This is a genomic window from Sorangium sp. So ce1036 (genome assembly GCF_051369805.1).
Lineage (GTDB): Bacteria > Myxococcota_A > Polyangia > Polyangiales > Polyangiaceae > Sorangium > Sorangium cellulosum_F.
This window is the reverse complement of record NZ_JBBMOX010000002.1, coordinates 1-461373: the sequence shown is the minus strand read 5'-3', so window position 1 is coordinate 461373 and position 461373 is coordinate 1. Positions and strand designations below refer to the sequence as shown.

Genomic DNA, 461373 nt, shown 5'->3' with positions numbered 1-461373 from the left:
AAATCGGCGTAGAGCCACGCGGCCGGCACGCACAGGGCCGCGGTGATGCGGCCCGCGTCCCACCGCGCCGCGATCGGGCCGACGCGCACGAGGATCGCGCGGAGCGCCGCGGCGAAGCCCGCCACCGCGAGGACGAGGTGCGTCCCCGAGACCGCGAGCAGGTGCGCGAGGCCGCTCTCGCGGAAGGCCGCCTGGTCCTCGGGCGCGAGATCGGTCTCGCCCAGCACGAGCGCGCGCCCGAGCGCCGTGGCGTCGGGGTGGAACGTCGCCTCGATGCGCTCCCGCACCGAGGCCCGCGCGCGGTCGACGGCCGCGCCGATCGATCGCCCCTCGGCCGTCCGCCGCGCGTCGACGATCGTCCCGCTCGCGACGACGCCGCTCCGCGCGATCGCGGCGGTCGCGTCCCGGAGCCCCTCGTTGCGGAACAGGTGGAGCGGCGCGAGATCCACGACGACGTCGAGCCGGTCGCCCCGCGCGAGGTCCACCGGCGCCCCGTAGAGGCGCGCCCGGAGCGGCCCCGGGACCGCCCGGCCGCCGCACGTCCCGCCGGAGATCTCGACGTCGACGCGCGCGGTCGCCGGCTCGCCCTCGTCCTCGGCGGCCTCCGGCGCGCGCGCGCCGCCCCTGGACCGCCGCGCCGCCGTCCCGACGACGACCGGCGAGCCGACGACGGCGCCCGTCACCTCGCAGCGCGCCGGCGGCTGGAGCAGCGCGGTCGCGCCGTCGTAGAGGTCGCCCGCGCGGTCGAGCAGCGCGCGGGCGCGGAGGCCGGAGGCGACCAGCGCCACGCCGGCCACGGCGAGCGCGAGGCCCCCGACGTGACGGCGGAGCGCCGCGGCGACGAGCGCCGCGCCGAGCGCCGTGGGCGCGGGCGCGAGCGCGAGGGGAGCGCCCGCGGCGAGCGCGAGCCCGAGGAGCAGGACCGGATCGACCACGGCCACGCCGCCCCGCAACACCCGGGCCGCGCGCGTCTCCTCGGCGTTCCGGCCCGTCGCGAGGCGCGCGCCCCCTGGCGCCGCCATGGCGGAACATGGCGACTCCGGTCACCCGACAATCCCGCAAGAGCTCCCGAACGATACCGTGGTGTGGTGGCTGCAACGTTCATGGCCACGAACGCATCGGATCGAATCGCTCGTCGCGCGTGGCACGCGTGCATCGCCCCACATTCCCCTCTAGACTGTCTCGCTGGATGTCGCGGCGCACGGCGCACACCCACATTGCAGTACCCGGAGGCGCTCGATGTCGTCTTGCTCGCCCAGAGTCAGCTTGTTCCTTGCCCTGGGACTCACCACGACCGCCTGCAGCTCGACCCTGGAGGCCCCCCCCGACGCGACGGGCGAGGCGCAGGACGCCATCCAGGACGGCTACCTGGACAACGACGACAGGGCCGTCGTGGGCATGTACAACGCCGAGATCGGCGCGATCTGCACGGGGAGCTTGATTGCCCCGAACGTGGTGCTGACGGCGCGACATTGCGTATCGGACATGGCCAATGAGCTCGACGGCCAGATCACCTGCCGGTCCACGCGGTTCACGGACACGCACCTGGCGCGGCGCATCCACGTGACCACCGACGCGGAGATCGGCAGAACTTCGCGATTTTATGCCGGTCGCGAGATCGTGCTGCTCCCCGGCGCGGAAGGCGCGGAAGGCGCGGAGATCGACAGCTTCTGTGGCAACGACCAGGCGATCCTGATCCTGGACGAGCTGATCCCGGAGAGCGACGCGGCCCCGCTCGTGCCGCGGGTCGATGTCCCGCTCGTCGAGGGCGAGCAGTACTACGCGGTCGGCTTCGGGGCGACGAACGATCGGAGCACCGGCGCGGGCCTGCGGCGGCGCCGGGACAACCTGTTCATCGACTGCGTGGCGGACGGGTGCCCGTCGTCCCTGGTGAAGCCCACGGAGTGGGTCGGCGACACGGGCATCTGCGAGGGGGACTCGGGCGGGCCCAGCCTCGACCTCATGCACCGCGTGATCGGCGTGACCTCGCGCGGGGCCCAGGCGTGCGAGTACCCGATCTACGGGTACGTGTACGGCTGGGCGGCGTGGATCAAGGAGACGACCTTGCGCGCCGCCCGCCTCGGCGGGTACGAAGCGCCGCCGTGGGCCACCGGCTTCCCGACCGATCCCGTCTACTCGGCGGAGGTCGGCGCTGCGTGCGAGCTCGCGGAGGAGTGCCCGGCGAATGCCTGCCTCGACAACTATTGCACCCGGCCCTGCAGCGACGTCGCGACGTGCCCGAGCGGCTTCCGCTGCGACGAGGAGATCGGCTTCTGCGCGGAGCTCCCCGCGCCGGATGACGGCGAGGACGAGGCGTCGTGCAGCGTCCGGCCCGGGCCGGCTCCGGCGGAGCCGGTCCCGTGGCTGCTCGGCGCGGCGGGCCTCGGCGCCGTCGCGGGCCTGCGGCGGCGTGGCCGCGGCCGGGCCCCGCGTGCCTGACGTGCGGCGCCCCTCCGCGCGGGGCCCCCGGCTCCGGCGGCGGGCGGCGCTCGCCGCGCTCGCCGCGCTCGGGCTCTCGGCGTGCGGGCGCAAGGCCCCGGCCGCCGCCGGCGCGGCGCGCGTCGTCTCCCTGTCGCCCAGCACCACGGAGGCGGCGTTCGCGATCGGGGCCGGCGCGGCGCTCGCCGGCCGCTCCCGCTACTGCGACCACCCGCCCGAGGCGCTCCGGCTGCCCAGCGTCGGCGGTTACGCCGATCCGAGCATCGAGGCAATCGTCGCGCTCTCGCCGACGCTCGTGATCGGCGCGCGCGGCCCCGCCGGGTCGGCGCTCGACGAGGCGCTGCGCGGGCACGGGATCGCGACGTACTTGCCCGAGACCGAGTCGCTCGCGCAGATCGAGGCGATGCTCGCCGAGCTCGGCCGGCGGCTCGGCGCGGCCCCGGGCGCCGAGCGGGCGATCGATCGCATCCGCGCGCGGCGCCTCGCGGTCGAGCAGGCCGTGAAGGCGAGGCCGCGCGTCCGGGTCGCGCTGCTGTTCGACACGTCGCCCCTCTTCGTGGCGGGCCCCGGCAGCTTCGCCGACGAGCTCATCCGGATCGCCGGCGGCGAGAACGTGATCACCCGCGGCGGCCCGTACCCCTCGATCGGGGTCGAGCACCTGCTCGCGCTCGATCCGGACGTGCTGCTCGACGGCACGGCCGGCGAGGGCGACGCGCACGGCGCCGTGCGGCTCTCGACGCTCCGGGAGGCGCCCGGCTTCCGGTCGCTGCGCGCGGTGCGGGAGGGGCGCGTGCGGCCGCTCCGCACCGACGTGGCGCTGCGCCCGGGGCCGCGCATCGGCGACGGGCTCGCGGCCGTGGCCCGGGCGGTCCACGGCGACGCGCTGGCGCTGGCGGAGCCCGCCGCCGCTCCCCTCCCCCGCGGCGGGGGCGCGGGCCGCGAACCGCCCTCCCCCCTCGCCCCGCCGCCCGCGGAGGCGCCGTGACCCGCGTGCGCGCCGACGCGCTGCTCGTCGCCCGCAAGCTCGCCGGCTCGCGGACCGAGGCCCAGGCGCTCATCATGGCCGGCAAGGTCACCTCGGGGCCCCGCCGCATCGACAAGCCGGGCACGATGCTCCCGGAGGACACCGAGCTCCACGTCGCCTCGGGCCCCCGGTTCGTCTCGCGGGGCGGCGACAAGCTCGAGCACGCGCTCGCGGCCTTCGCCGCGCACGGCCTCGACGTGGCCGGAAAGACGTGCGTCGACGTGGGCGCGTCGACGGGCGGCTTCACCGACTGCCTGCTCCAGCGCGGCGCCGCGCGCGTGTTCGCCGTCGACGTCGGCTACGGCCAGCTCGCCAGCAAGCTGCGCGCCGACCCGCGCGTCGTGGTGCGCGATCGGGTCAACGCGCGCGAGCTCACGGCGGGCGACTTCGACTGCCCGATCGACCTCGTCGTGGTCGACGCGTCGTTCATCAGCATCTCCCGGCTGATCGAGGCGATCGCGCGCGTGCTCCGCCCCTCGGGCGACCTCGTGGCGCTGATCAAGCCGCAGTTCGAGGCGGGCCGCGAGGCCGCCGCGCGCGCCCGCGGGGTCATCCGCGACGAGGCGACCCGCCTCGCGGCGATCGCCGAGGCCCGGGGGGCCATCGAGGCCGCGGGCTTCTCGGTCGTGGGCGAGGTCGACAGCGCCGTGCGCGGGCCCAAGGGCAACGTCGAGCACTTCGTCCACGCGCGCCGCGCCGGCTAGCCTCCCGTCGCCGCGCGCCTCGCGCGGGGTGGTGCGGGGGCACGGGGGCCCCCCTCCGGGGCTTGCGTTCCGGCGAGCCCCTTTCGTGGCGCGCCTGCACTCCAGCCCCTCCGGAGAGCCCCCGCGGGCCCCACCCCCCGCGGGCGCCGGCGGACGTGCAGCGGCGGGCTCGGCCGTTGGAATGGTTGGAGAGTCAAGCACTTGAGCGGGTGCGCGCCGCGCGCCCGGATGCCCGACCTAGCTGACGGGCCGCGTAGACAATGGTAGACGCGACGAGTACACGCGCTCTGCGCCGCGATGGGGCGGCGCTGGCCACAGGGACGGCCGATCGGCAGCGAGGCGGCCCGGCGAGAGGGAGGACGACGACATGCTCGGACGACGGGGATTGGTGAGGATGATCGCCGGGGCGCTCGCGCTGAGCGCGCTGGCGCTCGGGTGCGGCAAGAAGGACGGCGGCGCGAACGGCGACGCCGCGAAGCAGGCGGAGAGCGACCCGCACTGGAAGGTCGGCTCGTACCTGAGCCTCTCGGGGGAAGAGACGGCCTTTGGCGTCGACTCGAAGGAGGGTATCGAGCTCGCCATCGACGAGGTCAACCAGGCCGGAGGGGTCAAGGGCAAGCCGATCAAGGTCCTGTTCGAGGACAACAAATCGAAGCCCGAGGAAGCGACCAACAAGGTATTACAGCTCATCGACCGCGACGAGGTGATCGCGGTGCTCGGGGAGGTCGCCTCGTCGCGATCGCGGGCCGGCGGCATCGTCGCCAACCGGAAGAAGGTGCCGATGATCACGCCGTCGTCCACGAACCCGGACGTGACGAAGGTCGGCCCGTACGTGTTCCGCGCCTGCTTCACGGACGACGTGCAGGGCCGGATGGGCGCGCAGTTCATCGTGAACACGCTCAAGAAGAAGAAGGTGGGGCTCCTCTTCGCCTCCGACGATCTCTACTCCTCCGGCCTCGCCAAGGAGTTCCGCGACGAGGTGAAGCGCCTCGGCGGAGAGGTCGTGATGGAGAAGAGCTTCCTCAAGAAGGAGACCAACTTCACCACGTACATCAACGAGCTCAAGTCGGCGAACCCCGAGATGATCTACGCGCCGATCTATTACACCTCGATGGCGCCGATCGCGCGGCAGGCCAAGGCCGCGGGCGTTCCGGGCAGCATGTTCGTCGGCAGCGACGGGTGGGACGCGAACGAGCTCCTGCGCGACGCGGCGGAGGAGCTCGAGGGCGCGTACTTCACGAACCACTACGCGCCGGACGTGCCCTGGCCGAACTCGCAGGCTTTCGTGAAGAAGTACAAGGAGCGATACAACCGCACGCCGTCGAGCATGGCGGCCCAGGCGTACGACGCGGCCAAGCTGCTCGCGGACGCGATGAGCCGCGCCAAGGAGATGACGCCGGACGGCATCCGGCAGGCCATCCAGGAGACGAAGGGCTTCCAGGGCGCGACGGGGACCATCACCATCGACGCCGAGCGCAACGCGGACAAGCCGGTCGTGATCGTCCAGATCAAGGACAAGCAATTCACCTATTACGCGACGGTCAACGAGAAGTCCGCCAAGCAGTAGCGACGGCGCCCGCGCGCGGTCGACGGCCGCGCCGCCCTCCCAGAGGTCTCCATGGAAAAGATCGTGAATGCCCTCATCACGGGGCTCGCCCAGGGGTCGATGATCGCCCTCATCGCCCTCGGGTACACGATGGTTTACGGCATCTTGAAGCTCATCAACTTCGCTCATAGCGAGGTGTTCATGATGGGCGCCTTCGCCGGGCTCTTCGGGATCACGGCCCTCGGCGCCGGCGACTCCCCGCTGGTCGCGGGCGTGGGCGGCACGCTCTGTGCGATGGCGTTCGCGGGCGCGCTCGGGGTGGCGGTCGAGAGGGTGGCCTACGCGCCGCTGCGCGCGCGCGGCCGGGGCCTCGCGAACACGCGGATCACGCCGCTCGTGACGGCGCTCGGGATGAGCGTCCTCCTCCAGAACCTGGCGCAGCTCCTCTTCACCGCCCGCTACCGCGGCTACCCGCAGCTCCTGCCGATCGAGCACACGCGCAAGGTGATCTTCGTCACCGCGGTCGTCGTGATGATCGGCCTGGAGCTCCTCGTGCAGCGGACGTGGACGGGCAAGGCGATGCGCGCGCTCAGCATGAACGTCGAGGCCGCCCGGCTGATGGGCGTGCGGACGAACCGCATCATCGCGCTCACCTTCGTCACGGGCTCGATGCTCGCGGCGGTGGGCGCGGTGCTCTACTGCCTCGACCAGTCGCAGGTGTATCCCACGATGGGCGTGGTGATCGGCACGCGCGCCTTCGTGGCGGCCGTCATCGGCGGCATCGGCAACATCACGGGCGCCATGCTCGGGGGCATGCTGATCGGGGTCATCGGCGAGCTGACGAAGCTCACGCCCTACTCGGGCCTGCAGGACGTCCTGGTGTTCGCGGCGCTGATCGCGGTGCTCCTCGTGAAGCCGACGGGGCTGCTCGGCACGGCCGGGACCGAGAAGGTGTAGCCCCGGCCGGCCTGGCCAGCGGGCCGACCTCCTCGCCGCGACGCGTGCGGTATGCTCGGCGCATGCGACGCCTCGCCCTCGCCGTGCCGGTCTCGCTGCTCCTCGCGTGCGTCGCGGCGCCCCCCGCCAACTGGGCGCGCGGCGGCGCGTTGCTCGACCTCCCCCGGGCCCGCTGGGTGCTCGGCGATCTCGCGGTCGACGTGATGCCGGACGGCAAGATCCTCGTGAACGGCGAGCACGAGCTCAACGTGGACCGGGGCGGGCGGGTCTATGGCCTCTCGGCCGAGCCGGTGGCGCTCCTGGAGGTGGACGGCCGGGTCACCGGCCCGAACGACGACGCGCTCGGGCAGATCGGCGTGCTGCACGCCGCGCTGCCGGGCGAGGCGAACGCGTGGCTCACGGTCGCGCACACGGGCGCGGTCATCCGGTACGGGGAGGACGGCGAGCGCGAGCCGTTCGGCGTCTGGAGCGGGTGCGCCGTGACGCCGCGCGCGCACCAGACCTGCACGCTGCTCACGCACCTGCTCGGTCTGCGCATCCGGAAAATCGAGCGGCAGCGCGCCGGCGCGCCGGTGCAGCTCGGGCCCGGCGTCGTGCCGTTCCCGTAATGGTCATCGCTGCTCTGGCTCGGTCTCGTCTCCGGGCAGAGGCTCGATGCGCGTGAGATAGTACGTGCGGTGCTCCTTGCCGGTCCGCTCGACCGTCACGATCCACACGTGCGCCACACAGCGAGTCCAGAGATAGGGCTTGAGGGATGCTGGGTCCGCGATGCCGTAGCCGACGCGCCCGCGGACGACCTCGCCGCGCTCGTCGAGCTGAAACTCGAACTGCCGCCCCACCGCGAACACGCCGCTGAGCACGCCGGTGAGCCGTTCCTCCGACTCGCGGATGTCCGTCTTTCGTGCGCGCTCCGCGGCCGCGGCCACGAGCTCCGGCGTCTCGAAGCGGCATTCTCGCTCCCCGGCAGCGAGGCGCAGCGTTGCCCCCCGGCTCTCCATGAGCTCCAGGAAGCTCGCGAGCGCGCGCACGACCCGAGGATTCGACTGGGCGACCGCGTCGGCGTAGGCCTCCTCCTCCAGCTGCGTCGCCTGGAGCAGTCGGCTCGCTTCGTCCACGGCTCCGCGCAGCACGCCGGGCTCCTGCTCGGGCTCCGTGACCATCTCTTCGAGCTCGAACCCGAACGATCCAGGGAACGTACCGGTGACGAACAGACGGTAGCTCTTCTCGTCCGGGATGCGACCGCGCGCGCCGAGCTCGCGCCCGCCGAGCGTCGACGCCGTCGTTGAAACGAGGCGCTGGAACGCCTTGAGCGCGTCCGCGCCGAACGTCGCCTCGATGGCGCCCGCCTCGGCGACCGGATTCCCGCCGAACACGAGGCTCGCCTTCGCGCGCCCGCCGATCGCCGCGACCGTCTCCAGCGCGGCGATCTCCTCGTCGAGCCTCCGGAGGCGGCTCTCCAGGTTGATGCGCAAGAGCTTCTGCTCCGGGCCGAGACGGCCGAGCCGCTCGTGAATGAACGCCCGCTGCGCCTCGAGGTAGGCACGGTCATCCGCGGCGCTCATGGCTCTCCCCCTTCAAGGTCGCGAGCCGCATGCTCGCCGCGGCATCGGAGTCCGTGGTGACGAGCTCGAGCTGGACCATGCCTTTCCACTGCTGGCTCTGCTTCTGGTGAGAGAACAAGCCGAACCAGTACGTCACGTCGGAGATGAGGCCGGCCAGGTCGGCGGTGGAGAGGTCCACGAACCAAGCGTCGCACAGGGAGCGCGCCCTCGCCTTGTCTGCGTCGAACAGCTCCTCGTCCTCCGGGATCCATGTCGATGGCAGCGGAGCGATCGTCACGACGTCCACATCGTTCGGCTCCCGGTCCATCGCTTCCACGAAGCTTCCGTCGATCCACTGGATCCCGGACCGGAGCCCTATGCGCCGGAGCTCGGCGCGGTAGGCGAGCAGGCCCTCCAGAATGCGGATCCGCTGCTTCGACGTGGCGTAACGCTCGACGAGCTCGACAGGCGTCGCGAGGTACGGCGAGACACAGTCGCGCCGGATCGGCGACTTGAGGAACGGCGGCAGGATCGCGTTCCGTCCGCTTCGGACCCGAACCGCCTTCGGGATGGGCATGGCTCGGCCCCCTCGTCTACTTCAGCAGCCAGCCGAACAGCATCCGCTTGGTCGTGTCGCGGGCGACCGCCGCGATCGAGTCGACGAGCGGGATCTCCTTCGGGCAGACCTCGACGCAGTTCTGCGACTTGCCGCAATCGGTGATCCCCCCCTCGCTCATCACCGACTCCAGCCGCTCGTCCTGACGCATCGCCCCGGTCGGGTGCATGTTGTAGAGCCGCACCAGGTTGAGCGCGAAGGCGCCGACGAACTTCGTCCCGTCATTGTATTGCGGGCACGCCTCGACGCAGCAGCCGCACGTCATGCAGCGGGAGAGCGGATATCGCTCCTGCTGCCGCGCCTGCGACTCGCGCGGCCCCGGGCCGAGCTCGTGCGTGCCGTCGACGTCGATCCACGCGCGCACCCGCTTCATGTCCTCGAACATCCGGCTCCGGTCCACGAGCAGGTCGCGGACGAGCGGGAACTTGGACATCGGCTCCAGCGTGATCACCTCGCCCTTCGGGGCGAGCTGGTCGATGAGCGCCGAGCAGGCCTGGCGCACACGGCCGTTGATCACCATCGTGCACGCGCCGCACACCTCCTCCAGGCACACCGCCTCCCAGACGACCGGCGCCACCTCCTTGCCGTCCACGGTCCGCGGATCCCGCTGGATCTGCTGCAGCGCGCTGATCACGTTCATCTGCGGCAGGTAGGGGACCTTGAACTCCTCCCAGCGCCGCGTCTCCGGCCGGTCCGCGGTGTCCTGCCGCCGCACGCGCAGGTGCACCAGCCGACCCTCGCCCCTCGCCTGAGGCGCCGGCGCCGCCGCCCCGTTCGCCGCCGGCGCCGCCGCCCCGTTCGCCTTCTCTCCGCTCGCCTTGGCCATCCTACACGCTCTTCTGCGACGGCTTGCCCGCCGGCTGGACGTTCGCGGCGCTCGCCGCGCTCGCCGCGCCCGCCTGCTCGTACTTGCGCTCCCGCGGCGTGACCAGCGACGTGTCCACGGCGTCGGTCACGTGGATCGACTGGCCGGCGCACGCGTAGTCGAGCTCGCGGACGAACCGCACGGCGCCCTTCTCCTCGTGCCGCGCCAGCGTCGTGCGCAGCCACTCCGCGTCGTTCCGCACCGGGAACTCCGGCTTGTAGTGCGCCCCGCGCGACTCGTCGCGGCGCCGCGCCCCCTCGGCGATCACCCGCGCGAGCACGAGCATGTTCTCGAAATGGCGCACGAACTGCGCCCCCTGGTTCACGCGCTGGGCCGTGTCCGTGCACCGGATCCGCCCGGCCCGCTCCTCGAGCTCGCCGATCTTCTCGAGCACCCGGTCGAGCGTCGCGTTGTCGCGCTCGATCGTGCAGTCGCGCAGCATCACCTCGCCGAGCTCCTGGTGTAGCCGGTACGCGTTCTCGGGCCGCTCCTCGTCCTGGTTCTGCGTGAGGATGCGCTGGTAGTCGGCCTCGGCGCGCTTCTCGGCCTTCTCGAAGATCGACCGCGGCAGGTCGAGCGCGCCCCGACGCATGCTCTTCTGATAGCTCGCAACAGCAGGACCGCAGACCATGCCGCCGTAGAGGCACGACAGGAGCGAGTTGGCCCCGAGCCGGTTGGCCCCGTGGTACTGGTAGTCCACCTCGCCGACCGCGTAGAGCCCCGGGATGCTCGTCGCGTGGTTGCGCGGCGAGCCGACCTTGAGCGCGCCCCGCGCGTCCGCCTCGTAGTCGACCCACAGGCCGCCCATCGAGTAGTGGACCGCCGGGAAGACCTTCATCGGGCTCCTGTACGGGTCGGTGCCGGCGAACTTCTCGTAGATCTCGAGGATGCCGGCGAGCTTCTGGCGGAGGAACGCCTCGTCCTTGTGGGTCAGGTCGAGGTAGACCTCGTTCTCGTTCCTGCCCGTCGTCGCGTTGAAGATGCCGCGCCCCTCGTGGAAGCACGTCCTGAAGATCGCGCGCGAGGCGATGTCGCGGGGGACGAGGTTGCCGTAGCCGGGGTAGAGCCGCTCGAGGAAGTAGTCGCGCTCCCGCTCGGGGATGTCCTTCGGATCCCGCGCGTCGGTCCGGTCCTTCGGCACCCAGACGCGGCCGCCCTCGCCGCGCGCGCTCTCGGAGATGAGCCGCAGCTTGTCGGCGCCCGGGATCGCGGTCGGGTGCACCTGGATGAACTCGCCGTTCGCGTACACCGCGCCCTGCTGGTAGACCGCCGACGCGGCCGTCCCGGTGCAGATGACGCTCAGCGTGGAGCGGCCGAAGACGATGCCGCAGCCGCCCGTCGCGAGCACGACCGCGTCGCCCGTGAAGGCGCGGATCTGCATCGACTTCAGGTCCTGCGCGACGCAGCCCACGCACGTGCCGGAGTCGTCGAGGATCGCCCCGAGGAAGTCCCAGAGCTCGAACTTGCGGACCATCTTCTCGCCCGGGATCGCCACCCCGTGCGCGTCGGTCACGTCGGCGAGCTCGAGCCTGCGCACCTGCTCGTCGAGCGCGTAGAGGAGCTGCTGCCCCGTGGTCGCGCCGGCGTAGGCCGTGCGGTGGTAGAGCGTGCCGCCGAAGCGGCGGAAGTCGAGCAGGCCCTCCGGCGTCCGGTTGAACGGCACGCCCATGCGGTCGAGCAGGTGCACGATGCCCGGCGCGGCCTCGGCCATGCCCTTGATCGGCGGCTGGTTCGCGAGGAAATCGCCGCCGTACGCCGTCTCCTCGAGGTGCACCTTTGGGCTGTCCCCCTCGCCCTTCGTGTTCACCGAGGCGTTGATGCCGCCCTGCGCGCACACCGAGTGCGAGCGCTTCACGGGCACGAGGGAGAGGAGGTCGACCGGGACCTTCGCCTCGCACAGCTTGATGACCGTCATCAGGCCGGCGAGGCCGCCCCCGACGACGACCACCCGCCGAACCTTCCCCCCCTCGCTCCTCGTCGTGCTCTTCGCGGCCATGTTCGATCCGATGCTCCTCTGCCGCTCCCCGCCGGGGCGCGGCCGCGACGATGGTCAGTGCGGGGCCGGCGCGATCGGCTCTTCCGGCGCCCCCGCCGCCCGGCGCGCCGTGGCCGGGGGCGGGAGGTCCGCGCAGGTGCGGGCCCCGTCCGCGGCCGCGCTCGCCGTCCCCGGGAGCGCCGCGCCGGTCGCGAAGTAGATCACCGTGTTGGCGCCGAGCAGGAAGACCAGGAGGCCGACCACGCCGAACGCCACCGCCGCCATCCGCTGCGCCCTCCGCGACACGGTGATCCCCCACGAGAAGCAGAAGCCCCAGAGGCCGTTCGCGAAGTGGAACACGCTCGCGGCGATGCCGAAGAGGTAGACGAGCGCGATCACCGGCACGCCGCCCACGGTCGACGCCATGTTGGCGCACAGCCGCGGGTAGAACTCCTGGGGCGCCATCCGGCCGAGCCACTTCTGCGCCCAGTACTCCCACATGTGAAACCCGATGAACGCGAGGGCGAGCACGCCGGTGACCCGCTGCATCGTGTACATCCAGTTGCGCGAGTACGTGTACTTGCCGACGTTCGGCTTGCCCTCGAGCGCGAGCTTCACGCCGTACAGGGCGTGGAACGCGAGCGGCAGCACGACGAGCCCGATCTCGAGCGCGGGCAGGTACGGCATGCGCGCGATCTCCGCGACCGCGTCGTCGAAGCGCTCCTGTCCCTGGAGGGCCTTCGCGTTGGTCCAGAAATGAAAGACCAGGAAACCGCCCACGGGGATGGCGCCGGTGAGAGAATGCAGCTTGCGCAGGAGAAAGGACCGGCGGCTCTCGTGAGAGAGCGATCTCGCGGGGGTTGCCTCGGACACGCTGACCTCGATGGAAGGCGGGCGCGGCGGGTGTATGGGATGGCCCGGGTGACGTCAAGGTGAACGCTGTCAACAGTTTCGGTCGATTTTCCTCGGCCTTTGGCGCATCGAGCGCGGGCCCGTGCGCTCGATGCGCGGGCCCGCGCCGCCGGGCGCGCGGCGCCGGCGCGGCGCTCGCCGCCGCCGCGCGCGCGGGCATCATCGCGCTCGGCGCGGCGCTCGCCGGCGCCGCGTGCGGCGGCGCGCCGGGCGGCGGCGAGCCGGTGAGCCCGGTCCTCGGCGGGTCGCCCGAGGCCCAGGCCGATCTGCAGCGCATCCTCGCGCGCTTCGCGAGCGGCGGGCGCGCCGAGCGCATCGCCCTGGAGCCGGAGCTCCTCGCCTTCCGGCGGCGCCACGCGGGCGACGACCTCGCGCGCGTCGCGGACGCCCACCTCGCCTGGATCGCGCTGGAGAAGGGCGATCTCCGCCGCGCCGAGGCGCTCTCGGCGCAGATCGAGGCGGGGGGGCGGAGCGCGACGGGGGACCTCGCGCGCGTGCTGCGCGGCGCGGCGCTCCGGCGCGCCGGCGAGCCGAGGCGGGCGTTCGGGGCGCTGCGCCCGCTCGTGAGCAAGGTGATCGACCCGCACGTGCGCTCGCTCCTCAACGAGGAGATCACCGCCGCCGCGATGGAGGCCGGCGCGTGGACGCAGGCGATCGAGCTGATGAGCGTCTGGCTGCGCGAGGCGGGCGACGACGAGCGCGCCGTGGTCCGGGCGCGGGTCGAGGCGCTCCTGCGCGAGGTCCCGGACGCGCACCTCACGGCCGCGCTGCGCGCCGGGCACGCGACCGCCGAGATCACGGATCCGGCGACGGACGTCCGCTCGCTCGTGGCCGAGCGCCTCGCGCGCGCCGCCCTCGAGCGCCGCGACGTCGCGCTCGCAGAGGAGCTGCTCACCCGCGCGGCCCCGCTGCTCGGTGACCAGGGCGACGCGGTCGCCGCGCTCGCGGCCGGCGCGGGGACCGCGCGCGTCGAGCCCCCGACGGTCGGCCTGCTGCTCTCCACGCGCACGGCCACGTCACGCCGCCGGGGGGTCGACATCGCCGCCGGCGTGGCGCACGGGCTCGGGCTGCTCCGGCCGGGCTCGGACGCGCGGCTCGTGAGCCGCGACGACGGCGGCCAGGGGAGCGTGGACGAGGCGCTGAGCAGCCTCACCGCCGAGGGCGCCGCGGTGCTCATCGCCGGCTCCGACCGGGAGCAGGCGACCGCGGCGGCGAGGTTCGCGCGGGCGCACGCGATCCCGGTGCTGCTCGTCCACCCGCCGGAGCCGGCGGCGCTCGACGGCGAGTTCGTCTTCGTCGTGGGCGAGGAGCCCGCGACGGACGTCGAGGTCCTCGCGGCCGCGCTCGCCGCGCGGGGCGCGAAGCCCATCGCCGTCGTGGGCGGCGACGCGGGCGGCGACGCGGGCGGCGGCGACGCGGGCGGCGACGCGGGCGGCGGCGACGCGAGCGGCGGCGCCGTGGCCGGCGGCCATGCGGGCGGCGCCGTGGCCGGCGGCCATGCGGGCGGCGCCGTGGCTGGCGGCCATGCGGGCGGCGCCGACGCGGGCGACGTCGCGCTGAGGCTGCCGTGCGACGGCGCCTTCGACGCGCGCGCGCTGCGACCCCTCGGCGTCCGCGGGCTCGTGCTGGCAGGCGACGCGCGTTGCGCGGAGCAGGTGATCCGCGCCGCCCCGCGCTCGGTGACGATCGCGGTCGGCTTCGAGGCGGCCACCTCGGCGCCGCCGGGCGCGCTCGTCGCGACGGCCGGGCCCTTCCCGCTCACGGCGGCGCCGGACGGCGGGCAGGCCGCGCCGCCGGGCGCGCTCGATCCGGCGGCGCCGCGCCGCGACGCGCCGGACGCCGGATCCACGCTCGCGGCGTGGCTCGCCAGGCACCCGTCGCCGCCGAGCTTCTGGGCGGCGCTCGGGCACGACGCCGGCGTGCTCGCCCGGGCCGGCGTGCGGAGGCTGCCCAAGACGGGCACCGAGGACCCGGCGGAGGTGAAAGCGCGGCGCTTCGCGGCCGCGAGCGCGGTCCGCAGCGCGTCGACCACGCTGTGGACCACCTCGACGACCGGCTTCGGCGGGGCGCGGGTGCTCCCGAGGACGGTCGGCTACCGCGAGATCGGGAGAGCGCGATGAGCCGGACGAGCCACGGCGCCGGCGGTCGTCGGGAGCGCGCCGCCGGCGGTCGTCGGGAGCGCGCCGCCGGCGGTCGTCGGGAGCGTGACGCGCATGCTGGCGCGCCGTCCTGGGGCTGCTCCGGGCTCCCGGCGGGCGTAGCATGGCGGCGCATGATCCGCCGAGCCCTCTGCTGTGCCGCCGCCAGCGCGCTCCTCGCGCTCGCCCGGCCCGCGCTCGCCGATCGCGTGGCGGTGCTCCCCGCGCGCGGCGGCACCGACGAGGCCGCGCGCGGCGCCGCGCAGGCCGAGGTCGCGCGCGGGCTCGTCGCGCTCGGCCACACCCCGGTGCAGGACAGCGCCGTCGCGGCCGCTCGCGGGCGTGGCCGACGGCGTCGCCGACACCACGGACGAGTACCGCGCGGTGAGCGCGCAGACGGGCGCGGACTGGGTCCTGGCCAGCACGGTCGAGCCGGCGGTCACGAGCGCGCGCGTCGAGCTCACCGCGTACCTCGCCTCGACCGGCCGGGTCGAGTCGGTCGCGCGCGAGGTCGACCGGGGCCGGTCGCCCGAGCAGACGCGGGAGATGCTCGCCGTGCTCCTCCGCCCGGAGGGGCTCGGCGCCGGCGCGCTCCCGTGGGAGCGCTCGGCCCCGGCGGGCCTGCCGCCGCCTCCGCCGCCCCCCGGGGCCGCGGCGCCGGACCAGGCCGCGCCGCCGCCTCTTCCCGGGCCCCCGCCCTCCCCGCCGGCGAGGGCGGTGGAGATGGCGTATCCGCTCGGGCCGGAGCGCGTCTGGCCGGCGTACTCGGGCGGGCGCCGGCTCGCCGTGACCGCCTCGCTCGGCGCCGCGGTCGCGGCGGCGCGCCTCGAGGGGGCGAGCGGCAGCGCGGCCTCGCTGGTCGGGGCCGCGCGCATTTCGTACGCGGTCGCGGACCGCGGGCTCGAGCTGTTCGCCGGCGGCGGCGGCAACCTGGTCGGGCCGGGCGCCGGCTGGCTCGAGGGCGGCGCGCGCCTCCTCCTGACGCCCAGCCTGACGCCCGAGGGCGGGGCGTACCGCGCGTCCCCGCTCCACGTGGGCCCGTCGCTCCTGGCCGGCGCGTTCTTCCGGTCGGGCGGGGGCGAGGTCGTCCGGCCCGGCGGCGCGACGTACCGCGGCGACCTCGAGGTGCACCCCGTGCTGGGCGCGTCGCTCGACGTCGTGCTCGGGCTGAGCCGGTCGGCGCAGCTCGAGGCCCATCTCGGCAACCTCCGGTGGGTGCCCACGGCGGACGGGTCGCTGCTCCTGCTCGGCGCGACGCTCGGCGCGGGGCTCCGGTTCTGACGCATGCGGATCGAACTGCCGCGCCGCCGCAGCACGATCCGCCTCGCCCGCGCGCTGGCGGGCCGCCTCGCGGGCGGCGACCTCGTCGTGCTCGCCGGCGACCTGGGCGCGGGCAAGACGTTCTTCGCGCGCGCCCTCTGCCGCGCGCTCGGCGTGCCGCAGGAGATCCCGGTCACCAGCCCGACGTTCACGCTCGTCCACGAGCACGAGGGCCGCATTCCCATCGCGCACGCCGACGCCTACCGCCTCGGCGGCGCGTCGTCCGCGGCGGGCGCGGAGGGCGACGCGGCCGCCGAGCTCGCGCAGCTCGGGCTGCGCGAGCGCCGCGCGGAGGGGGCGCTCGTCGTGGTCGAGTGGGGCGAGCCGTTCGTGGAGGCGCTCGGGGGGGACGCGCTCGTGATCCGGCTCGAGGCCCCCGAGGACCCGAGCGCGCCGGGGCGCGCCGCGGAGATCAGGGCGACCGGCGCGCGGAGCGCCGCGGTGCTCGCGGCGCTCGAGGGACAGATGGAGCCGTAGGGACAGAGGGGACCGTACGGTGCTCGACACTCGAGCGGCTCGAGGGGGCCCTCGGCGAGCTCGGCGGCTCGGCGTGAAACCGCTGGCTCCCGCCGCTTTCAGCGCATATCACCCGTCGGGCCACGATGCGTGTCGACGAGATCCGGCTGATCAACTTCCGCGCCTTCGAGCGGTTCGCGCTGCGCCTGGAGCCGCGGCTCACGGTGCTCGTCGGCCGCAACGGGACGGGCAAGACGACCGTGCTCGAAGGGCTGGCGGTGGCGCTGGGAGCGTGGCTGAGCTACTTCAAGGCGGGCCGGGACGATCGTGGGATCCCGAAATCGGCAGCGCGCTTCGTGACCACGATGCACGGCGGCGTCCCGAGCACAGCGACATGCTACCCGGTGCGCGTCGAGGCGAGCGGTGAGACCCCGCTGGGCCATGTCGAGTGGGCGAGGGAGCTTCGTGGTGCCGACAGCCGCACGACGGCCGAGGTCACCAAGGCCGGTCGGACAGGTCCACTGGACGCGACCCGATTCATGCCTCGTGGCATCGAGGCTTGGATGGCGGATGGCGAGCCCACCGCGCTCCCGGTGCTCGCCTATTACGGAACAGGACGGCTCTGGCACCACAAGCGGGACAGGAGCCCCGAGAAGGCGGGCTTGAAGAGCAGGCTCCAGGGCTACCGGGCCGCGCTCGAGGCCGCGTCCGACCAGAAGGGGTTCGAGTCCTGGATGGCCTGGCGCGAGGAGGATCGCGTCCAGCGCCTCGCTCGCGCCGCGGAGGAGGGGCGCCCGCTCACCGAGGTGCGGAGCCCCGAGCTGGAGGGGGTGAGCGCGGCGGCCTGCGCCTGCCTCGAGGGCGCGCGCCGGATCTATTACAGCGCCAACCACCAGGAGCTGCGCGTCGATTTCACGGATGGCTCCTCCCTTCCTTTCGGGGCCCTCTCCGATGGCCAGCGGAACCTCATCGCGGTCGCGGCGGACATCGCGTGGCGCGCGACGCAGCTCAACCCGCACCTCGGCGCCGAGGCGCCGGCGCGGGCGACCGGCGTCGTGCTCATCGACGAGGTCGATCTCCACCTCCACCCCGCGTGGCAATGGCGCGTGCTCGACGACCTCCTTCGCGCGTTCCCGGGCCTCCAGTTCGTCGTGACGACGCACTCACCGCAGGTGATGTCGTCGGCCCCGCGCGGCGCGGTGCGCCTCCTCGATCCGGATCACCAGGCGCACCGGGTCGAGCGGATCGCTGGAAAGGACACCAACACCATCCTGGAGGACATCCTCGGCGCCCCGTCGCGCCTGAGAGAGATCCAGGAGAAGCTCGACGAGCTCGCGCGGCGGATCGACGACGGCCGGCTCGAGGAAGCGAGGGCCCTGCTGGCGGAGCTGTCGAGCCTGCTCGGCGAGGACGACGCGCAGATCGTCGCCGCGCGATGGGAGCTCTCCATGGCGGAGGCCGGCGATGCGCCGGATTGAGAAGGACCGCGAGCCCGGCTGCCTGGGCGACCTCCGGAGCACGCCCGGCGCCGACTGGAGCTCGGTGCATGGAACGCAGAAGCAGCAGATGCGGGAGCACGCGTTCAAGGAGCAGCGCGGGCTCTGCGCCTATTGCATGTCCTGGCTGCCGGAGCCTCCCAGCGCCCAGGGCATGAAGATCGAGCATTTCGAGACGCGCGCGCTGTCGCCCGGGCGGGTCTTCGACTGGGGCAACCTCCTCGGCGTCTGCCTGGGCGACGTGGGCATCCCCGAGGAGGGCGGCGGAGACCACCGGGATCGCTATCATTGCGACACCTATCGTGGATATCTCCCGAAAGAGGAGCAGCGGATCGAGCTGAACCCGGCGGCATTCCCGCCCGACGTCCGAGCGATGTTCTCCTATACGGACCAGGGCGAGATGCGACCCGCGCGGGGCCTTTCGCCCGCGGTTCGCGCCAGCGCTGAAGAGCAGATCGAGCGCCTGAACCTCAACATCGCCCGCCTTCAACGGAACCGGAGGGCCGTGATCGATGCCCTGCGGAATGAATTTCGGAAGAGAGCGCCCAGGGTCGCGCGCGTGAAGGAGCTGCTGGAGCGTTCGTCGACTCCGGATGGCAACGGTCGATTGCAGCCCTTCTGCCAGGCTGCGGTCTACTACCTGGAAAAGAAGCTCCGGCAGCTCGGCTGACGTGGCGCACGGCGCCGCGTCGGAGGCGATCGCGGCGGCCGACATCGCTCCCGACGCTCCGCCGGACGCGATCGCGGCGGCCGACATCGCTCCCGACGCCCCGGCGGACGCGATCGCGGCGGCCGACATCGCTCCCGACGCCCCGGCGGACGCGATCGCGGCGGCCGACACCGCTCCCGACGCTCCGGCGGACGCGATCACAGCGGCCGACATCGCATCCGACGCCCCGGCGCGGCCCCCGACGGCTCCGCCGGCGTCCCCTGCCGGCGTCCCCTCCCCGCCGATGGCGCCCCCTATACCGCCGGCGCCCCCTGCCCTTGTGCCTCCCGGCCCGCCCGCCGCCCGCCCAGGACCTCGCGCTCGCCCCGCCAGCCCTCCGCGCCGGCCCGCCGCGCGCGGCCGTGGTGGGCTACGCCGCATGCCGCATGCCCGGGACCGTGCGCGGCGGCGCTGCGTGGTACAAGAGCGCCACGGTGATGGCAGGGGCGGAGACCAGCCAGCGCGGGCTGCTCGACAGGGTGCTGGAGCCCGTCCTCGCGTTCCTCGACAACATCGGCAACATCGTCACGCTCACCGTCCAGACGCTCGTCTGGCTGGTGCGGCCGCCGTTCCGCCCCGCGCAGTTCCTGGCGGCGATGGACTTCCTGGGCGCCCAGTCGGTCTTCATCGTCGGCCTCACGGGCGTCTTCAGCGGCATGGTGGTGACGCTGCAGACGACCTACGCGCTGCGCGCGTTCAGCGCCGAGGGCCGGGTCGGCGGCCTCGTGGCGGTCTCGCTCGCGCGCGAGCTCGCGCCGGTGTTCTCCGCGATCATGGTCACGGCCCGCGCCGGCAGCGCCATGGCCGCGGAGCTCGGCAACATGCGCGTCACCGAGCAGATCGACGCCATCGCGACGATGGGCGTGAGCCCGGTGCAGTACCTGCTCTCGCCCCGGCTGCTCGCCGCGGTCGTGATGCTGCCCTTGCTCTGCATCCTCTACACGAGCGTGGGCATGTGCGGCTCGTACCTCGTCGCGGTGATCTGGCTCGGCGGCGACGCGGGCTCGTTCTTCCAGAGCATCCGCGACTTCGCGGTCCCCAAGGACCTGACCATGGGGCTCATCAAGGCGTGCGTCTTCGGCTTCATCATCTCGTCGGTCTCGTGCCGCCACGGCTTCTTCGCCTCCGGCGGCGCCCGCGGCGTCGGCGTCGCGACCACGCGCGCGGTCGTCGAGAGCTGCGTCACCGTGCTCGTGACGAACTACATCCTGACCCAGCTCCTGCTCGACCTCTGAGCCCCGCCGAGCCACCACGCGAGCCGTGGCCTATCCACTCGTCTCCCGACGCGACGGACGCCAGGCCCACCACCGCCCCGTCAACCCTCCTCGCGGAGCGCGATCAGCGCGGGCGAGAGGTGCACGGGGTACCGGGACGGCGCGCGCAGGCGCGCGACCCCGGGCGGGAGCAGCGGCCGCGCGGCGACAGAGCGCTCGCGCCCCTCGCTCGGCGGCTCGGGCACCTCGAGGCCGCGGCCGCCGCGCATCACGGCGCGCGCGAGCGGGGCGAGCCGCGCGGCTCCGAGCGCGCGCGGCGAGAGCATCCGCTCGTGCGCGAGGTGGACGACGTCGGCGACCGCGCGCCCCGCCTCGTCGTGGTAGCGCATCACCATCTTGCGCCCCGGGATCACGTCCGCGCGGTCGCTCGCGCCCCGCCGGAGCGCCCACGCGCCCGACTCCTCGAGCGCCACGAGCTCGCAGCGCACGGCGAGCGGGTCCGCGCACGACTCCGCGAGCCCCGAGGCGATGAAGCCGCCGGCCGTCGTGCCCACGCGCCGCGCCTCGAGCAGCAGCGCCTCCTCGTCGTGCCCCCCGAGGTCGACCAGCCGATCGGCGTACCAGGGCCAGCTCCCCTCGTAGGGCGACGCCGGCGGCGCGAGCGCGCCGAGCTCGATCCCCGCCTCGCCCCGGAACGGGATGCCGAGCGCCGTGGCCGCGAGCGCGCTCGTCGTCGCGGCCGCGCCGCCGACGTGCGCCGCGCGGGCGAGCGAGAGCGACTCCTCCGCGGACGGCACGCGCGCCGACGAACCGTCGACGACGACGCCGCCGTCCGCGGCGATGTGGAGCCGCGCCGCCCGCGTGGCCGCGGCCGTACCCCGGCAGAGCGCCGGCACGAGCAGCGCGCTCACGAGCAAGGCCTCGACGAACGGCCCCTCCACCGTGACGGCCGGCGCGCCCGGGAAGGCGATCCCCCCGTCGGGGACCGCGTCGATGTCGAGGTGCGGCGGCGCGCCCGCGAGCCGCGCCGCGAGCGCCTCGCTCAGGCCGCAGGCCGCGCGCGCCGCGGCGATCTCCTCCGCGCCGGGGCGCGCGCCCTCGGCCTCGAGCGCCTCGATCGCCGCCTCGACGCCGGCGACCACGAGGAAGCCGGTGTGCGGCGGCATCGCGGTGAACGCGAGCTCGAAGCTCGCCCGCCGGTCGGCGACGCCCGCGCGCACGAGGCGGTCGGCGTCGAGCAGCGCGCGTCCGTCACGGAGCAGCGGGCTCGCTCGCAGCATGGTCTCCGCGCCGCCTCGCTCAGAGCCGCTCGGCCAGCATCCGCGTGCCGGCGACCGTCGAGGCCTCGTCGAACAGGAACGGCAGGACCACGGTCGGCACGTCGAGCTCGCGGCGCAGGCGGGCGAGGCTCTCGCGCTGCACCGACTCGCGCATCGCCCGCCGCGCGCCCGCGACGATGGCGCTCTCGGCGGTGTGCGCCGCGCGCGCCGGCGCCTGGATGTCGAGGCGCGCCGGATCGGCGAGCAGCGCCCGGCGCTCCTCGGGCGAGAACAGGGGCGGCAGCACGCCGTTGATGATCAGCCGGTGGACGGGGAGGCCGAGCTCGCCGCGGACCTCCGACACGAGCTCGACCGTCTCGGTGGCCGGCATCTCCTCGGGGAGGGTCACGACGACCACCCCGCTCCGCGCCGGGTCCTGGAACATCGCCCACGCCGCCTCGGCGTCCCGGCGCAGGATGCCCGGCGGCGCCACGTCGAGGATCACCCTGGGCACGCGCAGCATGTCCATGCCGTGCCCGGTCGCGGGCGCGTCGAGCAGCACCACGTCGAAGCGGGGGGAGCCGTCCTCGAGCAGCTCGGTCGTGTGGAACCACGCCTTGCCGAGCATCGCCCACTCGAACATGCCGGGCACCGCGCGGAAGAAGGTGCGCGTGTACTTGTTGTCGAAGACGAGATCGGCCGCGGCGCGCACCTTGAGGACCATCTCGCCGTACTCCCGGAGGGCCCGCTCCGGCGAGATGTTGACCGCCCACACCCGCTCGGCGACGTGGGCGACCTCCTGGCCGATGGGCCTCGTGCCGAGGATGGCCGAGAGCCGCTCCTTGGTGTTGCACATCGCGACGAGGACGCGCTTGCCCCGGGCGGCGAAGGCGAGCGCGAGCGCCCCGGAGATCGTGGTCTTGCCGACGCCTCCCTTGCCGGTCACGAACAGGAAGCGCCGGCGCTCGAGCTCGGGGAGGTCCTGGCCGTGGCCGCCGGCCTCCGACACGTGGTGAGCGCTGGTCATGCAGCCAAAGCGGAGTTAGGCGCAAGCTCAGGCGAACGCAACCCGGATCAAGGAAACGTGCTCTGCTATGCATCTCGCATGCGCATCACCGAGCGACACCTCGAACCGCTGAACCGACGCTTCCAGGGCGCGCCGCCCGTCGAGCTCCTCCGCTTCGTCCGCGAGGCCTTCGGCCCCCGGGCGGCCATCCTGAGCAGCATGCAGCGGGCCGGGACCGCGATGTGTCACCTGGCCGACCGGGCGGGGCTCTCCTTCGACGTGCTCTTCGTGGACACCGGCGTGCTCCACGCCGAGACGCTCGCCACGCGCGACGAGCTCGCGCGGACGCACCCGAACCTGCGCGTCGTCACGCTCTCGCCCGAGCGCAGCTTCGCCCAGCAGACGCGCGACGAGGGCCTGCTCTACCTGTCGAAGGAGGGCCAGGAGCGGTGCTGCGACCTGCGCAAATCGGCCCCGCTCCACGCGGTCCGCGGCCGCTACGACGCGCTCGTCGCGGCGCTGCGGCGCGGCGAGGGCGGCGCCCGGTCCAGGGTCGCGCCGTTCGGCCTCGACCTGGCGAACAACGCGCTCCGCGTCCACCCCTTCGCGTCGTTGAGCGGCGAGGAGCTCGACGCGTACCTCGCCGCGCACCCGGACGTGGTCGTGAACCCCCTGCACGCGATGGGCTTCCGCACCATCGGCTGCTTCCCGTGCACGACGCCCGTGCTCCCCGACGAGCCGGAGCGCGCCGGCCGCTGGCGCCACCTGGCGAGCGTCGAGTACTGCGGGATCAACCCGGTGGACCGCGGCGAGGCCGAGGGCGGGATCGATCTCGACGACCGGTACGAGCCCATTTTCTCCGCCTGAACGCCCGCTGGGGCCCCTGCTCTCCGGAGCGGCCTGTGCGCGCCCCCGCCTGAACGCTCACCCGCTGGACCCCTGGGGGTGCTTCTCCGGAGCGGCCTGTGCGGCCCTCTTTGCCGCCTGGGCGGTCGGCAGCGGGGGGAGGGGCCCCTGGGGTGCTCTCCGGAGGGGCTGGAGTGCAGGCGAGCCACGACAGGGGCTCGCCGGAACGCAAGCCCCGGAGGAGAGCACCCCAGGGGCCCCTCCCCCCGCCAGCGAGGCGCGTCACGACGCGCCGCGTGGCACCCCACCGATCACCTGCGTATCCCGGTTCGCGTCAGCTCGATCTTGACTCGACGGGCATGCAGGGAGATTTGCCCTGCATGCCGGCGAGCTACTTCGACGTAGACGGCACCCTGGTCACGACCAACCTCGTGCACCCGACGGTGTTCTACATGCTGAACCAGCCGACGCCGATGCACAGCCTCGCGAAGCTCGGCCGCGCCCTCGTCAAGGCGCCGTGGATGGCCATGGCGGAGCTGCAGGATCGGCGCCTCTTCAACGAGCTGCTCTTCAGCTCGTTCGAGGGCGTCTCGGAGGACCGCCTCATGGCGCTCGCCGAGGAGGCGTTCGCGAAGGTCCTCCGCCCGGCGATCTACGCCAAGGCGCGCGACCTCGTGAAGTGCAGCCTCGACAAGGGGCACGACGTCATCCTCATCTCCGGCGCGCTGGATTTCCTGATGCAGCGGCTCGCCGAGCACCTCGGCGCGACGGGCATCATCGCGAACCGCCTCGAGGTGAAGGACGGCTTCGCGACCGGCAAGCTCCTGCGCCCGGTGGTGGCCGGCCCCGAGAAGGCGCGCCTCATCCGCGAGCACGCCCACGCGCACGGCCACGACCTCGACGCGTGCTTCGCCTACTCGGACAGCTACTCGGACGTGCCGATGCTCTCGGTCGTCGGCTACCCGGCCGCGGTGAACCCCGATCGCAAGCTCAAGCTGCTCGCGCAGGCCTACCACTGGCCGATCCTCGATCTCGCCGCCTGACCCCGGCCTCTCGCGGAATGGCGGCGCCAAGCCCATCACAGCCCAACACCTCGCACCACCTGCTCTGAAAGCCCCATGAGCCATCCTTGCGTCGTCACGCTAGACAGCCGCAGCGCCCCGCGGGTGCTGTTCTCAGGCGACCAGCTGGTCGAGGTCGACCTGCCCACCGGGACCCGGGTGATCTACCCGAAGCCGCCCCTCGAGCCGCTCAAGGACGTCGACGCCGCGATCCGCTACGCGATCAACCACCCGTACAACTCGGAGCCGCTCTACGCGAAGCTCCGCCCGGGGATGAAGGTCACGATCGCGGTGGACGACATCTCGCTGCCGCTGCCGCCGATGCGGCGCCCCGACATCCGCGAGCGCGTCCTCACCATCGTGCTCGACCTGCTCGCCGACCACGGCGTCGACGACGTCGAGATCATCATCGCGACGAGCGTCCACCGGCGGATGAAGGACTGGGAGGTCCGCCACATCGTGGGCGACAGGATCTTCAACGCTTACTGGCCGAAGCGGCTCTACAACCACGACGCCGAGAACCTCGCCAACATGAAGCACATCGGCACGACCGACGTCGGCGAGGAGGTCGAGCTGAACAAGCGCGCGGTCGACAGCGACCTCGTGATCTACGTGAACCTGAACCTGGTCCCGATGGACGGCGGGCACAAGTCGGTCACCGTCGGCCTGTGCGGGTACCGGAGCCTGCGCGCGCACCACACGCCGCGGGTGATGCGCGACTGCTACTCGTACATGGACCCGAAGAGCTCCGCGCTGCACACGAGCGTCGAGCGCATGGGCCGGCTGGTCAACAAGAAGCTGAACGTCTTCACGATCGAGACGACGATCAACAACCGCATGTTCGATCGCCCGCTCGAGTTCCTCGGCAAGAACGAGGACGACCTGAGCCCGGGCGAGCGGAGCGCGCTCCGCGCCCTCCGGTTCACGCTCTCCAAGGTGCCGCAGCCGGCGCGCCAGGCGATCTTCCAGCGCGTCCCGTCGCCCTACGGCGTGACCGGGGTGTTCGCCGGCGAGACCGAGGCCACCCACGAGCACACGCTCCGGCGCAGCTTCGATCAGTACCTCGTCCCCGTCTCGGGCCAGGCCGACATCCTGATCACGGGCATCCCGTACATCAGCCCGTACAACGTGAACTCGTTTTTGAACCCGCTGCTCGTCCAGGTGATGGCGAACGGCTACCTGTTCAACCTCTACCGCGGCGCGCCGATGCTCAAGAAGGGGGGGACGATGATCATCCTCCACCCCTGCACCGACCTGTTCGACAACGAGCACCACGCCCCGTACATCGAGTTCGTCCACCGGCTCTTGCCGGAGACGCGCGACGCGATGGAGCTGCACAGGCGGTACGAGAAGAAGTTCTCCGAGAACCCGGCCTACATCGAGATGTACCGCTTCGGCCACGCGTACCACCCGACCCACCCGTTCTTCATGTGGTACTGGGGCGAGGCGGGCCGGCAGCACATCGGCCGGATGATCGTGGTCGGCGCCGACAACGAGTACATCCCGCGGCTGCTCGGCTGGGAGACGGCGCGCACGATGGACGAGGCGCTCCGGATGGCGAAGCAGTCGGCCCCGCCCGCGCCGGAGATCATGGCCCTGCACGCGCCGCCGATCCTGATGGCCGACATGACGGCGTAGCGAGCGGCCCCCCGCTGTACGAGCCAGCATGCGGCTGCACCTCATCGACGGCACCTACGAGCTGTTCCGCGCCCACTACTCCAAGCGGCCGGATCATCGCGCGCCGGGCGGCTGGGACGCGAAGGCGACGGTGGGGGTCGTCGCCTCGCTCCTCGCGCTCCTGCACCACCCGGACGAGGAGGTCACGCACCTCGCCGTCGCCTTCGACAACCCGATCCGCTCGTTCAGGAACGACCTGTTCGCCGGCTACAAGAGCGACGAGGGCATGGATCCGGCGCTGCGCGCGCAGCTCGATCCGGTCGAGGAGGCGGTGCGCGCGCTCGGCGTCGTCGTCTGGACGATGGCCGACTTCGAGGCGGACGACGCGCTCGCGACGGCGGCGGCGCGGCTGTCGGGCGAGGTGGAGCAGGTGCGGATCCTCAGCCCGGACAAGGACTTCGGGCAGTGCCTCTCGGGCGAGCGGGTCGTGCAGGTCGACCGCCGGAAGGAGCGCGTCATCGACGAGGCGGCGCTGCGCGCCGCGCGCGGCGTGGGCCCGGCGAGCATCCCGGACTTCCTCGCGCTCACGGGGGACGACGCGGACGGCATCCCGGGGCTCGCGGGCATCGGCGAGCGGACGGCGGCGGCGCTGCTCGGCGCCTACGGCCACATCGAGCGGATCCCGAGCGATCCGGCGGCGTGGACGGTGGCGGTGCGCGGCGCGGACCGGATCGCGCGCGTGCTGAACGAGGAGCGGGAGGCGGCGCTGCTCTACCGGAGGCTGGCGACGCTCCGGACCGACGTGCCGCTCGCGGAGCGCCTCGACGACCTGCGCTTCCGGGGCGTGCCGCGCGCCCGCTTCGAGGCGTGGTGCGACGCGATGGACGTGCGCACGCTGAAGAGGCGGCCGACGCGCTGGGCGTGAGCCGCGGGCGCGCCGCGCGTGCACGGGGGCGCGCGGGGCGCTCTGCGCGACCAAGGGGGTGCGCTAGCGCTGCTGCGCCGGCGCCTTGAGCTCGGCGAGGACGCGCTCGCGGAGGAGCGGCACGGGCGGCGAGCCGTGCGACAGGAGCGCGTCGTGGAAGCGGCGCAGCGAGAACGCCGCGCCCAGGGTCGCCTTCGCCTCGTCGCGGAGCTTCAGGATCTGGAGCTTGCCGAGCGTGTAGGCGAAGTACCCCGGGTCGAACGTCGCGCGCACCGCCTGCTCCCGCGCCGTCGCGCGGTCCTGGAAGCAGTCCTCGACGAAGCGGCGCTCGGCCTCCTCGAGGCTCATGCCCTCGACGTGCACCCCGAGCGACACGACCACCCGGCAGTTGCGCAGCAGCGCGTCCGCGAGCTGGCCGAGCCGGCTCTCCGGGTCCTCCTTGCCGAACCCCTGCTCGATCATCATCTGCTCGGCGTAGTGGGCCCAGCCCTCGACGAACGAGTAGCTCCCGAACAGCTTCTGGGCGACCGTCGGCGCGCGATCCTCCCACAGGCCCTGCACGAAGTGCCCCGGGTAGACCTCGTGCACGGTCGTCGAGACCAGCGTCCCCCGCGTCATCACGTACCCCTCCTGCTCCTCGCGGGGCCACGACGGATCGGGCTTCGTGATGTAGTAGAACGCCTCGAGCCCCTCCCGCTCGAACGGCCCCGGCGCGTCGAGGAAGGCGGCGTTCCAGCGCATGTAGGGCGGCGTCTCCTTCACGATCGCCCGCTCGTCGGACGGGAGGCTCACGAGCCCCTTGTCGATGACGAACCTGCGCGACGCCTCCATCACGCGCGACGCCTCGGCGAGGAGCGCCCCCGCCTTCGGCCGCGTGGGCTTCACCTTCGCGGCGAGCGCCTGGTAGGCCGCCTTGTTCGCCGCGAGATCCTCCTCGCCCATCCGCTTGAGCTCGGCGAGCGGGATCGACAGGCCCTCCTGCGCGAGCAGGAGCTTCCGGTAGCGCGCCTCGCCGAGCACGTGGCTCGCGTCGCCCTTCGGCAGCTCGACCCGGGTCAGGTGCTCGGCGAGCGCCTCCGCCGCGTCGGCGAGCGCGGCGTTCGTCTTGCGGAAATCGGCCTGGAACGCGGCGTCGCCCACCCCCTCGAGCAGCTTCACGACGTCGCCGCGCAGGTACTCGGCGTAGCCCCGGTAGATCTTCGCGGCGACCTCGACCACCGGCCTCGGCATCGGGCTCACGAGGTTCTCGCGGATGCGCGGCACCTGGGCCAGGGCCGCCTTCTCGTGCGCGAGCAGGCGCCTCGCGCGCTCCGGGAGCGGCGCATACGCCCGATCGAGGTAGTCGTTCACGCCGAACAGCTCGCTGTAGAACTGCGGCTGCCTGCGCCACGCCTCGGCGTCCCTGCCGCTCCAGAGATCGAGATCGATCTGCTGGAGCAGGAGCGCCCGGTCGAGCGCCTCGTCCGGCGAGAGCGCCGCGGCGTCGACGGCCACAAGGGCCGCGCGGTCGCGCTCGAGGCGCGCGAGCCGCCGCTCGATCGCCGCGGCGGCGTAGTCGCCGACGCGGCCGTCGTGCTCGTGAAGCCCGCGCGAGCGCGCGAACGCCGGCTTGTCCCGGGTCCACTCGGCGAGGATCCGGTCGCGCAGCGCGGCGAACGGCGCCTCCGGCCGCGCCGCCGCGGGGGGCGATGGAGCCGGTGGCGCCGAGGGCGGAGGGGCCGCGCCGGCGGAGCGGGGCGACGGAGGCGAGCCCCCGCTGCAGGCGGCGAGCCCGGCCAGCGCGGCGAGCCCGGCCAGCGCGGCGAGCGGTGCGAGGCGAGGCGACAGCGCGCGGCGGACAGCCGATTCGTGGGGTGCGGCCATGGCGGGGCTGGAGCCTGTCAAACCGCCCTGGGCCGGTCAACGCCGCGGGTTAGTCGCGGAGCGCCCGGTCGATGATCGCGTCCACGTGCGAGAGCGCGTGGTCGAGGTCGAAGCAGCGCGCGATCTCGTCCGGGGCGAGCAGCGCCGCGACGTCCGGGTCGGCCGCGAGGTTGTCGCGGAAGCGCCCCTCGCCCGCGATGGCGCGCATCGCGCAGCGCTGCACCAGCTCGTACGCCGCCTGCCGCGGCCGCCCCTTCTGGACGAGCGACAGCAGCACCGCCTCGCTGAAAAAGAGCTCCCCCGTGCGATCGAGGTTCTCGCGCATCCTCTCGGGGTAGACGACGAGCCCGTCGACGAGCCCCGCGGCGCGGTCGAGCATGAAGCCGAGCGTCGAGGTGGCGTCGGGCGCGATCATCCGCTCGACCGAGGAGTGCGAGATGTCGCGCTCGTGCCACAGCGGGACGTTCTCGAGCGCGGGGATGACGGCCGCGCGCACGACGCGCGCGAGGCCGCACAGGTTCTCGCTGAGGATGGGGTTGCGCTTGTGGGGCATCGCGCTGGAGCCCTTCTGGCCCACGGTGAAGCGCTCCTCCGCCTCGCGGACCTCGGTCCGCTGCCAGTGCCGCACGTTGGTCGCGAGCCGCTCGATGCCGGCCGCGACGAGCGAGAGCGCCGCGAAGAGCTCGGCGTGGCGGTCGCGCGCGACGACCTGCGTCGAGACGGTCTCGGGGCGCAGGCCCAGGGCGGCGAGCGCGCGCTCCTCGATGCGCGGCGACAGGTGCGCGTACGTGCCGACCGCGCCGGCGATCTTGCCGACCGCGATCGCCTCGCGCGCGGCGCGCAGGCGGGCCCGGCCCCGCTTCATCTCCGCGAGGTGGCCCGCGAGCGCCAGGCCGAACGTGATCGGCTCGGCGGCGATGCCGTGGCTCCTGCCGATCATCGGGGTGCGCCGGTGCTCGTCCGCGCGCCGCGCGAGCGCGTCGCAGAGCTTGTCGAGCCGCGCCGCGAGCAGGTCGGCCGCGCGGACGAGCAGCAGCGCGAGGCTCGTGTCGAGCACGTCGCTCGACGTCATGCCCCGGTGCAGCCACCGGGCGTCCTCGCCCGCGAGCTCCTCGACGTGGGTCAGGAAGGCGATGACGTCGTGCTTGACCGTGCGCTCGATCGCCTCGATGCGCGCCGGATCGAGCGAGAGCCGCTTCGCGCGGATCCCCTCCGCGACGCCGGCGGGCACGAGCCCCTCGGCCTCCATCGCCGCGCAGGCGGCGAGCTCCACCTCTAGCCAGGTCGAGAATCGGGTGGCGGGTGACCAGAGCTCTTCGAAATCGGAGGGGGTGTAGCGGGGGATCATGGGCGGGACGCTGCGGAGGTCTGGAGGGTGCGTCAAGGATGGAGTGGTCCGGACTTGCCCGGGCCGGCCCGCTCGGTCCCAGCGCGCGCGGCGCACCCGCGCGCCGCGTGAGGCGGCTTGCGGGCGTGCGGCTCGCGCCAAAGGTTCGCGCGCGATGCCGACCCAAGCAACGGCGCCGGGGCGCGCCGACCCTGGCGGGGGCCTCCCTCGTTCGCCGCACCCCGCGGACGGCGCGGCCGCCCCCGTGGGCCGGCCGGCGCCCGTGAGCCAGCCCGTGCCCGGCAGCGAGCCGGCGCCCACGAGCGCGCGCAGCAGCCGGCGGCTCAAGCCGTACATCGTGGTGGTCGCGATGGACCTGTCCGAGCCTGGCGGGCGGGCCTGGCGGTTCGCCTTCGACCTCGCGGCGCTCCGGGGCGAGACGGAGATCCACGCCGTGGTCGTCGGCCCGCGGCAGGTGGCCCCGGCCGTGCGCGACGTGACCACGCCCGGGGCCTCGTCGCCGCCCGCGCTCCGGGTGCTCCAGCACCGCTGCGCGGACGGCCAGCCGCGGCTCATGGCGATGCACTTCCGCACGGGCCGCCCCGACAAGGCCATCGTCGAGCTCGCCCGCGAGCTCAGCGCCGATCTCGTCGTCGTCGCCACGCACCCGCAATCGCGGCTGCAGCGGCTCCTCGGCGGCTCGACCGCCGATCGGATCGCCCGCAACGCGCCGTGCCCGGTCGTGGTCGTGCGCCCCAAGGAGGACGACGACGCCGACGCGAGCGAGTACGACCCGCGGCTACGCTGACGCCGCCGGCGCGCGACCGCGGCGCGCTCGCGTCACCGGGCCGCGCTCGCGTCAGCGCGCGCTCGCGGCCCTCGGAGCGTCGGCCTGCGCCGGGTCGCCGGGCGGCTCGCCGGGCGCGCCGACGCCCTCCGCCGTGCCCCCTTCGCGCGTGTCCGCGTACCCCCACGCGACGCCGTCTTCATCGACGAGGATGTTGTTCGCGTCGCCGATCGGCATCGGATCGAGCGCGACGACGTGCCCCCGCCGCGCGAGGTCGTCGAGCGCGGCCTTCGGCGGGGGCGTCTGCCGCTCGACGCGCACCCGATCCGGCAACCCCTGGTGATGGATGCGCGCGCGGCGGACCGCCTCGTCGATCGTCATGCCGTGATCGACCAGGTTGCGGAGGACCTGGGCGACGGTGTTCGGGATCGTGTCGCCTCCCGGCGATCCGAGGAGGAGCGCGACCTTGCCGCCCCGGCTCACGAGGGTCGGCGACATCGAGCTCGCCATGCGCTTGCCCGGCGCGACCGCGTTGATGCCGGTCTCCGAGAACGCGGCCAGCGCGTTGCCGAGCACCATGCCCGTGCCGGGGATCACGATCTTGGCGCCGAAGCTCGCCGACTGGGTGGTCGTGCACGACACGGCGTTGCCCTGCGCGTCGATCACGGAAAAGTGCGTCGTCTCCGGGGACTCCGGCGCGGCGGCCAGCAGGGTGGGCGCGAGGTCGGCGGTCGGCGTGGCGCGCTCCGGATCGATGGGCGGCCTGCGGCTCATGAGCTGGCTGCCGTCGAGGAAGCGCTCGAGCAGCCGCGCCGTCCCGGGCGGGGCGAAGTCGGGATCGGCGCCCACGAGGCGCCTGTCGACGTACGCGCGCTTCGCCGCCTCGACGAACAGGTGCAGCGACAACCCGGAGTCGGCGGGCGCCTCGAACGCCTTCACCCGCTCCAGCGTGAGCATGATCTCGGCGAGCGCGACGCCGCCCATCGACGGGGGCGGCATCGTGTCGACGGTGAAGCCGCGGTACGAGAACCGGAGCGGCGCGCGCAGCTTCGCCCGGTAGGCGCCGAGGTCGCGCTCGGTGATGTGACCGCCGTGCGCGCGCATCGCGCCCGCGATCTTCCTGGCGATCGAGCCCTCGTAGAACGCGCGCGGCCCCTCGGCGGCGAGCGTCTCCAGGGTGCGGGCGAGATCGAGCTGGCGCACCAGGTCGCCCCGGGCGCGGGGCGCCTTGCCGCGCGCCCAGATGGCGCGGGCGGCCGGGTCGGCGCTCAGCCGGGGCCACGCCCAGCGCAGCGTCAGCGCCTGGCGCGCGCCGAGGCGGTGCCCCTTGCGCGAGAGGCGGATCGCGGGGGCGATGAGCTCGGCGAGCGGCCGGGTCCCGAACCGCTCGTTCGCCAGGGCGAGGCCGGCGACCGTGCCCGGGACGCCGGCGGACGCGTACCCGTAGGCGCCCGCGCGCACCATGGCCATGATGGACTCGGTGGTCACCGACGCGGGCGCGGTCTCGCGGAAGTCGATCGCGTGCGTCTCGCCGCTCGCGAGGCGGACCATCATGAAGCCGCCGCCGCCGATGTTGCCCGCGCTCGGGTGGGTCACGGCCAGCGCGAACGCGACCGCGACCGCGGCGTCGATCGCGTTGCCGCCGCCCCGCAGCACGTCGGCGCCGACGCGCGTCGCGTGCGCCTCGACCGAGGTCACGAGCCCGGCGTCGCCGCGCACGGCCCGCGCGCCGCCCGAGGCGAGCGCGATCGGCGGATCGGGGGGCGGCGGGTCCGGAGGCGGCGCCGCCGCGGCGCTCGGGGGCGGGGGCGCCGCCGCGGCGCTCGCGGGCGCCGTGGCCGCCGGAGGCGTCGCCGCGGCGCGCGCGGGCGCCGCCGCGACCGGGGCGGGCGGCGGGCGCACCTCGCAGCCGGCGCAGCCGGCGAGCAGCGCGAGGGCGAGCGCCCAGCGCGACCTCCAGAGGGGGGGCAGGGTCATGAACGTGGACGCGAATCTACTACGACCGCGGGGAAAGCCAGGCCGGGCCGCGCACCCGGGCCGCGCACCTGGCCCGGGCTCGCGGCGCGGGGCACGGCAGCGCGCGCCTCGCCCCGCGCGCGCCCTCAGGGCGCCCCCGCCGGAGGCGCCTCCGAGGCGCGCCGCGCGCGCCGTCAGCGGCGCTGGGGCCCGCTCACGACCGCTTGCGGCGGCGCGCGGCGGCCACGCCCACGCCCGCGACGAGCGCCGCGAGCCCGGTGCCCGCGAACGGCGCCGAGGAGCTGGATCCCGGCGCGGCGGCGCAGGAGACGCTGGCCTCGGCCTCGGCGTGGGCGTTGACCTCGACCTCGAGCGTGCTCAGGTAATCGAGGCAGTCCTGCAGGCTGCCGACGACGTCGACGTACTGCCCATTGCAGAACAGCGCGCCTTCCGGCTGCGAGCACTTCGCCTGGCACCCGCCCTGGAGGTTGACCGTGCAGTCGGCGTTGCAGTCCACATTGCAATCGAAGTTCGCCTCGGCCTTGCACTGCCCCGAGCAGCTCGCGTCACATTGCGCCTTGCAATCCGCGTTCGGCGGGGTCACCTCGCAGCTCGCGCTGCACTCGCCGTCGCAGCTCGCCTTGCACGCGCCCTCGCACTCCGCCCGCGCGCCGCTTCCGCTGGCCTCCGCCGCGCACCGGCCGCTGCAATCCGCCTTGCAGCTCGCCGAGCAGCTCGCCTGGCAGTCGAAGCTCCCCGGATCGACCTGGCAATCGGCTTCGCACCGCCCGGAGCAGTCCACGTCGCACTCGGCGGTCGCGCTGGCGTTGCACTGGCCCTCGCACTTGCCGGCGCACGCCGCCGTGAGATTGACCGGCTCGCAGCTCGCCTCGCATCCGCCCGAGGTGCGGATCTCACACTGTGAGCTCGCCGCGAGCTGGAAATTTCCACAGGCCTCCGGACCGGGCGCGGCCGACGCGGAGGGAGCCACGAGCAAGGGCGCCGCGAAAGTAAAGGCACTTACAAAAAGCTGAGCAATGGTCCGTCGCATGCCAATTCTCCTGGTTGAGGGCGCGGGATCCGCGTGGGGTCCCAGCGGGTATTGCAATGGGACGACCAACGCCGTCCTTCGAAGCAGTCTCCGTGAATCTTCGACGCAATCGCGTCCACGCGGCGTGAGCGTATCACCGAGTTCACGGTTCCATGTTGCGCATTGTCACACTGCGCGCATGTCCGGGAGAGTGAGAGAACATGCGCGGTGGTGATCAGCGGCTCACGAAGTCGGCGATCTGTCCTTTTCCGTGGCGCGCCACCACGCCTCTGCGCGCCTTGCCGGGCGCCGGCGCGCTGAGGAAGTCGCCGCCGACCGCCCAGAAGGCCCCGTCGCTGTCCGCCCAGACGGCGTGGAGATCGGCGTAAGGCTCCTCGGTGAACTCATCGATCCACGCGCCGCCGACCAGGCGCTGCTTGAGACCTCCATAGCCCACGATCGCGACCTCGCCCGAGCGGCTGCAGGCGACGCCGTTGACGTCGTTGGTGAGCGCGACGTCGACCCTCCGCCACGCCTCGCCGTCCGAGCGCAGCACGTCCCTGCCGCCGACCGCGTACACCGCGTCGCGGCCGCAGCCGGCGGCGGTGAACAGCGTGCCCTGCGCGATCGGCGGCTCGGACTGCAATTCCCAGGTCGTGCCCGCGCGGTGCCAGATGACGCCGAACTCGCCGACCGCGTAGAGGTCGTCGGACGACTCCCCCCATACCTTGTAGAGCGCCCGGCCGGTCGCCTGGGGCAGAGGCTCTCTCGACCACGCGCGGCCGTCCCAGCGAAGGACGATGTCCTTCTGCGCCTCCTCCGCGCTGCCCGGCGTGCCGCCCACGGCCCAGGCCTCGTCGGGGGAGAACGCGATGACGCCCCACAGGGTCGCGTCCGTCCCGGTCTCGTGCTCGGTGAACGCCGCGCCGTCCCAGCGGACCGCGCGGCCCCGCTCGCCGACCATCCACACGTCGTCCGGACCGGAGCCGGCCACCCACCAGAAGGTCTCCTCCCCGCCCGCCGGGAGCTCACGCCACGTCGACCCGTCGTGATGGAGCACGAGCGACGTGAGCCCCGTGTTGCCGAGCGGCCCTCCGACCGCGAATACGTCGTCGGGCGCCGTGCCCCATATCGACAGGACCGCGCGGTCCAGATCCCCCTCGTCGAGCACCACGCGCCACGCGGGCGGCGGCTCGGGGCTCTCCTCGGCGGGGCAGCCGGCGAGGGCGAGCGCGGAGAGGGCCAGGGCGGCCGCGGCGTGCAGGCAGGTGCGCATAGGAGATGGAAGACCGGCTTTCGAGAGATCCTGTGTCGGGGCGCGCCGCGCTGCTCGCCCGGCGCGCGCCTGCCCGCGAGGGTCAGTTGCAGAACACGTCGTCCTGCTTCGGATAATAATAGACGAAGATGTTGCAGTGCTCGTTCTTCTCGACGATCGGGCCGAACGTGTAGCAGCAGTCGAGCCGATCCTCGGGTGTGTTGTTCGTGGTCACGTCGTACTCGTCGAGGCCGCTGCAGCCGACGGCGGCCTCCGGCCGCTGCCACTCGTAGGAGCACCCGTACCAGACGCCGCCGCTCGGCGGGAGCTCCAGGTCGAGCTCGGGCGAGATGAGCATCGGCGGATCGTCCCAGGAGTTCGAGGTGTAAAAGCGCCTCGACGCGTCGGGCGTGCCGATGGTCTTGCCGTCCCATGCCCACATGTCGAACTGCGTGCCTCGGCTGTGAAAATGGCCGTTGGCGCCGATGATCCGCACGGGAGATGGGCTGTTGATCTGGCACGATCCCTCGAACGTGGGCCGCGGGTTCGACTGACAGACACGGACGGATTGCTTCGACGCGAAGACGGTGCCCAGCTCGTGCTTCACCTCCTCGGCGGGCAGCGACCACAGGTTCACCCGGACGCGGCCGACGGCCTCGGGGGTCTTCTGCGTCGACGCGTTCACGTAGTGCGTCTGCAGCATGAGCCACTCGTCGGGCTGGAGGACGTTCGCGACGCCCTCGGGGAACTCCCAGTCGAGCCGGCCGTCCTGCTGGGAGTTCGCGATGAGCGGCCAGTCGGCCCAGTTGGGGCTCTTGAAGCACTCGCCCACGCCGTTCCGGTTCTTCTGGACGAGCCCGCCGTCGGGGCCCAGCCCCTTGATCGTCCTCACCCGGAAGATGTTCATGTGGTGCGAGCCGTCGCGCTGGGCGATCTGCACCCGGTGGAGGTTCACGGGCGCGTCCGGGTCCATCCCGTTCGACGCGGCGAGGTCGCGGACCCGGAAGAAGTAGCAGTCCTGCTGCTCGACCCCCGCCGGAACCTCGATGTCCTCCGTCTCGATCTGGAAGCCCTCGCCGGCCGGCGGCGGGTCGAGCAGCGACGGGTCGACCGACGGCCCGGGCGCCGGGTTCGCGCGGTCGTCGACGCAAGCCGCGACGCTCAGCACGAGGGAGAGCAGACCATACGTCATCCGTCGAGACGTCATCCGTCGAGCGGCCATGAGTGCCTCCAGGCGTGAAGCAACGATGATGGAGTTATACACCGTGCGGCGATTTCACGGCCAGCGGGCGAGGGCCTGGGCATGAATCCGTCGGGCTCCCGGGCGTCGTGGCCGAACGACGACGGGAGCTGCTAGGATGTGGGAGAGGTTCAAGATGGCGGCGCCCAAGAAATGCGGTTCACACACGGAGCTTGCCTCGAGTGACGCGACGCGCGTCACCCGGTGCGCCTGCGGCATCGTCCACGTGACGCTCCTCGGCCCGGGGGTGACGGTGCGCATGTCGACGGAGGCGTTCCGCGGCGTCGCCTCCGGGCTCAAGGCAGCGGCCGAGCGGCTGGACGACGACGCCCGCCTCGGGGCGACCTCCATCAATTAGCTTGCGCGCCCGGCGAGGTGCGGCCTACCAGTGCTTCGTCGCTGAGCTGTTCTCCCCCGATGGCGGCTGTTCGGTAAAGGGCGCCTCTCGTGTACGACGACGACGCGGAGCACTGGGTCGGCAAGACGTTCGCAGGAATGTGGCGGATCGAGCGCGTGCTCGGCACGGGCGGCATGGGGAGCGTGCTGCTCGGACGGGCCGCCGACGGCTCGCAGGTCGCGCTGAAGGTGCTGCACCCGGAGCTCAACGCGATGGCGGAGGTGCGGAAGCGCTTCCTGCGCGAGGGCTTCATCGGGAACTCGTTCGGGGGGCCGGACGCGGTGCCCGGCGTGGCGCGCGTGCTCGGCTCCGGCGAGACGCCCGAGGGGCTCGCGTACCTGACGATGGAGGTGCTCCAGGGCGAGACGCTCTTCGATCGGATGGCGCGCACCGGGACGATGCCGGCCGGCGAGGTGCTCGCGCTCGCGGAGCAGGTGCTCGACACGCTGGCGGTCGCGCACGGGCGCGGCGTGGTGCACCGCGATCTCAAGCCCGAGAACATCCACCTCGGCACCGACGGGCGCGTGCGCATGCTCGATTTCGGCATCGCGCGCGTGGTCGACGGGCTCACGGGCCTGCCCGAGAAGACCGCGACCAAGACCGGCATGATCATGGGCACGGCGACGTACATGGCGCCGGAGCAGGCCACGGGGCTCATCCACGACATCGACGGGCGCACCGACCTCTTCGGGCTCGGGGCGACGATGTTCCGGCTGCTCGCGGGGCGGCCCGTGCACGGCGACGTCACGGAGGCCATGGAGGTCATCGCCGCCGCGACGGAGCCGGCGCCGCCCCTGGCCTCGGTCGCGCCCGGGATCTCGCCCGCGGTCGCGGCCGTGGTGGACCGCTCGCTGGCGTTCCTCAAGTTCCACCGGTACCCGAACGCAGAGACCATGCGCGCGGATGTCCGCGCGGTGCGCGCAGGCGGCGCGCCGCCCTACGCGCTGGCCGTCCTGGAGGGACGGATCCGCGCCGGCCAGCCGATCTCGCAGCCAGCGCCGGCGGCGTCGCCCGCGCCGCTGCCGCCGCCTGCCGCTGTGTCGCCGAGCGCCCGCCCCCAGCCGACGGTGGTGGAGCCCGCTGCGGCCCCCGTCCCGCCCGCTGCGGCCGCCGGCGCGGCCATGGGACGGCCGGAGCGCACGCTCCGCGACGACAGCGCGCCCGCGCCGCTCGCGCAGTGGTCGACGGGCAAGCTGCTCTTGCTCGTCGGCGCTGCCTCGCTCGCCACGGGGGTGCTCGTGGCGGTCGTCGTCCTGTTGCTGGTGAGCTGCTGACGGCTGTCTGGTGAGCTGCTGACGGCTGTCTGGTGAGCCGCGAGCGGGCCCCGTCGCCGCGAGCGGGCCCCGTCGCCGCGGGCGGGGCCCCGTCGGGGTCAGGCGCGCTCGTCGAGCGGGATGTACCGGACCTCGTTCTCGCCGGTGTAGATCTGCCGCGGACGGCCGATCTTGCCGCTCGGATCCTCGTTCATCTCCTTCCAGTGGGCGATCCAGCCGGGCAGGCGTCCGAGCGCGAACATGACGGTGAACATGTTCGTGGGGAAGCCGAGCGCGCGGTAGATGATGCCGCTGTAGAAGTCGACGTTCGGGTAGAGCTTCCGCTCGACGAAGTACGGATCCTTCAGCGCCGTCTCCTCGAGCCGCTGCGCGATGTCGAGCAGCGGATCCTTGATGCCGAGCTTCGCCAGGATCTTGTCGGCCGCCGCCTTGATGAGGCGGGCGCGCGGGTCGTAGTTCTTGTAGACGCGGTGGCCGAAGCCCATCAGGCGGAAGCCCGACGACTTGTCCTTCGCGAGCTTGACGAACTTCGAGACGTCGCCGCCGTCGGCGCGGATCGCCTCGAGCATCGTCACGACCTCCTGGTTGGCGCCGCCGTGGAGCGGGCCCCACAGGGCGCAGATGCCCGCGGCGACCGACGCGAAGAGGTTCGTCTTCGCGCTCCCGACGAGGCGCACCGTCGAGGTCGAGCAGTTCTGCTCGTGATCGGCGTGCAGGATCAGGAGCAGGTTGAGGACCTTCACGATGTCCTCGTCGATCTCGTACGGCTCCGCCGGGACCGAGAACATCATGTTCAGGAAGTTCGCGCAGTACGAGAGCGAGTTGTGCGGGTAGACGAACGGCTGGCCGATCGACTTCTTGTACGAGAACGCAGCGATCGTGCGCACCTTCGAGAGCAGCCGCGCGATCGTGATGTCGAGGAGATCGGTGTTCTTCACGTCGATCGCCTCCGGGTAGTAGCTCGACAGCGAGAGCACCATCGCGGAGAGGATCGCCATGGGGTGCGCCGTCGACGGGTAGCCGTCGAAGAAGCGCTTCATGTCCTCGTGGATGAGCGAGTGCCGGGTGAGCAGCGTGGAGAACCGGGACAGCTCGCTCTTGCTCGGCAGCTTGCCGTAGATCAGGAGGTACGACGTCTCCACGAAGGTCGACTGCTCGCCGAGCTGCTCGATCGGGATGCCGCGGTAGCGGAGGACGCCCTTCTCCCCATCGAGGAACGTGATGGAGCTCGTGGTCGAGGCTGTGTTGACGAAGGCCGGGTCGATGCACACGTACCCGGTCTTCGCTCGAAGGGAGCCGACGTCGATCGCTTTCTCCCCCTCGGTCCCCGTGATCACGGGCAGCTCGAGCGTCTGCTCCACACCATTCTTGTTCAGCGTTAACTTCGCGGTCTCCTGCACGCCTCCTCCTTCCGCCGCAGCGCGGCGTAAGCTATCACGAGCCGAGGGAAGAATGCTTCCCCAACAGAAACGAGGTGATGCGTTTGAGCGAGCCGGTCGTGCGGGGGGAGCTGGCCCACCACCCGGAGGCGCCCCGGTTGGTGGCCGAGGTGCGGCGGGTCCACGGGCGTTACGCTGACGAGGTCGTCGCTCGTTATCGCCTGTGCCCGTTCATGCGCGACGCCGCAACCGGTTTCGGTCGCTTCTATGTCCTTCTCGACCGCGAGCCCGCCCTGGAGACGGCGCTCGCGGCCGTGGAGGAGGCCGACAGCGCGGTCGTGCACCTGGTTTTCCCGCTCATCCATACTCCGTCGCCGCCGTTCGAGCGGTTCGCATCGCGCCTCGGCGAACAGCTGCGACGCCGTCGCAACCCCGCCCCGGTCCTGGCCGCGTTCCACCCCGAGATGGCAGGGGACGAGACGAACTCCCACCGGCTCGTCGGGCTGCTCCGGCACGCGCCGGATCCGTTTATCCAGACCATTCCAGAAGGGCTGAATCATTCGGGGACTGTGCTTGCGGGGGCGGAGGTCGAGCCCGCGGCCGACCCCGCAGAGGACAACTTCCGGCGGCTTCAAGGGGCGAGCATCGCCGCCGTCAAGGCCAAGCTGGCGGAGATCATGGCGGATCGGGACACCAGCTATGCGCCCCTCCTCGAGCGGCTCGGGGTAGCTCGCCCGGGCCCCCGCTTCGGCCCGCCGCCGGCGCGCTAGGCGGGCGAGCGGCGAGGCGCAGGGCTCGACTCGCTGCCTGCCTGAGCGCCGGCCTCGGCCTCGCGCTGCGCGATCAGCGGCATCAGGTACGGGAAGCCGGCCGCCATGGTGTCGAGGTGCGGATCGATCTGGGCGGCCAGCCAGAAGAGGAGCACGCAGGCGCGCTCGACGTAGAACCAGTCCTCGGGGTACTCGAACGAGCGCATCAGCTCCTGGAGCTCGCCGCGCTCCAGCTCGGGATCGGCCAGCTTCTCCAGCTGCTCCGGTCGAGCGCGCATCAGCGCGGCCGGCGTCCGATCCCGGATCTTGAGGAGCTTCGCGAAGTAGGTCTTCACGGTCCGCTCGAGGAGCGCGTCGTTGCCCCCGGGCGCGACGAAGCCCATCCGCCGGAAGCCGCGCACGACCGCCGCGTCGTCCTGCGCGAAGATCCCCTTCAGGATGTCGAGCAGCCCGTCGATGAGCTCGTCCCGGGCCTCGCAGATCGCGCCGAAATCGAGGACGACGAGGCGAAACCCGCCGCCCTCCTCCGCGCTGCGCGCGGCGATGAGGAAATTGCCCGGGTGCGGATCGGCGTGGAAGAAGCGATCCACGAAGAGCATCTTGTAGAACGCCTGCACGAGCCGGAGCGCCACGTCCGACGGCTCGATCCCCGCGCTCCTCAGCGCGTCGAGGCGGGTGATCTTCGTGCCCTCCATGAACGTCATCGTGAGCACGTCGCGCGTCGTGAGCTCGTGGATGACCTCCGGGAACGCGACGCCCGCGTCCCCCTCGAAGTTCTGCGCCATCCGCTCCATGCACGCGGCCTCGTGCAGGTAGTCGGTCTCGCGGCGGAGCAGATCGACCAGCGACTCGTGCACCCGCTCGATGCGCCCCACCGGGACGAAGCGCTTGTAGACCAGGAGGGCGAGGCGCAGGACGCGCAGGTCGACGGCGATGACGCCGCGGATGCCCGGGTAGAGGAACTTCACCGCGACCTTGCGGCCGTCGTGGAGGCGCGCGACGTGCACCTGCCCGAGCGACGCGGCCGCGAGCGGCGCGCGCTCGATCGACGCGAACAGCTCGCCCGCCGACCTGCCGAAGCTCCGGCGCAGCGCGGCCTCGAGATCGCTGAAGGGGTGCGGCGGGACCTGATCCTGGAGCTGCTCCAGCTCCTTGCCGTAGGCGCGAGGCAGGAAGCCGCCCATGATGGACAGCACCTGGCCCAGCTTGATGAAGACGCCCCGCAGCTTGAGCATGACGCGCAGCAGGCGTCGGGCGTTCTTCTGGTCCACGCGGGCGCGCCGCGCGACGAGCCAGCCGGGCAGCTCACGCGCGGGAGAGCCGCTCCCGAGGCGCCTCCCGAACACCCGCCCGAGCCCGAGCTGGACGAGGTAGCTCGTCAGGATGATCGAGAACGCAAACAGCGCGCGGAGAAGTCGGACGGCGAGCGTCATGGGCGGCAGTGCAACCGCACCATGCTACCGCAGGGGCCGCCCGGGGCCAGCCAGGCTCGCGCTCCAGGGGCGCTCTGGCCCTCGTGGGGGCCGGACGGCCGGCGGGCCTCGCCGGGCCGGGGCCGAGGGGCCTCCGGCGGCCGGCTCGGCTCAGGACAGCGCGTCCTTGATCGCCTTGATCGGGCGGGCGCGCACCGACTTGCTGGCCGGCTTCGCCGCGAACGTCATCGGCTGCTTCGTGAACGGGTTGATGCCCTCGCGCGCCTTGGTCGCCGGCTTCTTGACGACCCGGAACTTCGCGAAGCCGGGCATCGTGAAGATGCCGTTCTTCTTCAGCTCCTTGTAAGCGATCTCGGTCAGCGACTCGAGGATCGCCTTGACCTGCTTGCGGGTGACCTCGTTCTCGTTCGCCTCGACCACCGCGTTGATCAGGGCGCTCTTGCTGAGCGACGTGGCCTTCTTCCCGTCCGTCTTCTTCGCCGCCATGTTCTTTCCTCCGGAGGTTTGTGCCCTCTCGCGCGCCAAAGGAAACACAACGGCCGCCGCAGATCCAGTGTCGAATCGTCGATCGGAGCTACAAAAATAGGGGTTTCAGGCCCCGGGGGGCGCGCCCGTGCGCCGGAAGGACGGCCGGGGGAGCCTCGCCCAGGTCGCCAAAACACCCAGAAAACGGCCAGGATCGGCCGCTCTTCAGGCCGCACGAGCCCGCCTCGACGGCCGCCCGATGGCGGCGCCGCGGGGTAGGAGATCGCCCGATCTCCTTCCGTTGAAGGCGATCGTGGCCGCGCGGGGCGGGCAAGCTCCTCGGCGCCGCGCGCGCCGCGACGACCCCGGCTGACAGCGCGCTAGCGGCGGCTCGCCGCCGAGCCCGCGCCCCACTTCCGCTTCGCGGAGAGGCCCAGGATCGTCAGCGACTGGGGCGCCTGCGTGAACTCCATCACGTCGCCGAAGCCGACGCTCACCGAGTGGATCGGCCCGTCGAAGAAGAGCTTCGCGTCGTGCGTCTTGCTGCGCACGACCAGCGACGCGCCCGGCGGGATCAGGGCGTGGCGGAAGCGGTACTGCTCGCCGTGCGGGGTGTAGGGCTCGCGCACCACGAGCTGGAGGCGCTTCGAGGTGAGCGGCAGGACGCGACCGCCGGCCGAGCGCTGCGCGGCCGTGGAGCCGGCCGCGGGGCCGATCCAGAAGCCGCTCGACTTCTGCTCCTCCTCGACCCGACCGAACCGGATCACGTAGCGCGACGTGGCCGCCGGGGACACGTGACAGAAGAGCGCGTCGTTCAGGACGCGCGCGGTGGCGAGCTTGTCGTTCACCGTGACCTGCATGCGGGTGAGGACGGTGCGGCGCAGCGAGCCGCGCAGCGCCTTCGCGATCGCCTCCGCCGCGTCGGCGCTCGTCGCGCCGCAGAAGAAGCCGACGGAGTGGCCCGGCGCGCTGTTGATGCCGAGGATCGGCACCTCGCCGACGTTGTGCGACGCGCTGAGGAGCGTCCCGTCGCCCCCGACCGTGATCACGAGGTCGAGCTCGCTCGTGTCGAACGTCCTCGCCGCGCCCGTGATCAGGTCGATCTGGGCGCCGAGATCGTCGAGCGCCGCCTTGACCTCGCGCACCGTCTGCTCGTGCGACTCGTGCGACGCCTTGAGGCGCGCGATGGCGGCGTCGCCCGCCTCGATGAGCCGCGTGATGCGCGGGTCCTTCCGCTCCTCGCGGTAGATCCTCCAGGCGGAGCGCTTCACGACGAGCGCGACGCGGGGCGGCCGGCGCTGCGCGGGCGCGGGGGGTTGATCTGACATCAGAGCTCTGCGAGGCGCCGGAGCGCCACCTCCGTCTTCGCGTCCTCGATCACGCCGCGCCGGGTGAGCTCGATCGCGGCGTCGAGCGGGACGGACGTGACGACGGCGAAGCGCTCGAGCGGCGAGCCGTCCTCGAGGGGCGTCCCCTGGCGCGCGAGGTCGACCTCGACGTGGAAGTAGAAATGCCGCTCGCCGACCATGCCCGGCGCCGGGAAGCTCGGCGGGCCGAGCTCGCGGAGCGCCGCCGGGTCCACGTCGAAGCCGACCTCCTCGAGCAGCTCGCGGGCGGCCGAGCGCCGCAGGCCCTCGGGGCTGCGCTCGTCGACCTCGACGAGCCCGGCGGGCAGCTCCCACAGCGCGCCGAGCGCGGGCCCCTCCGGGACCGGCCACACCGCGGGCGGGCGGGTCGCGGCCGGCGGCCGGAGCGCCGAGCGGAGGAAGACATGACGGCGGCCGTCCGCGCCGCGGTGGTGCGGCGCGATCACCACCGCGTCGAGGCGCTCGCGATCGACGCTGTCGTAGGTGAAGGGCTCGCTGAGCGAGCCGTCCGGGAACTCGACGCGGAACACCTGGCGCCGCACGTTGAGAAATCCGGGAGGGTCCAGCGAGGGGATGGTCTGGACCAGCTTGAGCGCGAGCTTCGGGAAGGGAGGTAGCGGCATGCGGTGAGGTGTGCAGCATAGCGCCAAATGGCCGCCGATCGCGATGCGCGCTCGCCGCCGCCCGGGCGCTCCTGCCGCCCGGGCCCTGGCGCCGCGCGCTGGGGGCGCCGGTCCCGCCGAAGGGGGGCTGGCACCGCGCGGTAGGCGCGCTGGTATCCCGCGACACCGGCCCAGGCAGCCCGCGACACCGGCCCAGGCAGCCCGCGACACCGGCCCAGGCAGCCCGCGACGTCGGCGCGGGCGCCGAACACGCGACGACGAGCCTGTGACGAGGGCGTGGCGCGGCCGCGGCCGCGGACGGCTCAGCCCAGCATGCCGCGCGCCTTCGCGATCGCCTCGATCTCCGGGCGGCGGCGCTCTAGCTCCGCCTCGTCCTTGACCGGCAGGAAGCGCGAGGCGAGGCCCTCGCGCGGCACGCGCAAGAACCGGGGCTCGAGCGCGGCCGTGATCTCCCCGAGGAGCCGCTCGAACTGGATCGCCTTGCGATCCCCGATCTGCTTCTCCACCTCGACGTAGGTCCACTCCATGGCGAGCGCGCTCAGCGCGGCGGCGTCGACGAGGAACGTGTTCGTGTTGAAGACCGGGACCGTGCTCGGATCGAAGCCGCGGGGGAGGCGGAACTCCTCGGTGATGACGCGCCTGCCGTTCCAGCGCACGGGCCCGCCGCCCCGGTCGCTGCCGACCTTGTCGACGACCTCGACCGTGATGGGGCCGCCGTGGGCGAGGTGCCAGCCGAGGATGGCCGGATCGACGGTCGCGCCGAGGTTGTCGAGGTTCGCGATCCAGACCGTCTTGCCGCCGCGCGCGCGGAAGCGGTCGAGCAGGCCGCTCCGCCGGAGCGCGTCCGGCAGGTCGCCGTGGCCGGTGGCGTAGACGCTCGGCCCGCCGTCCTCGTCGAAGAACAGCGCTCCCTCGGGCGTCAGGCGAAGCGAGACGTTCTGCTCGAAGGTCGCGCAGCGCTCGCCGTCGAGGCGCGGGCCGAGGGCGTCACGGATGGGGCGCTCGGTCGCCTCGCTCGTCATGAGCCAGAGCGGCACGTGGGCGCCCTCGCGGGCGACCAGCCGCTCGAGGGCCGCGCTCTCCCCGAGCCGGAGGTCGAGGAAGCTCCGGCCGGGGAGCGCCTCGACCAGCGCCTTGACCACGCCGCCCATCCGCGTGGCCATCCCGCCGGCGAGGACGCAGAGCGCCACCTCGCCCCGCGAGAGCGCCGAGAGCCCGCGCTCGAGGCAGCGCGCGTGGTCGGCCGTCCCCGCGACCGGCGCGGTCGCGATGTCGTCCGGGGCAGGGGGCTCGACCCGGCCGGACAGCCGGTTGCGCGCGTCCCGCTCCACGCCGATGGTGGCCGCCCGCTGCACCAGGCGGGCCTCGTCGAACCCCCGATCGTGCAGGCGCTTCAGGACGGGGGCGGGAAGGGCGTTGATCTGCTCGGCGAGGGACACTTGGATCCCAAAGCATGAGCAGCGCGGCCCCGCAATAGGTCGCGCCCGCGCGGACCCGCGCGGCCGCGGGCTCAGCGCAGCACGAGGACCCAGACGTCGTAGAGGGCGTGCGTCCACACTGCAGGCGCGAAGCCGCGGAACACGTAGATCGCGGTGAGCACGAGCCCGCACACCATGCGGAACACGAAGGACGGGAGATTCCAGGGATCCCCCAGCGCTCCGACGTAATGCCAGCCGGAGAAGACGGCCGCGGCCACGACCGCCCAGGCGACCATCAGGACCACCCCCTGGAGCCCTCGGCCGAAGAAGAACCGGATCCCGAGCGCGCCCAGCCCGAAGAGGCCGGCGCGGAAGGCGATCTCCTCGTAGAAGCCGGCGCCGAGCGACATCACGACCCCGGTGAAGATGTCGTTCGAGGCGAGGGGCGGGCCGAGCCGGAGGGAGCCGACCACGTAGGAGCCGGCGAAGCGCATCAGGATGGCGTAGAGCGCCCCCTCGGTCGCGAGCAGGGCGAAGCGCCGGGTCTGGAGGGCGTGGCCGCGGCCGAGGATGGACAGGACCAGGACGAACGCCGCGCCGACGGCCACGGTGAGGCCCGCGTAGAGCGGGAGGCTGTGCTTGGCGAGGGCCCGGAGCTCGGCGGTGACCGGATCCGCGGCGTTCCGGATGGGGAGGAAGGCGACGCCGAGGTGGTAGAGGATGAAGATCGGCATCGTCAGCGCCAGATCCGTCAGCGCATCGCTCTTCGCGGTGGGCTTCGGATCGGCGGGCGCGGCGCCCGGCCGGGCGAGCTCCGATCCGGCGCCGAGCATCAGGACGGCCTCAGCCGATACACGATCACCAGCACCTCGGCCGACCACATCACGAGGTTCAGGACGAACGGGGTGTCCCGGAGGATCTCCTGCGTGGGGCTCTCGGCCTTCGGACGGCCGGCGACGAGCTGAAGGAACCGGATCACCCCGAAGAGCGGGTGGACCGTCGTGAGCCACAGGTGGGGGTTCTGGAAGAACCGCTGCGTGTCGTGGTCCAGCGTGTACGCCAGGTAGGTGGCGATGGTGGCGACGCCGGTCACGGCGAGCGCCGCCGTCAGGGCGCCCGACGAGTAGCCCTCCAGCGCCGCGCGCTGCTTCGCGGCGTTGGCGGAGGCGAGCTCGTGCCGGCGCTTGCCGAAGCCGAGGAAGAGCGCGAGCAGGGCGGTGCACGCGATCATGAAGCCGGAGAGCGGCGTCCTCGTCGCGAAGCCGCCCGCGAGGACCCGCAGCACGAAGAAGACCGCGATGCAGCCGACGTCGAGGTACGCGATCTTCTTGAGCCGGAACGAGTAGGCGACGTTGAGGACGTAGTAGCCGGCGGCGACGAGCGCGAAGAGCGGCGGGCCGAGCAGGCTGGCGCCGAGCGCGATCACGGCGAGGCCGACCGCCATCGCCTTGGCGACCGGGATCGGCACGCGCCCCGAGGCGATCGGCCGGAAGCGCTTGACCGGGTGGACCCGGTCGGCCTCCGCGTCGACGATGTCGTTCAGGATGTAGACCGCGCCGGCGAGCAGGCAGAAGATCGCGAACGCCCCGAGCGCGCTCTTGATGATCGAGGGGTGCGTCAGGTGCTTGGCGAACACCACCGGGGCGAGGACGAAGAGGTTCTTCACCCACTGGTGGGGGCGCATGGCGCGGATCATCCCGCGCACGCGCCAGAGCAGCGTCCCCCGGGGAGAGTCCGGCAAGAGCGGCGGCTGCGCGATCAAGCTGCCCGAGGGCGGCTCGCTCTCCGGGGGACGGACGCTCGGCGAGGCCGCGCTCCGCGGGGGCGACGAGGTGGTGGCCTTGCCAGCGGGCGCCGCGCTCCGCGCGGCCGGCGAGCCGCCGCTCTCGGCAGGCGACGAGCTCGACGGCTCGGCGGCCTCATGGGGACCATCAGCGCCGGACGCCTCCTCAGGGAGGGCGGTGGCGTTGTGGCGAAACAGGGGACCCGAGGCGGTCACGGCGGACGGAGCATACCTGGGACCACCGCCCCGGGCCATTCCGCAGCAGGCAAAACCCCCGGGATGAGGGCGCTCGCGGCCGGGCGGCGGCAGCGCCCCACGCGCCCTTCCGCGCAGCAAAACCGGGGGAAGGTGGCGCAACGTACCCGAGCCAGCGGCTCGCCAGGAGGTCGCGAACCCGGGTTCGCGCGGGCCGCGCGGGGTCGCGCCGCGCCTCGTGGAACGCAAAATGCGTATCCCCGCAGGCGCGCCGTGACCTCGTGCTACCATCGCCCGTGATGACATCGGCGCTCTCGGTCGCGCGTGAAGCTTCGCCCGTGCTCCTGAAGCTTCGCTCTGCGGTGGAGCAGGCCCTCGAGGGGAAGCCGGAGGCGGTCGAGCTGGCGCTCATCGCGCTGCTCGCCCGGGGGCATGTTCTCATCGAGGACGTGCCCGGCGTCGGCAAGACGACGCTGGCCCGGGCGCTCGCGAAGGCCGTGGGAGGCGAGCTCCGTCGCGTGCAGTTCACCAGCGATCTGCTGCCGAGCGACGTGCTCGGGGTGAGCGTGTTCGACCAGCGGATCGGCCAGTTCGTCTTCCGCCAGGGGCCGATCTTCGCGAACGTCCTGCTCGCCGACGAGATCAACCGGGCGAGCCCGCGGACGCAGTCGGCGCTGCTCGAGGCGATGAACGAGGGCCAGGTGTCCATCGACGGGACGGCCACGCCGCTGCCCGAGCCGTTCTTCGTGCTCGCGACCCAGAACCCGCAGGATTTCGCCGGCACGTTCCCGCTCCCGGAGTCGCAGCTCGACCGCTTCATGGTCCGGATCCGCATCGGGTACCCGCCGCCCCAGGTGGAGACGCGGCTGCTCCTGCAGGGCGGTGAGCCGGATCGCGCGCGGAACGTGCCGCAGGTCATCGATCCCGCCCAGCTCGTCGCGCTCCAGCGCGAGGTCGATCGCGTCGAGCTCGACGCGTCGCTGGCCACCTACCTGCAGGCGGTGCTCGCCGCGACGCGATCGAGCCCGACCCTCTCGCTCGGCGCGTCGCCGCGCGCCGGCATGAACCTCGCGCGCGCGGCCCGGGGGCGCGCGGTGCTCTATGGACGGTCGTACTGCATCGCGGACGACATCCACGACCTCGCGGTCGCGGTGCTGGCCCACCGGGTCCGGCTCTCCGCCCACGCGGAGGGCTACATGCCGACCCGCGACGAGTGCGAGGCCGCCGTGCGCGACCTCGTGGCGCGGGTCCCGGTCCCGCTCTGAGGGGTGGGCGATGGGCGCAGAGGACCGGGAGCGTGGCTCTCCCAGCGGCCGCCCCCGCGGCGCCGAGCGCACCGACGCGGCGCCGCGCAGCGCCGTGCGGACGAGCCGGCCGAGGCGCGATAGGCCCAGGATCGAGCAGCGACCGCTGCTGCCCGCGCGCAGGGAGCACGCGGCGCCGTGGACGCGGTGGCTCCTCGCGCTCCGGCCGCCCCGGAAGCTGAAGTTCACCCGGGAGGGGAAGTACTACCTCGGGATCACGCTGGGCGTCGGCTTCGCGGCGATCAACACGGGCAACAACCTGCTCTACCTGCTGCTCGGGATGCTGCTGTCGCTGATCGTCGTCTCCGGTGTGATGAGCGACCTGTCGCTCCGCCACCTCACCGTGACCCGGCGGCTCCCCGCCCGCGCCCAGGTGGGGCGCGCGCACCTCGTCGAGATCGAGGTCTACAACCACAAGAAGCGCGTGCCGTCGTACGCGATCGAGGTCGAGGATTTGCGCGCCGGTCAGCCGGCCGACAAGCGCTGCTTCTTTTTGAAGATCAGCCCCTCCAGCGCGCAGGTGGCCGCCTACCGGCGGACGCCGGCGAAGCGCGGCCGCGACCGGCACACCGGGTTCCGCATCGCCACCCGCTTCCCCTTCGGGCTGTTCGAGAAATCGCGCGAGGTCGAGGCCGAGGGCGATCTCATCATCTACCCGGCGGTCGATCCGGTCCGGCTCCCGGTCGAGGACGCGGGCCGCCGCGAGGGCGGCGCGAGCCTCAGCGGGCGCGGCGGCGGCGACGAGACGTTCGGGCTGCGGCCGATGCGCGACGGGGACGATCCGCGCGACATCTACTGGCGGAAGAGCACGCTGCGCGACCAGCTCGTGCTGCGCGAGCGGACCCGGGAGACGCGGCCCGACGTGCAGATCGTCGTCGACACGGTGCGCCCGGCGGGGGAAGGCGACGGGTTCTCGCAGCTCCTCGAGCGGCGGATCCGCGAGGCGGCCTCGCGCGCCGTCGCCCACCTCAAGCGCGGCGACGGCGTGCTCGTCGCGACCACGCTGGGCGAGCGCGCCCGGGGCGATCGCAACAGCGGAGCGGACGAGATCCTCCGGTTCCTGGCGCTGCTCGAGGCCGTCGACGAGGGCCTGGTGCCCGAGATCAGGGCCGAGCGCGCCGCCCGGGCGGCGCTGCGCCAGGGCGCGGGCCCCGGGCCGGCGAGCGGCGGGCGCCGCGCGAGCACCTCGAGGACCGCATCGTGAGGTTCGGGCTGGTGCACCGGGTGATGACGAACGCGCTCGCGGCGCTCGGCGTCATCGCCCTGGTCGCCAGCGGGCAGTTCAACCGCTACGTGAGCTGGGCCATCCTCATCGGCCTCGGGCTCGCGCTGCTCGTGCGCGAGTCGTGGCAGCGGCACCCGGCGTTCCGCTACGTGGACACGGGCGCCCTGCTGCTCGTCATCGCCGTCCAGGGGATCCGCATCGTCTTCACCGACGCGAGCGTGCTCGACGTGCTCGTCGAGTTCGCCGCGGCGCTGCAGATCATCCGGCTCGCGACGCGCAAGGGGGCGGCGCACGACCAGCAGGTCATCGTGCTCGCGCTGCTGCACCTCATCGCCGGGACGGTCCTCGGCGGCGGCCTCGGCTACGGGCTGTGCTTCCTGGGCGTGCTCATCGTCGCCCCGGGCGCGCTCGTGCTCAGCCATCTGCGGCGCGAGGTGGAGGGCAACTACCGGCAAGGGGCGCGCGACCGGACCGGGCTGCCGGTCGACGTGCCGCGCATCCTGCGCTCGCGGCGGGTCGTCGGCCGCTCGTTCCTGGCCGTCACCTGCCTGCTCTCGATCCCGATCTTCGCCTTCACCGCGCTCCTGTTCGTCATCTTCCCGCGCGTCGGCCTCTCGCTGCTCCTGCTCAACCGCGGCCACACGGGGCGGATGATCGGCTTCTCGGGCAAGGTCGATCTGGGCGCGGTCGGCGTGCTGCGCAGCGATCCCAAGCTGGCGATGCGGGTCGAGATCCCCGGCCTCCCGGACCCGCCGCCCGCGCGCCTCACCATGCACCTGCGCGGCACCGCGCTCGACGCGTACGACGGTCGCACCTGGTCGCAGAGCGAGAGCTTCAAGCGCCCGGCCGAGACCGACGCGGGGCTCGTGTCGATCGAGCGCTTCCCGGACCCGGCGGCCGATCCGGTGATGCGGATCGATCTGGAGCCGATCGATCCGCCGGTGATCTTCCTCCCGCCCAGCGCGACGGGGCTCCGGTTCAAGCACCGCGGGCAGCTCGGGATCGACACGAGCACGGTCGCCCACCGCGGCCCCGAGGGCGAGCTCAGGTACCACCCCGTGGACGATCGTGGGCTGGTCTACGACGTGTTCCTGTCGCGCAAGCGGGCGCCGACGTTCCAGCGCCTCGCGCCGACCGAGCGGCGGCGGTACCTGGCGCTCCCGGAGGATCTGCCGCCGCGCATCGTGGAGCTCGCCGAGGCGTGGACGCACGGCCTGGAGCGCCCCGTCGAGATGGCGCGGGCGATCGAGGCGCGCCTGCGGGCGGAGTACCGGTACGATCTCGCGTCGCCCTCGGGGAAGAGCCCGCAGCCGCTCGACCACTTCCTGTTCGAGTCGAAGCGCGGGCACTGCGAGTTCTACTCGACGGCGATGGCCATCCTGCTGCGCGCGGTGGACGTCCCGGCGCGCAACGTGACCGGCTTCATCGGCGGCACCTACAACCGCTTCGGCCGCTTCTATGCGGTGCGCCAGGGCGACGCGCACTCCTGGGTCGAGGTCTACATCGACGGCGAGGGGTGGCTGACGTTCGACCCGACGCCGCCGGCCGACGCGGCGCCGAAGAGCGAGCTCGTCGGGGTCTGGGCGTACCTCCGCGACTTCATCGAGGCGACGAGCCAGCGCTGGGACAGGCACGTCGTCGGCTACGACCTGAACCAGCAGGTGAGCCTGTTCCAGACGCTCACGTCGCGTTACCGGCGGTCCAGCGCGGGCGGCGAGCCCGCGCTGCCGCGCCAGCAGCTCCTCGCCGTCGCCGCCGTCGCCCTCGCGGCGGGCGGCGGGCTGCTCTACTGGCGCTTCCGCCGCGGGCGCCGCGCGCGCGACGACGGCGGCGCGGAGGCGGGGCGCAGCCCGAGCGCGATCCTGGCGACCGCGCTCTACGAGAGCCTCGAGGCCGCCATGCTCGCGCAGGGGATCCCGCGGCCCCCCAGCACGCCGCCGCTGCGCCACGCCGAGACGCTGGAGCTCGCGGCCCACCCGCTGGCGCACGAGATCCTGACGCTCACGCAGGTCTACCTGCGCGCCCGCTTCGGCGGGGAGACGCTCACGGAGGAAGACAGCCGCGACTTCGAGCGGCGGGTCAAGGCGCTGCGCTCGGCCGATCTCCGGGCGCTCTCCTCGGCCGAGGTCGGCGTCCACGCCTCGCCGTGACCGCGCGCCGCACGGCGGCGCGCGCGGGCCTAGCGGCGCCGCACGGGCCGCCTCGCGATGAACGCCTGCCGAATGCCGGTGAGCGCGCGGCGGTTCGGGCCGCCGAAGACGAGCGGATCCCTGGCCGCGAGCTCGCCCAGCCGGTCCATGTACGACCGCGCGACCACGCGCTGGCCCAGGAGGCTGACGAAGTTCGACTGGCCGCGCAGGGTGGACGCGAGGACGGACGCCGTCGACGAGTCCGGCACCATGGCGGCCGAGAGCGCGTCCAGCACGCGCCGCAGCGGCACGACCGACTGCGCGGTCGCCAGCTTGCGATCCGAGGCGCCGAGCGGCTGCGGGGCGTACTCGAGCCAGATCCCGGCGACGTTCAGGTGGTTGAGCAGCCGCTTGGACCAGCGCGGATCGAGCTCCAGCACGAGCGGCCGCGCGTCGGCCAGCGTGGAGAGCGCGAACTCGCTCGGCTCGCCCACGAGCGCGAGGTCGCGCAGGAGCGGCGTGAGCTTGCGCTCGCTCGCGAGCAGGCTCGCCGCGACCTGGCCGCGATCGAGCAGCGGGATCGGGATCACGAGGACGTCCGGCCGCTCGCCGCGCGTGACGCGCGCCGCGAACATGCGCCACGCGATCGCCGGCGAGCGCACGAGGATGGCGGACCTGGGCTCCAGGCTCCCGTACGCCTCGTCCGTCCAGACCTCGGCGGCCGTCTGCTCGCTCCGGTCCGCGGCGAAGCCGGCCTCCTCGCTCGTCAGCGCGACCAGCGTGAGCTGGAAGACGACGAGCAGCACCGCGCCGCTCCGCGCGAACGGCACGCGCGTGGCGAGCAGCGCCCGCACCGCCGCGTGCGCCCCGAGCGCCGAGCCGGCGGCGATCGCCGCGACCGCGAGCGAGCGCAGCGGGGTGAGCGGATCCGCGGAGAGCACGCCGGCCGCCCGCGCCGGCAGGAGGGTGTCGAGCGCGAGCAGCGCGAGGAAGGGCGCGGCGAGCCAGCGCGCGCGCGGGCGCGCGAGGGCGATCGCCATCCCGGCGGCGGCGATGAGCAGGGAGACGAGGCCGATCTCGCGGCTCCACGCGGCGAGCGCCGTGGTGCGCGCGCTGGCGACGTCGAGCGCGGCGAGGCTCCCGGCGGAGAGCGCGTGGCCGATGTCGGCCCACGCCCGCGGCGCGAACGGCCGGAGCGCGAGCGGGGCGAGCAGGAGCGCGGCCGTGAGCGCCCCCGCGGCGGCGGCGGCGACCAGCATGCGCCTGGGCGGGCCCGCGGCCGGGGCCGGGGGCTCGCCGGGCGCTCCGTCGGCGGCCGGGCGCTCGGCGGCGAGCCCCCGGCGGGCGACGACGATCGCGCACGACCCGGCGAGCGCGGCGAGCGCCGCGGGCGGGCTCTCCGCGAACGTGGCCCCGAGCAGCGCGCCGAGCCCGATCCAGGCGCGGCCCGCGTGCCGCGCCCTCTCGGCGCAGACCGACGCGAGCGCGAGCGTCACGAGCGCGGCGCAGGTGGCGAGCATGGCGCCGCCGCCGACGGTCGCCTCGCGCTGCCAGGTCGGCGACAGCGCCGCCGTGAGGACGGCGATCGCCGCGAGCACGGCGGCGAGCCGCGGGCTCGCCGCGGCGCCCGGCGCGGCGCTCGCGGCGCCGGCCGCGGCGGGGGCCGCGAGCGCCGCGCCGCCGAGGCGGAGCTTCCGCCACAGCGAGCGCCCGGGGAGGGGCGACGGGCGCGCGGCTTCGAGGAGGAGCCGGCGGACCTGCGCGTAGAGCAGGCGCGACGCGAGCGCGAGCGCGAGCGCCGACACGAGCGCGGTGCGGAAGGTGAGCGAGCCGAGGGGGAGCAGGCTCAGCGCCTGCGAGAGCGGGGTCGACAGGCCGCCGCCCACGCCGATCGCGACGAGGCCGAGGTCCCGGACCGCCGTGAGATCCTCCCGCCACTGCCCGGAGGAGGCGGCGCGGGCCAGCGAGAGCCCGAAGGGCAGCGCGGCCGACAGCACGGCGAGCGACCGATCGAGCCAGCAGCGTTCCTCTCCGGAGCTCACCGGCCGGCCATGCCAGATCGGGCGCGGGCGGGCCAAGTTCCGGCGCGCGGGCCCGCCGCGGGCGGCGCTGCACGCGGGGCGCTCACCTCCATGGCTTGCGCTCCGGCGAGCCTCTTTTGTGGCTCGCCTGCGCTTCAGCCCCTCCGGTGAGCGCCCCGCGTGCGGCGCTGCGCGCGCCGACCCGACGGGCAGACGACGTTCGGGGCGCGAGCATCCGGAGAGGCGGTGCGCGGCGACCTGGGCTAGAGTCGCCCCTCCCACGGAAACCCGGAGGTCGGCTCGTGTCCCGTTTCATCGATGAGCTCAAGAGGACGCACCGCTGCGGCGATCTGCGCACAGCGGACATCGGCAAGGAGGTCATCCTCTTCGGCTGGGTGGCGCACCGCCGCGACTTTGGCGGCTGCGTTTTCATCGACCTGCGCGATCGCGAAGGCATCACGCAGGTCGTGTTCGACGCCGGCTACGAGGCCGGATCGGTGAAGCGCCTGCCGGCCCTCGAGGGGTCGGGCGAGCCCTACTCGACGCCCGAGCAGCTCGCCGCGTCGCTGAAGCTGGCCGAGACGGTCCGCCGCGAGTGGGTCATCGGCGTGCGCGGCGTGGTCGTGCACCGGGGCGAGCAGAACGTGAACCCGAAGCTCGCGACCGGCGAGATCGAGGTGCGCGTGGCCGAGGCCGTGATGTTCAACCGCGCCGACAACCCTCCGTTCTCGATCGAGGACGACATCCGCACCGACGAGGAGATCCGGCTCCAGTACCGGTACCTCGACCTCCGCCGGACGCCGCTCCAGCGGGCGCTGCGGATGCGCCACGAGGTCAACCGGGCGACCCGCAACTACCTGTCGGACCAGGGCTGCCTCGAGCTCGAGACGCCGTTCCTCGTCAAGTACACCCCGGGCGGCGCGCGCAACTTCCTGGTCCCCTCGCGGGTGTCCGCCGGCAAGTTCTACGCGCTCGCCGAGAGCCCGCAGCTCTACAAGCAGCTCTTCATGGTCGCGGGCTTCGACCGCTACTTCCAGATCGTGAAGTGCTTCCGCGACGAGGATCTGCGCATCGACCGGCAGCCGGAGTTCACCCAGATCGACGTCGAGCTGTCGTTCGTGAACCAGGACGACGTCTTCCGGCTGATCGAGGGGCTCGTGTTCGCGGTCTTCAAGGCCGCGCTCGGCAAGGATCTCACCGAGCTCTACCCGACGGGCCGCTTCCCGCGGATGCCGTACGCCGAGTCGATGGCCCGCTTCGGCAACGACAAGCCCGATCTGCGCTTCGGGATCGAGCACACCGACCTGACCGACCTCATCATCGAGCACGGCGGCGGCGGGGTGCCGCTCTGGGTGGAGCTCGCCGAGAAGTACCGCTCGGGCAAGCTCCGGCGCGACGTGCCGGCGGAGATCGTGAAGGCGCTCGTCATCCCGGCGAGCGCGAACCTGTCGCGCCAGCAGACCGAGGAGCTCGAGCGCGGGCTCAGGGACGTGAAGGGCTTCCGGGGGCTCGCGCGGGCCAAGCTGGCCGAGGACGGCTCCTGGACGCAGTCGCCGCTGTCGAAGTCGATCACGCCGGAGCTCCGGCGGCAGCTGAACGAGAAGCTCGGCGCCAGGCCGGGCGACATCCTCTGCTTCCAGTTCGGCAAGGCCGCGGTGGTGCACACCGTGATGGCGAAGCTCCGGGTCGACATCGCCAAGAAGATCGGGCTCATCCCGGAGTACGGGCATGGAGACCAGTGGCGGTTCCTCTGGGTGACGAACCCACCCCTGTTCGAGCTGGACGAGGAGACGGGGCGGTGGGCCGCCGCGCACCACGCGTTCACGCGGCCGATCGACGAGCACGTGCCGCTGCTCGAGGCCGATCCGGCGCGCGTCGAGTGCTACCGGTACGATCTCGTGCTGAACGGGTTCGAGCTCGGCGGCGGCTCGATCCGGCTGCACGACCCCGACGTGCAGGCGCGCGTCTTCCGGACGCTGGGCATCGACGAGGGCGACGCGCGCGACAAGTTCGGGTTCCTCCTCGACGCGCTCCGGAGCGGCGCGCCGCCGCACGGCGGCATCGCGCTCGGCATGGACCGGTTCGCCATGCTGCTCAGCAGCGCGCCGACGCTGCGGGACGTCATCCCGTTCCCGAAGACCAACCAGGGCACGGACCAGATGACGGGCGCGCCGGTCACCGTCGACGCAGCGCAGCTCGCCGAGCTCAGCGTGAAGACGGTGGTGCCCGCAGCGCCGCGGCCGGGCCCCGCGGGCGGCGCCGACGCTTGACGCGGCGCGGGTGCGATGATGGCCGCGCGGCGCGGGCGCGCGCAGCCCGCGCTCGCCCGGCCGCCGTGGTCGCGCCGGTTGTGCGCCGCCGCGCCGCGCGGCCGCGCCCCTCGGCCTTTATGTTTGCAGGCCGCGCACATCTGGTAGGGTAGGACCGTATTCTTCGCCATGGCCTCCCCGGCGCGCGTCCTCGTTGTCGACGACAGCCCGACCATCCTGAAGGTCGTCAGCGCCATCCTGACTCGCAACGGGTTTGATCCGACCGTGGCGCGGGACGGGCTCGCGGGGATCGAGCTCATCAAGAAGGGGCCGAAGTACGATCTCGTCCTCCTCGACTTCGTGATGCCGCGGATGAACGGCTACGCCTTCTGCCGGGAGCTCCGGTCGAACCCGGCGCACCGCACGGTCCCCGTGGTCCTGATGAGCGCCAAGGGCGACAAGCTCCGGGGGCAGTTCGTGCAGCAGACCGGCGCCGTCGACGCGATCACGAAGCCGTTCGACGCGCGCGCGCTGGTCGCGGTGATCGAGGGGGCGCTCGCGAAGACGGCGGAGGGGCGCGCGCGGCCCGTCCCCGAGGGCGCGAAGATGCTCGACGAGGACATGATCGCCGAGAGCGTGCGGCCGAGCCTCATGTTCCGGCACATGCGCCAGCGCGCCGGGATCGACTTCGCCCAGCACCTGGCGACGGTGATGACGCCGGCGATCATGAGCCTCTCTCCCGAGGCGCGGACCAACGAGGCGGCCGTGATGCAGGCGATCGCCCGCGTGATGACGGGCGACGTGGTGTCCATGCTGACGCTGACGCTGCGCGATCTCGACACGCCCCCGGACGCCAAGGAGGTGATGAGCGGCGACGTCTCCGCGATCCCGCTGGCCGAGATCCTCCAGCTCTTGCAGATGCAGCGGCAGACGGGCGTGCTGCGCGTGGCCACCAACCGCGCGTCGGTCACGATCTCGCTCCGCCAGGGGCTCATCGATCTCGTGCAGGCGCGCCACTCGTCCGACGAGTTCAAGCTCGGGCGCTACTTCATCGAGCGGGGGCTCGTCACGCGGGAGCAGCTCGAGGCGCTGCTCCGCGAGAAGAGCCCGTCGGCGCTGCTCGGCCAGGTGCTCGTGGAGGCGGGCGTCGCGACGCAGGACGATCTCATCGCCGTGCTGGAGCGCCAGTCGAGCGAGCTCATCTACGAGGTGCTGCGCTGGCCGTACGGGCGCTTCTCGTTCACGCGCGAGCCGTTCCGCCCCGAGGTGGAGCAGGCGCGCCTCGGCCTCCCGGTGTCCTCGCTGGTGCTCGAGGGGTTCCGGCGCGTCGACGAGTGGCGGCTCATGGAGGGGACGATCAACTTCGATCAGGTCGTGGTCGTCGATCAGGTCGCGCTCGACGGCGTGGGCTCGGGCAAGCTCACGCGCACCGAGGAGCTCGTGCTCGGGGCGGTCAACGGCTCGCGCACGGTGAGCGAGGTGATCAAGGAGAGCGCCGTCGGCTCGTTCGACGCGATCAAGACCATCTACCAGTTCCTGCAGTCGCGCGTGCTGAGGACCAGGGCGGCCTGAGGCCCGGCGGACGGCGGACGGCGGTCGCCGCGCACGCGCTCGCGAGCGGTATGCGCACGGATGGCGGAGCGCGCGGCGGCGCCGCCCCCGCGCGTGGCTCGCTGCAGGGCGAGCAGCGCTTCCGGCGCGGGGCGGCACGCGCCGTCCGAGGGTCGCCTGCGCGCGCGAGGCTCAGGACGCCCCAGGGGGCGCGACGCTGAACGTTCGCGGCGGAGAGGGCGGGATTCGAACCCGCGGATCAGTTTCCCGATCGCACGCTTAGCAAGCGTGTGCCTTCAGCCACTCGGCCACCTCTCCAGGTTGTCAGGATGGTCCGCCCGACCCCCCGCGGGGCGGCCGGAGCGGACCTCGAAGCTCGGCGATTGAAAGAGCGTCGGCTCGACTGCCGCTCGGCGCGGCGGTCGAGGGAGCGGCAACATACCAAAGAGCCTGTCACGGTGCACAAAAAGATCGCTCGCGATGTGCGCCGGCGTCCGATCCCGACCCCCGGGGCGGGACGACGGAGGGCGCGAGGGGCTGCGGCCGGGCGGGCAGGCTCGACCTTGTGGCGCGCGGGGATTCCGTCCGGGGTCCTGGGTTACCATGCCGCCATGAACACCGCGCCCCACCGGAACCTGCTCCGCTGGATCACCGGGACGAGAGCCCCTGCGCCGACGGTCCTGATCCGCCTCGCCGTGGGCAGCGTCTTCCTCTCCGAAGGGATCCAGAAGTTCCTCTTCGCGGCCGAGCGCGGCGCAGGCCGCTTCGCCAAGATCGGCCTCCCTGCGCCGGATGTCCTCGGCCCCTTCGTCGGCGCCACGGAGATCCTCTGCGGGAGCCTCGTCCTGCTCGGGCTCGCGACGCGCCTCGCCGCCATGCCGCTGATCGCCACGATGCTCGTCGCCATCACGACGACGAAGATCCCCATCCTCGTGCAGCGCGGGTTCTGGGCGATGGCGCACGATTCGCGCACCGACTGGTCCATGCTCCTCGGGGCGCTGTTCCTCTTGCTCGTCGGGGCCGGCCCCCTGGCGCTCGACGCGCGGCTCGCGCCGCCGGAGGGCCCGCGATCCCCGCGGTAGGGGAATTGAGCGGCCGGGCGCGGGAATGGGCAGCGCGATCCGGGGGTGTAATGAGGCGGGGTGGCCGCGTCTTCCGGGGTGAACGGCCGTGGGTCGTGGAAAGGGAGAGAGGGAGACGCCATGAACGAGACCCTGCTGGAGGTCGGCGGGATGAGCTGCCCGTCCTGCGTTCGCCACATCGACAGCGCGCTTCGCGCGCTCGACGGCGTCGAGCGGGTCGAGGTGCGCCTGCGCGAGGGGACCGTGGTCGTGCAGCACGAGCCGGCGAGCGCGCCCGTGGACGCCCTCGTCGAGGCCGTGCGCGGGGCCGGCTACGACGTGCGGCCCCGCGCCGCCTGAGGGCCCGGGGCGCCGGTCGCCCTCGTCGCTCGCGCCGTCGGTGATCTTCGAGGCGAGGAGCTCCCGCGCCCATGGAGCGCGGCTCGAGGAGAGGATGAGGCCATCGTCCCGTGATGCGGACAGTGAGCATCACGCTCGCGCGGGGCGGCGAGGCGCATCGCCGCCGGGGGCTCGTGATGACGCGCGTGGTGCGTGTGGACGAGGTGACGTTGCCCGTGAAGACACAGGGCAGCGCTCACCCTGGCGCGTGGGTCGTGAGGAGCCAGTCGTGGACGAGCCGGGCGGTCGTATCGGCGTGGTCGGTCAGTATGGTGAAGTGGTTGCCAGGCAGATCCATGACGGCGTGGGCTTGCTCCCAGTGCGTCCGCCAGTCGCCGCTGCCGGGCACGACCTCGCCCTCCATGCCGGGCATGGGCTCCGTGACACGGACGAGCAGCGTGGGGGTGACGAGCGGCGCAGGCACCCAGTCCTCGAAGAGCTCGGAGTACCACGGCATGGCCGTGAACTCGTTGTCCGTGCGCGGCACGGAGGGGAGATACCCGATCCACGCGCGCAGCAGCGCGGTCGCTGTCGCAGCAGACACATCACGCATCAGGTAGGTGTCGAGGAGCACGACCGCGGCCGGGGAGATGCCGAGCCCCTCGAGGTGGCTCCCGACCGCGTGGGCGATCCATCCGCCCGAGGAGGTCCCCACGAGGACAAAGGGAGCCCCGCCGGCGCATCGCACGACGCTCTCGGCGTGCGCTCGAACCACGGTCGCGCGGTCCTCCGGCAGAGGCTCGTCGTGCCCGAAGCCCGGGTTGGGGAGCACCCAGACGTCGCGGTGCCCCGAGAGCGCCGAGGCGAAGCGGGCATACTGGATGGCACCCGTCGGCGGTGTGACCGTGGGGAAGCACAGCACGACAGGCAGCGCGCTGCCGCTGGTCAGCTTGATCGGGCTCGGGAAATGGCCCGGCGGCCTCGCCTTCACCTCGCGGGCGCGGCGGATCCGGGACGAGAGGACCACGAGGTCGTAACCCAGATCGAGCTCGCCGATCTCGCTCAGCTGCCTGACGTTCGAGATCAGCGCGCTCCCGCCGCCGGTGTCGGCAGGCGCGGCGCCCTGGCCCGGTCCTGAGGCCACCTCTCCACCCCGGCGCGCGGCGGGCGCCGGGGTCAGGAGCTCGGGCTCCAGCTGGCGGAGCACCCTGCCGGCCGCCCCGTCGGCCGTCGGGTGCTCGAAGAGCAGCGTCGCAGGCAAGGACAGGCCGAGCCGCGCGCCGAGCCGCTGCCGGATCTCGAGCGCCATCAGGGAGTTCAGGCCGAGCTCGAGCAGCGGTCGATCCGGCGCGATGTCGCGCGGCGAGCCCAGCCCGAGCGCCCTCGCGAGCTCCTCGCGCACGAGATCGAGCAGCGCGGCTCGCCGCTCGGCCGGCGGGAGGCGCTCCAGGCGCGCGCGCTCCCCGGAGGCGTCCGGGGACGAAGGGGCCTCGCGCAGCCGGAGCAGCCGGCTGAGCAGCGGCGGTACGCGGCCCCGGGAACGCTCCAGCGCCGTGCGCATCCGGTCGAGCTCCAGCACCGCCGCCACGGACAGGACATCCCCCGCGCCGACCGCGCTGTCGAGCAGGAGGACGCCCTCGCTCGCGGAGAGCGCGCCCAGGCCCGCGCGCGCCATGCGCTGGACGTCGGCCTCGCCGAGGTGCGCCGTCATGCCGCTGCGCTCGGACCAGTAGCCCCACGCGATCGAGGTGGCGGGCAGCCCTCGAGCCCTCCTTTGATGCGCCAGCGCGTCGAGGAACGCGTTGGCCGCCGCGTAGTTGCTCTGGCCCGAGGCCCCCAGCACGCCGGCGATCGACGAGAAGAGCACGAAGTGATCGAGGGCGAGCCCCTCGGTGGCCCGATGCAGGTTCCATGCGCCCGCGATCTTGGGGGCCAGGACCCTCGCGAACCGCTCCCGGGTCTGATGGCGCAGCACGCCGTCGTCGAGCACGCCGGCGCAATGAAACACGCCGCGCAGCGGTCCCTCCTCGGCCGCGCCGCCGACGAGCGCGCGCACGGCCTCGAGATCCGCCACGTCGCAGGCGACGACGGTGACCTTCGCGCCGAGCGCCGCGAGCTCCGCCTCGACGAGATCGGCGCCCTCCGTCGCCCCGCCGCGACGCGACGTCAGGACGAGGTGCGACGCGCCCTGCTCCGCGAGCCAGCGCGCCGTGTGCCGTCCGAGCAAGCCGAGGCCGCCCGTGACGAGGTACGTCCCCTCGCGTGGGCCCGGGCGCTCGGGCGCCCGGGGCGCAGGCGCCGCGCGCAGCAGCCTCGGGACGAGCAGGCGCTCCCCCCGGACCGCCACCTCGGGCTCCTCGTCGAGCGAGAGCGCCCGAGCGAGCGCGCCCGCCGCAGGGGTGCCGGAGCTCAGGTCCACGAGGCGCAGGTCGAGCTCCGGGTGCTCCAGGCGCGCGCTGCGCGCGAGGCCCCAGAGCGGCGCCTGCTCCAGCGCGCTCACGCCGTCGCCGGCGGAGGCCGCGACCGCCCCTCGCGTGACCCAGACGACGCGGGAGACCGGCCGATCGCGAGACGCGAGGCGCTGCAGCTCCGCGAGCGCCCGCGCGACCTGCGCGCCGGCGCGCTCCGCGAGGTCGCCCCCGCCGTCCTCGGGCGCGGGCCAGAGGCGAATCACGCCGCGCTCGCCGTCGAGCGCGTCCAGCGAGGCCTCCTCGAGCGCGACGCCCGCGCCCTCCAGCGCCTGCCGGAGCGCTCGCTCCCGCGGCCCGCCGTCGGAGAGGAGCGCCCAGCGGCCCGAGGGGCGGGCGGCGCGCGGCGGGAGCTCGTGCCAGGCGACGCTGTAGCGGTGCCGCTCCGCGCGCGTGGCGCGGCGCACCGCCGCGCCGTCCGCGCGCTTGAGGTGCAGCCCGCGCAGCTCGCCGACGGGCGCGCCCTGCTCGTCGTGGAGCGTGACGTCGAGCCGCTCCAGCTCGTCGCCCTCGCGCGCGTGCTGCACGCGGGCCCACAGCGCGTGCGCCCCTCTCCGCCAGAGACGCAGTCCGGCGAGCGCGAACGGCAGGAAGACGCCGCGCGGGGCGCCGTCCTGCCACAGCCCGGCCGCGTGCAGCACGCCGTCGAGCAGGGCCGGGTGCACGCCGTACGCCCGGGCCTCGCCGCGCCACGCGTCGTCGAGCGCAGCCCTCACCCAGCGCACCACGGAGCCGTCCGGCTGCCGCTCGCGCCACGACGCCCGCAGCGTCTGGAAACGCGGGCCGTACGCCAGCCCGTGCTCCCTGAGCGCCTCGTAGCACCCGTCGATGGGCTCGGGCTCGCTCCCCTCCGGGGGCAGGCGCCGCGGCGCCGGCGGCGGCGCGGCCTCGTCCGGCAGGGACTCCAGGGTGGCCTCGGCGTGCAGCGTCCAGGCGATGTCCTCGGGGTCCTGGGTGCGCGGCGCGCTGTAGATGCGCACGCGCGCCGCCTCCCCGGCGCCGGCAGGGGCCACGCTCACCTGCAGGCGCACCTCGCCGCGCTCGGGCACGAGCAGCGGCGTGTGCACCACCGCCTCGGTGAGCGAGAGGTCCCGGGAGGGATCGCTCGCCTCGGCCGCGGCGCGCGCCAGCTCGAAGAGGGCCACGCCGGGCAGGAGGGTGCTGCCGAGCACGTGGTGATCGCCGACCCAGGACGGCGAGCGCCGCGAGACGGTCGTGTTGAAGATCCGCGCGCCCGTGTCCGCCGCCACGCCGTGAACCCCGAGCAGCGGGTGCTCGCTCGCGTGGAGCCCCGCCGCGCGCTCGGTCGTCGCCGCCGGAGCGTCGAGCCAGTAGCGCTCGCGCTGGAAGGCATAGGTGGGGAGCGGGACGCGCCGGCCTCCGGGCAGCACCCTGGCCCAGTCCAGGGCGAGGCCCTGGGTGTGGAGCTCGCAGAGCGAGAGGAGGAGCCGCCGGAGGTCGCCCTCGCCGCGCCGCAGCGAGCCGACGACCGCCGCCGTGAGCCCCTGCGCCTCGATCGTCTCCTGCAGGGCGAGCGCCAGCACGGGGTGGGGGCTGACCTCCACGAAGAAGCGATGATCCTCGGAGAGGAGCGCGCGCGCGGCGTCCGCGAAGCGGACCGGCTCCCGGAGGTTCCGGTACCAGTACGCGGCGTCGAGCTCGACTCCATCGAGCCGCTCGCCGCTGACGGTGGAGCGGAGCGGGATGGAGGCCGCGCGCGGCGCTGTCGCCGCGAGATCGGCCAGCAGCTCGTCGCGGATCGCCTCCACCTGGGCGCAGTGCGACGCGTAGTCGACGCGCACCTTGCGGGCGAAGATCTGCGCGGCCTCGAGCTCGAGCAGCAGCGCGTCGAGGGCCGCCGGCTCGCCGGAGACGACCGTGGAGCGAGGGCTGTTGGTCGCGGCGATCGAGAGCCGCTCGCCCCAGCGCCCCAGGCGCTCGCGGAGCTCGGCGGCGGGGAGCTCCACGGCCGCCATGGCGCCCTTGCCCTCGAGCCGGGCGAGCGCGCGGCTGCGCAGCGCGACCACCCTGGCGGCGTCCTCGAGCGAGAGCGCTCCGGCGACGCAGGCGGCGGCGATCTCGCCCTGGCTGTGGCCGACCACGGCGTCGGGCTCGACGCCCAGCGAGCGAAAGAGCGCGGCGAGCGAGACCATCACGGCGAAGAGCGCGGGCTGCACGACGCTGGCCCGGTCCATCGCGGGGTCGCCCTCTCCGCGGAGCACGGCGAGCAGCGACCAGCTCACGTGAGGAGAGAGCGCCCGATCGCAGGCCTCGATGTGCGCCCGGAAGACCTCGGAGCTCTCGAGGAGCGAGCGCGCCATCTGCGCCCACTGCGAGCCCTGCCCCGGGAAGACGAAGACGACCTTGCCGCGGGGCCCGGCGGCGCCGATCACCGCGTCGGGAGAGGGCTCTCCCCGGGCGAGGGCGTCGAGCGCGCGGAGCAGCCCCGCGCGATCGCGGGCGACCACCGCCGCGCGCTGCGCGAAGTGCGAGCGCGCGGCGGCGAGCGTGTGGGCGACGTCGGCCAGGGCGAGGTCCGGATGGGATTCGAGGTGCGCCCCGAGCCGCGCCGCCTGGGCCCGCAGCGCGCCGCCGGTGCGGGCCGACAGCACGAACGGGCGCCAGGCCGGCGGCGCCTCGGCCGCCGCGGCCGCGGGGAGCGGGGGCTCGGGCGGTCGCTCCAGGATGACGTGGGCGTTGGTGCCGCTGGCGCCGAACGCGCTGACGCCGGCCAGGCGGGCGTCGGGCCAGGGGCGCGCCCGGCGCGCGACGTCGAGCCCGAGGGCGCCCCAGGCGATGTCCGGGCGCGGCTCGTCCGCGTGCAGGCTGGCGGGGATGGTGCGGTGGGCGAGCGCGAGGGCCGCCTTGAGCACCCCGGCGATGCCGGCCGCCGCCTGCGTGTGCCCGAGGTTCGACTTGATCGAGCCGATGACGAGCGGCGCCTCTCGGCCGGCGCCGTAGACCGCGCCGAGCGCGCGGGCCTCGACCGAGTCGCCGAGCCGCGTGCCGGTGCCGTGGGCCTCGACGTAGCCGACCTCGTGCGGCTCGACCCCGGCCAGCGAGAGGGCCCGGCGCAGCACCGTCTCCTGCGCGCGCCCGTTCGGGGCCGTGAGGCCCGCGCTGCGGCCGTCCTGGTTCACGGCCGAGGCGCGGACCACGGCGAGGATCGCGTCGCCGGCGGCGATGGCGTCGGGCAGCCGCTTCAGCACGAGCACGCCGGCGCCCTCGCTCCAGGCCACGCCGTCGGCGGCGGCCGAGAAGCTCTTGCAGCGGCCGTCCGGCGCCATCCCGCGCAGGCGGGAGAACTCGACGTAGAGCGCGGGCGTCAGCACCAGCGTGGCGCCGCCGACCAGGGCGGTGTCGCACTCGCCCGCGCGCAGGCTCTGGCAGGCCAGGTGCAGCGCCACCAGCGAGGACGAGCAAGCCGTGTCGACCGTCATGCTCGGCCCGTGCGTGCCGAGGAAGTACGACAGCCGGCCCGACGCGACGCTGCCCGTGTTGCCGGTCCCGATGTAGCCGTCGAGCGCCTCGAGGCCGGGCTGCGCCGCGGGCAGGTAGTCGGACGACATGAGGCCGACGAAGACGCCGGTCTGCGTGCCGCGCAGCCGCTCGGGCACGATGCCCGCCCCCTCGAGCGCCTCCCAGGCGGTCTCGAGCAGCAGCCGCTGCTGCGGATCCATGGCCGCGGCCTCGCGCGGCGAGACGCCGAAGAACTCGGGGTCGAAGCGGTCGATGTCGTCGAGGAAGCCGCCGCGCCGCGAGGTCATCTTGCCGGGCGCGTCCGCGTCGGCGTCGTAGAGCGCGTCCGCGTCCCAGCGGTCGATCGGGACCTCGCGGGTGGCGTCCACGCCGGCGAGCAGCAGCCGCCAGAGCGCCTCGGGATCGCCGGCGCCGCCGGGGAAGCGACAGCCCGCGCCCACGATCGCGATCGGCTCGTACCCGGCGGCCGCGGACCGCGGGGACGCCGCGGCGAGCGCCGCCCCGGTCCCGCGCAGCTTCTGGGTCAGCTCGACGATCGACGGGTAGCTGAACAGGTCCGCGACGTCGACCGCGAGCCCGAGCTGGCCGGCGAGCCGCGCGTGGATCTGGACCAGGGCCAGCGAGTCGGCGCCGAGCTCGAAGAAGGGGCGGCGGCGGTCGATGCGCTCGATCCCGAGCCGCTGCTCGACGACCGCCGCGACGCGGTCCTCGAGGTCGTCGCCGCGCTGGCCTCCGGGCGCGGCGAGCGCGTGCGCGGCGGCGGCGCGGGTCGGATCGGGCAGCGCGCCGCGATCCACCTTGCCGTTCGCGGTGACGGGGAGCGCGTCGAGCAGCGTCACGTGGGTCGGCACCATGTACGCGGGCAGGCGCCGGCCCAGCCAGCGCCGGACGTCGCGCGCGGTCAGCCCGAGCTCGCTCGCGGCGTCGTCCGCGAGCTGCTCCTGGCTGACGCTGCCCGCCAGCAAGGCGTGGACGACGGCGAGACCGGCAGGCCGCTCCGCCGACAGGACGTCGTCCGCGACCAGCCCGACGGGGCACAGGCCCACGCCGTGGGCTCCGGCCGCCTCCATCCAGCGCTGGCCCAGGCGGCCCGCGAGGCGCCACGCGGCCGCCTCCCGGGGGCCGAAGAGCAAGAGCGCGGCGGGCGCGCCGGCGGCGACCGCCTCGTTGCCCGGGAGCTGCTCCTCGGCGATCGTGCCGTCGGAGACCCGCTGCCAGGCCGCCTCGCGCTGGCGGTAGACCCCGGGCGTGAGGTCCGCGAGCGGCTCGCGCACCACGAGCCAGAGCTCGAGTCGGGTGGGCTCTCCGGGCGGCGCGCCCGCCCGGAGGCTCGTCGCCCAGAGCTCGTCGTGGCTGACCAGGCCCGCGAGGGGGGCGGCGCCCTCCGCGGCGGGCCCGAGGTCGATCCCGAGCTCGGCGGCGCGATCGATCAGCAGCTCGGCGGCGTAGCCGGCGTCGAGGTGGCACAGCGCCTCGGTGAGGTCGCCGTAGAGCGGCCGCACGCGCGCGGCGTCCGCCACGAGGTGGAGGGTCAGCGCGGTCGCCTCGACGTCGCCGAGCCGGACCAGGCGATGGGCTTCACGATCGTAGCCGTAGCGGCCCGCGGGCAGGTCCGCGGCGCGAGGGACGTCCAGGAGGACGTGCACCGGGTACAGGCTGCCCGCCGAGGCGTGGCGGTACTTCGGCAGCGGCTGGCGCGGCGCGGGCAGCGGGCGCAGCACCTCGAGCAGCGCGCCGAGCGAGCTCGCCGAGGGCGCATGCGCGGCGGCGACCGGGCGCGCCGGGGTCGCCACCACGCGGGCGAGCGCCGCGCCGGTGAGGCCGGGGCCCTCGAAGACGCGGTAGCTCTTGCGAGGCCACGGCGCCTCCCGATCGCCGCGGGCCGCGAGATCGAACGAGGGGGCGCCCGACGGCCGCCAGCCCGGGCCCAGCTTGAGCGCCGCGCGCTCGGCGCGCGCCCTCGTCGAGCCGTCGCGCCTGTCGTCCTTGGCGGCGACGAGGTAGGCCGCGAGCTGCTTCGCGCCGCTGGCCTGGCCGACCGTGCTGACGACCGCGCGCTTCACGAGGGGGTGCCGCTCGAGGTGCCACTCGATCTCGCCGAGCTCGATGCGGTGGCCGCCGACCTTGACCTGGTGATCCTCGCGGCCGAGGAACTCGATGTCTCCGCTCGGCAGATAACGGCCGAGATCGCCGGTGCGGTACAGCCGCTCGCCGCTCCGCGGGTGCACGAGGAAGCGCTCGGCGGTGCGGGCGGGGTCGCCGAAGTACTCCCGCGCAAGGCCGATCCCGCCGATGTAGAGCTCCCCGGGGACGCCGTCGGGGCACGGGCGCAGCTGCGCGTCCAGGACATGAAACGTCTGGTTGCGCATCGGGCGGCCGTAGGGGATCGACGTCCAGCGGGGATCGACCTGCTCGATCGGATGGAGGATCGACCAGATCGACGCCTCGGTGGCGCCGCCGAGGCTCACGACGCGGCAGCGGGGGACGAGCGCGCGGAGGGCATCGGGCAGCGCGACCGGGATCCAGTCGCCCGACAGCAAGGCGAGCCGCAGCGTCGCCGGCAGGACGTCGGGGCGGCCGGCGGCGTGGTCGACCAGCATCTGCAAGAGCGCCGGGACCGAGTTCCACAGGGTGACGCCCTCGTTGCGCAGCCACTCGGCCGAGCGGGCCGGGTTGCGCAGCGCGGCCGGTTCGGGGAGGACCAGCGTGCCCCCGGCGCCGAGCACGCCGAAGATGTCCCACACGGACAGGTCGAACGAGAGCGACGAGATCCCGAGCACGCGGTCGTGAGGGCCCACCGCGAAGCGCTCCTGGATGTCGAGGATCGTGTTGACCGCGCCGAGGTGCTCGACGGCGACGCCCTTGGGCTGCCCGGTCGAGCCGGAGGTGAAGATCACGTAGGCCAGATCGGTGAGCCGCTGCGCCGGATCGAGCGGGCCGTCGTCCTGCTCCGCGCAGGCGCCCGGCGCGTCGACCGCGAGCGCCTCGACCGGGTCGGGCCAGCGGCCGCGGAGCGTCGCCTCGTCGGTCAGCGCGTGGCGCACCCGGCCGCGGGCGAGCAGCGCGCGCCGGCGCATCTCGGGGAGCTCGGCGTCGATCGGCAGGTACGCGCCGCCCGCGAGGAGCACGGCCAGGACGCCCACGACCTGGGGCCAGCCCTTCTCCATCACCACCGCGACGAGCTCGCCGGGCGTGACGCCGCGCGCGCGCAGGTGGCGGGCGATCCGCCGCGCCTCGCCCAGGAGCTCCCGGTAGCTGAGCCGGCGCCGGACGTCGACCACCGCGAGCGCGTCCGGCCGGAGCGCCGCCTGGCGCTCGACGAGCTGGTGCAGGAGCTGGGTCGGGAGCGGGCCCTCGGTCGCGTTGACGGCGGCGCGGCGCGCGAGCTGCTCGGGCGGCGTGAGCGCCCAGTCCGGCGCGCTCCAGGCCTCGTCCGACGCCGCGAGCCTGGCGAGCAGGCCCGCGTAGGCCGCGAACATGGCGTCGATCACGCCGTCCGGGAACAGCCCCTCGACGAAGTCCCACGAGGTCGACAGCCGGCCGCCGATCTCGATCGCCTGGTGATCGAGCCACACCTGCGGCGTCTGCGAGACGGCGTGCGGAGCGCCGAGCAGGCGGGCGCCGGACGGCGGGCCCGCCGGCGCCAGGTCGCCCAGGCCGAGGGCGCTCGTGAACACCACCGGGAAGCTGGCGAAGCCGCCGCGGGCGTGGGCGATCTCTCGCGTCACGTCGAGGCAGCTGACCAGGTGATGATCGAGATCGTCGCGGAGCTGCCGCTGGTAGCGCCGCGCGCGCGCCTCGAAGCTCGCGCCGTCGCCGGGATCGATCTCGACCAGGATGACGGCGGTGAAGTCGCCGATGATCTGGTCGATGTCGGGGTGGATCGGCAGGCGGTTGAACAGCGTCAGGTTGAGCGTGAAGCGGGGCCGCCGGCTGAAGGCGCCGAGCACCTCGGCGAAGGCCGCCATGAGGACGCCCGATGGGGTGAGGCCGCGCGCCTGCGCGCGCGCCTTCAGCGCCTCCCAGTCGGTGTCCGCGAGGTCCGCGGTCAGGTGGCGGAAGCGCGGGACCCCGATCGCGTCGGGCGCGACCGCGAGCGGCAGCTCGGGCCCCGGCGGGAGCGCCTCGGCGCGCGCGCGCCAGTAGGCGAGATCGCGCTCGGCCGCCGGCGTGCCCGCGAGGGCTTCCTGCCAGCGTACGTAATCGCGGAAGGTCAGCTCGAGGGGCTTCAGGCTGGCCTCCGGGTCGGCGTAGAGGCGCACCACCTCCTGGAAGAGGAGGATGAGGCTCCGGCCATCGGCGATCAGGAGGTCGACGCCGAGGTGCAGCCGGATCACGCCGTCCGGCAGCCGGGTCGCGCAGATCTCGAACAAGGGCCACCGGTCCGCCGGCAGCACCCGGTGCGACATCGCGGCGCGCACCGCCGCGGCGCGCGCCGCGGCCTCTCCAGGGGCGAGGCTCGCAGCGTCGAGGACCTCGATGGTCATCGGGGGCACCTCGGCCAGGACCTGCTGCCGGGCGTCGGGGTGCACGATCGCGCGCAGCATGTCGTGGCGCGCGATCAGCCGGTCGATCGCGCGCTCGAGGCGGACCAGATCCAGGCCGGCGAAGTCGAGCTCGACGTAGAAGTGGGTGGCGACCCCGCCGAGCGCGAACTGGCGGCCGCGGCCGAGCCAGTAGGCGCGCTGGATCGCGGTCAGCGCGAACGGCTCGTGACGCGCGGCCGGGTCGACGACCAGGGGCGGCAGCCGCGCGGCGTCGGCGTCGTCCGCCGGGATCGATCCGGCGAGCAGCTCGGCCAGCGCCCGCGGGCCGGCGAGCTCGAAGAGGAGCCCGACCGAGACGCGCTGGCCGGTCAGCTTGCCGAGCCGCGTGCGCAGCTCGACGGCCATGAGCGAGTCGAACCCGAGCGCGGTGAAGCCCTTGCGCGGGTCGACGCGGGACGCGTCGGGGTGGCCGAGGACCGCGGCCGTCTCCGCCAGCACGAGGGAGGTCAGGCGGCGGAGCCGCTCGCTCGCCGGGAGGGCGCGGAGCTCGGCGAGCAGCGCGGCGGCGCCGGTCGCGGGGGACAGCGCCTCGAGCGCGCGCTGGGCCTCGGGGAGCTCGCCGAGCAACGGGCGCGGGCGCGCGGCGGCGAAGGCCGGGGCAAAGCGGGCCCAGTCGACGTCGGCGACGGTCAAGGTGACCTCGTCCTGGTCGAGCGCCTGCTGCAAGGCCGCGATCGCGCGCCGGGGCGCCATCGCGGACACGCCGCGCCGGCTGAGCTGGTGCTGGCCCGCGCCGTCGGCCATGCCGCCGCCCGCCCAGGCGCCCCACGCGATCGAGGTCGCCGGGAGGCCGAGGGCGCGGCGATGCTCGGCGAGCGCGTCCAGGAAGGCGTTGGCCGCGGCGTAGCCGCCCTGGTGCCCGCTCCCCCAGACGCCCGCGGCCGACGAGAACAGGACGAAGGCGTCGAGGGCGCGATCGCCGAGCAGCTCGTGGAGGTGCCGGGCGCCGTCGATCTTGCCGGAGGCGACGGCGGCGAGCTCGTCGAGGCGGGTCTCGGCCAGGGGCGCCTGCTGGGTGACGCCCGCGGCGTGGAAGACGGCGCGGAGAGGAGGCCCCTCGTCGTCCAGGCGCTGGAGCAACGCGGCGAGGGCCTGCCGGTCGGCGGTATCGCAGGCGGCGACGGTGACGCGGGCGCCGAGCGCGGTCAGCTCGGCGACGAGCTCGGCGACGCCGGGGGCGTCCTGCCCGCGGCGGCTCGTCAGGACCAGGCGCTCGGCGCCGGCGCGCGCGAGCCAGCGCGCGACGTGGGCGGCCAGGGCGCCGGTGCCGCCGGTGACGAGCACGCTGCCGCGCGGCGTGAAGGCGCGCGCCGCCGGGGCGTCGCCGAGCGGCGCGCGGACCAGCCGCCGGACGAACAGCCCCGAGGGGCGCAGCGCCATCTGGTCGTCCTCGGGGCGCGCGAGCGCGGCGGCGAGCCGCTCCAGCGCGCGGGGGTCGAGCGCGTCGGGCAGGTCGAGCAGCCCGCCCCAGCGCTCGGGGTGCTCGAGGGCCACGACCCGGCCGAGGCCCCACGCCAGCGCCTGCAGCGGGCGGGCGAGCGGGTCGGAACGCCCGATGGAGACGGCGCCGCGGGTCAGCAGCCACAGGGGCGCCTGGATCGCGGCGTCTCCCAGCGCCTGCACGAGCGCGAGCGTCAGGGCGAGCCCGCGCGGCAGGGCGGGATGGTCGGGCAACGCGGCCTCGTCGAGCGCGAGCAGCGACAGGGCGCCGCGCGGCGCGGCGCCGCCGCCGAGCACCTCGCGCAGGCGCGCGGCCAGGCGCGAGCGGTCGAGGTCGCCCGCCGCGACCGGCACCGGGAGGACCTCCGCGCCGCGCTCGGCGAGCGCCCGGTGCGCTGCGCGCGCGATCGCGTCGCCGGCGGGCTCGCTGGAGGAGGGATCCGCGGAGGAGAGCCCCTCCGGTGCGGCGTCCAGAGCACGGTAGAAGAGCAGCCACCTGCCCGAGAGATCGCCGCCGGTGGCGCTCGCGAGAGGCCTCCACGCGACGCGGTAGCGCCAGGCGTCGAGGGCGCTTCGCTCGCTCTGCTGGCGGCGCCAGCGCGACAGCGCGGGCAGCAGGGCGGCGAGGGACGCCCGTTGCTCCTCGCCCTCGACGCGCAGCGCCTCGGTCAGGGCGCCGAGATCCGCCCCCTCGACGGCCTCCCAGAAGCGGCGGTCGGCGGGCGACGGCGCGTCCGCGTCGGTGGTGCGGCTCCTGGGGGCATCGAGCCAGCAGCGCTCGCGCTGGAAGGGATAGGGGGGGAGCGGGACCCGCCGGCCTCCGGGCAGCACCTTGGTCCAGTCCAGGGCGAGGCCCTGGGTGGTGAGCTCGCAGAGCGAGAGGAGGAGCCGCCGGAGGTCGCCCTCGTCGCGCCGCAGCGAGCCGACCACCGCGGCGGGCGCGCTCGACGCGCCGGCCGTCTCCTGCAGCGCGGGCGTCAGCACCGGATGGGGGCTGACCTCGATGAAGAAGCGATGTCCGTCGGACAGCAGCCTGCGTGTGGCGTCCGCGAAGCGGACCGTCTGCCGGAGATTCCGGACCCAGTACGCGCCGTCGAGCGCCGCGCCCTCGATCCGCTCGGCCGTCACGGTCGAGTAGAGCGGGATGGTGGACGCGCGGGCCCGGATCGGCGCGAGCCTGTCCAGGAGCTCCTCGCGGACGGCCTCCACCTGGGCGCAATGGGAGGCGTAATCGACGCGCACCTTGCGCGCGAAGACGTGCGCCGCGTCGAGCTCGCGCAGCAGCGCGTCGATGGCGTCGGGCTCGCCCGAGACCACGGTGGATCGAGGGCTGTTGATCGCGGCGACGGCCAGCCGCTCGCCCCAGCGCTCGATCCGCGCCTCGATCTCGGCCGCGGACAGCTCCGCGGCCGCCATGGCGCCCTGACCCGCGAGCCGCTGGAGCGCGCGGCTGCGCAGCGCGACCACCCTGGCCGCGTCCTCGAGCGACAGCGCGCCGGCGACGCAGGCCGCGGCGATCTCACCCTGGCTGTGGCCGACGACCGCGTCCGGCTCGACGCCCAGCGCGCGCCAGAGCGCGGCCAGCGACACCATCACCGCGAAGAGCGCCGGCTGCACCACGTCGACCCGCTCCAGCGAGGGCGCGCCCGCCTCGCCGCGCAGCACCGGGAGCAGCGGCCAGTCGACGTGGGCCGAGAGGGCGCGCGCACACGCCTCGATCTGCCCCCGGAACACGTCGGAGGTGTCGAGCAGCGCCTGCGCCATCCCGATCCACTGGGAGCCCTGTCCCGGGAACACGAAGACCAGCTTGCCCTCGACGTTCGCCTCTCCGAGCACCGCGTCGGGGCTCGAGCGGCCCTGCGCCAGCGCCGAGAGCGCCTCGAGCGCCGCGCCACGGTCGGTCGCCACCACCGCGGCCCTCCGCTCGAGCTGCGAGCGCGCCGTCGCGAGCGTGCGGGCGACGTCCTCGAGCTCGAGCTCCGGATGCGCCGCGAGGTGCGCCCCGAGGCGCTCGGCCTGCGCCCGCAGCGCCGCCTCGCTCCTGGCCGACAGCAGCAGCGAATGCGCCCGGGGCAGGGCCGCGACCGGCTCGATGGGGGCCGCCGGCTCGACGGAGGGGGCCTCCTCGAGGACGACGTGGGCGTTGGTGCCGGAGAGCCCGAAGGCCGACACCCCCGCGCGGCGGGGCTCGCCGCCGTCGCGCCGGGGCCAGGGGCGCAGGGCGTCGACGACCTGAATGGGGAGCGCGCCCCAGTCGATGTGCGGGTTGCGCGGGGTCGTGCGCAGCGTCGCCGGCAGCGCCTCGTTTCGCAGCGCGGCGACCATCTTGGCCACGCCGGCGAGCCCGGCGGCGGACTCGAGGTGGCCGATGTTGGTCTTGACCGCGCCGAGCAGCAGCGGGCGCTCCGCGCCGCGCGCGGCGCGCCCCTCGCCGTAGACAGCGGCCAGCGCCTGCACCTCGATGGGATCTCCCAGCGAGGTGCCCGTGCCGTGGCACTCGATCACATCGACGTCCGCCGGGGTGAGCCGCGCGTCCTCGAGCGCGGCGCGCAGCACCTTCTGCTGGGAGGTGCCGTTCGGCGCCGTGATGCCGCTGCTCGCGCCGTCGTGGTTGACGGCGCTGCCGCGGATGACGGCCAGGATATCGCGCCCGCGCGCGCGCGCGTCGCCGAGGCGCTCGAGGGCGAGGACCACGACCCCCTCGCCGCGGCCGTACCCGTCGGCCTGGGCGGAGAAGGTCTTGGAGCGGCCGTCGGGGGCGAGGGCGCGGGCGCGCGACAGGAGCACGAAGCCGTCCGGCGCGGCCATCACCTGCACGCCGCCGGCGAGGGCGAGATCGCACTCGCCGCGGCGCAGGGACTGGCACGCGAGGTGGAGCGCGACGAGCGAGGAAGAGCAGGCCGTGTCCACGGAGAGCGCCGGCCCCTGCAGCCCCAGGGTGAACGCGAGCCGCCCCGCGGCGAACGAGGAGTGCGTCCCCATGACGGCGTAGGCGTCGGCCTCCTGGCTCGTGCCCTGGAGCAGCTCGTAATCGCTCGGGCCGATGCCCACGAAGACGCCGGTCCGGGAGTCCCTGAGGGAAGCCGGGACGACGCCGGCGCCCTCGAGGGCGTGCCAGGCGGCCTCGAGCAGGAGGCGGTGCTGCGGGTCGATGTGCTTCGCCTCCCGGGGGCTGATCCCGAAGAAGGCCGCATCGAAGAGGTCGATGTGGTCGAGGAAGGCCGCCTCGCGGACGTAGCTCTTCCCCTTCTCGTCCGGGTCCGGATCGTAGAAGGCGCCGGCGTTCCAGCGGCCCTCGGGGATGGGGCCGACCGCATCGAGGCCCTGCTCCAGGAGGCGCCACAGGCCGTCGAGGTCGGCGATGCCGCCGGGCAGGCGCAGCCCCAGCCCGACAATGGCGATGGGCTCCTCGCTCGGCGCGGGCGCGACCCGGGGCTGCCCTTCCTCGCGCACGGCACGGAGCGGCTGACCGAGGGCCGGGGCGAGGGCCTCGAGGAGGAAGGCCGCGACGCGGTGGGGCGAGGGGTGGTCGAAGGCCAGGGTCGCCGGCAGGCGCACGCCCGTCGCCCGCTGGAGCCGCCGGCGGAGCTCGACGGCCAGCAGCGAGTCGAGGCCGAGGTTGACGAAGCCCGTGTGCGGGTCGACGCGCGACGCGTCGGGCTCGCCGAGCACGGCGGCCGTCTCCGCCCGCACGAGGGCGACGAGGTGGTGGAGACGCTCGCGCTCGGCGAGGCGCGCGAGCCGGACGAGGAGGAGCTCGGCCTCGTTCGTCGCGGGCGACGGCGCCCTGGATCGCTCGTCGAGCGCCGCTCGGGCCTCGGGCAGCTCGTCCAGCAAGGGGCGCGCGCGCGCGGCCGTGAACGGCGGAACCAGGCGCGCCCAGTCGATGTCGGCGACGGTCAGCGTGGTGTCGCCGTGATCGAGCGCCTGCTGCAGGGCCGCGAGGGCGAGCTCCGGAGCCATCCTGCGCAGCCCGCGCCGGTGGAGCAGATCCTGGAGGCGCGCGTCGTCGGCCATGCCGTCGCCGGCCCACGGGCCCCAGGCGATCGAGGCGGCCGGTCGCCCCAGGGCGCGGCGCCGCTCGGCCAGCGCGTCGAGGAAGGCGTTGGCGGCCGCATAGCCGCCCTGGTGGACGTTGCCGAAGACGCCGGCGCTCGACGAGAAGAGGAGGAAGGCGTCGAGGGGCGCGCCGCCGACGAGCGCGTCGAGGTGCAGCGCCCCGAGGGCCTTGCCGGCGACGACGCTGGCGAGCTCGGACAGGGTGATCTGCGACAGCGGCGTCTGCTGGACGACGCCCGCCGCGTGGATGACGGCGCGGAGGGGATCTCCTTCGGCCGCGAGGCCCTGGACCAGGGCCGCGAGCGCCGATCGGTCGGCCGCGTCGCAGGCGGCGACGGTGACGCGGACCCCGAGGGCGGTGAGCTCCGCCGCGAGCTCGGCCGCGGAAGGGGCGTCCTGTCCGCGGCGGCTGGTGAGCACGAGGTGCTCGGCGCCGTTGCGGGCGAGCCATCGGGCGACGTGGGCGCCGAGGCCGCCGGTGCCGCCGGTGACGAGCACGGTGCCGCGCGGCCTGAACGGCGCCCCTCGATCCGGGCTCCCGCCGCGGGCGGCGCCGGGCTCGCCGAGGGGCGCCCTCACCAGCCGTCGCGCGAACGGCCCGGAGGGGCGCAGCGCGAGCTCGTCCTCGGCGGTGCGACCGCCGAGCACGGCGGCGAGCGGCTCGAGCGCCTCGTCGTCGGAGTCGGAGGCCTCGGCGAGGTCGACGAGCCCACCCCAGCGCTCGGGGTGCTCCAGCGCGACCACGCGGCCGAGCCCCCAGGTCAGCGCCTGCAGCGGGTGCTCGACGGGGGCGGCGGGTCCGACGGAGACGGCGCCGCGGGTGACCAGCCAGAGCGGCGCCTCGAGCGCCGCGTCGCCCAGGGCCTGCACGAGCGCGAGCGTGAGGGCGAGCCCCCGGGGCAGCGCGGGGTGCGCGGGCAGCGGGGTCTCGTCGAGGGCGAGGAGCGAGAGCACGCCGCGCGGCGCGGCCCCGTCCCCGAGCGCCTCGCGCAGCCGCGCGCAGAGGGCGGCGCGGTCGCAGTCGCCCTCCGCCACCGGCACCCGGACGACCGTCGCGCCGCGGCCGGTGAGCGCCCGGAGGACGGCGCGCCCGAGCGGGTCGTCCGCAGGATCGGCGGGAGCCGAGGGATCCGGGAGAGCGGCGCCCCGGTCCGTCGTGAAGAGCAGCCAGGTCCCCGCAAGGTCGCTCGCGGAGGGGCTGGCCAGCGGCCTCCAGACAGCGTGGTAACGGAGGGCGTCGAGGGCGCGCTGCGCGCGGCGCTCGCGGCGATAGGTCGAGAGCGCGGGCAAGAGGGCGGCCAGCGAGGCGCGGTCGTCGTCGCCGTCGACGCGCAGCGCCTCGGTGAGGGAATCGAGATCGCCCCGCTCCACGGCCTCCCAGAAGCCGCCCTCGGCGGGCGACGATGGGCCGGCGGCCACGCCGGCGCTCGGGGTCCCGGGCCCCGCGAGCCAGTAGCGTTCGCGCTGGAAGGCGTAGGTGGGCAGGTCGATGCGCCGCGCGCCGAAGGGGGCGAAGAACGCCCTCCAGTCGATCGCGTGTCCGCGGACGTGCAGGCCGCCGAGCGCGGCGGTGAGCGCCTGGAGCTCGGGGCGGTCGTCGCGGAGGGCAGGCAAGAAGGCGGAGCGGGCCAGCGCCTCCTCGGACAGGCAGCCCTGGGCCATGGCGCAGAGCACGCCGCGGGGGCCGAGCTCGAGGAAGGTGGTGACGCCCTCGGCCTCGAGGGTGCGGACGCCATCGACGAAGCGCACGGCCTCTCGCGCGTGCCGCACCCAGGTGTCGGGGGAGCGCAGCGCCTCGACGGTGGCGAGCTTGCCGGTGAGGTTGGAGACGAGGGGGATGCGGGGCGGATGGAAGGTGAGCTGGCGGAGGACGCGGCGAAACGCGTCGAGCATTCCTTCCATGCGCGGGGAGTGGAAGGCGTGGCTGACGTGCAGGCGCGTGGTCTTGCGCCCGAGGGCCTCGACGCGCCTGGCCACCGCCAGGACGGCGTCCTCGTCCCCCGCGATCACGGTGGACAGGGGGCCGTTGAGGGCGGCGATGGCGACCCGGCCTTCGCGCGTGCCCGGCGCGCGCCGCGGATCCGCTTGCGCGATTTCTCCCAGCAGGGGCGCGATCTCGTCCTCGGACGCCTGGAGCGAGACCATGGCGCCGCCCGGAGGGAGCGCCTGCATGAGGTGAGCGCGCGCCGCGACGAGGGCGCAGGCGTCGTCGAGCGACAGCACGCCGGCGACGTGGGCGGCCACCAGCTCGCCGATGGAGTGGCCGAGCAAGAGATCGGGCTCGAGCCCCCAGCTCTCCAGCAGCCGGAAGAGGGCCACCTCGAGCGCGAAGAGGGTCGTCTGGGTGAAGGCGGTCTGATGCATCAGGGCGGCGTCCTCGGTGCCCTCGGGGGCGAAGAGGACGTCGCGCACCGGGCGAGCGCGCATCGACGCGGGTCGTGGCGCCGCGTCGAGGCGGGCGCACACGGCGTCGAGGGCGTCGCGATAGACGGGGAACGCCTCGTAGAGGGCGCGGCCCATGCCGGGGCGCTGGCTGCCCTGTCCGGTGAAGAGCAGGGCGAGCTTGTCGCCACCCCGGGCCTCTCCGAGCACCAGCTCCGGCGCGGCGCTGCCCTGGGCGAGAGCGCCCAGGGCGCCCGGGAGGACGGCGCGCTCGCTCGCCACGACCACGGCCCGCCGCGCGAAGTGCGAGCGCGTGGTGGCGAGCGACGAGGCGATGTCCACGAGCGCCAGATCCGGGTGGGCCTCGAGGTGCGCCCGCAGCCGCTCGGCCTGGGCCCGCACGGCGGCCTCGGTGGTGCCCGAGACGAGCAGGGGCAACCACGGCGGGGGCGCCGCGAGCGGCTGCGGGGGCGCCGCGAGCGGCCTCGCCGGCGCCGCCGGCGCCCCATCGGCAGGGGCTTGCTCGAGGAGGACATGGGCGTTGGTGCCGCTGATGCCGAACGAGGAGACGCCGGCGCGGCGTGGACGGCCGTGGTCCGGCCACGGCCTCGGCTCGGTCAGGAGGCGGACCGTGCCCGGCGACCAGTCGACGTGCGGAGAAGGGGTGTCGGCGTGCAGGGTCCTGGGCAGGAGCCCGTGCCGCATGGCCAGGACCATCTTGATGACCCCGGCGACGCCCGCGGCGGCCTGGGTGTGGCCGACGTTGGACTTGATGGATCCGAGCCACAGGGGGTTGTCGCTGGAGCGGCCTTGTCCGTAGGTGGCGAGCAGGGCCTGGGCCTCGATGGGGTCGCCGAGGGGGGTCCCGGTGCCGTGGGCGTCGACGGCATCGACATCGCCGGCCGAGAGCCGGGCGCTCTCGAGGGCTCGACGGATGACGCGCTCCTGGGAGGGGCCGTTGGGCGCGGTGAGCCCCTGACTCTTGCCGTCCTGGTTGACGGCGGAGCCGCGGACGACGGCCAGGATGGGATAACCGTGGCGCCGTGCATCGTCGAGCCGCGAGAGGAGCAGCATCCCGGCGCCCTCGGCCCAGCCGGCGCCGTCGGCGCGGGCGGAGAAGGATTTGCAGCGGCCGTCGGGCGCGAGCCCGCGCTGGCGGCTGAACTCGATGAAGACGGTCGGGGTCGCCATGACGGTGACGCCGCCGGCGAGCGCCAGGGAGCACTCGCCGCGGCGCAACGCCTGGCAGGCGAGGTGGAGCGCCACGAGCGAGGAGCTGCACGCCGTATCGACGGCCACGGCGGGCCCCTCGAGCCCGAGGGTGTACGCGACGCGCCCGGGAGCGAGGCTGCCGCCGCTGCCGAGCGCGACATGGCCGTCGAGCCTGTCCAGCGCCGCGAGCATGCGCGCGCCGTAGTCCTGGTACATGACGCCGACGAACACGCCGGTCTGGCTGCCCTGGAGGGATCTCGGGTCGATGCCCGCGCGCTCGACGGCCTCCCACGAGAGCTCGAGCAAGAGCCGCTGCTGCGGATCGATGGCGAGCGCCTCGCGCGGGCTGATGTCGAAGAAGGCGGGGTCGAAGCGATCCGCGTCGTGGAGGAAGCCCCCCTCGCGCACGTAGCTCTTGCCCCTCGCGTCGGGGTCGGGGTCGTAGAGCGCGTCGAGCTCCCAGCCGCGGCCCTCGGGGAAGCCGGAGATGGCGTCGGTGCCGTCCCGGAGGAGCTGCCAGAGCGCCTCGGGCGTGTGCGCGCCGCCGGGGTAACGGCAGCTCATCGCGACGATCGCGATGGGCTCCTGCTCCTTCTCTTCGGCCTCCCGAAGGCGCTCGCGCGTCTCACGCAAGGCGGACGTCACCCGCTCGAGGTATGCGCGGAGCTTCTGTTCTTCGCTGTTCACTTGCCCAGTCCCATCCCGTCGAACTCCCTGTCGATCAGCGCAAAGAGCTCGCTGTTGGTGGCGGCCCGGAGGTCCTCGGAGGCGGCGGCGGTCTTCACCTCCGGGGCGCCGGCCCACGGCGACAGCACGGCCCGCAGCCGCGCGGCGATGCGCTCCCGCGCGGCGTCGCTCGGGGACATCGCGGCGAGCATGGCCCCGAGCTTGTCGATCTCGGCCAGCACGGGGGCTTCAGGCGTCGTCTCCTCCGGGACCACCACCGCCCGCAGCCGCTTCGCGAGGGCGGCGGGGGTGGGGTGGTCGAAGGCCACCGTGGCCGGCAGGCGCAGGCCGGTGGCCGCGCCGAGGCGGTTTCTCAGCTCGACGGCGAGGAGCGAGTCGAGGCCGAGCGCCTGGAGCGGACGGCCCGGCTCGACGGCGTCCGGCGCGGCGAGGCCGAGCACCGTGGCCACCTCGGCGCGCACGAGATCGAGCAGGACGCGGTCACGGCCTTCCTCGGAGAGCGAGGCGAGGCGCGCTTTCAGCGGCGGCGGCGCCCCGGCGCCGGCGGCGGCGAGGCGCCGCGGCGCGGCGCGGAAGAGACCCCGGAGCAAGGGCGGTACGGCGTCGCCGGCGTGCGGGCTCGATCCGGCGGCGCGGAAGCGCGCTGGAACCACGGACGCTTCGGGGCGGGCCAGCGCGGCGTCGAGCAGGGCGAGGCCCTCCTCGGGCGAGAGCGCGACCAGCCCGAGGCGCGCCATGCGCGCGAGGTCCACCTCGCCCAGGTGGGCCGTCATGCCGCTGCGCGCCGCCCAGAGGCCCCAGGCGAGCGAGAGGGCCGGCAGCCCTTGCGCCCGGCGGTGGTGCGAGAGCGCGTCGAGGAAGGCGTTGGCCGCGGCGTAGTTGCCCTGGCCCGGGGCGCCCAGCACGCCGGCGAGCGACGAGAACAGCACGAAGGCCGACAGGTCGAGCGCCCGGGTGAGCTCGTGCAGGTGCACCGCCGCGTCCACCTTGGGCCGGAGCACGCGATCGAGCCGCTCGGCGGTGAGGGCGTGGAGGACGCCATCGTCGAGCACCCCGGCGGCGTGGAGGACGCCGGTGAGCGGATGGTCGGGGGGCACCGAGGCGAGGAGCGCCTGCAGCGCGTCGCGGTCGGCGACGTCGCAGGCGGCCAGCGTGACGCGGGCGCCCGCCGCTTCCAGCTCGCGCTGGAGCGCCTCGGCGCCCCTGGCCGCGCGGCCCGCCCGGGACGCGAGGAGCAGGTGCCTCACGCCGTGCCGTTCGACGAGGTGCCGGGCGATCAAGGCGCCCAGCGTGCCGGTGCCCCCGGTGACGAGCACCGTGCCCTCGGGGCGCAGGGGGCGCGCCGCCGCAGGGGAGGATGCGGTCGCCCGGGCCAGCCGCGGGACACGCAGGGTCCCGCCCCGCAGGGCGAGCTGGGGCTCGTCCGCGCCGAGGGCCGCCGGCAGCGCGCGGAGCGAGGCGTCGTCGCCGTCGACGTCCACGAGGACGAGCCGTCGATCGGGGTGCTCGGACTGCGCGGTGCGCAGGAGGCCCCAGAGGGGCGCGTGGGCCAGATCGAGGGCGCCCTCGCCGGGGCGCGCAGCGACGGCGCGGCGGGTGAGCACGACGAGCCGGCAGGAGGCCAGGCGCTCGTCCGCGAGCCACGCTTGCAGCAGCAGGAGCCCTCGGCCGGCGGCGTCGCGGGCAGCCCCCGCCAGATCACCCGGGTGAGCCGTCCAGGGGACGACGACGACCTCGGGCACGCGACCGCCTCGATCGAGGGCGGCCTTGAGCGCGGCGACATCGGCGTGGCCGTCGACCTGGATCGCGGCCTGCCCGAGCGCGGCGGTCAGCCCCAGGGCGTCTGCCCCCAGCAAGGCCCAGGCGCCGCCGCTCGGCCGCGGTGGGGAGGGCAGGTCGACCCACTCGACGAGGTACAGGTCCCGGCCCTCCTGCTCCGGGAGGAACCGGTCCGCCGGCGCGCGGCGCATCGTGAACCCCTCGATGTGCGCGACCGGCAACCCGGAGGCGTCCCAGAACAGGAGATCGGCCACGGCGATGTCCTGATCGAGCCGCTCGTCGTGACGGAGCGCATGCTCGGCCCAGCAAGGCGCCGCGCGGCGGCCATACCAGACGAGGCGCTCCACGGCGAACGGCAGCCGGGGCACGTCGCTCTCCTCGAGCGGGCTCTGGGGACCGCCGTCGCCGGACGGGATCGCGCCCCTGCTCCACATCTCGAGGCCGAGGGCGTTGTCGATGAAGCCGGCGGGGAGAGGTGCGTCCTCGGTGGGGACGCCTTCGGGGGCCTCGAATCGGCCGAGCCCGGCGCCCTCGCGCGGCCGGGTGGCGCTCCGGATCCACCACCATGCGGGGCCCCAGTCGATGTGCGCCTTTCGCAGGATGTCGTCGAGGGGAGACGCGGCGGCGGAGACGCGGTCCAGGGCGCGCGGGTCCAGGGGAGCGCGCGGCTCGACGTCGCTCGGCGCGAGGCCATCGAGGACGGCCGTGGCGTGGATCGTCCACGCGCCCTCGCCGCGCGTGGCCAGGATCGCGGAGAACCCCGAGCGCCCGCCGGCGAGGGGGGTGAGCTGGACGTGCAGGCGCGCGCGGCCCTCGGGATGGTCGAAGGAGAGCGTCCTCAGGAACTGGACCTCGCGCAGCTCGATGGGCTGGCCGGGCCAGTGGGACTCGCCGACCGCGAGGAGGACCGCCAGATAGAAGGCGCCCGGGACGACGATCCGGTCGTAGACGACGTGGCTCTGGAGGTAGGCCTGGACGCCGGGCCCGATCTCCAGCGAATGCAGGACGGAGCCGTCCGGGAGGCCCGATCGGTGGCCGGCGAGGGGGTACCGACCCGCCGGCGCGGCCTGGGCCTCCGGCGCGCGTCGCGGCGCCTCGGGCCAGCAGCGCTCGCGCTGGAAGGGATAGGAGGGCAGGCGGATGCGCCGGGCGCCGAGCGGCGCAAAGAACGCGTCCCAGTCGAGCTCGTGCCCGCGGACGTGCAGGCCGGCGAGCGCGGTGAGCAGCGCCTCGACCTCGGAGCGCCCCTTGCGGAGCGCGGGCAAGAGGGCGGCGTGCGCCTGGGCCTCGTCGGACAGGCAGCCCTGGGCCATGGCGCAGAGCGCGCCGCGGGGCCCGAGCTCCAGGAAGGTGGTGACGCCTTCGGCCTCGAGGGTGCGCACGCCGTCGAAGAAGCGGACCGCCTCTCGCGCCTGGCGCACCCAGAAATCGGGCGAGCACAGCGCGTCGGCGCTCGCGCGCTGGCCGGTGACGCTGGAGACGATGGGGATGCGCGGCGGATGGTAGGTGAGCTCGCCGGCCACGCGCCGGAACGCCCCCAGCATCCCCTCCATGGCGGGAGAGTGGAACGCGTGGCTGACCTGAAGCCGCGTGGTCTTCCGCCCGAGGGCCTCGAAGCGCCTTGCCAGGGCGAGGGCCGCGTCGCGGTCGCCCGAGACGACGACCGACGAGGGTCCGTTGATCGCCGCGATGCCGACGCGCGCCTCGCGCGCTCCCCGGTCGCGGCGGGGATCCGCAGGCGCGGTCCCGTTCTCGGGGGCGGTCCCCTCGAGCGCGGCGCGGACCTCGTCCTCGGACGCCTGGAGCGAGATCATGGCGCCGCCCTGGGGGAGGGCCTGCATGAGGCGAGCGCGCGCGGCGACGAGGGCGCAGGCGTCCTCGAGCGACAGCACCCCGGCGACGTGGGCGGCCGCGAGCTCGCCGATGGAGTGGCCGAGCAAGCCGTCGGGCTTGAGCCCCCAGGCTTCCAGGAGCCGGAAGAGGGCTACCCCGAGCGCGAAGAGGGCCGGCTGCGTGAAAGCGGTCTGATCGAGCAGGGCGGCGTCCTCGGAGCCCTCTCGGGCGAACAGGACCTCACGCAGGGGCCTCTCGAGCTGCCCATCGAGGTGGCCACAGACGGCGTCGAGCGCGTCACGGAAGATCGGGAAGGCATCATAGAGGGCCCGGCCCGCGCCGGGGCGCTGGCTCCCCTGACCTGGAAAGAGGAGCGCGAGCCTGCCGCGCCCCTCGGCCTCGCCGAGCACCCCGGGGGGAGCGGGGCTGCCTCGCGAGAGGGCGCTCAAGGCGTCGAGGAGCTCCGCGCGATCGCGGGCGACGACCGCCGCCCGCCGCTCGAGGTGCGCCCGCGTGGTGGCGAGGGAGCAGGCGATGTCCACGAGCCGAAGATCGGGGCGAGCGTCGAGGTGCGCCCGCAGCCGCTCGGCCTGCGCCCGGAGGGCGGCGCCGGTCCTGGCCGACAGGAGCAGCGGCAACGCCGGCGGCAGCGCCCGAGGAGGCGCGGCCATGTCCGCCTCCCTTCCACGAGGCGCCTCCTCGAGGACGACGTGGGCGTTGGTGCCGGAGAGCCCGAACGCCGACACGGCAGCGCGGCGAGAGGCGCCGTCTTCGCGCCGCGGCCAGGGGCGCAAGGCGTCGACGACCTGGACCGGCAGGCCGTCCCAGTCCATGTGAGGATTGCGCGGGGTCGTGTGCAGCGTCGCCGGCACGCCCTCGTGACGCAACGAGGCGACGATCTTCGCCACGCCGGCGAGCCCGGAGGCGGCCTCGAGGTGGCCGATGTTGGTCTTGACCGCGCCGAGCAGCAGCGGCCGATCCGCAGGGCGCCCCTCGCCGTAGACGGCGGCCAGGGCGCGCACCTCGATGGGGTCGCCCAGCGAGGTGCCCGTGCCGTGGCACTCGACCACATCGATCTCGGCCGGGGAGAGCCGCGCGTCCTCGAGCGCGGCGCGCAGCACCTTCTGCTGGGAGGAGCCGTTCGGGGCCGTGATGCCGCTGCTCGCGCCGTCGTGGTTGACGGCGCTGCCGCGGACGACGGCCAGCACGTCGCGCCCGCGCGCGCGCGCGTCGCCGAGGCGCTCGAGGGCGAGGACCACGACCCCCTCGCCGCGGCCGTACCCGTCGGCCTGCGCGGAGAAGGTCTTGGAGCGGCCGTCGGGGGCGAGGGCGCGGGTGCGCGAGAGGAGGATGAAGGCGTCGGGGGCGTCCATCACGTGCGCGCCGGCGGCGAGGGCGAGGTCGCACTCGCCGCGGCGCAGGGCCTGACAGGCGAGGTGGAGCGCGACCAGGGAGGAAGAGCAGGCCGTGTCCACGGAGAGCGCCGGCCCCTGCAGCCCCAGGGTGAACGCCAGCCGACCCGCGGCGAACGACGGCTGCGTCCCCGTGATCACGTGCGCCTCGGCCTCGCGCGCGGCGCCCTGGAGGAGCCCACCGTGGTTCGGGCTGATCCCCACGAAGACGCCGGTCCGCGAGTCTCTGAGCGAGGCCGGGACGACGCCGGCGTCCTCGAGGGCGTGCCAGGACGCCTCGAGCAACAGGCGGTGCTGCGGGTCGATGTGCTTCGCCTCGCGGGGGCTGATGCCGAAGAAAGCCGCGTCGAAGAGCTCGACGTGGTCGAGGAACCCCGCCTCGCGGACGTAGCTCTTGCCCTCGGCCTCGGGGTCCGGATCGTAGATCTCGTCCATGCTCCAGCCGCGGCCCTGCGGGACGGGGCCGACCGCGTCCGTCCCGTGCTGCAGCAGGCGCCAGAGCCCTTCGAGATCGACGACGCCGCCGGGGAGACGCAGGCCCACGCCGACGATCGCGATGGGCTCGTCGCCCGAGCCGGGTCGGGGCTCGGCGCGGGCGATCCCCTCGTCGCGCGGGGGGTGGCCGAGGGCCGAGGCGAGGACCTCCTCGAGGAGGAAGCGCGCGACGTGGTGGGGCGATGGGTGGTCGAAGGCCAGCGTCGCCGGCAGGCCGACGCCCGTCGTCCGCTGGAGCCGCCGGCGGAGCTCCACGGCCATCAGCGAGTCCAGGCCGAGGTGGGTGAAGCCCGCGTGCGGGTCCAGGCGGGAGGGGTCGGGATGGCCGAGGACGGCGGCCGTCTCCGCCAGCACGAGCAGGAGGACGTGGCGGAGACGCTCGCGCTCGGCGAGGCCCTCGAGCCGGGAGAGCAGCTCGGCCCCCGCGGGCGCCGAGGACAGCGCCGCGAGGGCGGCCTGGGCCTCCGGGATTTCGCGCAGCAGCGGGCGCGGACGCGCCGCGGTGAAGGTGGGGGCGAAGCGCGTCCAGTCGATGTCGGCGACGGTGAGGGTGGTCTCGTCGTGGTCCAGCGCTCGCTGCAGGGCCGCGAGGGCGAGGTGGGGCGCCATCGCGGCCACGCCGCGGCCGCGGAGCGCCTCTCGCGCTGCGGGGTCCGCCGCCATGCCGCCGCCGGCCCACAGGCCCCAGGCGATCGAGGTGGCCGGCCGCCCCAGGGCGCGGCGCTGCTCGGCCAGCGCGTCGAGGAAGGCGTTGGCCGCCGCGTAGGCCCCCTGCTGGCTGCTCCCCCAGACGCCCGCGATGGAGGCGAAGAGGACGAAGGCGTCGAGGGGCGCGCCGCCGAGCAGGTCGTCGAGGTGCTGCGCGCCGAGGGCCTTGCCGGAGGCGACGTCCGCGAGCTCCGCCAGGGTGATCTCGGCCAGCGGGGTCTGCTCGGCGACGCCCGCGGCGTGCACGACGGCGCGGAGGGGATCTCCTCCGGCCGTGAGGCGCTGGAGCAGGGTCGCGAGCGCCTCGCGATCGGCCGTATCGCAGGCAGCGAGGGTGACGCGGGCGCCGAGGGCGGTGAGCTCGGCCTCGAGCTCGGCCGCTCCGGGGGCGCCCTGCCCGCGGCGGCTGGTGAGGACGAGGTGCTCGGCGCCGTTCCGGGCGAGCCACCGGGCCACGTGCGCGCCCAGGCCCCCCGTGCCGCCGGTGACGAGCACCGTACCGCGCGGCCGCCAGGAGCGCGCGGCGGGCGTTTCGCGGAGCGGTGCTCTGACCAGCCGTCGCGCGAACAGCCCGGAAGCGCGCAGCGCGAGCTGGTCCTCGGCGTCGCGACCGCCGAGCGCGGCGGCGAGCCGCTCGGCCATCGTCTCGTCCAGCTCGCCGGCGACGTCGATGAGCCCACCCCACCGCCCGGGGTGCTCCAGCGCGACCGCGCGGCCGAGCCCCCACGAGAGCGCCTGCAGCGGGCGCGCGAGGCGGTCGGAGCGCCCCGTGGAGACCGCGCCGCGCGTCAGCAGCCACAGCGGCGCCTCGATCGCCGTGTCCCCCAGCGCCTGCGCGAGCGCGAGCGTGAGGGCGAGCCCCCGGGGCAGCCCGCCGTGCTGGGCCAGCGGGGTCTCGTCGAGGGCGAGGAGCGAGAGCACGCCGCGCGGCGCGATCCCCTCCCCGAGCGCCTCGCGCAGCCGCGCCGCGAGGGCAGCCCGGTCGAGCTCGCGCCCGTGCACCGGCACCGGCACGACCGTCGCGCCGCTCTCCGCGAGCGCCCGGCGGGCGAGGCGCGCGACGTCGTCGTCCCGACCCGGGTCGACCAGCAGCCAGGTCCCGGAAAGGTCGCTCCGCGAGGCGCCGACCAGGGGCCTCCACACGCCGCGATAACGCCAGCCGTCGAGGGTGCTCTGCTCCGCTCGCCGCCGGTGGAAGGTCGAGAGCGCGGGCAGCAGGGTGGCCAGCGAAGCGCGTTGCTCCTCCCCCTCGATGTGCAGCGCCTCGGCGAGGGAGCCGAGATCCGCCCGCTCGACGGCCCCCCAGAAGCCGCTCTCGGCGGACGACGACGGGCTGGCGGCCACGCCGGCGCTCGAGCTCCCGGGAGCCTCGAGCCAGTAGCGCTCACGCTGGAACGCGTAGGTGGGCAGCATCACCCGCTGGCCCCTGGGCAGGACCTTCGTCCAGTCGAGGGAGCGCCCGTGGACGCAGAGCTCGCCGAGCGAGAGGAGGAAGCGCCGGAGATCGCCCTCGCCACGCCGCAGCGTGCCCACCACCACCGCCGAGACCCCCGACGACTCGAGCGTCTCGCGCAAGGCCAGCGTCAGCACGGGGTGGGGGCTGACCTCGACGAAGAAGCGATGGCCCTCGGAGGCGAGCCGGCGCGCTGCGTCCGCGAAGCGGACCGTCTGCCGCAGGTTCTGGTACCAGTACCCGGCGTCGAGCTCGGCGCCGTCGAGCCAGCCTCCGCTCACGGTCGAGCAGAGCGGCACGGCGGACGAGCGCGGCGCGATCCCCGCCAGCGCGCCCAGGAGCTCGTCGCGGAGGACCTCCACCTGGGCGCTGTGGGACGCGTACGCGATGCGCACCTTGCGCGCGAAGATCTGCGCGGTCGCGAGCTCCTCCAGCAACGCGTCGAGCGCGCCCGGATCGCCGGAGACGACCGTGGAACGAGGGCTGTTGAGCCCTGCGATGGTCAGCCGCGCTCCCCGGCGCCTCAAGCGCTCTTCGAGCTCGGCCGCGGGCAGCTCCACGGCGGCCATGGCGCCCTCGCCGGCGAGCCGGGCGAGCGCGCGGCCGCGCAGCGCCACCACCTTGGCGGCGTCCTCGAGCGACAGCGCGCCGGCCACGCAGGCCGCGGCGATCTCGCCCTGGCTGTGGCCGACCACGGCGTCGGGCTCGACGCCCATCGAGCGAAAGAGCGCGGCGAGCGAGACCATGCAGGCGAAGAGCGCCGGCTGCACCACCTCGTCCCGATCGAGCGAGGGGGCGCCCGCTGCGCCGCGCAGCACCGCCGGCAGCGAGAAGCCCACGTACGGCGCGAGCGCGCGCCCGCAGGCCTCGATGCGCTCGCGGAAGACCTCGGAGGTCTCGAGCAGCGGCTGCGCCATCCGGGCCCACTGCGAGCCCTGCCCCGGGAAGACGAAGACGAGCTTGCCCTGGGTCCTGGCCTCGCCGGCCACGACGTGAGCGGCGGGCTTGCCGGAGGCGACGGCGTCGAGCGCCTCGAGGACGGTCGCGCGGTCGTCCGCGACGATCATCGCCCGTCGCTCGAAGTGCGACCGGGTGGTGGCGAGGGAATACGCGACGTCCAGGAGCCCGAGGTCCGGACGGGCATCGAGGTGCGCGCGCAGCCGCGCGGCCTGGTCCCGCAGCGCCGCTTCCGTGCTCCCGGACACGAGCAGGGGCAACGCCGGCGGCAGCGCGGCGGAGGGCTCGGCCTGGGCCGTCGGCTCCCCCGGCGGAGCCTCTTCGAGCAGGACGTGGGCGTTGGTGCCGCTGATGCCGAACGAGGAGACGCCGGCGCGGCGGGGAGCGCCGCCGGCCTCCCAGGGCACGGCCTCGGTCAGGAGGCGGACCGTGCCAGGGGACCAGTCGACGCGGGGAGAGGGGGTGCTCGCGTGCAGGGTCCTGGGCAGGAGCCCGTGCTGCATGGCGAGCACCATCTTGATGACCCCGGCGATCCCCGCGGCGGCCTGGGTGTGGCCGAGGTTGGACTTGATGGATCCGAGCCACAGCGGGTTGTCCCTGGAGCGGCCCTGTCCGTAGGTGGCGAGCAGGGCCTGCGCCTCGATGGGGTCGCCGAGGGGGGTTCCGGTGCCGTGGGCCTCGACGGCATCGACGTCGCCGGGGGAGAGCCCGGCGCTGTCGAGCGCCTGCTGGATGACGCGCCGCTGGGAGGGCCCGTTGGGCGCGGTGAGGCCCTGGCTCTTGCCGTCCTGGTTGACGGCGGAGCCGCGGACGAGCGCGAGGATCGGGTGGCCGTCTCGGCGGGCATCGCCGAGCCGCGCGAGGAGGACCATGCCGGCGCCTTCGGCCCAGCCGGCGCCGTCCGCGTCGGCGGAGAACGCCTTGCAACGGCCGTCGGGCGCGAGCCCGCGCTGGCGGCTGAACTCGATGAAGGAGGCCGGCGTCGGCATGACGGTGACGCCGCCGGCGAGCGCCAGGGAGCACTCGCCGCGGCGCAACGCCTGGCAGGCGAGGTGGAGCGCCACGAGCGAGGAGCTGCACGCGGTGTCGATGCTGACGGCGGGCCCCTCGAGCCCGAGGGTGTAGGCGATGCGCCCGGAGGCGACGCTGGTGGTGCTGCCGGTCCCGATATGGCCCTCCAGCGCGTCCGGCGTCTGGAACAGGCGCGCGCCGTAGCCCTGATCGATGACGCCGACGAAGACGCCCGTGCGGCTTCCGTGCAGGGAGGCGGGGTCGATGCCGGCGCGCTCGACGGCCTCCCACGAGAGCTCGAGCAAGAGCCGCTGCTGCGGGTCCATGGCGACGGCCTCGCGCGGGCTGATGTCGAAGAACGCGGGGTCGAAGCGGTCGGCGTCGTGGAGGAAGCCCCCCTCGCGCGCGTAGCACGTGCCCTCCCGGTCCGGGTCGGGGTCGTAGAGCGCGTCGGTGTTCCAGCCGCGGTCCGAGGGGAACGCGGAGATGGCGTCGGTGCCGGCCAGGAGCAGCTCCCAGAGCGCCTCGGGGGTGTGCGCGCCGCCGGGGTAGCGGCAGCTCATCGCGACGATCGCGATGGGCTCCCGTCCGCTCGCCTCGACCTCGCGCAGACGCTCACGGGCCTGGTGCAGCTCGTAGGTCACCCGCTTGAGGTAGCCACGGAGCAACTCCTCATTTGCCATGCACATCTCCCTGCACGCCGAGCTCCTGCTCGATGAAATGAATGAGCTCGGCGTCGGCGGCCGACTCGATCTGCTCGCGAAGGGACGCGTCGGCGGGCTTCCCCTCGGCGCTGGTCAGCTTCGACAGGAGCGCCTGCAAGCGGCTGGCGAGGCTCGCCCGGGCGACGTCGTTCGAGGCGATCGCCGGGAGGGCGGCCTCCAGCCTGTCGAGCTCTGCGAAATCGAGGGCGGCCGCCGTCGCCTCGTCCTTGAAGAGCTCCGCCTTCAGCCGTCGCGCGACGTCGAAGGGGGTCGGGTGGTCGAAGAGCAGCGTGGCCGGCAAGCGCAAGCCGGTGGCAGCGGCGAGGCGGTTCCGCAGATCGAGGGCCATGAGCGAGTCGAGCCCGAGCTGCGCGAGCGGACGCCTGGGCGTGACCGCGCCCGGCGCCGCGACGCCGAGGACGGTGGTCGCCTCGGCGCACACGAGCTCGGTCAGGGCGTGGTCGCGGCCCTCGTCGGAGAGCGCGGCGAGGCGCCGCTTGAGCGAGGCCGGCGCGGCGGCGTCGGGGCCCCGTCGAGCCGGCGCGCGCAGGAGGTCGTGGAGGAGGCCGCGGAGCAAGGGCGGCAGCGCCTCGGCGTCCCCGTCCAGGTTGAACCGCGCCGGGACGAGGGATGCGTCGGATCGCCCGAGGGCGGCGTCGAAGAGGGCGAGGCCGTCCTCCAGCGACAGCGCGCCGACGCCCTGGCGAGCGATGCGGTGGATATCCGCGTCTCCGAGCTGGGCCGTCATGCCGTGGCGCTCGACGAATCGGCCCCAGGCGAGCGAGGTGGCGGGCAGCCCTTGCGCCCTGCGATGATGCGAGAGCGCGTCCAGAAAGGCGTTGGCCGCGGCATAGCTGCTCTGGCCCGGGCTGCCGAGCACGCCGGCGAGCGAAGAGAAGAGGACGAAGGCGGAGAGAGGGAGCCCCCGGGTGAGCTCGTGCAGGTGGAGCGCGGCGTCCACCTTGGGTCGCAGGACGCGGTCCACCCGCTCGGGGGTCAGGGCGCTCAGGACTCCATCGTCGAGCGCCCCGGCGGCGTGGATGACCGCCGTCAGCGGGCGGTCGTCGGGGACCGAGGCGAGCAGCCGGCTCACCTCGTCGCGATCCGCCCCATCGCAGGCGACCAGCGCGACGCGGGCGCCCGCGGCGGTGAGCTCGCGCTCGAGCGCCTCGGCGCCCTCCGCGGCGCGCCCGCGGCGCGAGGCGAGGAGCACGCTGCGCACGCCGTGCCTGGCGACGAGGTGCCGGGCGATCACGGCGCCGAGCGCGCCCGTGCCCCCGGTGATGAGCACGGTGCCGTCGGGGCTCAGGGGGCGGACCGCCCCGCCGGACGAGGCGGCGATCCGCGCGAGCCGCGGGACGAGCAGGGCCCCGCCCCGCACGGCGAGCTCCGGCTCGCCGGAGGCGATGGCCGCCGGCAAGACGCGGCGTGAACGCTCGCTGTCATCAAGGTCGACCAGGGCGAGGGCTCGATCCGGGTGCTCGGTCCGGGCCGCTCGCACGAGGCCCCAGAGCGGGGCGCTGGCCAGGTCGAGGACGCCGTCCTCGGGCCGCGCGCCGACGGCGTGGCGGGTGAGCAGGACGAGCCGCGACGACGAGAACCGCTCCTCCGCGAGCCAGGCCTGAAGGAGCGCGAGCCCCCGATGGGCGGCCTCGTGGGCCGCGGAGGCCGAGCCACGGGCCTCCTCCGTCCAGAGGAGGACGACGACGTCGGGCAGGGGCTCGCCCCGGGCGAGCGCGGTCGTGAGCGCGGCGAGGTCGGCGAATCCGGCGACCCGGAGCGCGGCGGCGCCGACGTCGGCGGAGACGCCGCCGTCGCCGGCCGCCCCGAGCGCCGCGGAGAGCCCCACGGCATCGGCGCCGAGCAGCGCCCAGCGCCCCGCGGGGCGCGGGGCGTCCGCCTCGGGCAGCGCCGTCCAGTCGACGCGGTGGAGCGCGTCGTGGCCGGCGGGAGCGACGTCGGCGCGCCGCTTCGGCGCGTCGAGCCAGTAGCGCTCGCGCTGGAAGGCGTAGGTGGGCAGCGCGACGGAGCGCGCGCCGAGGGGGGCGAAGAACGCCCTCCAGTCGAGCTCGTGCCCGCGGGCGTGCAGGCCGCCGAGCGCCCGGGTGAGCGTCTCGATCTCGGGGCGGCCCTTGGCGAGGACCGGCAAGAAGGCGGCGCGGGCCTGGGCCTCGTCGGACAGGCAGCCCTGGGCCGCGGCGCAGAGCACGCCGCGCGGTCCGAGCTCGAGGAAGGTCGTGACGCCTTCCGCCTCGAGGGCGCGCACGCCGTCGAGGAACCGCACGGCCTCCCGCGCATGGCGCACCCAGCGCTCGGGCGAGCGCAGCTCGTCCCCGGAGGCGCGCTGTCCGGTGAGGTTGGAGACGATGGGGATGCGCGGCGGATGGAAGGTGACCCCGGCGGCGACCTGTCCGAACGCCTCCAGCATCGCGTCCATGCGAGGGGAGTGGAAGGCGTGGCTGACCCGCAGCCGCGTGGCGCTGCGGCCGAGGGCCTCGAAGTGCTCCGCGACCTCGGCCACCGCGTCCTGGTCGCCCGAGACGACCGTGGAGAGCGCGCCGTTGATCGCCGCGATGTCGATCGCCTCGTCGCGCCCGGCGAGGACGGCGCGGACCTCGTCCTCGGACGCCTGGAGCGAGATCATGGCGCCGCCCGGGGGGAGGGCCTGCATGAGGCGAGCGCGCGCGGAGACGAGCGTGCAGGCGTCCTCGAGCGACAGCACGCCCGCCACGTGGGCGGCCACGAGCTCGCCGATGGAGTGGCCGAGCAAGACGTCGGGCGTGAGCCCCCAGCCCTCCAGGAGCCGGAAGAGGGCCACCTCGAGCGCGAAGAGCGCGGTCTGGGCGAAGGCCGTCTGGTCGAGCAAGGCGGCGTCGTCCGAGCCTTCGTCCGCGAACAGGACGTCGCGCAGCGGCCGGCGCAGCGCCGGCGCGGGCCAGGGCGCCGGCGTGGGCCGGGACTCCGCGATCTCGAGGTGGTCACAGACGGCGTCGAGGACCTCCCGGAAGGCGGGGAACGCCGCGTACAGGGCGCGGCCCATGCCTGGACGCTGGCTCCCCTGACCCGTGAAGAGCAGGGCGAGCGAGCCCCGGGTCCGGACGTCGCCCGTCACCACGTCGGGGGCCGAGCTCCCGCGGGCCAGGGCGCCGAGGCCTTCGAGGAGGGCCGCGCGGCCGCTGGCGACCACCGCGGCCCGCCGCTCGAAATGCGACCGCGCGGTGGCGAGGGAGGCGGCGACGTCGACGAGCTCGAGGTCCGGGCGGGACTCGAGGTGGGCGCGCAGCCGCTCGGCCTGCGCCACGAGCGCCTCTTCGGTCCTGGCCGACACGAGCACGGGCAACGCCGGAGGCAACGGCGTCGTGGGCTCGATCGGCGCGGCCGCTCGGGCAGGCGGGGCCTCCTCGAGGATGACGTGGGCGTTGGTGCCGCTGATGCCGAAGGAGGAGACGCCGGCGCGGCGCGGGCGGCCGTCGGGCTGCCAGGGGGTGGGCTCGGTGACGAGGCGGAGGCTGCCCGAGGACCAGTCGACGTGAGGCGAAGGGGGATCGGCGTGCAGGGTCCTGGGCAAGAGCCCGTGCTGCATGGCCAGGACCATCTTGATGATCCCGGCGACGCCCGCGGCGGCCTGGGTGTGGCCGACGTTGCTCTTGATGGAGCCGAGCCAGAGGGGCCTGTCCTCGGAGCGGCCCTGACCGTAGGTGGCGAGCAGGGCCTGGGCCTCGATGGGGTCGCCCAGGGGGGTCCCGGTTCCGTGGCTCTCGACCGCGTCGATCTCGCCCGGGAAGAGCCGCGCGCTCTCCAGGGCCTGACGGATGACGCGCTGCTGGGCGGGGCCGTTCGGCGCCGTGAGGCCCTGGCTCTTGCCGTCCTGGTTGACCGCCGAGCCGCGGATCAGGGCGAGCACGGGGAGGCCGCGGCGCCGGGCATCGTCGAGCCGCGCCAGCAGCAGCACCCCGATGCCCTCGGCGAAGCCGGTGCCATCCGCGTTCGCAGAGAACGCCTTGCAACGGCCGTCGGGGGCGAGCGCGCGCAGGCGGCTGAACTCGATGAACGGGGCCGGCGTCGCCATGACGCAGACCCCGCCGGCCAGGGCGAGGGAGCACTCCCCCTGGCGCAGCGCCTGGCACGCGAGGTGGATCGCCACGAGCGAGGAGCTGCACGCGGTGTCGATGCTGATGGCGGGCCCCTCGAGCCCGAGGGTGTAGGCGATGCGACCCGAGGCGACGCTCGCCGTGCTGCCGATGCCGAGGTGGCCCTCGAGCTCGTGCGGCGTGTCGAGCACGCGCGCGCCGTAGTCCTGGAAGCTGATGCCCACGAAGACGCCGGTCGGCTCGCCACGGAGGGAGGCGGGGTCGACGCCGGCGCGCTCCAGGGCCTCCCACGAGGCCTCGAGGAGCAGCCGCTGCTGCGGGTCGATGGCGACGGCCTCGCGAGGGCTGATGCCGAAGAACGCGGGGTCGAAGCGGTCGGCGTCGTGGAGGAAGCCCCCCTCGCGCACGTAGCTCTTGCCCCTGTCGTCGGGGTCGGGGCTGTAGAGCGCGCCGACGTCCCAGCCACGCTCGGACGGGAAGGTCGAGATGGCGTCGATGCCGTCCCGGAGCAGCTCCCAGAGCTCCTCGGGGGTGCGGACGCCGCCGGGGTAGCGGCAGCTCATCGCGACGATGGCGATCGGCTGGCCGTCGAGGGCCTCCGGGACGGGAGCGGGTGCGCCGGCGACCTCGACCTCGTGGCCGAACAGCTCCTCCTGGATCCGTCGCGCGAGGGCGGCGGGCGTGGGCTGGTCGAAGAGCAGCGTGGCGGGCAGGCGCAAGCCGGTCGTGCTCTCCAGGCCGGTGCGCAGCTTGAGGGCCATCAGCGAGTCGAGGCCGACCTCCCGGAGCGGGCGGTCGGGGCCGAGGTCGTTCAGCGCCGCGACGCCCAGGAGGGCGCCCACCTCGGAGCGCACGAGATCGAGCAGCGCACGGCTGCGATCGGCGTCGTCGAGGGCAGCGAGGCGCTGCTTCAGCGACGACGACGCGTCGGGGCCGGGGTCGAGCGCGCCGGGGCCGGGGTCGAGCGCGCCGGGGCCGGGGCCGAGCGGGCCGGGGCCGGGGCCGAGCGCGCCGGGGCCGGGGTCGGCGGCGGGCCGATCCGCGGCGCGGACGAGGCCTCGGAGCAGGCGCGGCAGCGCGTCGGGGTCCCCCTCCGCGTGGAAGCGCGCCGGCACGAGGGCGGCGTCGGGCCGGGCCAGCGCGGCGTCGAGGAGGGCGAGGCCGTCCTCGGGCGCGAGCGCGGCGACGCCGAGGCGGGCGATCCGCGTCAGGTCGGCGGGGCCCAGGTGATCGGTCATGTCGCTGCCCCTGGCCCAGGGGCCCCAGGCGAGCGAGACGGCGGGCAACCCTCGGGCCCGGCGGTGATGGGCGAGCGCGTCGAGGAAGGTGTTGGCCGCGGCGTAGTTGCCCTGACCCGGGACCCCCAGCACGCCGGCGAGCGACGAGAAGAGGACGAAGGCGGAGAGGTCGAGCGCCCTCGTGAGCTCGTGCAGATGGAGGGCTGCGTCCACCTTGGGCCGCAAGACGCGGTCGATCCGCTCGGGGGTGAGGGAGAGCAGCGCGGCGTCGTCGAGCACCGCCGCGGCGTGGATGACGCCCTTCAGCGGGCGATCGGGGGGGATGGCCCCGAGCAGCCGCTCGAGCGCCTCGCGGTCCGCGACGTCGCAGGCGGCCAGCGTGACGCGAGCTCCCGCGGCGGTGAGCTCGCGCTCGAGGCGCTCGGCCCCCTGCGCGGCGCGACCCTGGCGCGAGGCGAGGAGGAGGTCCCGGACGCCGTGCCTCGTGACGAGGTGTCGCGCGATGACGGCGGCCAGCGGGCCCGTCCCTCCGGTGATGAGCACCGTGCCTTCCGGGCCCCAGGCTCCGCGCGCTGCCGCATCCGAGCCGCGGTCTTGCCGCGCGAGCCGGGGAGCGAGCAGCTCCCCGTCGCGCACGGCGAGCTGCGCTTGCCCGGAGGCGAGGGCGGCCGGCAGGCGGCGCAGGGACGCCCCGTGCTCGTCGACATCGACGATCACGAGCGGGCGCTCGGGGTGCTCGGACTGGGCCGCGCGGACCAGGCCCCAGAGGGGGGCGTGGACCAGGTCGACGACGTCCTCGTCGGGTCTCGTGGCGATGGCGCGGCGGGTGAGCAGGACCAGCCGGCAAGGCGAGAGGCGCTCCTCGGCGAGCCAGGCTCGCAGCAGCGAGAGCCCCCGGCGCGCGGCGTCGCGGGCCGCGGGCGCCGGGTCGTCGCCGCGGTCGGCCATCCAGGGGACGACGACGACCTCGGGCAGGGGCTGGCCCGGGGTGAGCGCGGCCCTGAGCGCGGCGAGATCGGCGTGATGGACGACCGGGACCGCGGCCGCCTGGAGCGCCTCGCGCCACCGGACGTCGTCGGCCCCGACCAGCGCCCACGGCCTCGCCGCCGGCGGCGCCACGCGGGTGGGCAGCGCCGCCCACTCCATGCGGTAGAGCGAGCCGACGAGCTCGGCGCCCGGCGGCGGGCGATCGGCGGGGATCGCGCCGGCGCTCGGGGCCCTGGGCGCGTCGTGCCAGTGGCGCTCGCGCTGGAACGCATAGGTGGGCAGCGGGATGCGTCGCGCGCCCAGGGGGGTGAACCAGGCGTTCCAGTCGAGCTCGTGCCCGCGGGCGTGCAGGCCGCCGAGGGCCGCGGTGAGCGTCTGGACCTCGGGCGCTCCGCCGTGGAGCGCGGGCAAGAGCGCGGCGCGCGCCTGGGCGTCGTCGGACAGGCAGCCCTGGACCATGGCGCAGAGCGCGCCGCGAGGCCCGAGCTCGAGGAAGGTGGCGACGCCTTCGGCCTCGAGCGTGCGCACGCCGTCGAGGAAGCGCACCGCCTCCCGCGTGTGGCGCACCCAGTACTCGGGCGAGGCCAGCTGCTCGGCGGTGGCGCGCGCGCCGGTCACGTTCGAGATGACGGGGATGCGCGGCGGGTGGAAGGAGAGCCCGCTGACCGTGCGGCGGAGCGCGTCGAGCATTCCTTCCATGCGAGGGGAGTGGAAGGCGTGGCTGACCCGCAGGCGCGTGGTCTTGCGCCCGAGCGCCGCGACGTCCCGCGCGATCTCGACGACGGCGTCCTCGTCCCCTGCGATGACGGTGGACCGGGGGCCGTTGACGGCGGCCACGGAGACACGGTCCCCGCGCCCCACGAGCAGGGGTGCGATCTCGGCCTCGGAGGCGTGGAGCGAGACCATGGCGCCGCCCTGGGGGAGGGCCTGCATGAGGCGAGCGCGCGCGGCGACGAGGGTGCAGGCGTCCTCGAGCGACAGCGCGCCGGCGACGTGGACCGCCACGAGCTCGCCGAGGGAGTGGCCGAGCAGGAAGTCGGGCTGGAGCCCCCAGCGCTCGAGCAGGCGGAAGAGCGCCACCTCCAGCGCGAAGAGGGCCGTCTGGGTGAAGGCGGTCTGGTCGAGCAGGGCGGCGTCGTCCGAGCCCTCGTCCGCGAACAGGATGTCGCGCAGAGGCCGGCCGGGCGCCTCCTGGGATCGCGCCGCGTCGAGGTGGGCGCAGAGGGCGTCCAGGGCCTCCCGGAACGCGGGGAAGGCCTCGTAGAGGGCGCGGCCCATGCCGGGGTGCTGGCTCCCCTGTCCGGTGAAGAGCAGGGCGAGCGGGCCCCGGGCCTTGACGTCGCCGACGATCCCATGGGGACCGGGGTTGCCCCGGGCGAGGGCGCCCAGGGCGTCGAGGAGCGCGTCGCGGTCCCTGGCGACCACCACCGCCCGCCGCTCGAAGTGCGTGCGCGCGGTGGCGAGGGAACAGGCGATGTCCACGAGCCGGAGGTCGGGGTGGAGATCGAGGTGCGCCCGGAGCTGCTCCGCCTGGGCCAGCAGGGCGGGCTGGGTCCTCGCCGACACGAGCACCGGCAGCACCGGCGGGATCCCGGGAGCAGGCTCGGCCTGCGTCGGTCGCGGGGCGGCGGGGGCCTCTCCGAGCAGGACGTGGACGTTGGTGCCGGAGAGGCCGAAGGCCGACACGCCGGCGAGGCGGGGGCGGCCGTCGTCACGGCGGGGCCAGGGCAGCAGGCGGTCCACCACCCGGACCGGCAGGGTCTCCCAGTCGATGTGCGGGTTGCGGGGGGTGGTGTGCAGCGTCGCCGGCAGGGCCTCGTGGCGCAGCGACGCGACGATCTTGGCGACGCCGGCGAGCCCGGCGGCCGCCTCGAGGTGGCCGATGTTGGTCTTGAGCGCGCCGAGCAGGAGCGGGCGGTCCGCCTCGCGCGCGGCTCGTCCGTCGCCGTAGACGGCGGCCAGCGCCTGCACCTCGATGGGGTCGCCCAGCGAGGTGCCCGTGCCGTGGCACTCGACGACATCCACGTCGGCCGGCGCGAGCCGCGCGTCGTGGAGCGCGGCGCGCAGCACCTTCTGCTGGGAGGTGCCGTTCGGCGCGGTGATGCCGCTGCTGGCGCCGTCGTGGTTGACGGCGCTGCCGTGGACGACCGCCAGGATGTCGCGCCCGCGGGCGCGGGCGTCGTCGAGGCGCTCGAGGGCGAGGACGACGGCGCCCTCCCCGCGGCCGAACCCGTCGGCGGCGGCGGAGAAGGTCTTGGAGCGGCCGTCGGGGGCGAGGGCGCGCATGCGCGACAGGAGCACGAACGCGTCGGGCGCCGCCATCACCTGGACGCCGGCGGCGAGGGCCAGATCGCACTCGCGACGGCGCAGGGCCTGGCAGGCGAGGTGCAGCGCCACGAGCGAGGAGGAGCAGGCGGTGTCCACCGCGAGCGCCGGCCCTTGCAGCCCCAGGGTGAAGGCGAGCCGCCCCGCGGCGAACGAGGCCGGCGTGCCCAGGACGGCGTAGGCGTCGGCCTCCTGGGAGCTGCCCTGGAGGAGCGCGTAATCGCTCGCGCCGATGCCCACGAAGACCCCTGTCTGGGAGTCCTTGAGCGAGGCCGGGACCACGCCGGCGTCCTCGAGGGCCTGCCACGCGACCTCGAGCAGGAGCCGGTGCTGCGGATCGAGGTGCCTGGCCTCGTGGGGACCGATGCCGAAGAAGCCGGCGTCGAAGAGGTCGACGCGGTCGAGGAAGGACGCCTCGCGGACATAGCTCTTGCCCCTGGCGTCGGGGTCCGGATCGTAGACGTCGTCGGTCTTCCAGCGGTCTTCCGGGAAGGGTCCCGTGGCGTCGATGCCCTGCGCCAGGAGGCGCCAGAGCCCGGCGAGATCGACGACGCCGCCGGGGAGCCGCAGGCCCAGACCGATGATGGCGAGGGGCTCGTCGCTCGGCGAGGGCGCGCCCTGGGGCGCCGCGGGGGCTGCCGCGGCGCGGGGGAGCTGGCCGGGGGCCTGCGCGAGGGACGCGCGCAGGAGGCCCGCGACGCGGTGGGGCGAGGGGTGGTCGAAGGCCACGGTCGCCGGCAGCCGCACGCCGGTCGCGTGCTGGAGCCGCCGGCGGAGCTCGATGGCCATCAGCGAGTCGAGGCCGAGGGTCTTGAAGCCCGCGTGCGGGCTGACGCGCGAGGGGTCGGGGTGGCCGAGGACGGCGGCCGTCTCGCCGCGGACGAGGTCGAGCAGGAGGCGGTCCCGCTCGGCCTCGGACAGGACGGCCAGCCGCTGCTTCAGGCTCGACGGCGCCTCGCCCCCTGCGCCGGCGTCGCGCTGGAGCCTGGCGCGGAGGAGACCTCGAAGCAAGGGCGGCACGGCGGCGGACGGCGCGCTCCACGCGGCGGTGTCGAAGCGCGCGGGGATCAGCGTGGCGTCGGGGCGCCCCAGGGCAGCGTCGAGGAGGGCGAGGGCGTCCTGGGACGCGAGGGGAACCAGGCCCAGCCGGTGCATGCGCGCGCGGTCGGCGTCGGAGAGGCGCGTGAACATGCCGCTCTCGGCCCAGGGGCCCCAGGCGAGGGAGAGGGCAGGGAGCCCGAGGACGCGGCGCCGGCTCGCCAGCGCGTCGAGGGAGGCGTTGGCGGCCGCATAGCTCGCCATCCCGGCGCCGCCGAGCACGCCGGCGGCCGAGGAGAACAGGACGAAGGCGGCGAGGTCGAGGTCCTGGGTGAGCTCGTGCAGGTGGAGGGCCGCGTCGATCTTGGGTCGCAGGACGCGGCCCACCCGCTCGGGCGTGAGCGAGAGGAGGACGCCGTCGTCGAGCACGGCGGCGGTGTGGACGACGCCGGTCAGCGGGTGGTCCGGGGGGACGGACGCGAGCAGCCGCTGCAGCGCATCGCGGTCTGCGACGTCGCAGGCGGCCAGGCGGACGTGAGCGCCCGCGGCTTCCAGCTCGCTCCGGAGCGCCTCCGCGCCCGGGGCGGAGCCCCCCTGACGCGAGGTGAGGAGGAGGTGGCGGACGCCGTGCCGGACGACGAGGTGCCGGGCGACCAGGCCGCCGAGCGGGCCGGTGCCGCCGGTGACGAGCACCGTGCCCTCGGGGTTCAGCGGGCGGGTCGTCGCGTCGGGGGACGCGGTGACCCGCGCGAGCCTCGGGACGCGCAGGGCCCCCTCGCGCAAGGCGAGCTGGGGCTCGCCGGAGGCGAGGGCGGCGCGCAGGGCGCGGAGCGACGCGCCGCGATCGTCGATGTCGACGAGGACGAGGGGGCGCTCGAAATGCTCGATCTGGGCTGTGCGCACCAGCCCCCAGAGGGCGGCGGGGGCGAGGTCGAGGCCCCCCTCGCCGGGCGTCGTGGCCATGGCGCGGCGGGTGATGAAGACGAGGCGGCAGGGGGCGAGGCGCTCGTCCGCGAGCCAGGCCTGGAGGAGCGAGAGCCCCCGGTGGGTCGCGTCGTGGACCGCCTGGGCGACGTCACGGGCCTCGTCCATCCAGGGGACGGCGACGACGTCGGGGATGCGCTCGCCGCGGGTGATGGCGTCCTGAAGCGCGGCGAGGTCGGGGTAGGCTTCCAGGCGGGCCGCAGCCGCGTCGACGTCGGCCGGGGCGCCGCCTTCGCGGGCTCCTCCGAGCGCCGCGGCCAGCTCGAGGTCGTCGTCCCCGAGGCACGCCCAGCGCTCCGCGCGAGGCGGCGCCGGGGGGGTGGGCAGCGGCACCCAGTCCACGCGGAGGAGCGCGTCGTGGTGCGCGGCGCGCGCGCGGCGGATCTGCTCCGGGGAGACGGGTCGTGTGACGAGGGCGTCGGCGGACGCGACCGGCTCGCCCGATGCATCCGCGAGGGCCAGCGAGACCGCGCCGTTCCCGTCACCGCGGGACATGCGGACCCGGAGGGCGGAAGCTCCGGTGCGGTGCAGGGACACGCCCGCCCAGGAGAACAGGAGCGACACGGTGCCTTCACGGCCGGGCTCGAGCGCGAGGGGGTGAAGGGCGGCGTCGAGCAGCGCCGGGTGGAGGCCGAAGCGGGCGGCGTCCCGCGCGGGACCATCGGGGAGGCGGACCTCGGCGAAGAGGTCGTCTCCGCGCTTCCAGGCGGCAACGAGGCCCTGGAAGTCGTGGCCGTAGGCGACCCCTGTGTCCGCGAGGCGGTCGTAAAAGCCATCCAGATCGAGCGGCTCTGCGCCGGCGGGCGGCCAGTCGCGCAGGTCGAAGGGCGTCGCGTCGGCGGCGGGGGCGAGCGCGCCCGTGGCGTGGCGGGTCCAGCGGGTGTCGTCGTCGCCTTCCGGGCGGGCGTGCAGGGTCAGCGACCGCCGCCCCGCCTCGTCCGGGGCGCCGACGGAGAGCTGAAGATGGACGCCGCCCCGGGGCGGCAGCGCGAGCGGAGCCTCCAGCGTGAGCTCCTCGATGCGGCCGAGCCCGGCGTGGCGGGCGGCGGCGAGCGCGAGCTCGACGAAGGCGGTGCCGGGCAAGAGGACCGTCTCGAAGACCGCGTGGCCGGCGAGCCAGGGGTGGCCCTCGAGCGACAGGCGCCCGGTGAAGAGCAGCTCGCCGGTGGTCGCGAGGACCACGGCGGCGCCGAGCAGCGGGTGGTCGGCGGCGCCGAGGCCGGCCGAGGTCACCTCCGCGCTGCGGGGCTCGGGCGCCGCGAGCCAGTAGCGCTCGCGCTGGAAGGCGTACGTGGGCAGGAGCACCCTCTGGCCGGCGGGCAGGACCTTGGTCCAGGCCAGGGCCAGGCCGTGGGTGTAGAGCTCCGACAGCGAGAGCAGGAGACGGCGGAGGTCGCCCTCGTCGCGCCGCAGCGAGCCGACGGCGGCAGCCGGGGTGCCGGAGGCATCGAGCACCTCCTGCACCGCCAGCGTGAGCACCGGGTGGGGGCTGACCTCGACGAAGAAGCGATGTCCGTCGGCCAGGAGCGCCTGGGCGGCGTCCGCGAAGCGGACGGTCTGCCGGAGGTTCTCGTACCAGTAGCCGGCGTCGAGCGCGGCGCCATCGAGCTTGTGGCCGTGCGCCGTGGAGTAGAACGCAAGGGTGGATGAGCGCGGCGCGACGCCAGCGAGGCAATCCAGGAGCTCCTCGCGGATCGCTCCACCTGCGCGCAGTGCGAGGCGTAGTCGACGCGGACCTTGCGGGCGAAGACGTGCGAGGACCCGAGCTCGTCGAGCAGCGCGTCGATGGCGTCGGGCTCGCCCGAGACGACGGTGGAGCGAGGGCTGTTGACCGCGGCGATGGAGAGCCGCTCCCCCCAGCGCGCGAGGCGCCCTTCGAGCTCGGCGGCCGGGAGCTCCACGGCGGCCATGGCGCCCTTTCCTTCGAGCCGGGCGAGCGCGCGGCTGCGCAGCGCGACCACCCTGGCGGCGTCCTCGAGGGAGAGCGCGCCCGCCACGCACGCGGCCGCGATCTCGCCCTGGCTGTGGCCGACGACCGCGTCGGGCTCGACGCCCATCGAGCGCCAGAGCGCGGCCAGCGAGACCATCATGGCGAAGAGCGCCGGCTGCACGACGCTGGCCTGCTGGAGCGCGGGGGCGCCCTCCTCGGCGCGGAGCACGTCGAGCAGCGACCAGTCGACGTGAGGAGCCAGCGCGCGGGCGCAGGCCTCGATGTGCTCGCGAAAGACCTCGGAGCTCTCCAGGAGCGCCCTGGCCATGTGGGGCCACTGCGAGCCCTGCCCGGGAAAGACGAAGACCACACCCCCGCGGACGGCCGCCTCGCCGAGCACGGCGCTCGGCGCGGCGCGGCCCTGCGCGAGGGCGTCCAGCGCCTCGAGGAGCGCCGCGCGGTCGCTCGCGACCGCCACGGCCCGTTGCTCGAAGTGCGTCCGGGTGGTGGCGAGCGAATGGGCGACGTCCGGCAGCGCGAGATCGGGGTGGGCCTCGAGATGGGCCCCTAGCTCGGCGGCCTGCGCCTGCAGGGCCGCGTCGGTCTTGCCCGACACCGGGAACAACAGCCACGGCGGCGGGGCCGCAGGCGCTTCCTCCAGGGCCGCAGGTGCTTTCTCCAGGGCCGCAGGCGCTTTCTCCAGAGCCCCAGGCGCCTTCTCCAGGGCCGCAGGTGCTTTCTCCAGGGCCGCAGGCGCTTCCTCCAGCACGACATGGGCATTGGTGCCGCTGATGCCGAAGGAGGACACGCCGGCGCGCCGCGGCCGGCCGTTCGGCTCCCAGGCCACCGGCTCGGTCAGCAGGCGGACGGTCCCCTGAGACCAGTCGACCCTGGGCGAAGGCTGCTCGGCGTGCAGCGTCCTCGGCAACAGCCCGTGTTGCAGGGCCAGGACCATCTTGATGACGCCCGCCACCCCCGCCGCGGCCTGGGTATGGCCGAGGTTGGACTTGAGGGTGCCCAGCCAGAGGGGCCTGTCGTCGCCACGCTCCTGACCGTACGTGGCCAGCAGCGCCTGGGCCTCGATCGGGTCCCCGAGCGTGGTCCCCGTGCCGTGGGCCTCGACGGCGTCCACGTCGGCCGGCGACAGCCCGGCGCTGGCCAGGGCCTGGCGGATGACGCGCTGCTGCGCGGGGCCGTTCGGCGCGGTCAGGCCCTGGCTCCTGCCGTCCTGGTTCACCGCCGAGCCGCGGACGACCGCGAGGACCGGATAGCCGTTTCGCTGTGCGTCCTCGAGCCGCGCCAGCAGCAGCATCCCGACCCCTTCGCCCCACGACGTGCCGTCGGCGTTCGCGGAGAACGCTTTGCAGCGCCCGTCGGGCGCCAGCGCCCGCTGCCGGCTGAACTCGATGAACGTCGTCGGCGTCGCCATCACCGCGACCCCGCCCGCGAGCGCCAGCGAGCACTCCCCCTGCCGCAGCGCCTGACACGCCAGGTGGAGCGCCACCAGCGACGAGCTGCACGCCGTGTCGACCGTGACCGCGGGGCCCTCGAGCCCCAGCGTGTACGCGATGCGCCCCGACGCCACGCTCGCGGCGCTGCCGATGCCGACATAGCCCTCGAGGGCGTCCGGGGCCTGCAGCAGGCGCGCGCCGTAGTCGCTGTACATGACGCCTGCGAAGATGCCCGTCTGGCTGCCGTGGAGAGAGGCGGGGTCGATGCCGGCGCGCTCGACGGCCTCCCAGGAGGTCTCGAGGAGCAGGCGCTGCTGCGGATCGATGGCGAGCGCCTCGCGGGGGCTGATGCCGAAGAACGCGGGGTCGAAGCGGTCGGCGTCGTGGAGGAAGCCCCCCTCGCGCACGTAGCTCTTTCCCAGGGTGGCGGCGTCGGGGTCGTAGAGGCCGTCGAGATCCCAGCCGCGGCCTTCGGGGAAGGTGGAGATCGCGTCCCCGCCGCGCTGGAGCAGCGCCCAGAGCTCCTCGGGGGTGCGGACGCCGCCGGGGAAACGGCAGCTCATGCCGACGATGGCGATGGGCTCGTTGCGAGCGGCTGCTGAGGAGACGGCGGACGAGGAGACCGCCTTGGTGTCGGAGCCGAGGATCTCCCCCTCGAGCCGCCGGACGAGGGCAGAGGGGGTGGGGTGGTCGAAGAGCAGCGTGGCGGGCAGGCGCAGGCCGGTGGCGGCGCCGAGGCGGTTGCGCAGCTCGAGGGCCATCACGGAGTCGAGGCCGAGCTGCTGGAGCGGGCGGCCGGGATCGACGGCGGTCGGCGCCGTGAGACCGAGGACCACGGTGACCTCGGCGCGGACGAGGTCGAGGAGGACGCGGCTCCGGCGCTCGTCGGACAGGGCAGCGAGGCGCTGCTTGAACGTCGACGGCGCGCCGTTGGCGCCCGCGGCGTCCCGACCCGCGCTGGCGCGACCCGCCTGGCGCAAGCGGGTGTCGCCGGCGCCGGGCAGCGCCCTGCGCCTCGCGCGGGGCGGAGCGCCAGCGCCGGGGGGCGTCGTCCGCTCCAGGCGGCGGAGCGCATCGTGATGCGAGGCGAGCGCGCTCTTGATCTGTTCCGGGGAGGCGGGCCTCGTGCGGAGGGCGTCGATGGATGCGACGGGCTCGCCCGCGGCGTCGGCGACGGTCAGCGAGACCGCGCCGTTCTCCTCCCTTCGAGAGAGGCGCACGCGCAGGCTGGACGCTCCGGTCGCGTGCAGGGACACGCCCGCCCAGGAGAAGGGGAGCACGATGTTGCCCGTGCGATTCCAGATCTCCAGCGCGAAGGCGTGGAGGGCGGCGTCGAGCAGCGCGGGGTGGAGGTCGAACTGGCCGGCATCCTGGGCGGGACCTTCGGGGAGGCACACCTCCACGAACAGGTCGTCTCCGCGCTTCCAGGCGGCAGCGAGGCCCTGGAAGTCGTCGCCGTACGCGAGCCCCGCGCCGGCGAGCTGCTCGTAGAGGTCGTTCAGATCGAGCGGCTCTGCGCCGGCGGGCGGCCAGGCGCGCAGGTCGAAGGGCGTCGCGTCGGCGGCGGGGGCGAGCGCGCCCGTGGCGTGGCGGGTCCAGCGGGCGTTGTCGTCGCCTTCCGGGCGGGCGTGGAGGGTCAGCGACCGCCGCCCCGCCTCGTCCGGCACGCCGACGGAGAGCTGAAGATGGACGCCGCCCCGGGGCGGCAGCGCGAGCGGAGCCTCCAGCGTGAGCTCCTCGATGCGGCCGAGCCCGGCGTGGCGGGCGGCGGCGAGCGCGAGCTCGACGAAGGCGGTGCCGGGCAAGAGGACCGTCTCGAAGACCGCGTGGCCGGCGAGCCAGGGGTGGCCCTCGAGCGACAGGCGCCCGGTGAAGAGCAGCTCGCCGGTGGTCGCGAGGACCACGGCGGCGCCGAGCAGCGGGTGGTCGGCGGCGCCGAGGCCGGCCGAGGTCACCTCCGCGCTGCGGGGCTCGGGCGCCGCGAGCCAGTAGCGCTCGCGCTGGAAGGCGTACGTGGGCAGGAGCACCCTCTGGCCGGCGGGCAGGACCTTGGTCCAGGCCAGGGCCAGGCCGTGGGTGTAGAGCTCCGACAGCGAGAGCAGGAGACGGCGGAGGTCGCCCTCGTCGCGCCGCAGCGAGCCGACGGCGGCAGCCGGGGTGCCGGAGGCATCGAGCACCTCCTGCACCGCCAGCGTGAGCACCGGGTGGGGGCTGACCTCGACGAAGAAGCGATGTCCGTCGGCCAGGAGCGCCTGGGCGGCGTCCGCGAAGCGGACGGTCTGCCGGAGGTTCTCGTACCAGTAGCCGGCGTCGAGCGCGGCGCCATCGAGCTTGTGGCCGTGCGCCGTGGAGTAGAACGCAAGGGTGGATGAGCGCGGCGCGACGCCAGCGAGGCAGTCCAGGAGCTCCTCGCGGATCGCCTCCACCTGCGCGCAGTGCGAGGCGTAGTCGACGCGGACCTTGCGGGCGAAGACGTGCGCCGACTCGAGCTCGTCGAGCAGCGCGTCGATGGCGTCGGGCTCGCCCGAGACGACGGTGGAGCGAGGGCTGTTGACCGCGGCGATGGAGAGCCGCTCCCCCCAGCGCGCGAGGCGCCCTTCGAGCTCGGCGGCCGGGAGCTCCACGGCGGCCATGGCGCCCTTTCCTTCGAGCCGGGCGAGCGCGCGGCTGCGCAGCGCGATCACCTTGGCCGCGTCCTCGAGGGAGAGCGCGCCCGCCACGCACGCGGCCGCGATCTCGCCCTGGCTGTGGCCGACGACCGCGTCCGGCTCGACGCCCATCGAGCGCCAGAGCGCGGCCAGCGAGACCATCATGGCGAAGAGCGCCGGCTGCACGACGCTGGCCCGCTGGAGCGCGGGGGCGCCCTCCTCGGCGCGGAGCACGTCGAGCAGCGACCAGTCGACGTGAGGAGCCAGCGCGCGGGCGCAGGCCTCGATGTGCTCGCGAAAGACCTCGGAGCTCTCCAGGAGCGCCCTGGCCATGTGGGGCCACTGCGAGCCCTGCCCGGGAAAGACGAAGACCACACCCCCGCGGACGGCCGCCTCGCCGAGCACGGCGCTCGGCGCGGCGCGGCCCTGCGCGAGGGCGTCCAGCGCCTCGAGGAGCGCTGTGCGGTCGCTCGCGACCGCCACGGCCCGTCGCTCGAAGTGCGTCCGGGTGGTGGCGAGCGAATGGGCGACGTCCGGCAGCGCGAGATCGGGGTGGGCCTCGAGATGGGCCCCTAGCTCGGCGGCCTGCGCCTGCAGGGCCGCGTCGGTCTTGCCCGACACCGGGAACAACAGCCACCGCGGCGGGGCCGCAGGCGCTTCCTCCAGGGCCGCAGGTGCTTTCTCCAGGGCCGCAGGCGCTTTCTCCAGAGCCCCAGGCGCCTTCTCCAGGGCCGCAGGCGCTTCCTCCAGCACGACATGGGCATTGGTGCCGCTGATGCCGAAGGAGGACACGCCGGCGCGCCGCGGCCGGCCGTTCGGCTCCCAGGCCACCGGCTCGGTCAGCAGGCGGACGGTCCCCTGAGACCAGTCGACCCTGGGCGAAGGCTGCTCGGCGTGCAGCGTCCTCGGCAACAGCCCGTGTTGCAGGGCCAGGACCATCTTGATGACGCCCGCCACCCCCGCCGCGGCCTGGGTATGGCCGAGGTTGGACTTGAGGGTACCGAGCCAGAGGGGCCTGTCCTCGCCACGCTCCTGACCGTACGTGGCCAGCAGCGCCTGGGCCTCGATCGGGTCCCCGAGCGTGGTCCCCGTGCCGTGGGCCTCGACGGCGTCCACGTCGGCCGGCGACAGCCCGGCGCTGGCCAGGGCCTGGCGGATGACGCGCTGCTGCGCGGGGCCGTTCGGCGCGGTCAGGCCCTGGCTCCTGCCGTCCTGGTTCACCGCCGAGCCGCGGACGACCGCGAGGACCGGATAGCCGTTTCGCTGTGCGTCCTCGAGCCGCGCCAGCAGCAGCATCCCGACCCCTTCGCCCCACGACGTGCCGTCGGCGTTCGCGGAGAACGCTTTGCAGCGCCCGTCGGGCGCCAGCGCCCGCTGCCGGCTGAACTCGATGAACGTCGTCGGCGTCGCCATCACCGCGACCCCGCCCGCGAGCGCCAGCGAGCACTCCCCCTGCCGCAGCGCCTGACACGCCAGGTGGAGCGCCACCAGCGACGAGCTGCACGCCGTGTCGACCGTGACCGCGGGGCCCTCGAGCCCCAGCGTGTACGCGATGCGCCCCGACGCCACGCTCGCGGCGCTGTCGATCCAGACGTGGCCGTCGAGGGTGTCGGACGCCTGGAACGAGCGGGCGCCGTAGTCGTGGTACATCATGCCGACGAAGACGCCGGTCTGGCTTCCGTGAACGGACACGGGGTCGATGCCGGCGCGCTCCAGGACCTCCCAGGAGGTCTCGAGGAGCAGGCGCTGCTGCGGATCGACGGCGTGCGCCTCGCGGGGGCTGATGCCGAAGAACGCGGGGTCGAAGCGGTCGGCGTCGTGGAGGAAGCCCCCCTCGCGCACGTAGCTCTTGCCCCTTGCGTCGGGGTCGGCATCGTAGAGCTCATCGAGGTTCCAGCCGCGGCCCTCGGGGAAGGCGGAGATCGCGTCCCCGCCGCGCTGGAGCAGCGCCCAGAGCTCCTCGGGGGTGCGGACGCCGCCGGGGAAACGGCAGCTCATCGCGACGATGGCGATGGGCTCGTTGCTCGCGATCCCCGGGGCCGAGGCCGAGCGAGGGAGCGCCGAGGAGGAGGCGGCCTCGCCGCGATGGCCGTCGATCTCCGCGCGCAACCGCCGGACCAGGGCGGAAGGCGTGGGGTGGTCGAAGAGCAGCGTGGCGGGCAGGCGCAGGCCGGCGGCGGCGCCGAGGCGGCTGCGCAGCTCGACGGCCATGAGGGAGTCGAGGCCGAGCTCCTGGAGCGGGCGGCCCGGCTCGATGGCGTTCGGCTGCGCGAGGCCGAGGACGGTCGCCGCCTCGGTGAGGACGAGGTCGAGCAGGGCGCGGTCGCGATCGGCGCCGGACAGGGCGGCGAGGCGTTGCCGCTGGGCCTGTGGCCCGCCGGCGCGGCCGGCGACGGGGCGCCGCGCCGTGGCGTGGACGAGACCTCGGAGCACCGGCGGCGGCGCGAAGGCGCCCCGGCCCGCGCTGGAGGGCCCCGAGGCCGCAGCGTCTCGACCCATGTCGATGCGCGCCGGGACGAGCAGGGCGTCGGGGCACCTCAGGGCCGCATCGAGGAGCGCGAGCGCGTCGTCGGACGAGAGCGCGCCCATGCCGGAGCGCGAGAGCCGCGCGAGGTCGGCGTCGGCGAGGTGCGAGGTCATGCCGCTGCGGTCGGCCCAGTAGCCCCAGGCGAGCGAGGTGGCCGGCAGTCCGTGGGCCCTGCGATGATGGGAGAGGGCGTCGAGGAAGGTGTTGGCCGCGGCGTAGTTGCTCTGGCCCAGGGTGCCGAGCACGCCGGCGATCGAGGAGAAGAGCACGAAGGCGGAGAGATCGAGCGTCTTCGTGAGCTCGTGCAGGTGGAAGGCCGCATCCACCTTGGGTCGCAGGACGCGGTCGATGCGATCCGGGGTGAGGGACAGGACGACGCCATCGTCGAGCACCCCGGCGGTGTGGACGACGGCGGTCAGCGGGTGGTCGTCGGGGATGGAGGCGAGCAGCCGCTCCAGGGCGTCACGATCGGCGGTGTCGCACGCGGCGAGCGTGACGCGCGCGCCCGCGGCGGCGAGCTCGGCCTGAAGCGACTCGGCGCCTCGCGCGGAGGGGCCCTGACGAGAGGCGAGGAGGAGGTGGTGGACGCCGTGCCGTTCGACGAGGTGGCGGGCGACCAGCGCGCCGAGCGTGCCCGTGCCGCCTGTGATGAGCACCGTGCCGTCGGGGTCGAGCGGGCGGGCGGCGGCGCGGCTCGCCCCTTCCCGGACGCCGGCGAGCCTCGGGACGTGCAGGGCTCCGCCGCGCAGGGCGAGCTGGGGCTCGCCGGACGCGAGCGCGGCGGGCAGCGCGCGCAGGGACGCCTCGGCGTCGTCGAGGTCGATGAGGAACAGGGGATGATCGGGGTGCTCGGACTGAGCCGAGCGCACGAGGCCCCAGAGGGGGGCATGGACCAGATCGACGACGTCCTCGTCGGGCCGCGTGGCGACAGCGCGGCGGGTCAGCAGGACGAGCCGGCTCTCGGCGAGGCGCTCGTCCACGAGGCAGGCCTGGAGGAGCGCGAACCCCCGCTGGACGGCGTCGTGAGCGGCCTCTACGACGTCGACGACCTCGATCGCGCGCGAGATCCAGGAGATGACGACGACCTCGGGCGCAGGCTCGCCCCGGTCGAGAGCCTCCCTGAGCGCGGCCAGATCGGCGTGCCGCTCGACGCGGGCCGCGGCCGTGCCGGCGCGGGTGGGGACGCGGCCTTCGCGGGGCCCTCCGAGCGCGGCGAGCAGTCCGCCGTCGTCGGCCCCGAGCACGACCCAGCGCCCGGTGAGCGGCGCGGGGGTGGCGCTGGGCAGGGGTGACCAGCCCAGGCGATAGAGCGCATCGAGCCGCGAGGCGCGGGCGCCCTGGAGCTGTTCCCTCGACGCAGGCCTCGTGCGGAGGGCGTCCACCCGCGCGACCGGCTCCCCCGCGGCGTCGGCGATGGCCATCGAGACCGCGCTGTCCCCAGCGCGGCGTGAGAAGCGCACCCGCAGGCGGGTGGCCCCGGTCGCGTGAAGGGACACGCCCGCCCAGGAGAACGGGAGCGATACCTCGTCCGGGCCGTGCGTCGCGAGCAGGAGCGCGTGGAGGGCCGCATCGAGCAAGGCCGGGTGGAGGCCGAAGCTGCTGGCCTCCTGCGCGGGAGGCTCAGGGAGCTCGACCTCGGCGAACACGTCGTCTCCGCGCGTCCAGGCGGCCAGGAGCCCCTGGAAGTCGTGGCCGTAGGCGAGCCCTGCGCGGGCGAGGCGGTCGTAGGCCCCGTCCAGATCGAGCGCCGAGGCGCCCGCAGGCGGCCACTCGTGCAGGTTGAACGGGGGCGCATCGGAGGCCGGGGCCGCGCGCCCGAGCGTGCCGGTGGCGTGCCGGATCCACGGCGCGTCGGGCGGGGCGCCGTCGACGTGGGTCGGGCTCCGGCGTTCGCCGCTCGCGTCGACGTGGGTCGGGCTCCGGCGTTCTTCAGGGCGCGCGTGGATCACCAGCGATCGGCGCCCCGCCTCGTCCGGGGCGCCGACGGAGAGCTGGAGATGAACGGCGCCCGTTGGCGGCAGCGACAGCGGGGTCTCCAGCGTGAGCTCCTCGACACGGGCCTGGCCCACATGGTGAGCTGCGACGAGCGCGAGCTCGACGAAGGCCGTGCCGGGCAGGACGACGACATCGAAGACCGCGTGGCCGGCGAGCCAGGGGTGGCTCTCCAGCGACAGACGGCCGGTCAGGAGCAAGCCGCCGGTGTCGGCCAGCCGGACCGCGGCGCCGAGCAGGGGGTGATCGGCGGGGGAGAGGCCCGCGGAGGCCACGCCGGCGCGAGGGGCCTTGAGCGCATCGAGCCAGTAGCGCTCGCGCTGGAAGGCGTAGGTGGGCAGCGGCACCCTCCGGCCGTCGGGCAGGATCCTGGTCCAGTCGAGGTCGAGGCCGCGCGTGTGGAGCTCGGACAGCGAGAGGAGGAACCGCCGGGGATCCCCCTCGTCCCGCCGCAGCGAGCCGACGGCCGCGGCGGGAGCTCCCGACGCCTCGATCGCTTCCTGCACCGCCAGCGTGAGCACCGGATGGGGGCTCACCTCCACGAAGAACCGATGTCCTCCGGAGAGGAGCCGCTGCACGGCGTCGGCGAAGCGGACCGTCTGTCGCAGGTTCCGGTACCAGTAGGCGGCGTCGAGCTCGCTTCCATCGAGCTTGTCGCCGCTCACCGTCGAGTAGAGGGCGAGGGTCGCCGGGCGCGGCGTCGTCCCCGCGAGCTCGGCCAAGAGCTCCTCGCGGATCGCCTCCACCTGGGCGCAGTGCGAGGCATAGTCGACGCGGATCTTGCGGGCGAAGATGTGCGCGGCCGCGAGATCGCGGAGCAACGCGTCGACGGCGTCCGGATCGCCCGAGACGACGGTGGAGCGAGGGCTGTTGACCGCGGCGATGGACAGCCGCTCTCCCCAGCGCGCGAGGCGCCCTTCGAGCTCGGCGGCCGGGAGCTCCACGGCGGCCATGGCGCCCTTTCCTTCGAGCCGGGCGAGCGCGCGGCTGCGCAGCGCGACCACCTTGGCCGCGTCCTCGAGCGACAGCGCGCCCGCCACGCACGCGGCGGCGATCTCGCCCTGGCTGTGGCCGACGACCGCGTCCGGCTCGACGCCCATCGAGCGCCAGAGCGCGGCCAGCGAGACCATCATGGCGAAGAGCGCCGGCTGCACGACGCTGGCCTGCTGGAGCGCGGGGGCGCCCTCCTCGGCGCGGAGCACGTCGAGCAGCGACCAGCCGACGTGGGGAGCCAGCGCGCGGTCGCAGGCCTCGATGCGCTCGCGAAAGACCTCGGAGCTCTCCAGGAGCGCCCTCGCCATCTCGGGCCATTGCGATCCCTGTCCCGGAAAGACGAAGACGAGCGCGCCCCGCGCCCTGGCCTCGCCGAGCACCGTCGATTCGGGGGCGAGGCGACCGTCGGCGAGGGCGCTCAGGGCGTCGAGGAGCGCCGCGCGGTCGCGCGCGACCACCGCCGCCCGCCGCTCGAAGTGCGTCCGCGTGGTGGCGAGGGACCAGGCGATGTCCGCGAGCCGAGCCCCCGGGTGCCGATCCAGGTGCGCGCGCAGCGCGTCGGCCTGCGCCCGCAGGGCCGCGTCCGTCTTGCCCGACAGGAGCAGCGGCAGCGCCGGCGGCGCCTCCGCGCGCGCCGCCGGCTCGGACCCACCGGCCGAATGCAGCGCTTCCCACCTCACCGGCGCGCCGGTCACATGGAGGGCTCCCAGCGTGTCCAGCATCACCTCTCGCTCGTCCTCGTCGCGGCGGAGCGACGGCAGCACGACCCCGTGGAGGCCGGAGCGGCGCAGGTTCGACTGGATGGCGTGGAGGGCGATGGGATGCGGGCTGATCTCGACGAAGGTGCGGAATCCCTCCTGCAGGAGATGATCGATCGCCGTCGAGAACAGCGCCGGATCACAGAGATTCCGGACCCAGTGGTGCGCGTCGAAGCGCTCGCCCGGGAGCACCGATCCGGTCACTTCGGAGGCGACGGGGAGGGTCGCGTCGCGGGGCCGCACCTCGCGGAGCGCCTCGAGCAGCTCCTCGCGCAGGCCGTCGACCATGGGGCAATGGGGCGCGGCGTCCGTCGCCACGCGGCGGCAGAAGACGCCCCGGCGCCCGAGCGCCTGGAAGACGGCGTCGAGCGCGCCCGGCTCGCCCGCCAGCACCGTCGAGTCGGCGCTCTGCTGGATCGCGCGGAAGAGGCGCCCCTCGGCGCCGCGCAGCGCCTCGGCGGACTCTTCCCATGACAGCCCGACGACGCCCATGACGCCTCTTCCCCGGAGCTGCCCGAGGACGCGCGCATAGGCGCAGACGATCCGCATCGCGTCGTCGAGGCTCAGGACGCCGGCGACATGAGCCGCCGCGATCTCGCCGATGCTGTGGCCCACGACGGCCGCGGGCCGGACCCCCAGGGCGCGCCACTGCGCCGCGACGGCGATCTCGGTGGCCACGATGGCCGGGAAGCCGACGTCGATTCCATCGAGCCGCGAGCCCTGCCGATCGGCCGTCAGCTCGTCCACGAGGGACCAGCCGAGGTGCCGCTGGATCAGGCGGCTGCACCGCTCGATCGCGGCCCGGAACACGGGCTCGCGGTGCAGCAGCCGGAGGCCCATGCCGGGCCACTGCGACCCCTGACCGCCGAAGACGAAGACCACGTCGGCCGCGGCGCCGGGCTCCGCTCGACCCGCCGACACGCCCACCTGCGTCCGTCCGTCGAGGAACCCTCGCAGGCGTCGCCTGAGCTCGTCGGTGGAGCGCGCGGTCACCGCGAGCCGATGCGCCCCGGCCTCCTCTGGGCTCGCGGCTCGAGCCCAGACGAGCGACGAGGACGCGCTGCCCTCGGGCGGCGCCGTGGTCTCCAGCCACCGCTCCGCCTGCGCCCGCAGCGCCCCGGGGCTCTCGGCCGAGAGGGGGAGGAGCTCGACCCCGGGCGACGACCACTCGGTCAGCACGACGTGGCAGTTCGTCCCTCCCATGCCGAAGGAGCTGACGCCGGCCAGGAGAGGCCGATCCGGGGCCGGCCACGGGCCGAGGGCGCGCGTCACCGCGAGCTTCAGATCGGAGAGCGGGATATGGGGGTTCGGCTCCTCGAAATTGAGGCTGGGCGCGAGCTCTCGGTGCTTGATGCAGAGCGCCACCTTGAGCAGGCCGACGATGCCTGCGGCGCCTTCCAGATGACCGACGTTGGTCTTGGCCGAGCCCACGAGCAGCGGGCGGTCGGGGGGCCTCGCCTCCCCGAGCACCGCGCCGAGCGCCGCCGCCTCGATGGGATCGCCGAGCTGCGTCCCGGTGCCGTGCAGCTCGACATACTGGACGTCGGCAGGATCGACGCCTGCCCGCCGGTACGCGAGGCGCAAGCCCGCCTCCTGCGCCAGCGGATTGGGGGCGGTCAGCCCGTGGGTCTCGCCGTCGTTGTTCACCGCGCTGCCGCGGATGACGCAGTGGATGGGATCCCCGTCCGCGATGGCGCGCGAGAGGCGCTTCAGCGCCACCACGCCGCCGCCCTCGCCGCGCACGTAGCCGTTCGCCCGCGCGTCGAACGTGAAGCACCGGCCGTCCGGGGACAGGCCGCCGAACTTGGACATCCCGATCGTGCTCTCCGGGATGATGTTGAGGTTCACGCCCCCCGCGAGGGCGAGCGTGGACTCGCCGCGCCGCAGGCTCTCGCAGGCCAGGTGGACGGCGACCAGCGCCGCCGAGCACGCCGAGTCGATCGCCATGCTGGGGCCGTGCACGCCCAGCGTGTACGAGACGCGGTTCGCGATGATGCTGCGATGATGCCCCGTCACCGTGTGCTGCGTGATGGCCTGAAGATCGTGCTGATAAAGCAGCGTCGCGTAGTCGTCCCAGATGGAGCCGAAGAAGACGCCGGTCTGGCTGCCCTTCAGCGTCCTCGGGACGATCCCGGCGTCCTCGAGGGCCTCCCAGCTGAGCTCGAGCATGAGCCGCTGCTGCGGGTCCATGGCGGCGGCCTCACGGGGCGAGATGCCGAAGAACATCGGATCGAAGCCGTCGATCCGGTCGAGGAACCCTCCCCAGCGGGTGTTCATCTTGCCGGGGGCGGCGAGGTCGGGATCGAACAGCGCGTCCGGGTCCCACCGCTCCCTCGGCGCCTCGGTGATCGCGCTCACCCCGCCTCGAAGCAGCCGCCAGAAGGCCTCCGGGCTCGCGGCGCCCGGGAGGCGACAGGCCATGCCGATGATCGCGATGGGCTCGTCCTCGAGGTGTGGACGCTCCTGCGCGAGCGCTCCGCGCTCGCTCGTCCCGCCGGCCAGGTGACGCGCCAGGGCCTCGGGGGTCGGGTGTTGCCAGATCAGGAGGGGGGACAGGGGGCGTCCGAGCGCCCGGGCCAGGTCCGCGAGGAGCTCCGTCGCCCCGCGTGAGTCGAGCCCATGACGGCTGAACCGCTCGCGGAGATCGATCGACCGCGGATCGATGCTCAGCCGCTCCCCGAGACGGGATGCGATCAAGGCGCGGAGCTCGCCCTCCGCCAGCGACGTCGCCCTCGAATCGGCGTGCTCGTCCGTCATGATGCTACCCGAGTGTCGCGCACAGGACTCATCCCATCGACGGGGGCGACATAAGACATGGTGTCATGAAAGGTAATGCGTAACCTCACGATCGCGACCTGCCGACTTGACATCCTTCGTCTGTGCGCTAGCTACCGAGGCCCACGGACTGCTTGATCCTGGCTGAAAGCATGTATCGCAGTCTGCCCGAGCAATTGACACATGATCGAGCAGCGCTCAAGCGACGCGACATAACTTAACAAAAATTCATACCGATGTTCACGAGGATGTGTGTTTGATTCGCGGCCACGTCTGCTACGTCTGCTTCGGCTCGAAGGCGACCTGAGATCGCAAAATTCGAGCGTATGAATGGAGAGATCCATGCACGTCGGGATGGGAGTCATTTTTCAGGCCGAGGATGAGGGGCGCACGGATGGCGACGTCTATCGCAATGAGCTTCGTCTGGCGGACCTGGCCGAGCCGCTCGGCTTCGACTCGATCTGGGGTGTGGAGCATCACTTCACGGGGCACACGGTGTGTCCCGACGTACTGCAATATTTGAGCTATCTCGCAGGGCGCACGCGGCGGGTCCAGCTCGGCTCGATGGTGGTGGTGCTGCCGTGGCACCAGCCGATGCGGGTGGCCGAGCAGGCGGTGATGCTCGACCACCTGAGCGACGGGCGCTTTCTCTTCGGCATCGGGCGGGGGCTCGGGCGCGTCGAGTTCGAGGGGTTCGGGGTCCGGCAGGAGGATAGCCGCGAGATCTTCGCCGAGGCGGCGCAGATGATCTTGCAGGGGCTCGAGCGCGGGTACTGCGAGTTCGACGGCAAGTTCGTCAAGCAGGTGAGGCGCGAGCTCCGGCCGCGCCCCTTCAAGTCGTTTCGCGGCCGCACGTACGCTGCGGCCGTGTCTCCCGAGTCCTCCGCCGTCCTGGCCAGGCTCGGCATCGGCATGCTGATCATGCCGCAGAAGCCCTGGGACGTGGTGGCGGCCGAGCTCGGCGAGTACCGGCGCATCTTCCGGGAGGTGAACGGCGTCGAGGCGCCGCCGCCGATCGTCGCCGGCTGGGTCCTCTGCGACGACGACGCGGCGCGAGCGCGCAAGCACGCCGTCGAGCACATCGGCGGCTACTGGAGCTCACTGGTGCGGCATTACGAGCTCGTGGGGGATCATCTGACGAAGATGCGGGGGTATGAGAGCTACAGGACGTTGCAGGAGATGATGAGCGCTCCGGGGGGCATCGACATGATGACGGAGTTCTTCGTGAACCTGCAGAGCTTCGGGACGCCGGAGCAGTGTTACGAGAAGATTATGGATATCAAGCGGCGCTCCGGCGCCGGGGCGTTCGTGGGGGTCTTCAGCTATGCTGGGATGCCCTACGACGTTGCAGAGAGGAGCCTCCGGCTCTTCGCCTCCAAGGTGATGCCCCGGATCAAGGCTCAGGGGCCGGCGTAGCGCCGCTCGACCGAGAGGGCGCGAGGACTCCGTTCGGGCACGCGGCGTCCTCGTCGCGGGGCGACTCCTCCTCGCTCCTCGTCGGGGCGGGCTGGGCGGCGCGCACGAGAGGAGCGGCGGCGAGCGCCAAGAAGTGGCTTTACAGAGCGCGCAAATGGTGGATCATCTCCTCGCCGAGGTGCTCCGCGAGGCCGGCGTGCCACCCGGCGTGTTCAGCTCGAGACGATCCGGATCGGCAGGGCGGGCCTGCAGGGAGGCGCGGACATGAAGCTGTTTCGGTTTGCGGGCGGTGGCGGGCCGCGCCTCGGGATCGAGGACGAGCGGGGAGAGCGCCACGACCTCACGGCGGCGTCCCCGGAGGCGTTCGCGTCCGTCGCCTCGTGGCTCGCCTTGCCCGATCCCCTCGGCGCGGTGCGCGACGCGCGCGCGCGCGCCACAGCCCACCCCCTCCCGCCCGACGTCCCGCTGCTCGCCCCGATCGACGGGCAGGAGGTCTGGGCGGCGGGCGTCACCTACGAGCGCTCGCGCGAGGCGCGCAAGGAGGAGAGCGCCGGCGGCGGCGACTTCTACGATCGCGTGTACGACGCCGAGCGCCCGGAGCTGTTCTTCAAGGCGGTGCCCCGCCTGGTGGCCGGCCCGGGCGCGCCGGTGCGCGTCCGTCGCGACTCGAGCTGGAACGTGCCCGAGCCGGAGCTCGCGCTCGTCGTGTCCGCGGCGGGCCGCATCGTCGGCTACACGGCCGGCAACGACGTCTCGTCGCGGTCCATCGAGGGCGACAACCCGCTCTACCTGCCGCAGGCGAAGATCTACGACGGCTGCTGCGCGCTCGGCCCAGCCATCGCGCTCGCGGACGAGCCCGGGCTGGATCTGCGCGCGCTCTCCATCCAGCTCGCGATCCGACGCGCGGGCGAGGCGGTGTTCGCGGGGGAGACCTCGACCGCGCGGATGCGGCGCAGGCCCGAGGAGCTCGTCGCCTATCTCACGCGCGAGCTGAGCTTCCCCGCGGGCGTCGTCCTCATGACCGGGACCGGCATCGTGCCGCCAGACTCGCTCACCCTGGAGCCTGGCGACCTCGTGGAGATCACGATTCTCGGCGTCGGCACGCTGGCAAACCCGGTATCCCAGGGTTGACGAGGCACATCGTATGAAGATCACGAAGTCGAGACGTTCATCTCCGGTTCCGCGCTGAAACCATGGAATTCTTCGCCCACGACGCCGCCACCGGGGAGAAGCTCGGTGCTTACCGCGACGCCGACGCCGCCGAGATCGACGCCGCCGCCCGCGCCGCCGCCGCGGCGGCACAGGCCTTCGCCGGCCTCGAGCCGGAGATGCGCGCCCGCTTCCTGGAGACCGCCGCCGACGAGATCGTGGCGCTCGGCGATGCCCTGATCCAGACCGCGCACCGGGAGACCGGGCTGCCCGTCGCCCGCCTCGAGGGCGAACGCGGCCGCACCAACGGCCAGCTGCGCCTCTTCGCCGCCGTCGTGCGCGAGGGCTCCTGGGTCGATGCCCGGATCGATCCCGCGCTGCCGGACCGCAAGCCGCTCCCGCGCCCCGACGTGCGCCGCATGCTGCGACCGCTCGGTCCGGTCGCCGTCTTCGGCGCGAGCAATTTCCCCCTCGCGTTCTCCGTCGCCGGCGGCGACACCGCCTCCGCCCTCGCCGCGGGCAACCCGGTCGTGGTCAAGGCCCACCCGGCGCATCCCGGCACCTCCGACCTCGTGGCCTCGGCCCTGCGCGCCGCCGTGCAGAAGGCGGGCCTGCCCGCGGGCGTGTTCGGCATGGTGCACGGCGCCTCGCCCGAGGTCTCGCTCGCGCTGGTGCGCCACGAGGCCATCCAGGCGGTGGGCTTCACCGGGTCCATCCGCGCCGGCCGCGCCCTCTGGGACGCCGCCGCCGCCCGCCCGCGGCCGATCCCCGTCTTTGCGGAGATGGGCAGCATCAACCCGCTCATCGTGCTGCCCGGCGCGCTGCGCGAGCGCCGCGACGCGATCGCCGAAGGGCTGGTCAGCTCGTGCACGCTGGGCGTCGGCCAGTTCTGCACCAAGCCGGGCCTCGTCCTGGGGCTGGCCTCCCCTGACTGGGATGCGTTTGCGCGGTCGGTCGCCGACCGAGCCCGCGCCATCACGCCGGGTGTGATGCTGCACGCCGGCATCCAGGGGTCGTTCGACCGCGCCGTGCGGGAGCTGCAAGGCGTGGCGTGGCTGACCGACACCGGCGCGCGCGTCGCGCGTGTCTCCGCCGCCGACTTCGCGCGGCGGCCGCACCTCGCGCACGAGATCTTCGGACCGTACACGCTGCTCGTCACCGCTTCGAGCCGCGGAGAGCTGCTCCAGCTCCTCGGCGCGCTCGACGGCCAGCTCACCGCCACGCTGCACGGGACCGCCGACGATCTCGCCGCCGCCCAGGACCTGGTCGATGTCCTCGGCCGGGTCGCGGGCCGCCTCGTCTTCAACGGCTATCCGACGGGCGTGGAGGTGTCGCACGCCATGCACCACGGCGGGCCGTACCCGGCGAGCAGCGACGCGCGCTTCACCTCGGTTGGAAGCGCGGCCATCTTCCGCTTCGCACGCCCCGTTTGCTACCAGTCGTGTCCACCCGCGCTGCTCCCGCGGGAGCTGCGCGACGAGAACCCGCTCGGGATATCACGCCTCGTCGACGGCCGGGCCACCCGCGACCCCATCCCGCCCCGCGCATGAGCCACGACCCGGTGTTCGAGCCCGGCAGCGAGGCGATCTACACCCTGCGCACGACCGCGCCCGGCCCGTCGGGGCGCCTCCCGCTCGAGGCCGAGCAGCTTCGCGCCATGTCCAGCGGCGAGCTGTTCGGCATGACTCAGAATGCCGGGATGGGGTGGGAGCCTGCGCGCCTGCTCGGGAAGCAGTTCCTCGTGCTCAGCACGCAGGGGGGGATCCGCGCGCCGGACGGCGCGCCGATCGCGCTCGGGTATCACACGGGACACTGGGAGGTGGGGCTGCTCATGGAGGAGGCCGCCCGCACGTTCACGGCCAGCGGGGCCATTCCGTTCGCCGGCTATGTCAGCGATCCGTGCGACGGGCGGACCAATGGAACCGTGGGCATGCTCGACAGCCTCGCTTACCGCAATGACGCGGCCATCGTATTTCGGAGGCTGATACGCTCGCTGCCCACCCGCCGGGGCGTGCTCGGCGTCGCCACCTGCGACAAGGGCCTGCCGGCCATGATGATGGCGCTCGCCGGCAGCCTCGACCTCCCCACGGTGCTCGTGCCGGGAGGCGTCACGCTCCTCGCGGAGGAGGCGGAGGATACCGCCAAGGTCCAGACCCTCGCGGCGCGCTTTGCGCGCGGGGAGGTGAGCCTCGACCACGCCGCCGAGATGGGCTGCCGCGCCTGCGGTTCCCCCGGCGGCGGCTGCCAGTTCATGGGGACGGCGGCGACGAGCCAGGTCGTGGCGGAGGCGCTCGGCCTCGCCCTCCCGCACGGCGCGCTCAGCCCGTCGGGCGCCGAGATCTGGCGCGACCTCGCCCGCCGCTCCGCGCACGCGCTCATGGCCCTCGAGCGACGTGGCGTGACCACGCGGGACATCCTCACCGACGATTCCCTCCACAACGCCATGGTGCTGCACGCCGCCGTCGGCGGATCGACCAACCTGGTGCTCCACGTGCCGGCGATCGCCCACGCGGCCGGGCTCCGGCGCCCCACGGTGGACGACTGGGCGCGCATCAACGCCCTCGTTCCGCGGCTCGTGGACGTGTTGCCCAACGGGCCGCGACATTACGCCACGGTCCAGGTCTTCCTCGCGGGAGGCGTCCCGGAGGTCATGCTCCATCTGCGCGAGCTCGGCCTGCTGCGGCTCGATGCGCGCACCGTCAGCGGTCGCACCGTGGGCGAGAACCTCGAGTGGTGGGAGCGCAGCGAGCGGCGCCGGCGCCTGCGGGACAAGCTCCAGCAGCTCGACCGCATCGACCCGGACGACGTGATCCTGTCCGCCGGGAAGGCGCGCGAGCGCGGCCTCACCAGCACGGTGACCTTCTTGCGCGGCAACCTCGCGCCCGAGGGAGCGCTCGTGAAGAGCACCGCGATCGCTCCTCAGGGGATCGGACCGGACGGCGTGTATCTGCACGAGGGGCCTGCGCGCGTGTTCGGCAGCGAGCACGCGGCGATCGAGGCGATCAAGACGGGCGCCGTGCAGCCGGGTGACGTGATGGTGCTGATCGGCATCGGCCCGGGCATCGGGATGCCGGAGACCTACCAGATCACCTCCGCCCTCAAGCACGTGAGGGACGGGCACCGTATCGCCCTGGTCACGGACGGTCGTTTCTCCGGCGTCTCCACCGGGGCGTGCGTCGGCCACGTCAGCCCGGAGGCGTGGGCGGGTGGGCCCATCGGCCGCGTGCGCGACGGCGATCGCGTCAGGCTTCGGATCGACACGCGCAGGCTGGAGGGGACGGTGGACGTCGTGGGCGTGGATGCCAGCGGTCTCGCCGCCCGCTCGCCCAGTCCAGCCCTTCAACCCGACGGCCGAGTGAACGCGGATACGCGGTTGTGGGCTGCGCTTCAGGATGCCAGCGGCGGTAGCTGGGGCGGGTGCGTCTATGATGCAGAGCGCATCATCGGGCTCCTCGGTCGCGCCATCGCGGCCGAGCGGAGCTCCTCTGGCGCATAAATTTTCGATAGAGCGTCACTTTTCCAGGAGGAAGGCGGATCGCGCAAGGTTTCATGCGAGGACGTGACGACGTGTGATAGGCCGTAGAGGTCTCCGTCCGACCACGTCTCCTTGCTCGAAAGGGAACGGCACCATGTCGATTGGCCAGTCTCGTGGACCGGCGCGGCGCGCAGTGGCGGTGTTGAGCTGCGCGCTCGGGCTCTGGGGCCTCTCTGCCTGCAAAGGCAAGCCCGACAGCACTCAGGCCGCAGGGGGCTCCGCCAGCGCCGCCGCCGCGCAGGCGCCGAGCGGGCGAGGGCCCAAGATCGTGTCGGGGCCCGGCTTCAACCCCGAGTGCTTCGCGCCGTGGAAGCAGGACACCAAGTATCTGCAGTGGACGGCTCGAAAGCCGCCGTTCCGCCTCGCGCTCGTCAACGGCTACGTCGGTAACGCCTGGCGCATCCAGATGGTCAAGACGGCCAAGGCCTTCGCCAAGGACCCGACCATCGCGCCGCTCCTCAAGGAGTTCAAGGTGGTGTCGACCGGCACCGACGTCGCGGCCCAGCTCGGTGCGATCGAGGACTTCATCAACCAGGGCTTCGACGGCATCGTCACGCTCGCCGTCAGCCCCGACGGCTTCGATCGCGTGATCCGCCTCGCTGACAAGAGGGACGTCATCCTGGTTCCGTTCGACAACGTGCTCGACACGGACAAGGTGATGCAGGTCAACGAGGACCAGATGGCGATGGGGCGGCAGTGGGGCGAGTTCCTCGACAAGCAGCTCGGAGGGAAGGGCAAGGTGCTCGAGGTCCGCGGCCTGCAGGGCAACTCCGTCGATCGCGACCGCCACGTCGGCTTCCGCCAGGTCATGGAAGCGCCGGGGAAGAGCTACACCATCGTGGAGGTGGTGGGCGGCTGGGACGACGGCAAGGCCCAGAAGGCGGTGGCCGACGCGCTGGCCGTGCACCGCGAGTTCGACGCGCTCTTCGCGCAGGGCGGGTCGACGGGCGCCGTCCGCGCGCTCCTGGACGCCGGCCACAAGCCGATCCCGGTCGCCACGGAGGCCGAGAACGGCGTGCGCAAGCTGATCGCGAAGCACCACGAGCAGGGCATGAAGGGCCTGTCGCTCGGCCAGTCGCCGGGGCTCGCGGCCATCGCGATGAAGGCGGCGCTCGAGGGCCTGCAAGGCAAGGTGCTGCCGCAGATGATCTCCGTGCCGATCCCCGCCGCCGATCACACCACGCTGAAGGACGGCGAGAACTTCTTCTCCCAGCTCTCCGACAACTTCTTCACGCCCAACGAGTTCCCGCCCTGCGGGGTCAACATCTCGGGCGTGAAGATCATGAACGAGTCGGAAGCCGACGTGAAGTAGCGCCCCGGGGGCGCCCCAGCATCATGACCGAACCGGTGAGCCCTCCGCTCCTCGAGCTCCGGAACGTCTCCAAGCACTACGGCGGGGTCACCGCCCTGAGCGGCGTCGACCTCGCCTGCGAGGCGGGGAAGGTGCACGCGATCCTCGGCGAGAACGGCGCGGGCAAGAGCACCCTGATCAAGATCATCGGCGGCGTGGTCGCGCCGAGCGCCGGGGAGCTCTTGCTCCATGGCGAGCCGGTCCGGTTCGACCACCCGATCGAGGCGAACGCCGCCGGCGTCGTCTGCGTCTTCCAGGAGCTGTCCCTGATGCCGACGCTGACCGTGGCCGAGAACATCGGCATCACCATGCCGACCAACCGCCTGGGGCTCTTCGATCGCAAGGCGCAGGTCCGCAGGGCCGAGGAGCTCTTGGCGCGCGTCGGCTGCGAGGGCGTGAACCCGAACGCCTGGGTGAGCGATCTGCCGCTCTCGCGCCGCCAGATGGTCGAGATCGCGAAGGCGCTCGGCAAGGACCCGCGGCTGCTGATCCTGGATGAGGCCACCTCCGCGCTGACCAGCAGCGACGTCGAGAAGGTCTACGCGCTCCTGGCCGAGCTCAAGGCGCAGGGCGTCGGCATGCTCTACATCTCGCACCGCATGCACGAGATCAAGGAGCTCGCGGACGTGATGTCGGTCTTCCGCAACGGTCGGCACATCGAGACCTTCGCCAGGGGCCGGCGCAGCGACGACCAGATCGTGGAGCTCATGATCGGCCGTGACATGGGTCACGTCTTCCCGCCGAAGCCGGCGGCGCGCAGCTTCCCGGCGACGCGGCTCGAGGTGCGCGACCTGGGCTGGGAGCGGCAGCTCGAGGACGTGTCGTTCAAGCTCGGCGAGGGCGAGATCCTCGGCATCGGCGGGCTCGACGGCCAGGGCCAGCGCGAGCTGTTGCTCGGCTTGTTCGGCGTGCTCAAGGGTCTGCGCGGCGAGATCGAGATCGACGGCAAGCCGGTCGAGCTGACGAGCCCGCGCCAGGCCAAGGACCGTGCGCACGGCATCGCCCTCGTGCCCGAGGACAGAAAGACCGAAGGCCTGATGCTGCCGATGGCCATCGCCGCGAACATGTCGCTGGCCTCGCTCGACAGGTTCACGAGCGGCGTGGTGCTCGACCGCCGGCGCGAGGCCGCGCGCATCGACGAGATGGTGCGCCGCATCCAGATCAAGGTCGGCTCGCTCGACCACCCGGTGTCGTCGCTGTCCGGGGGCAACCAGCAGAAGGTCGTGCTGGCCAAGTGGCTGATGACGGAGCCGCGGCTGCTGATGCTCAACGATCCCACCCGCGGCATCGACGTCGGCACGAAGCAGGAGATCTACCAGCTGCTCCGCGCGCTGGCGGACGCCGGCACGTCCATCCTCTTTTACACCACGGACTACGACGAGCTGATCGGCTGCTGTGACCGCGTGCTCATCCTTTACCAGCACCGCGTGCAGGGCGAGCTCGTGGGGCCCGACATCACCGAGAAGAACATCCTGGACCTGGCCCTCGGTCTGCGCGGCGGGCCTGAGCGCGCGAAGCGCGAAGCCGAGCGCGCGCGAGCAGACGCACGATGAAGGACTGGAAGCTCCGCCTGCGCCAGAACCAGGGCCTGCTCGTGGCCGTCGGTCTGTGCATCTTCTTCTACGGGCTCTACTCGCTGTCCCACCCCAAGGGCTTCAGCGCGTCGCTGGTGGGGCAGAACGCCAACGAGTCGTTCGTGCTGGTGGCGGCGGCCATGGCCCAGACGGTCCCCGTGCTGACCGGCGGCCTGGATCTGTCCGTGGGCGCGGTGATCACCCTCGTCAACTGCGTGGCCTCGCACGTGCTTGCCGGCAGCGCGCTCGAGAATTTCCTGGGCATCCTGCTGTGCCTGGCCGTGGGCATGGCGGCGGGCCTGCTCAACGGCTGCCTCGTCGTGTACGGCCGTCTGCAGCCGATCATCGCCACCCTGGCCTCGGGCACGATCTTCATGGGCGTCGCGCTGTTCCTGAGACCGACGCCTGGCGGCCAGGTCGATGGCGATCTGGCGTTCGCGGCCACCTTCGACCTCAACGAGCTGCTGCAGGCCGCGGGCGCCACCCCCCTCGACGGCGCGCTGGGCTTCGTCGGCAAGATCCCGTCGCCCGCGATCTGGATGGCGCTGCTCGCGCTGCTCTGGGCCTACTACCGCCGCACCCGCTACGGCCTCGGCGCTTACGCCGTCGGCGCGTCGCAGGAGGCGGCGTACATGTCGGGCGTCCGCATCCAGCGCGTCAAGCTGGCCGCGTACACGCTGTCGGGGTTCTTCGCCAGCGTCGGCGGCCTCTACCTCGCGCTGCAGACGATGTCGGGCAACGCCGACATCCCACAAGCCGGCTCCTACACGCTGAACTCCATCGCCAGCGTCGTGATCGGGGGCACCTCGCTGTACGGAGGGATCGGCGGCGCCGTAGGATCGCTCTTCGGCGCGCTGGTGCTCCGCTCCGTCGCCTTCAACTTCCGCGTCTTCGACGAGGGCTCGGCGCTGGGCCTCCTCGCCAATCCGCTCTACCAGCCGCTGTTCGAGGGCCTCATCCTGCTCGCGGCCGTCTGCCTCGGCGCGCTCTGGGTCGTCCGCGTCAAGAACCGGCTGCGCGTCTTCAGGTGAGCTCGATGCGACAGCTCCTCTCCCACAAGAGCCTCTTCGGCGAGATCGACAGGCCGACCTGGTACGCGCTGCTGTCGATCGGCGTCGTCCTCGTGATCGGTTCGATCGGCACGCTGATCACCCAGGGCACGCTGAGCTTCCTGAGCCCGGGCTACCTCCTGCAACAGCTGCAGATCGCCGCCTTCCTGGGCGTCGCCGCCACGGGCATGATGATCGTGATCCTGCTCGGTCACATCGATCTCTCGCTGCCGTGGGTGCTCACCTCGAGCGCCATGCTGTCCGCAGGGCTCGGCGGCTGGGCCGCGTTGCCCTGCGGGCTGGCCGTCGGCGCCGCCGCGGGTCTGGTGAACGGGCTCGGCGTCGCCTGCCTGCGCGTGCCTTCGATGATCTTCACGCTGGGCACGAACACCGTGCTTCAGGGGCTGATGGTGCTCTACACCGGCGGCTTCGCGCCGCGCAGCGAGGCGCCGGCGTGGATGGAGGTCCTGGCCGTGGGCAAGACGCTCTCCATCCCGAACTCGCTGTTCGTCTGGATCCTGGTCGGCGGCGCCGGCACCTTCATGCTGAAGAAGACCGCGCTCGGCCGCTACATCTACGCCGTCGGTAACCAGGAGCAGGCCGTCTATCTTTCGGGCGTCAGGACGCACTGGGTGCTGATCGGCGCCTTCGTGATGTGCGGCGTGTGCTCCGCCATCACCGGCATGCTGCTGGCAGGCTTCTCGCACAAGGCCTACCAGGCGATGGGCAACGACTACCTCATGCCGGCCATCGCCGCGGTGGTGCTCGGCGGAACCAGCATCATGGGCGGGCGCGGGACGTACCTCGGCACCGTCCTCGGCACCCTCCTGATCGTGCTGCTCCAGAGCATGCTCAGCGTGCTGCAGATGCCCGAGGCCGGCCGCCAGATCATCTACGGCGCCGTGATCATCGTGATGCTGCTGGTCTACGGCCGACAACATCAGGAGGGGCGATGACCCGCTCCAAGGCGCCTCCGGGCGCGGCGCCGAGCGCATCCAGCGGCGGATGGCCATACCATGGGCACACACGCCCTGGTCCAGGGCGACAGACGGGTTGAAACTAGGCACGCTGTCGTGATGCCCGCTCGGCAGCGAGGCTCACCGCCCGGCGACGGCGCTCAGGCGAGCATGCCGTCGATGGGCCCGGAGCCCTCACCCTCGCCGAAGTTCTCCGTCCACTCGGTCTTGTCCCGAACGGCGGCGGCGATGAGGCCGTTGAAGAGGCGGTTGTTCGTGACGTTCCCGGCGTCGATGTACTCCCCCTGCTTCAGGTAGCCGCCGCCGCTTCCGGCGATGATCGTCGGCACGTTGCGGAAGCTGTGCGACGGGCCGTCCGCGACGTGGTTCGTCCAAAGAATGATGGACTTGTCGAACAGGTCGCGCGCCTTGAAGTGATCGAGGCCGTGGAGCAGCGTCTGCATACGGAGCACGTCGATCTCGGCGTGCGCTTGCTCGGCCGTCGGGTTGCTGCCCGAGGCCGCGTCCGATTGCACACGGTGGCTGAGGTGGTGGAAAGGCCAGCGGAGCCCCTCGTTCGCCGGCACCGCATACTTCGTCTGATCCGTGCCGTCACCGTGCTGCAGCGTCGCCACGCGGTTGAAGTTGCAGGCGAACGCCAGCGCCACGAGCTCGAGGTGGAGCTTCGCGACATCCTCGATCATGCCGTCCGTCTTGAACGCGAAGCCGCGTTCGAGCGCCTCGAGCTCCGACGTCGCGAGGCCCGCCTGGCTGCAGGCGCTGCCCATCTGGCCCATCGTGACCTCGGCGTCGCGGATGGAGTCGAAATGCTGCTGGAGGCGCTGCTTGTCGGCGGAGCTCAGGGCCGACATGCGCATCAGGCTGTTCAGCTCCTCGCGCACGAAGTCGTTCACGCTCTTGCGGCTGCTGAGGAGCTCCTCCGCGAGCGGCCTGCCGCCGCCGCCGCTGCTCGTCAGGCCGACGAGCTTGGAGTAAAGCGTGTACGGGTTGTCGTCCGCCGAGCGCACCTGCCCGGCACCGCCGCCCTTGAAGGAGATGCGCTCGGCGATGTACCCGTTCCTGAGGTTGCCGGCGTAGAGCGTGAGCGGATCGGCGCCGCCCTCGTTCACCAGCTGCGCGACCACCACGTCCGCGGACACGCCGGTCGAGGACGCGGTCTTGCCACCGCCCTGCGCCGGGCGCGCGGTGAGCGCCTGACACAGGCCCTGCGCGTGGCCGCAGTTGGTGGGCCCCCGCATCGGGAAGTTGATCCCGCGGATGAACAGCAGGTTCGGGGCGTGAGGCGCGAGCACGTGCGTCGCCTTGTCCGTCATGGCGGCGAGCCCGTCGGTCGTGAGCGGGCCCGTCTTGTCCGGGAAGAACCGGTCCCCCACGACGCCGCACGCCGCCACGATGTAGAGGCTGAACACGGGCGGGCTGTCCGCGGCCCAGGCGGAGCGCGACGGCAACCCCTCGAGGAACGGGAGGGCGATGGCAACGCCGCCGGCGCGCAGGAACGCGCGCCGATTGATGCCGCGTCGGTGCGGCACGCGCGGATGAGCGAGGTTCGTCACGATCTTGGAGTTCACAGCGGGCCTCCCACGCGAGTCCGAAATGCTTCGTCCTTCACGAGCTCGAGCATCATCTCCTTCACCGAGCCGCTGGCGCCGCGGCTCACCTCGGCGAGCGTCTCGACGAGCGGCAGGTCCGACGGGACGACGTCGCGCTGGAGCGCGAAGCTCGCGAGCTTCTTGGCGTAGCAGAGGTGGGCCTGCTCGCCCTCGGCCATGTGGCGCATCAGCTCGCCGGCATCCGCGAACGACTTGGCTCCTTCGGAGAAGGAGTAGACACCGCTGCTGTCGATCGGCAAGCCCCCGTTCTCCTCGTCCCGATATTGCCCCATGCCGTCGAAATGCTCGAAGGCGAAGCCGACGGGGTTGATGAGCTCGTTGTGGCACACGCCACCGCAGGGGGAGGTGAGCCGCGTGATGCGCTCACGATTCGTCTGCCCGGGCTCGAGAGGCGGGAGCTGCGGGAGGTTGGGCACCGGCGCGCCGAGCGGCGTGCACAGCACGTCGAGGTTGATGCTGACGCCGCGGTGGATCGCGTCCGACTCCGCGTTCAGGGCGTTCAGCGTCAGGTAAGGGAGCTGCGAGAAGAAGCCGACGCGATCGGGGCCGAGGTCTCGCTCCACGAAGCCGCTGCGGATCGGCTCCAGGCCGTAGAGGCTCGCCATCCCCGGCCCCACGAAGCCCCTCGTGGACGTGAGGATGTCTTTGACGCCGAGGCCCTCGGTGAAGATCTTTTCGAAGAACAGGTACGCGCTCTCCTCGTACTCCGCGTTCAACGATTCGTCGTAGTCCCGCACGCCGACCTTGCTGATGGTGGCGTAGCGATCGAAGTGGAGCAGCTCGCTGTGGAAGTGCCGCATGCGCAGGGCCGCGGCGGGCTCCTCCAGCATCGACTCGGCGACCGCGGCGATCGCTCCCGGCGTCGTGAGCGTGGGCGCCTCGTCGAGCAGCGCGTCGTCCGGCGCGGCGTTGCGCAGCCAGAGCGAGAGCTTCGCCGCGATCTCGTAGCCATCGAGCGGCTCGCGATCCGCGCCGAGCTCCGTACGGTAGAGGAAGTGCGGCGACTGGAGCATCGTCCGGATCACGAGCTGCGCGCCCTTGGCGAACGTGCTCTTCGTGCCGGACATCGCCGCGCCGGTCTCGAAGAGCGCGGTGTATCTGGCGACCTCGGCGTCCGTCAGCGGGCGGCGATACGCACGGCGCCCCACGGTCTTGATGAAGCCGGCCGCGTCCGTATCCGGGTACACCTTGGCGAGCGACGCGTCCGAAGCCGTCACCTCCTCGGCGAGCGCCTCCGCCGCCGACTGGTAGTCGCCCCACGAGCGCTGGTTCACGCTCAGCAGGAGCTCGTTGTTCGTGAAGTCCGTCGTGCCGGCGACGGGCTTCTCGAACGCGTCGGACAGCGATGACGGAGCGGCGAGGTTCAGGACCACCTGCACGCTGCTCGCCCACTGCGAGTTCGTGAGGCGCACGAACCGGTGGTACTGCGGCGCCCCCGGCATGTCGATGCCGCGCGCCACGCCGCCGGTGGCTGGGCCGCTGCCGCCCGGCACAGGGCCCTCGCTCCCCTCCAGATCCAGATCGCCCAAGGAGCCCGTGCACCCCGCGAGCAGGAGCGCCGTGACGCAGAGCCCCGCGCCGAGCCCCCGCCTGCAGCGCGGCAAGCCGGTTATCGAGAAAGACGGTGGGGTCATCATTGTCTCCTGACTGACCTCTGGTGGTTGAGCAGGTTCCTGCAGGTCCCTTGGCATGGTCAGCGATGCGACGACCATCGTGCTCGCTGAAGCGGCGCGCGTGGTGCCGGTCGATGGCACGTGATGGCACGTGTGGATCAGCGATGGATTCCGCGATGACGGCGCGAATGCAATCGTTCGCCGATATCGAATCGTTCGCCGAGATCGTTCAGATGACGAAGGTCTCGGCGCGCACGACGAGACCACCTATCCGGGGCAAAGCAAAAGGGTCCCCTTCGGGTTGAATGTGAACGATCACATATCGTGTGTCAATTCCAATCGACCGGCCCGCGGCTCTCTTCGAGTCCGGCGGAAAACCACGCTGGCGACGCTCGTCCGGTGCGCCGCGTCAATCGGGACAGGCGCCGGACCGCGATCATCGCTGCTCGCTAGCGCCCGGCGCCGCGGGTGTTCAGGTAGACCGCATACAGCGAGGTCGTTCCGCAGATGAACAGGCGGTTGCGTTTGGCGCCACCGAAGCAGAGGTTGGCCACGACCTCGGGGATCAGCACCTTGCCGAGCAGCGCGCCGTCGCTCGCGTGGCAGTGCACGCCGTCGCCGGCCGACAGCCACAGGTTGCCGTGCACGTCGACGCGGAGGCCGTCGTACACGCCCACCGGGCAGGTCGCGAACACCTCGCCGCCGGTCAGCGTGCCGTTCGCGTCGACGCGGAACCTGCGCACGTGGTGCGGGCCGTCCATCACGTGCGTCGCGCCGGTGTCGGCGATGTACAGCAGCGACTCGTCCGGCGAGAAGGCGAGGCCGTTGGGCTGCACGAAGTCGCTCGCGACGGCCGTCAGCGCGCCGGAGATCGGGTCGAGGCGGTAGACGCGCTGCGCGCCCTGCTCGCCCGGCGACGCATCGCCTTCGTAGTCGCTGTCGATTCCGTAGCTCGGGTCGGTGAACCAGATGCTGCCGTCGGACTTCACGACCACGTCGTTCGGCGAGTTCAGCCGCTTGCCCTCGAAGCGCGACGCGAGCACCGTGCGCGAGCCGTCGTGCTCGGTGCGCGAGATGCAGCGGCCGCGGTGCTCGCAGGAGACGAGGCGGCCCTGCAGGTCGACCGTGTGGCCGTTGGCGTTCATCGCGGGCTGGCGGAACACCGAGACCGAGCCGTCGGTCTCGTCCCAGCGCAGCATGCGGTCGTTCGGGATGTCCGACCAGACGAGGTAGCGCCCCGCCGGGAACCACGCCGGCCCCTCCGCCCAGCGGCAGCCCGTGTACAGCTTGTCGACGTGCACGTGTGGGAGCGCGAGCTTGCGGAAGCGCGGGTCGAACACCTCGAAGCTCGGGGTCAGCTCGATGACCATCGGGTTGTCCTCCTCCAGTCCGAATGCCAGCGGCGGCGGCCGTACACCAGCACGATCGTGATGTTCGCGACGCCGTGGATCACTCGCCGGCCCATCTCCGGGATCGGCATCACCAGCAGGACGGGGAGCAGCAGCGTGCTCAGGACCACCCCGGAGCGTGTGGAGGAGGGCCGTCTTCCCAACGCCGCCCTCCCAGGCCGTCACCTCGCCTGCCGTGTCGACCGCCGCCGCGAGCGCGAGGGCCCACCGACCGCCGATGCAGGCCCCCTGCGCCGGGCGCGGCCAGGGCGACCATGACCCTCAATACGTCGAGAACAGCTCCCAGAGGAACTTGGGCGCGAACGCGGGCCAGCCGTGATTGGTGTTGCTGTAGTTCGGGTCTCCGTGCTGACACCAGTAGACCGGAGAGCCCTCGTCACAGCCCTCGTACATGACACAGTTCGAGAGCTTGTCCGTGTACCCTTCGACGGGCGTCGTGCTCGTCTGGCAGTGGTTCAGCGCGGTGTAGAAGTCGCGCGTCTTCGGGCCGTTGTCGGTCCCGACCACCGAGTCGCGCTCTCCGTGGATGACGACCGCCGTGACCTGCCCGGTGCACTCCCGGGTGCTGGCGTTGAGCGGATACTGGGGGACGTTCTTGGTGGCGCACGGGCCCACCGCGCGCAGCTTGTCCGCGTGCTCGCATCCGAGGATGCTCGAGAAGTCGCCGCCCGAGCTCTCGCCCGCCGCGAACACGCGGGCCTTGTCGATGCAGAAGCTGTCCGTGATCTGATCGTAGAACGGCTGGAAGAAGGAGACGTCGTTCGCCCCCCAGCCCGAGCTGGAGTTGGCCGGGTGAGGGTAGACGCGGATCCACGCCTCCCTGGGGCCGGTCGCCTCGAAGCCCGCGTTCTGCTCTGCCCAGCCGATCGGGTTGTTCGTCGGGTTGAACATGATCATCACCGGATACGGCTTGCTGGCGTCGTAGTCGGTCGGCAGCTTCACGTAGTACTGGTGACCCGCCACGGTGAGTGGGCTCTGCGCGCTGCCCGTCTGCGGATTGGCCTTGTTGCAACCCGAGCTCGGCTGCGGGGCGACCTTGCCTCCCGTCGATCCGCCCGAGCCACCCGCTCCAGGCGAGCCGCCGCCTCCGCTCGTTCCCCCCTCGCCGCCCGCTCCACCCGCGGACGCGCCGCCGTCGCCGGTCGTGCCGCCGCCGGTCGTGGCGCCTTCGCCGGTGGTGGTGGTACCGCCGGTCGTGGCGCCGCCGCCGCTGCCTGAGGCGGCGCCCCCCCCCGTTCCGGCGTGAGGGGTGTCGCCTGACGCGCTCGCGCCGTCACCACTGCAAGCCGGGAGAGCGCAAGAGCCAGCCAGCGCCGCGAACAATGTGGCCCGAGCGAGAGTAATTTTGTTGGTCATCTGAACACCCAGGGGCGATTCCGCCCTCACCGGGAGCGTTCCACGAGGCGCGCCCTCCGCGTGAGGTCGTTTCCAGTTGATTGAATGATCGGAGGCCGACGACGGAGCTGAGACCGCGATCGCGGTGAAGCACGCAGTGTGATCGTTCACATTCTCGATGTCAACTCCTGTCTTCGGGGCACGGGGTGGCTCGATCCCGAGGTGGGGACTGGGGGTCCCGGAGTCCCTCCGACGAAGCGGCGCGTCAAGCGAGGCGGGCGCCGGGCCGCGGTCATGGTCGAGATATAATTCCAATCACGTCACCAGGCCGCCCAACCGGCTCGAAACCGACCAGAGCCATCGGCGTCGAGGAGACCCGCGGGCAGGTCAATTTCGTTTGACGCATTGAATGTGATCGTTCACAATTTGCCCTCGGGGCCTTTTGCTACTTTGTCTTGGATGGGCAGTGCTGCGCACCGTGCCCTTCGCCCTGGGCTCGGGATCGAACCTCTGCACTGGCTCTACTCGCTCGGTCGTTGCGGGCGCCGCAGGCGTGGCGGGCGCGAGGGAGGGTGAGGTCGCGGGAACATCGGAGACCTCGGAGAGCCATGAGCGTTCGGCGGCGCGCCCAGAACGGGCTGAGCACGTCCCGGGAGCGAGCATGAAGAAACATCGATTCCTTTCGTCACTGGCCTGCATCGGGTGCGCGCTGTCGCTCGCCGCCTGCGGGAGCAATGACGGCCACAGCGGCGCCGTCCCCACCGGTCAAGGTGGCGGCGGAGCCAGCACGGCGGGCGCCGCCTCTGGCGGTTCCAGCGGGGGGTCTCCGCGAGACGCCTCGGCCAGCGCGGGAGGTCAAGCAGGCGCCGGCGTGGGCGGTGGAGCGCCCAGCGGCGGAGCCGGCGGCGATGCCGGCGGCGGCGTCGGCGGCGATGCCGGCAGCGGCGTGGGCAGCGGCGTGGGCGGCGAAGCCGGCGGTGCGGGCTCGGCGGGGACGGGCGGTCCAGGCGAATTCGAGCCGGTGACCATCTCGTTCGGGACCACGCTCGATCCACGCACTCAGGTGCTCGAGGCGCGAGCGCTCGCCGAGTCCGTCGCCGATCCCAGCTCTCCGCAGTGGCGCGCCAAGGGCGACCAGCGCAGGACTTACCACTTTCCAGCCGCCGGCGCCGACGTCCCTTACCGCGTCTGCGTCCCGGAACGCTGGGACGGCACGTCGAAGTTGCCCCTCGTGATGTTCTTGCACGGCGCCTCGAACGACGAGAGCTCGTACCTGGATCAGAACGACAAGCAGATGGTGAAGCTGGCCGACCAGCATGGCGTGCTGCTGGTCTCGCCGCTCGGCTACCGCGGCGCGTACGGCACCTTCCTGCGGCTGCCGGCCGTGTTCGGGCAACCCGAGGAGGCGGAGAAGCTCCTGGCCATGCGCACGCCCGAGCGCGAGCGCGATCAGGAGCTCAGCGAGAAGGACGTCATCAACGTCCTGGAGCTGGTCCTGAACGAGTACCCCATCGATCGCAGCGCGATGTTCCTCACTGGACACTCCATGGGGAGCGGCGGCACCTGGTACATCGGCGCCAAGTACTCCGACTACTGGAGGGCTCTGGCGCCGATGTCCGGACCGTTCGTCCTGGAGTCGGGCTATCCGTGGGACCGGCTGCGCGACGTGCCCGTCTTCGTGACGGAGGGGACCCGCGGCACGCCTTCCCTGACCGGCAGCCGCGAGCTGCGCGACTGGATGATGGCTGGCGGCTACCCGATCACGTACAAGGAAGTCGATGCGGACCATGCAGGCATGGTTCCGCTCGTGCTGCCCGACGTCTTCGATTTCTTCGACCGTCGGTAGCCTCCGCGCTCGTCGCGCGCCTCCACGTCGCCCGGAGCCGCGGCGAGGCTCGAGCTCCAGCGGGCGACGAGGGAGCTGCGGGGGGTCGTGGACGCAGACAGGAGGGTTGCCCCGCCCTGGGATCGCCACGCTGGTCTCGGCTCTCAGGTTATTCCTCGAGATCGCGCGATCGCGCAGGACCTGCCCGGGGCAGGACGTGCCCGGGGTTGACAGGTCATCCTTCGGACAGCCCCGGATCAGGGGCGATGAGAGAGGAGCCGAGCTTGATGATCAGCGGAAGCAAGTGGAGCGCGCTCTTTGCCGCATCGATCGCCGCCGCGAGCGCCGCGGCGTGTGCCGGGGACGACGCGCCGAGCCCGCCGGGCGCGACGTCCGGTGCAGGTGGGAGCGCGGGTAGCGGGAGCGCTTCGAGCGCCGGCGCGACGAGCGGTCATGCGACGAGCAGCGGCAGCGGCGGCAGCTCGGCCTCGTCGGGCGCGACGGGCGGGGGCACCGGCGCTGCCGGCGGCGGCGGGGGCACCAGCGCTGCCGGCGGCGGCGGGGGCTCCAGCGTTGCCGGCGGTGCGGGCGGCGGCGGGGGCTCCAGCGCGACGCCGAGCGCGGGCTGCGGCCGGGCAGCAAGCCAGGCGCTGAACGAGTGGGTCGAGCAACCCACGAAGAGCATCGCGTCGGTCGAGCGGCACTGGTGGGTGCGGCTCCCCGAGAACTACGAGCCGACGCGCGCCTACCCCGTCGTCTTCATGTTCCACGGCTGCTCGAGCGCGACGAACAACGTCCCGATGCAGAACGTGACCGGCGACGACGCGATCCTGGTGCGCGGCGCCGGCGTCTCCGACGGCATCTGCTGGGATGCCTCGTCGGACGGACCGGACCTGGCCTTCTTCGACCAGATGCTGGGGGACGTGCTCGCGAACACCTGCGCGGACATGTCGCGCGTATTCGCCGCCGGCTACAGCAGCGGCGCCTGGCTCATCAACATGCTGGCGTGCAAGCGTGGCGACAGGCTCCGCGCGGCGGGCACGGTCGCGGGCGGAACGCCGGGCAGGCCGAGCGGCTGCGTGGGGCAGGTGGCGCGCATCTTCATCCACGACGTGGACGACACGTCCAACAGGATCGAGAGCAATCATGCGGAGCGCGATCGCCTGCTCGAGCTGAACCACTGCGACGCGGGATCCGCGCCGGTGCCGGAGGATCCGGCGCCCTGCGCGCGGTATCAGGGCTGCGATGAGGGTTACCCGGTGATCTGGTGCGAGACGAGCGGCAAGGGCCACGACCGGCAAGATGCGCTCGCGCCCGGCGCGTTCTGGAGCCTGTTCTCGGAGCTCTGACGCTCAAGGACAAGAGCACCGTGACGATCCAGAGCGGCGGCAAGTGAAGTCCTGGCGGGAGGCCGGTCGCGGAGTCAGGCCCTGTCCGTGTCGCGGCGCTCCACCGTCGCCACCGCGGCCGTCGCCGTGTCGACCGCCGCCGCAAGCGCGAGCGCCCATCCCGTGTCGATCCACCGCGTCGCCGCCCGCGGCGTCCCCTCGAGGTAGCGCAGCCGGTTGACCCGCTGCTCGTCCAGCCGTCCGCCGTTCTTCGCGACGTCATCGCGCGCGGCGATCACCCACGCGAGATCGGTCAGCGACACCATCCGCTCCGCGAAGCCGCCCGGGCCGCCGTCGATGCGCAGCCCACCGCCCTCGGCCGGGCCGACGATCCGAAAGCGCCTGCCGTCCCGCTCCACGAAGGCGCCCGCGCCGGGCCGCAGCAGCAACCCCTCCACGAGCGCCCGCGCGCGCTCGCGGGCTCCCGCCGGGAGCGAGCGGGACGCCCTGCGGCCTGATCCCAGGGCGCGGTACGCGGCATGGTCGATCCCCGGACAGGCCCAGAGCCCCTCGTCATCGAGGTAACGGGCCACGCCCAGGTAGCGCCGGACGGGCTCGCCGGGCGGCCGCACGAGCACGAAGGCCGTCTCCCCGGGGCGGCGCTCCTGGGCCGGCACCGGCGATCGAATGCGATCGGGCGCGACCAGTGCTCCGGGGGTCTCCAGACAGAAGAAGAGGTGACCGCCGACACGGCCGGTCCGCGGCGGCTCCTCCAGCCCGAACGCGCGGGCGGCGGCCTCGTCGTCCTCGAAGCGCTCGCCGGCGCTCGGGCCGATGTCCTCGGGGCGGACCACCTCGACCAGGATCGCGACAGGCACCGTGTCGGCCGTGGCCTCGTACGACGGCCTGTCCGGATTGTCCGAGCGGAGCCACCATCGCGACCGATCGCGCACGATTCGCTTGATCTGGTAGGCAAACCCCAGATCGCGATCGGGCACCTGAAGCAGCGCCACCTTGCCGTCCAGCGCATCGTACGAGGCGCCGCGCGCAAACTTCATGATCAGCCAGTCCCCGTCGCGAACAGGACGCTTCCCGCCATCCATCGAGTCGCCCGAAGCGCGCACCGCGAAGAGCCCATCGCCGCGCGCGGCCGCGATCGGGAGCCGCACCGTCTCGGCCTCGGGAGCGAGCTCCGTCGGGGCGCCGGCGGCGCCGGCCGCCGCGCGCAGATCGGGGAAAGCGACGAGCGCGCCGCGCGGCGCCGTGGAGACGCCTTCGGGGCGCTCCGGCTCGGCCCAGAGCCCGTCGGGCGAGCGGACGAAGCGGACGTGGAACGCCGTTCCAGGCCGGCCGGCGGCAAGGCCGAACCAGCGGCGCAAGAGATCCGGGAGCTCGTTGCGCCGCGAGCCCGCGCGGTGCGCGACGTTGCAGAACTCCTTCATGAAGCGGAAGCGCCACACCTCGCCGTCCGGAAGCCGGACGTCGACGTCCCCTGAAGGGCGGTCAGGGCGGGCTGTCCGCGAGGGCAGCTTGAGGATGGGGTCGCGCTTGTTCCAAAGCACCTTGGCCGAGAACGACGCGCCGGAGCCGTCCTCGCGGCGGCGCGCGCGGTACATGGCGAGCCGGTAGTCGACGAGCTCCCGCGTCATCGCGGCAAAGGTCTCCTCGTCGCCCGGAGGACAGGAGAGCTTCGGGATGAAGCGGTCCCCGTCGAGCGCGAACCAGCGGCGGCCCCGCGCGCCCGTCCATGCGGCGATGGGGTTCTCCTTCCAGTAGCTGACGAAGCGCGGCTCGTCGAACCGCCGGCCGCCGCGCAGCTCGGCCACGCCGTCGAGATCGCGGGAGAGCTCCGGAGAGCGGGCGAGGATGGCGTGGCTCCTGCGCGCGAGCTCGACGATCGAGATCCCGTCGAAGAGCGCCCCCGCCTCGAGCAGCGCTTCGAGCGTGATCATCTTGGTACACTTGCTCATCGCGGTGATCTCGAGCTCCCGGAGCCACGCGCCGGCGGCGCGAAGGACCCGGAGCTCCGGCGGGCTCAGATCGCCCTCGGAGGCCACGAAATCGAACCATCCCTGGTGGGCTGGTCGCAGCGTGGCAGGCCGGTAGCCCATCCGGAACAGCTCACCAGCCGTCGGGCGCTCGCCGCGCGCGTCGCGGAGATCGCGGTACGCGCGCTCCACCTCGCTCTTTCCGCGCGCAGGGAGCAGGCTGAGCAACAGATTCTTGGCCTCGAGGTCGAGGTCCACCGTGCAGCCCGGCGGAAGGCGCGCCGCGCGGACACCGCCGAGGAAATCGCGCAGATCGGACGGCTCGGAGCCGAGCGAGACCAGCGTCCGCACGCGGTCGAGGAACACGCGGTGATTGCCCACGAAGTCGAGCACGGTGAGCCGCGCCTTCCCGTCCGCGACGCGCAGGCCGCGGCCGAGCTGCTGCAAGAAGACGACAGGAGACTCGGTGGGACGGAGCATCACCACGCGATCGACGTTCGGGATATCGATGCCCTCGTTGAAGAGATCGACGGCGCACAGCGCGTCGAGCTTGCCGGCGACGAGGTCCGCCAGCGCCTCCTCGCGCGGCGCCGACTCCGGACCAGAATGGACCGCGGCGACGCGAACCCCTCGTGCGGCAAGGAAGTCGCAGGCATGGTGCGCGTGCCGGATCGAGCAGCAGAACACGAGCGTGCGCTGCCCCGGGTGCTCCTGCCACGCGCGCCACATCGGCTCGAGGCGAAGGTCCGTGTCGATGGCCTTCTCCAGCTCGCCAGGGTCGAACCTCCGGTTCTGGAAGGGGACTGCGCGGTAATCGGTCTCGTCCCTGAGGCCGAAATACGCAAAGGGGACGAGCAGCCTTCGCTCGATGCCGGCGCCGATGTCCGCCCGGTAGGCGACGTGATCGTCGAACAGCCCGGCGACGTCCGCGCCGTCGGCGCGCTCGGGCGTGGCGGTCAGGCCGAGCAGGAAGCCCGGATCGAGGCGATCCAGGATGGCGCGGTAGCTCGGCGCGGTGCCGTGGTGGACCTCGTCCACGATGGCGTAGTCGAAGATCCCGGGGGTGAGGCGCGCGAGGTGCTCGGGACGGGACAGCTTCTGCACCGAGGCGAACACCACGTCGCCGGCCAGCTCGCCGGCGCTCCCGGCGCACCAGCCGAAGCGCGCGACGCGGTCCCGCAGGAGGCGGCGGAAGGTCCGGGCGGCCTGAACGAGGAGCTCCTCGCGGTGGGCGAGCACGAGGACGCGCGGACGGCGGCCGTGGTGCTCGGCCCAGGCGTCGACGTCGAGCGCGGCGAGGTACGTCTTGCCCAGGCCGGTGGCGAGCACCACGAGCGCACGGCGGCGCCCCTCCTCCGCGCGGCTCCGGTGCAGCGCGACGAGCGCCTCGCGCTGGATGGGGTGCGGCGGGGGCGGGGGCTCGGTGGGCTCGGCGTCCTCCTCACCGGGCGGAAGGCCGCCGGGCGGAAGGCCGCCGGGCGGCAGCTCACCGGGCGGCAAGACCGCCGCGGCTTGCCGCGCACGCCGGGCGTAGCGCTCGACCCAGTCGGCCGTGAGCGGCAGGGCGCGGGACCACCAGCGCTCGAAGGCCCTGGCGGCGGCCCGGTAGGCATCCGGATCGCGGTGGCGGTCGACGCGGAGGTTCCACTCGATGCCGGGACCGAGCGCGGCGCGGGAGATATTGCTCGATCCGACGAACGCGGCGCCGAAGCCCGGGCCCTCGAAGCGCCACGACTTGGGGTGGAACGAGCGGATCTTGCCGGGAAGCGCCTCGACCTCGACCACGCGCGCCTCGAAGCTGCCCCGGGTGCCTCCGGCGCCCGAAAGCGCGGCGTTGCCGTCGGCCCAGTCGAGCAGCTCGGCCAGCGCCGTGGCCTGGGTGATGTGGAGGTAGTCGCCGGTGACGAGCCGGACGCGAGCGCCGCGCGCGAGGGCCGCGAACACGTGGCTCTCCAGGACGTCGAGGCCGCTCTCCTGGACGAAGGCCGAGAGGACGGCCACGTCGGTCGCGCGCGCGAAGGCCGGCGCGAGGTGGCGCAAGAAGGGGTCCTCGACGCCGCCGGTCGCGAGCGGTGGGGGCCTGCCGGCGAGGTAGTTACCCTTGCCCGGGATTACGTGGCGCACGCCGCCGCGCGGGTCGTCCACGTCGCCGCGGAAGCGCGGGATCACGTGGACGTGCAGGTGCATCACGGTCTGCCCTGCGGCCTCGCCGGCGTTGATGCCGACGTTGTAGCCGTCCGGGTGGAGCTCGGCGTCGAGGTGGTGCTTGACCGTGTCGACCAGCTCGAAGATCGCGGCGCGCTCCTCGGCGGTGGCGTCGAACCAGGTCGGGACGAGGCGGCGCGGGATGACGAGCGTGTGGCCAGGGCTGACCGGGAAACGGTCGCGCAGCGCGAAGGCGAGCGCGTTGCTCGCCACCCAGGCGGACTCGGGGGCCTCGAGGAACGGGGACGTCACCGGCCGGCGGATGGTACTTCGGAGCGGGCGCGAGGTGTGCCTTAGGTCGCGGCCACCTACGGTTTCCGAGGAGCTCGTTCATGCAGCAGCTCGCCGGCCACCTGCACTTCTCGGTCACCCAGCGCTACGCGCACACGAACGACGACCTGAGAAGGACGCTTCGGTAGGCCGCTGAGCCCGTCCACAACCGGGACGCGCACCTGCCGTTCGATCTCGGCCAACGTTGCGTGAGCATCGACCTCTGCGCTCTTGAGCACGGACTGTACATGGCGCTCCGGACGGGAGGACGCACTCGTGGCTGATGCCGACCACGCGTTCACCGAGGCCGAGGCGAAGCAGATCTCGGTCGATTCGGGTAGCAGGGAGACGACGCCCGTCGGCGGGAACATGACGGCGCCGAGGAGTAAGTATAGATCGCCCGCGTGCCGGGGAAAGCCGTATGCTGTAGGCCATGGGGCACGGCATCGCCACGACGACGCTCTACCGCCCGGTTGGCCAGGCCGAGCTCGACCTCATCGCGGCGAGCGGCTACCGCCGCTTCCCGCAGCGCCTGCCCGAGCAGCCCATCTTCTACCCAGTATGCAACGATGAGTACGCGGTGCAGATCGCGCGCCGGTGGAATACCGCCGGGGGCGCTGTCGGGTACGTGACCCGGTTCGAGGTACGATCCGACTTCCTCGCGAAGTACGATGTCCAGATCGTGGGCTCGCGCCTCCACGTGGAATACTGGATCCCGGCGGGGGAGCTGGAGGCGTTCAACGACGCGATCGTCGGCACAATCGACGTGATCGGCGAGCACCGAGCCGATGGGCACAGCCCGACAACGGAGACGACTTCTCAATGAGCATCGCTCACCTGGCCGACACCGGCCTCCCCCTCAACCGAAAGGAGCGCTTCTTCACAGGCACCGTGCTTCCGATGCTCGTCTGCGCGGACGACTTCGCGCACTTCGGCCGCTTGACGGAGCTCGTCGGGCTGGGCAGGGTCACAGTCGACGCTCGCCCCGATTCGGCCAACGTGCAGTTCTTCACCGAGTACGGCTTTGCCGAGTCCCTCGTCGGCGAGACGACGGGGCGGTTTCCTGGCGCGCCCACGGCGAAGGACACGCCCGACGTGCTGATTTACATCGCCGGTCCGACGCGCGCGCTGCTCGCGATCGAGGCCAAGATGTACGACCGGCCCACGACCGCCGAGCTGAACGAGCAGCTCGCCGCGCAGGCGGCGCTCGTCCGGTACCTCGCCGGGCGGCTCGACGTCGATGCGGCGCGCATCGCGCACGTCGCATTGCTCCCCGCGGCGCTCGCTCGCGAGATTGTCGCGCTCTCGGTGCCGACGGTAACGTGGGAGCAGATCATGGAGACGTACGCCGACGTGGCCCCCCGCTACTTCGTCGAAGTGCTGCGCGTCGCCCTTGCACGATACGAGCGGCTCGTATCGCCGCGCCGGACATCTGGCGCGAACGCGGAGATGAAGCTGGCCGGCGCCGAGATCTACGAGCGCCACCGCGCCGGCTCGCTCGCGACCCCCTGGATGGGTCGGCAGGGTGGCCTGAACGGCGCCGAGCTCGCGAGGGATATCGCGTCCGGGACGTGGCGGGCCCAGCGCTACGAGTGCAGCTCGAAGCCGGTGCACAACCCGAACTGGTTCAGCGTCGACGAATTCGTCACGCGGATTGCACAAACGCAGCCCGCGCCATGAGCGCACGGCGGCCAGAGAACGGCCGATGTAGCGGCATCGGGAACAAGCGCCCCGGAGCCGTTGCGCTGAGGATGAGTGGTGCACCTCGGTACCCCCGGCGTATCATCACGACCGCACCCGAAGGGAACCCGGAGCATGCTCCACCTCAACGCACGCGTCGCATGGCACGCCCCACGTTGGAGTGGGCGCATCTGCCGCACGCCATCGTGCAACTCCTTCTGCACCGCGCTCGGCCGAATCCGCGAGGAGCACGACGATGAGAGAGAGAGCGCACTGGCTGGACCCCCGGAGCATCCCATGACCCGACGAGCTGGCGCCTTGTCAGGCCGAGGCCGACGTGTTCATGGGCCGGGAGGCATGAACGCCGCGCTCCACTCTCTCCATGCGTAACGGGCGCGTGCTGGCGAGAATGCTTTTCAACGCGGAGGATGGCCGATGAATCCCGTTGCCCACGACGGTCCTGGAGAGAGCCTATGACGAGGTTCAACACGCCGGGCACTGACATTGAGCCGTCGGCGCCCACGGCGCGACTGCCTTACCCGTCCTATCTCGCGTGGTTCACGTCGCTCATCGAGGGCGATCCCGATGTCCTCGCCCTTCTCCTGCTCGGCTCTGTCGCCCGTGGCGATCACCGCGGTCGGTCGGATCTCGACGTGGCCGTCCTGACTCGCTGTGACACCGCCGGCGCCTTCACACGGCGCATGCGCGAAGCGACCAGAGCGAAGTTCCCGCGGCAGCTCGCGTTCGCGGAGCCGCGCAAGGTCGCCCTCTTCAGCGCAGACGCGCTGCATAAGATCGACGTGTTCATCGTCGAGGACCTCTCCGCCATCGCCCGCTATGCGGCCGGGAGCCGCATCGAGCGCCCCGAGCATGCCGTCGTGTTCGATCGCACCGGCACGGCCGTCGCGTGGCTTGCCCAGGTCCCTCCCGAGGTCGACGACCTCGACGTGGTGGTCCCCGCCCAGATCGCCCGGTTCGCCTACCACTTCGAGCACGCGTCCTCGTGCCACGCCATGAGCGACATGTACCGCGCCCGGTTCAACCTCGAGATCGCGCTGCATTGCGTCGCGTGCCTCGAATGGCGTGCCTCGGGGCGCACCGCCTTTGCCTGGCTCCCACGAGACTTGCTGCGCGTCGTACCGCGCGACGTGGCCGAGGCGCTGCGCCAGCATGACACGTCCATGGATCCATCGAGATTTCATCACGCGAAGTCGCACGTCCTCGGCATGTTCCGGTCCGCGCTCGAGCGTCTCGGCCGCCCGGACGAGGATTCCATCGGCTTCTGCGAGCTGGTGATCGAGCGTGATCGCTTCTGGAATCACCGGGACACCGCGACCTATACGCACGACGCTCTCGCGCGTGGCGTCATCTACCGCGGATCGTCGCCGCATCGCTACGCGACTGACCCTGACTACCACGCCTGGCTCACCCGTCGTGGCATCACGATACGCATCGATCTGCGGGGGCAGCACGAGAAGGGTGACCACCCCATTGAGGGCCTCCCGGTGCGCGCTGTCGAGGCGCCCGTCGACCCGTGGCGCGAGCTCGCGGCGGACGACCCGCTGTGCGAGGACGTGGAGCCCCTCGAGGCAAGCTATCGTTTTACGGCGCTGCGCTGCGTTCATGCTTTGCGCGCCGTCGTCGACGCGGTCGTCGAGGACCGGGGGGCGATCTTGGTCCATTGCAGCATGGGGGTCGACCGTACAGGCGTCATCGTGGCGCTGGCGCACCTGCTCGCCGGTGTGCCGCGCGGCAACGTGCTAACCAGCTACAGCGCGTCCTCGGGTGACAAGCCGCTCGCGGTCCTCGAGCGCACGCTCACCCTCGTCGATGAGGCCGGCGGCGTTCATGCGCTGGCCCGTCGAGCGGGACTCGAACCGGCGATGATCGAGGCGTTCCGCAGGAGAATGTGGGCATGAGCCGAGTGCTTCTGATCGGGCTGCCTGGGGCGGGGAAATCTACGCTCGCGGCGCGACTTCGCTTGCCGATCTTCGCGCTCGACGAGATCCGGCGCGAGGTCTCCGACGGCACGCCCGCCGGGGACTACCTCGCCCGCTCGCATTTCCTACGCGCATGCCAGGAACGCGACGAGGCCGTCTTCGAGTTCAACGGCGCCGGCACCCACCGCCACGCGGTGCGTCTCGCGCTGTCAATGCTCCCAATGCCGCTCAGAACGGTGTACCTGCGCGTTCCTGCCGACGTCGCGCTCGCACGCGCCGCAGCGCGCGGCGCGCGCGTTCCGCGCCCCGACTACGGCGTTGATCCCTTCGCCGCGTTCCAAGCGATGCACGACGTACTCGAAGAAGATCTCGCCGCCGGGTACTGGTCGGGCCGCCCCGGCTGGTCGGCGCTGGCGCTGGATGGCGCGCAGCCGCTCGAGGCGTTGATCGCGGTCCTGAGGTTCCCATGAACGTCCACCCGCACTCGGTGCTCCTCGTCACGCTCGACTCTTGCCGGCTCGATACGGCGCAGGCGGCTCCCGTCCCGAACCTCGCTCGCCTCGCACCGCTCGTTGCAGCGCAGGCGGCGGCTTCGTTCACCTTGCCGGCACATGCGGCGCTGTTCGCTGGCGTCTCGCCGGGCGTCCCTGGGCTGGGGCGGCCTTGGCTCGATCCCAAGACAGGCAAGCTTCTCAAGCTCGTCAACGACCGGATCGCGCCGGGGCCGGGCGATTGGCTGCTCCTCCGCGGGCGTGACGTGGTGGAGGGCTTCCGCCTCGCCGGATGGCCTACGCTGGGCACCGGCGCCGTTGACTGGTTCGATGTGGCGACGCCGCCGGGACGCGCGCTCTCGGCCAGCTTCCAGCACTTCTGGTATGCAGGCGGCGCGGGCGTACGAGCGCAGGTCGCCTGGCTCCTCGACGAGATCCGCCGCAAGGGCGACCCCTGCTTCGCCTTCCTGAACGCCGCCGAGACGCACGTGCCTTACATGCACGCGGGCGCGTCCTGGGACGCCGCGTGGAACCCGTGCGTTCCTTTCGGTCGCTCGAACGACGCCACCGAATGCCGGCGCCGCCAGCAGGCGTGCCTCACCTATATCGACGCCGCGCTCGGCCCTCTGCTCGAGGCCTTTACGGGAGCGACCGTCCTCATATGCGCCGATCATGGGGACGCCTGGGGCGAGGACGGGCTCTGGGAGCACGGCGTGTATCACCCCGCGGTGGCCTCCGTGCCGCTGTGGCTCCGTGTCATGGGCCAGCCGGTTTCACCCGCGGCGGCATTCGCGTTTCCCGAGCATCCCCTGGCGATGAGGTGAACATGCGCATTCTCCAGGTCATCCACGGCTATCCTCCCCGCTACAACGCCGGCTCCGAGGTCTACACGCAAACGCTCGCCCACGGCCTCGCCGCGCGCCATGACATCCATGTCTTCACCCGCGAAGAGGACCCCTTCGCCCCCGACTACGCCCTCCGGCGCGAGCGCGACGCCGACGACGAGCGCGTGCAATTGCACCTCGTGAACATGCCTCGCTCCCGGGATCGCTACCGGCACACCGGCGTGGACCAGCGCTTCGCCGGAGTGCTCGACACCGTTCACCCTGACATCGTGCATGTCGGCCACTTGAACCACCTCTCGACCTCGCTCCTCATCGAGGCGGCCGCGCGCGCGATCCCCATCCTCTTCACGCTGCACGACTACTGGCTGATGTGCCCGCGCGGCCAGTTCATGCAGATGTTGCCGGAGGATCCGAACGACCTCTGGGCCGCCTGCGATGGGCAGGAGGACAGGAAATGCGCCCTACGCTGCTATGCGCGCTACTTCTCCGGGGACCCCGCGATGGAGGAGCAGGATGTGACCTACTGGACGAGCTGGGTGCGCGGCCGGATGCGGCATGCACGCGAGATGATCGAGCTCGTCGACCGCTTCATCGCCCCCTCGCGCTACCTCCACGACCGCTTCGTCGAGGGGCTCGGCCTGCCGAAGAGCAAACTCGTCTATCTCGACTACGGGTTCGACCGCAGCCGCCTCAAGGACCGTGCCCGCGTGCCCGGCGAGCCGTTCACGTTCGGCTACATTGGCACGCATATCCCGGCCAAGGGGATTCATCAGCTCCTCGATGCATTCGGAAGGCTACGCGGCACCGCGCGCCTGCGCATCTGGGGCCGGCCACGGGGCCAGGAGACCGCGGCGCTCCAGGCCCTTGCGGCCGTGCTCCCAGGCGATGCTCCTTCGCGTGTGGAGTGGCTGCCGGAGTACAAGAATCAGCGCATCGTCGCCGATGTCTTCGACCGTGTGGACGCCATCGTCGTGCCCTCGGTCTGGGTGGAGAACTCACCGCTCGTGATTCACGAGGCGCAACAGGCGCGTGTTCCGGTGATCACCGCGGACGTCGGCGGGATGCGCGAGTACGTTCACCACGAGGTCAACGGCCTCCTCTTCGCCCACCGCGATGCTCGTGACCTCGCGCGGCAGATGCAGCGCCTCGCCGATGATCCAGCGCTCGCCCGCCGCCTCGGACAGCGCGGCTATCCCGACGCCCCGTCCGGCGACATACCGGGTATCGAGGAGCACGTGGCCGCCATCGAGGCCCTTTACGAAGAGGCCCTGCGCCGCCGCGACTCCGCGCACGTCCAGGTGGGCCCAGGGCCGTGGCGCATCACCTTCGACACCAACCCTGACGACTGCAACCTGAAGTGCGTCATGTGTGAAGAGCACAGCCCCCATAGCCCGCTCCAGCCGCTGCGGAAGGCCGCTGGCAGACCGCAGCGCCGCATGGACGTCGCGCTCATCCGGCGCGTGCTCGAGGACAGCCGCGGCACGGGCCTGCGCGAGATCATCCCCTCGACCATGGGCGAACCGCTGCTCTACGACCACTTCGAGGAGATCCTCGCCCTCTGCGCGCAGGAGGGAGTGAAGCTCAACCTCACCACGAACGGCACGTTTCCCCGGCTCGGGGCGCGCGCCTGGGCAGAGCGCATCGTGCCGGTGACGTCGGACGTGAAGATCTCGTGGAACGGCGCCACCGCGGCCACGCACGAGAGCATCATGATCGGCGCGCGCTGGGAGCGCGTCCTCGACAACGTGCGCACCTTCATCGAGATCCGCGATGCGCACGCAGCGGGCGGGGGCAACCGCTGCCGCGTCACCTTCCAGCTCACGTTCCTGGAGACGAACGTCGGCGAGCTCGCCGACATCGTGCGGCTCGCGGCGCGGCTCGGCGTCGACCGGGTCAAGGGCCATCACCTCTGGGCCCACTTCGACGCGATCAAGGACCTCTCCATGCGGCGCAGCCCCGAGAGCATCGCGCGCTGGAACGAGGCCGTGCTCCTCGCGCGCGCGGCAGCCGAACAGACGCGCCTGCCGGACGGGCGACCGTTGGTGCTGGAGAATGTCTTCCTGCTCGATCCGGAGGCGACCGAGAACCTCGCGCCCGGCGGCCCATGCCCGTTTCTCGGGCAGGAGGCGTGGGTGAGCGCCGAGGGGCGCTTCGATCCTTGCTGCGCGCCGGACGCCCAGCGCCGCACGCTCGGTGAGCTCGGCAACCTCAATGAGGTCAGTATTCGCGACGTGTGGAACGGCTCGGCGTACAGGTTGCTCGCGACGAGCTACCGGACGCGCAGCCTTTGCCTCGGCTGCAACATGCGCAAGCCGGTAGGCGCGCCGTGACAGCCTGGAAGCTCGCGCGTGTCGCCCCCGATGGGACACACCACGTAGCCCTGGGCGCGCCGCTCTACAAGACGCGCTTCCTCGAGGTGCTCGCGTTCCATGAGCCGGGCCTCGCGCCTGCGCGCGACATGTCGGGCGCGTACCACATCGACGTGAACGGGCGGTCGGCCTACGCCGCGCGCTACGTTCGCACCTTCGGTTTTTACGAGGGCCTCGCGGCCGTGCACGCCGAGGGCGGCTGGCACCACGTGCGGCCCGTTGGCACCGCAGCCTATACGGAGCGCTATGCGTGGTGCGGCAATTACCAGGACGGCCGATGCACGGTCCGCGACCGCGACGGGCGGTACCTGCACCTCGACGAGGGCGGGCGCTCCGCTTCCACCGAGCGATGGCGATACGCTGGCGATTACCGAGACGGGATCGCGGTCGTGCAGCGCGACGACGGGCTGCACACGCATGTCGATCGCGAAGGGCGCCCGACGCACGATCGCTGGTTCCTCGACCTCGACGTGTTCCACAAAGGCTTCGCCCGCGCTCGCCTCGACGACGGATGGACCCACGTGGATCGCGCCGGAGCGCCCATCTACGCGCGCCGGTTCGCGATGGTCGAGCCGTTCTATAATGGCCAGGCGCGGGTCGAGCGGTTCGACGGAGGGCTCGAGGTCGTCGACGAGCACGGGGAGCCGGTCGTCGAGCTCCGTGCGCGGTCGGGAAACGGCGACGCCGAGACCTCGGGAAACGACGAACCGCACGGAATGGGAATCGACCCGTGATCACGGTCGGCCTCTACGGTATCCGCGACACGACCTCGCGCCTGCGGACCACGTACACGCATGATCACTCGCTCGCCGTGATGCGTGACGGCCATGTGCTCTCCGTCGTGGAGGTCGAGCGCTGGACAGGACGAAAGCACGACAATCGCCTCGACGCCGTGATCATGGATTTGCTCGCCGCGCTCGTGCCGCCAGACGAAGAGGTGCGCTTCGCGTCCGTAAACGCCTTCGTCGGCGACAGCTTCGTCTCCGCCGACGGCAACCTGCGCGTCGAGCCCACTGGCGAGGTCGGTATCGCGCAGATCCTGACGCCCGCGCGCGTGCGCTTTTATCCCGATGGCCTTCGCCGACGAGAGGCGCGCGGCTTCGTCATGTGCCACGAGCTCGCGCACGTCGCCGCTCTTCTCCCCTTCGTCGGGCGCTTCGAGCCGAACAGCCTGTTCGTACATATCGACGGCGGAGCGTCTGATTCGGCGTCGTCGTTCTGGGCCTGGGACGGCGCCCGCGCGCGGCTCCTCGAGTCTTCGTGGAGCCGGCTGAAGGCGCCCGTGAACAACTTCAACGCTAGCCCGCTCATGCGCGCGATCCTCGATTTGATGCCGGAGGACCACCTTGCGATGCCCGGCAAGCTGATGGGCTATGCGGGGCACGGCGAGGCGTCGCCCGCGATCGTGGCCTGGCTCGAGGATAACCGGTTCTTCCTGGATCACCCGGGCGATCCAGCCGACCTCCTTGATCGCGTGAACCGCCGATTCGGGACCTCGCATCGCGCGTTCGATGCCCACGCGCCGCTCTTCAAGGACATCGCCGCTTCAATTCAGGCACACTTCCAGGAGAGCATCACCGCCGCGATCCTCGATATGCAGCGGCACACGGGCGCGCGACATCTCTACTTCGCAGGCGGCGCGGCGTTGAATATCCCCACCAACGCAGGACTCGAGTCGTCAGGGGTGTTCGAGTCGGTCCACGTACCGCCGTGCGCGAGCGACACGGGCCTCGCGCTCGGCGCTGCGGCCTGGCTCGAGCTCGGCGATCGCGGGGAGCTCCCGCGGCACGGCCCCTTCCTCGGCCGCATCGGCGTTCCCTGTTCCCCTGTGCCGCTCACGGCGGTGCGCGAGGCCGCGGCCATGCTCGCCGCGGGCGCCGTCATCGGGGTGTGCAACGGCGCCTCCGAAGTCGGGCCGCGCGCCCTCGGACACCGCAGCCTGCTTGCGCGGCCCGACTCGGTGGATCTGCGACGCCGCGTGAGCGAGGTCATCAAAGGGCGCGCGTGGTACCGGCCGCTCGCGCCAGCCGTCTGCGTTGAGGTCGCGCGCGAGGCGTTCGGGGAGTCCGTTGCGGCGAGCCGCCTCGCGCCCTTCATGCTCGGCGCCTTTCGGCTCCGTCACGGCTGGGGTCCGCGCTTCGCCGGGGTGCTCCACCACGACGGCTCGCTGCGCGCGCAGGTGGTCCCCGACGATCCGGAGCACGCCTTCCTCCACGCCGTCCTGCTCGAGCTCTGGCGCGCGCACGGCGTGGCGGGGCTCATCAATACGTCCTTCAACGGTCCCGGCGAGCCGATGGTGCATCGGCACGAGGACGCGCAAGAGCTCGCGCGCCGTCTGGGCCTCGACGCGGTGGTGATTCACGGATCCCTACATCGATGCCATGAAGCTCCATCCTGAGTGCAGGCTTCAGCAGCGAAATGGAGAATTTCCGCGGCAACGATCGCGCTCACCACGAGCGTCATGAGGAGATCGACGACGTCGGAGCATAAGGAGCGGCTCCCTCATCGCGGCTGACCCTCCCGGATCGAGTCACGTGTCTCCTGCTCATTCGGTATCCTTCCCCGTCAGCAGATATTCCAGTCGATCGCACTCCACCGCCACTTGCCGCACGTACATCGCGAACTCCTCGACCGACAGCCCTGCCTTCGGTATCCATGCCTCGCCCACGAGCCGCCCCCGATCGTCGAGCCGGAATCCGACGAGCTGCATCGATCGATTCCTGCGCCACACACGCAATGCGACGTTCTCGAGTGCCTCAACCGCCCCCCGACGGGCGACCACCCCGATCAACCGGAACGCATCACCCTCGTCATCGACGTACACCCGGTGATGCCGCTCGTCGGCGAAATAGACTTCGATCGCGTCGTCCTCGATCACGAAGCCCGAATCCTCGCACCAGCGCGTCCACTCACGAGGCATGGATCGACTCCCTCTCCAGATCGTGCTGGAACGTCTCGAGCGGCTCGTCGTGCCCTGGCAGATGATGCTGCTCGAGCCGGTCCGCCTGTACGGCGACTCGGCCGATGAGCGCCGCGATCCGCGATGCGTCGTGCTCCTCGGCCGCGAGGAGCACGTCCTCCTCGACGGTCAGATCGTACGAATGGTCCTCGTGCTCGATCACCCCGAGCCGAACCGGAAACCTCGACACGCCATCAGCGATCGCCTCCTGCCCCTCTTCGGGCGTTACGCGGCCGACGGGACTGATGCACCGGACGAGTAGCCGCCCGCCGAACGACTGTAGGTAGAGCGCGAAGGGCTGCTGGCGGAGTCCGAGATGCGCTGTGCCGAGGAGCGCCCCCGGAGGCGCCCCTTCCCTCCATGCAACGCGCAACTCCCCAAGCTTCCGCGCGCGCAGTCGCTCGAAACGCGCGAGCGCCTCCTGGGTGATCGTCGGGGCCACCGCGAGCGCTCGCTGCCCCCCGAAGAGCGCGCTCGGAGGCACCGGGAACGCGCTCCTCAGCCTCGTTCGGATCGGTTCCACGTAGCGCCGACCGGCGACGATCTCCTTTGCCACGTCGAGCTTCCGTTGCTCGACCTCGGCCTGCCGCAGTCCCTCATGCATCAGACGCAGGAACACGTTCATCCGCTCGAGCACGCGCTGTACTTGAAGTACCTCGACCGTGTCCTGCAGGTGCGGGTAGTACACCTGCATCATGTCCTCCCCGGTGAGCGGGCACGCGAGCTCCAAGAGGCGGCGGTCGGTCTGCGACAGCACGCGATCGATTCGGCCGATGCGCTGCTCCATCGCCGACGGAGTCCACGAGATCCCGTAGTGGTGCACCGCAGAACAAAAGGTGTGCAGGTCCTCGCCCTCCTGAAGCAGGTCGGTGGTCACGAGCACGAACGGATACCCGGGCATACGGAACTGCCTGACCAGCGTGTGGTTGACCTGCCCCGACATCCCGCCCACCGGCTGCTGCCGTCGCAGCAGATCGCTGAAAATGCGCGGCACATCAGAGAGTCTTCTAGGGAGCACATCCGGAGCGTTGACATCCAGGATGAGCTCGAAATTTTCCGCGATCGCAGCGAGCTCGTCGAAAGCACCCCACGGGCGACTCGACAGCGGCGTGGACATCTGCTGCTCGAGCATGTCGAGGTAGTCGCGGACAAGCGTGCTGTCTGACGCGGCATCGTTGTCGTCCACCACCTCATGGGTGCGCAGGTCGAGGCTGCGGGTGCGCCGGATCGTGAGCACGTAGAGATCGATGAGGGCGTGGCCGAGCCGCGCTGCCGTGGCGAGCAGCTGCGCGCGGAGCTCGCGCTCCCGGAACGCGTCGCGGAAGTCCTTGCCCCGTGGCTCCGGCCAGAGCCGATCGCGCATGCGCGGCCGCTCGCGCAGCTCCGACCAGAAGGTCGGCCGCTCGAGCCAGTCGCCGATATCAGGCGCCTCGCTCGCGTGGCGATGCTGGGCTACGGTCTCGTACCGCTCGTACCAGATGATCTGCGCCGCTTCGCGGTGCGGGCCTTCGTGGTCCTTGAGCAGCTCGATGGCCGCCGCCTGCACCGCATCGAAGCGATCGCCGGGCGCCGGATCCTTCGCCCGGCTAAGGAACCGCGCCGAGCGCTGCCGCAGCTGAGTGCGCAGCGCCTCCATGGGCACCCCTAGCGCCGCCGAGAGGGCGGCCGTGATGCCCTGGGGACGCGCGCCCAGCAACGCCATGACGTGGTTGTCCTTGAAGAACGTTTCGTAGGCGGCTGCGCCACGGAGGAAGCGCTGCTGAACTCTCGCCCCGCTGACCACCCCGCTGGGACCCTTCCCGCGGAAGAACCATGCGAAGAACGTGTCGTGACCGCCTCGGTCCTCCTCGGCGTCGACGCCGCGCCGGCCCAGGGCAGCGCCGAGGTCCGCATCGGCCTCTCGCGCCTGGACCTTTTCTGCGCGGTACTGGCGATACAGCCGCTCGATCTTCTCCTCGACCTCAGGCGGGAGCCGGCGGCGGAGGTCCTCGATGAGCCAGTCGTCATAACGGTCGTCCAGCTTCCTCTTGAGCTCCTTCACCGAGGCCACCCGGCGCACGAAGATGAGCGCCTTCCGGCCCGTCTTCCACGCGTCGGCGAGGCTCTCGACGACGGCGTCCATCTTCGGGTGCGGCAGCTCCTGCCCCTGGAAGCGCCTGCGGTAATCGCTGGCAAGCCCATTCACCGCGCGGACGTCGATCCCCTCGCGCTCTTCCTGGTCTTCGGTCTGCTCGGAATCATCAAAATTGGCCGCCTCCACCTCGGCGCGCTTCACCTTCGCCGTCTCGAGGAAGCTCTCAAAGGACGCGAGCATGCCGATCTGAAAAGAGGCGTTGAACTGCTCGCTCCCGAGCACCTCGCTCACCTTCTTCTGCACCAGCGCCACCACGAGGCGCTGCCGGTCGTTCCCGACCCGAATGGGCTGGTCGTGCTGTGACACGCCTCCGCTTCGCCACTCCCGCCGGTAGAGATTCTTCGTGTGCTCTTCGCCGTTCACCTTCAGGGCGGTGACCCGGCGGATGAGGATCTCGGCAGCGAGCTTCTTCTTTTCTTCCTCGCTCATCTCCGGGTCTCGCAACGCTTCGAAGCCCTCGGCGTGTCCGAAGACATCGAGCTGGTTCCAGAGCTGGCTGTACGTCTCCTCGATGGGGGTGGCCGAGAGAAACAAGACCCGCCTCGCCCGAGGTCCGTAACCAGGAAAGAGCCTCCGATCCACCTTCTCCGAGGGGTGGCCGAAGGCGAGGCCGAGGACGCGGTTGCGGGCGGCGCCGTGCTCCTGAAAGCCGTGCTTGAGGTTGTGCGCCTCATCGACGATCACCAGATCGAAGACGGGCATCGCGCAGCACAGGGCGCGGGCGACGTTGTCCTTGAACGCCTCCTTGCTCATCCGCAGATCGAAGATCTTGTCGTTCATCCAGGGGAGGTGCTCCTGGAGGTCCTCGCGCAGTCGCCGCCAGGCTTCCTTGTCGCGGGAGAGCGGGAGGCTGAAGCTCGTGAGGCGCCCGAAGAAATCACGGTCGTCATCGAGCGAGGCCTCGTGCACCAGGTCGAGGAGGTTGCCGCAGGAGACGAGGGCGCGGGCCGGGCTGCCATCGACAGCCTTCACGCGCATGTCCGCGAAGCGCATGTTGTGGCGAACAAAATTGCGGAGCTCCTTCATCCACTTGTGCTGGATGTTCTCGCGCGGCGCCAGCACCAGCACGCGGAAGTTGGGCTCGAAGTGGCGGAACAGAGCGAGCACCCCGAGCGCCACGTAGGTCTTGCCCATCCCGACCTCGTCGGCCAGATACGCCACGCCGCGCCGGCATAACATGTCGTGCAGCGCCACGGCCCCCTCGAGCTGCGCCATCGCCCGCTGCTCGCTGTGGATGCGGACGCCAAAATCGAGCAGCTCGCCCGCCGTGCGGATGTCGATCATGACCGCGCCCCCAGCGTCTCCTGCCGCCGCAGGAACCACTCGTCGAACCAGGCGAGGAACGGCCCCATCTCGTCCGGCGCCTTCGCGATTAACGCCTCGCGGATGGGGCGAGCATCCTCGAACAGCCGCTCCAGCGCGACGACATCGGCCGCGTGCTCGCGCCAGAAGTCCGGCCACCTCTTCCGCACCTCGGCGCAGAGCTGCCGGGCACAAAGCACGATGACATACCGGTCAACGGCGTCGCCGTGGCCCTCCCCGTGGAGGATGCGCGCGAGCAGGTTCCCGAGCGAGTCATACTTCTTGCCGAAGAGGCGATAGGTGGCTTCTCGCTCGTTTTCTCGCGTGAGCGCCTCATGAACGGCGCCCTCGAGGCAACCGAACGCGTGGAAGATGCCGGCGAAGCGATCGAACATCGTGTCCTTATCGACGACCAGGCGGCTGGCCGCCACGAGATCGGCGCCCTGACCGAGGAGCGCGAGCTCGGGGGCGCGCGCCTCGAGGAATGCCGCCCGCTGCTCCACCGTGAGGAGCGACCAGTACCGGAGGATGTCGGCCGCCGAGAGCTCGGTCAGCAGCGAGGGTTTGTGCGACATGCCCTCCTCTTGCACCAAGAGGATGCCCGGCGTCGCTGCATCGCCATGCACGGTCAGGAACGAGGCGCTCTTGAGCAGGGCCCCGAGGCGGTGCGCGTCGCTCTCGGGCAGCGCGTTCCACTGGCGTCCAGGGAGGTCGGCGAGCCGGAAGAGCTCCTCTCCCTGCGCCTCGACGCGCAGCGCGGGCGATGGCTTTGGATCGTCCCAGTACGCCTCGGCGGTGCCCGTGTTCCAGCGGTACCGGAGGCGCAGCCGCGTCCCTCCGGATGCGGCGGTGCCCTCGTCCTCGCCCTCGACGTGGAAGGCCCCGGGGCGGCGCTCGTCCGCGCTGAGCCAGAAGTCCGGACGGCGTGCGGGAATCACCTCGACCAGGAAGCCGGTCTCTGCGTTGCCACCAGCGCTGTGCGCTGCAATCGTCAGATTGGCCGATCCCATGAAGAGGATCTCCCGCTTCGGGTGCTGGGAGAAGAAGCGGTAGACCTTGGCGTGGACCGTCCGGCTGCCCGCATTCTCCCCCTTGCCGAGCCTGAGCAAGTCCTTGGGCAAACCTGCCCAGCCCACTCCCTCGAGGCCGTTCACCCACGCGTAGAGCTCTGGCCGGCAGAGCGCCTCGCCCCGGCGCCCGCGCGGCAGGTAAACACGCGTTTCGCGCGGCGAGAAGCGATCGAGAAGATCCGCCAGCGGCTTCGATTCGGCGGCATCGTCGAAATACGGCGAGATCACCTCGAGGTACATGCCGCGGAGCGCGTTGCCCATCACCTCGATGAGGAAGTCGGGGATGGGCTGCTTTCCGTCGTAGAAGTGGGTGTGCAACACTCCATTGTCGGTGCGCTGGGCGCGTTGCTCGGTGCCGCGCAAGAACGCCCGGATCTCCCGGAGCGCGGCGTGCTCCTCCTGGGCCGGCACCTTCCGCTCCAGCCAGGCGAGGTACTTGATCAGATCATCGCGGAGGCGCGTCTTGCCGCTCTCCGGGATCTCTTCGACGTGGCACACCTCGACGTTTTCCCACCAGCCGGCGCGCGTCAGGTTGGCGGAGAGGCTCGCCACGAGGAGCGAGCGCGGCCTGTGCCCCTCCTCGTCCTCCTCCTTCGCCTCGACGAGCGCGAAGACGTTCTTGGGGTGGAAGATCCCCGTCCGGTGCTGCACCGGGATCCGGCGGACATCGAGCTTCGCGCCGCCGGCATCGCTCTGCTGGAGCCCGTTGACATCGTAGTAGACCGCGATGGGCCCCGGGAGGCTGCGCAGCGCGTCCTCGAGCTGCACCAGGCGGATCGCCGTCGCGTGGCTGAGCGGCACGTCGAGGAAGACGGGGAGCACCTCCTGCTCGAAGAAGCCCGGGTCGAAGCGGAAGGTGAGGAAGACGGCGCTGACGAGACGCCGTCCGTTCATGCGATCGCCGAAGTGGTGCGACAGCACGGCACGCGGGATCTCGGGCACGTTCAACCCTCCTTGAGCGCGCGCGTCACGGCGCGGAGCGAATCGAGGAAGTACGGGAAGCGCCAGAGCTCGGGCAGATCCTCGCGCGCAGGCAGGTTCCCGCCCTCGTCGTGAAAGCGCACCATGAGGCGGCCGTCCTGCTCCTCGGCCCATGGCGCGGCCCCGGAGCGTGACTTCATCACGTGGCGGTTCTGCTCGAGCAGGAGCTGAACCGAAGCCACGTAATCGCCGACACTGAGCCGCTCGCCAAACCGCACCCAGCGCTCCCCCACCGCCGGGTCGTTCGCGGCCGCACCGATCTCGGTCTTCAGCGACTCCACGCCCGCGACGTCGAGGGTCGTGACCCGCGCCCCCCAGCGCTCGCGCAGCACCGCGGCGACTTCGGGGACGGTGGCTCCGTCCCGTGCGAGCAGGAACGAGAAGAGCGTCGCTGCGGGCGCCACCAGCGTCTCACAGTGCCGGATCCGATCGAGGCGATAGGCGAGGACGCTCGCCTCGCCTTCCCGGATCCGCGCTGTCTTGGCGAGCTGCCCGACGGCCGGCGGGCTCCATGCGAATGCACCCGCGGCGAACGGCGGCGCGAGCAGCAGGTCCGCGAGCGCGCGCTGCCGCCCCTGCGTGCGGTCGTCGGGGCCGCCATAGACGAGGGCTTCACGGTAGAACGCGCGTTCCTTGGCAGGGATGCGGGGCTTGAGGACGCGGGCGACCGCCTCGATCAGCCGCGCGTCCTTCCCGCGCACGTCGAGGCGCGCCGCTGACTCACCGAGCAGCTTGACGAGCGACCGGGCCTCGCGGCCTGCGGCGTCCGCGAGCGCGGGGAGGTACTGCCGCTCAACGAAGTCCCGCGCCGCCTCGCTGAGCCGGGGTGGATCGGTCTCGATGAGGCCCGAGGCGCGCGCGGGGACGGTATAGAGGCCCCAGAGGCCGTAGATCTTCTGATCGCCCAGGATCTGGTACGTTCGCTCGGCGGAGAGGACAATCCTCGGGCCTTCGTTCAGGTTCCGGACCACGCGCTCGACGCCACGGAAGGAGAGGTCCTTGTTGACCGCGGCGCGGGCGTAGGCCGCGAGCTGCTCCCATTTGAGGAAGGTGGCGAGCTCCGCGCCACGGGCGCCGGTCTCGGCGACCCGCTCGACGAGCCAGTAGCCGAGGAGGAGGGTCGTGAAGTCGCGGACCGAGCTGCTGACGGTCGTGAGGTTGTGGACGACGTGGCGCCCGAAACGGGTCCAGATGGCCTGGATGCCAAGTGGATCGCGGGATCCCTTGACGGCGGCGCGATCGTCGAGATCGGTGAGGAAGGGGGCCACGATCACCTCTCCTACTTTGCTGCCTTCACCCCCGAACCGGCGATGAGCTTGCGCAGGTGCTCGAGCACCGGCCGCCACGGCTCGAACATCGCCGCCGTGCCGCATTGCTTGAGCCATTCAACGAAGGCGATCTTCCCCGGCGTCGTCAGGCCGTAGTGCCACACGCCGGTCTTCTTTCGCCTCACCTTCTCATCGCAGAAGTCCTGGTGCCCGGGTGCGGACAGAAATAGGTCCAGTGTCGTGTTCGCGAACAGGTCTTCCGCTTCGACTGGGACGCCGCATCCTTCGAGCCACCGTTCGTAGGTCAGCACGTGAAGGCCCTCGTCGGCCTTCTTCTTCCAGCTAAACCGGTTCGCGAGGAGCTCATACCCGTCCAGCCCGGGCTTGTCCGAGTCGAACAGCACGACCACGAGCCGACCGGGGGCGTGGCGCGCAGCCATGGTGACCGCCTGAAGCGCTGCGCCGGCCGCGCTCCCGCGCGGAAGGATGTGGAGGCCGTCGAGCCCGATGCCGAGCTTCTCGGCGGTCATCGCGAGGTAATTCTGGTCTGTGAGGCCCTCTACGATCAGGATGAGCTTGGCCTCTTCAGGCACCTCCTCGGCCCTCTCCAGGAGGGACGACAACACCTGCGATCCGAGCAGGTCGGTGCGCGCCGCCGCCGTCACGTCTTTGGCCACGCTGGACCGCCCGGTCTCGTCCTTGCGCACCAGGAACACCGCGCTCCGCGCACCGCCACCGTCGGCGCGGAAGATGAACGGCGAGTGCGTGGTGACGAGCAAGGTCACGTCGGACCGCTGGGTGAAGCGTTCGAGGCCGGCGCCGAGCTCGCGATGGGCCTCGGGGTGGAGGAAGGACTCGGGCTCCTCGATGCCGAAGACCACGGCGCTCTTCGCGCTGTCCGCGATGAACGACAGGAGCAGGAGCAGCATGGCGCCTCGCACGCCCGTGCCCTTCTGCTCGAGCGCGGTGCGGACGGCGTCGGTGATGAAGACGTGCGCGTCGGCGATCGCGTCCTCGACCGGCGGGACGTTGGGGACGAGATCGACCTCGGCGATGCCGCGCACGTAGCGCTTGATCCGGTCCTCGACATGGCGGCCGACGGGCCGGAGGACCTGGCCGAGCGCGTCGATGTATTGCTCGCGCGCTTCGCGGGCGCGCTTCATCTCCTTGCTGTGCTCGGCGCCGACGGCGCTGCCGAGGATCTCCTTGAAGCCGCGCTGGAGGAGGCTTTGCAGGTCCTCGCCGCTCTTGATGTCGACGAAGCGGACGAGCTCGCGGAAGCGCTCGACCGCCTTCTGCCGCGGGTTGTTGCGGCCCTTGACCTGGGCTCTTTTGTAGCCGTCCTGCGTGAGGAAGCGCTCCTCGCGGAAGCCGCCGTTATGGTACTCGACGAAGAAGCGGACCTTGCCCTGGCTCGCGAGCGAGGGCTCCTTGAACCCCTCGATCATCCGCTCGTAGGCCTCGACGTCCGCGAGGAGCCGCTTGACGGCCGCGCTGGGCGCGTCGCCCGTCGAGAACTCCAGCTCGATCGACGGCCCCCAGCTCTTCGCCTTCGGCCGGTCCACCTGCACGTGAGCGCGGAGCAGGTCTTCGTTCGTCAGGTCGAGGCGCGGCTCCGAGACGGCGCCGGCGACCATCCTCTCGGGCCGCCGGAAGAAGTATTGATCGTGGGGGCTCCCGGAGGAGCAGTACGTGAACACGAACGCCGGCTGCCCGCTCCGGCCCGCGCGCCCGCTACGCTGCGCGTAGTTCGCGGGCGTCGGCGGCACGTTGCGCAGGTTGACGACGTTGAGCTGCCGGATGTCGACGCCGAGCTCCATCGTGGGTGAGCAATAGAGGATCGGGAGCCTCCCCTCGCGAAAGGCAGCCTCCCGCTCCTCGCGCTTCTCGCTCGGCACCTGGGCGGTATGCTCGCGCGCCTCCAGGCGCTTCAGGTCGGTCGTGTCCTGGCGATAAAAGCTGGTGAAGAACGGATTGGTGCGGAGGCCGGCCTCGGGGACGTTGGGGACGCGCACGGGGTCGTGGAACGCCTGCTCGCCCTTGCCCGCGCGCCAGATGAGGGCGGAGGCGTTGAGCTGGTAGCCGGCCACGTCGTCGTCGGCGCGCTTCTCCATGGCCTTGTGGACGAGGCCGGGGATAGTGAGCGCCTCGAGGAGCTGCTCGATGATCTGCTGTACGTCCTCGGTCTTCAGGCGGTCCGCGTGACGCTCGAACGTGCTCGGCCGCTTGAGGAAGAGGCCGAAGCCGCCGAGCGGCGAGAGATAGACGAAATGGGCCGCCGCCGGCCGGTCTGAGCCGCGCGAGCGGGGAAAGACGATGCGGCTGCGCTCGAGCCGCTCCTGCTGGTCGAGCGACCACGGGGCGACGAGGTACTGGGCCGAGAGCAGGCGGAGGCTCTCCTGGTCGCCCGGATCGAGGAACTCGACGCGGATCGCGAGCTCGCGGCGCATGAAGTCGAGGAGAACGCGGCACACGCGCTCACGCTCCTCGGGCGCGGCCGTGGCGAGCGCGGGGTGGAAGGAGCGCCACCTGGCCTCGTCGCGGGCGAACCGATCGAGCGAAAGGTAGTCGATGTCGAGCAGCCCGCATTGCTCGAGGTTGGGCGACGTGACACGCCAGCCCCGGCGCAGGTCCCGGTAAAGATAGTATCCGATGGCCTGGCGCAGCGCGCGGTCGGTGTTGTCGCGCTGGACGTACTCGACCGCCGGGTTGATCGCGTAGAGCTCGATGGGCAGCGCGAGCGCGTCGAAGACACGCTTCATCAGCTCGTCGTGGCGGATGCCCTCCCCGCCGGCGGCGAGCGCGGCGCGGTAGAGGGCAGAGCGCAGCAGGCCCACCTCGACGAAGTCGTTGAAGTGCCCGGCCTGGAGCGAGGCATCTTGGCGGTTGTCGGTGAAGCTGAGCAGCTTCTGCGCCTCGCGATCGAGCGCCGCGTCCCGGCGGAGCCTCCGTACGGTGGAGAGGGAGAGCACGGTGGTGGCCGTGCTGCGCCCCTCCGAGCCGAGCGTGGCGAGCTTGCCGAAATCAGAGCTCTGGTGGGCGTCATAGGCGACGCTGCAGCGCAGGCAGAAGAGGAAAGGAGCATCGATGAAGTGCGCGCGGAGCGGGCCCGCGCCCTCGACGGCGAGCGGGGAGAGGAACACCTCGCGCGGCAGCCGCTGCTGCTGGGACTTGCGCACGACCTGGCGGCCGTCGGTCGTGATCTCGAGCCAGCTGTCGGGGAGACGCTTGACGAGCGCGGCCTGGTCGGTGGGCGACGGCCACGGGTCCTGTGTGCTGACGTAGAGGTAACCTGCCGTTCCGCCGTCGTCCGTGCGATCGGAGAGCTCCCGTTTCACGTAGCGAAACCCGCCGCCCTCGTTCATGATCCGGCGGATCGCCTCGCCGCACACATCAGGCGCTAGGCCGGTATCGTGGGCGAGGCGCTCGGTGACGCTGCCGGCTCCGGAGAGCGGCAGGGGCGTGCACCGGACGAGGCGCCCGCTCTGCGGCTCGACGCGGAGGCCGAGGGTCGACTCGATCCAGGAAGCGAGGGGGTGATGGATGAACCTCTCGACATCTCCGGCCGGCGGGTCATCGCCGGCCTCGATGCATGCGCGAAGCGCGCCATGGAACGCCTGCTCGTCCACCGGTGGTGGCGGCGCCCTGCCTGCCGCGGTACGTGTGCAGCTCGTCGAGGACCAGGAACCGCAGCCCCCTCGCCGCGCGCACGAGCTTTCCTTCGTCGGGACGCGTGAGCAGGAGCTCCAGCATCACGTAGTTGGTCAGGAGGATGTCCGGGGGGTTGGCGAGGATCTCCCGCCGCTCCTCGTCGCTCTCCTGCCCGGTGTAGCGCCGGAAGGTGACGGGCGGGCGGCCATCGGCGTAGCCTCGGCAGAGGAATTTCTCGAGCTCTCCTTGCTGGCTGTTGGCCAGCGCGTTCATGGGGTACACGACGAGCGCCTGGATGCCCTTGCCGCTGCCGCGGCGGAGCACGTGGTCGACGATCGGGACGATGTACGAGAGGCTCTTGCCCGAGCCGGTGCCCGTGGTCAGGACGTAGCTCTCGCCTGCGCGCGCTGCGTGAATGCCCTCAACCTGGTGACGATGAAGCCGGATCGGGGTGCCACCTCGTCCTGAGCCGTCCTTGACCGCGAAGATCTTGAGGCACTCGGGGTGGAGCACGCCGTCATCGACGAGCTTGCGGAGCGGCTCGCCAGGCTCGAACGCAGGGTTGAGCTGGATGAGGGGCTGTGGCCAGAGAAAGCCGTCCGCGAGCTGGTGGTCTACGTAGGCGCGGATCCGATCGTCGCGGATCGTGAGGAAGCTGCTGATGTAGCTGCCGTAGTCGCTGACGACCTGCTTGCTGAGCTCGAAGACGTCCATGAGGGGGCGGGGCGCATCGGGCCTTTCAGGGCGGTCGCGTGCGTTCGGTCGCCGGCCCCTACGACCCCCGGTGCGGAGCGGATCACGGAGCCCGAGGAGTAACAACCCGGACGCCGGTGGAGAAGAAAAACTTCGGGCGAGAATTGCTCGAAATGTGTTCAGTGGAACATTTATTCAGTAACCCTGCGGGGCGCATGGGTTGGGCCCATGGACTGGGATGTGTGTCCCGCTCCCACGACCTAGAAGGACGGCGCGCGCTGGTGATATGGGGCCTTTCCATGCCGCATGATGCGCCTCGTCCATCCACCTTCGAGCTTCGCGTCGGCGCTCTCACCGCCCCGGATCTCACCGTGCTCGCGTTCCGCGGTCGCGAGGCCCTCTCGCGCGGCTACCGGGTCGACATCGACGTTGCCGTGCGCTTCGCCGATCCGGCGGCTTTCGACCCGCAGGTCCTCGAGCAGCCGATGCGCCTGGCGCTCCAGGGCGAGGGCGCTCCGCTCCGCGTCGTTCATGGCGTCTGTACCCACGTGGCGTGGCGCGCCCCCCTCGACGACGGGCGGAGCGTCTACCGGCTCCGCCTCGCCCCGCGGCTCTCGCTGCTCGGCAAGCGCCGCACGAGCCGCATCTTCCAGGACAGGACCGTCGACGCCATCGTGGACCTCGTCCTCGAGGAGTGGCGCATCCCCCGGCGCTTCGCGCGGGTCCGTGCCTCCCCGAAGCGCGCTTATTGCGTGCAGTACCGCGAGACCGATCGCGACTTCGTGACGCGCCTCCTCGCGGAGGAAGGGCTCTTCTACTACTTCGAGCACGATCCGGACGCCGACGCCGAACGAATGGTGATCGGCGACGACGCGAGCCTCTATCCGCCGATCCCCGGCGCCCCACGCCTGGTCCACAGGGCCGCGCCGGCAGGGGCCTCCGCCCTCACGCCCGGCGAGGACCACGTGCAGCGGTTCGTCGCGGAGCGCTCGATCCGGCCAACGGCAGCCGTCGTCCGCGACTACGACTTCGAGCGCCCGCTGTTCCACCCGTCCTCGTCGGCGCGCGCCGCGCAGCTCGCCGGCGGCGGCGAGGACGGCCGGTACGAGCACTACGAGCACCACGGCGACTACGAGGAAGCGGAGGTCGCGCGCGAGGATGCGGCGATCCGGCTGGACCAGCTACGCCGGAAGGCCTTCGTCGCCCGCGGCGAGACCCCATGCCGCCGGCTCGTCCCGGGGCACCGCTTCTCCCTGGAGGCGCACGAGGTCGCGGCGTACGACCGGGGTTGGGTCGTGACGCGGGTCGATCACGAGGGCGAGTCGCCGCGGATCTCGGGCTCGGCGCCCACCTACCGCGCCCGCTTCGCCTGCGCGCCGGATACGGTGTGCGTCCGACCGCGCCCCGCTCCGCGGCGCATCCAGCAGGTCGTCGAAACCGCGACCGTGGTGGGACCGCCGGGCGAGGAGGTGCACACCGATGCCTTCGGGCGCATCAAGGTCCAGTTCCACTGGGATCGCGAGGGCCAGGGGGACGACCGGAGCTCGTGCTGGATCCGCCACGCCGAGCCCTGGGCAGGGCGCGGCTTCGGCACCCAGTTCATCCCGCGCGTCGGCATGGAGGTGCTCGTCTCGTTCCTCGGCGGCGACGTCGATCGGCCGCTCGTGATCGGCTGCGTCGCCAACGCGGTGAACCGCGCGCCGTTCCAGCTCCCCGACGGAAAGACCCGGAGCGGCGTGAAGACGCGGAGCAGCCCGAATGGCGGCGGCCACAACGAGCTCAGCTTCGAGGACCGGAAGGGCAGCGAGCTCGTGCACCTGCGCGCCGAGCGCGAGCTCGACGTGCACGTCGGGACCGACCAGCGGGTCGGCGTCGGGAGCGACCGCTCCGTCACGGTGGCCGGCCGCGACGCGCTCGATACGGGCGATCGGCTCACGAAGGTACGCCGCGACGACGACCTCGAGGTCGAGGGCCGGCGGAGCGTCCGCGTCTTCGGCGAGAGCGAGGAGCACGTGCTCGGCAACCGCACGCTGCGCGTCGATGGCCTCGACAGGACAAGCCTCCTCGGCGGCTCGGTGCTCACCGTCGAGGGGCCGTCCATCGTCCGCGTCGCGGGCGAGTACAGCATCGACGTGGGTGCGGGCGACGACGCGGGCGCGGCGCAGATCAACGTATCGGGCTCGCTCGTGATCGGCGGCTCGACGTCGCTGCGCCTCGTCACGCAGGATAGCCTCACCCTCTCCGCGGGCGAGAGCTCCCTCGAGATCGATCCGGGGGGGATCCGGATCACGGCCGGCAAGGTGGAGATCGCCGGCACGCAGGCGCTGTCGCTCTCGGGCAAGGGACCGACGCTGGCCCTCGGGGAGGAGGCGGAGCTCGCCGCCAAGAAGATCCGCATGCTCTCCACCGACGCGGCGCTGGAGCTCGACGAGGACGCCGCGCTGTGGGGCAAGCTGGTGAAGCTGAACTGCTCGCGCGACGAAGCACCGCCCGGCGACGAGGAGGACGAGGCGAAGACGAAGCCGTTCAAGGTGCAGCTCACGGACACGGAGTTCGAGCCGTACGGAGGCAAGCGCTACCAGCTCGTCGCCGAGGGCCGGCGGTTCGAGGGCGAGACCGACGTGGATGGGACCATCGCGGTGGAGATCCCGGAGACGGCGCAGCTCGTCGAGATCACGATGTGGCCGGGGAAGTACCCGACGGGCCCCAGGAAGAAGTGGACCGTGCGCGTCGCGGCGCTGCCCGAGGTGACGACGGTGGAAGGGGCGCTGCGGCGGCTGAAGAACCTCGGTTATTATGAGGGGGCGATCAAGGAGAACCCTCCCGCGGACGAGGGGTTCCGGGCGGCGCTCGCGTGGTTCCAGAAGGATCACGAGCTCGGGGAGACGGGGGAGCTCGACGCGCAGACGGCGAGCGAGCTCGCGCGCATACACGGTAGCTGAGGAGCATCGACATGGCCGACGGGGACCAGGGCGGTGGTGGGCTGGCGCAGGCGCCGGCTGGCGAATTCCTGACGAAGCTGTCGGAGGCGTACCCCTACGGGGACGAGCCGCCGCGGCTGGTGGTCGCGATCAACGACATGGCCGCGGGGGCGCCGGACGGGACCGTGTTCGGCGACGACGGGGTGCGCCCGGTGCGCCACGAGGTGCCGGATGGCGCGATCTTCCGGCCGGAGACGATCGGTGATGTGCTCGCGTGGATCGACCAGCGGATCCGCGTCTTTCCGATGGATCAGGTGTGGCTCACGCAGGCCGGTCCGCTCATGAACTGGTGCGCGGATCCGAAGGAGGAGCAATGGGCGCAAGCGGTCACCGAGATCCTCTTCGGCGCCACGTACGGTGGCCCCGGCAGCAGCTACAACATGGGGACGAAGAAGGGCGTGGCCCGGTTCCCCGTATCGGAGAACTGGGAGACGTACATCTTCAGCCGGATCCAGCGGCGGTACCGGAGCACGCTCGAGCGGAAGTCGAAGAGGTACAAGGTCACTTACGGGCATTATAATATCGAATCCTGGCGAAATCCGGAACCCATTCGGGACAGTTTGGAGGAGGCTCCGCCTTCCGGCGAAGGATGGAGCGCCTCCGACGACGGGGTGGTACCCGACGGCCCCGCTCCGGCCGGCGGCAGGCCGCGGGCCGTGGGCCCGACCAAGGGCGGCGTGCTGCTCGACGACCCGATGGGACCTCGGTGGAAGGAGCAGGAGAACGAGGACCCCGCCGTGTCCATCGTCGTCGCCTGCCAGCACCTCGCGACCTACGGAGCGTTGACGCGAGGGTTTCGCATCGAGCACCTGGACAGTATCGGCTATGCGGCCCAGTTCGCGACCGGTGGCTTCGCCATCTTCTCGGGAAAGCCGGCGGCGCCCGGGGAGGATCCGCCTCCACAGGGCGGGCGCTGGTACACGCTGCAGTCAGGAACTGGAGAAAAAGACAAGGCTGGCGCAGGGCAAGCGGACGGTACTTCGCCCCCGCCCGTCACCCACGAGGACCTGCTCAAGGTCGAGCGTGCCAAACAGCTCTCGCCGCCGCTCGCGCCAGGCACCATCTTCGTGTTCGATCCCGATGCTGGAGCACAGAAGGTCACGCTCTACCTGAGCAGGTACGAGGACGAATGCATCCGTGAGAAAATCCTCTTGAAACACTTCGCGGCACGCAAGGTGCCCGGCGCGCAGGAGGTCGAGAGCCCCTACTCGCAGAAGGACAGAGTCGCCCCCGATTATCAGCAGGAGCTGGACCTCGCAAAGCCGAAGGAGAGCCCCGCGCTCCTCGAAGCAATTCGGATCCTCGAGAACCAGAAGCTCACGAAATTGGCGGAGAAGAAGCGCGCCCAGATGCAAGCGAAGCTGGAAAAGGACCTCGAGGAATGGGAGCGTCAGAAGGCGCTGGCGCGCGACACCGAGACGAGGGCCGTCGTCATCAACCTCAATAAGCAGCTCGACGGCTCGCACATCCACTACGTCCTCCGGGCGCACAAGGACAAGCCTCTCGTTCAGCTCATGGACACCAGCAATGGAGCCAACTCCCTTTGGAAGCTCAAGCGGGAGGGGCCAGGGCGGGGGGCGCTCGTCGAGCTCATAGGAGCCGGTATCGTCGACGGCAGCGCTCAGAAGGAAATCGGCCCTGGTCAAATGCTCGGCTTCTGCGGCATGGGAGTCACGCCACCGCCACCCGAGGACCTCGGCGAGATGGCCGCATTCATCAAGAAGGCGCGTCCGGTCGGCCTGTTCCGCTTTGTCCTCACACGACGGCCCAGCAAGTCTAAGATAACGCCGAACGATGTGCTCTACGTGAGCCGGCTCGCACGCATGTACGGCAGCTCGCCGGAGCAGAACTATACTATCGCGCAGATGCTCTGGGGCATCCGGAACACCCCCGGCTTCACGAACCTGCAGCCCTGGGTGATCTTCTTCATTCCGTGCGGGGTCCTCGCGCGGTCGATGTGGGCCCACCGCGGGCGCGAGATGACGCTGAGCATGTTCATGTCTGAAGTCGCACACAAATACGAGACGGAGTTCGGCAATCCTCCAAACCTGATTTTGCACAAGCACTATTTGCTCGCCGTGGCGATCACGAACAGCGGGCAGCAGAATCCGGACTACGCGGGCAAGGCTCAGTTCCATTGCCGATGGAGGCACGTGTCCGGCGGATCAGGCACGACTCAACCTGGCGCCGCGTGGCCCCGGTCGATCGAGGATAAGCTCAAGGAGACCGCCTGGAATGCTACCTATTGGCATCCGAGATTTGACGCCGGGGCAGAGACCAAGGAGCGAATTGACGCGGTCACGCCTCCGATGTTCCTGGACGGAGAAGCCCCGATCAAGGAAAGCGACGATGCTCAGGCGCTTTCATGATGGCTTGGCCGTCGCCATGATGGCCCTCTCGGTGCTGCTCACGGGATGCGGCGCGTCCAGCGCGCCGTCGAGGAACCCCGACGCGCGGCAGGTCGTGGTGCTGCCGCCGCCGGCCCCGAGCGCTGCGCCGATCGAGCCGATGGCTCCAGACATCGTGCTCTTCTCCTTGCCGCCGGCGGAGGATCCCTCGGTGGATCTTCAGCGCTGCGAGCGGGGGGACATGGAGGGCTGCCGCGCTGCGGGCTGGTTGTTCCTCCACGGCTTCGGCGTGCCGGAGGACGCGTCGCGCGCGTATGAACTCTATACGAAAGCATGCCAAGGCAAGAACACCAAGGCGTGCATGGAATTCGCCGCGGAATCCTACCATCTTCACGACTGGCCAATCAAAGCGACGGAAGAGTTTGTGGCGGCTGTTTTTCACAAGCTGGCCTGCGATCACGGCGATCGGCGGGGCTGCCTGGCCCTCGCCCTGGATGTGCTCCGCCATCCGGAGGAGCTGGACGAGGACTTCAATGTGGACAAGACCGCGCAGAAGATCGCGGAAGATGCCTGCGCGACGTCCAACGTCGCCGCGTGCTCGATGCTGCTGCGACTGGCGGCGCTGAGCGGGGACATGCCCCGCGCGGAGTCACTGGCGAGGAATCTCCTCGCGATGTGCCGCGCGGGCGAGATGGGCGCGTGCGGGCCCGTGCTCCGCTTTCCCTGGTCGGACAGGACGCCGACCGAGGAGAAGAGCCTCACGAATGACCTCGGCCGCAACCTCTGCAAGTTCTCGCAGGCCGAATGCCGCGCTGGCCGGGGAGGATGCAAGTATGCGCTTGCCTGTACCCAGAAACACGGGTTCGATCCGCAAGGACCGGAAGTCGCGGCGGAGTTCACCTACCGCGCCTGCGCCGTCGAACGCGACTTCGAGCAGTGCGAGGATCTCGCCGAGCTCTTCCGGCGTGGCAAGGGCGTGCCCAAGGACCCGGAGAAGGCGAGCTTCTTCGACATGGCCGCCTGCCAGCACGGCCGCCCCATTGCATGCATGGATACGGCGTGGCACATCCGGCAGCAGGGGAGCGGGCCCGAGATCGACAAGAAAATCTTCGAGGTCACGAAGCTGGGTTGCCGCATTGACGAGCGTGACCACGGCTGGCTGAGGAGCTGCGAGCGGCTCGCGACGATGTACGAGACCGGCACTGGGACGCAGAAGGACATCGACAAGGCGGTGGAGATCTTCACGGCAGTGTGCCCGTATCGAGAAGAGTCATGCGACGAGCTCCGCCGCCTGAACAGGCCCGTACCGCCCGACGCGGACGCGCCCTGACGAGGACGAAGGAGAGCTGCCGTGAACGACAAGAGCGAGAAGGTCATGCGGCTTGAGCGGTATGCCGAGGTCCTGGCCCATGTGGTCCATTTCCGCGGCGCGGACCTCTACGAGGTGCTCGCGCGCCTCGGCGTCGCGCCCGAGGACTGGGCGCGAGCCGACGCCGAGCACACGGCGGAGCTCGCCCTATCGGCGCAGCGCAACCAGGGCATCCAGGCGCTGCGATTCAGCTCGGTCTTCGCGAGGACGCGGCGAAGCCTCGAGGCGCGCCGGCCCTCGCTCGAGTCGCTCGGCCCGCCGCAGCGGCCGGCGGCAGGGAACGCCGCACCGGCGCATCTCGCACCACAGGCAGCGCTGCCCGCGTCGCCACAAGGGCCGGCGTTCGCCCTGCCGCGCTCGTCGCCGGAGCGCGCCGACGTCTCGCCCTGGGCCGCGCACGCGAGCGCTCGGCCCGAAACCGTGCGCGCCGGCATCCCCCAAGGCACGGCGGACATCGCGGAGCTCGTTCCGCGGCCTGCATTGCCCTTCCAGGCCAGCCAGGCGCAGTCAGCAGGGCAGAGCGCGCCGGAGGGGAGGCGGCTCCCGCGGTTCGATCCGCAGACGGGCAGACCCCTCGGTGTCCCCCTGCGGGTTGACGCGCCGAAGACGCCGAGCGGTGAGGAAAGCTGACGCTGGCTGACGCCCGCGCGCTCGATCGGCGCGACAGGGCTCGGAGGAACAATGCGATCGCGATCTCCCGGAACTGGCAAGCCCGCGGCGAAGCAGGGCGACAAGGTCGTCGGCATCGACACGCACGTGGTGATGATCCCCTCGCCGGGTGGGCCGGTGCCCACGCCGACGCCGATGCCGTTCAGCGGGACGTTGAGCGGCGATCTGAGCCGCGACGTGCTGATCGAGGGCAAACCGGCCGCGATCCAGGGAAGCACCGCGGCGAATGCGCCCGCGCATGTACCTCCAGGGGGCACGTTCCAGCGTCCGCCGTCGAATCAGGCTCGGGTCCAGGCGGGCAGCAAGACGGTGCTCATCAACGACAAGCCGGCCGCGCACCTCGGGGATCCGGCGATGACCTGCAACGACCCGGCCGACGCGCCGAACGGGAGCGTGATCGCCTCCGGGACCGTGCTGGTCGGCGACTAGGGCCAGGAGATGGCGGCAGCCACGAAGCCCGCTGCGGGGGCGCCGGAAGTGAGCGAAGCGATCTCGCTGGCGCAGTACGCGGCTGTCAGGGCGGCGGTGACGGAGGGGTTTCCGCTCGCGGACGTGCTCGCGGTCGAGGGGCTGACGCCGCGTACGTTCGCGCAGGCCGATCTTGCCTGGAAGCAGCGGCTGGTCGCGGAGCCGGAGGTGCTCGTGGCGTACGAGCAGGAGCTGGCGCAGGCCGAGGACTGGCTGGATCGACGGGTCGAGCCGCTCGCGGACGACCCGGCCGCCTGGGCGAGCTTCCTTGCTGCCTTCGGGGCGCACCCGGCCCCGTTCGAGCTGCTGCAGGAGAAGGACCTGGGCATGAACGACGTCGCGCGGCTCCGCCGCCGGTGGGCGCGGCGCGCTGAACAGGACGCGAAGATCGGCGAGCTCCTCGAGGAGCTGCGCACGAAGCCCGGGAAGCTGGGGTCGCTCCGGATCGGTCCCCGGGTGCTGCGGCCGTCGAGGGTAGCCAAGGCGTGGAGAGCGGCGGAGGTGCCCGCAGAGGAGCATTCTGCAGCGGTGCCGCTCGGCGAGCCCAGGCTGGGCCTGGCCGAGTACGCTGCGCTCTGCGCGGAGCTCGACGCGCTGCCGGAGCAACGCGAACGGGTGCTGCGGCGCCGCGGCCTGGCCGATGAGGAGACACGCGCCGCGCTGGATCGGCGGTGGCGGGCAGCGCTGGAGCGTGACCCGGCGCTAGCGAAGGATTTCGAGCGCCTCCAGGCGCATCATGCGCGTCGGCTGGAGATGCTCCTCGCCCGAGCGCGGGAGGTTGGCCATGTCGAGCGCTCGCCAGCCTCCGTTACCGCCACGTCCGCGCCTGCCGCACCGTCTTCCGAGGCGGTGGCCGGGCCTGGGGCGCCCCTCGTGACCCCGGCAGCGCTGCAGGACACGGGGCCCCTGCTGGAGGTCCCCCGAGGTGCGGTGGTCCCCTTCGTGCCCGCACACGCCGAGCTCGCGACGGGAAAGGCAGAGCCGAAGCCTCCTCGCGCTGCGGAATCGCTCACCGGCACCGCACCCTTGCCCGACATTCCGCGAGGGCCGGAGCTGCCGTTCCCTCAACCCGGTGCGGCGAAGGTGGCGAAGCGCCCGCCTCCTGTGATCGCGGAAACCGCACCGCTCTCGGATATTCCCCGCGGCCCCGCTCTACCGTTCACGGCCGGAGTATCGGGGACTCCCGTGCCGTCCACCGCGACAGCCCAGCCGCAGCGGCCACGAGCCCCGTGGGAGGTCGTCGAGACGTCATCGGTGCAGGCGCCCCCTCGCGGCCCGGTGCTCCCCTTCACGGCAGCGGATCCCACGAGGCGTGCCGGAGCTCTGGCAGCATCGAAGCCCGCTCCGCCGGCCGCAGCAGACCTCCGGGAGACGTCGCTGAGCCTTGCGATCCCCCGTGAGCTGCTGACGCAAGTCGCGCCTCCGCCGGCCCCTGTGGGCGGAGCAGCCTCCCAGACCTCCAAGGCATTGCCGCCTTCCACGCCGTCGAGCACGGTCCGGGAGGGTGGCACGGCGCCCCTCCCCGAGCCGCTGGAGACGATCCTGTCGCTCGCGCAATACGCCGCGCTCTGCGCGGAGCTGGCCCTGTCCCCCGCCATGGCCGAGTCGATCTTCCAGCGTTACCGCCTGGGTTCCGTCGAGGTCCGGTCCGCGGTCGATGCGGCCTGGAAAGAGCGGCTTCGCGGGTACCCGGCGGAGTACGCGAGGTGGCAGGACATGGTCCAGCGCTACTACGCGCACTTCGCCAGGCGGGGTGTGCTCCCGCGGTGAAGCGTCTTGAGAGAGAGCAGATACCCCCGCTGCGGTGAAGCCGGAACCGCGGCTGCCGCTGGATTTACCCATTCTTGTGAGCGAGCCGGTGATGTTCGAGGTGGGGTTCGACCCGGCGGGCGTGCTGCGCGTGCTGCAGCGGGCAGCGGTGCATCGGGGCATGATGTCGGAGGCAGACCAGCGCTGAGTGCAGCGCACCGGGTGAGGGCTCTCGGTTGTCTTCGTGTCGCACCACGAGCTTGGAAGATCCAGGCCGACTGATACTCGTAAGGAGCGCCATATGCAGTGCGCGCAAACCGGCATGAGTGATAGGGGGCGCTCGGGATGAAGCGTTCTCCTCAGCACCTCAGCTGCACGTACGACGGAAGGCGGCTCGAAGCACGAGAGCGCGATAGCGTGGCCGAACCGGCTGGCCGCACGTCCCCAGACTGCAAGAGCTACCGGTTGCCTCCCTCGCCCCGCCGCCCAGCCCCGTCCACCTTCGCGAGCCGCTTCTCGTGCCGCTCGATCGCCTCGACGATCTTCGCCTTGCGCTCGCGCTCCGTGCGCCAGCGCCGTGGCTCCGGCAAACCGAGCCACCTGACGAGCCGCTCCAGCGCGGCGACGTCGGCGCGGAAGAGACTCTCGCGGCTCAGGCGGATCATGACGGTAAGAGAGTAGATCCGCGGCGCTCGCCGCGCGTTCTGCATTACCTGCACGCCGTGTGTGCTCTCGATGCTCCGAGCCAGCCACACGGGCGGCTTCGTAAGCCAGCTCCAGACCGGCATGACAGAAGCCGCACAAGCCCACGGCCCCGGTAGCCCCCTCGAGTTGGGGGACGCCGTGGACCGAGGGCGGCCTGCGGCACGCCTTCAAGCGTGCGCTCGCGAGGGCGCAGGTGCCGGCCACCCGGCTCCACGCCCTGCGGTCTTCATTACCGAGTGCTTCAAGGGCGGCGCCTCGGCTCCGACCGTGCAGCAGCTCCCCGGCCACCTGCACCTCTCGGTTACCCAGCGCTACGCGCACACCAACGACAACCTGAAGACCTGAAGAAGGACGCGGTGCAAGCTTTCACGCAGCGGTCGGCGTACCTCGGCGTCGCCGGCTGAATGGCCCCGGGAGGCTCACCAGGGAGCGCCCAGGCCCCTCAACGAAATCCTCAATGGTTTCAGCGGAGGAGAAGGGATTCGAACCCCTGGTTGAGTTGCCCCAACGGCGGTTTTCAAAACCGCTGCCTTCGACCGCTCGGCCACTCCTCCAAATGCCGCTACTTGCTCGTCTTTCTGACCTTTTGTGCTCCCGTTGTCAATGCGGCTGACCAGCCCGCGCGCCAGCCCGCCCGATGCCCGGCGGGTGAGCACAGCGCGAACGACCTCACCGTCCCCGCTTCACGCTCGCGCCTACGCCCACGCCCGCCGCGCCCGCACCCTCTACTCCTTCCCCTTCTCGCCCTTCTCCCTGCCTGCCGCAGCCGCCCCAGTCGCTACGCCCGCCGCGCCCCCCGCAGCCCCCCCGACCTTCGCCTTCATCACCTCCGCCAGCCACCCCTTCACCCCCGCGCACGTCCCCCCCGCGCTCCCCGTGCCGCCCCCCGCGCGCCGCTCGTACGGCCCCGCGACGACCGCCACGTCACTCCCCCGCGCCGCCCACGCGATCGGCCCGAGCGACGCGCGCTCTCGGCACGCCTTGCCGAAGCGCCGCTCGAGCACCTTCGCGGCCTCCGCAGCATCCGCGGCGCTGTCGAACCGGAGCCGCCACGCGAGCGCATACACCCGCCGCGCCGCATCCTGCGGATCGTCCCTGCGCACCACGGCGAACCGATCCCCGCCCCAGCCGGCGGCCGCGTCGGCGGCGACCTCGCGGTGGGCGTAGGCCGCGAACGCGATGCGGAGCGCCTGCTCGCCCATCACGTCGTCGAAGACCACGCGGAACCCTGGGCCGAGCGCGGCCGCCGTCGGGACCGGCACCGCGACCGCGGGCTCGCGCGACGCGAGCTTCTCGGGGTGCAAGAGCTGCTCGGTCGTCTCCGGCAGCGCGCGCCAGACCGCGTCCACCGAGGCCCAGCCGCCCTCGCGGCGCAGCGCCTGCACGAACGCGAAGCCGTCCGTGTACGGCGCGCCCAGCGACTCCTGCAGCACGAGCGGCGTGTCGCCGACCGACGACAGCGCCGTCGACATCGCCACGAGCTTCCGGAGCAGCGACTCGTCCACCTGGAACGCCGAGCCGACCATCACGTCGAACATCGCGCTCATCGCGTCGCCCTCGGCGAGCGCGTGCACGGCCGCCAGCCGATCGCTGTCGCCGCGCTTGAACGTGAGCAGCTTCCCCAGCGAGTAGCTCTGGTCCTGGAGCGCGTGGACGAGCTCGTGCGCCAGCGTCTCCTCGGCCTCCTCCTCGCTGAGATCGTCGACGAGGTACATGGTCGCGTCCTCCGGCTCGTAAAAGCCCGCGATGCGCCCCTGGACCAGCCGGAACATGCCCGCGGTGAAGTCGTAGTCGGCCGGGATGAGCTCGAGCGCCGCGAGCGCCTCGCCCTGATGCTCGAGCACCCCCTCGGGGAGCTCTCGCTTCACATGGGCGCGGACGCGCTCGAGGATCTCCCCACGGTCGAGCACGCGGCTCGGCACGTCGCGGAGCACGGGCAGGCCGCGCGCCTTCGCGACGCGCGCGAGCGCCTGCGCCACCTCGGCCTGCGCCTGGCGCGCCGCCTCGTCGAGCTCGCCCTCGTCCGCCCGGCCCGCCCCGGGAGCCGGCGGGGCAGGGGTCGCCGCAGGCGGCACCGCCTCGGCCGCGGCCCCCGGCGCGCGCGGCGGCGGCGCCGGCTGCGGCGCCGGCGCCCCGCAGCCGGCCAGGAGCGCCGCCCCGCCGAGCGCCCCCGTCGCCGCGAGCGCCAGCGCCAGCGCCCGGTCGCGACCCCGCCGCATCCCAGCGCCGCCCCGGCCCCGGCTCACAGCGACGCCCCGCCGGTCGCGCGGAGCGCGCGGATCGCCTCCGCATACCGGGCGACGCGCGCCTCGAACGACAGCGTCTCGCCCGGCGCCACCACGCCGAAGACCGCCGAGCCCGCGACGAGCGCCCTCGCCCCGGCCGCGATGACCTGCCCCGACGTCGACGGCGCGATCCCGCCGTCGACCTCGAGCGTGATGTCGAGGCCCGCCTGATCGATCGTCTGGCGCAGGCTCCGGAGCTTTGTGAGGGACCCCGGGATGAACCGCTGGCCCCCGAACCCGGGATTGACGCTCATCACCAGGATGAGATCGAGATCCGGCAGCACGTGCCGGATCGACTCCTCCGGCGTGTGCGGGTTCAGCACGACACCAGGGCTCGCGCCCGCGTCCCGGATCTGCTGGAGGGTCCGGTGCAGGTGCGGCGACGCCTCGGCGTGGACCGCGATCCGATCGGCGCCGGCCGCCGCGAACTCGGCCACGTAGCGCTCGGGCTCGACGATCATGAGGTGCACGTCGAGCGGAAGACGCGTCGCGGCACGAACCGCGCGAACGACCAGCGGGCCGATGGTGATATTGGGCACAAATCGACCATCCATCACATCGACGTGGATCCAGTCGGCGCCGGCGGCCTCGGCGGCGCGTACTTCCTCGGCGAGACGACCGAAATCGGCGGACAAAATCGACGGAGCGACGATGATCTTCTCGTGACGCACATGCTAGCGCTAGCAGGCGTGACGCGCGGCGGCTAGCGGACGCCACCGCGAACGCTCGCGGTTCCGCGGGCGCTCGCGCGTCCGCGAGCGCTTACGAAGATGCCGGCGTGGCTGCTAGGCTGCTCACGTCCGCGCGGCGGCGCACAGGAGCTGCGCGCCGCCGCGCGCGGACCGAGGCACGATCACGAACCGTTCGAGTGAGGTGATGCATGGAGACACGGCCGCTGACGAAGCCCGACTACGACCGGATCGTGGGCGAGATCGATCGGTGGTGGGCGGGGCCGACCAGCGCGCTCGCGCACCCGATCTTCTTCTATGAGCTCGGCCGGCTCGCCCGCGTCGTCGAGGACCACGGGCTGCTCGTGGGCTTCCTGCTCGGCTTCCGGTGCCCGGACGCGGCGATCGGGTACGTGCACCTCGTCGGCATCCACCCCGACTACCGCCGCCGCGGGGTCGGCAGGATGCTCTACGCCGCGTTCGAGGAGGACTGCCGCCGCGAGGGCTGCCGCCAGCTCAAGGCGATCACGACCCTGGGCAACGAGGGCTCGGTGCGCTTCCACGCGGCGGTCGGCTGGTCGGCGACCGAGGTCGAGGATTACGCCGGGCCGGGGCGCCCGCGGATCGTGTTCACCAAGGACCTCCAGGGCGATCGTTGACGTCCTCGTGTTGCGACGTACGCTCTCGGCGGGGTATCTCTGCGCGGTACGGCGAGGTGGACGATGCGAGGATGCTGGCCTGTGCGCGCGATCGAGGTGGGCGAGGTGGGCGTTGTCGAGTCGGCTGACGTGACGCGCGCCGCGGGCGCGCGCGGTGGGCTCCCGTGAGCCGCGCGCCCGAGCTGGCCGCGCAGCTGCGCGAGATCGGCCTGTTCGGAGGCCTGAGCGATCAGGTCCTCCAGGGCCTCGCCGACACGCTCGAGCTCGTCGAGCTGCAGCCGGGCGCCGTCGCGTTCCGCGAGGGCGACAGCGGCCGCGAGATGTTCGTGCTGCTCGAGGGCGAGATGGAGGTGCTCAAGCGCTCGAAGCGCGACGTCGAGGCGAGGGTCGCGGTCCTGGGGCCGAGCGACTGGTTCGGCGAGATGTCCATCCTCGACGTGATGCCCCGCTCGGCGACGGTCCGAGCGCTCGCGCCATCGCGCCTCTTGCGCGTCACCGCGCACGACCTCGACGCGCTCTACCGGCGCGATCTCAGGTCGTACACGCTCCTCGTGCTGAACATCGCGCGCGAGATGTCGCGCCGCCTTCGCGTGGCGGACAGCCTGCTCGCCGAGCTCGTCGCGAACATGCTCGACGAGTACGCGCGGCCCCGGCGCCCCGGCATCTGAGGCAGCCCGGCCGCACGATCGCAGCGCGACGCCGCGCCCTGCGGCGCGGGCATCCCAGGGAGCCGGCGCCCGCGCGCGCAACGCGAGGCCCGGTGAGTGCCCGTGGCACCTCTCCCCGGCTCACGCGCCGCCCTGGCCGACCGCCCCGCCGGCGCCGCCGGTGCCATCCGCTCCGCCAGCGCCACCCGTTCCGCCAGCGCCGCCGGCGCCACCCGTTCCGCCAGCACCGCCGGCGCCATCCGAACCGGATCCGGAGCCACCGGCGCCACCCGCCCCGCCGGCGCCGCCAGCGCCGTCGGCTCCAGCGGCGCCACCAGCGCCGTCGGCTCCAGCGCCACCGGTTTCCCCAGCGCCACCGGCCCCGCTCGGCGCGTCCACGCCGCTGTCATCGGGCATACCAGCTCCGGTCGAGGTCGTAGCGCCGGTGCCGGTGCCGCTCGCGCTGGACCCGCCCGACGGGTCGCCATCTCCGCCGTCGCCTGGCTCGCCAGCACCGAAGGAAGGGCTCCCTCCTGCCCCGCTTGTCGTCTCTTGGTCGCCGCACTCGGCGCACCCGAGATCGGTCAGGGGAGGCTCAGGTTGCGGGTTGAAGCCACAGCCCGCGAGCACCACCCCGAACCCAAGGACGACAAGCTTACGCATAAGCTCTCTCCCTATAGCACCGCGCGCGCTCCCTGCGTGCTCGCTGCGCCTGCCGCCGGACACGCGTCCGGCGTGCATGTTCCTACGTGTCCGCTCGATCCTGCCACCACGGCCGCACGGCGGGCAGGACGGAGCCGCAAGCCTGCTCAGCCACAGTCCGCGCCTCCAGCGCCCCCAGCGCTGCACGGCCCACCGCCCTGACCACCAGCGCCGCCAGAGCCACCACCCGAGGCCCCCACGCCGCCACCAGCGCCGCCAGAGCCGCCCTCGCCGCCGCCGGCGCCGCCAGAGCCGCCCTCACCGCCACCGCCAGAGCCGCCCACGCCGCCACCGGCACCGCCAGAGCCGCCCTCGCCGCCACCGGCGCCGCCATCGCCACCCGAGCCGCCATCGCCACCACCAGCGGCCCCCTCGCCGCCCGCACCACCAGCCGCGCCGCCAGGGCCACCGCCGTCGCCGCTGCCGCCTTCGCCGCTGCCACCCCCGCTGCCGGCACTCCCCGTACCGGTGCTCGTCGCCGCCGCGATCCCATCCGCACCACCTGCGCCTGCGCTCCCGGTCGACCCGGAACCGGTGCCCGTGATCACGGGCGGACCACCGCCACCCCCATTGAACGGCGGGTCGGGCTGCGGGTTGAACGTGCATCCAACCAGGGTGAGCGCGGCAAGGACCAGCAAGCTTCGCATGGCAGGTCCACGCGCGCTCGCAATCCACATGCCACGCGCAAATCTCCTGGAAGCAGCGCCATCTTGCCGAGGTGACAGGGGTTCCACAGGCACACTCTGGCACGCCGCCGGGGCGAAGGGATCCGACAGTTCGCCGGCCAGCGCGCTCGGGCCGCGGCCGCGTCGGGCGCGAGGGGACGCCGCCCGTGGCCGCGGCGGCGGCGCGCGGTATCGTGCGGCGTGATTTCGGACGACCTGGGAAACATCGCGTCACGACTCAAAGAGGTGCGACGCCGGATCGCGCGCGCCGCCGCGCGCGCCGGGCGCGCGCCCGAGGAGATCCGGCTCATCGCCGTGTCCAAGGGGAAGCCCGCGGAGGCCATCCGCGCCGCCTACGCCGCGGGGCAGCGCGACTTCGGCGAGAACTACGTCCAGGAGCTCGCGGAGAAGGCCGAGGCGCTCGCCGACCTGGACGGGCTCGTGTGGCACGCCATCGGCCACCTGCAGAGGAACAAGGCGAAGATCGTCGCGCGCGTCGCGCAGGTCGTGCAGTCGGTCGATCGCGAGGAGATCGCCGTGGAGCTCGACCGGCGCACTGCCGCGCTCGCTCGCACGCTCGACGTCCTGCTCGAGGTGAACGTCGGCGGCGAGGCGACGAAGAGCGGCTGCGCGCCCGGGGATCTCGGGCCGCTCCTCGCCGCGGTGGCCCGGTGCGCGCACCTCCGCCCGGTCGGCCTGATGACCATCGCGCCGTTCCGCGAGGACCCGGCCGACGTCCGCCCGTTCTTCGCGCAGCTGCGCGCCCTGCGCGACGCGCACGGCGGCCAGGCGGCGCTGCCCGCGCTGTCCATGGGCATGTCGCACGACCTCGAGGCAGCCATCGCGGAGGGCGCGACCCTCGTCCGGGTCGGCACCGCCATCTTCGGCGCCCGCGAGCCCAGGTAGGCGGCGCGCTCGCGGGTCACGGCCGCCACGCGGCGCAGCAGAGCGCGTCCGGCGGCGCTGAACCGGCGCCGGAGGAGAGCCCCCGCCACCGCAGGGGCCGTCCTGCGCCGTCGGGCGCTCTTTTTCCTCGCGCGCCCCTCGGACAGCGCGCGGCGCGACGGTAGACTCCCCCGCGTGATCCAGGCGAAGGCGGCGAACAGGCCCCCCGCGGTCGGCGTCCGCGGCGCCGGCCCAGGGCCCGCGCCGGCCGCGAGGCCCGCGCCGGCCGCGAGATCCGCCCCGCGGCGCCGCGGCGCGGCGCTCCCTGCCAGCGCCGTCCCGACGGCCGCGGCCTGCGCGCTGCTCGTGATCGGGTGCGGGCCGGGCGCGATGCCCGCGTCCGTGCGCCACCCGCTCGTGGGCAGCGCCGCGCCCGAGTTCCACGCGGAGTCGACCGCGGCGATCCCGGTGGGCGTGCCGGGCACCCGGCGGACGCGCGTCACCGTGATCGACTTCTGGGCGTCCTGGTGCGCGTCGTGCAGCCGGACCCTGCCAGCGCTCGACAGGCTCTGGCGCGACCGCAAGGCGGACGGCGTGGCCGTGATCGGCGTGAACGTCGACGACTCGGACGTCGCGGCGGAGGCCGCCGCGCACGAGCTCGGCGCCACGTTCCCCATCGTCGCGGACCCGGGCCAGCGGCTCAGCGCGACCTACGGCGTCGCGCAGGTCCCCCTCACGTTCGTGGTCGACAGCGCGGGCACCGTGCGCTGGGTCGGGCGCGATCCGGAGAGCGCGCGCCGCGCCGTGGAGGTCGTGCTGTCGGAGGGGCCGGTCGGGGCGCGGCCGAGATCGGTCTTCGAATGAGCGCGACCCGCGGCAGCGGCGGCGCGCGGCGCCGGCCCGCAGGAGACGAGCCGACCCTCTTCGACGCCGCCCTGCAGCGCGACCCGGAGCTCCGGGGCACGGTGCCCCTCGCCGAGCGCATGCGCCCCCGCACCCTCGCGGACGTGATCGGCCAGGGCCACCTGCTCGGCGACGGCAAGCTGCTCGCGCGCGCCATCGCGGCCGACCGCATCCCCTCGATGATCCTGTGGGGCCCGCCGGGCGCCGGCAAGACGACGCTGGCGCGCGTCATCGCCCACTCGACGAACGCCCGCTTCGTCCCCTTCAACGCCGTGCTCGGCGGCGTGCCCGAGCTCCGCGAGATCCTCGGCCAGGCGCGCACCGCGCGCTCCTACGAGGGCAAGCGGACGATCCTGTTCGTCGACGAGATCCACCGCTTCAACAAGGCCCAGCAGGACGCCTTCCTCCCGCACGTCGAGGACGGGACCATCACGCTGATCGGGGCGACCACCGAGAACCCGTCGTTCGCGGTGAACGCGCCGCTGCTCTCGCGGTGCAAGGTCTTCCGGCTCCAGGGCCTCGACGCCGCGGAGCTCGTCGAGCTCCTGCGCCGCGCGCTCGCGGCGCCCGCGGGGCTCGCCGGCGCGATCGCCGCCGACGACGACGCGCTCGCGGCGATCGCGGCGCTCGCGCAGGGCGACGCGCGCAGGGCGCTCACCACCCTGGAGATCGCCGCGGACGACGCGGCCCGCGCGGGCGCCGCCACGATCACACGCGAGCTCATCGCCGGGGCGAGCGAGCACAAGACGCTGCTCTACGACAAGGCCGGCGAGGAGCACTACAACGTCATCAGCGCGTTCATCAAGTCGATGCGCGGCTCCGATCCCGACGCCGCCATCTACTGGCTCATGCGCATGATCGAGGCCGGCGACGACCCGCTCTTCCTGCTGCGCCGGATGATGATCTTCGCGTCGGAGGACATCGGCAACGCCGACCCGCGCGCGCTGGAGATCGCCGTCGCGGCGGACGCCGCGTTCCGGCGCATGGGGATGCCGGAGGGGCTCTACCCGCTCACGCAGGCGGCGCTGTACCTCGCGACGGCCCCGAAATCGAACGCGTGCAAGGTGGCCTGGCAGTCGGCGCAGGCCGCGGTGCGCGAGCACGGCGCGCTCCCTGTCCCGCTCACCCTGCGCAACGCCGTGACGCGGCTGATGCGCGAGGAGGGCTACGGCGCGGGCTACCGCTACGCGCACGACGAGCCAGGCGGCGTCGCGCACGGCGCGGCGTACCTGCCCGAGCCGCTCACCGGGAGCCGGTTCTACGAGCCGACCGACCGCGGCTACGAGCGGACCATCGGCGAGCGCCTCCGCCGCCTCCGCGGCGAGGGCGAGGGCGAGGGCGGCCGAGGCGCGGCCGGGTGATGCGCGCGCTCAGTCCTCGTCGCCCCCCGCGCCCGCGAGCGCCTCCGTGAGCTCGCTCAGGGCGTGCTGATCCCCCTTGCCACGGGCGACGCCGATGCCGTCGGACAGCCAGGCGCGCCCCTCCTCGAGGCGGCCGAGCTTCACCAGCATCGTCCCGCACATGAGGTACATCGGCACGTACGTCGGATCGAGCGCCCGGAGCGCGTTGAAGGTGGCGAGCGCGTCGTCGTGGCGCTCGCTCCCCGCGTATTCCAGCGCGAGCGCGTACCAGTGAAACGGATCCTTCGACCCGCCCTGGGTCATCTTCTCGAGCATCAGCAGCCGCTTGCTCATGTCGCCTCCACAACGCCGATGAACGGCAGGTTCCGGTAGCGCTCGCCCCAGTCGAGCCCGTAGCCGACGACGAACTTGTCCTCGATCGTGAAGCCCAGGTAGTCGATCGGCACCTCGACCCGGGCGCGCGCCGGCTTGTGCAGGAGCGAGCAGATCTTCACGCTGTTCGGCATCCTCGTGCGGAAGAGCTGGAGCAGGTGCGAGATCGTGAGGCCCGTGTCGACGATGTCCTCGACGAAGAGGATGTCCTCGCCCTCGATCGGACGGGTGAGGTCCTGCGTGATCTGGACGACGCCGGTCGTGGCCGTGCCCTCGCCGTAGCTGCGCACGCCGAGGAACTCGATCCGCGTCGGGAGATCGATGTGCCGCGCGAGATCCGCGGTGAAGATGAAGCTCCCCTTGAGCACGGAGACGAGCACGAGCCGCCGCTCCGCGTAGTCGCTGGTGATCTGCGCGCCGAGCTCGCGCACGCGGGCGCCGATCTGCTCGGCGGACAAGAGCGTCCTCACGTTCGCCATGGCGGCCCGCTAACACCGCGGCGCCCCCGCGACCAGCGCCGAAGGAGCGCGGGACGAGCGCCCGCCGCGCCCTGGAACGCGGGTCCAGGCCGCCCGCAGCCGCTCGTCCGCCGCCCGAGGCGAAACTGGGCTAGGCTCGGCGCGCCCGAGATGCCGCTCCCTGCTCCGCCCGACCCGCCCCCGCACCTCACCTCACGCATGCCCCTGTCCGTCCGCTTCTGCGAGACGGATCTGATGGGCATCGTCCACCACGCGAACTACCTCGTCTACCTGGAGGCGGGCCGCATCGACTGGCTCAAGCGCCGCGGCGTCTCGTACGAGGAGCTGGTGCGGCGAGACCTCCACCTGGCGATCGCGGAGATCCGGATCAAGTACCGCCAGGCGGCGCGCTTCGGCGACGAGCTCGTGGTCGAGACGACCTGCCGCGAGGTGCAGCGGGTCACCGCGCGCTTCAGCTACCGCATCCTCCGGGGGGAGACGCTGATCTGCGACGGCGACATCCTCCTCGCGTGCCTGCGCTCGGATCTCACGCTGACGCGGATCCCGGACGACATCGTCCGCGCCCTCGCGAGCCCCGAGGCGCCCCCCGGATCGAGCCCCGAGGCGGCCGCCGCGGGCTAGCGACGGGGTCAGCCGCCGTCGGACCCGCCCGCGTCGTCCCCGCCGCGCACGAGGCGCGCCGGCAGCTCGACGGTCTGCGGCGGCTCGATGCTCTCGCCGAGGAACGTGCGCCACTGGATGACGTAGAGCCCGCGAGGAGGGCCGATGACGTAGCGCTCGCTCATCGGCGGCACCGCCACGACGGGGATGCCGTCGACGAGCAGGTACGACAGCGCGTCGGTCTGGTTGACCGCGATGAAGCCCTCGGACGGCGCGCCGGGATCCACGCTCCGGGGCAGCGGGAGCGGCGCCGTCCGGAGGGCCGCGAGCTGGTCGCGCGTCAGGAAGGCGCTCCCCTGCGCGGACGGGAGCCCCGAGGCGGCGTACGCCGCGCTCGGCGGCGGCATGAGCAGGTCGGTCGAGGCGAGGTCGGCGCGCCGGACGGCCGACGTGGCCTCGAAGCCGATGCCGCCGCCCCCCTGCCAGGCATAGGCGGCGAAGAGCGGCACCTCGCCGGCCACGCACTCGTGCGATCTCGGGTCCACGCCGAGGATCGAGAGGAGCGCCCGGCAGAGCAGGGGGCCTCCCTCACCGGCCTCGGGCACCTTGCCGAGCTCGACGTACAGCGTGCCGAGGCTCGCGTTGACCTCGACCTTCCGGACGTCGTACCCGAGCCGCTTGCCCTCGCCGACCGGACGCGCGGAGCCGGCCGACAGCGGCGTCACGTCGACGCGCCGCTCGCCGAGCAGCGTGCGGAGCGCCCCCGGCGGCACGACCCGGTACCGGGCCGCGCCTGGCCAGAGCGCGATCTCGCCGTACAGATCGCTGCGCGCGCGGAGCTCGGCGCCCAGGGGCAGCGGGAGCGCGTGCGACGTGAACTCGACGCGCATGCGGCCCGTCTCCGCGAGATCGATCGTCCACGTCAGCCCGGTGAGCTCCTGCGCCGCGCGGAGCCCGTCGACGGCCACCTCGGGCGTCTTGACGGGCTGTGGCACGTCGCGAAAGCGGAAGGCCGCCTCGAGCGTGACGCCGGCGAGCTCGCGGGACGTGAGCGTGTCCTCCGGCAGCGGGGTGGCGGGCTGCAGCGGCGACGGCTGGCCCGACTCGGACACGATGAGCCGGCCGAGGTCGTCGGACACGAGGGTCACGCCGGCCTCGGGGGGGATGGAGGCGTCGATCGGGTCCGGGTCCGGCGCCTCGTTCGCGAGCGGCGCGGGCAGGATCTTCGCGTTCGGGCTCGCCCCGGCGTCCACGGGGTCGCCGGTCTGCTTCGGGGACGGCTCGCACCCGGCGGCGAGCAGCAGCCCGACGGCGGCGACGCGCGCGCGGATCACGGATCCCGCTCGAACGAGTGGATCACCCGCACCCGCGGATCGAGCGGCGGCGGGTCGGGCGCATACTGCGTGTCCATGAAGACCGCGGTGCAGCGGGGGTGGCACTGCACCAGCAGATTGCAGTTCGCCGCCTCGTTGTCGAAGACCGCGATCACCCGCCCGAGCCGGGCGAGCTCCGGGGCGACGCTCCGCTTGAACTCGGTGTCGGGCATCTCGAACCTCGGCTTGACGACGAGCTCGGTGCCGATGACCCCGATGGGGAAGCCGAGATCGCGGAGGCTCGCGAACGAGCCGAGCGCCATGTTCGGGAGGTCGCGCCCGGTCAGGTACACGAGGGTCGCCCCGGCCGCGTGGCACGCGCGCGCGTACTCGCTCGCGCCCGGCACCTCGACGTCGTGCCGGATGTGGGGATCGTTGAAGAAGCGCGCCTTCCAGAACTCGAAGGCGTGCAGGTGGAGCGACTCGTCGAGCACGCCGAGCCGGCGCAGGTTGTCCTGAAACCCGTACACGATGCCCTCGGGCGACGCGCGCGAGAGCAGGGCCGCGGCGTCCGGGTGCTTGCGGCGCCACTCGTCCGCGAGCTCGTGGAGGATCGCGACCACCCGCGGCCGGTTGTCCATGAGCGTGCCGTCCAGATCGAAGACGATCACGGGCGGCCCTTCCGACCGGTCGGCCGCGCGCTCGACGATGGAGTTCAGGAGCCGCGTCCGCTCGAGAGGGACGAGGCGCTTCTCATGGAAGGGCGTGCTCAAGGTGATCGCGCAGCGATGAAGCGCGTCTTCCGCGCCGCTGCTGGGAGCCGAACCCTAGCGCGAACTCGCCCTCCTCAGAAGAAGCCCCGGCGCACGCCGGGCATGGCGCACGGAGTCAATGTGAACAAATATCCTACATTGTTGGCCCAGCGATTCCATCGCTCGTAGCATTTTCTCATCGGGGACCCCTCGCCCCCCGAAGGAAGGCCCATGCACAACCACATCCACCTCGCTCTGGTCCTGGCGCTGGCGCTGCCCGCTGTGGCGGGTTGCTCGAAGACTCCCCGTGATCGCCTGCAGGGGCGCTGGCTTGGCGAGTCGATCGAGAATGTCCCCGAGGATCAGCTCGCGAAGGCGACCGGATGGGTGAAGGGGACGGCGATCGAGTTCAACGGCAGCAAGGTGACCGTGACCGTGCCCGCGGAGATGCCGCGCCGCGGCACCTTCAAGGTGACCAAGGCGGAGGGCGATCAGATGACGGTCGCGTTCCTCCGGCCCGAGGGCGGGCTCGACGAGGCGGAGTTCCGCCTCGCGGCCGACCGGACGCTGCACTGGGACATCGGCGCCGGCCGCGCCATCGTGCTGACCAAGGCCGTGAAGGACTGACCCCCGCCCGGCCGGCGTAGGCGGGGCCCGCGGGGTGCTCCCTGGAGGGGCTGGAGTGCAGGCGAGCCACAAAAGGGGCTCGCCGGAACGCAAGCCCCTCCGGGGAGCACCCCGCGGGCCCCGCCTACGCCGGCCGCCTACCGCCGCACCCGCTCCCGCCGCACCCGCATCAGCCACCGCGTCTCGCCGCGGTCTCCGTCCCTCGCGAGGAGCAGCACGACGTCCTCCGAGAGGGGCCCGGTGAGGCGCCTCCGCGCCTCCTCGAGCGAGCGCACCGCGTGGCCGTTCACGGACAGGATCCGGTCGCCGGGATCGATGCCCGCCTCCTCCGCCTCGCTCCCCGGGGGCACCGCCACCACGGTCACGGTCTGGCGCGCCTCGCCGAGCGTCACCGCCAGGCTCCCCGCGCCCGGGGGATCCTGCCTCGCGCCGTCCCCCGGCAGCGTGATCCGGACCCGATCGATCGTCCTGCCGGCGCGGACCTGCACCGGCTGCGACTCGGCGCGCCCGAGATCCGCGCTGTACGCCTCGATCACCACCGCGCCCTCGGGCAGGCCGCCGAGCTGGAACCGCCCGTCCCGATCGGTGAGCACGACGCCCGGCGGCAGCGGACCGAGCGGCAGGTACGTCGGCACGCGGTCGCGCGCGACGCGGGCCCCGGCGACCGGATCGCCGCGCGGATCGACCACCTGGCCGGCGACCTCGCCCGCCTCGGACAGGTCGATGCGCCCGAGGTCCGTGGGGCGGTCGTGGTCGCCGGCGATCGTGACCCGGAGCGTCGCCGGCGCGAAGCCGTCGCGGCTCACCGTGACGCGGAACTGGCCGGGCGCGAGGTCGGCGAGCGTGAAGCTCCCCTCCGCGTCCGTCGTGGCGCGGCGCGGCCCGGTCGGCGAGGACAGCGTGACCCGCGCGCCCTCGAGCCGCTCCCGCCCGCCGCGCCCGGTCACGGTGCCGGTCGCCTTCAGGCCACGCTGCATCTCCAGCCGCAGCGCCTTCGGCGCGGCCTCGACCTGCTCGACGTGCGGCGACTTGCCGGGGCGCACGAGGCTGAGCCGCAGCGGGAGGCCCACGGCGTCGGGCAGCACCGCGTCGCCGTCGTCGTCCGTGAAGAGCGTCTTGCGCAGCGGCACGGCGACGTCGAGCGACAGCACGCGCACCTCCGCCCGGTCGAGCGGGTAGCCGCGGTCGTCGGTGACGTGGATCGCCACCGCGTCGCGCACCTTCGGCAGGACGACCTCGATCTCCTTGCGATCGCGCTCGGGGACCGCGACCACGAGGCGCGCCACGACGTCGCCGGGCGACTCGGCGCGGGCGACGGAGACGAGCACCTCGTCGGGCACCGCGGCGAAGGCGAACGTGCCGTCGTCCGCGGAGTACGTCACCCGCTCGAGCGATCCGGCCGTCGCGGCGAGCTCGACGCGCGCGCCGGCGACCGGCTTGCGGTCCTCCTCGAGGACGCGGCCCTCGAGCAGGCCGCCCTGGCGCATCACCACGCGCACGCGGGCCTCGCCGCCCGGCGCGAGGGTCACGGTCTCGCTGAGCGCCTCCACGTACTCCGGGTGCCGGACGATGGCGTGGACGCGCCCCGGCGTGACGGGCTCGGCCCGGAAGGTGCCGTCGCCGCGCGTGACCCACGGCTCGCCCGACCGCACCGGCGCGGCCGCCAGGGGGACGTCGCCGCGCGGCAGATCCGGGATGGGGCCGGGCATGACCCCGAGCTCGCCCGCCGGGATGAGCGGCGCCGGACCGGGCAGGGATCGCTCGAAGTGCACGTCCCGGAACTCGGCCATCGCGGAGGTCTCGTCGATCGGCATCCCCGCGGCGTCGGCGCCGACGACCTCGATGGTCGCGCCCGGCACCGGGTAGCCGCGGTCGTCGACGACCTCGCCGAGCAGCGCCCCGCCGCGGAGCAGCGGGATCTGGACCTCGGCGGCGCCGCCGTCGACCTGCACGGCGTTCCTCGGCACGAAGCCGGCCGCGTGGGCCGACGCGCTCGCGGTCCCCGGCGCGATGGGCCCGAGCGTCACGGACCCGTCGTCGCCCGTGCGGCCGTGCAGGGGGAACGCCGAGAGCCCGTGCTCGACGAGCACGACGCTCGCGCCCTTCACGGCCGGCGCGCCCTCGCCGTCGCCGTCGGTCACGAGGAGGCGCACGTGTCGGCCGGCCCCGAGGACGAGCTTCACCTCCTTGCCCTCGCCGCGCTTCACCGGCACGGCGAGCGCGGTCGCGCTCACGGCGGCGCCGCGCCGCGCCTTGAGGTCGTACACCCCGTCCCGGAGGCCGGAGATCCGCGCCGCGCCGGCCGCGTCGGTGGTGGTGCTGCGGGCCGGCCAGAGGCCGGTGCCGGCGGCGAGCACGGTCGCGCCCTCGGCGGGCCGCCCCTCCGCGTCCACCACCCGGACGGTGAGCGCGCCGAGCCGATCCATGCGGATCCTGAGCGGCGCCGGCCCGGGCACGATGCCCGTCCGCAGGGTGTCCTCGAAGCCGGGGGCCGAGGCGCGGACGACGTAGGGCGCGGCGCCGAGCCGATCGAAGCGGGCGCGGCCGCCCTCCGCGGTCGTCGCGACGAAGGGCAGGGGATCGGCGGTCGCGACCGTGACCTCGGCGCCGTCGATCGGCCGCTCGGCGTCGTCGACGACCAGCACGTCGAGCGCCTTCGCGGGCCGCAGCACGAGGTCGATCGCGCGGGGGCCCGGCTCGAGCGCGAGGCGGGCCGAGGCGCGCGCCCGCGCCGCGCCGTAGGCCAGGACCCACGCCTCGCCCGACGGCAGCCCGGCGAAGCGGGCCTCGCCGGCCGGATCGGTCCGGTGCTCGCCGGCGAAGTGGGCGCGATCCTCGCGCAGCGCGAAGACGCGCACGGTGGCGTCCTGGAGCGGGCGCCCCGCTTCGTCGCGGACGGTGGCGATGAGCTCGGCCGCGCGCCCTTCCACCCGCGCGGGCAGCGGCGGCGCGGGGACCTGCGCGGCCGGCAGGTATCGCGGGCCCACGTCGCGCAGCGTGGTCGCGGCGAGGAAGCAGAGGAGCGCGGCGAGCGCGGCCAGGACGGCATCGAGCCGCGACCTCCGCGCGGGCGGGTCCTCGTCGGCTGCGGGTTCTCGGTCCTGCTTGGCCACGGCCTTCCGTCTCTACCCTGGATCCGCGGAAACGCCGAACGCGGGGGCGCCGTTCCAGCGGGGGCGCGAGATCGCCCGCCGGGGTCAGGCCGGGCGGCCGTGGTGCTGCTCGATGACGGCCTGGATCTCCTCCTCGGAGAGGATGTGGTCCGTCGCCTTGGCCTTCGCGAGGATGGCGTCGACGAGGTCCTTCGAGGGCTCGATCTGCCGCTGCCTGAGCCAGTAGTTCACGTTGGAGGCGCCGGACATGTAGCCGACGCAGATCTCCTGCTTGCGCCCGAACATGCCGGCGGGGACGCCGGAGTAGACCCGGTCGGCCATCCAGGAGTCGCCCTTCGCCTCGGCCTTGATGATCGCCGCCGCGTGCACGCCCGTCGCCGTGCGGAAGGCGTCCCGCCCGACCAGGGGATAGTTGATGGGCACCTCCCAGCCGACCGCCTGCGCCGCGGTGGTGCAGTACTCGAGCAGGTGGGTGAGGTCCTGGTGATCGAGAAGGCCGAGGAGCTTCAGGTTGAGGAGGATGAGCTCCATCGCGGCGTTGCCGACCCGCTCGCCGATGCCGAGCGCGGTGCCGTGCACCCGGTCCGCGCCGAACTGGAGCGCCCAGATCGCGTTCTCGAGCGCGAGCCCGCGATCGTTGTGGCCATGCCAGTCGATGCCGACGGACGCGCCGGCGCCCGCGACGATGGCCCGCGTGAAGTTGATCAGGTTGCGGACCCCGTCGGGCGTGGCGTGCCCCACGGTGTCGCACAGGCACAGCCGGGACGCGCCGTGGTCGATGGCGACCTTGAAGAGCGTGGCCAGCACCTCGGGGCGCGAACGTGTCGTGTCCTCGGTCACATAGGCGACGGGGAGCCCGGCCTTCACGCCCGCGTCGATCGCGGCGGCGCTCCGCTGCGCGATGAGGTCGACGTCCCACGCCTCCGCGAGCTGGCGGATCGGGCTCGAGCCGATGAAGGCATAGATCTCGACCGGAATGCCCGCGCGCTGGGAGATCTCGATCATCGGGGTGATGTCCGAGACGACCGTGCGGCCCGCGCAGGCGATGCGCAGCGACAGCTTGTTGTCGGCCACCTCCCGGCACATCCGGAGCACGTCCTCGAAGGCGCGCTGCGAGCTGCCGGGCAGGCCGACGTCGGCGACCTGGATGCCGATCTTGGCCATCAGGTGGAGCAGCCTGAGCTTGCTCTCGATGGTCGGATCGGCGACCGAGGGGTTTTGCAGGCCGTCGCGCAGGGTCTCGTCGAAGAAGCTGATGTCCTTCGGGATCAGCCGGCCGATCCGGCCCACCTCGTTCCAGTCGTAGATGAGATCGGTCGGGCGGATACCGGCGGTCGCGAGCGCCATCCTCCAAGTATAGTGCGCCGGCGACAGCGCCGAGCCTGAAACGCAGCGCCTCCAGGGCGCTCCACGTGACGCGGAGCGCTGGCGAAACGCAGGTGATCACGCGGGCAACTCCGCAATGCGTGCCCCGTCACATCGAGCGCATCGCGCCGACGCGACGCACGATCGGAGAGCGCGTCATCGGACACGGTGCTCCCTCGCCGCGCGACGACGCGAGCGCGACCGCGTCTGAACACCGCGCGTCGCCGCAATCACGGCGGGCGCGCGGTGCAGCGGATAGCGCCCGACCGGGGTGCAGTCCGGCCAGAAAAAGCGCCATCTCCAGGATGCGGCAGCCCCTCGAGCGCGGCGCCGAGCCGCGCGCGACGGCGCGGTGCGCTGGAGGATCGCCGCCGGCGCTCGCCCGCGCGCTGCCGGTGCGCTGGCCCTGTGCGCCTGGCAAGCCTAAGCTTGGCCCCTACGACGATGTGGCAATCCCTTCCTGAGTTCGGGACCGGCGTCCTTTACGCCATTCTGGTCACCGCGGCCTACACCTTCGCCGTCGGGCTCGCTTCGGCGCGCGGGCGGCCACGGCTGCTCCAGGCGGCGCGCCTCGGCGCGTACGGCACCATCGCGCTCGTCGGCCTCGGCGTGCTCGTGCTGGCGTACGCCTTCGTCAGCCACGATTTCCGCATCGCCTACGTCGCCCAGTACAGCGACAGGTCCATGAGCACGCCGTACCTCATCGCGGCGCTCTGGGGCGGACAGGACGGCTCGCTGCTCTGGTGGATGTTCCTGACCGCGCTGTTCTCCGGCGGCTGCGTCTACTGGCTGGGGCGCAGGTACCTGGAGCTCCAGCCGTACGTCATCGCGACGCTGATGAGCGTCCTCATCTTCTTTGCCGCGCTGATGATCTTCGCAGTGAACCCGTTCCGGACGAGCGTGGCGGGCGCCCCGCTCGACGGCAACGGGCTGAACCACCAGCTGCGCAACTTCTACATGATCATCCACCCGCCGAGCCTCTACGTCGGCTTCACGAGCGCGGCGGTGCCGTTCGCGTTCGCGATCGCCGCGCTCGCCACGGGTCGCCTCGACAGCGAGTGGATCGTGGCGACGCGCAAGTGGATGCTCTTCTCCTGGCTGTTCCTCTCCATCGGCAACGTGCTCGGGATGCTGTGGGCCTACGAGGAGCTCGGCTGGGGCGGCCCGTGGGCGTGGGATCCGGTCGAGAACGCCGCGTTCCTGCCGTGGCTCACCGCGAGCGCCTACGTGCACTCGACGATGATCCAGGAGCGCCGGGGCATGCTGAAGGTGTGGAACGTCTCGCTCATCTGCGGGACGTTCTTCCTCACGATCTTCGGCACGTGGCTCACGCGCTCGGGCCTCATCGCGAGCGTGCACTCCTTCGCCCAGTCGGGCATCGGCATCTGGTTCGTCTTCTTCATGGCCGTGATCCTGGCGACGTGCACCGCGCTCATCGTCTACCGCCTGCCGCGGCTGCGCAGCGACGGGCAGTTCGAGTCGCTCCTGTCGCGCGAGGCCGCGTTCCTCTTCAACAACTGGGGCCTCTTCAGCATCATGATCTTCATCGCGGTCGCGACGGTGTGGCCGCGCATCAGCGAGTGGCTGCTCGATCAGAAATCGACGCTCGGGCCCACGTTCTACAACATGTGGCTGCCGCCGGTCGCGCTCGTGGTCTTCCTGCTCATGGGCGTCGCGCCGCTGCTCGGGTGGCGCAAGACGTCGCCGGAGCTGTTCCGGAAGAGCTTCCTCTGGCCGGTGCTGGCCGCGGCTGTCACGTCGGCGCTCCACCTCGCGCTCGGCAAGAGGGTGGGCTTCGCCCCGTTCGTCCCCGTCGACCCGATCTACCCCGGCCAGCTCGGCGACGCGCTCGCGAAGCTCGCGTCGACGTACCCGTTCTTCACCGTCGCGTTCGCCGCGTTCAACGTCGCCGTCGTCGTCCAGGAGTTCGCCCGCGGCATCGCGGCGCGGCAGAAGCGCGGCAAGGAGTCGCTCTTCGCCTCGTTCTTCAACCTGGTCGCCAGGTCGCGGCGCCGCTACGGCGGCTACATCGTGCACGTCGGCATCGCCGTGATGTTCATCGGCTTCGCTGGCCGCGCCTGGGGCGTCGACAAGGAGGTCAGCCTCCGCCCGGGCGAGACGGTGGAGATCGAGGAGTATCGCCTCGCCTACGCCGGCCCGCGCATGGAGGTCGACAGCGAGAAGCGGATGATCTTCGCCGATCTCGACGTCACGCGCCACGGCGAGCCGGTCGGCCGGATCAGCCCGGCGAAGTACATCTACAAGTCGAGCCCGGAGGCGCCCTCGACCGAGGTCGCGCGGCACTTCACGGTCAAGAACGACCTCTACGTGGTCCTCGGGATGGCGAACCCGCAGACGAAGGTCGCCTCCTTCCAGCTCCACGTGAACAACCTCATCTCGTTCATGTGGTTCGGCGCGGGGATCCTCATCCTCGGGGCGCTCATCGCCATGTGGCCCGACATCGCGCTCGAGGAGGCCGGCGCGTTCGGGTACGTCCGGGCGGCCGGGTCCGTCACGGCCTCGGTCGTGTTCGCCTTCCTGCTCGCGGGCGGTCCAGCGCAGGCCTACGGTCACCCGATCGTGGAGGGGCTCGGGCGGCCGGTCCTCGTCCAGCCAGGCGGGGCGAGCGGGGGAGACGGCGCCTCCGTCCAGGGCGAGGTTGTTCACCCCGGGCGGCCGGCCGCAAACGGTGCCATGCTCCCGACCGCTGTTGACCCGAGGCCCCCGGCGTTCGAATGAGCCGCACGCGAACACTCATCCACGGCATCACCCTCCTCGTCGCGGGCCTCGTCGCCCTCGTCGTCCTGCTGCGCTCGCCCGATTTCGCGCACGGCCAGCAGCTCGGCGAGGGCATGGTGCGGACGGGCACGGTCGGCATCCAGAGCGACGCCGAGCGCAAGCTCTTCTGGAGCGTGATCTGCACGTGCGGCTGCCCGCGCGAGACGCTGGGGACCTGCACGTGCGGCTTCGCGCACGAGCGGCGCAGCGAGCTCCGCGCGGCGCTCGCGGCGGGGCTCTCCCTGGAGGAGATCCAGGCCGCCTACGTCGAGCGCTTCGGGCCGGAGGCGCTGGCCGTGCCCCCGAACAAGGGGAGCCAGCGGCTGCTGTACCTGTTCCCGCTCGGGGCCATCGTGCTCGGCGCCGGCCTCGTGATCGTGACGCTGCGCCGCTGGAAGCGGCGCAGCGACGAGGCGGGCGGCGGCGCGCAGGGGTCCGCGGCGAAGGCCGTTGCTGCCGGTGCGCGCGACGATTACGACGACAAGCTCGACGAAGAACTGAAGAGCCTTGACCGCGAAGACCGCGAATGAGCGCCGCCAAGCCTGTGAATAGTGCCGCCACGGCCGACGAGACCGCGCGCAGGGCCTCCGACTCGGCGCTCGAGCGGCAGATCGTGCACTACGCCCGCTTCGGAGCGCCGTTCGCGGCGCTCGTCGGCGCCGGGGTCGCGGGGCTCGTCGCGGGGCCGCCCGCGGCGATCCTCGTGCTCGCGGGCGGCGCCCTCGTCGCGGTCATCGCGATCTTCTGGGCGAGCCTCCGCGTGCTGCTCGGAGAGACGCCGCTGAGCGGGGCCGACGCGTACGCGATCGGCGCGCCGCGCGCCGAGGAGGAGCAGAAGCAGGCCGTCCTGCGGGCGCTCAAGGACCTCGAGTTCGAGCGGAGCGTCGGCAAGATCAGCGACGAGGACTATGCGGAGCTGGTGGCGAGGTACCGCGCCGAGGCGAAGCGGCTGCTCCGCCTGCTGGACGCCGACGCGCAGCCGCGGCGCGAGCAGGTCGCGGCGCTCGTGGCGAGGCGCCTCCGGCGCGCCGGGCTCCAGCCCGACGACGGCACGGACGAGGCGACGGAGCGGGACGAGGACGCGGCTGAGGACGGCGCGGAGCGCACAGCCGCCGAGGCCAGGCCGGCGAAGCGGAAGCGCGCCAGGGTCGAGCCGGCGGAGCAGGGCGATGATCGGGCGCCGGAGGTGGCGGACGACGAGCGCGACGAGCGCGACGCGGCCGCGGCGACCGAGGCCGGCGAGGCGGCGCAGGTCCCCGGGTGCGCCGTCTGCGGCACGGTGAACGACGAGGACGCTGTGTTTTGCAAGAAGTGCGGGACGAGGCGGGCGCCGAGCGCGGCCCAGGCGGAGCACGCCGCGGCGGAAGAGGCCGCGGGCGCCGACACCGACGACGATCGCAGGAGGGCGTCGTGATGCGCTGGACCCGGTACACCGCGCTGGCCGTGATCGCCTCGCTGGGCGTGGCCGCCGCGCCCGCCGCGCAGGCGCAACCGGCTGCGCCCGCGCCCCCCGCACCCGCGCAGCCGGCCGCGAAGGCGCAGGCCGCGGCGGCCCAGACGGCCCAGACGGCGCCCGCGCAGCCGGCCGCGAAGGCGCAGGCCGCGGCGGCCCAGACGGCCCAGACGGCGCCCGCGCAGCCGGCCGCGAAGGCGCAGGCCGCGGCGGCCCAGCAGGACGCGAAGGCGGCGAAGCAGGGTGCGGCGCCGCCGAACGGCGCCGCCGCCGCATCGCCGGGGACGGCGGCGGACGCGGGCGCGCCCGGCGCGCTGCCGCCGGGTCATCCGCAGGTCGGGCAGGAGCTGCCCGCCGGCCACCCGCCGGTGGGGAGCAGCGCGCCGAGCCCGGCATCGCGGCGCACCATGGAGCAGCTGACAGGCCTGTTCGATGCGCCCGAGGACACGGTCCAGGACGATCGCGGCCTGCCGCCCGGCGTCCTCGTGGTCAACGTGCAGGACGCGGACGGGAAGCCCGTGCCCCGCGCCCCGCTCGATCTCGACATCGTGCACAGCTCGGTGGCGAAGGGCGAGTCGCGCGAGCGCGTGAGGAGAGAGACGGACGAGTCGGGCAGCTTCCGCTTCGAGGGCCTCACGATCGGCAGCGGCACGAGCTACGGCGTCTCGGTCACGCGCGACGGCGCGACGTTCTCGCTGCCGCACTTCGGGCTCGGCGCCGAGGCCGGCAAGCGCGCCGTGCTGCACGTCTACCAGGCCTCGCCGGACGTGAACGACGTGCTCGTCGGGATGCGGGGCCTCGTCTACCTCCAGCTCCGGCAGGACGCGGTCTCGGTGGAGCAGCTCTATCAGGTCTACAACCTCGGCCGCGTCGCCTGGCTGCCCGACGCCACGTTCGCCCTGCCGCCGGGCGCGAAGGCGTTCAACAAGTCGGAGAGCCTGAGCGACATGCGCTTCGAGGAGGCGAAGGGCGCGGCCGTCTCCGGCGGCGCCGAGGGCACCGGGGCCACGCGCGTCGCGCTGCGCGGCACCGTGAGCCCCGGCCGCCACGAGGGGCAGTTCCGCTTCCAGGTCCCGCTCAGCGGCGAGGAGCGCCAGACGATCCGCATCGAGCTGCCGCCGCGCGTGGCGCAGATGCAGGTGATGGCCGAGGCATCGAAATCGATGACGCTGGAGGTCAAGGGCTTCCCGTCGGCGCGCCGCACCCAGAACCGGGACGGCAAGAAGCTGCTGATCACCGACAAGCAGCTCACGCGCGCCGACGGCGGGTGGACGACGCTCGAGATCACGCTGGCCGGGCTCCCGACCCCGGGCGTGGGCCGATGGATCGCGCTCTTGCTGGCGGGCGCGACCGTGCTCGCCGGGGTCGCGGTGAACGTCGTCCGGCGGCGCGAGGGCGACCGCGGGCCCGACGAGGAGGAGCGGCGCGAGCTGATCGAGGCCCGGGAGGCGCTGCTCGACGAGTTCGTGGAGCTCGAGCGCGCGCGGCGGCGGGGCGACGTCGGGCCGAAGACGTACGAGCGCGTGCGGACGGCGCTCCTCGACGCGCTGGCGCGCATCGAGGGCATGATCGAGTCCAGCCGCCCTGCGCCGAAGAAGGGCGCTGGCTCGCGCAAGGCGGACGACGCGGGCAAGGCGGGCTCCGCCACCTCGACGACCCCGTGAGGTGGGGGCGGGGCCGATCCTCGGATCGACGCCGGTCTGGAAGGCCGCGCTCGCGGCGAGCGCTGCGCTCCTGATCGGCGGCGTCGTCGTGCTCGCGCGCGAGCGCGCGGGGCCGCCTGCGCGCTGCGCGCCGGGGATGGTCGCGCTCGGCCCGCGTTGCTGCGGGGAGGGCCAGCGCCTCGAGGCCGGCCGCTGCGCGGGCGCGCCGCGCCGCTGCGCCGCCGGCCTCGCGCCGACCCCCGCGGGGTGCACGGCGCCGAGCGTGACCGTGCGCATCGCCGCCGGCACGCTGCGTCTCGGACCGAGCGACTGGGAGGCGCAGGGCCTGGTCGACCCGCGCGCGGTGTTCGTCCCGGCGTTCTCGCTCGACGCGTTCGAGGTCACCGAGGCGCGCTACGCAGCGTGCGTGGCCGCCGCGGCGTGCGCCCCGCTGCCGCTGCGCGGGGAGCCGGGCCTCCCCGTGACGGGGATCACCCTGGGCGAAGCCGCCCGCTACTGCGCCTTCGTGGGCGGCGCGCTCCCCTCGCGGGATCAGCTCGCCTTCGCCGCCGCGGGCCCGTCGAGCCGGCGGTACCCGTGGGGCGACACGGGCGCGGTCTGCCGGCGGGCCGCGTTCGGCCTGCGCGCCGGACCGTGCGGGTGGGGCGCGACAGGCCCCGAGCTCGCCGGCTCGCACCCGGACGGCGCCGCGATCCACCCGGACGGGCGCGTGTTCGATCTGGCCGGCAACGTCGCCGAGTGGGCCGCCCCGGAGAGGACCGGACAGCGGATCTCGGGAATCCATGGCGGATCGTGGTCCGACGGCGCCGCCGCGGCGCTACGTACCTGGAATCGGCGGATCGTCCCTGACTCCACCCGAGCCACGGATATCGGGTTCCGGTGCGCCCATTCTCCCTGAGCTCGCGCGTCGCAGCGCGCGGCGTCGCGGAGGGCGGGGGAACGGCCAGGGAGGGGGGCGGGGAGCGGCCAGGGAAGGGGAGCGGGAACGGGCCACGAAGGGGGACCGGGGCCAGGACCCAGGGAGGGGAGAGAATCGCCCGAACGAGCGCAAATCTTCCGGAAGCGCGCTCCGTTCGCCCCGGATTGAGTTAGAGTCCCCCTTCCCAATGGCTGTCGCGCTCCTGTCGATCGGTACCGAGCTCACCCGCGGCGAGATCATCAACACCAATGCTGCCTGGCTCGCTGCCGAGCTCACGGCAGCGGGCTTCACGGTCAGCGAGGCCAGCACGGTCGACGACGACGTCGATCGCATCGTCGCCGCGATCCGGCAGCTCGCGGCCGCGCACCGGCTGGTGATCGCCACCGGCGGGCTCGGGCCCACCACCGATGACCTCACGGCCCTGGCCGCCGCGCGCGCCGCGGGCACGGACCTCGTGCGGGACGAGAGCACGCTGCTCGCCATTCGCCGCCGCGTCGAGAGCCGCGGGAAGGTGATGAACGCGGGCCACGAGAAGCAGGCCGAGGTGCCCGCCGGCTCGGAGATCCTCCCGAACCCCACCGGCACGGCGCCCGGCTTCGGGGTCCATCTCGGCGACTCCACGGTGTTCTTCCTCCCGGGCGTGCCGCGGGAGATGAAGAGCATGTTCGCCGAGCAGGTGCTGCCGCGCGTGCGGCCGGTCGCCCCGAACAACACCTTCCAGGTCCGCCTCCGGACGTACGGCCTCCCCGAGGCGGCGCTCGGCGAGCTCCTGAAGGGCATGGAGGAGGCGCATCCTGGCATCACGCTCGGCTACCGCGCGCACTACCCGGAGGTGGACGTGAAGGTCCACGCCCGCTCCGGCACGCACTCGATGGCGCGCGAGCTGGCGTTGAGGGCGACGGCGGAGGTCCGCGAGCGGCTCGGCACGGTCGTTTACGGCGAGGGGGACGATGCGTTCCCGGAGATGGTCGGGCGCGCCGTGCGCGCGCGCGGCTGGCGGCTCGCCGTCTCGGAGTCGTGCACGGGCGGGCTGATCTCGCACCTGCTCACCAGCTACCCGGCGAGCGATTACCTGGTCGGCGCGGCGGTCACCTATGCGAACAGCGCCAAGACACGGCTCCTGGGCGTCGCGGAGGACACCCTGCGCGGCCACGGCGCGGTGTCGGCCGAGGTCGCCGCGGAGATGGCGCAGGGCGCCCGCCGCCTCTGCGAGGTCGACGTCGGCATCTCGGTCACCGGCATCGCCGGGCCGACGGGCGGCACGGCGAGCAAGCCGGTCGGCCTGTGCTACTGGGCCGTATCGCACCCCGGCGGCCTGACCGTCCGCGACCGCGTGTTCACCGGGGATCGCGAGGAGGTCCAGCTCGGCGCCGCCTACGCCGTCCTGGACCTCCTCCGCCGCATCGCCGGCAATCTCCCCGAGCGCTGACGCCGCCGCTCAGTTCGGCGCATCACGCGTGAACGTGAGCCCCTCGGGCCCCCGGCCGACGCGCACGGAGTCGCCCTGCTTGACCTCGCCGGCGAGGATCCGCCTGGCGAGCTCGTCCTCGATGGTCCGCTGGATGGCGCGCTTCAGCGGGCGGGCGCCGTACTGCGGATCCCACCCCTGCTCGATGAGGTAGGCCTTCGCCTCGGGCGAGAGCGAGAACGACAGCCCGCGTCGCTCCAGCCGCTTGCCCAGCAGATCGAGCTGGATATCCACGATCTTCTCCATCTGCTCGTGCCCCAGCCGCCGGAACACGATGAGATCGTCGAGGCGGTTCAGGAACTCCGGGCGGAAGTGCTTTCGCACCTCCTCGATGACGGCCTTCCTGACGAGCTCGGCCTTCTCTTCCTGGGGCAGCTGGGCTCGCTCCTCGATCGCCGCGGCCGCCGGCGTCCCCAGGTTCGACGTCAGGATGACGATCGTGTTCTTGAAGTCGACCGTGTGCCCCTGTCCGTCGGTCAGGCGCCCGTCGTCGAGCACCTGGAGGAGCGTGTTCCAGATGTCCGGGTGGGCCTTCTCGATCTCGTCGAACAGCACCACGCTGTACGGCCGTCGCCGCACGGGCTCCGTGAGCTGGCCGCCCTCCTCGTAGCCGACATACCCGGGCGGCGCGCCGATCAGGCGGGCCACCGCGTGGCGCTCCCCGTATTCGCTCATGTCGAGCCGCACCATGGCCCGCTCGTCGTCGAAGAGGAACTCGGCGAGCGCGCGCGCGAGCTCGGTCTTCCCGACGCCGGTCGGCCCGAGGAACATGAACGACCCGATCGGCCGCCGCTCGTCGCCGAGGCCTGCCCTCGAGCGCCGGATGGCGTTCGACACGGCGCGGAGCGCGTCCTCCTGGCCCACCACGCGGCGCCGGAGCTGCTCCTCGAGGCGGAGCAGCTTCTGCATCTCGCTCTCGAGCATCTTGGAGACCGGGATCCCCGTCCACTTCGAGACGACCGCGGCGATGTCCTCGTCGGTGACCTCCTCCTTCAGGTAGCTCTGCTTCGACTGCACCTGCGTGAGGGTGGCGCGGAGCGACTCCAGCTTCTTCTCGACCTCCGGGATCCTCCCGTAATGGATCTCGGCGGCGCGCCCGAGGTCGCCGGCGCGCTTCAGGCGCTCCTCCTCGAGCCTGAGCTCCTCGATCTGCGGCTGGAGCTTGCGCACCTCGGAGATGAGCTCCTTCTCGCGCATCCACTGCGCCCGCATCGCGTCGCGCTTCCCCTGGAGCTCGGCGATCTCGCGCCGCACGTCGTCGAGGCGCGCCTTGCTCGCCCTGTCGCTCTCGCGCTTGAGCGCCTGCTCCTCCATCTGCAGCTTGAGCAGGTCGCGCTCGACCTGATCGATCGGCGTGGGCAGGCTGTCGATCTCCATGCGGATCTTCGACGCCGCCTCGTCGACGAGGTCGATGGCCTTGTCCGGGAGGAACCGCTCGGTGATGTAGCGGTTCGACAGCACCGCCGCCGCCACGAGCGCAGCGTCCTGGATGCGGATGCCGTGGTGGACCTCGTACTTCTCCTTGAGTCCGCGCAGGATCGCGATCGTGTCGTCGACGGTCGGCTGATCCACGATCACCGGCTGGAACCGCCGCTCCAGCGCCGCGTCCTTCTCGATGCGCTTGCGGTACTCGTCGAGCGTGGTCGCGCCGATGCACCGGAGCTCGCCGCGCGCCAGCGCGGGCTTCAGCATGTTCGCCGCGTCCATCGCCCCCTCGGCCGCGCCGGCGCCGACCAGGGTGTGGAGCTCGTCGATGAACAGGATGATGCGGCCGTTCGAGCCCTCGATCTCCTTGAGGACCGCCTTGAGCCGGTCCTCGAACTCGCCGCGGAACTTCGAGCCTGCGACCATGGCGGCGAGGTCGAGCGCGGCGATCGTCTTGTCCTTGAGCGACTCGGGGACGTCGCCGCCGACGATGCGGTGAGCGAGCCCCTCGACGATGGCCGTCTTGCCGACGCCGGGCTCGCCGATGAGCACCGGGTTGTTCTTCGTGCGCCGCGAGAGCACCTGCACCACGCGGCGGATCTCCTCGTCCCGCCCGATCACCGGGTCGATCTTGCCGGCGCGCGCGAGCTGGGTGAGGTCGCGCGTGTACTTCTCGAGCGCCTGGAACTTGCCCTCCGGATCGCGATCGGTCACGCGCTGGTTGCCGCGCACGGAGGCGAGCGCCGAGAGGAGCTTGTCGTGCGAGAGCCCCAGTCGCTCGAAGATCGACTGGACGTCCTTGTCCGACTTCAGCGCGCCGAGCAGGACGTGCTCTGTCGAGATGTAGTCGTCCTTGAGCGTCTTCGCCTCGTCCTCGGCCTTTTGAAGCGCCGCGAGCGCGCGCCTCGAGAGGTTCGGCTCGGCGCCGCCGCTCACGCGAGGGTAGGTGTCTATCTTCGCCTCGAGGAGGCGGAGCAAAGCGGCCGGATCGATGCCCGCTTTCTGCACCAGCGGAGCGCCGACGCCGCCGTCCTGGTCGACGATCGCCCGCACGAGGTGCTCGGGATAGAGTTCCGGGTTTCCGCGGCGGCTGGCGAAGTCGACAGCCTCTCGTATGGCCTCTTGGGCCTTCGTCGTCATTCGCTCGATTCGCATGGCACCTCGAAGCTAAGGCGCGCGTGTCGCCTAGCAAGGGGCCGGCCAAGCAAGCGGCTTGCCAGAGGTGCAGCGGGGACGCCGCCCGGGCGCGCGCCCGCGGGTGGCGCTGCGCGCGGGGCGCTCACCTGCAGGGCTTGCGTTCCGGCGCGGCCTTTTCGCGTTCGCGGCTCGCCTGCACCTCAGCCCCTCCGGTGAGCCCCCGACGTGCAGCCCCCCCTGCGGCCGCCTTCACGTGGCGTCGACCCGGGGCGCCCCGAGCGCGTCAGATGTCGAGGCTCTTCTCAAGCGCCCCGAGCGCGTCAGATGTCGAGGTTCTTCACGTTGAGCGCGTTCTGCTCGATGAAGTTGCGCCGCGGCTCGACCTGATCCCCCATGAGGATCGTGAAGAGCTCGTCGGTCTTCACCGCGTCGTCGATGCGGACCTGGAGGAGCGTCCGCGCGTCGGGGTTCATCGTCGTCTCCCAGAGCTCGTCGGCGTTCATCTCACCGAGGCCCTTGTAACGGCTGATCGCGATGCCCTTCTTGCCCCGCTCTTCCAGGTAGTCGACCAGGGCCTCCCCGTTCTCGATGGTCTCCTCGCCGCTCGAGGTGCGCGCGCGGTACGGCGGCGCGCCGATGGAGCGGAGGTCCTGCTCGATGGACCACGCCTCCTGGTACTCCGGCGAGTTGACGAGGTCCCAGTCGATGACGCTCTTCCGGGCGCTCGCGCCCGGGCGCGGCACGACCTCGATGCGGCTCGTGCCGTGCTCGGTGTCCCGGGGCGTCGACAGCGTGAGCGGGAACAGGTCCGGATAGCGGTGCTTCAGGTACTCCCGCAGCGCGTCGGCGGCCTCGGCGACCCGCTTCGACTCCCGCAGATCGTCGCGACCGAGCCCGCTCGATCGCAGCACGGCCGCGACGATCCGCGCGTCGCACCGCTTGTCGACGTTCGACAGCACCGCCCGGAACCGCTTCAGCCGCTGGGCGAGCCGGTAGAGCGGCTGCCCGGCGATGCCCGCCTGCGCGCCGCTGGCGAGGATCTCGAGCCCGTCGACCGCGTTGCCCACCACGAACTCGTCCAGCGCCGCCTGGTCCTTGAGGTAGAGGTCCCGCTTCCCCTTGCGGACGCGGTAGAGCGGCGGCTGCGCGATGAACAGATAGCCCTTTTCCATGATCTCCGGCATCTGCCGGAAGAAGAAGGTCAAGAGCAGCGTGCGGATGTGGGAGCCGTCGACGTCGGCGTCGGTCATCAGGATGATCTTGTGATACCGGAGCTTGTCGATCTCGAAGCCGCCGGCGTCGTTGATCCCGCAGCCAAGGGCGGTGATCAACGTGCCGACCTCGGCGGAGCTCAACATGCGGTCGAGCCGCGCCCGCTCGACGTTGAGGATCTTGCCCTTGAGCGGGAGGATCGCCTGGAAGTGCCGGTCTCGCCCCATCTTGGCGCTGCCGCCGGCGCTCTCTCCCTCGACGATGTAGATCTCGCTCTTCTCCGGGTCCTTGGACTGGCAGTCGGCGAGCTTGCCCGAGAGCGAGGTCACGTCGAGCGAGCCCTTGCGGATCACCTCGCGGGCCTTGCGGGCCGCCTCGCGCGCCTTCGCCGCGACGACCGCCTTCTCGATGATCTTCTTCGCGCTCTGCGGGTTCTCCTCGAAATACTGCCCGAGCTTGTCGCTGACGACGGCCTCGACGATGCCTTTGACCTCGCTGGAGACGAGCTTGGATTTCGTCTGTGAGTCGAAGGACGGGTCCGGGTGCTTGATGCTGAGCACGCACGTCAGGCCCTCGCGCGCGTCCTCGCCCTGGAGGCCCTGCTTGAGGTCCTTGAAGAGGTTGTGCGCGCTCCCGTAGTTGTTGATCGTCTTGGTGAGCGCCGCGCGGAGCCCGGTGAGGTGGGTGCCGCCGTCCCGGTTGTGGACGTTGTTCGTGTAACAGAAGATCGCCTCGGTGAAGGAGGCGTTCCACTGCAGGGCGACCTCCACGCCGACCGGCGGGGCCGAGCGCCCGTTCCCGCCCTCGCTCGAGGCGCTGATGTCGTGCTGCGAGACGAAGCTGATCACCTCCTCGTGAATCGGCTCCTTGGTCTTGTTGAGCAGCGCCACGAACTCCGCGATGCCCCCCTTGTACTCGTAGGTCTCCGCCCGCCCGTCCGGGCGCTGATCGTCGAGCTGGATGATGAGCCCGGCGTTCAGGAAGGCGAGCTCGCGCAGGCGGCTCGCGAGGATGTCGAAGCTGAACTCGACCGAGCTGAAGATGGTCGGGTCCGGCTTGAACGTGAGCTTCGTGCCCGTCTTGTCCGTCACGCCGATCGCCTTGAGCGGCGCCTTCGGGACGCCTCGGGCGTATTCCTGGAACCAGAGCTTCCCCTCGCGCTTGATCTCGAGCTTGAGCCACTCGGAGACGGCGTTCACGGCGCTCACGCCGACGCCGTGGAGGCCGGCGGAGACCTTGTAGCTGGAATTGTCGAACTTGCCGCCCGCGTGGAGGACCGTCATGACGACCTCGGCGGCGCTCACGCCCTTGGCGTGCATTCCGACCGGGATCCCGCGGCCGTTGTCCTCGATCGAGACCGAGCCGTCGAAGTGGACGGTGATCCGGATCTCGGTGCAGGCGCCGGCGAGGTGCTCATCGACGGCGTTGTCGACGGCCTCCCAGACGAGGTGATGCAACCCCGATCCGTCGTGCACATCGCCGATGTACATGCCGGGGCGCTTTCGCACCGCTTCAAGGCCTTCGAGCGCCGTGATGCTGTGGGCGTCATACGACGCCTTGGTGATGTCGGTCGGCTGGCTCAGGGTGGGTTCCGTCATCTCGGTCCTGGTGGCGCGCCCGCCGCCTCTCACCGGGGGCGCAGAGCGGCAGAGGCCGCTCGAATGGCCGGAGTTCTTGCAGAGAGGGGCCGGATCGATGGCAGCTCGTCAGGTGGGACCCGGTCGCCGCGGCCGCGGCGCCGGCTCGAGTCGGTGGCCGCGAACGATCATGCGCGGACCGTTCGTCGATGCCCCTTAAAGACCGCGGAAATGTAGCCGAAATGAGGGGCTACGGCAAGCGTTTCGCCGGAGTCCGGAGGCGCCGTAACACCGTATTTTCGACGCCGCGCGCGGGCGCGTCCGGAGCATTCCAACTCGTGCGCTGCGCGGCCCGATCAACGCCTTTCACGGCGATCGCGCTGCGGTGTTGGCACGCCTCCCTCCGGCGCGCCGGCGGCGCTCGCCGACCGCGCTGCCGGCGGCGCTCGCCGACCGCGCTGCCGGCGGCGCTCGCCGACCGCGCTGCCGGCGGCGCGCGTCAGCTGAGGGCGCCGCCCTCGACATGGAAATCGCGCCGATCCGCGGAAGGCACGCCCGGGGTGACGATGAGATCGCGCCGCGTGGTCGTCAGGAACACCTGCCCCCGGGCCATCCCGAGGAACACGAACAGCGCCGCCGTGCGGTCGGGGTCGAGCTCGCTCGACACGTCGTCGAGCAGGAGGATCGGCTCCACGCCCCGGACGGCGGCGATCGCGGCGGTCTCGGCGGCCTTGAGCGCGAGGGTGAGGGCCCTGTGCTGCCCCTGGGAGGCGACCACGCGGGCCGGGTGGCCGTCGAGCTCGAGCAGCAGGTCGTCCCGGTGGGGGCCGAAGCCGGCGCTCGGCCGGTGGGCGTCGCGCCGGCGCTGCTCGCGCAGGGTCTCGCGCGCCTGCTCGGCGCTGGCGGCGCCGCCCGGCGCGTACCGCGCGGTGAGGGTGAGGTCCGGCGCGGCGATGCGCGCGAAGGCGTGCGCGAGCTCCGGCGAGAGCGCCTGCACGGCGGCCTCGCGGGCGCGGGTCACCGCCGCGCCGTGCACGGCGCAGAGCTCCTCGAACGCGTCGAGCTCGGCGCTCGACGGCGCCGCCGCGCCGCCGCCGCGGTGGAGCAGCTCGTGGCGCGCGCGGAGCGCCTGCGCGTAGCGGGCGCGGTGGTCCGCGCTCTGCGGATCCATGAACAGCGCCAGCCGGTCGAGCAGCGTGCGCCGCGCGCTTGCGGGCCCGGCCGACAGCGCGAGCTCCTCGGCGTGGAACGCGACGACCGGCGAGCGCGTGGCGAAGCTCGCGAGGCTCGGGGGGCGGTTGCCGTCGACGCGCACGGCGCACCGCTTCTGCTCGACGGCCGCGGTCTGCTCGCGCGCGAGCGGCGGCAGCGCGCCCCGGCGCTCGACGAAGCGGGCGCGCGCGCTCGCGACCGAGGCGCCGTGGCGCACGAGCTCCGCCGCGCGGTGGGTGCGGAAGCTCCGCGACGTCGCGGCGAAGTAGATCGCCTCCAGCAGGCTCGTCTTGCCCTGGCCGTTGTTGCCGGCGATCACGTTCAGGCGCGGCGCGGGCTCGACGTCGACGCGGGTGAGGTTCCTGAACTCGCGGACCTGGAGCCGCTCGAGCAGGAGGCTTGGCGGGGGTTCGGCGGGGGGCGCGCTCAAATTCGCATCGGCATGATGACCGCGACGTAGCTCTGCTGGCTCGACTCGCTGCCGGGCCGGAGCACGGCCGGGTCGAGCTCCCCGGAGATGCCGAGGATGACCTCCTCATCGTCCACGGCGGCGAGCACGTCGAGGAAGTACTTGGCGTTGAAGCCGATCGTGACCTCGGGGCCGGCGTAGTCGACGGCCACCTCGTCGAAGCCGGCGCCGGTATCCGGGCTCTCGCTGGTGATCCGGAGCGTCCCCGGCGCGATCGACAGCTTGACCCCGCCGGTGCGGTCGTTCGCGGCGAGGGCGATGGCGCGGAGCGCCTCGGCGAAGGCGACGCGGGGGGCGCGGACCGACCGCTCGGTGACCGAGGGGATCACCTGCTGGTACGGAGGGAACTGCGCGTCGACGAGCTTCACCGAGAACTGCATCCCGGCGATGTTGAAGAAGGCGCTCGGCCCGCTCTGGGTGATGGCGACCATCGGGGTCTCCTTCTCGGCGCGCGCCTCCTCGGCGAGCCGGCGGAGCTCGGTGATCGCCTTGAGCGGGATGAGCATGGTGGCGGTGGCGGAGCTGCCCGAGACGGTCGCCTCCATCTTGGAGAGGCGGTGGCCGTCGGTGGTCACCATCCGGACGCGCTCGCCGGCCCACTCGAACAGGGCGCTGTTCACGTGCGCGCGCGTCTCGTCGGTGGAGATCGAGAAGTGCGTGCGCGTGATCAGGAGCGCGAGCAGCTCGACGGGCAGCTCCAGCGAGGGCGCGTCGAGGGCCGGCGCGGGCAGCTGCGGGAAGTCCGCGCCCGGGAGGCCGGGGAGGGTGTAGCGGCGCGGCGATCCGACCGCCTTGAGCGACGTGTGCGCGCCCTCGGTGGTCGTGATCTGGATCGGGCCATCGGGCATGGCCTTGACGCGCTCGAGCAGATCCCTGGCCGGGACCGCGACGGCGCCGCCGGTCTTGATCTCCGCGTGCGTCTGGCCAGTGACCCCGAGGTACAGGTCGGTCGCGGCGACGCGGAGGGCGTTGCCCTCGGCGGCGAGGAGGACATTGGCGAGCGCTGGCATGGCGCTCTTCTTGTCCGCCACGCCTTGGCAGCGCGCGACGAGGCGAAGCAGATCTTTCTTGGCGATCACAAGGTCCATGGCCAACTCCGAGCCGGTCCCTTTAGCAGGGTTATCGCCGGGCGTGCCCCCCGAAATGCGCGCGCTCGCGACCTCGCCAGGCGCCTCTACTTTCCATGAAATAGATAGATAAAGACACCGTCTTCGTCGTAGACGCTGTGGAGGGCGGGGATAACTCAAAATACTGAACGATTCTAGTCGCTTGGCGGCGTGCTCCCTGGGGCCAATGGACCGTGCTCAGGGGTAGGAGGACAGGGGAGAGCCGGCCGGTGGCGCTTCTCCCCCGGTTTATCCCCAGGGATCCCGGGGGGGTTCTCCCCAGGATCCCCCGCCAGGGGCTCGACCCTGGGTGGCGGCCGGGCGCGTCCGAGGTGACCTCGCCGGCACCTCTACCTCTCCTGAAATAAAGAAAGACGCCGTCGTCGCCGTAGGCGCTGTGGAGGGCGGGGATAACTCGAAATGTGAAACAATTTCCGATGGTTAAGGGCGAGTGCCCTGGGGCAAATGGGCCGTGCTCAGGGGTAGGAGAACAGGGGAGAGCCGGCCGGTGGCGTTTCTCCCCCGGGTTGCCCCCAGGGATCCCGGGGGGGTTCTCCCCAGGATTCCCACGAGGGGCTCGGCCCTGGGGGCGACCGGGCGCGTCGACGATCCGCCGGGTGGATGCGCTGTGCAGTTCCGAGCGGCTTCCGGATGGAGTATTGCAAAATGTACGGACTTGAGTTCGGTGCGGTGCATCCACTGCGGTAACCACCACGACGCCGCGGCGATCGTGTGTCCGGCGACCGGGCTGGTGCTCGAGTCCGCCGCGGATCCGCCGTCGCGCGCGGGCCTGCGGGCCGCGATGGCGCCGGCCTCGATCCCGCGGCCGGCGGCGTTGCCGCCGAGGCCGTCGGCGCCGCTGTCGCGGGGGCCGTCGCGCGCGGAGCCGTCCTCCTCGGCGCGTCGCAGCAGCGCGTCGCTGTCGCGTCCGGATCACCGCGCGCCGACGACGAGCGCGTCGCGCCCGCCCGCGTCGCGCTCGTCGTCGGCGCGCGCGTTCGCGGGGGCGATGGCGTGGCCGGGCGACGGTCCGGGCCACACGTCCTCGGGGCGCTCGCTGCTCGGCCACGTGATCGGCGACAAGTACGGGGTCACCGCCATCATCGGCGAGGGCGGCATGGGCGCGGTCTACGAGGCGGAGCACCTCGAGATCGGCCGCCTGGTCGCGGTCAAGGTGATGCACCCGAGGGAGACCCAGCGGCGCGAGGCCGTCTCGAGGCTGGAGCACGAGGCGCGCATCGCCGGCCGGATCGGCCACCCGAACATCTGCGAGGTCTACGACATGGGGCGGCTCCCGGACGGCAGCCCCTACCTCGTGATGGAGCGCCTCCACGGGGAGACGCTCGCGCAGCGCATCGCGCGCTGCGGGGCCGTGCCTCCGTACGATCTCGTGGACATCATGCTCCAGGTGCTGTCGGCGCTGGTCACGGCGCACGAGCGGGGGATCGTCCACCGGGACCTGAAGCCGGAGAACATCTTCCTGTCCGAGCGCGCGGGCATGCTGCCGGTGGCAAAGTTACTGGATTTCGGCATTTCACAGGCCTCGGACGTGGATGGAATGGCGCTGGATCTGACCCGGACCGGCATGGTGATGGGTACGCCATATTACATGGCGCCGGAGCAGGCCCGGGGCGATCTGGAGCTGGATCACCGGCTCGATCTCTGGGCGGTCGGCGTGATTCTGTACGAGGCGCTGACCGGGCAGCGCCCGTTCGTGGCGCACAACTACAACGCGCTGCTCGTGCAGATCCTCACCCTCTGGCACCGCCCGGTGACCGAGCTCGATCCGACGATTCCGTCCGGCCTTTCGCGTCTGGTGGACCGGGCGCTGGCGAAGGAGCGGGAGGAGCGGTTCCAGAGCGCGCGGGAGTTCCAGGAAGCGCTGCGACGGTTCCGGAGCCAGGCGCCGGTCGCGCGGAGGCGCGGTCCGGAACGCCTCGCGGTGCGGAGCCTCGTCGAGGAGCAGAGCGAGGATGGGACGATGCTGTTCGCGCGGGTTGGCGGGATCGATGAGGCGGGCGATCCGGGGCGGGTCGTCGTGGCGGACGCGCCACCCCGGGACGGGGATGACGAGGTGGAGGATCGGCCGACGATCCCGTCGCTGGATCCGCTCCCGGGGGGTGCCGAGCTCGTCGACGATTCCGAGGCGACGGTCGTCGATCCACCCCCGTTCCCGGAGGACATGACCACCCTGATCCACGGGGAGAGCCATGTGCGGGGCGGCGACCAGAGCTGACGGAGCGGCGTCGGCGCAGGAGTGAGATGAGCGCTGGAGGTACGATCGAGCGGGTGGTTGCGCGCGGCGTCGTGAAGACGTACGGCACGACGGCGGCGCTGCGCGGGGTGAACGCGACCATCGAGGCGGGGCGGCTGACGCTGATCGAGGGCGCGAACGGGTCGGGCAAATCGACGCTGCTCGGTATCCTGGGCACGGTGGTCCGTCCCACGTCGGGCACGGTTGTCTACGAGCCGCTGGGGGAGGACGCCGGGCAGGTCCGCGGCGCGATCGGCTGGCTCTCGCACGAGTCGCTGGCCTATCCGGACCTCACCGGCCGGCAGAACATCGAGCTGGCGGCCAGCTTCCACGGCCTCGACGCCACGGAGGCGTGGCGGCAGGCGGAGGAGCGCTTCGAGCTGGGGAGCTTCGCGTTGCGGCCGCTCCGCACGTGCTCGCGCGGCCAGCGGCAGCGCATCGCGCTGGCGCGCGCGCTGGTTCACGAGCCTTCGCTGGTGCTGCTGGACGAGCCGACCACCGGACTGGACCGATCGGGGGTGGCGCGTCTGCTCACGGTGGTCGATGCGGAGGTGAGCCGTGGGGCCGCGGTCGTGGTGGTGTCCCACGAGCCGGAGGTCTTCCGGAGTCGCGCGGCGGCCCGCCTGACGCTGGAGCGGGGACGCGCCGTCAGCGACGCGGTCTGAGCGTTGCGGGGTGGTGGCCTTGGCTGGTTACTTCGTGCCCGCCGCGATCCTCACTTCGTGCCCGCCGCGATCCTCGCCAGGATCGCCGTGAGCGCCTCCACCGCCGGCATCGCCAGGCGCACCTTCACCAGGCGCGAGATCGAGGTCTCGTCCGGGTTGATCTCGAGGGTGCCCCACCCCTCGGTCGCCGCGAGGGTGACCGGCTGGGTGATGTAGGGGAACAGGCTGGAGGTCCCGATGGAGACCACCACGTCGAAGCCCCGGGCGAGCTCCTTGTGCAGGAGCGCGAGCTTCTCCGGCGGGAGCATCTCGCCGAAGAGCACCACGTCGGGGCGGAGCACCGCGCCGCAGCGCGGGCAGCGCGGGCAGGGCGAGAGGGCCGCGTAGTCGGCGACGCGCTCCTCGTGGGGGCAGGCGGCGCAGAGGATGCGGTGGAGGTCGCCGTGGATGTCGATGACGTTGCGGGAGCCGGCGTCGCGGTGGAACCCGTCGACGTTCTGGGTGAGCACCCAGCAGCGGTCCAGGTGGCGCTCGAGGTGGGCCAGCGCCGCGTGGGCGGGGTTGAAGCGGGCGCCGCGGCAGGCCTGCTCGATCTGGTGGATGTACTTCCAGGTGAGCTCGGGGCGCCGCTGGAACATCGGCCCGGAGAGCACCTCCTCGATCTCCACGCCCTCCTCGGTGAGCCTGTCGCCGTAGAGGCCGCCGATGCCGCGGTAGGTGGGCACGCCCGAGGCGGCGGAGATGCCGGCGCCCGTGATGAAGAGCGCGGACCGGGTGCGACCAAGGAGATCGGCGGCCTGCTCGAGGGGGGAGCTCATCAGCGCCCCAGCGTAGCACCGCCGCGATCCGGACAGCGCTGCAGGGCGGCTCCCCCGCGTTGCTGGTGCAGCTCCGCGGCGCTCTTCAGGCACCAGCGTCCGGTGGGCCGAGCTCAGGAAGCGGCGAAGTCGCGTACCTGGATGGTCTTCCCATGGGTTGCTCACCTCCGAGACTCGCATTGCGGCGAGCCCCTGCTGTGGCTCGCCCCGGCGGCCAGAATGCTTGCTCCGCGAGGTGGGGAAGGTCCGTGCTGCTCGGGTCCTGGAGATATGCCCAGGCGCGCCCCCTCGCCGCGCGCCGGATGGCCCGGCAAGAACTCCAGCGCTGCCTATCACTGCCTACTGTGGGAAGTTGCCCCGGACCAGCAGAAGAACCGCCGTGGCGCCAACGACGCCAAGAAGAGAGGGGAACGGTTGTCCCTCCATTTTTCCCGTCCACTTCCCTGGTTTCTTGGCGCCCTTGGCGTCATGGCGGTTCGTCTCTCGGCCCGACTTCCCGCAGTAGCGCTACCGAACCGCGGACCCAGAGCACGCGGATCCCAGACCACTCGGCCCAAGCAATCGGGCTCGCGGAGCACGGATGGCGCATCGCCGGTTGCGCGCCCTGCGGATTCCGCGTGCGCATTGCCCGACGCGACCCCCGGTGGTGCGGCCCTTTGAGGGCTCACCTCCAGGGCCTGCGTTCCGACGAGCCCCTTCGTGGCTCGCCTGGACTTCCGCCCCTCCGGTGAGCACCCCAAACGCGACCACCACCCCGGTGAGGGCTGGCCGAAGATCAGAGGCCCAGCCGCGACAGCGCGACCAGCGCCGCCGCGAGCGCGTCCGGCGCATCCGGCGCGCCACGCGGCATGAGCACCGCGCCGGACGCGATGCCGAGCACCTCGAGCTCCCCGACGTTGGTCCCGGCCGACGCGTCGGACACGGCGGGCGGATTGAGCACCACCACCGGCGACGGCACCTCCGGCACCTGGGTCCGCAGGGCCAGCAGGCAGGCCGCGACCTCGTGAAGGATGCCGAGCCGGTCCAGGCCGACCAGAACAACGGCCTCGGGACGCAGCGCGCGCACGAGGTCCGCGTTGGTCAGTCCGGGCCCGAGCGGCGACAGGAGCGCGCCGGCGGTCTCGACGACCAGGATGGGCGCCTCGTGCCGGTCGACCCACGCGGTGGCGACCTCCAGCGCGATCGCGCGATCGTGGCGACGGGCAGCGAGGTGAGGGGAGACCGGCTCGACGAAGCGATACGGCGCGACCTCCGGTCGCACCGAGCTGACGCGCGCGAGCCGATCGGCGTCGCTCGCCGAGCTGCCGTCTACCCCCGATTCGATCGGCTTCAGGCCGGAGACCGCCTCGCCGCGAGCTGCCAGGGCGGCGACCAGCGCGACCGCAACGTGGGTCTTGCCGACCTCCGTCCCCGTTCCCACGACGGCCACCCGGCGTTGCCCTGTTTCACGTGAAACAGCACTGCGCCTCATCGCACGGCCCTCCGGAAGCTTGCGAGGGCACGCTCCACGTCGGACTCGGAGAGCGACGCGCTGGCCGTGATCCGGAGGCGGGACGTGCCGGCTGGCACCGTCGGCGGCCGGATGGCCTGGACGACCACGCCCTCGCGGCCGAGGCGCCGCGACATGGCCATGGCGGCACCGGGCGACTCCAGGATCCACGGAAGGATCGGGCCCGAGGCGCTTGGCGGCAGCTGGGCTCCCAGCGCGCGCAGCCCCGAGCGGAGCCGATCCGCCGTCCGCCGCAGGCGGGCTCGACCCGCATCGTCCGCAGCCGCGCGGCGGACGCGATCCATCGCGGCGAGCGCCACCGCCGGACTGATGCCGGTCGAGAACACGAAGCTCCTGGCGCGGTTCCACAGGTAGGTCCGCAAGGTCGAGGAGCCCGCGACGAAGGCGCCGTGAAGCCCCAGCGACTTTCCGAGGGTGCCGACCACGACGTCGGGGCGCACGCCGGCCTCGGCGCACAGGCCCGCGCCGCGCGGCCCCGAGATGCCGAGCGCGTGCGCCTCGTCCACCATCAGCGCGGCGTCGTGACGATCGCAGAGGGCGCGCAGGCCGCGGAGGTCGGGCGTGTCGCCATCCATGCTGAAGAGCGACTCGGTCACGACCCACCGGCGGCGAGCGCCCTGGGCGCGGACCAGCGCCCGCTCGACCGCCTCGACGTCGAGATGCGGGACGACCTCGATCGTCGCCCCCGAGAGACGGCAGCCGTCGATGAGCGACGCGTGGTTCAGGGCGTCCGATACGATCACGTCCCCCGGCCGGGCAAGGGCGGCCAGGGTCCCCACGTTGGCGGCGTAGCCCGACGAGAACAGCAGCGCCGCCTCGACGCCGAGCCAGGTCGCGAGCTCCCTCTCGGCCATCAGGTGGGCCTCGTGGGTGCCGCTCACGAGGCGGGACGCCCCCGCGCCGCTCGCCGAACCATCCCCCGACGGAAAGGGGAGCGCGGCATAACCAAGGTAATCGTTGGAGCACAGCACCAGCATCCCGGCCGGGGCCGCCGCGGCGGGGGGCACGCGCAGAAGCCCGGCGCGCTCCAGCTCGGAGAGCTCCTCCTGGAGATGGCGGAGGGCGTTCACGCCGTCCGGGGTTGGGCTTGGGGGGAAGTGACCGTCATCCACAGGTGCGGGCATGCCATCCATCTCCGGTGAGCAGCAGGGCCGGGCGTGCGTCGGCCGGCCCCGTGCGAGAACGCTCGGATCAGGGCGACCCGTTGTTCGCGTCGCCAGCCGAGGTCGCCGGCGCTCCGGCGCCGAGCGCCGCGTCCACCCGTTGCAGGATCCGGCCAAACGCATCCCGTGCGCGCCCGGCGATCGCGGCTGCCCGGGATCGTTCCTGTTCCAGGTCGTGGGCGAGCGCCATGGCGGCGAGCAACATCGCCTGGGGCGTGACCGCGCGCCCGGCGGGCACGACGGCCGCGAGCTTCTGATCGACCACGGCGGCCAGCCGCTGGAGCTCCTCGTCGCTCGCGGAGGTCACCACGCGGTAGGTCTGCCCCCCCACCCGTAGTTGCACCGTGCGCCGCGCCATCGCGCCGGACGCTACCACGAACCCCACCCGACGCGCAGGCCGGCTTGCACCCCAGGGAGGGCGCGGTGGGGGTGCGGCGCGCCGGCGGCCCACCTCCGGGATTTGCGTTCCGGCGAGCCCCTTTTGTGGCTCACCTGAACTTCAGCCCCTCCGGCGGGCCCCCGGCACGCCGCACCCCCACCGCGCCCTCTGCACGCCACCTCGGCGCAACGCCAGCTCCCGGAGACCTCGCTGCACCGCGGCTCGACCGCACCCACCGCGGCTCGACCGCACCCACCGCGGCTCGACCGCACAATTCGGGCACGCTCCCCGGCGGCGCCCTGTACCATCCCACGACCATGGCAACGGCGCGCCACCCCGCTGTGTTGATGGCCGCGCTCCTGGGGATCGTCCTCGCGCCCCGCACGGTCCACGCCGAGCCCCAGGCCAGCGCAGGCGTCACCCTCGGCGTGGCCGGAGCCGGCGTCGAGCGGCGCTTCTGGGACTCGACCCTCTTTCACGCCGGGCTGCGGGGCGATGTCCTCTTCGGCCGCACCGGGAACGACGACCTCGGCGCCGGACCGTACGCCGAGCTGCTCACCCACGGGTTCGACGACCTCCAGGTCGGCGCGGGCGTCTCCGCGCTCGCCCCGATCCTGGACTCGTTCCCTCTGATCCTGTCCACGGGGATCTACGGCCGCTGGAGCGACGCCCACGGGCTGGAACCTGGCGTCGCCGCCGCCCTCTTCTGGGGCGCCCGCAGCCACAACTTCCACGCGCCCTACGGCATGAGCACCGGGGTGCAGGCCCAGATGCGGCTCGGCCTCGGCGCCTCGAAGGAGACCGCGATCGTCCTCGCGGCCCAGCTCGATGTCGCCCTCCTGGGCCTTCCGTTCGTCTTCCTGATCAACGCCATCAAGGGGCCGTCCTCCGAGGCGGCCCCGGTGCGCCGAACCGAACCGGCGCCGCGACCGCGCGCCGATCCAGGGCCCCGGTGAGGGCGCGCTACAGCCCGAAGGTCGCGAGATGGTCGCGGCAGGTGTTGCTCAGGGTGCGGCAGTCCACCGCGCCGACCTGGCCGGGGCAGGACGTCACGAGCTCCTTGTCCACGTCCCCGCAGTCCACTCTCTCCGCCTCGGCCTTCTCCGGATCGCAGCACCCAGGCGGGTCCGTGTTGATGCACGCGCTGCAGTTGAAGCAGACCTGGATCGGGTAGGACCACTCCGCGGTCTCGACCTCCTGGCCGCCGAGCGTCCTGCCCCGCACCAGCACCGTGCTGATCACCTCGACAGGACGGCCCGACGCCCTCGCCTGGTCGCGCAGCACGTCCATCGTGGCGCCGTCGATCAGGAGGACCTCGGTGCAGTTGTACCCGGCCTCGTCGGAGCTGCCGGGATCGACGATGCCCGTGACCGGAACCACGTACCCCGACGCGCCGTCCGCGCCCTCCACGGGGTTGCCCGCGATGTCGGTGATGCGCACCTCCGCCTCGTAGAGCTGCACCCGCGACGTCTCGGTGCGGAGCACGTCGGAGTCGCCGCGCCGCACGATCTGGTTGCCCACGAGGAGCGTGGCGCTGTGGCTGGTCCTGTAGGCGGAGTCGACCGAGTCCGCCGTCCAGAACTCCTCGTCCGGGCTGCACGTCACCGTGCAGTCCCCGGTCCGCGCCATCCGCATGCGGACGAACAGGCTGCTCTCGTTGTCCGCGCACGCGGACGCCAGCAGGCCGCCCGCCGCCGTGAGCATCGCGAGCGCGCACAACCGCCTCGCGAGGCCGGACGTTGCGTTCACGGACCCTTCTCCTCGATCAGTCATGCAAACGGCCTCCACCGCGGAAGTGAGCACCAGCGGCGACCCTTGGAAACCGCCAGCGCGAGTCGCCCCCCGCCCGGTCTGCTGCGCGAGCCCTGCCGCGACCCGACGAAAAGAGTAGCGGGTCCGCGCGCCGGGCGGCAAATTCGCGGTGGCCGCCCGGCGACGCCGCCTCGCCTCGCGGAATCCACGCGTGAGCTCCAGATACGCTACGATGCCGACGGCGAAATGAGCAAACCCGAGGAGAGCGGCGTCGTCGGCGCGTGGAGCCGCCTCGCCATCACCGAACGCGCGGAAGGTGTCCGCATCTCGGTCCAGGTGCGCCCGAGATCGTCGCGCTCGGCCATCCTCGGCGTGCGCGAGGGAGCGCTCGACGTCTCGCTGACCTCACCGCCCGTCGACGGCGCGGCGAACGCGGAGCTCGTCAAGCTGCTCGCCCGCGCGCTCGTGGTGCGCCAGAGCGACGTCGAGATCGCCGTCGGCGCGAGCGGCAGGAGCAAGGTCGTCGCCGTCCGGGGGCTCAAGGAGGCCGAGGCGCGAGAGCGGCTCGCCGGGGCGAAACGATGAGCAACCACGTCGTCCGGTTCGAGAAGTGGGAAGGTCTTGGCAACGACTTCATCCTCGTCGAGGCGGCCCAGATGACCGCCGAGGCCGCGCGGCGCCTCTGCGACCGGCGGTTCGGCATCGGCGCCGACGGCGTGCTGGTCATCGACCGCGAGCGGCCGCGGATGCAGGTCTGGAACGCCGACGGGAGCCGCCCCGAGATGTGCGGCAACGGGCTCCGCTGCGTCGCGGCCTACCTCGTCTCCCGGGGGGCCCCCCGGAAGGCGATCTCCATCGAGACCGACGCGGGCGAGAAGCGGTGCGAGGTCACGCGGGCCGGCGACCGCTTCGACGTGCTCGTCGGCATGGGCCGCGCCCGCATGGGCGAGCCGCTCGTGGTCGCCGCGCTCGGCGCCGAGCACCGGTTCGCGACCGTCGACGTCGGCAACCCGCACGCGGTGACGTTCGAGCCCACCGCCGAGGACGACATCGATCGGCTCGGCCCGATCGTGGCCACGACGCCGGCGGCGGGCATCAACGTCGAGTTCTGCCGCGTGCGGCCGGCCGCGCCCGGCGAGGCGGCGTGCATCGACGTGACCGTCTGGGAGCGCGGGGTGGGCCGCACGCTGGCGTGCGGCACGGGCGCCGTCGCCGTCGCCGCCGCGGCCTGCGTGGAGGGGCGCGCCCCGTACGGGGCGCCGATCCGCGTGGTGCTGCCGGGCGGCTCGCTGCGCGTCACCGTCGCCGAAGGGTCGCTGGAGCTCTCCATGCAGGGCCCGGCGCGCCGGGTGTTCTCGGGCGAGGTGGTGATCGCGTGACCGCCTCACCCGAGGGGGTCTGGAGCCCGAGCCGGGCGCCGGTCCACGAGATCTCGCTCAAGGTGCTCGCGGTCATCGCCGACGAGGCGACCCACACGCTGTTCTCGCGGGTCATCACGTCGGACCAGCTGATGCTCGCGCGCGACCTCGCCGACGGGATCGCGCTCGCCGAGACCGGCGCGCCCGACGTCGCCTTCATCGACGTGGGGCTCGGCGACGGGGCCGGGCTCGCCATGGTGCATCACCTCAAGGCCCTCGCGCCCGACGCGACGGTCTTCGCGCTGACCACGCGGGCGGCGCTCGAGGCGGGCGCCCACGCCGTCGCGCTCGGCGGCGCCGGGCTGTTCCTCCTGCCGCTCGGCGGCGACGAGCTTCTGAACGCCGTCGGCGCCGTGCGGGGGCGGTTCGCGGAGCGGGCCCTCCGGGTGCAGCTCGAGCAGGAGTCGGCGCGCAGCGCGCGCGCGGCCGGGTGGATCGCCCGCGTGGCCGAGCTCGCCGACGCACGGGACCGCAACGCCGCGGCCCAGCAGCTCGCCGAGCTGTTCGTCGAGGCGACCGGCGCCGCGGCGGCCGCGGTGTTCCTCGCCGTCGGCGAGAGGTCGAGCGAGCTGGCCCGCGCCGCGGTGACCGGCCCGCTCGACCGCGCCCCGGCCTACGGGACCGAGACGGACATCCTCGATTTCGCGCGGCGGGAGCAGCTCGTCGTCGTCCCGCTCGCCCTCCGCAGGCTCTCCGTCGGGCACCTCCTCCTGCAGAAGGAGCCCGGCCGCAGCTCCGCGTTCCCGTCGGTCCGGCGCCCCGACAGCAGCGCCTCCACCTCGCGCCGCGCCCCGCTCCTCGACGGCCTGGTCAAGCTGCTCGCCACGCAGGCGACGACGGCGCTCGCCCTGCTCGGCGAGCGCGAGCGCTCGACCGGCGGCGCCGTGATGAAGGATCCGGCGTCGAGCGCCTACTCGTTCGCCTACTACGTCGACGTCGCCGGCCGCGAGATCGACAAGGCCAGGCGGTATGGCCGGCGGTTCACCATCGCGACGATCGTCATCGAGCCCGAGGTGTCGGCCGCGCCGGAGCGCCCGGGCGACCTCGCCTTCTGGCGGGCCGCGCCGGCGCAGCCCGCGGGGGGCCTCCACCCTGGTCCGATCGCCGCCTTCACCGGCGGCCTCCACCCCGGTCAGGCCCAGGGCGGCCTCCACCCCGGTCAGGTCGCCGAGCACCTGCTCCGCGCCGTGCGCGACACGGACATCCTGGCCCGCGTCGAGGAGAACGAGTTCCACCTGCTCATGCCCGAGACGGCGGGGCTGGAGGCCCACGCGTGCCACCGCCGGATGCTCTCCCGCCTCGCCGGCAGCGAGAAGCGGGCGGGGTACCTGCCCAAGGGGTTGCTCGTCGGGGTCGCCACGTTCCCGCACGACGGACAGAGCCTCGCGCAGCTGCTCCGCATCGCCCGCCGCCGCGCCGACGCCACCAAGGCCTCCATCGTCCACCGCATCCCCCAGGACCTCCGGAGCGTGGGCGAGATCTTCAGCCTGCTCGTGCGCGAGGCCCCGATCGCCGATGATCCGTCCGCGATCTCGGCGCCGCGCGCCCTGGAGCTCTCCGTCGCCGACACGGTCCTGCTCGCGGCCTCGGTGGTCAAGAACGCGCTCCGCGGGGGCGCGGTGTTCATCATGGTGGCTCACCATGACGGCCTCAGCCTGGGCGCCGAGGTCCGGGCGCTGCTCGGCGCGCCGCGCGAGGACGTGGTGCTGCACGCCCTCGACCTCCGCTCCTCGCCGGGCTGCGACGACATCGAGGCGCTCTGCGTGCTGGCGGAGCACGGCGCCTATGCCCTGGTCGGCCGGAACCAGGGCGGCCTCGTTCGGGGGATTCACGCGGCCGATCCGCTGCTCGCAGACTTCCTCGCCGAGCGGATCGGCCGCGCGGCCGGGCTGCGGGTCTTCGGCTGATTCGGAGGGCCCGATCCAGTGTCTCGCAGGGTGCTGCTGGTTGATTCGGACGTGGACGCGCTCGGCGCGCTCGCGTCGGCGCTCAGGGCGCGTGGTCTCACGGTGACCAACGCGAACGGCGCGTTCGAGGCCGTGGAGCAGGCGTTCAAGCGCCGCCCCGATGTCGTGCTCGCCGCCAGGGCGATCGACGAGGACAGCGCGCTCGCCGACGCGTTCGCCGCCGTCCCGGAGCTCGCCGACACGCCGATCCTGTTCCTCGTCGACGGCGCCGAGGGCGAGCTCGGCCCCGACGACCTCCTGCGCAGCGACGTCGACCGCATCGTCTCGCGCATCACCGAGGCGTCCCCGCGCGGCTCCAGGCCCACCGCCCCGCAGGAGATCCGCGGCGATCTCCAGCAGGTGCCGCTCGTCGACCTGCTGCAGTTGCTCGCGATGAACCGGCGGAGCGGCGTCCTCGGCATCACGACGCCGTCGGGCGCCGGCGAGCTCCGGCTCTCGGCCGGCGAGGTGATCGACGCCGTCTACCGCCGCCTCGAGGGGGAGAAGGCGCTCTACCGGCTGCTCGGCGAGCGCGACGGCCAGTTCGCGTTCTCGCCCGGCGAGCCGGTGAGCGTGCGCCGCATCATGGCGCCGACGTCGCGGCTGCTGATGGAGGCGATCCACCAGGTCGACGAGGTGAGGCGCCGGCGAGCCGAGCTCGCCCCGGGCGGCGAGGCCTTCCTGCTGACCGAGCCGGCGAGCGACGAACCCGACCTGCCCCCGCTGTCCCCGCTGCCGCGCAGCGCGGCCTGGAGCGCGGTCGTGGCCGCCGGCGAGCCCGCGGTGGACGGCGAGGCGAGCGCCGCGACGTTGCTGCTGCCCGCGCCAGGCCCCACGCCGCTGGCCGAGGGCGCGCCGGCGGGGAGCCGGCGAGGCTCCATGCCGCCCCCGCCCACGCTCCGCGCCGCGGGGCCGGGCTCGGCGAGGCCGCAGGGGACGCAGCCCTCGACGGCCCCGCCTCCGTCGCTGGCCGAGCCGGCGGCGCGCTCGGTCGTGGCCGCGAAGATCACGGCGCTGCTCCAGATGCCGCACAACCTCGACGAGCTGCTCGACGAGATCAACGCGCCGGATCTCCTGATCCTCGAGGTGCTGATGGAGCTCACCGCGTCCGGGAAGGTCCGTCCGATCTCGCTCGCCGACCTCACGACGCCGTTCGCGCCGCCGGAGCATTTCGCCGTCCTCCGGTCGCTCGTGACGCGCCTGTCGCGGCCGGGGTTCGCGCCGCCGCCGCACCTGGTCATCGCCGCGAGCGCGCGCCGCATGGCCATGCTGTCCCACGCCGTCCGCCGCATCGCCGACGCCGTGCTCCCCGCCGAGCCGCCGCCGCGCGCGCCGCTGCCGAGGCCGCTCGGGGTGATCCGGCTGGGCGACGGCGTCGAGCTCGCCCTTCTGGGCCTCCCCGCCGACGAAGGCTTCGCCCCCACCTGGCCCCTCGCCCTGCACGGCGCGTCCGTGGTCGTCCGCCTCGGCGACGCCGGAAAGGACGCGCTGGCCGCGCACTGCGAGGCGCTGGAGCTCCAGCTCATCGACGCGGAGGCCGTGATGGGCCCGCTCGATCTCGCCTCTCCCGGTCAGATCGCCCTCCTCGTGCGCGCGGCGCTGGAGACCGCCGCGGGCGTGTGAGCTGCGCGGCCACGGGGGGTGGCGTCGTTCGGGGTGCTCCCCTCCGGGGCCTGCATTCCGGCGGGCCTCTCTCGTGGCCCGCCTACACTCCAGCCCCTCCGGTGAGCATCCCGAACGAGGCCACCCCCCGGTCACGGACACCCGATCGGAACGGAATTCCCGGCTTCTCCCGCACGGAAACCGCGCTGGCTCCGCTGCGTGCAGCGTGACGGCGGTCACTTTCTGCTATCGTCGTATGGGCCTCATTTCGGAAGTCCTGCGAGGCCGAGGAGCGCAAACGTGCTTGTCGGAGTCCCCAGGGAGATCAAGACACGTGAGTACCGCGTCGGCATGACGCCGGCCGGGGTCCGGGCCCTGGTGGGGCACGGGCACAAGGTCCTCGTGGAGTCCGGCGCCGGCGAGGGCAGCGGGCTGACCGACGAGGCGTACCAGCGCGCGGGCGCCCAGATCGTGAAATCGGCGGCGGAAGCGTGGAGCGCCGAGCTGGTCGTCAAGGTGAAGGAGCCGCTCCCCTCCGAGTACGGCCATTTTCGCCCGGGTCTCCTCCTCTATACGTACCTGCACCTCGCGGCCGAGCCCGACCTCACCCGGGAGCTGGTGAAGCGCGGCGTGACCGGCATCGCGTACGAGACGATCCAGCTCGAGGACGGCTCGCTGCCGCTGCTCCGGCCGATGAGCGAGGTGGCCGGCCGGATGGCGGTGCAGGTCGGCGCCTCGTGCCTCGAGAAGGAGCGGGGCGGCAAGGGGGTGCTCCTCGGCGGCGTGCCCGGGACGCGGCGCGGCCGCGTGGTGATCCTCGGCGGCGGCGTGGTCGGGCGGAACGCGGCGACCATCGCGGTCGGGATGGGGGCGCAGGTCACCGTGCTCGACGTGCGCGCCGAGACGATGAGCTACCTCGAGGACGTCTTCGGGGGCGCGATCGAGACGCTCTACTCCAACGCGGAGAACATCGAGACGATGTGCGAGCGCGCCGATCTCGTGATCGGCGCGGTGCTCGTGCCCGGCGCCAAGGCGCCCCTGCTCGTGACCGAGGAGCACCTCCGCCGCATGGAGAAGGGGACGGTCGTGGTCGACGTCGCCGTGGACCAGGGGGGCTGCATCGCGACCTGCCGCCCGACGACGCACGACAACCCCACCTACGAGGTGCACGGCGTCGTGCACTACTGCGTCTCCAACATGCCCGGCGCGGTCTCGCACACGAGCACCTGGGCGCTCACGAACACGACGATCGGCTACGCGGTGGCGATCGCCAACCGCGGCATCCTCGCCGCCGCCCGGGCGGACCGGGCGGTGGCGCTCGGCATCAACACCCACGCCGGGCAGCTGACCTGCGGACCCGTCGCGGCGGCGCACCGGATGGAGTACGTGCCGATCGAGCGCGCGCTCGGCTGACCCGGAGCGCGCGACAGCACCGTGGCGGCAGGCAAGAGCAAGAAGAAGAAGATCGCGATCATCGGCGGCGACGGCATCGGTCCGTCCGTCACCCTGGAGGCCAGGCTCCTGCTCGAGCTTTATCAGTCTCGAGCCGGGCTGCCGATCGACCTCTGGGAGCTCGACCTCGGCGCGGACAGGTACCTGCGCGACGGGACGACGTTCCCGAACCAGATCCAGGTCGCGATCCAGCGCGAGTGCTCGGCCGTGCTCCTCGGCGCGCTCGGCGATCCCCGCGTGCCGAACCTCGAGCACGCGCGCGACATCCTCTTCGGCATGCGCTTCGGGTACGACCTCTACGCCAACGTGCGGCCCGTGCGGGCGCTGTCGGACCGGCTCGTCCCGCTCAAGGGCCGGACGGCGAAGGACATCGACTTCGTCGTCTTCCGCGAGAACACCGAGGGCATCTACGTCGGCATGGGCGGGCAGTTCAAGCGCGGCACGCCGGACGAGGTCGCGATCAACGAGGACGTGAACACGCGGAAGGGCGTCGAGCGGATCATCCGCGCGGCGTTCGACTATGCGCGGTCGAACCGGCGGACGCGGGTGACGATGGCGGACAAATCCAACGCCATGCGGCACGCGCACGAGCTGTGGCTGCGCGTCTTCCACGAGGTGCGCGCGGAGTACCCGGAGATCCAGGCGAACCACGTCTATGTGGACGCGCTGTGCCTGTACCTCATCCAGGATCCGTCGCAGTTCCAGGTGATCGTGACGAACAACCTGTTCGGCGACATCGTGACCGATCTCGGGGCGGCGCTGCAGGGCGGGCTCGGGATGGCCGCGAGCGCGAACGTGCACGCGTCGGATGCGGGGCGGGTGGCGCTGTTCGAGCCGGTGCACGGCTCGGCGCCGCCGCTCGCCGGCAAGGACGTGGCGAACCCGTTCGCGGCGATGCTCACGGCCGGGCTGATGCTCGCCCATTTGGGGTGGCCCGAGGAGGAGCGCCGCATCGAGCGCTGGGTCTCCCAGGCGCTCGACCAGGGGATGTGCACGGTCGACGTCGGGGGCCAGCTCGGGACGCGGGCTGCTGCGGCCTGGGTGCGCGAGAAGATCGCCGCGGAGCTGTGATCGCGGCGCCCTTGAGCGCCCGCGGGGGGTGGGGCGGGCGGTGGGGGCTCACCTCCGGGGCTTGCGTTCCGGCGAGCCCCTGTCGTGGCTCGCCGTAACGAAGGCCCCTCCAGTGAGCCCCCACCGCCCGCCCCACCCCCCACGGGCGCCGCAACGCTTGTCCAGGAGGCCGTCGCAACCTGGGTCGCGCCCTCAACCTGGGTCGCGCCGTCGCAACCTGGGTCGCGCCGTCGCAACCTGGGTCGCGCCCTCAACCTGGGTCGCGCCGTCGCAACCTGGGTCGCGCCCTCAACCCGGGTCGCGCTGTCGCAACGTGGGTCGCGGCGGGCGGCCCTCATGTTTTGCCGAGAACTTAGCCGTCTGATCCGCCTGTGATACGGGACCGCCAATGGGCGTAGGATCGAGGGCGGTGGAGCACGCGAAGCCGCGGAGCGATGCAGTGGGCGAGGCTCGGCTCGAGCGGCTGGGCGGGGCGCGGGCCGAGTTCGTGGCGAACCTGGGACGCCGCGTGGCCGAGCTCCGCGCGATGATCCGGCGGATCGAGGCGGAGGACGATGCGCCGCGGCTCGTGGAGGAGCTGAAGCGACGCCTGCACTCGCTCGGCGCAGGAGCGCGCCTCCTGCGCTTCATCCGCGTCGCCGAGCGGATCGCCGAGGGGGAGTCGCAGATCCTCGGCGCGGGCGGCGCGCGCCTGAGCGGCGAGGCCATCGCGGCGCTGCGGAAGGTGCTCGAGGAGCTGCCCGCCCTCGCGTGGGGGCAGTCGGCCATGGGCGAGCAAGCGCCGACGCCGCGCGTGGACGTCGCGCCGCGCGCGCACGCCGCCGGCGCGAACGGCCAGAGCGCGACCCGGATCGCGGGCGCGAGCAGCGGGCTCGCGCTCGCGCCGCGCGCGGACGCCGAGGCCGAGGAGGCGAGCGCGCGGTCGACGTCGGCGCGCGGCGCGGAGGGCCACGCCGGGGCGCCGGAGCCCGCGACCCTCGACGCGCCGATCACGGTCCTCGTCGTGGGCGCCGCGCCGCTCGCCGCGGCGCTCGCGCCGGCCGTCGACGGCCTCGCGCCGGCCCTCGAGGTGGAGCGGACCGACGATCTGGACACGGCGCTGGAGCTCGCCCGGGCCTACGCGCCGGACGTGGTCCTGCTCGACGCGGATCTGCCGGGCGCGCGCGGGCTCGCCGAGGCGCTCGCCGAGGGGCCGCTGACCGAGCTGGTCCCGGTCGTCGTCATCGGCCGCTTCGAGCGGCCCGAGGACGCGGCGCCCTACGTGGCGCTCGGCGCCGCGCGCGCGCTCCCGAGGCCCGCCTCGCCCGACGCGCTCCGGCGCGCGGTCGCGGAGGCGGCGGCCACGTACGTGCGCCGCGAGATCGCGCGCGCGCCGCTCGGCGACGTGAGCCTCGACGAGCTCGGGGCGCGGCTCGCCGAGGAGCTGCGCCGGGGGCTGTGCGACGCCGCGGACCCGAGGAGCCGCGGCGCGCACGTGGATCTCGGCGACGGCGCGGAGGTCCTCGCGGCGCTCTGGGGCGCGGTCGCCCGCATCCGCGACCTCGTGACCATCCGCTCGCACGGCGACGTGCGGTTCTCGCCGAACGGCCCCGAGGGCGCGATGCCGCTCGCGCCGTGGATGGCCGCGCCGGCCGACGACCGCGAGCGCGCGCGGCAGCACAGCGAGATCCGCGCGAAGGCGCCGGCGCGCGGGGCCAGCGTGGCCGCCGCGGCGCTCGACGGCACGGCGCTCGGCGCGATGGACATCGTGGTCGCCGACGACGATCCGGCGGTGACGTGGTTCCTCGCCGGCGTGCTGCGGGCCGCGGGCGCGACCGTGCACGAGGCGCACGACGGCGAGCGGGCGCTCGACCTCGCGTACCAGACCACGCCCGACCTGGTCGTGAGCGACGTGCTCATGCCGCGCCTCGACGGCTTCGCCCTCTGCAGGGCGCTCAAGCGCGACGTGGCGCTGCGCGACGTGCCGGTCATCCTGCTGTCCTGGAAGGAGGATCTGCTCCAGCGGCTCCGCGAGCTCGGCGCCCAGGCCGACGGCTACCTCCGCAAGGAGGCGAGCGCCGCGGCGTTCGTGCAGCGGGTGCGCGAGGTCCTGCGCGGTCGCAAGCGCGTGGCCGAGCGCATCGCCGCCGGCGGCGAGGTGCGCGGTCGCCTGGACGGCATGACCACGCGGACGCTCCTGTCGCTCTCGTGCGCGCACCGGCCCGACGCCCTCGTGTCGGTGCGCGACGCCGCGTACCTGTACGAGGTGCTGATCCAGGGCGGCCGGCCCATGGGCGCGACACGGACGGCGCAGGACGGCACGTTCCACCGCGGCCCGTCGGTGCTCGCGGCGCTGCTCGGCGTCGGCTCCGGGCGCTTCGTGGTGGCGCCCGCGCCGGAGAGCGAGCTCGCCGCAGGGCCGCGCTCCGGCTTCGAGGGCACGCTCGCGGAGCAGCTCGTGCCCGCGATCGCGGCGGCCCGGGCCGCCCAGCGGCTCCTGCACGGGCCGTCGCTGATGCAGGTCGAGCGCGTCGTCCTCGATCTGGACGGCCTGGGCGCGACCGCCGACGCGACGCCCGAGCCGGCGCGGGCGCTGCTCAAGGAGCTCGCGCGCGGGGTCTCGCCGCGCTCGGTCATCACCGCGGGGGAGTTCGCCGCCAGCCTGGTCGAGGACGTGCTGAACGACGTGGCGGCGCGCGGCGGCGTGCGGCGCGTGATCAGCCGCGACGGCCAGGAGCTGCTCGCCCGCGCGGTGACCCGCGAGGAGGAGACCCTGCGCGGCGTGCGGCGCGCGCCGGAGCCGCCGGCTCCGGCCGGGGCGCTGCTGCCCGAGGTCGGCGGCGAGGCGGGCGGGGCTTCGCACGAGGCCGCCGAGGCCGCGGAGGCCGCCGAGGACCAGGTCACGGTGGTGCCCGGCTCCGTGGCGCCGGTCTCGGCCGCGCGCGCGTCGAGCTCCGGGGCGCCGATCTCGGGGACGCGCGCGCCGGGCTCCGCGGCGCCGAGCTCCGCGGTGCCGATCTCGGTGACGGTGATGGACGGCGAGGACGGCGAGGGCGAGGCGCTCGCGCCCGCCAGCGCGCGCGGGGGCGAGGCGGGGGCGCTCGGCAGCGCCCGCGTCCCGAGCGACCTCGCCGAGCTCCAGGGCGACGCGATCGGCGCGCGCGCGAGCTGGAGCACGCCCGGCCAGGCCGCGGCCCTGGCCGACGTGACGCCGGCGACGCCGGGCGTGGAGCCGGCGCCCCGCAAGCGGGACGACCGGGAGGCCACGCTGCCGGCGCTCGAGGCCCCGGAGCCCCCGCGGCTGCTCACGCTGGGCTCGCTGCCGCCGCCGCCCGTCGTGGAGGCGCCCGCGCCCGCGGCGGTCAGCGCGCCGCCCGCGGCGTTCGGCGCGCCGCCCGCGGCGTTCGGCGCGCCGCCCGCGGCGTTCGGCGCGCCGCCCGCGGCGTTCGGCGCGCCGCCCGCGGCGTTCGGCGCCCCGTCCGCGCCGGCGGCGCTGGTCGCCCCGCCCGCGCCGGCTCCCGCCCTCGAGGAATCGCCCACGCCGCGCCGGGTGCGGCGGCCGTCGGCCTATGCGCCGACGCCGCCCGCGCCTGCGCCGGCGCGCGACAACCGCACGGCGATGTGGATCCTGTTCGCGGTGGCGGCGTGCGTCTTCGCGGTGGGCGCGCGGCTGTCGCGCGAGCACGAGCTGCAGGGCGCGCCGCCGCCCGCCCCGTCGCCGAACCCGCCGGCCGTCGAGCCCGTGACCGCCGCCCCGCCGGGCGTGGCCACGACGCCGGGGGCGGTCACGATGTCGGGCGCGGCCGTGGTGCCCGCCGTCGCCGCGGCGCCGGGCGCGGACGCCGCGCCGGCCGGGGCTGCCGGCGGCCCGGTCGGCGAGACGCCCGCGAGCCCCGTGCTGCCGGAGGATCTGCCGCTCGCCACCACGGACAAGGTGCCCGAGGGGCAAGGCATGCTGGAGGTGATCGCCGGCGCGGGCGACACGCTCTACGTGGACGGCCGCAAGGTGGGCAAGGGGAGCGTCAAGCTGCCGCTCGCGCCGAAAGCAGACGCTTACGAGATCCGGGCGAAGCTGCGGGACGAGGAGCGGGTGCGCTTCGCCCTCGTCAAGGCCGGCCGCCTCACCCGGCTGCGCATCGCGCCCCCGTGGCGGCGCTGAGGGCCGAGCCGGCGAGGCGGCGCCGAGGGCCGAGCCGGCGAGGCGGCGCTGAGGCCGCGCCGGCGAGGCGGCGCGCGGCGCCGAGCGGACGCGCTACGCCGGTGGATTCTCGACGGCGGGGGCGGCCTTGCTCTTCCTGGTCCCCTGCGAGCCCTTCTTGAAGAACCGCCCCGGCCAGTCCTTCGGCAGCCGTCGCTCCTCCGCGCGCTGGATCAGCAGGCCGTAGCGCGTCCGCCGCGCGGCGTTGATGTCGTCCACGAACCGGACGATCTCCCGCACGCGCTGATCGGCGGTGGCGGCGGCGGCGCGCTGCCGCTCCTCGACCGCGACGTCGCCCCGGGCGATGTCCTCCTCGAGCCGCGCGCCGAGCGCCTGGAGGGCGGCCTCGCCCTCGCCCTTGAGCGACGCCGGCCACGCGCGCACGATCTCGAGCTCGCTCTCCAGCCCGAGGCGCACGATCTCGTGGCGGGCCTTCTTGAAGTAGCGCTTGCGCTGCGGCGCGTCCCGATCGCGGAAGGTCCGGAGCAGCTCGTTGTCGAGCTGGTCGATGGTGTCGTCGAGCAGGTCGTCCTCGGCGTCGACGCCCGCCTGCGCGACGATCTCGGCGCGCCACGCGCTCCGCTGTCCGGCGTTCACCTGGGCCCAGCGCTCCACGAGCGCGCCCGCCTCGGCGGCGAGGTCGCTGGCGTTCTTGTCCTTGAGCAGCCGCGCCTCCTCGTAGACCAGGACGCTCCAGATCTGGTCGAGGGAGTCGTCGTACTGGATGGTGTTGATGGCCATGGTTTCCCCTCTCGTTCTTCCTTCGAGCGCCGCCGGCGAAAGACCGGCGATCGTCGAGGATCGCGGAGGCTAAGAAGGGCGGGCGAGCTCGTCAATCGAGCGCGGCGGCGTCAGGAGCGATGTCGGCGGCAAAGCAAGCTTCCGACGCGGCGTCGGGAGCGATGTCGGCGACTGCAACGGCTTCCGACGTAGCGTCGGGAGGGACGTCGGTCGCTGCGCGGGCGTCCGCGGCGGCGTCGGGGGCGATGTCGGCGGCTGCAACGGCTTCCGACGCAGCGTCGGGGGCGATGTCGGCGGCTGCAACGGCTTCCGACGATGCAGGGGGGAGGACATGGCTCGCTGGCAAGCGAGCCGCGCCCCCCCTCGCACGCCCGCGCGAAAGCGCCGTCGACCCAGCACAACAACATGGTCGTGAACGTGGACGTGGTCGTGGTCGTGGTCGTCGACGACACACTCGTTGACGTGAACGTTCTGCCGAAACCTTGGTCGAAGATCGTCGCTGCCTCCGTGTGGAGCTCGTGGAACCTCGTGAGCTGCTGGAAAGGACGGTTCGATACTCACGAAGATGGCGCTGGCCGAGGTGAATCGTGGGCAATGAGAGCGGCGACTTCGGGCGACGTTCACGTTCACGACTGAGCCGTTGACGACCACGACCACGACCACGACCACGTTCACGTCGGTGAGGGCGGGGTTCGCCAGCAGCGGGCAGTGAACGGACGGGTAAGCGAAATCACGTGCGGGCCGACGACGACGGCCGCCCAGAAACCCCCGCTCGTGCGCCCAGGACTCCCGCTCGTGGTAGAGCACGCCCCGTGCGCGCCCGCGTGACCCTCACCCCCCGCTCCTCGCCCGCGCCCGCGCTCCTCGCGGCCGCCGCCGCGCTCCTCTCCGGCTGTACCGGCTGCGAGTCGGGGCGCGACGTCCCGTCAGGCGCCGCCGCGCCGTCCGCCAGCGCCGCCGCGGAGGCGCTGCCCCCGGCGCGCGAGGTCGTCCACCTCGTCGACGAGCTGCCCGGCTGCGACCTCGAGCACCGCGGGCTCCTGTTCGATACCGGCGCGGGCGCCCTCGTGGGCCGGTTCGCCTGGCAGGGGTTCGTGCCCACCGGGATCCAGCCGGTCGAGCACAACGGCGCCACCTGGGCCCGCATCTCCGAGCGACGGATCAAGCTCACGTTCGTCCTGCCGTCCGCCAGCCCGATCTTCGTATCCGCCCGCGCGGTCGGGCTCGCCTCCCGGTACGCCACCGTATCGCTGGACGATCAGCCCCTCGGCACGCTCCGCTTCCAGCGCGACCAGATCCGCATCCCGTCGACGCCCACCACCTCGCTGCCCGCTGATCCCGGCCTGCACACCCTCACGATCCGCTTCTCGGGGCGGCTCCGCGCGGGCGAGTCGTTCGCCGACGTGGACTGGATCCGCGTGGGCACCCCCGACGACGACCCGTCCACCTACGGACCCCCGACCCTGCGCGATGTCGTCGCGCCCGCCGCCGCGCTCGCGGGCGTCCCGCACCGATCCATCGCGCTGCGCGCCCCGGGCGCCGTCCGCTGCGCCTTCCGCCCGTCCAGGGTGACCCGCCTCCGCACCTCCGTCGGCGTCATGGGCTCGAGCGAGGGCGACGCCGAGATCCGCGTCCTGCGCGACGGCCACGAGCCCCTCGTGCTCCATCGCGTCCACGTCGAGGGCGGCGACAAGGCGACCTGGACCGACCTCGATCTGCCGCTCGCGCAGTTCGCGGGCTCCCTCATCACCCTCGAGCTGCGCGCGGAGGCCGCAACGCGGGGGGGCCTCGTCCTGTTCGGCGACCCCGTCCTCGCCGGGGCGCCGGAGCCCCCGCCGTCCGTTCCCGCCGCGCGCGCCGTCGTGATCGTCGCCCTGAACGGCGTCGAGCGGCCCGACCTGCCCCCCTGGAGCGGTCGCCCCGAGCCGAACCTCGCCACGCTCTCCGAGCTCGCCTCCTCGGCGACGACGTTCGATCACCACCGGGCGCCGAGCACGGTCGTGTCCGCCGTGGCCGCGTCCCTGCTCACCGGCCTGCCGCCGCCGGCCCACACCGTCACCGACGCCGGCGCCCGCCTCCCCGCCCGGATGACCACCATCGGCGCCATCGCGAGCGACAGCAGCGTCCGGACCGGCTTCTTCACCGGCGTCCCGAGCACCTTCGGCGCCTTCGGCTTCGGGCCCGGCTGGTCCCGCGTCCTCGAGCACCCCCCGACGAGCGGCGATCCCGCCACCACCCCGATCGACGCCGCGGCCTCCTGGATCAGCGAGACCGTCCGCCAGGACGCCGGGGCGCGCCTGCTCGCGTTCGTCCACGCGCGCGGCGGCCACCCGCCCTGGGAGGTCCGGCCGAAGGAGCTGAACGCCCTCAAGCCCGCCGACTACGCCGGCCCGATCGAGCCGCGCCGCGCCGCCCAGATCCTCGCCAAGCTCCGGAACCGGCGCCGCAGCGTGCTGAGCCCCGACGATCGGGACCGGATCCGCGATCTCTCGAACATCGCGCTCGCCGGCCAGGACCGTGCCATCGGCAACCTGATCGGGATGCTCAAGGCCGCCGGCCTGTGGGACGAGACCCTGTTCATCGTCACCGGCGACCTGTCCAGCGGGCGCTCCGACGGCGCGCTCTATGCGGAGGGCCTCGATCTCCAGGAGCCGTTCCTCGCGCTGCCGCTTTATGTCCACTTTCCCGGCGACCTGTACGCCGGCCAGCGCGTCGCGGCCCCGACGGAGATCATCGACGTCGCGCGCACCGCGGTCGCCGCCCTCGGGCTCTCGTTCGCCCGCAAACCGCTCGGGAAGGATCTGGCGGCGGTCGCCTCGGGGCTCGAGGGCGTCGAGCGCGACCCCCAGGTCGCCGCCCTCGGCGATCGTTACTCCACGCGCTGGGGCAACCTCGTGCTTTCGGGGCGGCTCGGCGTTCCCCCCTTTCTCTGCGACCTCGACGTGGATCCGACCTGCGCCTTCAACCGCCGCGACGTGATGCCGCTCGCCGCCATGGCGCTCTTCCGGCGCACGGTGGCGCTCGACCTGTCCGTGCGCGCGCCCTCCGAGCAGCGGGAGCCGGCCACGATCGACACGGAGACGGCGGCCGTGCTCAACGTCTGGGGCGCGCACTGACGCCCGCGCCGCGCGACGGCCGCCCGCGCGACGGCCGCCCGCGCGACGGCCGCCCGCGCGACGGCCGCCCGCGCGACGGCCGCCCGCGCGCGCGCCGTGCGCGGTGACGGCCCGCTGAAGGCGCCCGGCGGCGCCCTCGAGCCGGACGCGGGCGAGGGCGTCCGCGACATCGCGCAGGGCGACGCGGCGCGGGCTCCGGCAAAGGCATCGTGCCTCGCAGCGAGGCACGATGCCTCGCCGCGCGCCCGGAAGAGGCGCGGGGCCCCGCGCGCGCCGCGCGACGTACGCCCGCGCCCGCGCGTGCGCGTGATGCGCTCGCTCCGCGCGCGCGGCGCGCCTGGCATGCTTCGCGCAAACGCCGCAGTCCGCACAGGGCAAAGCGCCTCGACGGCGCTTCATCTTTCCGTGAGAGGAGTCCCCGCATGAAGGCGACCGACCTATTGAAGGAGCAGCACCAGGAAGTCGACGAGCTCTTCGAGCGCATCTCGCTCGCCGGCACCAACGAGATCGGCGCGCTCCGCGACGAGCTTGTGACGACCCTCGTCGGCCACACGGCCATCGAGGAGGAAATCCTCTACCCCGCGAGCCAGGAGGCGATCGGCGCCTCCCGCCTGATCCCGGCCTCGTACGAGGAGCACGCCCTCGTCCACATCATGTTGCAGAAATTGCTCAGCGCCGAGCCGGGTGACGAAACCTTTCACGCCAGGCTGGGCGTGCTCAAGGAGCTCGTGCGCCACCACATCCAGGAGGAGGAGCGGGAGCTCTTCCCCCAGCTCCAGAGCGCCATGGGCGACGAGCGCCTCGAGGAGCTCGGCGCCCGCCTCTCGTCGCGCTTCGACGAGGTGCGCGCGGGCGACGTCGAGGACCTCCTGATCCAGTCGGTCGCGAAGAGCATGCCCGCCATCCCCGGCCGTCGCCCGCGCGCGGCGAAGGCGGCTCCCCGCAAGGCGGCGGCCAAGCGTCCGCCCGCGAAGCGCGCGTCGACGCAGCGCGGTGAAGCGGCGCGGGGCGCCCAGCCGGCGCGGGGGGCCCAGCCGGCGCGGGGGGCCCAGCCGGCGCGGGGGGCCCAGAAGGGCCGCCGCGGCGCCGCGACCGGGCGGAAGAAGGCGACCGAGGCAGCGCCGTCGAAGACCGGGCGGGCCACGTCCGGGCGCGCCACGTCCGGGCGGGCCGCGCCCGGTCGGGCCGCGCCCGCGCGCAAGACGACCCGGCCGGCGAAGACGGGCCGCACGGGCCGCAAGGGCGGTCGCACGAGCAGCGCCTCCGCGCGCTGACGCGCCGACGCTCAGTGGCGCGGGGTCCGTCCGGAGGGGACGGCGGGCCCCGCGCCGCCATCGAGGTCGAAGAGCGGGAGCGTTCCTCCGGCCCTCGGGGCAGCGGCCTTGCCTGGCGCGGAGGCCCTCGGCGCGGCGCCCCTCGACGAGGCAGCCTCCGGGGCAGGGGAGCCCGCGGCGGCCTCCGGGGCGGGGGAGCCCGCGGCGGCCTCCGGGGCGAGGGAGCCCATGGCGACCTCCCGCAGCAGGTCAGGACCGTCGTGGGCGACCGAATTCACCCGCGGCGAGACGGCGCGCGCCGCGAGGGTGCCGCGGGGCGCCGGCCGGAGCAGCGCCTCGATCTGCTCCGGATCCACGCCGCCGCCGGCGCCGAGCCAGAGGTCGACGTCCCCCGGCGCGAGCAGGACCGGCATGCGGTCGTGGACCTCCGCGACGTCGCCGCTCGCGTCCGTCGTGAGGATCGTGAAGCGAACGCCGGTGTCCCCCGCGTCGGGATCCTTCGCCGGCTGGTACAGCCCCGCCAGCCGGAGCAGCCCGCCCCCCGCCGGGTGGAACCAGGTCGGCCGCCGCGCGCCCCTGGGCCCGGTCCACTCGTAGAAGCCGTCCGCCGGGATCACGCAGCGCCGCGCCGCGAACGCGTCGCGGAACGTCGGCTTCGTCCGCGCGCTCTCGGCCCGCGCGTTGGCGAGGAGCGAAGGCCCCGCGCCACCTCTGGCGAAGCGCGCCGTGAAGCCCCATGTCGCGGGCACGAGCTCGCGCCGGCCGTCCCGCGCGCGCAGCACGGGGTGGACACTCGAGGGCGCGATGTTGTATCGCGGCCGGTAGAACGCAGCGGCCCTCGGGTCGACATCGATCGCCGCGGCGGGCCCGGCGGAGGCGCCGAAGGCCCCCTCCAGCAGCCTGATCAGGGCCGCGAGGTCCGGAACGGCGAGGGTAAAGCGCGCGCACATAACACTAGATTAGCGCCTTCGACGCGCCTACAAGGGCGCTCCGACGTAGGAGGAGGCCGCATGGTCGACAGCTTTGGCACGAAGAGCACGCTGACGGTTCAAGCCGATACGTACACCTACTACAAGCTCACCTCGCTGGCGAAGGGCGGCGCCTCGATCGACAAGCTCCCCTTCTCGCTCCGCATCCTCCTGGAGAACCTCCTGCGCCACGAGGACGGGCGCGTCGTGCGCAAGGACCACGTCGAGGCCGTCCTCAACTGGGACCCGAAGGCCCGCCCCTCCCAGGAGATCGCGTTCCACCCCGCGCGCGTGCTGCTCCAGGATTTCACCGGCGTCCCGGCCGTCGTCGACCTCGCGGCGATGCGCGAGGCGCTGGCCAAGCTCGGCGGCGACCCGCTCAAGATCAACCCGCTCCAGCCCGCCGACCTCGTGATCGACCACTCGGTCCAGGTCGATCGCTTCGCGTCCTCCACCGCGCTCAAGGTGAACGCGGCGCTCGAGTTCGAGCGCAACCAGGAGCGCTACGCCTTCCTCCGCTGGGGCGCGCAGGCGTTCACGAACTTCCGCGTGGTGCCGCCGGATCAGGGCATCTGCCACCAGGTCAACCTGGAGTACCTCGCGGGCGCCGTCATGCGGCAGGGGAGCCTGGTCTACCCGGACACGCTCGTCGGCACCGACTCGCACACCACCATGATCAACGGGCTCGGGGTCGTCGGCTGGGGCGTCGGCGGCATCGAGGCCGAGGCGGCGATGCTCGGCCAGCCGCTCTCGATGCTCATCCCCGAGGTCGTGGGCTTCAAGCTCCACGGCAGCCTGCCCGAGGGCGCCACCGCGACCGACCTCGTCCTCACGGTGACGCAGATGCTGCGCCAGAAGAAGGTGGTCGGGAAGTTCGTGGAGTTCTACGGCCCCGGCCTCGCCGCGCTCTCGCTCCCGGACCGCGCCACGATCGCCAACATGGCGCCCGAGTACGGCGCGACCATCGGCTTCTTCCCGGTCGACGAGGAGACGATCGCCTACCTGCGCTTCACCGGCCGGCCCGCGCCGCTCGTCGCGCTCGCCGAGGCCTACTACAAGGAGCAGGGGCTCTTCCGCACGGCGAGCACGCCCGATCCGGTCTTCAGCGACACGCTCTCGCTCGACCTCGGCGACGTCGAGCCGTCGATCGCCGGCCCGAAGCGGCCGCAGGACCGCGTCCGGCTGCGCGAGGCGAAGCGCGCCTTCCGCGCCTCGCTCCAGGGCATGCTCGAGAAGGAGTTCGCCGCCGCCGACCAGCCCGCCGTGAAGGCGTTCCTCGACGAGGAGACCGGCGCCGCGGCCGCGCACGCGCCCGCGCTCGAGAAGGTCATGCGCCCGGCGGAGGTCACCCAGGGCGATGCGCGCTACACCCTGCGCCACGGCTCGGTGGTGATCGCCGCGATCACCTCGTGCACCAACACGTCGAACCCGGCGGTCATGCTCGGCGCGGGCCTGCTCGCCAAGAAGGCCGTCGAGCGCGGGCTCACGGTGAAGCCGTGGGTGAAGACGTCGCTCGCCCCCGGGTCCAAGGTCGTGACCGACTACCTGCGCGAGGCGGGGCTCCTGCCGTACCTCGAGGCGCTCGGCTTCCACACGGTCGGCTACGGCTGCACGACCTGCATCGGCAACTCCGGGCCGCTGCCGGACGTGATCGCCGACACCGTGAAGAACAACGATCTCGTCGTGGCGAGCGTCCTGTCGGGCAACCGCAACTTCGAGGGCCGGATCAACCAGCACGTCCGGATGAACTTCCTCGCCTCCCCGCCGCTCGTCGTCGCCTACGCGCTGCGCGGCGACGTGGACGCCGACCTCTTCAAGGAGCCGGTCGGCACGGATCGCAACGGCGAGCCGGTGTACCTCAAGGACATCTGGCCGAGCTCGGCCGAGGTGAGCGCGGCCATCCGGTCGGCGGTGCGGCCCGAGCAGTTCCAGGCGCAGTACGAGAACGTGTTCGCCGGCGACGAGGAGTGGCAGAAGCTGTCGGTCCCGAGCGGCCAGACGTTCGTGTGGGACGAGGCCTCGACGTACGTGCGGCGGCCGCCGTTCTTCGAGGGCCTGGCGAAGGAGCCGGCGCCGCTCAGCGATATCCGGGGCGCCCGCGTCCTCGCGCTGCTCGGCGACTCGGTGACGACCGACCACATCTCGCCGGCCGGCAACATCGCCAAGAACAGCCCCGCGGCGAAGTACCTGATGGAGCACGGCGTCGCGCCCGCCGACTTCAACTCGTACGGCGCCCGCCGCGGCAACCACGAGGTGATGATGCGCGGCACGTTCGCCAACATCCGCCTCAAGAACCTCCTGCGCCCCGGCGAGGAGGGCGGCGTCACGGTGCACCTGCCCGACGGCGAGAAGACGACCATCTACGACGCGGCGATGCGGTACAAGGCCGAGGGCACGCCGCTCGTCGTGATCGCCGGGGCCGAGTACGGCACCGGGTCGTCGCGCGACTGGGCGGCCAAGGGGACGAAGCTGCTCGGCGTGCGCGCGGTCATCGCGAAGAGCTTCGAGCGCATCCACCGCTCGAACCTGGTCGGCATGGGCGTGCTTCCGCTCGAGTTCTCGCCGGGCGAGGACGCGGCCACGCTCGGGCTCACCGGGCGCGAGGTGTTCGAGATCGGCGGCATCGCGCAGGATCTCACGCCCGGCAAGAAGCTCACCGTCGTGGCGACCGGCGAGGACGGCGCGAAGAAGACGTTCACCGTCACCGCGCGCATCGATACGCCGAACGAGGTCGACTACTACCAGCACGGCGGCATCCTCCAGTTCGTGCTGCGCAGCCTCGGCAAGGGCGCCTAGCGCGCCCAGCGCCTCGCCGCTCCCCGCCCGCCGCGCCGGGCAGGGGAGCGACCCCGCCGCCCCTCACGACACCCCCCTCGGACAATGCGGAGCAGCGCGTCGCGACTGCTGACGCGCGTGCGGGCTTCGGCTACACCGTGGGCATGCTCGATCCCCGCCACGTCGCAGACCACCTCGATGAGGTGCGCGCGGCGCTCGCTCGTCGCTCGCCCGCCGCCGCCGCCACCCTGGGAGACGACTTCGCCTCCACGGCCAGCGAGCGCCGGTCGAGGATCCAGGAGCTCGAGCGGTGGCAGGCGGAGCGCAACGCGGCGAACGAGGCGATGGCGCGCCTCGACAAGAAATCGCCGGAGTTCGCGCAGAAGCGCGACGAGCTCAAGGCCCTGTCCGCCAGGATCAAGGAGGCCGAGCAGCGCGTGTCGGACCTCGAGCGCCGGCTGACCGAGATGCTCTCGAGCGTGCCCAACCTGCCGGACCCGTCGGTGCCCGACGGCGCCGGCGAGGAGGACAACGTGGTCCTCCGGACGTGGGGCGACAGGCCGAGCTTCTCGTTCACGCCGAAGCCCCACTGGGAGATCGGCGCGGCGCTCGGCCTGCTCGACTTCGAGCGCGCGGCGAAGCTCTCGGGCGCGCGCTTCACCGTGCTGATGGGCGCGGCGGCGCGGCTCGAGCGGGCGCTCATCACGTTCATGCTCGACCTGCACACCGGCGAGCAGGGCTACCTCGAGGTGCTGCCGCCGTTCCTGGTCAAGGACTCGGCCCTGTTCGGCACGGGCCAGCTCCCCAAGTTCGCCGAGGACCTGTTCAAGACGCAGAAGAGCGACCCGGAGCGGGCCTACGACCTCTACCTCATCCCGACGGCGGAGGTCCCGGTCACGAACCTGCACGCCGACGAGATCCTCGACGGCGCGTCGCTGCCGATCGCCTACGCGGCCTACACGCCCTGCTTCCGCAGCGAGGCGGGCAGCCACGGGCGCGACGTGCGGGGGCTCATCCGGCAGCACCAGTTCCAGAAGGTCGAGCTCGTGCGCTTCTCGGCGCCGGAGGACTCGGCCCGCCAGCACGAGCTGCTCACCGCGCACGCCGAGGAGGTCCTGAAGCGGCTCGGCCTGCACTACCGCGTGTCCGCGCTCTGCGCGGGCGATCTCGGCTTCGGCGCGCAGAAGACGTACGACCTCGAGGTGTGGCTGCCCGGCCAGGGCGTCTACCGGGAGATCTCGAGCTGCTCGAACTTCGGCGATTTCCAGGCGCGCCGCGCCCAGATCCGCTACCGGCCGGAGCCGAAGGCGAAGCCGCGGCTGGTCCACACGATGAACGGGTCGGCGCTCGCGGTGGGGCGGACGGTCATCGCCATCCTCGAGCAGTACCAGCAGGCGGACGGGACGGTGGTCGTGCCGGAGCCGCTCCGGGCGTTCATGGGCTGCGAGGTCCTCCGCGGCAGGTGACCGGCGATGGCAGCGGACGAGGAGGTCAAGCGCGAGCTCCCGGAGGCGAGGGCCGCGCGCGACGGGGGGGACGGCGAGCGCCGGTCCTCGGTGCCCCACAGCGCCCGCGGGGAGACGTCGATGGCGCTCGCGCGGAGGCGGCTGCTCGACCTCTGCAAGCGGCACAAGGACGAGCTGATCGACGACTGGATCGAGAACGTGCTGGCGCTGCCGCCCGAGCGGGGGCGGTACACCGACCGGCCCGTCGGCGAGGTGACCGAGAACGTCCGCTCCTGGCTCGCCGCCTTCACCCGGATCCTCGAGGACGGCAGCGCGGAGCTGCTCGACCAGTTCATCACGCACCTCGTCGAGCAGCGCTACGCGACCGGGTACTCCATCAGCGGGCCGCTCATCGCCGCCTCGGAGCTCCGCACCGCGGTCGCGGGCGTGCTCGACACGACGCACGACGACGACGTGGACCCGGTGTCGTCCATCGACGTGCTCCGCGCCGTCGACGCGCTCCTGCTCCAGTTCGAGCACCGCTTCGCCGAGGCGTACGCCCAGCGCTCGCTGTTCGCCTCCGAGGAGCGGTACCGCGAGATCGTCGAGCTCTCGTCCGACGTCCTCGCGACGATCGACCAGGAGGGCAACCTGACGCGGCTGAACGTGCGGTTCGAGGTGCTCTTCGGGCACTCGCGGCAGGCGTGGATCGGCCGGCCGATCACCGCGCTCGCGGTCGCGGCGGACGTGCCGGTGCTGCGCGCGCTCGTGATGTCCGCGTCCCACTCCGAGGCGCCGCGCGAGGCGACCGTCCGCTGCCAGACGCGCGCCGGCCTGACCAAGGTGATGACGGTCCGGATCACGCGCCTCTACGGCGAGGACGCGTCGCTCGCGGTCATGCGCGACGTCACCGAGGAGGTCGCGCGCCGGGCGCAGATCCTCCACAGCGAGAAGCTCGCCTCCATCGGCCAGGTCGCGGCGAGCGTCGCGCACGAGCTGAACAACCCGATGGCCTGGGTGATGGCGAACCTGGAGCAGATCCGGAGCGGCGCGCACAAGCTCGTCGCGGCGGCGCGGCCGGTCGCCACGGGCTCCTACGAGGAGCTGCTCCGCGCCATCGATCTCATCGACAAGTCCTGCCACGAGGCGCTCGCCGGCGTCGAGCGGATGCGGGACATCGTGACCGACCTCAACCTCTTCTCGAGCAGCAGCGAGCGCAAGCCCGAGCGGGTGGACCTCGTCGACGTGATCGAGCTCGCGCTGCGCATGACGGGCCCGCAGCTCAGCCAGCTCTGCCGGATCGAGCGCCGGTACGGCGAGATGCCCCCGCTCGTCGGCTATCCGGGCAAGCTCTCGCAGGTGTTCGTGAACCTGTTCATCAACGCCGCGCAGGCGATGCCGAACCGCCCGCGCGACGAGAACATGGTGCGCGTGACGACGCGCTTCGACGCGGGCGTCCACCACGTCGAGGTGGAGGACAACGCCCGCGGCATGCCCCCGGAGGTCGTCGAGCGGATCTTCGATCCGTTCTTCACGACGAAGGAGGAGAGCGCCCGGCCGGGCATCGGGCTCTGGGTCTCGCGCAACATCGTCGAGGAGCAGCGCGGCACCATGACGGTGTCGAGCCAGCCCGGCGTCGGCACCACGTTCACCATCCGCCTGACCGGGCTGGATCCCGCCGATCTGCCGGTGCCGCTCCCGCCGCCGGAGCCCCCGCGCCCGTCGTCGCGCGGGACGATCCTGTTCATCGACGATGAGCCGATGCTCCTCAACGCGTTCGCGCGCGCCTTCGAGGAGCGGCACGAGGTGCTCGTGGCGAAGAGCGGCCACGAGGCGCTGGAGCTCCTGCGGGCGCGCGGCGGCCGGGTCGACGCCATCGTCTGCGATCTCCTGATGCCGCAGATGAGCGGGATGGCCCTGTACGACGAGATCGGCGAGCAGTTCCCGCAGCTCCTGCCGAAGATGGCCTTCATGTCGGGCGGCGCGTTCACGCCGAGCGCGCGCGCGTTCGTGGAGCGGGTGGACAACCCGAAGATCGCGAAGCCGATCTCGCTCGACGATCTGGAGCGGGTCATCGCCGATCTCCTGAGCAGCGGGCGGCAGGGGGGCGGCCGGTGAGGGGCGCGAGGGAGCAGGCGGTCCGGCGGCGGGCGAACCACGCGCGCTTCCGGCCCGGGCAGCGGGGCGGCTTCTACGAGAGCTTCTTCCAGCGCGCGAACCACCCGAGCCGCCCGCTCGCCTTCTGGATCCGGTACACGCTCTTCAGCCCGGCGGGGCGGCCCGAGGCCGCGGAGGGCGAGCTCTGGGCCGTCTACTTCGACGGCGAGTCGGGGCGCCACGCGGTCGCCAAGCGCGAGGTCCCGTTCGCCGGGCGCTGCGACTTCGACCGGGGCGCCTTCGCGGTGACCGTCGATGACGCCCGCCTGGGCCCTGGCAGGCTCACGGGCGCGGCGGGCGAGGGGGAGGGGGCCGTCTCGTGGGATCTCTCGTTCGCGGGCGGCGGGGAGCCGCTCCTGCTGTTCCCGGCGGCGCTCTACGACGCCCCGCTGCCGAAGGCGAAGAGCCTGGTCGGCGCGCCGCTCTGCGTCTACAGCGGCGTCCTCCGGGCCTTCGGGCAGGACGTGGACGTCTCGGGCTGGGTGGGCAGCCAGAATCACAACTGGGGGACGAAGCACACCGACCTCTACGCCTGGGGGCAGGTCGCCGGGTTCGACGGCCATCCGGACAGCTTCCTGGAGGTGGCGACGGCCCGCCTGAAAATCGGGCCGCTCTGGACGCCGCGGATGACGCCGCTGGTCCTGCGGCACCAGGGCGAGGAGATCGCGCTGCGCTCGCTGGGCAGGGCGGTGCGCGCGGACGCCTCGTTCGACTACTTCACCTGGCGCTTCCGGTCCGAGACCGACCGGGTGAGCGTCGAGGGGCGGATCTCCGCGCGCCCCGAGGATTTCGTGGGGCTCGAGTACAGGAACCCGCCCGGCGGCGTGAAGCACTGCCTGAACACGAAGATCGCGGCGTGCAGCGTGACGCTGCGGCGGAAGAACCTGGGCCGTGAGGTCGAGGTCGTGACCCTGACGACGGCGCGGCGCGCGGCGTTCGAGATCCTCACGGACGATCGCGGCCACGGCGTGGCGATCCGCGCCTGATCGCGCCGGAGGCACCCGCGGGTGGGAGGTGGCCTCGTCTGGGGGGCTCACCGGAGGGGCTGGAGTGCAGGCGGGCCACAAACCAGGCCCGCCGGAACGCAAGCCCCGGAGGTGAGCCCCCCAGACGAGGCCACCTCCCACCCGGGGGACGTGCCGGGCGCAGCGGCGGGGCCGCCCGGGCCGGCGGGCCGGGCGAGCGTTGCTCCCCTGCGCGACGTGCTGCGCGCGCGGCGCGGAGTCGGCTAAAGAAACTCCGCGGAGCCACCGCGCGAAAGGCGGACGCCATGAGCCTCAAGCAGCCCCGGACCATCCTCGTTGCACTCGACAGCTCTCCCAGGGCGGCTCACGTCCTCGCGGAGGGCGTGGATCTCGCGCAGAAGCTCGGCGGAACGCTCGTGCTGGTCCGCGGGATCGGGCTCCATCACAGCCTCCCCGCCGAGGCGCTGAACGAGTCGCCCGCCCGCGTCCCCGAGATCCTGGAGCGCAACGACCGGGAGGAGCTGGAACAGCTGGCGCGCGAGGCGCCCCCCGGGCTGATCTCGAAGATCGTGATCCATGTCGGGGTCGCGTGGGAGGTCATCTGCCGGACGGCCGAGGAGGAGGACGCGGATCTCATCGTGATCGGCTCGCACGGCTACTCGGGCATCGACAAGCTGCTCGGGACGACCGCGGCGCGGGTCGTGAACCACACGAAGCGGTCGGTGCTCGTCGTGCGCGAGCGGCCGGCGTCCCGCTGACGGGCGGGCCGCTCAGGGCGTCGCGCACCACCGTCCAGACGAGCCGCTCTCCGGTACTGACCCGGCCGTCACCTTCCGGGCGCTCGCCTCCGGCGAAGCCCCAGCACGCCCAGGAGCGTGAGCGCTCCGAGCCATGAGCGGCGCACTCCCGCGGCGCCACCCGTGCCGTAGCCGTTCGCGGCCGAGGCGGTCGCCCCGATACCGCCGGCAGAGCAGCCGTGGCCGCCGGAGCTGCCTCCCGGGCCGCTCGCGCCTGGCCCGGGATCGCCGCTCGACCCCTGGGAGGCGCTGCCGGTGCCGCTCGCCGCGCTCTCGCCCGCGCCGCCGGTCCCGTCCGAGCCACCGGCGCCGCCGGTCCCGTCCGAGCCACCCGGGCCGCCGTCCGAACCGCCGGCGCTGCCGGTCCCGTCCGAGCCGTCGGCGCCGCCGGTCCCGTTCGAGCCACCGGCGCCGCCGGTCCCGTCCGAGCCACCGGCGCCGCCGGTCCCGTCCGAGCCGCCTGCGCCGCCGCCCGCGCCGCCGTCTGAGCCGCCTGCGCCGCCGGTCCCGTCCGAGCCGCCTGCGCCGCCGCCCGCGCCGCCGTCTGAGCCGCCTGCGCCGCCGTTCGACCCACCCGCGCCACCGGTCCCGTCCGAGCCGCCTGCGCCGCCAGTCCCGTTCGAGCCGCCCGCGCCGCCGCCCGCGCCGCCGTGTCCGCCGCCGTGTCCGCCGCCGCCCCCGACCCCGTTCTGCGTCCCATAGAGCTCGGCAGCATCCGTCGTGACATACGTGGTGCCCGAGCTGTCAGACACGTCGCCGCCCGCGATCAGCACCGCGCCGTCAGGGAGCAGCGTGGTCGAGTGCTGTGCTCGGGCGAGCGTCATCGGCGGCGCAGCAGCCCAGCTCTGGGTTGCCGGATCGAACAGCCACGCGGCGTCCGTGAATCCATGGATCTGGACGCAGGGGATCGCGCCGCCGCAGGCGGGCAATCCATCCTCATCGTGGAAGTTGTCTCGGGACCAGCGGCCTCCCGTCAACAGCGCCCGGCCATCCCGCAGGGGCGTGAGGGCCTGGGAGGAGAACGTCGCGGAGGTGTCCAGGCCCTGGACGCTCGTCCATGCATTCGTGGCGGGATCGTAGACCTCGGACTGCCCGCCGGCGGCCGCCGTGAGCACCTTGCCGCTCGACAGCAGCACCGCGCGCCCGACGGTATGGTTCCTTGGCAGCGATCGCGCCCAGGTCGACGAGGCTGGATCGTACAGCTCGGCGTGATCGAAGCCGCCGACCACGAGCACCCGGCCGTCCAGCAGCGTCACCGCGCCCACGTTGCTCGTGCTCGTCGCCCCCATCGGCGTCGCGTCGGCCCACGTATCGGTTGCCGGATCGTAGATCTCCGCGGCCGAGGTCGGCGTGAACGGGGCTGTCGTGCTCCTCCCGCCCACGACGAGCACCCGGCCATCAGGGAGCTTGGTCGCCGCGTAACCGTTGCGATCGGTCGGCATCGCGGCCGCAGGAGCCCAGGTGTCGAGCGTGGGGTCGTACATGTCGACCGTGCTCCCGAAGAGGACCATCACGCGGCCGTCCTGGAGGACGACGGGCGGCGTGCTCGGCCGGGCCGAGCGCGGCGCCGGCGCGGCGGGCGTCCACGTCCCCGTCGCCGGCTCGTACAGGACAGCGCTGGTGACCAGCGAGATCTCGTGCTCGAAGTCGAACGGAGCCAGGCCGATGATGGTCTCGCTCGTGCCCCCGAAGACGAGGACCCGCCCGGTCGGGAGCAGGACGGCGGTGTGCGCGCGCCGGGGCTCGGGCATCGGCGAGATCGCCGTCGCCCCCGTCGCCTCGTCGAGCGCCCCACCGGGAGGAGCATCGAGCGGCCTCCCGCCCGGCGCCCGAAGCGCGGCGCCGTCCTCGGCGCACCCGGTCAGCAGCGCGCTCGCGAGGGAAACCGCGGCGAACAGCGCCGCGCGGCGCACCCTCCCGACGCGCTGCCCCGCGCCCGGCGGGTGGACGCCTTCGCTGCGTTGCTCGACCTTGTCAAAAGCATGATACCTGGCCATCGCGCACCTCGATCACAGCGGCGCTCCCTTCGCGCCGTCTGGCGACCTAGATGCACCTGGGCCCCGCGGTGTTCAGCGCTCTCCTCCCCGCATCCACGGCGCGCGGCGACGATTTTTTGCTTCGTCGCGGCGGAGGAGGCGATGCTCCAGGCGTTCGTCATCACTCATTGAGATAGCGTCGCTCTTCAGGGGGTCGGGGCCGCCGTGCCGCTCTCGTTGCCAGGATCGGCAGCGAGGCCATGCACCAGAGGGTGCCGCTGAGCCTCTCTCGCACGTCGAAGCGCGCGCTCGATCGACCGTCCATGATTGACGGGATAACCGGGCTCGATCGGTCATCGACCAATTCATCACGGTTGATGAACATGTCCATGTTGATCATGCATCAAGTACACGATCCGCGTTGATGACCATCGCGCTGCCCTCGACACGCGGGCGCGCCCGGGCGACATTGTCCCGGCGCTCCCAGCGCCCCACCATGAGCCCGAACGCCTTTCCCGACGCACGCGCCGGCGCCGTGCGCGATCTCTGGCTGCTCGACCCGGCCGTCACCTTCCTGAACCACGGCTCGTTCGGCGCCTGCCCGCGGGCGGTGCTCGAGGCGCAGCAGCGGCTCCGGGACCGGATCGAGCGCGAGCCCGTCCGCTTCTTCGTCCGCGAGCTCGAGCCGCTGCTCGACGCGGCGCGGGGAGCGCTCGCCGCCTTCGTCGGCGCCGACCCGGAAGACCTCGTGTTCGTGCCCAACGCGACCGCCGGGGTCAACACCGTGCTCCGGTCGCTCTCGCTCGGGCCGGACGACGAGCTCTGCGTCACCGATCACGAGTACAACGCCAGCCGCAACGCGCTCGACGCCGCCGCGGCCCGCGCCGGCGCGCGCGTCGTGGTCGCGCCGGTGCCGTTCCCGATCGCGGCGCCCGAGCAGGTGGTCGAGGCGGTGCTCGCCCGCGTGGGGCCGCGGACGCGGCTCGTGCTGGTCGATCACGTGACCAGCCCGACCGGGCTCGTGTTCCCGGTCGCCTCGCTGGTCTCCGAGCTCACGCGCCGCGGCGTGGACGTGCTCGTCGACGGCGCGCACGCGCCCGGCATGCTCTCGCTCGACCTCGGCGCGCTCGGTGCGGCCTATTACACCGGCAACTGCCACAAATGGATGTGCGCGCCGAAGGGCGCGGGGTTTCTCCACGTGCGGCGGGACCGGCAGGCGTCGATTCGCCCTCTCGCCATCAGCCACGGCAGCAGCTCGCCGCGCACCGACAGGTCGCGATTCCTGCTCGAGTTCGACTGGACCGGCACCTCCGATCCCAGCGCGCTGCTCTGCGTCCCCGAGGCGATCCGCGCCATGGGCGCGCTCCTGCCCGGCGGCTGGCCCGCGCTCCGGGACCACAACCGGGCGACGGCGCTCGCCGCGCGTGACCTCCTGTGCGAGGCGCTCGGCTGCTCGCCGCCGGCCCCCGACGCGATGATCGGCGCGCTCGCGGCGGTGCCGCTCCCCGGCGCGCCGCCCGCTCCGCTGCGCCTCGATCCGCTCCAGGACGCGCTTCTCGAGCGGTGGGGGATCGAGGTGCCGGTGTTCGCGTGGCCCGCGCCGCCGCGCCGGCTGCTCCGGATCTCCGCCCAGATCTACAACGACAGACCGCAGTACGAGTGGCTCGCCGGAGCGCTCACCGCGCTTCTCTAGAGCGGCTCTCGCTCTCTCCACACACCCACGGTCAGCCCTCTTCACACACCCACGGTCAGCCCTCTTCACGCCCACGGTGGGCCCCGGACCCACGGGAGGTCCCGGCCGGCGAGAGGAGAGGGGCTCTTGCCAGCTCCGCGCCCGGGCGACGCGGCGCTAGGCGCCCCGCGCGCGGGCCGCCTCGCCGATGGCGTGGGTGATGTGCCCCTCCAGCTCGCCGGACGGCAGCTGCTCCGACTCCACCACGACGAGGCGCGCCCCCGCGTCCTCCGCCAGGAGCTCGAACGTGCGCGGCGCGCGGTCGTGCAGGTGGCTCGGCAGGACGATCGCAAGCGGGCGCAGGCGGACGGCCACCCCCCACGCGGACGCCGCCTCACAGGACCGGACGAGGAAGCGACCCCGCGCCGCCACCCTGCGGCAGCGGGCCAGAAAACCGGGGCTGCAGTCGAGCGCGAGCACGACCGGAATCCGAATCAACTGACTGCCACTGGGCGGCTCCGACATAGGAAGATGCTACTCCAGCGAAGCGCGATTGCGCGTCCTCTTAATCCGCATAACCGATACAGAGCTTTCCCGAAATAGAAAACAACCGGTTCGCCAGCTCATGTAAGCAGTCGCGCGTCTTTTTGGTGTATTGGGCAACGTTCTGTGAGAGCAGGATATTTGAAATGAAGGCCGTGAAACGAAGGGCGCCAGCGCACTCCAGCGCACGGCGGCAGCGCGCGGCCGGCTCCACGAGTCGACCCCTCCCGGCAAAACAGGGGCGCATGAGCCCTCTGTCGATCGCGTCTCGATGTAATGATTCGCCGTAGACGGAGCCGGACCCGGTGTGCGCCGGTGAACGCCGCGCGGTGGCACCGACGTTGAGCGCGTCCAGGTGGCCGAGCCGAGCGCGCGCGGGGCGTGCGCCGCTCGGGACGTAGGCTGTGAGACCGGCGCCCGCGAGAGCACCCCACAGGATGGATCGCCTTCCCGCTCAGGGCTTGCGAGATCGTCCGAGTGGCTCGACGGGTTCCGCGACCGTCGAGCAAGGAGCGCCGCAAAAGCGTTGGCGTGCACACGTCGTGGAGATCGTGTGTCACCGCCGTGACACGGTGTGTTTGTAGATTTCATCGACGATCCCGCTCGGGTCATGTCCCTCACGGAGACTCGCGCACGACACCGGCTCACCCGCTGCCCCGTTCTCGACCGCCGGCGTCGCTGGGAAGCGATCCCGGGAAGGGGGCGTCGGCGGCGCCGGCGCGCTCTGCTGCGGTCGAACCCGTCGACGCGACGGTCCGGCACCCGCCAGGCAGGCGAGGCCAGCGCCCGCGGCCCCCGGCGGCCCGGCCCCGCCGCCGGGCAGGCGAGGCCGGCGACCGACGCCGGTGCCCCGGACCCCCGGCGCGGCGCGTGGGAAGACGGATGGTTAGGAAAAACACTTTACTTTCCAACGATCTGCTTGCCGGACGGACGCTGGGCCGCAGATGGTATATGCCCAACCCATGGCGCAGGTACACGGTGGCAGGCTCGTCTCGAAGGCCCTGGCGCGACATGGGGTGACTCACCTGTTCACCCTCTGCGGCGGGCACATCCAGGCGATCTACGATGGGTGCCTGGACGACGGCATCCGCGTCGTCGACGTGCGACACGAGCAGACAGCCGGCCACGCCGCCGACGGGTACGCGCGGGCGACCGGGCGGCCGGGGGTGTGCGCCGTCACCGCAGGGCCGGGCGTCACCGACGTGGTGACCGCCGTGGCCAACGCGCAGCGCGCCGGGGTCCCGATGGTGGTGATCGGCGGCGCCGGGCCGCGCGCCCTCGCCGACATGGGCTCGCTGCAGGACATGAACCACGTCGAGCTGATGCGCCCCATCACCCGGTGGAGCGCCTCCGTCCCCTCGACCGATCGTATCCAGGAATACGTGGACTCGGCCTTTCGGATCGCCCAGGCGAACGTGCCCGGCCCGGTCTTCCTCGAGATCCCGCTCGACCTCCTGATGGGCTTCGCGGACGACGGCGCGCCGGCCACGGCGCCCATGCCCCCGTCCCGCCCCGGGGCCGACCCGGCGGCCGTCGCGCGGGCCGGGGCGATGCTGCGGGACGCGGCGCGGCCCATGTTCATCGTCGGCAGCCAGCTCCGCTGGTCGCCGCGGCGCGACGCGCTGCGCCGCTTCGCCGACGCCGTGAAGGCGCCCTTCTACCTGAACGGCATGGCCCGCGGCGCGCTCCCCCACGCGCACCCCGGCCTCATGAGCCGCTCGCGCCGCTTCGCGCTCGCCGGGACCGACCTCTGCGTCGTGCTCGGGACGCCGTTCGACTTCCGGCTCGAGTACGGCCGCGCCATCAACCCGGAGGCGAAGGTCATCCAGATCGACCTCGACGGCAGCGAGCTCGGCCGGAACCGGCGCGTCGACCTCGGGATCGACGGCGACAGCGGCGTCGTGCTGGAGCAGCTGCTCGCCGAGGTCCCCGAGAAGGCGGTCGAGCCGTGGCTCTCCGCCGTGCGGCAGGCCGAGGACCGGTCGCGCGCGAAGATGCTGGCGGAGATCGAGCGCGACAGCGACCCGCCGAACCCGTTGCGCGTGTGCGCGGAGCTCGGCAAGCGGCTCGGCAAGGACGACATCGTCATCGGCGACGGCGGCGACTTCGTGGCCACGGCCGCGAACGTGCTGCGGCTCGAGTGGCCGCAGCTCTGGATGGATCCCGGCCCGCTCGGGACGCTCGGGGTCGGCCCGGGCTACGCGATGGCGGCCAAGCTCGTCCGGCCCGAGGCCAACGTGGTCCTCGTCTACGGCGACGGCTCGTTCGGCTTCCACGCGCTCGAGTTCGAGGCGATGGCGCGCCAGGGCATCCCGGTCGTGAGCGTCATCGGCAACGACGCGGCCTGGACGCAGATCCGGCGGGGCCAGGTCGAGCTCTACGGCGAGGGGCGCGCGCCCGCGACGTCGCTCGACCTCACCCGGTACGACCGCGTGGTGGAGGCGCTCGGCGGCTTCGGGGCGTTCGTGGAGCGCGTGGCGGATCTCGGGCCCGCGCTGGACGAGGCGTTCCGGTGCGGCAGGCCGGCCTGTGTCAACGTGAAGATCGCGAAGAGCGACTTCCGCAAGGGCGCCATCAGCGTCTGATCCCCGTGGAGCTCCGGTTCATCTCCCCCGATCTGCAGAGCCTCGACGAGCTCGACTCCGAGGTGCTCGCGTGCGCCCTGTTCGCCGACGCGCTGCCCGCCCACGGCGTGGCCGGCCTCTGCGACTGGCGGCTCGGCGGCCGCATCTCGGATCGCCGGCGGCAGGGCCTCATCACGGGCGAGCTCGGCGAGGTGGTCATGATCCCGTGCAAGCCGCGCATGGCCTTCGACAAGCTCGTCCTGTTCGGCGCCGGCCGGCGCGACGCGTTCGACGAGGCGGTCTTCCGCGACGTGGTGCGAAAGATGCTCGCGACCATGGCCGGGCTCTGCACGCGCGTCGCGGTGGTGGAGCTCCCGGGGCGGCACGACGGGCTGATCCCCGCCGAGCAGGCGGCCGACGCGCTCCTCGACTGCGCGGGCAGGGATCGCGGCGACAACGTCTGGACGCTGGTGGAGCGCGCGGAGGGCAGGCAGCAGATCACCCAGCACATGATCGAGCAGCGCCGGCGCGTGCGGCGGGTGATCTAGGGCGCACCAGGCCCGGCCGAGGACCGCGCTAGTCCCGCGGCACCTTGGGCAGCTCGACCGTGAAGACCGCGCCCTCGCCCTGCTTGCTGTCGACCGCGATCGTCGCCCCGAGCGCGTCGGCGATCTGGCGCACGATCCACAGCCCCATGCCGAAGCCGCTGTAGTTCTCGCTGGAGACGGCGCGCTCGAACCGCTCGAAGATGCGGGCCTGCTGGTCCGGCGCGATGCCGATGCCCCGATCGCGCACCGTCAGCCGGGCGCGGTCCCCGAGATCCTCCACCTCGACGTCGATGGGCCTCCCGGCCCCGTACTTGACGGCGTTCGAGAGGAGGTTCGTGACGATCTGATCGAGCCTCAGCCGATCCCACCGGCCGGTGACCGAGGCGGGCGCCGAGAGGTAGACGGAGCAGCCCGCCGCGCAGAGCTCCTCGCGGAAGCGCTCCAGCGCCCCGTCCACCGTGGCCGTGAGATCGACGTCCTCGAGCTCGATCTGCAGGCGCCCCGCCGAGATGCGCGAGATGTCGAGCAGGTTCGAGATGAGGCGCGCGAGCCGCTCGACCTGGCGCCGGATCCTCTCGAGCCGGGGCATCGCGCGCTCCGCCGTCAGCCCGCCGCGCTTGCCCGCGCGCAGCAGGCCGTCGATCTGGAGCTGCATGGGCGTGAGCGGGGTGCGCAGCTCGTGCGAGGCGATCGTCAAAAACTCGTCGCGCGCGCGCACCGCGAGCTGCGCCTCGCGGTAGAGCCGGGCGTTGTCGACGGCCAGCGCCGCGCGGCGCGCGAGATCCTGCGCCAGGTCGAGATCGGCCGCGTCGTAGCGCCGGTGCGTCGAGGCGAACGAGAGCGTGCCCAGCGTCCGGCCGCGCGCGACGAGCGGGACCGTGAGGTGCGAGGCGAACGCGAGCGCGCGCAGCGCCTCGTAGTGCGCCTCGTCGAGGGCGATCGCGCGGACGAACGAGTCGGTCACCCTCGGGATGATCTCCGGCTGCGCCGTGCGCAGGACCTTGCCGATCCCGCGCCCGGCGCAGTCGGCCGTGATCCTGCCGAGCAGCTCGGTCGCGGCCGCCATCGACGGGTGAGCGTGGGCGGTCACCTGCCGCTCGATCGCGCCGGACTCGTCCTGCAAGAGGAGCACGCAGATCGAGGCGAAGTCCGGGAGGGCGACGCGGACCACGCGCCGCAGCGTCTCCTCGAAGTCCAGCGACTCGCCGAGGATCTGCCCGGCCGAGACGAGGATGCGCTGCGCCTCGTGGACGCGGCGGCGCTCCGTCACGTCCCGGGTGACCTTCGCGAAGCCGCGCAGGCGCCCGGACTCGTCGAGCAGCACGCTGATGACCTCGTTCGCCCAGTAGCGCGTGCCGTCCTTGCGGACGCGGTAGCCCTCCTGGACCGATCGGCCGGTCTCGACGGTCGCCTTGAGCTCCGCGGCGGGGCGGCCGAGCTCGATGTCCTCGATCGTGCAGAGGATCGAGCAATGACGGCCGATGACCTCGTCGGCCCGGTAGCCGTTGATGCGCTCGGCGCCCGGGTTCCAGCTCTCGATGCGGCCCTCGGGGTCGAGCATGACGATGGCGTAGTCCTGGACGCCCTCCACGAGCAGGCGAAACCGCTCCTCGCTCTGCCGGAGGCGCCTGTCGGCCCGCGCCTCGGCCGCCTCCATCTCGCGGCGCAGGAGCAGCTCGCGCATCCTCCGGTTCTCGTCCTCGTGGTGCTTGCGGCGGAGCTGGGCGCGCAGGCGGGCCTTGAGCACCGTGAGCTCCCCCGACTTCGTGACGAAATCGTCGGCCCCGGCCGAGAGGGCGTCGACGATCGCCTGGTGATCGTCGCGGCCGGTGAGCATCACGAGCGGGATGGATCGCCACACGGCGTTGGCCTTGATGCGGAGACAGGTGGCCGGACCGGAGAGGCCCGGCATCACCATGTCGAGCAGGATGCCGTCGACGCGCGCGGCCATGAGGCGCGCGAGCGCCTCCTCCCCCGAGTGCGCGAGCACGGGGAGATAGCCCTCGTCGCGCATCGCCGCCGCGACCCGGTGCAAGTAGGCGGGGCTGTCATCCACGATGAGGATGCGCTGAGGCGGCGTATCCGCAGGCCGGTTCATGGAAGCCTTTCACGGAGGTTCCGGTGAACGAGGACAGCCATCATCCCAGGGCACGGGCGCTCGACGGAACCGGCGAAATACCCGCCGAGATTCTTTCGTGGCGCCCCCTTCCTCATTGGCCACCCGTGCAGGTTGGCATGCGTTCTCCCCCGGCCGACGCGCGAAGCCTACCTGGCCCGCTGCTCTTTGCGTACAGCATCCTTGTTTTACCAGGCGCCCGCCTCGCGCGACGTTGCGTCCCCCACCGTTCACCGGAATCCCGGCAGACGTGCGCCCGCTCTGCCCTATTCATTCGGGCTCACCGGAGCGGAACCAGGGGAAATACCGCGCATGAATTCAGGGATTTCACGATTGACAGGCGGATCGATTGGCCCTGTGAGGGCCGGACAGGCCAGCGCCCCGGATGGAGCTGAACCAGGATGGCGCGCCGCCGGGCCCGGCGCCTCGCCGGGGCCAGCACACCCGCGCGGCGCGGCGCGGCGCGGCGCAGGGCGCACTCCGCCTCTGGATCGGGCGGTGATGGTCAGTCCCGCGGCGGCGTCGGCGCGGGGGAGGGGCGGGCGACGCGGGGAGCTCACCCCTCGTCGATGAGCTCGATCATCACGTCCCGCGCGGGCCCGCCGGCGGGGAGCCAGCGGCAGAGCTCGTCGACCCCCACCTCGTCGACCACGCGGCGGAGCTCCGCGCGCGCCGCGGAGAGCTCGCCCCGCGCGGCGAGCGCGTGCGCCCGGGTGATGCGGCAGCGCTGGCGCACCTCCGTCGGCTCGTCGCGCTGGTCGTCGTCGCGGCCGACGAGCGAGAGCGCCGCGTCGGCGTCGCCCGTGCGCACGAGCACCGCGGCGCGCGCTCCCCGCACGATCGGCCGCACCGACGCCGGCGCGCGCTCCTCGTCGAGGTCCTCGAGGAGCTGCCTGGCCCCGTCGATGTCGCCGGCGCAGAGCTGCCACTGGGCGAGGTGGCTCCGGAGGAGCGCGCGCAGCCTCGGAGGCATCCAGGCGGGCGGCACGTCGCGCAGCGCGGCGGCCGCGCCCCGGTAATCGCCTTGCCACGCGAGCGATTGGCCCACGACCTGCGCGGCGTACACGTAGGCGAGCCGGGGATCGTCGCGGAGCGCGGGCGGCGCCGACGCGGGCTCCGCGGGCCACGCGGCCGGCGACCCCGCCTGCGCGGGCGCGGGCGCCTCGGCCGCTGCCCCGAGGCGCCCCGGCCGCGCGCCGCGCCACCGCCGCGCGGCGGCGCCGAGGAGCAGGAGCGCGCTCGTCGCGGCGAGCGCCCACGCGGCGCCGCGCGGGGGCGGGCCGTCGAGAAAGGGCCAGCCGGCGAGCGCGCCGGGCGTGAGCCAGAGCGCCGCGGCGCCCGCCGCGGCGGCGAGCGCCGCGATCAAGATAGATCCCCTCATCATCATCTTCGACCTCCATCCCGGTGCGCCGAGGCCGCAGGGCGGCGGACGGCGGGGCTTATCCGGCATGCTCCTCCGGCGGGCCGGCGGCGCGCGCGACCTGGTCGGGGCGGACCGAGGCCGGATCGAAGCGCTGCGCCGACGCGAGCATCTTGTTCAGCGTGGCCTCGAACGGCGCGTCCGGAGACCGCTGGAACCGGAGCGGGTTGATGCGGGCCACGACGAACGCCTTCAGGTAGGGGCTCTCGAAGCCGCGCGCCTTGAGCCCGTCGACCGCCTGCGCGACCGCGTCGTCGAGCGCGAGCAGGAGCGCCGCGCGCGCCTTGCGGGTCTCCAGCGCCTCCGGGAGCGGCTCGTCCAGGAAGCGGTCGACGTGCCGGAGGACCGACTGGTACGCGCCGCCCGAGAACCGGGGGCGCTGCTCGTAGCAGAGGCCGAGCGTCAGCAGGCTCGGCTCCTCGAACTCGAGGCGGAACTCCTGCTCCGGCCGCGGATCGAGCTCGGAGAGCGAGCGCGCCATCCGCGTCACCTCGAGCGCCTTCTCGCGGACGTTGTGCGCCTTCTCGGTGTTGAGGGCGAGGATGCGGTAGGCGATCCGCTCGTCCGGCAGGACGAGCGCGACGGCGCTCTTCGCGCCGAGGCGCAGGAGCGCGGCGCGCCGGTGGTTGCCGTTCGGCGTCCAGTACCGCCCCCCGCCGGGCGCGGCCCGCTCCGCGCCCCGGCCCAGCCCGGACGGGGACGGGGTCCGCACCGCGATGATGGGGTCGAGGAAGCAGTCGAGCTTGTCGATGACGTCGCTCAGGCGGGCGACGTGCGCCTCCGAGAGGTCGCGCTGGAACGGCGTCGGCTCCACGCGATCGAGCGGCAGGCCGGCGAGGATCGCCCACGCGCCGCCGACCGGCTCGCGGTACATCGCGAGCACGCTGCCGCCGTCGCCCAGGATCGCCTCGGCGAGCGCCGTGATCTCCGGCGGCGGCGTGCCCGCGTCGAGCTCGGCGGCGGGGAGGCCGCGCGCGCCCGGCGCGGCCGCGGCCTTCTTCCGCCGGGCCCGCGGCGCGGGCGCGGCCTTCGGCTCCTTCGGCGCCCCCCTGGCTGTGCGCTTCGCGGCCATCGGTCCTCCTCAACGACCCCTCTGCACGCCCTGAGAATCCACGCTCGTCCCCCCTCTCATCGTCTCGGCGATCGCCTGGTGGAAGCGCTCGAGCCGCTGGTCCACCGCGTGGAACACGGTCCCCTCCGGGTACCGGCCGTCCGCGTCGGCGACGCCCGCCGGGACCCCGGTGATGATCTCGATGCCCTCCTCGACGGAGCTCACCTCGTAGACATGGAAGCGGCCGGCCTCGATCGCGGTCACGACGTCGCCCCGCAGCATGACCGCGTCGCGGTTCGCGCTCGGGATCAGGACCCCTTGCTCGCCCGTCAGGCCCTTGGCGGCGCACAGGTCGAAGAAGGCCTCGATCTTCTCGTTGATGCCGCCCACCGGCTGGATGGTCCCCTGCTGATCGATGCTGCCCGTCGCGGCGAGCTCCTGCCGGATCGGGGTGCCCGAGAGCGCCGACAGGAGCGCGTACAGCTCGCTCGACGAGGCGCTGTCGCCCTCGATGGGCTCGTAGGTCTGCTCGAAGACGAGCGAGGCGCCGAACGACAGCGGGCGGTGCTGGGCGAACCGGCCCGCGAGGAAGCCGTTGAGGACGAGCACGCCCTTGCTGTGCAGCGGGCCGGACATCTCGACCTCGCGCGCGATGTTCACCGGCCCCTCGCGGCCCGGGTAGACGACCGCCGTCACCCGGCAGGGGCGGCCGAACGTCTGCGGGCCGTCCGACAGCACCGAGATCGCGTTGACCTGGCCGACGCGCAGGCCGGTCACGTCGATGCGGATCGTCCCGTCGGCGAGCAGCTCGTGCACGTGGTCGCGGAAGTGGCTCCCGCGCCGCCGGGCGGCCTCGAGCGCCTCCTGGACCTCGGCGCCGTCGATGACCTTGCGGCCGCGGCGCTGGGCCCGGTAGCCGGCCTCGGTCGCGACCTCGGCGATGAGCCCGACCTGCGCGCTCACCTTGGTCTGGCTCTCCGCCAGGCGGCCGCCGTGGAAGAGGAGCGCGGTCACGCCGTCGGCCGTGATCGGCGGCAGGCCGCGATCGCGCGTGAGGCCGGCGAGGAACGCCGGGTACGTGAGGAGCGCCTGGTCGAGCGAGATCGTCGTCTCGAAGCGCGCCTGCACCTTGAAGAGCTGCGAGAACTCCGGGTCGGCCTCGTGCAGGTCCTGGTAGAGCTGCGGGTTCGTGACGAGGACGACCTTCACGTCGATCGGGATGGGCGGGAAGAGCAGCTCCTCGGCGGTGCCGCGGAAGTACGACGGGTTGTGCTCGGGCACGATGAACGTGCCGGCGAGCAGGCACGCCTTGAGCTGCTCGTAGAGCGCCTCGTTCTTGAGGAGCGCGCCGGCGGGCAGGATGAGGAACCCGCCGGCCGCCTGGTGCAGGGCGCCCGCGACGGCGAAGCCGGGCTCCGGGGGGAAGCCCGAGTCGGGCGGGGCGTGCGTGCGGCCGAACAGGGCGCTCAGCGTCGGGTAAGGGACCTCGACGACGGGCGCGCCGGAGTCGGGCGTGTGCTCGGTGAGCAGGGTCGGCACGACCACGCCGCGCGGGAGGGTGGCGCCCTCCTCGCCGCGCGCCTCGTCGACGAGCAGGCGGAACTCCTTGGACACGACGGTCTCGACGTCCGCGAGGAACGCGCTGATGTCGTCGCGCCCCTCGAAGCGCGCGCGCACCGGCTGGAAGCACCCCTTCACGCCGTCGCTGAGGAGCTGCTTCACCACGCCGCGCAGCTCGACGTCGGCCTCGTCCTGCACCGTGGCGAGCCGCGTCTCGAACTCCTCGACCGAGCCGGCGATCGCGACCAGGGCCTCGCCGTCCGGCGCCCTCGAGGCGTCCTCGAGCAGCGTGATCTGCACCTCGTCCTCGCCGCGCACGAGGTCGAGGCCGAGCTCCCGCGCCGTGCGCTTGAGCTGCTCCTCGAGCCGCCGCTCCTCGGCGTTGACCCGGCGCTGGATCTTGGCGCGCGCCTGCTTGAAGCGCTCGCCCTCGGTGGCGCCGCGCAGGGCGTCGACGAGCTTCTCGTGCAGGTCCTCCATCGCCTCGACGAACGGGCGGCCCTCGCCCGGGGGGAGCGACAGCACGGTCGGCTCGCTCGGCCGGTGGGGGTTCGGCAGGAGGAGGATGTCGTCCGGCGTGGGGCGGCTCGCGGCGATGCGCTTCGCCACGGCGCGCGCGCAGAACGTGCGGCCCGTGCCGGGCGCGCCCACGACGACGACGTGGAAGCGGGGCTGGCGGATGTCGAGCCCGAAGGCCAGGGCGGCGAGGGCGCGCTCCTGCGAGCCGATGCCGGCCGACAGCGGCGCGACCTCGTCCGTCGTGGAGAAGCGGAATCCCTGTGGATCCATGATCTTGCGGCACTCGCTCGCTGACAGCTTCCGGGCGACCATGGCGGGGCACCATAGCGCCTTTCGCCCCCCGTTGGCGGGCGCACCGCGTCACGCCGGTGCGCGCCGCGGGGGAGGGCGCTACCGCCGCAGGACCATCACCGGGCACGGGGCGCGGCAGAGCACGTCGCGGAAGACGGCGCCGTGCCGCCCGTCGAGCTCTCCGTGCCAGACCAGCACCAGGAGGTCGCTCGCCAGCTGCGCCGCGAACCGCAGGATCTCGGCCGCCGGCTCGCCCGTCCCGAGGAAGAACCGCGTCGAGACGTCGTGGGGGCAGTGGCCGATCGTGCCCAGGAAGCGGTCCAGGAACTCCTCGGCGAACGCGGGCCACTCGTGCTGGGGCTGGTCGACGTAGAGGGGCGCCACCATGGAGCCCGGCTCGCTGGGCGCCGGCGTCGAGACGGGCGGCGCGTCCTCCGCGCCCTCGTCCCGCGGCGAGGCGCCGCCGATCATCACGATGTCGAGCTCGGCGCCGAGCTTCCGGGCGAGCTCCCCGACGGGCGCGATCGAGGCGGCCGTGCTGGGGTTCCCGTCGAGCGGCAGGAGGATGCGGCGCAGCTGCGCCGGGCGGTCCGGGCCGGTGACGACGACGCCGCAGACGGCGCTCTCCAGCGCGCGCGCCGCGAGCCGGCCGATGCCCAGGCGCTCATCCTTGCACTCCCCCGGCTCGGAGGCCACGACGACGAAGGCGGTCGAGCGGCACGCGATCGCCGCCGCGAGCGCGCCGGGGAGATCCTCGCTCGTCTCCACGTCGAGCACCATGCCGTGCAGCGCCTCCGGATCGACCCCGACGCGGGCCGGCACCTCGCTCGCCTCGATCGGCTCGGGGCACACGAACAGCCCGTGCAGCGGCGCCCCGAGCGCGCCGGCGATGACCCGCCCGGCCTCGACGGCGCCAGGGGCGCGGCGGCCGTGGAGCGCGACGAGCACGCTCTTGCTCCGCCAGCCGCTCGCCGGGCAGAGCGCGTCGAGCTCCTCGCGCGCGTCGAGGGGCGGCTCGGTCGCGGACGACGGCCCGTGCGCGGGCCCGCGTCCTCCAGAAGATCCGTCGTGTCCGGCGCTCAGCATGTCGTGGTCTCCTCCCATGGCAGGATCCGATCGCCGACCCGCCGCGCCACGTAGCGGCGGCCCGGCTCGGCCAGGAGGGCGGACGCGGGCGCGCCCGCGTCGAGCGCGCAGACCGGGAGCGGCGCGCTCCCTTCGAGCGCGATCTCCACCGCGCCGGGCTCGATGTGCACCTCGAGCGCGCGGCCTCGCCAGGCGATCGGGATCTTGAGGTGCCGCCACCCCGGCAGGAGGTGCGGCTCGATCCCGATCGTCTCGTCCTGGTCCGGGGCCCCCGGCGCCTCGGGCAGCGCGCCGGCGAGCTGCCCCCGCGGCACGCGCGTGAGGCCGGCGACGCCGAACGCGACCGCCTGCCAGAGGCTGCCCATCGCGGCCACGTGCATGCCCCCCGCGGCGTTGCCCATGGTGTTGCCGAGGTCGATGTCGGCGGTCTGGTCGAAGTACCGCTCGGCGTGGCCGTGGAGGTCGAGCCGGGCCGCGACGAGCGCGTGGGCGCCCGGGCTCAGCGAGCTGCCGTGGGCGGTGCGCGACTCGTAATAGAGGAAGTTCTCGCGGCGCGCGCGCGCGGGCACCGCGCTCCAGAGGAGCGCGATGAGCTGCACGACGTCCGCCTGCTTCACCACCTGGCAGCCCTGCGTCCGCTCGCGCCCGAGCAGCATGTCGACCGGCGCGCTGCGCACGGCGTAGTCGGCGATGGCGAACGGCTCGAGGCCGAAGTAGCCCGCGAACTGCTCGATCAGGCCGGTCTCCGGGTCGATCCCGAGCATCATGCGATCGGCGATGTCGCGCCAGCGGTCGACCTCCTCGGGCCGGAGATCGAGCGCCTCGAGCACGTCCTTTCGCGCGATCCCGCGCCGGACGGCCGCCTCGGCGGCGCGGAGGTTGTACCGCGCCATCCAGTTCGTGAAGGCGTTGTCGTCCACGCCCTCGTGGTACTCGTCCGGCCCGATGACCTTCCGGATGTGGGCGCGGCCGTCCGGCTCGAGCGCGGCGCGGCTCGCCCAGAAGCGCGCCGTCTCGATCAGGATCTCGGCCCCCTCGCCGCGCTGGAAGTCGACGTCGCCGGTGGCGCGGCCGTAGGCGTGCACGGCGTAGGCGATGTCGGCGCTGATGTGGTGCTCCTGCTCGCCGGACAGCACCCGCATCACCTCGCCGAACGGCGAGACGACGAGCGGCGGCGTCGTCTCGTCGCCCGTGTCGGCCGACTCCCACGCGTAGAGCGCGCCCTCGTAGCCGAGCGCCCTCGCCTTGCGGCGCGCGCCCGGCAGGGTGCGGTGCCGGTAGAGGAGCATCGCGCGCGCGGCCTCGGGGTAGCAGTGCGTGTAGAACGGCACGAGGAACGTCTCGGTGTCCCAGAAGACGTGGCCGCGGTACGCCTCGCCGCTGAGCCCGCGCGCGCCGACGGAGCAGCGCGGGTCGTCCGGGTTCGCGGTGCCGATGAGGTGGTACAGGGCGAACCGGAGCGCCCGCTCGATCTTCGGCGCGCCGTCGATCTCGACGTCCGCGCGGCGCCACCGCTCCGCCCACGCCCGGGTGTGCTCGCCGAGCAGGTCCTCCATGCTGCGGCGCGAGAGCTCCTCCTGGAGCGCCTCCCCGGCCGCGCGGGGCGCCTGGGTGTCGCGCGAGGTGTGCAGCGTCGCCGTCCGGAAGAGGCGGCGCGGCTCGGCGACGCGGAGGCTCACGTCGCAGCGCTCGGCGATGGAGCGCGCGTCGGCGGCGCGCTCGCAGCGCCCGATCTCGGCCGGGCTCTCCGCGTCGTGCGCGGGCAGGAGCCGGAGGTGCGAGGTCATCGCGGCCGTGAGCCCGCCGTGCGTCTTCCCGACGAGGAGCAGGCTCCTCGCGCTCGCGTCCGCCACGAAGCGCTCCCAGTGCGCCGCGCCGCTCGCGCTCCGCACGTCGCCGCTCAGGATCCCGTCGACGCGGGCCGTCCCGGTGAAGTTCATCGGGGTGACGCTGGCCGCCTCGAGCAGGACGTGGCGGTCCGCGAGCGACGCGGCGTGCAGCGTCTGCAGGTGCGCGAGGTGGCCCCCCTCGCCGCGGCGCAGGCAATCGCGCACCAGCACGCCGCGCCGCAGGTCGAGGGCGCGGCGGTGGTGGAGCACCTGCTCGCTCCTCTCCACGGAGAACGGCTCGCCCTCGATGGCGACGTTGAGCCGGCCCCAGTCGGGGGCGATCACGAGCTCCGGGACGCGGCTCACGTCGGCCGAGGGCTCGAACGCGCCCGCGATGAACGTCGCCGGCCGCGACACGCTCGACCCCTCCGCGAGCGACGCGCGCGAGCCCAGGTAGCCGTTGGCGATCGCGAGCAGCGACTCGATCTCGTGCTCGCGCGCGACGTCGAGCCCGGCCTCCTCGACGGTCCACGCGGCGTCGCGCGGCGCCGCGAACGGGCCGCGCTCCCGCTCGACCTCGAGCTGGAGCGCGAGGATCTCGCGGAGCCGCTCCGCGCCGGCCGTCGCGTGGATCGCGCCCGCGAGCTCCGGCGCGCCGCGCAGCCCGGGCGCGCCCGCGGCCTGCGCCCCGGTGTCGCCGTCGGGCGCGATCGCGAGCCGGTCGTGCTGGTCGATGCGGAGGGGCGCGACCACCTGCGCCATCAGCGCGGCGAGCGCGGAGCGCGCCTCCGGCGCGGCCCCGTCGGAGAGCGGGATCGCTTCGCCGCGGCGATCGAAGCCGTAGAGCGCCGCGCCGCCGAGCGCGCCGACGAAGAGCCGCCTGCGGTGCTCCGCGCGCACGCGGCGATCGAGCCCCCGCGCGAGGTGGCGCGCGGCGTCCGCGGCGAGGGCGGCGCCTCCGGCCAGGATCGCCACGCGCACCCCGAGCGCGAGCAGCGCGTCGAGCAGCGGCGCGGCGGCGCCGTCGACGACCGCCCCATCGCCGGCCTCGCCGGCCAGGAGGCCTCCGTCGATCGCGATGAACCGGAACGGGTGGTGCAGCTCGGCGGGCAGCCGGATCGTGGGCGATGGGCTCGCGGCGGCGGGGTGGCTCGATCCGCCTCGAGACAGCGAAGGCGCCTCGAGGGCGCGGTCCAGGAGCGACGGCATCGCTTGGGCTTCTCCGGGAGCCGACCTACGCCAGGACCGTGCCGCCCCGCCGCCCCGCCGCGCCTGTGCGGGCCGGGGTCAGGGCGGCCGCGTCGGCGGCGCGCTCACCGTGCACGGCGCCGGTCAGCCGTGCACGGCGCCGGTCAGCCGGCCGAGCACGGCGAGGAGCCGGTCCACGTCGAACGGCTTCGGGAGCACGCCGGCCACCGCGCCGCGGATGTCGGGATCCCCCACGCCGGAGAGGAGGAGGACAGGCACGTCCACGCCCGCGGACGCGAGCGCAGCGAGGAACTCCTCGCCGGTCATCTCGGGCATCACGTAGTCGAGCAGCACCGCCCGCGGCCGCGCGCCGCCTTTCAGGCGAGCGAGCGCCTCCAGCGGCTGCGTGAAGCCCTGCACGCGGTAGCCCTCGTCGGACAGCAGATCCATCAGCGAGTCGACCAGGGCGGCGTCGTCATCGACGACGAAGAGATCGACCTGCGAGGGCCGCTCGGGGCCAGCCAGGGGTGCGGACGGACCCGGCGAGCTCATCGGCGTTCTCCCGAGCGCTGGCCGCTTCGTCGCATAAGACATCGAAATAATACCAGATCGCCGCTGTGACGGCAGCGATCCGACGGCGGTGAAGCGCCGCGCGGAGCCGCGCTGATCCCGGAACTCCGCTGAACCCTGAAACTCGCTCAGGACGGAGTTTTCCTCATGAATCGGGCTTGCCGCCGCGCCAGTGCTTGCAGATCGTCGAGCACCTGATACCCCTGTAAGGTTCCTCCCAGGACGACCCGAGCGGCTTGACTTGAACTGCTCGCGGGTATCGAATTGTGGTCCTAAGGACACTCCAATCCCCCCTGTGGTCATCATGGCGGAAACCCCTGCTAGCAAGCTGCACATCTATCTGATCGACGATCACCCCGTCGTCCGCGAAGGGTTCGCTCGAGCGCTATCGGACGAGCCCGACATGGTCGTCGTGGGCCAGGCTGGGACGGCGGCCGACGCCTTGCGCGAGACGGCGAGCTGCAAGCCGGACGTCGTGCTCGTCGACCTGAACATCCCGGATCGGGATGGCATCGAGCTCCTCGGGGCGCTCCGGGCGCAGCTACCGCAGGCGAAGCTCCTCGTGCTGAGCGGTTACGACGACGAGTTCCGCGTGGCCGAGGCGCTCCGCGCGGGGGCGCAGGGCTACCTCGTGAAGACCTCGAAGCTCGAGGAGGTGATCGAGGGCATCCGCCGCATCGCGACGGGGGGCGCCCCGCTGTCCTCGAGCATCGCGGGGGCGGTCGTGCGCGCGATGCGCAAGCCGGCGAGCGAGGGCTCCGGCGGGCTCGACGCGCTGACCCCGCGCGAGCGCCAGGTGCTGCGGCTGCTCGCGGCCGGCGTGTCGACGCGCGAGACGGCCGCGCGGCTCACGATCAGCCCGAAGACGGTGGAGACCCACCGCGTGCGCATCTACGCGAAGCTCGGCTGCAAGAGCGCCGTCGAGCTGACCCGCATCGCGGTCCGCACCGGGCTCATCGAGGCCTGACCGGCCGCGCACGGCAGGCGCTGCCCCCTCATCGTCCGGGGGTGGGGCGCCTCGTCTTCTTCTTTCTCGACAGGGTGTCCTTGGGGGTCGCCTCCGGCGCGGAGCTCGCGCCGGGCTGGCGCTTCGCCGCGCCGGCTTGGCGCTTCGCCGCGCCGGGCTGGCGCTTCGCCGCGCCGGGCTGGCGCTTCGCTGCCTCGAGGAGGTGGTCGATCCGCACGCCGTCGATGGTGAGCCCGTCGATCCTGGAGCCCACGATCTCCACGTCGCGGAGATCCGAGCCCTCGAAGCGGGCGCGGCGCAGGCTCACGTCGGACCAGCGGGTCGCCGCGGCGTCGGCGTTGTGGATGCGGGCCTCGGCGAGCGCGACGTCGTCGAGGTCGGCGCCCGCGAGCGTCGCGTTGTGGATGCGGGCCCCGGCGAGCGAGACGTCGTCGAGGTCGGCGCCCGCGAGCGTCGCGTTGTGGAGCCGCGCGCCGCGGAGGTCGACGTCGTCGAGCTCGGCCTCCGCGAGCGCGACGTTGTGGAGCCGCGCGCCGCGGAGGTCGACGTCGTCGAGCTCGGCCTCCGCGAGCGCGACGTCGTGGAAGCGCGCGCCGCGGAGGTCGACGTCGTCGAGCTCGGCCCCGGCGAGCGCCGATCCGTGGAAGCGCTCGGGCCTCGCCGGCCGGCCGCCCTGGTCCCCTGCGACGCCCGCGCCCGCCTGCACGATCGGAGGCTTCTTGGCCATGCGTCCATGCTAGCGCTAGGCGCAGGCCGCGCGCGCTCGCGAGGCCCGGAGCGCCATGAACGCACACGCTGGCTTCCTGCCCTACCACGCCCTCGTCACCGCGCCCTCCGCGGCGCCTGTCCGCTGGATGCTCGTGCTGCACGGCATCTTCGGCTCCGGCGCCAACTGGCGCACCTTCGTCCGGCGCCTCGCCGAGGCGCAGGCCCAGGGCGGCGCGCCCGGCGCCGCGGCCCGGCCGTGGGGCTTCCTCCTGGTCGACCTCCGGGCCCACGGCCTGTCACAGAGCCCGCCGCCGCCGCACACCGTCGCCGCGGCCGCCGAGGATCTGCTCCGGCTCGGCGACCACCTCGGCCTCGACGTGCGCGGGGTGATGGGCCACTCGTTCGGCGGCAAGGTGGCGCTCGCGTACCTCGAGCGCCGGCGCGAGAGGATCGAGCGCGGCTTCCTCCTCGACGCCGATCCGAGCGCCAAGACGGCCAGCGAGAGCGGCACGGAGAGCGCGGCCGTGCTCGAGATGCTCCGCGCGATGCCGCAGCCCATCGCGTCGCGCGAGGCGTTCCTCGACGCGGTGCAGGCGGCCGGGTTCGGCCGCGGCATCGCGGAGTGGCTGGCGATGAACGTCCGCCGAAGCGACGACGGCTTCCGCATCCGGCTCGATCTCGACGCCATGGCCGACCTGCTCTCCGACTACTTCGCCCGCGACCTGTGGCACGCCCTCGAGGATCCGCCGGCCGGCGCGGCGGCCGGGGAGCGGCGCATCCACGTGGTCCTCGGCGGCCGGTCCACGGCGATCCCGCCGGCGTCGCGCGGCCGCTTCGAGGCGCTCGCGGCGCGGGCGCCCGGGCTCTCGGTGCACGTCCTGCCGCGCGCTGGCCACTGGCTGCACGTCGACGATCCGGACGGCCTCTTCGACGTGATCCGGGCGTCCCTGTAGCACCCCGACCCCCGCGGGTGGTGGCCTCGCTCGGGGGTGAGCCCCCAAGCGAGGCCACCACCCGCCCCCCGCGCGCTGTCCGATCCAGGCTTTTCGCCCTGCGCGCCATCCGCTATCCGCAGGAGCATGCGCATCGCCTCCTGGAACGTGAACTCCATCCGCACGCGGCTCGAGCAGCTCACGGGCTGGCTGGTCCGCGCCGCGCCCGATGTCGTCTGTCTCCAGGAGACCAAGGTCGAGGACGGCAGCTTCCCCGAGGCCGCGCTCTCCGAGGTGGGCTACCGCTCGGTCTTCTTCGGCCAGAAGTCGTACAACGGCGTCGCGATCGCCGCGCGCTTCGGGCTCTCGGTCGAGGACGTGAAGAAGGGCCTCGACGGGGACGAGGAGGACGTCGCCCGGCGGATGATCTCGGCCACGGTGGAGGGGATCCGGGTCATCAACGTCTACGTGCCCAACGGCCAGGCCGTGGGCACGCCGGCGTTCGCCTACAAGCTCGCGTGGCTGGAGCGGCTCCGGGCCGAGCTCGAGGGCCGTTACCGCCCCGATCAGGAGCTCCTGATCTGCGGCGACTTCAACGTGGCGCCCGAGCCCATCGACGTCGCGGAGCCGAAGAAGTGGGAGGGGCAGGTGCTCTTCCACCCGGACGAGCGGGCGGCGCTGGGTCGGCTGCTCTCGTGGGGGCTCGTGGACGCGTTCCGCGCCTGCCACCCCGCCAAGGCGGCCTACAGCTGGTGGGACTACCGGATGGGCGCGTTCCGGCGCAACAAGGGCCTTCGCATCGATCTGGCGCTCGTGACGCGCCCGCTCGCCGCGCGCTGCACGGACGTGTCGATCGACACGCGGCCGCGGGAGCTCCAGCGCCCGTCGGATCACGCGCCGGTCGTGGTGGAGATCGCGGACGGCCCGGCGCCTGCCGGGGCGATGCCGAGCGCCTGAGGGGGGGCTGCCTGGCATCCGCGGCTACCTGGCGAGGTGTCTGCGGCTACCTGGCGAGGTGTCCGCGGATGCCTGGGCTGGTATCGCGGGATGGTTGGGCAGGCATCGGCGGATGCCTGGGCTGGTGTCGCGGGATGGTTGGGCAGGCATCGGCGGATGCCTGGGCTGGTGTCGCGGGATGGCTGGCCAGGTGTCCGGGGATGGCTGGCCAGGCATCGGCGGATAGCTGGCCTTTTGCCCTGACCCTGAGGGCGAGCGCCGTCAGCGCGGGGCGCCTGCCGCGGGCGCGGGCGTCGCGGCCGCCTCCGGCTTGCCGGCCGCGTCCGTCGCGCAATCGGGCCGGGACCGGGGCGGCCGGGGCAGCGACTCCTCGATGCAGGCGCCGCGCATCGACGGCGGGCACATCACGCGGATGTGGAAGTGGTCGTTGTGCAGGTCCGCGTCCCGGGGGCTCATCATCGCGGCCGCGGCCCGGGTCCGGAGCTCCTGCGGTACGCGCCGCTTCGCGGCGTACGCGAGCAGCCGCGCCTTCAGCGCGTCGGTCACGAACAGGTACTTGACCCTCGCCCGCCGGTCCTGGAGCAGCGCCTCGACGAGCGCCCAGTTGCGCTTGTCGTCGAACTTCGCGCCCGGGAGGCCGATGGCGTTGCCCTTGTCGTCGAACGCCACGAACCGGTCGGTGCGCAGCGTCCTGCCCCGGGAGTTGACGACGTAGAAGCCGACGTCGGCGTCGCGCCCCGTCTGGTGGGAGTTGTGCCCGTCGAGCGGCCCGCCCGCCTTCGCCGAGAGATCCCCGACGAGCAGCGCGGAGTCGCCGTGCTTCTTCGCCACCTGGAAGGCGGCGCGCCGCAGCGCCTTGACGAGCACCGGCAGCCCCCACGCCCTGGCGCCCTTGCGGACCTTGACGTGCCGCGACGACCGGAGCCGCACCGCGCCGGACAGCCGCCCCCGGTTGGGCGCCCCCTTCGACAGCGGCTTGCGGTCGTCGACCTCGGCCTTGCCGGCGCCGCCGCCGCGCTCCCCGCGGGCGCCCTCGCGCCGCTTGGCCGCGCGCTTCTTGGCCGAGCGCGCGCGCTCCGCGCCCTTCGTCCCGGCGGCGGCGCGCCCGGCCGCCCGCGCCCTGCCCCCGGCGGCCGTCGCGCTCCGCTGCGCCTCGCGAGGAGGGCTCGGGCGCGGGCCCTTGCCCGGCGGCTCGGCCGCGGCCGGGGCCGGCTCCTTGCCTGGCAGGGCGCCCGTCGGCGCGGCCGCCGCCGGCGTCGCGATCGAGAGGGCGAGGAAGAGGGCGGCGACCCGGCCGCGAAAAGCGAAGCAGCGAGGCGGGCGAAGCAGCGGCATGAGGGGGCGGACCCTACCGCGCGATGCCGCGGGCCGAGAACTTCTTTCACGGCCGCTGCCGGACGGCCGACGCCGGCGATCGAGGTCCCGTCGCGCCGGCGGGGCGGCCGAGGTGTCGTTCCCCCGCGCGCCGGGGCGTCCCCCCGCGCGCCTGCCTCGGCCGGGGGGGCTGGTCAGCGGGCGGGCACGGCAGTCCTGAGCCCGCTCCGCGGCCACCCCGCGGCCAGCGGGCCGCCAGCATCAGGACAACGAAAGGCGGATGTGACGCTTCTCACGTGACGGGGCGATGCTCGCAGGCGCCCGGGCGACCCCGGCGGTCCAGCAATTGCGCACCCCACGTCAACGATCGCTTGACAGTTCGGCTCCGGTGCGGTTAGAAGCGTCCCGCGTGCCCCGACGAGGGGAACGCAGGAGCGCCCGTAGCTCAGCTGGATAGAGCGTCGGACTTCGAATCCGAATGTCGCCTGTTCGAATCAGGCCGGGCGTGCCGGGCTCAACGGGCGAACCAGCGAGATTCCGGGAATGCGGTGCAGCGTCGGTTGATTTGACAATCCATCGGGCCATTAGCTCAATTGGTAGAGCAGTGGACTCTTAATCCATTGGCTGAAGGTTCAAGTCCTTCATGGCCCACCAAGGATACGCTGAGGATTTCGCGATCCTCATCAAGGCCGAGTTGCTCCGCTGGACGATTCGTGGACGATTCGTCGAGCGGACGGACCAGCCCGGTCGGTAGTCTAGGAAACACCTCGCCGAAGCCGTCGCGCACCTGCTCGGCCTCGCGGATGTAGCCCTCCGTCGTCGTGAACGACGTGTGGCCGGCCCGGCTCTTGAGCTTGAGCGGGTCGTCCCCGCGTACGGCCATCCAGGTGATGCCCGTCGCGCGCAGGTCGTAGAACGTGATCTGCTTCCGCGTTCTGTCGTTCGCGAAGAGGTCGGGCCGCGTAACGCCGGCACGCTCGAGGTGCTCGCGGAGGCGCCGGGAGAGGTTCGTCACCTCCGGCATGTCCTCGACGACGCGCCCCTTCCCGCCCGCTTCGGCGTGCATCACCCGCAGGAGCGGGAGCAGCTCCGGCTCGATCGAGAACCGGCGCGCCTGGCCCGTCTTCGTCGACTTCTCCTGGTCGCGGTAGCGGTCGATCCCCCGGTGAATGTGAACCGTGCCGCGATCGAGGTCGATGTCCTCCCACATCAGAGCTTCCAGCTCGCCAGGTCGTGGAAACAGATACGCGGCGAGGACGTAAATGCGTCTCCAGTGCAGAGGCACGCGCTCGCACGACGCGAGCCGGAGGAGCTCGTTCGGGTAGAGGTACGCCTTGGATTTCTTGACCCCCCGGTCGGGGCCACGCACCCCGGCGGCCGGGTTGTCGTCGCGTACGCGGAGCGTCCGCTTCTTCGAGTGCGCGGCGTCGTCGAACATCTTCGAGACGAGCGCCCACACGAGCCGCGCAGTGTGCCACGAGAACTCGCCCTCCCGCACGCCGAGGTCGAGCTGCTCGACGAGCTCCTCGATGGGCTCACGCGTGACCTTCGCCATCTCGAGATCGCCGAGCGCTGGCAGGACGTGGGTCCTGAGGCGCGAACGGTCGGAGCTGACCGAGGTGAGGCCCTGCGCTTCGCGCGAGGCGACCCACCGCTCGGACCACTCGCGCACCGTCTCGCCCGCGGGCTGCTCGTCGACCGGCTCCGCCTCCTTGCCCTTGGGAACGTGCACGCTGTTCGTGTTCCGGGCGCGTTCTGACGCCGCAGCGGCCATCTCACGGGCACGCGCTTCCGTGATGCCAGCCGGGAGGTCGACCCACGGGCGTGAGCCGTCGGCGAGGGTGATACGGGCCCGGTAGTGGTCGCCCGCCCAGGTGACGGTGCCGGTCGGCTTGCGAGGCATGCCGCGCAGTTTTGTCCTCGGAGGTACGGTGTCAAGCTCGGCGGCCCTCTGACGAAGAACATAACAAGAACACTATTAATTCAACCGTAGTTCCTCATGCGCGCGAAGATACTTCTCGCCCCTGAAAACAGGCCCTTTATAAACGATCGCGCTGCCCGGTTGACTGACAGATGTAGCGTGAAATAGCCCCCTCTTCCCATATCGTGGATCCCTGTGGCTAAATCGCCTCACGATGTATTACGCAGGGAACGCCACAAAGATCACGGGGCTGTCGTACCGGCAGCTCGACAACGTCGTCCGCAACCGTCTCCTCCAGCCGAGCCGTGGCGCTGCGCACGGTCGCGGCACGGTCCGGGGCTTCAGTGAGCGCGACCTCATCGCGCTCAGGCTCGTGAAAGAGCTCCTCGACGCCGGCCACCGGCTCAGCCCGTTCATGCACATGATCAGGTACGTGCAGCACGGGCGCGGGCTACCGCCGCTCGACCAGCTCGATGGTAAGGTGCTCGTCAGCAGCGGGCGCGAGGTGCACGTGGCCGACGGCGCGACGATGAACCTCTCGGGCACGCTGGAGGCGCGCCGAGTGCTCCACGTTGTCGACCTCGGAGCCGCCGCTGGACACGTGCGTCACCGCATCCAGCAGGTCGAGCGGAAGTCGAAGTAGAGCGGACACGCAGGGGAGAACAACAAGCACTTTTTGCTGAGCCGAAAAGGCAACGGCTCCCGTCGCCGCCAAGCAGAGGGAGCCGTTCAGGAGATGTCATGAGCGTAGCATACCAAGCCGAGAACCCCAACATGGGGGACGTCACGCAGCACGGGCTGCCTTTCGAGACCCATCATATCTCGTACCTCCAGGAACGCGCCGTCGATCCCGGATGGGCCGCCTTCGCCGGGTTGCGCTCCGTCACCGCGGAGGAGGGCGCCAAGCTGCTCGGCCGAGAGCAGCCCCTGCCCTGCGGTGGCATCGCGATCCCCTACGCCAACGTGCCGGGCTACACGCGAATCCGGCTCGATCAGGCAGACCCCCGCTACCTCGCCCCCGCGGGGCGGGAGGTCCCCATCTACATCCCGCCGGGTTGCCAGGTCGAGGGATCTGAACCGATCCACGTTGTCGAGTCGCCGGGCAAGGCCCTGGCTCTCCAGGATCACGGCTTGGACGCCGTCGGCCTGGGCGGTGTCCAGACGACGCTCACGAAGAAGGACTACAAGCTCAACGAGTCCTGGAGCGCGGTGGCGCTCTACCGTCGCCAGGTCGTCATCGTCTCCGACGCCGGTCGGGCATGGAATGGGGACGTGGCGCGGGCCGAGGCAAGGATGGCGATGGCCCTCGAGCAGGCCGGCGCGAAGGTGAGGCTCGCGGCGCTGCCGCCGCGCGACGGGGGTGGCGATCAGGGGCCGGACGACTTCCTCGCCGTCTTCAAGAGCTCGGAGCTGCGCAAGGTGCTCGACGCCGCCGTGGCCGCAGATCCAGTCGCCCACGCGAAGAGCGTCTCCGCCGAGCAGGCCATCCTGCTCCTCGGGGACCTGCCGTTCTTGTGGTCGCTCAAGGAGCGCGGCGTCGCCGTCCAGAAACAAGTCGCCATGACGCTGCGCAAGCACGGCATCAAGGAGAGCGACCTCCGCAACGCGCTGAAGGAGGTCGAGGAGAGGAGCCGGAACCGGAGAGCCGAAGCGGATCAGACGCAGCCCCGCTCCCTCTATGCCATCCGCGAGGGAAAGCTGTGCGTGGTGAGCTCGCCGGACGGCGTGACGGAGGAGTGCCAGCCGCTCGCGAACTTCACCGCGCAGATCGACCATGACGAGCTCCTCGACGACGGCGCGGAGAAGAGGCGCAGGTTCATCATCGCGGGGACGCTCGAGGATGGTCGAGCGCTGCCCCCGGTGCGGCTCGATCCCTCGGAGCTCAGCAGCGACATGTGGCCGCGGATCCACTGGGGCGCGTCGGCCAGCGTCGCCGCAGTAGCGCGAGCTCCGGCACATCTCCTCGCGGCGATCCAGGCGGTGTCCAACCCGGCGCAGACTTACATGTTCACGCATACCGGCTGGCGCGATCTCGACGGTGAGACGGCCTTCCTCCACGCCGACGGCGCCGTCGGAGGCCAGGACGTCGCGGTTCAGCTGGATGGCGGCCTCAGCCGCTACAAGCTTCCGCCCGTGCCGGAGGACCTTGCGGGCGCCGTGAAGCTCTCGCTCTCCTTCCTCGAGCTGGCCGATCCACAGATCACGATCCCGCTCTTCTGCGCGGTGTTCCGCGCTCCCCTGCAGCATGCCCTGTACTGTGACGCGACGGTCGCGCTGTGCGGCACCACGGGCAGCCTGAAGACCACCCTCAGCGCGCTGGCGATGAGCCACTTCGGCGACTTCGACGCGGAGCACCTGCCTGCGAGCTGGTCGTCCACGGCAAACGCCCTCGAGCGGATGGCATTCCTGGCCAAGGACGTGCTCCTCGCCGTCGATGACTTCGCGCCCACGAAGGCGGAGGCCGGGGATGACCTGCACCGTAAGGCGGCGCAGCTCCTGCGTGCGATCGGCAACGCCAACAGCCGTAGCCGGCTCCAGTCCGACTGCTCGGCGCGCCCGGACCGCCCGCCGCGGGCGCTGGTGTTGAGCACGGGAGAGGATGTCCCGAGCGGGGAATCGATCCAGGCGCGCCTCGTCACGGTCCGGATGAAGCCGGGCGACGTCGACCTCGCGAAGCTCACCGAACTTCAGAAGAACCGCCGGCGCCTGTCGCACGCGATGCTGGGCTACCTCATGTGGTTGAAGTCGCAGATGCCGGGCCTGCACACGCTCATGGAGACGCGCTTCATCGAGTTGCGTGCGGAGCTGCACCAGCAGGGCCAGCACCTGCGGGCTCCTGCAGCGCTCGCGCACCTGCTCCTCGGCATGGAGTACTTCTGTCTTTTCGCGAAGGACTCGGGCGTCCTCGACGACGAGGAAGCTGCGGCGCTCCTCCGGCGGGCTCGCGCCTCGCTGATCGCCAACGCAGCCGAACAGAGTCGTGCCGCTGTCGACGCGAACCCCGTCCACCGGTTCGTCGAGGTGCTCCGGACGCTCCTCTTGCAGGGCAAGGTCCAGACCGTCGACGTCGCGTTTGCGCTCGATACTGCCGAGGCCCATGGCATCGGCTGGCAGGACAAGGACTACCTGTACTTGCTGCCCGACGCGGCCTACTCGGCGGTGGTCGAGGCCCTGCGCGCACGCGGACAGGCGATGCCCATCGCAGCGCGCATGCTCTGGTCGCGGCTGGTCGACGAGGGGTTCGTCCACGGGGAGGAGGGGCGCTCGACCCGCAAGAAGCTCGTGGGTGGTGCGAAGGGCCTTCGTGAGCGCGTGCTGTGGCTTCGCCGGGATGCGATCCAGCTGCGGGACGAGATCGCTGACCTCGTCGACGAGGCCGCCCGGGAGGACGAGGAAGACCCTGACGACGATCCCGGTGGTGGCGGCAGCCAAGGCGGCGACGGGGCGACCGACGGGAACGGGCACGGCTTAGGCTCGCACCTCGGCTTCTGCTTCCCGGTCCTCCGTTCGCCCGGACCCCTGGGGTTGGCCTCGGGCCCCGGAACTGCGCCCCGGAGCCCCGTTCCCCAAGAACGAACGGGGCCCAGAACGGGGCTTAACCATGTCTCGCTCCTCCCGTGCGAAACCGAGCAATTCCAGCAGGTTAGAGAGTTTCAGCGTGAGCTAGACATGAATAAAATCTCACAGGGCCCCGAAGCCCCGATCGTTCAAGGGGTGAGTGCTCACGCCTATGCGCCGCAGAACGAGGTAGACGTTGACCACGTCGGTGCAGCGCGCCTGTATGGCTCGGCCCCCTACCCCGAACGCTGCGGGGCTTCGGGGCTCCGCGCGGCAGAGACCCCATCCCCCCGCGTACGTGCCGGCGTAAGTGCTCGCAGCGGCTCGTGTTTTCCCTCTGACCAGCTTCAAGATCCCGGCCCCGACACGCGCCCCGAAGCGTCCCAGAGCGGGGGCGGAGTCCCGCATGAAACGGGGCCCGATGACCTGGAGCACTTCGCGGCCGCCATCCTCCGCGCCGGGAGGGTGGGTTTGGTCGTCCACTCGACCGGGCCCGACCTCATCGATGATGGCCCGGTGATCGTCGCCGTCGCCCTGCCAGGGGGCGAGGCGCGCGTATTTCGCCCATTCGGCGGCGAGCCGCTCGGCCCCGTGGCAGAGGCCCTTTGCGAGGTCACGGTTGTCGGCCACGACCTCAAGCGCGCGCTGACACATCTCCAGTACCACCTCGGCTTCATGCCGCGCGTGGTCAGCGATACAGCCATCGCGTGGCGGTTGCTCGATGGCGGCGAGAACCTGAAGAACAAGGAGGCCTTCTCCTTCGAGCGCGCGTGCGAGCGCGCCTTCGGCGGGAAGAGGAGCAGGAAGAAGATCGACCTGTGGACGGAGCCGAGCCCCGAGCTACAGGATGAGTTTGCGCAAGAGGCACGGGATGTGCTGCGGCTCGCGGACATCTGCCAGAAGGACGTCGCCGAGGAGCGCCTCGAGGCGGTCGCCGACCTCGAGTGCATGGTGCTCCCCATCGTCGCGGAGATGGAGGTGAGTGGTGTTCCCGTCGACCGAGGCCGATGGGAGCGGATCGTCAGCATGTGGACGGCCGAGGCCGCCGAGCTCAAGAAGAGCCTGGTCGCCGCGCTGGGCGTGCAGAACGTTGACAGCAACGACGAGGTACTCGCCGCGCTTCGGCGGCTCGGTCTTCAGGTCGAGCGCACCAATGGCGAGGCGCTCGCGCCCTACATGCATCTGCCCGTTGTCCAGCAGCTCCTCCGCTACCGGCGTGCGAGCAGCTTCGTGGCTGGAGCTGGCGAAGGTGTTCTCCGCGCCCTCAAGCGCTCGGAAGAGGGACGGCTACACGCAACGCTCAACCAGATCGGCGCCAGCACCGGCCGCATGTCCGCCGAGCACCCGAACGTTCTCGGTCTACCGCGGGACAAGACGATCCGCGGCTGCATCACCGCCTCGCCCGGCAACAAGCTCATCGTCGCGGATTACAGCACGATCGAGCTGCGCGTCCTCGCCGACCAGACGGCAGACGAGCAACTCAAGACGGTTTTCCAGAAGAACGGTGATCCGCACCGGCACACAGCGTCGCTGGTGATGGGTGTACCCGAGGAGGAGGTAACCGAGGAACAACGGCGCCGCGCGAAGCCGTTGAATTTCGGCTTCTCGTTCGCCATGGGCAAGGACAAGCTCATCGCGTACGCGCGAAAGAACTATGGTGTCGAGCTCACAACCGACGAGGCTGAGCAGTTCAGGCAGAGGTTCTTCCAGAGCTACTCTGGCATCGCTACATGGCAGAAGGAGATGGCCGAGCAGATGCCAACCAAGCTGCGCACCAAGAGCGGCCGGATCTCTTACTACTTCGATCCCGACGAGGAGTACAACGCCCGCCTGGCCTTCCCGGTCCAGGGCACCGCCGCCGACGGCATGAAGCAGGCGATGGTGCTCCTGTCCCCGCACATCCAGCGGCTCGGGGCGCGGATGATCCTCGCCGTGCATGACGAACTGCTCGTGGAAGCGCCCGAGGAGCACGCCGAGGAGGTCAAGGAGCTCATGCGCGACTGCATGATCGCCGGGATGAAGAAGTACGTGCTTTCGGTGCCGATCGTGGTCGAGCCGAAGGTCATGTCACGCTGGGGCGGGTAGGTCAGCGAGATGATTGTCGTGGGTCGGCTCGGCGTGAGTCACCAGAACGGGAATCGAGAGGGTCGACATGGGAGAGAGGGACAAGAACATCGGCAAGCCTCCGTCCGGACGGCTCCAGGAAGAGGAAACGGGCGCGGGCGGCGTGTCACCGCCGTCTCTCGCGCATCCGAGGCCTGCCCACCACGCGACGCAGGACCACGTCCCTGCCGCTGTGAGGCCGACCGAGCCACGCTCGCCGCTCAGCGTGCCCCTCCATCCCGCGTTCGTCGCGCGTGGACAAGCCGTGCTGAAGGAGCTCAACGCCGCCTCGCCCGACTCGGGGCCCGAGGAGCGGATCTTGTACGAGCTCGTCGCCGATGAGGTCACCGTCGTCTCGGCGCTGCTGGAAACCCAGTCCCAGCTCGCCGCCCGGCTTCCCTTCTTCATCGATGACCACAAGCGAATGGTCGGCATCTCGAAGGTCCTCCGCGAGGTGGTCCTCGTGACGAATTCGATCTCCAAGCGCGTCGAGGGAGCGCTCGGCGTCGCCACGAACCTCCGGGCGCAGAGGCGGTTCCTGGCCAAGCACGGAAGGAGGAGCGGCGATGGCTTTTGAGGTGGTGCCTCGCCCAGGTCAGCTCCGCACACGTGACGTGCGCGTGGTCCTCGGCCCGAGGTTCACGAGCGCCGAGCACGTCGATGTTCTCGTGCTGGGCCGGCCCGGCGAGCAGCCCTCGACGGGGCGGATTCTCCTTGCCGACCTCCCCGGTGGAGGCCGTGGCGTTCACCGCGGGCTCGTTTGCCCCCGATGCCGCGCGCCGAAGCAGCTGCTGCTCACCGATGGTGGAGGCGGTCTCGGATGCACGCCTTGCCTCCGGCGCCGGACGCGCCGCCAGGCCGAGCGCTCCCTGGCGGACTGGAACAAGTACGACGGGGAGGCTGAGGACGAGCTCTTCCGGTGCCTCTCCGGCCCCCGAGCAAACTGCCCGGGGACGCTCGGCAGGGCCCGGGACATCGCGGACGAGATCGTCGAGGGCGACCGCGACCGGATCGCTGCCCTCGCGCCGGATGTTCATGCCGCTCTCACGGTAGCGATGATGGAGACTTGAGCGTCCGTGCAGAGTCCGGCGGCAGCCGCTGCCCGTGTAGCTGCTGCTCTCCGCGGGATGCGGAAAACTGGCTCAAGGAGAGTACCGCCTCAACCTCAACGGCGTGGACTGAATGAACTCGAGAACCAGTTCAAGGTGTCCAGCAATTTGCCGGAGTGCAGTCCAGCAATTTGCTGGAGTGCCGAATCTGGTCCTGTTCGCCGCCGTCGGGGCGAGAGCCTCATCGGCATGGATCGCGGGTCGAAGTGATGTGACAGGTCTGGCCAACTCTCGGCGGGCCAGCTCAGCGGCGACTCGTCGGCGCGCCACCCTCGTTAGTGGCGCGTGACCGGCACGGCTGTGGGCTCGACGACATGAGGACGGCGTTTCGGCCACGACCGCGGAGCGCCGTCTTGCGGATCTCAGCCAGCACCCCGCGTCGCAGGATCGCCGGGTCCAGTCTCGCCGCATCCGCGTAGCACTGGTCAGCCCCGGCGACGTCACGGGCGAAGTCGTGGACCAGGCCGGTGATGAGCAGCAGCCTTGCCTGTTCCAGAGGCTCGTCCCGCGAGAGCACGGCTGCCCCGTCGACCAACAGGCGACGGAGATCATGCGGCGGCTCGAACGGACCGCCACGCCAGATGTTCGCGAAGAACTCGTGGACGGCGCGCTGCACGACGGCGCGCACGGATGCCGCATCGCTGTCGACCGGGCCGGCCCCGGTCCCGAAGCTCGGCACGTCAACCACCCTGCCCTCGCGCTGAGTGTCATCCACGGCTACATAAGTCTCACCGGATGCGAGCCGGAAAGGGAAGCTGATTGCTATCGCGTTGTCGTCGTGGAGCAATCGCCGCGCGCTCGCTTCAGAACAACGCGCCGTAGCCGCGCGTCGGTTATGGAGACGCCTCGCTCCTCTCGACGGAGGAGGCCTGGAGCTGTCGATGCCGTCCAGGCCTGCCATGTCGCTGCCGTCGGTCAACCCTCCGCGTTCTCGTCACCCAGCTGGTCACCCACCTAAGGTATCGAAATCTATGGCAATTCCGCCGAACCGGCCGCTAGAGTTCGGGAGCGCCGCGTGCGTGATTTTCGCACGGACACTATGACACCATCGGGGATCCGTCGTTCGGACCGCGATTCGCCCGTGCAGGGCGCGAGCTTGCCTGGGGTGTAAGACCATGAAATTATTCAGGAAGCTATCACGGCGCTGCGCGATCTGCGCGGGCCGCCATGCTCCTGCTGCACCATGGCTGAGCTCGTCTGTTCGGATCGCTCACCGCAGAGCTCGCCGAGCTGGGCCGAACGTGAAAAGAAGGGAGCCGCTGAGGACCGCTCTGGCGGAGACACCTCTCTCGCCGTCGCCTGCTTCGAGGTGCGTGGGTGCGTGTGATCGAGAACGAGCTCGCCCCGGTCGGACCTCTCCGTACGTGGTTCACCGCGGAAGAGGCAGCCGCTGCCTACGGCCCGTCCGTCGACCCCTGACGGTTTTCTCCGCTGCTCGGCAACGGTGACGCGCCACCACAGGTGGTGCAGCAGGGTGGAGCAGAGCCCCGGACGACGTGACCGCGGGACCGTGACCGGGCTCAAGGGCCGAGAAGTTGCGACGGGTGGCGGGATGCGACGGGCGGAACGCTCCTCGCAGAGAACGACGTAAGGATGAGCATCGGCGTCCAACCATCCTCGGATGGAGCAGCAAGGTCGCGGCGCAGTGGAATTGTGGAGACGTTTTCACTTTCTCGTCTCGGACCACCTCCGGCGCGGCGTGCTTGGTCCTCGGCCACTCTCATCAAGGATGGTGGGTCGGCTACTTTCCCTGCGACGGGCGTTTCGCCCGTCGCAGCCACCCCGACCTTCAGCGCTGCCGGTCCGCCACCCCCGGACCGCTGACGTCCTGGTTCGCCGCCGGAGCGAGCGCTACCCCTGATGAGATCCCCAGCGCGAGCCGGAGCCAGGCCGGTCTCCCCAGGCTGAACAGAATGGCCAGCCCGTGCCACCTTACGCTGCCCGGCTTACGCGCCCGCGTAGCTCCTCGCTCGAGTCCTACCGCAGCGGTCCTGGTGCGCCGCGGGGACGTGTGGCGATGAGGAGAGCGTGCGGCCTTGGCGGCCCAGAGCCGCACTATCGCTCATTCGATTCGTCTATACGTTTGCCTCGACTACCTGCGTCGCCAGCGCAGCGGAGACGGAGCTGTATACGTCCGGACCGGTGATGCTCACGATGAGGGAGAACCTCATCGAGCACTCCCGGAGCTGCTTGCGCTGTTCCCACCAGCCGAGAACCGGATACACTGCAATCAGCTTTGGACCGGCCAGGTAGGCGGCGCGCCCCTTCCACCGGTCGCTCTGCACGGTTCCGCGGCTCCGCTTCTGGGGGCCGATCCTCCAAGGGAAGCTCTTCTTGTCCGATGTTTTCCGCCTCTTGCCCTCGTCATCCATAGGACGCATGAGCTCGTTGATGCGCTGTAAAAACTCGCCTTCGCTCTCCTGCGGCCCCTGCATGTCCCACTTGAGATCCAGTCCGTGATATACCTTCCGGTGGAACTTGTTGGGCTCAGGGAAGTACGAGAGCGTCACGCGAAGCTCTACGTCGGTGCCCGTGTGAACTGCGATATCATCAGGGACGGGTAGCCGAAATACCTTCATCTTCCGGACCAGCTTGGGTTCGGTCAACTTGGTGCTTGCCCGCTTCGGCGGCTTTTTCTTCGGCACCTCCTCTTTCAGAGCGTTCGGGATCTCGTCCTCAACGATCACCGTAGCCCGATCCCTGGCACAATCTCTGGCGAAAGCAAGAACCGGGACGCCATAGCCACACGCCGCGAGGCGATCATCGAGGCTGCGGAACTGCTTTATCATGGTCGACGTCCACGACGCCGAGTGTACGATGAGCCCTCTCACGGTCTCTGGCCGCAGCGAGGGTTCTGTCGCCCAGATCGCTGCAGTCATACGCGCTGCATGCGCCGTGGCCTCGCTAGTCATAGCGATTGTGGAAAGGGGCCTATTGAGGAGTAATCGGTGCCCGGTGGTGAGTGTGACGAGCGTTGCCACGTTATGGTCCGGGAGATCCCCAGCCAGCAATAAATTGCCACCCTCGAGCACCACGTCCGGCTTAATAGGCCACGGCGCACCCTGTGGTCCCGTACTGGTGTACGGGGATATGCCCCCTTTCGGTGCGATCGGCCTGCCCTCATCGTAATCCGAGGCTGGTGGGATACTCGTCTTCGTGGTGTATGCCCCGACGGTCAGAACGTTTGCCGCCTGTGCAGGATCCTGGATCTTCTCCGTCAGGTGCAGCTGCGGGTAATCTTTCGCAAGCTCGAGCCACCTATGATCGCGCGCGTTGCCCGCCGAGACGCAAAGCAGCCGGCCCCGCCCTTCACCGTACGCAAGCTGATCGAGAGCATGGCTCCAAAGAGTCGGCTCAACCGGCTTAATCGGCCGGGTTACGGCAAGGGCAAACACCCGCTGCCGTGGGAACGAGTCAACCTGCTCCGCCAGTTTAATTGCGTCTTCGGTGATTCGAGGCCACAGGTGCCGATTCTCCTCGGAGGCCGTGCCCTCTTCTGGCGTCACCAGAATTTTCACGCTCTGGAGCCAGTGGCTTGCCGTTGTACTCCCAGCGTCCACGATGGCACCCACGTCCGAGTGAAGGGCTACTCCCGCCATCTTTGTGCCATGACCGTAGCGGTCTTCCGGCGAGTCCAAGCCGGGTACAACCGAGCCAGCAGAACGTATCGCCCCCTTGAGCAGTGGATGTGTGGTGGCGATCCCCGTGTCCAGCACGACGACGCTCGGGGCCTCTTCGGCAGGCGGTCGGAGATCGAACGCGCGGACCTCCTGGATGGGCTGCTCTTCGAGCATGAGCCAGCCGCGAACATCAGGTGGAGCCAGGAGACACTCGTATACGCAGTCCGTGGCTTTGATCAGTGCGTCGGCCTGTTCGAGTGTCGCACGAACAAAGAAGTAGACCTGCTCTGGTCCAGCGAACTCCTCAAACCGGGGTGAAAGGCCGAACTTCACGAGCTGTCGTCGGACTTGCTCTCTGGACCGTTCCGTATCCAGCTGTGGTCGGCGGTAGCCCCCACGGCAGCCGATCTCGAACCACACGGCTCGCGATGGATCGAGGAGGGCATTGATGGAGGCGCCGCCACGCCTGTCAGCACTGGTTGCGAGCGCGATCTCCCGGATTGGAGCGATCGCAGCTTCATTCGCCCTCGAAGTCAGTACCTGATCGTTCCGGGTGCGAATGTTGATCGCAGCGTCGTCCCCGAACGCCTCGATCTTCTGGCGCAGTCGCGGGAGATCGGGTCCCGGTGCGTCGAGCAACACCGTCCCGGTATCCGGATCAGCACCCACAAGGTGGACGCCATCTGCCAGCGATCGAGCTGGTAGCTCGCTGCCAGGCTCGGGCCGGATGACGATGAGCTCGCGCGACGCGGCAGGGTCACGGTCGCCCGGCTTCCGAAGCTGTACCTCCTCGGCGATCGCATTCAGCTGCGCTAGCAGCGCTGCGCGATGCTGGAGAGGGTCGCGCGGTGGGATCTGCGGAGGCGGTACCGGAACCTTCCGCCCATAGGTCTCGACCAGCGTGATCCGCCCCCGAATCAGGGGCAGGCGCGACGTACCCGCGGACATGGTGCTCACCCTCGTGGCAGTTCTCGGCGCTTGGTCTCATCGAACGCCCGCTCGATGTCCTCGCGTCGGAGCTGTTCTCGTCCATCGAGGACCATCGACCGGATCGCATCGTCACTCGCTCGCGCCGCGTCCGCGAAGCTGAGCCCTTGACCGAGCCGAGCGACGTGGGAGATCTCGTCGGCAGGAAGATCGAACGCCGCGAGCCGCAAGCGAAGCAGCGCGGCCACCTGCTCGGTGGTCGGCTTCTCGAAGGGAACGATGAGATCGAAACGCCGGAACACGGCCCGGTCGAGCAGCGACGCATGGTTCGTCGCAGCGATGAGGATGCTGGTGCTCACGTCCGCGTCGATGAGCTGCAAGAAGGCCGTCACGACCCGGTTCATCTCGCCCACGTCCTGGGCGTCGCCGCGCGCCTTCGCGACGGCATCGAACTCGTCGAAGAGGTAGACGCCCGGGCGACGCGGCATCTCCGCGAAGATGGACCGGAGGTGTGTGGCCGTCGCCCCCAGGAACCGGGAGAAGAGTGCATCGAAGCGGACGGTCAGGAGCGGCAGCCCCATCTCTCCGGCCAGGACGCCGGCAGCCAGCGTCTTGCCGCAGCCAGGCGGGCCGTGGAGGAGCAGCCGTCGACGGGGCGTCACGCCCCACTTCTCCAGCTTCGCGCGCGATCGGTTTTCCTTCAGGACGCGCTCGAACAGCACCCGCGTTTCGTCCGCCAGCACGATGTCCGCGAGCCGCTCCTCGCGGTGTCCTCCCTCCAGGATGTCCGCGAGCTCCCCGCGCGGCTGCGCGATGTCGACCAGCGTCGTCCCGCGCTTCGGAGGTGCCGCGGCCATCTTCGCGACGATCGCGCGGAGATCCTCGGCGACGCGGACGTGCCCGGCGGCGCTCTCCGCCGAGGCGAGCTGGAGGGCGGCCTTCCTGAACGTTGCATCGTCGCCGTCGGCGTGGGCCTGAAGGAGCTGCTTGAAGATGTCCGCACGCATCAGCCCGCCTCTCGTCCGTGCGTCACGCGCGCTTGCACGGGACGGAACCTCGTCGCTGAGCGTGGCCTTGTCGATCGGTGCCGGCGGTGAGCGGTCTCTCACGTTTGAACGATAAGCAACGCCCATCCCCAGGGCAACGGTCGCGTGTGCTGCCCTCGGAATGCTTTCCAGGGACGTCTGAATCTGCTGCGTACGAGAGCGTTACGGCCGAGTTCCGGGATTTGGGCGCCTCTTTCGCGTCCGCACCGAGGAGCCAGGTCAACGCCGCGCGTAGGCCGGGAGCGCGCCCCTGGGTTCGCGATGTCATCGGCGCCGGAGGCTAGCACGGTCCCGCTCCGTGCCGATGTGCCGGCCCGGGAGTCGAGCGCGCGCCGTGTGCCCGCGACCGAGCTCCCTGATGAGCCCCGGCAAGATGCCTGGCTCGGGGGCGCCGCGGTCGCGGCCACCGTGTCGAAGCAGTTGCCGCCCGCGGCGCTCGTCGTGCTGCATGCGGTCACAGCGCCGGGGGCGGTGGCAACTGTGGAGGAAGGGGCAGCCTCCACTGCTTCCAGCTCGGAGGACATCAAGGAGCGGCTGGCAGCCTTTGCAGCCATGGCCGCGCCGGCCAACGCTGGGGGGAGGACGCGCGAGCTGGCGGCATCAGGATGCGCGGGCCTGGTCACGGTGAGCACGCAGAGCCAGGGCTAAAGCGAAGAGCCTGGGCCACGGGCAGTACGCGTCTCGCGACGCCGGTCGTCTTCTTCGACGGCTTCTTCATCGCATGCCTCTCGCTGTCGTCGATGTCGCGCCAGCTGGCGGGCCCGAGCTTCCTCGAGCCCACCAGGAGCGCGGATCAGTTGAGCGCCAGCCGCTGATGGCGGCGCTCGATGGACTCACGCCACGTCCCGACGAACCCGCGGCCCTTGCAGAGGGCGTGGGTCAGGATCACGGACATGCCGACGCGCGGGCTGAACCAGACGACGTTCCCGTCATCGTCCCCCTGCCAGATTCTTCCGCCGTGCTCGCGAGCGTACATCACGGCATTGTCGAACGTATCGAACTCGATGACCCGGGCTCCCTCGGTCATGGCGCTCTCCGCGGGCGGGCAGGACGCGCTCGCTCTACCGCAGCGCCCGCGAGCGCGTCGAGCTCGACCGACGCCATGGTGATGTGCCAGTGCGCCCGGCAGCCCTGGCAGAGCCGATCGGTGTCGTAGGCCCAGAGCGGGCGCAGGTTCCTCCGGAACTTTCGCGCCTGCTCTTTCTTGAGGCACGAGATCGACCCGGTGCACCGGAGCGCCTCGGACTTGTTCGTGCTGTCGGCGAGCTGCCGCACCCGCTCCGCCAACGCGGCGAGCTCCTTCGCACGAGCTCTCGGCGTCATCGCACACCTCCCGCGGCCTGTTCGTCGGTCCGGTTGGCCGGGGTGTTTGCCCTGAGCCACTTCACCCGCGTGCCGCAGCCGGCGATGCTGTGCAGGGGCTCCTCCGGCCGTGGCAGGTTGTGCCAGTGCGCTCCCTGCGCGAGCGCGCCGGCGTACAATGTGCCGGCGAGGATCACGAGCTGGGGCGGCAGCTCGAACGACGGCAGGAGCTGACCGACCGTGCGCACGCCCCAGTCCTCGCGCTCGCGCTTGTTGTACAGGCGCAGGCTCCGGTCGTACGGGCGGAGCACCGCCTTCGGTGTGACCGCGCCGTAGAACGCCGACACGATGAGCACCGCGTCGCAGGTCTTCTCGGCGTAGTCGTACGCGGCCCGGAAGAGCGCCGACGTGTAGAGCTCGCGCGCCGGCGCCGGGTGCTTTTGCTTCGAGGCCGAGCAGCCCACGAGCGCGACCCGCGGGGCGCCCGGCTTCTTCTCCGTGAACATGGACCTCTCCCATCGCGCCGCGGAGCGGCGCGTCTGGAAGCGCGCCCGAGAGAAGCTCCCCCAGGCGCGCCACGTTGATGCTTCAGAAGAGCGCCGGCCCCGCCCCACGCCGCGGAAGAGCCTCGACGGTGAGCAGGTGCCGATTGGCGACTTCTTCTTCGGTTGCGCCGACGACCCGGACGCTGCTGTAACCCTCGATTTCCTTGCGGCGGACGATGACGCGTTCGCCGGCTTCCGTGACGAGGTGCACCGCGCCACCCGGTGCCGTCTCGATGCGGATGACGCGCAGAACCTTCATCGCGACCCCCTCGACGAAGAGCGCCGGCCTCGTCGCTTCTGCTCGCGCAGGCGCAGGCCGACCATCTTCGCGACTGCCTCGGCGCCCGCGTTGTCGATGGCCTGAACGAGCAGGTCCTTCTCCGCTCCGGTGACGGAGATGCCGAGGAACAGCACCCCGTCCATCCGTCGAGCCTCTCGGATGAGCTTCACCACGGTGACGTAACCGCGCACGTGCGCCAGGTTGACGAAGACCGTCCCATCCGATCCCACGGCGAACGGCGCCGTCGCGATCTTCCGGTTCACGAGGACGGTCCCGCGCCCGTGATCCGGGACTTCTGCGAAACGGCTCGTGCGAGCGACAGGAAGAAGTCCACGACCTCGTGGAGCAAGGGGAAGGGCGGCGGGCTGATCTCCTGGAACGGGTCCGGGATGTCGAGCACGCGCCCGTCTGGGCAGCCGAGCATCAGGGCGTCGATCCAGTGATCCGTCTCGGCGAGCGGCACCACCCAGTAGCCGACCAGGCCGAGGTCAGCGAGCAGGTCCTGGTAGGACGTCATCATCGCGATCGCGAACTGGTGGTAGTAGCCCCACTGCGGGTCCGCGACCGTGCATGCCCGAAGGAGCCTCCGGGTGAGGCGACGGCGGACGCGGTCCAGGACCGGCGGCGGCACGGTCTTCTTCTTCGCGAGTCTCAGCATTCATTCCTCCAACGAAGAAGACGGCGCGCAGGAGTGCCTGCCCGCCGCCCTCGTGTTGTTGGTGGTGGTCACCAAGGAAGGCGAGCTACGGTGCCGTCGCGGTCCGGTTCCCTCCGGACGCCGACGTGCTCGGCGATTAGCCCGGGGGCGTGGCCGCGGTTCCCCGATGCGGGAGCAGCACTGCATGCACGGCCTCGGCGACGTGCCGGGCGTGAACGCCGTCGCTGCCGTCGAGGTCCGCGATGGTGCGCGCGACCTGGAGCACGCGGCGGTAGGCCACCGCGGAGAAGCCCAGCCGCTCGGTGGCCTCGGCGAGGACACGAGCCCCGGCCGCGTCCGGCGTCGCGACCTGGTCGAGCTCCCGGGGGGAGAGCTGGGCGTTGGTCCGGGCTGTCGCGCCCGCTCGTGCTCGCTCCTCCTGCGCAGCGCGAGCCGCGATGACGCGCTTCTGCACCTCGCACGAGGGCTCGTCCTTCGATCTGCTCTGGAGCGCGGCGACGTCGACCGGCGGGAGCGCCACCTGGACATCGAAGCGGTCGAAGAGAGGATCGCTCAGCCTCGCTCGGTAGGCGCGCAGGCGCTCCGGGGAGCAGATGCAGCGCCGCGCGTAGTCCCCCGCGAACCCGCAGGGGCACGGGTTGATGGCGGCGACGACGAGCGTCTGCGCCGGGAAGGTCGCACGCGTGCGCCCCCGGGCGAGGGTGACGCGGCCCTCGTCCAGGGGCTGCGGCAGGGCCTCCAGCACGCTGCTCCTGAACTCGAGCAGCTCATCAAGGAAGAGCACCCCATGGTGGGCCAGCGAGACCTCGCCGGGCCGCACCGGCTCACCGCCACCCACGAGGCCAGCCCCGCTCACGGTATGATGGGGCGCGCGGAAGGGACGTGTTCCCACGAACCCAACCTCCGGCACGAGGAGCCCGGCAACGGAGTAGACCGAGGTGACCTCGGTCGCCTCCTCGAGCGAGAGGGGCGGCAAAATCCCCGGCATCCGCCGCGCGAGCGACGTCTTCCCGGCCCCGGGCGGCCCCATGAGCAGGAGGTGATGTCCGCCCCCCGCGGCGATCTCCAGCGCTCGCCGCGCCGCATGCATCCCGCGGAGGTCGGCCAGGTCCGGCGCCGTCGCCAGGGGCACACCTGGGAGCGGCGGCGGCTCCCCCGCGCTCTCCAGCGGGATGTCCTCGCGGAAGTAGCGCACGAGCTCGACCAGTTGGTCCGCCACGAGCACCCGGCTCCCGGGCACGCTCGCGGCCTCCCGGGCATTCGCCTTGGGGACGATGGCCCGGGTGATGCCGTGGGCGATGGCCCCGCGCAGGCTCGGGAGCACGCCGCGCACGGGCCGGATCGCGCCGCCGAGCGAGAGCTCACCGAGGAGCACCATGTTCTCCAACGACGCGGTGGCGATCCGCCCCAGCACGGCGAGAATCGTGAGCGCCATCGGCACGTCGAAGGTGCCGCTGCTCGCGACCTCCTCCGGCCCAACACGGACGGAGACCCCGTGCTGGTGGAGATCCACGTTGAGCTGCTGCAGCGCGGCGCACACCCGGATGCGGGTCTCCCTCTGGCGCGCCTCGCTGAGGCCGATGATCTCGAAGGAGGCCGGCGCCTGCGTGATCGTCGTCTCGAGGCGGACGAGATGCGCGTCGAGCCCGGTCAGTGACACTGAAAACGCGCCGGCACGCAGCGCGTTCTGGGACTGCTTCATGTCATGACTCCGAAAAAGCGAAGGCGGCGCACGGAAGTCCCGCACGCCGCCTTCAGTTGTTTCTCTGGTTGTGGTTTACGCGTGAAGACTGGGCGTGCGTCGGAACGCCTCTGAGGCGACCTCTGCAAGGGCGACGACGACGGACGTCGCTACGACGACGGCCAGATTGCCTCCGAGATGGCCGCCACAAGCAGGCCGGCGACTGCCGTGGCGGTGCCCTTCTTCGTCGCCTCCGCGGTGAGCACGCGGATGATGTAGGGGACAGCGGGGTCGGGGCTCTGAGCGGTGAAAGTGGACACGTTGGGCATGACGACTCCTGGGCGCCCGAGCGGGCGCAGTGAAACAAGGACCGGGTGGATGAAAGACAGAGCGCGGGCGCGTGGGGCAGCCCGCGAGGTGATTGAGCTCAGCCCATGCAGGCGAGGATCACCTGCGCGAGCATCGTCAGAACGGCCGCCGCGATGCGCAGCGCCTTGATGAAAAACTTGGTGTTGTTCATGGGTGCAGTGCCTCTGTGGAGGGGCTCTCCTTCATGGCTCTTATTCCTATATTTCGCGGCTCATTGCTCACCGCGATGAAAGACGCGGCGATCGCGTCCTGCTCATAACCAGAATGTGAGGTGGCCCAGATTGGGCTATCAGAGCAGGGGGCCGGCCATAGTTCCTTCTGGTTCCCGAAGCACACCGCAACAAGGGGTTAAAGGAGAACGGCGGAAGTCACCTCCGGGTCCTCCTACGCCCTACGCCTGGGATCACGCAGCCGCCTGCAGCGTGGCAGCGTGGACGTGCTCCACGTAGCGTGCGACACGAGCGTCTGTGCTTACAGGTTGGGCATCCCGCCGAGCGCACCGGATAGCCACAGTCGCGAGAGAGTCATCCCCCTCTTCGTGCACCTGGCGAGCGCGTCGCTGTACCCGACCCGGCCCACCTCCGTCGCCCCGCTCTTGTTCCGATTCACGATGAAGAGGCGCACGCGGTCGTCCCCGAGATCGAGCGCGTCGAGCACCTCCGGCCGCTGCGTGACCATGAGCACCTGCGGCCGTCCGGGCTCGTTCAGCACGATGTGCTGCACCCGTTCAGCAACCCGGAGCGCCAGGCGCGGGCTCAGCGCATGGTCGGCGTTCTCGAAGGCCAAGATGGGAGGTCCTTCGGGGAGCAGCAGCAGCATGAGCGTGTACAGGATGAGGCGCGTGCCGTCATCGGCGGCGCCGGTAGAGATCCATCGCGCATCGCGGCGCAGATGACGATCACAGAAGCTGACGCCCTCGTCCGACACATCTTCGGCCCACTCCGCGAACCTGCGCACCTCGTCGACGATCCGTCGCCAGACGACACGCTCCCGTTGCAGCTCGGGGGCGCACTCGAACAGCACGCCTTTCATCGACTCAGGGGAGGATCCGTGCGGACTGTAGATGGCGAACAGATCCAGGGCACGGAGCAGCCTGCTGAGCGGCCCCTCACCACGCGTCGCGCACACCAACGGAGCGATCCCGCGATCCTGCTCCGGCCTGATCGTGACCAGATCCCCGGTCTTTCGCCCCAGCACCAGGCGCCCCACGTTGTGCTCTCGGGCGGCAAGTTCCTCACCGTTCTCCATCAGTCGCTCTCGGGCGAAGTTCCACGACCACGTCTTGGGTTCCTGGAGCCTGGCTTCGTAGAACGCGCCCTCAGCCCACGCCTCGATGATCATTTTGGTCCGCCGGCGCTCTGACGTCCTGAGGAGGGTGCCTTGCTGGGTCCGCGTCACCCGCACCCCGCGTGCGTTCAAGGCGTCCGGCTCCACCTGGCCTTGCGCAGCCGCGCCGAGCAGCGCGATTCCCTCGAGCAGGTTGGTCTTCCCGGCGCCGTTCGGCCCGATGAACACGTTGAACTTCCCGAGCTCCAACGTGACGTCCACGATCGTCTTGAAGCCGCGGATTCGGACTTTCTGGAGCATGATTTCTCCTCGGTTGCTGATGGGAAAGCGCGGCCTGCGCCGCGCGACGGGATCGGCGGCCGTCGCGGGGAACTCCAGCGAGGTGCAGTCCACCCGGCAGGAGCCCGCTCGCGCCGGGCGATGATCGCGGGCGGGACCTCGGGGGCTGGGAGACAGCCCGCCGCCGAGCGCCGCGGGCTGTCCACCTCCTCTCGAGCGTCGCGCCTGAGGGCTCAGCCTCCCGCGGCTTCCACCCGCTGGCGCGCCTGGGGCTCGTGCCCGACCGCCTCGACGCCGGCGCGCACAGCCGCGGCCAGCGTCCCGTTCGCGAGCAGCGCCTCGCGAGCTCGATCGCGCCCGTGGCCTATGTGCTCGCCGCGGAAGGCCAGGTGCGCGCCGTTCTTCTGGATCACCCCGGTCGTGAGGCCGTGATCGACGAGGTCGCCGGCGGCGTCGATCCCCTTGCCCCAGCGGATGTCGAACTCCGCCTCCTTGAAGGGCGGCGCCAGCTTGTTCTTGACGATCTTCGCCCGTGTGCGGGCTCCGACCGTGTCCTCGCCCGCCTTCACGGTCCCGATCCGGCGCACGTCGAGGCGCACGCTCGCGTAGAACTTGAGCGCGTTGCCGCCCGTGGTCGTCTCGGGGCTGCCGAAGACGACGCCGATCTTGTGGCGGAGCTGGTTGATGAAGATCAGGGTGGTCTCGGTGCGGTGCGCGATGCCCGTGAGCTTGCGGAGGGCCTGGCTCATCAGCCGCGCCTGCAGCCCGAGGTGCTGGTCGCCCATGTCCCCCTCGATCTCAGCCCTCGGCGTGAGCGCGGCGACGGAGTCGATGACGATGATGTCGACGGCCGAGGAGCGGGTCAGCATCTCCGCGATCTCGAGCGCCTGCTCGCCGTTGTCCGGCTGGGAGACGAGGAGCCGGTCGGTGTCGACGCCGATCGACCGCGCGTACGCGACGTCGAAGGCGTGCTCGGCGTCGATGAACGCCGCGACGCCACCCGTCCGCTGGGCCTCGCGCATGGCGTGCAGCGTGAGGGTGGTCTTGCCGGACGACTCCGGGCCGTAGATCTCGACGACGCGCCCGCGCGGGTACCCGCCGACGCCGAGGGCGGCGTCGAGCGCGAGCGAGCCGGTGCGGATGACCCGGACTTCGGGGATGCTGTCACCACTTCCGAGGGCCATGAGGGCTCCCTTTCCGAATTGCTTCTCGATGGCGCCGACCACGGATTGGACGGCGCGGGCCTTGCTGACGTGAGCGTTCATGGGGAAGGTCCTTTGCTGAAGAGGGGGTGCCGAGACAGGAGAGCGCCGCGCAGCAGGCAATGCCTGCGCAAGCGAGCGCCTTGCGTGAGCGGTCGTCAGGGGAGACCGCGCTCAGCAGCGTCGAGCAGGTTGTAGATGGTCTCCGTCGCCTTCTCGATGCGGCGGCGCGCCTCGTGCCTGGAGAGAACGCGCTCCTGGACGGGGCGCGTGGCGTCTTCGGCCGCGTTGAGGCCCTGGTCCACCTGCTCCCGAAGCGCGGTGAGCCACCTGCGCGTGTAGCTGGGATCGTCGAGTCGGATGGCGTCGTTCGGTGGCGGTCGTTCGGTACGGCCGTCCCACGTGTCGTCGTCCGCCGGGTACTGGCGAGTCTCTGTCATGGTGGTTCGCCTCCAGGTTGGCCTGAGCGAGATGAGAACGGCGCACAGTATTCCTGTGCGCCGAGGCGGAATCTGACGTTGCAGATGGTTGAGAGCTGGGGGTTCTCCGATCCTTCTGGGTCTCGGCATGGGAGTCGAGGCTCAGAAGGAGGGCGCCCTGTGTATCGAGATGGCGGGGCGGAGGAAGCTACTCGCCCTTCTCCAGCTGGGCGTGCACGGCGATCTCGCGCAGCACCTCGCCGGGCGTGCGCCCCTCGTTGTGCGCGATGGCCTCGATGACCTTATCCAGCGGCTGCGAGCAGAGACGCGCGCCCACGACCACACGGGGCTGGATGTGGATCGGCGGGGTCTGCGGGTGCGGCCACCTGGGCGGCAACCAGGCGTAGGGGATGTCCCTGGGCCAGTTGCGCTCTACCGAGAGAGCCGACTGGTAGCCCTTCGACTCCAGGTAGGTCTCAATGTCGTGTGGAGATACGCACCGTGTGACTGGCTTGCCGGGGAACGTGACACTCATGCGGTGCTTGGGATCTCGGAGGTTCATCGGCTCCCCTTTCGCCTGTGCATGCGAGCGAGCAGCTTGCGAGCCCGGCGGAGCCGGCTGGCGGCGGTTCCGAGGTGCAAGTGCAGCACGCTCGCGATCTCGGCGCCTCCGTGGCCCAGAGCCGCCAGGGCGATCACTTCTCGCGCCCAGAACGGCATCTGCCAGAGCGCGAGGAGCGCCTCCATCTCGGCGCGCGCCTGGAGTTGCGCCTCGAGATTCAGGCCCACGACCTGGTGCAGAAGGCCGAGCGGCTCCTGGTGCAGGACCTCGTGACGCACGTACGCGCTGCCGAGGTAGTGGGTCGCCTGCCGCCACGCGACACCGCGGAGCCACCGGCGGAGCACCTGCCGAGCGTTCGCGGCTGGGTCGGGCCGATACCGACCCGCCTCGATGGCCTTCCACGCGCCCAGGACGACAGCCTGCGCGACGTCGGCGCTGTCACGCGCGGGGACGCCGCAGGAGATGAGCGTGGCCACGATGAAGGTCCGCTCCGCCATGACCGCAGCGATGCTCGGTCGGGCCGGGGGATGTGGCGCGGCGGGCGGGCGGTGGGCCCCTTTCCGCCCGCGGCTCACCTACCCCTCTCGGAGGTGCGGTGGCGGTCAGCCGCTCCGGGCGCGCTCAACCGGCTGCATCCCGTGGTGCCGGTCGCCTGGGCCGCGCGGCTGGCCATGGCTGGCGACGAGCGGTGCGGGTCGGCAGCAGTGTGCCGGCAGTTTCGCGCACGGACGCCCATAGGTCCGGCGGGCGAGGAGCGGTAGCCGTACAGCCCCAGCAGGTTGCGGGGTGCGGCGGGCAGCCGGATCGCTTCGGTGTCGGTCAGGGAAGGCGGACGGGAACGAGGGCACCGGCGCGATGGCGCACGGCCCCCTTGGCCCGCGGACAGCGGGCGGATTACAATCAGCATGTCGCAACCTCGGTCCTTGAGGTTTCGGCCACGCAGCCCGGGCGATTGGCGTCGCCGCGGGCTGCACTACTTCAAGCGGAGATGAGCACGCTGCTACCTCACAGGGAGACTGCAGCCCGCAAGAACCGCACGAGCAGCAAGAGTGCAGCTCCGGGACCAGCCCGAAGCTGCGTAGTCTCAGTCCTCCTCAGGTAGCATGATGGTGATCACGGGCTCGGCATTGTCACCGGGACCGCAGACCGCCTTGAGCTCCACAAGCGACGGCTTGGTGGAGTCGGTGACCACGTACAACGAGAAGATGATCTCGTTTGCTTCCGGTGCGCGCTGGGCCGCCGCGCGGAACATCCAGAGAACATCCCAGAGTCTGCCGCGCTCGTCGTTGCGGGCCCGCAGCGCAGCCGGCGTCAGCATCACGTAGCGGTCCCAGACGGAGTGCGTCACGGCGACGGGAAGCTTGATCCCCATCTCCCGGGCCGTTGACGTCACGTCCCTCAGGGTGCCATCCGCGATGGCCTGGGCGCGCGTGTACGCCTCGATGACCTCGAACTCGAGCTCGTCGTTGTCCGGCATCTTGTTTTTCTCCGGTTGGGATTACGTGGCGCCGGCCAGGAGAGAGACGCTCTCGCCTTTCGCGAGCTCTGCGCCGCCGAGGCGCATGTAGTGCGCGGCCTTGGCCCGTAGCGGTGAGGTCTCGGGCACCTCGCACTCGATGGCCACCGTCCAGAGCCGCACCCCGAGCGCCAGACCCTCGCGGAGGGCCGCTTCCTGAGCCGCCTGGTCCCCGTCCACGCCGTCGGTGACGAGGATGATGTCGGCGCCCTGGTGGCCCCGCTGGGCGAGTTGTCGGACCTGCTGCACGGCCATGCCGAGCGCGAGGCCGATGGCCGTTCCCCCGCCGAGGAAGTGACGCACCATCCGCAGCACCGCCTCCGTGTCGCCGGGCTTGATGGCCTGGACCACGGTGGAGGTCGAGTAGTGAACCACGGCGGCCGGCCGCTTCTCGTCGAACGCGACCCGGCAGAGCGCGACCGTCGCGGCTTTCGCCCACTCGTTCCGGGCAGCATGCATGCTACCGGACTCGTCTAGCGCGATCACCAGCGGCCCCTTCGACTTCTTTGCCTCGCCTCGGACGGCGTACTGCGCGGCCCGCCGGGAGGCGATCCGCTCCAGGACGACCGTCTCCAGGACGGGCTCCATGAGCAGCACCTGCTCGGCCGGTAGCAGACGGGACACGTCGTTGCCCTGCTCGACCGAGTAGACTTCCGCGGGCACGCCGTGGACCCGGCTGGCTCGAGCCCCTCGCAGTGCCGCGTACATGCGGCCAGCGAGGCGTGCGATGCGCTCGATCTGGTGGAGGTCCCCGTGGGCGAGTTCGACATCGCGCGCGTGGGTCCACGCCGCGCTGACGTCCCAGCCAAACCCCCCGGCCAAGTGCTCGGTGCGCCGGGCCTGCGCATCGAAAGCTGCCCACCTCTCCCGGGCGACGCCGCGCAGTTCGAAGGGCGACGCCCTGGGGGGCAGGGCAGGGAGGCAGGCCCACAGCCGCTCGAAGGCGTATGCGGCCGCTACGTCGTCGGACGCGAGCAGCGCGGCGTGCTCCACCGGCGCGGTGTCCTGCACCGCCTCGGCGAAGGAACCCGCGAGCGGCTCGCTCCCTGCTCCGACGATGGCGTTCCAGAGGTCCCCGGCGAGCGCCGCATCCTGGTCCGCTGCGACTGCCACGGCGCGGTGTGCGCGCCGAGCCTGGAGGAAGGTCCCCATCGCGACCTCCTACAGGGCGTAGCGCTTCGCCAGGTCGGCCTTGAGCGCGTCGTGGACCTTCTTCAGCTCGTCGAGCTTCGGCTGGATGCGCGCCTGCGCCCGGCGGGACACGCCCTCCTTGAGCTGCTCCTGCACTCGCTTGGCCGCATCGGTGATGTCGGCAGCGAGCTTGGGGAGCGCCTCCAGGTAGGCCGCCGCCTCCGTGGGCCGGTGGGCGTAGGCGCGCAGGGCTTCGTCCACGACCGTGATCGCCTTCGCCACCGCGCTCCGGTCCACCGTGTCGAGTACGGCGACAACGCGAGCGCGGTCGTCGGGCTTCTGCCAGAGGCCGTACCGGAGCACGGCGAGGTGGTCCAGCTCGACCTCGGCGCAGTCGTCGAGCCAGGCGGCGGCGCGGAGCACGCGGGTGAGCGCGATCCAGCGCCGGTCGGAGACGACGATCCCGTTGGCCTTGAGCTCGTTCCGGATGCGGAGGAGCTCCTGCACGATGCGCTCGGGCAGCGCCACCCGGCCGACGTCCGTCCGAGCCGCGTCCCACTCGGCGAGCTTGATCTGGGCCGACGCCGTGTAGGCGGGCGGCGTCGCGACGAGCTGCATCCAGGTGGCGTCCGCCTGCACGTACTCGACCAAGTCACGCAGTAAGAAGCGGTCGTACACCGCCGCCAGGTTCTCCTCCTCGGGCAGCTCGTTCGAGGCGCCGACCAGCATCCGCAGCGGAATCGGCCGGCCCTTGTAGAGCCGCTCGTTCATCGCCGACAGGAAGGCGTTGAGCACCGAGTCGGACCCCTTGAACACCTCGTCGAGGAAGGCGCACTCGACCCCGGCGAGCCGGCCGTCGAGGTTGCGCTCCCAGAGGTCGTTCTTCAGGGCGCTGAGCTTCACCGGGCCGAAGTACTCGTCCTCGGTCCCGAACTTGGTCACCAGCGTCTGGAACTTCCGCGCGTCCGGAAAGCACGACAGGAACCCGAAGAACAAGGCGCTCTTCGCCGTGCCCGGAGGGCCCACCAGCAGCGCGTGATTGCCCGAGAGAGCAGCGAGCAGGATGCACTCGACCGCGTTCTCGCGCTCCCGGAAGGCGGCAAGCAAGCTGTCACGCACGGTCCGGAACCTGTGCCGCACAGAGGCCACATCAATCGAGTTGTTGGTCGTCGACTTCATCATCACCTCGTGTATCTGCGCAGCGGGTACGCCGCGCCGGTGCCTCGCCGTGGTGTCACCCACGGCGAGGCGTCTCCCCATCGACAGGCCCGGCCTTCTCAGTCGTTGACCACAGGGATGGTGAACGACACGCCATCTCCGCCGTCGAGCTGAAGCTGGAAGCTGTGCTGGAGCTCTTTGACCCGCGCGGTGATCCGATCGGCGACTCCGGCCAGGACGCCTCGGTAGAGCTCGGCCTTGGCCGTGAGCTCCTTGCAGAGCTCGACCCGCCGCGCGAGCGCGTTCTGGCGCATGCCCTCGGACGCCGCCTTGTCGAGATCGGCGATGAGCTCCGTGACGTCCGCCTCCAGCGCGCCCTGCGCGGCCGCCCTGGCGACGGCGACGTTGTCGGGCGCGTCGTGCATCTCGATTCGGATCGGCGTGACGCCGAGTTGCTCGAGGCCCGGCCGGAGCCGGAGCCAGGCGCCGCAGGTGGACGGCGGCAGCAGGTAGAACCCGCCTCGATCCCGCAGCGGAACGCCGGAGAGCGCCTTGGCCGTCGCCACCATGGCGAAGGAGATGTCGCGCGTCTCCGCGTGCGTGACGAGGTGGTTCCCGTGAGCGGCCATGGCCTCGGCGTGCGCGAGCGCCTCAGGGATCGAGGACGCGCCGTCGGGCGGCAGGCCCACGATGGTGCCCGTGTGCCGGTCGACCCGGGTACGAGCGCCGCAGACGTACTCGTCGCCGGCCTCGCCGTCGCGGGTCCTCTGCACGTAGATGCCCACCGCGGCGCTCGTGTCGCCCTTGGGCCGCGCGAAGGGCCGGACGAGGATGCCGGCCGGGCGCTTCACCTCGGCCGCGGCGCGCGAGAGCGCGGTGGCCGGATCCATGTCCGGGATGAGGTGGCCGAGCCCCTCGGTCGCGAAGACGCGGCGCGCGGCCTCGCGCGTCACGTCGATGCGGTCGGTGTTCCAGGAGATGAGATCGCCGATGTGGCGACCTCCCGCGGCAGCGAGCCGCCGCTGGGCGCGCTCGAGCGTCGCCGGTGCGCTGTTCATGGTGTGGACTCCTTGTCGTGGAGAGTGAGTGTGTGGTGGCGGAGAAGAAGCGGGCGCTGCGCGGAACGACCCGCACGCTGCCCAGAGCAACGGTCCACCAGAGGACGATGGACCGCGGTGATTGCTAGGCCGAGAACGCAGCTTCGGTGAGCGCCTCGGCGAGCCATCCCGTGGTGCGAGCGGCAGCGGGCGCTGCGTTCGCGGGCACCGGGCGTAGGGCGTCCTGGCTGCGATCCCCCGGGGCGGCTGAAGCCGGAGCTGGCCGGTGCTTCCTGACGGCAGGAGCCGGGATGCTGACGTGAAGGACGTGGGCGGACTCGCTGGCTGGCACCACCTGCGAGTAGAGGCTCAGCCCGCCCCGCCCCTGACGCCAGCGAAAGTGGAGCCCAGCCCGGTCCACCCAGCTCACCAGATCCGCGAACTGCCTCGGAAGTACATCTGCCACCTCGACCAGCTTCTTGCGGGGCAGATGTACCGCGAAGGCACGGCTCATCAGGCTGATGTGCTGGATCGTCACATCTGCGAGCAGGTCGCCGAGGAGGAGGCTCATGTCCAGCAGAGCCGCGCTTTCCCGCCAAACTGCCGTCATGGCAAGCCGCTGGGCTGCCGCTAAAACAGCATCGCGACGGGCAGTCTGACGACGTAGCGCGCGGGCTTCAGCTCGTTGCTGGAGGAGCGCGCGGACCCGTGGAGCCGCTTCTTCGTCGAGCCGGCCGGCCAGCGCCCGGAGCTCGCCGGCGTCGACGCCGAGCAGGACCGCGAGCTCCTCGTCGTGCTCGGCGACGTAATCCCCGACGTTGTGCGACCCGGGCTCGAACGCGCGAAGAACGCGCTCCAGCCCTGCCAGGCCGCTACGCCGCCCGGCCATGGACGATCACGCCCTCGTCGGGATTCGTGGGCTCCGGGAGGTCCAGGTCCGGCGAGGGCACCGGAAGCTGGTCGGTCCGCTTCTTCGCCTTGACCAGGTCGCGGGCGAAGTCGTGATCGGGGCTGTTGCCCAGCGCGGCGCGCCGCAGCCGCCGGGCGACGGCGAACGGATTCATGCTGCGCGGCACGCGCAGGGAGGCGGTGCCGAGCGACAGGAGCAGACGGCGCTCAGCGAGGGTCGAGGGGCGGAGCGTACGACCGTTGATGCGCATGAGATGTTCCTTTCTCTGAAAATGGAAAGGCGCCCGGAGCACGAGAGCTCGTGCCAGCGGGCGCCCTGCGGGGTCAGGATTTGCAAGAGGGGGCGTCAGCGCTGCTGTGGGCCAGCGCAGCGCGACGATGCAGTCGATATGTTCTGTCGGCAGTCTGCTTACTGGATGATGCAGAGGTCGAGCATGGAGCTGAACCCTCCGCCGCGACCTCCAATGATGATGTGGTCGACCAGAGGAATACTCACGAGTTCAGCAGCCCTCTGCATCGCCTTCGTGAGCGCGATGTCCTCCGGACTGGGCATCGGATCCCCGGACGGGTGGTTGTGCACGAGGACGAACGCGCTGGCGCCGGCACGGATGACCGGCCGCAGCGCATCGGCGACGGTGAGCGCGGCGCCGTGCCTCCCGCCCCGAGCCAGGTCGAGCTCGGCCATGAACTCGTTCCGGCCGTTGAGCGCGATGCCGAGCATCACCTCGTAGACGAGCCCGCCCAGTCGGTCAGCATAGATGCGGGCGATGTCCGCCGAGCACGAGAACTTGTGCTTCGGCAGCGAGGGGTAGCCGCTGCGGACGAGTTGCTGCAACGCCAGCACGGCGCGGCGCTGGACCTTCGTGAGCCGGAGCTGCTCCAGCTCGTGCTCGCTCAGGTCTCGCCAGCCGCCAGGGGCGCGGGCGAGCCGGTCCGCGATGCGCCCGCTGCGCAGGACGGTGCGGAGCAGCTCGGCCTCCGGTGCCGCGAGGTCGCCCCTGATCGGCCCGCCTGGGTGCTCAGCTGCAACGCCAACCTCACCGCGGCCAGCCCGCATGGCCATCGCGCCAGTAGGGCTCGTCATCCTCGTCGAACAGCGACCGCTGGCCGTACGGCGAACCGTAGCGCGGCGTGCTGGGCGGCGCAGACGGGCCCATGTGGATGCGCGGCGCCGGGCTCTGTCGTGCGGCGAGCATGAAGATCGGCCGGTTCCGGTCGACGATCAGGATGCCGGTGAACGCTGCGCCGTCGGCGCTGAAGACCTCGACACCTGGAGGCGGGGTTGCCGCCTCCCGGAGCCAGTCGAGCATCTCCGCGGCCTTTGGCACGCGCCGGGGCCGACCGTGCCGGAGCAGCTCCAGCAGGGCCTCGCCGATCAGCTCGCTCACCGCGACGGCCAGAGCGCCTCCGATACGGCCGCGACCAGGAGGCCGGCGACCGCGGCGGCGGCGCCCTTCTTCACGGACTCGTTCGCGAACACGCGGAGGACGTAGGAGGAGACAGCGGACGTGGTGTTCTCGTTGTTCTGGGACATGGGGATCTCTCCTGAGCGCCGATGAGAGCGCGCTTCGATCTGGACGGAACGGAAAAGACGGCCCGGACGAAGGGTCGCGGTGGACAGGGGCAGCGTGGGCGACTAGCCCACGCAGGCGAGGAGCACCTGCGCGGCCATCGCGAGGACCGCCGCGGTGATGCGCAGCACTTTCACGAGGAGCTTGTGGTTCTTCATGGACGTGAATCTCTCAAGCGGAGACCTCCTTCATCAGTATTATCCCCTGTAATTCCAAGTATTTGCACCCGACGGGCCCGCGACTGCCCGTGCACGATGGCCACGAGACGCGACCCGGATGCGCTGCGCCTGAGGTATTCCCACGGCAAGGAGCCAAGCGATGCGAAAGGATGACCGCGAACCGAAGGCGAGCCGCGCGGAGCGCGCGCTCCAGAAGATGACCTCGGCGCTCCGCAAGGAGTGCGACAGCATTCGCAAAGAGCTCGCGTCTACGGGAACCGACGACGCGAAGGTCAGGCATCGGCTGGGCATCCTGGTGAACGCCATCCGGAAAGAGCCCAACAAGTACGGGCAAGGCGGCGTCGAGCAGCTGGCCCGCGCGCTGGGCTTCGATAAGACACTGCTCTACCGGCACGCGAAGGTCGCCGAGTGCTGGTCGTCGAGGGAGCTTTCCGAGCTCCTTCGGCGGAAGAGCGTGACCGGGCTCCCGATCAGCTTCTCGCACTTGCAGCTCCTCGTGACGGTCACCGACCCCACGAAGCGCGAGGAGTACATCGAGACCGTCCTTGCCGAAGGACTGTCGGTGCGCGACCTGGGGCGGCGCCTCAATCCCGCAGCGGTGAAGGCATCGAGGAAAAAGTCTTCGCAGCCCGACGCGGAGCACGCCCTGCGCGGCCTTCAGACGACGCTAGAGATCTGGACCGATCGGGTGGATCTGCTTGAGGCCGAGGTGCTGCCTACGCTGGGCAGCGCGCCGCCCTCGCTGGAGCTCCGGTCGAAGTACGAGCAGGCGCTCGCGCAGCAGCAAGCGTTCGTCGAGCGCGTGAACAAGCTGGGCGCACAGATCGGCGCCTGGCTCGCATCCGGAGCGGAGGGGGCCCCAGCTGAGGCTCAAAACGACGCGAACGCCGATGAACACGCCACGGCGGCAGAGTAGCCACGCTCGCGGGGGGCTCGAAGTCAACCGGCCGGATTGTGGAGACGTTTCGACTTTGTGGACAGGGTGGCGCCTCGGCCACCGTCCGCACATAGAACCGGAAGCAGCACATGCAGGGCACCGGCATCCAGTGGTGCGACGACACCGTGAACCCGACCATGGGCTGCGACGGCTGCGAGCTCTGGGGTCCGCAGCGCAAGTCCTGCTACGCCGGCGTGCTGCACGAGCGCAAGGGCGGGCGGCATCCGGGGTTCGCGCCGTCCTTCGATCGGGTGACGCTGTTCGCGGGGCGCATGGCGAAAGCGGCGAGGCTGTCGGATCTTCGTGACCGGGGCCGGCTCCACAAACCCTGGCTGGATGGCTCGCCGCGCCTGATATTCGTCTCCGACATGTCCGACGCCCTCTCGAGCGCGGTCTCGTTCGAGTACCTCGAGCACGAGCTCGTCCGCAACGTGACCAGCCCCGAGGGGCAGCGGCACCGGTGGCTCTGGCTGACGAAGCGGCCCCATCGCATGGCCGAGTTCTCGGCGCAGCTCCGCGCGTGGGGCATCCGGTGGCCCTCCAACCTCTGGGCAGGCACGAGCATCACCTCGGCCGCGATGACGAATCGCATCGACGCGCTACTCGGCGTCGGCGATAAGTCGACCTTGCGGTTCCTCTCCGTCGAGCCGCAGGTCGAAGCGGTCGACCTGGACGCGTGGCTCCCCACGATCGACTGGGTCATCCAGGGAGGTGAGTCTGGGGAGGATGCCCGCCCGTTCGACGTCGCGTGGGCGCGAACGCTGCGCGATGCCTGCCGGCGGGCGAAGGTGCCGTATTTCCTGAAGCAGCTCGGCGCGAACGTCCTCCTCGACCACAGTGAGCTCCAGCTCCGCGATCGGCATGGGGGCAACTGGTCTGAGTGGCCCGACGACCTGGTGAGCCGACATGTGCCGACGGTACTTCTCCCCGGTGTGCGAGTCCGACCCGAGATCACACAGAAGGCGTTTGGGAAATTCAGCAGGGGGCGCATGCCGGCGCGATGAACGTCGTCCACTCAGCCGCTCTGCGGTCTCGGCAAATCACATGCGACGCCTTCGTCGACCCTTGTGCTCTGCGCAGCGAGAGGCCTTGCGCTCGAAGAGTCCGCGGTGCTGGTCGCGCTCGGGGCGCACGTGTCCCGCGGCCGGGTGCCGGAACTGGCGTCTGAGAGCGACAGGAAGGCCATGAGCTCGCGGAGTGTGAAGGGGCGTGGGAGGTCGTCTTCCAGGCACAGCTCGGGATCGGCAGCGCTCACATTGCCCGGGCGAGGCACGAACTCGCCGTTGTAGCGTGTGGGGGCGGCGGCGGATATGGCGGAGCGAGGTGGTCTCGCACTCCTGCAGTTCAAGACATTCTGTATGACTGGCACCTACATCGCGCTCTCGGGAAGACGACGCTCTGCTGCCTCGAGGAGTCGGTCGAGCTCGGCGCTGGGCTGCAGGAGACGGAGCGCCGGGCGAGCACGTTTCCGCTCGTCGCGGCTGTCTTCATGGACTCGCTGACGCGGCTTGGATTGGTCCAGCAGGGGACGCATATGGGGCTCTCGCGCCCGATCACCAGTGGAGCCGCAGGCTGCGCGCAGGAGCGGTCCGTCTGCGATCGGGGGCAAGGCTAGACGAGCCCCGGTCAGCGGGCCGAGCAGCCCACCCAGCGAACCCGACGGGTGCCCCCTCCTGAGGTTCACGCGGGGGTGGCAGTGGCATGGCACCTCGCGTCAACGTCGACGTGTCGGGCGAGATGTGCCGGCTAGCGGGCACATTGTAGCAAGGCTGGTCCAGACCGAAACGTGCGACGGGCGCGTCTTTCACCAGTCCTCGTGCTCCTGCTCGAACGATTCGGCCGTCCTGGCCCCGCGAACCGCGGATCCAGCAGCGTCCAGGGGGCGAACAGCGGCTCGCCCTTCACGCTGAGGCGCCGGCAGCGACGTGCCCCGCCGCCCCAGCGGCCCACTTGCGTCGGGGAGCAGCCGCGTGGTTCCATCGGCGGCCCTTCGACCTCCGGACACAATGCCTTCCAAGACCTCGCAAGCTACCGAAAAGTCCGTCGCCCCCGCCCGACGCCGCGCCAGGGAGCGCATCCAAGAGGAGCCGATCGAGCCGGAGCCGCAGAACGCCGACGAGGCCGACGATGCGAGCGAGGACGTCGTCCCGCAGGGCCAGATTGTATGCGCGCTCACCGGCGAGCTCTTCAATGACACGCCCGAGGAGCAGACGCTCCAGTCCTTCATCGACCAGCTCGAGCGCGAGTACGGCGTGGATCCGAAGGACATGGCCCGTGACGTTACCGTTGAGGTCGTGCTCGAGGAGGGCGACAAAGAAAAACGCAAGCGGCGCAAGGTTTCTCTCGCGGTGTACGATCAAGGCAAACCGCACACGATTGAGAACCTCATCCGGGTCGTGCTGATCGCCAAGGCCGGCACCAAGCCGGACAGGAAGGCGCTCGACGCGCTTGAGGACGTGCTCTCCGCGATCCCCGGGACACGGGCGCGGGTGTTCGGGCTCTGGACCAACGGCGAGTTGATGGAGTTCCGCCTGCGCACGTTCGACAAGAAGTTCGGCCATGCGCAGTTCACGGAGCTCACAGACTTCCCTGCGCCCGACGAGAGCCTCGAGGACCTCGAGAAGGCCGAGCGTCGCCCGCTGCGCATCGCCACGAAGGACTCGCTCGTGCGCACCTTCAAGCGCTGCCATGACTACCTGTACGGGAACCGGTCGATGGACAGCAAGAAGGCCTTCTGGCAGCTGCTCCAGCTGATCTTCTGCAAGATATACGACGAGCAACAGAGCGCGAAGCTGTTCTTTGTCGGTGCGACCGAGGCCAACAGCGACGCGGGGCTCAAGCGCGTGCACGAGCGCATCGATACGCTGTTCGCCAAGACCAAGGCGGCGTTCGATGACGTGCTCGAGTCCACCGACCGCCTGGAGCTGACCGACCGCGCGCTGGCGTTCATCGTCGGCCAGCTCGGTCGGTACAACTTCCTCGGCACCGACGCCGACGCGAAGGGCCTCGCATACGAGTCCATCACGTCCACCACGCTCAAGCGCGAGCGTGGGCAGTTCTTCACGCCGCGAAACGTGATCCAGATGATGGTGCGGATGATCGATCCGAAGCCCGGCGAGCGGGTGCTCGATCCGGCGTGCGGCAGCGGTGGGTTCCTCGTGGTGGCGCTGAACCATGTTCGCCGCGAGCTGCTTGCAGCGAACACGGACTACCCGGACCATCCCGTGCCGAGTGAGCTGAAGAGGATTGAGAAGAAGTTGCGCGACTACGCGACGAAGTGCCTGTTCGGCATCGACGTGGACGCGGATCTCCGCAAGGCGGCCCGCATGAACATGGTGATGAACAACGACGGGCACGGGAATATTTTCAGCTTCAACAGCCTGGAGTTCTGGGCCAAGGGCACCGAGGAATCCGCCGATCGGGAGCGGTTCAAGAAGTCCGTCAAGGCATTTGAAGGGCAGTTTGACATCGTGTTCACGAACCCACCGTTCGGATCGAAGATCCCTGTGGACGACCCGAAGGTACTCGAGATGTATGAACTCGGGCACCAGTGGCGTCGGCAGGATGGGCAGTGGGTGAAGGGAGCAGTGCAGAAGAAGGTCCCGCCCGAGATACTGTTCATCGAGGCGTGCTGCAACTTCCTCAAGCCCGGCACTGGGCGCATGGCGCTCGTGCTGCCTGACGGTATTCTTGGCAACCCGGGCGAGCAGATGGAGGGTGTGCGGGCCTGGATGCTGCGCGAGATGGAGTTGCTTGCCAGCGTCGACCTCCCCGCTGAGGCCTTCCTGCCGCAGGTATCGGTGCAGGCGAGCTGTGTGTTTTTACGCCGTCGGCACGACGACGAAAAGAGGTTCACCGGCGGCAAGGGGCCGAACCAGCGACCGGTGTTTATGGCCATCGCCGAAAAGGTCGGCCATGGGCGGCGCGGCGAGAAAGTGTACCTGCGCAAGCCCGATGGTGAGGAGAAGTTCGAACCCACAACCATTATCCGACGGTGGGAGCGCGATGGAGAGATGCGCACCGATAAGCTTACCAGGCTCGAGAAGATATTGGCGGATGATCTGCCGTGGATTGCCGCTCAGTACCTTGCTGCCGCACACCAGGCTGCGATCGGGGGCGGGTGATGCCGGCGGCGTTCTTTGCGGAGGTTCAGCCGACTGCGCTGCGGGCGCTCAACTACGCGCCCGAGGTCGAGCGGTTCAAGGCCGCGCGCGCACGCCATCGATGCGTCCCTCTAGGTTCGTTGGTCCGCGACATGGGGACAGCCTATCGGAGAATTTTTCAGCGTGTAGAGTGCGACCCCGACGCCGGTGTTGAACTGCTCGGACAGTCAGACATGTTTTCGGCAGAGCCGGTGGGTCGATGGATTCGACCAGATGGTATTCGTGGTATCGACGATCAATTGATCATGCCCTGGCAGGTGCTTTTTGCCGGTGTAGGAACGCTTGGTGAGAACGAGCTTTTTGGCCGCTGCATCCTCGCCGATGGTCGGCTGAAGGGAAGGATTATTGGCTCGGACGCAGTGGCGCTGAACTTCGCCGAGCCGGGGTCAGCGCTCGCGTGCTTCGCGTATGCATTCTTGTGCTCGCGGACCGGGATCCGCGCAGTGCGCGCCACCGGCTACGGTACGAAGCTGATGAGCCTGCGGTTGGACTTCCTGCGAAATCTTCCCATCCCGCTTGGCACCGATGAGCAGATTGAGCGCGTGGGTCACCTCATCCGGATGACCGTTGGACAGCGCGAGACTTACGCGCGTCACCTCAGTGAAGCGCGTGCCCTGCTGAGCAAAATCGATGGATTTACGGAGGCTCAAGCAATGTGCGAGCACCGCGAGGCTCGGTGCGTGCGATGGGACGGACCGCTGACAACATTTACCGCTTGGACGTATGCGTCTGCGGGCGAAGCGCTCTCATACCTCGCAGGGCGATGGTCTGGGCGACTCAGCGACGTTATCGAGGATGATGGGATATTCAACGGAAACCGCTTCGCTCGGACGAGCTGTGACCATCCTCACGGCATCGACCTGCTCTCACAACGTGATGTTTTCCTCATCCGGCCCAGTCCGCGTCGCGTAACTCGCCCGAGTTTCAGCGATCGCGTCCTGCTGGCACGACCATTCACCCTGCTGGTGGGTGGTGCCGGCACGCTCGGTGAGGGAGAACTATTCGGGCGCGTCGAAATGCCAGGGGAAGATTGGGCGGGGTTGGGCATTTCCCAGCATCTGCTCCGTATCTTCCCGCGTCGCGAGCACGCCGCCCTAGCATTCGCGTTTCTTTCGAGCATCGTTGGGTTCCGTCTTTTGCGCAGCACGGCCGTCGGGACAAAGATCCTGAGTCTCCGACCGGATCTTCTGAGGGCGCTCCCTTTTCCTGATGTCACAACCAAACTTACCGCGTCGCTAGAAAACAGCGTGAAAGCGGCCCTCGAGGCTCGCGCATCGGCGGCATCGGCGGAGCGCGAGGCGGTCCGCGTCATTGAGGAGGAGGTATTGCCCGCATGGCTCGTGTAATCGTCCTCCCTGGGACTGAGGGGCCCGTTGGCCGTTTCGAGCAGCAAGTCGTGGAGCATCTTCGCGCCACGCTGCCCGACGGCTACGTCTTGCTGCCCAACTTCACCGTGAAGCAGCAAGGTCACGACGCGCTCGAGTACGACGCGGTCGTGCTCGCTCCGCATGCTATCTATGTGCTGGAGGCGAAGGAGTGGATCGGCCGCCTCTCTGGGGACGACACGGAATGGCTGGTCAACCAGACGCCGCGCGCCTGCCCGCTGCCGACAGTCAACCTGAAGGCCAAGGTACTCAAGACGGTGCTCGCGTTGCCAAAGGGCGTCTGGGTAGCGCCGCTCTTCGTCGTACCGGATGGCATCACCCTCAACCTTACAGGCGGCTGGGCGGATAGCGTCGCGAAGCTCGGAGACGCGCCGGCGTTCATCAAGGATACACACCGGTTGCACAGCTCAGGGAACCACAGCGCACTCGTGGGCACCTGGCTGGAGAAGCTACGGGGCAACGCCGGCCGTCGGCAGCGTGGCTCCCGGAAGCGTTTTGGCGGGTACGAGACCACCGAAATTATCCAGCTCAGCGAGCATACGGACGAATATAAAGCCCGTCGCTGCCTGGTGGACGATCCGCGTCCCTACCGCGTGCGCACATGGTACCTTGACCCGTATCTATCCGAAGATGCGCGGAAAAAGCGCCTCGAGGTGATCCGACGCCCGACGGTGGCGGTCTCGCAAATCGGCCCTCATGACCATCTGCTCCAGATCTTGCACTTTGACGAATTGCAGGACGAGCACCTCTTCTACGAGGTCACCGAGTGGTCCGACTACGGCACGCTACATGGGTACCTGCGCAACATGGAGCGTGAGAGGCTCACGCTGCGTGAGCGCCTCGAGATAGCGCTCGGCGTCGCGCTCGCGCTCGACGCAGTGCACGGCAAGGGGCTCGTGCACCGCAATCTATGCCCCGAGACGATCCTCATCGGCTTCGATCGCAAGGCGCGGCTGACAGATTTCGACCGCGCATGGCTCGACCGTCCCAACGCGCTGACCGTCTACGACTCCGTTCGTACACGCAACGAGGCGTACCTGCCGCCGGAGCTGGAGAACCCGCTTGATTACGATTTTGATACATCGTCGGACATGTACTCGTTTGGCGTCCTGCTCTACGAGTTACTCGTCGGAAACGTACCCTTTGCGAAACCCGCCGAAGCACGCGCCGCGCACGGGCGGCCGCACGAGCTTCCCAGCGCACAGCGGTCCGGTCTCACCGCTTCGCTGGACGACCTGATCCTGCGGTTGCTAGAAGTCGACGAATTCAAGAAGCGGCCCAGCGCGGCAGAGGTCGTGAAGGTGCTGCGCGCCGAGCTCGACGGATCCCAGGCCAGCCGCGGAGATGGCGAACGGTCCGCCGCGGCGCAGACCGCGAACTTCGATGAAGGCAGCATCGTCGACGGCGTCTACCGGATCGAGAAGCGTCTCGGCGCTGGCGCGTACTCGGAGGTGTACCGGATCTACCACCTCGACCACGAGCGCACCTATGCGATGAAGCTGCTCAAGGGCCTCGACCAGGCTGAGAGCGCAGTGCACGAGCTTCTGACGGGCTTTCAGCTCCCGCAGCACCCCCACATCGCCCGGATCATATGGCAGGACCGTCTCAGGCAGCCCCCCCACACGCCGTACGTGCTGACCGAATACGTTGAGGGCGAGACGCTCGAGGCGTACTGCTCGGGACGCAAGGTGCTGCACCTCCGGGACGTGCGCGACGTGGGGCTCAAGCTCCTCAGCGCGCTCGCGGCGATCCACCCAGACGTTGACCGGATCGAGGCGCTTAAGGAGCGGCTGCGTGCCGGTGAGGCTGACGAGAGCGAGTATGACGAGCTCGGCTGGCTCGAGCAGAAGGGCGGCATTCTCCACCGGGACATCAAGCCAGCGAATATCATGCTTGCGATGCCCGAGCGCGAACCGAAGTTCATCGACTTCAACATTGCCGCCAGACTTGACGAGGCGAAGGGCTTCGGAGGCACGCCACGCTATTGGGCACCGGATCGCGGAATTCCCAACTGGCAGCCGCACCACGATCTCTTCTCCTTGGGCATCGTGGTTTACGAACTGGTGCTCCACCAGCATCCGTACCCCGAGGATCTTCCAGGGAACGGCGAGCCGATTCATCCGCATGACCTCGAGCATGGGCGTCTACTCAGCCGTGAATTCGCTGACTTCCTGCACAGGGCGGTGCAGCCTTCCGGTGTGGACCGATTCCGATCGGCACAGGTGATGGCCTCTGCACTGCGTGCGATCGAGTCGCTGAACGCGCCGACGATATCAGCACCCGGCGACGATGACTTTCCCCTGGAACTTCGGCCCGAAGAGCAAGGGAAAAAGAACTATAACCCCTATGTCAGCCGGCTTCTGACGCTCTACAGCCAGGCGCGGTACACGAACGCCGGCACGCGTGGGCTCGACGACATTGGGCGCATCACCTACGTCCAGACGCGGCTCGACCGAGAGCTGGCGCCGACGATCCTTGATGGGCGCTTCCGCTTGGTGCTGATCTCCGGCAACGCTGGGGACGGCAAGACAGCCTTCCTCCAGCAGCTGGAGCGCGAGTTCGCGCAGCGTGGCGCAGCCGTGTCGGAGCTGCCATCAAAGAACGGTGCGAGCTGGACACACGAGGAGCTGCAGTATCGCTCGAATTATGATGGCTCGCAGGACGAGGGCGACCAGCGCAGCGACGATGTCCTAGCAGACTTCCTCGCGCCGTTCGAGGGAGAGCTTGGCAAAGTCCTCGAACACCGCCAAGCACGGCTCATCGCCATCAACGAAGGCCGCCTGCTCGACTTCCTCGAGCACAGTTCTCATCGCGGTAGGTTTCCGGGGCTGCGGTCTGCTCTGCTCGGCGCGCTGCACGAGGGGCTCGCCTTACCCGAGGGTATCCTGCTCGTGAACTTGAATCTGCGTGCCGTAGCTGTGCAGGGCCCCAAGGGCGAGCCGTCGCTCGTAGACGCGCAGCTTGACCGGATGTTGGGGCCAGCGCTGTGGAAGGCATGCGAGAGCTGCGAGCACCAGACGCGCTGCCCGCTAAAGCACAACGCCGATACGATGCGCGATCCTGCATCTGGCAAGGCAGTGCGTGAGCGTGTGCGGCGGCTCTACGAGATCGTGCACCTGCGCCGGCGTCAGCACATCACGATGCGCGACTTGCGTTCATCGCTCTCGTGGCTCCTCCTGCGCGACCATGGGTGCGACGATGTCGGGTTCTTGGTCAAGCAGTCCTCGCTGGATGCGACCGAGCAACTCGCACGACTCTACTACCCGGACGCCTTCGCGTCAGATTTCGAGCAGATAGTGGGTACGGTGGAAGATCGGCTCGTACGCCTGCTGCGCGAGACAGACGTCGGCCTGGTGGAGTCGCCCGGGACCGACCGGCGTCTGCACCACGAGCCGGATAAGGCCGTGGGATGGATGACCTTCGAGCAACGCGCGAAGCACGGGTGGGACGTCCTCATGCGGCTCCAGAGGAATCTCCCGCCGAAGGGCGAGATCGTGCACCTCACGGATGCCCTCGCTGAGCACCGGCACGCAATCGCCCGCTGGCGTCGCTGGGCGTACTTCGAGCGCCAAGACGACCGGTGGGAGCAGATGCTGCCGTACCGATCTCTGGGACTGTACGAGAAGGTTGCTATGGCCTCGGAGGGCGCAGCCGACGGCGAAAGGGCACGTGAGGATCTACGCGACTTGATCGTTGAGGCCATCTCACTCTCGGAAGGAGTGCGGCACACCGGCGTGCGGCGAGGGTACATTTGCCTGCGCGTCTCGCGCGCCAAAGCCGTCCACAGCCGAAGCTTTCGGTTGTTTCCGAAGGAGCGCTTCCGCGTCGAGGTCGTGCGCAGTGACTCGATGCGCCGCTTCCTTGAGATGGCGCCGGACGCCGTGCAGCTCGTGGCGGACGACAGGCTCGCGGCGCAACCCTCTCGCGCGCCGGCGACGCTCCGGCTGTCTCTGGACCTGCTCGAGATGCTCGAACTGATCCGGAGAGGGTACCGCCCAGGCCCGAGCGACATGCGAGGCCTGTTCGTGAACCTAATGATCTTCCGCAATGAGCTGTTGAATCTGCCCTTCGAGAGGGTGATGGTCACGCTCGACAACGAGCGGTTCTACGAGATCGCGGCGCGCACAACGGGGAAGGACGTGGTGTTCGAGGTGAACGAGGCGAGGCCCGTAGAGGCGGAATCGGGGGCACCATGAAGCTGGACAAAGAGGATCAGGAATTCCGCAATCCGAAGGTATTCCTGATCGACCCGAAGAACATCGACCTCGAGCGAGTGCTGGTGAACTTGTTCCTCCTGTTGCGCACGGAGGGGCAGCGCCACGCGGGCCGGAAAGCGTCGCAGGCCATCGAGTCGATGGACCACCAACAGCAGACCTTCGAGGGCGCCGCGGGCAGCCCCACCGTCCAGCAGCACCGCGAAGTAGTACGTGCTTGGCTAGAGAACGACGTTTTCGACCTGGTGAACCGGGGCAAGGCCACCGAGGCCGTGGCGTCGCTACGACCGCTCCACCTCGACGCGCACAAGATCCGCGTCGCGAAGCACTGCCGTAGCTACAATGTTGACGAGCACATGTATGCGATGCTCCAGTACGGGGAGCAGCAGACGGTCAAGGACCTGCGCGCGTACCTGGACCGAGGCCTCAGCCCACACGACCGGAAGATCGACCCATCAGCGGGGCTCGACCTCGAGACGCTCGCGGTCCTCAAGATGGTCGAGGGTAGGCCCGACCCGCTGAAGAGCAATGAACCGGTCGCGCCGACGGCGCCAACCTGCATTGGGCAATCGCGCGTGCTCTGCGACGATATTGAACGCCTGTTGGCGTACCGCGATGCGGTCCCTCGCGGCGTCATGATCGAGTACCTCAAGGTGGTGCTGGGGCTTCACACGGCTCTCTACGTCCTACGTCTTGCGCGGCAACTGACCGGATGGCGTCTCGACCACGAAGCTAATAAGGCATGCCTCGACTGCAAGGTCCACGGTGGGCTGGAGCGGCCGTTCGAGAGCTGCCCTTATCAGCAGAGCTTCGTCGTTGACGCTACGGGCAACCCGCGATCGCCGATGGCGCAGCTCGCCCGCGAGAGCGCGCTGTCCGAGTACGCACGGCTGACCGATTTGATCAAGTCCATCTTCACGTTCAACCAGCTGCTGCGCTATGCGCAAAACAAGCGGCCAGAGTTGAATGACCCGCGCAGGGTGCTCGAGCTGCTGAAGACCCCTCCGCCCACGTTCGACGCGTATTGGGAGTTTCGCCTCGACGAGATTCGTAAAAAGAACGAGACCGGCAAGGACGACGAGAAGGAGAGCATCTCCGCCGAGGAGGAGGCGCTGTTGTCCATGGGTCTTCCGCCATTCGAGACCCTGATCGAGCTAGTGACGCACGTACGCGCAAGGCACCACCGCGAGTACCTCGTCCAGCTGCTCGACAAGCTGCTCCAGAAGAACACGGACTTCGGTGCGCTCGCCCAAAGCAAGGCCCAAACCAACGACCGGCGGTGGGTCTTCGGGGGCCGGCTATTGGAAGTGTTCGTGCAGCTGGCGGTACTCAAGTGGAGCGAGAAGGACGGACGCAAGCTGTTCTTTAGCGAGCCGCTCTTGATCGAGGACTTCCTCGGTTGGCTCGAGGCTCGTTACGGCTTCGTCATTGCGGGCGCTCGGATCGAGGGAGGACGCCGGCCGATCACGGTCGAGGAGCACCGTGCGTTTCGCGACAATGTGCGGGGGCTCAAGGACCAGCTACGGGAGATCGGCTTCTATGACGATCTGAGCGACGCATACAACGCGCAGACGATCCGCCCTCGCTACCCGATCGATGAGCGCAAGGAGGTGAGATGATGGAATCTCTCACCGTCCTCCAGCGCGTCACCCAGGATGACCTCTACGAGTTCATCGCAGAGCAGTGCTTGCCGCACCTGCGCGATGAGCTGAGCGCACGTGGCAAGGCGCGGCGCCTGCGTGTGTCGGACCTACCGCTGCCCGTGATGGAGCGCCTAGCGCAGCAGCTCGACGGCGAGGGCGAGAAGAACAAGAGGTGGATGGCACGGGTGCTCACCGCCAAACCTACGCCGGAATTGTGGCGTGCGACGGCGACGAAGCTGATCGAGCTCCGGAATGTACTGACCGAGCCGCTGATCGTCTTCCTCCCGACCGGACTGCGCACTGCGGCGGAGGACTCGCTCGATGTAGCAACGTTCACCGAGATCCCGATCGCGCCGAGGACCGCCGATTTTGCGACTGAGCTACTCAAGCGGCTGCCCTCGAACCTGCGTATCCGTGTCGAAGACGCGTTCGAATTTCTTCGGAAAGAAAAGGTCATCCGGGTTCCTGATGCCGAGGTCGAATACCTGCTGACCGTGATCAAAAACGGTAGCACCCCTCAGGCAGCGGGCGGTGCGCTCTGCGTCTTTGGCCTGATCCCCGACTTCGCCACCTTCGCGGGGTCTGATCATAGGCAACGCCTCTCGCGCAATCAAAACATCAGTGCTCTTTTGGCCGACGTACGCAAGCCCCTGCAGGAGCGCATCGCCCGCCTCCGTGTCCAGGCGAATTCCGTGCAGAAGGACCTGTTCGTCTACTTGCGCAACAGGCATGCGGACGAAACGGCGAGCTGGACCTCGGAGATCGCCTGCGACACGAAGCATCGACACCTCGCGTTGGAAAAGTGGCCGTTCCTGGATACGCTCGAGGGCAAGGAGAAGCTGCGGCTCATCCTCGACCCGCTGGACTTGCCAGTACAGACGGCTGACGAGGTTGGCGGCGCCACACCGATGAAAGTGTGGGATTTAAAGAAGGAGAAGACCTTCAAGGTTTCGTTCTCGTCGATCCCCGCGCCGGCGCTGTTCGAGGCTTGGAAGAGCTTCCGCATCCAGCTACTTGAGATCAACGACGGTCAGCCCACCCCGGTTTGGACCAGCAACAACTTCCCGAAGCCAAAGACGAAAGCAAAGACCCGGAAGTTTTCGCGACAGCTCAAGGCTTCGGATCTCGAGACGTTGGCGGAGGGTTCATACTATCTGCGCATCGACGCGCTCAGCCAGGACGGCACGGTCCTCACTGAGATCGACACGACCAGCGCGACGCAGCGGGCGGAGAACGAGTCGGAGTTGTTCCTGCTCATGCGAGGTGACGTGCCGGTGGCTTCGGACCAGCCGCGCGCGGTGCGCACGATGTCGTTCTCCGACGCATGGTGCGTGGTCGCCTTGAAGGCCACAGAGGCAGATAAAGATGGGGAACCACTCCCCGCACGCGCTGAGCTGACGGGAGCCTGGGATCAGCCAGCGGGCGCTGCGGTGCGCGGCGACGTGACGTTCACGTTCGACAACCCGGGTGCCAACGGACTGACCATCGTGCTGCCTGGCTTGCTGCGCCAGCTCGAGTACGAGGTGCTCGAGCATCCCGAGCACATGGGGATGTACCGCTTGGAGCTCGCCGGGGTGCGCTCCCTGTCTGACGCCAAGCCCAAACGTCGCGTGACAGCTCCGGTGCCAACAGATCCGACGACGCAGGCCTTCCTGGTGGCTCGGAAGGTCGTGTTTGATGCGATCCTGGCGCAGCACGCGCGACGCAAGGGTGAAGGAGATGGAGACAAGCGTCGACGAGGCACTGTAGAGACGGTCGATCTGCTCGCGCTGCGCCCACTTATAGAATCATACGCCCAGGCCTTCGGGGCGTGGACGCGGGTGGCGCTCGCGGCCGACGGCCCTACTTCGTTGCGGAGGCTAATTAGCTCTCTCGACATCGCGGAGGTGCGGTGGCGTCCGAGTGGCGGCGATCCTGGGCGCGCGCTTTTGGTGGGACCGTTACACCCATTGCGGTTGCTCTGGCACCTCCAGCATGCCGTCATCGTTGACCAGGCGCTGATAGCGTGGCAGGCGAAGACCGAGCGTGCACCGTCGTGGAGGGAGTTCCTTGAACAACTCCGCCGGGGGCTTCTGCCGGCGAATCTGCCGATGGTGCTATTCGACGACGTAGGACGCGGATTCGTCGAGCGCGAGCACGTGACCCAGCACTGGTCGCTGTATCTACCGGACCGCGCCCAAGACGGCGAGAGGCTGGACCTCGGCACCTGCCGCGTCAACGCGCGCCGGCACCTTGGTGTGCGCGGGCGCTATCTTGAGTCAGCGGGGCTCTCCGCGCGCGACCTCGCGGTGCGCGTCATCGAATACATTGAGCAGCACCCATACGTGGAGCAGTTGCGGATTAATGTATTTAATCCAGGAGACGGGCAACTCGTGGCAGACATGCTCCGTGGCGTCGAGGCCACACGGTTCATGCTCCCCGGAGCGCTGTCGCAGCCGCCGTCACTCCGCTACGCGGTGCAGATGTTCGCCGGTGCTGATCACGTCGACGAGACAGGCGAGGCGCTCGACGCGCTTTTGGATCCCGAACGCCAGGTCGCCGAGACCGACGAGTTCACACTCGGGTCCGGCAACCATCTCCTTCCGAAGCTGCTCGTCGCGCGCAGCACCGTCGACGAGTTCCTTCGGAATCCGGGCGCATTCAACGCACACATCACCATCTTCGCAGAGCATTTTCGCGCGGAGGCCCGGCTCAGTGATGTGCGGTTACTACGGCGTGGAATGTTCGTGGCGGGCCTCGTCGAGGAGCCCGAGACGAGGCAGATTGAGCGCCCCGATGGCACCGGCTACGGCTGGACCAAGGGGATCCACCCCAAGGGCGCCGAGCACGCGGATACGCTCGAGCGCTTGCTCGTTGAGACGCTTGCGACGACGCAGACTATGCAAGCCGCGAACGCCGAGGGCAGAGCCCCGCCAGACGGCACCGCACCAACCTTGACGCTTCGCCTCGAGTCGACCGACCAGGCCCTGATCCGCCAGGTGCATGACACGAGCGACTGGGTGCTGACCATCGATCGGAACCTTGGGCTAGACTACTTCGACAGCAGCACGAGCGAGCACGAGACCGGGTATTTGCTCGACTTCTCGCCGGAGTTTCTCCACGAGGATCAGCCGCGCGTGATGCTGACAACGCGTAGTGCGGTGGAATTACAAAATCTAGTTCGCCCAACGCTCGAGCGCTTCGACCTAAAGCTGCCTGAGGGTGGCGAGGTGATGGTGCTCGAAACGCTACGCTCACTCTCCGGGCGCTTCGCGTTGCGGATGCTGTCGGGCCACTCACAAGCCGCTGAGGTGGTGGGGCTCCTCGTGGCGCGGTGGGCGCTGGAGCGTATCGGCCTATTGCAACGTCAAATCGTGATCCCGATCGATGCGCACCGGTCGTGGTTCACAGCCGACAACAAGGACCCGCTTGCTGTGGTGAAGCAGCGCCGGGCCGACTTGCTTCTGCTCAAGCTCCGGCCCCGTGAGCGGATCATCGACGTGCAGGTGGTCGAGGTGAAAGAGCGCGAGGAGATTTTGGCGAAGGTGCGCGCGCAGGTTTACGCCGGCATGCATGAGCAGGCGGACAATACGGTCACGCGCTTGCGCGAGTTGTTCGACCAAGACCTATACGCAGAGCCTCGGGCGGATCGGCTCCTGCGTGCAAAGGAGTTGGCGAATGTCCTGAGCTTCTACCTGGCCCGCGCCCAGCGCTATGCCCTTGTGAGTGACTCCGCCGCCGAGGAGGCTCGCACGTTCATCGAGACGCTCGACAGCGGCTACCGTCTGGAGTTCAAGATGCTGGGCGTCCTGTTCGAGCAGCGGGCGAAGGGCTATCATGTCGACGAGGACGAGCCGGGTTTCCCGGTCCACCGCATCGGGGGTGATATTGCGGTGCGGCTCCTGCAGGACTCCGTTGCTGCGTTCCAGAAATTGCGCAGCGAGACGAGCTCCGAGCGTCCGTCGCATCGGTCACCGCCAGCGCCGTCGCCAGACCTGTCGCGGGAGCTCGAGGCGCTCCGAAGTCAGCTAGGCGCGGAGGATGAGGTGCCCGCAATGAGCGTGGTGACCGGCGCGCACTCCGGCCCGCTAGAGGCTCTTGGAACCGCACCGCGTGGAGGGGTCGATCAAGTCTCGTCCGAACCCACGGTTGCCGTGCAGGTGCCGGCGGGGGACGATACAGCGTCCACCATGCCCGCACCGGCGGCGAAAACGGCGGCTGCGCCGCCGCGAGCAGCTCCAGCCCCGGCGGCACCGGCGCTGTTGCCCGAGGGACTGGCACACCCTGGAAGCGTGGTGATGCTCGGCGCCAACGAGCGCACGCAGCAGTTCGGCGTCCTGGGTAAGACGGGCGGAGCAAAGATCGCTGTGGACCTCAACGGCTGCAACACCATCAGCCTGTTCGGGGTACAGGGCTTCGGGAAATCCTATACGATGGGTGTCATCGCGGAGATGGCGGTACAGCCCATGCCGGGAATCAACGTGCTTCCCGCACCGCTTGCCACCGTCATCTTCCATTACCACAAGAGCGACGCGTATGAGCCTGAGTTCGCGTCCGCGATTCAGCCCAATACGAAGGCGCGAGAGGTCGAGCGACTGCTCGCCGATTACAGCGCGCACCCGGACGGCCTTAAGGACATAGTTCTTCTGGTGCCGGAGGCGAAGACAGAGCAGCGACGCCGCGAGTATCCGGGCATCGACGTGCGGCCCATTAAGTTCGCGTCATCGGAGCTCGGCGCCGATGGGTGGAAGTTCCTGATGGGCGCGGCTGGCAATGACTCGCTGTATGTGAAGCAGATCGTGTCGATCATGCAACGGTGTCGCGGGAATCTGACGCTCGAGCGGCTCAAGGCGGAAATCGAGGACGCAGATCTAGCGAAGGGTCTGCGCAAGCTGGCGGAGACGCGCATCTCTCTGGCAGCGAGCTACATCGACGACAGCGCCCGGCTGGGCGAGGTGCTTCGGCCCGGACGTACCGTAATCGTGGACCTTCGGGACGAGTGGCTCGAGCAGGACGATGCTCTCGGGCTCTTCGTGGTTATGATGACTATCTTCGGAGCCGTGAAGTACCAGGGGCAAATATTCAACAAGCTCATGGTTTTCGATGAGGCTCACAAGTACATCACCGAGTCGGAGCTGATCGGACAGGTGGTGGGCATCATCCGCGAGATGCGGCACCAGGCCACCAGCGTGCTGATCGCGAGCCAGGATCCACTCTCCGTGCCGCGTGCGGTGATCGAGTTGACGTCGTTGCTCATCCTGCACCGGATGACGTCTCCCCAGTGGCTCAAGCACCTCAAGAGCGCGATCGGGGCACTCGAGAACTTGACCGAGGCGCAGGTGGGAGTGCTGATGGCGGGCGAGGCGTTGGTTTGGGCTCAGCGAAGCACTGATGCCCGATTTTCTCAGCGGCCTCAGAAAATCTTTATTCGACCGCGGATGACCCAGCATGGGGGAGGAACGAAGACGGCGGTGGCAGGCGCGACGGTGCGTTAGCGCGTATCTGCACAGCCTTCTGAGCGGTACACGGACTGACGCGCTACCGCTTGAGTCCACTGCGTGTCGGTGATCATCGCGTCCCGCGTCGGATCGGTGAAGACCGCGGCCACGTGATCGCGGGCGTTCACCGTTCACCGCCGGCACCTACGCCGATCTGGGCCGCGCTCGCGCTCGCGACGTAGACAGCGCGCCCCGCCGAAAAGTCGAAGGCCTGAGGGAGCGCCTCGCGACGGCCGCGAGGCGGATTCGTTAGCCAGCATACGAACCGGCGTCGCGTGGTCCAACGGCGTATGACCTTTCCGACGTGCTGACGGCCTCGTACGCTCGCAGGATGCTGAGCAGCGCCTTCAAGATGGAGGGGCGTTCGCTCGATTCCGATCAGGTTTGCCGAGGAACAAAAGACGAAGCCCCCTCAGAAAACTTGCCATAAGTCGTCCGAGAGGGCCCGCTCCGGGTGTGGAAGACCGGAGAGGATGCATGCTGGCTCGCCTTTGTCCTCGGGGACAAATTTTTCTCATGCCTCCAGGAGATCGACCAGGAGATCGCGCGGCAGGTGGCGCGGGCGGGGTGCCCGCGGTGCGGCGGCCCGCTGGATCGTAGCGACTATGACCGCAAGCCCCGCGGCGATCGCTTCATCGCGGCGACCGCGGAGCCGCCGGTGCGAAGGATCAGCTACTGCTGCCGCCGGGAGGGGTGCCGGCGGCGGCGCACGCCGCCGTCGGTCGTCTTTCTGGGCCGGCGCGTCTACCTCGGCGCGGTCGTCATCGTCGCGAGCGCGAGCGCGCTTTTGCGGCGCACGACGGCGTGTCCGCCGGCGCAGGTCCCGCCGGCAGACGTGCCGCCGGCAGAGGTCGCGCCGGCGCAGGCCTCGCCGAGACGGACCCCGGCGACGCAGGTCCCGGCGCGGACGCTCGGGCGGTGGTCGAGGTGGTGGCAGACGGAGTTGCCGGTCACGGGCCTGTTCGTGGCGTTGCGCGGGCTGCTCGCCTCGCCCGTGGACGCGGCGAGACTGCCCTGCTCGCTGCTCGAGCGGCTGACCGGCAGCGCCGTCGAGCAGGTCACGGCGCTGCTCAAGCTGCTGGCGCCGCTGAGCACGGGGTCTGTCGCTGACGGCGCACGATTTCTGAGGAGCGCTGGGGCCTGATGAGGGGCACGCAGAAGATGTAAAATGAAGGGATTCGCAGGTTGGCGTAGGGTTTCCCTCGCGGCGCACGGACAGATGACCCTGCCCGCGGAGAGGACCCATGAGCCACGAAGACACGCCAGCGCGCGTGCGATGGGCACGTCTGCGCCTTTCGATCATCGGACCGCTGCTCGCCTCGCCGGCGGTGCGGGGGCGGCTCGGCGAGACCATCGCCGAGCTCTCCGGCCGCCCCTGGCATCACCCGACGACCGGCGAGACGGTCTGTTTCTCCGCCAAGACGATCGAGCGGTGGTACTACGCCGCGCGCAGCGAGCTCGACCCGTTTCGGGCGCTCGCACGCAAGGTGCCCAAGCACGCCGGCACCCATCCGAGCGTCACGCCGGCTCTCGCCGCCGCGCTCGGCAAGCAGCACGCCGAGCACGAGACCTGGAGTTACCAGCTCCACTATGACAACCTCTGTGCGAGCGCGAAGCAGGATCCATCGCTCGGGAAGCTCCCCGGTTACGCGACGATCTGCCGCTTCATGAAGGACCAGGGCCTGACGAAGAAGAAACGGCAGACCCGTATCGCCCGGGGCGAGGGCTACGTGCCCCGCGAGGTCAGGTCCTTCGAGGTCGAGCATGTCAACGGGCTGTGGCACCTCGACTTCCACAAGGGCTCGCTCAAGGTGCTCCACCCGTCCGGCGCGTGGGTGAAGCCGGTCATGCTCGGCGTACTCGACGATGCCTCGCGGGTCTGCTGCCACGGGCAGTGGTACTACAAGGAGAACACGCAAGCCCTGGTGCATGCGCTCTCGCAGGGGATCCAGAAGCGAGGACTGCCGCGCGCCCTGCTCGACGACAACGGCTCGCAGATGGTCGCCGCCGAGACCACGGAGGGGCTCTTGCGCCTCGGCATCGTCAACTTCAACACGATGCCCCGCACGCCCGCCCAGAACGGCAAACAAGAGTCCTTCTGGGGCCCGATCGAAAAGCGCCTGCTCGCCATGCTCGAGGGCGTCGAGGGGTTGACCCTCAGCCTGCTCAACCAGGCCACCCAGGCATGGATCGAGCAGGAGTACCACCGCGCTGTCCATAGCGAGCTCAAGGAGACGCCGCTGGAACGCTACCTTCGCGGTCCCGACGTCGGCCGGCCCAGCCCTGGCTCCGAGGAGCTGCGCCGCGCCTTTCGCATGGAGATCACGCGTACCCAGCGCAAAAGCGATGGGACCGTGACGCCCGCGCCGGCGCCGCGGCGCTCCGGGATCGCGCCGCACCTCAAGGCGCTGATGGCCGAGTACGCCGCCACCGGGTTGCCGCCTGCGTACCTGGCGCTCGACGACGGCGGGCAGGACGGCGCTCCCGAGGATGGCGCCGCGCTCGACCCAGCGAACCAAGATCCTTGTCTTGAATCGACGGAGGAGGCCCTCTCATGACCTCGAAGATCCTGTCCCTCTACAGTCTTATCTTCAACCCCTTCCGACCCGACCTCCCCGTCGAGGCGCTCCACGTCACGCCACAGGTCCACACCTTCCTGCGGCGCGTCGAGAGCGGCGTCACCGACGGCGGCTTCGCGCTCGTCACCGGCGACCCCGGCACCGGCAAGAGCGTCGCGCTCAGGCTCGTGCGTGAGCACCTCGGCACCTTGCCTGACGTGACGGTCGGGACCATCGAGCACCCGCAGAGCCGCGTGCCCGACTTCTATCGTGAGCTCGGCGAGCTCTTCGGCGTGCCCCTGAGCGCCCATAACCGCTGGGGCGGCTTCAAGGCGCTGCGGACGCGCTGGAGCGAGCACATCAGCACGACGCGCAGCCGCCCCGTGCTCATCCTCGATGAGGCGCAGGAGGCGCTCACTCAGGTGCTCTGCGAGCTGCGCATCCTCGCCAGCAAGGACTTCGACGCTCGCCAGCTGCTCTGCGTCATCTTCGCCGGCGACGGCCGCCTGCCCGAGCGGCTGCGTACCCCCGAGCTCTTGCCCCTCGGCAGCCGCATCCGCCGCCGCCTCCACCTCGATTACGCCTCCCGCGACGATCTCACCGCCTGTCTCGACCATCTCCTCGAGGCCGCCGGCAACCTCGCCTTGATGACCCCGGAGCTGAAGGCCACCCTCGTCGATCACGCCGCCGGCAACTACCGCATCCTGATGAACCTCTGCGACGAGCTGCTCGCCGCCGGCGCCGACCGCGGCCTGCCACGGCTCGACGAGAAGCTCTACCTCGAGGTCTTCTCTCCGCCCCAGCGCCCGAAAGCATCGACGAAGAAGCGATGAGCCCCTCGGTCCGCCGCAGGCTCTACGCCGCGCGCGAGCTCCTGGAGCTGCGGCTGCTCTCCGCTGCGCTCGATGCCGTCTCCACCGCGCTCCGGCTCGAGCACCCGACCCTCGACACGCTCGCCGAGCCGACGGAGCCGCCTACGCTGTGCGCGGCACGCCATCTGCTCGTCCAGATCCGCTCGCTCCGCGGCGCCATCCGCTCCTACCGCTCGGCCGTCCACCGCGTCCTCGAACAACCCGACGATGACGGCATCCCCTTCTGACGCGCAAGCTACCCGCTTGACGCTCCGCGTCCCTCAAGCTCCGTGCGCAAGAGCCCCTCAATTCTCGTGGTTATGCTCAGATGCCGCGGTACTGGATCATGCGGGTCGACCATCGCGAGGCCAAGAACTTCCTCTGGAGCGAGCTAAAGGCCGGACGCCTGCGGCAGGGCTGGGGCTACCGCGAGGATCAGAACCTCGAAACGATCGCGGCCAGGAGGAAGAAGGGCGCGACCATCACGGACGAGCAGCAAGACGCCTGGCGTGGGAACCGCCGGATGTTTGGGTCCGAACCCGACAGCATCCAGGAAGGTGACGTCATCCTCGTGCCGCATCTCCCCGAGGAACGGCACTGGTCGATCGCGCGGGTGCTGGGGCCATACCGCTTCGAGATCCCCAAAAAGACCAAGGACTACGGCCACATCCTGCCCGTCGAACTGCTCTCGGGCGATCGTCCCGTCGGCTTCAAGGCGAGGGGCGTCGCGGCCGGACTTCGCCAGACGATGCGCAATCTGTCGCGGCTCTGGAACGTCGACCACCTGGGAGCGCAGATCCAGCAGATCGTGGGGAACCTTGGGAAAGCCGCCGAGGCAATCGACGTCGAGGAAGACCGGCTTGAAGCGCTCCTCCGGGAGCTCGAGCTCGCCGGCTTGGAGCGGTTCAAGTTCCACTTCCAAGGTGCCGAGTTCGAGGCGCCCTGCGTGCGCCTGCTCAAAATGCTCTACGGCGAGGCCAACGTCGAGCACACGGGAGGCCGGAGCGAGAACGGCGCCGACGCGATCTGCACCTACCGCGATCCCCTGGGCGTGCCCCACCGGGTCGCCGTGCAGATCAAGATGTGGACGTGGGACGCCGACTGGACGCGACCGCTCGAGCAGATCAAGAAGGCGTGCCAGTCGTACGAGGGGATCACGTCGGGCGTGATCCTCTCGACCTCGGAGCGTGTCACCCAGGATTTTGAGGCGGCGCGTGAGAAGCTCCAGAAGGAGCTCGGGCTCCCCGTGCGGGTCGTCCTGCGGCAGGAGCTGCTCAGGCTGTTCATCCAGCACCTGCCGAAGCTCGTCGCCGCGGAGGCAGAGCCTGAACCGGATCTGTAAAGCTCGCGCCTGCGCATCCGTGCCCTCGAGCGCGAGACGCAGCGGGAGATGCCGGCGCTCATCACAGCCCCGGCCACACAGAGTCGCCTCGGGTGCGTGCGGCGGTTCGAACCCCGTCATGTGCGCGTGGCACGCAGGATGGGCATCAGAACCGACACGAACTGGTTCAGGGTCTCGGTGATCTTCGAGACCAGCATGTCGTTCAAGTCCTCGCCGGTCGACCACTCAAAAGTCGTCAGCGCGTTGACCGTACGCGGGCCGCCGTTGTCGACCCGCGTGCCGGCGGGGAGCCGAGGAAGCACGGCCTCGATGCGCCGCCGCCAGGCGTCGCGGCCCGCGGTGTCATCGGTGCCGAGCATGAGGCCGACCTGGATAGGGGACCAGACGTCCTTCTCGTAGCCCCCGAAGTGGACCTTGAACACGACGCCAGAGCCGTCATGAAGCGTCAGCCAGTACTCGAGCGACTTGCGCGGCTTGGCCGTCCGCTCCAGGTCGGGGTGCGCGGGGAGGAGCGCAGCGTCCAGAGGCTCGCGCGCCTTGCGCAAGAACTCGATCACCTCTTCACGCACGGGGAGGCGTCCACGGTTCGCCTGTTCCGCCTCGTCCTGCATATCGCGCAAAACGTCGGCGGGGACTGCGCGTCCTTGCGCGTCCTGCACGAGCACGCGCACCGTTATCTCCCGCTCGCTCCGCAGCACTGCGCTCACGACGTGAGGGACGAGCAGGTACTCATTGTCGAGCGAATACATGGCCAGCGACACCAGCGCGAGCTCGGTGAGGCTGAGCGGATCGTCCCTGCCCGCGAACCGAGGCGCGAGCTTCGCGAGGCCTTCGTCGATGCCATCGCCCGCGATGACGAGCAAGAAGTCGGCATGCCGACAGCTCTGGCGTAGCGCCTCCTCGTTCTCCCTTACCCACTGCGCATGTCCGCGCAGCTTGTCCTCCAGCTCGGGCAGCCTGGCGCTCGTCCAGCTCTGCTGCACGACCCTCGCGTAGTCCAGGATCTGCGCGAGGACCCGCCGCCGTGCCTCGGGATTCTTGAGGAGCTTGTCCTCCAGGAGCACGAGCCGGCGCAGCTCGCCGCTGTCGCTACGCACCTCGGCGAACACGAGGTCGATGTTGTCCACCTGCGCGCCGAGGAACATCAGCGCGGAGTCCTCGGCGATCATCTCGGCCTCGCGGAGCGCGTCCGCGAGCAGGTCGACGTTCTCGATGAGGATGCGGTCCCACTCGGCCTCTGATCGGCCGCCGGGGTCGACCCGTCGCAGGCGACGCCGCGGCTCGAATGGACGAGCGGCAGCGTCAAGGAGCTCGATGAAGCTCGGGAGGACGTCCATACGGCCATGGTAGGCCAAGCCCGCTGCTCGTGTGCAGGCGATCTGTCGTGCCGCCGGCCGGCCGCGGTGGACCCCGCCGGCCGGCCGCGGTGGACCATCCACATGGAAGGAGCGGCCGACGACATGTCGGTGCGGCAGCCGGGGATGCAGTACCATCGCGCGGCACACCCAACGCTGCTGCGTCCCAAAGCGCATGCCCGAGCCCCGCTTCACCTTCGCCGATCTCGTCGCACGCGTGTGCCCTACGTTCGAGGGCAGCCACAAGTGGAAGACCGTCCGCCACCTCGACAATCGTCCCGGTGTCCCCGTGGGGCCCCGGTGCGCTGTCGTGGCACCAGTGGAGCCTCGACAAACCCGTAGTCGAGCTCAGGGATCCAAACAACCTCGGGCCCTGCCCCAACTACCGGGACATCGACCTGTCGCTCGCGAAGCGCGCGTTCTTGACCCGCCACGAGGAGGCGAACCCGTCGTGGCGTGACAAGCTCTCGGCGTTCGGGGGCATCTATCTGCTGACCGACCGAGCTCGCGATCGGCTCTACGTCGGGCAGGCCGGCGGCGAGACGGGCTTCTGGGGGGCGGTGGAGGGCGTACGCCAAGCAGCGCACGGGGAACGTCTCGATCTACCCCGCGTTCCACTCGGGCGAACTGCGCCCGGAAGCTACCATGCTGTCGATCCTCGATGTCGTGCCAAGGGGCGTACGCCAAACCACTTCTCGACCAGCTGGAAGTGCGCTGGATCGTACGTGAACAGCAGGAGCTCGAACGGCGTGAAGCGCGACGGGCCGCCCTCGTCCACCTCACCCCCGCTCGCCGAGACGACCGGCAGCGCCCACGCGCTCCGACCGCCGGCGACCGCCGTGGGCAGCACGGAAGGGTGTGGCCGTGCGTGTCGCCGGCACTCGCTGATGGTGCGCCCGAGGGCCCGCTCAGGTGCGCGTCGGTGTGCCTCCGGGCCGCGGGCGGCCTTATCCCGGGTTAACACGACGACGGTTTCTCGTTCGAGAAACCGTCTCAGCGCTGACGCCCAGGGCCGACGCAGCGGCGCGGACGGTCCCTGCTTCCGCGATGATGGCCTCGAGCGCCGCCGGGTTTTCCTTGACATCATCCCAGCTGAGCGGCACGGACTCCTCGCCCTCGGGCACCTGACTGGCGTCGCGCGCGAAAAACGCCTTCACTTCGTCCTTGAGCTGAGCGGGAGTGAGTATCTTGAGCTTCTCGAACAGCAGGCGGAATCCCTCGTCGAGCGGCGGCGCCTGAGCCATCTCTGTCGCCGATTCGAGCACCTCGAGCAGCTTGCGCACCTGCGGGATCGCTCCTGTTTCCGCGATTCGCATTAATATTGCAGCCAGGTTCGATACGGCATAGGCGTTGCTGGCCTCTGCCACCCTTGTCTGCAATGCGTCCAGCTTCGACTTTACCTCCGAACCCTCCTCGTCGAGGCGCTTCTCCAGGAGCTGGGTCGCTCTCTCGACATTGAATGTAGATGCAGCAGCGTAGTCCTTCATCGGTAACAGCCATGTCTTACGGAACTCCTGGATGAGCGCCTCCTCGGAGGCGAGCCGAAGCGCGTCCACGTGGACAGCGACCTGCTGGTCGAGCCGGACGTTTCCAGCCAGTCGCCCCACCAGCTCTGCCGCGCGTCGGAGCGTCGCGGCGCGCGTGTCTTCTCGCCGTTGTTGCTCCGCGTAGCGGGCCTCGAGGCGCTGCACCAGCACGAAGGCGCTCCGGGTCGTGTCGCCACGGTCCTCCTCTGCCATGGCCGCAAGCACGTCCTGCTGATGAGCGGGTATTACGTGACGGTAACGTAGCGCGATCTCCGGATCCAGCTCGTCGAGATCGAGCACCCGCCGGGGCCTTGCCTCGTCGATCAGCCGTTCCACTATATATCTCAGCTCGCGCATGTTGCCGGGCCAGTCGTGCGCGAGCAGCGCCACCCAGGCCTGCCTGGTGAGCACGGGCACCGTGCGATCACGGCGCCGGGCCTCCTGCTCCAGGAATCGCTGAATGAGCGCAAGCACGCTCTGCCGGTGCCGCTCTCGCAGGCCCCGCAGGCGGATGCGCCTGCCTCGAACTCGAAAAAAGAGATCTTCGCGGAACTCTTTCTGGGCGACCTTTTCCTCCAGGTTGACGTGTGTAGCCGAGATGATACGCGGCGTCGCCCGCGTGATCTCGTTGGAGCCCACCGGGCGGAAGTCACCGTTGTTGAGGAACCGGAGCAACCGCACCTGGACCTCGGGCGGCATGTCCCCAATTTCGTCAAGGAACAGGGTGCCCTTCGCGTACTGCGCCACGAAGCCCGGCTTGTTCGTGCTTGCACCGGTGAACGCGCCCTTGACGTGCCCGAACAACTCGCTCTCTAGGAGGTCGGTGGGCAGGCCGCCGCAGTTGAGCGCCCCGAACAGCCTCGGCTGATTGATGTCCCAGGGCTCCGGTTCGAGACCGCTTCGCAGGTGGATCGCTTTGGCGAGAAGCTCCTTTCCCGTCCCCGTCGGCCCGGTGATGAGCACCGGTGGAGCAGGGAACGGATCATCCGCGACCGGCTTGTCACGCAGCGCCGCGATGTCCATGGCAAGACAGGCGGCATGCAACGTCGGGAGATCCTCGGCCAGGAAGGCGATGCCCGGCGGCCACCTCTGCTCGAGGTGGCCCTGGAACCAGCGGACGGCGCGGCCGGCTCTCTCGTTGCTCCACGAGAGAGCGTAGGCGCTCATGCCTTGCACGATGGGCTCGCGCGTGCGGGCGACCGCGACTTTGACCACGTCAAGGGTCTTCTGCCGGCGGCTCTTCTCGAGCGCAGGGAGCGTGCCGTACCGGAACTCGATAAGCTCTTGCAGTCGGGGAGGTGATGGCCCCTCCTTCCAGTCCTGCCCTGCCTGCTCGATCTGGTCGTCGAGCTTGCTCCACATGTACTTGACGGCGAGGACCTCGTCTGGATCCTCCGGAAATGCATCAATCAGCGCGATCGGTTCCATGGTCTCGATGTGGTGGTGTCGTTCAGGGGGATTTCATTCTTGCGACGAGCAGGTCGACTCGTTGTTGCCAGCGCGGGTCGACGACCGCCAGCTTTGCCCGGTCGATCTGGGCCCGCAGCTCTTCTCTCCGCGCCGCCTGTCTGGCCATAATCCGTGCGCGCTCGCGGAGGAGCTGCTCGTTAAGGCGCTGCTGATGCGCTTGCTCGCGCTGCCGTAGCATCTCCGTTGTCGACGTCTCCGCCAGCTTGAGCAGAAACATAAGTCCCATCCGCAGGATCGCGTCCATCACGTGCCCTCGATGTTGACGACGGGGCTCGGCAGCCGGGGGCTGGTCTCGACCGGCGACAGCAGCTCGACGCCACGAGAGAGCACCTCCAGCGCCTGCTCGACGTGGCCGCTCTCGGCAAGCCTCGTCGCAAGCGCCAGGGTCCTGCGGAACGCGTCGTGCCGGCGCTCCGCTTCGGCGTCCCAGGCACGCGCCTGCTCGGTCGCCATGGCGAGGACGACCTCACGCTGATGGCAGCGGTCTTGATAGGCGGTCCTCGCGTTGATGACGCTCTCCAGCGTCGTGCCGATCTGCGCGCTAACCGCGAGAGCGTCGAACGATGGAGATGCGGCGACCCGCCCACGGCGGCTCGATTGAAGGCTGGAGGCGCGCTTGGTTGATCTCATCTGCATTTTCCTTTCGCCGGCTCCGGGGCCGGTGCTACGGCTAGGAGCAAGCGGGGTGCCAAGCGGTCCGGCCTCTCGTATTGTATTAATATTATTGGATTTTTGTATCCATCCATCCCCCGGAGCGCGGGTTCGAGCGACGCGCGAGGGGACCCATACCGGGCGCGATCATGATCTTGTCATGACGTGATCATGATCGAACCACGCCATCACCGCGGGCTGCACCCACAGCGTTGGCCAGGACGCGTCGACCGCCGCCTGCCTTCGCGGCTGGAGCCAGTAGCGCCCGAGGTCTGCAGCTGCGCAACGAGGCGCCAGTGCGGAGCCCTACGAAGCGAGCCTGACGGGGCAACGCTGGGCGCTCGCTGCCGATCGTCGCATGGCGTTCTTCGACCGAACCGGTGGAAGCTAAGGCCCCGGTCGGGGCGTGCAGCTTCGCCTTCGGCGTTCCGCAGACGGACCGGCTACTAGCCAAGGATGTCCCGCACCTCCCGCTCAAGCCACTCGAGGGTGGGGTCGGCACGCCCGAGCTCCAGGCGGGCCTCCTCGAGCCATCGGGCGGCGTCGTCGCGCTGGATTGTGCGCGGGTGCTCGCCCACACGCGCCAGGAGCTCTCTGGTGTCGAGCGTGGGAACGCCGTGCTCGCCGGCGCGCCACACCGCCCGGCGCACCGCGCCCTCGACGACGCACCGGATGTCCGACGGCGTGAACAGCCGCGTGTTGGCCGCGAGCGCGTGCGTGTCGATGCCGTCGATGCCACGGATGCCGCGCCGCTGATCGCCGCCGAGGTAGTGCTCGAAGATCTCGCGCCGGTCGTCTTCCTGCGGGGGAAAGACGGGGATCTTCAGATCGAAGCGGCCGCTCCGGCGCACCGCGGAGTCGATGCCGCGGGCGTAGTTCGTGGTCGCGACGACGACGGAGCGCCCCGAGAGGCGATCGAGCTGCGCGAGGAGCTCGTTCACCTGCCGCTTCTCGTCCGTGTGCATGTTCATCTCGGACCGCTGCGGGGCAACGCCGTCGAACTCGTCCAGGATCAACATGGAGGGCGCCTGCTTCAGGGCCCAGGTGAAGACCTCCCGGATCTTCTCGACTCCCTCGCCCAGCCACATCGACGTCAGGTCGCTCGGTACGAGCCGCCGGCATGTCAGGCTCGCCTGACCCGCCAGCACGCGTCCGATCAAGCTCTTGCCGCACCCTGGGAGCCCGTACAGCAGCAAGCCGTTCGGGGCGCTCACGCCGAAGCTCTGATAGCGGGACGGCTCGACAAGCGGCGCGAGCAGATCGCTCTGCAAGCGGGCCTTCAGGTCGGCGTACCCAGCGACGTCCGTCCAGTCGAGCGGCCGCTCCACGATCGGCTTGCGCGCCTCGCGCCACGCGACCCCTCGGATACGAACCTGCGGGCGAGGAGGCTCGATCAGGCGCACGAAGACCGGGCGACGGTCCTGCAGGTCGACGAAGCCGAGGCGAACGCGCTCGAGCGCGTCGCCAGCAACGTTCCGTACGATCGCGGAGACCTGGTGCCGGGCGAGCAGCGCGACGTCGCGAGGGAAGAGAAGCCACACCTGCTCGCATTCGAGCATCGCAGCCCGCTTCCGGCGGAGCTTGTTCTCGAGGAAGAAGAACGGGTTCGACCCGCGGAGCGCGATGCCGCGCAACGTCTCGACCTCGACCCAGAGCTTCTTCCCCACGCGAAGGTCGGGGCGTGCGACCTTCATGTCCGGCACATCAGCCTCGGACTCGTCGACATCCGCGGGAACCTCGAGCACGCGCTCGACGAGCACGTTCTCGTTCGGGAAGCGGGTCGTGAGGTGCTCCAGCATCACGGCCTTGAGCACCATGTGCTCGGTCCCCTCGTATCCCGCGTCGAACTTGGGATGGGTCACCTCGTACGTGGCCCGATCGAGGAGCGCATCGGCCGCGCGCGCCGCGTCGGCGAAGAGGCTCGAGAGCTGCACCTCCACGTCGCCATCCTGCCAGTCCGCCTCCACCGACGGCGCACCGGTGTATGCGGCAAGCCAGCGGAGAAGCTGGGGGTAGTTCGGATCGTCCGCGGCGCGGCGCGCGTCAGGGCCAGGGTCGGCCGTCGTCGTGGTGAAGATCGAGCGCACCCGGTACGTGTGCGGGATGTACGCCTCGCGAACGAACGCCGTGAGCTCGTCGTCGACCACGTCGTGCGGGTCGTCTCGGATCAGGTACACCGCACCGATGCCAGGGAAGTCGTCGCCCTCGCGGCGGTCACCCTGCCCGGTCACGGAGCGCAGGCGCGACAGCGTGAGGATCTCGGGAGCCTGCGCGACCCACCGCCCCATGTCGTCGAACCGGAACGTCAGCGCCCGCCGCCGTGTAAGCGCCGCCAGGACGCCGGCCAGCAACGTGAACATCTCGTCGGACGCATCGACCATCAGGCACACCGTGCGGCACGACCAGATCGCCGCTGTGATGTCGTGCCAGAGCGCGCTCGAGCGCTCGCCCGTCGGCGCATCGTCGATATGGAAGCCGAAGGTGAGCGGATCGACCGGTAGATCAAGCTCGCCGTCCTTCCATGCGACCATGCCTCGTGCGCTCCCGTCGCCGGCACGGGCCGCGCGCTGGGGCTGCTCGCTGCTGACGGGCGCGTCGCTCTTCCAGATGGTGATGTAGTCGTTGACGGTGCTGCCGCTGAGCTTGTGGTCGTAGCCCCACCTCTGGAGGTTCTCGAGCGCCGACGAGAGCGATGTCTGGCGCACGCGGGCGCTCGCGGTGTAGCCGAAGCCCTCGAGGAAGGTCCGGAGCTTCATCCGTGTGCGGCCTCGATCCGAGCGGGCGATGGACGTCGCGAGCTCTTCGCGAAAGTGCTCGCTGATGGTGTCGAGGAAGTCAGTGCGGTCGGGCATGGGTCGGTCTCCGCAGTACCTGCGTGCGAGCGTACCAGCCCTGGCCGCGAGAGCCCTGCGCGTCTCGCCACGAGGGCCCGTGCATCAAGTCGCCGTTCTTACAGACCGGGTGGGAGGCCTGAGCCTCGACGGAACTGCAGGGGCGGGGATGATGCCCTCGCTCGGCGCACTGAGTACGACGCCGTAGATCGGGACGCGCGCCATGTGGAGGTCGGGCGACGTGACTCGCTCCGCACGGACCCGGTTATGCGGCGCGTCGCACGCGCTCCAGCATCGGGCTGACGATCGCGTTGACGGTCCGGAGCCCCTTCCTGATGACGTCCACCGCTTCACGGACGAGCCTCGCGCGTTCCTCGCTCGGTGGCATCGCGCCGAGGGCTTCGATCATCACATTCGCGCCCGAGATGGCGTGGGCGATGACCTTGATCTGGCGTAAGTCCTCCGTCTCGTACTCGTAGGTGACCTCCACGAGCTCGCCGGAAGGGCTTCGCGCCATCCTCCCGCGGTCGTTGCAGGGGTGCAGGCCCGGGGCGCCACACGACCAGCACCGCTCGGGGATCTTCGTCACGGTGCGTGTGACGACAGCGACGCCGGAGGGTCGGTTCGAGACGATCGCCGCCGCGTCCGGCGCCCCGCTCGACTGCGCCGGGACGTTCCGCTTGCCGTGCGACTTCTGCGTGGCTTCCGCCACGCTCGCAGCCTCGCCCGAGGCCACCGCGCGCGCCGTCATCGCCTGCTTCTCCTTCGGCAGCCGCGCGAGCGCGAGCAGCTCCCTCTTCTTGTTCTCGAGCGGCGTGCCCTTCACGATGCTCTTGGCTTCCGGGCTCAGCTTCGCGACCTGGACGTCCTCCTGCACGGTTCGCGGAGAGAGCCCGGTCTTCTGCGCCGTGTCGGCTGCGAAAGACGCGGCGCGCTCGCCTTTCGACTTCTGCTTGCCGCCCCCTGGCTTTCCAGGTGCGCCGCCGTGCTTCACCTCCGGGTGCATGGCCTCGTAGAGCTCCTTCCGGCGTTGGATGTGCTCGGCGCGCTGGAGCGCGGTCAGCTCGATGCGCACCAGGTTCTCGTCGATCTCGACCATCGCGGCCTGGACGTCGGTGACTTCGATGAGGCGCGCGAGGATCTCGTCTCGACCGAGGGCGCGGACCGCCTCGAGACGGTGGAGACCGGAAATCAGCTCCACCGTGTCGCGCCGGACGACGATCGGCTCGATGAGATCGATCTCGCTGATCGAGTCCATGATCGGCCTGATGTCGCCGAGCTGGCGCATCCGCTGCGCGGGCACGATCACGTCGGCGACCGTCACCATCCGGACCTCACCTGGCAGGTCCTTCTTCATCTCGCTGCTCTTCTCATGGGATTCCTTCGTCATCGGCTGGTCTCCTTCACAGTGCGAGCGCGCACGTCAGCCACGGCTCGCGGTCGTCTTGCGCGGCATGCGTTGGCCGCAGGCAGGCTCCGCAGCTCACGGCGTCGTCGATGACGGGCAGCGCGGAGTGGGCGCACGTCCGTCATCTCGCCTTCCGAGATGCGGGCCGGATGCGGTTGCTCCGGAGCAGCGCATCGATCTCGTCCGTGCTCGTGCTTGCGGAGCGCTTCTGGTTCGACTGCGCCGCGATCCAGGCGTCGACGGCCTCGCGCTTCGCGAGGACGAGCCGCCCGACCCGATGGCTCGGGAAGGCGCCTTGCCGTGCGAGGCGCAGGAAGAGCCGCCGGCCGAGAGGGCTGGTCGCGCTCGTGTAGAAGGTGGGCCCCGAGTCCGTGCCCTTGGTCGGCGGCTCCTCTGCCTCCGAGAGCAGCGTGAGCGCCGCCTCCAGGGCGCGCCTCGCGGCAGCGAGCGCCTTCTCCTTACGCCATGCCGAGGACTTCTCCAGGCTCACGGCGCGCTCCCTCCGACCCGGCGCTGGGCCAGAGCAACCCGGAGGGCGATCAAGGTCGCGCGACGAACGGGAAGGCTGCCCAGCGCACGAGCCAGCGTCGCGCGGTTGACCCCGAGCCGGTCGACAGCAGCCCGCTCCCCGAGCTCGTCGACGAGGCGATGCAGCTCGACCCGTTCATCGAGGGAGAGCGCCAGGTCAGAAGTGGCTTGCGACATGGCGGCAACGTAGGCCGCAACGACGACGCCCACGTAGGCGCACGACTCCGAAAGTTTCGTGTGCCATCGCGCCCAACTGGAAGGCTAAGTGATCGAAACTAGGACGATTTTCGTGAACGAGGGCGTCGGGTTCCCCGGATGCGGGGCGAGCGGCGGCCGTCCAGCTTGCCCGCGGCAGGCTCAAGGCCGACGCCGGGCCCCGGTCTTAGAGGGGCCGCTCTGCTTCGACGCCTTCCGCTTCTTCGGCGCCTTCCGCGTCGTCTTCCTCGGGGAGGACGCGGCACGGATGGTCCTCGCCTCGATCTTCCCTTCGTCGTGCCGCTGGCGGGCCGTGTTGATCGCCTCGCGCTCCATCGCGATGACGTCCTCGACCGAGAGCAGCTCGTTCTTGAGCCGGTCCTTCAACTTGGAGGGCTCGTTCCCGACGAGCAGGCTGATGTAGGCCATCTCCCGCTCCTTCAGCTCTCGCTGCCGGAGCCGGCCGCTGTTCCAGATGATCGGGGCAGCGCTCTGCGCAGGGTCCTCGATCCGCGTGCGTCCGAGGATCGTGGCGAGCATCGAGCGCGCGGAGGGCATCTTCTCGAACTCCTCCGTGCAGAGCAGGTCCTCGACGGCCTCGAAGTGGCGGTAGAGCCACCCGTGGATGACGACGCTCTCGTAGACGGTCTTGCCCGCGGTGCCGAGGAGGTCCGCCTCCTCATGATGCGGCAGCCCCTGACTCGCGACGAAGTCGATCGCCGCTTTCGTCGCGCGCTGAAGCTGGGACCATACCTCGTGGGCCCTCGAGGCGACCTCGCGCATCTTCTGGATGTGCCGCAACTCCTCGGGCCAGGTGTCGTCCCACGGGCGTCCCAGGATGCGCTCGTACTCGGCGAGGCAGTACGCGCGCACGTCCGCCATCAGCTTGTCGTAATCGTCGTGGCCCTTCCTGGTGTCGATGGCCGGCGTCGTGGCAGCGATCGCGGACGCGCCGGGGGTGGTCGTGCCATGCCAGGGAGCACGCGGCGAGGGGGGCGAAGCGCTGCGGATGCCAGGGCGACGAGGCGCACCCATGGCGCTGTTCGGGCACGTACGCCCGCATATGTCAAGTCAGGAGGGCCCGCACCATCAGCGTCGACCGTTGCCCCCGGAACGGCCTCCGTGACCCTGCACCGCGCGCAGGTCGATGACCGGCGCTGCCGGCGCGGCGCTGGGGGTCTCTCCTCGGCTCAAGAGCCGGCTCAGCGCCTCCGAGGCCACCCGGGCCGCTTCGAGATCCCCGCCGAGCGCGGAGGCCCTGATGCCCTCGGTGAGGGCGGCGACGAGCTCCATCCGGGGGTTCGCCGGATTCGTCCCGGAAGCGTCCGGCTCACGTCGGATCGCGCACTTAGGCGTCGCCATCGGACCGATCCCCGGGTCCTCGATCGTGCTGATCGCGCCTTTTTCTGCGCTTTCAGGCACTTCGGCCCGGACTCTTAATCCATTGGCTGAAGGTTCAAGTCCTTCATGGCCCACCCGAAATGATTGAGGAACCTGGCCGTTGAGAGAGGCGGTCAGGACAGACACCAGAAAGCCTGGCGACCGTGGGTCGCCGGGCTTTCGTCGTTCTGGGCCCCTCGTTCTGCCTGCCGGCCCGCTGCGGCGCACGCGCGGTGAACCGGCGAGGTCGCTGCGGGTCGAGCGGCAGGGGCAGCGCACGGCGAAGCCGCGAACCGTCACGAGAGCGCGTCGAGAGCCCCATGGCGGCGAGATGGAGACCGTTTGAGGCGAGACACCTGGCTCCTGTCCTCGGGTAGAAGAGCTGCCCGATGCCTCTCCCCGCCGACCTCGAGAAGCGCCTCTGGGCCGCCGCCGACCAGCTCTGGACCAACTCCGCCCTCCAGCCGTCCGAGTACGCGACGCCGGTCCTCGCGTTGATCTTCCTCAAGTACGCCGACCACCGCTTCGCCGAGGCCGAGCAGAAGCTCGCCTCGTCCCGCCGCCGTGGCGGCGTCGGCAAGGACGACTACCACGCCGAGGGGTCCTCTTCGTCCCGGAGAAGGCCCGCTTCGGCCGCCTCCTCCAGCTCCCCGAGGGGGCCGAGATCGGCAAGGCGCTCAACGAGGCGATGAAGGCCATCGAGGCCGAGAACGAGGACCTCAAGGACGTCCTGCCGAAGACCTACGGCCGCTTCGACGCGAAGACGCTCAAGGAGCTGCTCGAGAACAACACGAAGCGCATCAAGATTCTTGAGGAGATGGCCCGCTCGCTGTACCGCGAGTGGTTCGTGAACTTCCGGTTTCCCGGTCACGAGAAGGTGAAGCTGGTCGCGTCGCCGATTGGGAAGATGCCTGATGGATGGACGGCGGGTGCTCTTGGCGATGTAGTTGTCTTACAGAGAGGGTTCGACCTCCCTGAGCGCGAAAGACGTTCTGGTAGCGTTCCTGTTATCTCGTCCTCTGGTATCACCGGTACCCACGATACGGCAAGGGTCGACGCGCCGGGGATCGTAACAGGTCGATACGGTACGCTGGGTGAAGTTTACTTTGTTTGTGAGCCATTTTGGCCGCTGAATACTACTTTATTCGTGAAGGACTTCAAGGGCAGTGATCCGTATTGGTTACTATATCTGCTGCGCTCAATGAACTTCTCTCGGCAGAATGCCGCCGGTGCCGTCCCGGGTATCAACCGGAATGCCTTGCACCTCCTCGGCGTTCGTATTGCACCGCGAGAGCTACAAGCACGCTTTGGATCGCTCGTTGACCCGTTGCTGCAGCAGATCGAACTGATGCAGCGACGCAATAACGTCCTCGCTGGACAGCGCGATCTCCTGCTCCCCCGCCTCATCTCCGGCGAGCTCGATGTGAGCCGCCTTGAAGTTCCCGCCGGGTGATTGCCCGCCCGCGCGGCGCCGCGACCGAGTTGCGCGTCCATCGCTCACCGTGTGGTAGAGTCGAGCCCCGTGGAACCAAAGCTGGACATCTACGACGGCCGCGCCCCGGAGGAGCTTCCGGCGTACCCTGTCCCTCGTGCCGCGCGGATCGTCCGCCTGTTCTCGTCCACCCTCCGCCTCTGGGCCTCTGGCGACGGTCAGCACAAGGCCCTCTTCAAGCCGGCCGAGCGCGCCCCCCTCGCCCTCTCGTTCTCGAACCTGATCGAGGCCTTCGTGCTCGCCTCGATGCGGCGGGTCCACGGCGTCTCCATGCAGCGCGTCGGCAAGGCCCTCCGGTTCGTCGGGGACAAGCTCGGGTACGTCCGGCCGCTCATCCACGCGAGCTTCCGGACGGACGGGGCCAACCTGTTCGTCCAGCACGCCGACCGGCTCCTGAACGGCTCCGCCGAGGGCCAGGCCGTGCTCCGGGAGGCCCTGGACGCCAGCCTCGCGCGCATCGACTGGGAAGGGAACCTCGCTGCGCGGCTCTATCCCTGGGTCCGCAGCGCGGGGCTCGGCAGCCAGCCGAAGACGATCGTGGTCGATCCGCGGCGCGGCTTCGGCCAGCCGGTCATCGCCGGCACCGGGATCGAGGCCCGCATCGTCACCGAGCGCTACCGGGCCGGCGAGTCCGTGGTGCTCCTCGCGAAGGACTTCGGCGTCGGCGTCGAGCAGATCGAAGACGCAATCCGGTGCGAGACGCGTGAAGCTGCGTGAGCCGTTCACCTGCCTCGTCGACCGGTCGCTCGGCCGCGGGCTCGTCGTCGAAGCGCTGCGGGCCGCGGAGCTCGATGTCCGCCCCCACGACGATCACTTCGCGCAGAACACGCCCGACGCCGAGTGGCTGGCCGAAGTCGGCCGCCGCGGCCAGGTCGTCCTGACCAAGGACAAGCACCTCCGTGTGAACGCGTGCGATCGCGTCGCCTTGAGCCGCGCGGGGCCCAGATCGGCGTAGGCGTCGACGGTGAACGGTGAACGCTAGCGATCACGTGGCCGCCGTCTTCACCGAGCAGACGCGGGACGCGATGATCTCCGACAGCGGGCCCGCCTGGCGGCTGAGGAAGTCCTGGCGGCTCCGTGCATTCCACGTGGCGGGGGGCCTTCCTGGCCTCGTTCATCGAGCGACGCCGTGTTTCCAAGAGAAAAAGTCGATAAGAATTGTCGCCGTGGCGCCGTTCGGAGCGCACCCGCTGTTCGCCAACCATCGAATTGACGAACACCACCGCCGCGTACGTCGCTGCGCACTCCCGCCGCTCTGGACGGTCCGTCGGCGAGCTCGGGCACTTACCCGCCGCTCCGTGGGCTTGTGGTGTCCACGTCGTTTCAATCTACTTCTTGAAACGACCATCGTTTAACAGCTTCCATGCCGTCTCGTGATCCCTTGTCCCTCCTCGCTCGATATCTGCAAGCTTTGCGGACTTGAGATAACAATGCCGACAACGACAACCGTCCGCATCTTCCATCCTCCCGCCGTCAACCATCGTCAGTCGATAGTCCCGCCGAGCAGCGGTTCAAACGCGTGATATGCGTCGTAGTTTGTGAAGTGTCGCGCGTAGAGTTCTGCCCCGTCTTCCATCGTATCGGACAGGGCACGGTTCACATCTACGACGTGCCTTAGTGTCCAGCGGATCTCTTGTCCGGCTACGTTGTGGTAGAACGTCTCTTGATCTTTGCCGTGTTGCTCGGCGCGAACGCGGGCCTCCTCGTCGCTTCCGGCGCGTATGAGCACGAAGCACTCTTGGAACATGGGTTTGATGAATGGATCCTGTGACGATGACTCGTAGAGTAGGATGGCAACATAGAGATCGTCGTTCTGGCTGGACTCCATGGATGACCTCGCTTGTGTGCGCGGCTTCGACCGGGAGTGTTGCCGCCTTCGAACCTACTTGTGTCTGCCTCTTCAGAAGGATGCACGGCCGTCATTGAGGTTGTATCTGGAATTTGCGGAGCATCGCACCGGTTCGGCACGCGAGCTCGGCGGCGTCCACGCTGCGATGCGGGCGAAGTCCGAGCCGCCAGCGTGGTCCGGGCGGCAGCAGCGCAAGAACATACGCCAGCCTGGATTGAACTGACCCCGCCCGCTTCTTCGTGGCGTCCACCCGGCGCGGCACTGCCCGTACGAGGCGCTGCGCGCCTTCGGCCAGCCGGTGCCTGGCCTTCCGCGTGGCCATCGTTGCCACGGCGTGGTTCGACGCGCCGAGTCCCGGGGCCTCCTCGTCCGTCGGGTGGCTCCGCGCCGGCCTACCGATCTCCCTCCACGCCGTCGCACGACGCTGGCTGGCCGAGGGGCGAGCCCGCGAGCGGCGCGCCCGGGGGCTCAGCGACGAGCAGCCGCCGCGCCCGCCCGGAGCGCCGGACGACCCGCCGCGCCAGGCGCCCAACCCGCCCCCGGGCGACCCGCCCCTACGTCGAGCTGGTCGACGATCTCGCGAGATCCCGTCGCAGAGCCCCCGCCAGGAGACCGGGAGCCGTCCGGGCACCCTCGCGCGGGATGCGTCTGCGCGTCGGGGACGTCGATGAGGCCATGGGCTCATGGCATCGAAATATCGATCCCTGGGAACCCGACATGGTCCATCTCGAGCCACGAGAGGCGGCCAGCCGCTTCATACTTGGAGAGCATCGTTGGGATCAAGTAGAGCGCGCCATACAGGGCCTGAAATGCATCAAGACCGGCTCCATGGGACTTATGAGTGTCCCCCGCCCCAGCGACTTCCACGTCCGCTTCCCAGCACAGAGCTGCTGCCCTGTACTCGGGCGCCCAGACTCGCACATGGATGCTCTCTTGGGTCCCGCTCGGTCGTGTTAGCGTGAGGATGCGTTCCGCGATCGGGTCTGGCATGACCCCCAGCTAGCGCACTCGTCGACGGTGTCAAGTGTCCGAGCTCAGCAGGAGCTCAAGCACCTTTCCCGGCCTTTGTTGCGCGCCCTTTCGCAAATGTTCTTCAGGAGCACGGGCGCGCGCTCTTCACAGTAAAGATCCCATCGAGCCGAGAGCGCGAAGCACGCGGTGGGGCAACTGGAACGACACTTTCCTTTGCCTGCGGCTCGGCCTTGCATGTGCTCCGAGTAGCACAGAAATGTCTCCGCAGGCGCCAGCAGCGCCGCTCCGTTCGCCGCGCCACACATGAGCTGCCAGAGGTCGGCCCCATTGTCTACCGCATCTTCGCACCTGCCTCGTGCGGCTCGAGGTTCTATGGGTTCGACCGCGATACTGATCTCCTCGCCAAGCTCGGCCTCTCCTGGTGTCAAATCCAGCGTGCACGATGGAATGGAACAGCAGATGAGTACGGCGGTGATGATGTTGAACGTTCGCATGCTGGGATTGTTGCTATCGGCGTGCCGGGCCGAAGTGTGCTGCCGTGAGGCGCGGCCACAATCATCGCGTGCGAGATCACAGAACAAGGAACCTATGGCTTTGGGAACGGGAACCAAAAAGGCGGTTTTGCCATTCGTGGACGCGAGCAGGTAGCACAGGGAACCTCGGTAAATCCAGGGGGCCAGTGCCCATCTCCCGGAAGGCCGTCCCAGCGGCGGACCGCGTCAACCTTCGCCCGCATGAGCGCGATCCCGCGGCCTCGCGGTTCCAGAGCGGGCCGGCGTCGAGGCGTACGTCGGCCTGCTCTCGAGCCGTCGCCGTCTACGTGGCCGAGCTCACTCAAGGAGGTCGCGGGGCTCATCCAGCGCGTCCAGCGCTCTTTCGCGCACCCCCTCGCCGCGAGCTTGAGCAGCGGCAGGAGCGTGCGCGTCCTCCTGCCCGACGGCGCGTGCCTGAAGCCGTCGAAGGAGCTCAAGTAGCTCGAAAATCGTGACAGAATCGGCTCGGTGAACGCAACGCTGGAGAGCGACATCGAGCAGGCGGCCCTCGATCTCTTCAAGGCGATGGGCTGGGAGACCGCGAGCGTGATGGAGGAGGTGCTCGGCGAGCACGGCACCCTCGGCCGCGACAACCGGGGCGACGTCGTCCTCGTCCGCCGCCTCCGCCCGGCGCTCGAGAAGCTCAATCGAGGCGCACCCGCCGAGGCGATCGACCTGGCCATCGAGGAGCTCACGCGCGACCGGTCGGCAATGAGCCTCGGGCAGGCGAACCGCGAGATCTACCGGGTGCTGAAGGACGGCGTCGAGGTCCGTGTCGCAGGCGCGGAGGACGAGGAGGACGCCACCCAGCGCATCCGCGTCATCGACTGGGACAAGCCCAGGAACAACGACTACTTCGTCGCACAGCAGCTCTGGGTCCAGGGGGAGACCTACCTGCGCCGCACCGACCTGATCGGCTTCGTCAACGGCCTGCCGCTCGTCTTCATCGAGCTGAAGGGCCTGCACAGCAACGTCGAGAACGCCTACCGGCAGAACTTGCGCGACTACCTCGGCGCCATCCCCCAGATCTTCTGGTTCAACGCGATCATCCTCCTCTCGAACGGCTTCGCGAGCCGTGTCGGCACGATCACGGGCGAGTGGGACCACTTCAAGGAGTGGAAGCGCATCGAGCGCGAAGACGAGCCGCCGCGCGTCAGCCTCGAGGTGACGCTGCGCGGCGTCTGCGACAAGGCGCGGCTCTGCGACATTGTGGAGAACTTCACGCTCTTCTCCGAGCAGAAGTCGTCTCTCGCCAAGATCGTCGGCCAGAACCACCAGCTCCTCGGCGTGAACAAGGCCATCGCCGAGGTCGAGAAGCACCAGCTCGTGCCGAGGGGAGTGCGCCTGTCGAAGGAAGAGCTCGAGGCGCGGAAGCGGCTCGGCGTCTTCTGGCACACCCAGGGGTCGGGCAAGTCGTTCTCCATGGTGTTCTTCTCGCAGAAGATCCTGCGCAAGATCCCGGGGAACTGGACGTTCGTGATCCTCACGGACCGGGAAGAGCTGGACGCGCAGATCTACAAGACCTTCGTCGGCGTCGGCGCGGTCCTGCCGCCCGGCAAGTCGAAGAAGGCGGCGCGTGAGCACGGCGTGCAGGCGAAGACCGCGGAGCACCTGAAGCAGCTCCTCACCGAGGACCATCGCTACGTCTTCACGCTCATCCAGAAGTTCCGCACCGAGGTGAAGGGGGGCAAGTACCCGAAGCTCTCGGACCGCAGCGACATCATCGTGATCGCCGACGAGGCACACCGCTCGCAATACGACACCTTCGCCCTGAACCTCCGGAGCGCGCTGCCGAACGCCGCGTTCATCGGCTTCACGGGCACGCCGCTCATGGCGGGCGAGGAGAAGACGCGCGAGGTCTTCGGCGACTACGTCAGCGTCTACAACTTCCGGCAGGCGATCGAGGACAACGCGACCGTCCCCCTCTACTACGAGGCCCGCATCCCCGAGCTCCAGCTCACGAACGAGGACCTCGCCGACGATCTCACCGAGCTGCTCGACGAGGCCGATCTCGACGAGGAGCAGCAGAAGAAGGTCGAGCGCGAGTTCGCGCGGCAGTACCACCTGATCACCCGCGAGGAGCGCCTCGACACGATCGCCGGCGACATCGTCACGCACTTCCTCGGCCTGCCCCGGGGGACGAAGGCGATGGTCGTCGCCATCGACAAGGTCACCGCCGTGCGGATGCACGACAAGGTGAAGGCGGCCTGGGCGAAGCGGCGGCGAGAGCTCCAGGCGAAAGTCCGTGTCACGCCGCGCGACGACAGGATGGCCCGGCAGGAGATCGTCGACGCGGTCGCGCTCATGGACGAGACCGACATGGCCGTCGTGGTCTCTCAGTCGCAGAACGAGGTCGAGGCGTTCGTGAAGAAGGGGCTCGACATCGCGCCGCACCGCCGGCGGATGATCAAGGAGGATCTCGACACGAGGTTCAAGGACGACAAGGACGCGCTGCGGATCGTCTTCGTCTGCGCGATGTGGATCACGGGGTTCGACGTCCCGAGCTGCGGGGTCGTCTACCTCGACAAGCCGATGAAGAACCACACCCTCATGCAGACGATCGCGCGAGCGAACCGCGTCTACGAGGCGAAGGAGAACGGGCTCATCGTCGACTACGTCGGCGTCTTCCGGAGCCTCGAGAAGGCGGACCTTTCGCGCGGCATTCGGGGCCTCCAGCAGCCGGTGGACATCTCGAAGATCATGGACACCGTCGAGCGCCTGCTGGATGAGTCGATCGACGCGAAGGGGTACGCGATTCGCGAAGCCCGCGAGACCACGGAGGCGCCGTACAGCGGTCGCGTCCACCTCGGCGGGATCGACTTCGCCGCCCTCGCCCGGTACTTCGCGATGACGAAGCACAAGGCCAGCGCGGCGGAGGCGGCGGCCGTGTCGGCGCGGCAGAGGGTCGACACGCTCGTCCGCCTGAACCCGACGCGGGGAAATCTGCGCGTGCAGCTCGAGGAGCTCATCACCGAGTACAACGACGGCGCGCGCAACGCGGCGCAGTTCTTCAAGGATCTGCTCGCGTTCATGAAGAACAAGGTCGAGCCCGAGGAGCAGCGGAGCCGCGCCGAGGCGCTGAGCCAGGAGGAGCTGGTGCTGCACGACCTGCTCCACCCGCCGACCCTGAAGCTCAACCCCAAGGAGCGCGAGCTCGTGAAGGAGGTAGCACGAGAGCTGCCGAAGAAGCTCGCGCCGAAGCTCGTCATCGACTGGCGGAAGAGCCAGCGCGCCCGGGCGGCCGTGAAGGTGACGATCAAGGGCGCGCTCGAGGTGCTACCCCAGGACACCTACAGCGACGAGATGTACGAGAAGCTCGTCGAGGCCGTGTACGAGCACGTCTATGAGTCGTACTGGGGCGAGGGGAAGAGCAAGTATACCGACTCGAGCACGTAAATGGTCGAGCCTTGGGTCCCGCCGCAAGTGCGGCCGGCTACCGCGCTGTCCTGAAACCGAGGCTCTTGCCCTGGCGAGCCCGCCGCTGCGGCCCTCCGCCGACGACTCCCGCGAGCCGCGCCGGGGCGCGGACGGATCGAAGCGCTGAGCGGGCGTCGACCGCCAAGGCGTCTGCCGCCAAGGCGTCTGCCGCCAAGGACGGAGCGCGACGGAAGAAAAACGCGTCCACCTGTCACGTGGGGGCCCGCTGGTGCCTAGAAGCCAGAGGCGGCATCCCTCACCACCTCGCCGCTGTGACCAAATAGGTTACATCCATATCCATCAGGATCCCACGAGGAGACTCAGCCATGGCTTTCTCTCGACTCACCTGTCTCGCCGCCTTCGGTCTTGCCCTCATTGCCTGCGGAGACTCGGAACCGGGAGGCCCGCATGGCGGCACGGAGGGAAGCGGCGGGGGCGGCGGCGGGCCTGCGGCTGCGGCGCCCGAGGCGCCGGTGCTCGAGTTCGTCATGCCGATGGCGGGCGTGCTCCACGTCGAGTGGACGCCCCAGGAGGGCTGCGATCAGTTCGAAGGCGAGCGCAAGGACCCGATGAACGACTACGCCGTCGCCTTCACCCTCGCGGGAACGAAGAATGCCTACATGGACCCCGAGGCGACCGAGGACATGGAGTACACCTACCGGCTTCGCTGCAAGGTCGGCGAGGTCTACTCGGCGTACTCGAACGAGATGTCCGGAAACCCCACGGACGAAGAGTCGAGCCATGAGTGAGCGTTCATGGGCTCTTCTGGGCGTCGCCTCGCTGTCGCTGCTCGCCGCCGGATGTGGGGCCGAGCGAGGAGGGGAGCCGGCGGCCCCCGACACCTGGGGCGAGCCCACCGCCGCCCTCGACACGAACCCCGATCCCGAGGTGGTCGAGGTCGACCTCGAGGCCAGGGAGGTCGAAAAGACGTACCTGGAGGGGACGACCACGACGGTCTGGTCCTACAACGGCACGGTCCCTGGGCCCCTGATCGAGGCGAACCTGGGCGATACGCTGATCGTCCACTTCAAGAACAGCCTGCCGGAGGAGACGACGATCCACTGGCACGGCATCCGGGTGCCCAACGAGATGGACGGCGTGATGGCCGTGCAGGCGCCGATCGCGCCCGGCGAGACGTTCACCTATCGGTTCACGCTGCGCGACGCGGGGTTTTACTGGTTCCACCCGCACGTGATGGAGCCGGAGCAGATCCAGAAGGGCCTCTTCGGCCTGATCCGCGTGCGCGGGCCGAACGAGCCGGAGGCGGACGACGAGAGGATCGTCGTGCTCGGGGACGTGCTCCTCAACGAGGACGGGAGCTTCAACGAAGAGCTCGACGACGACATGATCATGATGGGCCGCGAGGGCAATGTCGTGCTCGTCAACGGCAGGACGATGCCCGCGCTCGAGGTGCGGCCGGGCGCGCTCACGCGTCTCCGGATCGTCAACGTGGCCAACGGGCGCTTCTTCAACCTCGCGCTCCCGGGCCATGCGTTCCGCGTCATCGGCACCGACGGCGGGCTGATCCCGGAGCCGTACGACGCCGAGAGGCTCCTGATCTCTCCAGGCGAGCGCTACGACGTGCTGCTGATGGCCCAGGGGGAGCCGGGGACGGAGCTCACCCTGATGAACGAGCCCTACGAGCGCGGGCACCACACCGGCCACGCGGATCCGATGCCGCTCGCCACGGTCCGGATCGGCCAGGGACCCGGGCTGTCCGGGCGCGCGCTGCCCGAGACCGGCCCCGCCATCGAGCGACTGCCGGGCGGGCCGGCCGAGGCGACCATCACCTTCGACGAGCAATACGTCGACGGCAAGCTGATGTTCCTGATCGACGGCAAGGCCTTCCCCGACGTGCCGCCGATCGAGGTCGAGAGCGGCTCGGTCCACATCTACGACCTGAAGAACGACGCCGAGATGGACCACCCGTTCCACCTGCACGGCTTCTTCTTCCAGGTGCTGGCCAGGGACGGTGTGCCGGTGGCCGAGGAGGAGCTCGCCAACAAGGACACCGTGATCCTGCCGCAGCGGTCCACGGTGCGCATCGTGACGCGCTTCGATGCGCCGGGAATGTGGATGTATCACTGCCACATCCTCGAGCACACCGAGGGCGGGATGATGGGCGAGATCCACGTCGCCCCTTGAGGTGCCGCGCCCGGGGTGTAAGACGTCCGCGGCTCGATCGTCGGCAGACAGGGAGCCGAACCATGGACCACGATCATCGCCACACGCACGGCCACCCTCAGCCCGCCGGCCTGGAGCGGACGAAGGACCCGGTCTGCGGGATGGCCGTCTCGCCCGAGACGGCGAAGTGGCAACACGAGCACGGCGGTCGGACATACCTCTTCTGTAGCCAGCGCTGTCTCGCCAAGTTCCAGGCAGATCCCGAGAAGTACGCGCCCGCGCAGCCGACGACCGAGAGGGAAGAGCCCCCGGCGAAGCCGGTCGAGCCGACCCAGCCGACGACGCACGTCGAGTACGTCTGCCCGATGCACCCCGAGGTCGTCCGCGCGGAGCCGGACTCCTGCCCGATCTGCGGGATGGCCCTCGAGCCGCGGACGGTGACGCTCGAGGACGCGCCGAACCCGGAGCTCGCGGACATGGCCCGGCGCTTCTGGATCAGCGTCCCGCTGAGCCTCGTCGTCCTCGTGCTGGGGATGTCCGAGATGATCCCGGGCCAGCCGGTGCAGCACCTCCTCGGCCGCTGGCTCGCCTGGATCGAATTCGCCCTCGCCACGCCCGTGGTGCTCTGGTGCGGCGCCCCGTTCTTCGAGCGCGGCTGGGCCTCGATCAGGACCCGGCACCTCAACATGTTCACCCTGATCGCCATCGGCACGGGCGCCGCCTACGCGTACAGCGTCGTGGCCACGCTGGCGCCCGGCGTCTTCCCCCACGCTGTCCGCCACGGCGGCGCGGTCCCGGTCTACTTCGAGGCGGCCAGCGTCATCGTCTCGCTCGTGCTGCTCGGGCAGGTCCTCGAGCTCCGCGCCCGCAGCCGGACGAGCAGCGCGCTCAAGGCGCTCCTGGGGCTCGCCCCGAAGACCGCCAGGCGCCTCGGCGCGGACGGTCGGGAAGAGGACGTCTCCCTCGAGCGCGTGCAGCCCGGCGACCGACTGCGCGTGCGGCCGGGGGAGAAGATCCCCGTCGACGGCGAGGTCCTCGAGGGGACCAGCGCGGTCGACGAGTCGATGATCACGGGAGAGCCTATCCCGGTCGAGAAGGCGCCCGGCGCCCGCGTGGTCGGCGGCACCGTCAACGGCACCGGCGGCTTCGTGATGCGCGCCGATCGCGTCGGGCGCGACACCCTGCTCGCCCGGATCGTCCAGATGGTGGGAGACGCCCAGCGCAGCCGCGCCCCCATCCAGCGCCTCGCGGACGCTGTCGCCGCGTACTTCGTCCCCGCCGTGATCGTGATCGCGGCGCTCACCTTCGTGGTCTGGCTGCTCGTCGGGCCGGAGCCGCGGTTCTCGCACGCGCTCGTCAACGCCGTGGCGGTGCTCATCATCGCGTGCCCGTGCGCGCTCGGCCTCGCCACGCCCATCTCGATCATGGTCGGGACGGGGCGCGGCGCCACGGCCGGCATCCTGATCAAGAACGCGGAGGCGCTCGAGACCTTCGAGAAGATCGACACCCTCGTCGTCGACAAGACCGGCACGCTCACCGAGGGCAAGCCGAAGCTCGCCTCCGTGGCGACGCTGGGCGATCTCCCGCCGAACGAGATCCTCAGGCTCGCGGCGAGCCTGGAGCGCGGCAGCGAGCACCCGCTCGCGAGCGCGATCGTCGCCGGGGCCGTCGAGCAGGCGCTCGAGCTCCTGCCGGCGGAAGGGTTCCGGTCGATCACCGGCAAGGGCGTGGTCGGCGCGGTGGCCGGGCGAGAGGTCGCGCTCGGCAATCTCAAGCTCTTCGAGGAGCTCGGCGTGCCGCCGGAGGATCTCTCGCGCCGCGCCGAGGAACGCCGACAGGAGGGCCAGACGGCGATGCTCGTCGCCGTGGACGGCAAGGCCGCCGGCATCCTCGGCGTGGCCGACCCCGTTCGTGACTCGACCGCCGAGGCCGTCCGCGTCCTCCGCCAGGAGGGCATCCGCGTCATCATGCTCACCGGCGACAGCCGCACGACGGCAGAGGCGGTCGCCAGGAAGCTCGGCATCGAGCACGTCGAGGCCGAGGTGCTGCCCGAGCAGAAGGCCGCGGTCGTGAAGCGCCTCCAGGCCGAGGGCCGCGTCGTGGCGATGACGGGCGATGGCATCAACGACGCGCCCGCGCTCGCGCAGGCGCACGTCGGCGTCGCCATGGGCACCGGGACCGATGTCGCCATCGAGAGCGCCGGGATCACCCTCGTGCGCGGCGATCTCCGCGGCCTCCTGCGCGCCCGGCGGCTCAGCCGGGCGACGATGCGCAACATCCGGCAAAACCTGTTCTTTGCGTTCGTCTACAACGCGCTCGGCGTGCCGATCGCGGCGGGCGTCCTCTATCCCGTCCTCGGGCTGCTCCTCAGCCCCATGCTCGCCAGCGCCGCGATGAGCCTGAGCTCGGTGTCCGTCATCGGCAACGCCCTGCGGCTGCGCCGGATCGAGCTCTGATCGAGCCGCCGACGTCAGCGTTCCGGCACCTCCACAGGACCCAGCGTCGGCCGAGCCCTCGAGGAGCAGGCACGCACCCGTGTCACGCGCTCCCGCCCGAGCTGAGGCCGGCCGGCGGGCGGGCTGGCCGGAGGTCTTCACGCATTCCGGTGGATTGTTGGCCCTCGCGGGTCGTGGACTGACGTCGGCCTGCACGGGGGCAAGGCCCAGCGACCCGACGAGTGAAGCCGCGCGGCGCCGGGCCTCTCAGCTCCCTGTAATGCCCGCCGACCGGCAACGTCTCCACGTGCGAGGTGCCCGCCGCGAGTCGCCCCCAAGAGATGCGGCGACTCCACGGTGGGAGCGTACGCCTGCAGCAAGAGAGCCACGATGTTGAATGCCCAAGGGGATGCTCGACCTGAGCTCACAACCCCCCATGGATATACCTACACAACCGAATCGATAAGGAGTGATGACCATGTGCAGCGGTGCATGCAATTGCAATCATGGAACGGAGACGAACATCCAGAGCGGCGGCCGGCATGTCCAGGCGCTCATCGACGCCGTCGACGGTCAGGCTGGGGCGCAGCCCGACGCCCCTCCGGTCAAGGCGGAGTCGCGTGCGGACTGGCACCTCAGAGGCGAGTGGTTTGACATCTGCAGCTGCTCGTTGCCCTGCCCATGCACGTTCGCGCAGACCCCCACGCACGGGGACTGCCTCTTCACGCTCGTCTGGCAGATCCACGAGGGGCACCACGCAGGCGTCGACCTCTCGGGGCTCGGGGTCGTCAGCATCGGCGAGTTCGCGGGGAACATGTGGGTCGGCGACCCGAACGCCATGATGAAGCTGATGTTCTACATCGACGCCAAGGCCGATGCCGACCAGCGGCGTGCGTTGGAACGCATCTTCATTGGCAAGGAAGGCGGCTGGCCCGGGAAGTTCGGCTCCCTGATCAGCGAGGTGCGCAGCATCGAGTACGCACCCATCCGGTTCGAAGCCCCCGCCGACCTGGCGCATTGGAGGGCCGAGATCCCGGGGCGGGTCAAGGTGGGGGCGCGAGCGCTCACCGGACCGACCGCGGACCCGAACCGCCGGGTGCAGCTGATCAACGCCCCCGGCGCCGAAGTCGGTCCCGGCCAGGTGGCCACCTGGGGCGTGGTCGAGGACGACCTCGCCACCGGCTTCGACTTCTCCCACGCCTACAAGGGGGGTTCCAGCAAGCACTTCCCCTTCGACTGGCGTCCGGAGTGACGCGCGTGAACGTCGCGTAGCGCGGCGCTCCGCTGGATCCGGCGCCGTCGTGGTGGGTGGCCTGCCACGCGGAGGGGGCGGCTGCCGCATGACGTCGACGGACCTGAGCGCGCCCCCCTGGCTGCTCCTGCTCGGGGGGCTCGCCGCCGCGCGGCTGCGCCGGCGCCCGCGCGCCGGCCAGCCGGACGAGCCGAGCACGACCCACACACGTCGACGAGCAGGATCACGGCCAGCTTGATCGCTGCGACAGCGGCGGCGGGCGATCGTCGAGCGCCGCCACCTGGGCGCGCAACCGCGCCAGGTGCTGCTCGACCGTCTGGGGCAGGTCGGGGCGGCGCAGCAGCTCGAGCAGACGCGGCATGCTGGAGACCCCCTCGCGCAGGCAGCCGGTCAGCACCAGGACGTCGGTGCCGTCGAGATCGCGGAGAAAGCGCTCGACCTCGGCCCAGTTGGCGTCGTGCAGCGCCGCCACGGGCGCCACCGCGTGCTCGCGCCGGATCGTCACGAACCCGCGGGACCGCCCGGAGGTGGGGTCGACAGGGAGCATGGCACGATAAAGCGCTTCGAGCGGGACCCAGTGCGGCGGGTACTTGAAGCGCGCCACGTCGAGCAGGAGCACGAGGTCGCGATCGGGGTGCAATCCACCGACCGGCGAGAAGTGGCCGCTCCCGGTCTGGCCCAGCGTCCGGCGGTCATAGGCGACGACCACGTGGTTGTCGTCGGCGCGCGAGGTGGCCTCTCGGACCGCGGCGCGGAGCGCCTCCAGCGACGAGGTCCCCGCGAAGCGCACGTCGGCCCGGGCGCCGTTGCACCGGGCCAGGCACGCGAGCTGCGTCAGCGTGATCCCGTCGCGAGCGACGTCGTCGAGGGAGCGGCAACAGTCGAGTTGCTCCTCCGAGAACCAGCGCCACGGTCCCTTCCAGGCGCGCCCCGGATCGATCTCCAGCGCGTTGAGGACCATGACCAGCGTCCCCAGGCCGCAGAAAGCAGGCTCAGCCTGGGTGTGGAACTGCTCGATGAGCGGGAAGAAGCTCTCCATCACCCCCAGGGCGAGCGCCTCGCGAAAGATCGCGCGCCCCTCCTCGGAGGAGAACGCGATGCAGCCCGGTGGTAAGGGGCGCTTGTGATACGAGGGCATGGCCGAGGGGACGCGGTGCATGGCCCCGCGCAGCGTAGCAGAGTGCACCCTCGCCGCGCCGGCCCGCGCGGCCTGCTCGATGAGGCCTTGCGCGGTCGCCCCCCTGGAACGTGACCGGTCGCCCCGCAGGCCGTGCCCCGCGGACTTCACGCACGAGCGGCGGCGCAGGGCGGACGCTCATCGGATCTCCCCGACCCTCGGGACGTCATGGTTTGACCGGACGATCAGGCTCGAGCGTGCTGTCCGGGAGCCGAGCGAGCGTCGCGCGAGCGCCGTGGCGGCGACCCATGCCGGGACGACCTGAAGGACGCCCGTGATCTCGAATATCGCGTTGTCCGGCATCACGTAAGTGGGCGGTGGAAAGAGGCGCAGGAGCGCCGGGGACCGGGGCGCCAGGAAGTAGAGCGCGTCCTTCAGCACGTGGTTGTAGAGGCCCTCGAACGCGCCGATCCATGCGATCGGGACGAGCGCCAGCACCGCGGCGAGCACCACGAACGCGGCCCGCCCGGCAGGCGCGCCCGCGCGGCGGCGGTGGACGGCGAGGGCGCCGAGGAGCACCGCGATCGTCGGGACGGCGAGCAACGCGATGTGCAGCCGCCAGGGCGTCCTGTAGACCACGGCGCCGATCGCGTGGTGTACCGTGGTGAGCACCATGACGGCGACGCCGGCGAGCGCCGCCCTCCTCGTGAGCGCTGCTGCGATGTCCTGGGATGTCTGCATGGCTGGATCTCCGCGCCGTTGAGGCCCTGAGGTCGCGCGGGCGCCTCACGCCACCGGGGGGAGGGGCGCCCGCCGCAGAACAGGGATACCCGGCGCGCCCCGACGGGTCGATCGCGTCCCGTGAACAGGACTCGTGCGTGGCGCGCACGAATCCTGGGCCCCTCGAGGGCGTGGTAGCGTCGGCGCCGTGGACTCCCTGGCGAACATCGAGGCCTTCGTGCGGGTCGCGGAGCTCGGGAGCATCACCCGCGCGGCGCGGTCGCTGCACATCACCGCCTCGGCGGCGAGCCGGCGCATCGCGCAGCTCGAGGACGAGCTCGGCGTCCGGCTGTTCCACCGGACCACGCGCGCGCTCCGGCTGAGCGACGAGGGCCGCGCCTTCCTCGAGCGGTGCCAGCGCATCCTGGAGGAGCTCCAGGCCGCGAAGCAGTCGATCGCGCACGCCCGCGCCGTCCCCGAGGGGCGCCTCTGCGTCGAGGTGCCCGCGGCCCTCGGGCGGCTCGCGCTCGTGCCCGCGCTGCCGGGCTTCCTGGCGCAGCACCCGGGCATCGAGCTCGATCTCCGGCTACGGGACGCGGTGATCGACCCGGCCGCGGAGGGGGTCGACGTCAGCCTGCGCATCGGGCACCTCCGGGACGCCGAGGCCGTGGCGCGGAGGCTCGGCGTCACGCGGATGCTCGTGTGCGCCTCGCCGGAGTACCTGCGCCGGAGCGGGACGCCGGAGACGCCGGACGACCTCCGGCAGCACCGCTGCCTCGGGTTCGTCCGCGAGAGCCGCGTCGTGCCATGGCGCTTCGGCGCGGAGAGCCGGGCGCTCGTGTTCGAGCCCACCGGCTCTCTCAGCGTCAACGACGGCGACGCGCTCAAGGCGCTGGCCGTGGCCGGCGCCGGGCTCGCCTGGGTCTTCGACTTCATGATCGCGCCCGAGCTCGCGTCGGGGGCGCTGGTCACCGTGCTGGATGAGTTCGCCGTGGACGAGCGTCCGATCCACGCGCTCTACCGGAGCCCGCGGCACATCATCCCCAGGGTGCGGGTCTTCCTGGACTTCGCCTCCACGCTGCTCGGACCACCACGTTCATGATCCGTGCCGCCGCCCCGCGGCGCCCCGGCCGACTCACTTCTTCGGCGCGACGACGAGGGTGCCCTTGAGCATCCCCATGCCGCACTCGAACCTCAGCTCCCCCGCCTTCAGGTCGGGCAGGTCGATGGTGACCGGTTGCCCCGTCGGCAGCTCCTTGCGGATACCGAGGCTGGGAAAGACGATCTCCTTCGTGCAGGCGCCGCTGTCGTGACGGACGAGCTTGAGCTGGAGCCGCTCGCCCTCGACCGCGGCGATCTTGTCCGGCACGAAACCGCCGTGGACCATGATCTCGACCACGCGCGGGGCCTTCTGGGGCTCGGCGCTCGCCGGCTGCGCGCAGCCAAGCACGGAGGCGACCGAGGGGATGCCGAGCGCGATCGAGAGGATGGCGTGCGTGATCTTCATGAGGCTCTCCTTTCGGGTTCCGCGAGGGAGACGCGCGGGTCTCCACCGCATTACAGTCGAGCGCGGGGCCGGCTTGGACGCGCGCCCCGGCGCCGCAGGAGCGCCCGCGGCGCCCGGGGCTCGTGGCCCGACGAACATCAGGTCACGATCACCGGCGATGGCGCCCGTAATGGCGGGCCAGGGGGCGCGTCTGCCCGGATGCGAGCCGGCCTGGCAGGGAGCGCAGGCCGGCCGCCGGGGAGCGCATCCGCGTGTCCTCCGACCCTGAAGACCCCAAGGGACGCCATGAACCAGCTCGATCCCGACAAAGCACGCACCGCCGTCACGTACTCCGCCGCCGCGGATCACTTCGACGACCCGCCGCTCGCCTTCTGGGCCCGCATCGGGGCGCGCACCGTCGAGCGCGCCCGCCTCGAGCCCGGCCACCGCGTGCTCGACGTGTGCTCCGGCACCGGATCGTCCGCCATCCCCGCCGCCCGGGCCGTCGGGCCCACGGGCTCCGTGCTCGCCGTCGATCTCGCCGAGGCGTTGCTCGACCGCGGGCGCGCCAAGGCCCGCGCGCTGGGGCTCTCGAACATCGACTTCCGTTGCGCCGACGTGGAGGCCCTCGACCTGCCGCCCGGGAGCTTCGACGCCATCGTCTGCGTCTTCGGCATCTTCTTCATGCCGGACATGCCCGCCGCCGTGCGCCGGCTCTGGCGATGGCTCAAGCCCGGCGGCACGCTCGCCGTCACCACGTGGGGCACCGACGTGCTCGAGCCCGGCAACACCGCGTTCTGGGACGCGATCCAGGCCCACCGGCCCGACGTCTACAAGACCTTCCGGCCGTGGGAGCGCGTCAACTCCCCGGACGCCCTCCGCGCGATGCTCGCAGCGGCCGGCGTCGCGGCCTGCGCCGTCGACGCCGAGCCCTCCAGGCAGCCCCTCACCTCGCCGGACGACTGGTGGGTCATCGCCCTCGGGTCGGGCTATCGCGGCACGATCGACAAGCTCGACCCCGGCACGCAGGAGGTCGTCAAGCGCGACACCCTCGCCCCGCTCCGCGCGCGCAACGCCCTCAGCGCCGAGACCAACGCGCTCTATGCGATCGCCAGGAAGCCCCCCGGGCGCGAGGCGGAGCGTTGACATGCGCGCAGCGTCGTCGGGCGCCGCGCCGAGCACCGCCGCCGCGGGAGACAGGCCCAGCGGCATCCGCTATGTTCATGAAGGCGGCGCGGCGCCCGAGCCGCCGCGGAGGCGCGCAACGCAGGTCACCAGGCCCGTCACGCGGAGCGCTCCAGCGACCCAGACCAGCGAAGAGGCCCGAACATGAGCTGCCCTCACTGCCGTCCAAACCGGCGCGCTCGAATCCTTTGGCTCGGCGTCGTGGCCGTGGCGCTCCTGGGGATCGTGTACGTCGACGGGGCGTTCGGTCGCCGGTCATCCGCGCGCGAGCCCTCTTCGACCTCCGTTCCGCAGCAAGACCACCCATGATCCGGTCGCTTCGCTCTCACCGAGGCTCGTCCCGTGAGCGACGTCCCCGGGGCGAGCCTGGGTGACCGCGTACCAGGCGGCCGGGCGGGCGATCGGCGCGAGGCGCCGGCGCCCGCCGAGCCGCAGCCGGGGGACAGCGGCTATGTCGCCCGCAAGTGCTCGATCAGGATCTTCACGCCAAGGCCGATGAGCACGACGCCCCCCGCCACGTCGAGCCGCTTGCCGAGCATCGCGCCGAAGCGCCTGCCGGCGAACAGGCCGATCGCGGAGAGGACCGCGGTCGTGATCCCGATCGTGACGAGGGAGAGCGCGAACGGCGCGTTCAACATCGGGAGCGTGAAGCCGATCGCGAGCGCGTCGATGCTGGTCGCGATGGCCAGCACGAACATGACCCTCAAGGCGAACAGGTCCTTCGGCGCGTCGTCGTCATCGTCCGCGCCGCCCCGCGCCTCCCACAGCATCTTGCCGCCGATGGCCCCGAGGAGCCCGAAGGCGATCCAGTGATCCCACGCCTGCACGAGGGGCCCGACACGCGCGCCGAGGAGCCACCCGATGAGCGGCATGAGCGCCTGAAACCCGCCGAAGAAGCCCGCGACGAGCGCGACGTGCCGGGCGCGTATCGCGGGGGTCGCCAGCCCCCGCGCGGCCGAGACCGCCGTCGCATCCATGGCCAGGCCGAGGGCGAGGAGCAGGATCGCGCCGAAGCTCACGACGCCGCCGCCGACCGCTGGGCCGCCGGGAGGGGGTGGACCTCCACGGTGACATGCTGGAGGCTCGCGATGGAGGTCAGGGCCTCGCGGTAGGCGATCGGCGGCTGCGGAGACCGCGCGGCGATCGACACGATGCAGGCGCGAGCCCTCGGGCCGATATCCCACAGGTGAAGGTCGACGACGGCCGCGCCAGCGAACTCCGACTCGATCCGCCGGCGAATGCGCTTCGTGATCTCCTCCGATGGAACCACGTCGAGGAGCTGCTTCGCCGCCTGCCGGCACAGGCCGTAGCTCCAGCGCGCGATGACCACGCCGCCGACGACGCCCATGGCGGCGTCGAGGAACGTCCAGCCGAAGTAGCGCCCGCCCAGGAGCGCCAGGATGGCGAGCACGCTCGTCAGCGCGTCGGCGAGCACGTGGAAGTACGCGGCGCGGAGGTTGTGGTCGTGCCCGTGATGCGCGTGCTCATGGCGATGCGGGGCGTGCTCCCCGTCGTCATGCTCGTGATCCTCGTCATGGTCCGCGCCGTGGTGCTCGTCCGTGTGGAGGAGCTTCACGCTGACGAGGTTGACGGCCAGGCCCAGCACGGCGACGGGGAGCGCCTCGGAGAAGGCGATCGGCGCGGGGCGCAGGAAGCGGCGCAGCGACTCGACCACCATCAGGAGCGCGATGAGCGAAAGGACCACGGCGCTCGTGTAACCGGCCAGCGCGTGGACCTTCCCCGTGCCAAAGGAAAAGACGCTCGACCCCGACTGTCTCCGCGCGAACCAGTAGGCCAGCGCGGCCATGCCGAGGGCGCCCGCGTGCGTCGCCATGTGCCAGCCGTCGGCGGTCAGGGCGAGCGAGTTCGTCGCGTATCCGACCACGAGCTCGGCGACCATCATCGCCAGCGTGAGCGCGACGACCCAGCGCGTCCTCGCTTCGTGAGAGGCCACCGCGGCCCCGTGATCGTGGGTGTGCCTCAGCTCGTCGAGCAGGTCGGACGCCGCGTCGTTCGTCATGACGCCCCTCATTTCACGTAGGCGCGAACGATCTGGACCAGCTCCTCGACCGCCTCGCGCTGCGGTGCCGTCGTGCGCTCCGGGTCCACGACGTGGGTCCGGATATGGCCCTCGATGAGCTCCCCCACGAGCCCGTTCAGGGCGCCTCGCGCCGACGTCACGGTCTGGAGGACCTCCGCACAGCCGTGCTCGCCCTCGAGCGCGCGCTCCACCGCCTCGAGCTGACCACGGATGCGCCGCACGCGGGCAATGAGCTTCTTCTTGCTCTCGATCGTGTGCACCCGGATAGTCTAGGGGACTATGCTAGCTGCATCAAGCGCGCAGGCCCTGGTCCGGCGCCGGCTCTCGTCTCTCGGAGGTCGCTGCGTCCGCGAGGCGGCGTAAGGGGGAGGGCGAAGCAGGGACGAGCCACCGTGAGCTCCCCTCTTGCTGCGCTGCTGACGAGCGCCCGAGGAGGAAGCGCGCTCACGGCCCTGGCCGCTCCCGTTCCATCAGCAGCGCCCTCGCCTCGGGCGCTCGCCAGTCCCTCGCGCCCGTGAACCGGAGGGCCATCATGCCGTCTTCCTCGACCAGGAACGTGTCAGGCAACGTCGAGACCCCGAACCGCCGCTGCACCGCGGGCGCGCCGGCCCGCACGACGCCGGGAGGCACCTCGCCCCCGAAGAAGGCGCGCACGACCTCCCAGCTCTCGTCGACGCTCACGGCCACGAGCTTCAGCCTGCCGGCCTCCTCCAGCTCTCGGCCGAGCTCCAGCAAGCGCGGGAGCTCGGCGCGGCACGGGGCGCACCAGGTGGCCCAGAAGTGGAGCAGCACGGGCCGGCCGCGCAAGGCGCCCGCGTGGAGCAAGGTCCCGTCCGGCCGCTCGAAGGCGGTGTCCGGCACAGGCCGGGTGCCGTCGAGCCGCTCGTACGCGAACGGGCGACCTGGTCGCTCCGCGCCGCGGCGATGCTCCACGGCCCGGTAGAGCCCCACCGCGAGCGCCTGGACGAGGACCAGGACGCCCGCGGCGGCGGCGATCCTGCGGAGGCGGGCGCGCGCGCTCATCGCCTACTCCGCGGCGGGCGACAGGGCCGGGCCGGGGCGCGGCGGGGGGGCGGCGGTGTCCGTCCCGCCGGCGGCCCCCGCGCGGCGCCGCCCGCCCACCACGCTGTAGAGCACCGGCAGGACGAGCAGCGTGAGCAGCGTGGAGGAGATCACGCCGCCGATCACGACCGTCGCCAGCGGGCGCTGCACCTCGGCCCCGACCCCCGTGTTCAGCGCCATCGGCACGAAGCCCAGCGAGGCGACCAGCGCCGTCATGAGGACCGGACGGAGGCGCCGCTCGGCCGCGAGCTCGATGGCGTCCCGCACCGGCATCCCGGTCGCGGTGAGCTGCCGGATGGTGGAGACGAGCACCATGTCCCCGAGCACCGCGACGCCCGACAGCGCCACGAACCCGACGCCCGCGGAGATGCTGAACGGCAGGTCGCGGAGCCAGAGCGCGACGACGCCGCCGATCGCAGCGAACGGGACGCCCGTGAAGACGCGGACCGCATCGAGGAGCCGCCCGTAGGTGAGGTACAGCAGGAGCAGGATCAGCCCCAGGGCCGCGGGCACGACGACGAGCAGGCGCGCCTGCGCGCGCTCGAGGTGCTCGAACTGCCCGCCGAAGCGGACGTAATAGCCGGGCGGCAGCTCGACCTCCCGATCCAGCCTGTCTCTCGCCTCTTCGACGTAGGTGCCCACGTCCCGGCCGCGGACGTTCGCCTGCACGACGATCCGGCGCTTCGCCCACTCGCGCTGGATCGCGGTCGGCCCCTCGACCGTGCGGATCTTCGCGAGCCGCGCGAGCGGGATGCGCTCCCCGCCGGCCGCCGTGACCAGGATGCGGCCGATCGAGGCGGCGTCCTCCCGGTGGCGGTCGTCGATGCGCAGCACCACGGGGAAGCGGCGCTCGCCCTCCTGGAGCTGCCCCACCTCCCGCGCGCCGAGCGCCTCGACGACCTCCAGCACGTCGGCGGCCGCGATGCCGTGCCGCGCGATCGCGTCGCGGTCGACCGCGATCTCGAGCACGGGCTGCCCCGTGAGCTGCTCGGTCACCACGTCGGCCGCGCCGGGGATCCGCTTGAGGACGGCCTCGATCTCGCGCGCCTTCTGCTTCAGCGTGTCGAAGTCGTCGCCGAACAGCTTCACCCCCAGATCGGCCCGGATCCCCGCCACCATCTCGTTGACCCGCATCTCGATCGGCTGCGTGTAGATGACGCGCATGCCCGGCATCCCCGCGAGCTCGGCTTCCATCGCCTCGACGAGCTCGTCCTGCGTCGCGGCGCGCTTCCAGGCCTCCCGCGGCCTGAGCGTGATGAACATGTCGGACAGCTCGAGCCCCATCGGATCCGTCGCCACCTCCGCGGTGCCCGTGCGGGTCCAGACGCGCTCGATCTCGTCCGGGAACCTGTCGAGGAGGACCCGCTCGAGCTGGGTGCCGTAGCGGATCGACTCACCCGCCGAGACGCCCGAGAGCCGCACGGTGTTGGCGACGAGGGTGCCCTCGCGGAGCCGCGGCACGAACTCGGCGCCGAGCCGCGTCGCGAGGAAGACCGCGTTGCCGAGGAGCAGCACGGCGCCGGCGAGCACCGCCCAGCGCCACCGGAGCGCGAGCTGCAGCGCGGGCCGGTAGGCCCGCTTGAGGAGGCGCACGAGCGCGTTCTCGCGCTCCTTCATGCGGCGCGGCAGGAGCAGGCTCGCGAGCGCCGGCATGAGCGTGAGCGACAGGATCATCGAGCCCATGAGCGCGAAGATCACGGTGAGCGCCATCGGCCGGAACAGCTTCCCCTCCGCCCCCTCGAGCGCGAGGATCGGCAGGTAGACGATCATGATGATGAGCTCGCCGAACATCGTCGGCTTGCGCACCTCGATCGAGGCGTCGCGCACGACGTCCGTCGTGCTCCGGTCGCTCGTCTCCTCGGAGAGCCGCCGGACCGAGTTCTCGACCATGATCACCGAGCTGTCGACGACCAGCCCGAAGTCGATCGCGCCGAGGCTCATCAGGCTCCCCGCCACGCCCGCGCGCAGCATGAGGTCGAACGCGAAGAGCATCGACAGCGGGATGGCCGAGGCCACGATGAGCCCGGCGCGGAGGTTGCCGAGGAAGGCGAAGAGCACCGCCACGACGAGGAGCGCGCCCTCGAGCAGGTTCTTCTCCACGGTGCCGAGCACCTCGTCGATGAGCTCGGTGCGGTCGTACACGACGGCGACGTCGACCCCCTCCGGCAGGCTCTTCTCGACCTCTTCCAGGCGCGCCTTGAGCCGCGTCGTGACCTCGTGGCTGTTCTCGCCCATCAGCATGAAGCCGAGGCCGAGCACGACCTCGCCCTGGCCGTCCGCGGTGACCGCGCCCCGCCGGATCTCGCGCCCCTCGACCACCCGGGCCACGTCGCGGACCCGGATCGGCGCCCCGCCCCTGGCGGCGACCACGATGTCCTCGATGTCGCGCACGCGCGTGGCGATGCCGATGCCCTGGATCAGGCTCGACTCGCCCGCCTGGTCCAGGGTGCCCCCGCCCACGTTGGCGTTGTTGCGCTCCAGGGCCTCGGACAGGTCGTGGAGCGAGAGCCCCCGCGCCGAGAGCTCCGCCGGGTCGACGAGGACCTGGATCTGCCGCTCGTCGCCGCCCCAGGCGTTGACCTCGGCGACGCCCCGCACCGAGCGGAGCTGCGGCGCGATGACCCAGTCGTGGACCGTGCGCAGCTCGCTCAGCGACTTGCCCTTGCCCGTGACCACGTAGTGGAACACCTCGCCGAGCCCCGTGGCGACCGGGCCGAGCTCCGGGCGATCGATGCCCGGCGGCAGCGCCACGGTCTGGAGCCGCTCCATGACGACCTGACGGGCCAGGTAGATGTCCGTGTCGTCCTCGAAGCGGGCGGTGACCTGGGAGAGCCCGAAGCGGGAGAGCGAGCGGACCTCCTCGAGCCTGGGCAGCCCCGAGATCGCCTGCTCGACGGGCGCCGTGATCTGGCGCTCGATCTCGACGGGCGAGAGGGCAGGGGCGACGGTGTTGATCTGCACCTGCACCGGCGTCGTGTCCGGGAAGGCGTCGATCGGCAGGCGGCGGAGGGCGAGGAGGCCCGCCAGGGAGAGGCCGATCGAGGCGAGGATCACGAGCAGCCGGTGGCGGAGCGACCACGTGATGACGGCGTTCAGCATGATCGCGCCTCAGTCCTCGCAGCAGCCTGCGCCGATGCTCTCCTTGAGCGTCTCGGTCTTGAGCAGGAAGCTCCCCTCGGTCGCGACCTCCTCGCCCGGGCGCACGCCCTTCGTCACCTCGACGAGGTCGCCCTCGGTCGCCCCGATCTCGACCCGCCGCGCCTCGAACTGGTCCTCCGCGAGCCGCACGAACACGAGCTTCACCGTCCTCGCGCGCTGGACGGCGGCGCGGGGCACCATGACCGCGGCGCGCGCGGGGGCGAGGATGCGCGCCCGGCCGAACATGTTGGCCCGCAGCGCGCCGTCGGGGTTCGCGAGCGGGACGCGCGCCTTGGCCGTGCGCGTGGCCGGATCGATGGCCGGGGCCACGTACGTGATCTCGCCCTTGAGCTCGCGCCCCTTCAGGCCGTCGACCTCGAGGATCACCGGCTGCTTCAGCGAGACGGCCGGAAGGTCGGTCTCGGGCACGTCGAGCTCGGCCCACATGCTCGAGACGTCGACCACCTCGAACAGGGTCTCCTCGACGCCGACGAGCCGGCCCACGGTCGCCTTGCGCTGGGTCACGACGCCGGCGAGCGGGGTCGTGAGCGTGTAGCCCCCGCTCCCGCCCGCGCTCGCGCCCACGACGGCCAGGGAGGCCGCGAAGGAGGCGCGCTCGGCGCGGGCGGCGTCGAGCTCCTGCTGCGCGGCGAGGACGCTCCGGCGCGACGAGACCCCCTCCTTCTCGAGCTGCTCCTCGCGCCGCAGGTTCTCCTCGGCGATCTTGAGGCGCGACAGCGCGCTGGCCAGCCGCGATCGATCCGCCCCCACGTCGGCGCTGTCGATGATCGCGAGCGGCGCGCCCTTCTCGACCTCCGCGCCCACGTCCACGTGGAGCCGCCGGACGACCCCCGCGGCGCGGGCGTTGATCTCCGCCACCTTGAGCGCGTCGTAGACGATCCTGGCGGTCACGGGGATGCCGCCGCCGCCCGGCCGCTCGACGGCCTTCTCGGTGACGATGCCGGCGAGCCGGGCCGTGTCCTTGGTCCTGAGCTTGACCTTCGTCCCGTCCGCCGGCGCGCCGTCGCTCGTCACGTCGGCCGCCGGCTTGCCCCCGCGCTCGGGGTGGCAGAGGGGGCAGATGGACTCCGGGAATCCGTGCTCTTTGCACCAGTCGCCCTTCGCCTGGAAGACCGGGACGAGCCTCGGATTGCACTTCGTGCAGAGCGCTTCCAGCACGCCGTGCTCCTTGCACATGGCGCCCTCGACGGCCGACGCCGCCCTGGGCCTCGCCTCGGCCTCCTCCTGCGCGGCCCTCTCGGCCCCCTGCCTCCCGCACCCCGCGAGGGCGGCGAGGAGCAGGAGCACGACGGCGTACGCGCGATGAGCCATGTCAGCTCCCCTTCGGCGGCCTGACGATCTTCAGGTCGGGGTTGCACTTCAGGCACTGCGACTCGGGCAGCCCGTGCTCCGCGCACCAGTCGCCCGTGGCCTTGAAGGCCGGCACCAGATCCGGGTTGCAGCGGGTGCACTGCGACTCCGGCACCTCGTGCTCCCCGCACCAGTCCTCGTGGGAGCCGGGCCTCACGTCGGCGGGCGCGTGCGCCGCCTTCGCCTGCGCCTTTTCGGGCGCGGCCTCGCCGGCGCTCGGCGCTTCCTTCGAGCACGACGCAGCCCCGAGGGCGAGGACGCAGAGCACGAGCGAGAGGGGATGAATCTTCATGGGTCTATCCTTCCTTGTTGTCCGCAACGTCACGTGATGAACGGGTCTCAGGCATACCGTCGCTGCCGCGCCAGCGCAGCGCCGTCGCCACCGCCGACCACCCTGCCCGCGACCGTGGTGCGCGAGGTGGGGAGAGCAGCGCCGTACGGGCTCGCTGGAGCAGGCGCGCGACGACAGGTCGCGACCACGCCCTCCGCTCGGACGTGGCAGGGTGCTGAACCACGCCGCGAACGCCCGACGCCACCGCGGGCGGGCAAGGCCCGCATGGAGCTCCCCGGAGCGCGATCGACGGCTCGGGCCGCGGAGCGGCCATCATCGCCTGGCTAGGCGAGGCGCCTTGGGACGTGGATCACTTCGCGCCCCTCGGGCGACGGGGGCGCGCGCTCGGGCAGGAGCAGCAGCAGCTCCGCGGAGGAGGGCGCGAGCAGGACCGGAATGCTGGGCGAGGGCGGGAACGCCGGGATCCTCGCCGCGCAGCACCCCGAGGCGCAATCCAGGGGACAAGGGCAGTCCCGCTGATCCTCATCGTCGGGACACGACTCGCCGCAGTCGTCGACGGCGACGAAGGCGTACGCCGCCGTCAGCTGGCTCATGAACAAGGCGAGCACGACCGTGGAGAGCAGCCGGACGAGCCGCCGCGTCCACCCAGATCGAGAATTTCGCCTTCGCTGCCGGATCACGAGCCGGCAGAGCGTACCATGCGCCCTGAGGGGTGCGAACCCCAACAGCCGCCGGGCCGCGCGGTCCGCCGCCGACCTCACCCCGCGAGCCCGGCGCGGTGGATGGCCCAGCCGAGCGCGCCGCCGAGGACGATCAGCCACGTCGTGTTGAGCTTGAAGCGAAAGAGCAGCAGCGCGCTCGCGGCCGCCAGCAGCGCGGTGGGCAGATCGACGAGCGAGGCGCGCCCGAGCTGCGCCGTCACGACCAGCATGAGGGCGAGCGAGGCGACGTTCACGCCGTCGAGGACCGCCCCCGCGACCGGCGAGCGGCGCAGCCGCGGCACCAGGGGACCGCTCACGGCGACGAAGAAGAACGCGGGCAGGAAGATGCCGAGCGTCGCGACGAGCGCGCCCGCAGGGCCGGCCAGCACGTAGCCCACGAACGTCGCCGTGGTGAACACGGGCCCCGGCGTGACCTGCCCCACGGCGATCGCGTCCACGAGCTGCGCCTCGGTCATCCAGCCGAGCCGCTCCACGAGATCGGCGCGCAGGAAGGCGAGCAGGACGTAGCCGCTGCCGAAGAGGACGGCGCCGGTCTTGAGGAACACCCAGAAGAGGCCCGGCAGCGTGACCGCGCCCGCGGCGGCGAACCCGGGGAGCCAGGGCGTCAGCGCGGCCGCCCTGCCGCCGGCGCGCTCCCCGTCCGGCGCCGGAGGCCGGCTGTCCGGCGCCGGAGGCCGGGCGGAGGGAGCGCCGGGACCCCCGCCGAGGCGCGCGAGCGCCGCGCTGGCGGCGCCCGCGCCGAGCAGCACGGCGAGCTCGTTCACGCCGAGCCACGCGAGGACGGCGGCCGTCGCGCCGAGGAGCCTGAGCGGCGTGGTGCGGGCCGCCCTCGGCGCGAGCGCGCCGATCGCCCGCACCACGACGGCGATCATCACGGGCTTGATGCCGTAGAGCAGCCACGTCGCCGTCGGCAGCGTGCCGAAGCGCACGTACGCCCAGCCGAGGGCGCCCGTGATGAGCATCGCGGGCACGATGAAGCAGATGCCGGCCACCGCGAGGCCCGGTCCCCGCGCTCGCTCGTAGCCGATGTGGATCGCCATCTCCGTGGAGTTGGGGCCGGGGATGAGGTTGGTCGCGCCGAGCAGGTCGAGGAAGCGCTCCTCGGAGAGCCACTTGCGCCGGCGCACGACCTCGTCCTGCATCATCGCGATGTGCGCGGCGGGCCCCCCGAACGCCGTCACGCCGAGGCGCAGAAAGAGCCACGCGAGCTCGCGCAGATCCGCCGCCGTCCAGCGCCGGACCGACGTGGATGCGGGGGTCGGCTCGCCCCTCACGGCGGTGCACCTGCCGCGAGCTCCGCGGGCTCGCCCGGGGCCGCCGGCTCTCCCTGGCGATGGGTCAGCCGGTAGAGCACCGGCAGGACGAGCAGCGTGAGCGCCGTGGAGGAGAGGATCCCGCCGATCACGACCGTCGCCAGGGGCCGCTGCACCTCGGAGCCGGTGCCGGTGGCGAGCGCCATCGGGACGAAGCCGAGCGCGGCCACGAGCGCGGTCATCAGGACCGGGCGGAGCCGCGCGATGGAGCCGTGGAGCACGGCGTCGTCGAGCGCCTCGCCGCGCTGCCGCATGTTCTCGATGAAGGTCACCATCACGAGCCCGTTCAGCACGGCGACGCCCGACAGGGCGATGAAGCCCACGGCCGCCGAGATCGAGATCGGCAGCCCGCGAGCCCACAGCGCGAGGATACCCCCGGTGAGCGCCAGCGGGACACCGGTGAAGATCAGGGCGGCGTTCCTGAGCGTCCCGACGGAGAGGAAGAGCAGGCCGAAGATCAGCCCGAGCGCCAGCGGCACCACCACGGCCAGGCGGCGCTGCGCGGCGAGCAGGTTCTCGAACTGGCCGCCCCAGGACATCCAGTATCCCGGCGGGAGCTTGATCTCGGCGTCGATCCGCTCCTCCGCGTCGGCGACGAAGCCGCCGAGATCGCGCCCGCGCACGTTGCACTGGACCACGACCCGGCGCTTGCCGTCCTCCCGGCTCACCTGGTTGGGGCCCTCCTCGACGCTGATCCTGGCCACGGCGCCGAGCGGCACGAAGGCGGCCCGACCGGCCGTCCGGGCCGCCGCGGCGACGGTCGGGCCGCTCGGTCCAGGCGCGTGCTCGCCCGTGTCCCGGAGCGGGATCGGGAGGCGCTCCAGCGCCCCGAGGTCGCGGCGGATGGCGTCGGGCAGCCGGAGCACGAGATCGAAGCGCTTGTCGCCCTCGAAGACCTCGCCGGCGCTCACGCCGCCGACCGCGGCCTCGACGACCGCCTGCACGTCGGCGACGTTGAGCCCGTAACGGGCCGCCATGGGCCGGTCCACGTCGATGGTCAGCACCGGCAACCCCGTGACCTGCTCCACCTTGACGTCGGCCGCGCCCGGCGTCCTCGCCAGGACGGCGCCGATCTTCTTCGCCTCCGCGAGCATCACCTCGAGGTCGTCGCCGAAGACCTTGACCGCGACGTCGCTCCGCACGCCGCTGATGAGCTCGTTGAACCGCAGCTCGATGGGCTGGCTGAACTCGTAGTTCTGCCCCGGCAGCTCCCGGATCACCTCCTCGATCGCCTCGGCGAGCTCCTCCTGCGTGGCCGCCTTCTTCCAGCCGCTCCGCGGCTTCAGCATCAGGTACGTGTCGGAGACGTTCGGGCCCATCGGATCGGTCGCGACCTCGGCCGTCCCTGTCCGGGCGAAGACGTGCTCGATCTCGTCGGGGAACCGCTCCTTGAGGACGCGCTCGAGCTGCGCCTGCATCGCCACGCTCGTCGTGAGGCTGATCGAGGGGATGCGCGCCGGCTGGAGCGCGAGCGCCCCCTCGCTCAACCTCGGGGCGAACTCGCGGCCGAGCCCGGCGGCGACGAGGCCCGTGGCCGCGAGGACCACGCCGGCGACGCCGAGCACGGCCGGCTTGTGCGACAGCGCCCAGGAGAGCACGCGCTCGTAGGCGCGCCTCGCGTGGCGGAAGAGGAAGTTCTCCTTCTCCGAGACCCGGCCCGTGAGCAGCAGCGCCACGAGCGCCGGGACGAACGTCATCGACAGGATCGTCGCGCCCGCGAGCGCGAGGACCACCGTCTGCGCCATCGGCCGGAACATCTTCCCCTCGATCCCGGTCAACGTCAGGATCGGCAGGTAGACGATCGCGATGATGATCTCGCCGAAGATCGTCGCCTTCCGGACCTCCTGCGAGGCCTCGTAGGCCAGGTCGATCCGCTCCTCCCGGGTGAGCCCCCGCCCGAGCCGGCGCTGCTCCTCGGCGAACCGCCGCACGCAGTTCTCGACGATGATCACCGAGCCGTCGACGATGAGCCCGAAGTCGATGGCGCCGAGGCTCATCAGGTTGCCGCTGATCTTGCCGTGGGCCATGCCGGTGACGGCGATCAGCATCGAGAACGGGATCGCCAGCGCGGCGATGAACGCGGCGCGGAGGTTCCCGAGCAGGAGGAAGAGCACCACGACGACCAGCGCCGCCCCCTCGAGCAGGCTGTTCCTCACGGTCTCCAGGGTGGCGTCGACGAGGTAGGTGCGGTCGTAGACGGTCTTGACCGTCACGCCCGGGGGCAAAGACTTGTTGACCGCCTTGATCTGGTCGTCCACGCGCCGGGAGACGGCGCGGCCGTTCTCCCCGACGAGCATGATCGCCGTGCCGATGACCGCCTCCTCGCCGTCCTCGGTGGCCGCGCCCGTGCGGAGCTCCCGGCCGACGCCGACCTCGGCGACGTCCTCGACCCGGATCGGCACCTCGCCCTGGTGGCCGACGACGATGCCCCGGATGTCCTCCTCGCCCTGCACGAGGCCCGTGGCGCGGACGAGGTACTGCTCGCCCTTGTGCTCGATGTACCCGCCGCCCGCGTTGGCGTTGTTGGCCGCGAGCGCCTCGAGCACGTCGCGGAAGGAGAGCCCGTAACCGACGAGCTTCGCCGGATCCGGCGACACCTGGTACAGCCGCTCGTGGCCGCCGATCGAGTTGACCTCGGTCACCCCCGGCACCGTCCGGATCTGGGGCCGCACGATCCAGTCCTGGATCGTGCGCAGGTCGGTGAGGTCGTACGGCTGGCCGTCGGGCCGCCGGGCGTCCGGCGCGGCCTCGAGCGTCCACATGTAGATCTCGCCGAGGCCGGTCGCGATGGGCCCGAGCTGCGGCTCGCCGAGCCCCGGCGGCAGGCTCTCCTTGGCCGCCGCGAGGCGCTCGCTCACGAGCTGGCGCGCCCAGTAGATGTCGGTGCCGTCCTCGAAGACGACCGTCACCTGCGACAGGCCGTAGCGCGACAGCGACCGGACCTGCTCGACGCCCGGGATGCCGCCCATCGCCCACTCGATGGGGAAGGTGACACGCCGCTCGACCTCGACCGGCGACAGCGCCTTGACCGAGGTGTTGATCTGCACCTGGACGTTGGTGATGTCGGGCACCGCGTCGATCGGCAGACGGTTGAAGTTGTAGGCGCCGAGCGCTCCGACCGCGATCGTGAGGACCACCACGAACCAGCGATGGCGGACGGAGAACGCGAGCAGCTTCGCGAGGAGGGTGAGCATCGGGGCCTCCTCAGTGCGCGTGGCCGTGGCCCGCCTCGGATTTCCCGAGCTCGGCCTTGAGGAGGAAGCTGTTCTTGCCGACGTAGCGCTCCCCCGCGGCGATGCCGTCCAGCACCTCGACGAGCGCGGCGCCCTGCTCCCCCGGCGCGTGGCCGCGGCGGCCGGGCTTGATGGGCCGGGCCTCGAAGGCGTCGCCCTCCTGGACGAAGACGACCTCCTTGCCCTCGACCCGCTGGACGGCCTCGTCCGAGACGACCACCGGCGCGACCGCCTCCTCGACGGCGATGTCGGCGGTCGCGAACAGCCCGGGGCGCCACGCCGCGCCCGGGTTCTGGAGGACGACGCGGGCCACGGCGGAGCGGTTCTGCTCGTCGACGATCTGCCCCAGGTACGCCAGCGTGCCCTGCGCGCGCTGCTCGATCCCCTCGGCCTTGACCCAGGCCGTCTGGCCCACCCGGACGCGGCTGAGGTCCCTGGCGTAGACGGTGACGTTCACCCAGATGGTGGACAGGTCGGCGATGACGAAGACCTGGGTGTCCTCCTTGAGGACCTCGCCGATGGCGATGTGCTTCTCGATGATGGTGCCGTCGATGGGGGCCACGAGCGCGTACCCGGTGCCCCTGGCCGCGCCCGCGCCCGCGGCGGCGCTGAGCTTCTGCGCGGCGCTCCGGTGCTCGATCCGCGCCTCGGCGACCGCCTGCTTGGCGGCCAGGTACTCCTTCTCGGCCGAGATCTGCTCCTTCCAGAGCGCCTCCTGGCGGGCGAAGCTCGCCTCCGCGAGCGCGAGGCGCTCCTTCGCCGACAGGACCTCGCGCTGCAGCTCGGCGAGCTCGCGGCTGTCGAGCACGGCGAGCACCTCGCCGCGCTTCACCGTGTCGCCGAGCTGCCTCTTCACCTCGCGCGCCGCCCCGGGCACCCGGGGGGTCACGTGCGCGATGGCCTCCGCGTTGAGCGCCACCTCGCCGGGGAGCGTGACCGTCACCGCGACCTCGCCCGGCCCGGCGGTGAGGAGCTCCAGCCCGGCGTTCTGGATCATCGCGGGCGAGAGCCTCACCCTGTCGCCGCCGTGGGCGTCGGCTCCGTCGCCCTCGTCGTGCGCGTGCTCGTCATGAGCGTGCTCGTCGTGCGCGTGCTCGTCATGAGCATGCTCGTCCTGCGCGTGCTCCTCGCCCTCGCCGTGGGCGTGCGCTCCCTCGCCCTCGCCGTGACGGTGCCCCTCGTGCTCTCCATGACCGGCCTCCTGGTCGTGCCCGTGGCGCCGGTGCTCGACGAACACCGTGGCGGCGATCGCCGCGACGAGGAGCGCCAGGACCGCGCCCGCGAGCGCGGCCGCCATCTTCGGCGACAGCTCGATCTTCCCCTTGGTCGCGCTCATCGGAGCCCCCTCCCCGCCGCGACCAGGAGCTCGATCTTGGCGACCGCGTGGGCGTGCTCGGCCTCGAGCAGCGCCGCCTCGGCCTCGATGACCTCGCGGCGCACCAGGAGGACGCTCGCGAGATCCTTCTCGCCGAGCTCGTAGCCGCGCGCCGAGATCGAGGCCGCCCGTTCCATGAGGGCGGCGGTCGGCGTCAGGGCCCGCAGGGCCTCCCTCGTCGCCACGTAGCGCGCGTGGAGCTGGTGGATCTGGCCCACCGCGCCGGCCCGCGCGGCGTCGGCGCGGGCGCGGGCGACGGCGACCTCCGCGGCGGCGGTCGCCGTGCCGGCGCGGTTGGCGTTGAAGAGCGGCAGCGGGACCGCGAGGCCCAGCAGGCCGATGTTCGCGCCGTCGTCGTGCTCGGCCTGGGCGATGACGCTGACGGTCGGCCACCTGGCCGCTCGCTCCCGCTCCAGCTTGGCCCGCGCGGCGTCGACCGACGCCTCGGCGGCGCCGACGTCGGGGCGCCCCCCCACGTCGCCGAGGATCGAGGCGAGCGGCGGCGGCTCGCCCGGGGGCACGAGGGGGCCCTCCACCGGGACGTCCTGCGCTCCGGACGAGGGGAGGCCGAGCAGGGCGAGGAGCGCGGCCTTGTCCGCGTCGCGAGCGCCTTCCGCCGCCTCCGCGGCCGCGACGTCGCGCCCCCTCTGGAGCAGCGCGAGGGTCACGTCGACCTCGGGCACCTCGCCGGCCTTGTGCTGGCGCTCCGCCGCGGCGTGGAGCCGCTCGGCGAGGGCGACGCGGGCGCGGGCGAGCTGCACCTGCCGCTCGTCCCGGAGCACGAGGGCGTGCTGGAGCAGGGCGGCGAGCAGGACGCCGCGCCGGGCGCCTTCGGCGTGGATCTCGGCGGCCCGCTGCTCGGCGCCGGCCGCCGCGATGCGCTCGCCGCGCTGGCCGCCGAGCTCGATCGGCCACTCGAGGGACGCTGAAGCGGCCGCTGGCTTGCTCCCGTCGGGGTTGAGCCGGACGCCGCCCATCCCGGTGAGCACGGGGTTCTCGAGCGAGAGCACGCCGGCCGCCGAGGTCGCGGCGCGGGCGACCCCAGCCTCGGCCGTGGCCACGCGCGAGGCCGGCGCCGCGCGGGCGAGCTCGACGACCCGCGCGCGGGTGAGCGGTGGTCCTGCGGCGAGGACCGCCGCGGGCGCGAGCAGGGAGAGGTGGAGGGCGAGCGAGAACGAGACGAACAGACGACGCACGCAGGGACGCAGCATGGACGAACAGCCCTCGAGCGCACCCGGCGCTCGCGCGAAGGACCGCGATCATGCCCGGTCAGGACCGCGCGCGAGGACAGAGCCCCGGCGGCGTGGCGCGGAGGCGCTCATGCGCCTGGACGCTGCTGCCGTGCTCGTGTCGCGACACCTGACGCGGGCGCCTCAGGCGCGCGGGCGTCGCGGTGGCCGGTCGAGGCGGTAGGTGGGGGAGCGCCCCGGCATCGCCGGCGGCGTCGATGCGACGATCTCGTACGCCTCGAGGAGGATGTAGGGCGGCACCTCGTCGAGGGGCAGCATCATGGGGATGCGGCCGCAGGCGCAGTCGTCGCAGCTCGGCGGGCAGTCGCGGTGCGAGCTGTCCGGCGCCTCGTGATCCCCTTCCTCCGACGAGGCCGACGCCAGCGTCGGGTGCTCGCAAGCGATGGCCACGCCGAGCGCCTGGAGGGTGTGGCCTTGCGCCAGCAGACCGACGACGAGGAGCACCGGAAGCACGGCGCAGATCCAGCGAAGGATCGCGCTGCGAGCACGGTGGGGTCGCCGGACGCGGAACATCCGCCGCGAGCGTGGAGGAGAACGGGACGAGCGTCAAGGAGCGCCCATGCTTCGCGGGAATGGGCGGCCCGAGCTGCGCTCGTATCCAGAAAGCCGCACGGGAAAGGCGCTGGAAAGCCCGATGGCCGAGGGGTATCGGGCTCCTGTGTCGTGGGCGGCGCGTCAGGTCGACGTCATCGGGTGAGCTCGGGGGTTGCCTCGGCCGCTGCCGCCTCCTCCATCTGCTTGCGCAGGCTGAGCGGCCGCATGTCGGTCCACACCTCCTCGATGTACTGGAGGCATTCGGCGCGCTTGCCGCTCTTCCCCGCCGGGCGCCAGCCCGCGGGGATCTCCCGGCCGGCGGGCCAGATCGAATACTGCTCCTCGTGGTTCACGACCACCTCGAAGGTGGCGTCTGCGTCGTCGAAGATGCTCATCGTGGATCCCGATGATACCTCGTCGCTGGAGGCTCGACTCAAAAAGCGTTCATGAGAATGGGGCGCCGGCCCCTGGTCAACGTCCGGGCGCCGCATGGACGAGGCGCGATCGGGCGCCGCGGCGCTGGTCCGCACGGCACGAGCGATAGCGTTGCCGCCGCGAGCGTCGCGACCCAGGGCTGTCCGCCTCCGCGCCAGAGGACCCCCCCGCGTCCACGAGGCCAGCGTGGCGAGCTCGACAGGCCGGGTGAATTGCGCCGAACATCCCACAGCTGGGACGCTTGCCAGCGCGCACACGACGTGGCTCGCGGCGCGGTTTCAACGGTCACCCAGCGAGAAAATGGGTTGACGCGCCATGTAGCGGAGGATAGTCGTGCATCTGGCAGGTTGCAGGTCGTATTGCAAGCTCGCGTCGGCAGACACAAAAGTGAGAAATGTCGCATTGGCGACGTGATCGCGTCGCCGCCGGCAGGCTGACAAGACATCTCGACAACTCACAACGACCAAGGAGGTCATCGATGTGGTGGTGGTTTGGAACTGACGACGGCAGCACACCCAGCAAGTGATGCCGCGAACGGGCCACCGCGTGAGGGCGGTGGCCTCGACTGACCACGGAAGGCGGGTGGGGGGGGCTCGGAGTCGAGCTGGCTCCAGACAATGTTGCCCGGCGTCCTCATCCGATGTTGCTTGTCGAGCTGATCAACAGGCAAAATCCACGGCTGCGTCGCCGCATCGCGCTGGCGTCCTTCATCGCTGGCCTCGTCAATGCGGGGATCCTCGCCATCGTGAACACCGCGGCGCAGCAGGCGGCATCGCCGAGCGTGCGCCTGTTCCTGCTGTTTCTGGCGGCGATCCCGATCTACGCGTTCTGCGCGCGGTACGCCTTCCGTAACATCAGCACGCTCCTCGAGGACACGCTCTTCGACATCCGGCTACGTGTGGCGGCCAAGGCACGACGGGCCGACCTGCTGGGCCTCGAGCGCATCGGCGCCGCGGAGATCCAGGACCGCATCACGGAGAACCTGACGATCATCTCGCAGTCGGGGGCGTACCTCGCGAACATGATGCAGATGGCGGCGATCGTCATCTTCAGCGCGATCTACCTGGCCAACGTCTCCAGGCCGGGGTTCATGATCACGGGCACCCTGCTCAGCGTGGGGCTCATCCTGTTCTACGTCAGGAACACGGAGATCAAGTCCCACGTGATGAGGGCCGGGCAGATGCGGCTCTCCTTCATCGAGGCGATGAGCGATCTGTTCCGGGGCGCGAAGGAGATCCGGTTCAGCCGGAAGCGCGGCGCGGAGATCGACGAGGAGGTCCGGCAGGTCGCGGGGGACCTGCGGGCGACCTCGCTCGAGGCCTCGCGCCTCGTCGACGACAACGGCACGTTCGCCCAGTGCACGCGCTACGCCACGCTCGGGGCGGCGGTGTTCGTGCTGCCCCAATATTTCGGCGCGGACTCCGCGACCGCCAGCCAGCTCGTCACGGGGATCCTGTTCCTGTTCATCCCGCTGTCTTACGTGATGGCGTGCTACCCGGCGTTCATCCAGGCCAACACGGCGCTGCAGCACATCGCCACGCTCGAGGCGAAGCTCGATGACGCGGCGCGCGGCGTGGTGCAGGGGTCCGGCGAGCAGGACCCGTGGAACGGGCGGTTCGCGGCGATCGAGGCGCGAGACATCGAGTTCCGCTACGCGGCCAGCGGAAAGGGGCAGGCGTTCCGCGTGGGCCCCCTGCGGCTCACGATCACGTCGGGCGAGGTCCTGTTCATCGTCGGCGGCAACGGGAGCGGCAAATCCACGCTGCTGCGCGCCTTGACGGGGCTGTACGCGCCGACCCGCGGCTCCCTCCTCGTCGACGGCATCGCGGTGCAGCCCTCGAACGTGCAGGCGTACCGCGAGATGATCTCGGTGATCTTCTCGGATTTCCACCTGTTCAAGAAGCTCTACGGGATGGCGGGCGTCGATGACGCGGAGGTGCGGCGCCTGCTCGCGCAGATGCAGCTCGATCGCAAGACGTCGTTCTCGAACCAGCGCTTCTCCACCCAGGAGCTGTCCACGGGCCAGCGCAAGCGCCTGGCCCTCATGATCACGCTGCTCGAGGACCGGCCCATGTACGCCTTCGACGAGTGGGCCGCGGAGCAGGATCCCGAGTTCCGCAGGTACTTCTACGAGGAGCTCATCCCCGACCTGAAGCGGCGGGGAAAGACGGTCGTCATCGTGACCCACGACGACCGGTACTTTCACCTGGCGGATCGGCTCATCACCCTCGAATACGGGGACATCCGATCGAGCAGGGGAGCACACCCGTCGCTGCCCGGGGAGGAGGCGGGCATGGCCGCTGTTTGAAGCGGCGCGCCGATGCCGCAGCCCGCGCCCTGCCGCTGCGGCCGGCGGCGGGCCGGGAGACGCGAAGGCCTCGCCGCTTCGCTTCGCGCCTTCGTAGGCATGCGGGAGCGCCGAGGCTACGCAGGATGAATCAAGCGTGATGCAGTCCAGAGCGATTCAACGATCCAAATTACAGAGAGGGTAACATGTCAACCGAGAGCGCAAGGGTCAAGCAGACCGAGACGTCCGCCACGCACGAGGTCCTGACGGATGGCACCGAGGTCAAGTCGGAGATCAAATCGGAGGTCAAGGCGCAAGGCGCGCCGGCCGACGGGCAATGGTCCATCTACCGGGCGGAGGCGATCATCCGGCGGAACGTCCTCTGGGCGCTCGTGGCAGGCGTCCTCCCCGTGCCCGTCGTCGACTTCGTCGCGATCGAGGGTGTCCAGCTCAAGATGCTGAAGGAGCTCACCGATCTCTACGGGGTGAAGTTCACCCAGAACATCGCGAAGACGCTCATTGGCTCCCTCATATCGAGCACCTTGAGCGTGGGCATGGGGGCGACGATCGGCATGGGGCTCGTCAAGTTCGTCCCCGTGATCGGCACGACGCTCGGGATGGTCTCGACGCCGCTCATGGCGGGCGCGGCCACCAACGCCCTCGGCAAGGTGTTCATGATGCATTTCGAGGCCGGCGGCACGCTGCTCAACTTCGATCCGAACGCCATGCGGTCGTACTTCAGGTCGGAGTTCGAGAAGTCCAAGGAGACCGTCGCCAGGATGCAGCAGGAGAAGTAGGCGCGCCTGTCTGTCCGTCGTGCGCGCGGATGGATGTCACGGGAATCGATCAAGACCGACGATGAGCATGCACGACGAGAGCAGGGACGTCCGGGGGGTCGAGCGGAGGTCGGGGCAGGACGGCGCGGCGGGGCAGGACACAGGCCGCCGCGGCGACCCCGGGGCGCGGTGGAACGAGGAGCTCGCCGACCTGCCGCGGCGGAGCTCGCCGCTCCACCCGCCGGCCGCTCCGGGCGCCCTCCGACAGGATGACGCCGGGCGCCTCGCCCGCTCGGTGGAGCCGTCCGCCGGGATCTCGGATCGGGCGCGGAGGTCCGGCTGTACCGCCTCCTCGACGCGCCCGATCGGGCACTTGCCCCTGCTCACCGCGGACGCGCTGCGCCAGCAGGCGGCGTGGAACGACACGGCGGTGGCCTACCCCGGGGGCAGGTGCATCCACGAGCGCTTCGAGGAGCAAGCGGAGCGGACGCCGGACGCGGTGGCCGTGGTGTTCGCCGGGCAGGAGCTGACGTACCGGGAGCTCGACCAGCGCTCGAACCAGCTCGCCCACCACCTGCGCGGGCTGGGCGTGGGCCCCGAGGTGCTGGTGGGGCTGTGCGTGGAGCGGTCGCTGGAGATGGTGGTGGGGCTGCTCGGCATCCTGAAGGCGGGCGGCGCGTACGTGCCGCTCGACCCGGGCTATTCGCCGGAGCGACTCGCGTTCATGCTGACGGACGCGCGGCCCGCGGTGCTGCTGACCCAGGAGCGCTTGCAAGACAGGCTGCCAGCGCACGAGGCCGTCACGGTGCGCCTCGATGCGGACGCGGCGCCGTGGCAGGGGCAGCCGAGCACGCGCCCCGACAGGCAGGCAGGGCCGGACAGCGCGATCTACGTCATCTACACGTCGGGCTCGACGGGTCGGCCGAAGGGGGTGCTCAACACGCATCGCGGGCTCGACAACCGCCTGCGCTGGATGCAGCGGGCGTACGGGCTGAAGGCGAGCGACGCGGTGTTGCAGAAGACGCCGCTGTCGTTCGACGTGTCGGGCTGGGAGCTGTGGTGGCCGCTGCTGGAGGGCGCGCGCATGGAGATCGCGGCGCCCGAGGGGCACAAGGATCCGCGCTACCTGGCGGCGCTCATCGAGGAGCGCGGCGTGACGGTGGCGCATTTCGTGCCGTCGATGCTCGGCGCGTTCCTTTCGGCGACGGAGCCGCGGGAGCGCGCGTCGCTGCAGCGGGTGTTCGCGAGCGGCGAGGCGCTGCCGGCGCACCTGCGGGCGCGCTGGTATGAAGGCAGTCAGGGCGAGCTTCACAACCTGTATGGCCCGACCGAGGCGGCCATCGACGTGACGAGCCACGCTTGCCGTCCGGACGAGGAAGGCCCGGTGCCGATCGGGCGTCCTGTGGACAACACGCGCACGTACGTGCTCGACGGCGATCTGCGCCCGGTGCCCGTGGGCGTGGCGGGGGAGCTGTACCTGTCGGGCGTGCAGCTCGCGCGCGGCTACCTGAACCGGCCCGAGCTGACGGCGGAGCGGTTCATACCAGACCCGTTCTCGCCCGAGGCGGGCGCGCGGATGTATCGCACGGGCGACCTGGCGCGGTGGCGGGAGGATGGAGAGCTGGAGTTCCTGGGCCGCATCGATCACCAGGTGAAGCTCCGCGGGTTCCGGATCGAGCTGGGCGAGATCGAGGCGGCGCTCGCGGCGCACCCGTCGGTGCGCGACTGCGTGGTGGTGGCCCGTGAGGACGCGCCGGGCGACAAGCGGCTGGTGGCGTACGTGGTGGCGGCAGAGGCGCAGTGGGCGCCTGGCGCGCTGCGGGAGCACCTGGGGGCGACGCTGCCGGAGTACATGGTCCCGTCGGCGTTCGTGCGGCTGGCGGCGCTGCCGCTGAGCCCCAGCGGCAAGGTGGACCGCAAGGCGCTGCCGTCGCCCGAGGCGACGCGCGGCGCGGCGGAGACGTCCTATGTGGCGCCGCGGACCGAGACGGAGCGCGCGCTCGTGGCCATCTGGGAAGAGCTGCTCGGGGTGCGGCCGATCGGGGTCAGGGACAATTTCTTCCTGCTGGGCGGTCACTCGCTCCTGGCGGTGCGCATCGCATCCGCGGTGAGGGCGCGGCTCGGGCTCGAGCTGAGCCTGGCCACGCTGCTTCGCAACCCGACGATCGAGGCGCTCGGGGCGCTCTGGGACACGAGGGCGGAGCGGCCGGCGCTCGCGCCGCAGATCAGCCTCTCTCCGCGATCGGCCGGCGAGGCTCCTCATGAAGGCCTGTCGGGCACGGAGCGGCGCATCTGGTTTTTGGAGAGGCTGTCGCCCGAGGCGCGGTCGTACCAGATCCCGCACGTGTTCGAGGTGGCGTCCGCGCTCCGTGCTCCGGCGCTGCACGAGAGCGTGCGCGCGCTGGCGTTGCGCCACGAGATCCTTCGCACGACGTATCCGGAGGTGGACGGCACGCCGAGGCGGCGGGTGTCCGACGACGTGTCCATCCCGATCCGCGTGGAGGACGTCTCGTCCCTGCCCGAAGCGGAGCGCGGTGCGGCGCTCGGGGCGCTGCTCGCCGCGGAGGTCGAGGCCCGCTTCGACCTGGAGCGCGGGCCGCTGACCCGGGTCCTGGCCGTGAAGACGGCCGCGGACAGGCACGTCGTCGTGGTGCACCAGCACCACATCATCACGGATGAGTGGTCCTGGGGGCTGCTGCTCGCGGAGCTCTCGTCCCTGTACGAGGCGTCGCGGCGCGGGGAGACGGCCGCGCTGCCTCCTCTCGCGTACCAGTACTCGGATTATGCGCGCGCGGAGCGGTCGGCGCTCTCCGGCGGCGGGCTCGCGGCGTCGCGGGCCTACTGGAAGGACGCCCTCTCCGGCGTACCGCGGCTCGACCTGTCGATTGTCTCTCCCGCCCCGGGCGCGGTCTCCGGGGCCGAAGGAGTTGCCTCGCTCCGGCTATCGCCGGAGACGAGCCGCCGGATGCACGCGCTCGCGCACGAGGGCGGCGCTACCCCCTTCATGGCCTGGTACGCCGCCCTGACGGCCGTGCTCTCTCGGTACAGCCGGCAGACGGACTTCGGCCTCGGGGCGATCCTCGCGAACCGCCAGGCCGCCGGGACCGAGGCGATGCTCGGGTTCTTCACGAACACGGTCGTGCTGCGGACCGACCTCTCGGGGAACCCGACGTTCGGCGAGCTGCTCGCGCGCGCGAGGCGGACGTCGCTGGACGCGTACGAGCACCAGGCGCTGCCGTTCGACGTGGTGGTGCAGGATCAGGGGCTCTCGCGGCAGGCCGGAGAGAATCCGCTGTTCGACGTGACCTTGTTCGAGGTGACGCCGCCGACCACCGGCGCCGCGGCCGGCTGGACACCGCTCCTCGGCGCGGTGCCGCAGGGCGTGACCACGGCGAAGAACGCGCTCGCCGTGACCGTGCGCCACAGCGCCGAGGGGACCGTCGTGGAGGTCCTGTACGACACGACGCGCGTGTCGCGAACGGCAGCGGAGCGGCTGTGCGGGCACCTGCGGACGCTGGCGACCGACGCGGCCGCGCACCCGGACAAGCGCCTGTCGGATCTGGACCTGTTGACGGAGGAAGAGACAGAGAAGCTCGCGGCGTGGAACGACACGCCAGCGGCGGACCCGGCGGCCCGGTGCATTCATGAGCTGATCGCGGAGCAGGCGGCGAGGGCGCCGGGGGCGGTGGCGCTGGAGCAGGACGGCCGGCAGCTCAGCTACGGGGAGCTCGAGGCGCAGGCCAACCGGCTGGCGCACCACCTGCGCGGCCTGGGCGTGGGGCCCGAGGTGCGCGTGGCGCTGTGCGTGGAGCGGTCGTTCGACATGGTGGTGGGCCTGGTGGGGATCCTGAAGGCGGGCGGGGCGTTCGTGCCGCTGGATCCCTCGCAGCCGTCGGACAGGCTCTCGCTGCTGCTGCGCGAGGCCGAGGCGCCGGTGCTGCTGACGCACGCCAGCATCGAGGACCGGCTGTCGGCGCCGGGCGTGACGGTGGTGCGGCTGGACGCGGACGCGGCGCAGTGGGCGCGGCAGCCGGCGACGCCGCCCGAGAGCGGCGTGAGGCCCGAGCACGCCAACTACGTCATCTTCACGTCGGGCTCGACGGGCAAGCCCAAGCCGGTGGTGAACGAGCACCGGGGGCTGGCTGCGCGCGTCGCGTTCAAGCACATCGCCATCCAGCCGAGCGATCGCGTCCTGCAGAGCGCGCCGGTCGCCTTCGACGGCGCGATCATCGACTGGGTGGTATCGCTGTGCAACGGCGCGACGTGCGTGCTGCCGAGCAACGCCTACGGCGCGGTCGAGGGCATCGCGGAGAGCCTCGAGCACCGAGGGGTGACCGTATCGTTCATCCCGCCGGCGATGCTGCGGGTGCTGAGCTGCCGCGCGCCAGCGCTGCGCCAGATCATCCTGGCGGGCGACACGATCTCGCCCGCGCTCGTGGCGCAGTGGGCCAAAGGCCGCAAGGTGCTGAATTCCTACGGCCCCAGCGAGTTCAGCATCTTCGGCGCGCAGGCCTGGTACGATCCGGAGCGGCCGGAGCGGTTCTCGATCGGCCGGCCGATCGATGGGGTCCATCTCTACGTGCTCGATGGCGCGAAGAGGCAGGTCCCCATCGGCATGCCAGGCGAAATCCACCTGTCGGGGGTGGGCCTGGCGCGTGGCTACCTGAATCGCCCCGGGATGACGGCGGAGCGGTTCGTGCCGGATCCGTTCTCGAAGGAGCCCGGCGCCCGGATGTACTGCACCGGGGATCTCGCGCGCTGGAACGAGGACGGCGAGCTGGAGTTCGTGGGTCGCGCCGACCACCAAGTGAAGATCCGCGGGTTCCGCGTCGAGATGGGTGAAATCGAGGCGGCGCTCTCGTCGCACCCCGCGGTGACGTCGTGCGTCGTCGTGGCGCGGGAGGACGCGCCGGGGGACAAGCGCCTCGTCGCCTACATGGCGGCGAAGGGCGGCGCGCCCGCGGCGGGCGCGCTGCGCGAGCACCTGCGCAGCACGCTGCCCGATTACATGCTCCCGTCGGCGTTCGTCTTCCTCGACGAGCTGCCGCTCTCGCCGAATGGCAAGGTGGACCGCAAGCGGCTGCCGGCGCCGGAAGACACGCGACAGGACGCGGAGACGGCCTATGTCGCGCCGCGCACGGAGGCGGAGCGAGCGCTCGCGGAGGTCTGGTCGGAGGTGCTGCGCGCCTCGCCCATCGGGATCCACGACAACTTCTTCTCGCTGGGAGGCGATTCGATCCTCGCGATCCAGGTGGTGGGTCGCGCCAAGCGCGCCGGATTGCACCTGACGGTGCGCGACCTGTTCATGCGCCAGACGATCGCGGATCTGGCGCAGGCGGCGCGCAGCTCGAGCGCCGCCGTGGCGGAGCAGGGGGCGGTGACCGGCGTGGCCTCGCTGACGCCGAGCCAGCGCTGGTTCCTGAGCAAGGACCCCGAAGAGGCACACCATTTCAATCAGGCGATGATGTGGACGCCATCGCCCGCCCTCTCGCCCGAGATCGTGGCTGAGGCGTTGCATGTGGTGATGCGGCAGCACGACGCGCTGCGATTGCGGTATCACCGCGCGGCGTCCGGGTGGGTGCAGGCCCACGCGGAGGAGGCGGCGCTGCCGCTCGAGCGGGTGGACCTCTCGGCCGTGGCGCCCGGCGCGCGCAGGGCCGCCGTGGAGGCGGCGGCGGACGCCTTGCAAGCTGGCCTGTCGCTGGCCGCGGGCCCGGCGGCCCGCGCGGCGTGGCTGGACCTGGGCGAGGACGGGACGCGGCTCTTGCTCGTCGCGCACCACCTCGTGGTGGACGGCGTGTCGTGGCGCATCCTGCACGAGGATCTGGAGCGCGCCTGCGAGGCCCTGCTGGCCGGGAAGACGCCGGAGCTCGCGGCCAAGACGACCTCGTTCCGGCAATGGTCGGAGCGGCTGCACGCGTTCGTGGCAGGCGGCGGCCTGTCGGAGGAGCTCGGCTACTGGCGAGCGCAATGCGCGCGCGGCGTGGCGCCGCTGCCGCTCGATCGCGAGGCGGCGCTGGGCACGGTGGGAGATAGCCGCACGGTAAACATCGAGCTGCCCGAGGAGGAGACCCGGGCGCTCCTGCACGACGTGGGCGCGGCCTACCGCACCGAGATCAACGACGTCTTGCTGTCGGCGCTCGCCGCGGCGCTGAGCGCGTTCTGCAAGACGGATACGGTCTGCGTCGATCTGGAGGGGCACGGGCGCGAAGCGGTGGTCGAGGACGTGGACGTGTCCCGCACCGTCGGATGGTTCACGGCCATGTTCCCGGTCTGGCTGACGGTGCCAGGAGACGACGATCCAGCGGCGCTGCTGAAGGGGGTCAAGGAGCAGCTCCGGTCGGTGCCGAACCGGGGCGTGGGGTACGGTTGGCTGCGGATTGCGCACCCGGACGAGGCGGTGCGCGCCTCGCTCTCGATCGATTCGCCCGTGGTGTTCAATTACCTCGGGCAGCTCGACATGGCGGCGCAGGGCCGAGGGGTGCTCGGGCCGGCGGCCGAGCCGACGGGGAGGGACACGAGCCCGCGCATGGCGCTGTGGCACACGCTCGCGATGAACGGCGGGGTGTGGCAGGGGCGCCTGCGGTTCGAGTGGACCTACAGCCCCGCGGTCCACGACGCCGCGACCGTGGAGCGGCTCGCGGCGCGGTTCGTCGCCTCGCTGCGGCGGCTCATCGCCCACTGCGCGTCGGGCGAGGCGTTCGGATACACGCCCTCGGACTTCCCGCTCGCGCGGCTCGAGCAAGGGGCCCTGGACGGGCTGCTCGGGGCCCTGCGCGACGTGGAGAGCGTCTATCCGCTCTCGCCGCTCCAGGCGGGGCTCCTGTTCCACGCCCTGCGTGAGCCGGAGTCGCCGACGTACACCGTCCAGCTCGCGCTCGAGCTGGGCGGCGAGGTGGACGCCGCGGCGCTGGAGGGGGCGTGGAAGGCCGTGCTCGCGCGCCATGCGGTGTACCGGACGTCGTTCGTATGGCAGGGCGTCCCGGAGCCGCTGCAGGTGGTGCGGCGGAGCGTCGCCTTCTCGATGGCGGCGTACGACTGGTCCTCGCTGGAGGCGGCCGAGGCGGAGGCGCGGTGGGAGGCCCTGCAGCGCGAGGAGCGCGCGGCCGGGTTCGATCTCGCGCGGGCCCCGCTGGCCCGGGTCGCGCTCGTGCGCATGCCCGGCGGGCGGACGTGGATGCTGAAGACCACGCACCATATCCTGTCCGACGGCTGGTCGATGCCGGTCGTGCTCGGAGAGCTGCAGGCCGCGTATGCCGCGCTCCGGGGCGGGAGCAAGCCCGCGCTGCCGGAGCCGGCGCCGTACGAGCGCTACATCGCCTGGCTCGCGACGAGGGACCAGCGCGCGTCGTCCGCGTTCTTCGCCGAGTACCTGGCCGGCGTCGAGGAGCCGACGCGGCTGCCCTTCGCGCCGCCCGCGGCGATGCCCGCGGAGGCGACGCGGGAGCACGCCAGTCGTGATGCCTCGCTGACGGCGGCCGAGACCGGGGAGCTGACGGCGTTCGCGCGGCGGCACGGGCTGACCGTGAACACGGTGGTGCAAGGGGCGCTCGCGCAGCTCCTGGGCCGTTACACGGGGCGGACGGATGTCGTCTTCGGCATGACGACCTCCGGTCGCAGCGCGCCGATCGCCGGCATCGAGCGGATGGTGGGGCTGTTCATCAACACGCTGCCGCTGCGGGCCCGGTGGTCGGGCGCGGAGCGCGTGGTCGAATGGCTGAAGCGGCTGCAGGCCGAGCAGGTCGAGCTGCGCGCCCACGAGGCGACCCCGCTTTACGAGGTGCAGCGGTCGAGCGCCGTGGGCGGAGGTCGCGCGCTCTTCGACACGCTCCTCCTCTTCGAGAACTACCCGGTGGACGAGGCGGCGCAGCAGGCCGAGGTCCTGCCGATCGTGGGCTTCCGGGCGTTCGAGCAGACGAGCTATCCGCTCGCCATCGCGGTGGTGGCGGGCGAGGCGCTCAACCTGCGCTGGATGTGGGATCCCGCGGCGCTTCGCGGGGAGGACGTCGAGCGGCTCTGGGCGCACCTGCGCGCCCTGCTCCTCGATATGGTCGCGCACCCGGCCAGACCGCTGTCGGAGCTCGACGCCCTCACCGAGGCGGAGCGCAGGCAGATCGCCGCCTGGAACGACACGGCGGTGGCCTACCCCGGGGGCAAGTGCATCCACGAGCGCTTCGAGGAGCAAGCGGAGCGGACGCCGGACGCGGTGGCCGTGGTGTTCGCCGGGCAGGAGCTGACGTACCGGGAGGTCGACCAGCGCTCGAACCAGCTCGCCCACCACCTGCGCGGGCTGGGCGTGGGCCCCGAGGTGCTGGTGGGGCTGTGCGTGGAGCGGTCGCTGGAGATGGTGGTGGGGCTGCTCGGCATCCTGAAGGCGGGCGGCGCGTACGTGCCGCTCGACCCGGGCTATCCGCCGGAGCGGCTGGCGTTCATGCTGACGGACGCGCGGCCCGCGGTGCTGCTGACCCAGGAGCGCTTGCAAGACAGGCTGCCAGCGCACGAGGCCGTCACGGTGCGCCTCGATGCGGACGCGGCGCCGTGGCAGGGGCAGCCGAGCACGCGCCCCGACAGGCAGGCAGGGCCGGACAGCGCGATCTACGTCATCTACACGTCGGGCTCGACGGGTCGGCCGAAGGGGGTGCTCAACACGCATCGCGGGCTCGACAACCGCCTGCGCTGGATGCAGCGGGCGTACGGGCTGAAGGCGAGCGACGCGGTGTTGCAGAAGACGCCGCTGTCGTTCGACGTGTCGGGCTGGGAGCTGTGGTGGCCGCTGCTGGAGGGCGCGCGCATGGAGATCGCGGCGCCCGAGGGGCACAAGGATCCGCGCTACCTGGCGGCGCTCATCGAGGAGCGCGGCGTGACGGTGGCGCATTTCGTGCCGTCGATGCTCGGCGCGTTCCTTTCGGCGACGGAGCCGCGGGAGCGCGCGTCGCTGCAGCGGGTGTTCGCGAGCGGCGAGGCGCTGCCGGCGCACCTGCGGGCGCGCTGGTATGAAGGCAGTCAGGGCGAGCTTCACAACCTGTATGGCCCGACCGAGGCGGCCATCGACGTGACGAGCCACGCTTGCCGTCCGGACGAGGAAGGCCCGGTGCCGATCGGGCGTCCTGTGGACAACACGCGCACGTACGTGCTCGACGGCGATCTGCGCCCGGTGCCCGTGGGCGTGGCGGGGGAGCTGTACCTGTCGGGCGTGCAGCTCGCGCGCGGCTACCTGAACCGGCCCGAGCTGACGGCGGAGCGGTTCATACCAGACCCGTTCTCGCCCGAGGCGGGCGCGCGGATGTATCGCACGGGCGACCTGGCGCGGTGGCGGGAGGATGGAGAGCTGGAGTTCCTGGGCCGCATCGATCACCAGGTGAAGCTCCGCGGGTTCCGGATCGAGCTGGGCGAGATCGAGGCGGCGCTCGCGGCGCACCCGTCGGTGCGCGACTGCGTGGTGGTGGCCCGTGAGGACGCGCCGGGCGACAAGCGGCTGGTGGCGTACGTGGTGGCGGCAGAGGCGCAGTGGGCGCCTGGCGCGCTGCGGGAGCACCTGGGGGCGACGCTGCCGGAGTACATGGTCCCGTCGGCGTTCGTGCGGCTGGCGGCGCTGCCGCTGAGCCCCAGCGGCAAGGTGGACCGCAAGGCGCTGCCGTCGCCCGAGGCGACGCGCGGCGCGGCGGAGACGTCCTGTGTGGCGCCGCGGACCGAGACGGAGCGCGCGCTCGTGGCCATCTGGGAAGAGCTGCTCGGGGTGCGGCCCGTCGGCGCGCACGACGACTTCTTCCTGCTCGGCGGCCACTCGCTGCTGGCGATACGCCTCGCGTCCGCGGTGAAGGCGCGGCTCGGGCTCGGGCTGACGGTGGCCACGCTGTTCCAGCGGCCGACGGTGGCGGCCCTGGCGGCGTCGCTGGACGGGGTAGAGCAGCGACCGGCGCCCGTGGCCGCCTTCTCCCCGTCGCCGCGCGGCGCGGCCGAGCCCGCGTACGCCGGGCTCTCGGGGGCCGAGCTGCGGCTCTGGCTGGCCGACAAGCTCTCGCCCGAGGCGCTGTCGTACCAGGTGCCGCACCTGTTCGTCCTCCGAGGCGCGCTCTCCGAGCAGGCGCTGCGCCGGAGCGTGGAGTTGCTCGCGGAGCAGCAGGAGATCCTGCGCACCACCTATCCCGAGGTGGACGGCGTGCCGAGGCGGGTGGTGTCGGAGAGCGCGTCGATCCCGGTGCGCGTGGAGGACGTCTCGGCGCTGCCCGGCGCGGCGCGGGAAGCCGCCTTGCGCGCGCTGCTGGAGGCCGAGATCGGGGCCCGGTTCGACCTCGGCGCCGGACCGCTGACGCGGGTGCTGGTGGTGAGCCTTGCGGCCGAGCACCATGTGGTGCTCGTCCTGCAGCACCACATCATCACGGACGAGTGGTCCAGCGGCGTGCTGCTCTCCGAGCTCTCGCGCCTGTACGAGGCGTCCTGTCGCGGCGAGGCCGCGGAGCTGCCGGCGCTGGCGTATCAGTTCGCCGACCACGCACGGGCGGAGCAGGAGGCGCTCGCGGGAGGCGGGCTCGCGGCCTCGCGCGCGTACTGGAAGGACAGGCTGGCGGGCGTGCCGCGGCTGCAGCTCCCCATCCTTCGCCCCGCCCCGGAGCGCGGCCCTGGCCCCGAGGCGAGCGTCGTGCTCCGCGTCCCGCAGCAGGCGAGCCGCGCGCTGCAGGCGCTCGCGCGTGAGCACGGCTGTACGCCGTTCATGGCGTGGTATGCGGTCATCACGGCGGTCCTGTCGCGGTACAGCGGCCAGACGGATTTCGGGCTCGGCGCGGTGGTCGCGAACCGCGAGGCGCCGGGCGCGGATAGCCTCCTCGGCTTCTTCACGAACACGGTCGTGCTGCGGACCGACCTCTCGGGGAACCCGACGTTCGGCGAGCTGCTCGCGCGCGCGAGGCGGACGTCGCTGGACGCGTACGAGCACCAGGCGCTGCCGTTCGATGTGGTGGTGCAGGATCAGGGGCTCTCGCGGCAGGCCGGAGAGAATCCGCTGTTCGACGTGACCTTGTTCGAGGCGACGTCGCCGACCGACGGCGCCGCGGCCGGCTGGACACCGCTCCTCGACGCGGTGCCGCATGGGGTGACGACGGCGAAGGACGCGCTCGCCGTGACCGTGCAGCATTCGGCCGAGGGGACCGTCGTGGAGGTCCTGTACGACACGACGCGCGTGTCGCGAACGGCAGCGGAGCGGCTGTGCGGGCACCTGCGGACGCTGGCGACCGACGCGGCCGCGCACCCGGACAAGCGCCTGTCGGATCTGGACCTGTTGACGGAGGAAGAGACAGAGAAGCTCGCGGCGTGGAACGACACGCCAGCGGCGGACCCGGCGGCCCGGTGCATTCATGAGCTGATCGCGGAGCAGGCGGCGAGGGCGCCGGGGGCGGTGGCGCTGGAGCAGGACGGCCGGCAGCTCAGCTACGGGGAGCTCGAGGCGCAGGCCAACCGGCTGGCGCACCACCTGCGCGGCCTGGGCGTGGGGCCCGAGGTGCGCGTGGCGCTGTGCGTGGAGCGGTCGTTCGACATGGTGGTGGGCCTGGTGGGGATCCTGAAGGCGGGCGGGGCGTTCGTGCCGCTGGATCCCTCGCAGCCGTCGGACAGGCTCTCGCTGCTGCTGCGCGAGGCCGAGGCGCCGGTGCTGCTGACGCACGCCAGCATCGAGGACCGGCTGTCGGCGCCGGGCGTGACGGTGGTGCGGCTGGACGCGGACGCGGCGCAGTGGGCGCGGCAGCCGGCGACGCCGCCCGAGAGCGGCGTGAGGCCCGAGCACGCCAACTACGTCATCTTCACGTCGGGCTCGACGGGCAAGCCCAAGCCGGTGGTGAACGAGCACCGGGGGCTGGCTGCGCGCGTCGCGTTCAAGCACATCGCCATCCAGCCGAGCGATCGCGTCCTGCAGAGCGCGCCGGTCGCCTTCGACGGCGCGATCATCGACTGGGTGGTATCGCTGTGCAACGGCGCGACGTGCGTGCTGCCGAGCAACGCCTACGGCGCGGTCGAGGGCATCGCGGAGAGCCTCGAGCACCGAGGGGTGACCGTATCGTTCATCCCGCCGGCGATGCTGCGGGTGCTGAGCTGCCGCGCGCCAGCGCTGCGCCAGATCATCCTGGCGGGCGACACGATCTCGCCCGCGCTCGTGGCGCAGTGGGCCAAAGGCCGCAAGGTGCTGAATTCCTACGGCCCCAGCGAGTTCAGCATCTTCGGCGCGCAGGCCTGGTACGATCCGGAGCGGCCGGAGCGGTTCTCGATCGGCCGGCCGATCGATGGGGTCCATCTCTACGTGCTCGACGGCGCGAAGAGGCAGGTCCCCATCGGCATGCCAGGCGAAATCCACCTGTCGGGGGTGGGCCTGGCGCGTGGCTACCTGAATCGCCCCGGGATGACGGCGGAGCGGTTCGTGCCGGATCCGTTCTCGAAGGAGCCCGGCGCCCGGATGTACTGCACCGGGGATCTCGCGCGCTGGAACGAGGACGGCGAGCTGGAGTTCGTGGGTCGCGCCGACCACCAGGTGAAGATCCGCGGGTTCCGCGTCGAGATGGGTGAAATCGAGGCGGCGCTCTCGTCGCACCCCGCGGTGACGTCGTGCGTCGTCGTGGCGCGGGAGGACGCGCCGGGGGACAAGCGCCTCGTCGCCTACGTGGTGGCGAGGGAGGGCGCGTCCACGGCGAGCGATCTGCGGGCGTGGATCCGCGCGCGGTTGCCGGAGCACATGACGCCGTCGGCGTTCGTCTTCCTCGATCAACTGCCGCTCTCCGCGAACGGCAAGGTGGACCGCAAGGCGCTGCCGTCGCCCGAGGCGACGCGCGGCGCGGCGGAGACGTCCTATGTGGCGCCGCGGACCGAGACGGAGCGCGCGCTCGTGGCCATCTGGGAAGAGCTGCTCGGGGTGCGGCCCGTCGGCGCGCACGACGACTTCTTCCTGCTCGGCGGCCACTCGCTGCTGGCGATACGCCTCGCGTCCGCGGTGAAGGCGCGGCTCGGGCTCGGGCTGACGGTGGCCACGCTGTTCCAGCGGCCGACGGTGGCGGCCCTGGCGGCGTCGCTGGACGGGGTAGAGCAGCGACCGGCGCCCGTGGCCGCCTTCTCCCCGTCGCCGCGCGGCGCGGCCGAGCCCGCGTACGCCGGGCTCTCGGGGACCGAGCGGCGGATCTGGTTCGTCGACAGGCTCTCGCCCGAGGCGCTGTCGTACCAGGTGCCGCACCTGTTCGTCCTCCGAGGCGCGCTCTCCGAGCAGGCGCTGCGCCGGAGCGTGGAGTTGCTCGCGGAGCAGCAGGAGATCCTGCGCACCACCTATCCCGAGGTGGACGGCGTGCCGAGGCGGGTGGTGTCGGAGAGCGCGTCGATCCCGGTGCGCGTGGAGGACGTCTCGGCGCTGCCCGGCGCGGCGCGGGAAGCCGCCTTGCGCGCGCTGCTGGAGGCCGAGATCGGGGTCCGGTTCGACCTCGGCGCCGGACCGCTGACGCGGGTGCTGGTGGTGAGCCTTGCGGCCGAGCACCATGTGGTGCTCGTCCTGCAGCACCACATCATCACGGACGAGTGGTCCAGCGGCGTGCTGCTCTCCGAGCTCTCGCGCCTGTACGAGGCGTCCTGTCGCGGCGAGGCCGCGGAGCTGCCGGCGCTGGCGTATCAGTTCGCCGACCACGCACGGGCGGAGCAGGAGGCGCTCGCGGGAGGCGGGCTCGCGGCCTCGCGCGCGTACTGGAAGGACAGGCTGGCGGGCGTGCCGCGGCTGCAGCTCCCCATCCTTCGCCCCGCCCCGGAGCGCGGCCCTGGCCCCGAGGCGAGCGTCGTGCTCCGCGTCCCGCAGCAGGCGAGCCGCGCGCTGCAGGCGCTCGCGCGTGAGCACGGCTGTACGCCGTTCATGGCGTGGTATGCGGTCATCACGGCGGTCCTGTCGCGGTACAGCGGCCAGACGGACTTCGGGCTCGGCGCGGTGGTCGCGAACCGCGAGGCGCCGGGCGCGGATAGCCTCCTCGGCTTCTTCACGAACACGGTCGTGCTGCGGACCGACCTCTCGGGGAACCCGACGTTCGGCGAGCTGCTCCTGTCCGCCAGGCGCACGTCCGTGGAGGTCCACGAGCATCAGGCGTTGCCGTTCGACGTGGTGGTGCAGGACCAGGGGTTGTCCAGGCACGGCGATGAGAACCCGCTGTATGACGTGCTCCTCTTCGAGGTATCGCCGCCGCGCACCGGGGTCGCGGCCGGGTGGTCGCCGTTCCTCGAGGCGGTGCCCGCCGGCGTGACGACCGCGAAGAGCGCGCTGGTGTTCGCCGTGGTCCATGGCGCGGAAGGGACCGACGTCCACCTGGCCTACGACACGACACGCGTGGACGACGCCGCGGTGAAGCGGCTGAGCGAGCACCTGCGCGCCCTGCTCCTCGACGCGGTGGCGCACCCGGACAAACCCCTGTCCGACCTCGACCTCCTCCCCGAGGCGGAGCGCAAGCAGCTCGCCGCCTGGAACAGCACGGCGAGGGCATACCCCGAGGGCAAGTGCGTTCACGAGCTGTTCGAGGAGCAGGCGGCGCGGACGCCGGACGCCGTGGCCCTCGTGTTCGCCCAGCAGCAGCTCAGCTACCGGGAGCTCGACCAGCGCTCGAATCGGCTGGCCCACCACCTGCGCGCGCTGGGCGTGGGCCCCGAGGTGCTGGTGGGGCTGTGCGTGGAGCGGTCGCCGGACATGGTGGTGGGCCTGCTCGGCATCCTCAAGGCGGGCGGAGCGTACGTGCCGCTCGACCCCAACTATCCGCCCGAGCGGCTGGCGTTCATGCTGACGGACGCGCGGCCCGCGGTGCTGCTGACCCAGGAGCGCCTGCGGGGCAGGCTGCCAGCGCATGAGTCCGTCACGGTGCCTCTCGATGCGAGCGCGCCGCCGTGGCAGGGGCAGCCGAGCACGCCCCCCGACAACAAGGTAGGGCCCGACAGCGCGGCCTACGTCATCTACACGTCGGGCTCGACGGGGAGGCCCAAAGGCGTCCAGGTCCTGCACGGCGCGCTGACGAACCTGCTGCATGACCTCGCCGAGCAGATGGGGGTAGGGCGCCGGGACGCGATGCTCGCGGTCACGTCGCTGTCGTTCGATATCGCCGGGCTGGAGCTGTTCATGCCGTTGATCCGGGGGGCCTCGATCCACCTCGCCGCCCAGGACGACGTGCTCAACGGGCAAGCGCTGGTGAGCGCCCTGGAGCGCGCGACGATGATGCAGGCGACGCCCGCGGCGTGGCGCATGGCGCTGGACGCAGGCTGGAAGGGCGAGAGGCCCCTGCGGGCGCTGTGCGGCGGAGAGGCGATGACGCCGGATCTCGCCGCCGAGCTCGCGCGCAGGGCGTCCCCGGTCTGGAACGTGTATGGGCCGACGGAGACCACGATCTGGTCCGCGCTTTACCGCGTCGATGCCGGGCGCAGCCACGTCCGGATCGGCCGAGGTATCGCCAACACGCAGCTCCATGTGGTCGACCGGAACCTGAGGCAGGTCCCGGTGGGCATCCCCGGGGAGCTCTACATCGCGGGCGCCGGGCTCGCCCGCGGCTACCTGGGGCGCCCCGGGCTGACAGCGGAGCGCTTCATCCCCGATCCGTTCTCGGATGTCCCCGGCGCGCGGATGTACCGCACGGGCGACCTCGCCCGATGGGACGCGAACGGAGAGCTGGAGTTCCTCGGGCGCATCGATCACCAGGTCAAGATCCGGGGCTTCCGCATCGAGCTCGGGGAGATCGAGTCGGTGCTCTCGTCACACCCGTCGGTGCGGGCGTGCGCCGTGGTCGTGTGGGAGCACGCGTCCGGCGACAAGCGGCTGGTCGCGCACGTCGTGCTCGGCGAAGGCGGGTGCACGGAGGCCGCGCTGCGCGAGCACCTCAGGGCCGCGCTGCCCGCGTACATGGTCCCCTCGGCGTTCGTGCGGCACACGGCGCTGCCGCTGAGCCCCAGCGGCAAGGTGGACCGCAAGGCGCTGCCCTCGCCCGAGGCGACGCGCGACGCGGCCGAGACGTCCTATGTGGCGCCGCGGACCGAGGCGGAGCGCGCGCTCGCCGGGCTGTGGTCGCAGGTGCTGCAGATCTCGCCCGTGGGGATCCACGACAACTTCTTCACGCTCGGAGGGGACTCGATCCTCGCGATCCAGGTGATAGGTCGCGCGAAGCGGGCCGGCCTCCACCTGACGGTGCGCGACGTGTTCGCGCACCAGACGGTGGCGGAGCTCGCGCGGGCGGTGCGCGCGGAGAGCGCGATCCTCGCGGAGCAGGGCGCCGTGACCGGGACCGCGCCGCTCACGCCGCTCCAGCGCTGGTTCCTGGACGGAGACCCCGTGGACGCCCACCACTTCACTCCGGCGATGGTGTGGACGCCGCCCCCCGCGCTGTCGCCCGAGATCGCCAGAGAGGCGCTGCGGGTCGTCGCAAAGCAGCATGACGCCGTGCGGCTGCGGTATCGTCGCACCGAGGCCGGGTGGGTGCAGGAGCACGAGGAGGGGGCGACCCTGGTGCTCGAGCGGGTGGACCTGTCGTCGCTGGAGCCCTCGGCCCGTGACGCCGCCATCTCAGAGGCGACGGAGGCGCTGCAACGGGGCATGGACCTGTCCAGGGGCCCGATCGTCCGCGCTGCGTGGCTGGATCTGGGCGAAGGCGGGGCGCGGCTGCTCCTCGCCATGCATCACCTCATCACGGACGCCGTGTCGTGGCGAATCGTGTGCGAGGACGTGGAGCGCGCCTGCGACGCGCTCATCGCAGGACGGACACCGGATCTCGGACCCAAGACGACATCCCTTCGCCAGTGGTCCGAGCGACTGCACGCGTGGATCGCGGGCGGCGGCCTGTCGGAGGAGCTCGGGTACTGGCAGGCGCAGTGCGCCCGCGGCGTGACGCCGGTCGCGCGAGATCGCGACCGCGCGCCGGGGACCTTCGGCGATGGCCGCACCGTGGAGGTGGCGCTGTCGGCGGCAGAGACCAGCGCGCTCCTGCGCCACGTGGGATCGGCTCATGGAACGGAGATCAACGACGTCCTGCTGTCGGCGTTCGCGTCCGCGCTGAGCGCGTCCGCCGGGACAGAGACGGTCTGCGTGGCGACGCAGCACCATGGCCGCGAGCCGCTGATGGGGGACCTGGACGTGTCCCGCACCCTCGGCTGGTTCTCATCGCTGTTCCCGGTCTGGCTGCGCGTGCCCCCGGGCGGAGATCCCGCGGCGCTGCTGGACGGCGTGGCGGAGCAGCTCCGGTCGGTGCCGGGCAAGGGCGCCGGATACGGCTGGCTGCGGTACGCGCACCCGGACGAGGCCGTGCGCGCGTCGCTCTCCGTGCCGATGCCCGTGGTGTTCAACTATCTCGGGCAGGTCGAGGCAGGCTCGCCCTGGGATTTCGCGGGGACGGCGCACACGGACGTCAGCCCGGACATGGCGTTGTTCCATGAGCTCGTGGTGAGCGGCATCGTGCTGGAGGGGCGCCTGCGGCTCACGTGGGCTTACAGCGCCGCGCTCTACGAGGCGTCGACGGTGGAGAGGATGGCGGAGATGGTCCTCTCGTCGCTGCGGCGCCTCATCGCGCACTGCGCCTCGCGCGACGCGCTCGGGCAGACGCCCTCGGGCGACGGGTTCGCAAAGACGCCCTCGGGCGCCTCGCCCGCGCACGCGAGCCCCGGGGCTGACGTCGAGGCGCGCGTGAGCGCAGGGCGGCCATGGTTGTCGTAGATCTCCTCCTCGAGGAGGCGAAGGGGCAGCGGGCCTCCATCCTGGCCGTCGCGACGATCGGGGGTGTCGCGAATGCGCTCCTCCTCGTCGGCGCCAACGTCCTCGCCGCGTCTCCGGAGCAGGCGAGCCTGCGGGCGCTCCTCATGTTCGGGCTGACGATGGCCCTCTACGTCCTCGGCGCGCGGTCGACGTATCACCGGACGACGGCCCTCGTCGAGTCCGTGCTCTACCGCATCAGAAAGAGGGTCGTCGAGAAGATCGAGCGGACGGAGCTGGAGGGGCTCGAGCGCGTCGGGACCGCGGAGATCCTCGACCGCCTCACGGAGAACATGTCCATCGTGTCGGAGCAAGGGTGGGTGCTCGGGAGCTTCCTTCAGGCGCTCTTCGTCCTCGTGTTCGGGCTCGTTTACATGGCGTGGCTCTCGCTGCCAGCCCTGGCGCTGGTCGCGCTCATGCTGGTGTTCGGGTTCTTCATCGTTCAGGTCAGGTTCGAGGAGGTCGCGGATGCGCTGCGCCGGATGGGGCAGCTGCGGCTCACGCTCGTCGACATGATCATGGACCTGCTGAAGGGCTTCAAAGAGGTCAAGTTCAGCCGCCGGCGTGCCCGTGAGATCCACGACGACATCGTGGGGACGGCCGAGTCCCTCCGCGCCGGCGCCGTGAGGACGGCCGAGGTGATCAGCGGCATCCTGGTCCTGCCCAACTGCGTCCTGTACATCCTGCTGGGCGCGGTCGTCTTCACCATGCCCAGGTACGTCGACGTGGATGTCCAGACCATGGTGGGCCTGGTCGCGTGCACCGCGTTCGTGTGGGGTCCCTTCACCAGCGTGGCCGGAGGGCTCAATGCGCTGTTCCGCTCCAGCGTCGCGTTCGAGCAGATCCGGGTGCTCGAGGGGAAGCTCGACGAGGCCGTCCAGCAGGCGGCGATGCAGAAGACCGAGGATCCGTGGGGCGGTCGCCTCGGCGCCATCTCGACGCGCGATGTCGTCTACGAGTATCCCTCCGACGACGGAGACAGGACGTTCCGCGTCGGCCCCATCAGCCTCGACATCGAGCCGGGCGAGGTCGTCTTCCTCGTCGGCGGGAACGGGAGCGGCAAATCGACGCTGCTCAAGGTGCTCACCGGGCTCTACCCGCGCAGCGGCGGAGAGCTGCGCGTCGGCGGCGTCCTCGTCCGGCCGGAGAACGTGGCCGCGTACCGCGAGATGATCTCGGCGATCTACACGGATTTCCACCTCTTCTCCAAGCTCTACGGGATGCTGGACGCGGAGGAGGGGGCGGTGCGCGCGCTGATCGCGCAGATGGGCCTGGAGGGGAAGACCTCGTTCGAGAGGCAGCGCTTCACCCGGCGCAACCTGTCGACCGGCCAGCGCAAGCGCCTCGCCACGATCGTGACGCTCCTCGAGGATCGCCCCGTCTACGTGTTCGACGAGTGGGCCGCCGATCAGGACCCCGAGTTCCGCAGGTACTTCTACGAGGATCTCGTGCCCGCGCTGAAGCGCCGGGGGAAGACGATCGTCGCCGTCACCCACGACGACCGCTACTTTCACTGTGCGGACCGCGTCATCAAGCTCAGCTACGGCAAGGTCCAGGCCGCCACCCGGATGGAAGCTGCGCCGTGACGATCGTCGATCTGATCATCGAGGAGTCCGGGGCCGAGCGCGGCCGCATCCTCGCGGCGGCGTGCGTGGCGGGCGTCACGAGCATGCTCGTGCTCATCGGCGCGAACGTCCTCGCCGGCGCGCCGGGGCTGGCGGGGCTCCCGGCGATGGGCCTGTTCGCGCTCGTCATCGTCGGCCATTATCTCTGCGCCAAGCACATGTATTACCGGACGGCCGCCGTCGTGGAGTCGGCGCTGCACCGGATCAAGATCAGGATCGTCGGCAAGCTCGAGAAGGTGGACATCCAGGGGGTCGAGCGCATCGGCACCGCGGAGATCTACGACGGGATCACGGACAACCTGAGCGTCGTGTCCAACTACGCGTCGCTGATCGCGGCCTTCTTGCAATCGGTCTTCATCCTGGCGTTCGCGGTGCTGTACATCGCCTGGCTCTCCTTGCCGACCTTCATCGCCGTCACGTCCCTGCTCGCCGTCGGCTATGCGATCTATCGAAACAGGGCCAAGGGGATCGAGCGCTACCTCCAGCGCCTCGGGGATGCCCGCCTCGTGTTCTTCGACCGGCTCACGGACCTCTTGAAGGGCTTCAAGGAGGTCAAGCTCAGCCGCCGGCGCGGCCGCGACGTCCGCGCCGACATCGTGCGGTCGTCGGAGGCGCTGCGGGGCTTCAACGTGAAGACCGGCGCGATGAACAGCGACAACTTCATCTTCGCCACCGGCAACCTCTATGCGCTGCTCGGCGTCATCGTCCTCGTCGTCCCCCAGTACGCCGACGTGGGCTCCTCTGCGCTGGTCGACATCGTCGCGGGCATCCTGTTCCTGTGGGGCCCGGTGACGATGCTGGTCGCGGGGGCGCCCGCGTACATCCGCTCGAACGTGGCGCTGGACAGGGCGGGGGCGCTGGAGGAGAAGCTCGACAGGGCCATCCAGGAGACGCAGGTCGCGCTCGACGTCGAGGATCCCTGGAAAGACGGCATCGGCGCGATCGCGGCGCGCGGCGTCGAGTTCGAGTACGCGTCCGAGGACGGCGACAGCACGTTCCGCATCGGCCCCCTCGACGTCGACATCGCCCAGGGCGAGATCGTGCTCCTCGTCGGCGGGAACGGCAGCGGCAAGTCGACGGCCCTCAAGGTGCTCACGGGGCTCTATCCGCCGACGCGCGGCGAGCTCCTGGTCGGCGGGATACGCGTCGATCCGGACAACGTGGCCGCGTACCGCGAGAAGATCTCGGCCATCTACACGGATTTTCACCTGTTCGCCAAGCTCTACGGGCTGCTCGACGTCGACCCGGCGGAGGTGCACCGGCTGATCGCGCAGATGGATCTGCAGCAGAAGACGTCGTTCGAGGACAAGGGCTTCACGAACCGCAACCTGTCCACCGGACAGCGCAAGCGCCTGGCGATGATCGTGGCGCTCCTCGAGGACCGGCCCGTCTGCGTGTTCGACGAGTGGGCCGCCGATCAAGACCCCGAGTTCCGCGAGTACTTCTACGTGGAGCTGCTGCCGTCGCTGAAGCAGCGGGGCAAGACCGTCATCGCGGTCAGCCATGACGACCGGTACTTTCACTGCGCCGATCAGGTGATCGCCATGGAGTACGGGCAGATCCGATCCGTCAACAAACGGTAACTTGACAATCATGAGATCTTGAGAGGTGCTCTTGGGCAGCATGGAGAACGACACTGCGCCTGATGTTCGCGCGGGGGCCGCGAACGGTGAACCTGCGCTGATCTGCGCGGAGCAGCTCGCGGCGCAGAGCGCCGGCCTGCCAGAGGCCGCTCGCGCGCAGCTCGTGGAGGTGCTGGCATGGCTCCGGACCTCCATCGCCACGTCGAACCCGCTGATCGGTCGCAAGGGCCACGTGTGTCCCTTCGTCGGGCCTGGCCTGACCCGCTTCAGATCGATCCGTTTTCATGTGTACCAGGGCGAGCTCCGCCCCGCCGCCGTGGGGTCGGTGCTGCGCGCGTTGGCGGCGCGCTTTCCGGCGCTGCCGCCCACCTCCGAGGTGGGCCGAGAGTTCCGCGCCATCGTCACCGTGTTTCCGGAGCTGCCGAACGACGCGGGGCCGGTGTTGATCGACCCCGTGCAGCAGGCATTGAAGCCCGAGATCACCGCCCAGGGCCTGATGATAGGCCAGTTCTACCCCGGCTGCCGCGAGCCCGGCTTGCACAACCCCGACTACCGCCCGCTCGAGGCGCCGCACCCGATGCTGGTGATTCGCCCGATGCAGCTCACTGATCTGATGTTCCTGTTCTCGCGCCCGGAGTACCTGAAGGCCTACGTCCGGAGGTTCGGCATCGCCTCGCGCGACGAGCTCACGGCGCGGATCGCCGCCGCCGATATCCCCCAGCTGCCGGCGCGCTGGGAGGCGGTCGTGGACGCGGCGTTCCCGCAGGCGAGCGTCGGCTGAAGGCGAAGCGCCGCGATCCCGTGGCGGAGGACACGCACATCATTGCATGATCCTCCTCCCCACGGGTCCGCGCCCATGGTACGCTCGCCGCAGAGCTTGACGCCATCGAGCCGCGCTCGGCCGCACTCGATGGGGCTGGCGCACGCGTACCGCCGGTGACGCGAGCCCCAGTCCGGGAGACAACGACATGGTGGAAGATGTGGCTGCCAAGGTCGCGCGAACCAGGCCCTCCGACTCGCCGGAGACCGCGCCGAGCTCGCCGCTATCGCGCATCGACGAGGCGGACGAGATCATTCACCGGAACGTGATCCTGGCGCTCACCGCCGGCGTCGTGCCCATCCCCATCATCGATCTGGTCGCGGCGGAGGCCATCCAGATCAAGATGCTGAACGAGCTCGGCGAGCTCTACGGGATCGACCTCACGGAAGATCTCGGAAAGAAGATCGCCGGCTCGCTGCTCTCCACGCTCTGGAGCGTCGGCGCCGGGACCGCGCTCGGGTACTCGCTCGCCCGCTTCATTCCGTTCATCGGCATGGGCGTCAGCACGATAGCGATGTCCCTCCTCATGGGCGCGTCCACCCGCGCGCTGGGGAGGACGTTCGTGATGCATTTCGAGTCAGGCGGCTCCCTCCTCGATTTCGATCCGCAGAAGATGCGCTCTTACTTCTTCGCGGAGCTCGACAGATCCAGGCAGGCGGTCGCAGAGACGCGGCGCGAGGTGAGGGCGCCTTGAAAGCGTAGGCCTGCATGTCGATACGACATTTCTTCATCTATCTCCTCCCGATCATCACCATCCTCCTCATCGGTCTGCTCGGGAGGACGCGGCGGATCGGGTTCCTCCCGGCCATCATCGCCTCCATCCTGTTCACGCCGCTCGGCGGGTTCCTGCTCACGCTGTTCTTGGGGCCAAAGCGCGTGAACAGGCCGGCGACGCTCCCTGGAGTCAATGTCAGAAAGGCTTGATGTCGTGTCAGACGAGTGGAGCCAGGTCGGCGACGACGGGGACGAGGGCGGGCCTGCGCCCAGGGCCACGTGGCGCAGCCGGGCCGCCTCGGCCCTGGCCAGCATGCAGTTCGCCACGTACACGACGCTGATCGTGACCCTGCTGCTCATCGGCTTCTTCTGGCCCCGGATGTTCATCACCATCCCGGCGGGGCATCACGGGGTGATGTACCGCCTCTTCGGGGGCACGGTGAAGGACCGCGTGTGGAAGGAGGGGCTGAACATCGTCCCGCCGTGGGACAAGTTGACGATTTACGAGACGCGCTTGCAGGAGCGGAAGATCTCCTCCAGCATCCTCAGCGAGGAGGGCGTGGATCTCGCCGTCGAGGTGTCGGTGCGCTTCCGGCCGCACCTCCACATGCTGGGGAGCCTGCACCAGGACATCGGGCCGGACTATTACGAGCGCCTCATCAGGCCCGAGGTCGAGGCGCACGTGCGTCACGCGTTCGGGAGCCACGCGGCGAGCGACATCTACGGCAGCGAGCCCGACATCATGCAGGAGCTCGTCCGCCCGCTGTCGTACCTCGGTCGACTGAACACGGACAGCGGCGAGTCGCGAGGTTATGTGGACATCGAGGAGCTCAAGCTGATCAACATCTCGCTGCCGGATATCGTGAAGGCCGCCATCGCGGACAGGTACAGGCAGGAGCAGCTCATGATGGAGTACCGCTACAGGCTCCAGCGCGAGGAGCACGAGGCGGAGCGAAAGCGCACCGAGGCTGCCGGCATCCGCGACTACAACCTCATCGCGAGCACCATCTCTCCCGATCTGTTGCGCTGGCGGAGCATCGAGGCCACCCTCGAGCTCGCCAGGTCGCAGAACGCCAAGGTGGTGGTGATCGGCGGCGGCCAGGGCGGCCTCCCGTTCGTGATGAACCTCGACGGCGGCGCGCCGCCCGCCCCGCAGGACGCCGCGAGCAAGAAGGGCAACGCGACGGACGCGGCGGCTCCCGCCGCGAACGCGGCGCCGTACGGCCCGCCCGCCCCGCCAGCGGCCGCCTCTCCCTGACCCGCTGCGGAACGAGCGCGCTGCGCCCGCCCCCTCGGCCGCACGGCCGGCGCGTGCCGCGGGACCTCCGGCGCGGGCCGGCGCCTCACCCCGGATCAGTGCCTGCCCGTCGCCTCCTCCCAGAGCGAGATGAGCTCGCGGACGGCCTCGCCGTCGAGGCGCGGCGGCTCCGTCAGCGTCTCGCGGAACGAGATGCCGTACCGCTGCATGCGCAGGAACGGATTCGCTCGGACGCGGTGCTCGCTGATCTTGACCGCGTCGGTGGCGGGACGGAACCCGTACTCGATCGCGCGCTTCTGGATGTCGTCGCTCCGCAGGAAATCGATCCACCGCTTCGCTGCTTGCCTCACCGCGTCGTGGTCAGGGCCTTCAGGGATGAGCGAGACGACCGGATGCCGGTTGACGATCGTCGGCTGAAGGTATTTGACGCGCAGATCCGCGATCGAGCTCTCGTTGCTGTCGTTCTTCTTGAGCTGCGAGAAGACGAGCTGCTCGTACGTCGTCACGAAGTCGTACCCCGAGGGACCATGTTTGTACATGGACGCCGTCAGCTGCTCCGCCGATCTGGGGATCTGGCCGAGCCCTGCCTCGCAGCGCTCGATCCAGCGCCGGAGGGCTTCCTTGCGCTCGCCGAGCCTGCGCTGGAGCTCGTCGCGGAGGTGCTCGCTGCCCTCGATCCGCCCCTCGGCCTGCGCGGCGGCCTGCGCGGCCGGAGCGACGCCCTCCAGCGCGGCGGCGGCCCGCTCCGCGGGCGGCAAGGCGTAATCGTACGCCATCAGGTACAGCGTCTCGAGCCCCGCCGCCGATCGCACGGGCGACGCGTGCATGAACTCGACGCGCCCCCAGCGCTCGAGCTCCTCCAGGGGGACCGGCGCCGCGCCCCGGGGCGCGGCCTCGGGGGCCCTCCGAGGGGCGGGCGGCAGCTCCTTCTCGCCGGGGGACGGCGAGAGAGAGGCCTTGTACCAGTCGATCCACCGGCCCGGCACCATGTCCTTGAGCTCGATGTGGCTGAGGTCCGGATCGCGCGGAATCTGAGCGCAGGCCATCGCCGCCCATGGCCCCTCGACCGAGGCCAGGGTCGGGGTGATCGTGTCGAGCACGCGCTCCTGGTTCCGCCAGGTGAGCACGACGAGCGGCGAGCGCGCGAGCGACACCCGTTCGCCGATGTGGATGTCGGCCTCGCGCCCCCCGCCCTTCGCCGAGGACTCCAGGTACCGCACGACGAGCTCATCCGCCGGAGACCAGAGCGCGGGCTGCTCGTCACCGGCGAGGATCGCGTTGGCGGACTCGATGTCGCCCATCGCCGTAAGCTTGACGTGGATGTTCGGGCAGCGCTTGGCGAAGCGATCGGCTGCGTCTTCTATCCAGGGCTGCTTGTTGTCGCTGTACAGCATCTCGACCACCACGGGGCGCCCGTCTTTCGACGGCTCTCCGCAGTCGTCACGAGCCGCTGCCGCGGTCAGATGCACATACTCGAGGGGGGCCGGCGTGGGCACGGGGCCGGGATCGACGGCGCTCTGCCAGAGGCCATAATACAGCGCGACGAGGGCCGCCACGGCGCCGAGCGTGCGGAGCGCCTCGCCGCCGAGGCTTCCCGCCATGGGGAGCTCCCGCTCCTCGTGCACCTGCTCCTCCCGGGGATTGCGCGTCACGATGCAGGCATTGTGCCCAGGGTGACGCGCGGCGACAACTGAAAAGATCCCCTCGAAACGCCGCCGTCAGGACGCTGACCGCTCAGACGGTCGAGCGAGCGGACATCATGGACGGTTCTCCACGATTCAGTGGGAGGGCCGGGAGCCGAGATCCTCGCAATCGAGCGCTGGGCAGCCCGGCACGACCTCCCGCGCGGTGAAGGACGAGAATGGGCGACAATGTGCCAGGCGTCCTCTGGAACGCCTTGACCGCCTGACAAACGTGCGGCGCCGTTGACACGCGTGCGGCACCGTCGTCGAGGAGCGTCCACAAAATGGCTTGTCATCTTCACCACGCTCCGGCAACAATCGGCGGAACGGGTGAGGCGGCGAAGACGCGCCGAGAGACCTCAATCCCTGGAGGAGACCATGACGTCCCGGAATCGACTTCCGTCCGGTAAGGATCGGCCCCATGTCGCGCTGACGCTCGGCCGGCGCGGCTTTTTGAGCGTGGGCGCCACGATTGGCGCCGGCTTCTTGCTACCCGATACCCTCGGTTGCAGCTCGACCGAAGGCGACAGCCCGAAATCGAGCTCGGGTCCGAGCAGCGAGCTCTTCACGCCTGCCAGCATCCGATCCCAGGACGACCTCCTCGATATCGAGCTGACCATCACCGAGACCGAAGTGACCATGGGCCAGTATACGTTCATGACCCGCGCGTACACTGGCCTCAAGGTCAATGCAGGGGAGGCGAGCTTCGCTGGCGCGTACACGGGCGTGATCCCGGGCCCGACCATCGAGCTCCGCCCGGGAGATAAACTCAAGCTGAAGCTCATCAATGGCCTCCCGGACGACGGCACCGCCGTGGACCCCGCCGGCTGCGACGCGAACAGCGGCAGCGGCAGCGGCAGCGGCACGCACGGCGGGCACGGCCCTGGCACGCAGAACAACACAACCAACCTCCACACGCACGGCCTGCACGTCGACCCCGGGCCGCCCGGAGATGACATCTTCTTGAAGATCGGTCCCGGCGAGAGCTACGACTTCACCTTCGAGATCCCTCGAGACCTCGCCATGCCGGACGGGACGCTGGCCAATCATCCGGCCGGGACCTACTGGTACCACCCGCATTTCCACGGGGCGACGGCGATCCAGGTGGCAGGCGGCATGGTCGGGGCCATCCTCATTCGCGACGAGGAGAACGACGATCTCGACAGGCTGTTTTCTCCCGAGCCCAAGGCGGGGCAGGGCAAGGAGCAGCTCCTCGTCGTGGGCGAGTTCATGATCCAGACCAAGGACCCGTGCGATGGGAGGACGCGCCTCGCGACGTACAAGGAGATGGGCGCGGCCGGCGCCTTGCCCGAGACCGTCAAGGATTTCTTCCACGTCAATGGCCAGCTGAACCCGATCCTTCGCATGCGCCCGAGCGAGGTGCAGCGCCTTCGGGTCGTTCACACGGGCTTTCGCGCTCCGCTGGACATCGCCTTCCTGCGCGTGCCGGACGATCAGGTCGACGCCGCGACGTCGTTGCCGAAGCCCGGCTACAATCCTTTCGACTATTCCTGCGCGAGCGTCGACGGGGGGCCGCCCGTGCTCGACAGGGACGCGCTGCGGGCCAAGTCGGTCACGTACTATCAGGTCGCGACGGACGGGATCACGTACGGAGCACCCCTGAAGATGCCGCTCACCGACGCCGTTTCGGAGGTCGAGTACGTGGTCCCGCCAGGGGGCCGCGTGGACCTGCTCGTCCAGTTCGGAGCGGGCACCTACCAGATGGTGGCGCTCGGCTACCTGGACTTCGTCTGCTGGGCGCCGCAGGTCCTCACCACCATCGTCGTCTCGGGGGAGCCGGACACGAGCGTCGAGATCCCGGAGGTGCTCACCCCGCCCGCGCTCTACCCGCCGTTCGACGACACGGAGAAGCCTGGCAACCAGGTCGTCAACACGCGCCAGCTCGACTTCGAGGTGACCATCGACGACGAGAATGTGACGCACTTCACCATCGACGGCAGGGCGTTCTGCGAGGGCCGCGTCGACCAGTGCGTTGCCCTCGGCGCCGTGGAGGAGTGGAACATCACCAACAAGTTCGAGCCGCGCGCAGGGGAGTCGATCCACCCCTTCCATATTCATGTCAACTCGTTCCTCGTGACGTCCATCAACGGGAAGAGCGCGTCACGGCCCATCTGGCGCGACACGTGTCTCATCCCCACGGGGGAGAAGACGGCGGATGGCAAGGTGGCGGACGGCACCCTCACCTTCCTGTCGCGCTTCCTGCATTTCAAGGGACCGTACGTGCTGCATTGCCACATCCTGGAGCACGAGGATGAAGGCATGATGCAGATCGTCGAGGTGACGGAGGAGGCATGCCCGCCGCCGCCGACGGACGACGCGTGTCCGACCGAGTGAGCCCTCTCCACCTCCACGGGAGCGCCGCAGAGTAGCCCCGGACACCCGCTCCCCGGGGGACCTCGCGGAGCGAGCGCGGCAGGGACGGCGCTCGGGGCGGGCCTGTGCCCGTCTCCGGGTCCGTCCCGTCACCCGGCGAGCCACGCGCGCGCTCTCCGCCGGTGCTCGTCCGTGACATGGGCTTGCACCATCCCGAGCGTGATGGTGAGGACGGTCCCGTCGTCGATCAGGCCGTGGACCGGGATCCAGTCGGCGAGCGCGTCCGTCGGGATGATGAAATAGCCGAGCGCGGCGGCGATGATGGCTTTTACCGCGATCGGCGTCGCCTCATCGACCATGCAGACGTAGAGCGCGAGCGCGTCAGAGATCAGACGGACCTTTTTCGCGTAGCGACTGACGATCGTCATGAACGAACGCGCGTCGAAGCGCTGGGATATCATGAAGTCCCGCCTTTCCGCTCGTCGAGCCAGTGTGATCGTGAGCTCCGCTCGGCAAGGGAGCTGCTCCACGACTCGAACTGTCCCGCATGGGCGGCGGTGCGCCAGTCAAGGGCTCCCTCAACCTCCTGTGCTTTACAGGCCCCTTGTTTCGTAGGGCAGCGCCAGGCCGGGATCCGGCCGCCCATCATCGAGGGGACAGGGCGTGCGCGTGCATCCCCGGCGATGCACGGTGACCCGCATCCCGCCTGCGCGGAGCTGCCGCGCGCGCCCCTGTGCGCCAGGTCGGCCCGGGCGGATTCCGGGCGAAGTCTTCATCGCGCCGGCCCAGGCGAGCGGATGGTCGAGCAGCTCGCCGACGGGTGGTGCGGCCCTTCGGGGGCTCACCGGAGGGGCTTGCGTTCTGGCGAGCCCCGTTGGTGGCTCGCCTGCACATCAGCCCCTCCGGTGAGCCCCCGAAGGGCCGCACCACCCGCCGACGGACGCCTCGTGGCGAGGGCGGGGCTCGAGCGCCCTGAAGCTCGCGAGAGTCGCGCAGGAGCGCCTCACGACGCGCGCGGCGATGAGGAGGGAGCGGTCGCCCTGGCCCTGCGGGTGAGGGTCACATACCGGATGATGAGGCTGACCGCCGACCACAGCGCGAGCACGGCGAGCGGCCAGGCGAGCAGGCGCGGGAAGTACAGGGCGACCGCCGCGCTGCCGAGGAGGAAGAGCGCTCCGCCGAGCAGGATCCCGCCCTCGGCCGCGCCGAGGACGCGGCGGTTCGTGATCGCCGCGCCCACGGTGTTCGCGAGGCGCAGCGCGCCCGCCGCGGAGCGCCCGGTCCCGGCCCCTTGCGGCAGGTGCCTCCTGCCGTGGTCCGCGCGGCGCCGCGCGTGCAGGACGATCTCGGTCGCGTTCCGGAGATCTTCCTCGTACTGCGCCTGCATGCGCGCGGCGAGCGCCTCGTCCTCGATCGCCAGGTCGATCTCGCAGTTCTCCAGCCAGCTCGCGACGTTGAGGTTGCTCGATCCCACGCGCGCCCAGCGGCCATCGGCCACCGCGGTCTTCGCGTGGAGCATCGAGCCGTTCCACTCGTAGACGCGCACCCCGGCCTCGAGCAGCGGGCGATAGCCGGCCCGCGACAGCGCGCCGACGGCCGGGACATCGCTCGTGCCCGGGACGAGCAGGCGCACGTCCACCCCGTCGCGCGCCGCCGCCGCGAGCGCCTGGACGTACGGCGCAAGGCCGACGAAGTACGCGTCCGTCAGCCAGAGGGATCGCTGCGCCAGCGCGGCGATGAGCTGATCGAGCCGGTAGAGCCCGGTCGTGCTCGGCAGCTTCGCCAGGACGCGCAGGTCCACGCGGCCCACCGCCGGAGGAACCGTGGTGAGGACGGGCAGGTCGGGGGGCAGGCCCTCGCCGAGCGTCGCCCAGTTGTCGGCGAAGGCGACGGCGAGCGCGTGCACCGCGGGCCCCCGCACGGCGACGCCGGTCTCGCGCCACGGCGGCACGTTGCGCGCCGGATCGCCGAGCCATTTGCCGCTGACGCAGGCGCCGGAGACGAACCCGACCTCGGCGTCGACGACGAGCAGCTTGCGATGATCGCGCGTCACCCAGCCGAACGGGCTGGCGAAGCTGAACGGGTTGTAGGTGCGGACCTCGCCGCCCGCGGCGCGCAGCTCGCTCCAGAAGGCGTCGGTGGAGACGCCCAGGCACCCGAGCCAGTCGCGGATCACGCGGACGTGGACGCCCGCCGCGGCGCGCTCGCTGAGCGCGCCGCGGAACGCGCGCGCCAGCGGGTCGTCGTCGAAGATGTAGTTCTCGAGCAGGATCGAGGTGCGCGCGGCCCGTATCGCGGCGAGCCAGGCGTCGAAGTTCGCGCGCCCGTCGATCAGCAGATCGACCGAGTTTCCTTCGATGAGCGGCGCGCCCGCGACGCGGCTGAAGGTCTGCTGTGCGACGGCGCGCAGCGGCGCGTTCGTCGGGGGGATGCGGGCGGGGGCCCGAGCCGCGGCCATGAGATATTCTAGTACGCGGTCGCCCAGGGTCGTCCCGCGCCGCCGCCGTGGCGGCCTCGGCCGAGCGCGCCTCGGCGCGCCGCGCCTCGGGCCACGAGGCCGCAGGGCCACGAGGCCGCAGGGCCACGAGGCGCCAGGGCCACGAGGCGCCAGGGCCACGAGGCCACAAAGGGATGGCCAGCGTGCTCTGCCGGGTCACAATGCCCCCGGCGCCGGGAGGTGAAGGAATGCTTCAGAGGGTGCTCGTCCTGTCCAGCCTGGGATTGGTGTCGGCCTGCTCTGCGGAAGATCCGGCCGTCGCGGAGCCCTGCAAGGCATCGACGGACTGCGCCTCCACGCCCGAGACACCGCTGTGCGATCTCCCGCGTGGCGCGTGCGTCGCGCTCCCCCCCGGACACCCCATCGGCGTGAAGGATGGCAGTCCGTCCTCGGTCGTGCTCGTCCCCGTGTTCGAGCCGGACAGACAGCGCGAGCCCACGGATCTCGCCTTCAACCCGGAGCGCCCCGAGGAGCTCTGGGTGGTCAATCGCCGGGACGACAGCGTGATCCTCATCACGCGCCCCGGCGCGCCGGACGGCACGGCGGTCCGCCTCCGCGACCCGGCCGCCTCGCACTTCATGGACCGGCCGCCGGCGATCGCCTTCGGCCACGCGGGCACGTTCGGGGTGTGCGGCGACAGCGACAACGGCGGCAATGACTACATGGGTCCGTCGCTCTTCTCCTCGGATCTCGCGATCTTCGCGGAGGCGACGCCCGACGGTCTCGGGTCGCACCTCGACATGCTCCACTCGAGCCCTTTCTGCAAGGGCATCGCCCACGAGCAGGGCAACGTGTACTGGGTCTTCAACGGCCATGATCGGGCGATCGATCGATACGACTTCGCCCACGATCACGGCCCCGGGAACGACGACCACGCCGACGGCGAGATCTACCGCTATGTGCCCGGCGAGGTGCTCGGGACCGACGAGGCCCCGAGCCACCTCGTCTACAGCGCCGAGGACCGTCACCTCTACATCGCCGATACCGGTCACAGGCGGCTGCTGAAGCTCGACACGACGAGCGGGACGCCCGGGAGCAGCTTTCCGGGGGAGGAGACGGTCGAGGTGCGCAGGCACGTCGACGGGGCCACGCTGGTCGAGCTGGTCCCGCCGGGGGCGCTCGAGGCGCCGAGCGGGATCGAGATCCACGACGGCCTCGTCTTCGTCACCGACCACGCGACCAGCCGGTTTCACGCCTTCGACCTGACCGGGCAGCCGGTGCGCACCCTGGACACGGGGCTGCCCGCGGGCTCGCTCGCCGGGTTCACCTTCGGGCCCGACGGCAAGGTCTACTTCGTCGACATGCTGTCGAGCCGGGTCTACCGGATCGATCCCGTCCTCTGAGCACCCGGCGTGGCCCACCAGAGCCCGGAGCCCCGGCGCTGCGAGCGCGCGGCCGGGCACGGGATATCGGCGCGAAGAGACCACCCACGCCTGATCCCGATCGTGACATCGCCACGCCCACCGGGGCCGCTGCAGGGTGGAGGGAACGCTGCGAAATCGTGCATGTCCTCGTGACATCGTCGCTCGGTTCACATCCCACCTCGGCACGATGTTTGTTCGAGCCACGACGGCACGGGGGAGCGGCCGCGGCGCCGGCCAACCTGGGCCGAGGCCGGAGAGGGGCGGCGGGGCCGCGGCGAAGCAGAAAGGCGATCAAGGTGGCGAGATGAGGTACGTTGATACCAGGCGACTCGTGGGCGGCCGGATGGGGCTCACGCTCGGTCTCCTCGCGAGCATGGCGCTCGCCGGCTGCGGCGGCCCGAGCGAGCAGAGCGTCCAGGGCACGCAGCTCGCGCCCGGCGCCGATGCGCACATCACCGCCGACGTCGACGCCGACGCTGCGATCACGCGACTGGCGGTGCACGTCGTCCACCTCTCGCCGCCCGAGCGGATCGACGCCGGCAGCAAGCACTTCGTCGTCTGGCAGCGCCCGAGCTCCGCGACCCCGTGGCGGCGGATCGGAGTGCTCGACTACAGCGCCGGCAGCCGGGAGGGCGACCTGGCCGAGACGACCGTGCCGTATGTCAACTTCGAGCTGCTCATCACCGTCGAGGAGCAGAGCAGCCCGCGGTCCCCGTCGAACGCCGTCATCATCGGGCCGACGTCTGTCAGCTAGTGCTCATGCCCCCGGCGGGGCGGGCCTGGCGAGCCACCCGAGCCGATAGCGTCGCTCGTCGCGAGGTATACAGAATGAGCTTCGCAAGGCCGCATCGCGCGCCCGGCGCCGCAGCAGCCCGGGCGGGCCGGGGGCACGAGGGCGCGGCGGGCGAACCGTCCGGGAAGCGGCGTCATGAGGGCCAGGGTGCATGGGATGCTCAGTAAACGAAGCGACGGAGGGCGTCGCGGCCTCCCCGGCGCGGGCGCGCTCCGCGCGGCGCTGCAGCGTGGCCGATCGAGCGAGCTCTCCCGGCGTCGGCTCATCGCCGCCGTGTCCCTCGCCGGCGCCGCCAGCATGGCGGCCGTCTCGCTGCGGCAGCTCGGGATGATAAAGCACCTGCCCGACCCTCCGCTTCCAGGCTTCGACTCGGACAGGGTGACGAGCTCCGACATCGCGTTCGCGCTCACGATGCCGGACGCGCCGCTCGCGTTCACGAGCTTCGCTTCCAACCTCGCGCTGGCTGGCTGGGGAGGCGCCGAGCGCGCCAGGCGCGCCCGGTGGATCCCCGTCGCCGTCGCGGTCAAGGCGGCCGCCGAGGCGGCCCTGTCCGGCTGGCTCCTCGTCCAGATGCGGAGGCGGGAGCGGGCCTGGTGCGCGTACTGCCTCGTCGCCATCACGGCCAATTTCGCGGTGTTCGCGCTCTCGCTCCCGGAGGGGTGGTCGGCGCTCGGGAAGGCGCGCGCGCGCTCATGACGGGACAGCACGGCGGAGCCCAGGCGGCCGCAGCTCACCGCGGGACGCGCGACTCGAGCGCGCGGGGGGCCGGCCCGAGGTCCCGCCGGCTCGGCCCCGTGCTCGCCCGGATCGTCGTCGCGCTCGTCGCGCTGGCGGGGATCTACCTCGTCGTCGCGAACCTCTCGCTCACGCTGTGGATGCGCTCGCTCGCGCGCGACCTGGGCCTGACAGCGCAGGTCGCCTCCGCCCACACGCTATACCCGGGGCACGTCCACCTCGAGGGGCTCCGGCTCGCGGGGGGCCACGGCGCGGGGTGGACGGTCCGCCTGGCCGAGGCCGATCTCCGCGTCGATCTGGCCGATCTCGTCCGAGGCGAGGTGCATGTCACGCGGCTGCGTGGGGGCGGGCTCGAGGTCGCGCTCGGCGGCCCCCCCGACGAGCTGGCGCGCGCGCCCGAGGTCCTGGCAGGGGCCGCCGCCCCGCTCGCCCGCGCGGCGCTGCCGCCGTCCGGGGGGCCGGCGGAGACCGGCGACAGGCCCGCGCGAGCGCTCCTCGTCGAGGACATCGAGGTCGGCGCGCGCACGATCGGCGCGGGGCCCTTTCGCCTCGTCGGCGCCATGTCGGCGCGCGCCGCGCGGCTCGCCGCCAGCCTCCCCCGCCACGCTACGCTGGAGGTGGACGCCGGCGCGCTGGACATCGTCGATGGAGAGATCCATCGCGAGGGACGCTTGCTGGCGAGGGCCGTCCACGGACGCATCGACGCCCGGCTCGATCCGACCGGGGCCGGCGACGCCGCGGTCTCTCCTCTCGAGGCGGGCCGTGGCCTGGACCGCCCGCGCGCCTCGATGCAGGAGAGGCTCCGGGCCGACGGCGGCGCCCTCTCGAGCCGCGACGGCGCGTTCTTCCATGGATCGATCGCCGCGGAGGGCGAAGACGCCGGCGTTCTCCTCGACCTGCTCGGCGTGACCGGCGCGCTGCGCTGGACGCTCGAGTTCCTCGAGGGGCGCCCCTTCGCGCTGAGCGCCGCGCTCGCCCGCAGCCCCGTGCGGATCGAGCTCGACGACGTGCGCTTCGAGAGCGGGAACATCGAGGCCAGGGGCGCCTTCCAGAAGGACGGCGATGGCCGCGCGGGCGCCTTCCTCGTGACCGCCGGACAGCTCTCGGCCGGCCTCTCGATCGCGGGCGGCCAGGCTCACGTGATCCCCTCTCCGGGCGAGGACTGGCTCGCTCGGCGCCTCGACGCGATCACCGGACGATGACGCGACGGCACGGGAGCGAGGCGCCGCCGCGGCGAGGCGCGCCGGCAGGATCATGCCGCCATCCGGCACGGAGTTCGCAACGCGCTACGGGCAGGAGGTCACTGAAATGCGAGTGTTCCTGTCGGGGCTGGCGACCACCGCGCTCATCGCAGGTTGCCAGCAGGGCGAGCAGCAGCGGGCCGAGAGGGAAGCGCAGCCGGTGCAAGCACCGCCCGAGTCGGGCGAAGAGGCGCGGCCGGACGAGGCGGCACGGCAAGGTCCGCCCGCGCAGCAGGGAGCCACGAGCGCCGCGGTGAGCGTGGGCGGGGTGGCCGTCTGCCGTCCCACGGCCCAGATCGAGCGGTCCGCGGAGCGGCTGCTCGAGATGGCCGACGCGAACCGCGATGGGCGGATCTCGAAGGTGGAGGCCAGCGGCACGGCGAACTTCCTCATCGGAGGCTTCTTCTTCCGCGCCGACGCCAACGGCGACGGCACCGTGACCCCGGAGGAGGGCCGGGAGGCCCGCGTCGAGTTCATGAACCAGCGCCCGGCGATGGCGAGCGTGATGCGCGAGGTGCGCGGCGCGACCGGGAAGAAGCCGCTCGAGTCCGTGGCCCGGATGCTCGACGTCGGGTATGGCAAGCCGCTCACCCTCGCCGAGGCGCGCCAGGCCGCGCGGACCGCGGTGGACGATCTCTTCGGGTGGAGCGACACCGACAAGGACGGCTTCATCTCCGTCGCGGAGGCCCGCGCCGCGGCGAGCGAGGGGGCGCGCGCGCTGGGCCAGGCGGCCTTCAAGGCAGCCGACACGGATCGCAGCGGGGGCTTGAGCCTCCAGGAGTTCCAGAATGCGCTCCAGGGGTCGGCCCAGGTAGCGTTCGGCCTCTCGGACAGCAACAACGACGGTCAGCTCTCCGATGACGAGGCGGCCGTCGCGCTGGGTCAGCTCGCTGGCCGGCTGGGGATCCAGAGCCCCGCCCGCGCGCAGTGAGCCGTCGCGCCCCGCCGCGAGCGCGGGCCGCGACCGTTCGCGGTGGTCGGGAGGGCCGCTGGTCGCGCTGAGCCCGCCGGAGCTTGCTCGAGCGGGCGCGGCGCGCCGGACGTCGCCCGCCGCGTGATGGGGTGAATGGCTGCCTGGGCGCGGGGGAATACCGGATCATCCCCAGCGCAGCAGCAGGCCGCCGTCGTCCCCGAGCGCGACGCGCGTCCCGAACCGCGCGCCCTCTCGGTCGAGCACGTCCCGGAGCCACAGCGCGTCCGCTCGCGCGGCCCGGTGGAGGCGGAACCTCCGCATCTGCAGCGGCACGAGCTCCAGGCCGGCGAGCTCCCCGGTCCCCGCGCGCAGCGTGACGAAGTACATCAATGTCAGATCGTCCCGATACGCCTCGTACCCGCGGATCCCTTCATAGTCGTTCAAGAAGTCGCCGCAGCCGTGCAGGATCAGCCGCCCGGCGTGGACCTCGATCGCCTTGGGGTGATGCGAGGAGTGCCCGTGAACCACGTCGACGCCCGCGACGTCGACGAGGGCGTGCGCGAGCGCGATCTGCTCCTCCGGGATCTCGTATCCCCAGTTGGGGCCCCAGTGGATCGACGCCACGACGATATCGCCCTCCCGCCGGGCGGCCTGCACCGTGTCCAGCACGCGACGGACCTCCGCGGGGGAGCGCTCGTCCAGCCAGAAGATGCCCGGCCGCTCCGCCGAGGCGCCCCAGCCCCGCGGGACACCGGCGGTCTCGGAGCCCATCGAGAAGATCAGCACCCGCCCCTTGCCCCGGACCTCCACGATCGCCGGCGCCGCCGCCTCGTCGAGATCGCGGCCCGCCCCGGCCGTCACCACGCCCGCCGACCGCAGCGCGGCGACCGTGTCGAGCAGCCCGGCAGATCCCCAGTCGAGGACGTGGTTGTTCGCCAGCGCGCAGCAGTCGATCCCCGCCGCCGTGAGGCACGGGAGGTTCGCCGGGTGCATGCGGTAGTTGATGCCCTTGAAATACGGCTCGTCGCTGGTCGTGATCGCGGTCTCGAGGTTCACCAGCCGGACGGCGGGCGCCCGCCGGCTCCACGCCTCGAGCGCGTCCCCCCAGACGTACGAGAAGCCGACCGGCCTCGGGATCGGCCCGTTCATGTGCTCCGCGAGCGCGACGTAACCCCGCGCGTCCTTCACCGCCGCCTCGTACAGCACGGGATCGCTCGGATTCGGCAGGATCTGGTCGATCCCCCGGCCCGTCATCACGTCGCCGCAGAGGAAGACCGTGAACGTGTCGGCCTCCGCCGCCTCCGTGCCCTGGGCCCGCTCCGCCGGTGCATCCTGCGTCATGGCGCGTGTCCCCCTCCCTGTGACGCTCCAGATCGCGCCCCTCGACGCGGATTGCCACGTGAAACGTGTCGGTCCTCCGCAGGATCGGCTGGCCCACGAGTTGCAACCCACGAGCGGCACGAGGAGCGGAGCCGGATGCCGTTACCCAGGATCAGCGCCGCCGAGCTCATGACCGAGAACCCCCGGACCATCCGGGACGACGACCTCATGGGCGAGGCGATGGACGTGCTGCAAACGATGGACTTTCGCCACCTGCCGGTCGTCGATGAGAACGGCGAGCTGGTCGGGATGCTCAGCGACCGCGACCTGCGCGCGCTCGATCTGCTCCACTCGCCCGACGCCGAGGCGGCCGACAGAGCGCAGCAGAAGGCCCGCCTGCCGGTCTCCGCGATGATGAGCGGCAACGTCGTGAGCGTCGGCCCCGACGCGGACGTGACCGAGCTCATGGAGCTCATGCTCGAGAACAAGATCGGCGCGCTCCCCGTCGTCGACGGGGAGGGCGAGGTGCTCGGCATCGTCAGCTACGTGGACGTCTTCCGCGGCCTCCTCGAGGAGGCGTGAGGCCACGGGGCCCGGATCCACCGCCAAGGTCCCATGCTGCCGTCCCTGACGAGCCGTGTCCTCGTCGCCTCGACGCTCTCCGGGCTGCTCGGCGGAGCCCTCGCGCACCTCGGGGGCCGCGCGCGCCTGGGCGACGCGCTCTGGGCGGCGACGGCCGCGGTCGCGCTCGCCCTCGTCGCCGCGCGGATCGTCGCCGACCTGCTGAAGCGGCGGGCCGGCGTCGACGTCATCGCGCTCCTCGCCCTCGCCGGCGCGCTCCTGCTCCGCGAGTACCTGGCGGGCGCGCTCATCGGCGTGATGATGGCGACCGGCGGCGCCCTCGAGGCGTACGCGGCCGCGCGCGCCCGGCGCGAGCTCTCCGCGCTCCTCGCGCGCGCCCCCCGCGCCGCGCACCGCCGCGACGCCGGCGGCGTCACGACCGTCCCGATCGGCGACGTCGCGCCCGGCGACCTCCTGCTGGTGAAGCCGGGCGAGATCGTGCCCGTCGACGGGGTCGTCGCCGGCGCGCCGGCGGTCCTCGACGAGTCGGCGCTGACGGGCGAGCCGCGGCCGGTGGACCGGGCGCCCGGCGACCGGGTGAGCAGCGGGACCACGAACGCCGGCGCCGCCTTCGAGCTCCGCGCGGCCGCGCGCGCGGACGAGAGCACGTACGCCGGCATCGTCCGCCTCGTGCAGCAGGCGTCCGCCTCGAAGGCCCCGCTCGCCCGCGTCGCCGACCGCCACGCCCTCCGGTTCGCGGCGATCTCGCTCGCCATCGCGGCCGCGGCGTGGGGCGCCTCGGGCGACCCCGTCCGGGGGCTCGCCGTGCTCGTGGTCGCGACGCCCTGCCCGCTGCTCCTCGCGGTGCCGATCGCGATCGTGTCCGGCATCTCGCGCGCGGCCCGCCGCGGCGTCGTGGTGAAGGGCGGCGCCGCGCTTGAGGCCCTCGCCCGCGCCGAGATCCTGCTCCTCGACAAGACCGGCACGCTCACGTTCGGCGGCCCGCGCGTGACCGGGGTGACGCGCTTCCGCGCGGCGGAGCGCGGCGGCGACACCGACGAGGTGCTCCGGCTGGCGGCGTCGCTCGAGCAGACCTCGGCGCACCCGCTCGCCGCGGCCCTGGTGCGCGCCGCCCGCGAGCGCCGCCTCGCGCTGTCGTTCCCCGGCGACGTCCACGAGGCCCCAGGCGCCGGGATGGCGGGCTGGGTCGACGGGCGCGCCGTCCGCGTCGGGAGCGCCGAGTGGGCGGCGCGCGGGGCGCCGCTCCCGGAGGAGGCCCGCGCGCTCCGGCGCCGCGCGTCCCGCGCCGGCTCCATGGCCGTCTTCGTGGCCGAGGGCCAGAGCCTCGTCGGCGCGCTGACGCTCGACGACCCGATCCGCCCCGACGCGCCGCGGACCCTGCGCGCGCTCCGGCGGGGCGGCGTCCGCCGGGTCGTGATGGTGACCGGCGACCACCCCCTCGTCGCCGAGGCGGTCGGCGCCACGCTCGGCGTCGATCGCGTGCTCGCCCAGCGCTCGCCCGAGGACAAGGTCGCGGCCGTGCGCGAGGCCCGCGCCGAGGGGGTCACCGTGATGATCGGCGACGGCATCAACGACGCCCCCGCGCTCGCCGCCGCCGACGTGGGCGTCGCGATGGGCGCGCGCGGGGCCACCTCGTCCGCCGAGGCGGCCGACGTGGTGCTCCTCGTGGACCGGCTCGATCGCTTCGCCGAGGCCGTCGGCATCGCGCGCCGCGCCCGCGCCGTCGCGGTACAGAGCGCCCTCCTCGGGATGGGGTTGTCGCTCGTCGCGATGGGCGCGGCGGCGCTCGGGCTCCTCGCGCCGGCCGCCGGCGCGCTCCTGCAGGAGGCGATCGACGTCGCCGCGATCCTGAGCGCGCTCCGGGCGCACCACGGCGGGTTCGGCGCGCGGAGGCCGGCGCTGGAGGAGTCGATGAGCCGCAGCCTCGAGGTGGAGCACGACGAGCTCATCCCGATGCTCGAGCGGGTGCGGATCGCCGCCGAGCGCGTCGACCAGCTCGCGCCGGCGGCCGCGCGCGCGGAGCTCGACGCGCTCGATCGCTTCCTCCGCGAGCGGCTCCTCCCGCACGAGCGCGCGGACGACACCGAGGTCTACCCGGTCATCGCCCGGCTCCTCGGCGGCGAGGATCCGCTGGCGCCCATGAGCGCGACGCACCGGGAGATCTTCCGCCAGGTCCGGCTGTACGAGCAGCTCCTCGGGGACCTCGACCCGCGCGGGCCCACGGCCGCGGAGGTGCACGATCTCCAGCGGATCCTCTACGGGCTCCACGCGGTGCTGCGGCTCCATTTCGCGCAGGAAGAGGAGCTCTACGCGACGCTGAGCGAGCGCTACCACGCCGAGGCCCCCGGCGAGCCGGCCGCGGCCCCGCCGGAGGCGCCGCTCAGGGCGCCCCCGGCGCCGGGGGCTCAGGCGGCGACGCGCTGAGCTCGTGCGCCTCCCGGAGCAGCCGGCAGACCTCCTGCTCGGACACCGGCGCGTAGCTCTCGTACCAGAGCCCGACCGAGTAGACCGGATCCCGGATGTAGCAGTACACGAACTCGCGCGCGCGCCGGGAGAGCTCTGCGCACGCGGCGTAGGACGCGACGGGGATCGCGATCACGATGGCCGCCGGGCGGCCCTGCTCGACGGCGGTCACGGCGGCGCGCAGGCTCGCGCCGGTCGCCACGCCGTCGTCGACGAGGAGGACCGTGCGGTCCCGGACGTCGGGCGGCGCCCTGTGGCAGCCGTAGTAGACGCGCTCCAGGCGCTCCACCTCCCTCGCCTCCGCGTCGGCGATCCACTGCACGGTCCTGTCGGAGACGGCCAGCGCGCGGCAGAGCTCTTCGTCCACGACCCGGACGCCGCCGCTCGCGACGGCGCCGATCGTCATCTGATGGTTGATCGGCGCCACGAGCCGGCGCGCGATCAGCACGTCGAGCGGCACCCGCAGGATCTTCGCGATCTCGAAGCCGACCGGCACCCCGCCGCGCGGCAAGGCCAGCAGGGTCACGTCCTGGCGCCCCGCGTAGGCGGTCAACCGCGTCGCGAGCTGGCGGCCGGCGTCGGCCCGATCTCGGAACGGCATGCGCTCTTCTCCATCCGGCGCCGCCGGGATCACCGACGGCGCTCGCCGGAGCGGTGCAATTGTCTCGCCAGCCGCGGCGCTCCTGGCCGTGACGGACGGGCGCTCCACCGCCTGCGGGGAGGCGCGCTCACGCCGCGCGGATGTCGCTCTGGAACGGGGAGAGGTTCTCCGGGAACAGGAGCCACACGAACAGGCAGCGCACCTCGAAGTACTCCTCGGCCGCGATGGCCGCGTGCGTGGGGTCGAGCCGGTCGATGTCCTGCCCCTCCCAGACGAAGCCCGGCACGCCGCGAGCCCGGCTGATGAGCCCGCCGCTCTGGACCTGATCGCGCGCGCGGACGCAGCGGGCGAGCGCCATGTTGACCGCCGCCGTGAACCCGGGCCGGTGCGCGATCTGCTCCGGCAGCGCGACGCGGTCGAGGCCGGCCGACCAGCAGAGCCAGCAGAGGGCCGCCCACTCGGCGCGGGCCTGCCGCATCAGGCGGGAGATCGGCAGGGCGCCGGCGTCGAGCGTCTCGTCCACGGTGAGCTCGACCGTCTCCAGCTCGCCGCGCTCGTTCTCCTCGGTCAGGGTCGCCGCGGTCCGCGCGAGCTCGACCGGCCCGTCCGGCAGCACGCGCGACAGGTCGGGCGGGAGCCACGGGGGGCAGGGCTCGGCGGCCGGGAGGCCGCGCCGCGCGGCCTCGCGCAGGCGCAGGAGGCGGGTAGCGTAGACCTGGATCTTCTGCCGCACCTGCTCGACCGGCTGGCCGAGCTCGACCGAGACCGAGGCGTCGCCGGGCCCCGGATCGAGGGGGTGGCGCGCCGGCCAGAAGGAGAACTCCGGGAACAGCAGCCGCACCGAGGTCCTGAGGTGCTCGGCCACGGCGGCGGACTCGGGCTCGACGCGGCCGGCGTCCTCGAGCGCGCCGCCGGGATCGCCGAGGTCGAGCCGCAGGAGCGCGCGCGTGACGCAGGTCGCGCGGCGCTCGGGCTCGAGCAGCAGCGCCGCCTCGACGAGCGAGAGCGCGACGCGGCGCGAGCCCGGGAAGACGGCGGCGAGCGCGCGGTAGGCCGCGCTCGGATCGGCGCCGAGCAGGAGCGCGGTCAGGGCGCCGGGCGCGGTGGCGTCGGACAGGTCGAGCAGCGCCCGCCCGCCTTGCGCTGCCGCCTCGGGCTTCTGCGGCAGGGTCGCGGCGCGGAGGAAATCGACGAGCCGCGCGCGCTCGCCCCCGCGGACGGCCGCGCGGGCGGCGGCGCAGCAGGCCTCGCGCGGGCGGCCCTCCTGCCGGAGCGCGCGCGCGAGGGCCCAGGCGCGCTCCGCGTCCCACGCCGCGAGCTCGTCGGCGAGCGCGGGCGACGCGCCGAGGGCGGCCTCGTCGAGGGCCGCGCCGAGGTCGCGCTCCACGACCGGCGTCCCGTCCGCGTCGAGCCCCCGGAACACCCCGACGGGGTGCCCGTGCCAGAACTGCCCGCGCTCCTCGCGCACGCGCGGGTCGAGGTAGGGGCTCGCGTCCGGATCGGGGAACCAGCGCGTGGACGGGCCGTGGGAGCGGCCCTGGGCGTCGAGGTGCCGCTCCTCGGCGGGGCGGCCGAGCGCGTCGTACCGGCGCTCGCGGGAGCGCGCCCCGGCGCGGATCTCGATGTCCTCGGAGGGCGTGCCCTGGAGCGTGAAGTAGCGGTGGATGAGCGCGGCGGAGGCCTCGTCCACCTCGCAGACCAGCCAGCGCTGCGAGCCCTGGTCGTACTCCGCGGCCTCGTCGACCCCGGCGGGCCTGTCGGGCCAGCGGGAGCCGTCCGCGGAGATCGGGTGTCCGGCGCGGTCGTGAAACACCTGGCGCACGAGGCAGCCGTGTCGATAGCGCGTCCGCAGCTCCCAGGCGCCGGGCGGCACACAGCACCGTTGCAGCCGGAGCTCGGTCGGGGCGTCGCTGCGGTAGGCCACCACGTCGCCGTCGAGCTGGCCGCCCCGGTAGCGGCCGCGCTGCGCGGGCTGGCCGTTCGGGTGGTACACGGTGAACGGGCCGTCCTTCACGCCGCTCACGTAGCGGGAGCGGGAGAGCAGCGAGCCGTCGCTCGCGCGGTACACGAGGCATTCGCCGGAAGGGCGGCCCTCGGCGTCGGCCTCCACGAGCTCGTACGTCCCGTGCTCGGGGTCGTACCTGGCGGAAGGCGGGATCGACGGAGGTCGAGCCGCCGGCGGAGCGGCTTCCGGGCCGTGGAGCGTCGTGGTGGCCACGCGTGGCAGGCTATCGGGTTTCGCGGCGCCGCGGCGGCCGTGCAGGATGGCGGAAAACGTGCACTGATGCGCCGCGAAGATCCTCGATGGAGAAGTTCAACTGACAACTGGACCTGCGACCATCCTCGATGGAGAAGCTGAATTCAAAGATCCAGCCCACGGCCATCCTGGATGGGGAGATTTGCCTCGACAAGCTGACGTTGAGCGCTCGATCTTGGGAAGAAATCCATGCAAATGGGCCCGAAGCCCCGCGGGATCGGCCCTCGATCTTGTCAAGCTCGCGGGACCGGGATGCGGGGAGCGAGTGGACGGTGGACGGGGCGTTCGACGTGCTCTCGGGCCTCGCGCGCCGCGGCCTCCTGGAGGTGGCGTTCGGCGGAGGAGAGCCGCTCGCCTTCGCCGGCTTCGACGAGCTCCTGGCGCGCCTCGCCGAGCGGACCGGGCTCGCGCTCCACGTCACCACGAACGGCACGTTGCTCACGGAGCGGAGGCTCCGCGCGCTCGCGCCGCACGTCGGAGAGATCCGCGTCTCGGTCTATCAAGACACGCCCTGGGAGGACCGGCTGGCGCTGCTCGCGGCCGCGGGCGTGACGTTCGGCGTGAACGTGCTCGCGACGCCCGCGCTGCTCCCTTCGCTGCCCGCGCTCCTCGCGCGGCTCGCCCAGCTCGGGTGCCGCGACGTGGCGCTGCTCCGGTATGTGGGGCTCGACCCGCACAACCACCTTCGCCGGGACGACGAGCGCCGCCTCTCCGAGATCCTCGCGGACAGCCCTGTTCGGGTGCGGCTGTCGGTCTGCTTCGGGGACCGGCTGGAGCCCGTGCCGCGCCTGTTCGAGGGGGTGGACGGCGACTGCGGGGCCGGCCTGGACTTCGTGACGATCACCTCGGATCGCACGCTCAAGGCGTGCTCGTTCCAGAAGGGGGGCGTGCCCGTCCGGTCGGCGGACGACGTGCTCGCCGTCTGGGCTGCCGAGCGAGCGCGGCTCCTCGGGCCCGCGCCGCTCCCGGGCTGCGCCCGGCCCGCGCGGCGCAAGGCACGGCTCTCCGACGGCATCCGTATCTGGCAGGGGTTCTCCGGCAACAACAGCGGGGACTGCGTGCTCGTCGGGCGCTTCGAGGAGCTCGACGACGCCCGTCGCTACATCGACGATCTCCTGCCGGGATGGACGCCGGGCGCGCCGTACGGGAAAGAGTGGCAATCGCTCCTGGAGCGCGAGGGGATCCGCCTGGACCACGACGAGGTGGCGCCGGACTCGATCGCGCGCGTCGGGCGGAGCGTGATGTTGCATACCGACATGGCCGTGGACGACGACTTCCCTTCGCTGCGCGCGCTCCTGTGGAAGCGGGGCGGGCGAGCGGCCTATTCCGGCGTCCACGAGCACGATCCGGTGGAGATCGTGGCGGGCCTGCGGTTCGGGGACGCGGCGTCGCTGGAGGCGGCGCATGTCGCGCTGATGGTGGACGACCTCGCCGTCCTCGAGAGGCGCGGTCTCGACCTGTACGGCCCCGTCTCGATCCGCGGCGCGTCGCCCTCCGCCGGAACACCGGACCTGGGGGCGCTCCACGGCACCATCGCGCAGCTCGAGGCGATCGCGCAGCGGCACGGCGCCCTCCTGGCCGCCGAGCTGGCCCCGCTCCCCGGGGAGGCTCACTGGCCTCACGTGCTCGCCGCCCGCCCCCCGAGCGCCGACCGCGCGCGACTCTGGGCCTCGTTCCCGGACGCCGGAGGGGCCGCTTCCATGGCCGATTCGCTCGACGGCAGGGCGGTGATCGCGGGCCGCTATCTCGTCATGACGTCGGCGCGCATCCCGGCGCGCTACGGCTTCCAGATCCAGCGCGCCGGCGGAACCGCGGAGTGGATGGACGGCGGCCCGGTCCGGCTCTCCGCCGTGTTCTGGCGCTCCCAGGACGAGACGACGAACCTGGAGCCCGCCGCGCTCAAGGTGGCGTTGCGGCCTTATCTCACCGCGGAAGACGAGCTCGCGACCGACCAGGCGTGGATCCGCCCCCGCGCCACGGTGATCACCGACGAGCCGGGGCGCGTGTTGCCCGCGCTCGCCGACTTCGCGCGCGGCCACGGGCTGGAGATGTGGCTCGACGCCGCGCCACGTGACCGCATCGTCGCCGTGATCGCGCGCCTGAAGGACGACCTGGCCCGGGCGCAGAGGGCTGCGCGGACGAAGTAGCCGGTTTGCCCGCGACGGGGGCGAGGCGATGCGAGCCTGTCCTTGACGGAGCCAGAGGGGTTGGATTCGAGACGGTCACCTTTCGTCGTCGCGGTTCGACATACACCTCGTGAGAGGACGGCGCAACGTCGAGAGCGGTCGTCGAGAGGTGGTGTCGGGAGCCGATCACGCGGCGACGCGCCGTGGAGATCTCCCCATCGTAGCTCGGCGCGCCGAGCCGCTGAGGGGCGGGGGTTTCGGTCCAACCGGCGAGGTCTCGATGGGGGTCGGCGGGAGCGCCACCCCCAGCGCCTGGAGCACGCCGGGCAGCGCCGCCGCGAGCTCGCCGTCGCCGACCGCGGCGACGCACGACCGCAGCCGGTCCGCCGCCTCGCTGCCCACGATCTCGAGCTTCGCGGCCCCGAGCGCCTGGGCCAGCCCGTCGCCGGTGTCGCTCTCCGGCTCGACGAACACGAGGAGCACGCGCCTGCCCGACGCGTCGATCGCGTGGGCGACGTCGGGGGCGGTGAGGACGGCGCCTGCCGGCTGGAACGGGCTCTCGTCGGCCGTGCGCACCTGGAGCTCGCCGTCGAGCGCCAGGACGAGGTGCCAGCAGTGGTGGGCGTGCAGCGTGCTCCGCTCTCCAGGGCCCCACGTCGCCAGCACGGACGGCCACGGTCGCAACACGCCCGCGGGCGCGGCGAGGCCGGTCGCTTTCGGGGGGAGGAGCATCGGCCTGGCGTCTGGGCGGGCTCGGCGGAGATCGCGTTGCCAGGAGGGGTCACGGAGCGGGGACCTCGCCCCGCGTGCGCGTTCTCCCTGGCGCTTCCGGGTGAACGGGTGCTGCCGCTCGTGTCGCGGGTGCTGCCGCTCGTGTCGCGGGTGCTGCCGTCCCTACCGCCCGATGCGCGCGCGGATGGCGGCGCGCGTCGCTGCCGAGAGCGTGCCGAGGTAGGAGTCGGAGAGGGCCTGGAGCACCTCGTCGGGCAAGGCGAGCAGCACCTGCTCGGGCGGCAGCCCCGCCAGGCGCTGCTCGGGCGGCAGCCCCGCCAGGCGCTGCTCGGGCGGCAGCCCCGCCAGGCGCTGCTCGGGCGGCAGCCCCGCCAGGCGCTGCTCGGGCGGCAGCCCCGCCAGGCGCTGCTCGGGCGGCAGCCCCGCCAGGCGCTGTTCGGGAGGGTAGGCCGACAGCACCCGCTCGGGCGGGAGGGTGGCCAGGAGCTTCCGGACGACCTCGTCAAAGCCCTCCAAATCGTGGATTTCCATGGCGATCTCCTCGGCTCCAAGCTGCTGCGAGAGCCACCGGCGGGCCTCGATGGTGCGCGCCGCGCCGTGCCCGAACAAGCGTAGCAGATCGTCGTCCTCGGCCTCCGCCGCGGCGTCGATTTCCACGACCAGCAGCGCGAACGCCCCGCCGTGGAGCCGCCAGTAGCCGCCGCCGAGGTCGCCCCATTCCAGGCCGAGGTCGGCCACGTCGGCGTCGAGCGACCTGGTGCGCGACGGGACGAGCAGCACGCCGCACAGGTCGCTCCGCTGCTCGATCCGGGCCGGCTCGTCGGCGCAGTACAGGTGCAGGTAGCTGCACAGCCGGTCGAGGTTACGGCGGCGGTAGGGCCGGCCGATGCTCTTGAACTCGACGATCGTGTCGCTGGGCAGCAGGTCCCAGAGCCGCCTCAGCGTGCCGGCCGGCTCGCTCGGGCCCGCGCTGCCGCGCAGCAGCAGGTAGTCTGCGCGGAGCGGCTCGGTCGACAGCGGCACCTCGCTGCGCACCTGGAACCGCCGCGGGCCGCGCTGGCTGAGCAGCGCGACGAGCAGCACGTGCCACGCCGTCCGGGTCGAGCCCATCGGGCGCCGTCTACATGCCTGCCCAGGACGTGGCCAACAATCCGCGCTGTCCTGCGGGCGGGACAGCGTGCGGCCCGGGGCGAGCCACAGGCGAGCGCGGCGGCGGCGACGAGGCCGACGTTGCGGCTGAGCGCGTAGGGAAAAGAAGCCGGAGCGCTGCGCGAAGAGCCGTGGCGCGGCGAACCGACGTGGCGGGACCGCGAGCGTCGCGACGCCGCGTTCATGGGTCGAAGGAGTGGGTCGAAAGGATGGCCGACGTTTGGTCCGGTACCAGGGGCGAACGAGCGGCTGGTACAACGCATGCCCTGCACCTAACAACAAGCCGCTGCTGCCGGCGGCGCTTCGCGCCGCGGCAGACCGGCAGACGTAAGCGCCCAGCCCTCGCCATGAGCACGGTCTCCTGCGACTCTCGCCGAGGTCGACCATGCCGGGCTCGGGCGCGCCGAGCGCCACGAGCTCGGCGCGTGGCCGTCCCCCCCCGGCCGTCCGACCGCTTCCCGAGGCCGTGCGCGCTCAGGAGCCGGTCGTCGCGAGCAGCTCCCTGGCGTCGCCGACGGAGGCCGCGCGGCGGATCCACCGGTCCAGCTCGGCGAGGTCCGTGCTCGCGAGGACGCGCTTCCGGACCTCGGGAGGGACCTCGAGCCCGCGGGCCTCCAGGACAGCGAGCACGGCCTGCGCCTTGCCTTCGAGGAGCCCTGCCTGCCGCCCCTTCGCCATGCCCTTCTCCATGCCCTTCGCCACGTAGCTGCGCGCGAATTCGCTCTGAAACTCGTATCCCGCCTTCATCATCGCCTCCAACGTCCGCCTCGCCGCTGCGTTCAGCGAGGATAGCACCAGGTCCCCGTAGACGGCGCGGCGCTCCTCATCGAGCCCGGCAGCCGCCGCCAGGAACGCCACGCCGATCGCCTCGGCCGCCTCACCCTGCCCGTGCGCCATGGCCGAGAGCACGACGACCTCGGGCGCCGCCGTCGCCTGCGCGGCGTCGGTGACGACCGGGACGCCCTCGGGGCCCAGCACCAGCGGGGTCAGCGTCCAGCCGGGGTGGCCCGTGTCGATCGGCCGCGCGCACCACCGCGCGATCTCGGCGTCGATCGTCACGACGAGCAACCGCGTCGGGCAGCGGTGGCGGGCCCGCGTCTGGGTGACGTACACGGGCCAGGAATACGGCTTTTCCGGGTCCACGCCGAGCTGGACCTCGACGACGATGGCCATCGCGGGCCGCTGCTGCTCGCCGACCAGCAGCACGACGATGACGTCCGCGCGCCGGTCCGAGGGCTGGATCTCGGTGAGGTCGGAGGACACGACGCGCGCCTCCGTGAAGGCCGGCACCGGCTGGCCGAGCGCGTCCTGGAGCATCTCGGCGGCGAGCGTCGGCCGGTTCTTGAACAGCTCCACCAGGGCTTCATGGGTGACTGAGGGCATCGCGTCGTCTCTCGGGGGATTGCAGCCATGCCGAATCCTCAAGGGCGCGCCGAGCCCCTGCGTGAGGTCCGCAGGGGCCGGAGCAACCGTGTCCACCTCCTGAGTTCCGGGCACCTCCATCGAGTCGTCACGCCGAGTGACCTGCGTGCGACCTGACACCAGGGCACATCACGAGCTGCCCCGCCGCCCGCAGCAGCGCAGCGCCTCGGCGGCGCGCGAACCCCACCGACGGATCCGCGACGCGAACAGGCGGCGCGCGAGGCGGAGCCGCATGGCGTCCGGATCGCGAACAGCTCAAGATGTCACGAGAGGTGCAACCGAGGGAGCACTGGCGCTGAACCCGCCTGCGGCGCGGCAGCGCACCGCCGAGCCCGTTGGGAGGACCCACATCATTGACAGGTTTCCAGTAGGGGGATGTTCGACTGGTACACGCCGGCGCCGCAGCTCGCTTGCCCCAGGTGTGGAACTACGCTCGACGGCTGGCAGGGAAAGGACGGCCCCTGCGGCCTGCTCGAGTGGGTGCTGGGCATGTCTTCGCCGTTGGGACGCGGGACGCCATGACCATCGACAGCGCGTCGAGCGCCGCCTGCTCTATCCCTACTGGTGCGCCCTGGCCTGGCCGCTTTCGGCCCGCAGACGCGGGAGACGATCGAGAGCGGTGAGCGGGCTGCGCGGACGAAGTAGCCGGTTTGCCCGCGACGGGGGCGAGACGAATGGCCCCTCGCGGCGCGTCCGCGGGGGTCGCGCTCAGCGCGAGAACCAGGGCTCGCTCAGGTACTTCTCCCCCTCGTCCGGGAACAGCGTGACGATGTTCCGGAGCTCGGGGCGCGCCTCCTTGAGCCGCCTCGCGGCCAGCAGGTTGGCCCCGGAGGAGACCCCGACGAAGCAGCCGTGGACCTCCGCGATCCGCCTCGCCTCCTCGATGGCGTCTTCGTCGTCGACCAGGAGGACGTCGTCGAGGAGCGCGAGGTTGTCCTCGACGAGCGGGGGCACGAACCCTTCGGCGATGCCCTCGATCCGGTGGGGCTGGCACACCTCGGGCAGCCTGTGCAGGCGCCCGTGGACGAGGGCGCACCGGGTGGGCTCGACGCCGAGCACCTTGACCGCCGGGTTGACCCGCCTGAAGGCCCTCGCGAGGCCGAGCAGGGTCCCTCCGGAGCCGATCGCCGCGACGACGGCGTCGATCCGGCGGCGCCCGAAGGCGCGCAGGATCTCCCGGCCGAGGTGCTCCTCGTGATCTTCGATGTTCCAGGGGTTCGCGAACTGGTTCACGTGGAAGTGATCCCGCTCCCTGGCCAGGGCGACCGCGCCTTGCACGGCGAGATCCGTCCGGTTCGGCGCGACGGTCCGCACGTCGGCGCCGAAGGCCCGCATCATCTTGTAGCGCTCGCCGGAGAGGCCCTCGGGGATGAAGATCGTCACCTTGTATCCCTTCACGGCGCCGACCATGGAGACGGCCGTCCCCGTGTTCCCGGTCGACGCCTCGACGATCGTGGCGCCCTTCTTCAGGAGCCCTGTCTTCTCCGCCTTCTCGATGATGTACCTGGCGAGCCTGTCCTTGACGGAGCCCGAGGGGTTGAGCTGCTCGCACTTCACGTGAATGCCGTCGAGCACCAGCAGGGGAGTGTTGCCTGTCGCGTCGAGTATCGTCTTCATGTCCAGGACCTCGCGCCGCGCCGCGCCCCGCGCGCTGCTGCCCTGCTCGCGGTGCACGACCTGGACCGCTCGGCCGCGTCACCGCCGTGTTCGCCCGCGAGGGTGGGGAATTCCCTGAGATCATGGGGAAGATCTCGTGGAAGACGGCGTGCTCCCGGACGATGCAATCGAAGGCAATCATGAGGGGCCGAAGCCAGCCCTCGCGCAGGGGGAAATGCAGTCGTACCAAGAGAGCCCCTGGTGACAGGGCGATTGCGTCCGGCGCTTGGCCGTGTTGACCTTCAGGTGCCGACGTTCTTCGCGAGGGTCGTCATGTGTCGCTCGGACCAACGGCATATGCGCTAAACTCGGTGGTCGCCTCCTTTCAGTGTGCATTCCGGTCAGCGATGTCTCACTCGCATGACACAGTTCTTCGCTTCGATGAAGGTTTCGACGATTGCTGTGGCCAGTGGGCCTGCATATGGCAACCGTGGGCAGTCCTCTGCGACCATCGAATTCAACAAGTTTCGTCGCGGAGAATGAGGGGATCCCTCGGTCTCGGAGCTCGAAGCCAAAACAACCTGCTATCTCGACAAGCAGCCGTAGGCCCGGCGCAAGGTCAGGCGACGGACTTCGGGAATGCTCCGGGGCGCCACCGTCGGCGGACCGTCGCTTTTCCCGGGGGCGGCGGGCTTTTCCCCACGACGTGTCTAGCGCGACGCGCCCCCGCCGTGCGCGAGCAGCCCCTCCAGCGACCCGCCGTCATGGAGGAGCCGGATCGCCTCGGCCAGCAGCCCGTCCAGGCGCACGATCTCCGCAGGGAGGGCCGGACAGGCGGCGGCGACGACGCTGTCGGTCGCGAGGAACCGGCGCACCGGGAGCGCGGAGAGCCGGGCCGTCGCCGGGCCGACGAGCAGGGCGTGCGTCGCGAGGACGACGAGGTCCGGCGCGCAGCCCGCCGCGAGCAACGCCTTCACCGCGGCCTCGATCGTCCCTCCCGCCGTCAGGCGAGCGGCCCCCGCGCGGCGACACGCGTCCGCGAGGAACAGCAGCTCGAGGAGGTGCTCGTCGACCGGCGGGCTCGTCGGCTGGAGGAGGTACACGTCCTGCCCGCGCACGCTCTGCCGGAGCTGCACGTGGAGCTCGCCGTCCGCGAAGCGGCGCACCAGGGCGTCGCCCAGGCCGACGCCGAGGCGCGCCGCCACCGCCTGCGCGAGCGGGGGGTTGGCGGTGCCGGTGAAGAGGCAGAGATCCATGGCCTGGCCGTCACGCCCCTCGCCGCCCGAGCTTCTCCGCGACGTGGTCGGTGCACCCGCGGACCGTGGTGATCCGCCGGTAGTCCGACTCGGGCCCGCTCACGCCGAGCTGCGCGTCCAGGGCCGTCACGAAGCGCAGGAGATCCATCGAGTCGATGTCGAGCTCCTCGCGGACGTCGCCGCCCGCGTCGAGCGCCTCGATGTCCGCCTCCGGCGCGATGCGCGGGAGCTCCCGGCGCACGACGGCCTCGATCTCACCCCTGTCCATGGGTCAAAGCCCCTCCGGTCGTTGCAGGAGCGCGTCGATCGACGCGAGGTAGGCGGCCGCCCGGTGGCCGTCCGTCACGCGGTGATCCGCGGCGAGCGTGGCGCTCACGAGCGGCCGCGGCGCCACGCGGCCGTCGACGGCCCACGGCCGCTCGGCGGGTGTACAGCTCGGCGCACCGCTCCTCGAAGCGGCGGATGAGCAACATCGCCCGGAGGACCGCGAGCGCCTCGGCGGCCGGGATCCCGAGCGCGCCCGCGGGACCGGCCGCGCGGTCCCGCGCGTCTCCCTGCTCCGGTAGGCCGCCTCCCTTCATCACACGCAGGCTCCGGAGATCTGGATCGAGCAACGACCGTACCGCCGCCGTCACGCGCGAAGCCGGCGTGACCGGCGGCCGCCGGCGCTACCCGCCGGCCGGGGTCGACGGGGAGGGGCGCCCTCGCGTCCCCGCACCGATCCGGGCGCCGGTGTCCCGGGAGGAGCGCGCCGACCGCGGCCGCGGTCGGGTCAGATCCGCCGGTGGCCCGGCGGGAGCTCCAGCACGGCGGCGCCGCGGCGGAAGACCCGGACGTTGCCGGTCGCCTGGGAGACCACGACGGCGATCGCGTCGGTCGCCGCCGTGACGAGCGCGGCGGCCACGTGGCGCGACCCGAGCCCGAGCGGGATCTGGATGTCGGTCCGCGCGGGGAACTCCAGGTACCTGGCCGCGGCGACGACGATGCCGTCCTCCCGGACGACGAACGCGCCGTCGAGGGTGGAGAAGCCGCGCAGCGCCTCGCGCACCGCCGGATCGGCGAGGTCGCGCTCGGCGTCGCTGTAGCCGCGAAACGGGTTGATCGTGAGCTGCCGCGATCCGGCCATCACCCGCTCCACGTCGCCGATGACGAACATCGCGCCGAGCGCGTGCCCCTCCCAGCCCTCGATGCCGAGCTCGAGCGCGAGCTCGACGATCGCCTCGAACACGGCGGGATCCACCCGGCCGCCGCCGATCTCGCCGAACACGGTGGCCTCCCGGGCGGTCTGGTCCAGCTCCGTGACGAGGAGGGTGTCCGGATAGGCCTGCGGCCCCGGTCCGACGAGCCCGATCACCCGATCTCCCTGCTGGACGTACCCCCGCGTGGTCGCGCCGATGAGCGCCAGCTTGAGCTTGTCCTGTCGCCCCATCGCATAGCCGGGCACGCACACCGCGCGCTCCGCGCGCTGGAGCAGCGCGTCGCGGAGCGGCGCGCGCGAGACGACGTGCACCAGCTTCTCCCGGAGGGTCGCGTCGATGAGCTCCGCCGGAAAGGGCACGTCGCCCATGTAGAGAACGCGCCGGGTCAGCGGCAGCCGCCCGATCGACGCGGCGGCGTGGAGGAGCTGCATCTGGAGCTCCGTGGGCGCGCTCGGCGGATCATCGTAAAGGCCCACCATGGCGCCGTCGACTCTACGCTCATTCGAGCGGCGGCGCGACCGCCCGTTCCTTCCTCGCCGGCTCGGGGACATCGGTCATGGTCGCTTCCGTCAACAGCAGCACGCTCGCCACCGACACGGCGTTCTCGAGCGCGACGCGCACCACCTTGGTCGGATCGACGATGCCCGATTCGACGAGATCGCTCGTGTGGCTGCGCTCCGGATGCAACCCGAGGGCCAGCGATCTCCGCGGGCTTCCGGCGCGGAGGGCGTCACGGGGGCGCGAGCTCACCCGCGCGCGCCACGCCCTGTCCCAGCCGGCGCACGCGTCGTGAGCACGGATCCTGCACCTCTCTCCCTCGGCAACAGCCGCACGAGCCCCGCGAGGCTCTGCCCGTTGCCGGATGGCACGAAAGGTTGCTCGGTGAGCGAAGGAGGTCATTCATGGCATTGCTGTCGCGTTGGCGGGAGCCTCGTAGGGCCGCGTCGATGATGCGCGCGCTCGACCCGGAGCGCATGATGCGCGACATGCTCCAGTGGGATCCGTTCGCGGAGATGGAGCCTCTCGCCCGGCTCCGTCAGCCGGAGGGCTGGTTCTCGCCGGACATCGATCTCAAGGAGACGAAAGATCGCTTCGTGTTCCGGGCCGACCTGCCCGGCGTGAAGGAGAGTGACGTCGACATCTCGCTGAGCGGGCGCCAGCTCACGATCAGCGGCAAGCGCGACGAGGAGCGAGAGGAGCGGGAGGGCGAGCGCTACTACACGTACGAGCGCTCGTACGGCAGCTTCAGCCGAACGTTCACGCTGCCCGAGAGCGCCGATCTCGACAAGATCCAGGCCGAGCTGAAGCACGGCGTGCTCGAGATCGCCGTCCCCAAGGCCGCCAGCGTCCAGTCGAAGCAGATCTCGATCAAGACGACCGGCGCGCCGAGCGCCGAGGCGCCGGCCGAGGGCAAGAAGGGCGAGGGCAAGAAGGCCGCCTGAGCGGCCGTGACGCGTGGCCGCTCGCCCGGCCACAGCGCCGGCGCCGCGGTGGCGAGCGCCAGCGTGAGATAGTTGATGTACATGGATTCCCCCCCTCGCGCGCGCTGGCCGTCGCCCGACGCCGCCGGGGCGCGCCCGAGGACGTAGCGCCGGCGCATGTCCGCCGGTAGGCGCGGCATGGCGCCGGTGGGATCGCGGGAAACTCACCCTCGCCCGGTCGAGCCGGAGCGCCACGAGAGCGGCGTCCTGCGCGCGAACGGATTTCCGGTAATCGAGCCAGGCGACACGGGGCTCGCCCGCGGGCGCGGGCTGGCGGTCTCGACCGGTGGACCTATGTTCTCCCGCGAGGAAGCGCCGGCCTCACGAGCGCTCGCCGCCGGCGACGCGGCGGACGCGAGGCGATCGGCGCGATCGCCGCCGTGGCCCGGCTGCGAAGAGGTCATGCGCGGCCGCTGCCACGCGGGAGGGGGTGTTCCATGGTCGACGTGCGCTGGTCGAGAAAGCTGGTCTTCGCGGGGATGATGGCGGCTGGCCTCTCGGCCTGCGCGCACGGGGGCAAGGCCGCGCCCCAGGGGGTGTTCACCCGGGGTGAGCCGAGCGGGAGCGCCTACCATGCGAACATCCTGCAGCTCGCGCGCAGCAACACCGCGTATCGCAGGGTGCTCTACACGAAAGACAGGATGCAGATCGTGGTCATGAGCATCCCGCCCGGCGGCGACGTCGGCGAGGAGCAGCACGAGCGGGTGGAGCAGATCCTGTTCTGCGCCGGGGGCAGCGGCCGCGTCGTCATGGGCGGCGAGGCCGCCCCGTTCAACCCGGGGGACGTCGTCTTCGTGCCGCCGGGAACGGTCCACAACTTCGTCAACGCCGGCGCGACCCCGCTGAAGATCCTCACGATCTACTCGCCGCCGAACCACATCCCGGGCCGGGTCCAGAGGACCAAGGCCGACGCCGAGGCGGACACCGAGGACGAGGAGTTCGGCCGCCGGATGGAGCGATCGACGCCGGCGCCGGGCGCGCGAGGGCAGCGGAGGTAGGCCGGCGCCGTCCGGTGATCCCTGGCGCGTCGCGCGCGGCGCCCCACCGCCGCGCTCCCGCGTGGCGCGCGCTCACGGCGCCTCGTCCCCGGCCTTGCCCGTCGCGCCCGCCCCGGCCTCGAGCGTCGACAGGTCGCCCTCGGGGAGGCCGAGCTCGCGCGCCCGGAGCAGCCGCCGCATGATCTTGCCGCTGCGCGCCCGCGGCGTGGCGGTCGACGGCCTCATGAGCGATGGGGTGACAACGTACTAGGCCAGCGGCAGCGTGAACTGGAACGTCGTCTTCCCGGACGCGCTCTCGGCCCAGACCCGCCCCCCGTGGGCCTCGATCAGCCCACGCACGATGTAGAGCCCGAGCCCCACCCCGACGGCGCTCCCTGCCTTCGCCTCGCGCGTCCGGTAGTAGCGGGCGAAGAGCGTCGGCAGCTCCTCCGGCGCGATGTCTTTGCCCTCGTTCTCGACCGCCACGAGCACCTCGCCGCCCCGGCGCCCCACCGCGATCCGGATGGGCGCCCCGGGTGTGCCGTACCGGGCCGCGTTGGACAGCAGGTTGGTGAGCACCTGCTCCAGGCGCCCGGGATCGGCCGTGAGCGGCGGCACCTCGCCCAGCACCTCGACGTCCACCCGATGCCCCCTCGTCGCGTCCGCCGCCCGCTCCACCGTCGCCCGGGCGAGCGCCGGGAGATCGACCTCCACGCGCGTGAGCTCCAGCCGGCGCGACTCGAGCCGGGAGGCGTCGAGCAGATCGGTGATCATCCGGTTGATCTGCATCGCGCTGGCCAGGATATGCCCCGCCTTGTCGCTGCACTGCGGCTGCCTGGCGAGCACCGAGGCCTTGAGGACGATCGTGCTGATCGGCTGGCGCAGGTCGTGGGCGACGACGCTGGTCCACTCCTCGCGCCTCCGCTCGAGCTCCTTCAGAGGGCTGATGTCCTTGGCGGCGACGAGCGCCCCGACGATCGCCCCCGCGCCGTCGCGGAGCGGGGCGGCCGCGATGAGGATGGTCCGGCAGGAGCCGTCTGTCCGGGTGATCACGTGCTCCTCGTCGGAGATCGTCTCGCCTCGCAGCGCCCGGCTCGAGGGCAGCTCGTCGAGCGCCACGGGGGTGCCGTCCGGACGGCGCACGCGGCCGGCGAACTGGCTGCGCTCCGGCGTGCCCTCCGCGAGCTCGATCGCGTGCAGGTTGGCGATCACGCGCTCCGCGCCGTTCCGCTCGATGAGCACGAGCGGCACGGGCGCATGGTCGAAGACCGCCTGGAGCGTCCTCCGCTCGGCGCCGAGCTGCGCGAGCAGGCGCTCTCGTTCCTCCTCCGCCCGCACCCGCTCCGTCACGTCCTCCACCTGCGAGATGTAGTGGATGGGCGCGCCGTTCACGCCGCGCACCATCGACGCGTGCAGGATGACGGGGATGATCCTCCCGTCCTTGTGGATGTAGCGCTTCGCGAGCCGGTAGCGCGGGATCTCCCCGCGGCGCAGCCGCTCCGCCAGGTCCACGTCGGTGTCCACGTCGTCGGGGTGGGTGATGTCCTGAAACCGGAGCCTCGAGAGCTCGTCGGCCGAGTAGCCCACGATCTCGCAATAGGCACGGTTGACCCGGACGAAGCTCCCGTCGAGCCCCACGATGGCCTTGCCGATGGGCGCGTTCTCGAAGCTGAGCCGGAAGCGCTCCTCGCTCTCCCGGAGCGCCTGCTCCGCCTGGTCGCGCCGGGCGAGGTCGTGCCCCTCAAGGAGCGCCGCGGCGCCGCCGCCGAGCTCGGCGCTCGACCGCTGGAGCGCCTCGGCCCGAGATCCGACGCGCGCCATTTCCCGGCGCGCAAGGGCGCTGTCCAGGCCGACCGCGAAGAGCGCGGCGAGCGCCTCGAGATCGACGCCGGCATGGGAAGGAGGGTGGGGCAGATACGAGGAGAGGACGCCGAGGCAGCGATCGCGGGCGAAGAGGGGCATCGCGATCACGCCCTGTGCGCCGGTCCGCGCGCAGAGCTCGCGCGTCAGGCTCGGACCCGACGCGAGCGGGCACACGCCCCCCAGCACCTGAACGCGGCCCGTCCTCGCCGCCCACGCGTCGAGCAGCGGCGCGTCGAGCGCCACCCGCTCGAGGTGACGACGGACGTCGGCCGGGAGGTGGCGGTCGGCGTGGAGCCCGAGCTCGCCCGCGCGATCGGAGGAAAGGAGCAGGGAGGCAGCGCTCGCGCCGAGCTCCAGGGCCCCATCGAGCAGCAGCCCGGCCAGCTCGTCGAGGTGGGCCGCGCGCGCCACGCGGAGCGCGGCCCGCGCCGTGAGCTCGCCCGGGGTCGCGAGGGTCCCGGGGGGCCCGCTTCGACTCGAGAGCGCCCCGCCGGCGACCTCCGCTTCGCCGCTGCACGACGGCTCCGCTCGCTCATTCCAGCGCATGGTCCCCACCATGAGCCGTCAAGTATCCCATGAGCTTCAAGCTCCCGGAAGGACCGCTGCGGCGGATTGCCGACGATACTGTTCGACGAAGTCGATCTGTTCGCGTTCCTCGGCGTTCGGTCCAGGGCCGCGGGCAGCTCGTCTCGACCGATCCTCGCGGCGCGCGGGCAGGTGGAAATCCCGCCGTCATGCGCCGGACCGACGCTTGCCTCTCGCCGGCCGAGGCCCGCGGATGTGAATCGACCATCTCCCTCCGTCGCCGCGGCCGGGCGACCACGGTCGCCGCGCGACACCGCCGCGCGAGCGCGCCTCGATCCGGCGGCGCTCGTCGCGCTCCCCGTCGAGGGCCGGATCCAGGCATTGCGCTCCGCGCCGGGCGGCCTGTCAGAGGCCGAGTCGACGACGAGGCGGCTCGCTCATGGCGACAACGAGCCCACGCCGCCCAGGCGATCACGGCCCCTCCGGACGCTCCTCGCGCAGCTCACGCACACGCTCGCGCTGCTGCTCTGGCTCGGCGCCGGCCTGGCCTTCGCCGCGGGCGCCCCGGAGCTCGGGTTCGCCATCGTCGCCGTCGTCGTGCTCAACGGCGTGTTCGCGTTCGTCCAGGAGCACCGCGCCGAGCAGGTCGTGAGCAGCCTGATGCGCCGTGTCGCCGTGCGCGCGCGCGTCGTCCGGGCGGGGGTCGAGCGGCGCGTGCCCGCGCGCGAGCTCGTCCCCGGCGACGTGGTCCGGCTCTCGGCCGGCGAGCTCGTCCCGGCCGACTGCGTCCTGCTCGGCGCGGACAGCCTGTCGATCGATCTCTCGATGCTCACGGGCGAGACGGTCCCCGTCGACCGCGACGCCGCGCCGATCGCCCCGCCGGGCCGCGGCGCGCGCGGCGCCGAGGCGTTCGCGCTCCCGAGCCTGCTCCCGAGCGGCGCCTCCGTGGTGACCGGCTCGGGCGAGGCGCTCGTCTTCGCGACGGGCCCGGAGAGCGCCGCGGGCGAGATCGCGCGGCTCCTCGAGCAGGGCGAGCGCGAAGGCTCGCTGCTCGAGCGGCAGGTCGCGCAGCTCTCGCGCGTCACCGCCGTCGTCGCGGTGCTCGCCGGCGCCGCCACGCTGGTGCTCGCGCAGGCGTTCCACCGCGTCGGCCCGCTCGGCGCGCTCACGTTCGCGATCGGCGTCATCGTGGCGCTCGTGCCCGAGGGGCTCTTGCCGACGCTCAGCGTGTCGCTCGCGATCGGCGCGCAGCGCATGGCGGCCCGCGGCGCGCCGGTGCGGCGCCTCTCCGCGGTCGAGGTGGTCGGCTCGGTGACGACCATCTGCACGGACAAGACGGGCACGCTCACGCAGAACGCGCTGTCGGTGCGCGGCTTCACCCCCGCGCGCGGCGCGCCCCCGGACGCGGAGCGGGCGGCGCGGCTCGCGGCCGCGCTGTGCAACAACGCGCGTCCCGCGCCGGGGGGCGGCGAGTATGAGGGCGATCCGGTGGACGTGGCCCTCGCGCGCTGGGCCGCGGCCGGCGGGGTGGACCTGGCCGAGGCGCGCGCCCGGTGGCCGCGGGTCGCCGACACCGCGTTCGACGCGCGCCGGCGCTACATGGCGGTGACGTGCGCGGCGGGCGGCGCCACGCGGGAGCTCGTGAAGGGGGCGCCCGAGGCGGTCGTCGCGCTGACCGGCGCGCCGGCGCCCGCGGGCCTCGACGAGGCGGTGGCGAGCGCGGCCGAGCGCGGCGAGCGCGTGCTCCTGCTCGCCGTGAGGGAGGCCGGCGGCCCGCTCACGTGCCTGGGCCTGGTCTGTCTGCACGACCCGACGCGGCCGGAGGTCCCGGCGGCCATCGCGGCCTGCAGGCGCGCGGGCGTGCGGGTCGTGATCCTGACGGGCGACCACCCCGCGACCGCGCGCTCGGTGGCCGCCGCCATCGGGCTCCCCGCGGCCGACCGCCTGGTGGAAGGGCCGGAGATCGACGCCATGGACGACCGGGCGCTGCTCGATCTGCTCGGGGCCGACGCGATCCTCGCGCGGACGACGCCGGAGCAGAAGCTCCGGGTCGTGCAGGCGCTGCGGCGGGCCGGCGAGGTCGTCGTGGCGACCGGCGACGGCGTGAACGACGCGCCCGCGCTGCGCGCCGCCGACGTCGGCGTGGCGATGGGGCTGCGCGGCACGGAGGTGGCCAAGCAGGCGGCGGACATCATCCTGTCCGACGACAACTTCGCCACGATCGTGGCGGCCATCGAGGAAGGCCGGGCCATCAAGCAGAACATCCGCCGCTTCGTGAGCTACGTGTTCACGAGCAACGTCGCGGAGCTCGCGCCGTTCCTCCTCTACATCTTCTTCCCGATCCCGCTCCCGCTGGCGATCGTGCAGGTGCTCGCGATCGACCTGGGGACCGACGTGCTCCCCGCGCTGGCGCTCGGCGTGGAGCCGGCGTCGCCCGCGGCGCTGCACGTCCCCCCGGAGCCGCCCCGCAGGCCGATCCTCACCCGGGGGCTCGCGCTGCGGACCTTCTTCCTCTACGGGGCCATCGAGGCGCTGCTCGGCGTGGTGGCGTATTTCGGTTTTCACTGGGCGCACGGCTGGAGACCGTTCGCGCCGCTCGAGCCGTTTCGCGCGCTGGAGCGCGAGGCGGCGACGATGACCTTCGTCGGGATCGTCTCGGGCCAGATCGGGTGTCTGTTCGCGCAGCGCGACGGGCCTCTCCGGAAGCGGCTCGCCTTCGGGTCGAACCCGTGGGTGGCCGCGGGGCTCGCGGTCGAGGTCGCGCTGGCGGTCGCGCTCCTCTATGTGCCTGGGCTGAACCGGCTCTTCGCGATGGCCCCGGTGGGGCCGGCGTGGCTCCTGTGGCTGCCCGGGGGCGCCGCGGTGATGGTGCTCGCCGATGCGCTGCGGAGGCTCATCCTCCGCGCCGCCGGACGGCCATCAGCGACAGCAGCTCGAACGCCAGGTTGGCGGCCAGGAGCGCCGTGATGTCGCCGTGATCGTACGGCGGCGACACCTCCACGAGGTCGGCCCCGACGATCTCGACCCCGCGCAGCGCCCGCACGAGCCGCAGCAGCTCATGGCTGGTGAAGCCCCCCACCTCGGGCGTGCCGGTCCCCGGCGCGAAGGCCGGGTCGGCGGCGTCGACGTCGAGCGTGACGTAGATCGGGCCGCGGAGGGGCTCTCGCGTTGCCCGGATGACGGCGGGTAAGCCGATCTCCGCGACGTCATCCATCGTGATCGCGCGCACGCCGCGCTCGCGCGCCCACTGCCAGTCTCCCGCCTCGAGCGTGGGGCCGCGCAGCCCCACCTGGACGTAGCGCGAAGGGTCGATGATCCCCTCCTCGATCGCCCGGCGGAACGGGGTGCCGTGGCTGTAGGGCCGGTCGTCGAACTCGTGGTCCCAGGTGTCCGGGTGAGCGTCGAAGTGCACGACCCCGAGCGGGCCGTGCTCCCTCGCGTGGGCGCGCAGGAGCGGCAGGCTGACCGAGTGATCGCCCCCGAGCGCCAGCGCCGCCGCGCCGGCCGCCAGGATGGCGCCCACCTCGGACTCGATGTTCGCCATGGTCTCGGTGATGGAGGGCGGGATGACGTTCACGTCGCCGTAGTCCACCACCTCGAGCACGTCCAGCGGCTTGACGGCGAGCGCGTTGTTGTACCCCCACACCATCGCCGACGCCTCGCGGATCCGCCGCGGCCCGAAGCGGGCGCCGCTCCGGTACGACGTGCCGCCGTCGAACGGTATGCCGACGACAGCCACGTCCACGCCGGCCAGATCGCGCGTGGCCGGGCGGCGCATGAACGACGTTATCCCGGCGAAGGGCGGGAGCTCGGCGCCGTGAGCGGGGTCCGGTGCGGGCATGAGGCGCTCCTCCTTGGACAAGGGATCTCGCGCCATCATGACCGCGCCCGCGCGCCCCAGCCAGCGCCCGGATCGGCGCGCCGGACAGCGCGGACAGCGCGGGTCCGTCGCCGCGGCCGCTCGCGGGCGAAGGAGACGCGCGGGCGGCGCTGGCATCTCACGATCTCGAGCGCGTGAGCCCCGGCGTGCGCGCGGACATCCCACGTCCCGGGGGCGAGCCCCGGGACGTGCCGCGCGGAACCCGGATGTCCCGGAGGCGGGCGTCGATGCGACAGGAACCGAATTACCTCACCCGCGTGCCGCTGGCCTATTTCGTCACCTCGGGATACGGCGACACCGATCACGGCGGCGGGCTCGACCCGTGGGAGACCGGGGCGTTCGATCTGGCCCTGGCGATGGCCGGGATCGAGAACTTCAACATCGTCCTGTGCAGCTCGGTCATCCCGCCGGAGTCGTACGAGATCCCCCTCGAGGCCGCGAGACCCCATTTCCGCCACGGTGCGGTGATGGAGGTGATCATGGCCTCCATGAACGGGAGAGCCGGCGAGACCGTCACGGCGGGGCTGGGCCGCGTTCACGTCCGCGAGCGGCGGACGGGCGCCCGCGTCGGCGGCTTCGCGGCGGAGTACAAGGGTCACGACGATCCTGCCACGGTGGCGCGCGCTCTCCGTCACGAGCTGGAGGGCATCGCGCTGCGCCGCTACGACGCGGCGGAGGTCGACCTCGAGTTCGACGAGCCCGCGATCGCGTCGCGCGAGGTGCAGAACCGGTACGGCACCGCCATCGCGGCGCTGTGCTGGCTCACCTATGCTCTCCCCGAGCTGACCGAGCCGCAGCGCGAGGCGCTGCGCGCCGCGGGGGCGGCGCGGCGCCGGAAGGGCGGGTAGCGGGCGCTGCGCGCCGCCGCCGTCACGGCCGCCGCGCCGCCTCGAGCAGGAGGCGCCGCTCGGCCGCCGCGATGACCCGGCGGGCCGCGGGCTCGGCGTCCGGGTTCACCGAGATGGAGGTGATGCCGAGCCGCACGAGGTGCTCGGCGAACTCGGGGCGGTTCGACGGCGCCTGGCCGCAGAGCGACGAGGTGATCCCGGCCGCCCGGCACGCGCCGATGATCCGCCCGATGGCGTCGAGCACCGCCGCGTCCGACTCGTCGAACAGCTCGGCGCACACCGCGGAGTCGCGGTCCACCCCGAGCACGAGCTGCGTCCGATCGTTCGAGCCGATCGACACGCCGTCGACGCCCATGCGCGCGTACTCCGGGATCCAGAACGCGACGGACGGCACCTCGGCCATGACCCACCGGCGCAGCCCGCGCTGGCGGCCGAGCGGGCTCCGGTCGATGCGCTCCAGGCACGCCGCGAGCTCCCAGCGCGTGCGGACGAACGGGATCATGACGTGCAGGTTCGGCGTCTCCTCGCGGACGCGGGCCAGCACCTCGATCTCGAGCGCGAACAGCTCCGGCTCGCGGACGTACCGGTAGCAGCCGCGGTACCCGATCATCGGGTTGTCCTCGGCGGGCTCGAACGGCTCGCCCCCCTTGAGCCCGCGGAACTCGTTGGTGCGGAAATCGTACGTCCGGTAGATGACCGGGCGGGGCTGGAACGCGCGGGTGATGCGCCGCAGCGAGGCCGACATCCGCTCCAGGAGCTCGCCGCGGCCGCCGGACGCGATCAGGGCCTTCGGGTGCGCGCCGCCGAGCGCGTCGAGCAGCATGAACTCGGCCCGGAGCAGCCCCACGCCGTCCACGGGCAGCGCGGCCACCTCCTCGGCGCGGTCGGCGATCGCCAGGTTCACGTAGAGGCGCGTGCCGAGGACCGCCGGCGAAGCCGCCCCCGCGCCGCCCGGCGCGGGCGCGACCGGCGGCCCGGCGCTCGCCGCGGGCGCGGCCCGCGCGGCGTCGGAGGCGCCCGCGGCGACCGCGGGCGCCTCCGCCGCGGCGTCGGAAGCCCTCGCGGCGACCGCGGGCGCCTCCGCCGCGGCGTCGGAAGCCCTCGCGGCGGCCGCGGGCGCCTCCGCCGCGGCGTCGGAAGCCCTCGCGGCGGCCGCGGGCGCCTCCGCGACGGCGGCGGGCGCTCCTGCGGCGGCCGCGGGCGCTTCCGCCGCGGCCCGGGACCCCTCGAGGATCTTGCCGTGCGCGCCGTCGACCGTGACGACCTCGCCGTCGCGCAGGATCCGCGTGGCGGCGCGCGTGCCCACGACGCAGGGGATGCGGAGCTCGCGGCTGACGATCGCCGCGTGGCAGGTCATCCCGCCGCTGTCCGTCACGAGGGCCGCCGCGCGGCGGATGGCCGGCACCCAGTCGGGCGACGTCATGGGCGCCACGAGGACCTCGCCGCCGCGCAGCCTCCGGCAGGTCGACGCGCCGCTCCCCGCCGTCCGGCGCGCGCACCCGCTTGGACGCCTTGTGGCCGACGCGCGCCTCCAGGGGCCGCGGCCCGCGCTTCGCGACCGTGGACGTGTCCGGCTCGACCTGCCCGCCGACCACGACCTCGCCGAGGCCGAACGCCGCCTCGATGCGGGGCGCGAGGTGTCCTTCGTGGCGGGATCCGCGGTGAAGATCACGCCGGACCGCTCGGCGCCGACCATGCGCTGGACGACGACCGCGAGGGCGGGCTCCTCGGTGAGGCGCTGGGATTTGCGGTAGCTGACCACGCGCTCGCCGCAGGCCGAGGCCCAGCAGTCGCGCACGCGATCGAGCAGCGCCTGCTCGCCGGTCACGTCGGTGTACGTCTCGTGCATGCCGGCGAACGAGGTCGAGGCCGAGTCCTCCGAGGTGGCGGACGACCGGACGGCCACGACGGCCTGAGGCCCGAGCTCCCGGTAGGCGCCCGCGATCTCCGCCTGGAGCTCGGCCCCGAGCGGCGCCGTCCGGACGAGGCGCTGGAGCGCGGCGCACGTCGCGCGGAGCCCGCCCGGGCCTTCGGGATCGGCCCCGGCGAAGCGCTCGACGAGCTGCTCGCGCACCCCGCGGCCTCCATCGCGGCGAGGTACGCGTCGGCGGTGATGACGAAGCCCGGCGGCACGGGCAGGCCGGCCCGCGTGAGCTCTCCGAGGTTGGCGCCCTTTCCGCCGGCGGACGCGACGTCCGTGCGGGACAGCGAATCGAACCAGACGACGTGCGCGGCCACCGTGTCTCCTCGTCGAGATCGAGCTTCGAGCGGACTCCGCTCGGCGCTGCCGCGTCGGGCGGCACGCGCGCTTCGGGGCAACATGGAGCAACATCCGGACCCGGCGCCCTCACCGCGGGGCGCTCTGCGGGACGCCGCCTCAGCGCGCTCGCGCGGACGTCCGGCGCGGCCCCGACGCTGCATGGCGGCTCGGTCCGATGGGCATCCGCGCGCGGGGTTTCCTATGGAGCCGCTGCACTCCGGGAGGGGAGCCCAGACCCGCGCCTCCCCGCGCCGTCGGCGCTGGCGGCGCAGGGCGGTGATCGCTCGCGCGCCGCCCTCCCGGCAAGAGCCGGAACAGGGAGGACTCGCCATGACCTGGAAGTACGCTGTGTTGTTGCCGTTGCTCGTCGCGTCGAGCGTGTCTGCGGCGCTCGGCGCCGCGTCGACCGCTCGCGCCGAGCGCGCGGTCGACGTCGATCCAGCGGTGAAGGACGCGCTGGACACCATGATCCAAGATGAATACGAGGCAGAGGTCATCTACCGTCGCGTGCTCCACGATTTCGGCGAGATACGCCCCTTCTCCAACATCGTGTGGGCCGAACAGCGGCACTCGGCCGCGATCGCCGCGCTGTACAGGGCCCGCGGCCTCCCCGTGCCGGCGAGCCGCTTCAGCCCCGAGAACGTTCCGGCGTACGGCTCCGTGCGAGAGGCTTGCGCGGCGGCGCTCGAAGACGAGCTCGAGAACATCGCGCTCTACGATCGCTATCTCGAGCGAGCGCTGCCGGACGACGTGCGCGCGGCGTTCGAGTACAACCGCCGCGCCTCGCTGGAGCATCACGTGCCGGCATTCCGGAGGTGCGTCGCGCGGCGGTGAGCCGTGCGCCGATCGAGGCGAACGCGGGCGCGCGAGGAGCGGAGCCGGCCGAGGCCGAGCGCGACAGGACCACGAGGGCCGCCCGATGGGGCCGCCCCTCGCACGGCGCTCCGGCATGGGCTTCTCGCGGCCGCCGCCGGCACCATGGACCTCCCACGGAGGGAGCCGTGACCACGGTAGGGGAGATCTGCAATCGGCGCGTCGTCACCATCGGCAAGGCCGATCCGGTGCTCGAGGCCGCCCGCCGCATGCGGGAGCATCACGTCGGCAGCCTGGTCATCGTCGAGGAGTCCGCCGGCAAGGCCATACCCACCGGCATCATCACCGATCGCGACATCGTGGTCTCCGTGCTGGCGACCGCCAGCCCGTACCTGGATTCGCTCCAGGTCGCCGAGGTCGCGACGGATCCGCTGGTCACGGCGCGAGAGGACGAGGACCTCCTCGACCTCCTCAAGAAAATGCGCGCCGAGGGCATCCGGCGCGTGCCGGTGGTGGATGACGAGGGGGTGCTCCAGGGAATCATCGCCTTCGACGATCTCCTCGAGGTCCTGTCGGACCAGCTCTCGGAGCTGACCGCGCTCGTGACGAGGCAGCAGCGGCGGGAGGTGCAGAGGAGGATCTGAGGGCCGCGGCCAGGGGGCGAGGGAGGTCGCCGGCGGCCGAGGGAGGAGCTTCATGATGTTTCGAGATCGCGTTGACGCAGGGCGCCGCCTGGCCTTCGCGCTGAGGCGCTACCGCGACGAGGCGCCCGTCGTCCTCGGGCTCCCGCGCGGAGGGGTTCCGGTCGCTTACGAGGTCGCGCGGGCGCTCAAGGCGCCGCTCGACATCTGGGTGGTGCGCAAGATCGGCGCGCCGGGGCACGAGGAGCTGGGCATGGGCGCCATCTCGGAGGGGGGCGACGTGTTCCTCAACGACGACGTGCTGGCGGAGGTCGGCGCCTCTCCGGAGCAGATCGAGGAGATGGTGGGCCGCAAGGCGGCCGAGGTCGAGGCGCGCGTGCAGCGCTTCCGGCGCGGCCGGCCGCCGCCCGAGCTCGAGGGGCGCACCGCGATCGTCGTCGACGACGGCATCGCGACCGGCGGCACCGTGCACGCCGTGCTCCGGGCGGTCCGCCGGCGCAGGCCGAAGCGCCTGATCCTCGCGGTCCCGGTCGCGTCGCCGAGGGCGCTCGCCGCCCTGCGCCCCGAGGTGGACGAGATCGTGTGTCTCGAGGCGGATCCGTACCTCTTCGCGATCGGCGCCTACTATCAGGACTTCACCCAGACCACGGACGAGGACGTGATCGCGCTGCTCGACCGGGCGCGCGGCGGCGACGCCGGCGCGGACAGCGAGGCAGAGCAGCCGGCGATCTCGCCGGGAGAGGAGCTCGCCGTCGAGATCGAGATCGACGACGCGCGCCTCGCGGGCACCCTGACGATCCCCGCCGGGGCGAAGGGCCTCGTCCTGTTCGCCCACGGCAGCGGCAGCAGCCGGCATAGCCCGCGCAACCGGTTCGTCGCCGGGGCGCTGCAGGACGCCGGGATCGCGACGCTGCTCCTCGATCTGCTCACCGCGGAGGAGGAGGCGGTGGACGATCGGACAGGCCACCTCCGCTTCGACGTCGAGCTCCTCGCGGGCCGGGTGCTCGGCGCGGCGCTCGCGACGCGCGAGCTGCCGGAGACGAGCGCGCTGCGGCTCGGCTACTTCGGCGCGAGCACCGGCGCCGCGGCCGCGCTGATCGCCGCGGCGCAGCGCCCGGATCTCGCGGGCGCCGTGGTGTCGCGGGGCGGGCGCCCCGACCTCGCCGGCGCGCACCTCGAGGAGGTCGTCGCGCCCACGTTGCTCCTCGTCGGCGGCGAGGACACCGAGGTGCTCGCGCTGAACCGGCGGGCGTACGAGCGCCTGCGCGGGCCGCGGGAGCTCGTGGTCGTGGAGGGCGCGACGCACCTGTTCGAGGAGCCGGGGACGCTGGACGAGGTCGCTCGCGCGGCCAGCGCGTGGTTCGTCCGCTACCTCTCGCCCCGGGCGCTGGAGGCGAGCGCCTGACGACCGCGCGGGGCCAGCGCGGTCCGGCACGCTTCGTGGTTTCACGGGAAGCATGGGAGAGCCCGTGGCGCAGCGGGGGGTCGGACTCGGCGAGGCACACACCCCCACGACGCGGGTCGCGCTCCTCGCGTCCGTCGCGGCGCTGGGCGGGTTCCTGTTCGGGTTTGACACCGCCGTGATCAACGGCGCCGTCGGCGCGCTGGAGACCGTGTTCACGGCGCGCGCAACCACGGTCGGCCTCGCCGTGTCGTCGGCGCTCCTCGGCGCGGCCGCGGGCGCGGTGCTCGCGGGCCGGCTGGCCGACCGTCACGGTCGGACGCGGACCATGCTCATCACGTCGGTGCTGTTCGTGGTCAGCGCGGCGGGCTCGGGGGCGGCGGTCTCGTCCTGGGATTTCAGCGCGTGGCGGTTGCTCGGCGGCGTGGCCATCGGGGCGGCCAGCGTGGTCGCGCCGGCGTACATCGCGGAGATCGCGCCGGCGCACCTGCGCGGCCGCCTCGGCTCGCTCCAGCAGCTCGCGATCGTCATCGGCATCTTCGCCGCCCTGCTCAACGATTACGCGATCGCGACCGCCGCGGGCTCGGCGGCGAGCCCGTTCTGGCTCGGCGCCGCCGCCTTTCGCTGGATGTTCTGGAGCGCGATCCCGCCGGCGCTCCTCTACGGGATCGGCGCGCTCGTCATCCCCGAGTCCCCGCGCTACCTCGTCGCGCGAGGGCGCGCGGACGAGGCGCTCGTCGTGCTCCGCGGGCTCGTCGGCTCTGCGGCCCGGGCCAAGCTCCTCGACATCCAGAGGACGCTCTCGTCGGAGCGCCGGCCCCGGCTCGCGGACCTCCGGGGGCGCCGTGGGCTCTTGCCCATCGTGTGGATCGGCGTCGCCCTCTCGATGTTCCAGCAGCTCGTGGGCATCAACGTCATCTTCTATTACTCCACCGTCCTCTGGCAGGCGGTGGGGTTCTCGGAGCGGAGCTCGCTCACCATCACGGTGATCACCGGCGTCACGAACATCGTGACCACCCTGGTCGCCATCGCGACCGTCGACCGGGTCGGGCGCCGGCCGCTGCTCATCGCGGGATCCATCGGCATGGCGCTGACGCTCGGCGCCATGGCGACCGTGTTCGGCACGGCGGGCGTGGACGCCGCGGGCAACCCCGTCCTGAGGGGCGCGGAGGGCCCTGTCGCGCTGCTCGCGGCGAACCTCTATGTCTTCTGCTTCGGGGCGTCGTGGGGACCGGTGACGTGGGTGCTGCTCGGGGAGATGTTCAACAACCGCATTCGCGCCCTCGCCCTCTCGATCGCGGCCGCCGCGCAGTGGCTGGCGAACTTCCTCGTGAGCGCGACGTTCCCCGCGCTGAAGCAGGCCGGCCTGGGCACGGCCTACGGGCTCTACACGATCGCCGCGGTGGCCTCGCTGGCGTTCGTCGTCGCGTTCATCCCCGAGACGAAGGGCAAGGAGCTGGAGGAGATGTGAGCGCCTGCCGGACCACGGCGCTGGGCATCGAGCGAGGGAGGGGGCGGGCGCCCGGCGAGGCCTGCCGGGCTGCCCCTGCGCGTGCGGGCGCCCGCCGCGGCGCGGCGGCTCAGGGGATCCCGAGCAGCCGGCTCCCCTGGTAGACGACGAGCGCCGCGACGTACGCGGCCGCGTAGCTGTAGGCGAGCACGAACGCCGGCCAGCGCCACGTCCTCGTCTCGCGGCGGATCGCCGCCACGGTGCTCATGCACTGGCAGGCCAGGACGAAGAACGCGAGCAGCGCGAGCCCGGTGCGGGCCGAGTACGCGCGCGTCCCGTCCGGGCGCTTCGCCTCGCGGATCCGCTCGGCGAGCGGAGCGGACGTCTCGTCCGCGTCCTCGATGCCGAAGATGACGCCCAGCGTACCGACCATGACCTCGCGCGCGCCGAACGACCCGATGAGGCCGACGTTGATGCGCCAGTCGAAGCCGAGCGGCGCGGTGATGGGCTCGAGCGCGCGCCCCACGCTGCCGGCGATGCTCGACTCGATGGGGGTCTCCGTGACCTCGGCGGCGGCGGCCGGCGCCTCGGCGGCGGCGGCCGGCGCCTCGGCGGCGGCGGCCGGCGGCTCCGGCGTCGCGGCGCCCGGCATGGGGACCTGCAAGAGCACCCACAGCACGGCCGAGACGGCCAGGATCACGGTGCCGACCTCGCGCGTGAACCGCCACGCCACCTGGGCGGCCTGGCGGGCGACGACGCGCGGCTCGGGGCTGCGGTACGCCGGCATCTGCTCCCCGGTGCGCACCTTCGCGAGCGGGCCGGCCGCTGCAGCGTTGCGCACCTCGCGGGGGGGAGGCCACGCCGGTCGGGCTCAGCGTCGCGGCGCTCGGGTCGAGAGGGAGAAGGGGGGCACCGGCACATGGGCCGGAAGAGATGCGCGCCAGGACCGCCTCCGAGCAGGGGCATTGCGGAGCCGGAACAAGTCACGGCCATCAAGTCCGGAAATCGTACATGTCGCGCATGATCCATTGCACAAATCGCCTGATCCGTGATATGGCACACCTGAACCGTGCCATGTCACGCTGGGCGGATTTCTTCCTCCCCACGATTTCTTGCCTGGGCGATGGAGAGAGTACGTTCACCGGTGGTGGCCTGAAAATTGCGGAGGGGGCCGCGCGACCGGAGGGGTCTTCGGTATGGCGGAGGCGAGATAAGAATCATCCAGGACTGGGAGGTTGAAGCTGAGCGGCTGCATTGCTGCGACGCATCTCTGCTTTCATGAGTCGTTCCCGGCACCGACAGCCGTGCTTCGTCGCGTCTCACGCACCTCGCGTCCAGACGTCGAGAAGGCTGCGCCGTGCGGCTAAAGGTGGATGGGACAGGAGCACGGATCACTCTCCTGGCTGTGCAGGTGGGTGAGCGGTCGAGGCCTGTCGCACGGCCCGCGCCGGCAGAGCCGCCGCCGGGGAACAGCCCCCGCGACGTGGATCAGCAGCGCCTGCGGGCATCTTGAGGGATGTAATGTCGTGGTTGCGAATGACATCGGTTGCGTTGTTTGGGGCGGCAGCGGGCATCGCTGCTGCTGTGATGGCCGGCAAGCATGGGTTTCCGAGCTCCCCTGATCCCTCGATGGATCCGGGGGCGAACGTGGCTCGAGAGCCGACGAAGGAGCCGAGTCGCAGGGCTCGACCTCGGACCGATGAAGCCCTGACGAACTCGCGGATCGCTCGCCTGGAGGAGGAGCTCGCAGCGCTCCGAGAGCAGCAAGCGCCCCAGCCACAAGAGGGGTCCACGTATCATGCCGTGGATGAACAGGCCGAGGCTCTTCGGGTACAAGAAAAATTCGCGACAGCTCTCCAGGAGTTCGAGCTGGCGTCGGTGGATCCTACCTGGGCACCGCAGGCCTCCAACTCGCTGCGGACCGACCTGGGCGCGCTCTCCGGGAAGCTCGGCTTCAACCTGGAAGACGTCCAGTGCAAGGATCGACGGTGCGTAGCTCAGCTTCAATGGGCGACGCATCAGGAGGCTGTCCAGCGGTTTGCCGATGTTGCGCATGCCGAGTACTCCGTCAATTGTGCCGTCGACGTCATGCTTAAGAAACCAGATGGTGTAGCGGTCGGTGTGACGAACTCCGTCATATTTCATGATTGTACATAGCTTGCCTTCGTTGTGAATTATCGTGGCTGTTGGTGGCCTGCGGCATCGCATGGTGCGCCGCCGCAGGTGGTTATTTGTGCGTGTTTGAGACGCTAAATGAAAGGTTCTATGAAAATCAGTCCTTTTTTGATTGCCTCTTTCCTGGGCGGATTCATCGTAGCGTCGGGGGCTTACAGTAATGCCTACACCAAGATCAGAAGATATCCTCGCCACACTTGTACGACTGTGGGAGACGTGGTTGAGGCGCAGGCCGCGGGGATCCCGACTGGCGGCGGCATCGTTTGTCCCCATGTGACCTCTGAAGGCTTCGAGGCGGGCGAAGTGCACGAGGTGCAGGTTAATACCTACTTCGGTAATCATCCTCCTGGTGCCGGCTTTCGGCCATTTGCGAAAGCGTGTGCGTTATTTCAGTCGATCCCGGATGTAAATTATATCTCGTGTGGTGTTTCGGTGTCTGTTCCCGCCAACGCGTCAGCGAGCAGCACGCAGCAGCTCACGTTTCGCTACGACTGGCTCGATGTGAACGGTCTTGAACCGTGGCATGACAATCCCACGTCTTATCTGTATATGTTCTACAGTGCAAGCGTCGGTACAAACTCCTTCTTGGCTGGTGTAAAGGTTGTCAAGGATTGACGGCGTCTCACCCATTGAGCGCAAGGCGCGCGCCCAGTACGGCTGCGCTCGCGCTATAAGCTGATCTCGGGGCCAGGTCGTCCCGCTCGCGCCAGCGCTCTTGTGCCGTCCTGGTGAGTCAGTACGACCGGAGCCGTGCCCGATGTCGTGGATGGCGAGAGGGCGATGAGGCTTCCGGCGAGCCTCGACTTCTCGGGCGATGAGCCTCATCAAGCTCGCGGACGACGAGGTGGTGGGGCACTTGGGGTGTTCTCCGGAGGGGCTTGCGTTCCGGCGAGCCACAAGAGGGGCTCGCCGGAACGTAAGTCCCGGACGTGAGCACCCCGGACTCCCTCACCACCCCACCCCGCGCAGCGAATTCCCTCTCCGGGCGCCGGGCAGCCCGGCGAGGCCTGCCGGGCTGCCCCTGCGCGTGCGGGCACCCGCCTCGGCTCGGCGGCTCAGGGGATCCCGAGCAGCCGGCTCCCCTGGTAGACGACGAGCGCCGCGACGTAGGCGGCCGCGTAGCTGTAGGCGAGCACGAACGCCGGCCAGCGCCACGTCCTCGTCTCGCGGCGGATCGCCGCCACGGTGCTCATGCACTGGCAGGCCAGGACGAAGAACGCGAGCAGCGCGAGCCCGGTGCGGGCCGAGTACGCGCGCGTCCCGTCCGGGCGCTCCGCGTCGCGGATCCGCTCGGCGAGCGGAGCGGACGTCTCGTCCGCGTCCTCGATGCCGAAGATGACGCCCAGCGTGCCGACCATGACCTCGCGCGCGCCGAACGACCCGATGAGGCCGACGTTGATGCGCCAGTCGAAGCCGAGCGGCGCGGTGATGGGCTCGAGCGCGCGCCCCACGCTGCCGGCGATGCTCGACTCGATGGGGGTCTCCGTGACCTCGGCGGCGGCGGCCGGCGCCTCGGCGGCGGCGGCCGGCGCCTCGGCGGCGGCGGCCGGCGGCTCCGGCGTCGCGGCGCCCGGCATGGGGACCTGCAAGAGCACCCACAGCACGGCCGAGACGGCCAGGATCACGGTGCCGACCTCGCGCGTGAACCGCCACGCCACCTGGGCGGCCTGGCGGGCGACGACGCGCGGCTCGGGGCTGCGGTACGCCGGCATCTCGAGCACCATGGGGAGCGAGCGCCCGCGGGTCGCCGTGCGCCGCAGCACGAGCGTGGCGATGAGCCCGGAGAAGATGCCCGCGACGTAGAGCGCGACGAAGAGCAGCGCCTGCACCCACGGGCCGTGGGCGGCGAAGAAGGTCGTCAGGAGGAGCGCGTACGTCGGGATCCGCGCGGAGCACGCCATGAGCGGCACGACGAGGATCGCCGTGAGGCGCTCGCGCGGATCGCGGAGGATGCGCGTGGCGTGCACGGCGGGCACCGCGCACGCGTGCCCCATCAGGAGCGGGAGGAACGCCCGGCCGCTCAGCCCCATGAGCTGGAGGAGGCGATCGATGAGGAAGGCGCCGCGCGCGAGGTACCCGCTCGCCTCGAGCAGCTCCATGGCGACCGTGAGGACCACGATCTGCGGCATGAAGGCGAGCACCGTCCCCGCGCCGCCGAGCAGGCCGTCGACGATGAACGAGGCGGCGAGCCCGTCGCCGAGGGCGACGGACACGAGGGCTCCGAGCTGGCCGATCGCGGCGTCGAGCACCTCGGTGACCGGGGTGGCCACGAGGAACACGGCGGCGAAGAGGACCGCCATGAGCCCGAGGAACAGGACGGGGCCGATCGCGGGGTGGAGCAGCACGGCGTCCGCGCGGGCGGTGAACGTCCTCCTCCGCTCCGCGGCGGCGTCGCGGCGCGGCGCCTCGACGTACGCGGCGCGCGCGACCGCGTCCGGATCCCACGTCGGGGCAGCGGCGGCCGCCGTCGCGCCCGCGGCGGCGGCCGGCGTCGCGCCCGCGGCGGCGGCCGGCGTCGCGCCCGCGGCGGCGTCGAGCCGCGCGGCGATGGCGTCGAGCACGGCGCCGCGCGCGCCGGGGTCTCGCGCGCTCACGAGCAGCACGGGCAGGCCGATGGCGCGCTCGAGGGCGCCGAGATCGATCCCGCGCCCCTCGCCCTCGAGCACGTCGCGCTGGGTGGCGACGACGAGCGGCGCGAGCCCGTGCCGCACGAGCTCGCGCGTGAGCCGCAGGCCGAGCGCGAGCTGGGTCGCGTCGAGCACCTGGACGACGACGCGCGGCCGCTCGCCGTCGCCGGCGCCGTCGAGGAAGCGGCGCGCGACGCCCTCGTCGGTCGCGGGGTCGACGACGGACTCGATCGAGTAGAGCCCGGGGAGATCGGCGATCGTCGCGAGCGTCCCGTCGGCGAGGCGCACGCCGGCGGTGAGGATGTCGACGGTGATGCCCGGGAAGTTGCCGACGCGCGCGCCGCCGCCGGTCAGCCGGTTGAACAGCGACGATTTGCCCGAGTTCGGCCGTCCGAGGAGCGCGACGAGCGGCGGCCCGCCCGCCGGCTCCCGGCGGGCCACAGGTCCCGGGCGAGGCGCGCGCGCGTCCGCGTCCGCGCTCGCGTCGTCGAGCGCGGCGGTCATGTGATCGGCCTCGAGGGGGCCAGCGGCGCGACCAGGATGGAGCGCGCGAGCGACACGTTGATCGCGAGCTCGCCGCCGGAGCCGGTGCGTACGTGAAGGGGGCCGCCGAACGCCCCGCGCCGGATCACCGTGAGCGTCTGGCCGGGGCCGAGCCCCATCGCATCGAGCCACCCGGCGAGCTCGGCGTCGAGGCCGACCTCGACCACGGCCACCCGCTCCCCGATGCGGATCTTCGCGAGCGGGCCGGCCGCCGTAGCGTCGCGCGCCTCGCGCGGTAGGGCGGCGGCGCCGGTCGGGTTCAGCGTCGGAGGGCTCGGGTCGAGAGGAGAGGAGGTTTCGGGATTCATGTGCCGATGTTGATTTTCAAATTCTAAGTCGTTTTCGCCGAACGTGCCAGCTCCTGGTCGAGATCGCTGCGCGCGCTGTGCGGTGCCGGCCGACACGCTACGACATGCGGGGCCTTTCGTGGCGCCGGGCGAGCATCGGACGCGACCTGGGGCACCGGCGGGAGCACCCTGCCGGCCGGTCCGAGCCGCAGGAGGCCGTTCCAGGTGATCCAGGTTATCGAGGATGGCGGGTTCGGCCTGGGTGGAGCCTGCGGTCGTCGTCGGTGCGCGCGCGCTGCTCGGGCGCGACCCGTTGCGTGTTGCGTGTTGCGTCTGGCGCGCGCGCGGGCCGGCTCGTGGCGCTCCCGGCGGAGGTCCACACGGGAGCGCGCGCTGGCGGGCTCGCGCGGACGTGCGCCTGGCCGGGGCGCGGCGTCGGTTTTACCGGGTCGGCAACTGGAACATCGACGCGAACGCTGCGAAGGTCGGATCCACCTGCGGCGAGCGCTCCTCGAGGATATCGCGCATGCGCTGCTCGATCGTCGGCTTCATCGACGGATGTGTCAGCACATAAAAGCGCGACTCGAGCACGGCCCGGAGGACGGCCTCGGCGACCTCCTCCGGCGGCATCCCGATCTGGGCAGCCTGCTGCAGCGCGAGCTGCTGCAGGCTCTGGGAGATCCCGTCGCGCGCCGGATCGGGCTTGTTGCGGAGCTCGGCTGGGCGGTTTCGCTCCGATACGGCGATCTGGGTATTCACGAGCCCAGGGCACAGCAACGACACGCCGACGCGCGCGCCGAGGAGCTGGAGCTCTTGCGCGAGCACCTCCGACATCGCGACCACAGCGTGCTTCGACGCGTTGTACGGGGCGAAGAACGGCGTCGAGAAGAGCCCGGACATCGAGGCGGTATTGACGATGTGTCCCTCTTCTCCGCTCTCCAGGAGAGGGGGCAAGAAGATGCGAGTGCCGTTGACGACCCCCCACAGGTTGACCGCGAACGTCCAGTCCCAGTCAGCCTGGGACTGCGCCCAGGTCGGCCCCACGGCGCCGCCGACGCCCGCGTTGTTGCAGAGGACATGCACCAGTCCGAGCTCCGCGCGCGCCCTCGCGAAGGCCGCCTCGATCTCGGATGCTTTCGAGACGTCGGCGCGCGCGGCGAGGACCACCGCGCCCGCCGCACGGAGCTCTTTCTCGGCATTTCGAAGCGCGCTCTCCTCGATGTCGACGAGCACGATCTTCGCCTTCTCGGCCGCGAACCTCCGGGCCATGGCGAGGCCGATCCCGCTGGCAGCGCCCGTGATCAGCACGGTCTTCCCATTGAGCTGTTGCATGGGGCGACGATAACAGGGCGGGTGTTGCCGCGCAACGGACGTCCAGCAGGCCCGGGGGCGCGCGACGCTCGGACCGGAGCGAGCGCGCAACTGCACGGCCTCGACGGCGCCAGGAGCGCATGAAATCAACCATGGAGCCCGGAGCGACGACAGCGACAGGCGCGGCGTCCATCCGCGTCGCTGGAATCCAGTGATCCGAACACGACATGACAGATCATGAGATCCCGCAAGGGCGCCCAAGCTTGACAAACGCGGCTCGTCGTGCGATGGACACACGCCGTGGACGCCCGCAAAATCCGAATTGCGCTCTTCGGCGCGCTCACGGTCCTGGGCACCGTCGGAACCCTGAACTACAACGTGCAGTTCTTGCTCGCGGGAGGCTTCAATTCCCCCACAGCGTTCGTCGAAGCGGCCATGGTCAATGCGGCGTCCAGCTCTGTGGCCGTCGACATCGCCGTATCCGCCACGGCGGGGATGCTGTTCATGGTGTTCGAAGGCCGCCGGGTCGGCGTGCGTCACATCTGGGCCTATGTCGTGCTCAGCGTCTTCCTCGCCTTCGCCGCGACCTTCCCGGCGTTCCTGCTGGCGCGCGAGCTGCGCCTCGCCGCGCGGGAGCGAGCGAGCGCCGGCGACCCGAGCCCGGCGCCTGCGGCGTAGCCGCTCGTCGAGGACGCGTCGGACATCCTCGAGGCGCTCGAGGTGCTCTGCGCTCGCGACGCGGGGGTCATCTGGGTTCCTGGCGATCACGCGCCGTGGACGACCGGCGCGCGGGCCCTCCGCGGCGAGGCGAAGGACCTCCGTCCGGTCGCGCGTCGCTGCGCCCTCGGGGTGATCGCGCCAGAGGACCCTTCCCCCGTGTGGCAGGGTGGAGGCGGGCCGCATCTCATCACCCCGATGTTCCTTCTCCACGGCTAGAGCGGCTCTCGGCGGCGCCTGGTGCGCTTTCCGGAGGGCCTGGAGCACGGGCGGGCCACGAGAGGGGCCCACCGGAGCGCAGGGCCCGGGGGCGAGCGCGCCAGGCCCGGCCGAGAGCCGCTCGATGGCACGAGTAGTGCAGGCGCCGGAGACGCGGCCGGTGCAGGGGCGGCGAGATCCTGCCGCGGGGCAATCTTTTCGTGGAGGCGACGGATCGGCCACGTCTCGACGGGGGCCCGACGTGCGGGATCGCGAGATTGCGGCGTGCCGTGGATGCGCGAGCTATCGACGTGGCAGCCTCGGGTCTGTATGCAAGGACTCGCGCACCTCCGAGCGAGCGTGGCGCGCTTGTGCGCCGAGGGCGCTGCATATTTCCAGGGGCGCGTCGAGCGCGCTATGGGAGCAGCTCAGAGCACCGTCGCTCGATTGGGTTACTCGATTGAGTTGGTTTCCTTTCAGGCATGTTTCGAAGACAAGTCGTTGGGTTCTCGTGTCGCGGCTGCAAAATTACGGCGACACAGGAAGAAAATGAACTGCAAATTCGCCCCGCGGTGACTGGTTGATCGCTATGACGCTTCATGTTAGGGACATCGTTCAACAGGGGTCTACGGCTGCTTTGATGCGAGAAGTGACCGTCGTCGCATGGCCAATCGAGGAGCGCATCACGCCGTGTCTCGACTCATCGATTGGGCGCTCTGACCCAGAACCCCATTCACCAAGCAAGTCAGCCGCCCGCGGGCCGCTCGCACCGGAGCGCAGCCGCGCGCATCGGAGCAGCCACGCTGCGGTATCGCGGGTGTAGGGTCTGATCGAAAGATCCTGCCGCACCACATCGGACGCAGGGATCGCGGATTTTTGTTCATGATGGGTAAGGAGAAGATGATGAGTTCCACCCGAGGCTACATGAGCGCCAGCGATATTTTGGCCTCCACGCGCGAGATTGTCCCGCTGCTCCGACAGCTCGGCGATCGGACCGAAGCGACCCGCAGGCTGCCGAACGAAGTGGTGGACGCCTTGACGAAGGCCGGGGTCTTTCGGCTGGTGATGCCGAAGGCCTGGGGAGGTCCAGAGGTGGATCCCGTGACGCAGATCCAGGTCATCGAGAACATCGCGCTCGGCGACGCGTCGGCGGCCTGGTGCTCGATGATCCTCTCCGGGAGCGGCTTCTATGCCTCCTACCTGGAGGAGAGCGTGGCGAAGGAGCTCTTCGGTCGCCTCGATGTGCGCGCCGCGGGGAGCTTGAAGTGGACGGGGACCGCCGAGAAGGTGGCCGGTGGCTACCGGGTGACAGGGCGATGGGATTTCGGCAGCGGCGCGCACCACGCCGACTTCATGGCCGCCGGTTGCCAGGTGACGGAGAACGGCAGCCCGGTCCTCACAGAGCACAACATGCCCAAGATCATGTGGGTGCTCATCCCTGGGTCGGAGCTCACCATCGAGGACACGTGGTACACAACGGGGCTCCGGGGGACGGGCAGCGATCCTTACACGACCAAGGATCTCTTCGTGCCGGAGGAGCACGCCTTCAACTTCATGGAGTGCAAGCGAAGCGAGCCGCTGTACCGCTACACCAGCCTCTCCTTGTACCGGATGGTCGGCGTTCAGCTCGGCATCGGCCGGCGCGCGATCGAGGTCGTACACGACCTCGTGCGGGAGAAGAAGGTGTTGCTGACGGGGAGCAGCCTGGGCGACGAGCAATGGGTGCAAATGGCGATCGCCCAGGCAGAAGCGATACTGGGCTCTGCCAAGAGCTACGTGAACGACGTCGTCGGCGACCTGTGGAATACGCTCCAAGCAGGCGACATGCCGTCGCTGGAGCAGCGCGCGAAGGGCGTGCTGATGATAGCTCACGCCGCGGATTCGGCCCGGCGCGTGATGGATAAGATGTGTGATGTGGCGGGTTCCTCCTCGATCTTCCCCTCAAGCCCGCTCGAGCGCCTCAGGCGTGATCTCATCACCGCCAATACGCACTTTTTGTGCCAGCAAAGGCAGTATGCGAGCATCGGTCAGGCGTTGCTGGGTATCGAGCCGGCGTTCCCCTATTTCTGAGCCGGTGCGGCTCTGTCGCGGAGGGGCGTCCGCGGTCCTGCGCGTGGCGGCGCCGCGATCACGGGTGTTGGGCTGCGGGTCCGCCGGGGTGTGGTGTCTTGGGTCATCGCTTCGGGAGTTCAACTTGCTTGGCGGAGCGGGAGAGCGCCGCTCCATGGCTTGAGCTGAGCGGCGCGTAGCTGGCGTTTCGGTGGCTCGCTCTCCCGGCGAGCTCGCCGGAACGGACGCTCGGCGTCCGGAGGTTGTGTGTCGTCGCGAGGTGCTGGCCTGGCCGGCATGGCGCGTTCGCTCGATCGCTCGATAGAGTCCGAGGGAAGTCTGCATGGACAAGGTTGAGGGGTTTCTTCGTGGCGCGCTGGCGGAGCTGTTGAACATCGCGCCGGAGGCCGTCCGCGATGGCGTGCAGTTCCGCGACCAGGGGCTCGACTCTCCCGGGGTGTTGCGCCTGGTCGACAAGCTGTCGACCTGGCTGGGGCGTCCGGTGCCCGCCACTTCGGTCTGGCGCTACAGCACCTTGCGCGCCCTCGCCGGGCACCTCGCGGCGGCGCGCGCCGAGCCGGTCCCCGACGCACCCGGCGCCGCCTCCGCCGCCCCGTCCGACGACGAGCCGATCGCCATCGTCGGCCTCGGGTGCCGCATGCCGGGCGGCATCGCGTCCGCCGAGGCGATGTGGGAGGCGCTGCGTTCGGGCCTCGACGCCGTCATCGAGGTTCCGCCCGATCGCTGGGAGATCGATGCCTGGTTCGACGCCGAGGTCCAGGCCCCTGGCAAGATGACGACCCGGTGGGGCGGGTTCCTCGGCGACGTGGCGAGCTTCGACCCCGGCTTCTTCGGCATCTCCCCGGCGGAAGCCAGGCAGATGGATCCGCAGCAGCGCCTCGCGCTCGAGACCGCCTGGGAGGCGTTCGAGGACGCGCGCGTCGTCCCGACCACGCTCGGCGGCTCCAGGACGGGCGTGTTCTTCGGGGCGATGTGGCAGGAGTACGGGCGCGTCGCGGGCGACGACGCGGCGGCCATCGAGGTGCACTCGGCCGTGGGCTGGGACAACTCCATCATCCCCGCCCGCATCGCCTACCACCTGGGGCTGAACGGCCCGGTGATGACGATCAACACGGCGTGCAGCTCGTCGCTGGTCGCGGTGCACCTCGCCGTGCAGAGCCTCCGGCGCGGGGAGACCGATCTGGTCCTGGCCGGCGGCGTCAGCCTCATGCTGACCCCCCACGCCACGATCGAGATGACCAAGCTGGGCGCGATGAGCCCGGCCGGCCGGTGCCACGCGTTCGACGCGCGCGCCGACGGGTACGTCCGCGGCGAGGGGTGCGGCGCGCTGGTGCTGCGCCGCCTGTCCGACGCGCTCGCCGCCGGCGACCGCATCTACGCGCTCCTGCGGGGCAGCGCCGTGAACAGCGACGGCGCCTCGAACGGGCTCACGGCCCCGAACCCCGATGCCCAGGCCGGCGTCATCCGGACCGCCTGGCAGCAAGCGGGGGTCGCGCCCGGCGAGGTCGCGTACGTCGAGGCCCATGGGACTGGCACCGCCCTGGGCGATCCCATCGAGGCCGCTGGGCTCTCGGCCGTCTTCGCACCGGGGCGCGTCCAGCCGCTGTGCATCGGCTCCGCCAAGACCAACTTCGGCCACCTCGAGGCCGCGGCCGGCGTGACGGGGCTCATCAAGGCGGCCCTGGCGCTGCATCACGGGGAGCTGCCGCCGAGCCTGCATTTCGAGACGCCGAACCCCCACATCGACTTCGAAGCGCTGAAGCTGCAGGTCGTCGACCGCCGGCGAGGCTGGCCGAGCGCCGACCGGCGCTTCGCCGGCGTCAGCAGCTTCGGCTTCGGCGGGACCAACGCGCACGTCGCGCTGCAGGAGGCGCCTTACCGGCGCCAGGCGCTCCTCGCTCTCGCGGCCGACAGCCCGGAGGCGCTCGGCGAGGCGGCGCGGCGGCTCGGCGACGAGCTGGTCGGCGTGGAGACGGACGGCGCGCTGTACGATCTCGAGAGCCGGCAACAGCGGGCCGCGCGGTCCTGCGCGGGCCCGGTCCGCGCCGTGGTCCGGGGGCGCACCGCGGAGGAGCTCCGCGCCGCGCTGCAGGGTCTGGTCGAGGGCAGCTCGAAGCCCTCCGCGATCCCCGACACGAAGCCCCGGCTCGTGTTCTTCTTCTCGGGGCATGGGGGGCAGTGGCTCGGTATGGGCCGCGACCTGATGGCGGGCGAGCCAGCGTTCCGCGCGAGCCTCGAGGCCTGTGACCGCGCCGTTCGCGAGCTCGCGGGCTGGTCGGTGATCGATGCGCTCACGGCCAGCGAGGCGAGCTCGCGGCTCGATCGGACCGACGTGATCCAGCCGGTGCTCTTCAGCCTCCAGGTCGCGCTCGCCCGCACGTTGCAGGCGTGGGGGGTGAGCCCTGATCTCGTGCTCGGCCAGAGCGTCGGTGAGGTCGCCGCTGCCGTGGTGGCCGGCGCCCTGTCGCTGCGCGACGGGGCGCGGGTGATCTGCCGCTGGTCGGCGCTGATCGCGGAGAAGGCCTCGGGGCGCGGCGCGATGGTCGTGGCCGACCTCTCGGCCGCGCAGGCAGAGCGCCTCCTCGCCGGCGGTGGCACGCGCGTGTCCGTGGCCGCCCACCTCTCCCGCGCCCAGGTCTGCCTGGCAGGCCCGATCGACGCCGTCGAGGCGCTGCAGCGCCGGCTCGAAGACGACGGCATCAAGGTCCTGCGCGTCCGGATCGACTACGCCGCGCACAGCGCGGAGATGGAGCCGCTCCTTCCGGAGCTCATGCAGCGGCTCGCCGGCATCGAGCCCAGCGTCCCCGCGATCCCGATGTGGTCCACCGCCGCGGATCGGCTCGTCGACGGGGCCGAGCTCGACGCGCGCTACTGGGCCCGCAACCTGCGCGAGCCGGCGCGGATCGCCGAAGCGATCGAGCGCCTGGCACGGCAGCGCAGCGCGCGCATCGTCGAGGTGGGGCCCCACCCGATCGCGCTGCATCCGATCCAGGCGACGCTGGCGTCCTCGAGCGACGGGCGATCCCTGGCGCTCGCGACCTGCTGGCGCGAGGCGCCCGCGCGGGACGGGCTGGAGGCGCTCCTCGGCGCGCTCTGGTGCGACGGCTTCGACGTCGACTGGGATGCGGTCTGCGGCCGCGGCATGGCTCGCGCGAAGCCCGACCACCCGCTGCCCCTCGTCGTGTCCGGAAAGACCGAGGAGGCCCTGCGGGAGAACGCCGGCCGGCTCGCGGCGCACCTCGAGGGCCGAAGCGAGCTCGCCCTCGCCGACGTGGCCTTCTCGCTGGCGACGACCCGCGCCCACTTCGAGGCGCGCGCGGCGGTGGCGGCGGGCAGCGCGGAGGAGGCGGCCGAGGGGCTCTCGGCGCTGGCCGAGGGGCGAGCGCACAAGGCGGTGGTGCAGGGCGCGGCGGCCCGTGGCGGCAAGCTCGCGGTGCTGTTCACCGGTCAAGGCAGCCAGCGGCCGGGGATGGGCAAAGGCCTTTACGAGGCCTATCCGGTCTTCCGCCAGGCGCTCGATGCGGTGTGCGAGGCGCTGGACGCGCACCTGGACCAGCCGCTGCGGACGGTGATGTTCGCGGAGGCGGGCAGCGAGCTCGGAGCGCTGCTGGAGCAGACGTCGTGGACCCAGCCTGCGCTGTTCGCGCTGGAGGTGGCGCTCTTCCGGCAGTGGCAGGCCTGGGGTGTGCAGCCCTCGGCGCTGGCGGGCCACTCGATCGGGGAGCTGAGCGCGGCGCACGTGTCGGGCATGCTGAGCCTGAGCGACGCGGCGCGGCTCGTCTGCGCGCGCGGGCGGCTGATGCAGGCGTGCGAGCCGGGCGGAGCCATGGTCTCGATGGAAGCATCGGAGGCGGAGGTGGCGCCGGCGCTGGCGGAGTTTGCGGGCCGGGTGGACATCGCGGCGCTCAACGGCCCGCGCCAGACGGTGATCAGCGGCGACGCGGAGGCGGTGCTTGCGCTCTCGGCGCGGTTCGAGGTGCTGGGCCGGCGGACGCGGCGGCTGCGCGTCTCGCACGCGTTCCACAGCGCGCACATGGACAGCATGCTCGCGGCGTTCGAGGAGGAGGCGGAGCGCTGCGAGTTCCTGGCGCCGCAGCTCCGGCTCGTCAGCCACGTCGACGGCGCGGCGGCCGACGAGGCCACGCTGAGGACCCCCGCGTACTGGGTGCGGCAGGTCCGGAAGGCGGTGCGCTTCGCCGATGCGATGAGGTCGCTGCAGGAGCATGGCGTGGGCAGCTACCTGGAGTGCGGGCCCGACGGGGTGCTGGCGGCGATGGGGGCCGCGTGCCTGGCCGAGGGGGCCGAGGGCGTGTTCGTGGCGAGCCTGCGCAAGGACCAGGAGGAAGCGCGCTCGCTGGTGACGGCGCTGGGCCAGCTTCACGTGCACGGCCACGCGCTCGACTGGAAGCAGGTGCTGGCGGGGTACCCCGCGCGGCGCGTGGACCTGCCGACGTACGCCTTCCAGCGGCAGCGCTACTGGCTCGATGTGCCCAGGGTTCGCTCCGACGTGAGCGCTGCGGGGCTGCGGCCTGCGGAGCACCCGCTGCTGGGCGCGGCGACGCGGCTGGCGGACGGCGACGGATCCCTGTTCACGGGCCGGCTGTCGCTCGGCGAGCAGCCATGGCTGCGGGATCACGTGGTGTTCGAGAAGGTGCTGTTCCCTGGCACGGGCATGCTGGAGCTCGCCCTCGCCGCCGCGCGCGCCGTGGGGAGCCGCGCGGTCTCGGAGCTCATCCTGGCGGAGCCGCTCGTGCTGGGCGAGACGGGGGCGCTCCGGTTCCAGCTCTCGGTCGACGCTCCGGACGCCCAGGGGCGCCGCGGCTTCGGGCTCTACAGCCAGCCCGAGGAAGCCCCGGTGGACGGGCCGTGGATCCAGCACGCGACCGGGACGCTGGCCGACGAGGCGCCGGTCGATCACGAGGCGCTCGCCGAGCTCCGGGCGTGGCCGGTGCCGGGCGCCGAGGCGGTGGATCTCTCCGGGTTCTACGATCGGGTCGGGCTGCTCGGCCTCCGCTATGGTCCGGCGTTCCAGGGGCTGGTCGAGCTGTCGCGGCGAGGCTCGACGTTCTTCGGCCGGGTGGTGCTGCCCGAGGCCGTTGCGGGCGACGCGGAGGCGTACGGCGTGCACCCGGCCCTGCTGGACGCGGCGCTCCACACGATGGTCGCGGCGTTCGCCGAGAGATCCCAGGCAGACGAGGTGCCGCTGCCGTTCGCCTGGTCGGACGTGGCGTTGCACGCGACGGGCGCCAGCGAGCTCCGCGTCCGCTTCCAGGTTCAGGAAGAGAGCGCGCAGCAGGTTACCGGGTCGCTGTGCGTGACCGATGCGACGGGTGAGCCCGTCGCCAGCATCGTCGGGCTGGAGGCGCGCAGCGCGACCGCTGAGCAGCTCCGAGGCAAGACCCGCGTCGATGCCCGGCACCTGTACCAGATAGCGTTTCAACCCGTATCCCTGGCCGAGGCGTCCTCGGCAGGGGCCGCCCAGGTCGTGCTCGGCGCATCCCGGGGACAGGCGCCGCTGGCGGACGCGCTGGGCGTCGAGGCGGCGTCGGGTCTCGACGACGTGCTCGCGCGCATCGAACGCGGGGAGACCCCTGCGCGGGTGGTCGTCGACGCGACCTCGGCTGGCCCGAGCGAGCGAGGCCTCGCGGCGTCGGTCCACGAGGCGACGGGGCGGGCGCTGCTGCTCCTGCAAGCGTGGCTCTCGGAGCGTCGCTTCGAGTCGGTTGAGCTCGTCTGGGTGACGCGCGACGCGATCGGCGCGGACGCAGAGGACGGGGTCCAGGATCTCGCGCACGCGCCGCTCTGGGGGCTCCTCCGCACGGCGCGCATCGAGCACCCGGACCGCCGCCTGCGCTCGATCGACGTCGGCGCGGGCCCGCTGAACGGACAGCTCCTGGCGCGAGCGCTGGACGCCGTGGACGAGCCCGAGCTCTCGCTGCGGGGCGACAGCGTGCGCGCTGCCCGCCTCCTGCGCGCGCCGGCGAAGGTGCAGGGGCAGGCGCCCGCCCGTCCCCTGGACCCGCGGGGCACCGTGCTGGTGACCGGCGGAACAGGCGAGCTGGGTCAGGCGGTCGCGACGCACCTGGTGCGCGAGCACGGGGCGCGGCATCTGGTGCTCACGTCGCGCCGGGGGCTCGATGCGCCAGGCGCTCACGAGCTCTTGAAGAGACTCGAGCAGCTCGGCGCGGAGACCGTGACGATCGTCGCGTGCAACGTGTCCGACCGGGCCGAGGTGGCCGGCGTGCTGGCCGGCATCGCCCCGGAGCACCCGCTGACGGCGGTGTGGCACCTGGCGGGTGTGCTCGACGACGGCGTGCTGGTGGCCCAGACACCCGAGCGCTTCTCGCGGGTGCTGGGGCCCAAGGTCGACGGGGCGCTCCACCTGCACGAGCTGACGCAGGGGCTGGATCTGTCGGCGTTCGTGCTGTTCTCGTCGGCGGTTGGGACGCTCGGAGGCGCAGGCCAGAGCAACTACGCGGCGGCCAACACCTTCCTGGACGCCCTCGCGGCGCGCCGGCGCCGTCAGGGGCTTTCCGCGACGAGCCTCGCCTGGGGCTTCTGGACCCCGGCGGGCGTCGGCATGACGGCGCATCTGGGCGAGGCAGAGGTCGCGCGCATGCGCCGCGCGGGCTACGTGCCCATGCCGGTTGGCGAGGGGCTGGAGCTGCTGGACGCCGCGCTGTCGCGGCCGGCGGCGAACCTCGTCCCGTCGCACTTCGACCTGGGCAGGCTGCAGCGCAGCCTGAGCGAGAGCGGCGAGCTGCCCGCGCTGCTCCGGGCCCTGGTGCGGCCAGGCGTGCGCAAGGCGGCGACGGCGACCCAGAGGGCCTCGGCGCTCCGCGAGCGGCTGTCGGCGCTGCCGGAGCCGGAGCGGCTGAGCTCGCTGATCGCGCTGGCGCGGTCGGAGGTCGCCGTCGTGCTCGGCCTGCCGCGCGCCGAGGCCGTCCTGCCCGACCAGGTGTTGAGGGAGCTGGGGCTCGACTCGCTGATGGCGATGGAGCTGCGCAATCGCCTCAGCGCGCAGGCGCAGACGAAGCTGCCGGCGACGCTGGCGTTCGACTACCCGACGCCGCGGGCGATCGCCGAGCTGCTCCTCAAGCAGGCCTTCTCGGAGGTCGAGGCGGCGACGCCCCGCGCACGGCCCCAGCGGAGGGTGCGGGACGACGAGCCGATCGCGATCGTGTCGATGGCGTGCCGGCTGCCGGGGGGCGTCGAGAGCCCGGAGGAGTACTGGCGGCTGCTGTCGGAGGGGCGCGACGCGATCGAGGTGTTCCCGTCGCGGTGGGATGCGCTCTCGGTCTATGACCCCGACCCCGAGGCCGTGGGCAAGAGCTACGTGCGTGAGGGCGGCTTCCTGCGGAATGTCGACCTGTTCGATGCCGGGTTCTTCGGCATCTCGCCGCGCGAGGCGCAGTCGATGGACCCGCAGCAGCGGCTGGTGCTGGAGACGGCGTGGGAGGCGCTGGAGCGGGCCGGCGTGCGCCCCTCGGAGGTGAGCGGGAGCGCCACCGGCATGTACCTGGGCTGGATGGGTTCGGACTACGGCGCCCTCCAGGGTGGCTCCCTGGATGCCCTCGACGGATACCAGATGACGGGGACGCTCGGCTCCGTGACCTCGGGGCGGGTGGCGTACGTGCTGGGGTTGCAGGGGCCCACGATGACCGTGGACACGGCCTGCTCCTCGTCGCTGGTCGCGCTTCACCTGGCCTGCGCGGCCCTGCGCCAGGGCGAGTGCGACATCGCGCTGAGCGGCGGCGTGATGGTGATGACCACGCCGACGACGTTCGTGGAGTTCAGCCGGCTCAAGGCCCTGCCGCGCGACGGGCGGTGCAAGAGCTTCTCTGCGCAGGCCGACGGCGCGATCTGGGCCGAGGGGTGCGCGATGCTGGTGCTCAAGCGGCTGTCGGACGCGCAGCGCGACGGCGACCGGGTGCTGGCGGTGGTCCGGGGCTCTGCGGTGAACCAGGACGGCCGCAGCCAGGGGCTGACGGCGCCGAACGGGCCGTCGCAGCAGCGGGTGATCCGCCAGGCGCTGTCGTCGTGCCGGCTGTCGCCGGAGGACATCGACGCGGTGGAGGCGCACGGGACGGGGACGAGCCTGGGCGATCCGATCGAGGCGGGCGCGCTGGCGGAGGTGTTCGGGCCGGGGCGCGCGCCGGAGCGGCCGGTGTACCTGGGGTCGGCGAAGTCGAACCTCGGCCATGCGCAGGCGGCGGCGGGCGTGGCGGGGGTGATCAAGATGGTGCTGGCGATGCAGCACGAGGAGCTGCCGAAGACGCTGCACGCGGAGGAGCCGAGCCCGCACATCGCGTGGGAAGGCAGCGGGCTGTCGCTGCTGCAGCAGGCGCGTCCGTGGCCGCGCGGCGGCCGTGTGCGGCGCGCGGGCGTGTCGTCGTTCGGCATCAGCGGGACCAACGCGCACGTCATCCTCGAGGAGGCGCCGGCGGTCGAGCCGAAGCCGGCGCCGGCGGAGACAGGGCCTCTGCTCGCGTCGTCGGCCCTGCCGCTCGTGCTGTCGGGGCGAGACGAGGCGGCGCTGCGCGCGCAGGCCGAGCGCTGGGCGAGGTGGCTGAAGGAGCGGCCCGGGTATCGCTGGGCCGACGTGGTGAGCGCAGCGGCGCTGACGCGTGTGCACTTCGAGGCGCGCGCGGCGGTGGCGGCGGGCAGCGCGGAGGAGGCGGCCGAGGGGCTCTCGGCGCTGGCCGAGGGGCGAGCGCACAAGGCGGTGGTGCAGGGCGCGGCGGCCCGTGGCGGCAAGCTCGCGGTGCTGTTCACCGGCCAGGGCAGCCAGCGGCCGGGGATGGGCAAAGACCTTTACGAGGCCTACCCGGTCTTCCGCCAGGCGCTCGATGCGGTGTGCGAGGCGCTGGACGCGCACCTGGACCAGCCGCTGCGGACGGTGATGTTCGCGGAGGCGGGCAGCGAGCTCGGAGCGCTGCTGGAGCAGACGTCGTGGACCCAGCCTGCGCTGTTCGCGCTGGAGGTGGCGCTCTTCCGGCAGTGGCAGGCCTGGGGCGTGCAGGCTTCCGTGCTGGCGGGCCACTCGATCGGGGAGCTGAGCGCGGCGCATGTGTCGGGCATGCTGAGCCTGAGCGACGCGGCGCGGCTCGTCTGCGCCCGCGGGCGGCTGATGCAGGCGTGCGAGCCGGGCGGGGTGATGGTGTCGCTCGAGGCGTCGGAGGCGGAGGTGGCGCCGGCGCTGGCGGAGTTCGCGGGGCGCGTGGACATCGCGGCCATCAACGGCCCGCGCCAGACGGTGATCAGCGGCGACGCGGAGGCGGTGCTTGCGCTCTCGGCGCGGTTCGAGGTGCTTGGCCGGCGGACGCGGCGGCTGCGCGTCTCGCACGCGTTCCACAGCGCGCACATGGACAGCATGCTCGCGGCGTTCGAGGAGGAGGCGGAGCGCTGCGAGTTCCTGGCGCCGCGGATCCCGCTCGTCAGCCACGTCGACGGCGCGGCGGCCGACGAGGCCACGCTGAGGACCCCCGCGTACTGGGTGCGGCAGGTCCGGAAGGCGGTGCGCTTCGCCGATGCGATGAGGTCGCTGCAGGAGCATGGCGTGGGCAGCTACCTGGAGTGCGGGCCCGACGGCGTGCTGGCCGCGATAAGCGCAGACTGCCTGCCCGAGAGCGCGGACGCCGTGCTCGTGTCGAGCCTGCGCAAGGACCAGGAGGAAGCGCGCTCGCTCGCGACGGCGCTGGGCCAGCTCCACGTGCACGGCCACGCGCTCGACTGGAAGCAGGTGCTGGCGGGGTACCCCGCGCGGCGCGTGGACCTGCCGACGTACGCCTTCCAGCGGCAGCGCTACTGGCTCGATGCGCCCAAGGTCCGCTCCGACGTGAGCGCTGCGGGGCTGCGGCCTGCGGAGCACCCGCTGCTGGGCGCGGCGACGCGGCTGGCGGACGGCGACGGATCCCTGTTCACGGGCCGGCTGTCGCTCGGCGAGCAGCCGTGGCTCCGGGATCACGTGGTGTTCGGGAAGGTGCTCTTCCCCGGGGCCGGGATCCTGGAGCTCTCGCTGGAGGCAGCGCGCGCCGTGGGGAGCCGCGCGATCTCGGAGCTCATCCTGGCGGAGCCGCTCGTGCTCGCCGACGCGGGCGCGCACCGGCTCCAGCTCTCGGTCGGCGCTCCGGACGCCCAGGGGCGCCGCGGTTTCGGGCTCTACAGCCAGCCCGAGGAAGCGCCGGTGGACGGGCCGTGGATCCAGCACGCAACGGGGGTGATGAGCGACGAGGCGCCGGTCGACCACGAGGCGCTCGCCGAGCTCCGGGCGTGGCCGGTGCCGGGCGCCGAGCCGGTGGACCTCTCGGGGTTCTACGATCGGGCCGAGGCGCTCGGGCTGCGTTACGGCCCGGCGTTCCAGGGGCTGGTCGAGCTGTCGCGGCGAGGATCCACGCTCTACGGCCGGGTGGTGCTGCCCGGGGCCGCCGCGGGCGACGCGGAGGCGTACGGCGTGCACCCGGCCCTGCTGGATGCCGCGCTGCACACGATCGTCGCGGCGCTCGCCGAGCGGGCGCACGGCGATGAAGCGCCGTTGCCGTTCGCCTGGTCGGATGTGGTGCTGCACGCCGGGGGGGCGAGCGAGCTGCGTGTGCGCTTGCAGCTCCAGGACGAGGGCGGCCAGCAGATCACCGGTTCGCTGTGCGTGACCGATGCGACCGGCGAGCCGGTCGCGAGCATCGCCGGGCTGGAGGCGCGCCGGGTGACCGCCGAGCACCTGCGAGGAGCCGCTCGCGTCGATGCTCAGCACCTCTATCGGGTCGAGTTCCGGCCCGTATCCCTCGTCGAGGCCGCCTCGACGGGGGCCGCGCAGGTCGTGCTCAGCATGGCCGAGGGGCAGGCGCCGCTCGCAGGCGCGCTGGGCGTCGAGGCGGTGTCGGACCTCGACGAGGTGCTCGCGCGCGTCGAGCGCGGGCAGGCTCCAGCGCGGGTGGTCGTCGATGCCACCGCCGCCGGATCGGCTCGGCAGGGCGTCGCGGCGTCGGTCCACGAAGCGGCCCGGCGGGCGCTGCTGATCCTGCAGGCGTGGCTGTCGGAGCGCCGCTTCGAGCCCATCGAGCTCGTCTGGGTCACGCGCGACGCGATCGGCGCGGACGCAGACGACGACGTCCAGGATCTCGCGCACGCGCCGCTCTGGGGGCTCCTCCGCACGGCACGGAGCGAGCACCCGGATCGGCGTCTGCGCCTGATCGACGCCGGCGCCGGCGCGCTCGATGGATCGCTCCTGGCGCGAGCGCTGGATACCGAGGGTGAGCCGGAGCTCTCGCTGCGGGGCGGGCGCGCTCGCGCGGCGCGCCTCACGCGCGTGCCGCCGGGGGGGCAAGGGGGGCTGGCCGCCCCGCGGCTGAACCCCGAAGGGACCGTCCTGATCACCGGAGGGACCGGTGAGCTCGGTCAGGCCGTCGCGACGCACCTGGTGCGCGAGCGCGGCGTCAGGCATCTGCTGCTCACATCGCGTCGCGGCCTCGATGCCCCTGGCGCGCCCGAGCTCGTGCAGAAGCTGAAGGAACTCGGGGCCGAGGCGGTGAGCGTCGTGGCGTGCGACATCTCCGACCGGGCCGAGGTGGCCGGCGTGCTGGCCGGCATCGCCGCCGAGCACCCGTTGACGGCGGTGCTGCACCTCGCGGGTGTGCTCGACGACGGTGTGCTGGTGGCCCAGACACCCGAGCGCTTCGCGCGGGTGCTGAGGCCCAAGGTCGACGGGGCGCTCCACCTGCACGAGCTGACGCAGGCGCTGGATCTTGCGGCGTTCGTGCTGTTCTCCTCGGCGTCGGGCACGCTCGGAACCGCAGGCCAGAGCAACTACGCGGCGGCGAACACCTTCCTCGACGCGCTCGCGGCGCATCGGCTGCGCCGCGGCCTTCCGGCGAAGAGCCTCGCCTGGGGCCTCTGGGCGCAGGCCGGCGTGGGCATGACGGCGCACCTGGGTGAGGCAGAGGTCTCCCGCATCCGGCGCGCCGGGTTCGTGCCGATGTCGGTTCGAGAGGCGCTGCTGCTGCTGGATGCTGCGCTGGCGCGGCCGGAGGCGAACCTCGTCCCGTCGCACTTCGACCTGGGCAGGCTGCAGCGCAGCCAGAGCGACGGCGGCGAGCTGCCCGCGATGTTCCGGGCGCTGGTGCGGCCAGGCGTGCGCAAGGCCTCGTCGGCCTCGCACGAGGCCTCAGCGCTCCGCGAGCGGCTGTCGGCGCTGCCGGAGCCGGAGCGGCTGAGCTCGCTGATCGCGCTGACGCGGTCGGAGGTCGCCGTCGTGCTCGGCTTGCCGCGCGCCGAGGCCGTCCTGCCCGACCAGGTGTTGAGGGAGCTGGGGCTCGACTCGCTGACGGCCGTGGAGCTGCGCAATCGCCTCAGCGCTCAGGCGCAGACGAAGCTGCCGGCGACGCTGGCGTTCGACTACCCGACGCCGCGGGCGATCGCCGAGCTGCTCCTCAAGCAGGCCTTTTCGGAGGTCGAGGCGGCGACGCCCCGCGCACGGCCCCAGCGAAGGGTGCGGGACGACGAGCCGATCGCGATCGTGTCGATGGCGTGCCGGCTGCCGGGGGGCGTCGAGAGCCCGGAGGAGTACTGGCGGCTGCTGTCGGAGGGGCGCGACGCGATCGAGGTGTTCCCGTCGCGGTGGGATGCGCTCTCGGTCTATGACCCCGACCCCGAGGCCGTGGGCAAGAGCTACGTGCGCGAGGGCGGCTTCCTGCGGAACGTCGATCTCTTCGACGCCGGGTTCTTCGGCATCTCGCCGCGCGAGGCGCAGTCGATGGACCCGCAGCAGCGGCTGGTGCTGGAGACGGCGTGGGAGGCGCTGGAGCGGGCGGGCGTGCGCCCCGCGTCGTTGAGCGAGAGCGCCGCCGGCGTGTACCTGGGCGCGATGGGCTCGGACTACGGCGTCCTCCAGAGCGGAGATCTGGAGGCGCTGGACGGGTACTGGGGAACAGGGAGCGCCGGGAGCGTGATCTCGGGCCGGGTGGCGTACGTGCTGGGGTTGCAGGGGCCAGCGCTCACCGTGGATACCGCCTGCTCCTCGTCGCTGGTGACATTGCATCTGGCCTGCACGGCCCTGCGTCAGGGCGAGTGCGACATCGCGCTGAGCGGCGGCGTGATGGTGATGACCACGCCGGCCACGTTCGTGGAGTTCAGCCGGCTCAAGGCCCTGCCGCGCGACGGGCGGTGCAAGAGCTTCTCCGCGCGGGCCGACGGCGCGATCTGGGCCGAGGGGTGCGCGATGCTGGTGCTCAAGCGGCTGTCGGACGCGCAGCGCGACGGCGATCGGGTGCTGGCGGTCATCCGGGGCTCTGCGGTGAACCAGGACGGCCGCAGCCAGGGGCTGACGGCGCCGAACGGGCCGTCGCAGCAGCGGGTGATCCGTCAGGCGCTGTCGTCGTGCCGGCTGACGCCGGAGGACATCGACGCGGTGGAGGCGCACGGGACGGGGACGAGCCTGGGCGATCCGATCGAGGCGGGCGCGCTGGCGGAGGTGTTCGGGCCGGGGCGCGCGCCGGAGCGGCCGGTGTACCTGGGATCGGCGAAGTCCAACCTCGGCCATGCGCAGGCGGCGGCTGGCGTGGCGGGGGTGATGAAGATGGTGCTGGCGATGCAGCACGAGGAGCTGCCGAAGACGCTGCACGCGGAGGAGCCGAGCCCGCACGTCGCGTGGGAAGGCAGCGGGCTGTCGCTGCTGCAGCAGGCGCATCCGTGGCCGCGCGGCGGCCGTGTGCGGCGCGCGGGCGTGTCGTCGTTCGGCATCAGCGGGACCAACGCGCACGTCATCCTCGAGGAGGCGCCGGCGGCCGAACCGAAGCCGGCGCCGGCGGAGACAGGGCCTCTGCTCGCCTCGTCGGCCTTGCCGCTCGTGCTGTCGGGGCGCGACGAGGCGGCGCTGCGCGCGCAGGCCGAGCGCTGGGCGAGGTGGCTGAAGGAGCGGCCCGGGTATCGCTGGGCCGACGTGGTGAGCGCGGCGGCGCTGCACCGGACGCACTTCGAGGCGCGCGCGGCGGTGCTGGCGGGCAGCGCGGAGGAGGCGGCCGAGGGGCTCTCGGCGCTGGCCGAGGGGCGCGGCCACGCGTCGGTCTCGGTGGGCAAGGCGCGGGCGCCGGGCAAGGTGGTGTTCGTGTTCCCGGGCCAGGGCAGCCAGTGGCTCGGGATGGGCCGGGCGCTGCTGGAGCAATCGGCGGCGTTCGCGGAGGCGGTGGAGGCGTGTGACGCGGCGCTGAAGCGGTGGACGGGCTGGTCGGTGGCGGCGATCCTGCGCGGCGAGCAGGGCGAGGAGCTTCCGCCGTTCACGCGGGTGGACGTGGTGCAGCCTGCGCTGTTCGCGATGAGCGTGGGGCTCGCGGCGGCGTGGCGGTCGCTGGGCGTGGAGCCCGCGGCGGTGGTGGGGCACAGCCAGGGCGAGGTGGCGGCGGCGGTGGTCGCGGGCGCGCTGTCGCTGCAAGACGGGGCGCGGGTGGTGGCGCTGCGCAGCCAGGCGGTGCGCAAGTGCGCGGGCAAGGGCGGCATGGTGCTGGTGGAGCGGCCCGTGTCGGAGGTGCAGGGGTACATCGAGCGGTTCGGCGAGGCGCTGTCGATCGCCGCGGTGAACACGGCGAGCTCGACGGTGGTGTCGGGCGACGCGCGGGCGGTCGACGAGCTGGTGGCGAGCTTGCAGGCGAGGGAGGTGTTCTGCCGGAAGGTGAACGTCGACTACGCCTCACACAGCGCGCACATGGATGAGCTGCTGCCGGAGCTGGCATCGCAGCTCGCGTCGCTGGAGCCGAGGCCGTCGACGATACCGTTCTACTCGACGGTGACGGGCGCGCTGCTGCGCGACGACGAGGCGCTGGACGGGGAGTACTGGTGCCGGAACCTGCGCCTGCCGGTGCGGCTGGACAAGGCGCTGGTGGAGCTCTTGGCCGACGGCCACGGGGTGTTCGTGGAGGTGAGCGCGCACCCGATCCTGGCGATGCCGCTCACGACGGCGTGCGCCGAGGCGCAGGGCGTGGTGGTGGGCAGCCTGCAGCGCGGCGAGGGCGGGCTGTCGCAGCTCAGCGGGACGCTGGGCGCGCTGCACGTGCAGGGGTACGAGGTGGACTGGAAGCGGCTGTTCGGCGGCCAGGACGCGAGGCACGTGGACCTGCCGACGTACGCTTTCCAGCGGCAGCGCTACTGGCTCGAAGCGTCCAAGGCGCGCTCGGACCTGAGCTCGGCTGGCCTGAGGACGGCCGAGCACCCGCTGCTCGGCGCGGCGACGCGGGTGGCGGACACCGACGGCTACCTGTTCACAGGCCGGCTGTCGCTGCGCGAGCGGCCGTGGCTGAGGGATCATGCCGTGTTCGGGAAGGTGCTCTTTCCCGGCACGGGGATGCTGGAGCTAGCGCTGACGGCGGCGCGGGCGGTGGGCGGCGGCGCGGTCTCGGAGCTGATCCTGGCCGAGCCGCTGGTGCTGAGCGAGACCGAGGCGCGCCGGGTGCAGCTCTCGGTCGAGGCGCCGGACGCGCAGGGCCGGCGCGGCTTCGGGCTGTACAGCCAGCCCGAGGAGGCGCCCGAGGACGCCCCGTGGGTGCAGCACGCAACAGGCACCCTGACCAATGATGCGATCGAGGACGCGGATGCGTTCGAGGAGCTTCAGACGTGGCCCGTGCCCGATGCCGAGGAGGTCGACCTCTCGGGGTTCTACGAGCGACTCGAGGAGCAGGGGGTCCATTACGGCCCATCGTTCCAGGGGCTCATCGAGCTGTCCCGACGAGGGAGCGTGTTCTACGGCCAGGTGGCGCTGCCCGAGGCCGTGGCGGACGGCGCCGAGGACTACGGAGTGCATCCGACGCTGCTCGATGCAGCGCTGCAGACCCTCGGAGCAGCCATCGAGCCACGCTCGCAGAGCGACGCGATCCTGATGCCGTTCGCCTGGTCGGAGGCGGTCTTGCTCGCCAGGGGGGCGAGCGCGCTGCGGGTGAGGTTCGAGCTCCGGGAGCAGGGCGCACAGCAGGTCACCGGCTCGCTCTTCCTGGCCGACGCGGCAGGCGAGCCGGTCGCGAGCATCCATGAGCTGAAGGTGCGTCGCGCGACAGCGTCGCAGCTTCGAGAGGCGACGCGGGTTGGCGCCCAGCACCATCTGTACCGGGTCGAGCTCCAGCCCGTGGGCCTCGCGGAGCCTCCGCCGTCGAACGTCGCCCAGGTCGTGCTCCGCTCTTCTCCTGGCCAGTCGCCGCTTGCGGATGCGCTGGCGGCGGAGACGGTCTTTGACCTCGATGAGGTGATCGCTCGTCTCGATCGGGGCGCCGACTCCCCCGTACGCGTGGTGGTCGACGCTACCGTCGTCGACCCAGGGGATCAGGGCGTCGTGGCGTCGACCCACGAGGCGATGCGACGGGCGCTCCTGCTCCTGCAAGCGTGGCTGTCGGACCGGCGCCTCGAGTCCATGGAGCTTGTGTGGGTCACACGCGGCGCGCTCGGCACGGATGCCGCCGATGGCGTCCAGGATCTGGTGCACGCGCCGCTGTGTGGCCTCCTTCGCACGGCGCGCAGCGAGTATCCTGACCGCCGGCTGCGGCTGATCGACGTTGGGTCCGACGCTCTGGATCCACAGCTCCTGGCGCGGGCGCTGGCGACCACGGCCGAATCCGAGCTCTTGCTGCGGAGCGGCGCTGCGCGGGCTCCGCGCCTCGTGCGCGCGCAGCCGCTGGAGGAGCAGGCGACCGCCCGTCCGTTGAATCCGGAGGGCACCGTGCTGGTGACCGGCGCCACCGGCGGACTGGGACACACCGTGGCGCGGCATCTGGTGCAGAAGCACGGAGCGCGGCACCTGGTGCTCACGTCGCGCCGGGGTCTGGAGGCCCCCGGTGCTCCCGAGCTGGT

293 protein-coding genes, 4 tRNA genes and 8 pseudogenes (1 of these 305 only partly in view) are annotated in these 461373 nt (G+C 71.9%); 149 read left to right on the top strand and 156 right to left on the bottom strand.

Annotation, left to right across the window (positions count from 1 at the left end; all coding sequences use genetic code 11):
* On the bottom strand, positions 1-1022 hold the start of the coding sequence (locus WMF31_RS38775) for a DNA internalization-related competence protein ComEC/Rec2 (RefSeq protein WP_436606918.1). The gene continues 1606 nt to the left of window position 1, outside the view; the window shows 1022 of its 2628 coding nt (coding positions 1-1022); its start codon is at positions 1020-1022; its stop codon lies off the left edge, out of view.
* A 244-nt stretch (positions 1023-1266) separates the two neighbouring features.
* Between WMF31_RS38775 and WMF31_RS38770 the strand changes: the two genes are divergently transcribed.
* From WMF31_RS38770 to WMF31_RS38745, 6 genes are all read left to right on the top strand, one after another.
* The gene (locus tag WMF31_RS38770) at positions 1267-2439 is read left to right on the top strand and encodes a trypsin-like serine protease (protein ID WP_436606917.1); all 1173 of its coding nucleotides are present in this window, start codon (positions 1267-1269) and stop codon (positions 2437-2439) included.
* Between the two features lies 1 nt (position 2440).
* Positions 2441-3424 (top strand): ABC transporter substrate-binding protein, encoded by a 984-nt coding sequence (locus tag WMF31_RS38765; protein ID WP_436606916.1) that lies wholly within the window; start codon positions 2441-2443, stop codon positions 3422-3424.
* Positions 3421-4167: a TlyA family RNA methyltransferase gene (locus tag WMF31_RS38760; protein ID WP_436606915.1), complete on the top strand. Its 747-nt coding sequence runs from the start codon at positions 3421-3423 to the stop codon at positions 4165-4167. Before WMF31_RS38765 ends, WMF31_RS38760 begins: the two co-directional genes overlap by 4 nt.
* 367 nt (positions 4168-4534) lie before the next feature.
* The gene (locus tag WMF31_RS38755; protein ID WP_436606914.1) at positions 4535-5734 is read left to right on the top strand and encodes an ABC transporter substrate-binding protein; all 1200 of its coding nucleotides are present in this window, start codon (positions 4535-4537) and stop codon (positions 5732-5734) included.
* 51 nt (positions 5735-5785) lie between these two features.
* Positions 5786-6670, top strand: a complete 885-nt coding sequence (locus tag WMF31_RS38750; RefSeq protein WP_436606913.1) for a branched-chain amino acid ABC transporter permease — start codon at positions 5786-5788, stop codon at positions 6668-6670.
* 62 nt (positions 6671-6732) lie between these two features.
* Positions 6733-7278 (top strand): hypothetical protein, encoded by a 546-nt coding sequence (locus WMF31_RS38745; protein ID WP_436606912.1) that lies wholly within the window; start codon positions 6733-6735, stop codon positions 7276-7278.
* Positions 7279-7281: 3 nt separating this feature from the next.
* On the opposite strand, the gene WMF31_RS38740 is transcribed toward WMF31_RS38745, so the two are convergent.
* From WMF31_RS38740 to WMF31_RS38720, 5 genes are read right to left on the bottom strand one after another with little or no spacing between them, the layout of a single operon-like run.
* Positions 7282-8232, bottom strand: coding sequence for a hypothetical protein (locus WMF31_RS38740; protein ID WP_436606911.1), 951 nt, complete (start codon positions 8230-8232; stop codon positions 7282-7284).
* Positions 8216-8788 carry a DUF6932 family protein gene (locus tag WMF31_RS38735; protein WP_436606910.1) on the bottom strand — a complete coding sequence of 191 codons (573 nt, stop codon included), beginning with the start codon at positions 8786-8788 and terminating at the stop codon, positions 8216-8218. Before WMF31_RS38735 ends, WMF31_RS38740 begins: the two co-directional genes overlap by 17 nt.
* Positions 8789-8804: 16 nt before the next feature.
* Positions 8805-9653, bottom strand: a complete 849-nt coding sequence (sdhB, locus tag WMF31_RS38730) for a succinate dehydrogenase iron-sulfur subunit (RefSeq protein WP_436606909.1) — start codon at positions 9651-9653, stop codon at positions 8805-8807.
* 1 nt (position 9654) lies between these two features.
* On the bottom strand, positions 9655-11688 hold the full coding sequence (sdhA, locus tag WMF31_RS38725; RefSeq protein ID WP_436606908.1) for a succinate dehydrogenase flavoprotein subunit: 2034 nt from the start codon (positions 11686-11688) through the stop codon (positions 9655-9657).
* Positions 11689-11742: 54 nt separating this feature from the next.
* Positions 11743-12540: a succinate dehydrogenase cytochrome b558 subunit gene (locus tag WMF31_RS38720; RefSeq protein WP_436606907.1), complete on the bottom strand. Its 798-nt coding sequence runs from the start codon at positions 12538-12540 to the stop codon at positions 11743-11745.
* Between the two features lie 59 nt (positions 12541-12599).
* Here WMF31_RS38720 and WMF31_RS38715 point away from each other — a divergent pair, with 59 nt between their 5' ends.
* A complete protein-coding gene (locus WMF31_RS38715; protein ID WP_436606906.1) occupies positions 12600-14699 on the top strand; it encodes a hypothetical protein in 2100 nt (699 codons plus the stop codon).
* Here WMF31_RS38715 and WMF31_RS38710 read toward each other — a convergent pair.
* Positions 14672-15082 carry a hypothetical protein gene (locus WMF31_RS38710; RefSeq protein WP_436606905.1) on the bottom strand — a complete coding sequence of 137 codons (411 nt, stop codon included), beginning with the start codon at positions 15080-15082 and terminating at the stop codon, positions 14672-14674. The two genes, WMF31_RS38715 and WMF31_RS38710, sit on opposite strands and share 28 nt — an antisense overlap.
* Here WMF31_RS38710 and WMF31_RS38705 point away from each other — a divergent pair.
* The 5 genes from WMF31_RS38705 to WMF31_RS38685 all read left to right on the top strand — a co-directional run bounded on the left by WMF31_RS38705 (position 15060) and on the right by WMF31_RS38685 (position 19933).
* Positions 15060-15998, top strand: coding sequence for a hypothetical protein (locus tag WMF31_RS38705; RefSeq protein ID WP_436606904.1), 939 nt, complete (start codon positions 15060-15062; stop codon positions 15996-15998). The two genes, WMF31_RS38710 and WMF31_RS38705, sit on opposite strands and share 23 nt — an antisense overlap.
* A gap of 3 nt (positions 15999-16001) precedes the next feature.
* Positions 16002-16514, top strand: a complete 513-nt coding sequence (gene tsaE, locus WMF31_RS38700; RefSeq protein WP_436606903.1) for a tRNA (adenosine(37)-N6)-threonylcarbamoyltransferase complex ATPase subunit type 1 TsaE — start codon at positions 16002-16004, stop codon at positions 16512-16514.
* Positions 16515-16639: 125 nt separating this feature from the next.
* Positions 16640-17971 carry an AAA family ATPase gene (locus WMF31_RS38695; RefSeq protein ID WP_436606902.1) on the top strand — a complete coding sequence of 444 codons (1332 nt, stop codon included), beginning with the start codon at positions 16640-16642 and terminating at the stop codon, positions 17969-17971.
* Positions 17958-18659, top strand: coding sequence for a retron system putative HNH endonuclease (locus tag WMF31_RS38690; protein ID WP_436606901.1), 702 nt, complete (start codon positions 17958-17960; stop codon positions 18657-18659). Before WMF31_RS38695 ends, WMF31_RS38690 begins: the two co-directional genes overlap by 14 nt.
* Positions 18660-19084: 425 nt before the next feature.
* Positions 19085-19933 (top strand): MlaE family ABC transporter permease, encoded by an 849-nt coding sequence (locus WMF31_RS38685; RefSeq protein ID WP_436606900.1) that lies wholly within the window; start codon positions 19085-19087, stop codon positions 19931-19933.
* Between the two features lie 80 nt (positions 19934-20013).
* Here WMF31_RS38685 and WMF31_RS38680 read toward each other — a convergent pair whose 3' ends face one another.
* Positions 20014-21192 carry a hypothetical protein gene (locus WMF31_RS38680; protein ID WP_436606899.1) on the bottom strand — a complete coding sequence of 393 codons (1179 nt, stop codon included), beginning with the start codon at positions 21190-21192 and terminating at the stop codon, positions 20014-20016.
* 19 nt (positions 21193-21211) lie between these two features.
* Positions 21212-22198 (bottom strand): ArsA family ATPase, encoded by a 987-nt coding sequence (locus WMF31_RS38675; RefSeq protein WP_436606898.1) that lies wholly within the window; start codon positions 22196-22198, stop codon positions 21212-21214.
* 78 nt (positions 22199-22276) lie between these two features.
* Between WMF31_RS38675 and WMF31_RS38670 the strand changes: the two genes are divergently transcribed.
* From WMF31_RS38670 to WMF31_RS38655, 4 genes are all read left to right on the top strand, one after another.
* Complete coding sequence (locus tag WMF31_RS38670) at positions 22277-23044, top strand: phosphoadenylyl-sulfate reductase (protein ID WP_436606897.1); 768 nt, start codon at positions 22277-22279, stop codon at positions 23042-23044.
* A 338-nt stretch (positions 23045-23382) separates the two neighbouring features.
* Positions 23383-24066, top strand: a complete 684-nt coding sequence (locus WMF31_RS38665; RefSeq protein ID WP_436606896.1) for an HAD family hydrolase — start codon at positions 23383-23385, stop codon at positions 24064-24066.
* A gap of 75 nt (positions 24067-24141) precedes the next feature.
* Positions 24142-25722, top strand: coding sequence for a lactate racemase domain-containing protein (locus WMF31_RS38660; protein ID WP_436606895.1), 1581 nt, complete (start codon positions 24142-24144; stop codon positions 25720-25722).
* Positions 25723-25750: 28 nt separating this feature from the next.
* Complete coding sequence (locus tag WMF31_RS38655) at positions 25751-26626, top strand: 5'-3' exonuclease (RefSeq protein ID WP_436606894.1); 876 nt, start codon at positions 25751-25753, stop codon at positions 26624-26626.
* Between the two features lie 63 nt (positions 26627-26689).
* Here the strand turns inward: WMF31_RS38655 and WMF31_RS38650 are convergent, their stop codons facing one another.
* Both WMF31_RS38650 and purB read right to left on the bottom strand, forming a co-directional pair.
* Positions 26690-28489 carry a DUF885 domain-containing protein gene (locus tag WMF31_RS38650; protein WP_436606893.1) on the bottom strand — a complete coding sequence of 600 codons (1800 nt, stop codon included), beginning with the start codon at positions 28487-28489 and terminating at the stop codon, positions 26690-26692.
* A 49-nt stretch (positions 28490-28538) separates the two neighbouring features.
* A complete protein-coding gene (purB, locus tag WMF31_RS38645; protein ID WP_436606892.1) occupies positions 28539-29837 on the bottom strand; it encodes an adenylosuccinate lyase in 1299 nt (432 codons plus the stop codon).
* Positions 29838-29991: 154 nt separating this feature from the next.
* Between purB and WMF31_RS38640 the strand changes: the two genes are divergently transcribed.
* Positions 29992-30624: a universal stress protein gene (locus WMF31_RS38640; RefSeq protein WP_436606891.1), complete on the top strand. Its 633-nt coding sequence runs from the start codon at positions 29992-29994 to the stop codon at positions 30622-30624.
* A gap of 51 nt (positions 30625-30675) precedes the next feature.
* Here WMF31_RS38640 and ggt read toward each other — a convergent pair whose 3' ends face one another.
* The 4 genes from ggt to WMF31_RS38620 all read right to left on the bottom strand — a co-directional run bounded on the left by ggt (position 30676) and on the right by WMF31_RS38620 (position 36051).
* Positions 30676-32580 (bottom strand): gamma-glutamyltransferase, encoded by a 1905-nt coding sequence (ggt, locus tag WMF31_RS38635; RefSeq protein ID WP_436606890.1) that lies wholly within the window; start codon positions 32578-32580, stop codon positions 30676-30678.
* A 193-nt stretch (positions 32581-32773) separates the two neighbouring features.
* Positions 32774-33550 carry a hypothetical protein gene (locus WMF31_RS38630; protein WP_436606889.1) on the bottom strand — a complete coding sequence of 259 codons (777 nt, stop codon included), beginning with the start codon at positions 33548-33550 and terminating at the stop codon, positions 32774-32776.
* Positions 33551-33824: 274 nt separating this feature from the next.
* Positions 33825-34865, bottom strand: a complete 1041-nt coding sequence (locus WMF31_RS38625) for a WD40/YVTN/BNR-like repeat-containing protein (protein WP_436606888.1) — start codon at positions 34863-34865, stop codon at positions 33825-33827.
* 82 nt (positions 34866-34947) lie between these two features.
* Positions 34948-36051, bottom strand: a complete 1104-nt coding sequence (locus WMF31_RS38620) for a hypothetical protein (protein WP_436606887.1) — start codon at positions 36049-36051, stop codon at positions 34948-34950.
* Positions 36052-36220: 169 nt separating this feature from the next.
* Here WMF31_RS38620 and WMF31_RS38615 point away from each other — a divergent pair, with 169 nt between their 5' ends.
* On the top strand, positions 36221-36442 hold the full coding sequence (locus tag WMF31_RS38615; protein ID WP_129355084.1) for a hypothetical protein: 222 nt from the start codon (positions 36221-36223) through the stop codon (positions 36440-36442).
* A gap of 89 nt (positions 36443-36531) precedes the next feature.
* Positions 36532-37755, top strand: coding sequence for a serine/threonine-protein kinase (locus WMF31_RS38610; RefSeq protein WP_436606886.1), 1224 nt, complete (start codon positions 36532-36534; stop codon positions 37753-37755).
* A 98-nt stretch (positions 37756-37853) separates the two neighbouring features.
* On the opposite strand, the gene WMF31_RS38605 is transcribed toward WMF31_RS38610, so the two are convergent.
* The gene (locus WMF31_RS38605) at positions 37854-39131 is read right to left on the bottom strand and encodes a citrate synthase (protein WP_436607584.1); all 1278 of its coding nucleotides are present in this window, start codon (positions 39129-39131) and stop codon (positions 37854-37856) included.
* A gap of 164 nt (positions 39132-39295) precedes the next feature.
* Between WMF31_RS38605 and WMF31_RS38600 the strand changes: the two genes are divergently transcribed.
* Positions 39296-39904, top strand: a complete 609-nt coding sequence (locus WMF31_RS38600) for a hypothetical protein (RefSeq protein WP_436607583.1) — start codon at positions 39296-39298, stop codon at positions 39902-39904.
* Here WMF31_RS38600 and WMF31_RS38595 read toward each other — a convergent pair.
* The 7 genes from WMF31_RS38595 to WMF31_RS38565 all read right to left on the bottom strand — a co-directional run bounded on the left by WMF31_RS38595 (position 39901) and on the right by WMF31_RS38565 (position 47209).
* Entirely contained in the window at positions 39901-41337 is a 1437-nt protein-coding gene (locus tag WMF31_RS38595) for an ABC1 kinase family protein (RefSeq protein ID WP_436606885.1), read from the bottom strand. The genes WMF31_RS38600 and WMF31_RS38595 overlap by 4 nt on opposite strands.
* Before the next feature lie 150 nt (positions 41338-41487).
* On the bottom strand, positions 41488-41823 hold the full coding sequence (locus WMF31_RS38590) for an HU family DNA-binding protein (RefSeq protein ID WP_129355074.1): 336 nt from the start codon (positions 41821-41823) through the stop codon (positions 41488-41490).
* Positions 41824-42182: 359 nt separating this feature from the next.
* On the bottom strand, positions 42183-43130 hold the full coding sequence (locus tag WMF31_RS38585) for an NAD(+)/NADH kinase (RefSeq protein WP_436606884.1): 948 nt from the start codon (positions 43128-43130) through the stop codon (positions 42183-42185).
* Entirely contained in the window at positions 43130-43792 is a 663-nt protein-coding gene (locus WMF31_RS38580) for an NUDIX hydrolase (protein ID WP_129355070.1), read from the bottom strand. Before WMF31_RS38580 ends, WMF31_RS38585 begins: the two co-directional genes overlap by 1 nt.
* A gap of 302 nt (positions 43793-44094) precedes the next feature.
* Positions 44095-45231 (bottom strand): UTP--glucose-1-phosphate uridylyltransferase, encoded by a 1137-nt coding sequence (locus WMF31_RS38575; RefSeq protein ID WP_436606883.1) that lies wholly within the window; start codon positions 45229-45231, stop codon positions 44095-44097.
* 71 nt (positions 45232-45302) lie between these two features.
* Complete coding sequence (locus WMF31_RS38570) at positions 45303-46043, bottom strand: CPBP family glutamic-type intramembrane protease (RefSeq protein WP_436606882.1); 741 nt, start codon at positions 46041-46043, stop codon at positions 45303-45305.
* Positions 46043-47209, bottom strand: coding sequence for a decaprenyl-phosphate phosphoribosyltransferase (locus WMF31_RS38565; RefSeq protein WP_436606881.1), 1167 nt, complete (start codon positions 47207-47209; stop codon positions 46043-46045). The genes WMF31_RS38570 and WMF31_RS38565 overlap by 1 nt, the downstream gene beginning before the upstream one ends.
* Before the next feature lie 278 nt (positions 47210-47487).
* On the opposite strand from WMF31_RS38565, the gene WMF31_RS38560 reads away from it, so the two are divergent.
* From WMF31_RS38560 to WMF31_RS38550, 3 genes are read left to right on the top strand one after another with little or no spacing between them, the layout of a single operon-like run.
* Complete coding sequence (locus WMF31_RS38560) at positions 47488-48453, top strand: AAA family ATPase (protein ID WP_129355064.1); 966 nt, start codon at positions 47488-47490, stop codon at positions 48451-48453.
* A 10-nt stretch (positions 48454-48463) separates the two neighbouring features.
* Positions 48464-49696, top strand: coding sequence for a DUF58 domain-containing protein (locus WMF31_RS38555; RefSeq protein ID WP_436606880.1), 1233 nt, complete (start codon positions 48464-48466; stop codon positions 49694-49696).
* On the top strand, positions 49693-51867 hold the full coding sequence (locus tag WMF31_RS38550; RefSeq protein ID WP_436606879.1) for a transglutaminase TgpA family protein: 2175 nt from the start codon (positions 49693-49695) through the stop codon (positions 51865-51867). Before WMF31_RS38555 ends, WMF31_RS38550 begins: the two co-directional genes overlap by 4 nt.
* Positions 51868-51896: 29 nt before the next feature.
* Here WMF31_RS38550 and WMF31_RS38545 read toward each other — a convergent pair whose 3' ends face one another.
* Positions 51897-53888, bottom strand: coding sequence for a hypothetical protein (locus WMF31_RS38545; protein ID WP_436606878.1), 1992 nt, complete (start codon positions 53886-53888; stop codon positions 51897-51899).
* Positions 53889-54169: 281 nt separating this feature from the next.
* On the opposite strand from WMF31_RS38545, the gene aspS reads away from it, so the two are divergent.
* Both aspS and WMF31_RS38535 read left to right on the top strand, forming a co-directional pair.
* Positions 54170-56137, top strand: coding sequence for an aspartate--tRNA ligase (gene aspS / locus WMF31_RS38540; RefSeq protein WP_436606877.1), 1968 nt, complete (start codon positions 54170-54172; stop codon positions 56135-56137).
* 168 nt (positions 56138-56305) lie between these two features.
* Positions 56306-57688 carry a DUF4388 domain-containing protein gene (locus WMF31_RS38535; RefSeq protein WP_436606876.1) on the top strand — a complete coding sequence of 461 codons (1383 nt, stop codon included), beginning with the start codon at positions 56306-56308 and terminating at the stop codon, positions 57686-57688.
* Positions 57689-57898: 210 nt separating this feature from the next.
* Here the strand turns inward: WMF31_RS38535 and WMF31_RS38530 are convergent.
* A tRNA-Ser gene (locus WMF31_RS38530) sits at positions 57899-57985 on the bottom strand.
* Between the two features lie 293 nt (positions 57986-58278).
* On the opposite strand from WMF31_RS38530, the gene WMF31_RS38525 reads away from it, so the two are divergent.
* Complete coding sequence (locus tag WMF31_RS38525; protein ID WP_436606875.1) at positions 58279-58749, top strand: DoxX family protein; 471 nt, start codon at positions 58279-58281, stop codon at positions 58747-58749.
* 120 nt (positions 58750-58869) lie between these two features.
* Positions 58870-59088 carry a heavy-metal-associated domain-containing protein gene (locus tag WMF31_RS38520; RefSeq protein ID WP_436606874.1) on the top strand — a complete coding sequence of 73 codons (219 nt, stop codon included), beginning with the start codon at positions 58870-58872 and terminating at the stop codon, positions 59086-59088.
* 235 nt (positions 59089-59323) lie between these two features.
* Here WMF31_RS38520 and WMF31_RS38515 read toward each other — a convergent pair whose 3' ends face one another.
* The 5 genes and pseudogenes from WMF31_RS38515 to WMF31_RS38495 form a co-directional block, all read right to left on the bottom strand.
* The gene (locus WMF31_RS38515) at positions 59324-79342 is read right to left on the bottom strand and encodes a type I polyketide synthase (RefSeq protein ID WP_436606873.1); all 20019 of its coding nucleotides are present in this window, start codon (positions 79340-79342) and stop codon (positions 59324-59326) included.
* A complete protein-coding gene (locus WMF31_RS38510) occupies positions 79339-89679 on the bottom strand; it encodes a type I polyketide synthase (protein ID WP_436606872.1) in 10341 nt (3446 codons plus the stop codon). Before WMF31_RS38510 ends, WMF31_RS38515 begins: the two co-directional genes overlap by 4 nt.
* Entirely contained in the window at positions 89663-102037 is a 12375-nt protein-coding gene (locus WMF31_RS38505; protein WP_436607582.1) for an SDR family NAD(P)-dependent oxidoreductase, read from the bottom strand. Before WMF31_RS38505 ends, WMF31_RS38510 begins: the two co-directional genes overlap by 17 nt.
* Before the next feature lie 83 nt (positions 102038-102120).
* Positions 102121-112233, bottom strand: a pseudogene (locus WMF31_RS38500) (SDR family NAD(P)-dependent oxidoreductase); the annotation flags it as partial.
* A gap of 75 nt (positions 112234-112308) precedes the next feature.
* Positions 112309-115413 (bottom strand): annotated as a pseudogene (locus tag WMF31_RS38495) (type I polyketide synthase); the annotation flags it as partial.
* 372 nt (positions 115414-115785) lie between these two features.
* Between WMF31_RS38495 and WMF31_RS38490 the strand changes: the two are divergent.
* The 8 genes from WMF31_RS38490 to WMF31_RS38455 all read left to right on the top strand — a co-directional run bounded on the left by WMF31_RS38490 (position 115786) and on the right by WMF31_RS38455 (position 126461).
* Positions 115786-116847 (top strand): LLM class flavin-dependent oxidoreductase, encoded by a 1062-nt coding sequence (locus WMF31_RS38490; RefSeq protein WP_436606871.1) that lies wholly within the window; start codon positions 115786-115788, stop codon positions 116845-116847.
* Between the two features lie 264 nt (positions 116848-117111).
* Positions 117112-117978: a fumarylacetoacetate hydrolase family protein gene (locus WMF31_RS38485; protein WP_436606870.1), complete on the top strand. Its 867-nt coding sequence runs from the start codon at positions 117112-117114 to the stop codon at positions 117976-117978.
* 62 nt (positions 117979-118040) lie between these two features.
* Positions 118041-119546 (top strand): aldehyde dehydrogenase (NADP(+)), encoded by a 1506-nt coding sequence (locus WMF31_RS38480; RefSeq protein ID WP_436606869.1) that lies wholly within the window; start codon positions 118041-118043, stop codon positions 119544-119546.
* Complete coding sequence (locus WMF31_RS38475) at positions 119543-121492, top strand: YjhG/YagF family D-xylonate dehydratase (protein WP_436606868.1); 1950 nt, start codon at positions 119543-119545, stop codon at positions 121490-121492. Before WMF31_RS38480 ends, WMF31_RS38475 begins: the two co-directional genes overlap by 4 nt.
* 133 nt (positions 121493-121625) lie before the next feature.
* Entirely contained in the window at positions 121626-122843 is a 1218-nt protein-coding gene (locus tag WMF31_RS38470) for a sugar ABC transporter substrate-binding protein (RefSeq protein WP_436606867.1), read from the top strand.
* 23 nt (positions 122844-122866) lie between these two features.
* Positions 122867-124435, top strand: a complete 1569-nt coding sequence (locus WMF31_RS38465; RefSeq protein WP_436606866.1) for a sugar ABC transporter ATP-binding protein — start codon at positions 122867-122869, stop codon at positions 124433-124435.
* Complete coding sequence (locus WMF31_RS38460; RefSeq protein WP_436606865.1) at positions 124432-125487, top strand: ABC transporter permease; 1056 nt, start codon at positions 124432-124434, stop codon at positions 125485-125487. The genes WMF31_RS38465 and WMF31_RS38460 overlap by 4 nt, the downstream gene beginning before the upstream one ends.
* Positions 125488-125492: 5 nt before the next feature.
* Complete coding sequence (locus WMF31_RS38455) at positions 125493-126461, top strand: ABC transporter permease (RefSeq protein ID WP_436606864.1); 969 nt, start codon at positions 125493-125495, stop codon at positions 126459-126461.
* Between the two features lie 161 nt (positions 126462-126622).
* Here the strand turns inward: WMF31_RS38455 and WMF31_RS38450 are convergent, their stop codons facing one another.
* The 5 genes from WMF31_RS38450 to WMF31_RS38430 form a co-directional block, all read right to left on the bottom strand.
* Positions 126623-128050, bottom strand: coding sequence for a DUF1552 domain-containing protein (locus WMF31_RS38450; protein ID WP_436606863.1), 1428 nt, complete (start codon positions 128048-128050; stop codon positions 126623-126625).
* On the bottom strand, positions 128047-129726 hold the full coding sequence (locus WMF31_RS38445; RefSeq protein WP_436606862.1) for a DUF1592 domain-containing protein: 1680 nt from the start codon (positions 129724-129726) through the stop codon (positions 128047-128049). The genes WMF31_RS38450 and WMF31_RS38445 overlap by 4 nt, the downstream gene beginning before the upstream one ends.
* A gap of 428 nt (positions 129727-130154) precedes the next feature.
* Positions 130155-131075, bottom strand: coding sequence for an SMP-30/gluconolactonase/LRE family protein (locus WMF31_RS38440; RefSeq protein ID WP_436606861.1), 921 nt, complete (start codon positions 131073-131075; stop codon positions 130155-130157).
* Complete coding sequence (locus WMF31_RS38435) at positions 131060-131224, bottom strand: hypothetical protein (RefSeq protein ID WP_436606860.1); 165 nt, start codon at positions 131222-131224, stop codon at positions 131060-131062. The genes WMF31_RS38440 and WMF31_RS38435 overlap by 16 nt, the downstream gene beginning before the upstream one ends.
* A gap of 151 nt (positions 131225-131375) precedes the next feature.
* Positions 131376-132077, bottom strand: a complete 702-nt coding sequence (locus WMF31_RS38430) for an alpha/beta hydrolase family esterase (protein WP_436606859.1) — start codon at positions 132075-132077, stop codon at positions 131376-131378.
* A 1243-nt stretch (positions 132078-133320) separates the two neighbouring features.
* Here WMF31_RS38430 and WMF31_RS38425 point away from each other — a divergent pair.
* Together WMF31_RS38425 and WMF31_RS38420 are read left to right on the top strand one after the other, a co-directional pair.
* Positions 133321-134295 (top strand): hypothetical protein, encoded by a 975-nt coding sequence (locus tag WMF31_RS38425; protein ID WP_436606858.1) that lies wholly within the window; start codon positions 133321-133323, stop codon positions 134293-134295.
* A 266-nt stretch (positions 134296-134561) separates the two neighbouring features.
* Positions 134562-135623 carry an alpha/beta hydrolase family esterase gene (locus WMF31_RS38420; protein WP_436606857.1) on the top strand — a complete coding sequence of 354 codons (1062 nt, stop codon included), beginning with the start codon at positions 134562-134564 and terminating at the stop codon, positions 135621-135623.
* A 74-nt stretch (positions 135624-135697) separates the two neighbouring features.
* On the opposite strand, the gene WMF31_RS38415 is transcribed toward WMF31_RS38420, so the two are convergent.
* Positions 135698-140047 (bottom strand): DEAD/DEAH box helicase family protein, encoded by a 4350-nt coding sequence (locus tag WMF31_RS38415; RefSeq protein WP_436606856.1) that lies wholly within the window; start codon positions 140045-140047, stop codon positions 135698-135700.
* A 451-nt stretch (positions 140048-140498) separates the two neighbouring features.
* Here WMF31_RS38415 and WMF31_RS38410 point away from each other — a divergent pair, with 451 nt between their 5' ends.
* The 8 genes from WMF31_RS38410 to WMF31_RS38375 all read left to right on the top strand — a co-directional run bounded on the left by WMF31_RS38410 (position 140499) and on the right by WMF31_RS38375 (position 149788).
* Positions 140499-140891, top strand: a complete 393-nt coding sequence (locus tag WMF31_RS38410; protein WP_436606855.1) for a hypothetical protein — start codon at positions 140499-140501, stop codon at positions 140889-140891.
* Positions 140888-141745 carry a hypothetical protein gene (locus tag WMF31_RS38405; RefSeq protein ID WP_436606854.1) on the top strand — a complete coding sequence of 286 codons (858 nt, stop codon included), beginning with the start codon at positions 140888-140890 and terminating at the stop codon, positions 141743-141745. The genes WMF31_RS38410 and WMF31_RS38405 overlap by 4 nt, the downstream gene beginning before the upstream one ends.
* Positions 141746-142218: 473 nt before the next feature.
* On the top strand, positions 142219-143664 hold the full coding sequence (locus WMF31_RS38400) for a tyrosine-protein phosphatase (protein WP_436606853.1): 1446 nt from the start codon (positions 142219-142221) through the stop codon (positions 143662-143664).
* Positions 143661-144155, top strand: coding sequence for an AAA family ATPase (locus WMF31_RS38395; RefSeq protein WP_436606852.1), 495 nt, complete (start codon positions 143661-143663; stop codon positions 144153-144155). Before WMF31_RS38400 ends, WMF31_RS38395 begins: the two co-directional genes overlap by 4 nt.
* A 17-nt stretch (positions 144156-144172) precedes the next feature.
* The gene (locus tag WMF31_RS38390; RefSeq protein WP_436606851.1) at positions 144173-145000 is read left to right on the top strand and encodes a hypothetical protein; all 828 of its coding nucleotides are present in this window, start codon (positions 144173-144175) and stop codon (positions 144998-145000) included.
* A 2-nt stretch (positions 145001-145002) separates the two neighbouring features.
* Complete coding sequence (locus tag WMF31_RS38385; protein ID WP_436606850.1) at positions 145003-147351, top strand: glycosyltransferase; 2349 nt, start codon at positions 145003-145005, stop codon at positions 147349-147351.
* On the top strand, positions 147348-148124 hold the full coding sequence (locus tag WMF31_RS38380; protein ID WP_436606849.1) for a WG repeat-containing protein: 777 nt from the start codon (positions 147348-147350) through the stop codon (positions 148122-148124). Before WMF31_RS38385 ends, WMF31_RS38380 begins: the two co-directional genes overlap by 4 nt.
* On the top strand, positions 148121-149788 hold the full coding sequence (locus WMF31_RS38375; protein WP_436606848.1) for a carbamoyltransferase C-terminal domain-containing protein: 1668 nt from the start codon (positions 148121-148123) through the stop codon (positions 149786-149788). The genes WMF31_RS38380 and WMF31_RS38375 overlap by 4 nt, the downstream gene beginning before the upstream one ends.
* A 147-nt stretch (positions 149789-149935) precedes the next feature.
* On the opposite strand, the gene WMF31_RS38370 is transcribed toward WMF31_RS38375, so the two are convergent.
* From WMF31_RS38370 to WMF31_RS38345, 6 genes are read right to left on the bottom strand one after another with little or no spacing between them, the layout of a single operon-like run.
* Positions 149936-150310 (bottom strand): YbjN domain-containing protein, encoded by a 375-nt coding sequence (locus WMF31_RS38370; protein WP_436606847.1) that lies wholly within the window; start codon positions 150308-150310, stop codon positions 149936-149938.
* Entirely contained in the window at positions 150300-153767 is a 3468-nt protein-coding gene (locus WMF31_RS38365) for a helicase-related protein (RefSeq protein WP_436606846.1), read from the bottom strand. The genes WMF31_RS38370 and WMF31_RS38365 overlap by 11 nt, the downstream gene beginning before the upstream one ends.
* Positions 153764-155797, bottom strand: coding sequence for a hypothetical protein (locus tag WMF31_RS38360; RefSeq protein WP_436606845.1), 2034 nt, complete (start codon positions 155795-155797; stop codon positions 153764-153766). The genes WMF31_RS38365 and WMF31_RS38360 overlap by 4 nt, the downstream gene beginning before the upstream one ends.
* Before the next feature lie 2 nt (positions 155798-155799).
* A complete protein-coding gene (locus WMF31_RS38355) occupies positions 155800-157104 on the bottom strand; it encodes a hypothetical protein (RefSeq protein ID WP_436606844.1) in 1305 nt (434 codons plus the stop codon).
* Positions 157105-157115: 11 nt separating this feature from the next.
* Positions 157116-160733 (bottom strand): helicase-related protein, encoded by a 3618-nt coding sequence (locus tag WMF31_RS38350; RefSeq protein ID WP_436606843.1) that lies wholly within the window; start codon positions 160731-160733, stop codon positions 157116-157118.
* Complete coding sequence (locus WMF31_RS38345; RefSeq protein WP_436606842.1) at positions 160678-161469, bottom strand: DEAD/DEAH box helicase; 792 nt, start codon at positions 161467-161469, stop codon at positions 160678-160680. The genes WMF31_RS38350 and WMF31_RS38345 overlap by 56 nt, the downstream gene beginning before the upstream one ends.
* A 278-nt stretch (positions 161470-161747) precedes the next feature.
* Here WMF31_RS38345 and tssI point away from each other — a divergent pair, with 278 nt between their 5' ends.
* From tssI to WMF31_RS38310, 7 genes are read left to right on the top strand one after another with little or no spacing between them, the layout of a single operon-like run.
* Entirely contained in the window at positions 161748-164390 is a 2643-nt protein-coding gene (tssI, locus tag WMF31_RS38340; RefSeq protein WP_436606841.1) for a type VI secretion system tip protein TssI/VgrG, read from the top strand.
* A gap of 11 nt (positions 164391-164401) precedes the next feature.
* Positions 164402-166798 carry a hypothetical protein gene (locus tag WMF31_RS38335; RefSeq protein ID WP_436606840.1) on the top strand — a complete coding sequence of 799 codons (2397 nt, stop codon included), beginning with the start codon at positions 164402-164404 and terminating at the stop codon, positions 166796-166798.
* 4 nt (positions 166799-166802) lie between these two features.
* Positions 166803-168107 (top strand): tetratricopeptide repeat protein, encoded by a 1305-nt coding sequence (locus WMF31_RS38330; RefSeq protein ID WP_436606839.1) that lies wholly within the window; start codon positions 166803-166805, stop codon positions 168105-168107.
* A gap of 21 nt (positions 168108-168128) precedes the next feature.
* Positions 168129-168776 carry a hypothetical protein gene (locus WMF31_RS38325; RefSeq protein ID WP_436606838.1) on the top strand — a complete coding sequence of 216 codons (648 nt, stop codon included), beginning with the start codon at positions 168129-168131 and terminating at the stop codon, positions 168774-168776.
* Positions 168777-168827: 51 nt separating this feature from the next.
* Entirely contained in the window at positions 168828-169244 is a 417-nt protein-coding gene (locus WMF31_RS38320; protein ID WP_436606837.1) for a PAAR domain-containing protein, read from the top strand.
* 48 nt (positions 169245-169292) lie between these two features.
* Positions 169293-171053, top strand: coding sequence for a hypothetical protein (locus tag WMF31_RS38315; protein WP_436606836.1), 1761 nt, complete (start codon positions 169293-169295; stop codon positions 171051-171053).
* A 34-nt stretch (positions 171054-171087) separates the two neighbouring features.
* Complete coding sequence (locus WMF31_RS38310; RefSeq protein ID WP_436606835.1) at positions 171088-171240, top strand: hypothetical protein; 153 nt, start codon at positions 171088-171090, stop codon at positions 171238-171240.
* Between the two features lie 250 nt (positions 171241-171490).
* On the opposite strand, the gene WMF31_RS38305 is transcribed toward WMF31_RS38310, so the two are convergent.
* The 4 genes from WMF31_RS38305 to rpe all read right to left on the bottom strand — a co-directional run bounded on the left by WMF31_RS38305 (position 171491) and on the right by rpe (position 174693).
* A complete protein-coding gene (locus tag WMF31_RS38305) occupies positions 171491-171697 on the bottom strand; it encodes a hypothetical protein (RefSeq protein WP_436606834.1) in 207 nt (68 codons plus the stop codon).
* Positions 171698-172204: 507 nt separating this feature from the next.
* Positions 172205-172291, bottom strand: a tRNA-Ser gene (locus WMF31_RS38300).
* A gap of 171 nt (positions 172292-172462) precedes the next feature.
* On the bottom strand, positions 172463-173956 hold the full coding sequence (locus tag WMF31_RS38295) for a hypothetical protein (protein WP_436606833.1): 1494 nt from the start codon (positions 173954-173956) through the stop codon (positions 172463-172465).
* Between the two features lie 23 nt (positions 173957-173979).
* Positions 173980-174693, bottom strand: coding sequence for a ribulose-phosphate 3-epimerase (gene rpe, locus WMF31_RS38290; RefSeq protein WP_436606832.1), 714 nt, complete (start codon positions 174691-174693; stop codon positions 173980-173982).
* A gap of 209 nt (positions 174694-174902) precedes the next feature.
* Between rpe and WMF31_RS38285 the strand changes: the two genes are divergently transcribed.
* Both WMF31_RS38285 and WMF31_RS38280 read left to right on the top strand, forming a co-directional pair.
* Positions 174903-175349 (top strand): GNAT family N-acetyltransferase, encoded by a 447-nt coding sequence (locus WMF31_RS38285; protein ID WP_129354987.1) that lies wholly within the window; start codon positions 174903-174905, stop codon positions 175347-175349.
* A 164-nt stretch (positions 175350-175513) separates the two neighbouring features.
* Positions 175514-176017 carry a cyclic nucleotide-binding domain-containing protein gene (locus WMF31_RS38280; protein ID WP_436606831.1) on the top strand — a complete coding sequence of 168 codons (504 nt, stop codon included), beginning with the start codon at positions 175514-175516 and terminating at the stop codon, positions 176015-176017.
* 724 nt (positions 176018-176741) lie between these two features.
* On the opposite strand, the gene WMF31_RS38275 is transcribed toward WMF31_RS38280, so the two are convergent.
* The gene (locus tag WMF31_RS38275; RefSeq protein ID WP_436606830.1) at positions 176742-177140 is read right to left on the bottom strand and encodes a hypothetical protein; all 399 of its coding nucleotides are present in this window, start codon (positions 177138-177140) and stop codon (positions 176742-176744) included.
* A gap of 424 nt (positions 177141-177564) precedes the next feature.
* Here WMF31_RS38275 and WMF31_RS38270 point away from each other — a divergent pair, with 424 nt between their 5' ends.
* From WMF31_RS38270 to WMF31_RS38260, 3 genes are all read left to right on the top strand, one after another.
* The gene (locus tag WMF31_RS38270) at positions 177565-178269 is read left to right on the top strand and encodes a YggS family pyridoxal phosphate-dependent enzyme (RefSeq protein ID WP_436606829.1); all 705 of its coding nucleotides are present in this window, start codon (positions 177565-177567) and stop codon (positions 178267-178269) included.
* Positions 178270-178443: 174 nt separating this feature from the next.
* Positions 178444-179112: a TlpA disulfide reductase family protein gene (locus tag WMF31_RS38265; protein WP_436606828.1), complete on the top strand. Its 669-nt coding sequence runs from the start codon at positions 178444-178446 to the stop codon at positions 179110-179112.
* Positions 179109-180512, top strand: a complete 1404-nt coding sequence (locus tag WMF31_RS38260) for a replication-associated recombination protein A (RefSeq protein ID WP_436606827.1) — start codon at positions 179109-179111, stop codon at positions 180510-180512. Before WMF31_RS38265 ends, WMF31_RS38260 begins: the two co-directional genes overlap by 4 nt.
* A gap of 9 nt (positions 180513-180521) precedes the next feature.
* On the opposite strand, the gene WMF31_RS38255 is transcribed toward WMF31_RS38260, so the two are convergent.
* Together WMF31_RS38255 and hpt are read right to left on the bottom strand one after the other, a co-directional pair.
* Complete coding sequence (locus WMF31_RS38255) at positions 180522-180845, bottom strand: tetratricopeptide repeat protein (RefSeq protein WP_129354977.1); 324 nt, start codon at positions 180843-180845, stop codon at positions 180522-180524.
* Complete coding sequence (gene hpt, locus WMF31_RS38250; RefSeq protein ID WP_129354975.1) at positions 180842-181363, bottom strand: hypoxanthine phosphoribosyltransferase; 522 nt, start codon at positions 181361-181363, stop codon at positions 180842-180844. Before hpt ends, WMF31_RS38255 begins: the two co-directional genes overlap by 4 nt.
* A gap of 198 nt (positions 181364-181561) precedes the next feature.
* Between hpt and WMF31_RS38245 the strand changes: the two genes are divergently transcribed.
* Positions 181562-181984 (top strand): acyl-CoA thioesterase, encoded by a 423-nt coding sequence (locus WMF31_RS38245; protein ID WP_436606826.1) that lies wholly within the window; start codon positions 181562-181564, stop codon positions 181982-181984.
* A gap of 8 nt (positions 181985-181992) precedes the next feature.
* Here WMF31_RS38245 and WMF31_RS38240 read toward each other — a convergent pair whose 3' ends face one another.
* Positions 181993-183297, bottom strand: coding sequence for a hypothetical protein (locus WMF31_RS38240; RefSeq protein ID WP_436606825.1), 1305 nt, complete (start codon positions 183295-183297; stop codon positions 181993-181995).
* On the bottom strand, positions 183294-184049 hold the full coding sequence (locus WMF31_RS38235; protein ID WP_436606824.1) for an HAD family hydrolase: 756 nt from the start codon (positions 184047-184049) through the stop codon (positions 183294-183296). The genes WMF31_RS38240 and WMF31_RS38235 overlap by 4 nt, the downstream gene beginning before the upstream one ends.
* Positions 184050-184259: 210 nt before the next feature.
* Here WMF31_RS38235 and WMF31_RS38230 point away from each other — a divergent pair, with 210 nt between their 5' ends.
* Entirely contained in the window at positions 184260-184655 is a 396-nt protein-coding gene (locus WMF31_RS38230; RefSeq protein ID WP_436606823.1) for a hypothetical protein, read from the top strand.
* Between the two features lie 137 nt (positions 184656-184792).
* Here the strand turns inward: WMF31_RS38230 and WMF31_RS38225 are convergent, their stop codons facing one another.
* Positions 184793-187768 (bottom strand): carboxypeptidase regulatory-like domain-containing protein, encoded by a 2976-nt coding sequence (locus WMF31_RS38225; RefSeq protein ID WP_436606822.1) that lies wholly within the window; start codon positions 187766-187768, stop codon positions 184793-184795.
* Between the two features lie 84 nt (positions 187769-187852).
* Positions 187853-189115 carry a LeuA family protein gene (locus WMF31_RS38220; protein WP_436606821.1) on the bottom strand — a complete coding sequence of 421 codons (1263 nt, stop codon included), beginning with the start codon at positions 189113-189115 and terminating at the stop codon, positions 187853-187855.
* A gap of 462 nt (positions 189116-189577) precedes the next feature.
* On the opposite strand from WMF31_RS38220, the gene WMF31_RS38215 reads away from it, so the two are divergent.
* The 6 genes from WMF31_RS38215 (at position 189578) to WMF31_RS38190 (ending at position 197376) form a co-directional block, all read left to right on the top strand.
* Entirely contained in the window at positions 189578-191872 is a 2295-nt protein-coding gene (locus WMF31_RS38215) for a heme lyase CcmF/NrfE family subunit (protein WP_436606820.1), read from the top strand.
* Positions 191869-192441, top strand: a complete 573-nt coding sequence (locus WMF31_RS38210; protein ID WP_436606819.1) for a cytochrome c-type biogenesis protein — start codon at positions 191869-191871, stop codon at positions 192439-192441. Before WMF31_RS38215 ends, WMF31_RS38210 begins: the two co-directional genes overlap by 4 nt.
* The gene (locus WMF31_RS38205) at positions 192438-193325 is read left to right on the top strand and encodes a hypothetical protein (protein ID WP_436606818.1); all 888 of its coding nucleotides are present in this window, start codon (positions 192438-192440) and stop codon (positions 193323-193325) included. Before WMF31_RS38210 ends, WMF31_RS38205 begins: the two co-directional genes overlap by 4 nt.
* Positions 193322-195028: a carboxypeptidase-like regulatory domain-containing protein gene (locus tag WMF31_RS38200; protein ID WP_436606817.1), complete on the top strand. Its 1707-nt coding sequence runs from the start codon at positions 193322-193324 to the stop codon at positions 195026-195028. The genes WMF31_RS38205 and WMF31_RS38200 overlap by 4 nt, the downstream gene beginning before the upstream one ends.
* A 1-nt stretch (position 195029) precedes the next feature.
* The gene (locus WMF31_RS38195) at positions 195030-195926 is read left to right on the top strand and encodes a formylglycine-generating enzyme family protein (RefSeq protein ID WP_436606816.1); all 897 of its coding nucleotides are present in this window, start codon (positions 195030-195032) and stop codon (positions 195924-195926) included.
* 208 nt (positions 195927-196134) lie between these two features.
* A complete protein-coding gene (locus WMF31_RS38190) occupies positions 196135-197376 on the top strand; it encodes a CinA family nicotinamide mononucleotide deamidase-related protein (RefSeq protein WP_436606815.1) in 1242 nt (413 codons plus the stop codon).
* Positions 197377-197385: 9 nt separating this feature from the next.
* Here the strand turns inward: WMF31_RS38190 and clpB are convergent, their stop codons facing one another.
* The 4 genes from clpB to dnaN form a co-directional block, all read right to left on the bottom strand.
* On the bottom strand, positions 197386-199995 hold the full coding sequence (clpB, locus tag WMF31_RS38185; protein ID WP_436606814.1) for an ATP-dependent chaperone ClpB: 2610 nt from the start codon (positions 199993-199995) through the stop codon (positions 197386-197388).
* 302 nt (positions 199996-200297) lie between these two features.
* Positions 200298-202787 carry a DNA topoisomerase (ATP-hydrolyzing) subunit B gene (gyrB, locus tag WMF31_RS38180; RefSeq protein WP_436606813.1) on the bottom strand — a complete coding sequence of 830 codons (2490 nt, stop codon included), beginning with the start codon at positions 202785-202787 and terminating at the stop codon, positions 200298-200300.
* 478 nt (positions 202788-203265) lie between these two features.
* Positions 203266-204408: a DNA replication/repair protein RecF gene (recF, locus tag WMF31_RS38175; protein ID WP_436606812.1), complete on the bottom strand. Its 1143-nt coding sequence runs from the start codon at positions 204406-204408 to the stop codon at positions 203266-203268.
* Entirely contained in the window at positions 204405-205535 is a 1131-nt protein-coding gene (gene dnaN, locus WMF31_RS38170) for a DNA polymerase III subunit beta (protein WP_436606811.1), read from the bottom strand. The genes recF and dnaN overlap by 4 nt, the downstream gene beginning before the upstream one ends.
* A 703-nt stretch (positions 205536-206238) precedes the next feature.
* On the opposite strand from dnaN, the gene WMF31_RS38165 reads away from it, so the two are divergent.
* Both WMF31_RS38165 and WMF31_RS38160 read left to right on the top strand, forming a co-directional pair.
* Positions 206239-207789 (top strand): serine/threonine-protein kinase, encoded by a 1551-nt coding sequence (locus WMF31_RS38165; protein WP_436607581.1) that lies wholly within the window; start codon positions 206239-206241, stop codon positions 207787-207789.
* A 26-nt stretch (positions 207790-207815) separates the two neighbouring features.
* Positions 207816-208472 (top strand): ABC transporter ATP-binding protein, encoded by a 657-nt coding sequence (locus tag WMF31_RS38160; RefSeq protein WP_436606810.1) that lies wholly within the window; start codon positions 207816-207818, stop codon positions 208470-208472.
* A gap of 50 nt (positions 208473-208522) precedes the next feature.
* On the opposite strand, the gene WMF31_RS38155 is transcribed toward WMF31_RS38160, so the two are convergent.
* The 4 genes from WMF31_RS38155 to zapA form a co-directional block, all read right to left on the bottom strand.
* On the bottom strand, positions 208523-209290 hold the full coding sequence (locus tag WMF31_RS38155; protein WP_436606809.1) for an NAD-dependent deacylase: 768 nt from the start codon (positions 209288-209290) through the stop codon (positions 208523-208525).
* Between the two features lie 775 nt (positions 209291-210065).
* The gene (gene bioD / locus WMF31_RS38150) at positions 210066-210719 is read right to left on the bottom strand and encodes a dethiobiotin synthase (protein ID WP_436606808.1); all 654 of its coding nucleotides are present in this window, start codon (positions 210717-210719) and stop codon (positions 210066-210068) included.
* 38 nt (positions 210720-210757) lie between these two features.
* Complete coding sequence (locus WMF31_RS38145) at positions 210758-211870, bottom strand: aminotransferase class I/II-fold pyridoxal phosphate-dependent enzyme (protein ID WP_436606807.1); 1113 nt, start codon at positions 211868-211870, stop codon at positions 210758-210760.
* A gap of 121 nt (positions 211871-211991) precedes the next feature.
* Complete coding sequence (gene zapA / locus WMF31_RS38140; RefSeq protein WP_129354941.1) at positions 211992-212321, bottom strand: cell division protein ZapA; 330 nt, start codon at positions 212319-212321, stop codon at positions 211992-211994.
* Between the two features lie 338 nt (positions 212322-212659).
* Here zapA and WMF31_RS38135 point away from each other — a divergent pair, with 338 nt between their 5' ends.
* Positions 212660-213298 carry a hypothetical protein gene (locus WMF31_RS38135; RefSeq protein ID WP_436606806.1) on the top strand — a complete coding sequence of 213 codons (639 nt, stop codon included), beginning with the start codon at positions 212660-212662 and terminating at the stop codon, positions 213296-213298.
* Between the two features lie 7 nt (positions 213299-213305).
* On the opposite strand, the gene WMF31_RS38130 is transcribed toward WMF31_RS38135, so the two are convergent.
* Positions 213306-214091, bottom strand: a complete 786-nt coding sequence (locus tag WMF31_RS38130; RefSeq protein WP_436606805.1) for a hypothetical protein — start codon at positions 214089-214091, stop codon at positions 213306-213308.
* Between the two features lie 249 nt (positions 214092-214340).
* Between WMF31_RS38130 and WMF31_RS38125 the strand changes: the two genes are divergently transcribed.
* The 7 genes from WMF31_RS38125 to WMF31_RS38095 all read left to right on the top strand — a co-directional run bounded on the left by WMF31_RS38125 (position 214341) and on the right by WMF31_RS38095 (position 225721).
* Positions 214341-214679: a DUF167 domain-containing protein gene (locus WMF31_RS38125; RefSeq protein WP_436606804.1), complete on the top strand. Its 339-nt coding sequence runs from the start codon at positions 214341-214343 to the stop codon at positions 214677-214679.
* Complete coding sequence (gene dapF, locus WMF31_RS38120; protein WP_436606803.1) at positions 214676-215473, top strand: diaminopimelate epimerase; 798 nt, start codon at positions 214676-214678, stop codon at positions 215471-215473. The genes WMF31_RS38125 and dapF overlap by 4 nt, the downstream gene beginning before the upstream one ends.
* Positions 215470-217419 carry a diguanylate cyclase domain-containing protein gene (locus WMF31_RS38115; RefSeq protein WP_436606802.1) on the top strand — a complete coding sequence of 650 codons (1950 nt, stop codon included), beginning with the start codon at positions 215470-215472 and terminating at the stop codon, positions 217417-217419. The genes dapF and WMF31_RS38115 overlap by 4 nt, the downstream gene beginning before the upstream one ends.
* 30 nt (positions 217420-217449) lie before the next feature.
* Positions 217450-219081, top strand: a complete 1632-nt coding sequence (locus WMF31_RS38110; RefSeq protein ID WP_436606801.1) for a DUF4388 domain-containing protein — start codon at positions 217450-217452, stop codon at positions 219079-219081.
* A 279-nt stretch (positions 219082-219360) separates the two neighbouring features.
* Complete coding sequence (gene ald, locus WMF31_RS38105; protein WP_129354927.1) at positions 219361-220473, top strand: alanine dehydrogenase; 1113 nt, start codon at positions 219361-219363, stop codon at positions 220471-220473.
* A gap of 21 nt (positions 220474-220494) precedes the next feature.
* Complete coding sequence (locus tag WMF31_RS38100) at positions 220495-221583, top strand: isocitrate/isopropylmalate dehydrogenase family protein (protein ID WP_436606800.1); 1089 nt, start codon at positions 220495-220497, stop codon at positions 221581-221583.
* A 409-nt stretch (positions 221584-221992) separates the two neighbouring features.
* Positions 221993-225721 (top strand): response regulator, encoded by a 3729-nt coding sequence (locus tag WMF31_RS38095; protein WP_436606799.1) that lies wholly within the window; start codon positions 221993-221995, stop codon positions 225719-225721.
* A 93-nt stretch (positions 225722-225814) separates the two neighbouring features.
* On the opposite strand, the gene WMF31_RS38090 is transcribed toward WMF31_RS38095, so the two are convergent.
* A complete protein-coding gene (locus tag WMF31_RS38090; RefSeq protein WP_129354921.1) occupies positions 225815-226501 on the bottom strand; it encodes a hypothetical protein in 687 nt (228 codons plus the stop codon).
* 812 nt (positions 226502-227313) lie between these two features.
* On the opposite strand from WMF31_RS38090, the gene WMF31_RS38085 reads away from it, so the two are divergent.
* Both WMF31_RS38085 and WMF31_RS38080 read left to right on the top strand, forming a co-directional pair.
* Complete coding sequence (locus tag WMF31_RS38085; RefSeq protein WP_436606798.1) at positions 227314-229617, top strand: sulfatase-like hydrolase/transferase; 2304 nt, start codon at positions 227314-227316, stop codon at positions 229615-229617.
* 422 nt (positions 229618-230039) lie between these two features.
* Entirely contained in the window at positions 230040-230891 is an 852-nt protein-coding gene (locus tag WMF31_RS38080) for a hemerythrin domain-containing protein (protein ID WP_436606797.1), read from the top strand.
* Between the two features lie 11 nt (positions 230892-230902).
* Here WMF31_RS38080 and WMF31_RS38075 read toward each other — a convergent pair whose 3' ends face one another.
* Positions 230903-231841: an SOS response-associated peptidase family protein gene (locus WMF31_RS38075; RefSeq protein WP_436606796.1), complete on the bottom strand. Its 939-nt coding sequence runs from the start codon at positions 231839-231841 to the stop codon at positions 230903-230905.
* A 60-nt stretch (positions 231842-231901) separates the two neighbouring features.
* On the opposite strand from WMF31_RS38075, the gene acnA reads away from it, so the two are divergent.
* From acnA to WMF31_RS38050, 5 genes are all read left to right on the top strand, one after another.
* Positions 231902-234655 (top strand): aconitate hydratase AcnA, encoded by a 2754-nt coding sequence (gene acnA, locus WMF31_RS38070; protein ID WP_436606795.1) that lies wholly within the window; start codon positions 231902-231904, stop codon positions 234653-234655.
* A gap of 143 nt (positions 234656-234798) precedes the next feature.
* A complete protein-coding gene (gene serS / locus WMF31_RS38065) occupies positions 234799-236100 on the top strand; it encodes a serine--tRNA ligase (RefSeq protein WP_436606794.1) in 1302 nt (433 codons plus the stop codon).
* A 6-nt stretch (positions 236101-236106) separates the two neighbouring features.
* Positions 236107-238197: an ATP-binding protein gene (locus WMF31_RS38060; protein ID WP_436606793.1), complete on the top strand. Its 2091-nt coding sequence runs from the start codon at positions 236107-236109 to the stop codon at positions 238195-238197.
* On the top strand, positions 238194-239222 hold the full coding sequence (locus WMF31_RS38055; protein ID WP_436606792.1) for a hypothetical protein: 1029 nt from the start codon (positions 238194-238196) through the stop codon (positions 239220-239222). The genes WMF31_RS38060 and WMF31_RS38055 overlap by 4 nt, the downstream gene beginning before the upstream one ends.
* Positions 239223-239506: 284 nt before the next feature.
* Entirely contained in the window at positions 239507-239959 is a 453-nt protein-coding gene (locus WMF31_RS38050; RefSeq protein WP_436606791.1) for a universal stress protein, read from the top strand.
* A gap of 68 nt (positions 239960-240027) precedes the next feature.
* Here WMF31_RS38050 and WMF31_RS38045 read toward each other — a convergent pair whose 3' ends face one another.
* Positions 240028-241995 (bottom strand): Kelch repeat-containing protein, encoded by a 1968-nt coding sequence (locus WMF31_RS38045; RefSeq protein WP_436606790.1) that lies wholly within the window; start codon positions 241993-241995, stop codon positions 240028-240030.
* A gap of 160 nt (positions 241996-242155) precedes the next feature.
* Positions 242156-242374 (bottom strand): hypothetical protein, encoded by a 219-nt coding sequence (locus WMF31_RS38040; protein ID WP_436606789.1) that lies wholly within the window; start codon positions 242372-242374, stop codon positions 242156-242158.
* 96 nt (positions 242375-242470) lie between these two features.
* Here WMF31_RS38040 and WMF31_RS38035 point away from each other — a divergent pair, with 96 nt between their 5' ends.
* Entirely contained in the window at positions 242471-243667 is a 1197-nt protein-coding gene (locus WMF31_RS38035) for an aminotransferase class V-fold PLP-dependent enzyme (protein ID WP_436606788.1), read from the top strand.
* A gap of 156 nt (positions 243668-243823) precedes the next feature.
* Here WMF31_RS38035 and WMF31_RS38030 read toward each other — a convergent pair whose 3' ends face one another.
* Positions 243824-244144 (bottom strand): hypothetical protein, encoded by a 321-nt coding sequence (locus tag WMF31_RS38030; protein ID WP_436606787.1) that lies wholly within the window; start codon positions 244142-244144, stop codon positions 243824-243826.
* A 1007-nt stretch (positions 244145-245151) separates the two neighbouring features.
* On the opposite strand from WMF31_RS38030, the gene WMF31_RS38025 reads away from it, so the two are divergent.
* Positions 245152-246774, top strand: a complete 1623-nt coding sequence (locus WMF31_RS38025; protein ID WP_436606786.1) for a thiamine pyrophosphate-binding protein — start codon at positions 245152-245154, stop codon at positions 246772-246774.
* Between the two features lie 5 nt (positions 246775-246779).
* Positions 246780-247301, top strand: coding sequence for a M17 family peptidase N-terminal domain-containing protein (locus WMF31_RS38020; protein ID WP_242515567.1), 522 nt, complete (start codon positions 246780-246782; stop codon positions 247299-247301).
* A gap of 28 nt (positions 247302-247329) precedes the next feature.
* Here WMF31_RS38020 and WMF31_RS38015 read toward each other — a convergent pair whose 3' ends face one another.
* The 7 genes from WMF31_RS38015 to WMF31_RS37985 form a co-directional block, all read right to left on the bottom strand.
* Positions 247330-249399 (bottom strand): ATP-binding protein, encoded by a 2070-nt coding sequence (locus WMF31_RS38015; protein WP_436606785.1) that lies wholly within the window; start codon positions 249397-249399, stop codon positions 247330-247332.
* 574 nt (positions 249400-249973) lie between these two features.
* Positions 249974-250801, bottom strand: a complete 828-nt coding sequence (locus tag WMF31_RS38010; RefSeq protein WP_436606784.1) for a hypothetical protein — start codon at positions 250799-250801, stop codon at positions 249974-249976.
* Positions 250802-250856: 55 nt separating this feature from the next.
* Positions 250857-251909, bottom strand: a complete 1053-nt coding sequence (locus WMF31_RS38005; protein WP_436606783.1) for a chromosome partitioning protein ParB — start codon at positions 251907-251909, stop codon at positions 250857-250859.
* 9 nt (positions 251910-251918) lie between these two features.
* Positions 251919-254279, bottom strand: coding sequence for an AAA family ATPase (locus tag WMF31_RS38000; protein ID WP_436606782.1), 2361 nt, complete (start codon positions 254277-254279; stop codon positions 251919-251921).
* Positions 254280-254357: 78 nt separating this feature from the next.
* Entirely contained in the window at positions 254358-255344 is a 987-nt protein-coding gene (locus tag WMF31_RS37995; RefSeq protein ID WP_436606781.1) for a universal stress protein, read from the bottom strand.
* Positions 255338-258382, bottom strand: a complete 3045-nt coding sequence (locus WMF31_RS37990; RefSeq protein WP_436606780.1) for a glycoside hydrolase family 65 protein — start codon at positions 258380-258382, stop codon at positions 255338-255340. The genes WMF31_RS37995 and WMF31_RS37990 overlap by 7 nt, the downstream gene beginning before the upstream one ends.
* A gap of 123 nt (positions 258383-258505) precedes the next feature.
* A complete protein-coding gene (locus tag WMF31_RS37985) occupies positions 258506-258913 on the bottom strand; it encodes a response regulator (RefSeq protein ID WP_436606779.1) in 408 nt (135 codons plus the stop codon).
* Between the two features lie 322 nt (positions 258914-259235).
* On the opposite strand from WMF31_RS37985, the gene WMF31_RS37980 reads away from it, so the two are divergent.
* Positions 259236-259898, top strand: a complete 663-nt coding sequence (locus tag WMF31_RS37980) for a response regulator (RefSeq protein ID WP_044970202.1) — start codon at positions 259236-259238, stop codon at positions 259896-259898.
* A 28-nt stretch (positions 259899-259926) separates the two neighbouring features.
* On the opposite strand, the gene WMF31_RS37975 is transcribed toward WMF31_RS37980, so the two are convergent.
* Positions 259927-260625: a pentapeptide repeat-containing protein gene (locus WMF31_RS37975; RefSeq protein ID WP_436606778.1), complete on the bottom strand. Its 699-nt coding sequence runs from the start codon at positions 260623-260625 to the stop codon at positions 259927-259929.
* A 55-nt stretch (positions 260626-260680) separates the two neighbouring features.
* Between WMF31_RS37975 and WMF31_RS37970 the strand changes: the two genes are divergently transcribed.
* Both WMF31_RS37970 and xth read left to right on the top strand, forming a co-directional pair.
* Positions 260681-261559, top strand: coding sequence for an alpha/beta fold hydrolase (locus WMF31_RS37970; RefSeq protein WP_436606777.1), 879 nt, complete (start codon positions 260681-260683; stop codon positions 261557-261559).
* Positions 261560-261685: 126 nt separating this feature from the next.
* Positions 261686-262495, top strand: a complete 810-nt coding sequence (gene xth, locus WMF31_RS37965; protein WP_129354876.1) for an exodeoxyribonuclease III — start codon at positions 261686-261688, stop codon at positions 262493-262495.
* Positions 262496-262756: 261 nt separating this feature from the next.
* Here the strand turns inward: xth and WMF31_RS37960 are convergent, their stop codons facing one another.
* On the bottom strand, positions 262757-263830 hold the full coding sequence (locus WMF31_RS37960; protein WP_436606776.1) for a penicillin-insensitive murein endopeptidase: 1074 nt from the start codon (positions 263828-263830) through the stop codon (positions 262757-262759).
* A gap of 413 nt (positions 263831-264243) precedes the next feature.
* Between WMF31_RS37960 and WMF31_RS37955 the strand changes: the two genes are divergently transcribed.
* Both WMF31_RS37955 and WMF31_RS37950 read left to right on the top strand, forming a co-directional pair.
* A tRNA-Arg gene (locus WMF31_RS37955) sits at positions 264244-264317 on the top strand.
* Positions 264318-264387: 70 nt separating this feature from the next.
* Positions 264388-264463, top strand: a tRNA-Lys gene (locus WMF31_RS37950).
* A 196-nt stretch (positions 264464-264659) separates the two neighbouring features.
* Here WMF31_RS37950 and WMF31_RS37945 read toward each other — a convergent pair.
* Positions 264660-265247, bottom strand: a pseudogene (locus WMF31_RS37945) (hypothetical protein); the annotation flags it as partial.
* 697 nt (positions 265248-265944) lie between these two features.
* On the opposite strand from WMF31_RS37945, the gene WMF31_RS37940 reads away from it, so the two are divergent.
* The 4 genes from WMF31_RS37940 (at position 265945) to WMF31_RS37925 (ending at position 272461) form a co-directional block, all read left to right on the top strand.
* Positions 265945-266373 (top strand): MerR family transcriptional regulator, encoded by a 429-nt coding sequence (locus WMF31_RS37940; RefSeq protein ID WP_436606775.1) that lies wholly within the window; start codon positions 265945-265947, stop codon positions 266371-266373.
* A 98-nt stretch (positions 266374-266471) separates the two neighbouring features.
* Complete coding sequence (locus tag WMF31_RS37935) at positions 266472-271373, top strand: DNA polymerase (protein ID WP_436606774.1); 4902 nt, start codon at positions 266472-266474, stop codon at positions 271371-271373.
* A gap of 337 nt (positions 271374-271710) precedes the next feature.
* Positions 271711-271968, top strand: a complete 258-nt coding sequence (locus WMF31_RS37930) for a hypothetical protein (RefSeq protein WP_436606773.1) — start codon at positions 271711-271713, stop codon at positions 271966-271968.
* Entirely contained in the window at positions 271958-272461 is a 504-nt protein-coding gene (locus WMF31_RS37925) for a hypothetical protein (protein ID WP_436606772.1), read from the top strand. The genes WMF31_RS37930 and WMF31_RS37925 overlap by 11 nt, the downstream gene beginning before the upstream one ends.
* Before the next feature lie 283 nt (positions 272462-272744).
* On the opposite strand, the gene WMF31_RS37920 is transcribed toward WMF31_RS37925, so the two are convergent.
* The 3 genes from WMF31_RS37920 to WMF31_RS37910 form a co-directional block, all read right to left on the bottom strand.
* Positions 272745-273215 carry a hypothetical protein gene (locus WMF31_RS37920; RefSeq protein WP_436606771.1) on the bottom strand — a complete coding sequence of 157 codons (471 nt, stop codon included), beginning with the start codon at positions 273213-273215 and terminating at the stop codon, positions 272745-272747.
* Between the two features lie 1360 nt (positions 273216-274575).
* Positions 274576-277068, bottom strand: a complete 2493-nt coding sequence (locus tag WMF31_RS37915; RefSeq protein WP_436606770.1) for a S8 family peptidase — start codon at positions 277066-277068, stop codon at positions 274576-274578.
* Positions 277069-277073: 5 nt separating this feature from the next.
* Positions 277074-278054, bottom strand: a complete 981-nt coding sequence (locus WMF31_RS37910; protein ID WP_436606769.1) for an AAA family ATPase — start codon at positions 278052-278054, stop codon at positions 277074-277076.
* A 447-nt stretch (positions 278055-278501) separates the two neighbouring features.
* Here WMF31_RS37910 and WMF31_RS37905 point away from each other — a divergent pair, with 447 nt between their 5' ends.
* Positions 278502-278741 carry a hypothetical protein gene (locus WMF31_RS37905; protein WP_436606768.1) on the top strand — a complete coding sequence of 80 codons (240 nt, stop codon included), beginning with the start codon at positions 278502-278504 and terminating at the stop codon, positions 278739-278741.
* Positions 278742-278886: 145 nt separating this feature from the next.
* Here WMF31_RS37905 and WMF31_RS37900 read toward each other — a convergent pair whose 3' ends face one another.
* The 22 genes from WMF31_RS37900 to WMF31_RS37795 form a co-directional block, all read right to left on the bottom strand.
* Positions 278887-279120 carry a hypothetical protein gene (locus WMF31_RS37900; RefSeq protein WP_436606767.1) on the bottom strand — a complete coding sequence of 78 codons (234 nt, stop codon included), beginning with the start codon at positions 279118-279120 and terminating at the stop codon, positions 278887-278889.
* Positions 279117-279416, bottom strand: coding sequence for a hypothetical protein (locus tag WMF31_RS37895; protein WP_436606766.1), 300 nt, complete (start codon positions 279414-279416; stop codon positions 279117-279119). The genes WMF31_RS37900 and WMF31_RS37895 overlap by 4 nt, the downstream gene beginning before the upstream one ends.
* On the bottom strand, positions 279413-279901 hold the full coding sequence (locus WMF31_RS37890) for a DUF6884 domain-containing protein (RefSeq protein ID WP_436606765.1): 489 nt from the start codon (positions 279899-279901) through the stop codon (positions 279413-279415). The genes WMF31_RS37895 and WMF31_RS37890 overlap by 4 nt, the downstream gene beginning before the upstream one ends.
* Positions 279902-279983: 82 nt before the next feature.
* Positions 279984-280199 (bottom strand): hypothetical protein, encoded by a 216-nt coding sequence (locus WMF31_RS37885; RefSeq protein ID WP_436606764.1) that lies wholly within the window; start codon positions 280197-280199, stop codon positions 279984-279986.
* A complete protein-coding gene (locus tag WMF31_RS37880; protein ID WP_436606763.1) occupies positions 280196-280483 on the bottom strand; it encodes a hypothetical protein in 288 nt (95 codons plus the stop codon). Before WMF31_RS37880 ends, WMF31_RS37885 begins: the two co-directional genes overlap by 4 nt.
* Positions 280480-280878 carry a hypothetical protein gene (locus tag WMF31_RS37875; protein ID WP_436606762.1) on the bottom strand — a complete coding sequence of 133 codons (399 nt, stop codon included), beginning with the start codon at positions 280876-280878 and terminating at the stop codon, positions 280480-280482. The genes WMF31_RS37880 and WMF31_RS37875 overlap by 4 nt, the downstream gene beginning before the upstream one ends.
* Positions 280879-281014: 136 nt before the next feature.
* On the bottom strand, positions 281015-282580 hold the full coding sequence (locus WMF31_RS37870; protein WP_436606761.1) for a YifB family Mg chelatase-like AAA ATPase: 1566 nt from the start codon (positions 282578-282580) through the stop codon (positions 281015-281017).
* A 149-nt stretch (positions 282581-282729) separates the two neighbouring features.
* Positions 282730-282888, bottom strand: a complete 159-nt coding sequence (locus tag WMF31_RS37865; protein ID WP_436606760.1) for a hypothetical protein — start codon at positions 282886-282888, stop codon at positions 282730-282732.
* 511 nt (positions 282889-283399) lie between these two features.
* On the bottom strand, positions 283400-284608 hold the full coding sequence (locus WMF31_RS37860; RefSeq protein ID WP_436606759.1) for an AAA family ATPase: 1209 nt from the start codon (positions 284606-284608) through the stop codon (positions 283400-283402).
* A 119-nt stretch (positions 284609-284727) separates the two neighbouring features.
* The gene (gene recA / locus WMF31_RS37855) at positions 284728-285759 is read right to left on the bottom strand and encodes a recombinase RecA (protein ID WP_436606758.1); all 1032 of its coding nucleotides are present in this window, start codon (positions 285757-285759) and stop codon (positions 284728-284730) included.
* 95 nt (positions 285760-285854) lie between these two features.
* Positions 285855-286136 (bottom strand): hypothetical protein, encoded by a 282-nt coding sequence (locus WMF31_RS37850; protein ID WP_020741401.1) that lies wholly within the window; start codon positions 286134-286136, stop codon positions 285855-285857.
* A gap of 187 nt (positions 286137-286323) precedes the next feature.
* Entirely contained in the window at positions 286324-286677 is a 354-nt protein-coding gene (locus WMF31_RS37845; RefSeq protein ID WP_155798244.1) for a hypothetical protein, read from the bottom strand.
* A complete protein-coding gene (locus WMF31_RS37840; RefSeq protein WP_436606757.1) occupies positions 286674-287174 on the bottom strand; it encodes an RNA polymerase sigma factor in 501 nt (166 codons plus the stop codon). Before WMF31_RS37840 ends, WMF31_RS37845 begins: the two co-directional genes overlap by 4 nt.
* Before the next feature lie 587 nt (positions 287175-287761).
* Positions 287762-288154, bottom strand: coding sequence for a DUF6573 family protein (locus tag WMF31_RS37835; RefSeq protein WP_436606756.1), 393 nt, complete (start codon positions 288152-288154; stop codon positions 287762-287764).
* 21 nt (positions 288155-288175) lie between these two features.
* The gene (locus WMF31_RS37830) at positions 288176-289345 is read right to left on the bottom strand and encodes a vWA domain-containing protein (RefSeq protein ID WP_436606755.1); all 1170 of its coding nucleotides are present in this window, start codon (positions 289343-289345) and stop codon (positions 288176-288178) included.
* A 9-nt stretch (positions 289346-289354) separates the two neighbouring features.
* Positions 289355-290506, bottom strand: coding sequence for an AAA family ATPase (locus WMF31_RS37825; protein WP_436606754.1), 1152 nt, complete (start codon positions 290504-290506; stop codon positions 289355-289357).
* 95 nt (positions 290507-290601) lie between these two features.
* Positions 290602-291540, bottom strand: a complete 939-nt coding sequence (locus tag WMF31_RS37820; protein ID WP_436606753.1) for a hypothetical protein — start codon at positions 291538-291540, stop codon at positions 290602-290604.
* Between the two features lie 124 nt (positions 291541-291664).
* Positions 291665-292408 (bottom strand): hypothetical protein, encoded by a 744-nt coding sequence (locus WMF31_RS37815; RefSeq protein WP_436606752.1) that lies wholly within the window; start codon positions 292406-292408, stop codon positions 291665-291667.
* Positions 292392-292679 (bottom strand): hypothetical protein, encoded by a 288-nt coding sequence (locus WMF31_RS37810; protein WP_061607368.1) that lies wholly within the window; start codon positions 292677-292679, stop codon positions 292392-292394. Before WMF31_RS37810 ends, WMF31_RS37815 begins: the two co-directional genes overlap by 17 nt.
* A 158-nt stretch (positions 292680-292837) precedes the next feature.
* A complete protein-coding gene (locus WMF31_RS37805) occupies positions 292838-293512 on the bottom strand; it encodes a JAB domain-containing protein (protein WP_436606751.1) in 675 nt (224 codons plus the stop codon).
* The gene (locus WMF31_RS37800) at positions 293466-293816 is read right to left on the bottom strand and encodes a hypothetical protein (RefSeq protein ID WP_436606750.1); all 351 of its coding nucleotides are present in this window, start codon (positions 293814-293816) and stop codon (positions 293466-293468) included. The genes WMF31_RS37805 and WMF31_RS37800 overlap by 47 nt, the downstream gene beginning before the upstream one ends.
* Positions 293813-293962, bottom strand: coding sequence for a hypothetical protein (locus WMF31_RS37795; protein WP_436606749.1), 150 nt, complete (start codon positions 293960-293962; stop codon positions 293813-293815). Before WMF31_RS37795 ends, WMF31_RS37800 begins: the two co-directional genes overlap by 4 nt.
* Positions 293963-294317: 355 nt before the next feature.
* Between WMF31_RS37795 and WMF31_RS37790 the strand changes: the two genes are divergently transcribed.
* The 12 genes and pseudogenes from WMF31_RS37790 to WMF31_RS37735 all read left to right on the top strand — a co-directional run bounded on the left by WMF31_RS37790 (position 294318) and on the right by WMF31_RS37735 (position 316748).
* Positions 294318-295094, top strand: a complete 777-nt coding sequence (locus tag WMF31_RS37790; RefSeq protein ID WP_436606748.1) for a hypothetical protein — start codon at positions 294318-294320, stop codon at positions 295092-295094.
* 110 nt (positions 295095-295204) lie between these two features.
* On the top strand, positions 295205-296119 hold the full coding sequence (locus WMF31_RS37785; RefSeq protein WP_436606747.1) for a DUF5131 family protein: 915 nt from the start codon (positions 295205-295207) through the stop codon (positions 296117-296119).
* 1002 nt (positions 296120-297121) lie between these two features.
* Positions 297122-299239, top strand: a complete 2118-nt coding sequence (locus tag WMF31_RS37780; protein ID WP_436606746.1) for a restriction endonuclease subunit M — start codon at positions 297122-297124, stop codon at positions 299237-299239.
* Positions 299239-300624 (top strand): hypothetical protein, encoded by a 1386-nt coding sequence (locus WMF31_RS37775; RefSeq protein WP_436606745.1) that lies wholly within the window; start codon positions 299239-299241, stop codon positions 300622-300624. Before WMF31_RS37780 ends, WMF31_RS37775 begins: the two co-directional genes overlap by 1 nt.
* On the top strand, positions 300612-304859 hold the full coding sequence (gene mads6 / locus WMF31_RS37770; RefSeq protein ID WP_436606744.1) for a methylation-associated defense system protein kinase MAD6: 4248 nt from the start codon (positions 300612-300614) through the stop codon (positions 304857-304859). The genes WMF31_RS37775 and mads6 overlap by 13 nt, the downstream gene beginning before the upstream one ends.
* On the top strand, positions 304856-306496 hold the full coding sequence (gene mads7, locus WMF31_RS37765) for a methylation-associated defense system protein MAD7 (RefSeq protein ID WP_436606743.1): 1641 nt from the start codon (positions 304856-304858) through the stop codon (positions 306494-306496). Before mads6 ends, mads7 begins: the two co-directional genes overlap by 4 nt.
* Positions 306493-311994, top strand: coding sequence for an ATP-binding protein (locus WMF31_RS37760; RefSeq protein ID WP_436606742.1), 5502 nt, complete (start codon positions 306493-306495; stop codon positions 311992-311994). Before mads7 ends, WMF31_RS37760 begins: the two co-directional genes overlap by 4 nt.
* Before the next feature lie 457 nt (positions 311995-312451).
* A complete protein-coding gene (locus WMF31_RS37755; RefSeq protein ID WP_129348455.1) occupies positions 312452-313141 on the top strand; it encodes a hypothetical protein in 690 nt (229 codons plus the stop codon).
* A 100-nt stretch (positions 313142-313241) separates the two neighbouring features.
* Positions 313242-314462: pseudogene (locus WMF31_RS37750) on the top strand (IS481 family transposase); the annotation flags it as partial.
* Positions 314463-314551: 89 nt separating this feature from the next.
* A complete protein-coding gene (locus WMF31_RS37745) occupies positions 314552-315388 on the top strand; it encodes an ExeA family protein (RefSeq protein ID WP_129348457.1) in 837 nt (278 codons plus the stop codon).
* Positions 315385-315654, top strand: coding sequence for a hypothetical protein (locus tag WMF31_RS37740; protein ID WP_129348459.1), 270 nt, complete (start codon positions 315385-315387; stop codon positions 315652-315654). Before WMF31_RS37745 ends, WMF31_RS37740 begins: the two co-directional genes overlap by 4 nt.
* Positions 315655-315734: 80 nt before the next feature.
* A complete protein-coding gene (locus WMF31_RS37735; RefSeq protein ID WP_436606741.1) occupies positions 315735-316748 on the top strand; it encodes a restriction endonuclease in 1014 nt (337 codons plus the stop codon).
* 116 nt (positions 316749-316864) lie between these two features.
* Here the strand turns inward: WMF31_RS37735 and WMF31_RS37730 are convergent, their stop codons facing one another.
* The 11 genes from WMF31_RS37730 to WMF31_RS37680 form a co-directional block, all read right to left on the bottom strand.
* On the bottom strand, positions 316865-318241 hold the full coding sequence (locus tag WMF31_RS37730) for a hypothetical protein (protein WP_436606740.1): 1377 nt from the start codon (positions 318239-318241) through the stop codon (positions 316865-316867).
* 502 nt (positions 318242-318743) lie between these two features.
* A complete protein-coding gene (locus tag WMF31_RS37725) occupies positions 318744-318953 on the bottom strand; it encodes a hypothetical protein (protein WP_436606739.1) in 210 nt (69 codons plus the stop codon).
* A 97-nt stretch (positions 318954-319050) separates the two neighbouring features.
* The gene (locus WMF31_RS37720) at positions 319051-321057 is read right to left on the bottom strand and encodes a sigma 54-interacting transcriptional regulator (protein WP_436606738.1); all 2007 of its coding nucleotides are present in this window, start codon (positions 321055-321057) and stop codon (positions 319051-319053) included.
* Between the two features lie 22 nt (positions 321058-321079).
* Positions 321080-321343 (bottom strand): hypothetical protein, encoded by a 264-nt coding sequence (locus WMF31_RS37715; protein WP_436606737.1) that lies wholly within the window; start codon positions 321341-321343, stop codon positions 321080-321082.
* Entirely contained in the window at positions 321343-321729 is a 387-nt protein-coding gene (locus WMF31_RS37710) for a hypothetical protein (protein ID WP_436606736.1), read from the bottom strand. The genes WMF31_RS37715 and WMF31_RS37710 overlap by 1 nt, the downstream gene beginning before the upstream one ends.
* A gap of 467 nt (positions 321730-322196) precedes the next feature.
* Positions 322197-324602: an AAA family ATPase gene (locus tag WMF31_RS37705; protein WP_436606735.1), complete on the bottom strand. Its 2406-nt coding sequence runs from the start codon at positions 324600-324602 to the stop codon at positions 322197-322199.
* Positions 324603-324846: 244 nt separating this feature from the next.
* Entirely contained in the window at positions 324847-325971 is a 1125-nt protein-coding gene (locus WMF31_RS37700; RefSeq protein ID WP_436606734.1) for a ParB/RepB/Spo0J family partition protein, read from the bottom strand.
* Between the two features lie 139 nt (positions 325972-326110).
* On the bottom strand, positions 326111-326479 hold the full coding sequence (locus tag WMF31_RS37695) for a hypothetical protein (RefSeq protein ID WP_436606733.1): 369 nt from the start codon (positions 326477-326479) through the stop codon (positions 326111-326113).
* Entirely contained in the window at positions 326476-326727 is a 252-nt protein-coding gene (locus WMF31_RS37690; protein ID WP_436606732.1) for a hypothetical protein, read from the bottom strand. Before WMF31_RS37690 ends, WMF31_RS37695 begins: the two co-directional genes overlap by 4 nt.
* A 147-nt stretch (positions 326728-326874) precedes the next feature.
* On the bottom strand, positions 326875-327747 hold the full coding sequence (locus WMF31_RS37685) for a hypothetical protein (protein ID WP_436606731.1): 873 nt from the start codon (positions 327745-327747) through the stop codon (positions 326875-326877).
* Positions 327748-327801: 54 nt separating this feature from the next.
* Positions 327802-328239: a hypothetical protein gene (locus WMF31_RS37680; protein ID WP_436606730.1), complete on the bottom strand. Its 438-nt coding sequence runs from the start codon at positions 328237-328239 to the stop codon at positions 327802-327804.
* A 242-nt stretch (positions 328240-328481) separates the two neighbouring features.
* On the opposite strand from WMF31_RS37680, the pseudogene WMF31_RS37675 reads away from it, so the two are divergent.
* From WMF31_RS37675 to WMF31_RS37660, 4 genes and pseudogenes are all read left to right on the top strand, one after another.
* A pseudogene (locus tag WMF31_RS37675) lies at positions 328482-328804 on the top strand (type I restriction-modification system subunit M N-terminal domain-containing protein); the annotation flags it as partial.
* Entirely contained in the window at positions 328781-329545 is a 765-nt protein-coding gene (locus WMF31_RS37670; RefSeq protein ID WP_436607580.1) for a restriction endonuclease subunit S, read from the top strand. The pseudogene WMF31_RS37675 and the gene WMF31_RS37670, both read left to right, overlap by 24 nt.
* Positions 329546-329614: 69 nt before the next feature.
* Positions 329615-330301: a DUF433 domain-containing protein gene (locus WMF31_RS37665; RefSeq protein WP_436606729.1), complete on the top strand. Its 687-nt coding sequence runs from the start codon at positions 329615-329617 to the stop codon at positions 330299-330301.
* Complete coding sequence (locus tag WMF31_RS37660; protein ID WP_436606728.1) at positions 330288-330539, top strand: hypothetical protein; 252 nt, start codon at positions 330288-330290, stop codon at positions 330537-330539. Before WMF31_RS37665 ends, WMF31_RS37660 begins: the two co-directional genes overlap by 14 nt.
* A gap of 528 nt (positions 330540-331067) precedes the next feature.
* Here the strand turns inward: WMF31_RS37660 and WMF31_RS37655 are convergent.
* Both WMF31_RS37655 and WMF31_RS37650 read right to left on the bottom strand, forming a co-directional pair.
* Positions 331068-331412, bottom strand: a complete 345-nt coding sequence (locus tag WMF31_RS37655; protein ID WP_436606727.1) for a DUF4288 domain-containing protein — start codon at positions 331410-331412, stop codon at positions 331068-331070.
* A gap of 702 nt (positions 331413-332114) precedes the next feature.
* The gene (locus WMF31_RS37650; RefSeq protein WP_436606726.1) at positions 332115-332423 is read right to left on the bottom strand and encodes a DUF6968 family protein; all 309 of its coding nucleotides are present in this window, start codon (positions 332421-332423) and stop codon (positions 332115-332117) included.
* 983 nt (positions 332424-333406) lie between these two features.
* On the opposite strand from WMF31_RS37650, the gene WMF31_RS37645 reads away from it, so the two are divergent.
* The 5 genes from WMF31_RS37645 (at position 333407) to WMF31_RS37625 (ending at position 342166) form a co-directional block, all read left to right on the top strand.
* Complete coding sequence (locus tag WMF31_RS37645) at positions 333407-336334, top strand: type I restriction endonuclease subunit R (protein WP_436606725.1); 2928 nt, start codon at positions 333407-333409, stop codon at positions 336332-336334.
* Between the two features lie 494 nt (positions 336335-336828).
* Positions 336829-337104 (top strand): hypothetical protein, encoded by a 276-nt coding sequence (locus tag WMF31_RS37640; RefSeq protein ID WP_436606724.1) that lies wholly within the window; start codon positions 336829-336831, stop codon positions 337102-337104.
* Positions 337097-338500: a multicopper oxidase family protein gene (locus WMF31_RS37635; RefSeq protein WP_436606723.1), complete on the top strand. Its 1404-nt coding sequence runs from the start codon at positions 337097-337099 to the stop codon at positions 338498-338500. Before WMF31_RS37640 ends, WMF31_RS37635 begins: the two co-directional genes overlap by 8 nt.
* Positions 338501-338562: 62 nt before the next feature.
* On the top strand, positions 338563-340935 hold the full coding sequence (locus WMF31_RS37630; protein ID WP_436606722.1) for a heavy metal translocating P-type ATPase: 2373 nt from the start codon (positions 338563-338565) through the stop codon (positions 340933-340935).
* Between the two features lie 451 nt (positions 340936-341386).
* Positions 341387-342166, top strand: coding sequence for a DUF1326 domain-containing protein (locus WMF31_RS37625; protein ID WP_436606721.1), 780 nt, complete (start codon positions 341387-341389; stop codon positions 342164-342166).
* 223 nt (positions 342167-342389) lie between these two features.
* Here WMF31_RS37625 and WMF31_RS37620 read toward each other — a convergent pair whose 3' ends face one another.
* Together WMF31_RS37620 and WMF31_RS37615 are read right to left on the bottom strand one after the other, a co-directional pair.
* Entirely contained in the window at positions 342390-343325 is a 936-nt protein-coding gene (locus tag WMF31_RS37620) for a phytochelatin synthase family protein (protein WP_436606720.1), read from the bottom strand.
* 156 nt (positions 343326-343481) lie between these two features.
* Positions 343482-344024 carry a hypothetical protein gene (locus tag WMF31_RS37615; RefSeq protein ID WP_436606719.1) on the bottom strand — a complete coding sequence of 181 codons (543 nt, stop codon included), beginning with the start codon at positions 344022-344024 and terminating at the stop codon, positions 343482-343484.
* Positions 344025-344211: 187 nt separating this feature from the next.
* Between WMF31_RS37615 and WMF31_RS37610 the strand changes: the two genes are divergently transcribed.
* Positions 344212-345105 carry a LysR family transcriptional regulator gene (locus tag WMF31_RS37610; RefSeq protein WP_436606718.1) on the top strand — a complete coding sequence of 298 codons (894 nt, stop codon included), beginning with the start codon at positions 344212-344214 and terminating at the stop codon, positions 345103-345105.
* 33 nt (positions 345106-345138) lie between these two features.
* Here WMF31_RS37610 and WMF31_RS37605 read toward each other — a convergent pair whose 3' ends face one another.
* A complete protein-coding gene (locus WMF31_RS37605; protein WP_436606717.1) occupies positions 345139-345510 on the bottom strand; it encodes a cupredoxin domain-containing protein in 372 nt (123 codons plus the stop codon).
* Positions 345511-345795: 285 nt separating this feature from the next.
* Here WMF31_RS37605 and WMF31_RS37600 point away from each other — a divergent pair, with 285 nt between their 5' ends.
* The gene (locus WMF31_RS37600; protein WP_436606716.1) at positions 345796-346635 is read left to right on the top strand and encodes a class I SAM-dependent methyltransferase; all 840 of its coding nucleotides are present in this window, start codon (positions 345796-345798) and stop codon (positions 346633-346635) included.
* A 488-nt stretch (positions 346636-347123) separates the two neighbouring features.
* Here WMF31_RS37600 and WMF31_RS37595 read toward each other — a convergent pair whose 3' ends face one another.
* The 14 genes from WMF31_RS37595 to WMF31_RS37530 all read right to left on the bottom strand — a co-directional run bounded on the left by WMF31_RS37595 (position 347124) and on the right by WMF31_RS37530 (position 363400).
* On the bottom strand, positions 347124-347693 hold the full coding sequence (locus WMF31_RS37595) for a manganese efflux pump MntP (RefSeq protein ID WP_436606715.1): 570 nt from the start codon (positions 347691-347693) through the stop codon (positions 347124-347126).
* Positions 347690-348694: a CDF family Co(II)/Ni(II) efflux transporter DmeF gene (gene dmeF, locus WMF31_RS37590; RefSeq protein ID WP_436606714.1), complete on the bottom strand. Its 1005-nt coding sequence runs from the start codon at positions 348692-348694 to the stop codon at positions 347690-347692. Before dmeF ends, WMF31_RS37595 begins: the two co-directional genes overlap by 4 nt.
* An 8-nt stretch (positions 348695-348702) precedes the next feature.
* Positions 348703-348975: a metal/formaldehyde-sensitive transcriptional repressor gene (locus tag WMF31_RS37585; RefSeq protein WP_436606713.1), complete on the bottom strand. Its 273-nt coding sequence runs from the start codon at positions 348973-348975 to the stop codon at positions 348703-348705.
* 184 nt (positions 348976-349159) lie between these two features.
* Positions 349160-349738 (bottom strand): TlpA family protein disulfide reductase, encoded by a 579-nt coding sequence (locus tag WMF31_RS37580; RefSeq protein ID WP_436606712.1) that lies wholly within the window; start codon positions 349736-349738, stop codon positions 349160-349162.
* A gap of 3 nt (positions 349739-349741) precedes the next feature.
* The gene (locus WMF31_RS37575) at positions 349742-352876 is read right to left on the bottom strand and encodes an efflux RND transporter permease subunit (protein ID WP_436606711.1); all 3135 of its coding nucleotides are present in this window, start codon (positions 352874-352876) and stop codon (positions 349742-349744) included.
* 9 nt (positions 352877-352885) lie between these two features.
* Positions 352886-354247 (bottom strand): efflux RND transporter periplasmic adaptor subunit, encoded by a 1362-nt coding sequence (locus tag WMF31_RS37570; RefSeq protein ID WP_436606710.1) that lies wholly within the window; start codon positions 354245-354247, stop codon positions 352886-352888.
* Between the two features lies 1 nt (position 354248).
* On the bottom strand, positions 354249-354578 hold the full coding sequence (locus tag WMF31_RS37565; protein WP_436606709.1) for a hypothetical protein: 330 nt from the start codon (positions 354576-354578) through the stop codon (positions 354249-354251).
* Between the two features lie 323 nt (positions 354579-354901).
* Positions 354902-355171 (bottom strand): hypothetical protein, encoded by a 270-nt coding sequence (locus WMF31_RS37560; protein ID WP_436606708.1) that lies wholly within the window; start codon positions 355169-355171, stop codon positions 354902-354904.
* A 164-nt stretch (positions 355172-355335) separates the two neighbouring features.
* The gene (gene chrA / locus WMF31_RS37555; RefSeq protein WP_436606707.1) at positions 355336-356574 is read right to left on the bottom strand and encodes a chromate efflux transporter; all 1239 of its coding nucleotides are present in this window, start codon (positions 356572-356574) and stop codon (positions 355336-355338) included.
* Positions 356571-359807 (bottom strand): efflux RND transporter permease subunit, encoded by a 3237-nt coding sequence (locus WMF31_RS37550; protein ID WP_436606706.1) that lies wholly within the window; start codon positions 359805-359807, stop codon positions 356571-356573. The genes chrA and WMF31_RS37550 overlap by 4 nt, the downstream gene beginning before the upstream one ends.
* A 10-nt stretch (positions 359808-359817) precedes the next feature.
* The gene (locus tag WMF31_RS37545) at positions 359818-361182 is read right to left on the bottom strand and encodes an efflux RND transporter periplasmic adaptor subunit (RefSeq protein WP_436606705.1); all 1365 of its coding nucleotides are present in this window, start codon (positions 361180-361182) and stop codon (positions 359818-359820) included.
* Positions 361179-362417, bottom strand: coding sequence for a TolC family protein (locus WMF31_RS37540; protein ID WP_436606704.1), 1239 nt, complete (start codon positions 362415-362417; stop codon positions 361179-361181). The genes WMF31_RS37545 and WMF31_RS37540 overlap by 4 nt, the downstream gene beginning before the upstream one ends.
* Before the next feature lie 177 nt (positions 362418-362594).
* Positions 362595-362924, bottom strand: a complete 330-nt coding sequence (locus WMF31_RS37535) for a hypothetical protein (protein ID WP_436606703.1) — start codon at positions 362922-362924, stop codon at positions 362595-362597.
* 233 nt (positions 362925-363157) lie between these two features.
* A complete protein-coding gene (locus WMF31_RS37530) occupies positions 363158-363400 on the bottom strand; it encodes an MbtH family protein (protein WP_436606702.1) in 243 nt (80 codons plus the stop codon).
* 680 nt (positions 363401-364080) lie between these two features.
* Here WMF31_RS37530 and WMF31_RS37525 point away from each other — a divergent pair.
* From WMF31_RS37525 to WMF31_RS37485, 9 genes are all read left to right on the top strand, one after another.
* Entirely contained in the window at positions 364081-365748 is a 1668-nt protein-coding gene (locus tag WMF31_RS37525; protein ID WP_436606701.1) for a cyclic peptide export ABC transporter, read from the top strand.
* A 185-nt stretch (positions 365749-365933) separates the two neighbouring features.
* Positions 365934-366524, top strand: coding sequence for a YcjF family protein (locus tag WMF31_RS37520; RefSeq protein WP_436606700.1), 591 nt, complete (start codon positions 365934-365936; stop codon positions 366522-366524).
* 61 nt (positions 366525-366585) lie between these two features.
* A complete protein-coding gene (locus WMF31_RS37515) occupies positions 366586-384186 on the top strand; it encodes a non-ribosomal peptide synthase/polyketide synthase (RefSeq protein WP_436606699.1) in 17601 nt (5866 codons plus the stop codon).
* Positions 384174-385808 carry a cyclic peptide export ABC transporter gene (locus WMF31_RS37510; protein WP_436606698.1) on the top strand — a complete coding sequence of 545 codons (1635 nt, stop codon included), beginning with the start codon at positions 384174-384176 and terminating at the stop codon, positions 385806-385808. The genes WMF31_RS37515 and WMF31_RS37510 overlap by 13 nt, the downstream gene beginning before the upstream one ends.
* Entirely contained in the window at positions 385805-387430 is a 1626-nt protein-coding gene (locus tag WMF31_RS37505) for a cyclic peptide export ABC transporter (protein ID WP_436606697.1), read from the top strand. The genes WMF31_RS37510 and WMF31_RS37505 overlap by 4 nt, the downstream gene beginning before the upstream one ends.
* A gap of 40 nt (positions 387431-387470) precedes the next feature.
* Positions 387471-388211: a DUF6875 domain-containing protein gene (locus WMF31_RS37500; protein ID WP_436606696.1), complete on the top strand. Its 741-nt coding sequence runs from the start codon at positions 387471-387473 to the stop codon at positions 388209-388211.
* 187 nt (positions 388212-388398) lie between these two features.
* Positions 388399-388944, top strand: a complete 546-nt coding sequence (locus WMF31_RS37495; protein WP_436606695.1) for a YcjF family protein — start codon at positions 388399-388401, stop codon at positions 388942-388944.
* Positions 388945-388958: 14 nt separating this feature from the next.
* A complete protein-coding gene (locus WMF31_RS37490; protein ID WP_436606694.1) occupies positions 388959-389174 on the top strand; it encodes a hypothetical protein in 216 nt (71 codons plus the stop codon).
* 4 nt (positions 389175-389178) lie between these two features.
* The gene (locus WMF31_RS37485) at positions 389179-390222 is read left to right on the top strand and encodes a prohibitin family protein (RefSeq protein ID WP_436606693.1); all 1044 of its coding nucleotides are present in this window, start codon (positions 389179-389181) and stop codon (positions 390220-390222) included.
* Positions 390223-390317: 95 nt separating this feature from the next.
* Here WMF31_RS37485 and WMF31_RS37480 read toward each other — a convergent pair whose 3' ends face one another.
* Positions 390318-391874, bottom strand: coding sequence for a substrate-binding domain-containing protein (locus WMF31_RS37480; RefSeq protein ID WP_436606692.1), 1557 nt, complete (start codon positions 391872-391874; stop codon positions 390318-390320).
* Between the two features lie 489 nt (positions 391875-392363).
* Here WMF31_RS37480 and WMF31_RS37475 point away from each other — a divergent pair, with 489 nt between their 5' ends.
* Positions 392364-394259 (top strand): multicopper oxidase family protein, encoded by a 1896-nt coding sequence (locus tag WMF31_RS37475; protein ID WP_436606691.1) that lies wholly within the window; start codon positions 392364-392366, stop codon positions 394257-394259.
* A gap of 128 nt (positions 394260-394387) precedes the next feature.
* Here the strand turns inward: WMF31_RS37475 and WMF31_RS37470 are convergent, their stop codons facing one another.
* Both WMF31_RS37470 and WMF31_RS37465 read right to left on the bottom strand, forming a co-directional pair.
* On the bottom strand, positions 394388-394768 hold the full coding sequence (locus WMF31_RS37470) for a YkvA family protein (protein ID WP_436606690.1): 381 nt from the start codon (positions 394766-394768) through the stop codon (positions 394388-394390).
* 473 nt (positions 394769-395241) lie between these two features.
* A complete protein-coding gene (locus WMF31_RS37465) occupies positions 395242-396696 on the bottom strand; it encodes a phospholipase D-like domain-containing protein (RefSeq protein ID WP_436606689.1) in 1455 nt (484 codons plus the stop codon).
* 227 nt (positions 396697-396923) lie between these two features.
* On the opposite strand from WMF31_RS37465, the gene WMF31_RS37460 reads away from it, so the two are divergent.
* The 5 genes from WMF31_RS37460 (at position 396924) to WMF31_RS37440 (ending at position 401799) form a co-directional block, all read left to right on the top strand.
* The gene (locus WMF31_RS37460) at positions 396924-398078 is read left to right on the top strand and encodes a hypothetical protein (RefSeq protein ID WP_436606688.1); all 1155 of its coding nucleotides are present in this window, start codon (positions 396924-396926) and stop codon (positions 398076-398078) included.
* Between the two features lie 325 nt (positions 398079-398403).
* Positions 398404-398853 (top strand): hypothetical protein, encoded by a 450-nt coding sequence (locus WMF31_RS37455; protein WP_436606687.1) that lies wholly within the window; start codon positions 398404-398406, stop codon positions 398851-398853.
* Between the two features lie 195 nt (positions 398854-399048).
* Positions 399049-399588: a vitamin K epoxide reductase family protein gene (locus WMF31_RS37450; RefSeq protein ID WP_129354832.1), complete on the top strand. Its 540-nt coding sequence runs from the start codon at positions 399049-399051 to the stop codon at positions 399586-399588.
* Positions 399585-400829: a hypothetical protein gene (locus tag WMF31_RS37445; RefSeq protein ID WP_436606686.1), complete on the top strand. Its 1245-nt coding sequence runs from the start codon at positions 399585-399587 to the stop codon at positions 400827-400829. The genes WMF31_RS37450 and WMF31_RS37445 overlap by 4 nt, the downstream gene beginning before the upstream one ends.
* Before the next feature lie 106 nt (positions 400830-400935).
* A complete protein-coding gene (locus WMF31_RS37440; RefSeq protein WP_436606685.1) occupies positions 400936-401799 on the top strand; it encodes a hypothetical protein in 864 nt (287 codons plus the stop codon).
* A 165-nt stretch (positions 401800-401964) separates the two neighbouring features.
* Here WMF31_RS37440 and WMF31_RS37435 read toward each other — a convergent pair whose 3' ends face one another.
* The gene (locus tag WMF31_RS37435) at positions 401965-403122 is read right to left on the bottom strand and encodes a CapA family protein (protein WP_436606684.1); all 1158 of its coding nucleotides are present in this window, start codon (positions 403120-403122) and stop codon (positions 401965-401967) included.
* 135 nt (positions 403123-403257) lie between these two features.
* Here WMF31_RS37435 and WMF31_RS37430 point away from each other — a divergent pair, with 135 nt between their 5' ends.
* Positions 403258-403683 (top strand): CBS domain-containing protein, encoded by a 426-nt coding sequence (locus WMF31_RS37430; RefSeq protein WP_129354824.1) that lies wholly within the window; start codon positions 403258-403260, stop codon positions 403681-403683.
* A 33-nt stretch (positions 403684-403716) separates the two neighbouring features.
* Positions 403717-406107, top strand: coding sequence for a heavy metal translocating P-type ATPase (locus tag WMF31_RS37425; RefSeq protein WP_436606683.1), 2391 nt, complete (start codon positions 403717-403719; stop codon positions 406105-406107).
* On the opposite strand, the gene WMF31_RS37420 is transcribed toward WMF31_RS37425, so the two are convergent.
* Both WMF31_RS37420 and WMF31_RS37415 read right to left on the bottom strand, forming a co-directional pair.
* The gene (locus tag WMF31_RS37420; protein ID WP_436606682.1) at positions 406064-406747 is read right to left on the bottom strand and encodes a phosphoribosyltransferase; all 684 of its coding nucleotides are present in this window, start codon (positions 406745-406747) and stop codon (positions 406064-406066) included. The genes WMF31_RS37425 and WMF31_RS37420 overlap by 44 nt on opposite strands.
* A gap of 127 nt (positions 406748-406874) precedes the next feature.
* Positions 406875-408965, bottom strand: coding sequence for a hypothetical protein (locus tag WMF31_RS37415; RefSeq protein WP_436606681.1), 2091 nt, complete (start codon positions 408963-408965; stop codon positions 406875-406877).
* A gap of 269 nt (positions 408966-409234) precedes the next feature.
* Here WMF31_RS37415 and WMF31_RS37410 point away from each other — a divergent pair, with 269 nt between their 5' ends.
* Positions 409235-411151 carry a radical SAM protein gene (locus WMF31_RS37410; protein ID WP_436606680.1) on the top strand — a complete coding sequence of 639 codons (1917 nt, stop codon included), beginning with the start codon at positions 409235-409237 and terminating at the stop codon, positions 411149-411151.
* Positions 411152-411316: 165 nt separating this feature from the next.
* Here WMF31_RS37410 and WMF31_RS37405 read toward each other — a convergent pair whose 3' ends face one another.
* The 9 genes and pseudogenes from WMF31_RS37405 to WMF31_RS37365 form a co-directional block, all read right to left on the bottom strand.
* On the bottom strand, positions 411317-411862 hold the full coding sequence (locus tag WMF31_RS37405; RefSeq protein WP_436606679.1) for a hypothetical protein: 546 nt from the start codon (positions 411860-411862) through the stop codon (positions 411317-411319).
* 162 nt (positions 411863-412024) lie between these two features.
* Positions 412025-412972 (bottom strand): hypothetical protein, encoded by a 948-nt coding sequence (locus WMF31_RS37400; protein WP_436606678.1) that lies wholly within the window; start codon positions 412970-412972, stop codon positions 412025-412027.
* A gap of 513 nt (positions 412973-413485) precedes the next feature.
* Entirely contained in the window at positions 413486-414394 is a 909-nt protein-coding gene (locus WMF31_RS37395) for a hypothetical protein (RefSeq protein WP_436606677.1), read from the bottom strand.
* A 747-nt stretch (positions 414395-415141) separates the two neighbouring features.
* A complete protein-coding gene (locus WMF31_RS37390; RefSeq protein ID WP_436606676.1) occupies positions 415142-416107 on the bottom strand; it encodes a PLP-dependent cysteine synthase family protein in 966 nt (321 codons plus the stop codon).
* Positions 416108-417027: 920 nt separating this feature from the next.
* Positions 417028-417285 (bottom strand): annotated as a pseudogene (locus WMF31_RS37385) (ribose-phosphate pyrophosphokinase-like domain-containing protein); the annotation flags it as partial.
* A gap of 10 nt (positions 417286-417295) precedes the next feature.
* Positions 417296-417553 carry an acyl carrier protein gene (locus WMF31_RS37380; RefSeq protein ID WP_436606675.1) on the bottom strand — a complete coding sequence of 86 codons (258 nt, stop codon included), beginning with the start codon at positions 417551-417553 and terminating at the stop codon, positions 417296-417298.
* Positions 417554-417556: 3 nt separating this feature from the next.
* A pseudogene (locus WMF31_RS37375) lies at positions 417557-417694 on the bottom strand (2-oxo acid dehydrogenase subunit E2); the annotation flags it as partial.
* A gap of 363 nt (positions 417695-418057) precedes the next feature.
* Positions 418058-418963, bottom strand: coding sequence for a DNA integrity scanning protein DisA nucleotide-binding domain protein (locus WMF31_RS37370; protein ID WP_436606674.1), 906 nt, complete (start codon positions 418961-418963; stop codon positions 418058-418060).
* A gap of 19 nt (positions 418964-418982) precedes the next feature.
* Positions 418983-419171 carry a hypothetical protein gene (locus WMF31_RS37365; protein WP_436607606.1) on the bottom strand — a complete coding sequence of 63 codons (189 nt, stop codon included), beginning with the start codon at positions 419169-419171 and terminating at the stop codon, positions 418983-418985.
* 260 nt (positions 419172-419431) lie between these two features.
* Between WMF31_RS37365 and WMF31_RS37360 the strand changes: the two genes are divergently transcribed.
* Both WMF31_RS37360 and WMF31_RS37355 read left to right on the top strand, forming a co-directional pair.
* The gene (locus WMF31_RS37360) at positions 419432-419926 is read left to right on the top strand and encodes an Hsp20/alpha crystallin family protein (RefSeq protein ID WP_129354736.1); all 495 of its coding nucleotides are present in this window, start codon (positions 419432-419434) and stop codon (positions 419924-419926) included.
* Between the two features lie 476 nt (positions 419927-420402).
* On the top strand, positions 420403-420963 hold the full coding sequence (locus WMF31_RS37355; protein ID WP_436606673.1) for a cupin domain-containing protein: 561 nt from the start codon (positions 420403-420405) through the stop codon (positions 420961-420963).
* A 72-nt stretch (positions 420964-421035) separates the two neighbouring features.
* Here WMF31_RS37355 and WMF31_RS37350 read toward each other — a convergent pair whose 3' ends face one another.
* Positions 421036-421188, bottom strand: coding sequence for a hypothetical protein (locus tag WMF31_RS37350; RefSeq protein WP_436607605.1), 153 nt, complete (start codon positions 421186-421188; stop codon positions 421036-421038).
* A 21-nt stretch (positions 421189-421209) separates the two neighbouring features.
* A complete protein-coding gene (locus tag WMF31_RS37345; protein WP_436606672.1) occupies positions 421210-423351 on the bottom strand; it encodes a PAS domain S-box protein in 2142 nt (713 codons plus the stop codon).
* Positions 423352-423585: 234 nt separating this feature from the next.
* On the opposite strand from WMF31_RS37345, the gene WMF31_RS37340 reads away from it, so the two are divergent.
* Entirely contained in the window at positions 423586-426297 is a 2712-nt protein-coding gene (locus WMF31_RS37340; protein ID WP_436606671.1) for a cation-translocating P-type ATPase, read from the top strand.
* Here the strand turns inward: WMF31_RS37340 and speB are convergent.
* Positions 426224-427171 carry an agmatinase gene (speB, locus tag WMF31_RS37335; RefSeq protein ID WP_436606670.1) on the bottom strand — a complete coding sequence of 316 codons (948 nt, stop codon included), beginning with the start codon at positions 427169-427171 and terminating at the stop codon, positions 426224-426226. The genes WMF31_RS37340 and speB overlap by 74 nt on opposite strands.
* 266 nt (positions 427172-427437) lie before the next feature.
* On the opposite strand from speB, the gene WMF31_RS37330 reads away from it, so the two are divergent.
* Positions 427438-428058: a pyruvoyl-dependent arginine decarboxylase gene (locus tag WMF31_RS37330; RefSeq protein ID WP_436606669.1), complete on the top strand. Its 621-nt coding sequence runs from the start codon at positions 427438-427440 to the stop codon at positions 428056-428058.
* Between the two features lie 22 nt (positions 428059-428080).
* Here the strand turns inward: WMF31_RS37330 and WMF31_RS37325 are convergent, their stop codons facing one another.
* Both WMF31_RS37325 and WMF31_RS37320 read right to left on the bottom strand, forming a co-directional pair.
* The gene (locus tag WMF31_RS37325; RefSeq protein ID WP_436607579.1) at positions 428081-429754 is read right to left on the bottom strand and encodes a putative PEP-binding protein; all 1674 of its coding nucleotides are present in this window, start codon (positions 429752-429754) and stop codon (positions 428081-428083) included.
* A gap of 3 nt (positions 429755-429757) precedes the next feature.
* A pseudogene (locus WMF31_RS37320) lies at positions 429758-430380 on the bottom strand (PEP/pyruvate-binding domain-containing protein); the annotation flags it as partial.
* A gap of 268 nt (positions 430381-430648) precedes the next feature.
* Here WMF31_RS37320 and WMF31_RS37315 point away from each other — a divergent pair.
* The 4 genes from WMF31_RS37315 to WMF31_RS37300 all read left to right on the top strand — a co-directional run bounded on the left by WMF31_RS37315 (position 430649) and on the right by WMF31_RS37300 (position 434645).
* Positions 430649-431152, top strand: a complete 504-nt coding sequence (locus tag WMF31_RS37315) for a ferritin-like domain-containing protein (RefSeq protein WP_436606668.1) — start codon at positions 430649-430651, stop codon at positions 431150-431152.
* Positions 431153-431319: 167 nt separating this feature from the next.
* Positions 431320-431775, top strand: a complete 456-nt coding sequence (locus WMF31_RS37310; RefSeq protein ID WP_436606667.1) for a CBS domain-containing protein — start codon at positions 431320-431322, stop codon at positions 431773-431775.
* Positions 431776-431827: 52 nt separating this feature from the next.
* The gene (locus tag WMF31_RS37305; protein WP_436606666.1) at positions 431828-433177 is read left to right on the top strand and encodes a phosphoribosyltransferase family protein; all 1350 of its coding nucleotides are present in this window, start codon (positions 431828-431830) and stop codon (positions 433175-433177) included.
* A 52-nt stretch (positions 433178-433229) separates the two neighbouring features.
* Positions 433230-434645: a sugar porter family MFS transporter gene (locus WMF31_RS37300; RefSeq protein ID WP_436606665.1), complete on the top strand. Its 1416-nt coding sequence runs from the start codon at positions 433230-433232 to the stop codon at positions 434643-434645.
* A 109-nt stretch (positions 434646-434754) separates the two neighbouring features.
* Here WMF31_RS37300 and WMF31_RS37295 read toward each other — a convergent pair whose 3' ends face one another.
* Positions 434755-435465 carry a nucleoside recognition domain-containing protein gene (locus WMF31_RS37295; RefSeq protein WP_436606664.1) on the bottom strand — a complete coding sequence of 237 codons (711 nt, stop codon included), beginning with the start codon at positions 435463-435465 and terminating at the stop codon, positions 434755-434757.
* A 962-nt stretch (positions 435466-436427) separates the two neighbouring features.
* Between WMF31_RS37295 and WMF31_RS37290 the strand changes: the two genes are divergently transcribed.
* Complete coding sequence (locus tag WMF31_RS37290) at positions 436428-436781, top strand: hypothetical protein (RefSeq protein ID WP_436606663.1); 354 nt, start codon at positions 436428-436430, stop codon at positions 436779-436781.
* 108 nt (positions 436782-436889) lie between these two features.
* Complete coding sequence (locus WMF31_RS37285) at positions 436890-437414, top strand: hypothetical protein (protein WP_436606662.1); 525 nt, start codon at positions 436890-436892, stop codon at positions 437412-437414.
* Between the two features lie 440 nt (positions 437415-437854).
* On the opposite strand, the gene feoB is transcribed toward WMF31_RS37285, so the two are convergent.
* The 3 genes from feoB to WMF31_RS37270 all read right to left on the bottom strand — a co-directional run bounded on the left by feoB (position 437855) and on the right by WMF31_RS37270 (position 441588).
* A complete protein-coding gene (gene feoB / locus WMF31_RS37280; protein ID WP_436606661.1) occupies positions 437855-439930 on the bottom strand; it encodes a ferrous iron transporter B in 2076 nt (691 codons plus the stop codon).
* Positions 439927-440277: a FeoA family protein gene (locus WMF31_RS37275; protein ID WP_436606660.1), complete on the bottom strand. Its 351-nt coding sequence runs from the start codon at positions 440275-440277 to the stop codon at positions 439927-439929. The genes feoB and WMF31_RS37275 overlap by 4 nt, the downstream gene beginning before the upstream one ends.
* A gap of 420 nt (positions 440278-440697) precedes the next feature.
* Positions 440698-441588 carry an SDR family NAD(P)-dependent oxidoreductase gene (locus WMF31_RS37270; RefSeq protein WP_436606659.1) on the bottom strand — a complete coding sequence of 297 codons (891 nt, stop codon included), beginning with the start codon at positions 441586-441588 and terminating at the stop codon, positions 440698-440700.
* Positions 441589-441867: 279 nt separating this feature from the next.
* On the opposite strand from WMF31_RS37270, the gene WMF31_RS37265 reads away from it, so the two are divergent.
* The 3 genes from WMF31_RS37265 to WMF31_RS37255 form a co-directional block, all read left to right on the top strand.
* Positions 441868-442245 carry a DUF2834 domain-containing protein gene (locus tag WMF31_RS37265; RefSeq protein WP_436606658.1) on the top strand — a complete coding sequence of 126 codons (378 nt, stop codon included), beginning with the start codon at positions 441868-441870 and terminating at the stop codon, positions 442243-442245.
* Positions 442246-443364: 1119 nt separating this feature from the next.
* Positions 443365-444552 carry an acyl-CoA dehydrogenase family protein gene (locus tag WMF31_RS37260; protein WP_436606657.1) on the top strand — a complete coding sequence of 396 codons (1188 nt, stop codon included), beginning with the start codon at positions 443365-443367 and terminating at the stop codon, positions 444550-444552.
* A gap of 322 nt (positions 444553-444874) precedes the next feature.
* Positions 444875-461373 (top strand): SDR family NAD(P)-dependent oxidoreductase (locus WMF31_RS37255; protein ID WP_436606656.1); only part of this gene is annotated, 16499 nt, incomplete at its 3' end.

What these genes read in the sequence shown, in the direction of transcription:
- WMF31_RS37875 (WP_436606762.1), bottom strand. Translation starts at nt 280,878, where the DNA reads ATGCTGAGACTCGCGAAGAAGAAGACCGTGCCGCCGCCGGTCCTGGAC.
- dmeF (WP_436606714.1), bottom strand. Translation starts at nt 348,694, where the DNA reads ATGACGAACGACGCGGCGTCCGACCTGCTCGACGAGCTGAGGCACACC.
- feoB (WP_436606661.1), bottom strand. Translation starts at nt 439,930, where the DNA reads ATGACCGCCGCGCTCGACGACGCGAGCGCGGACGCGGACGCGCGCGCG.
- WMF31_RS37360 (WP_129354736.1), top strand. Translation starts at nt 419,432, where the DNA reads ATGATGCGCGCGCTCGACCCGGAGCGCATGATGCGCGACATGCTCCAG.
- WMF31_RS37395 (WP_436606677.1), bottom strand. Translation starts at nt 414,394, where the DNA reads ATGCCCTCAGTCACCCATGAAGCCCTGGTGGAGCTGTTCAAGAACCGG.
- WMF31_RS37445 (WP_436606686.1), top strand. Translation starts at nt 399,585, where the DNA reads ATGACGGGACAGCACGGCGGAGCCCAGGCGGCCGCAGCTCACCGCGGG.
- WMF31_RS38660 (WP_436606895.1), top strand. Translation starts at nt 24,142, where the DNA reads ATGAGCCATCCTTGCGTCGTCACGCTAGACAGCCGCAGCGCCCCGCGG.
- WMF31_RS37525 (WP_436606701.1), top strand. Translation starts at nt 364,081, where the DNA reads ATGTTGCTTGTCGAGCTGATCAACAGGCAAAATCCACGGCTGCGTCGC.
- WMF31_RS37900 (WP_436606767.1), bottom strand. Translation starts at nt 279,120, where the DNA reads ATGACCGAGGGAGCCCGGGTCATCGAGTTCGATACGTTCGACAATGCC.
- WMF31_RS37650 (WP_436606726.1), bottom strand. Translation starts at nt 332,423, where the DNA reads ATGCCAGACCCGATCGCGGAACGCATCCTCACGCTAACACGACCGAGC.
- mads7 (WP_436606743.1), top strand. Translation starts at nt 304,856, where the DNA reads ATGAAGCTGGACAAAGAGGATCAGGAATTCCGCAATCCGAAGGTATTC.
- WMF31_RS38335 (WP_436606840.1), top strand. Translation starts at nt 164,402, where the DNA reads ATGGCCGACGGGGACCAGGGCGGTGGTGGGCTGGCGCAGGCGCCGGCT.
- WMF31_RS38670 (WP_436606897.1), top strand. Translation starts at nt 22,277, where the DNA reads ATGCGCATCACCGAGCGACACCTCGAACCGCTGAACCGACGCTTCCAG.
- WMF31_RS37270 (WP_436606659.1), bottom strand. Translation starts at nt 441,588, where the DNA reads ATGCAACAGCTCAATGGGAAGACCGTGCTGATCACGGGCGCTGCCAGC.
- WMF31_RS37580 (WP_436606712.1), bottom strand. Translation starts at nt 349,738, where the DNA reads ATGAGCGCGCGCGCCCGCCTCCGCAGGATCGCCGCCGCCGCGGGCGTC.
- WMF31_RS37990 (WP_436606780.1), bottom strand. Translation starts at nt 258,382, where the DNA reads ATGCCGTCGCTCCTGGACCGCGCCCTCGAGGCGCCTTCGCTGTCTCGA.
- WMF31_RS37795 (WP_436606749.1), bottom strand. Translation starts at nt 293,962, where the DNA reads ATGTCCCAGAACAACGAGAACACCACGTCCGCTGTCTCCTCCTACGTC.
- WMF31_RS38655 (WP_436606894.1), top strand. Translation starts at nt 25,751, where the DNA reads ATGCGGCTGCACCTCATCGACGGCACCTACGAGCTGTTCCGCGCCCAC.
- xth (WP_129354876.1), top strand. Translation starts at nt 261,686, where the DNA reads ATGCGCATCGCCTCCTGGAACGTGAACTCCATCCGCACGCGGCTCGAG.
- WMF31_RS37785 (WP_436606747.1), top strand. Translation starts at nt 295,205, where the DNA reads ATGCAGGGCACCGGCATCCAGTGGTGCGACGACACCGTGAACCCGACC.
- dapF (WP_436606803.1), top strand. Translation starts at nt 214,676, where the DNA reads ATGAGCAACCACGTCGTCCGGTTCGAGAAGTGGGAAGGTCTTGGCAAC.
- WMF31_RS38255 (WP_129354977.1), bottom strand. Translation starts at nt 180,845, where the DNA reads ATGAGCAAGCGGCTGCTGATGCTCGAGAAGATGACCCAGGGCGGGTCG.
- WMF31_RS38215 (WP_436606820.1), top strand. Translation starts at nt 189,578, where the DNA reads ATGTGGCAATCCCTTCCTGAGTTCGGGACCGGCGTCCTTTACGCCATT.
- WMF31_RS37600 (WP_436606716.1), top strand. Translation starts at nt 345,796, where the DNA reads ATGAACCAGCTCGATCCCGACAAAGCACGCACCGCCGTCACGTACTCC.
- WMF31_RS37625 (WP_436606721.1), top strand. Translation starts at nt 341,387, where the DNA reads ATGACCATGTGCAGCGGTGCATGCAATTGCAATCATGGAACGGAGACG.
- WMF31_RS38080 (WP_436606797.1), top strand. Translation starts at nt 230,040, where the DNA reads ATGAAGGCGACCGACCTATTGAAGGAGCAGCACCAGGAAGTCGACGAG.
- tssI (WP_436606841.1), top strand. Translation starts at nt 161,748, where the DNA reads ATGCCGCATGATGCGCCTCGTCCATCCACCTTCGAGCTTCGCGTCGGC.
- serS (WP_436606794.1), top strand. Translation starts at nt 234,799, where the DNA reads ATGCTCGATCCCCGCCACGTCGCAGACCACCTCGATGAGGTGCGCGCG.
- WMF31_RS38695 (WP_436606902.1), top strand. Translation starts at nt 16,640, where the DNA reads ATGCGTGTCGACGAGATCCGGCTGATCAACTTCCGCGCCTTCGAGCGG.
- WMF31_RS38410 (WP_436606855.1), top strand. Translation starts at nt 140,499, where the DNA reads ATGGGGCACGGCATCGCCACGACGACGCTCTACCGCCCGGTTGGCCAG.
- WMF31_RS38135 (WP_436606806.1), top strand. Translation starts at nt 212,660, where the DNA reads ATGGCAACGGCGCGCCACCCCGCTGTGTTGATGGCCGCGCTCCTGGGG.
- WMF31_RS37260 (WP_436606657.1), top strand. Translation starts at nt 443,365, where the DNA reads ATGATGGGTAAGGAGAAGATGATGAGTTCCACCCGAGGCTACATGAGC.
- WMF31_RS37915 (WP_436606770.1), bottom strand. Translation starts at nt 277,068, where the DNA reads ATGTCCGCGGGTACGTCGCGCCTGCCCCTGATTCGGGGGCGGATCACG.
- WMF31_RS37430 (WP_129354824.1), top strand. Translation starts at nt 403,258, where the DNA reads ATGCCGTTACCCAGGATCAGCGCCGCCGAGCTCATGACCGAGAACCCC.
- WMF31_RS38650 (WP_436606893.1), bottom strand. Translation starts at nt 28,489, where the DNA reads ATGGCCGCACCCCACGAATCGGCTGTCCGCCGCGCGCTGTCGCCTCGC.
- WMF31_RS37865 (WP_436606760.1), bottom strand. Translation starts at nt 282,888, where the DNA reads ATGCCCAACGTGTCCACTTTCACCGCTCAGAGCCCCGACCCCGCTGTC.
- WMF31_RS37670 (WP_436607580.1), top strand. Translation starts at nt 328,781, where the DNA reads ATGAAGGCCATCGAGGCCGAGAACGAGGACCTCAAGGACGTCCTGCCG.
- WMF31_RS37560 (WP_436606708.1), bottom strand. Translation starts at nt 355,171, where the DNA reads ATGAGCCAGCTGACGGCGGCGTACGCCTTCGTCGCCGTCGACGACTGC.
- WMF31_RS37730 (WP_436606740.1), bottom strand. Translation starts at nt 318,241, where the DNA reads ATGGTACTGCATCCCCGGCTGCCGCACCGACATGTCGTCGGCCGCTCC.
- WMF31_RS38035 (WP_436606788.1), top strand. Translation starts at nt 242,471, where the DNA reads ATGAGCCCGAACGCCTTTCCCGACGCACGCGCCGGCGCCGTGCGCGAT.
- WMF31_RS37715 (WP_436606737.1), bottom strand. Translation starts at nt 321,343, where the DNA reads ATGGACGCGATCCTGCGGATGGGACTTATGTTTCTGCTCAAGCTGGCG.
- WMF31_RS37440 (WP_436606685.1), top strand. Translation starts at nt 400,936, where the DNA reads ATGCGAGTGTTCCTGTCGGGGCTGGCGACCACCGCGCTCATCGCAGGT.
- tsaE (WP_436606903.1), top strand. Translation starts at nt 16,002, where the DNA reads ATGCGGATCGAACTGCCGCGCCGCCGCAGCACGATCCGCCTCGCCCGC.
- sdhB (WP_436606909.1), bottom strand. Translation starts at nt 9,653, where the DNA reads ATGGCCAAGGCGAGCGGAGAGAAGGCGAACGGGGCGGCGGCGCCGGCG.
- WMF31_RS37980 (WP_044970202.1), top strand. Translation starts at nt 259,236, where the DNA reads ATGGCGGAAACCCCTGCTAGCAAGCTGCACATCTATCTGATCGACGAT.
- WMF31_RS38385 (WP_436606850.1), top strand. Translation starts at nt 145,003, where the DNA reads ATGCGCATTCTCCAGGTCATCCACGGCTATCCTCCCCGCTACAACGCC.
- WMF31_RS38535 (WP_436606876.1), top strand. Translation starts at nt 56,306, where the DNA reads ATGGCCTCCCCGGCGCGCGTCCTCGTTGTCGACGACAGCCCGACCATC.
- WMF31_RS37740 (WP_129348459.1), top strand. Translation starts at nt 315,385, where the DNA reads ATGAGCCCCTCGGTCCGCCGCAGGCTCTACGCCGCGCGCGAGCTCCTG.
- WMF31_RS37810 (WP_061607368.1), bottom strand. Translation starts at nt 292,679, where the DNA reads ATGCGCATCAACGGTCGTACGCTCCGCCCCTCGACCCTCGCTGAGCGC.
- WMF31_RS38490 (WP_436606871.1), top strand. Translation starts at nt 115,786, where the DNA reads ATGGGAGTCATTTTTCAGGCCGAGGATGAGGGGCGCACGGATGGCGAC.
- WMF31_RS38755 (WP_436606914.1), top strand. Translation starts at nt 4,535, where the DNA reads ATGCTCGGACGACGGGGATTGGTGAGGATGATCGCCGGGGCGCTCGCG.
- WMF31_RS37355 (WP_436606673.1), top strand. Translation starts at nt 420,403, where the DNA reads ATGGTCGACGTGCGCTGGTCGAGAAAGCTGGTCTTCGCGGGGATGATG.
- WMF31_RS37970 (WP_436606777.1), top strand. Translation starts at nt 260,681, where the DNA reads ATGAACGCACACGCTGGCTTCCTGCCCTACCACGCCCTCGTCACCGCG.
- WMF31_RS37885 (WP_436606764.1), bottom strand. Translation starts at nt 280,199, where the DNA reads ATGAAGGTTCTGCGCGTCATCCGCATCGAGACGGCACCGGGTGGCGCG.
- WMF31_RS38400 (WP_436606853.1), top strand. Translation starts at nt 142,219, where the DNA reads ATGACGAGGTTCAACACGCCGGGCACTGACATTGAGCCGTCGGCGCCC.
- WMF31_RS37315 (WP_436606668.1), top strand. Translation starts at nt 430,649, where the DNA reads ATGACCTGGAAGTACGCTGTGTTGTTGCCGTTGCTCGTCGCGTCGAGC.
- WMF31_RS37805 (WP_436606751.1), bottom strand. Translation starts at nt 293,512, where the DNA reads ATGACGAGCCCTACTGGCGCGATGGCCATGCGGGCTGGCCGCGGTGAG.
- WMF31_RS38590 (WP_129355074.1), bottom strand. Translation starts at nt 41,823, where the DNA reads ATGGCGGCGAAGAAGACGGACGGGAAGAAGGCCACGTCGCTCAGCAAG.
- WMF31_RS38570 (WP_436606882.1), bottom strand. Translation starts at nt 46,043, where the DNA reads ATGCTCGGCGCCGGATCGGAGCTCGCCCGGCCGGGCGCCGCGCCCGCC.
- WMF31_RS38735 (WP_436606910.1), bottom strand. Translation starts at nt 8,788, where the DNA reads ATGCCCATCCCGAAGGCGGTTCGGGTCCGAAGCGGACGGAACGCGATC.
- WMF31_RS37815 (WP_436606752.1), bottom strand. Translation starts at nt 292,408, where the DNA reads ATGGCCGGGCGGCGTAGCGGCCTGGCAGGGCTGGAGCGCGTTCTTCGC.
- WMF31_RS38455 (WP_436606864.1), top strand. Translation starts at nt 125,493, where the DNA reads ATGCGACAGCTCCTCTCCCACAAGAGCCTCTTCGGCGAGATCGACAGG.
- WMF31_RS38665 (WP_436606896.1), top strand. Translation starts at nt 23,383, where the DNA reads ATGCAGGGAGATTTGCCCTGCATGCCGGCGAGCTACTTCGACGTAGAC.
- WMF31_RS37850 (WP_020741401.1), bottom strand. Translation starts at nt 286,136, where the DNA reads ATGACAGAGACTCGCCAGTACCCGGCGGACGACGACACGTGGGACGGC.
- purB (WP_436606892.1), bottom strand. Translation starts at nt 29,837, where the DNA reads ATGATCCCCCGCTACACCCCCTCCGATTTCGAAGAGCTCTGGTCACCC.
- ggt (WP_436606890.1), bottom strand. Translation starts at nt 32,580, where the DNA reads ATGACCCTGCCCCCCCTCTGGAGGTCGCGCTGGGCGCTCGCCCTCGCG.
- WMF31_RS38245 (WP_436606826.1), top strand. Translation starts at nt 181,562, where the DNA reads ATGCCCCTGTCCGTCCGCTTCTGCGAGACGGATCTGATGGGCATCGTC.
- WMF31_RS38295 (WP_436606833.1), bottom strand. Translation starts at nt 173,956, where the DNA reads ATGCGGCGGGGTCGCGACCGGGCGCTGGCGCTGGCGCTCGCGGCGACG.
- WMF31_RS38555 (WP_436606880.1), top strand. Translation starts at nt 48,464, where the DNA reads ATGGGCGCAGAGGACCGGGAGCGTGGCTCTCCCAGCGGCCGCCCCCGC.
- WMF31_RS37400 (WP_436606678.1), bottom strand. Translation starts at nt 412,972, where the DNA reads ATGGGCTCGACCCGGACGGCGTGGCACGTGCTGCTCGTCGCGCTGCTC.
- hpt (WP_129354975.1), bottom strand. Translation starts at nt 181,363, where the DNA reads ATGGCGAACGTGAGGACGCTCTTGTCCGCCGAGCAGATCGGCGCCCGC.
- WMF31_RS38010 (WP_436606784.1), bottom strand. Translation starts at nt 250,801, where the DNA reads ATGATGAGGGGATCTATCTTGATCGCGGCGCTCGCCGCCGCGGCGGGC.
- WMF31_RS38750 (WP_436606913.1), top strand. Translation starts at nt 5,786, where the DNA reads ATGGAAAAGATCGTGAATGCCCTCATCACGGGGCTCGCCCAGGGGTCG.
- WMF31_RS37910 (WP_436606769.1), bottom strand. Translation starts at nt 278,054, where the DNA reads ATGCGTGCGGACATCTTCAAGCAGCTCCTTCAGGCCCACGCCGACGGC.
- WMF31_RS37575 (WP_436606711.1), bottom strand. Translation starts at nt 352,876, where the DNA reads ATGCTGAACGCCGTCATCACGTGGTCGCTCCGCCACCGGCTGCTCGTG.
- WMF31_RS37685 (WP_436606731.1), bottom strand. Translation starts at nt 327,747, where the DNA reads ATGGGTGCGCCTCGTCGCCCTGGCATCCGCAGCGCTTCGCCCCCCTCG.
- WMF31_RS37710 (WP_436606736.1), bottom strand. Translation starts at nt 321,729, where the DNA reads ATGAGATCAACCAAGCGCGCCTCCAGCCTTCAATCGAGCCGCCGTGGG.
- WMF31_RS38475 (WP_436606868.1), top strand. Translation starts at nt 119,543, where the DNA reads ATGAGCCACGACCCGGTGTTCGAGCCCGGCAGCGAGGCGATCTACACC.
- WMF31_RS38230 (WP_436606823.1), top strand. Translation starts at nt 184,260, where the DNA reads ATGCACAACCACATCCACCTCGCTCTGGTCCTGGCGCTGGCGCTGCCC.
- WMF31_RS38345 (WP_436606842.1), bottom strand. Translation starts at nt 161,469, where the DNA reads ATGGACGTCTTCGAGCTCAGCAAGCAGGTCGTCAGCGACTACGGCAGC.
- WMF31_RS37550 (WP_436606706.1), bottom strand. Translation starts at nt 359,807, where the DNA reads ATGCTCACCCTCCTCGCGAAGCTGCTCGCGTTCTCCGTCCGCCATCGC.
- WMF31_RS37545 (WP_436606705.1), bottom strand. Translation starts at nt 361,182, where the DNA reads ATGAGCGCGACCAAGGGGAAGATCGAGCTGTCGCCGAAGATGGCGGCC.
- WMF31_RS38625 (WP_436606888.1), bottom strand. Translation starts at nt 34,865, where the DNA reads ATGCGCACCTGCCTGCACGCCGCGGCCGCCCTGGCCCTCTCCGCGCTC.
- WMF31_RS37775 (WP_436606745.1), top strand. Translation starts at nt 299,239, where the DNA reads ATGCCGGCGGCGTTCTTTGCGGAGGTTCAGCCGACTGCGCTGCGGGCG.
- WMF31_RS37745 (WP_129348457.1), top strand. Translation starts at nt 314,552, where the DNA reads ATGACCTCGAAGATCCTGTCCCTCTACAGTCTTATCTTCAACCCCTTC.
- WMF31_RS38585 (WP_436606884.1), bottom strand. Translation starts at nt 43,130, where the DNA reads ATGTCAGATCAACCCCCCGCGCCCGCGCAGCGCCGGCCGCCCCGCGTC.
- WMF31_RS38305 (WP_436606834.1), bottom strand. Translation starts at nt 171,697, where the DNA reads ATGATCCGCCTGAGCCGCGAGAGTCTCTTCCGCGCCGACGTCGCCGCG.
- WMF31_RS37845 (WP_155798244.1), bottom strand. Translation starts at nt 286,677, where the DNA reads ATGAACCTCCGAGATCCCAAGCACCGCATGAGTGTCACGTTCCCCGGC.
- WMF31_RS38690 (WP_436606901.1), top strand. Translation starts at nt 17,958, where the DNA reads ATGCGCCGGATTGAGAAGGACCGCGAGCCCGGCTGCCTGGGCGACCTC.
- WMF31_RS38040 (WP_436606789.1), bottom strand. Translation starts at nt 242,374, where the DNA reads ATGATCAACATGGACATGTTCATCAACCGTGATGAATTGGTCGATGAC.
- WMF31_RS37370 (WP_436606674.1), bottom strand. Translation starts at nt 418,963, where the DNA reads ATGGTGGGCCTTTACGATGATCCGCCGAGCGCGCCCACGGAGCTCCAG.
- WMF31_RS38440 (WP_436606861.1), bottom strand. Translation starts at nt 131,075, where the DNA reads ATGGTCATCGAGCTGACCCCGAGCTTCGAGGTGTTCGACCCGCGCTTC.
- WMF31_RS37435 (WP_436606684.1), bottom strand. Translation starts at nt 403,122, where the DNA reads ATGACGCAGGATGCACCGGCGGAGCGGGCCCAGGGCACGGAGGCGGCG.
- WMF31_RS37895 (WP_436606766.1), bottom strand. Translation starts at nt 279,416, where the DNA reads ATGACGCCGAGAGCTCGTGCGAAGGAGCTCGCCGCGTTGGCGGAGCGG.
- zapA (WP_129354941.1), bottom strand. Translation starts at nt 212,321, where the DNA reads ATGGCGCGGCGCACGGTGCAACTACGGGTGGGGGGGCAGACCTACCGC.
- WMF31_RS37790 (WP_436606748.1), top strand. Translation starts at nt 294,318, where the DNA reads ATGCGAAAGGATGACCGCGAACCGAAGGCGAGCCGCGCGGAGCGCGCG.
- clpB (WP_436606814.1), bottom strand. Translation starts at nt 199,995, where the DNA reads ATGCGAATCGAGCGAATGACGACGAAGGCCCAAGAGGCCATACGAGAG.
- WMF31_RS38445 (WP_436606862.1), bottom strand. Translation starts at nt 129,726, where the DNA reads ATGACCCCACCGTCTTTCTCGATAACCGGCTTGCCGCGCTGCAGGCGG.
- WMF31_RS37455 (WP_436606687.1), top strand. Translation starts at nt 398,404, where the DNA reads ATGAGGTACGTTGATACCAGGCGACTCGTGGGCGGCCGGATGGGGCTC.
- WMF31_RS38675 (WP_436606898.1), bottom strand. Translation starts at nt 22,198, where the DNA reads ATGACCAGCGCTCACCACGTGTCGGAGGCCGGCGGCCACGGCCAGGAC.
- WMF31_RS38745 (WP_436606912.1), top strand. Translation starts at nt 6,733, where the DNA reads ATGCGACGCCTCGCCCTCGCCGTGCCGGTCTCGCTGCTCCTCGCGTGC.
- WMF31_RS37275 (WP_436606660.1), bottom strand. Translation starts at nt 440,277, where the DNA reads ATGAATCCCGAAACCTCCTCTCCTCTCGACCCGAGCCCTCCGACGCTG.
- speB (WP_436606670.1), bottom strand. Translation starts at nt 427,171, where the DNA reads ATGCCCGCACCGGACCCCGCTCACGGCGCCGAGCTCCCGCCCTTCGCC.
- WMF31_RS38680 (WP_436606899.1), bottom strand. Translation starts at nt 21,192, where the DNA reads ATGCTGCGAGCGAGCCCGCTGCTCCGTGACGGACGCGCGCTGCTCGAC.
- WMF31_RS37940 (WP_436606775.1), top strand. Translation starts at nt 265,945, where the DNA reads ATGTATTACGCAGGGAACGCCACAAAGATCACGGGGCTGTCGTACCGG.
- WMF31_RS37870 (WP_436606761.1), bottom strand. Translation starts at nt 282,580, where the DNA reads ATGAAGCAGTCCCAGAACGCGCTGCGTGCCGGCGCGTTTTCAGTGTCA.
- WMF31_RS38190 (WP_436606815.1), top strand. Translation starts at nt 196,135, where the DNA reads ATGGCTGTCGCGCTCCTGTCGATCGGTACCGAGCTCACCCGCGGCGAG.
- WMF31_RS37705 (WP_436606735.1), bottom strand. Translation starts at nt 324,602, where the DNA reads ATGCCCGACCGCACTGACTTCCTCGACACCATCAGCGAGCACTTTCGC.
- WMF31_RS37760 (WP_436606742.1), top strand. Translation starts at nt 306,493, where the DNA reads ATGATGGAATCTCTCACCGTCCTCCAGCGCGTCACCCAGGATGACCTC.
- WMF31_RS38510 (WP_436606872.1), bottom strand. Translation starts at nt 89,679, where the DNA reads ATGTGCATGGCAAATGAGGAGTTGCTCCGTGGCTACCTCAAGCGGGTG.
- WMF31_RS38365 (WP_436606846.1), bottom strand. Translation starts at nt 153,767, where the DNA reads ATGATCGACATCCGCACGGCGGGCGAGCTGCTCGATTTTGGCGTCCGC.
- WMF31_RS37615 (WP_436606719.1), bottom strand. Translation starts at nt 344,024, where the DNA reads ATGCAGACATCCCAGGACATCGCAGCAGCGCTCACGAGGAGGGCGGCG.
- WMF31_RS38320 (WP_436606837.1), top strand. Translation starts at nt 168,828, where the DNA reads ATGCGATCGCGATCTCCCGGAACTGGCAAGCCCGCGGCGAAGCAGGGC.
- WMF31_RS37925 (WP_436606772.1), top strand. Translation starts at nt 271,958, where the DNA reads ATGGCTTTTGAGGTGGTGCCTCGCCCAGGTCAGCTCCGCACACGTGAC.
- WMF31_RS38025 (WP_436606786.1), top strand. Translation starts at nt 245,152, where the DNA reads ATGGCGCAGGTACACGGTGGCAGGCTCGTCTCGAAGGCCCTGGCGCGA.
- WMF31_RS38525 (WP_436606875.1), top strand. Translation starts at nt 58,279, where the DNA reads ATGAACACCGCGCCCCACCGGAACCTGCTCCGCTGGATCACCGGGACG.
- WMF31_RS38580 (WP_129355070.1), bottom strand. Translation starts at nt 43,792, where the DNA reads ATGCCGCTACCTCCCTTCCCGAAGCTCGCGCTCAAGCTGGTCCAGACC.
- WMF31_RS38160 (WP_436606810.1), top strand. Translation starts at nt 207,816, where the DNA reads ATGAGCGCTGGAGGTACGATCGAGCGGGTGGTTGCGCGCGGCGTCGTG.
- WMF31_RS37345 (WP_436606672.1), bottom strand. Translation starts at nt 423,351, where the DNA reads ATGCGCTGGAATGAGCGAGCGGAGCCGTCGTGCAGCGGCGAAGCGGAG.
- WMF31_RS37820 (WP_436606753.1), bottom strand. Translation starts at nt 291,540, where the DNA reads ATGAACAGCGCACCGGCGACGCTCGAGCGCGCCCAGCGGCGGCTCGCT.
- WMF31_RS38000 (WP_436606782.1), bottom strand. Translation starts at nt 254,279, where the DNA reads ATGGTCGCCCGGAAGCTGTCAGCGAGCGAGTGCCGCAAGATCATGGAT.
- WMF31_RS38155 (WP_436606809.1), bottom strand. Translation starts at nt 209,290, where the DNA reads ATGAGCTCCCCCCTCGAGCAGGCCGCCGATCTCCTTGGTCGCACCCGG.
- acnA (WP_436606795.1), top strand. Translation starts at nt 231,902, where the DNA reads ATGGTCGACAGCTTTGGCACGAAGAGCACGCTGACGGTTCAAGCCGAT.
- gyrB (WP_436606813.1), bottom strand. Translation starts at nt 202,787, where the DNA reads ATGACGGAACCCACCCTGAGCCAGCCGACCGACATCACCAAGGCGTCG.
- WMF31_RS37605 (WP_436606717.1), bottom strand. Translation starts at nt 345,510, where the DNA reads ATGAAGATCACGCACGCCATCCTCTCGATCGCGCTCGGCATCCCCTCG.
- WMF31_RS37510 (WP_436606698.1), top strand. Translation starts at nt 384,174, where the DNA reads ATGGTTGTCGTAGATCTCCTCCTCGAGGAGGCGAAGGGGCAGCGGGCC.
- WMF31_RS37305 (WP_436606666.1), top strand. Translation starts at nt 431,828, where the DNA reads ATGATGTTTCGAGATCGCGTTGACGCAGGGCGCCGCCTGGCCTTCGCG.
- sdhA (WP_436606908.1), bottom strand. Translation starts at nt 11,688, where the DNA reads ATGGCCGCGAAGAGCACGACGAGGAGCGAGGGGGGGAAGGTTCGGCGG.
- WMF31_RS37985 (WP_436606779.1), bottom strand. Translation starts at nt 258,913, where the DNA reads ATGAGCTCGCCGGGTCCGTCCGCACCCCTGGCTGGCCCCGAGCGGCCC.
- WMF31_RS37300 (WP_436606665.1), top strand. Translation starts at nt 433,230, where the DNA reads ATGGGAGAGCCCGTGGCGCAGCGGGGGGTCGGACTCGGCGAGGCACAC.
- WMF31_RS37830 (WP_436606755.1), bottom strand. Translation starts at nt 289,345, where the DNA reads ATGGGGACCTTCCTCCAGGCTCGGCGCGCACACCGCGCCGTGGCAGTC.
- WMF31_RS37490 (WP_436606694.1), top strand. Translation starts at nt 388,959, where the DNA reads ATGTCGATACGACATTTCTTCATCTATCTCCTCCCGATCATCACCATC.
- WMF31_RS37630 (WP_436606722.1), top strand. Translation starts at nt 338,563, where the DNA reads ATGGACCACGATCATCGCCACACGCACGGCCACCCTCAGCCCGCCGGC.
- dnaN (WP_436606811.1), bottom strand. Translation starts at nt 205,535, where the DNA reads ATGGACCTTGTGATCGCCAAGAAAGATCTGCTTCGCCTCGTCGCGCGC.
- WMF31_RS37500 (WP_436606696.1), top strand. Translation starts at nt 387,471, where the DNA reads ATGGAGAACGACACTGCGCCTGATGTTCGCGCGGGGGCCGCGAACGGT.
- WMF31_RS38210 (WP_436606819.1), top strand. Translation starts at nt 191,869, where the DNA reads ATGAGCCGCACGCGAACACTCATCCACGGCATCACCCTCCTCGTCGCG.
- WMF31_RS38090 (WP_129354921.1), bottom strand. Translation starts at nt 226,501, where the DNA reads ATGGCCATCAACACCATCCAGTACGACGACTCCCTCGACCAGATCTGG.
- WMF31_RS37325 (WP_436607579.1), bottom strand. Translation starts at nt 429,754, where the DNA reads ATGGTCGGCGCCGAGCGGTCCGGCGTGATCTTCACCGCGGATCCCGCC.
- WMF31_RS37520 (WP_436606700.1), top strand. Translation starts at nt 365,934, where the DNA reads ATGTCAACCGAGAGCGCAAGGGTCAAGCAGACCGAGACGTCCGCCACG.
- WMF31_RS38220 (WP_436606821.1), bottom strand. Translation starts at nt 189,115, where the DNA reads ATGGCGCTCGCGACCGCCGGTATCCGCCCGACCGATCTCATCTACGAC.
- WMF31_RS38005 (WP_436606783.1), bottom strand. Translation starts at nt 251,909, where the DNA reads ATGGCCGCGAAGCGCACAGCCAGGGGGGCGCCGAAGGAGCCGAAGGCC.
- WMF31_RS37515 (WP_436606699.1), top strand. Translation starts at nt 366,586, where the DNA reads ATGAGCATGCACGACGAGAGCAGGGACGTCCGGGGGGTCGAGCGGAGG.
- WMF31_RS38060 (WP_436606793.1), top strand. Translation starts at nt 236,107, where the DNA reads ATGGCAGCGGACGAGGAGGTCAAGCGCGAGCTCCCGGAGGCGAGGGCC.
- WMF31_RS38595 (WP_436606885.1), bottom strand. Translation starts at nt 41,337, where the DNA reads ATGACGCTCGCCGTCCGACTTCTCCGCGCGCTGTTTGCGTTCTCGATC.
- WMF31_RS37460 (WP_436606688.1), top strand. Translation starts at nt 396,924, where the DNA reads ATGCTTCAGAGGGTGCTCGTCCTGTCCAGCCTGGGATTGGTGTCGGCC.
- WMF31_RS37975 (WP_436606778.1), bottom strand. Translation starts at nt 260,625, where the DNA reads ATGGCCAAGAAGCCTCCGATCGTGCAGGCGGGCGCGGGCGTCGCAGGG.
- WMF31_RS38740 (WP_436606911.1), bottom strand. Translation starts at nt 8,232, where the DNA reads ATGAGCGCCGCGGATGACCGTGCCTACCTCGAGGCGCAGCGGGCGTTC.
- WMF31_RS38370 (WP_436606847.1), bottom strand. Translation starts at nt 150,310, where the DNA reads ATGCCTCGTGAGTGGACGCGCTGGTGCGAGGATTCGGGCTTCGTGATC.
- WMF31_RS38125 (WP_436606804.1), top strand. Translation starts at nt 214,341, where the DNA reads ATGAGCAAACCCGAGGAGAGCGGCGTCGTCGGCGCGTGGAGCCGCCTC.
- WMF31_RS37405 (WP_436606679.1), bottom strand. Translation starts at nt 411,862, where the DNA reads ATGCTCCTCCCCCCGAAAGCGACCGGCCTCGCCGCGCCCGCGGGCGTG.
- WMF31_RS37825 (WP_436606754.1), bottom strand. Translation starts at nt 290,506, where the DNA reads ATGATGAAGTCGACGACCAACAACTCGATTGATGTGGCCTCTGTGCGG.
- WMF31_RS38205 (WP_436606818.1), top strand. Translation starts at nt 192,438, where the DNA reads ATGAGCGCCGCCAAGCCTGTGAATAGTGCCGCCACGGCCGACGAGACC.
- WMF31_RS37840 (WP_436606757.1), bottom strand. Translation starts at nt 287,174, where the DNA reads ATGGCGGAGCGGACCTTCATCGTGGCCACGCTCATCTCCTGCGGCGTC.
- WMF31_RS38015 (WP_436606785.1), bottom strand. Translation starts at nt 249,399, where the DNA reads ATGAACCGGCCTGCGGATACGCCGCCTCAGCGCATCCTCATCGTGGAT.
- WMF31_RS37380 (WP_436606675.1), bottom strand. Translation starts at nt 417,553, where the DNA reads ATGGACAGGGGTGAGATCGAGGCCGTCGTGCGCCGGGAGCTCCCGCGC.
- WMF31_RS38615 (WP_129355084.1), top strand. Translation starts at nt 36,221, where the DNA reads ATGGCGGCGCCCAAGAAATGCGGTTCACACACGGAGCTTGCCTCGAGT.
- WMF31_RS37635 (WP_436606723.1), top strand. Translation starts at nt 337,097, where the DNA reads ATGAGTGAGCGTTCATGGGCTCTTCTGGGCGTCGCCTCGCTGTCGCTG.
- WMF31_RS38050 (WP_436606791.1), top strand. Translation starts at nt 239,507, where the DNA reads ATGAGCCTCAAGCAGCCCCGGACCATCCTCGTTGCACTCGACAGCTCT.
- WMF31_RS37285 (WP_436606662.1), top strand. Translation starts at nt 436,890, where the DNA reads ATGAAAATCAGTCCTTTTTTGATTGCCTCTTTCCTGGGCGGATTCATC.
- WMF31_RS37565 (WP_436606709.1), bottom strand. Translation starts at nt 354,578, where the DNA reads ATGAAGATTCATCCCCTCTCGCTCGTGCTCTGCGTCCTCGCCCTCGGG.
- WMF31_RS38560 (WP_129355064.1), top strand. Translation starts at nt 47,488, where the DNA reads ATGACATCGGCGCTCTCGGTCGCGCGTGAAGCTTCGCCCGTGCTCCTG.
- WMF31_RS38480 (WP_436606869.1), top strand. Translation starts at nt 118,041, where the DNA reads ATGGAATTCTTCGCCCACGACGCCGCCACCGGGGAGAAGCTCGGTGCT.
- WMF31_RS38395 (WP_436606852.1), top strand. Translation starts at nt 143,661, where the DNA reads ATGAGCCGAGTGCTTCTGATCGGGCTGCCTGGGGCGGGGAAATCTACG.
- WMF31_RS37425 (WP_436606683.1), top strand. Translation starts at nt 403,717, where the DNA reads ATGCTGCCGTCCCTGACGAGCCGTGTCCTCGTCGCCTCGACGCTCTCC.
- WMF31_RS37935 (WP_436606774.1), top strand. Translation starts at nt 266,472, where the DNA reads ATGAGCGTAGCATACCAAGCCGAGAACCCCAACATGGGGGACGTCACG.
- WMF31_RS37700 (WP_436606734.1), bottom strand. Translation starts at nt 325,971, where the DNA reads ATGACGAAGGAATCCCATGAGAAGAGCAGCGAGATGAAGAAGGACCTG.
- recA (WP_436606758.1), bottom strand. Translation starts at nt 285,759, where the DNA reads ATGAACGCTCACGTCAGCAAGGCCCGCGCCGTCCAATCCGTGGTCGGC.
- WMF31_RS37330 (WP_436606669.1), top strand. Translation starts at nt 427,438, where the DNA reads ATGCGACAGGAACCGAATTACCTCACCCGCGTGCCGCTGGCCTATTTC.
- WMF31_RS38285 (WP_129354987.1), top strand. Translation starts at nt 174,903, where the DNA reads ATGGAGACACGGCCGCTGACGAAGCCCGACTACGACCGGATCGTGGGC.
- WMF31_RS37655 (WP_436606727.1), bottom strand. Translation starts at nt 331,412, where the DNA reads ATGGAGTCCAGCCAGAACGACGATCTCTATGTTGCCATCCTACTCTAC.
- WMF31_RS37960 (WP_436606776.1), bottom strand. Translation starts at nt 263,830, where the DNA reads ATGCCGCTGCTTCGCCCGCCTCGCTGCTTCGCTTTTCGCGGCCGGGTC.
- WMF31_RS38465 (WP_436606866.1), top strand. Translation starts at nt 122,867, where the DNA reads ATGACCGAACCGGTGAGCCCTCCGCTCCTCGAGCTCCGGAACGTCTCC.
- WMF31_RS38460 (WP_436606865.1), top strand. Translation starts at nt 124,432, where the DNA reads ATGAAGGACTGGAAGCTCCGCCTGCGCCAGAACCAGGGCCTGCTCGTG.
- WMF31_RS37720 (WP_436606738.1), bottom strand. Translation starts at nt 321,057, where the DNA reads ATGGAACCGATCGCGCTGATTGATGCATTTCCGGAGGATCCAGACGAG.
- WMF31_RS38260 (WP_436606827.1), top strand. Translation starts at nt 179,109, where the DNA reads ATGAGCGCGACCCGCGGCAGCGGCGGCGCGCGGCGCCGGCCCGCAGGA.
- WMF31_RS37350 (WP_436607605.1), bottom strand. Translation starts at nt 421,188, where the DNA reads ATGAGGCCGTCGACCGCCACGCCGCGGGCGCGCAGCGGCAAGATCATG.
- WMF31_RS38045 (WP_436606790.1), bottom strand. Translation starts at nt 241,995, where the DNA reads ATGGCCAGGTATCATGCTTTTGACAAGGTCGAGCAACGCAGCGAAGGC.
- WMF31_RS38470 (WP_436606867.1), top strand. Translation starts at nt 121,626, where the DNA reads ATGTCGATTGGCCAGTCTCGTGGACCGGCGCGGCGCGCAGTGGCGGTG.
- WMF31_RS38520 (WP_436606874.1), top strand. Translation starts at nt 58,870, where the DNA reads ATGAACGAGACCCTGCTGGAGGTCGGCGGGATGAGCTGCCCGTCCTGC.
- WMF31_RS37890 (WP_436606765.1), bottom strand. Translation starts at nt 279,901, where the DNA reads ATGTTCACGGAGAAGAAGCCGGGCGCCCCGCGGGTCGCGCTCGTGGGC.
- WMF31_RS38640 (WP_436606891.1), top strand. Translation starts at nt 29,992, where the DNA reads ATGCCGACCCAAGCAACGGCGCCGGGGCGCGCCGACCCTGGCGGGGGC.
- WMF31_RS37570 (WP_436606710.1), bottom strand. Translation starts at nt 354,247, where the DNA reads ATGGCTCATCGCGCGTACGCCGTCGTGCTCCTGCTCCTCGCCGCCCTC.
- WMF31_RS37835 (WP_436606756.1), bottom strand. Translation starts at nt 288,154, where the DNA reads ATGCCGGACAACGACGAGCTCGAGTTCGAGGTCATCGAGGCGTACACG.
- WMF31_RS37465 (WP_436606689.1), bottom strand. Translation starts at nt 396,696, where the DNA reads ATGGCCGCGGCTCGGGCCCCCGCCCGCATCCCCCCGACGAACGCGCCG.
- WMF31_RS37735 (WP_436606741.1), top strand. Translation starts at nt 315,735, where the DNA reads ATGCCGCGGTACTGGATCATGCGGGTCGACCATCGCGAGGCCAAGAAC.
- WMF31_RS38420 (WP_436606857.1), top strand. Translation starts at nt 134,562, where the DNA reads ATGATCAGCGGAAGCAAGTGGAGCGCGCTCTTTGCCGCATCGATCGCC.
- mads6 (WP_436606744.1), top strand. Translation starts at nt 300,612, where the DNA reads ATGGCTCGTGTAATCGTCCTCCCTGGGACTGAGGGGCCCGTTGGCCGT.
- WMF31_RS37780 (WP_436606746.1), top strand. Translation starts at nt 297,122, where the DNA reads ATGCCTTCCAAGACCTCGCAAGCTACCGAAAAGTCCGTCGCCCCCGCC.
- WMF31_RS38685 (WP_436606900.1), top strand. Translation starts at nt 19,085, where the DNA reads ATGCCCGGGACCGTGCGCGGCGGCGCTGCGTGGTACAAGAGCGCCACG.
- WMF31_RS37450 (WP_129354832.1), top strand. Translation starts at nt 399,049, where the DNA reads ATGCTCAGTAAACGAAGCGACGGAGGGCGTCGCGGCCTCCCCGGCGCG.
- WMF31_RS37620 (WP_436606720.1), bottom strand. Translation starts at nt 343,325, where the DNA reads ATGCACCGCGTCCCCTCGGCCATGCCCTCGTATCACAAGCGCCCCTTA.
- WMF31_RS38075 (WP_436606796.1), bottom strand. Translation starts at nt 231,841, where the DNA reads ATGTGCGCGCGCTTTACCCTCGCCGTTCCGGACCTCGCGGCCCTGATC.
- WMF31_RS38405 (WP_436606854.1), top strand. Translation starts at nt 140,888, where the DNA reads ATGAGCATCGCTCACCTGGCCGACACCGGCCTCCCCCTCAACCGAAAG.
- WMF31_RS37995 (WP_436606781.1), bottom strand. Translation starts at nt 255,344, where the DNA reads ATGCTGAGCGCCGGACACGACGGATCTTCTGGAGGACGCGGGCCCGCG.
- WMF31_RS37530 (WP_436606702.1), bottom strand. Translation starts at nt 363,400, where the DNA reads ATGAGCATCTTCGACGACGCAGACGCCACCTTCGAGGTGGTCGTGAAC.
- WMF31_RS37495 (WP_436606695.1), top strand. Translation starts at nt 388,399, where the DNA reads ATGGTGGAAGATGTGGCTGCCAAGGTCGCGCGAACCAGGCCCTCCGAC.
- WMF31_RS37420 (WP_436606682.1), bottom strand. Translation starts at nt 406,747, where the DNA reads ATGCCGTTCCGAGATCGGGCCGACGCCGGCCGCCAGCTCGCGACGCGG.
- WMF31_RS38485 (WP_436606870.1), top strand. Translation starts at nt 117,112, where the DNA reads ATGAAGCTGTTTCGGTTTGCGGGCGGTGGCGGGCCGCGCCTCGGGATC.
- WMF31_RS38620 (WP_436606887.1), bottom strand. Translation starts at nt 36,051, where the DNA reads ATGACGTCTCGACGGATGACGTATGGTCTGCTCTCCCTCGTGCTGAGC.